The organism is Hyphococcus aureus (genome assembly GCF_042643165.1).
GTDB lineage: Bacteria > Pseudomonadota > Alphaproteobacteria > Caulobacterales > Parvularculaceae > Hyphococcus > Hyphococcus aureus.
Genome location: NZ_JBHRSH010000002.1, coordinates 1 through 458846, shown reverse-complemented (window position 1 = coordinate 458846; position 458846 = coordinate 1). Strand labels below are relative to the sequence as shown.

The following is a 458846-nucleotide window of genomic DNA, read 5'->3' as shown; positions in this document are numbered from 1 at the left end:
CCATCACCGGTCCCTGGGGCGCGGGGCCGCTTTAGTCCCGGTTCGCGTTGAGTATCCGCCATCCTGAGCTTCGCTTGGGGTGGCGGTTTTTTAGCCTCTGGCGGGCTTCCCAAGCTGCGCGCGCCGCGTTATACCGCCGCCTCTTTTCGGGGCCTCAGGGCCTTGACGATGCTGCCGTAGCTCAGGGGTAGAGCACTCCCTTGGTAAGGGAGAGGCCGAGAGTTCAATTCTCTCCGGCAGCACCAGTTTCTCCGGCTCAGTCCGGAGTTACCCCAAACAAATCCAATATCTCCTGGCTGACCCGCCTCGGTTTGCGGGTTTTGGCGTCGATCAGGCACCAGTCAGTTTCGACTTTCGCCGAAAATCGCTTCGCGTCGGGCTTTCTGATGTCGATATGGCGGATGAAGCGGGGGCCGGAGACGCGGCCCAGCCAGGTGCGGATTTCCACGGTCTCGCCTTCGACCACCTGATCGCGGTAGTCGATCTCGTGGCGCAGGGCGACCCAGACCAGATCGCGCTGCATTTCCTCGGTGGCGACAGCGCGCCAATGGACGGTGCCCGCGTCCTGCGCCCAGATGAGGTAGACGGCGTTATTGACGTGGCCGAGCTCATCAATGTGCTCAGCCCTGGCCTGACGCGTCATCAGGACGGCAGTCTCAAAAGAGCGGGCCCCGGCCAGATTGCCCGAGAGGGAAAGGTCAATGGTCATGAGGGCTCTCTAAACGGCCTCCAGTCCCACGGAAAGCCCCGGTTGCAGCGCGCTTGACGGATCGGGCGGCAGGGCCTTTAAGTCGCGCCCCATGCCGGAAAATGAGGATAAATCGCAGGAAGGTCCCACCGCCGCCCAGAAAAAGCCGGGCCGGCAGCGAAATAACGGCGCCAAGGGCAGCGCCCGCGAGGCGCGGCTTGCTGAGGCGCTGCGGGCCAATCTGCGGCGGCGCAAGGCGCCAGGCCCGACTGACCCCGGGGCTGATGACAGCGGCGATAAAGCGACGAAAGAAGAGTAATGGATAAACTGGCGATTATTGGCGGACGGCCGCTTTACGGAACGCTGCCGATCAGCGGCGCGAAGAACTCCGCGCTGAAAGTGATGGCGGCGGCGTTGCTATCCGACGAGCCGCTGACGCTCCATAACGTTCCCCGTCTTGCGGATGTGGATATGCTGCTGCGTCTGCTCGAACAGCATGGCGCCAGCGCGAATTTCGACGGCTCAACCCTGACGCTGCATGCGAAAACCATCGCCTCAACCGAGGCACCCTATGATCTTGTGCGGAAAATGCGGGCGAGTTTCAACGTGTTGGGCCCGCTTCTGGCGCGCGAAGGCAAGGCCAAGGTGTCTTTGCCGGGCGGTTGCGCCATCGGCGCCCGCCCCGTCGACCTTCATCTGAAAGCGCTGACCGCCATGGGCGCGGTGATTGATCTCGATGAAGGCTATGTGCTGGCGGAAGCGCCTGAGGGCCTGCATGGCGCGCATGTAACGTTTCCCTTTGTTTCCGTCGGCGCTACCGAGCACACCATGCTCGCCGCCGTGCTGGCGAAGGGTGAAACAGTGATTGAAAACGCCGCGCGTGAGCCGGAAATCGTCGATCTCGCCGACTGCCTCAACGCCATGGGCGCGAAGGTATCGGGCGCAGGGACGTCGAAGGTCACGGTTGAAGGCGTCGACCGCCTCCACGCCGCCGAACACAGTGTCTTGCCTGACCGGATCGAAACCGGCGCCTATGTGATGGCGGTGGCGGCGACCGGGGGCGAACTGACTTTGACCGGCGCGCGCGCCGATCTGCTCGGCGCTGCGTGGGCGTCGCTTGAAGAGGCGGGCGTCGAGCTGGAAGAGATCGAAACCGGCATCCGCGTCCGCCGCAATGGCGCTCGCTGTAAGGCGGTGGACATCATCACCCAGCCTTTCCCCGGATTTCCAACCGATCTTCAGGCGCAGTTCATGGCGCTGATGACCACGGCGGACGGCGTTTCCACCATCAAGGAGACGATCTTTGAAAACCGTTTCATGCACGCGCCGGAGCTCGGGCGCATGGGCGCCAAAATCTCCGTGGACGGACAGACCGCAACCGTGCGCGGCGTCGAGCGGCTGAAAGGCGCGCCGGTGATGGCGACGGACCTTCGCGCCTCCATGTCGCTGGTGATCGCCGGGCTCGCCGCCGAAGGTCAGACCATGGTCAATCGCGTCTATCACCTTGACCGGGGCTTTGAACGTCTGGAAGAAAAGCTACAGGCATGCGGCGCGCTGATTGAGCGCGTGAAAGAATAGGAGAGGCGGCTTTGGCTTCGCTGAAGGACTATAAACCCTTGCGGCTGATGGCGGGCGATGCGGAGGACCTTGGGGTCATGTCCGCAGTGCTTCAGGACGCCGTGGCCAAGCTCGGCGATTTCGCCTTCCTTCCGGCGGAGCGCCGTTTCGCTCTAGTCGCCAATCGCTTTTGCTGGGAATGCGCCGCCGACCGCAAGCATGGGCCGTTCGCCCGGGTGCGCACGGGCGTGCATTTTGACGATGTGAAATCCGCCCAGTTCCAGCGCCTGCGCACAGACGCGAAAGATGCGGTGGTTGACTTGCTCGCTATCAGGTTCGAGGCGGGCGAGGATGGGGCCGGCGAGATTATCCTCGATTTCGCAGGCGGCGGCGCTGTGCGGCTCGAGGTTGAGAGCGTCAACGCCTATAGCGCCGATATCTCCGAGCCCTGGCGGACACGGGCCAAGCCCGAACATAAAGAGTAGGTCATGGCCCAGCGTCTTAACAGCAAGGACGCGAGCTTTAGCGCTGCGTTCGACGCCTTTGTGCTGAAGGACCGCGATGGCGGCGCCGATGTGAGCGCTGTTGTGCGTGAGGTGATCGCCGCCATGCGCGCAGGCGGCGTGGATGCGCTGAAAGACTACACACAGAAATTCGACGGTTTCGCGCTAACGGAAAACAATCTGCGCGTGACGGCGGAAGAGATCGACGCGGCGGAAGCGACTTGCGACAAGGATGATCTGAAGGCGCTCGACTTCGCCGCGGCACGAATCCGCACCTATCACGAAAAACAGATCCCTTCCGATGTGCGCTATACGGACGATCAGGGCGTGTCGCTCGGCTGGCGCTGGACATGCGTTGACGCCGCCGGGCTCTATGCGCCGGGCGGGCGGGCCGCCTATCCGTCATCGGTGCTGATGAACGCCATTCCGGCGAAGGTCGCAGGCGTCAACCGCCTCGCCATGGTGACGCCCGCGCCGAAAGGCGAGATGAATCCGCTGGTGCTGGCGGCGGCGAAACGCGCCGGCATCGACGAGGTTTACCGCATTGGCGGAGCACAGGCGGTGGCCGCGCTTGCCTATGGCGCAGGGCCAATCAAACCTGTGGACGTGATTGTCGGGCCGGGCAACGCCTATGTGGCCGAGGCGAAACGTCAGGTCTTCGGGATTGTCGGCATCGACAGCGTTGCCGGACCGTCCGAGATTTTGGTCGTAAGCGACGGAAAAACTGACCCGAACTGGATCGCGGCTGACCTGTTGTCTCAGGCTGAACATGACCCGTCGTCCCAGAGCGTCCTCATTACCGATAACGCCGCATTCGCCGACAAGGTCGAAGAAGCGGTGAGGGAGCAGCTAAGCGACAGCCCGCGCCGGGAAATCGCCGAAGCGGCGTGGAGCAACAATTCCGCCATCATCATCGTGTCATCGCTCGATGAAGCGCCGGCGCTGGTGGACAAGATCGCGCCGGAACACCTTGAACTCGCCGTGGACGATCCGGAAGCGCTCTTGAACAAAGTCCGTCACGCGGGCGCGATCTTCCTCGGCCGTCACGCGCCGGAAGCCATCGGCGATTATGTGGCGGGGCCCGATCACGTCCTCCCCACCGCGCGCGCGGCGCGTTATGCGTCGGGGCTGTCGGTGCTCGATTTCATGAAGCGCACGTCGATCATCGGCTGTGATGAAGCCGCGGTCGCAAAACTCGGGCCCGCCGCCGCGCGCCTCGCCGATGCGGAGGGTTTGCCCGCACATGCGAAGTCGGTGCGGGTACGTTTGAAAGGCTAACAAGGGCGCCAGTGCGGGTTTGATCACAGCAAAATGCATCCCATATCAAGTCCGATGACGGTGCAGAACTAGTCATTTAGTGTCATCGTACGCAGTAACTATTTCCGTGCGTCTATCTTGTTTGTTTATGTCTATCAAAATTGTTCGCTTGAGCTCTATTATAGAGTGGTGCGCGCAATTTTTTGAAAACCAAAAAACTTCATCCAGTGTTTCCTCCGAATGCCATGTCGTAAGAACGAATTGTTCTTCTGGTATCTCTTGAAAATTAAACCGTTCTAGGTTGGCATAGTCGACGCTGTCGTCCCATAATATGCAGTCGTTTCCCCACGCCATCATGTATAAACATCCGCCGTACACCAACCAGCTACTAATCAAATCTCTCCATTCTATAGATACGGATTCCTGAATGATCACTACGCATCTAAAGGCGCTGCCCCGCAAATCGGGCGGCAAAGTTCCTGTTGGCAAATGTATATATTCGACGTTTTGAATCATGAAATTTGAGGAAACTGCATTTCCTCACCAGTCTCTTTCCACAACGGATATTTTTCCATCACCGATTTGAACAGCGCCGAGTCCATCAGCGGCTTTAGCCAGCGCTGGACATTGGGGATCGGCGCGGCGTCGAACCAGTCCTTGTCGGCGATGCGGAACTGGCGAACGAAAGGAAAGATGGCGATGTCGGAGAAGCCGCGCTCGCTTCCATACAAGTAAACATTTTCCAACGGCACGCCTTCATCCTGAGGAGCGCCTATTCTTCGCCCTTCGAGACGCGGGCTGCGCCCGCCCTCAGGATGAAGAATAGGCGCGTCTCGAAGGATGGAGATTTGGTTTACCAGACGCGTTTCCAGCTTTTGCAAGAACTCAAACCCGGCGGCGCGGTGTTCCTCCGCGTCGGCGTCTTCATAACGCGTTGAATATTTATAGCGGTCGAGATGGTGTTTGAACGGCCCGTCATTTTCCGCGATGAGCGCATCGTCCTTGCGCGCGAGCCAGCTTTCCGGATCGTTTTGATTTAGCGCCCAGTTCATGACGTCGAGACTTTCGTCGATGACGGTCTGGCCATCAATGAGCACCGGAACCGTGCCTTTCGCTGAGGCGGCGAGCATTTCCTCCGGCTTGTCGCGTAACAGGATTTCACGCAAGCGCACCTGAACGCCGCTTGCGGCAACCGCCATGCGCGCCCGCATGGCGTAGGGGCAGCGCCGGAATGAATAGAGGATCGGTGTATCCGTCATTCGGCTTTGGAGAGCTTCTTGCCGATATGCTGTTCGCCGCGCGCCTTGGCGAGCTCAATCTGTTTCTGGCGTTCGGCAAAACGCTGGCGTTTTTCTTCGGAATATTCATCAGCGCAATGGGGGCAGGAAATTCCGGCGACATAATGCGGCGAGGCTTTGTCTTCTTCGGTAATCGGCCGGCGGCAGGCGAAACACTGATCATAGGAGCCGGGCGCGAGGTCATGGCCAACGGAAACGCGCTGATCGAAAACGAAACATTCCCCGCGCCACAGGCTTTCTTCCTCCGGCACGGTTTCGAGATATTTCAGGATGCCGCCTTTAAGATGAACAACGTCTTCGACGCCTTCGGAGCGCAGGAACGCCACGGATTTTTCGCAGCGAATGCCGCCGGTGCAATACATGGCGACTTTCTTGAACTGATGTTCCTCGCGGAACTTGCGGAACCATGCTGGGAAGTCGCGAAAGGACGTCGTCTTCGGATCAATCGCGCCTTCAAACGCGCCAATCCCCACTTCATAGTCGTTGCGGGTGTCGATGACGATGGTGTCAGGATCGGAGATTACCTTGTTCCAGTCATGCGGCTCCACATAGCGCTCATGGCTTTTATGGGCTTCCACATCGCCGACGCCGAGCGTCACGATTTCTTTCTTCAGGCGCACTTTCATCCGCAGGAATGGATTTTCATCCGTATAGGATTCTTTCCACTCAAGATCAGCGCAACCGGGTAGCGCTTTGAGGGCGGTGAGGACGGCGTCGACGCCTTCGCGCGGCCCCGCGATCGTGCCGTTCACGCCTTCAGCCGCAAGCAGGATCGTGCCCCTGACGCCTTGCTGTTCCGCGCACGCCAACAGCCCCGGCTGATGCTCGGCGAAACCGGGCAGGGGGGCGAATTTATAAAAGGCGGCGACGACAATTTCGGTCATGGCGGCGTCTTAAGCCATGAGCGCGCATGTCTCAACTAGAACCCGTAAATCAGCGACGCCTTGGCGATGGTGTCGGTGTTTTCACGGCCCAGCGGCGGGTCTGTCTCGTAGCGGTATTCGAAGGACAGGCCGGTGGAGATATCGCCCCATAGTTGCGTCGTGAGAGCGGTGACGGACTGGAAGGTCGTTGTCGGCGAGGTCCATGTGACCTCGAAATCCTGTTCGAACTTGATCCCTTCGCGGATCAGCCAGTCGAATTCGCTGGCCGCGTAAAGGGCGACCTCTTTTTCGATATCGCGGGTGTCGTCGATGGGGGAGTATCGATAGCCCGGCCCGCCCTCGAGCTTCCACGATAATTCTTCCGATTTCAGGAAGTAATGGCCGAGACCTGCGCCGCCGAACAGGCGATAGTCAAATCCGGAGAAGTCATCCTCGACATAGGAGACGCGGCCATAGGCGTAGGTGTGGTCGGTAAAATTATAATCGAGCTTGTAGGATGCGCCCCAGCGTTTCTGGTTGGTTACATTGTTGGATTCACCGAGATCGAAAAAAGCTTTGATGTTGTGTTTGAAATCGCCATCTGCGCGCGCGGCGTCGACGGCGATCCCAACCGCAGCGTTTTCTGAATTGCCAGTGGAAAGAAGTCCCGACGCGCTGATCTTGCCGTCCCAGGGTTTGACGGCGAGGAGGCCGCCTGACGGCGCCGGCGCAGCCTCTTCGGTTTCTTCGGCGGGAGCGATCTCGGCGATGCGGGTTTCAGCCGAGGCGTCGATGGCCTCTGCATAATCGGGGAAGACAGCCTTCACCGCTTTCGCCACCGCCGTGATTTCGTCCGCGTCGCCGCTCTCCTGGGCGGCGTAGAGCATGGCGGCGGCGATGTCTGGCATCGCGCCGGGCGCTTCGGCGGCATGTGCGCTGGAAATACTCAACAGCGCCGCTGCGCCGGAAACGAATCTGCGGTCCATTGGTAACCCTTCTTGGAGGTCGGAATAGATGGAACATGCCGCGATTCGATTTGTTCCGGATGAAATCACGTTCATGGAAGAACCCACGATTAATCTCGTGATCTCAGACCCGGCGAGACGGCAAAATGGCCTACGTGACGGCGCCCGCTTCGACGGCTAAGAAGGGGGGCAACGATTCGGGAGAGACATGGCCGGAGCGGAGAACTGCGGGGAAAAGTTTCATATCGTCAAGATTGAGCTTGACGAGCGTTCCCTTGCGCCTGCCACCGCCGATATCGAGCATGAACGTAAAGTCGCGATTTACGATTTGCTGGAGGAAAATTATTTCCGTCCTGTCAGCGTTGAAGGCGGACCATTCGAGTTATATCTGTCGAATGTTGAACGGCGGCTGGTCTTTGATGTGCGCCGCGAAGGCGGGGAGGCGTTGGGACAGATTCATTTGTCCATGACGCCGTTCCGCAAGATCATCAAAGACTACTTCATGTTGTGTGAGAGTTATTACGACGCGATCCGCAATGCGGCGCCCGCGCAGATTGAAACCATCGATATGGCGCGTCGCGCCATGCATAATGAAGGCGCAGAAATCTTGACCGACCGGTTGAAGGATAAAATTGAAGTCGACGATAATACAGGGCGAAGACTGTTCACCCTGATCTGCAGTTTCCATATGCGCTAGGCGGAGAGGGGAGAGATGACGAAATCAGTGCTCTTTGCCTGCAATATGAACTCAGTGCGCTCGCCGATGGCGGCCGCGTTATTGCGGCTCGACGCGGGCGATCAGCTCAATGTCGATTCCGCCGGCGTCTATGAGGGCGGCCTCGATCCCTTTGTGGAGATCGTCATGGAGCAGCTCGGCGTCGCCATGGGCGGTCATGAGCCCAAAACCCTGAGCGAAGTGGACCTCACCGCCTTTGACGTCGTCGTGGCCCTGACCCCGGAAGCGGCCGTCGAGGCGCGCAAGCTTCTGCCGCGCGCGGCCATTGAATTCTGGGATATCGAGAACCCCTCGGAGGAGCGGGGCGGGCGCGACGCCATTGTCGCCGCCTATGGCCGGGTTCGGGACGAATTGCGCGTCAAGCTCGCCCGTCGATTTCCCGAAATCTACAAAAAGCCTTGATTTTCAGCCCACAGCCGACCATGTTCCCGCCGCTGCCGGGGCGCTTTGGCGTGATTCCGGAATGAGTTGTTGGTTGAGGAGCGAATGGCGAAAGAAGAACTACTCGAGTTTGAAGGGACCGTGGAAGAGCTCCTTCCTAATGCGACCTTCCGGGTAAAGCTCGAGAACGATCACGAAATCATCGCCCATACGGCAGGCAAGATGCGCAAGAACCGCATTCGTGTGCTCGCCGGCGACAAGGTGCTCATTGAAATGACGCCATACGACCTGACCAAGGGCCGTATCACCTACCGCTTCAAGTAAGTCTTGTGACCGCAGGCGCGCCGCTGATCCTTGCGAGTTCGAGCCCGCGGCGTAAAGCCCTGCTTGAGATGATCGGGATAAAACCCGACGACATCATTCCCGCTGACATTGACGAGACGGAGCTCAAGGGCGAGCTGCCGCGCGATCTTGCCTTGCGTCTCGCCAGGGGAAAGGCCGAGGCGATTGCAAAGCAGCGCCCTGACGCGTTTGTGCTCGGCTCCGACACTGTCGTCGGCTGCGGGCGGCGCATTCTGCCGAAGGCCGAAGACGAAAAAACCGCGCGTGATTGCCTCGCGCTTTTGTCTGGCGGCGCGCACCGGGTTTTTTCCGGCGTGGCGTTGGCGAAACCCGGTGGCGACATGACAGCCCGTGTTGTGGAAACCCGGGTTAAGGTGCGCCGTCTCGATGACGCAGCGATTGAAGAATATATCGCCAGCGGCGAATGGAACGGCAAGGCGGGCGGGTACGCTATTCAGGGCTTGTTCGCAAAGCATATCATTTCGATTATCGGCTCGCACCCGAATGTGGTGGGCCTGCCGGTTTATGAAACAGCAAACCTTCTGGTGGGCGCCGGATGGCGCAACTCGTGAAGCATCTGGTTATCGAATGCGGCGTTGCGCAGACACGCGCCGCATTGCTGATGAACGGGCAAGTCTGGAAGTTCTGGTTCGGCCCGGCGCGCGGCGATGAAATGTCCGATACATTTCCCCGCGCAGGGCGGCGTTTCGCGGGGCGCATCAAGAAAACGGATAAGGCGCTTGCCGCTGCGTTTGTGGATCTTGGAGACGGGCGCGACGCTTTTCTGCCGCTCAAAAAAAGCAATGAATCCCATTGTATCGATGGCGCGCTGATCGAAGTCGAGATCAAGGCGCCGCCGCGCCAGTCAAAAGGCGCCGCCTTGCGGTTTATCGGCCCGCTGACGGAGGGAGCGCCCGGTCGCTTGGCGCCCCTTACGGATGCGGCGCTTGAAGCTGTCCAATCGATGGGCGAAGGCGCCGACGAGATATTGGTGGATGACGGCCCCGCTTTGCGCATGTTGCACATGGCGGGTTTCGAGAACGCGTCCCATGAAAGTCATCCGGTTTCGCTGTTTGAGCAATACGGCGCCGATCAGGAATTCGACGCAGCGTTTGAGCGCGTTGTTCCGCTGACGGGTGGGGGATGCCTGATGATCGACGAGGCGCAGGCGCTGACGGCCATAGACGTCGACACTGGCGGGCTCACGGCTTCGTCACCGGCGCGGCTGCGCGAGAAAATTGCGTTCGCTGCGGCCGAGGAGGCCATGCGCCAGATTTCCATGCGCAATATTGGCGGGCACATTGTTATCGATTTTCCGGATATTCCGGGTGAGGCGGGTCGCAAACGATTTCAGGCGCATTTGCGCAAAGTCATGGCGAGCCTCGACGGCGCTGGCGCGGCGAGCTTTTCGCGCTCCGGATTATACAGCTTCACGGCGCCTCATCATGCGCTTTCCCTGCTTGACCGGTTTACGCAAGAAGATGCGGCGGCGCCGGTTCCCGGGCGGCGTTTCACAATTGAGGCGGCGTCGAAAATGGCGCTCGCCGCCCTGGAACGGCGCTTGCGCTCAGAGCCGGCCGTGCGCTTCCGGCTTTGCGCCGGCGCTGCGATTGTGGAATATCTGGGCGAAAACGAAAATTGGCGCGGACGGTTGACGCAGTGCTATGGGCCGCGTTTTGACATCGTCACAGAAGACAAAAGCGGAGACCGGAATTTTGACGTCACCGAGCAATGATAATGGCGGGCGCGCGTCGCCGCCTTGCCCGATCTGTAATGCGCCCCCTGCGCAGGACTATGTCCCATTTTGCTCCAAGCGCTGCGCAGATGTGGATCTCCATCGCTGGCTGTCGGGAAGCTACGCCATCCCGGCTGAAGAGGATGACAGCGAGGGCGCTTCGACTATGGAAGACGACAGTTGAGCAGCGGCCCCGAGGAGCCTGCGGCCATGAACGTCACTGGCGTTGACGCCTACGCACCGGCGGAGATCGCCACCCGCATCGAAGCTGTAGGCGTCGCCAAAGCGAAGCACCCATTGCTGAAGTTGTTCATGCTTTCCGTGCTTGCCGGCGTGTTCATCGGTTTCGGCGCAGCATTTTACACCGTTGTCGTAACCAATGACGGGGTCGGCTATGGACTGTCGCGGTTGCTTGGGGGGATGGCGTTCTCTTTAGGACTGGTGCTTGTCGTCGTCGGCGGGGCCGAGCTTTTCACCGGCAACAATCTGATCGTCATGGCCTGGGCGGACAAACGCATCTCCACGGCGGCGTTGTTGCGTAACTGGGGCGTCTCCTATGTGGGCAACGCTATCGGCGGACTTGCGCTTGCTTTCGCAGTCTATTGGAGCGGAGTTCTCGATCTCGGCGCATCTGACGCGACCGCCATTCGGCTCACTGAGGCAAAGCTTGCCTTGCCTCCGGTTGAAGCGTTCTTGCGCGGGGCTCTGTGCAACGCATTGGTCTGTCTGGCGGTTTGGCTCAGTTTTGCCGCGCGCAGTGTCACTGACAAGATCCTCGCCATTGTGTTTCCGATAACCGCATTCGTTGCGCTCGGCTTTGAGCATTCGATTGCAAATTTTTACCTTATTCCAGTCGGGTTGCTGGCTGGCGCTGAGGGCGGCGTTTTGAGCGCCGCCGCAAATCTTATTCCTGTGACGCTTGGAAATATCGTCGGCGGCGCAGGCGGCGTCGCTGGCGTCTATTGGGTGATTTATGGACGCACTTAAACCCGACTGGTCAGCCCCTGTGGTATGTGATAGAGTTACATCCGCCGGGAGGCTAATCCCGGCAGTGCTGAGGACTGAATGCAAGCGGGATTTTTGAAATTCTGTCGCTCACGGGCGGGCGCGGCGCTGATAGCCGCCGTCATCGCTTTGCTTGCCTCTCAGATCATCATTTCAGCCCATGCTACGAAATATGGCGACGGTCCACATAAACATGATGGACAGGTCTGCGTTCTCTCGCTTGCCGCGCCAGGCGTGGACAAAGCCATCGCCAATGCAGCCTTTGCGCTGGTCGTAATCGCCGCCGTCTGGTGTGCTGGCGCCCAGGTGGCGCAAACCGAACGTGCGGCCATCGCTGTTCGCGCGGCGAAACCCCGTGGTCCTCCGAGCTTTTAGACAATCCGAAATTGTTGCGTTGATTGTCAGGCCCCGCGTTTGAAAGCGTGAGGCGTATAAGCTTGAAGGAATTCACTCGTGAAAAAGAAACTGCTGTTGTCCGGCGCTGCGGCGCTGGGGCTGTGCGCTCCGCAATTTGCGTATGCGCAAGGGGAAAGTCATGAACATGCTGATGATGAGATCATCGTCACCGGCACCCCCATCGCTCACCCCGAACATGAATCGATTATCGCCGCCGACGTTCTGACCAAGGAGGAGCTTGCCTCGCGCGGCGAAGCTTCCATTGGCGAACTCCTGCGCCGGGAGCCGGGCGTGTCGTCAACCTTCTTTGGTCCGGCGGCGAGCCGTCCGATCATTCGCGGTCTTGGCGGCGATCGGATCAGCGTTCTCGATGCGGGCATCGGCTCCATCGACGCCTCCTCCGTGAGTGACGACCACGCCGTCGCGGTAGAGCCTGCTACAGCGGAACGCATCGAAATCGTACGCGGCGCGGCGACGCTCTATTACGGGAGCTCTGCAGCGGGCGGCGTCGTCAATGTTTTTGACGGACGCATCCCCGACAATGTGCCTGAAGGCGGGGTCGACGGCGCCCTGCGCACAAGCCTGTCTTCCGTGAATGATGCTGTTGAGGCGGCAGGCGGGTTCGATGCGCTTGTGGGCAAGTTCGGCGATACGAGCTTCGTCTTTCACGGCGAGGGATATTACCGCGACGCTGATGATTACGAGATTCCCGGCTTTGCTGAATCGGAGCGTTTGCGCGCCGCCGAAGAAGCGGAAGAAGATCACGAAGGTGAAGAAGATCACGAAGGGGAGGAAGAAGCCTTTGGCGCGGTGCCTAACACAGCCATCACGGCGAAAGGCGGCGCGGTTGGCGGCTCGCTGATTTTCCCAGACGGCTTTATTGGCGTTTCGGCGAAAATTTCGCGTTCACTCTATGGAGTGCCCGGCCATCACCATCATGAAGAGGAAGAAGGCGAAGACCACGATCACGAAGAGGAAGGCGAAGAGTCGGTCAGTATTGATCTCGAGCAGGAACGCTACGACCTCATGGGCGAGCTCAACAAACCGTTCCTGTTTATCGATACGACAAAGATCCGTTTCGGCTATGCGGACTATACTCATCAGGAGCTGGAAGGCGCGGACATCGGCACCACGTTCAATAACACGGGTTATGAAGGGCGCATTGAGTTTCTGGAAAAGGAATTCGGCAATTTCCGCGGCGCCTCAGGCTTCCAGTACAAGCATCGCAATTTCGAAGCGATTGGCGATGAAGCCTTCACGCCGCCGAACATCACCGACCAATTCGGCGTCTTCACCGTGCGCGAATATGAGACCGGCAACTGGCACGCCCAGGTCGCGGGCCGCTATGAGCATACAGATATTGAAGCGGAAAGCGTCGGGCTCAGCCGGTCATTCGACGCCTACAGCGTGTCGGCTGGCGCCGGCGTCGAACCGACGGACAATCTTTTCCTCGGCGTGAATCTGTTACGGACACAACGCGCGCCAGCGCCGGAGGAACTCTTCTCCGACGGCGCCCACCTTGCGACTAACGCCTATGAGTTGGGCGATCCTACGCTCGGGAAAGAAACCTCCCGCGGGGTTGAGACAACCCTTCACGGCGAATATGGCCGGCTCGGCTTTACGGTCAACGGCTTCTACACCGACTACAAGGATTTCGTAGCGCTCATTCCGAATGGCGACGATGTTGATGGACTGCCGGTGTTTGAGTTTGTGGCGCATGATGCTGTCTTCAAAGGCTTTGAAGCGCAGGCGGATGCGGATCTCTTTTCCGCAGCCGGATTCGATGTGTTGGCGCGTGCGCAGATCGATTATGTGCGGGCGAAGTTCAAGGACACTGGCGATGTGCCGCGTATTCCACCTTTGCGGACAATCCTTGGCCTTGAGGCGACATCGTCCCATTTCGATCTGCGAGGCGAGGTTGAGATAGCGGCGGAGCAGGACCGCATCGCCGATTATGAACTGCCGACGGATGGCTATACGCTGGTCAATCTCGCCGCGACCTGGCGGCCTGGCGGTGAAGATCACGGCCTGTCGGTGCAGCTTCGAGCCGACAATGTCACCAATGAGGAGGCGCGCCTGCACACATCTTTCCTCAAGGACGTAGCCCCGCTCCCCGGCCGCAATCTGAAACTCACCCTGCGCGGAGAGTTCTAGGATCGCCGTAAAATATGGCGTGATTGCAGTTTTCCTGCAATCACGCTTTCATCCGCCCCGGTCAGCAATCGCGTGGCGGGGAATGGCGAAAAGCAGGTATTTTGAAGCGATAGATGGATTGCGCGCCATTGCGGTGCTGCTCGTCCTGTTTTTCCATGCGGGTTTCAGCTTCGCCAAAGGCGGATTTGTCGGGGTTGACGTTTTTTTCGTCATTTCCGGATTTCTCATCACGGGCATGATTGCCCGGGACATTGAGCGCGATCACTGGTCTTTCGGCCGGTTCTATTTGCGCCGGATCGCTCGCCTGACGCCTGCGCTGCTGGCGACGGTTATAGCGACGTTGACAGTCGGTTATTTTATCTTGTCGCCGGAGGATCTGGCGCGGCTCGGCCGGACGGGAAGTTACGCCGCGGTTTCCGGCTCCAATTTCTTCTTCTGGCTGGAGTCCGGTTATTTCGATCAGGCGTCGTCTTCGAAGCCATTGCTGCACACCTGGTCGCTTGGGGTCGAAGAGCAATTCTATCTTGTCTGGCCCGCGCTTGTTTTTCTGCTGGCGAAAGCGGGCGGACGAAAAGCAATCGCTATCGGCTTGGCGGGGCTGGGCGCAGTCTCGTTAATCGCGGCGCTCTATGGCAGCGGGAAAAATCCGGGCGCTGTATTCTTTCTGATGCCTTTTCGTATTCATCAGTTTGCGCTTGGCGGATTGATCGCTTTGATGCTGCAGCTGAAGACCGGGCGTACGCAGTCTTACACGGGGATCGCCGCTATTTTGCTGCTGATCGTCTCCGGCAATCTGGCGTCAGGCGATAGCGGACCTTATTTGCTGAACGCTGTTTTGCCCGCAATTGCGGCGGCTCTCTTCATTTGGTCATCGGAAGCGAAAGTCATCAAGACAGTTTTCGCGTCCCCGCCCATGCGATGGCTCGGCAAGCGGTCCTATTCGATCTATCTCGTTCACTGGCCGTTGATGGTCATGTGGCCGCTCGCGACGGATTTTGAGCTTTCAGCAACAGAGGGCGTCATTGCGATTCTGTTTTCCGTGGGCTTGGGCGCCGCATTGTACAGTTTTGTAGAAAAGCCATTTCGCTTTACGGCGGAAAAAACCCAAAAGGCGCGTGACCGCTCTTTGGTTGCGACGGCGTTTCTTCTAGTTGCAGTGATGTTCGCCGGCGCGCATCTGTGGGCGCTGGATGGACTGCCCGGGCGCACCAACCCGGCGTTCAAAAAATATGCTTCCATGAAAAATGAATGGGACAACAGGCAAGACAAATTGCGGATGGGTGTATGCAATATTACAGACGCTAAAGGCGCCCGGACATTTGACGAGAAAATTTGCGCAACGCCGCCCGGCGATCGTGCGGCGTATATGATCATCGGAGACAGCTACGGTTCGGACGCCTATCTTATTCTTCCGCAAGCCTATCCGGATGTTTATTTTGGTCAGCTTACCTTGCCGGGATGCGTGCTCGGCGGCCCGGATAGTATGAAATATAATAAGAAATGGAGCTGGTGCGCCGACCTGTACCGTAAAGCTTATGCGCTGGCGCGGCGGAACGGCTTTGACGGGGTAATTTTCGCCAGCAACTGGAAAGAAAAAAGCAGCGACCTTATCGATGAACTCGCCAGTTGGTCGTCCCAGCACGATCTCGACCCAGTCGTCCTGACTTACCGGCCGACCTTCAAGGAGAGGATTCCGAAGATCGTGACGACATCCGTCAGTAAAGCCGCCGCGGAAAGACGGGCCGCCAAAGCGGAGCTTGTCAGTCACCAGATCTGGGCGAACGCGATGGAAGATCAATTCCAGGGCGAGGTCACGATCGTCAACATGTACAAGCTTTTATGCGGAGAGCGGCCATGTCCGATTTTCGATGACAAGGGCGATCTGCTTTATCTGGACACAAGCCATATATCCACTGCCGGCGCGCAGTGGGCGGCGCAACGCATAAAAGAACAGCATCCTCAACTTTTCGAGAAGCGCTGAGAACAACCCCGCAGCCGGGGCGCAGCCGCGGGGTTATTTGAGAGAGCGCGGTGTGTCTTAGAGGGTGCTGCCGGGCGCTTTGACTTTAGCCAAGGCGGCGAATTGCTGGCGTTCGGTTTCATCAAGTGCTTCATCGTCATTCTGGTCAGCTTCGTCGAACTGTGCGACGCGCGCTTCCACTAATTCATCATGGGAGATGGCTTCATCGCCTTTGCTGATTTCCGCAAACTGTTCTTCTGCGGTTGTCGCTGTTTCAGCTTTTGCTTCCATGCCGGCCGTTTCTGGCGGGGTTGCGCCTTCCGTGTCGATAGCTTCGTCCGGAATGCTTAGCGCGGGGTCGTTTATCGGCGCGCGCGCGGCGGCGTAAGCGAGGAATTCCGACTGGTCGACAGTGCCGTCATCATTTTGATCGGCTTGAAGGAATTCTGACTCGGCGTAGAGCTTGGCTTCGTCGCGCGTCACAACCTGGCTCGCGTCGATGATGGTGGCTCCCGCTTCAATGTTCACCGACCCTTCAGTTTCCGGCGTCATTGTTTGCTGGGCGTTCGCCGCCAACGGCGCAAGTGCAAAAGCGGATGCGCCAAGAATAAGCATGCGTAACATAATTGCCTCCTTTGTAGGTTTAGGTTCGACGCATCTTATTGCGCCGTGCAAGGAGTAATTAATATTGTTTGCGGCGGATGTTAGTTAAGCCTTGGTCATGACGTTCACGTCATGACTTGGCTGTCATGAAAAGAATTTAAGGTGATCGAAACGGAACTTTTTCGTTAGACGGCGGATTTTTCATTCGTGTTGGGGCGTTCACCCGTCGAGAACATTTCCGCCAGATTGACCGAGGATTTATTGCCCAGATAGTCGAAATTTTCCGCCAGCCATGCATCAGCGATCTGGCGCCCTTTTTCTTTCAGCTCAGAGAGAAAGCTCCAGTCCGTGCGGAACTTGCTGGACACGTCAAAGTCTTCAAGGGCGCGGTCGGAGCGGATCGAATGAATGCGGATATTGCGCAACCGGTCGCGATATTCGTCCTTGATCCAGCCGTCATCGAGAAGTTTATGCACGAAATTGATCGCGCGTAATTCGCGTAACAGCGAAGAGTTGAAGCTTATCTCGTTCACTCTGTTCATAATCTCAGCCGCGGTCATGGGGACTTCGTCGCGTTCAATAGGATTCACATGCACGATAACAACGTCAGACGTGACCGCCTCATAGAAAAACGGAAACAGGACGGGGTTTCCCATATAGCCGCCATCCCAGTAATCTTCTCCGTCAATCTCAACGGCCTTGTAAATGAAGGGAAGGCAGGCCGAGGCGCACACGACGTCGGTCGACATGTCTTTTGTCTCGAAAACATGAACTTTTCCGGAGCGAACATTGGTGGCGGCGATAAACAACTTCGTCGCCTTGCAAGTTTTAAGACTGTCAAAGTCGATGCAGCTATCGAGGATGCGCCTCAGGGGATTCACATCAAACGGATTGAACTGGTAGGGCGAAAAGGTGCGGGTCACCGCGTCAAAGAACTGATAGGTGAGGGCGCTGGCGAAACTGGCCGCGCCGGTCGGCAAGGGGAGCGGTCCCGACGTCATCGGACTGTAGACTTCCCCTGCGGCGCTAATGCGTTTCCATAGCAGATCAAGCGTATCGCGCGCGCCTTTTGCGCCATTCTTGTGCAGGCCATAGGCGACAGCGGCGGCGTTCACCGCGCCGGCGCTTGATCCCGAAATTGCATCAATGGTGATGCGATCGTCTTCAAGCAGGCGATCGGCGACGCCCCAGGTGACGGCGCCATGTGCGCCGCCGCCCTGAAAGGCGAGGTTGATGCCTTTTTTCGCTGTCATTAATGGGCGACCCAGCCGCCGTCGATCTGTTGTGTGGCGCCGGTGATCTGCGCCGCGTTGTCAGAACACAGGAACACGGCAAGCGCGCCGATCTGTTCGACAGTGACAAATTGTTTAGTCGGCTGAGCGTCGAGAATGACTTTCTGCACGACTTCTTCCTCGGTCATGCCGCGCGCTTTCGCCGTATCGGGAATTTGTTTTTCAACGAGTGGGGTTTTCACATAGCCAGGACAGATCGCGTTGCAGGTGACGCCATGTTCGGCGCCTTCCAGCGCGATGGTTTTTGTAAAGCCGACAATGCCGTGTTTTGCGGCCACATAAGCCGATTTGAAAGGCGAGGCGACTAGCCCATGGGCGGAGGCGATATTGATGATGCGACCGAACTTTCGCTCTTTCATGCCGGCGAAGACGGCTTTTGTCGTGTGAAACGCGGAAGACAGGTTGATCGCGATGATCGCGTCCCATTTTGCTTCGGGGAAATCCTCCAGCGGCGAGACATGCTGGATGCCGGCATTGTTCACAAGAACATCAACTTGCCCGAAGGCTGTCTCCGCCTCAGCCATCAGGGCGTGGATTTCCTCCGGCTTGGTCATATCCGCGCCGTTATAGAGAACCTTGACGCCATATCGGTCTTCAAGTCCGGCGCGGACCCCCTCGATCTCGCCGGCGTCGCCAAATCCGTTGAGCATGATATTCCAGCCCTCGGCGGCGAACGCGGTCGCGACGCCAAGTCCGATGCCGGAGGTGGAGCCAGTAATGACGGCGTTTAGCGGTGAAGTCATGGTATTGCTCCTTTAGCTTGCCTTGATCTCTTGGACGCCATACATGCTGCATCGCACAAGGGTCTTCAAGGCCCCCGGAACCAAGCTTTTTCTTCTTATCCCCGCCGAGTGCGGTTACACTCTAGATGTGTGCAAATAGGAGCCGTTCCCATGAAAATCACCACTGGTCTTGTTTGCGTATTGTTCACTCTCTCGACATCGGCCATGGCCCAGATGTCGGTCACAACCATCGGCGCCACTGACGCTCTGGCTTGTTATGAAAACGCCCGAAACGAATTTTCCGGCGATACAGGGCCTTGCGACAAGGCGCTTGTCGATAACGCCATGTCACGCGGCGACCGCAAGAAAACGTTCGTTAACCGCGGCATCATCTTAAATCGCGAAGGCGAAGTTAGCGCCGCGATCAGTGACTTCAACAATGCTCTCGATATAGATGGCGGCCTCGGCGAGGCGTATCTCAATCGCGGCAACAGCTATTACCTGATGCGTCAATATGACGATGCGCTGACCGATTATCGCCAGTCGCTCGACTTTGAACTCTCAAAGCCGTGGGCTGCATGGTACAATATTGGCCTTGCTTATGACGCGCAAAAGATGTCTGAAAAGGCCAAAGAAGCATACCAGACGGCGCTTGATCTCAATCCGAATTTCTCTCAAGCGCGAGACAAGGTGGAAGGCCGAAATTGAGTTTTGTAACCCATCTTGAATGTTCCTATACGGGCGAACGCTATGAGGCGGGGCGCGTCCACGGCCTGTCGGCGGCGGGAAAGCCCCTGCTCGTGCGTTATGATCTCGGTTCTTTATCGAAGATGATCACTAAGGATGCCCTTGCGCAGCGTACGGATGGTTTCTGGCGCTATCGCGAATTCCTGCCGGTCGTGAAGCCGGAGAACCGCATTACGTTAGGCGAAGTGGTGACGCCGCTAATCCGCCTCAACCATGCGGAAAAAGCGGCGGGCGTCACCGGCGAGATTATCGTGAAGGACGAGGGCCGCCTTCCGACGGGCTCGTTCAAGGCGCGCGGGCTCGCGCTCGCGGTTTCCATGGCCAAAGAGCTGGGGCTTGGTCATCTCGCCATGCCGACAAATGGAAACGCCGGCGCCGCCATGGCCGCCTACGCCTCTGCGGCGGGCATGAAGACGACGATTTTCTGTCCTGATGACACGCCGCAGGTCAATGTGGAGGAGATCGCGTTACAGGGCGGGGATGTGTATCGCGTCAACGGCCTCATCAATGATTGCGGCAAGATTGTCGGCGAGGGCAAAGAGAAAGCCGGCTGGTTCGATGTTTCGACGCTGAAGGAGCCTTATCGAATCGAAGGCAAAAAGACGATGGGCCTCGAACTCGCCGAACAGCTGGGATGGGAGTTGCCTGATGCGATCTTTTATCCCACCGGCGGCGGGACTGGCCTCATCGGCATGTGGAAGGCTTTTGAAGAGCTGGAAGCGATCGGCTGGATCGGATCGAAACGGCCGAAAATGATCGCGGTTCAGGCCGCCGGTTGCGCACCGATCGTGAAGGCGTGGGAGGAGGACGCGGAGCATGCGCCTCTTTGGGAGAATGCGTGGACCGCAGCGGCGGGCATTCGCGTTCCCATTGCTGTGGGCGATTTCCTGATCCTGCGCGCTGTGCGCGAGTCAAATGGCTTTGCGATTGCGATCGAAGAAAATGAAATCTTCGAAGCGCGCGACGCCATTGCGCGCGATGAAGGATTGTTGCTGTGTCCCGAAGGCGCCGCCACTTATGCAGCCTACAGACAATCGCTGAAGGATGGCCGCGTTTCGAAATCCGACCGCGTTATCCTGTTCAATTGCGCCACTGGCCTCAAATATCCTCTGGAAGGGAAAACCGGTTTTATTGACCGCACGAAAGCAATCGATTATACGCGATTTTAGCTCGGTAAAGACTTTGTCTTGCCGACTGCGCCAGAGACGCCAAATAACAGAAGGATCATCAGAACAGTGAACAACTAGGCCGGAACATCAGAAACGCCGCCGCATCGCTTTTTGAAAGGCGTGCTTGCGTATTTTTTCCGACTGGAGTTGTTATGTCTGACCTTCACAAAGAGGCCCAGCACGGGCCTGACCCTCAAGAAATTCATCCCATGGACGGCTACGCCCAAGTCGGCTTTCTAAAGCCGCTCATAGACCGCCCGAATGTCGAGATTGGCGACTACACCTATTACGACGATCCCGTGCACGGGCCTGAACAGTTCTATGAACGCTGCGTGCGCTATCATTTCGAGCATCTCGGCGACCGGCTGATCGTTGGCCGGTTCTGCGCGATTGCAGTCGGTGTTGAATTCATCATGGGTGGCGGCAACCACCGGATGGATGGGCTCTCTACCTATCCCTTCGCGATCTTTGGCAAGGGCTGGGAAGACCCCGGCTATGACTGGTCGCAAGGCGCGCGGGGCGACACCGTGATCGGCAACGACGTCTGGATCGGCACGGATGCGGTGATTATGCCCGGTGTCACGATTGGCGACGGTGCGATTATCGGCTCCAAAGCTGTCGTCGCCTCCGACGTACCGGCCTATGGCATTGCGGTCGGCAACCCGGCGAAGACCATTCGCCAGCGCTTTGACGATGAGACCATCGCTCGGCTCCTCGCTATTGCCTGGTGGAATTGGCCGGCGGCGAAGATCACCGCCAGCCTTGACGCCATCCGGGGCGCGGATGTCGACGCCTTGGAGCGTGCAAGCAACTGAAAATTCAGAATGAATTTTTGATTTCAGCCGGCGGGGAAATTTTCCCGCCGGTTTTTACTGGACACGAGAACAAAACAGGAATAAAGAACAAAGGACGAACTCTTGAAGCAAACAGGACCAGGAGCGTCTTATGGAAAACGAAAGCTTGCGTGACGTCATCGGACTCGGCGTACTCATCATGGTTATAGGCGCGGCCCAGTTCTGGAGCGTCTTGCTCGGGGCGTAATCCGCGTTCCTTTCACATTGTGTCAGACGAACGCGGGGGCCGCCATGACGGCGCAATTCATCCATCTGCATCTGCACTCGGCTTACTCCCTCGCGGAGGGGGCGATCCCAATCAATCGGGTGAAAGAGCTCTGCCTCGAAACTGGGATGCCCGCCGTCGCGGTTACGGACACAAATAACTTGTTCGGCGCGCTTGAGGCTTCGGTGACCCTCGCCGGGGCCGGCATTCAGCCGATTGTCGGCATCCAGCAGGCTTTTGACGGCGCTGATTTCGAGCTTCAGACCCCGCGCGGCGGCCGCCAGCCCTCACTTGTTCTCCTCGCCCAGACCGAGGCGGGCTATCAAAACCTCCTGAAAATCACCAGTGAGGCGTTCCTCAATTCCCGCTCTGATGAAGGTCCCTGCGCCGGTCTGGATTTTCTGAAAACCCATGCCGGTGACATGATCTGCCTCACCGGGGGCTATGACGGACCCATCGACCGGCTCCTGCGCGAGGATCGCAAAGACGAGGCGCGTGCGGCGCTCGAAAAACTGATGCGGCTGTTTCCGGCCCGGCTCTATGTGGAGGTTCAGCGCCACGCCGCCCGTGACGAAGAAAGCATCGAAGAGGCGCTGATCGATCTCGCCTATGATCTGGATCTGCCGCTGGTCGCCACGAATGAGCCGTTCTTTCCGGCCCCGGACGATCATGAGGCTCATGACGCGCTGATGTGCGTCGCCGAAGGCGCCTATGTCCATCAGGACGACAGGCGAAAGGTGACGCCTGACCATTATTTCAAATCGGCTGAGGAGATGGCGGCGCTGTTCGCCGATCTGCCCGAGGCGATTGAGAACACGATAGAGGTGGCGCAACGCTGCGCCTATCGTCCCCGGTTCCGTGATCCGATCCTCCCGCGTTTTGCGGGGGAGGGAGAGGAGGCGGCCGCCGCCGAAGCGATGGAGCTTGAGCGGCAGGCGCGTGAAGGCCTCAAGGCGCGCCTGCGCGTCATTGAGCCTGCCGCCGAAGAAAGCGAGTATTGGGACCGGCTCAAGGTTGAACTTGATATCATCAACCGCATGGGTTTTCCGGGCTACTTCCTGATCGTTTCCGACTTCATTAAATGGGCCAAGCGCGAGGATGTTCCCGTCGGGCCGGGCCGGGGGTCGGGCGCGGGGTCGCTTGTCGCCTGGTCGCTTACGATCACCGATCTCGATCCGTTGCGGTTCGGGCTTCTGTTCGAGCGCTTCCTCAATCCCGAACGCGTCTCCATGCCGGATTTCGATATCGATTTCTGTCAGGACCGGCGCGACGAGGTGATCCGTTACGTCCAGGAAAAATACGGCCGCGATCGTGTCGCTCAAATCATCACTTTCGGAAAGCTGCAGGCGCGGGCCGTGCTGCGTGATGTGGGACGCGTCCTCAATATGCCCTTCGGCCAGGTAGACCGCATCTGTAAGCTGGTGCCAAACAATCCTGCCAACCCGGTGACCCTTGCCGAAGCGCTGGAGACCGAACCGCGTCTCAAGGAACAGCGTGACGAAGATGAAGGCGTCGCCGCCCTCATCGAAAAGGCGCTGAAGCTCGAAGGGCTTTACCGCCACGCCTCAACACATGCCGCCGGAGTGGTCATCGGCGATCGCCCCCTGGATGAACTTGTCCCGCTCTATCGCGATCCGCGCTCTGACATGCCTGCGACCCAATTCAATATGAAATGGGTGGAGCCTGCGGGGCTCGTCAAATTCGATTTTCTCGGCCTTAAAACGCTAACTGTTATAGCTCGCGCCGTCGGTTATGCGGCGGAGCGCGGCGTCGAGCTTAAAATGGACGAGATCCCCCTCGACGACAAACCCACCTTCGAGATGCTTGGCGAAGGCGCGGCGACCGGTGTGTTCCAGCTGGAAAGCACCGGAATGCGCTCCACCCTGCGCGCCATGAAGCCCGATACTCTTGAAGACATTATCGCGCTTGTCTCGCTCTATCGTCCGGGGCCGATGGAGAACATCCCGACCTATATCGAACGCAAACAGGGCCTTCAGGAACCGGACTATCTCCATCCCCTGCTCGAAGGCGTGCTTAAAGAAACCTACGGCGTCATCATCTATCAGGAACAGGTGATGCAGATCGCGCAGATCCTTTCCGGCTACTCTCTGGGGGAGGCCGACCTTCTGCGCCGCGCCATGGGCAAGAAGAAAAAGGAGGAGATGGATCTCCAGCGCGTCCGGTTCATTGACGGCGCCAAGGAAAAGAATGTGGACCCGGCGAAAGCCTCCTCCATCTTCGATCTCGTTCAGAAATTCGCCGGTTATGGTTTCAACAAATCCCATGCCGCCGCTTACGCCTATATCGCCTATCAGACCGCATGGTTGAAGGCGAACTATCCGGCGGAGCTCCTCGCTGCGTCGATGTCGCTTGACCGCGCTAACACCGACAAGCTTGCCATCTTCCTGAAAGAAGCGCGCCGGACCGAGGTTGAGGTTCGCCCGCCCCATATCAATCATTCCGAAGCGGATTTTTCCGTGAAAGATGGCGCGATAGTTTATGCGCTCTCGGCCGTGAAAAATGTAGGTGAAGGCGCCATGGCGCATATCGCCGCCGAGCGTTCGAAAAATGGCCGGTTCAAGGATCTTATCGACTTCGCAGAACGGGTGGATTTGAAACTCATTGGCAAGCGGTCGCTTGAAAATCTCGCCCGCGCCGGCGCCCTTGATGATCTTTGCGCGTCGCGCGCGCAGGCTTTCGCCTCGGCGGAGCTTCTTATTCGAACCTCAGCTGCCCATCATGAAGAACAAAAAAGCGATCAGGGCGGTCTCTTCGCTCTTGATGACGCGCCGGCGCTCGCCAAACCGAGGCTGCCCACCGCTGAAGAATGGACGCCGCAGGTTCGCCTTGACGAAGAGCGCGCCGCTGTCGGCTTCTATTTCAGCGGCCATCCTCTCGACGACTATGAAAAGGAACTCAAGCGCCTCAATGTCGTCACTTACGCGGATGCGCAGATCCGTGCGAAAAGCGGGCGCGCCGCCCTGCAAATGGCGGGGGTCATTCGCACGGTCAGAATGCGCCGGTCAAAAAGCGGCAAGCCATTCGCCTGGGTCGAGCTGTCCGATCAAAGCGGTGAATTTGAAATCACGGTTTTTTCTGAAACGCTCAACACGTCGCGCGATCTTATGGAGTCCGGCTCGCTCGTTCTTGTCGGTGTCACGGTGGAAGAACGCGATGGCGATGTGCGCTTCACCTGCGAGACCATGCGCAAGCTCGACGAAGCCGCCGCCGCGACCGTTTCTCAATTACGGGTCTCAGTGACGTCGCCTGACGCGCTTGACGGATTGAAACGCCGGCTTGCGTCGGTGCGTCCAGCGAGCCCGCGCGAAAGCGGGTCCGTTGTCGTCGTTATGCGCCTTCCGGAAACCGGACGCGAGGTTGATCTCGCTTTGCCGGGCGTCGCCGCCTGCACCCCAGCCATGCGCGGCGCCTTGCGCAGCATCAATGGCGTCGCCGATGTCGAGCTGATCTAGAGAGACTCTTTCAGGAAAGTGCGAAAAGCCTCTGAAAATTCAGGGCGTTTCAGACCCAGCGTCACATTCGCCTTGAGCCAGCTCAGCTTGTCGCCGCAATCATGGCTTTGGCCTTCATATTTATAGGCGAAAAACGACTGCGCCTTCATCAGAGCATCCATGGCGTCCGTTAGCTGGATTTCTCCGCCTGCGCCGCGCGGGGTTGTTTCAAGCAGCTGGAAAATCTCGGGCTGTAGGATGTAGCGCCCAGTGATGGCGAGGTTGGATGGCGCAACTGCCGGGTCGGGCTTTTCGACCATACCGGACATTTCAAACAGCCGTCCGCCGCGGTCGCCTTTCGGCGCGACAACGCCATACTTGTTGGTCTCTTCCTTCGCGACTTGTTCAACAGCGATGATATTGCCGCCGGTTTTTTCATATTCCTTCATCATCTGGGCGAGACAGCCCGGCGCCCCGTCGATAACGACATCGGGAAGGGAAACTGCAAAAGGCTCATCGCCGATGATGTCGCGCGCACACCAGACCGCATGGCCTAGCCCCAGCGGCGCCTGCTGGCGGGTGTAGGAAAGCGCGCCGGCTTTCGGAATGACGCCAACAACGCTATCCAGAATTTCAGTTTTCTTCTTGGCCGTGAGGCTGGCTTCCAATTCGAAAGCATGATCGAAATAATCTTCGATGGCGCCTTTGCCGCGCCCGGTGACGAGCACTACATGCTCCATCCCCGCCTCGAAAGCTTCATTGACCACATAGTCGATCAGCGGCCGGTCCACCAGCGGCAGGAGTTCTTTCGGCGTCGACTTGGTGGCGGGCAGAACACGGGTGCCGTGACCGGCGACGGGAATGACGACTTTGCGAACAGGCTTCATGAGAGGGTCCGTTATCTCGGTGTTAACACTTTCCGGCGGCCATCAAGACTTTGATAGCGGTTCGATCTTATCATTGCCCAGACAGTGAAGATCAACCGGTCGCTATGCAGGAAAGCCGAACCGCATTGTCTACGCCCGGCTTTAAAGACGTTTTGCGGCGCCTTGAAACTGTCATGGTCGCAGGCTGTTCTTGCGTAGCGGCGGAACGCTGCGCATATGATTGAGGCGAAGGGCGCGTCCCACGGGTTAGAGAAGCAGACATGAACGACGAAAGTGAAGAAAAAACAAGGCGTTCCGGTGATTCTCGTTCGCCTTTGGGGAATGATGGGCCGCTAATTCAGCCGAAAAAACAGAGCGTTTTTTCCAGCCTATGGTCGAGTTTTCTGGCTGGGGTCGTCGTGGTGGCCCCGATCGGCATCACGATCTGGCTGTTTTATCTTCTGATCACCGGGCCGATGGCGAAGCTCGATTCCTTCGTCAAACAGACGCTGCCGGTAAGCGAAAGCATGCGCGAGCAGGTGCTTCAGGTGCTCCCTGGCGTCGGTGTGCTGGTCGCTATCATCGTTTTGATTCTGCTTGGCGCCTTTGCGAAGAATTTCATTGGCCGGTCTTTCATTCGCGCGGGCGAGCGCCTGTTCGAATCCGTTCCGGTCGTGCGCAATGTTTTCGGGTTTTTCAAAAATGTGTTCGAAACGGCGCTGCGCCAGTCGGACCGCTCTTTCAAGGAAGTGGCGCTCGTTGAATATCCGCGCAAAGACGCCTGGGTGATGGCGTTTGTGGTTGGCGAGACAAAGGGCGAAGTGCGTGCGCGGCTCGATGATATGGGTGAGCATCTGACGTCGATTTTTATTCCGACGGTGCCGAACCCGACATCCGGTTTTCTGCTTTTTGTACCGCGCAAGGATTTGCGCATTCTCAAAATGACGGTTGAGGAAGCGGCGAAAGTTGTCTTCTCTTTGGGGTTGGTCACGCCTGAATATGCGGACGGTGCGGAAGCTGCACGCAGGCTCGAAGCGCTCGCCGCCGAAGCCAGTGAAGAAAAAGGCCCGCTGCGTAAACGGCTTTTCGGCTCTAAAAAGACCTAACCGGCGCTGAGCAGTTTCACTGCGTCATCGCGGCTGAAGAGATAGAGCAGGGTGCGCAGCGCTTCGCCCCGCGGCGTTCTGAGCTCGGGGTCGCGGTCAATGATCATTGTTGCGTCGTCCCGGGCGGCTGCGAGTAGTTCGCCATGAACGGCGATGTCAGCAAGGCGAAAGCGCGGAAAACCGGACTGGGCCGCACCAAGAAAATCACCCGCGCCGCGCAGGCGCAAATCCTCTTCCGCGATCACGAATCCATCCTCTGTGTCGCGCAACACTTTCAGGCGCGCTTTCGCCGTTTCGCCTAGCGGCGGTTTGTAGAGCAGGATGCAGCTTGATTGCTTGTCGCCGCGTCCGACCCGCCCGCGCAGCTGGTGAAGTTGCGCCAGGCCGAAACGTTCGGCGTGTTCGATAATCATGATCGTGGCGTTGGGCGCGTTGACGCCAACCTCGATCACGGTTGTTGCAATCAAGACTGACAAGTCGCCGCGATAGAATTTTTCCATCACGGCATCTTTATCCGGTCCCGACATGCGCCCGTGAACTAGCCCGACGCGATCGCCGAGCACCGCTTTCAGGCTCTCAAAACGCTCTTCGGCGGCGGTGAGGTCGATGATGTCGGATTCCTCGACCAGCGGGCAGACCCAATAAGCCTGATTGCCTTCAGCGGCGGCGCGCTTCACAGCCGCGATCATTTCGTCAAGCCGGTTCATGGGAATGGCGCGGGTATCAACCGGTTTACGGCCCGGCGGTTTTTCCGTGATGCGGCTGTGCTCCATATCGCCATAGGCGGTGAGCGCCAGGGTGCGGGGAATCGGCGTCGCCGTCATGACGAGAAGGTCAGGCTTGGGGCCTTTCTGGGTGAGGGCGATGCGCTGGCGCACACCAAAGCGATGCTGTTCATCAATTACGGCGAGCGCCAGATCTTTGAATGCAACGCCTTCCTGAAACAGGGCATGGGTTCCCATCATGATGTCGATTTCACCGTTTTTCAGGCGGGTGAGTTTTTCGGTTCGCGCCGCGCCCTTGTCGCGTCCGGTGAGGATATCCATTCGAACGCCTGTCGCCGCGGCAAGTTCGCTGAGAGATTCCATATGCTGGCGCGCGAGAATTTCCGTCGGGGCCATTAACGCTGCCTGGGCGCCCGCCTCTATGGCGCCCAGCATGGCGAAAAAGGCGACGATGGTTTTGCCGGAGCCCACATCGCCCTGAAGCAGCCGCACCATGCGTTCGTTGGAGCGCATGTCGGCGAAGATTTCTTTCAGGGCCTCCGTCTGTGCGCCGGTAAGGGAAAACGGCAGCGCCTTTTTTGCAATGGCGATGAGTTTGCCGTCGCCTTTGATGGCGCGACCCTTGGTTTTCACGCGCGCCTTGCGAATGAGCGCAAGCGCAAGTTGGTTGGCGAGCAGTTCATCATAGGCGAGGCGTTGCCTCGCCGGCGACAGCAGCGACAATTCTTCCTGCGCCGAGGGCGCATGAACCGTCTCAATTGCGTCTTTCCAGTTTTTCCAGTGATGTTTTGCAAACCAGTTCGGCTCCTGCCATTCGTCAAGGGCTGGCGCCCGCGCGACCGCCTGCGCAGCCGCTTTGCGCATAACCGCTGCTGATAATCCGGCGGTGAGCGGATAGACCGCTTCGTGAAGCGGCATGTCGCCCGGCTTTTCCGGGTCGGCGATATAGTCAGGATGCGTCATCTGACGTGCGCCGTTGAAATCCTCCACCTTGCCGGAAACGAGACGGCGGGCGCCCTCCGGCAATTGCTTGATGAGATAATCCGCGCGCGCGTGAAAAAAGACGAGGGTCAAAAATCCGGTCTCGTCGGAACAGATAATTTTATAAGGAAGGCGCCGGCCCTTGGGCGGCGCTTCATGACGGTCAACCGTGATCTCGAGAGTGACAATGCGCCCTTCGGGCGCGTCGGCGACCTTTGGCTGGAAGGTCCGATCAACAAGGCCTGTGGGCGGCGTCAGCAGAAGGTCGACGATGCGCGGCCCGGCGGCGCGGGTGATCAGCGCGGCGATTTTCGGGCCGACGCCGGTCAAGACGGTGATATCCGCAAACAGGGGATTGAGAATGGCGGGTCTCATGAAGACTGAATAGCGCTGTTTTCAGGTGTTTTCCATTTGGGGTTTTCCATTTCGCGGAGCGGGGTAAAAGGCGAAGGAAAGGGTTTATCCATGCTGAGATCGCTCGCCGCTGTCATAGTCGCTGTTATCGCCGGGCTTACGGCCGCGAAAATGGTGGAGGGCGGCGTGGCGGGGCTGCTGGGCGCCTCGCCGGGGGCGGCCCCTTATGGCGTCTCGCTTCTGGCCGGCTGGTTTGCCGGCGCACTCGTCGCGGGGGTGCTGGCGCTTGTGATCGGCAAGCGATGGGCCCCGCTGGGCATGCTTGGCGCCGCCGCGATTTTCCTCGCCGCTATCATCACGCTGGCCTCCTACCCGTTGCCATGGCTGTTATGGCCCGGCGCCGTGGCGGCGACAGGTCTTGGCGGATATGCGGCGATACGCGCAACAGGCGCCAGAAAAGAATATCCCGCAATCACCCGCAAGAGCGGCCTGTTCGATGAGTGACGCGATCCCTGCCGCGACAATAATTTTACTGCGCGATGCGCCGCGCTTTGAAACGCTCATGGTGGTGCGCCACACGAATATCGCTTTTGCCGGCGGCGCTATGGTGTTTCCGGGCGGGCGCATTGATGCCGGCGATCACGCGCCGCAATGGGAAGATCACTGCGATGGCAGCGGCGATATTTTACAAGAACAACTGGCGCCGAGGATAGCCGCTATTCGCGAGGCGTTTGAGGAAACCGGTTTGCTGCTGGCGCGGCGCGGCGGCGCCATGATCAGCGCCGATGAGGCTTTAAAACTCGCCTCCTGGCGTCCGCGCGTTGAAAATGACGATGCGCTGTTTCTCGAAATGGCGGCGGGTGAGGGACTTCGTCTCGCCCTTGATGCGCTGCATTTCTTCGCGCGCTGGCGCCCGCCTGCCGGCGTCGGTCATAGGCGCTATGATACATGGTTTTTCGCAGCCCGGGCGCCAGCCTCGCAAATTGCAGAGCCCGATGGCGGCGAAGCGACCGAAGTGGTCTGGGCGCCGCCGGGCGCCATGCTCGCCGAGCGTGATGCGGGAAGACGGAAAATGATTTTTCCGACCTCGCGCAATGTGGAGCTGTTGAATGTGAGCGCCTCAACGGCGGACGTGTTTCAGTTTGCGTCTGAACGCAGCATTCGTCTGGTGGAGCCGCGCATCATCGAACGGGACGGCACGGCCTTTCTCACCATTCCCGATGATATGGGCTATCCAGTGACGGAAGAACCGATTGAATTGGCAATGCGCAGTTAGCGCGTATCCATGAATGTGTCAGGCTTCATCGCCGGTTTCGAGATTGTAGTGGGAGACGGCCCTGCGCGTATATTCCAGCGCGACAGCGTCATAAAGCGCATGGGCCGCAATAGGCGCCAGAAGATTATCGGTCAGCATATAAAGGACGCCGAGATACATGCCCACAAGTCCGGCGATGACGGCGTAAAGCGCAGTGCGCATATGCATCATGCCGAACAAGGCGTTTGTCACAATGATGACGAGCAATTCTGGCGCGAAGGCCGCGCCCCATGTCTGCAAAACGCCGCGAAATAAAAGTTCCTCTGAAATTCCGGCGGCAATCGCCATCAGCGCAATGCGGCGAGGGGTGAATGTAAAACCGACTTCGGAAAAGAACTTGATCTGAGACCGCCGGAAAGCGGCGAAATGTTCAAGTGTTGTGTTGGAAAACCACCATAAAAAAGCCGCGAGCGGCGTTGTCGCGATAATCCCTATCAGCACCGCATTGATGTCCAAAGTGAGCTGGGGCCCAAGCGGCGTGTTGAAAACAAAGCTTAGACCAATAGCGGCCAGTCCCATCAGCGCCGTGCCGCTGATGATAATCAAAAATGTCCGTTCTTCCGACTGCGGCGTTTCATCCGCCATGTCAGCGCCGTTTCAGGCTGCCGAGCACGCCGCGCACCAGCTCCCTCGCCAATGTGCGCGCCGCGGTTTTGAAGGCGGCCTCACTCACCGTTTGACGATTGGAGCGCCGCCGGGTCGTCTTTGGTTTGGAGGTCTTTTTCTTCGCTTCTTTCTCACGCGCCTTTTCTTCCTCTTCGGCGCGTTTCCCCGCGCGTTCTTTCAGGATTTCATAGGCGGATTCACGATCGACCATCTCGTCATATTTGTCGGCCATGTCCGAATAGCGCAGAACAGTTTTTCGCTCTGCGTCGGTGAGCGGCCCCATGCGCGAGCAAGGAGGGCGGATCAGCGTGCGCTGCACCACGCCCGGCGCGCCTTTGCTTTCAAGCGTTGAAACAAGCGCCTCGCCGATGCCGAGCTGGGTTATGACGTCGAGCGTATCGAAAGCCGGATTGGGCCGGAACGTGTCGGCGGCGGCTTTGACGACGCGTTGTTCGCGGGGCGTGTAAGCGCGCAGCGCATGCTGCACACGGTTGCCAAGCTGGCTTGAAACGCTGTCCGGCACATCCAGCGGGTTTTGCGTCACGAAAAAGACGCCGACGCCCTTTGACCGGATCAGGCGCACCACCTGTTCCACTTTTTCAAGGAGCGCCTTTGGCGCCTCATCAAAAAGCAGATGCGCCTCGTCAAAGAAGAAAACAAGTTTCGGTTTTTCGGGATCACCAATTTCCGGCAGTTCCTCGAAAAGTTCGGAAAGAAGCCACAGCAAAAACGTTGCGTAAAGTTTCGGCGTTTGCATCAATTTGTCAGCGGCGAGAATGTTGATGATTCCGGCGCCCTCGTTATCGGTGCGCAAAAAATCCATCAGATCGAGCGCTGGTTCGCCAAAAAATTCTTCTGCGCCTTGTTCTTCCAGCGCAAGAAGTCGGCGCTGAATGGCGCCGACCGACGCGCGCGAGACATGACCATATTCCGCGGAAAGCTCTTTTGCGCGCTCAGCCACATCAACGAGCAGCGACCGCAAATCCTTAAGATCAAGCAATAACAGCTTCTCATCATCGGCGAGACGAAAGGCGAGGGTTAAAACCCCTTCCTGTGTTGCGTTGAGATCGAGAAGCCGCGCCAGTAAGAGCGGCCCCATCTCTGACACTGTCGCGCGAATGGGGTGGCCTTGCTTGCCGAACAGATCCCAGAAGCAAACCGGAAAGCCTTTCGGCTCATAAGGATCAAGGCCGATTTTTTCAGCGCGCGCGGTCAGGAAATCCTTCATCTCGACGGGTTCGGCGAGACCGGAAAGGTCGCCTTTCACATCCGCAACGAAGACCGGGACGCCCGCCGCAGACAGCCCCTCCGCGATGATCTGTAAGGAGACTGTTTTGCCGGTCCCGGTCGCGCCGGAAATGAGGCCATGGCGATTGGCGTATTTAAGGGATAGAGCTTCCGGTTTGTCACTCAATCCCAGGAAAACGGTCGTCTCGGTCATTTGGTCTCCTGGCCGGCGGAAAGGCGCGTTAGCGCCTGCAACCCCGCTTTCTATGGGACTGTCAGGCCAGCGCAATGTCCAAGCGCCCGGTTTTATTGTCAAATCCGTAATCTCGGGGGTGGGGCCCGGCATTTACGGCGCTCCCGATTGGGGATAAAATCCTTTTACCGCGTGAAATATGGTCAGTTGGGAAAGACAGGACGGGGCGCGCGGGGGTACATCCCAAGAGTAAAAACATCGGGCGAAGTAACGCACAAGGAAGGGGCTAAACATGCTCAGGATTCTTCTCGTCATCGCGGTTGCGCTGGCGGTTATTATTGGATTGACGCAGCTCATGGGGCGCGACGCTCCGGATGCAATGAATGATGCTGGCGACGCGATCGAGGAAGCGGCTGATGACGCCGCTGACGCCATGGGCGATGCAGCGGATGCTGCTGGCGATATGGCGGGCGACGCTGCGGCGGCGACCGGAGAAGCCATGGAAAACACGGGCGAGGCTATGGGTGAAGCCATGGATGAAGCCGGTGAAATGGCTGACGACGCCATGGAGGCTGCTGATGAAATGGCGGATGACGCTATGGACGCAATGGAAGGCGCCGCTGAGGACGCTGGCGAAATGATGGACGACGCCGGCGACGAAATGGAAGAGATGGCGGATGAAACCGCCGAGGAAATGGACGAGGCGGCTGACGACGTTGAAGAGGCTGCCGAAGAAGCCGCCGAGGAAGAGCCGCAGCAATAAACGTCCATCGCCTGATGTCAGGCGAAGATGTTTCAAAGTGACACGCCAGAGAAGACGCCGCCAGCATAACCTCTATGCTGGCGGCGTTTTTTTACGTTCTGTTAAACATGACGTATAAAATTTTAATCGCGTTGTAGCAATTGCTGCTTACATTCCTGTCATGTTGGAAACAGTGAAGAGTGAGCATAACATGACTGCGGGCGGTATGATTGACTTCGACCATCTGGAGAAATACGTCGCTGGCGATGACATGCTGCGGGACGAGATTCTCGAGATCTTTTCCGAGCAGGTCAGTTTGTTGTTGGATCAGTTCGATGTTTTCCAGACCGATGACGCCTGGAAAGACACGGCGCACACCCTGAAGGGCGCCGCGCGCGGCGTCGGCGCATGGGGGCTGGGCAAGACTTGCGAGGAGGCCGAAGCGCTGATCGGCAATGCGCCCGGCAAGCAGGAGGCGCGCGCAACCCTGCTCGTTTCCCTTCGCATGCTCGCGTCCAATGCAATTGACGAGGCCAAGCGGTTCCGGCTGGCGGCGGCGATTTAAGGCTTTACCGTTTCAACTCGGCCATGGCTTTTTCGATGCCGGCGAGCGTCAGCGGATACATGCGCTCACCCAGCAATTCGCGTAACAGTTTTGTAGACGGCACATAATCCCAGCTATCCTTGCGCACCGGATTGAGCCAGACCACGCGCTCGTAAATATCGGTCACGCGTTTCAGCCAGACCGCGCCAGCCTCATCATTGAAATATTCGACAGATCCGCCGGGCACCGTGACCTCATAGGGCGACATAGACGCGTCGCCGATGAAAATCACTTTATAGTCATGCGGATATTTATGGAGAATGTCCCAGGTTGGAATCTTCTCCGTCCAGCGCCGGCGATTGTCCTTCCAGACATAATCGTAAAGGCAGTTGTGGAAGTAAAAATACTCCATGTGCTTGAACTCGGCGCGGGCGGCCGAGAACATCTCTTCACAGATTTTGATGAACGGGTCCATTGATCCGCCCACGTCAAAAAACAACAACACCTTGATCATGTTGCGGCGTTCGGGACGCATCTTGATGTCGAGATAGCCAGCGCGCGCTGTCGCGTCGATGGTGCTGTCGAGATCGAATTCCTCCGCCGCGCCTTCGCGGGCGAAACGGCGCAGTTTTCTGAGCGCCATTTTGATGTTGCGCGTGCCAAGCTCTACATTGTCGTCGAGGTTTTTATAGTCGCGTTTTTCCCAGACCTTCACGGCGCGGCCCTGGCGCTTGCCTTCATTGCCGATCCTGACGCCTTCGGGATTATAACCGCCGGAGCCGAAGGGTGAGGTGCCGCCTGTTCCGATCCATTTCGATCCGCCCTCGTGGCGTTTCTTTTGTTCTTCGAGGCGCTCTTTCAGCGTCTCCATCAGCTTGTCCCAGCCGCCAAGCGCCTCGATCTGCTTCATGTCTTCTTCGGAGAAATAACGCTCCGTCATCAGGCGCAGCCAGTCTTCGGGAATGTCCGCGGTGATATCCTCACCCACGGTTTCAAGTCCCTTGAAGACATGCCCGAAGACCCGGTCGAACTTGTCGAGATTGCGCTCGTCCTTCACCAGCGTCGCGCGCGAGAGGAAGTAGAAATCCTCCACCTTGCGGCTGGCGAGATCGGCGTCCATGGCCTCCATCAAGGTGAGATATTCCCTCAAGGAAACGGGCAGGCCGGCGGATTTCAATTCATGGAAGAATTTGGCGAACATAGCCTATCCTAACGCGCGCCGCCGCGTGCGAAAGCCCGCCCTGCAGTCTCGTTTTCTGGGCGCGCCCGCCGCCGGTTTCGATCCGCATGTTTCGCGGCTTTCAGACGAGTCTGGCGCCATTTGGAAGATTCTGCTTCCGGGCGGGTCATTGGGTGTTTCCTCTACGGACGGCGCGCGCATCTGGCTGACGCGCGCGGCGAATGTTTCAACCGCCCCATCATACGCCAGCCGGTAAAGTGGTGGATAACTATGGCGATTATATACTTGAATGAACATAGCTATGACCCTACCTACAGACAGACAGGCCGGCGATCCAACTGAGATCGAGATTACCCCGCAGATGATAAAGGCGGGGGTTGAGGTTTTTTTGATCGCTTCCCTTGCTTCTGAGCCTTTGGATGCGGCTCAAGAGGTCGTTGAAGACGTCTTTCGCGCAATGCTGAAAGCTGCAACCGTTTCTCAATCTTCGGCAGCACAGCCGTCATGACATCTGCGCAAGCCTTGATGCGATCTGGGGAATAACTCAGCACCTCTAGGGAAGCGGCGCTAGAATCGGGCTCAAGCGGCGTGGTAGTCAGAAACGCCAGCTCTCCGTCTTCATTGGCGCCAAGCAGTGATCCGTGCGCTATTGCGTTGCGACATTTAAGGGCGTGCCTAAATTCATCGGTGTCAAAAACGGACATGTGAACGTCAAGGGCCGCTTGTCCCTCCATTTTGGCTAGATAGAAAGCCGTCGAGATTTTTGTGCTTATGGGCGTTCGGCCTAGCATCACGCTCCCACGGCTTTCGGTTGTTTTCGCAAGGTTCGATATGTGGGATGTCAGCATATCGTCTATTTCCGCAAAAGCGCGTATAAGGCGGCCAATGTCAGAATGAGTCTTGTCGGTGATTGTGACCGGCGACAGTTTAGATTGTTTGGTAGATCGCACTATTGCCATGGCTAAATCCACTGATGAGAAAAAACGAGACGAAGCGCTAAAACGGGCGCTAACCATGCCGCCGCAACCGCATGGCGGCAAAATCGACAAGCCGCCGCCTAAGAAAAAGAAGGCAGCAAAGAAGCGTACTAAATCAGCCCCAAAGTGATTCAGGCGTTGTCCGTGTTGGCACAACAACCTTTGCACCGCATACATGACATTGAAAAACAGACAACCTCTGCAATTCGGCTACATATTGCAGAAAAGACTTGCGCTTGCCGTTAAAGCAATTTGCGCACAGCCAATGAGGTGTTTCGCTCGCTTGAGCGTCTTTTTTAAGCATAAAGGCGACGGAGCCGCCTCCGATGTCCTTCAGCTCATATTTTTCTGTCTCAGTATCCCATGTTTCCAGGCGAGCAATTTCTTCTTCAAGCTCGCGTATGCGAGCGGCGCTTATAATTTGCGTCTCATTGGCCGCCGAAAGGCTCTCTTGGGCCTCAAGGATAGCCGTTTGGAGCGCAATCTTCGCGTCGTTGATTTGAACTTGCGTAGCGGTAGCGTTCAGGCCCTTAATAATGCCAAGGGCGGTCTTGAGGCTTGTATAGCCCATACTTATTTCGGCGAGCATAATTCTCCCCATAGTTAAGTTTCTGGAGAATGAGGCGCCTATTTCTTTGAGTCGAGTCGAAGTTTGCGCCAGCGCAGGAAGCGCTCTGCTTGATGCTTAAAGCACGGCTTCACTAGTCCGCCGATAGGTCAAACGCTTGCCAGCGATGCCTTGAAGGGCGCGGTTCGCGCGTTCGGTGTCTTCAACGCCAACTTTCGAGCGGTTGCTGTAGCGGAAATCAAATTCGGCAAGGTAGCGGTGCAGATGCTTCTCGCTGCAATGCTGATAGACGCCCTTCATGCCGCGCTTGAAAACGCTGAAATAATTTTCGGCGCTGTTTGAATATACATCGCCGCGCACATATTCGTCAGCCGTGTGGCGAACGCTTTCATGTTCTGCGACCATGGTAGGCACTTTCGACTTGGCGTAGAGACGGCTTTCGTCAGTGTGAAGGCGGCTCTCACGGTCGACGTTCTCGGAAACGATTTGCTCAACTTTGGCGAACGTAGCGTGAGCAACATGGAAGGTGCGAGCTGAACCGCCACGCTCGACCAGAGCAATGATGGTGCGCTTATTGGCGCCGCCACGGCCTTTGGCTTTGTATTTAACGCGACCGTCAACGGACTGAGTGCGAATTTCCTTGGTTTTTCCGTGGTAGGTTTCGTCAGCTTCGACCACTTTGCCCTTGCCGCCCATGGGCTCTTGTGAGCCCTTGGCGGGCGCCATGGCTTCACGGATACGGTGAGCCATGAACCAAGCGGTTTTGTAGGTCACGCCAAGCATTCTGTGGAGCTGATGGGCTGACATACCTTTCTTTGAGGAAGACATAAGCTGGAAGGCCATGAGCCACGTTGTCAGGGGGATATGCGAGCGCTCGAAAAGCGTGCCCACAGTGACGGTGAACTTCTTGCGGCAATCGCGGCAATTGTACTGGCCAAGATCAGCGGCCTTGCCGCCAAGCTTCTTGACCTCAAAGCCGCCACAGCGAGGGCAGTAGGCGCCATCAGGCCAGCGAAGGGCTTCAAGATGATCCCTTGCGGCTTTCTCGTCTTTGTAGATGGGGTCTTTGAGGTTTACGGCCATGATTCTCTCTCCTGTCCTTCATAGATAGGGAATCAGCCGTGTTCAGTCAAGTATATAATTGCCATAACTATTCACCAACACTGGGTTTTCTTGAAGAATTCGCGCGAGAGGCGAAAAATCAGGGGGCGCCGGTCAACCGCAGGATGCGGCGGTCGCTCTTAGCCTGACGGGTTGTTTCTGAATTCGCGGGGCGTCATGCCCACATGGCTTTTGAAAGCGCGGTTGAAAGGCCCGATCGAACTAAAGCCGCAGTCGAACGCAATCGACAGGATAGACCGGCCGTCATGATCGGGATCGGATAACAATTGCTTTGCATAGTCGATGCGACGCGCATTGATTAGATGGTTGAAGTTCCGATAGCCGAGAAAGCCGCTGATGCATTGCGTCACTTTGTAATCATGCTCGCCTAGACTTGCTGCGAGGTCGGCGATTTTGAGGTCTGGCGTCGCAAAACGCCGCTCTGTTTCGATCGCGGCGAGAATGCGCTGGGCCAGGCTCTCGTCGGTTGCGGCGGGTGAGGGGGCCGCCTTTCGCGCGCTACGCGCCGGCAAGGGATAGCGTTTGCGAAACGAGACGGCGAGTCTCGCGCCGATGACCGCGGCGGCCGCGCAGACCATAAGCGTTGCATGTGCCCATTGCGCCGCGAAACTCGTCTCATTGGCGTTCATGGCCCAGAGAAACGTCACAGCGATCATGGCGCCGAAAACCAGCGTGAATAGCTGCCGGAAACGCCTTTCATGCTTCGGCAGGGCGGCGCTGTAGCCGGAAAGAGCTTCGACAAAAACAAGCACGACCGCGCCGATGCAGATAAGTGACGTGGCGTTGGCGGCGATGCGTCGCATTTCGCCCGATTCAGCGGGGAGGCCCGCAAGGGCCCAGTAGGACTCCACAGCGATGATCGCGGCGACGGCGAAGACATTCCAGCGCGCAATCGGCTTTTCGGCGCGAAAGAGCGTGCGCGACAGCAGCCAGAGCCAGCCGCAGCCCGCCGAACCGCCGATCGCGAAAATGTATCTTATGGGCGCGCCGACATCGCCGGCATAATCCGCAGCAACGGAAAACGTGACCGACGCGGTGAAAATCCACCACAGCAAGTCGCATGGCGCGACCGGACCCAGCTTCGGCGCTGCACGCTTCGCCAGGAAGCCGGACGCGCCAGCCCAGGCATCCGCCAAGCCGCCGTTCCGTCTAAGCAATCCTTCCATGGCGTCACCTTTCGCCCTGACCCACTTACCGGTCGGTTCGGCGACATAATCGCCGTTTTGTCCAAAAAATACTGGCCGTTTTCCAAATCGGCGAGATCGCGCCCGCCAAGCTCCCTTCATATCCGATCTGCGCCCGCCTCAAAAGCGCGGATGCGATGAGACGGCGCAGAGAAGGGGCGAAAGCGCCGGATTCAGCGGGCGTCGAGTCACTTTTTGCGCGCCGTCCGCGAACCGAAAAAAAGAATAGGAGCCCTCGTTGTGACGACCTTGTTTGAGCCTTCCCCGGCGATGCCGTCTTCAAACGGCCAATTGGCCTCGCGCCAATATGGCCGGTGGCCCGACCGCCTCCTCGGATTTTCCGGCATCTTGTGGTTTCTGGCGGCCGCGGCGGGCCAGTGGATTTTTGTTTACTATGTCGCCGCATCTTACCTTCCCGCCCTCGCGCAAAACGGATTTCCGGGGCTCGCGGACACGGCCTTGCCCAAGGGGTATGTGGCTGGCGACCTGATCGGCAATCTCGCCATTGCGTTTCACGTATTGATCGCAATCGTCATCATCGGCGGCGGACCGCTGCAGCTTACGCCTCAGATTCGCAGCCGCTTTCCTGCGTTTCACCGCTATCTCGGACGCGCCTATATGCTGACTGCGGCGATGACGAGCGCGGCGGGCCTTCACCTCGTCTGGACGCGCGGCGTTCCCGGCGGGATGGTCGGGCATATCGCCATCAGTCTCGACGCGGTGTTGATCTGGATCTGCGCCGCCATCGCCATTCGTTTCGCCGTGACCCGGCAGATCGACCGGCACCGCCGCTGGGCCATGCGGCTGTTCATGGTGGCAAGCGCCGTCTGGTTTTTCCGGATCGGCCTCATGTTCTGGTTCATGACGACCGGCGGCGTCGGGATCGATCCGGAAACTTTTGAAGGACCCTTCCTCACCTTTATGTATTTCGCACAGATGGCGATACCTCTCTTGGTGCTTCAGTTCTATTTCCAGGCGCAGGATTCAACGGGAGCCGGCCTGAAAATCACCGCAGCGCTTGTGGTGCTGGCGGCGACGGGCGTGACAGTGTTGGGGTCTTTTGCGGCGACGATGGGGATGTGGCTGCCGCGATTATAAGGCCGCAATCAGATATCAGAGCCGCTTTCGCGTATGCGAAAGGTCTGGATTCATGAGAGGGCGCAGCTTTTGCGCTTTCCATGAACCCGGCTATGCTGGCGCTCATGGGGACAACATTCTTTCTGGTGATGATTACGGTGGCGCTCGCGGGGGCGTCGCTTGGAGTGACGGCGATGCTTTCGCCGCGCGGGCGTGCGTTATGGATATATGGCCAGCTCGCCCTGATGGCCGGGATCTATGTGGGTTTCGCGCTTACGGGGATCGACCCCGCCGGGATCGTCCTCAGGCCCGCGCTCTCGGCGCTGGTGGTTGAGGGGCTGGCCGCCTTGTTGTTTGTGCTTTTGGGCCTTTCGGTTTTGCAATCGGGCCGCGTCTGGCTGCTCGGCGCGTTAATCCTCGCCCATGGCGGGGCGGATGTCGCCCATTTGTTAATGAAAGCCGACCATAGCCCGGCCTGGTACGCATTCCTTTGCGCAATCTATGACGCCATAGTCGGGACCGGCGCCATCTGGTTTTTGTCAGGCCCCAAAAAAGACTGAAAAGCCTAGGCTTTCGCCCCTTTCTTTTGCCGTCGATCATGCTAGAGCCCTTGGCATAATCCGTAATAACAAGCCGGAGCGTCCCATGGATCACGGAAGAAACGAGTTCGCCACTAATGAAAGCCTGAAATCGCGCCGCGATGAGGCCTGCCCTGTGGGCCTGCCGTCTAAGTCAGGAATTTATGCGGCCCGCGCAAAAGGCGCCGAGCTTTGGGACGTTGAGGGTAAGCGCTATATCGACTTCATCGGCGGCATTGGCGTTTTGAATGTCGGCCATGCGCATCCGAAAGTCGTGGAAGCGATTAAAAGCCAGGCGGAAAATTTCATCCATACGGCGTTCGGCATCGCGCAATATGAAAGCTATGTTGCAGTCTGCGAAAAGCTGAACCGCATAGCGCCAGGCCCGACGAAAAAGAAAACTGCGCTGTTCAATTCCGGCGCGGAAGCGGTCGAGAACGCGGTGAAATTCGCGCGCCAGATCACCGGCCGCCCGGGCGTTATCGCTTTTTCCGGCGCGTTTCACGGCCGCACGCTGCTGGCGACAACGCTCACTGGCAAATCAAAGCCCTACAAAGTCGGCTTCGGCCCTTATGTGCCCGCGATTTTCCACGCTGAATATCCGGACGCCTATCACGGTGTTTCCGTCGAGGAAGCGCTGGCCAGCGTCGATCATATTTTCAAGACCATGATCAACGCCAATGAAGTGGCCGCCATGATCGTCGAGCCAGTGCAGGGTGAGGGCGGTTTCAATCCGGCGCCGAAGGAATTCCTCGAAGGCTTGCGCAAAAAATGTGACGACAACGGCATCTTGTTGATCGCCGATGAAATTCAGTCGGGCATGGGCCGCACCGGAAAATATTTCGCTTTTGAAAAAGCTGGCGTTGAGCCGGATTTCCTCTGCGTTGCAAAATCGATCGCGGCGGGCTTGCCCCTGTCGGCGCTCGTCGGCAAGGCGGAACTGATGGACAAGGTGGTGCCCGGCTCCATGGGATCGACCTATGGCGGCAACCCGGTGGCTTGCGCCGCTGCGCTCGCAGTCTTTGACATTATTGAGGAAGAAGGCCTGTTGAAGCGTGCGGAGGAAATCGGCGCACAAACGGAAAAACGCTGGCGCGAGCTTGCAAATGGCGCTGGCAAAGGCGTGATCGGCGATGTCCGCCGGGTTGGTGGCATGTGCGCCGTCGAATTCGTGAAAGACGGCGATCCGAAACAGCCGAACGGCGATGTCGCCGGCGCGATCCTCGCCGAGGCGCGCCAGCGCGGTCTCATCATGACGACGGCCGGCGCCTATGCGCAGTGTCTGCGCTCCCTGGTGCCGCTGGTTGTATCGGACGAGATGCTGAATGAAGGTCTCGACATTTTCGCGGATGCGACGGAGGCTGTGCTGAAGTCGTAGCGCAACGGGAGGGGAGAACCAATGCGAATAGTTATTGCGACCGCCATGTTCATGCTGGCGGGATTGTCGGCTGCGTATGCCCAGCCCTGCGAACCATCGGACGGCCGAAGCGCTGTCATGCTGTCATCACGGGAAGTTGCGGGAAACCGCGACTACAATGAAGTTCTGGAAGGTCCGGGATGGACATTTCAGTTGAAGCGCGCCGCCCATGGTTGGGATGTGCGTCTTCTCGATGAAAACGGTCTCGACCTGACGCAGATGACGCCGCCGCTTCACGGTCCCAACCCGCGTCAGCTTTATGGCTGGCACTTTCGCAATGCGGACAACACAGGTCCCAACACAGGCGATGTAAACGCGCCTCAGGGGTTGCGTCTGTTCGGCTTCGATCCCGCACTGACCGGCACCGGCGGGTTCAAACCGTCAAGCGATGAAGGCGCTATGGATCAGCCTGGCCGCGGCGCGCTGACGATTGAGGATATGGGACTCGCCGATCTTGAACCCGGCCAAAAGGCGCGGATGAATTACCTCAAATTCAATGTCTGCATGACCTGGCCAAAAACCGACAAGGAAAAGCAAAAAGAAGCGGCGGAAGTCGCGGCCATGACCGAGCTGAGCAAAGTCACGCCGGAACTGATCGAAATGATGGGCGATTGCGGACTTGATTATCAGACCTATCAGATCACGCCCTATCTCACGCCGGTGGAACTGGGCGGCGATTTCGACGCTGATGACGCTCACGATCAGGCGGTCCCGATCATCCGCAAGGCCGATGACAAGCGCGGGCTATTCCTCTGCCGCGCAGGCACATGGGGGCAGGTTGTGGGCATGACCGGCCGCATGGGCGCACATCTGACGCCGGCTTATTTTGATAATATCGACTGGTGGAGCCTGCATACCGGCCCCGCCGGGCAAGGCGCGGGCGGAACGCCGCCGCCGGCGCTGAAGGGCGACGCGATCCTCATCGGTAAAGAGGGCGCATCATCGGTGCTGATCTATTGGACCGGTGAAACCTATTCCGCATATTGGCAGGGAGATTAGGCGATGCGCGCTGTTGTGATGTTTGTCGTGTGGATGTGCGCCATCATCTGGGTGGCGTTCGCGGTACAGGGGGTCTTTGCTTATCTCACGCTAGACCCGACGGGCAGCGGCTTTACGCGCGGCTCTAACCGGATTTCGGCGTTTTTCCAGTGGGAGGCGCTGGCGCTCGGCGCAGCTGTTGTGGGTTTTCTCGTCGGCGGCGGCCTCGCCAAAGGCGATATTTCCCGCTTCGCCGCGCGCTGGCCGCTCTATCTGTCAGGCGGTTTCTTCGCGGCGCTGATTATTTTGTTCGTTGGCGCGATCATTATCGCGCGGCTGGCCGGGTGAACGGTCGATCTAGAAGCTGAACGTGAGGCTGGAGTAGCCGTAGAAGGTCTCTTCACGTTCCGGATCAACCGCCGGGAAAGCCGCTGTTTCATCTAGGAAGTTTTCTACGCTGTTATTCTGTGTGAAAAACGCGCCGCCAATATCCAGTTTTATATAGCCATCCACGATCCATATTGCCGCGGACGCATCAACCTGATGGGCCCATTCTGAACGGATTGCTGAGTGCAGAATTCCCTCGACGGTTTCACCGAAGCCAATAACGCTAAAATAGTCTGGCTCCAAAGCTCGCGCCGCACGATAGGTGATCTGAAAATCGATAGCACCGTTAAACGGTGACACTTCCACCCGCACGGCCGGTGAGAGAATGTTGCTGCGGTTGAGGATGTCGAATAAGCCATCCGGTCCGAAATCATTTTCCGTTAATCCAAACAGGTCATCAAAAGGCGAACTTGCGTCGGGCGCATAAATAGAACCAGTCGCTGCCTCGCCAAACTCGGGGTAAATTTCCGATAACGGCGTGCGTTTTTTATGCCATCCTGAGGCAACATCAATCATTGTTGAGACGCGAAGATTGTTTGTATTATCGAATAGGTACCCAATTTCAGCGTGGCCAAAATAGCCAAGCTTCGGGAAAAACGAACTTCTATAAACATCATTGCTGATCTGGGCGGCGCCTTCGATGTCGAAGTCGAAACTCTCTGGCGCAGGTTCTTTGGATATCCTAATTCCCGGCGTATATTGAAGACCCGATAGGCGTGTGCTGCAGGGCTCCGAAATTTCGTTAAATGATAAGCGGCTGCCACATTCCCGCCTTCCATAGCGGCCATATAAGAAGAGTTCTGTATTGATACTATCGAATAGCTGTTCTGTTTGATAATGCAGTCCCCAAAAGTGCCGATCAGGATCAGGTTTGTCATATTTAATGTGATTGTTCACCCCGATGCCCGTTGAGTAGGGCAAGGTGTAAAATAGCGTCAGCTGATCGTCTCGAGTGAGGGTGAATGCTGACTTCGCTCCAAAATACGATTGGACCGTATTTCTAAAATCAGACCGGCCAACCAACCTGCCGGAGCCTAGATGCATGGTGAAGCGGCCAAGCATCAAGCTATTCTTTGTACTGTCGCCATCAGCGCCAAAATCGATTGCGATGTAAGACTGGAGCGGTTCGACGGTGTTTGTTTTTACATTTATTAGATTGGAATTATCTCCAATCGGAATGCAAACGCCACAAACGGGGGGTTCAAGAATCGGGGAGTAAGCTCTGGAGTCCATCAATTCCGCTCCAAAGCGAAGACGCCCAAATCGCGCTTCAAGGAACAGGGACGTCTGCAGGGAAACGACGCCCGTGGTTTCTGCAGAAGAGAGATTTAGCTCGACCTCAGCGTCATCCTTGTATGGAGAAAAAAAGAGGTTGTTTGAAAAAACATTAGGCCCATCCAGCACCTCAAACCGCGTCCGATGCGAGCCGCGGATGGTCAGCCAGTCAGGCGTGTCGAGGCTCTTTTCCAGAAATGACGGCTCATCCGCTGCAGCCGGAAAAGCAGCAAGCGCAGCGAGAATAAAAACCGCCGCGCCACGCAGTGAAAATACAGAAAAAAACATGCCGCCCCGACAGTTGCCCCAGGACTCTTTTAAACTATCAATACAATACCGCAATATTTCTGCGCCTGCCGTATAATATTAAACGGCAGGTTGTAATGGGGTAGGGTTTTTCCGCCTTACCCCTTCTTCCAGACACTACCCTTACGCAAGGCATCCGCGACTTTGCCGGTGCGTTTTCCTTGCGTCGGGTGATGCTGCCAGAAGGCGTCGTCGAAGCTTTGCGCCGGGTTGCGATAGATCACGCCGAGCGGCATGGGGAATTCGCCCATGGGCAGATGCACGAGCAGGTTAGCGATGGCGAGATTGGTTTCGTCATGGACGAGGACTTCCTCCACCGGCACACCGGTCTCGCCCACATCGACAATCTCCAGCGTCAGGGTTTGCGTGTTGAGCTTCAACCCTTTCTCGCCTTTTGCGAAGAGGAGCGGCTTGCCATGCTCCACATGAAGCTGGGTGTCGGCGGCGGTTTTTTTGGCGACGAAATCCTCGAACCGGTCCTTGTTATAGACGATGCAGTTCTGGAAGATTTCGATGAAGGCCGCACCCTTGAACTCGCGCGCGGCTTTCAACACCGGCGAGAGGTTCTTGGCGTCGGTGTCGATGCTGCGGGCGATGAAGCGCGCATTGGCGCCGAGCGCAAAGGCGCACGGGTTCACGGGGCTGTCGATGGAGCCCGCCGGTGTCGATGGCGAGCGCGTGCCGGGCCGCGATGTCGGTGAGAACTGGCCTTTTGTCAGGCCATAAATCTCGTTGTTGAACAGCATGATCTGCATGTCGACATTGCGGCGCAGAACATGAAGCAAATGATTGCCGCCGATGGAAAGCCCGTCGCCGTCGCCGGTGACAAGCCAGATATCGAGTTCGGGATTGGCGATCTTCAGACCCGTCGCGAATGCCGGCGCGCGCCCATGGATCGTGTGGAAGCCATAGGCGTTCATGTAATAGGGAAAGCGCGACGAACAGCCGATGCCGGAGACGAACACTGTCTTGTCGGGGTTCGCTTCGATGTCGGCGAGGGTTTTCTGCACGCATTTCAGGATGGCGTAATCGCCGCAGCCGGGGCACCAGCGCACTTCCTGATCGGTGGCGAAATCTTTGGCGGTGAGAGGAGCGTTCATTGCACGGTCATCCGGGTTATGTCGTTGAGCTGGCTCATAATCTGGTTGCGTTCGGAGCGGCGAAGCGAGCGCACATATTGTCCGCCGCCATTGCCCGCATTGGCGTAAAGGTTTTCATTGTCGATAGCGGCGCGGCATTGATATCCGCCGTCGGTGAATTCAATGGCGACGGCGTTCGCCGACCAGGTGTCGTCTGTTGAGCGCCATTCATCTTCATCAGCCTGCAGAGAACGGATCAGTCTGTCCACATCGCGCGTCCAGTAGATCGCCTTGTCGGCGTAATCACCGAGGATGAAATTGCGGTAGCCTGCGTTCTGTCCGCTGGAAGAGATGAAAAACTCCGTCTCGCCAGAAAAGTCGTGGTCGAGGCAAGTCTGCGCGCATGCCGGCGCCGCCATCGCCATCAAGGCCATGGTCGTCGCAGCGGCAAAAGCGGCTTGCTTCGGCATTGCTTACTCCGCCGCCTGTTTTGCGCCGGGGAGGTTTTCGCGAATAGCGTCGGTGATCTCGACAATCTTGAAGGGCTGGCCGGAGACCTTGTTGAGTTTCACCACATCAAGTTCGAGCTTGTCACGCAGGAGCGTCGCGCATTGGCCCATATTCATTTCCGGCAATAAGATGCGGTCGTAATTTGACAACAGGCTTTTGAGGTTTTTCGGCAAGGGATTGAGCCAGCGCAGATGCACCTGCGCCACGTTCAGGCCTTCCTCATTGGCGACCGTGACCGCGCGCCAGATCGCGCCATGGGTTGAGCCCCAGCCGACAACGACGAGGGAGCCTTTTTCCGGGCCCTGTTCAATGGTTTGATCGGGGATGAAGTCAGCGACGCTCGCCACTTTTCTGGCGCGCAATTCGCTCATCGCCTGGTGGTTGGCGGCGTCATAGGAAATATCGCCGGTCTCAATGTCCTTTTCGATGCCGCCGATACGATGCGTCAGGCCTTCCATGCCCGGCGCGACCCAGGGACGGCCAAGAGATTTTTCATCGCGTTTCCAGATCGCCTTTTTCAGATCATCCGGATCGTCCGATTGCGGCGCTTTCGGCGCCGGGTTCGCCTTGATGGGCTCGTAAGCGCCCATATCCGGCAACGCCCATGGCCCGGCCGCGTTGGCGATGTAACCGTCAGTGAGCAGGAACACCGGCGTCATGTGACGGATGGCGGTGCGTGTCGCCTCAATCGCGGCGTCAAAACAATCGCCTGGGGAATAGGCGGCGATCACCGGCATCGGCGCATCGGCATTCCGTCCGTATACGGCCTGATAGAGATCAGATTGTTCAGTTTTGGTCGGGAGACCGGTCGATGGGCCGCCGCGCTGGGAATTAACGATCACCATCGGCAGCTCGGTTGCGATCGCAAGGCCGATGGCCTCGGTCTTTAGCGCAATGCCCGGGCCGGAAGATGAGGTGACGCCGATGGAGCCCCCATAAGAAGCGCCAATCGCGGCGCAGGCGGCGGCGATTTCGTCTTCCGCCTGGAAGGTGGCGACGCCGAGATCGCCCATGCGCGACAGGTGATGCAGGATCGATGAGGCGGGCGTGATCGGATAGCCACAGAACACAATCTGACGGTCGGCAAGCTCGCCCGCCGCCGCCAGGCCAAGGGACAGCGCTTCAGCGCCGGTGATGGAACGATATTCGCCTTTTTCCATTGGCGCTTCGCCGATGGCGAATTGCGGGATTTCGGCGGAAAGCTCCGCTGTCTCCGCATAGGAGTGACCCGCATCGAGCGCGGCGAGGTTGCCGGTGAGAATCTCCGGCGGTTTTTTCGCGAACTTCTTGTGCGCCCAGTCGATAATCGGCTGACGGTCGCGTCCGAACATCCAAAGAACCGCGCCAAGCGCCCAGAAGTTCTTGCACTGTTCAGCGTCAGACTTCGACAGCCCATGCGGCTTCACCGCTTCGAGGGTCTGGGTCGAGATGGCGATTTCAATCACCTGATAATCGTCAAGCTCGCCTGTCTTGCGCGGGTCGGCGACGATATGTGCTTTCGCGAAATTGCGATCATTGAACGCGTCAGCGTTGAGGACGATCAGCGCGCCTTTTTGCAGGAGCGGCAGATTCACTTTCAGCGCGGCGGGGTTCAGCGCCACCAGCACATCCGGCTGGTCGCCGGCGGTCGAAATGCGCCGCGCGCCGAGATTGATCTGGAACGCAGACACGCCAAAGGTCGTGCCTACAGGTGCGCGGATTTCCGCAGGGAAATCGGGGAAGGTTGAGAAGTCGGAACCGGCGAGCGCCGTTGACTCGGCGAACTGGCTGCCCAGAAGCTGAACCCCGTCGCCTGAATCGCCCGCAAAACGCACGACGACTGAACTGTTTTCCGGCGTAATCTTTGCCATAAGTCTAGAACCCGTTTCACACTCGCTCGGGGGCAGGTCCGCCAGCATGACGAAACGGCCTGTAAAAACAAGCGCGTCACCGCCTTTTCGGGGGCGGGCGAACGCGCCATTCCGGCCTCATATCTCAACCCTCGGGGCGGAAGACAAGCCTTTTCTCCGCTTCTTCCCGTCAAGGTGAAGACTGCGGACGCGCTCTGCATAGTTTGAGTGAAGTCCTTGATAGAAAAAGCGAAACAACACGCCTAGATTGTCCGCCGAAGGACGGGGAGGACACGATGGCGGCCGAGGATCAATCGCTGACCGGGGCAGGGCCGGCGAGCGCCAGAATTGACGCGCTCGACGCGCTGCGCGGGCTCGCTGTTCTCGGCATCTTCGTCATCAATATTATCGGCTTTTCCCTGCCGGAAATTGCTTTCAGCAATCCGAAGGCGGCCGGCGGCGCTGATGCGCTGAATTACAGCCTCTGGACCCTCTCCACGGTCTTCGTGGAAGGCTCCATGCGCGGGCTCTTTTCGCTGATGTTCGGCGCAGGGGTCATGCTGTTCACCGCACGCGCCCTTTATCCCGACGGTCCGATCCGGATCGCCGATCTTTATTATCGGCGCACGATCTGGCTTCTGCTCTTCGGGATCATCCATGCGCTGGCGCTGCTGATGCCTGGCGACATTCTGCAGATATACGGCATGGCGGGGCTGGTGATCTTTCCGTTCCGCATTCTCAAATCCCCCACGCTGATAGCTATTGCGGCGGCGATACTAGCGACGCTTACCCTGCTCACCTATTTCGATGAGGCGCCGCAAACCGAAAGAGGGCGTGAAGCGCTCAGCTTAGAGGCCAAAGCGGAAGCTGGCCAAACGCTTTCGCCGGAAGATCTGGATGCGGTTTCAGCATGGCGCGAGGAAGTCGCCGGTAACTGGCCCGAAGAAGACGAGTTGAAACAGGAGATCACCAACCGCACCGGAGACATTGCAACAGTATACGCCAGCAACGCAGAAACCGTCGTCGCCTATAGCGACATTGTCGGTCTGATATGGTGGACGGCCGACGCTTTCATGATGATGCTGATCGGCATGGCGTTCTATCGCTGGCGCATTATCACCGGCGAGCGCAGCGCTCGTTTTTATGCGATGCTTGCCATTGGCGCTTACGCCATCGGGCTGACGCTCAGGATTGTCGCCGTTATGCAGCGATGGGAAGCGGACTTTTCGCCGATCCTGTGGTCATGGGCGACATTCGATCAAGTGGCGCGGGTCGCGACGACCCTCGGGCATGTGGGACTCTTTTTTCTGATCTGGAAATGGGCTGCGTCGAGCCTTCCCTTGCGCGCACTCACCGCAGCAGGGCGCATGGCGCTCAGCAACTATATTGGGCAAACGGTGATCGCTAATCTGATTTTCAGCGGCATTGGGTTGGGACTTTATGGCTCGCTCGACCGGGCGCATGTCTATCTTGTCATGATCGCCATCTGGAGCTTTCAGCTCGCTTTCTCCCTGTGGTGGCTGGCGCGGTTCCGCTTTGGACCGCTGGAATGGGGTTGGCGTTGTCTGACCTACTGGCGCCGCCAGCCTTTCAGAAAGGCGAAGGCCGGTGCTGACAAGGGAATCGCTGTCTAGTAGACACCCCGCTGTAGACACGCTTGGCGTTTTTTTGAAGGAAAGCCTCACCCCATGAAGTTCTTTGTAGACACCGCCGAAATCAGCGAAATCAAGGCCCTGTTGCCGACAGGGCTTGTGGACGGGGTGACGACCAATCCGAGCCTCATCATGAAATCGGGGCGCGATATCCGCGAAGTCACGGCGGAAATCTGCGCCCTGACGCCAGGCCCCGTGAGCGCCGAGGTGACGGCCCTTGAAGCCGACAAGATGATCAGCGAGGGCAAATCGCTCGCCAAGATCGCCGACAATGTCGTCGTGAAACTGCCGCTCACGTTTGACGGGCTGATCGCCTGTAAAGCGCTGACCTCAGAGGGTATCAAGACCAATGTCACACTGTGTTTTTCCGCAAACCAGGCGCTCCTTGCGGCGAAGGCCGGCGCCAGTTTCATCTCGCCCTTCATCGGGCGTCTTGACGATATCAATATTGATGGCATGGAGCTGATCCGCGAGATCCGAGTGATCTATGACAATTACGACTTTCGGACGGAAATTCTCGCCGCGTCGATCCGCTCGGCGAACCATGTGAAAGATTCGGCGCTTGCCGGCGCCGATGTGGCGACCGTTCCGCCCGGCGTCCTGAAGTCGCTGGTTAATCATCCGCTTACGGATAAAGGACTTAAAGCCTTCCTGGACGACTGGGCGAAGACCGGCCAGAAAATTCTCTAGGGCGGATCATGACGGATTTGACGGATCAGGTTGATCGGGGCGAGGGAGATGCCGGCCCGCCTTTTGTCTTTGGCTTCGGTTTCAAGGACGGCGTCGCCTCAGAAATGCGATGGGAGGATGTCGCCTCACATGCGGTCGACTATGACTTCATCTGGTTGCATCTCAATATGTTGAATGACGAGGCGCGGCGCTGGATCGGCGCCCAGCGCGACATTCCTTATGCGGCGGCGTCAGCTCTCCTCGCCGATGAAACCCGCCCGCGCGTCACCGCCTTTGAAAAGGGGGTGGTGGTCAATCTTCGCGGGGTCAATCTGAATGAAGGCGCTGAACCGGAAGATATGGTGTCGATCCGTGTCTGGCTCAGCGAAAAACTCATGGTGACGACGCGGCGGCGGCGTTTGAAAGCGGCGCAGGATGTGCGTGCTGACATCAATATGGGCGCGACGATCGCGAATACGGGGGCGTTGCTCGCCCGTATCGCTGCGAAGCTGACAGAACGCGCCGAGCCTTATGTTCTCGAAATCGAGGATGAAGTTGACAGCCTCGAAACCGAAATACTCGAAGGCGGCGGTGTTGGCCTGCGCGCCAAGCTCGCCGACACGCGCCAGTCAGCCGTGTTGTTCCGCCGCTTTATTGCGCCCCAGCGTGATGCGCTGAACCGGCTGGCGGCGGACGAGTCTGTTCTATTCGATCCTCACACAAAAATTGAATTGCGCGAGGTTGCAGACAAGGTGACGCGCATGACAGAGGATATCGATACGGCGCGTGAGCGCGCGATGGTGCTTCAGGACCAATTGACGGATCAGCGCGCCGAAGAGATGAATCGTAATATGATGGTTCTCTCCGTGGTGGCGGCGATTTTCCTGCCGCTCGGATTTTTGACGGGACTTTTCGGCATCAATGTGGGCGGCATGCCCGGCGTTGATAGCCCAACCGCCTTCTGGGTTGTGGTCGCCTTATGCTTGTTCATTGGCGTCTGCCTGCTCGCTTATTTCAGGATAAAGAAGTGGTTATGAGGGCCTTTTGCGCGGGTCTTGCGGCGCTGTTTGCTTTCCTTGCGACGGCCCTGCCTGTGGCTGCGCAGACAGATCGGGCAAGCGAGATCGAAGCGGCGGCGCAGGAAATCGCCAGCATCCGCACGGAGGTGAACGCTGACCAGATCGATGAGGCGGCGGCATTAGAGCAACGCCTTCGCGCCCTACGCGTGGAGGGGCGCAACCGGTTGACTGCGATTGAGCGCGAGCTTGAAGCGACGCGCGCGCAAATCGAATTTCTCGGTCCGGCGCCCGGCGAAAATGATCCGCCAGAAAGCGACATCATTGCTGGCGAACGCAGCGAGCTTGAAGGGCAGCGGGCGCGCCTTAATGGTCAGCGCACAAGGGTTCTCGCCAATATTTTTGAGTCGGGTGAATTGCTGACGCGCCTTTCCGGCGCGCGGGTCGGCGCGCTTTACCGCACCTTGGTGGAGCGGGGCGCATCGCCGCTTGAGCCCGGCCTTTGGGGCGCCGCATGGACTTCCGCTCGTGACGTTTCCGCACGCGTCGGGCGCTATTTCGCGTCCTGGAGCGAGGTCAAGCGCGGCGGCGGCGGCTATGGCCGGTCCGTCGCCATTATCGTCGCAGCGCTCGTTTTATCGCTGATGCTGTTCGGTCCGGTGAACCGCTGGATCGCAGGCACATTCTCGACTGCGGTTGAAAAACGCAAACCGACTTCGGCGCGACGGGTTGTTGTCGCGGGCCTTAAAATGGCGGGGCGAACGGTCCCGGGCGTCATTGGCGGTCTAATCATTATCGAGACATTGCGCGCGCAAGGCGTCTTGACGCCGGAGGGAGAGGTCGCGGCGCGCGCTTTCTGGGTCGGCGTGTTGTCGATCCTGATTGTTTCGGGTTTTACCGCCGGTTTTTTCGCGCCGTCCTCGCCCGGGTGGCGCATCGCCCCGATTGACGCCGATCGCGGCCGCGCGGTGAGCCGCCTTGCGCTGGCGATCGTGTTGATCTTTTCGCTCGACACGCTTCTGTCCGCGATCGGGATTGCTGCGCGCGCCGACGACGCGTTGTTGCGCATCATCGACGCCCTCGCCGCCACCGCGATTGCGGTGTGCGTTTTTCTTCTTTGCCGCAGCCGCCTGTGGCGGGTTGAAGATGAAAAGAGCGGTGAAGGCTGGCGACTCCTGCGCCGGATTGGCCGCGCGCTCACCATCATCATTATCGCCGCCGTCGTCGCGGGGTATGTGCCGTTTGCTCATTTCATCGCGACGCGCATTGTTTACCTCGCGCTGTTTATCGGTCTCGCGTGGATGATGCGGGCTATGCTTGCGGAATCTGCGCTGGCGCTGCGCAACAGCCTTTCCACGGAAACAGACCGGCAGGATGAGAATGAGTCGGCCAATTACCGTTTCTGGTCGCGTCTGATCATCAACACCCTGCTGATAGTGGCGGTCACGCCGGCGGTGCTGGTTCTGTTTGGCGTGCCCAGCGCAACCGTTCGCGATCTCGCCGGGCAGGCGGTGTTTGGCTTTAATATCGGCGGGGTTCACATCCCTTCCGTAGCGAAACTGTTCGCCGCCGTCCTTGTCTTTGTCGTCATCATGGCCGCGACCAAGCTTATCCAGCGCGGCGTGCAGCAGGGCCCGCTTGCGCATTCCCGCGCTGATATCGGCGTACAGAACTCGCTGATTACGCTGATGGGCTATGCCGGGCTCGTCATCGCGCTGTTTGCGTCGATATCTTCCCTCGGGTTCGATCTCGGCAATCTCGCTTTGATCGCCGGCGCGCTCTCGGTCGGTATCGGCTTCGGGCTTCAGTCCATCGTCAACAATTTCGTGTCCGGTCTCATTTTGCTGTTTGAACGGCCGATTAAAGTTGGCGACTGGATCGTCACGCCCTCCGGCGAGGGGACGGTGAAAAAAATCAGCGTCCGGTCAACGGAGATCGAAACCTTTGACCGGTCGTCAATCATCGTGCCGAATTCCGAATTTATTTCCTCAACGGTCACAAACTGGACGCATAAAGACCGGCTCGGCCGGATCACGGTGCCCGTGGGCGTCTCCTATGGCTCCGACCCGGAACAGGTGAAAGAGATCCTGTTGCAATGTGCGCACGACCATCCGCAGATCGTCTCCTATCCTGAGCCTTTCGTGACCTGGATGGATTTTGGCGCATCGTCTCTTGATTTCGAGCTGCGCGCCTATCTCGCTGACATTTCGAAGGGGCTCACAGTGCGCACGGAGTTGCGCTTTGCAATCTTCAAAGCCTTTACCGACGCCGGCGTTGAAATCCCGTTCCCGCAACAGGATGTCTATATCAAAGCCATGCCGGGCGGTGAAGCGTCGCAAAAACTGAAAACGCAGCAAGCGCCGGCGCCAGAAACAAACACTGAAGCGCAACCGGAAACTGACGCTGAAAAGTAGCGCCTGCGGTTTGACACCATGGATGACCACTGGGGCGCCGCGCATGTTTGGCGGCTATCTGACGGTCCGTTTCCAGCCTCTGTCAAAAGGGTTTCCGCGGCGGCGCAAACCCGCCTATCCTTGCCCTTCGCCAGATGCCGGAGGGCAAGGATGCTAGACTTACGTCCAAACTGCGAACGCTGTGACAAGGATTTGCCGCCGGAGGCGGAAGCGCGCATCTGTTCGTTTGAATGCACCTTCTGTCCCGATTGCGTCGAGGGCGCTCTTGGCGGGGTGTGCCCCAATTGCGGCGGCGGGTTCGAGGTGCGGCCGGTGCGTCCTGCATCATTGCTGGTGAAGTTCCCCGCCTCGACCAAGCGCGTTCTAAAAGACGCCAGTTCATCATGAGCGGCGAATTAGGGCAATTTCTGATCGCAACCGGCGCAGGGATCTTCTTTCTGCTGGGCGTATTGCATTTGCGCATCACGGTTGCAGATTTGAAAGAGCCCAAAAAGTTTGCTCCCGCCAATAAGGCGTTGTTGCCGCAGCTGATGGAAACGCGCATCGCTATGCGCAAGGACGTTAAGAATTTCTGGCTGTCCTATCTCGGCTTTCATTTCTCCCATAGCGTTGGCGTTATGTTTTACGCTCTAACGGTCGCCTATTGCGGGCTGGTGCGGCCGGACATTCTCTCCGATGTCATGGTGCGCGTCGTGATTGTCGGCTTCGGGGCGTCCTATGTGCTGATGTCGCGGGCTTTCTGGTTCATCATCCCGCTTGCCGGTTCCGCCATTGGCGTAACGCTGATCGCCGTCGGCATGGCGACGCTTTACTGACGGCGTTAGGAGAGGCTCCATGGAATATGTTGTTGAACCGCAGGAAAGGCCTGCCGTCCGCGTCACTGGCGGAGGCCTTTTTCCGGTGCGGCGTATCTTCTGTATCGGGCGTAATTACGCGGATCATGTGCGCGAGATGGGCGGCGATCCGAAAGCCCAGCCGCCGGTGTTTTTTACAAAGCCTGCCGACGCCGTTGCGCCTGACGGCGCTGTGATCGCTTATGCGCAGGCGACGAACAATTTCCATTACGAAGGCGAGCTTGTGGTGGCGCTGAAATCCGGCGGCAAGGATCTCGGCCCCGGCGCCGCGCGCGATGCGATCTTTGGCTACGCCGCGGGGTGCGATCTGACCCGCCGCGATCATCAGCGACGCGCGAAAGACGCCGGCGCGCCATGGGACACAGCGAAAGGGTTCGATGCGTCGGCGCCGGTAGGAGAGATTTTGCCGGTGGAGAAAGCGGGCGATCTTGCAAACGGGCGCCTCAAGACGGTCGTGAATGGCGAGGCGCGCCAGGACGCGCCCTTGTCTCAAATGATCTGGTCGGTCGAGGACATCATCACCGCCTTGTCGGAACAGTTTGAGTTGAAAGCGGGCGATCTCATTTTCACCGGCACGCCGGAAGGAGTTGGGCCGTTGACGCCTGGCGATGAGGTAAGTGTCGAAGTGGGTCCATGCGCCTTGAAATTCCGGATCGCAACTTGACCGTAGAGACGCAAAAATCCGGCGCAGAAAAACCCGCACTCAGCAGAAAACTGCAGGGTCATCTGGCGATGACGCTGTTTGCGTTTCTGATCTCCATCTCCTTTTTTATCGGCAAGCGGGCGGCGCCGCATATAGAGCCCGCCGCGCTCAACGCCATGCGCTATGTGATCGCCATTCCTCTGATGGGCGTTCTCGCGCTTGTTTTTACGCCGACCTCCGGGCGCGCCTCTCTCTTGAAACCCAAGGCGATCTGGCGGTTTCCCATTCTGGGCGGGCTGATGGGCGTCTATTTCATCCTGATGTTTGAGGCCCTGCGTCTCACCAGTTCGGTTTCAACCGGCGCCGTGTTGACCTTGATGCCGCTTCTGACGGCGATCTTCAGCTTTATCCTCCTGCGTCAGAAGGCGGGCGTCACTGTGCTGGGTAGCCTTACGTTTTCGGCGCTGGGCGCCATCTGGGTGATTTTTCGCGGGGATTTGGGCGCGATCCTCTCCTTCGCCATCGGCAAGGGCGAGCTAGTGTTTTTTATTGGCGTCATCGCCCATGCGCTGCACAACCCGCTGGTCCGGAAATTCAATCGCGGTGAGTCCACCATTGTCTTCGCCTTCTGGTCGGCAGTGGGCGCGGGCTTTTGTCTGTTTCTTTACGGCGCGCCGGCGCTGATGGCGACGGACTGGGCGCATCTGCCGCCGGTCGTCTGGTTATGCATTCTTTACCTCGGCACCGCCGCCACAGCCGGTTCTTATTTTCTCCTGCAATTCGGGCTCCTGCGCATCCCGGCGGCCAAGGCGAACGCCTATATGCTGCTGACGCCCGGCTATGTGATCTTGATGGAGGGGCTGGCCGGCTCCGGCTGGGTCAGCCCGCAGGTCATGATTGGCGCGCTTGTGACCCTGATAGGTCTTGCCATTCTCATCGCCTCGCCCGAAGTTTGATCCATGGACATAGCTGCAAAAAAACAACGATACGCCGAAACTGCGCAAGAGATCGCCGCTGTTCTCGATGGCGAGACCAACCTCATCGCGCGTATGGCGACGGTGTCAAACATCCTGCATCATGCTTTCGACCATTATTTCTGGACCGGGTTTTATCTTGTCGATCCGGACAAGCCCGAAGAGCTGGTGATCGGTCCGTATCAGGGAACGCTTGGCTGTTTGCGCATTCCTTTCGGCAAGGGCGTCTGCGGCGCGGCAGCGGCGTCGGGGGAAACGCAAGTGGTTGAAGACGTGCACGCGTTTCCCGACCATATCGCCTGCGACGCCCGCTCGGAATCCGAGATTGTCGTGCCGGTGCGCAACGCAAAAGGCGCGCTGATCGCCGTCTTCGATGTCGACAGCGATGAAAAGGCGATGTTCGACGAGATTGACCAACAGGCGCTGGAAGCCATTCTGGAAGAGAGCTTCGCACTATAAGGCGCCAACCATTGAGGAGGGGACTTTAAAATGAGCAAATCATACTTGCATGCGCTGAAGGCCATCGCCTGTGCATCTCTGCTGGCGCTTGGCGCCTGTGCGGAGGAAGGCGCCGGGCGCGTCGTTTCAATCCAGACGCCGCAAAACTCCATCGACAAGGCGTTCCTAGACCATATTGATCCGGTGCTTCAGGCGGAAGTGGACGAGGGCGTTCGGGCCGGTTTTGTCGCCGCGGTCGTGACCCGCGACGGCGTCGCCTACAAGAAAGCGTTTGGCGAGGCAGACCCGTTCAATGAGACGCCGATGACGACGGACACAAGGTTCCGCATTGCGTCCATGACAAAGCCGATCATTTCGGTCGCGGTCATGCAGCTTGTGGATCGCGGCGCTATCCGGCTCAATGATCCGGTGGAACATTTCATTCCGGCCTACGCCAATCCGCAGGTTGCGGTCAGCAAGACCCGGAAAGCGGACGGCTCTTTTGAAACACGCCCGGCAAAGCGCTCCATCACTATACATGATCTACTGACCCATACGGCGGGCATCGGTTATGTCTTCTCCGCCGCGAGCGATCTCGACAAGGCCTATCTCGAAGCCAATCTTCTGGTCACAGAAGGCGATCTGAAAGAGCGGATCGACCGGATCGCGGCGCTGCCGCTCTTGACCGAACCCGGTGAAATCTGGAGCTACAGCTATTCCATCGACATTCTCGGATACATCATTGAGGCGGCCAGCGGCGTCCCGTTAGAGACCTATCTGATGGAGAATATCTTCACGCCGCTTGGCATGAACGGGACGGAATTCTTCATCGATGACAGCGACTTTGAGGGCGCGGCGGTTGTCATTGAGTTCAATGAAGCAGGCGAGATGGTACGCAGCGGCGGCAGCGCGCTGAGCTCGCCAGTGAATGACGAGGCGTTTGGCATCGCTTCCGGCGGCGCTGGGCTTGTTTCAAATGTCGATGACTATGCGCGCTTCATGCGCATGTTGTTGAATGACGGCGAGCTTGATGGCGCGCGCATTCTTTCTCCTGCGACTGTGCGGCTGATGATGCAGGATCACACGCCGATGAATGCGCGGCCCGAGCCATGGAAGAATATCGGCATGACCTTCGGCCTCGGTGGTTATGTCGTTCTTGAGCCGGGCTATATGGGCAATTACGCGGCCAAAGGCGATTGGGGCTGGGCCGGCTATTGGGACACCCATTTCTTCGTCAACCGCGAGGAAAATCTCGGCGTTCTTCTTTTAGCGCAGACTCAGCCCGGCCCGCATATGCCGCCATCACGCGCGGAAGACCTGATGAAAAGCATCGCCTACGGCGCGCAGCGGCATTAAGCGACTTCCCTAGTCGTCATCATCCGAATTGATGCGCTGGCGCTCGCGCTGGTCCGAGCGCAGTGCGGACTTCGCGTTCTCGATGATCTTGCGCAGGCGGATCGGATCATCGAGATCGGGCAGAGTGATGACGCCGACGCCGGTGCCGCGCAGGACCAGCTTGCCATAGCTCAGGATGCGGCCCCAGATGGACTGGTGCAGAGTGATTTCCTCAATCTTGTTGAGGCTTACTTCCTGCGTGTTCCGGGAGATAAGGCCGGTCTTGTAAACAAAGCGGTAGGTGGTGACGACAATCTCTGTCGTGGTGAGAATGATCAGATGATTGATCAGGATAAGCGCCCCGCAAACGCCTCCGACCCCTGCTGACCACCACGCCACTTTCAGGGATTCATAAGGACGGCCTGCGGCGAACTGGATGTAAAAGATCAGCGCCAGCGACGCGGCGCCGAGCGCGAACCACAACATTGGAAAGAAACTGTAGGTCCAGTTGAAGTTGGCGCGATGAATGATTTCCTCGCCCCCCGCCAGCGTCTTATCAACATAACCCGACATGCCGTTGTTTCCCCGTTCCGGTTTATTATATCCCCGCCAGCGAAAACCCGCCCGCGCTGTCTATATAGGCGATATAGGCAGGATCGAAAACGCTGCTTTGCGTTGAAATGGTTCGGTTTCGGGGATAAGACGCGGCGCTGTTCCCCTCCTGCAACGAAAAAACCCCTCAAGGAGCCCCAGGGCCTTATGGCGAAATATCAATATATCTACTTCATGTCGGATCTGTCCAAGCAGTTCACAGGCGGCAAAAAGATATTAGAAGACATACACTTACAGTTTTTTCCGGACGCCAAGATCGGTGTCGTCGGGGTCAATGGCTCGGGTAAATCGACGCTTCTGAAGATCATGGCGGGCGTGGACAAGGAATTTAACGGCGAGGCCTACGCCGCCGATGGCGCGAAGGTGGGCTATCTCGCCCAGGAGCCGGAGCTGGATAATTCCAAGAATGTCTTTGAAAACGTCATGGAAGGCGTCGGCGAGATCAAGGCCAAGATTGACGCTTTCAACGCCGTCTCCATGGAGCTGGGGGAGAATTACACCGACGAGCTCATGGAAAAGATGTCGAAACTCCAGGAGGAGATCGACGCGGCCGACGGCTGGGACATCGATTCGAAAATCGAAATGGCCATGGAGGCGCTGCGGTGCCCGCCGGGCGACTGGCCGGTGGAGAAGCTCTCAGGCGGCGAGAAGCGCCGGGTGGCGCTGGCGCGGCTCTTATTGTCGAAACCCGACCTGTTGCTGCTCGACGAACCAACGAACCATCTCGACGCTGAATCCGTCGCCTGGCTGGAGCATCATTTGCGCGAGTTTCCGGGCGCTGTCGTGCTGGTGACGCACGACCGTTATTTCCTCGACAATGTCACAGGCTGGATATTGGAGCTTGACCGGGGCCGGGGCATTCCGTTCGAAGGAAATTATTCGTCCTGGCTCGAACAAAAACGCAAACGTCTTGAGCAGGAGAAACGCGAAGAGGGGAATCGGCAAAAATCTCTCGACCGCGAGTCGGACTGGATCAAGGCCAGCCCCAAAGCGCGCCAGGCCAAATCGAAAGCGCGTATCAACGCTTATGACGAACTGCTGAACAAGGCGGCGAAGCAAGAGATCAGCACGGCGCAAATTCAAATTCCGCCCGGTCCGCGTCTTGGCGGCGTCGTGATCGAAGCGGAGGACCTCAAGAAAGGCTTCGGCGACAAGCTCCTGTTTGACGGACTGTCGTTCAAACTGCCGCCGGGCGGAATTGTCGGCGTCATTGGCCCGAACGGCGCCGGCAAGACAACGCTGTTCCGTATGCTGACGGGGCAGGATACGCCGGATGAGGGCGCCTTGCGCGTCGGTGAGACGGTCAAGATGGGTTATGTGGATCAGAGCCGCGAAGATCTCGATCCCAAGCATAATGTGTGGGAGGAGATTTCAGGCGGGCTCGATGTGATCCAGCTCGGCAAGCGCGAAATCCCGTCCCGCGCCTATGTTGGCTGGTTCAATTTCAAGGGCGGCGATCAGCAGAAGAAAGTCGGCGATTTGTCAGGCGGGGAGCGCAATCGCGTTCAACTCGCCAAGATGCTGACAGAGGGGGCGAACCTGCTCCTGCTCGACGAACCGACCAACGATCTCGACGTTGACACCTTGCGCGAGCTGGAAAGCGCTCTCGATGATTTCGCCGGCTGCGCCGTCATCATCTCGCACGACCGCTGGTTCCTCGACCGCATCGCCACCCATATCCTCGCCTTTGAAGGCGACAGCCATGTGGAGTGGTTCGAGGGCAATTTCGAGGATTACATGGAAGACAAAAAGCGCCGGCTCGGAGCCGACGCTGATGTGCCAACGCGGATCAAATATAAGCCGCTGACGCGATAGAAACCGGCGAGGGCGTCAGCTTGTGCAGTCGCCCTCGCTGACGCAAAGCTGAACCTTAGAGGACACCCTGGGCCAGCGGAGCGTTGTCCGGTCGAAGACGATGGGCGTCGACATCACATGGTTCGTGATGCTCGGCACATAGGTGTATGTCATCTCCACAACGATCAGCGAGCCGATATTGCTGAGGACATCCTCGTTTTCCAGCGTCGTATAGTAATCGCCTTCAGCATAGGGCGTGGTGCCGTCGGAAGCCCGGCTCCAGTGAACGATCGGATCGCCTTCTGAGTCGCGGACAACAGAAACAAGCCGCAACGCCATGCCGGAGGAGTCATTGGGTTCAACGATTGACTTCACCCCGTCAAACAGATCGTCCATGTCATCTTCAAGCAGGAATTCCGACTGGGCTGTCAGGTCGGCGAGTGTGTTGGCTGAAATCGCCACCTTGCGGTTCACCGTCATGGCCGTGGAAGCTTCCACGAGGCCAAAAAACAAGAGCACCAGCACCGGCAAGAGCATGGCGAATTCCGTCGCCGCCAGCCCGCTTTCGTTGCGGTGAAGTCCTGTGAGTGCGTTTCTGATTCGGATTATCATGAGGCGCCTCAATTGTCCCTGTTGTTGAGCTCATATGGCTCGTTCCGAAAAATCGCCGTGGAGATCAGGCGCCGCTTGTTCGTGCCTGGTTCGGAAAGATTAAGCCCGATCGCCGGATTGAGGGTCGTATAGAGATAGCAGATCCTGACCCGGACAATCTGAAGCTCATCACCCGGATTGAAAGGAATGGCGGCGACATCGTCCGGCGGCGCGTCGGCGCAGGTCGCCGGGGTGTTGTCCGCCGCGAGCGTGGAGAAGCTCGTGAAGGTGTCGACTTCGATTGTTAGGCGGTCTGCGCAGTTCCCGAAGACACTGAGAACGTTGCAGATATCCTCATACATCTCGTCATATTTGTCTTCCATATCGCCGAAAGACTTTTGCACCTGGCCGGTCTTGATGCGCCGTGCAGCGTCGCCAACCGTTGCATCGACAACGGAGTTGGCGAAAAAGAACCAGCCAACTTCGAAGATCGAAAACATCATCATCAGAAAGATCGGCGCGATGATGGAGAACTCGACCGCTGTCGAACCGCGGGAATCCTTTGCGAATTCCCGCCGCGCGATGCGTTCCGCCCAATTGAGCCGTGACTTTGCGAACATGGCCCTGCTTCCCTATTTACTGATATGCAGGTTCACGAGATCGGCGGCGATTTCGCCGAACGCTTCTTCAAGGTCATCGCCGTCAGCAGCATCATGGAAGTACGGCGCGATGGGCCGTGTGGCGCACGCCTTGAAGACATTTGCCGTTGATGTGCTGTCGAGGCCGAACATGATGGTGTACACAAGATACCCCTCGGCCTTCATGCGGTGACAGATACGCAATAATTTGTCATCGAGTTCATCACGCATCTCACCGCTTGTGTCGATGCCATCGCCCATGCGTTCTTCGATCGCGAAGCCATACTGACCCTGTGTGGATCCCCAATGGGTTTTGTTATCACCGCCAACGACTTGCTCACCGTCGGTCATGATCACAACAGCCTTCTGCCACTTTTCGTAGTCAGGATCTCCGGGGCCAATGCCTTCGGTGAACGGAGCCTCTTTGGAAAGGACACGCCAACCCCAGGCAGCGCCGTGGGCGATGTCTGTGTTGCCGTTCGGATAGAGCGCGTTGACATGGTCCTCGACCGTCTGACGCACATTGGTCAGCGGCAAGATTGGCGGCGGGCAATCCATCTCGGCGTTCAGATAGCTGGAATTCGGCGTATCGTACTTGCCTTGATAGGTGGAGGTAGCCGTATCCCACCAGCCGACATAGGAAATACGCAACAGCCATTCCTGACGGGCGGCGCCGTGATTGGTCGAGTCCAGAGGTGACGTCGTAACTGACCGCTCATTCAGGAAATTGACAAAGGCAGTGTCTGTGATGTTGCCTTTGAGCACTTCGCGGAAATAGTGCACAGTTTTCGCGTATTTATCGAACTGCGCGTTGCCCGCGTGCGTGTAGTTGTTGTCGTTCACGAAGTAGTAGTTGTTGTAGGCCGTTTCCTGGATTTCGCCAGTCGGGTGGCCGTCGTCATCGTCCGGGTCGTCGAAATAATACCCGTACCATGGTGTGCCATAGGACGTCGTGCCGCTTTGGCTGGAATAGCTGCTATCGCTTTCGCAATCTTCGCCGTTATTGCAGTCGACTTCATCAGGCAGGAACACCGGAACCCAGTTGAAATTGTCCGAATCCGTCAGGGCGCTGACATCAAGGGTGTAGTCCGGTGCGTCGTTAAATGCGTCGTATATTTTTGATTCTTGCGGATTGGTGCTTCCCGAAAACTCAGACGGGTTGTCTGTGAAGGCGGTCAGATCCGCTGAGGAGAACGATCCTCCCGGAGGAACGTCAAGTTCATCAAGCGGGTAGGGACGCGCCTCAACACAGCCCTGCCATGACAAGCCAGGGGTGGAGTTGTAGAGCGTGAAGTGATTGACCTTCGTATTCATATCGACATTGCCGGCGGCGTCGACATGGAAGAATCTGCGGCCGTGATAATAGGCGTTCGCGCCGGTGTCCGCCCATGCGCTGTTCCAGCCTGTTGAGCCGCCGGCATTGATGTTTGCGTTAAACGGGACAACGCCGATTTTGAGGTTTTCGCTTGTGGCGTCGTCGCCATACATCACGTCAAGCATGGTTCCGACGGCGTCTTTCAGTCTTTCAATCTTGTCTTCATCATCGCCGGATGCGGGGTCGCCCATGGAGCCCGTCACGTCGAGCACCAGCGCCAGCTCAACCCGGCCGGAGCCTTTTTTGGTGATCTCGACGCATTTGCCGATGTCGAGATCCTGAATGCCCGCAACGCCGAGAAGATAGGTTTCAATCTTGCCGGTGATGCAGGTGATGATGACGGCGTTGTTGTCGAGGCCGAAGTCAATCGTCCAACCTGGTTCGAGCGTATGTTCGTAGTTGAAGTTCGCTTCGAAGAATTTGCGCCCGTATTCCTTGAGTTCGGCGTCGGTCAAGTCAGGATCGGTCGCATTTAACTGCGCAAGCGCGAGCGATGCGGCGTCCATGGATTCGATCATGTCCGCGCGCACGGCGTTCCATCGCGTATAATCGACAGCGCCGCCCGCGAACAGGAAGAGAGCGGTCGCCATAAAAGCAAACAGAAAGAGAATGTTTCCGTCTCTGTTGCCTGCGAAACTCTTGATCGTCGGCGCCAGTTTAAAAGGCAAACGCGTTGCCGATTTTTCCTTGCCGACTACACCGGTGTTCTTAACCAGCATAGGGAACTCCCCGAAACGCTACGTGCTACTGATGCACGAGGCAGATTGCCGGGATTGGCGTTAAAAGGACGTAAGGAAAGATGGTTAAGCGCGCGGTAATTGTTAAAATTGAACTGATGGGAGTGAACGCCATGAGCCGCGTGAAAAGGCCTGCTGCATCGGTATGAAAAAACCTTGAAAGTAGGATTAATCCTCGTTCACAACTTTTAGGCAGGCGTCGATTTTTCGGTTGACCCTTGTCGTCGTTAATGGCCACGATGCCCTTGCAACAACGAAAAACCAAGAAATCGGGGATGTTATGAAAATGGGTTTCGCCGCCGCAGCGATGGCTGTTTCGCTTACTGCTGCTGCGCCTGCCACGGCGGAAACGGTCTATCTGACCGCTGGGCGTATGCTCGACCCGGCGTCAGGCCGCATCACGGAGGCGCCGGCGCTGCTCATCGAGGAGGGCAAGATCCTCAAAACCGGGACAAGGGCGAGCCTGGCGGCGCCCGAGGGCGCGACGGTGATTGACCTGCCTGGCGAAACCCTTTTGCCAGGGCTGATCGACATGCATGTGCATCTAACCGGCGATCCGACCAAGGGCGGAGGCTATTCCTTCCTCGCTTATCCCGGTGAGCGCTTTGTGATCTGGGCGGTGAACAACGCTGAAAAGACGCTGATGGCGGGTTTCACTACAGTCCGGAATACCGGTTCCGATGGTTACGAAATCCTTGCCGTGCGTGATGCGGTGAATGAGGGAGAAATCCCCGGGCCGCGAATTTTCGCCGCCGGCCCGCCCGTGGGCATTGTCGGCGGGCATTGTTCGGACAATAATTATCTGCCCCCGGAGGAAGAAGCGACCGGCGCCGGCGTCGCCACCGGTCCCTGGGAAATGCGCGCTAAAGTCCGCCAGAACATCAAATATGGCGTTGATTTCATCAAGACCTGCTCCACCGGAGGGGTTTTCTCCAAAGGAACCCTCCTGGGCGCGGCGCAGGGAACCCTGGAAGAACTCGAAGCGATTGTCGACGAAGCCCATATGCGCGGGCTGAAAGTCGCTGTTCACGCCCATGGAACGGTCGGCATCAAGAATGCGATCCGCGCCGGCGCCGACACGATTGAGCATGCAAGCTATCTCGACGATGAAGCGATCAATCTCGCCAAGCGTCACGGCGCTTATCTGTCCATGGACATTTACAATACTGAGTACACGCTTTCCGAAGGCGAAAAGAACGGCGTCATGGAAGAATCCCTCGACAAGGAGCGGCAAGTCGGCGGCGTGCAGCGCGAAAGCTTCCGCAAGGCGGTCAAGGCGGGGGCGAAAATGGTCTTCGGCACCGATGCGGCGATCTACCCCCATGGCGATAACGCCAGGCAATTTTCCCGCATGGTTCAGTTCGGCATGACGCCTATCCAGGCGATCCGGGCGGCGACGACGACCGCCGCGGAGGCGCTTGGCAAATCAGGTGAGCTTGGCTGTGTGGCTGCGGGCTGCGTGGCGGATATTATCGCCATTTCAGGCGATCCGCTCGCCGACGTGTCGGCGCTGGAGACTGTCAATTTCGTCATGAAAGACGGCGTCACCTACAAAAAAGATTAAATGAACAAGCTAAAATCCATATAATTCAATTGGATATATGGATAATTGCGGGTGGAGTTGGAGCTTTTCGCTCATTCACCGGCCTTGACGTTTAAGCCGCTAAAAGCGCCGATTTCATTGAACATTCGCCCTGAATCCGTGTTATTAACCATATTGGAGTGACTGGCACGGAGGGGGATGATGGCTATGAAACTGAACAGGATGATGCTCGCAGCATGTGCCGCGGGTGCCGCCGTAATGATGGCGACGCCGGCCATGGCGGGACGCTGCGGACATTCTTATGCAGTGGATGCGCCGACGACCCTCGCCAAGGTGGCGCGCGCCTGCAACGTTTCCCTCTCGGCTTTGCGTGAAGCCAACACCGGGGTCGACCCCAGCTATGTTCGCCCGGGCGAACATCTTGGTGTGCCGGACGAGATCGCGAGCGCTACAGATATTCCGTCGGGGAGCGCTGATGTCGGCGTTGATTATAGCGGATCTTCCGTCCCCATCTATCAGTATGCGGAATATACGGAGCCGGCGCCGCAACCATCCAAACCGGAGGCGGTTGTTTATACGGCGTCGTCAGGTAATCCTTATTTCGTTCAGGCGAGCTACACAGCTCCTTATGTCGCCGAAGATGATCGTCTGAGCTACCAGCAGAAATCCGCAGCCCGCATCCGCAATGCCGGCGTTGTGCGCCAGACGCCTGTGACCTTGTCGCCGATGCGCTCCTATGCGCCGCAAGCGGTCACGATCTCGACGCAAACAGATCTCGTCACGGGCGATCCCGTATCGCCGCTGATGGAATGCGCCGTTCTGCGCCGCCAGCCGACCGGCAAGATTGAGCAAGTGCGCGAATTCAAGCCCGTGCCGGAAGGCCGTGAGACGCCTGCGCATTGCTCCGAGATCACCAATGTCTCCATGGGCGCGCCGTTGAAAGCAGGGCCGGAGATAGACGTCTCCGACTTCCTCTATTCTGAATATGAATCATTGCCGACCGACGCTTTTTTCACAGTGCTGAAAGGCTATGTCAGCAGCGCTGATGCAGAGTGCATCACCCTGCGCAGCGATGACGGCATGGTGTGGCGCGTTGGCGTGCCGCTGGCGCCGGTTGAAATGCTGGGCAAGGAAGCGACCATCTGGGCCGAGCAAACAACCGCGGCGCAATGCGGCGGTCTGGTCATGAACCGCGCAGTCTACGCCGAGCAGACCAACTAGGTCTGTCGCTGCTTTATCCTGATCTGAACCGCTGAGGCTGCGCCTTCTGCAGTCAGCTAGCAGCACCCGCCGCTGGATGCGATTTCTTCTGACTCCTGCCCGAAGGGAGAACTCGTGCCGCATCCCGGAAAAATGCCGTAATGGGTCGACCAGTCGCCGATAAAATCAAACCAGGGCGCAAAACGCGATTCCTTCAGCATGCGGAAGGTGTTGCCGCAGACAGCGAAGACCCGGCCTTTTTCAATGATGTGGTGATTGTCGAGTGCGAATGATTTCTCACTCTGCGCGAGGCCGCCCTTATAGACAACGGCCTGACCGTAATCCTCGCAGGCGGGCTCGAGCCCGTCGATCCTGAAAAGCCGGAAGGTTGCTGAATGAAATTGTGCGGGCGAAAGCTTTTCACGTAACTCCGCATTATTGATGGCGAGCGGGCGATCAGTGACGAGGCGCGGATCGGCAAAGCCTGCACGCTTGGCCATGTTCAGGAAATCATTCCAGTAAAGCGCGCCGCCCAGACATTCGCCTTGCGCCGCCGGATCTTTGCGCAGGTCTTCGCCAAGGCGCCGGTCTGCATAAACATCGGAGAAATAGAACTCTCCGCCGGGCTTTAAAAGCGCGTGGGCTGCGCTGAAAACCGCTTCCTTTTCTTCGACCAGATTGATGACGCAGTTGGAGACAATTACGTCAAAGGACGCAGGCTCAAGATCGAGACCGCCCAGGCGTTCGATGTCGCCCTCCAGAAAACGGACATTGGCGTAGCCGAACCGGTCTGCATGCCAATCGAGATGATCGCGCGCGACGGTGAGTTGTTCCGGCGTCATGTCAACGCCGATCACGTCGCCTGTCGCCCCGGCGAGCTGGGCGAGGGCGTATGCGTCCTGTCCCGAGCCGGAGCCAAGATCGAGAATGCGCGCGCCTTCGAGCGCTAGCGGGGCAATCAGGCCGCAGCCGTAATATTTGGCGCGCACATCGGGATGAATATTGGCGAGAAGCGCCCTCAAGTAGGACGGTGTGTCCGCAATGGTGCAGCAGGCGTCGGTCTGGAGATCGGCCGATGTGTTCAGCACCTTGCCGTAATAGTCTTTCACATTATCCTGGATGTTCATGAGTGTTTCCTGCTTGCGCCCTATGACCGCCAGCTTTACCGTTTTCTGAGCCGTCATCAACAAGCCTGATTGGCAGATGACGCTAAGGTGATCCGCGCGTGTATTGGCGCATCCAATAATTTTTACAAACATCACGGGGGAACGATAATGTCTGTCATGAAGCCAATATTGAATTTTCGGGCTGCGGCCCGCACGACAATGATCGCTGCGAGCGCATTGCTTGCCGCATGCGGCGCGCCTGAGGCCAAATCGCAAGGCGACGCCGCTGAAGCCGGGACCGCCGCATCCGGCGGCGCGCCTGCTGCAGCCAATAGTCAGGGGCCGACAGTCGGTCTCGATTCCATTCTGCAAACCAAAATCTACTATAGTGGCTTTCTGGGGTTCAATGAATACGATCTGATCTTTGCGCCGCCGGGGCAAGTTGATGCGAAAGTTGTCATCAAATCAAAAAACGATCCCGTCGCGGAGTTCGGATTTTTCCCGGACTATCGATACAGAGAAGGGGTGTTCGCGCGCATGCAGCCCGTCAATCATTCGGAGTACACCTTCACGCCGGGTGAGTATGTCATGGAATTTTACGTCTCGGGTGAACTTGCAACGCGTACACCATTCAAGGTGGTCGCCGACGCACCGAGCGGCGACGCCTTCAATCCCGAGCAGACCTTCCGTTTTGTCGGGCCGTGGCAAGATTTTGCCTATCTGACATTCACGCCGTTCAAGGATACAGAAACCGTCAACTTCTCCTTCTGGGCGGGGTCCGGCGATCTATCCGCCGGTCAAACGCGTGCGCCAGTCAATGCAAAGCTGACCCGAAACGGAAAGCTTGTGGCCCACAGCAAGGTCACTCAAGGCATGCTCGACCATGAGATGGCGCGCCGGCATACGCTGCTGTTGTTCCATCCTCATGAGCGCAAGGACGAGGCGAATGTTCCGGCGCTCACGAAAACAGATCTCCAGGAGAACGGCAATTACAAGCTGACGCTCGAACTCACCGAAACCGGCGAGGTCATTCGCAGCTTCTCTTTCAAGGCGAAAGGCGGCGAGCTTGTGCCGCTCCCCCGTACGGTTCTTGGGTATACGCCCAGGGCCGATTACATTGCGCCGCGTGTCGTGAAAGCCGGGTCATCGAATTATGAGTTCGTCGAAGCTTACTGGCTTCAGGCGAACTAGGCCTTGCCTTCGCCGCGCAAAGGCGCCGGAAGCGTCGTCAAATCGACAAATTCGGCGCCTATGATGTTTACGGATAAACAGAAAACTTGATCGCTATGGCGGCGAATGTTGAAAAGAGTGCGGGTGGCGTTATGCGGTTTGAGCCGTTGCGTTCAAAAATGCGGAGCGGTCTTGAAGCGCATCTCGACAAGGCGGCGCAAGCCTATCTTGGCGATCCGTCGCTGACGAGGATGGACTTTTCCCGCCCTGTGGGAGAGGCGGCGCTGTCCGGATGCGACTCGGTGTCATGGCGTATTTTCAAAAATCCGGTGACGCTGTTTATCGGCGGCGTCGCCGCCGTCATTCTTGAACTCGCGGAGCCGCGGGTGCGCTCCGGCGTGTGGGAGCATTCAAATTTTCGTAAAGACCCCGTCGGCCGGCTGAAGCGCACGGGGCTGGCAGCAATGGTCACCGTCTATGGCGCGCGCAGCGAGGCGGAAGCGATGATCGCGCGCATCAACGCCATCCATGACAGAATATCGGGCGTCACCACTGCGGGCGCGCCTTATCATGCAAGCGATTCCGAACTTCTGACCTGGGTGCAGGCGACAGCCGCCTTTGGTTTCCTTGAGGCCTACAGCGCCTATGCTTTCCCCATAAGCGACGTTGAGCGAAATCGTTATTACGGCGAAAGCGTCAAATCGGCGACCCTTTATGGTGCAACGAGCGCGCCACGCTCGCTGGCGGAACAAGCGGCCTTGTTCGGCGCCATGACGGATAAGCTGGAAGCCTCCGAAATTATCTTCGAGTTTCTGTCGATCATGAAAAAAGCCGAAGCCTTTCCACAACCAGCCCAGATTGCACAACACTCTCTTGTGCGCGCTGCGGTTGAACTCGTTCCGGGGCGCATCCGCGGCATCCTGGGCCTCGACAGACGTTATGGCTTAAGGCCTTTTGAGGGCCGCGTCGTCAGACGCATGGCCCGCAGGGCCGACCGTCTGGTGCTGAAGTCCGGCCCGGCCGCCACATCCTGCCGCCGCCTTGGCCTGCCTGACCACTATCTTTACCGGCGGCCGTGACGCCAGACTGTTCCGTGTCGGGACGGAAGTGCCGCAAATTTTCAGAAATCCGCTATCAAAAGTTTAGACCCGGTTAATTTTATAGATGTAGATGTACGCACTCTGGCCGGGGAGAGTCATGCGCATCACGCAAAAGGTTTCGCTTGCGCTTGTCATCGCGTTCGCTGCGCTGTGCGCCTTGCTCTGGGCTGCGCTGCAACTCAGTGTTGCGCCACAATTCACCGAATTTGAACTGCAAAAAGCCGAAGATAATTTCGAGCGCGCCCACAATATTATCGACCGGGAACTCAATCAGCTTGAAGCGTATCGACGTGACTATGGCGTCTGGGATGACGCCTATGAATTTGTCAAAGGCCGCAATCCGGGTTTTCTGGAAGAGGAATTACCGCTCAGCCTGCTCCATGAACTGGGGCTTAACATCTATATTTATCTGGGCTCGGACAGCGCCCTGATCGATGGCGTCGCTATCGACGGGGCGATGGAAAATGAAGTCAATATTGACGCCTACTCCCCGTCGCGGTTTGACGGCTGGCGAGGGTTCCAGGCGTCCCTGACGCCATTGGACGCCGCCCAGACTGTTGTTGCGACCGAGGCTGGCCTGATGCTGGTCGCATATGCGCCGGTCACCAATACCGACGGAAGCGGCGCTTATGCCGGTCATATTCTGACCGGGCGGATTATTGACGCGGCTTATATCGCAGCGTTGAAAAAACAGACCCGCGTCGAAATGGAGGTGACGCCGCTCAGCGACGCCCCGATGAAGACGGCCGCGATCAAGTCGGTTGTCAGAGCGGACGGATTCGTGTCCGTCGCCGCGCCGTTGACTGGCGCTGACGGCGAAGTTGTCGCCATGCTGACGGCGCGAACCCCGTGCGACATTACTGTCATCGGTCAAGGCACAATTCGCACAGCTTTCATATTCCTCACTGTAGCGGCCATGATCTTCATCGCTATTGTCAGCGTTCTTCTAAATAAGCTTGCTATTCATCCCATTGAAAAGCTGACAGCGATCATCAAGGACTCAGACGCCGAAAAGCTCGCAGTCGTGGATAATCTCGCCGATCGAAAAGACGAGATTGGCGTTCTGTATTCCAGCTTTACGAACCTTCTGGAACGCATTGACGAACATACCAGGCAACTCGCCGGGGCCCTGAAAGTCGCGGAGTCGGGAGAGCGCGCAAAAACCCATTTTCTGGCGAATATGAGTCATGAGATTCGCACCCCCATGAATGGCGTTATGGGCATGGCGGACCTTCTCGCCAGCACCAAACTCACGGATACGCAAAAGGGTTTTGTGGATGTGATCGTCAAATCCGGCGACGCTCTTCTGACGATCATCAACGATATTCTTGATTTCTCAAAGCTTGACGCTGGCATGGCGTCGATCAATCCCGCGCCGTTCATCCTAGCTGATGTGGTCGAGGATGTCTCGGCGCTGGTGGCGGCGCGCGCGACGTCAAAGCAAGTGGAGCTTGCCGTCAGGATTGATCCAAAACTTCCCTACAGCTTTGTGGGGGACGCAGGGCGCCTGCGTCAGATCCTCATCAACCTTGCCGGGAACGCCGTCAAATTTACCGATAAGGGATATGTGCTGATCGATGTGTCCCCGGTTTCGGAAACCCATGAGGAAAGGGTGGCGCTTAAATTTTCCGTCATCGATACCGGCGTCGGTATTCCAGAGCACAAGCGCCCCCATGTTTTCGAAAAATTCAACCAGGCCGATACCTCTTCCACCCGCGCACACGAAGGCACCGGGCTGGGGCTCGCCATCGCCAAGGCGCTGGTCGAATTGATGGGCGGCGAGATCGGCGTTGAATCGACTCCAGACGCCGGCTCTACGTTCTGGTTTTCCATCGCCCTCGAAGTGAACACCAAAGAACTGCCCAAAACAGTAGACTATGAAGAGGCTGCGGGTGCGCGAATTTTGATCATCGATGATAATGGCGTGAACCGCCGCATTCTCGAAGAACAGACCTCAGCCTGGGGCTGTCCGTCTCAATCCTGTGATAGCGGCGAGGAAGGGCTGAAAATTTTACGCGCGGCTGTTGAAAAACGCGAGCCGTTTGATCTCGTGATCATGGACTATCACATGCCGCGTATGAACGGTGTCGATGCTGTGCGCCTCATTCGCGCGGAGCCGTCGCTCGCCGGAACAGCCATCATCATGCTTACTTCGGTCGATCACGCGAACGCCACTGAGCACTTCAAAGAGATTGGCGTCGACTCCCATCTGACCAAGCCGGCGCGCTCGGCGGCGTTGCAACGGGCTGTCGCGCGCGCCCTCCATCATACGGCACCGGAACAGACAGCCACACCGGAAAATAACGAAAAGCCAGCGCCAGCTGCGCCTCATAGCCATGAGGGGGTCGATGTCTTGGTGGTTGAGGATGTCGATGTCTTGGTGGTTGAGGATAATGAAGTGAACCGACTTGTGGTTTCCCATATTCTCAGAGCGGGCGGGTATAGCTATGAGATGGCGGTGAATGGCCGCGACGCTGTTGAAAAATTCAGGATATTGAAACCGAAACTCATCCTGATGGATGTCTCCATGCCGGAGATGAACGGGTATGAGGCGACAGCGGCCATACGCGAGATAGAGAAAGATGACGATCGGCGCACGCCGATCATTGGCGTCACCGCTCATGCGGTGAAAGGCGACCGTGAAGACTGCATTACCTCCGGTATGGATGATTACGTCCCCAAGCCAGTCTCTCCGGCGACGCTGACGGCCAAGATTGCCGAACATCTGCGTACCGCCGCCTCCGACGCGGCTTAGTCCGCGACGCCGTCGATACAGGCGTTGACCACAAGCCGGTAAGATGAATCCGACGGCATCGTCATCTCGGCGCCTTCCACCACCACCCGTATCGGGCTGTGAGACTCCGCCAGAAGGTGAATGAACGGATCGTTCGCGGGCAGGGCGCCTTCGCTCATGGGCAGGCCGGCGCCGTTGGGGGTCATGGCGACCTCCTGTTTCCCCTCGGCAATCTCGATCGACAGGGTGTGCGTGTCGCGAGCGGCGTGCTGAAAGACGACCTGCCCCTCACGGCAGGCGACCACAAACAGCGCTTCGCTGCGCGGCGGACCGAAGCCTGCCCAAGGATAGCCATTGCTGTCCTTATAAAACCACGCGCCATCCACAGTCTCCGCCGCCGCAGGCGTGACTTCCGGCGCGGGCTCAATTTCCGCCTTGAGCGCATCATCCCTGTCGCCGCAAGCAGCGAGAATCGCGGCAAAGGCGGCGAGGGTGAGAACTTTCAGTGTGAGGTCAGGGTGATCCATGCTGAGCGAACATGGGCGCTGTTTCTTTAGTTCCCGCGCCCGCCCCTGAAAGGCTGTCCTGTTTCTGGACGTTTACGGCTTCCGGCCCAGGCGCTGAAAAACCAGGCGGGACTAGCCCCGAGAGCATTTGCGCGCGCGGCCCAACCGGCCTATGGAAACGGCCAAAGGCAGCAGGAACGCCCCAGGACCCTTTATGACCGCGATCACCCCGGAAATCGTAGCCGAGCATGGCCTAAAGCCAGAAGAATATGAGCGCATCAAGACGCATATGGGCCGCGAGCCCAATCTGGTGGAACTCGGGATTTTCTCGGTCATGTGGTCTGAGCACTGCTCCTACAAATCCTCACGGCGGCATCTGAAGAAACTGCCGACCTCGGCGCCGTGGGTGATCTGTGGGCCCGGCGAGAATGCCGGCGTCATCGACATCGGGACCGACAAGGACGGGGTTCCGCTCGCCGCCATCTTCAAGATGGAGAGCCACAACCATCCGAGTTTCATCGAACCCTATCAGGGGGCGGCGACAGGCGTCGGCGGCATCATGCGCGACGTCTTCACCATGGGTGCGCGGCCCGTCGCGAATATGAACGCCCTGCGCTTTGGCGAGTGGTCTAATTCAAAGACGCGCCACCTGGTTGGCGGCGTCGTCTCCGGCATTGGCGGCTATGGCAATTGCATGGGCGTGCCGACCGTCGGCGGTGAGACAAATTTCGACCCCGGCTACAACGGCAACATTCTGGTCAACGCCATGACCGTGGGCGTCGCCGAGAAAGCAAAAATCTTTTATTCCGCCGCGCGCGGCGCCGGGAACCCGGTCGTTTATGTGGGCTCAAAGACCGGCCGCGATGGCATTCACGGCGCAACCATGGCGTCCGCGGAATTTGACGATGCGTCCGAGGAAAAACGTCCCACAGTACAGGTGGGCGATCCGTTCACGGAGAAACTCCTGCTTGAAGCCTGTTTGGAGCTGATGGCGTCGGACGCGATCATCGCCATTCAGGATATGGGCGCGGCGGGCCTGACCTCTTCCTCCGTCGAAATGGCGGCGAAAGGCGGCGGCGGTTTTGAGCTGGACCTCGACCATGTGCCCCAGCGCGAAGAAAACATGACCGCCTATGAAATGATGCTCTCGGAGTCCCAGGAACGCATGCTCATGGTGTTGAAGCCGGGCCGGGAAGATGCGGCGCGGGCGATCTTTGAAAAATGGGGCGTTGATTTCGCCGTCATCGGCGTCACGACCGACTCTGGCCGCCTTGTTATCAAACATCAGGGCGCGACCGTCGCCGATATGCCGGTGCCGCCGCTTGCGGACGATGCGCCGAATTACGACCGGCCTTATGAGCCGCAGCCGAAACCGGCGCCGCTGGCCGACCCGACCGTTTCCTATCGCGAGGCGCAGGCGATTTTGCGCAGTCCCGGCAAGTCCGAAGAGGAGATGCGCGTGATTGCGGAAGCGCTGATCGCGGACCGGCTCTCCGATGGCGATCTTGTCGACGCCGTTGGTATGACGGTGACGCCGGGTGAGGCGCGGATATACGCCCGCTCAAAACCGGAAGGTGTCAGCTTCTCTGGCTTTGAAGAAGCAGCGCGCAATCTCGCCAATAGCGGCGTCGTAGAGACCACCGAAGTCGAGCAGCGCGAGGAGCAATTGTCGCTCGCCGATGCGCCGGGCGGAGACACCATGCTGACGGCGCTGGCGAAGCTGATGGGCACGCCCGATCTGTGCTCGCGCCGCTGGATCTGGGAGCAATATGACCACACCGTCATGGGCGATACGATTATCCTGCCCGGGGGCGATGCTGCGCTGGTGCGCATTCATGACACCAATCGCGCGCTCGCCATCACCACCGACGTCACGCCGCGCTATGTAAAGGCCGATCCCCATGAGGGCGGCAAACAGGCGGTTGCAGAGACCTATCGCAATATTTGCGCAACCGGCGCCTCGCCGCTGGCGATCACCAACTGCCTCAATTTCGGCAATCCCGAACGCCCGGAAATTATGGCGCAGTTTGTCGGCGCTATCGAAGGCATGGCGGAGGCGTGCGAAGCGCTCAGCTATCCGGTGATCTCCGGCAATGTCTCGCTCTATAATGAAACCAATGGCGCCGCGATCCCGCCGACCCCGGCCATTGGCGGTGTTGGCGTGCTGGAAGACCTCACCAAGGCGGTGCGTGTTGGCGGCGCCGAAGCCGGTGAGGAACTGATCGCCATTGGCGTCACGCGCGGCTGGCTTGGCCAGTCTTTATATATGCGCGAGCTGTTCGATCAGACGGAGGGCGCGCCGCCGCCCGTTGATCTCGCGCTGGAGCGCAAGACTGGCGAGTTAATCCGTAAGCTGATTGATGAAGGCCTCGTCACCGCCTGTCACGATGTCGCCGATGGCGGCATCATTGTGGCGGCTGCGGAAATGGCGCTCGCCGCCGGACGCGGTCTCAACCTGACGACGCCGGTGAAAGCGCGCAAGGCCGCCTTCTGGTTCGGCGAGGATCAGGGCCGCTATCTCGTCGCCGCGGCGCCCGCCGCTGCTGACACCCTCCTCTTGAAGGCCGCGATGGCCGGCGTTCAGGCGTCGAAAATCGGCCGTTTCGGTGGGCCCGATCTGTTGCTGGATAACAAGGACGCGCTGTCGCTCCTTGATTTGTCTGATATTTTTGAATCTGCGCTGCCTGATTACATGAAGGCGGCCGCAAAGGAGGCTGACCCCATGCCCATGGCTGGCGACGATATCAAGAAACTCATCCTCGAGGCGCTGCCCGACGCGGAGATCGAACTGGAAGATCTCGCCGGCGACAATGATCACTGGCGCGCCCGCATCGTCTCCGCCGCCTTCAACGGCAAGTCTCGTGTTCAGCAGCACCAGTTGGTCTACAGAGCATTGAAAGGCCGCATGGGTGGCGAACTTCATGCGCTGGCGCTGGAGACTGAGGCGAAGGAGTAGGAAACTATTCATCTCCAAGGGGACTGCCCCTAAACTAGTACACTTAAATAGACTTACGCCCGCATCACAAATCTATTGTCTTACAATAAGATTTTCTTTAATTGTAATAATTGGGGAATTTGTGATGGACTCTACTTACGATGCGCTGAAGGGCAAAAGGAAATCTGTTCCGCCGACTTCAAAGCTAGTGGTTGGTCACTCAGACGGCGCCGGTCATATCGTCAAAGAGATACTCGGTCAAAGCGTTCGAGCCGCATCCTATGTTACGGACCATGATCACTTGCGATGGAAATATCATGCGGATGCCGGAAACCTTCCGCCGAAGCTGCTGCCTGCCGTCAGTAACTTCGATGCGTTATTAACGCGAATAAAGAAGAATGTTCCGAAAGAGTTTCGCAGACCTTATTACGATCAAGTCGGAAAGTCTCTTTATCTGGCGTTGGATGATGGAGACCCAGACAACATTGATATGCACTTTTCCGACATTAAGCGTCAGCTACAGGAAATCATAAAAGCCCCCGTGTTGTATGCGTTAGCAGGCGCGGGGCTTTCTTTTATCCTCGTCTTTGGTTGTTTTCTGACATATCGCTATTGCTCAGACCCCTTACTAAGCGAATATTCTCAATATATTGGCATGGGGGCGCTTGGGTCCATGCTTTCCCTGCTGCAAAGAAGCCGTGAAGTCTGGCCTTTTTCTTCATCAGGGAGCGTGTGGGTAATAGTGCAGGGAGCAACGCGACCATTTATTGGTGGCGTTATTGCGATCGGCTTAGCTCTTCTCGTGAAGGCGAATCTAATGATGGGGTCTTTGGTGACAACACCTTATACTTTGCTCGCCATGTCTTTCTTTGTTGGCCTTAGTGAGCGCATAATCCCAGAAATTTCAAAAAATATAGAACGTGTTATGGTCAACTCATAACCGGAATTTTAAGTTTTTTTGAGTGAAGTTTCCGGCATTGATTGCACAATGCAAAATGCAGAGAAGCTATTTATATCCACAAAATCAGTTCTGCTCATTTTATTGTCCGTAACTATTTGGGAAGCATGTTCGAGAAATATTGAGGCCAGTGTAGACACGAAGCCTCTCATGCATGATTCAAGTTTGGCAGATTCTAATATGCGCGCTGATATTGCCGGCGTCATATCCAATCTCGAAACCGCCTGGAAAAACGCCGACGGAAATGCTTGGGCCGCGCAGTTTACGGATGACGCAGATTTCATGGTCTGGTTTGGCTACCGCCTGCATGGCGCCGATGCGATCGGATACGGTCATCAGGATCTCTGGGATGGCTTTTACGCGGGAACCGTTTTCGATCTGGAAATTGTTGCTGTTCGCCAGATCGCTGACGACATCGCGATCGCACATCTGGACGGCTGGGTTTATCCCGCCGAAGAGACGCGCCCCGAAACGCCGGCGGTTTCCAAACCGATAGTTGTGCTCGCCAAGCAGGAAAACAGCTGGAAGATTGAAGCCTTTCAGAACACCCCCGGCTTCGGCCCGCAATGTTTTGGCAATGATCTCAGTAACGCTGTCGCCCGGGGCGGCTGTGTTCCGCCCGGTCAGTAAGCGATTGCGCTCTCAAGAAGTTTCGCGTCCATAATGGGAAAACCCTGATTTACCCGCATTGGCGAAACCGCCGCGGAGTAGGGCGCTTGCCCCCTTTCCGCCGCCCCGGTAGGGTCCGCGCAAGTTCAGTCTCTGAAGGACCTTCCCCCATGGTTTTCTCCCGTTTTCTCTTGATTTCAGCCTCTTTCGCCGTCCTTGCGGCCTGTTCCAGAGGCGGCGAAACCGACGGGGAAACGACCTATATCGAAGACGATGCAAGTTCGAGCGAGCCCGGCGAGGAAGCCGAGGCCGTCTGGCGCGCCGCAACGCCGGAAGACGCCGCCGATAAATTCACTTATTCGAACTACAACGACATTCGCGTCACCCATGTTGACCTCGATCTCAATATCGATTTCGACACAAAAGTGATTTCCGGTTCGGCGACGCTCGATTTCGAGCGAGAGAAAAATGACGTCGACACGCTGGTGCTCGACGCCAATGACCTGAAGATCGAAATGGTCGAGGCGCATGTTGGCGGCGACTGGATCACCGCCGGTTACACGATGGGCCCTGATGACGAAGTCATGGGGTCGCGCTTTGCGATTACCTTGCCCGACGGCGCCGATCAGGTGCGTGTTGCGTATGAGACAAGCCCGGACGCAGAAGGCATTCAGTGGCTGTCGCCGGAGCAGACGGCCGGCAAGCAACATCCTTACCTCTTCACCCAGTTCCAGCCGCTTTATGCGCGCACTATGATCCCGTTGCAGGACACGCCCGCCGTGCGCATCACCTATGATGCGCATCTGACCACGCCGCCGGAGCTGATCGCCGTCATGAGCGCGCGTCAGGACGAGGATGGCGACCGCGACGGCGATTATTCCTTCCGCATGTCCCAGCCGATCCCGTCTTATCTGTTGGCGCTCGCCGTCGGCGACATCGAATTCAAGGCGATCAACGATCATATGGGCGTCTATGCGGAGGACTATATTCTCGACGCCTCAGCGGCGGAGTTCGAAGACACGCCAATGATGGAAGAGGCGATTGAAGCCTTTTACGGGCCTTTTCGCTGGGGGCGTTACGATCAGATCGTCTTGCCGCCGAGCTTTCCATTCGGGGGCATGGAAAATCCGCGACTTTCCTTCATGACGCCGACGCTGATCGCCGGCGACAAGAGCCTGACCAATGTGGTCGCTCATGAGCTCGCGCATTCATGGTCGGGCAATCTTGTCACAAATTCCAACTGGCGCGACGCCTGGCTCAATGAAGGCTTCACGAGCTATGTCGAGAACCGCACCATGGAAGCGCTTTATGGCGAGGAACGCGCTGTCATGGAGCGCTCCCTCGACAAGAAGTCGCTGATGGAAGATGTCGCAGGGGCCGCGCGGCCCGAGTTGACGGCGCTGAAAATGCCGACCGATCTCGGCCATCCTGACGATGCTTTTTCTGACGTCTCCTATGTGGGCGGCATGTTCTTTCTGAAGTTTCTGGAGAACCGCTTCGGGCGCGAAACTTTCGACGCATTTCTGAAAGATTATTTCGATCACTTCGCGTTCCAGTCCATCACCACGGAAGATTTCCTCACTTATTTTGAAGATAATCTGTGGGCGGATCACCCGGAAGCGGTCAGTCAGGCTGAAATCAACGCATGGGTCTATGAGCCCGGTTTCCCCGACACGATTGAAGACCCGCAATCGGACGCTTTCGACAAGGTGACGGCGCAGATGAATGCGTGGCTCGGCGCTGGCGACGTAGACGGTTTTGAAACAAGCGCCTGGACCACCCATGAATGGCTGCATTTCATTCGCAGCCTGCCGGACAATATATCGGTGGAACAACTGGCGGCGCTGGATGGGCGCTTCTCGCTGTCCACGTCACAAAATGCGGAGATCGCCAATGTCTGGTACCAGACGGCGATCAAGGCCGGTTACGAACCGGCTTTTGAACCGCTCGACGATTTCCTGATGCGGGTCGGGCGCGGCAAGTTCATTTATCCGCTTTATCAGACGCTGGTGGATAATGGCCGCCGCGAGTGGGCGGTCGCCGTTTATGAGCGCGCGCGCGCCGGCTATCACCCCATCGCACAGCGCCGGATTGATGCGATTTTCGCTGGGTAATTACTGGCTGTTGGCGGAGCTGTTGGTTGAGGGCCCGCGCAGGAGAATCTCCAGCATCGGGCAGACCATCACATGACCGTCAAACACCGCGCCGACAATCAGCGTGTTGTCCCAGACCGCGCCAACGGATGAACCGTTGATCTCGCCATTGACGGAGATGAGAACGTCGGAGGCGAGGCCGTTGCGCGGATTGAGGCGAATGACATGAGACGGGGCGATCGCTTCCGGGTCCTTGGCGTGTTCGACAAAATCGAAAATCTTTGAATGGCCCGCCACCCACAGGGCGCCGTCGCGCGACACCTCGATATTGTCAGGCGCGGTGTTGACGCCAAGATTTTTCACCCGCTTCAAGGCGCCGCTCTGCGCATCGCGCGAAAAAACGCCAATGCGGCGTTTCAACAATTCCGCGATGTAAAGCGTGTTTCCATCGGCGGATTTATTGATCCCGTTGGCGTAGGTGAGACCGCTTACGACAGAGCGGCCTTCTGCGCCGTCATAATAAACGGTGTTGGTAAGCGGGAGCGCAAGATAGGATTCAAGCGCTGATAACGGACCGCTCTCAAAACGCCGGTCATTGGTTGCATAGAACTGCCGTGGGCCGACGCCGACCACATCATTGGGGGAATGCATCGCCGGGAAGGAAACACTTTCGAGATGGATGAGGTCGCCGGCGGCGCCTACATCGAATATCTCGACGATCTGCTCGCCCGTGGTCGGATGACTGATCACGAATAGCCGCTTGGTTCCGTCCGCGCCCTTCCACAGGCTGATCCCGTGGGGCAGGAAATTCTTCATCGCGGGCGAAACCCGGCGCACCGCATCGGAGCCATCAAGGCTCAGGGCGTAAATGCCGTTCAGCGGATTAACGCCTTCGCCGCCTTCACCGTTAAACCAGGCGCGACGGTCCGCGGCGGAAATGAAGGCGAGGTTGAGTTCCGGGTCGATGGTGACATCTTCCGTGCCCGGCGCCACGTCGACGCGACGGCACTGATCAACAAGCTTTGTGTCGAGTTCAGCGAATGCGCCCGATGCGGGCACAAGATGATAAACCAACCGTCCGGCGGCGATGACCGCCAGGATCCCCAAGGCCCAAAGAAAAATCCGCATTTACGCCTCACCCCGCCATGCCGGCCCTGTCCGGGCGGCGCGGCGCGCCTTTATCCCAGGAGTTTAACGCAGTAGACCCCGCTGCGCCAGCCGCTTGGATTTTCGCGGTTTTTCCGTACATGGTGGGCGCTGCGCCGTGAACAGGAGGTCTGGCGAGAAACATGACAGACAAGAGGATCATCGCCAGCCCCCGGCAATTGCCAGGCGCGCTCGCCGGGATGCTCCGCGCCAAATATGAGGTGCGCGAGCCTGAAGGCGCCGTCGCGGCGCCGGGCGAGTTTGCAACCTATTCGCAAGGCGCTGAGGCGGTGTTCGCGACAGCTTTTGACGAGATGGACGCCGGTTTCGTGGAAGCCTTGCCCAACACAGTGAAGCTGATCGCGTCGATCGGCGTCGGCGTCGATCATATCGATCTCGACGCGGCCAAGGCGCGAGGCATCGCCGTTTCCAATACGCCGGAAGTGACGACAGCCTGTCTTGCCGACACGACCATGGGATTGATCATCGCCGCCTGCCGCCGGTTTCGCGAAGGGCTGGACATTGCAAAGACAGGTGAGGGGCGCGGCATGCTGACGCCGGAAAGCTGGAGCCAGCGCGTCACCGGACGCACTCTTGGCATTGTCGGCATGGGCAATGTCGGAAAGGAAGTCGCCAGACGTGCGGCGGGGTTCGATCTCAACATTATCTACACAACGCCGCGGCCGTCGGCGGAGATCGACAAGGCTTACAACGCCCGCGCTGTTTCGTTCGACGAGCTTTTGAAACAGGCGGACATCATCTCGCTGCATTGTCCGCTGAAAGAGGAAACCCATCATTTGATCGACAAGGCGGCGATTGAAAAGATGAAACCCGCAGCCGTGATCATCAATATCTCGCGCGGACCGGTGATCGATGAACTGGCGCTGATCGAGGCGTTGAAGTCAGGCCGTCTTTTCGCCGCCGGGCTCGATGTGTTTGAAACTGAACCGGACCCAATTCGCGAAGACCTCTATTCCCTGCCCAATGTTTTTTGCCTGCCGCATATTGCGTCGGCCACTTGGGAAAGCCGCGCGGCCATGGCGATGCGCGTGCTCGCTAATATCGATGCATTTTTTGAGGCGGGCGCTCCAAAGGATCGGGTGGCTTAAGGCGCTCATTTTACTTCATCAAAGGAACCATAAGACATGAATAGCTTTGCCGCCCGCTCCATCAAAGTTTTTACATATAGCGCACTTGCCCTGGGATTAATTGGCGGCGCGCTGGCGAAAACGAGTGATGCTGACATTCTGGCGCGTGAGGCTATGGAGCAAGAGAACCTGAAGAAAGCCGTTTGGTGTATGGAGGTTCTGGAAGTCGAATTGAACGTCGATCAGTTTGGCGAGGAATGCGTTGCAGAAGGACATATCGAACACGCGCCGCGCGTGCCCGATGGAAAAGACGGATTGATTCAGTATTTCGCGGCGCAACTCGAGCGGTTTCCTCAGATGCATGGCGATATAAAACGCGCGGGCGCAGACGGTGATCTGGTTTGGATGCATATTCATTTCAAAGCGACGCCAGATTCTGAAGGAAATGCGGGCATGCACATTTTCCGTATGGAAAACGGAAAGTTTGCTGAACATTGGGGGGTGGGCCAGCCAGTCGTTAAATCCTCCCTGCACGACAATTCCATGTTCTAGAAAGCAAAGTGGATTTCTGCGCGAAGACATTAAGACGCTATGTAATCTACCTGCGGATAAAGCTTCCTCCTTGCGACTGCCATGCAGAAAACCCCTCCACCCCTATAACGCGAAAAATACCTCATATCTGTTGAATTCGGCCATTTTTTTGAGGTTTGGTGAATACTTATCCAACACCTCGCACGCGCCCTTATGATGATCCTCGCGTCGTTATGCGGTCCGGCGAACTCGCGTCCCGTCTCTGAAGAGAGGGCGCAACACACGAAAAGGGCTCTTACGGCGCCGGGATATGGGAGCGAAAGTCCGCCATGTCCGGGCTCTTTGACATTGTGAATTTGTTTTGATGGGCGTTGTCCGCGCCCGCATATCCGCCGGTGCGCTACGCCCGGATATGCGGGCGCCGGGCGACGCGGCGTCAACGATTGTAAGCTGGGAACAAAGGCGCGGCGCCGGGTGTTTGAAAGGCGAAAGTCCCGCTTTCGTTCCTGTTTCAGCGATGAGGTCAATCATGACGGCGACACAGAAAAAACCGGCAGAAAAACCAGAAGCCGACGACCAGCACAAAGAGGCGGATGAAGAAAATAATTATGGCGGTCGAGATAGTCGTCCGGACAGAGATGTTAATCCCGCCGAGGATATGCATGTCGATGAGGATGAAGAAGGCGCTCCCGCAAAAACCGGTCGCCACAACGCGCAGCAGCGCAAGGACAAGAAGAAAGCCTAGCTTCGCTTTCTGGCCTCGCCGCCGCGCTTCAGCGTCCGGCCGGCCTTCACGGCGTCTCGCCCGAATTTTTCCCGAATAGCATCGATTGCTTTTTCAGTCTTGGCGATCTTTTCATTGCTGTCGCCGAAAAGGTCCGGCGCGCTTTCGCTCTCGCCCGCAAAGGACAGTCCCGAAAAACCCACGCCGATCAGGCGATAGGCTTTGCCCTGGGCGGCGTCATGGAGCATGGGCTTGGCCGCCGCAAAGGCGATGCGCGCGAGATTGGCGGGCGCGTCCAGCGTGGTGCGCCGGGTGATGGTTTTGAAGTCGGATGTTTTCAGTTTCAGCGTCACGGTGCGGCCTTCAAAACCGGACGCTTTCATGCGTGCGGAGACCTTCTCGCAGAGCTCCCACAACACGTCTTCGAGCCATTTCACATCGCGATGGTCTTCGTTGAAGGTCGTTTCCGATGAAACGCTTTTGGTTTCGCGTTCCGGTTTCACCGCGCGCTTGTCATCTCCTTGCGCAAGACGGGAAAGACGCAAGCCCATTTCTCCGTAAGTCTTGGCGAGCCGCGATACATCCATTTTCTGCAATTGCCCGATCGTGGCGACGCCGTCCTGTTCGAGTCTTTTCGCCATCGCCGCGCCGACGCCCCAGATCATCGTGACTTTCTGACGGGCGAGGAACGACTTGGTTTCTTCCTTGCCGATCACGGAAAAGCCGCGAGGTTTGTCGAGGTCCGAAGCGATCTTCGCCAGAAACTTGTTGTGGGAAAGACCGATGGAGGCTGTGACGCCAAGCTCATCTTTCACACGCGCCTGGAGCTTGGCCAGCGTGAGCGCCGGGGGTCCGCCATGAATGCGAGACGTGCCGGTGAGGTCCATGAAAGCTTCATCGATGGAGAGCGGCTCCACAAGCGGCGTCAAATCCAGCATCATTTGCCTGACGGCGCGGCCGACCTCTGCATATTTCGCCATATTGGGCTTGATGATGACCGCATTCGGACAAGCTTCGCGCGCCTTGAACATGGGCATGGCGGATTTGACGCCATAAGTCCGCGCCACATAACAGCAGGTGGAAACGACGCCGCGGACCCCGCCGCCAATGATCACGGGCAGGTCTTCAAGCTCTGGATTGTCGCGCTTTTCAATGGCGGCATAAAAGGCGTCGCAGTCGAGATGGGCGATGGAAAGGGTGAAAATCTCCGGATGCGCGGTGATTCGCGCCGACCCGCAGGCCGCGCAATAAGGCCGCGGGCCCCCCGCATTCACGGTCGTGAGCTGGCCGCAATCGCGGCAAAAACCAGGAATTTCGCCATTTTCAGGCATGAGAAGACCGAAAAACCGTTAAAATTCGCCGCAAGGAGGTCCCGGGGCGTTCAGGATAAACAATCAATTAAGACCTTTTGCGCAAAACTTTCCATCGACTGGGGCCGATTCGCGTTTGGGGGCCCGGAATACGAACAAAAGGCGTACTATGTCGGCCATGGAAAAGCTTGATTATTCAGCTGAACCGAAGACGGTGCTGATCGTTGAGGACAACGAGCTGAACATGAAGCTGTTCAGGGATCTCCTTGAAATCCACGGCTATAAGACACTTGAGGCCCGCACCGGGCCGGAAGCGCTGGAAGCGCTGAAAGACAATCATCCGGACCTCATTTTGATGGACATACAGCTTCCCGAAGTTTCGGGGCTCGAGGTCACGCGTGAAATCAAGAACAGTCCCGATCTCGCTGATATTCCAGTGATCGCCGTTACGGCGTTCGCTATGAAGGGCGATGAAGAAAGGATCCGTCAGGGCGGTTGCGAAGATTATATCGCAAAACCGATCTCTGTGGCGACGTTTCTTGAGAAAGTGAAAAGGTATTTGGACTAGGCTGTGGGGGTCTTAATAACCCTTTAAAGCCATGGGGGCTGCATGACGGCGCGCGTATTGGTCGTCGATGATCTGGAACCGAACGTTAAACTGCTCGAAGCAAAACTTCGGGCGGAATATTTTGACGTACTCGGCGCTTATTCGGGTCAAGAGGCGATCGATCTCGCCGTAAAAGAAAAACCCGACATCATCCTGCTCGATGTGATGATGCCCGGCATGGATGGTTTTGAGGCTTGCAGAAAGCTCAAAGCCAATCCTGAAACCATGCATATTCCAGTCGTTATGGTGACAGCCCTTGACCAGCAGGCGGACCGCGTCGCCGGTCTTGAGGCAGGCGCTGACGACTTCCTGACGAAACCGGTTGAAGACCTTGCGCTGTTCGCGCGGGTGCGCTCGCTGACGCGCCTCAAGATGATGACCGACGAATTGCGCGCGCGCTACGCCACGGGCAAGGATCTCGGCATTGTCGGCAAGATCGATCCTGACGCGGACACCGGCGAAACGCGGGTGTTCCTGATTGACGATAATGAAGACCAGGCGACGCGCCTGATCGCCGCGCTCGGCGATGACACCTATCAGGTCATCCATGAAGCCGATCCGGAGATCGCCCTTACCCGTGCGCGCGCCGGTGAGTTTGACCTTATTCTTGTGAATCTCTCCATCGAAGCCATGGACCCGTTGCGCCTGTGCTCGACGATCCGGTCATTCGAGGAAACACGCCTGACGCCGATCCTGGCGGTGGTGCGCCACGGGGATACGCGCAAACTCGTTCGCGCCCTCGATATCGGGGTTAATGACTATGTCACCCGGCCTGTGGACCGAAACGAACTGACCGCGCGGGTCACGACCCAGCTGCGCCGGAAACGCTATGTGGACCAGCTCCGCTCATCGTTCCAGGTGAGCCTCGAAATGGCGGTCACGGACCAGCTTACCGGCCTCTATAACCGCCGTTATCTCGCAAGCCACCTCTCTGCCATGTTCGACCGCGCCTATTGGACCGGCCGGCCGCTGGCGGTGATGATCCTCGACATTGACCACTTCAAGGACGTCAATGACAAGCATGGCCACGATATTGGCGATCTTGTGCTGAAAGAATTCGCCGATCGCATTTCAGGGGCGATAAGGGGCATCGATCTCGCCTGCCGCTATGGCGGGGAAGAATTTCTGGTGGCGATGCCGGATACGGATCTTTCATTTGCGTCGGTGGTCGCTGAACGCCTGCGCCAGGAGATCGCCGGTTCGAAATTCAGGTTCAATAACGGCCGTGACGAGCTTGGCGTCACCGTCTCCATCGGCATCGCCTCAACCGAGAACGGCCCGGAAGACGACAGCGCCCAGAAACTGATCAAGCGCGCGGATGAGGCGCTTTACGAAGCCAAGAATGGCGGGCGCAACCGCGTGATCCAAAGCGCGGCTTAGTCTCCAAAGCCCTTGAAAAACAACAAAAAAGCCGCCCTCAAGGGCGGCCTTTCATTCCGTAAAGAGGGCCGATCTTACTTGATCTTGCCTTCCTTGAATTCCACATGCTTGCGCGCGACGGGGTCGTACTTTTTCAGCACGAGCTTTTCCGTCATCGTGCGGGTGTTCTTTTTCGCCACGTAAAAATAGCCGGTGTTCGCGGTCGAATTGAGCCGGATTTTTACTGTTGTCGGTTTGGCCATGGGTCGCTCCTCGTGACCTTATTATCGCGCAAAATGAGCGCGGACCATACTCATGGTCTTTTAAGTGTCAAGCCATGGCGTCGCTTTTTCGCCTTTAGCAAGCGTTAAACATCCGCTTCCGGATCGGCGTCGGGCCCTGCGAAGCCATGCATGCGATTCGCCCATTGCAGTCCGATCATGGCGCCCTTCGAGGCTGGCAACAAAGCCCAGGTGAAAAGGATGATCAGCGGCAGCCAGATTGCAAATTGCAGCGTGATCGGCGGATCAAAGAGCTGCTTTGCGGCCAGCGCGAGCGGGATCATCACATGACCCACGATGATGATCGTGATGTAGGGCGGGGCGTCGTCGGCGCGATGCCCGGAGAGATCGAGGCCGCAGGCGTCACAGGTTGGCCTGGTTTTCACATAGCCCGAAAACAGCTTTCCGCGCCCGCATTGCGGGCATTTGTGGGAAAGTCCACGGGACATCGCCGAAGTCCATGAACGCCTGTCCTGATCGCCGCCGAAACTCTGAATTGCCTGTGTCATGGGCGTCTTATGGGGATGGCGCGGCCCTTTCGCAACGCGCCCAAAGCGCGCGGGCGATCCCCTCAGCCGAAGACCCGTTTGAAGATCACGTCCACATTCTTGGTGTGATAGGTGAGATCGAAAAGGCTCTCGAGGTCGGCGGCGGAAAGATGCGCCGTCACATCCTTGTCAGCCTGAAGGTTGTCGAGAAACAACCCTTCTCCGCGCCATGCCGGCATGGCGTTGCGTTGAACCAGCGAATAGGCCTCCTCGCGAGAGGCGCCAGCCTGTGTTAGCGCCAGCAGGACGCGCTGGGAGAAGATGAGGCCGTTAAGGCTGTTCATGTTGTCGAGCATGCGCTCCGGGTAAACCACAAGCTTTTCAACGACACCGGCGAGCCGGTTCAGGGCGAAGTCGAGATGCACGGTCGCATCGGGCCCGATGCCGCGCTCGACTGATGAATGCGAAATGTCGCGCTCATGCCACAGGGCGACATTCTCCATCGCCGGGATCACGGACATGCGCACGAGACGGGCGAGGCCGGTGAGGTTCTCCGTCAGCACCGGATTGCGCTTGTGCGGCATCGCCGACGAACCCTTCTGGCCTTTGGAGAAGAACTCCTCAGCTTCGAGCACTTCGGTGCGCTGAAGGTGACGAATCTCGACCGCCAGCCTTTCGACGGAGGAGGCGATGACGCCGAGCGCCGCGAAATAGGCGGCGTGACGGTCGCGCGGGATCACTTGCGTCGAGACCGGCTCTACGGCAAGGCCCATTTGGCCGGCGACATATTCCTCAACCGACGGGTCGATATTGGCGAAGGTGCCGACCGCGCCCGAGATCGCGCAAACGGCGATCTCTTCGCGGGCTGCTTCCAGCCGCCGCTTGCCGCGTTCAAATTCTGTGTAAAAGCCCGCGAGTTTCACGCCGAAGGTCGTCGGCTCGGCGTGGATGCCGTGGCTGCGGCCGACGCAGACATCGTTTTTGTGTTCAAGCGCACGTTTTTTCAGCGCCGCCAGCACCCGGTCCATATCGGCGAGCAGAAGGTCTGCCGCGCGGGTCATCTGCACCGACAGGCAGGTGTCGAGCACGTCGGACGACGTCATGCCCTGGTGCACGAACCGCGCATCCTCACCGACAAACTCAGCGAGATGGGTCAGGAAGGCGATGACATCGTGCTTCACCTCACGTTCGATCTCGTCAATGCGGGCGACGTCAAACTCGGCCTTGCCGCCTTTTTCCCAGATCGTCTTCGCCGCGCTTTCGGGAATGACCCCAAGCTCAGCCAGGCGGTCCGCCGCATGGGCTTCGATCTCGAACCAGATCCGGTATTTGGACGCGTCTGACCAGATCGCGGCCATTTCCGGACGGGTGTAGCGGGGGATCATCGGTAACTCCGTTTAAGTCGTGCTGGAACCGCCAGCAGGCGTGGAAGAGGCGTCGCCGCCGTCGAGATCAAGAGAGCCGAGCGGCGCGTCGCCCATTGCGGCGGGAGCAGGCGGGGTCTGACGCTGGCCCCAGATCCACCAGCCTATAGCGAGGCCGATGACGAAAGCCGCCAGCAACAAAGCCCACATATGCAAGGCAAGCCAGAGCATCCTCGCATCTCCTCCCTAACCGCGCGACGCCGCTCTTAGCGGTCTTCGATTTCCAGGTAATCGCGCATGGGCGCGCCCGTATAAATCTGACGCGGACGGCCGATTTTCTGGTTTGGATCTTCGATCATTTCGCGCCATTGGGCGATCCAGCCAACCGTCCGCGCAAGGGCGAAGAGGACGGTGAACATATCTGTCGGGAAGCCGAGCGCGCGAAGCGTGATGCCCGAATAGAAATCAATATTCGGATAGAGCTTTTTCTCGACGAAATAGGGGTCTTCGAGAGCGATCCGCTCAAGCTCCATCGCCACTTCAAGAAGCGGCTCATCCTTGACGTTGAGAGCGTCGAGCACTTCGTGGCAGGCCTTGCGCATGACTTTCGCGCGCGGATCGTAGTTCTTATAAACCCGATGGCCAAAGCCCATCAGACGGAACGGATCGTTCTTGTCTTTGGCGCGGGCGATAAATTCCGGAATCCGGTCGACCGAGCCGATTTCTTCCAGCATGTTGAGCGCCGCTTCATTGGCGCCGCCATGGGCGGGGCCCCAGAGAGAAGCGATGCCCGCCGCGATACAGGCGAACGGATTGGCGCCCGAAGAACCGGCGAGGCGAACCGTCGATGTCGACGCGTTCTGTTCGTGGTCCATGTGAAGAATGAAAATCTTGTCGAGCGCATCGCACAGGACAGGATTGAGTTCATATTCCTCAGCCGGCACCGCGAAACACATGCGCATGAAGTTCGATGTGAAGTCGAGATCATTGCGAGGAAAGACGAAAGGCTGTCCGGTGGAATATTTATAAGCCATCGCGGCGATGGTCGGCATTTTCGCAATCATGCGGTGGATCGCGACGCGGCGCTGGTGAGGGTCGTTGATATCTGTTGAGTCGTGATAGAAGGCGGAAAGCGCGCCGACAACGCCGACCATGATCGCCATCGGATGCGCGTCGCGCCGGAAACCCGAGTAAAAATTCTTGAGCTGTTCATGCACCATAGTGTGATGCGTGATGGATGTGTCGAAGCGCTGACGCTCCGCCTTGCTCGGCAACTCGCCATTGAGCAGGAGATAGGCGACTTCGAGAAAGTCGGAATTCTCCGCAAGCTGATCAATGGGATAGCCGCGATAGAGTAGAATGCCCTCATCGCCATCGATAAAGGTGATTTTCGACTCACAGCTTGCCGTTGAGGTGTAGCCGGGATCGAAAGTGAAAGCCTTGGTCTGCTTGTAAAGCGCCCTGATGTCGACGACGTCGGGCCCGTGAGTCGCCTTGAAAACGGGCAGTTCGGCGGTTATTCCATTGACCGTAAAGCTTGCCGTATCCGATTGTTTTAGATCGCTTTTCATGGATATAGCCTTTTCTTTTTGCAGCGCATCAACGCATGTTGCGGCGCACACTAGCCAGTTTACACAAGGGTTTCCAGTCCCACGTCATCAGGCCTGATCAGCAAGCCGTGAGCGTGATTCGTCTCTACCCAGCCCATATAGCACTTCGCCCAGCCCCGGCGAAGGCCGCCCGGCGGTGAGCGCCGCGCGGGCCGGCGGTCCCACGACGCCAAAACCGACATTTTTCGCGGCGGCAAAGGCCTGGAGCGTTTCGTCCAGCGTCTCAGGCGAGGCCCAGACGGCCTCTTCTGAAAGGGCATGGTTAAGATCGTTAAGGATGGCGGTCGCGCCTTCCTTGTGCAGGGGCTTGGCGGCCTTGCCTTCAATCGCGAGGGGACGCGTCAGAAACAGGAATTCTGATGCGGCGACCACATCAGCGAGCGTTGCGCAACGGGTCTTCAGGAACGCCGCAGAGCGCTGTAGCCGCGCCATATTATCTGTATCAAGATCAATTCCCGCCCGTTGGAGGAACGGCGCCGCCCAGCGCACAAACTCTTCATCGCTCAGCGCCGCAACGTAATGTGCATTCACATGGTTGAGTTTGTCGAGGTCGAGCCGGGCCGGCGCCTTGTTGATCCCCTTGAGATCGAAAAGCTGTTTGGCTTTTTCATAAGGGATGATCTCCTCATCGCCATGCGCCCAGCCGAGACGGAGAAGGTAATTGAACAGCCCTTCCGGCAGATAGCCCTGATCGCGATAGGCCTCGACGCCAAGCGCGCCGTGACGCTTTGAGAGTTTCGAGCCGTCGCTGCCATGGATCAGCGGAATATGCGCGAAGACGGGGAGCGGCCAGCCAAGCGCCTGATAGATTTGCGTCTGGCGTGCGGCGTTATTCAAATGATCGTCGCCGCGGATGACATGAGTCACGCCCATATCGTGATCGTCAACAACGACAGCGAGATTATAGGTCGGCCCGCCATCGGAACGCAGAATGATGAGATCGTCGATCGCCGAATTGGGAAAGGCGACGCGGCCCTGCACCGCATCCTCGACAATGGTCTCGCCGTCGCGCGGCGCCTTGAAGCGAATGGAGAAGGGCGCATCCGGCGCGGTGGCGGGGTCCGCATCGCGCCACTTGCTTTCAAAACGCACGCCATCGGCTCTCGCCTGATCCCGCGCAGCGGTGATTTCATCCGGCGTCAGGTAACAGCGATAAGCCTTGCCCTCCGCCAGCAACTGATTGGCGATTTCGACGTGACGCGGGGCCTGCTCATATTGCGACACCGGCTCGCCGTCCCAGTCGAGGCCGAGCCATGTGAGCCCGTCAATGATCGCCTGCACCGCCTCAGGCGTATGGCGCGCGCGGTCCGTATCCTCGATGCGCAGGAGAAACTTGCCGCCGCGCCCGCGCGCATAGAGCCAGTTGAACAGCGCAGTCCGCGCGCCGCCAATATGAAGATAGCCCGTAGGCGAGGGGGCGAAGCGGGTGACGACAGGCTGTTGATTATCGGCCATACTAAAGCGACCGGCTCCTCTTGTTGCGTTTCGGTGTTGCGGGCGCGGGATAACATGGGGGGTCCCCGGCGCCTATGCCTTTGGGGCCAGTGCAGATGACCGCTGATCCCTTGAAATTGGCTTCTGTTGGCGAGGATTTCGCGCAAGCGCCGCCCTTTTCGCGGATGACCTATCTCGGCGGTCAGGCCGTCCGGCGCTGGGCGGCGATGGATTTTGCACGCCTCAGCCTGTGGACGCCCGCCGCCATCGGCCTCGGCGCCGGGCTTTATTTCGGGCTGAAGTCAGAGCCGGACTGGCCTCTGGGCGTTGCGGCGCTGGCGCTTCTCGCCGGGTTTTCCTTTTGGCGCTCACCATTTCAGCGTGTGTTCACCTTGTTGATGTTCGTCGCGCTCGGCTTTGTCGCTGCGGACTGGCGCACCGCCCAGACCGCAGCGCCGCAGTTGTCGCGCGAGCTTGGTTTTGCCGAAGTGACAGGGCGGCTTCTCTCGGTCGAGGAAAGCGCGCGTCAGCGGCGTTACGTCATCGCGCTCACCAGTATTGAAGATCTTGAAGCCGATGAAACCCCGGCGCGGGCGCGTCTCACCTGGCGCGGCGAAGGATTTGACGCAAGACCCGGCGATCTCATCAGCGTTCGCGCGCGTTTATCGCCGCCGCCGCCGCCGGTTGCGCCCGGCGCTTTTGACTTTGCGCGCCAGCTTTATTTCCAGCGCATCGGCGCCGTCGGGTTCGCTGTCTCGGCGCCGGTTGCAGACCCGGACGCTGCGAGAACATTTCGGCAAAGACTGGCCGCCAGTATCGAGACCATGCGCGTCAATCTCGCCGCGCGCATTATCGAGGCGACGCCAAACCATAAGGAAGGCGGGGCGATCCTCGCTGCGATTGTGACAGGTAAGCGCGGCGCTATTAGCGACCGCGCCGAAGCGGCGCTGCGCGATGCAGGGCTTGCGCATCTGCTGGCGATCTCCGGGCTTCACATGGGGCTGGCGACGGGGCTGGTGTTTTTCACCGTGCGCTTCGGACTGGCGGCGGTGGAGCCCATCGCCTTGCGGTACCCCATCAAGAAATGGGCCGCGGCGGCGGCGCTCATGTCTGGTGCTTTCTATCTGATTTTATCCGGGGGCGGATGGTCGGCGCGGCGCGCCTTCATCATGGCGGCGATCATGTTCCTCGCCATCCTTGTGGACCGACGCGCGCTGTCCCTGCGCAATGTCGCGATTGCAGCGGTGATTATTCTCCTCACGACGCCGGAAGCCTTGTTCAGCACCGGCTTTCAGATGTCTTTCGCCGCGGTGACCGCGCTGATCGCCGCTTATGAATGGCTTGGCGCGCGCGCCGATCCGGGCCGAAGTTTCACCTGGGGCGCGAGGCTGCGCCGCTATGGAATTGCGCTGGCCGTCACCGACATCATCGCCGCGCTCGCGACCGCGCCTTACGCGCTTTATCATTTCAATCGCGTCGCACTCTATTCACTGCCCGCCAATATGGCGGCGATGCCGCTGATGGGTTTTTTCATCGTGCCTTTCGCGGTCGCGGCCCTCTTGCTGGCGCCGCTCGGTCTCGATGGCTGGGCCTGGCGCGCGGCGGCCTGGTGGATGGAGCTGGTGTTGAACATCGCCAGCGGTGTCGCCGGGCTCGACGGCGCGGTCTCCACCACGCCGCAATGGCCGCAATCGGCGATGATTGTGCTGACCCTTGGCGGTCTGTGGCTGTGTCTTTCGCGCGCGCCGTGGCGGCTGGCGGGGCTCACCGCGATACCTGTCGCTGCAATGCTGGTCGCCGGCGCGCGCGCGCCTTTGCTGTTCGTCTCGCCCACGGGGATGAACGCCGGGGTCATCGTACATAACGGGGAGGGTGAGCCCACGCTTTACGTTCATTCCACGCGCCGCGAGAAATTCGCCGCGAGCATGTGGGAAGAGGCGGCAGGGCTCGATATTGAACGGGTGAAACCGGCGGCGCTGACAGAGATCCTCGCCTGCGATCCGGCCGGATGCGCCGGAGAGATCACGGATCGCGCAGTCATCACTGCCGCTTTTGTCAGCGACCCGGCCAGCCTCAGCGAAGACTGTCACCGCGCCGATCTCGTGGTTGCGTTCTTTCCGGCGAGCAGCGCCGACTGGCGGGCGTGCAAAGCCGTCCTCATCGACCGGCGCTCTGCGTGGAACCGCGGCGCCCACGCAGTATGGGTCGAGGAAGACGGATTGTTGAAAGTGCAATCCGCAAATGACCTGCGCGGGAACCGCCCCTGGACCGGCGACGGTTAGTTATACCGCCGCATCAGCCCCACGAGCTTGCCCTGCACCGCGACGCGGTCCGGCCCGTAAATGCGGGTCTCAAAGGCGGGGTTTGCGGCTTCGAGCGCGACGGAGGCGCCCTTGCGGCGCAGGCGCTTCAGGGTCGCTTCCTCATCATCGACCAGCGCCACGACAATCGCGCCGTTCTCTGCATCGGAGCAGCGCTTGATCACGACGAAATCGCCATCTTCGATGCCGGCGTTGATCATCGACTCTCCCTGCACCTCGAGCACGTAATGATCGCCCTTGCCGATAAAGGCTTCGGGAGCTGAGAACCGGTCCACCTCGTGCTGGATCGCCTCAATCGGCGTGCCCGCGGCGATGCGCCCGAGAACGGGAAGGTCAACAACCCCGGCCGCCGGCGCTGAAACCTGTTGCGGCGATGGGGTGGGGCGCCCGCGCTTGAAATCGGGGCTCGACACCACCGCCGGGCGGAAGCCCTTTTGCGCGGGGCTCGGCTTGACGCTGGGCTTGGTGTCTTCCGGCATTTTCAGGACCTCAAGCGCACGGGCCCGATGGGGCAGGCGACGGATGAAGCCGCGCTCCTCCAGCGCCGTGATCAGCCGGTGAATGCCGGATTTGGAGCGCAGGTCCAGCGCCTCTTTCATCTCGTCGAAAGACGGCGAGACCCCGGTTTCGCTGAGCCGGTCATTGATGAAAACCAGCAATTCATGCTGTTTTTTGGTGAGCATTTCCGCCCTCGCACTTCTTTTTGCGGGCCCGGCGTCAGGGAAGGTTTTCCACAGCGCGGCCCTTGAGAGGTTCTTCTGGCGCCGGACATTCAACCAATGGCTGTTTGCACGCCCGAAACGACACAAGAACAAAACAACAACGATGTTCTATGGTTGTTCCACAGGGCCGTCAACTGGCGAAATGAAATCACGTAATAGAAACAGGGTGGAGCAGCGCTTTTGTAGCGGCCCTTACATCTTGCTCACGCATCAGGCTTTCGCCCACTAGGAACGCCCTGGCGCCGTCGCCGGAAAGCCGGACGAGATCGGCGTGGCTATTGATGCCGCTCTCGCTGACTAGTAGCGCGGAGGAAGGGGCCAGCGCCGCCAGCCTCGATGTCGTATTAAGAGAAGTCTCAAAAGTCGCAAGATTACGGTTGTTTACGCCTATAAGATTGGCGTTAAGCTTAATGGCGCGGGCCATCTCTTCTTCGTCATGGGTCTCCACCAGCACGTCAAGGTCATAGCCGCTCGCCGCCGCCATCAGCTCGGCGGCCTGGGCGTCTGAAAGACACGCCATGATCAGCAAGATGCAGTCCGCGCCCCAGGCCCGGGCCTCGGCGACCTGATAGGGGTCGATCATGAAATCCTTGCGCAAGGCGGGCAGGCGGGTCGCTTCGCGGGCTTGCCTGAGGAACGCCGGCGCGCCCTGAAAGCTCGGCCCGTCTGTGAGCACGGAAAGACAGGCCGCGCCGCCACCCTCATAGGCGCTGGCGATAGCCGCCGGGTCGAAGTCGGGGCGAATAAGACCCTTGGACGGGCTCGCCTTTTTCACCTCGGCGATGAGGGCGAAGCCATGGGCCGCCTTTTTCTCCAGCGCGCGGCGGAAGCCGCGCACCGGGCCGGCGTCCTTCGCCAGCGCTTCAATAGCGGCGAGGGGTGCGTCGGCTTTCGCATGCGCCACTTCGGTTTTCTTGTAAGCGATGATGTCGTCGAGAATGGTCATTGGTTCGAGCACTCAACCAGTCTTTGCAGCGCGCCCATCGCTGCGCCGCTGTCGATCGCCTGTTCCGCGATGCGCGCAGCGGCGTCGAGATTATCGGCCCTGTCCGCAACAATCAGCGCCGCCGCAGCGTTCAAGACGGCGATATCGCGATAGGCGGATTTTTCGCCTTCAAGCAAGCGCCACAACGCCGCCGCGTTTTCCGAGGGATCGCCTCCGGCGAGATCAGCCGCGCTGGCGCGGTTTAATCCGGCCTCTTCGGGGGTCACGTCGAATTCGGTGACGGCGCCGTCTTTGAGCGCCGCCACATGGCTGGCGCCGGTGGTCGTCAATTCATCGAGGCCGTCGCTGCCATGCACCACCCAGGCGCGCGTAACGCCGAGAAGGGGCATCACTTCGGCGATGGGGCGCACGAGATCGCGCGCAAACACGCCCATAACCTGGCGCGTCGCCCCGGCCGGATTGGAAAGGGGGCCGAGGACATTGAAGATTGTCCTGACGCCAAGCCCCTTGCGCGCCGCCGCCACATGGCCAACCGCCTTGTGATGCAGGGCCGCAAACATGAAGCCCACATTGGCCTCTTCGATGCAGCGCGCGATCTGCTCCGGCTTAATATTGAGCTTGACGCCGAGCTCCTCCAGCACTTCCGAGGAGCCGGACTTTGACGAAAGCGCTTTATTGCCGTGCTTTGCCACTCGCACGCCGCAGCCAGCAACAATCAGCGCTGATGCGGTTGAAATATTGTAAGTCCCGGCGCCGTCGCCGCCTGTGCCACAAGTGTCAATAACGTCATCTGGCGCATCCACCTTCAAGGCGTGATCGCGCATCGCCATGGCCGCCGCCGCGATCTCCTCCACCGTTTCCCCGCGCGCGCGCAACGCTGCAAGGAAACCGGCGATTTCGATGTCGCTCGCCTCGCCGGAAAACAGCGCATTCATCGCCTCGCGCATTTCGGCGGCGGACAATGGCACGCCGGAGGTGGCACGCTGAAGATGCGGTGTGAAAGAACTCATGAACGAACCGCCGACAGAAAATTGGAGAACATCCGCGCGCCATGCTCCGTCGCGATGCTTTCGGGATGGAACTGCACGCCCATGATCGGCAGGTCGCGATGGGCCAGCCCCATAATCTCGTTATCGTCCGCCGCTGTCGCAGTGACGCTCAGCGCGTTCGACAGGCTGATGCGTTCAGCCACCAGCGAATGATAGCGCGTTGCAATGAAGGGCGAGGGCAGCCCGGCGAAGACGCCTTCCCCCTGATGGGTGATCTCCGAGGTTTTGCCATGCATGAGGCGGTCTGCGCGGATGATGGAGCCGCCGAAGCTCTGGGCGATGGACTGCATGCCGAGGCAGACCCCGAATAGAGGCACCCGCTTTTGCGCCGCCGCCGCCACAAGCTCGAGGCAAATCCCGGCCTCGTTGGGGGTGCAAGGCCCCGGAGACAGGACAATCGCCTCCGCCCCCATATCCAGCGCTTCCGCCGCCGTCACGGCGTCATTGCGGACCACCGTCACTTCTTCCCCCAATTCCCCGATCAGGTGAAAAAGGTTGAAGGTGAAACTGTCATAGTTGTCGATCAGCAGGATCATTGGGCCCGAGAATCAGTAATAGTGATCTGTTGGGAGAATGATTTAACGCCGATGCGGAGGGGCGCAAGCCTTTGGTTTTGCATGCGGCGGCGGGAACAATGACGCGAATGCGCAGAAAGACCATCTTGGGCGCCCGGTTTCCCGGAGATAGAGCAGGCAATGCCGGCCTGATCGCCACCGTGGCGATGGCCTTCGCGGGTGTTCTTGTGGGCGCCCTTTCCGCCTATCTCGGCCAGCGCGGCGCCACCGCAGCGGCGATTGTGCGGGCGCCATCCGAAAAAATCGAGATCGCTGAAGACCCGGCCCGCGCCGAGCGGGACCGGATCATCGCTGAGATTGTCTCCGGCGCGCCGGAGCGCCTGCGCCCGCCGGAGGGACAATTGCCGGCTTATGTGCAGCCCGCAGCGCGGCCCAAAATCGTGATCATTCTCGACGATATGGGCGTTGACCGGCGCAACAGCGAACGCGCGCTGAACCTTCCCGGACCTGTGACCTATTCCTTCCTGCCTTATGCGGGGAAGGTGAACGACCTCGCCCAGACGGCGCGCAAGGCCGGGGCCGAAGTGATGCTGCATCTTCCCATGGAGCCGCGCGGCGACGCCGATCCGGGGCCGCATGCGCTCAAAGCCGGGATGACCGGCGGGGAGTTCCTGAAAACGCTGGAATGGAACCTTGATCGTTTCGCGGGCTATACGGGCGTCAACAACCATATGGGCTCGAAGCTCACCGAAGACATCGCCGTCATGAAGTCGCTTCTGGGCTATCTCGATCATCGCGGCGTGTTTTTTCTCGACTCGGTGACGACCCCGAACAGCGCCGCGCGTCAGGCCGCGAAAGAACTGGGCGTTGAGATTTTTGCGCGCGATGTATTTCTCGATAATGACGTTGGCGACGCCGACTCCGTGAAAGCGCAACTCTCGCTCGCCGAGCGCATCGCCAGAGAAACGGGTTATGTGGTGGCCATCGGCCATCCGCATCCCGAAACGCTGGAGGCGCTTGGTCCCTGGCTCACAACGGCGCCTGCGCGCGGATATGATCTGATCTTCGCCAGCGGATTGCGCCGGGTCGAAAGCGCGGACGAGCCGCAGGCCTTTGCAGCCGCGCCGGGGCTGCGCCTTTAAAGGCGCACAAAAAAAGAGCGCCGAAGCGCTCTTTTCCTGATTTGAAATTTAACGATCTGACAGCGCTTGTTACGACGCTTTTTTGTCGGCGATATAAGCGTCGACAAGTTCTTCCAGGATCGGCAGCGCGACGGCGCCGTTTTTCAACACGACATCATGGAAATCGCGCAGGTCGAAATCATCGCCCAGCGCTTTTTTCGCTTTGTCACGCAGGTCGAGGATCTTGATCATACCAATCTTGTAGGAGAGGGCCTGACCCGGCATGTCGAGATAGCGCTCGACTTCCTTGGTCACGTCTTCCTCAGTCATCGGATTGTTGTCGAGCATGAACTGGATCATCTGTTCGCGCGTCCATTTTTTTGAATGTCCGCCGGTGTCGACAACAAGACGGCAGGCCCGCAGCATCTCATTTTGGAGCCGCCCGAAATCTTGCATCGGATCGGTGAAGCGGCCTTCCTCCTTGGCAAGACGCTCAGCGTAAAGCCCCCAGCCTTCCGTATAGGCGCCGAAAAAGGCGAATTTCTGGAAGGTGGGAACGCCGGTCAGTTCCTGCTGGATTGCAATCTGGAAATGGTGGCCCGGCGCGCCTTCGTGATAGGCGACGGTTTCCATCTCATGCTTCTGTTTAGTCGTCATGTCTTTCAGATTGACGTAGTAGATGCCTGGGCGCAAACCATCCGGGGACGGACGGTTATAAAACGCGATGGGCGCTGTTTCTTCACGCCACTCCTCAACCTTGCGCACTTCAAGCGGGGCTTTCGGCAGAATATTGAAATATTTGTCCACATCCGCATAGATCGAGTCGATATAGCCTTTTGACTGATCCAGATAAGCCTGACGGCCTTCATCAGTGTTCGGAAAGAAATTCGACGGATCGGTGCGCAGGAAGGTGAAGAACTCAGACAGAGAGCCGTCAAAGCCGACCTGCTTGATGATTTTTTCCATTTCTTTGCGGATGCGTTTCACATCCTTAAGGCCGATCTTGTGAATCTCCGCCGCGGAAAGGTCTTTTTCGCTGGTCCAGAATGAAATCTGGTTTTCGTAGTATTCCTTACCCTGCGGCAACGCCCAGACGCCGTTGGGGCCGTGTGAGCGGTCGCGCAAAGACGCTACCTTGGCGATAAAGCTTTCATAGGCGGTTTTATAAGGGCCCGTCAGCGCCGCTTCGGCCTCAGAAATAAGACGGGCCTTTTCCGACGCGGAAATTTCAAGCGCATCAACCTTGGTCTTGAAATCCGCATAGATGGCGTTGTCTTCGCCGCTATCGTCGAACGGCGCGCCTTTGACCATATTGGCACTGTCTTCGAGCACAGGGTCGAAGGAAAACGAGGTCGGCACAATGCCGCGCTCTGCAGCCATATCGATGCCTTCAATCAATTGCTCCATGGCGACATCGAGCTTGTTGATACGCGAGACATAGGCTTCCGCGTCAGAAACATTGTCGACGCGGTGGATATTCTGCAGGAATGTCGCCGGGAAGGTCGACGGATTGTTCATGGTCGAGAAGGCGTAACCATGGAAACGGTAGTCAAAACCTTCGAGGGCCCGCTCCTGCAGGAATTCGAAAATGCGATAGCTGACTTTCGACTGCTCAGAAAGTTTGTCGTAGTCGAATTCCGCGCGAAGACGGCTCAGGTCATCTTTTGTTTCTTCATTCTGACGGATCGCTTCAGCATCGGAGAAATCATCCCATTCGCCATAGCGTTCGGTCTTCATTCCCATCTGGGCCTGAAAGATCGGACTGTTGGCGAGATTGCGCTGGAAAATTTCCTCGAAAAACGCGGACAGGCGTTCGTCTTCGGTTTGCGCGGCTTCCATCGCCGCCGGCTCCGTTGTTTGTGCGTAGACGCTTGCGCCTGTCAGTGCGGCGAAAGCCGTCGTCGCGGCCAGTGCGGCCTTGAGTGATTTCATCATGAGGCACCCCTTCCATGGTCTTTGAGCGCGTGTGATATACGCGCAGCCTGAGAGGGTTTTAAGGCATATTCGCGCTGGGAGCCGAGGGCTTTATCGCAAGAGGCGAGCAATTCGTCGCAAAAATGACGGCGCTAAGCCCCGTGATCAGCGGTTGCCTTCGCGGGCGAGGGCGGATTTGGCCGCTGCGAACAACGCCTTCGCCTTGTTTTCGCATTCAGCCTGCTCCGAGGCCGGATCGGAATCGGCGACAATCCCGGCGCCCGCCTGCACATACATTGTCCCGTCCTTGACCACAGCGGTGCGCAGCGCGATGCAGGTGTCCACATTGCCGTTGGCGGAGAAATAGCCGATGGCGCCGGCGTAAACGCCGCGCGCGTCTTTTTCGAGTTCGTCGATAATTTCCATGGCGCGAATTTTCGGCGCCCCGGAAACGGTGCCTGCCGGAAAACCGCTGACGACCGCATTCACGGGATGTTCGCCATCGCGCAAACGGCCAACCACATTGGAGACGATGTGCATGACATGGCTATAGCGCTCTATAGTGAACTGGTCCGTCACCTTGACCGTGCCGACCGCCGCCGACCGCCCCACATCATTGCGGCCAAGATCGAGCAGCATCAGATGTTCCGCGCGTTCTTTCGGATCGTTGATCAGCTCTTCGGCGAGTCTGTTATCTTCCTGAGGGGTGGCGCCGCGCGGGCGGGTGCCGGCGATGGGGCGGATGGTGATTTCGCCATCGCGCACGCGCACCAGAATCTCCGGGCTCGATCCGATCACATGAAAATCATCGAAATTAAAATAGAACATGAAAGGCGAGGGGTTCGATCGCCTGAGCGCACGATACAGGGAAAAAGGCGGCGCATCGAAGGGCCGGGAGAAACGCTGGCTCAGCACCACCTGAAAAATGTCCCCAGCGCCGATATAGTCTTTCGCGCGCGCCACCATCGCCTTGTAATCGGCTTCAGGTGTGTTTGATTTTTGCGGCGCTTCCAGCGCGCTCTCATCTACGGCGCTGCGCGCCTCGGCCAGGGGCGCCTGCAAATCCGATATGGCGTCAGCAAGGCGTTCGGCCGCGCGAGAATAAGCTGCGCGCGCCGGCACGCCAGGCTCCGGCCGCACTGGTGAGAACAGGCTGATTTCCTGACGCACATTGTCGAAGATCGCAACGACAGTGGGGCGGATGAATAGCGCATCCGGCGTTCCAAGGCCGCCTTCCGGTTTCGGGCCGAGGCGCTCCATCTGGCGCACCATGTCATAGCCGAGATAACCGAACACGCCGGCGGCCATGGGCGGCGCGCCTTCGGGCGGGGTGACTTCGGATTCGGCCAGCAACCTTTTAAGGTTTTCGAGCGCCGGCCCTTCTTCAGGCTGAAACGCGTTCACATCGACGGCGGCGTTGCGGTTGATCTCCGACCTTGCGCCGTCCGCGCGCCAGATAATATCGGGTTTGAAACCGATGATCGAGAAACGGCCGAGCTGTTCGCCGCCTTCAACAGATTCCAGCAGGAAGGCGTTTTTGCGATTGGCGGCGAGTTTCAGATAGGCCGACACCGGCGTTTCGAGATCGTTGACCAGACTGCGCCAGATTAACTGCGGCCTCCCGTCAGCATAAGTCCGCTCAAAACTTTCAAAATCGGGACTTACGCTCACGGCAGGCTAGAATCCGTCGCTGAAGATCGCGTCGATCTGGGTTTGATTGATCTTGACCCCGTAATCCTCGCGGATGCCTTCGACAAAAGCCGAGATCAATTCCTGGTCGAGCTGCATGCCGACCAGTTCAGCTAGGCGCGCTTCTTCGGCAGGCGAAATGGCGCTGCGGCCAAAGCCGATTTCGCGCACTTCGGCGATCACCTGCGCACCATTGTTGCCCACAGTGCTTGAAACGAGATCATTGAGCTTGGCGAAGAAGATTTTCTCGTTGAACGGCTTGTTGATCACTTCATTGGTGAAGCGGCGATCGATCACGAGTTCAATCGGCGCGCGGCCATAAGTGTCGGCGACGTCATTTAGGCTGTCGCCCGCGGCCACCGCTTCGCGAATCGCGGCGACGGTGTTTTCAATACGCTCACGGCGTTCGTCGGCGCGCCAGCGCTGCTCAACCTCCGCCTCGACATAGTCATAAGGCTTCAACGCGGGAGGGATGATCTCGCGCAGGGAGACGAAGAAATAACCGTCTTCGGTGGCGAGGCGCAGCGCCTCGCTTTGCTCGCCCTCATCAAGCTGAAAGGCTTCCGCGATCGCCTCGCCCGGCACCTTGTCGATGATGGCGCCGCCCGGCGCGAAGCTGACACGATCGATGGGGCCGAATGTTTCCAGTGTGTAGCCTGCCGCTTCCGCCGCCTCAGCGAGTTCGGCGCCGGTGTCGCGGACTTCCTCGATCTCGTCGAGGGCGTCCTGCATGCGGCGGCGCACATCATTGTCGAGGAACGAGGCTTCGAGTTCGGGGCGCACATCCTCAAATGAGCGCTCCTCGCCTGGCGTGACCGCGGCGACCTGCGCCACTGTCCAGCCAAAGAGACTGCGCACGGGCCCAACCACAGCGCCTTCTGCAACGCCGGCCTCGAAGGCGGCAGCGCCAACCGCCGGATCGACGATCTGGCTTTGCGTGGCGTCCGCAAAGGTCACGGCGTCCAGCGTCATTCCACGCTCAAGCGCGAGGCTTTCAAAGCTTTCGCCCTGAGCCAGATCGGCGACGGCGGCTTCGGCCTCCGCTTCGGTTTCATAGGTGATCTGATAAAGAGTGCGCGTTTCCTGCGTGGAGTAAAGCCGGTCCTTGCCCGCTTCATAAAGACGGCGCATTTCATCTTCCGACGCTTCAAGACCTTCACGGAAATCATCTGCGCGCAGCACCAGAAGGTCGAATGTTCTGTATTCGGGCGCCGTGAAGACCTCTTCATTCTCCTGATAATAGGCCTGAAGATCTTCCGGCGTGGGCTCGGCGGCTTCACCGGACATCTCATCTGTCACTGTGAGATAGGCGACGCGGCGGCGTTCGGTTTCGCGCAGGACCATCGCATCCATCAGACTGTCCGGCGCCGAGGCTTCCGACACCAGCGCTTCGACCAGTTGGCTCCGGCGAAGGTCGTCATGCATCATGGTTTCGAACTGCTTCACCGACAGCCCGTTGCTCAACAGAATGTTTTCCAGCGTCGTGCGGTCAAAGGCGCCGGTCGCCGGGTTCTGGAACATCTCGCTTTCCTGAAGATAGTCGCGGATCGCCGAGCGGGGCAGGGCGAGATTCATCTTCTGGGCGTACTGGTCGAGCGCCGATTGCGTGACGAGCCGGTCGACCACCTGACGCGCCATGCCGCTAGCGACCGCCTCTTCACGGGTGAGACCGCCGCCGGACTCACGCGAGGCGCGCTGGAAGGTCTGGTCAAACTCGCTGCTGACCGTCCGCTGCGAGAAGCTTTCATTTCCCACTGTGACCGCGGAATTTGCGAGCAGCTGCGACGCATTCGGCACCTGCCACAAGGCGAACGCCGCGACCAGAAGAATGATGACGATCCAGGCTACCGCCCCTTTGAGCGCGCCGCGAACCTGACTGAGCATTGATACCGCCTCGATTTATCGGCCAAATCCTTGGCCGCATTCCAAAATTGCGGCGTAACCTAGTGGCGCCCTGTGTCAACGGCAAGGCCGCCGCCGCGCATAGCTGGCCGCGCCGACTGGACAGGCCCCGCCGCATCGCTTACCCCGGCCCAAAGTCGACAATATGAAGGGAGCCAAGGCCCATGAAACCGCTGATTGCCGGGAATTGGAAGATGAACGGGCTGGCTGGCGCGAAGGGGGAAATCGACGCGCTGATCGCCAAGCTCGGGGGCTCGGCCCCTGATGATCGCGAGGTTCTTATCTGTCCGCCGGCGACCCTCGTCGCCGCTTTCGCCGCCAGCTATTCCGATGAGGCGATCCAGATCGGCGGGCAGGACTGTCATCCCCTGGCCAGCGGCGCCCATACCGGCGACATCAGCGCGGAAATGCTGGCCGACGCCGGGGCCGCCTATGTGATTGTCGGCCATTCCGAGCGCCGGGCCGATCACGGTGAAACCGACGCCATCGTCAAGGCCAAGGCTGAGGCCGCCTTCCGGGCCGGGCTGACGCCCATCATCTGCGTCGGGGAGACCAAAGACGAACGTGAAGGCGGCAAGGCGCTTGAAATTGTCGGCGCACAGCTTTCCGGCTCATTGCCCGAGACCGGCGAAACCTATGTGGTCGCCTATGAGCCGGTCTGGGCGATTGGCACCGGGCTGACGCCGACCAATCACGACATCTCCGAGATGCACGATTTCATCCGGTCGAAAACGCCGGAAGGCACGCGTCTTCTTTATGGCGGCTCGGTGAAGCCCGGCAACGCCAAGGAAATTCTCGCCATCTCCAACGTCAATGGCGCCCTTGTCGGCGGCGCCAGCCTGAAAGCCGATGATTTCTATCCCATCGTCGAAGCGGCCCCGGGCGAGATGTAGGCCGCAATGCGCGTGAGCCTCCTGATCGCCCTTTTTATTGTCGCAGCGCTGACCGGACTTTCCGGCTGTGCGACATGGTCGGCGCAAAAGAGCGCCCCCGCGATTGGGTCTTTTCTTGAGATTGAGGGGGAGCAGATTCACGTCATGGATTTGGGGCCGCGCGACAGCGCATATCCGCCGCTGATCCTGATCCATGGCGCCAGCGTAAACTTGCGCGATATGAAACTGGCGCTTGGCGATCGTCTGTCTGCGGATCATCGTGTCATTCTGATTGACCGGCCGGGGCGGGGTTATTCCTCTCGCCCCGATGATGGCTGGCGGCTGGAGACACAGGCGCGGCTGATCAAGGGCGCCGCAGACGCGCTCGGCGTCGAAAATCCAGTGGTGGTGGGCCAGAGTTTTGGCGGCGCCGTGGCGTTGCGCTATGCGCTCGACTATCAGGAGGAGATGAGCGGGCTCGTCCTGTTGGCGGCGGTCAGTCATGAATGGCCGGGCGGCATTGCCTGGTACAATAAGGTGTCCGGCTGGCCCGTCGCGGGCTTTCTTCTGCGCCGGATCGTGATCCCGCCTTACGGGTCTTTATCTGCGGAAAAGAATGTCGCCAGCTCCTTTGCGCCCGATACGCCGCCGGAAGGCTATTACGAGCAAAGCGGCCTTTCGCTGTTGTTTCGCCCCCATGACTTCAAATCCAACGCCGCCGACATCGCGCATCTGAAAGCGGAAATCATCGCGCAACAGGAACGCTATGAAACACTGACGCTCCCCGTCGCCATTGTCACCGGCGCAAGCGACACGACCGTCAGCCCGGATATTCATTCAAAACAGCTCGCCACGGAAATCGACGGCGCGTCGTTATTGCTGCTGCCCGATACGGGACATGCGCTTCACCATTCCCAGACCGAGGCGATTATCGGCGTCATCCGCGCCATGACGGATAGTGAAGCATGAGCGAAACCATCGATATTCGCCGCAAGCGGCTTTTATATCTCGCAACCTATCGCGGCTTCAAAGAAGCAGACCTTCTTATCGGCGGCTTCGCGAAGGCGCATCTCGGCGATATGGAAACGGGCGAGCTGGACCAGCTTGAAGCGCTGTTAAAGCGGAATGACCGGGAGCTCTATGCGTGGGCGACCGACAAAATGGAGGCCCCGGCGGAGCTTCAGGGGAGCGTCCTCGACAAGCTCAAGGCGTTTGAAATTCCCCGCGATTAACGCAACGCTTTTCATATCCGCCGCTTTCGAACAATCTGCGTAACCTTTTCTTAAACAAATCCCGAAAATTGCACTGTCCTATAACGCTGCGTTACGAATTTCGCGTTATTGATCACACCCGGAAGGTGGGTTGGCCTGCCGAGTGGAGTGTTGCGTAGCGTGCAAGCGGAATCTTATTTCCAGCTTTTGAACCCGCTCGTATTCCTGCTTTTTTCAGCGGGCTTTTTCGCCGTGAACGCGGTCCGGCCGTCGCGCGCCGTCCTGATGCTCGCCATTTCATATCTACTCGGCGCAACCGCCTTCACCGTCGACATTCTTGAACAGGCCGACATTTTCAGAATAGGCGCCATTGCGATCAGCGGCGTTTATGCTCTTACAGCCGTCTTGTCTTCGGCTGGCGTCGCCTGCCTTTATCGCGGGTCGGCGCCGTGGAAACTCTTTGGCGCTGCGTTCATCATTCACATGGCGCTCTATAGCTGGTCATATTCAACGAATGGATATGGCTGGACTAGTTCCTTTCTCGCGAATTTCGGTTGCGGCGTGATCTTTTCGATCGGCCTGATTTACATCCGCAACCATCTCTCGCGCGCGATCGACAAGGTCATTTTCTGGATTTACTTCGTCAGCTGCGCGCAATGTTTCGTTCGCCCCGTGCTGCTTGCCTATTTGTCAGGATGGTCTTTTTCGGCGAGCGGTTTCGATCAGACAGACTTTGTGATGGCGCTGCATTTCGTTGTCGGTGCCTGTGCGGTGACAACGGGCATGGCGCTTCTGGTCGCCTGTAGCACCGATATTATCGACGAACTGCAACAGCGCTCTGTGACTGACCGCCTCTCCGGCGTTTATAACCGGCGCGGCTTTGAAGATGCGGCGGAAAGCCTGTTGCGCATGCAAAAGGACAACGACTTCGTCGCTGTAATTCTCGCCGACATCGACCATTTCAAACAGGTCAATGACACAAGGGGCCACGCCTTTGGAGACATGGTGATCGCGGAGCTTGGCGCCCTGTTCAACCAATATGCTGACCATGACCGCATTGCCGGTCGCATCGGCGGCGAGGAATTCGCTATGCTTGTCATCGGCGAACCTGTTCATGTGGTGAAGGATCTTGCGGACGCACTGCGCCGCGATTTTAGCAAGCTGCGTATTGACGCTGACCATGACGATGCTGCGAGCGCCTTTACGGCGAGTTTCGGCGTCGCCCTGCTGCAGCCGGACGAAGGTCTTCTGTCGGTGATCGCCCGCGCCGATGAAGCGCTCTACCTGTCCAAAAATCACGGCCGCAACCGTGTCTCCTGCGAGACCGATGTGCAGGTTGAAAAGCTGCGCACAGCGGCGAACGCCCATATGCGGCGCAAGCACCGTGACGGTCTGATCGCCGCCGGTCTGTGACCAGGCCGCGGGTCCGCCCTATCTTTGGCAACCATCCAGGCGATCTTTTTTAGCTTTACAGCCTGGCTTTGACAGGCTTGATCAGCACACAGGCTGTATACTACAGTAAGATTATTGTTGAGTAGTCATTTTCAATAAATACCAAAATTGAAGAGGGGTGTGGCTATGTTAAAAACAGTTCCAAAATTAGTAATGTTAGTAGCTGTGATCTTGTCGGGTGGCGCGTTTGCTGAGGATCCCGATACTGTGAAAGAACTGAACCTAGAGGATACGCTTGCTGCTCAAATTGCTGCTGTTCAGGCGGATCGTAACATTATCAAAGATTTTAATGCGCCAACAGATATCGTTGGTGCGGTGTTTTTTTGTAAGGAGGATGAGGCGGGGGGCTATGCTGTCTCTGGAACGCCGTATCCGATAGTTGAAAAGAAGACCGTGAGCCTGGACGGTCTGGATACGCCGCAACTGTTTCAGTATATCGTTGAAAAGGGCGGCTCAATTTCTGGATTTGGCGCTGAGGTTTCAGCCGAAAAGAAAAACCTCGTTCAGACTTCGGTCGCAGAGTTCATGAAAGCCGCATCAGCCCAATTATTGAACAAAGATGCGATGAAGCTTGCACTTCAGACACTCGCGTCTGCTGGCGCAAGTGACAGTGATGATTTCTGTTATGTATGGTCGGCCACAGGTTACCGTGCTGAAATGACAGTAAACCAGCATCAAAAGGTTAATCTCAGCACGCCAGGAATTTTCATCATCACCGGCAAGGCTTCATTCCTGAAAAGTAACAAGATTATAAAAGCGCAGAAATTCGCAACTGCGGTTATGAGCAAATATAATGTCGGTAAAGCTCGCTCAATCCTGAGAGATGCACCGCCCGCTTCGGCAGAGATTGCTGCAGATGCCGTCGATGTAAAGGCGTCAAACCTTGCAGACGTGGTGACTGCCGAGCAAATTGATATCGGCCGCGAGGTGGTGAGTGTTGTTGAAAAGACGGAATATTTGAAGACGCTTCAAGCGGAAAATGGGCTGTCGCGCCTAAATTCTCTTGAAATCGAAAAACTTCAACGAGAACAACTAGAGCAGCTTCTCCAACAGCCTGAATAGGGCTTGTCTTAAGCTCTGCCAGAGATTAATTGCAGCGCAAACGCGGGCCGTCAAATCGGCGTCCCGCGCATTTTGCGTTGAGGGTGATGATGGCGGACGGCAAGACGATGGTGTCAGGGGTGGCGGCGATGAGCGCTGAAACCGCCTGGAAAGCACAAGGCCGTCTCGATATTTTCGGCGCGCCGGAAGGCGCCGATGCGCTCGCCGTCGCTGACGCCGCGCGCTCCACAAACGATCTCGTGCTTCATATCGCCCGCGACGGAACACGCGCGGCGGCGATGGCGCAATCGCTGAAATTCTTCGCGCCCGATATTCCCGTCATTGAATATCCCGCATGGGATTGCCTTCCCTATGACCGCGTCTCGCCGTCGCCAGCCGTGTCTTCGAAACGCATGGCGTCGCTGGCCGCGATCCGGCGCCGGGGCGAGGGCGCTTTTATCATTGTCGCGCCTGCCAACGCCGCCCTTCAGAAAACGCCGCCTAAGGAAGTCATCGAGAACGCCGCCCTGTCGCTGGCGCCGGGCGCAGTGATGGAGCTTGATGCGCTAACACTGTATTTGAGCGCTAATGGCTATGCGCGGTCGTCAACGGTACGCGAGCCTGGTGAGTTCGCGGTCAGGGGCGGCCTCGTCGATATCTTTCCGCCCGGTGCCGAAGAGCCTGTGCGGCTCGACTTTTTCGGGGACACGCTGGAGAGCGTGCGCGCGTTCGATGCAGAGACCCAGCGCACGACGCGGCAGCTTTCAGGTTTCTCCCTCGCGGCGGCGAGTGAAATCCTGTTGTCGGAAGACACTATCTCGCGCTTTCGCAAGGGCTATGTGGCGAGTTTTGGCCCTGCCGGGGACGACCCGCTTTACGAGGCGATCAGTGCAGGGCGGACCCATGCCGGCGCCGAACACTGGCTGCCGCTTTTCTATGATCACATGGATACGTTATTCGACTTTGTCGGCGATGCGCTCGTCTTCATGGATCATCTCGCGGAGGAGGCGGTTGAAGAACGGATCAACGCTATTCGCGACCATTACGAGGCGCGCGCCGAAGACACGGAAACGAGAAAACCCCGGAATACTGATTTCGCCGCGCCGGTTTATCGGCCGTTAAAGCCCGATGCGCTCTATCTTAGCAATGACGAGTGGAAAGAGCGCATGTTCACGACGAATTTGCGTCCGCTCTCGCCATTTGCGCCGCCGGAAAACACCCGGGCCTTCAATTTCGGCGCGAAGGTCGGGCGCACTTTCGCCGCCGAGCGCGCCGCTGAAAACATCAATGTCTTCGACGCCGTAAACACCTACGCCAAGTCATTAATGGCGGCGAAAAAGAAGGTCGTCATCGCATGCTGGTCCGAAGGGTCGGCGGATCGGATGAAGACGGTGCTTGCGGACCATGGCGCGAACGACATGAATGTCGTCACCGACTGGAAGGGCGTCCGGCAATCGGCGGCGCCATTAATGGCGGCGGTGCTTGGCCTTGAGACCGGTTTTGAAACGCCGGATGCTGCCTTCATTTCCGAACAGGACATTCTCGGTGACCGCCTGGTGCGCCGGGGCCGCAAGAAACGCGCGGAGAATTTCCTGTCTGAAGCTTCGAGCCTCAATGTCGGCGACTTTGTTGTCCATGTTGATCACGGCATCGCGCGCTATCAGGGCCTAAAGACCCTTGAGGTGCAGGGCGCGCCCCATGATTGCCTCCATCTTGAATATCATGGCGGCGACAAGTTGTTCCTACCTGTAGAAAACATTGAACTTCTGTCGCGCTTCGGATCCGACGACGCCGGCGTGCAGCTCGACAAGCTCGGCGGCGCGGCTTGGCAGGGACGCAAGGCGAAGATGCGCGCGCGCATCAAGATGCTCGCCGAACAATTGATCGCCATCGCCGCGAAACGCGCCATGCGCACATCGGATGTGGTGGAGCCGACGACCGGAACCTATGACGAATTCTGCGCGCGGTTCCCTTACGCGGAAACCGAAGATCAGGAAAACGCAATCGCCGACGTGATTGAGGATTTCGCCAAAGGCCAGCCCATGGACCGGCTCGTCTGCGGCGATGTGGGGTTCGGTAAAACCGAAGTTGCGCTGCGCGCCGCCTTTGTCATGGCCATGACCGGCCGTCAGGTGGCTGTCATTGCGCCAACAACCCTGCTCGCGCGCCAGCATTACAAGAACTTCTCCGAACGCTTCAAAGGCTTCCCGTTAAAAGTCGCGCAGCTTTCCCGCATGGTCACAGCCGGCGATGCGAAAGCAGCTAAAGAGGGAATGACCTCAGGCGATGTGGACATCGTCATCGGCACCCACGCGCTGTTGCAAAAGACCATCAAGTTCCGCGACATCGGTCTCGTTGTTGTCGATGAGGAACAGCATTTCGGCGTCAAACACAAAGAGCGCCTGAAGGAATTCCGCGCCGACACCCATGTCCTGACGCTGACCGCAACGCCGATCCCGCGCACCCTGCAACTCGCCATGAGCGGCATTCGCGATCTGTCCTTGATTGCAACGCCCCCGGTTGACCGGCTGGCGGTGCGCACGACCGTCGGTCCGTTCGATCCGGTAGTGGCGCGCGAGACCCTGTTGCGCGAGCATTATCGAGGCGGTCAGAGTTTCTACGTGGCGCCGCGCATTTCCGATCTCTATGATATCGCGGAATATCTGTCTGACGAATTGCCGGAGCTGAAATTCAAGATCGCCCATGGCCAGATGACGCCAGGCGAACTCGAAGACATCATGACGGCTTTCTATGAGGGCAAGTTCGACGTGCTCGTGTCGACAACCATCATTGAATCCGGTCTGGATATTCCGACGGCAAACACGATTGTCATTCACCGCGCCGACATGTTTGGCCTCGGCCAGCTTTATCAATTGCGCGGACGCGTCGGCCGTTCAAAGCAACGCGCCTACGCCTATCTGACGACAAGCGCCCGAAAGAAACTGACCGCCGCCGCCGAGCGCCGCCTCAAGGTGATGCAGTCTCTCGATACGCTGGGCGCCGGCTTTACGCTGGCGAGCCACGACCTCGATATTCGCGGGGCGGGCAACCTGCTTGGTGAGGAACAGTCCGGCCACGTCAAGGAAGTCGGCGTCGAGCTTTACCAGCACATGCTGGAGGAAGCCGTCGCAGAACTGCGTGAAGGCGGCGTCGAGGCGGAAGGCCAGTGGTCGCCGCAGATCAATCTCGGCACCTCGGTGCTGATTCCCGAGGATTATGTCGCCGACCTCGATGTCCGGATGGCGCTGTACCGGCGTCTGGGGGATGTAACCGAACCGGCGGAAATCGACGCCTTCGGGGCGGAGCTTGTGGACCGCTTCGGCCGGATGCCGCGCGAGGTAGAGCACCTTTTGGAGATCGTCGCCATCAAGGCGGTCTGCCGCAAGGCGGGCATCGCCAAGATCGACGCCGGGCCGAAAGGCGCCGTGATTTCCTTCCGCAACGACACCTTCGCCAATGTGGCGGGGCTGGTGCAATTCATGGGGTCGTCGCCGCTCGATGTGAAACTGCGTCCCGACCAGAAAGTCGTCTTCCGCCAGGAATGGAGTGACGACAAAGCGCGGCTGCGTGGGGCGAAAAAGATCGCCGGGATCATCGCGGAAATCGCGGAAAAGGCGGCCTAGCCACGGTTTCGAGAGCCCTCTTGACCCGGAGAGGCAGGGCGCCTAGCTATCGCCCAGACGTAAAGGAGTTCCGCCTATGAGCGACATTCAGGCCGATATCAAAGCGCAGGTCGACGCCAACCCTGTCATGCTGTTCATGAAGGGAACGCCGCAATTCCCGCAATGCGGTTTTTCATCGGTGGTGGTGCAGATCCTCGATCATCTCGGCGTCGACTATCAGACGGCGAATGTTCTTGAATCGGACGACCTTCGCAATGGCATCAAGCAATTCTCCGACTGGCCAACGATCCCGCAGCTTTACGTCAAAGGCGAATTTGTTGGCGGCTGCGATATTATTCGGGAAATGTTCGAGCAGGGCGAACTGCGCGAATTCCTGAAACAACAAGGTCTCGCCCTCGCTGAATAAGTCTTAATTCAAACCCGACGTTTCGCCGAACGCATCGAAGATGGTGCCGGTCGCGGCGGCGAGTTCATATTGCGTCACCCGAACTTCATAATCGGCTTGTGACGCATTGATCTGCGCAATGACGAGATCGCGTTGTCCGTCGAGTACGTCGATGACGCTGCGTTGACCCGCCGAATATTCCATATCAAGCCCGCGCACGGACTGGCGCGCGGCCTCAATGCCGGACTCAGCGGCGACGCGGCGCGCCTTTGCCTGTTCGAGCTGACGCCAGGTGCGATTGACGATTTCCTCAACCGCCAGGAGCGTCGCTGTCGTCTGGGCTTCCTGTTGCGCAACCGTCGCATTGGCGGAACGCACATTGGCTATGTTGTTTCCCTGCCGGAAAAGCGGCATGCGCATGCGCGCCACAAGCTGATATTCTTCATCGGCCTGCGATGCGATCAGCGGATCTTCGCCGTAGCGTTTGAAATAACTGCCTTCGAGCGTCAGTTGCGGGGCGATCGCGCCGGTCGCCGCGCTCTTGTCGTGACGCGCTGCTTTTGCAGCCGACTCTGCGGCGGCGATGGCGGGATTGCCTTCGCGGGCAATCGCAAGGGCGTCCTCCAGTGAAGAAAAGACATCCGCCAGATCGCTCATATCCTCCGTCATCTCGGCTGCGGGCATGCGCCCGGTGATGCGGATGAAGGCGGCTTCCTGTTGCGCCAGGCGCGTGCGCGCCTCGCCAAGATCAACCTGCGCCTGCGCAAGACGCATACGCGCCTGCTCGACGCCGGTGCGGCTTTGGGCGCCGGCCTCCGTGCGTTTTTCTGAAATGTTCAGTTGCTGGCTCACAAGTCCCATATTCTCAATACGATGATCCACAATCTTGCGTGCAAGTATAACCCCGGCGTGGGCGCGCGCTGCGTCGAGCGCGGTCTGTTGCATCGTTGAAAGCAGCGCAAGTTCCGATTGTGAAACGCGCGCACGCGCCGCGCGGAACCGGTTAAACGCCGACAGGCCTTGAAACAGCGGCTGCACGGCCGTCACGCCGAGCGTGGTTCCTTCACTCATGCCCACGACTTCAAGACCGTCGCTGCGCCAGCGGTCATCCGTATAGGACGCCGTCGCTTCAACATCGGGGAGAAAACCGCCAAGCGCCCGAAAGCGTTCTGACTTTGCTGCGTCCTGCCGGGCCTCGGCGATACGGAGTTGGGGATTATGCCGGAGGGCGTCGCGGATGGCGGCGATAACAGTGCCCGGCGCCTGCGCCTCGAGATCGACGGCGGCCGCGCCGTCAAACGCGTCATAAACGCTCCCGGCCGCATCGTCGGCAAAGCCTTGAACCGGCGCAAGCGCAAACACGCAAAGCACTGATAGAAAACGGTATTTACCGGCCATTGATCCACACATCCTGATCTCCCCGGATAATGTGGATTTGGTTAACGAAAGATGAATTAGCCGATCGGCTCACCCGTCAGCATGGACCTCACAGGGTCCTTTCCGTCCCACACAAGCGAGGCCCGATAGAACGAGGAAAACATCTCATCGAGGCCGGGCGTGTCTTCGATCAGTTCAAGAAAGCCGGGCAGCTCGCCTTTGGTGTCGAGATAGCCGACCAGTCCGCCGCTCGGCACCTTGGCTTCAAAGGCAAGTTCATACCCTTGCGCCTTATAGTCCTTCAGATCGGCGGCGTAGTTCATGGAGGACTTGCCGAAATGATGGAAGCCATAGCCGCGCTCCTCGATCGTTTCCTTATAGACCGAGGGATGGTCGTCATTGGGCTGCAGAAGCTCTATCTGCATATGGCCAGCGAAGCCCATGGCGATGGAGATATCAGCCACCGCCGGCGCGCCGCGATAGACGCCGTCCTCGCCGGTGAAGTGATCGAGGAGGAACCACGGGCCGACATTCAGACGGGCGCGCCATTTCTCCATGGCGTCGTGGATATCGGCGACCACATAGGCCGTCTGAATGATGCCGCCCTGCGGCTGACCGAAGGTGTAAAGACCCATGACGTTGCGCTCCCGGTTAACGGCCGTGATTATCTCCGACTCTGAGCAATAGTAGCCCGCGATGGGGGATTTGGCCGTTGCATTCCGGCGGTTCCAGCGCGCTGCGAGGGAAGGGCGCGTAACGCCTTGCAAAGCCAATCAATTACGGGCATTACCGGCGGCGGAGACGTGGCCGAGTGGTCGAAGGCGCTCCCCTGCTAAGGGAGTAAGCGGCTTAAACCCGCTTCGAGGGTTCGAATCCCTTCGTCTCCGCCAGTCTTCTGCTACTGGCACATGCCGCGATCTTCGAGGTCCGCCAGCATTTTGGCGTTGAGCTCGGCGGCGTCCATGCCTTCCTCAGCGTTGCGCAACAAGAACTCACGATAGGCGAGACAATATTCCTGCTCACTCAGCGGAGAGCTGAAATCCACGACCTGTTCCGCTTCATCTTCGGCCATTGGCGGCATGTCGGCGGCGTCCTCGATAAGCGCGCCTTCAACCGTTCCGGCGTTCTCCGCCAGATTTTCTTCCTCAATGATGTCTTCGACAAGATCGTTTTCCGCCGCCGGTTCGGCCTCGGGTGTGATGATGTGCGCCTCGGCGACCGGCTCCTCTGCAGCCGCTGGAGGAACAATCAACTTGGCAGCCTCTGTAGCTGCGTCTTTCGCCGATTTCACAAGCTGACTGGCGACGTCTTCTTTTTTGACCGGCGCTTCAGCCGATTTCGGCTTGGGCGTCAGTACAGGGACTGGGGTTTCGCCCTGCACGACTTTCTTGCGGCGCTTGGCGTTCTTTTTAGTCTCTTCGGCCTGGTTTTCGCCTTCTGCGTTGAATGCGATCGGAGACGCACTGGCGGCCTCATCAGGCGCCAATAGAGGTGCGCCCATATCGCCGGGCATGCGCGGCGGATTTTTCATCGCATAAAGTCTTGCGCGCTCTTCTGTGCGCGCCGGCACAGGCGGTAGCGTCATCTGGCCGAAGCGCGACGCGGCGTTCGCCAGCACAACTGACGGCGCCAGAGCATTCGCAACACGGTTGCGCGCGCCGCCGCGCTCAATATCAGCGGCAAGCTTTCCGGGGATCGGTTTTTCATTCAGCCGGCCGCGATAGACCTGCACATTCTCAAGAACGCGCTGCACATAGTTGCGTGTCTCGGAGAAGGGGATCAGCTCAACCCAGTCAAGCGGATCAACACTGTCGCTGCGCGGATCACCATAATCTCCGACCCACTGATCAACACGCGCAGCGCCGGCGTTATATCCGGCGAAAGTCATCACCAGAGAACCATCGAAACGGTCAATCAGATGGGATAGATGCGCAGAACCAAGAGTCATGTTGTAGGCCGGGTCATCGAGCAAGGCGCCGCGTGAATAGACCAGACCTTCCTTGCGTGCGGTGATCTGCGCCGTTGTCGGAATGAGCTGCATGACGCCGCGGGCGCCCGCGCGCGAATAGGCGCGGGGGTTGAACTCGCTCTCCTGACGGGAAAGGCCAAGGATGATTTCCGGAGAGACGAATTTTGCAGCCTCATCCGGCACGAAGATCAATGGATAGGCGACATCGGGCGTAAAGGCGCCGCGCTGGATCGCCACCTTGCCGGCGCGCACAGTCAGATGCGGGGCGCCTTCACCATTAGTGAGCTTGGCTAGTTCGATATACTCGCCGGGACGTTCCAGTTGATCGTCCACATGATAAGCGAAGACCATGAACTCATATTCAAGATCGAGATCGGTCAGCATCCGCAGCGCCGCCACGGTGGGCCGCGACGTAAAGAGCGCACGGTCCATCGGCGAAGATTGCGCGACCTCGTCGAATTTGGAAGCCACAAAGGCACCGCCAAGCTTTTCGGCCGCCAATTGTCCGTAATAGGAATAATAATGCTGCGCGGCGTTAGCGTAATACGCATTCGCGCTGGCGGTATCGCCTTTCGCCTCTGCGGCGCGGCCAAGCCAGTATTGCGCTCTAGAAACCGAGATGGGCGAACCGACTTCAGAGGCGAGCGCGAGGAAATGAGTCTCCGCCCGTTCCGGCGCATTCAGGAACCGCAGCGCAATCCAGCCCGCGTAAAACTCGGCTTCGGCGTAGTCGGCGCCTTCGCTCATGCGATGACCGGCGGCGACTTCATAAGCATCGGCGAAGCGGCCGTTTTTCAACGCCCAGCGCATGAGAAGGTTGCGCTCATCCCACCAGCGTCCGCCATCGCGGATCTCCGCCGGGTCTTCCGGCGCCAATTGCGCCAGCGCCATTGCATATTGTTCTTCGCCGCGGCGGCGATGATAGCGAACCGCCGCATGCAACATGCCGGAATCGAGCTGGTCTTTTTCCGGGAGACGGTCGAACATTTTCTGAGCGCTCGACGCCTGTAATAATAACGCGGCGCGGGCTTCCGCGTTCTTGCGATCGTGAGAGTCGAGATAAGGGAATACGCGGCGGGCGTTCGTGACCTGACGGCCCCAGAGCAATTGATCGACGCGAGCCGCATGGTCTTTTTCGGTCAGCCGGCCGCCATAACTGGAAAGGACACGCCTTTCCTCAGCCAGGGTGAAGGTGCTGTTGATCCACGCGTCACGTAGCTGTTCTTCGCCGCCGGTGATATCGCCAACGGCGAAAAGCGCGCGCGCAAGCTGCAGCTTGCCATATCCGGTGACGGGCTCTCTCGTATCGAAAAAGGCGAGGACCTGATCGGCTGGCGCGGAGTCCGGAATCTTTTTCTCAATCCAGGCATGGATGCGCGAGCGCGCCGGCCAGTCGGGATTGGCGTCAAGGAAAGAGTCCGCCAGATTGAAATCCACGGCTGGGTCCTGGGCCATGAAATACATCCACTCGCCAAGCCCCTTGGCGATAGGATCTTGAACAAGGCTGATCAGGGAAATGGCTGTGGGAAACTGGTGCGTTTTGAGAGCGGCGTGCGCTGCAAGCAGTCGCTCCTTATCGCCCCGGCTCATATAGAGCGGTCCGGGCGCAGGCGGCTTTATGCGCGGCGCAACTTCGCTCATGCTCGCGCCGGCGCTGAAAGGCGCAGTGACAGTTAATACCGCCAACGCCGCCGCCGCGGCCTTGAGCGCTATTTTAACCCTTCCCGGAAAGCGCCATGCCATATCCAAGGCGATCCCCCCCTTGGGCGCTATACGCACCATACCGTCTAAACTCCCGCTTCAGAACACCGGTTAGCCTTACAATAGCCTAAACTGCGCGCCATCCAAACAGCAGCGCTTGCTGAAACCGCGCGGTGACGCTAGGGGTGACCTTAAATTTGAGAAAAACAGAGCCAATGACACAGTTTAAAGGGTCAATTACGGCCCTCGTCACGCCTTTCAGGGATGGAGCCGTCGACGAGGGAGCCTTTCAGAACATGGTCGAACGCCAGATCGCGGCGGGCACTCACGGCCTCGTGCCGGTGGGGACAACCGGCGAATCGGCGACGCTGTCGGATGAAGAGCATGAGCGAGTGATTTCGCTCTGCGTCGAAGTCGCCGGCGGGCGCGTTCCCGTCATCGGCGGCGCCGGCTCCAATGAGACCGCCTACGCCATCTCCATGGCGCAGCGCGTTCAAAATATCGGCGTCGATGCGATCCTGGCGGTCACCGGCTATTATAACCGGCCGAGCCAGGCGGGCCTCGTCGCACATTACACCGCGCTGCATAATGCGACCGACATCCCGATCATTCTTTACAACATCCCTGCGCGCACGGTTGTCGGTCTCGCACGGGACACAATGGCGACGCTGTCGAAACTGCCGCGCATTGTCGGCGTCAAGGACGCCACCGGCGATCTCGCCCGCGTCGCGGTGCAGCGCCGCGAATGTGCGCCCGATTTCACCCAGCTTTCGGGTGAGGACATGACGGCGGTCGGCTTCAACGCTATGGGCGGCGTTGGCTGCATTTCCGTAACGTCAAATGTCGCGCCGGATCTGTGCGCGCATATGCAGGATGCCTGTCTCAATGACGACTATGTCACCGCGCGGGCGCTTCAGGACAGGCTGACGATGCTCCATGACGCGCTCTTTTCCGACGCCAGTCCCGGCCCGGTTAAATACGCGCTGTCTTTGATGGGACTTTGCACAGACGAGTTGCGCCTGCCCATGGTTGCGCCGAATGATGCATCGAAAGCAAAGGTGCGGGCCGCTCTGGAAGAGCTCGGCCTGATCGGCTGATGTCCGACAAAGACAAAGAAGGCCGCAAGATCATTGCGGAGAACCGCCGGGCGCGTCACGAATATTTCGTTGAGGACGTGATCGAGGCGGGGATCATGCTGACCGGCACCGAGGTGAAGGCGCTGCGTGAAGGCAAGGCCAATATCGCAGAAAGCTACGCCTCGCCGGAGGACGGCGCGATCTGGCTGATCAACGCCAATATTCCGGAATATTCAGCGGGCAATCGCGAAAACCACGAACCGAAACGCAAGCGCAAGCTATTGCTGCACAAGCGCGAGATCACGCGTCTGGCGCAAGCGGTGGAGCGCAAGGGTTATACGCTGACGCCCTTGCGGCTCTATTTCAATGAGCGCGGGCGCGCCAAGCTCGAACTCGGGCTTGCTCAGGGCAAGAAGATCCACGACAAGCGGGACACGTCGAAAGAACGAGACTGGAACCGACAGAAACAGCGGCTGCTGCGCGACCGCGGTTAAATCACAATCGGGGTGCGCCGTTAAAAGCGATTTCCGCGTTTTCGCGAAGCATCGCCAGGGCCAGCGCGACGCATTCTTCGATGCATAACCCTTCAGGGCGTTTGCAAGGAACTGCGGAGACATTAACCCCGTACAGAAGGTCATCGCCGGCGCTGCGAAAAACAGTGTTTTCAAGAACGCCCTGTATTCGCAACGCCGCCTTGCCTGCATCGCGCTCTGTGGTTGACGGCATTATGACAAGAAAAGTGTCCGTTGCGATGCGCGTGACCATGTCTTCGGCGCGAGTGACGCGATTGATAAGCCGCGCCGCCTGATGCAAGGCGCGGCGGCCGGGCTCTGCCTCGCCATGCTCTTTCGACTCGGTTTCGATGCGCAATGCGATCATGGAAAGCCCGCGCCCGCTTTGATCGGCGCGGGCGCAAAGTCTGGCGCCATGCTCGGCAAGGAAAGTGGCCGTAAAGGCGCCGGAGCCTGCATCACGCACGCCATCGCCCTCACAAGCCTGAAGAAATTTCCGCATGGATTTCAGGAGCCGCGCGCGGCGCGCAGCGAGTTGGGTTTTCGGACTGAGATCGGCGGGGATATGACCGGTGAGCATGAAGTCCGATGCTCCGCGTATGGCGTAGTCAGCCGCTTCGTCGGGATCATGCAAAGGAAAGATGATCGGCATATTGGCGTGTTTGGGATGACGGCGAAGGGACCGGGAAAGGCTCATCAGGGGATCGCTGTCGCGTTTGGGTAAAAAGATCGCAGCGTCGAACTGCATGCTCTCCGCGGCTCGCAGCGCCTGTCCCGCAGAGAATACGCATATGCACTGTTCGGTAACAGGCTTGAGGGCGTTCAGCGCGGCGAGGGCGACGGGCCCCGCCTCGCCGGCAATCAGAACCCGCAAGGCGCCCGCCGGCGCCGAAATGGGAGGGAAGTCATTGAGGCGGTTGAGACTGGCGAGACTTTTGAGCCGCTCGCCGGCTTCCTCGGCGATATTGCGCAAACGCAGAACCTGACGGCAGCGTTCGATCAGCCCATCCGGTTTGGTGAGCATAACCACGAGTTCGCCATGGCGGCGCAGAGCGCGGCGGGCCGTCTCGTCGATATAGGGATCGATGATGATCAGAATCGACGATTCCGGCGAGGATTTGCGCAGGAGCCCGGCGATGGACTGGGCCTTGCGGCTCGACACATGGCGGCCGCGCAGATCAATCAGGCCAATATCGGCGTCCGCGCGCGAAGCGTCCTCATGCGAGACAAGGGCATAGCCGGCGTCCTCGAAGGCGACGGTTAACGCTGCGCGCCCTTCGTCGCCATCGCCAACATAAACAATACGTGCTTTCGGCGAAGCGCCGATATCTTCCTGCATGAACTCACCCGGCCACGGCTTGCCGCCGCTTCTCTTTGTCAGCGCGGAGCCCGCGCTGCCGGGAGTTTATTCAAGATACGGGCCGCATCGCCGTCTTCTTCGGCAGGTTGCAGACGGTCCTTTTCGCTCGCCGCAACCTTGATTTCCGGCTTGGCCGAAAGACAGAGGTCGTCTTCGCCGCTAGCGGGAAAAACACCATTGGCGGCCCGCTCCTGGTAGCAGGGAAGAGCGGCCAGGAATTCCTGCGGTTTCTGATAGGGGCCAGCCTCACGGTAAAGCTGAGCGGTGGAAACGCCGACATAGCGCCAGTGCCAGGGCTCATAAGGGTCTGCGCCGGGCAGGTAATTATTGCCTGGCGGGTAGGAGAGGATGAAGCCGAAGCGATAGGCGTTTTCCTCGAAGCACTGATAGGCGCGGTCGCTCGGCCTCATGAAGCGGTTTTCCACATTGATGTCGGCGGCGAGACCGGTCTGGTGCTCGGACATGCCGGGCGGCGTCACGGTGCCTTTACCGCCGATATTGGCGTAAAGCCCTTTCTGCGTGGCGTAGGAGCGATAGCCGGAGCGCAGGGAGATACGCTCGCCCGATTCAGAACGGCACAACGAAATCAGTTGCGCCAGCCGGGCGGGCAGATTGGCCTCGCGCGGGTCTGCATCGGGGTCGCCCGCGAGCCGCAATTTCATTTCATCTATGTTCGGCGACTTCGCCGTCGGGATGGAAAATTCAGCGGCGGAAACAAGATCGCCCGGCGCATAATCGGATTTCAAAAGGAACAGTTGCGACACCGGCCGGTTGATATCCTCACGGCGGTCGCGCTCGCGATTGATGGCGTAACGCTGTGCGCCAAAGGCATCGCGGAAAAGATTGCGCATATGCTCTTGCAGGGCCTGCGCTTCGGTGTAACGGCCCTGTCTTTCATAAATGCCGGTGAGGAGCTTGATATAGAGACTGAGATCGGGGCTGTTCGCGCCTTTAAGCTGTTCCTGCGCATGGAAGGCGTCAAGATAAAGCTTCTCTGCATCATCGAGCCTGCCCATACCGGAATAAACCGGCCCCAGCACGAGCGTCAGTTGCACCGTATCCTGATGATCTCCGCCAAGCAGCTTCGTTCGGATCAGATAGGCCGACGATAAAAGGCCCGCCGCAGCATAAGCGCCATGTTCGCGCATGGCGTAAAAAGAGCCGAGCGACGCCATATTTGTCGCTGCGGCGAGCTGCGCCTCGCGCGCGCCGACGGTGGATTCATAAGGGCGCGCATGATTTAGCGCGGCGGCGAAAAGCTGTTCCGCCTCAGCGACGCGATCAGCGTAGAATGCCGAGATCGCCGCCGACTCATCGGCGCTGCGCACGGCGTCATCGCCCGCAAGGTCCAGAAAGGAAGCGTAGATAGCGACTGCCGTTTCAATATCGCCCGACAGGACCGATGCGCGCGCAAGCTTGTCTTCATAAAGGGCGCGTTTGCGCCGGTTGAGCGTGTCCGAAGACTTTGTCGCGAGGGCGTCGCGCAGAAGGCCGGCGGCGCGTTCATTGCGATTGCGCGACAATTGCGCATCGGCGACCCGCAGCATCAAGGGGGCGAGCTGTTCTTCGCTCTGGCCTTCTTTTGTCAGAAGCCGCAGCGCGCGTTCGCCATGAACGGCGGCGCGGCGCGACGCATTCTGCGCCGTCAGCTGGTCAAACCGCGCCAGAGCGGCGCTCGAGTCCACACGGACAGCAACGTTGAAATAGATGGCAAAACTGATCGCCAGGATCAGAAAGGCCCCGGCCAGATATGTCGGCGAACGAAACGCCATCGCCCTCAGACTACCCCTCAACTAAACGCCCTCCGGTCCCCTCCGGATTTTCCCCTAAGGGTGACTTTATCACCCGGAACGGCGCGACGCGAGCCATTGACAGGGGATTTTTGCGCCGGGAATGCAGTGCTGGCGCTGGCGCATCCGGACCGATTTGGCTATGCCCGGCTGGCAGATCAGAAAGGCCGGAGACAATGAAAGGCGCAGGCAGGCGGCGTATTTACCTCATGCGGCATGGGCATGTGGACTATTTCGCGCCGGACCTGACGGACCCCCGCATGGTGCCTCTGACCGAAATGGGGCGTGAGCAGGCGGGCGCCGCCGGGGCCGCCCTCAGCCATGCGCATTTCGACCTCGCCGTTTATTCCGGCCTGCCGCGCACGCGTGAAACGGCGGAGATTGTGCTCTCCGATAACAAGGCGCCGCCCGAACTCATCGCCCATGAAGGCCTAGAAGAAATCAAGAGCGGCTGGATCAAGGCGACCTCCCGGGAAGAGCTTGCGGCGCGGCTCGCCTATAGTTTCGATGAGGCCGATGCGCCGGGGGCAAGTTTCCTTCCGGACGGGGAAACCTTTGAAAACGCTCAGCGCCGCATCATCGCCGCGCTGGAGGAACTGGTTCTGACGCGTGAGTGGCGGACAGCGCTTGTCGTCGCTCATGAGGGCGTGAACCGGATCGCGCTTGGCTGGGCATGCGGAGGCGGGCTCTCTACGATCGCCGCTTTCGAGCAGGATCTGGCCTGTCTCAATCTTATTGACGTGGATGTGACCCCGAACGAGGCCGGAACTGGCCTCCAGATTGAGCGTATGGCGTTGAAAGCGCTGAATGTAACCGCCTACGACTTTGTGAAAAAAGGGCTTACCCGGTCCAGCCTTGAACACCTGTTCGACGTGGATTTCGGGGGCCTGCGGCCCAGAAACAGCGAAGTCGCCTGAAACGCCGCTCAGAAACAGCCTTAAACCTTTCGCAAATATGTGGTTAAATCCGCGGCAGGGGTATTGTGAGGGAGCGTTTTCAAATGCCGTATGGTGTGAAACAGGGCGTCAAGGCGCCGGGCAGTTATACAATTGCAGATATGGCCGGGCTCGCCCTGTCAGGTGCGGCTGGCATCATCGCAGCGCTGGTGACCGATTATCAGCAGCAGGGCGAATCGTCCGCGCTGTTCACGATCAATCAGTGGTTCGTCCAGTTTGGCAGCCTGCTCGGGTATACGGACATTCCATTGTGGATGGTCGTCTTGGGCATGACCGCCGTCGGCGCCGGTTCGATTTTTTATTTCCAGCCGATCACAAGGCAAGGCGCCTTCGCACAAGGTTTCGGTTTGCTCGCGGTTTTGATGACGGCGATCCCCGCCGACCTCGCTGGCGGCATTCAAGGCATCAACGATTCTCTTCCCGGGCTTGAACCTGCGGCGACTCGCGAAGCCTCCATGGAAGGGCGCATCTACCAGGCGAATTACACGGCGGCGCAGTATGTTCCGGCGCAAAGCGAACGCGGCGCGGCGAAATATGACGTGCATCTGGTGATTAACTTTCCGAACGGCCTGCCGGATAACGTAGACACCATGATCCGCCGCGGCTCCCTGCGTGGACGCCTGCATAATGAAGATCTTAACCAGACGTGGAATCTTTTTCGCAGCGCCGGCGGCACAGTTCGCAAACAGGGAAATTCGCTGGTAATTCATGCTGGCGTTCCCGCCCGCTCAAACGATGCGCGTTTGTGGGTGCGCGTCGAAGCCGAGGGCTACGCTATTCAGGTTGAATCCTATCAGGCGAGCGTTGGAGAAACCGTCGAGTGGAACGTTGATATGATCCCGTCATCAACGCCGCTCTTTATTCAGCGCCTCGGCAAGAGCTACTGGTTCTAGGTTTTCACCCAGGACAAGAACAGCGGCGCCGGGTCAAACCGGCGTCGTTTTTTGTGACCGTAAAAAAGCGCGCGCAGCGTCATTGTCAGACAGGCCGATCGCCCGGTCATAGCTCGCGTTCGCATCCTCATTGCGGCCCACTTCTTTGAGAATATGGGCGCGCACGGCCCAGAAAGGCTGATGGGTCTGGATGCGGTCTTTCTCGATGCGGTCCAGAACCTTCAATCCGTCCTCGGCACGCCCCGCGCTGGCGAGCGCTGCGGCGTAGCCAATCTCCGCGCCCGTTGACGGCGCAATGCGGACGAGATTTTCATAAAGCAAAATAATATCGTTCTGGACGTCGCGTCCGGTGAGCCTTGATGCGGCGTGCGCCGACTGAATAGCGGCTTCCAGCTGGAACCGTCCCATGGATTTCAGACGCCATGCGGTCGCCAACGCCTCTTCAGCGGCGGCGATCATCCGCCGGTCCCAGAGCGCTGTATCCTGCGACGACAACGGTATGTAAGCGCCGCCGGAATGGCGCGCATCGCGGCGCGCCTCGGCATGCAGCATCAAGGAAAGCAGGCCCCAGGCTTCCGCCTGTGCTGGCGCAAGCGACGTTGCGAGTTGCGCCAGAAAAATAGCCTCCTGCGTCAGGTCGCCTGTTTGTCCGGAGCCGTCCACTTCGTTCCAGCCCGCGCCGAAGGCGGCGTAGATTGCATCGAGCACCGCGGACATCCGCTCCGGCACTTGCTCCAGCGGTGGCTCAACAAAAGGTACGGCGGCGCTTTTGATCTTGCGCTTGGCCCGCACCAGACGCGCGCCCATGGCTTTGGGCGACGTTAGAAACGCAGACGCGATTTTCGCGGCGTCGAGACCGAGCACGGTCTGCAGCATCAGGGGCGTTCGCACATTCACGTCGATCGCCGGATGCGCACAGATAAACATCAGTTTCAGCCGTTCATCGGGGAAAGGGGAGTCATCAATCGCTTTTGCTTCGGCTTCCTCCGCCGCGAGCGCCAGCGCAGGCTCGGCCTCATATCGCGTTTTCGCCTTGCGGCCCTGATCAATCAGTTTGCGCCGCGCTGCGGTGATGATCCAGGCTTCCGGCGAGTTGGGAGCGCCGGTTTTCGGCCAGTGCTCCAGCGCCGCGCGAAAGGCGTCCGCAAGCGCGTCCTCCGCCGCAGCCACATCACCCGTGCGCGCGCACAGCCAGGCGAGCAGACGGCCATAGGATACGCGAGCGGTTTCTTCCGCGATCGCCCGCGCGTCCTTCATCCGTTAACCGCCCACATTCCAGACGGGGCGCACTTCGACATAGCCGAAGCTGGCGCAGGGACAACGCGCCGCCCAGTCAAGCGCCGCGTCGAGATCAGGCGCCTCGATCAGATAATATCCGCCCAACGTCTCCTTGCCGTCTGCGAAGGGACCGTCTTCGACCCGTCCCTGCCGCGCCCGTTTTCCTTCTTTCGAGTGTTCAAGCGGGTTGCCGTCGACATAGGCGCCGGCGTCGCGCAGCGCGTCCGTATAGGCGAAATAAGAGCCGAGAATGCCATTGCGTTTCTCGTCCTCCATGGCGGCCCATTCATCTTCATTATCGTAAAGCATCAACAGATAGTTCATGGCGCGCTCCTATTCGTCCTGGCCGTAATCGGGGATCGCGCGCACATCGACAAAACCGGTCTTTTCCGAAGGGCATTTCGACGCCCATTCCACCGCCTTCGTCATGTCAGGCGCTTCAATAACGAAAAAACCGCCGAGTTGTTCTTTGGTGTCCGGAAAGGGCCCGTCTTCGACTTTTCTGACGCCGTTCCGCACAGAAACGACCGTCGCGGTCGACGGCTGTTCCAGCGCGGCGCCCTTGAGCATCACGCCCGCTTCTTTCATCGCCCCGCTATAGGCGTACCATTCGCCCATGTAAGTTGCAGACTTTTCCTGATCATCGCGCTGCGCAAAGTCGCCCGGCGATTCATGGGCGAGTATCATGACCCTCATGATCAACTCCTGGATGTTGCGCGCCCCATGGCGCCGCAGATGATCTTAAGACGCACCGCAACCCGCCATTTCGACACAGCGCTTACTCACCGAACCGTCGCAGGAGATTATTGCGCACATTCATCAGCCGGTTATAGACGGAAAGCGGCGCTCCCGTCTTTTTGAGATCGGCGAGCGCGACCTCCAGTTCGAATAAAAGCGCCCGGTCCTCAGCTGCGCGAATTCGGCTTTTGACCCACCCGATACAGGCGAGGCGGGCGCCGGCTGTGACGGTCTCCACCCGGTGAAGCGAGCGCGACGGGTATAAAACAACGCTGCCTTTAGGGCCGCGAATTATGTCTTCATGGCCGGCATTGTCGATCACAAGCGCGCCGCCTTCATACTCTTCGGGTCCGTTCAGGAAGAGCGTGAAGGAAAGGTCCGTCCGTTGGCCGTGAATGTAAGGAGCGTCCACATGCTCGCCATAGGACATGCCCTCGCCATAGCGGTTGATGGTCATGCGCACGAAAGAGGCGGGCTGGGCCGCTGCGGTGAATACCGGATGAGCGCCGAGCGTTGCCTCGATTTTCGAGAGGGCGCCCTTGATCGCCGGGGCGCCTCCATCCGCCTGCTGGTTCTCTTTGACCGCACGGGCCTCGCCCTTGGCGGTTTCCCTGCCGTCCCGCCAGAGCGCCGGAAGCGCCGCCGCCTCGGCGATGGCGTCGCATTCCTCGGCGCTCAAAACCTGATCCATATGCAACAGCATTGCGGCCCCAGTTAAGAATCGTTTGCATCTACAGTGGAGTGCACTATACATGCCCGCAAGACCTAGGGAGGCGCAATATGACGCGACGCATGAAACTCATGACCGGCTTATCGACCCTAGCGGCGGTGAGCGCATTGGCGCTGACCGGCTGCGGCGGCGAGGGAGAAGGCGAGGGCGCCGAAGGCGAAGTCGACCTTTCCACCACAATCTCGGGAGAAGCTGAAGGCGAAGGAGCGGGCGCAGAAGGCGAAAGCGAAGGCGCGACCGCCAGCGGCGATCCGGCGACAGACGATGTCGCCTATCTGAAACTGCTTGGACTGGTCCGCGGGCATCTGATCGCGTTTTACGAACTCTACCAAAGCGGCTCCCAGGACATGGCGAGAATGCATGTGAAGCACCCGGAGAGCGAACTTTACATGGATATCGCCCCTGCATTCGGTCCGCGCGGGCAAACCGGCTTTGCGGACGAGTTGACGGCGCTGGTCTCCGCAGCGGCGGCGGGTGGCGAGGTTGACAGCGAATATAGTGACGCTGTCGAGGCCCTTAACGCTCACATGCCGGCCGCGGGTCCTGCTGTGATGTTGCTCGCGGTTTCAGAGATTATCCGCGTCGCCGCAGACGAATTCGACATTGGCGTTGAAGATGACGGGGCCATCAGCAACGCTCATGAATATCAGGACGCCTACGGTTTTCTCGTAGCCTCGCGCGACATGGTCGCCGGGATCGAGACGACAGACGTCAACGCCACGGACGCCATCAGCCTCGCTCACGAGCAGATCGAACTGGCGCTCGCGTCTTTTGACGGCCTCACCGCAGACATGACGGAAGGCCGTCCGTCGACGCTCTATGGGGCCGCCGCCCGGATCGAGCTTGCGGCCCGCGGCCTTATGTAAGCGACCCACCGCCATTCGGAGATAGACAGGACGAGACAAATGTTCTATATTTGTTCTCATGCGGTCTGGACAGGAAAAACCGGGAATTTCTGGCGCGGATCCGGCGGCGGACAGGCCGCTGTCCTGTCTGTTCATCGATTTCAACGCCTATTTCGCCGGCGTCGAACAACACGACCATCCCGAACTGATGGGCAAGCCGGTGATCGTGACGCCGCTCGCCTCGGAGCATACGGGCGCGATTGCGGCGAGTTACGAAGCGCGACCTTTCGGGATCAAACGGGGCACCAAAGTCGCCGATGCGCGCAAGCTATGCCCGGGAATCGCGGTCATGCCCGCACGCCATGACCGCTATGTGGCCGTGCATAAACAACTCATGGCGGAGATTGAGCGGCATATTCCGCTGGAAAAAGTTTACTCGGTTGATGAAGCGGCGTTTCGGCTGTCGCGATCTGAGCGGGACCCTGCGCGCGCCATGGACACCGCCCGGCGCATCAAGGAGGGGATCGCCCGGAATGTCGGACCGGCGCTGCGGTCTTCTATCGGCATCGCGCCGACGCGGCTGCTCGCCAAGCTCGCGGCGGAGCGAGTGAAGCCCGATGGCCTGACGGTGCTGCGCCGGGAGGATCTTCCGCATGCGCTGGAGGATATTCCGCTTACGGATATTCCTGGCATCGGCGCCGGCGTCGCGGCGCGTCTTGCCCGCGCTGATGTCAACAACTTCATGGCGCTCTGGCGCCTGCAGCCAAAACAGGCGCGGGCGATCTGGGGGTCTGTCATGGGCGAGCGCTTCTGGCACGGACTGCATGGGTTTGAGACCGTGGAGGAGCCCACAAAGAAATCCATGATCGGCCATAGCCGCGTCCTCACGCGCGAGCATGAAACGCCGGAAAAGGCCCGCATTGTGGCGCGGGCGCTGCTGCTTAAGGCCGCGAGCCGGCTTCGCCATTATAAAATGCACGCCTCATCGGTCAGCCTTTCGGTGCGCATTCGTCCGGAAGGCGGGTGGCAATCGGCGAGGCGGTTCAAACATTCGCAGGACAGCTTTCTGTTTCTCAATCTGCTTGATGAAATGTGGTCGGAGTTTTGCACGCGTCAGCGCCAAAAGGGGCCCTTGCCGCGTCTTGGCGGCGTCACGGTCTATCTTCATGGCCTGGCGGAATGCGGAGAAACGGCGCTCGAACAGATGGAGCTGTTCGCGGAGCCTGAAGGGATTGAAAAGAACGCGCGCCGGGCGGACCTCTGGAAAGCGATAGACGATATCAACGCCGATCTCGACGCAAAGTTTCAGCGCCTTGGCGCGCCCGCTGCGCAACACGGCCCGCGCAAACGGCATATCTCGCTCGCCAGCCAGTCAGGCCTCGCCCTCAACTATCTCGGCGTCAAAATCGCTTTCTCCCGCGTGCCGGAAGAAGCCGAGTTTCTCTATTAGGCCGCTTTTTGTGTTAAACTTCGGCGCCCGGCATGGTCGGCTCTGCTATATTTTTCGCGCGCACCGCAAGATGAGACGTCATGAAATGAATGGCGGATAAAAGCTCAGATTCCTGATCATCGGAGCCATAGGTTGCACGCAGCTTCACATGCCAGCCATGGGTTTTCACAATCCAGAGCGAGGTGCGGTAGGCCGTTCCGTTGATGGCGCCGATTTCAAATCCGCCGGCGAGGGGTTCTTCGATCCCCTCAAGGATTTCCGCGATCGCCGGATCGACGTCGCCCGCACTGACTTCAACGACGGGCAACGTCACCTGGGACTGCACCGGGTAATTTTGAATGATCGTCTGCGCCGCAGCGACTGCATGGGCTTCAAGCTCCACCTCTGGCCAGTAACTCGCATAGGCGGTGATCCCGTCGCCATTATCAGGCGCGCTGTAATGACAGGCAACGTCACGCCCGGTTTCTGAAAATTCGATCACGCGCTCCAGCTCAAAAGCGCGGCCTTCTTCTCCAAGCGAGATGCCGGACGGACATAAGAGCCCGCTTTCGATGTGTCTCAGGCGATCGCCTTCGATCGCCCAGCCATCCTGTTCGAAACTGTTTTGCGCCTGAACGTAGTAAGACTGGCCGCCGCCGGACAGCACCTTGTTGTTCAGTCGGTCGCTGTCACTCTTGTCGCCGGTGACGGCCCGTTCATGGACCTGCATGCGCTCATCCGCCGATGCGGAGAGAACAGCCGTATTCTCTTCCAGCGACGCAGATTTGATGGACAGCTTTTCGGCGACTTCAATGCGCGAGAGCCGGTCAAACGCATAATAGTCATACGGATTGACGACGTCAGGGCGTTGGGCCGTTTGCGGCGTGCTGGCGCAGGCGGCGCCCAGAAGACATAGGGCGAGGCCAGTGAATTTATACTGATACATCTGCGTGTTCCTGTGGGATTGGATGAAGAGGCGGAGCGTCAGTCTTCGCCGCGGCGCCAGAAGGGTTTGCGTTTTGCTTCATGGGCCGCAGCGCGGCCTCTCAGTTCTTTCGGATTCCATGGCCCGTAGCTGAAGCTGCGTGCGCCAGGCTGCGGCTGGTAGCCGGTTAAGGTGACGCGGTTGTCTACGTTTGCATGCTCCACCGGTTCGTCTTCGAGATAACGAACGCTTTTGGTGCGGCGCAGGGTGTCGGGGAAAAGCCCCATCAGCTCCATGATTTCTTTGGGCATGTCGCGCGAAACATTAAGCCCCAGTTCTTTTGCTTCGCCATAAGCGATCGGATAATCATGGGTCCAGCGGCCCGATGACAATTGCTCTGAAATAGAGATCGCCGCGTTTTCGGAAACGGTGCCCGTCAGCAATTCGCGGGCGATCTTTTGAAGCTGGTTGATCGCCATGGCGCCGACATCCGCCAGCACCAGGGTGTAATCCTCCGTATTCTGAATAGGCTTTTCGCTGGCGACGCGCACGACCGACGCGGCGGGCAGGCCGCCGATCTGCGGGTCGATGGGGCCGAGCACCGCATGGTCGCTCAGGACGACCTCGTCGGCGGCAAGCGCGATCAGCGTGCCTCCCGACATGGCGTAATGGGGAACGAAAACGGTTTTTTTGCCGGGATGCGCCTTGATGGCGCGCGCGATCTGCACCGCCGGCAAAACAAGCCCCCCGGGCGTGTGAAGAATGAACTCAAGAGGCTTGTTCGGCGGCGTCTTGCGGATCGCTTCAAGAACGTCTTCAGCGTCATTGAGATCGATATAGCGCAGCATGGGAATGCCAAGGAGGCCCATGGGCTCCTGCCGGTGAACGATGGCGATCACCCGGCTTTTGCGTCTCTTCTGAATTTTGGTGAATTTCTTGACGAGTTCTGCGTGGCGCTGCTGATTGGCGATGTTGCGCGCGAAAATAAATAATAAAATCAATAAGATCGGCAACGCGCCGAATAACGCTTCCATGCCCCGATACCCCTCTACGCACCACAAGTCCCAAGAGCTTATGTGCTTTTTGGAGGGGAGGAAAGGCCGCCCGGCCTAAGGGTGATTTCGCCAGTGCGAGATCATGACCCGTGCCAGCGCTTCCGGCGCGTCATAGGAAATCCAGTGGCTGGCGTCTTTCATCCGTTCATATCGCCAGGGCGCATCCACATAGTCTTTCGACTTCATCATCTGCGCCTCGGTAAGGTAAGCCTCGCCGTCGCTCCAAATGCCGAGAGTTGGAATGCGTACAATTTCCTCACCAAACGTTCCGGGCGGCGGCGGCCGCAATATCCGCCCGATGGAGATATTCGCGCGATACCAATTGAGCCCGGCGGTGAGGCGGCCAGAGCGTGAGAGCAGACGGATCGCCTCTTCTATGTCGCCATGGGCCGACCAGTGTTTGCGCAAAAGCGCCCAATCATTTGCGCGATAAGCGGCTTCGCAAACGCCCCGGAATTGATGAAAGAGAATATATGTGCTGCGCCATTTCTGCTCCCATCCGGCTTTCAGAAAAGCCCGCGTATGACCGACGGATATTGCGGTTAACGTCTTAAACCGTTCGGGGCGTTGCGCCGCCAGCATCCAGGCGACCGGCGCCCCGAAATCGTGGCCCGCGATATGCGCAACATCGATCTTCAGCGCATCCATGATCGCCAGCACATCCTTGAAGGCACCGGTTTGAATGTCGTAATCGGCGACAGAGGCGGCCATGTCGGTGTCACCAAACCCGCGAAGGTCAGGCGTGATGACGCGATAACCGGCATTGACGAGAAGAGGCGTTACTTTTGTCCACACGACGGAGGAGTCAGGAAAGCCGTGAAGGAGCAGGGCGGCGGGGGCGTCTTCCGCTCCGCTATCACGCACAAAATGGGAGAGGCCGTTTGCGGAAATGCGATGCGTTTCCGCGCGCATTGCTTATCCCTCACGCCGCGCCAGAAACGCCAGCCGCTCGAACAGATGCACGTCTTGTTCGTTTTTCAGAAGCGCCCCGTGCAGCGGCGGAATTGCTTTACGGGGATCGCGCTCGGAAAGAATTTCTTCGGGCAGGTCTTCAGCCATTAACAGCTTAAGCCAGTCCAGCAGTTCCGATGTCGATGGTTTTTTCTTGAGACCCGGCACGTCGCGAATTTCATAAAAGACTTTCATGGCGTCAGCGACAAGGCGTTTCTTGATACCAGGGAAATGCACATCCACGATCTGCGCCATAACGTCGGCGTCGGGAAATTTTATGTAATGGAAAAAGCAGCGGCGCAAAAACGCGTCCGGCAATTCTTTTTCATTGTTCGATGTAATGATGACAATCGGCCGCTGTTTCGCCTTTACGGTTTCGCCGGTCTCGTAGACATAGAATTCCATGCGATCGAGCTCCTGAAGGAGATCGTTGGGAAACTCGATATCAGCCTTGTCGATTTCGTCGATAAGAAGAACCGGGCGTTGTTCGGCGGTGAACGCCTCCCACAATTTGCCGCGCTTGATGTAGTTTTTCACATCGCGGGCGCGTTCTTCGCCAAGCTGACCATCGCGCAGCCGCGCGACAGCGTCATATTCGTAAAGACCCTGATGCGCTTTAGTGGTGGACTTGATGTGCCATTCGAGGAGCGGCGCCCCGAGCGACTTGGCCACTTCAATCGCAAGCACTGTCTTCCCGGTCCCGGGTTCACCCTTGACGAGCAGGGGGCGCTCCAGTGTTACAGCCGCATTGACGGCGACTTTAAGGTCTTCGGTGGCGACGTAATCCTTGGTGCCGGTAAACTTCACAAAAACGCTCTCTTTATGGCCTGAACCGCAACTATAAGGGCGTAAGAGCCCGAAGCAATCGCTTGATGCAGCGGTGAAAATTCAATTTTGCATTTCGTCGAAAAATCCGGCAGCTTCCCAGACGCACCCCGAAAGGAACCTTCATGCGCCTTATCCTTCTGTCTCTTGCATCTCTCTTGTTCGTTTCCGCCTGCGCGCGCGACAATGGCGAAACAACGCCTGTTTCGGAGCGCAGTGAGGAAGGAGACCGGCAAGCCGCATCCGCTCCCGAAAATGTCTGGGTGGATGACAGCGTCAAGGATTTCACACGCAAGGACGGATTTTTGACCCTGTTCGCCGATGAAAAGGGCGGCAAGGTTTTTGCGGTCTTCCCGCCAGCGGATGCGGACGGCGTTTCCTTGCGCGCCATTCATGCTGCGGGCCTGACGTCCGGGCTCGGCTCAAACCCTGTGGGACTGGACCGCGGCCTTTTTGATGGCGGCTCGCTGATCGCCTTTCGGCGCATTGGCGACAAGTTGATTGCGGAGCAGGAAAACTGGACCTATCGCGCCACCACTGACAACCCGCTGGAGCAAAAGGCTGTGCGCGAGTCATTCGCGCGGTCGTTCCTGTGGTCGGGCGAGGTTAGCGCCACGGGGCCGAATGGTGAGAGCCTTGTCGATATCTCCAGCTTTCTCACTCAAGATTCCCTTGGCGTCGTTGCTGCGCTCAAAGACCATCCCAAAGGCGGATCGTTTTCTGTCGCTGCGGACAGAACATTTCCAGACGCCGCCAACGCCATGGCGTTTCCGGACAATGTGGAGTTTGACGCTTACGTCACCCTGGTCAGCGACAAGCCAGGCGAGGAAGTCCGCGCGACGGCGGCTGATGGGCGCGCCATCACCATGGTGCAGCACCATTCTCTCGTACGCCTGCCGGATGACGGCTATGCACCGCGCGCTTTTGACGTGCGTTCAGGCGCGATTGATGTTCCGTTTTACGATTTCTCCGCGCCGCTCGAAGCACAGATCCAACAATCCGTGGCGCGCAGGTTCCGCCTCGAAAAGCAAGACCCGAACGCCGCATCAAGTCCGGCGAAAGAGCCGATTGTCTTTTATGTCGACGCAGGCGCGCCGCCGCAGATACGTGACGCGCTGATCGAAGGGGCATCGTGGTGGGCGCAGGCTTTTGAAGCCGCGGGGTTCGAAGACGCCTACCGGGTCGAGCCTTTGCCCGAAGGCGCTCATCCCCGCGATATCCGGTATAATATTATTTCGTGGACACACCGGCAGACCCGTGGCTGGTCCTATGGCGGCGGCGTCTCCGATCCACGCACGGGTGAGATGATCAAAGGCAGCGTCATCCTCGGCAGCCAGCGCGTGCGTCAGGATCGCATGATCTTCGAAGGCCTCGCCGGCGCCCAGAACTCCGGAAAGGGCGGCGCCGACGATCCTGTCGAGATCGCGCTGTCGCGCATTCGCCAGCTCGCCGCCCATGAAGTTGGTCACGCGCTCGGCTTTGCGCACAATTTCGCCGCCTCCACCAATGATCGCGGCTCCGTCATGGATTATCCGGCGCCGCTAGTTACCGTCGGCGCTGACGGCGCGCTCGATTTCAGCGAAGCCTATGACACCGACATTGGCGAGTGGGACAAAGTCGCCGCGACCTGGCTTTACGCCGAATTCGCGCCCGGCGCCGACGAAGCGGCTGCGCTCAACAAAATTCTGGCGGATGGTTACGCCTCCGGTTTGCGCTTTGTCGCAGACAGCGAAGGCCGCTCTGTCGGCACCGGCAATCCTTACGGCAGCGTCTGGGACAATGGCGGCGATCCCGTCCAGTCCTTGCGCCATGTGATGGCGGTCCGCGCAGTCGCGTTGTCGAACTTTGGCGAACAAGCGATTGCGCAAGGCGCGCCAATGGCCAAGTTGCGTGAAGTGATTGTGCCAATCTATCTTTACCACCGGTACCAGACAGCGGCTGCGGCGAAACTCGTCGGCGGCTATAACTTCACCTACAAGACAAAAGGTGACTCGCTTGCGAAGGGCTCGGTTGTCGCTGACGATAAACAACGCGATGCGCTTTCCGCCCTCATGGAAACCCTCGATCCTTCGGCCCTTGTCCTGCCGGACTCCATTCTCGACCAGATGACGCCGCCAATGGGCGCATTTAATGGCGATAATGGCGGTGAAGTCTTCGAGACCGATACGCATCCTATGTTCGATCTGATGAGCGCCGCCGATGCGGCGGCCAGCATCACGCTCGACGCACTCTTGCATCCGGCTCGGGCGGCCCGGCTTGAAGAACAACACCGCCGTAACGCTTCCGCGCTGGGATTTGGCGATGTCCTGAACGCTATCGACGCGCAAGTGTTTGCGGCGACTGAAGCAGGGGAACAGGCGATCGCCAATGTCATGCAAGACCGGTTCGTATCCACCCTGATCGAGCTTTCGCTTGATGAAAACGCAGCGGCGTCGGTTCGGGCGCAAGCAGAAGCGAAATTGCGCGCCATCGCAAACAGGCTCGGACCGTCGCTGTTCAATTCAACGAATGCGCGCGAACACAATAACTGGCTGCGCGATCGCATCGAAACGCATCTGGATCGTCCGGCGACGGCAGTCGCCGCTTCCTCACCTGACGCCGAGATTCCGCCGGGAAGCCCAATTGGCGGCGGCGCCGGCATGATGGAAACTTGCTGGCACTGCGACAGCCTACAGGATTAAAGGACTTTCTTCATAGTGATGCGCGGCTTGGCGGCGTAACCGGAACCTGCCTCTTCGATCTGGACGGCAAGGAGATCGCTTTCATCGTCGCCTGGCGAAAACGCGTCATAGCCAAGAGAGCTATAGAACGGCGCATTCCACGAGACATCGCGAAAGGTTGTCAGCGTGACGGCGGAGAAACCCTGGCCCCGCGCCCAATCTTCGCCTGCATTTATAAGCGCGAGGCCAATTCCACGTTTCTGAAAGCGTTCTGCAACCGAGACTTCGGTAATATGTGCATGGCCGTCAACGGACCACATCATGATGAAGCCGGCCGTGTCTCCGCCGATCTCTGCAATGAAGGTCGCGCCATCCCGAAGGCCGCGTTCATGCTCTTCTATAGTGCGCACGGGACCGTCTGCGCAGAAATCATACCCCACCGCGCGGAACGCTTGCGCGGCGTCATGTTCCAGCGCCTGCATGACCGGCACATCATCATGCGAAGCGCGCCGGATCGTTACAGTCATTCAGCGAGGCCGATTTCCCGAAGCCGCTGCGTCAGGAACTCATGCGCTGTGATGTCTTTATATTTGGCGCCATCGCCTTTGCAGCTATCGAGACATGAAAGAAGCGCGTCGGAATGGGGGTGCATGAAAAACGGCATCGAGTAGCGGGACTCATTTACACTGCCTTCAGGGTTGATCACCCGGTGAGTTGTTGCCGGAATGACATCATTGCAGACACGCGCCAGCATATCCCCGGCGTCAACAATGAGATTGTCAGGATCGGTGTCTACCGGGAGCCATTTGCCATCGCGGTCAAGCAACTGAAGGCCAGCGCCATTCGCCGCGACAAGAATGGTGATGAGATTAATGTCTTCATGAGCGGCGGCGCGAATAGAACCCGGGTCGGCGCCTTCGGGAACGGGCGGATAGTGGAGGAGGCGCAGGATTGAATTTCCGTCCGTCGCCATTTTACGGAAAAAGTCCCGCGGCACATCGAGAGACGGCGCTAAGGCTTCAAGCATTGCAAGCCCTGCGTCTTCCAGCGCATCGTAGAGTTCAATGAAGGTCTGGCGAAAACCTTCCGGCTTTTCGGGCCACATATTGGCGGGATAGATCTTTTCAAGTGCGGAGCCCGCTTCAAATTCCCGTCCTACATGCCAGAATTCCTTCAGGTCAGGGTGATCTGAATCCTTGGCGTGTTCGCGTCCGAACGGCGTGTATCCGCGCTGTCCGTCCTTGCGGAAGAAGTCCATTTTATAGTTTTCAGGCAGGGCGAAAAACTCGGCGCTCTTGTCATAGGCGCGCTGAAGAAGATCGCGGCTGACCTTGTGGTCTTTCAAGATGATGAATCCGAAATATTTGAACCCTTCATAGAGGGCTTCCTCGAATTCACGCCGAGCCGTTAAATCTCCATCCGTATAAGCTTTGAGACTAAGCTCCGGCACGCGGTCATATTTACGGGCCATGGCGGATCCTCTCGCGAAAAATGTCATGCTTTTTGCGGTTTACGCCCCGCAAGCCTAGGGCGCAATGGCGTAAAAGAGCGCATCAAAGCCAGCTTATAAAGCGTGGCGAATTTGCTGATTGACCCAGTTTTGCAGCGCAAGCCATAAAGCAGCCATGAGCGCCACGCCCCGCGACCCTGACATTGAGCATAGCCATGATCCGCAGGACATCGCAGCGCGCCTGGAGAAGGGGCCGCAAAGCAGTTATCTGCGCGATTGGGTGCTCGGCGGCATAGACGGCGCCGTCACGACATTCGCAGTTGTCGCAGGCGTCGCCGGCGCCGAACTTTCCACGACCATCATTTTGATCCTTGGCGTTGCCAATCTCTTCGCGGACGGGTTTTCCATGGCGGCCGGAAACTATTCCGGCGTCAAGGCGGAGCGCGACGACTACCGTCGCCTCCGGGAAACCGAGCTTCGCCATATCGACTTGTCGCCAGAAGGGGAACGCGAAGAAATCCGACAGATTTTTGCTGCAAAAGGTTTCGAAGGGGAAGACCTCACACGCGCGGTAGAGATCATCACCTCACATCAGGAACGGTGGATCGAGGTGATGGTCGAGGAAGAATACGGCGCCCCGAAGTCCAACCGCTCGCCCTTGCGCGCCGGGGCGGCGACCTTCGCAGCCTTCCTGATTTGCGGCGCCGTGCCGCTTTTGCCATTTGTCTTTGGCGCCGGTTCAAACGCTTTGTTGAGCGCAGTCATCATGACTGGCGCGGTTTTCTTTGGCATTGGCGCCATGAAGTCGAAATGGTCAACCGCGCGCTGGTGGACCTCCGCGCTTGAAACCTTTGTGATTGGCATGACGGCGGCCGGCTTCGCCTATGCAGTCGGGGCGTTGCTGAAAGGCTGGGTCGGGGTGTAGGACGCTCCGGAAAAGGAGAAACTCCATGGACATTTCCGATCTGATGAGCCGCCTTGGCGTCGAAGAGCGCTATTACACGCGCGGACCGCTTTCCGTCACAACGCCAATCGATGGGTCGGAACTCGCGCAAGTCGCTCCGGACGATCAGTCAGTGATCGATGAGAAGATCGCCCTTGCCCATGACGCCTTTCTTGAATGGCGGTCGACGCCGGCGCCGAGGCGGGGCGAACTGGTCCGCCTCTTCGGAGACGAGCTTCGCAAGCATAAAGACGATCTCGGCCAGCTTGTGACAATCGAGTGCGGCAAACTTCTTTCCGAGGGGCTCGGCGAGGTGCAGGAAATGATCGATATCTGCGATTTCGCCGTCGGCCTTTCACGCCAGCTATACGGGCTCACCATCGCCTCTGAGCGGCCGGGCCATCACATGCGCGAAAGCTGGCATCCGTTGGGACCGGTCGGGATCATCTCGGCCTTTAATTTTCCCGTCGCGGTCTGGTCGTGGAACGCAGCGCTCGCCTTGATCTGCGGCGACACTTGTATTTGGAAACCATCCGAGAAAACGCCGTTGACGGCGCTCGCGGTGCAATCCCTGTTTGAACGCGCCGCTTCACGTTTCGCCGACGCGCCGCAGCATCTAAGCCAGGTCATTATCGGCGAGCGCGCCGCCGGCGAACAAATGGTCGATGATCCGCGTGTCGCGCTGATTTCCGCCACTGGTTCAACGCGGATGGGCCGGGAAGTGGGGCCGCGTGTCGCCAAAAGGTTCGGGCGTGTCTTGCTCGAGCTTGGCGGCAATAACGCCGGCATTGTGGCGCCAAGCGCTGATCTTGATCTTTCGTTACGCGCTGTTTGTTTTGCGGCGGCGGGAACCGCCGGCCAGCGCTGCACAAGCCTGCGGCGATTGTTTGTCCATGAGAGTATTTACGACTCATTCGTGTCGCGCCTTAAAGCCGCTTACGCCTCCTTGCCTGTAGGAGATCCCTTGCAGGAAGGCGTCCTTGTCGGTCCGCTAATCGATAAAGCCGCGCTTGACCGGATGCATTATGCCCTCGACCGCGCAAAAGCTCAGGGCGCCGCCATCACCGGCGGGGAGCATATTGGAGACAAGGGCTGGTATGTGCGCCCGGCGATCGTGGAAGTGGACGAGCATGACGGCATTGTTCTCGAAGAAACCTTCGCGCCTGTTTTATATGTCATGCGCTATGACGAGCTAAACGAAGCTATTGCATTGCAAAATTCGGTTCCTCAAGGACTGTCATCCTGCATCTTTACACGGGATGTATTGGAGGCGGAGCAATTTCTATCCGCGACCGGTTCAGACTGCGGCATCGCCAATGTGAATATAGGGCCTTCAGGCGCTGAAATCGGCGGCGCCTTTGGCGGCGAAAAGGAAACCGGAGGCGGGCGTGAAAGCGGATCGGACGCTTGGAAAGCCTATATGCGGCGGCAGACACAAACTGTTAATTACTCAACCGCGCTGCCGCTCGCTCAAGGCGTCAAGTTTGACATATAACCGCCTGCCGCGGTTGTGCTTTACAGAGCTAGTGGCAAATCAATCAGTTCCTGAAGCGCTCACTGGTTGACGAGCGGATAGCTAAAACTGTTATTCCAAGTAATAGCATAATCTGTCAGCACTAATCCTCATACCGTTATTGCGATCCTGTCGTTGCCAGACTGCAACAACATGACAGGTATTAGCAATAAAGCTCGAAATTATACGTTTGATTATGGCGATTTATGTTATCGCTGAAAAAAAATAAAAACCGATTCACATTGCAGAGTTCATGGGAGGTAACGGATGAACAGTCGCAAAACGGCTATAAGAACCTTTGCGCGCGCCGGCGTGTCGCTTGCAGCGCTTACAAGCGTCGCAGAAACCGCAGCGCTCGCGCAAACTGACGAAATTGTCGTCACGGCGCAGTTCCGCGAACAAAATCTTCAGGATGCGCCACTCGCCATCACGGCTGTCACAGGCGACATGCTCGAGCGGCGCAGCCAGACGGAGCTTTCTCAAATCGCCCGTCAGGCGCCAAACGTGACTCTCGCGGCTCAAAACCAGGAATATGGGTCCGCGATGATCGCCTACATTCGCGGCATTGGGCAGAACGACCCGAACTTCGCGGTCGAACCAGGCGTCGGCATTTACATTGACGACGTCTATCTGCCGACTCTTACCGGTTCTCTTCTCGACCTTATGGATGTGGATCGGGTTGAAGTGCTGCGTGGACCGCAGGGAACGCTGGCTGGCCGGAACTCCATCGGCGGCGCGATCAAAATGTATTCGGTCAAACCGAAAGGCGACAATTCCGGCTCGTTCCAGTTAACCTATGGATCGTATGACCGGATTGATATCCGCGGCATCTATGATCTTCCGATCACTGAAACGCTGGCCATGCGCGTTTCTGGCGTCAGCAAGAACGAAACAGGCTATATCAAGCGTCTCGATTACGCACTGACCCACCCGGGCACCAATGTGCCGACTCAGTCAACTGGCCAGGATCCTGTTCTCGGCCGCGATGGCGGCGTTGCCATGGCGGGCGGCAAGGTTGCTTTGCGATGGCAGCCAAATGACAGTGTCGATATCAATTTGAGCGGCGATTACACGCGCGAGCGTAACGACGCCGGCGTTTCGACACTTCTCTATGCAAACGCGGACGGCGCTTACAACAATGACCCAAGCCGGCCATGGCTGCGCGGCACAGACGGCATGGCCATTCCCTATAACTGTCAGTTCGTGCCTTATGGCGTAAATAGCTGTGATACTCAGACAGAATATGATGGTCGTTACATCAGCTATGCGACATTCTCAGACCTTTATCCCGGCGATTCTCAGTCGCCTTATAAACCGCTGGTGCTCGATCCCCATCGGGATATGGACAATTACGGCGCTGCGCTGACGATGGACATCAAACTGAGCGACACGCTCTCTTTGTTCTCAGTCACTTCCTATCGCAAATACAAGACAGACTGGTCTTATGACGTCGACGGCTCGCCGCTGGCGCCGAACCTTCTCAACCAGACCCAGAGCAACGAGCAGTGGAGTCAGGAAATTCGCCTGAACGGCACGCTCGGCGACGGCTTTGCCGACTTCACGGTTGGCGGCTTCTTCTTTGACACGAAGAGCTTCTATACTGGCCGCATCGACATTCCCTATGCGGAACTTGACTTTATTCACGGCCCTGATCCGACACCGTCTAACAACAAGGCCGTGTTCGCCAACGTCACGCTTAACTTCACCGAGGACTTCCACCTCACAGGCGGCGTTCGCGAATCCTGGGACAAGAAAGACTACCTGTACCGCCGCAGAAATCCGGACCTCACACCGGTTCAGGGGCCTTGCAACCTCTTCACAAGCGCCGCGCCGATCACCCCTCCGATCAGCCCGGTCGCTATTGGCAACCAGCCGAACTGCCTCCTCTTCGGGGTGGACGGCACGACGGCGACCTTCAAGAACGACCAACTCGACTGGCGTGTCGCCCTTGATTATCGCTTCTCCGATGCGCTCATGGTTTACGGTCAGGTTGCAACCGGCTATCGCGCCGGCGGCTTCAATGCTCGCCCGTTCTTCCCGAGCCAGGCGACGCCGCACATTCCGGAAACGATCACCTCATATGAGATTGGCTTCAAGTCGGATCTCCTTGATGACAGATTGCGGTTGAACCTCGCAGGGTTCTACTTCCCGTATAATGACATCGTTCTGAACTCGACCTTCTGCGCGGATCTTCCTGTGGGCCAGCAGGCGCCATGCCTGCGTCCAAGCAACGTTGGTTCGGCGAAGGTGAAAGGCTTCGAGGCTGAAGCGTTCTTCTACCCTGTAGAGAATCTCAGCATCGACGCGTCGCTCAGCTATCTCGATTTCCAGTATAAGGAGATTGATGCAACAGCTGGCACTGGCGTCGCGCTCGGCGATATCACACCCTATACACCTGAGTGGCAGTACAGCATTGGCGTTCAGTACGACATTGAAAATGTGCTGGGCGGCGAGTTGTCCTTCCGGTTTGACGGCTCCTACCAGTCGGAAATCTTCACGGAAGCAGGGAACGTACGCGAACTTTTGGTCCCGAACGATGTTGATCCTAACGATCCCAATCTACCCGATGGATTGCAGGGTATCGGCCTTCCGGGCGGCGGCGGTCCAATCCCAACGCTTGTTGCCGATAACCTGATCGAGGGGTATTTCCTCGGCAACGCCCGCGTCAGCTGGAACTCTGAAGATGGTGACTGGGGTATTGCCTTCGAAATCCAGAACCTCTTCGACAAATATTATCTCGGCACGAAAGTGAACGATGTTATTTCCGTAGGCCATGTCTATGGTTCGCCGGGCAAGCCGCGCACCTTTGCGCTTACGCTCAAGCGTAATTTCTAACGACTGTCGAGCGGCGCGAAGCGCCGCCCGATTTTCCCTCCAAACGCTGCGTCGTTTTCGGCGCAGCGTTTTTCTTTGCCCGGATTTTGAGTGGAGAAAGATTCAAATCAGGGGGCGGCCTGAAGCTGCGTCTCACATAAACAACGTAAGATGAGAACAGCGCTGGCGGAGGGGGTGGGATTCGAACCCACGGAACGCTTGCACGCTCAACGGTTTTCAAGACCGTCGCAATCGACCACTCTGCCACCCCTCCGAGAGCAGCGGCTGCTGTCTACATTGCCACACGGGCCGATGCAACTAAGCGTTCGGCATTCAAGGAGGTGATGGCGAAACCGAACACCGCCGCCTCGGGCGGCTATGGTGACGTTCCGTCCGGGCGGGAGAGGGCGCTACTTTCCACTGAAGTGACAAAGGACCGTCAAGCATGGTTAATAAGGTGTTAACCCTCGCGGACTAATCCAGAGACGCTTTCCGCGGCGCGATCCCGCAACCGTAACAAACAGTATTCCCATGGGCTCTCAGGCGTCTTCCTCACTCAAGCTAATCCCGCTGCTGCTTCTGGCGCTCGCCGCCGCCTGCACGACGACGCCTAGACAGGCGTCCAGCGGAGGAGGTGGCGATCCGCACTATAAAGTCGGCAAGCCCTACAAGGTGAAGGGTAAAACCTATTACCCGGCTGAAGACCCGAACTATTCCAAGGTCGGCGTCGCTTCATGGTACGGATCGCAATTTCATGGGCGCCTCACCGCCAATGGCGAAATTTTTGACATGAACAGGCTGTCGGCGGCGCATACGACGCTGCCGCTTCCGTCCATGGTGGAGGTTACAAATCTTGAAAACGGCCGCTCCGTGGTCGTCCGGCTGAATGACCGGGGTCCGTTTGTAGGCGACCGCATCATCGATATGTCCCGGGAGGCGGCTCGCGAGCTTGGATTCGAAGAACAGGGCACCGCGCGCGTTCGTGTGCGCTATGCAGGGCGGGCTCCATTGACTGCCGCAGCGCCAAAAACATCGCCGCGCGAGGACCGGGTGGCGCGCGCAGCGCCGGTGCGTCAAGAGACGATACGACCCGGCGTTGACCCTGATTGCGACCCGATTTCCGAACTTCTGACTAGTATGGAAAGCGCACCGGCCCTGACCCCGGGCGCGGAGGAAGTCGCGATAGCGGAGGCGGAAACGCCGGACAGCGCGGAAGCGGAAATCCCCGCTGCTGATCTTTCGACGCCAGACCCGGACGATGCGCGCCTGGTGCATCCATCCGCCAGCGCTGATCAGCCGACGGAGGCGATCTATGTGATCCGCGTGGCCGCGCTCTCACGCCTCGATAATATAGACGGCCTGCGCGCCCAGCTTGGGGATATTGGAACGCTCAGAATGTCCCGTGTTGAAACCGAGGCGGGAACTGTGTTTTACCGGGTCAATCTGGGGCCGTTCTCGTCGATAGAGACTGCCGCAGAAAAATTGGAAGCCGTGCGCAGAGCAGGTTATGCTGATGCGTCGCTGGTCACGCTGACGCCATAAGAATGCCTTTTAGATGATGTAAATCAAAGCGTTGGCGGAAGAATGTCAGCCGCCCAAGTAAGTTGAGGAGACGCGTTTTGAAGTTTTCGCAGATCATCGCCGCTTTCGCGCTCGCCGCGGTAAGCATCGGACAGTCTTTCGCGCAGGCTCCAACGCCGCTGACGACGCCCGCCGAATATGCGCTCATCATGGATTACCGCACCGGCGAAATTCTTTACGAAAAAAATGCGCGCACCCCAACGGCGCCAGCCTCCATGTCGAAGCTGATGACGGTGGCCATTGTTTTTGAACGGCTGAAAAACGGCTCGCTCAAACTGACTGATGAATTTGATGTCAGCGAGAAAGCATGGCGCGAACGCGAAGGCTCCTCCATGTGGGTGCGCGTTGGCGACAGCATTCCTGTTCTCGACATAGTGCGCGGCATTATCGTTCAGTCAGGCAATGACGCTTGCATCGTTGTCGCGGAGAATATTTCCGGGTCCGAAGAGGCTTTCGTTCAACTGATGAATCAAAAGGCTCATGAATGGGGCCTGAATGATTCCACCTTCGCCAACCCCCATGGCATGCCTGACCCAAACCACAAGATGAGCATGCGCGACCTGGGTATTCTGACAAGCCGTATCATTTCCGAATATGGCCAGTATTACGCGCTCTTTGCCGAGCGCGAGTTTACCTGGGAGAAAATCCGCCAGTCGAACCGCAATCCGATCCTCGACATGGTGGAAGGCGCGGACGGCCTTAAAACAGGGCATACGGAAGAATCCGGTTATGGCCTTGTCGGTTCCGCGGTCATGAACGGCGAGCGTAGAATTGTCGTCGTCAACGGACTTTCTTCGGAACGCGAACGCGCAACGGAGTCAGCGCGCCTCCTGCGCCTCGCCTTCAACGATTTCAATACACGAACATTCTTTGAACCGGGTGATATTGTGGGCGAAGCGGAAGTCTTCAAAGGCAAGGCCGCAACCGTGCCGTTGATCGCCCGGGAGCCTGTGAAACTGATTTTGCACCGCTCACTTCTCGACGAAGCAAAAGCGACGATCATCTATTCAGGGCCAGTATCCGCCCCCATCAAGGAGGGCCAGCAGATCGGCACGCTCAGGGTTGAAGCGCCTTCAGGGCCTGCCCGTGAATATGCGCTCTACGCCGGGCGGGCGGTTCCCGAAACGGGCATCTGGGGCAAGATCGGCCTTGCCGCAGGAAAACTGCTGGCGAAGCCGTCAACCGGAGCGCCGGATGCGCCGTCGGCAGACTAGATGATGACGCCTAAGAGTTCCTCCGGCTTTTTCATCAGTTTTGAGGGCGGAGACGGCGCGGGAAAATCGACGCAGATTAAAGTGCTGGCCAAGGCGTTGCGCGAAGCCGGGCGCGAAGTCGTGGTGACGCGAGAGCCGGGCGGATCGCCAGGCGCGGAAGCGATCCGAAAATTGCTTCTTGAAGGGGAGGCTGACAAATGGTCGCCTCTCACGGAAGCGTTGCTGATGTATGCGTCACGCGCGGATCATCTTGAACGAACAATCGTACCGGCGCTGGCGCGCGGCGCAGTCGTCATCACCGATCGCTTCGCGGACTCTTCCATGGCCTATCAGGGTCTTGCCGGCGAATTGGGTGAGGAGGCCGTCTCAACTCTCTACAAGCTTGTCGTCGGCGCACAGGGCCCTGATCTGACCTTCATCCTCGATCTTGCGGTCGATGAGGGCTTGAAGCGCTCCGGCTCTACCGGCGACACAGAACAGCGATTTGAATCCAAGGGGAGCGCCTATCAGGAGAAGGTTCGTCAGGCCTTCCTTGAAATCGCAAAGCGTGAACCGGATCGCTGCGCTGTCATAAGCGCGGATGGCGAGATTATGGATGTTGCAGCGCGTATTGGCGCGGTTATTCAGGCGCGATTTCCGAAGCTTCTGAACCGCTGAACGCCCCTTCCAAAGAGGCCGTAAAACCCCTAGTTACGAGGGCATGGAAGACGAATTGACCCCTCCGCGCACGCAATCCCGTCAAATTGGCCGGTCAGCGCTGGAGCGGCGCTTGCGCGCCGCCATGGGGGAGGGAACTCTAACCCATGGCTGGATCCTGGCGGGACCCGAAGGGGCCGGGAAGGCGACCCTCGCCTACCGCATCGCCAGAGCGCTGCTTGAGCCTTCTGCGCTGACTGATGAGCATTCCCTGGATATGCCGGAAACAGCTAGAAGCTTTCGCCATATCGCCGCCGAGGCCCATCCTGATCTCTTCGTCGCGGAGCGGCTCTATGATGAGAAGAAAGGACGCCGTCAGGGTGAAATCACGGTCGAAACCATTCGCAAGCTGACGCAGTTTTTGAACCGAACCGCGTCCGGGGCCGGCGCGCGCGTCGCCATTGTGGATACTGCCGACGATATGAATCGCAACGCCGCCAATGCCTTGCTGAAAGCCCTTGAAGAACCGCCGGAAGGGGCGACCCTGCTGCTGCTCTCGTCAGCGCCCGGCCGGCTCTTGCCAACGATCCGTTCCCGATGCCGGCGTATCGACCTGCCGCCTGTCGCCAATGCTGAAATTGAAAAACTCTTGCTTGATGAAGGCGTCAGCGCCGGCGACGCCGGCAATATCGCAGACCACGCTCGCGGGCGCCCTGGCTACGCTCTGACGCTGGCGGCGGGTGAGGGGGCCGAAGCCATCAAACTGGCTCATGGATTTTTACAGGCGGCGCAAAAAGGGAGCGACTTGTCGAGAATTATCTCCGGCGTCTCGGGCAAGGCGGGAGAGGCGCGCTGGCCAGTATTTCGTGACACCGTCATATCAAACCTCAGTGACGCATCACGTATGGCGGCGACGGAAGGTTCAGCCGCTGGTTTTACAAATGCCGATGCGGGCGACCTTCTTGAAGCGTGGCAGGCAGTAACTGCGCTGATGGGGCGCGGCGAAGCTCTAAACCTCGACAGAGGCCAGTTGTTAGAGGCCGTGGCGTTCGACATGCGCCATGCGCTGAAACGTAAAGCGGCCTGAGACCCATGCTTGTCGACAGTCATGTCAATCTGCATTCGGAGCAGTATGCCGATGACCTTCAAGAGGTCATTGACCGCGCGCGCGCAGCAGGCGTCTCAGCGATGTTGACGATCTCCGATCAGCTCTCATCCACCGAAGCCATCGCTGCAATTGCGGCTAAAGATCCCTTGATCTGGCGCAGCGTCGGCGTCCATCCACACTATGCAAAAGATGATGCCGATCTGACGGCGAAAACCTTGATCGATCTGGCGGCTGACGAAAATGTGGTCGGTATTGGTGAGTGCGGACTCGATTTCTACTACGAATATTCGGGCCGCGATGTGCAGGACGCCGTCTTCCGCGCCCACATTATGGCGGCGCGCAAAACCCAACTCCCCCTGATCATTCATACACGTGACGCAGACGACGCAACGATGGAACTACTCGAAAACGAGTACAGGGAAGGGGCCTTCACCCCCCTGCTCCATTGTTATACGGGCGGACCAGCGCTTGCAAAAGCGGCGCTTGATCTCGGTGGTTTTATTTCGTTTTCGGGCATTATCACTTTCAAGAATGCAAATGATATTCGCGCCATTGCGCAGGCGGCACCGCTTGACCGGATCATTATCGAAACCGATTGCCCATATCTTGCGCCTGTGCCCATGCGCGGAAGGCGTAATGAACCAGGTTACGTCGTGCATGTCGCGGAGAAACTGGCGGAGATTAAAGGGATAAGCGCCGAAGAGATCGCGCAAATCACCACGGATAATTTCTTCCGGCTGTTTTCGAAAGCCAGCGACCCTCGGGCAAGACCATGACGGGAAACTTGCGGGTTACAATTCTCGGCAGCGGCTCATCAGGGGGCGTTCCGCGCTTTGGCGGGCCAGATGGAAAGGGTGACTGGGGCGCCTGCGATCCGAACGAACCGAAAAATCGCCGTTCGCGTTGTTCGATCCTCGTTCAACGCGAGCACCCCGAATTCGGTTTCGCCCCGGACAAGGTAACGTCAGTGCTCGTGGACACGTCGCCGGACATGCGCACGCAATTACTCGCGGCTCAATGTTCACGCCTTGATGCTGTGCTGTTCACCCATGATCACGCAGATCAGAGCCATGGCATTGATGACCTTCGTGTCTTAGCGCTGCAGATGCGCCGACGCATTCCGGTTTACATCGATGACGCAACCGGCGGCGCTATTGTGGACCGGTTCCGCTATTGTTTTGAGCAGGCGCCTGGGAGTTTTTACCCGCCCATTCTCGATAAGCGGGACATGCCAGCCTGCGGCGATGATTTTTCCATCGACGGACCGTCCGGGCCAATCCCGGTGACAGCCTTCTTGCAGTATCATGGCGGCGTTAATTCGCTCGGCTTCCGTTTTGGGGATATCGCCTATTCGAGCGATGTCGTCGGCCTGCCAGAAGAAAGTTTTGCGATCTTATCCGGTGTTAATGCGTGGATTGTGGACGCCCTGCAATATCAGCCCCACAAAACGCATGCGCATCTCGATCTGGCCCTGGAATGGCTTGCGCGCGTGCGGCCGGGACGGGGACTCCTGACGAACCTGCATGTCCATATGGACTATCAGACCCTCAAAAACATGCTGCCGGCAGGAATTGAACCTGCTTTTGACGGCTTGACGGTCATGGGAAATGCTGAATAACGGTATATAGTCCTTTTAGGACACGCCGGGAGAGAGAAAATTGAATAAAATCAAAGGTATATTTATGGCCTTTGCGGCGCTGTGGCTGGCGGCCTGCGGCGGTGGCGACGATACAGGCCAGGAATCGGCCAATTCGGGGGAAAAAGGCGTCAGATATGAGAGCTACGCCAAAGATGTGCAAACATCAGAGGATGCCATCAAGCTTTACACATCGCGGATGAACCAGATTGCCGACGCGATTGAGGCGATCGAGACAAACGCCGACGCAGATCGGGCGGCGCAAATGATCATGGATTCCGCCAAGGAATATGAGCTGCTCGACACCCGGCTTGATGAGCTGGGCCGGGACAATCTTGCGCGTGACCTTGCGAGCCGCGATGGCGGTCACATGAATTTGTACACGCGCCAATACGCCGAAGCTCAGGCGCGCCTCGGAACAGCGATGCAGAAGGTCGCTGAAAAAGATCCTCGCATGATACTCAAACTCAGCCGTGCAATGCAGAAAATGAATGCGGCTAAAGCGTATTAAATTGTGAGCAAATGAACTTAGGCGAAGCTTTCGCAGTTTCGCCGCAATGTGGGCGCCAGACGGAGTTGTAATGCCGCTGGCTGGGTTAAACGGGTAAAGGCGATGGCGCTGGAATATTATATGCCGCGGGCGGATCTTCGCGATCATGTGCGTGCGTATTACTATTTCTCGACAGAAACGCCGTCGATCCAGCCTCTTTGCGCTGAAATGGGCAATATTCGCGTTGTGCTCAACGGCGGCGGGTTTTTACATACCCCGGACGGCCGAAAGGAGCATATCACCTCGGCGTTTCTCCTTGGTCCCACCATGGGCGCTTATTGCATGGAGGCGGATGCTGGAACGCGTGTTTTTGGAATCGGCATCAGGCCCAAAGGCTGGATAACGCTTTGCGGGATCAATGCGGAAGAAGCGACAGACAAGGTCATCGACCTGACATCTTTCGCCGGCGGGCTGGCGCGATCCAGCATCGACGAAATGCGTAATGCGCGCAGCCTGGCCGAAATGGCCGGCGCCGCAGACCGGTTCTTTGCAAGTCTTCTGGCGCGCAGGGCGTCGCGCCGTTCCGGAAGATATCCGGAAGCGCTGGCGCAATGGCTTCTGGACCCTAACGATCTCGGCCTGGACGAACTCATCAACAGCATGGATGTATCGCGGCGTCAGACGGACAGGATTGCGAAAATGTATTTCGGCGCGTCGCCCAAATTTCTTCAGCGCAAATACCGGGCCTTACGTGCTGCGGACAGGATCCGTACGGGCGAACTGGATTGGATGTCGGCGGCGGGCGGCGCTTACTATGATCAGTCTCATTTCATCAAGGAATTCAAGACCTTCGTAGGCGTTACGCCTAGCCAGTTTATTGGCAATCAGGCGCAGTTGATCACTGAGATTCAGTCGAAACGACGCGTTCAGGCGTTGCCGATCCCATTGGCGAGTTTTTAGCCTAAAAAAACATTCCCATGGCCAATCTTTCCTATAGCCACAGACTATCCGCGGCTATCTTCCTCTTGTTCCAGGGAGAGAACACCGCTTCCAGAGCCTTTGCTGGGGGAGAGACCGGCGGGGGAAAGGTTCTGGGTATAACGGGAGCGCGCCAGCATCGCCGCCGCGATGTTGACGCGCTCCCGGATATACATATTATTTGTGACAATATAAATTGTGCAACTTATTTGGTTCGCCCTGGACGGGCTTACGAAACCCGCCAGGCTGGAAACTCTCAAGCTGCAAAACTGGGTTTAAAATCAGTAAGTCAGCTGTTCGATGTCCGCGAAATTGATCTCGGATCCATCGCTCAACGAGATCACCCCATGAGCATCGTCGGTGAAGACAAGATTTCCATCTGTCTCTGATGTGATGGCGCCTTCGGTCAGTTGTACCGTCCAATCTGAGCCATATTCACCTAACGACATAGTTGCGCCGTCGTTCAGATCGATGATGTCAGTCCAGCCAGCGCCGCCGGATATGACGTCCGAACCATCGCCCATTTCATAAACGAAGACGTCTGAACCATCGCCGCCATTCATGACGTCATCACCGGCGCCGCCCGTAATGGAGTCATTCCCGGCGCCTCCATAGATGATGTCGCCGCCAGCGCCGCCGTTCAGAACATTGTCGCCTGCATCACCATAAACGTGCTCAGACGCCGCGCTCGCTTCCTGCACGTCAATCGTGAGTGTTTCCTGATAAATCGCGCCATGCTCGTCCATCACCTCAACCGTGATATCGTGTGACTGTTGGGCGTCATAATCCAATGACATCCCATCTTTGACTTTGAGCTGGTCGCCGGAAATTTCAAACAACCCTGAAGCATCATCGACAATGGTGTAAGCCGGCGCAGCAACGGCGTCAGCATCAGAAGACGAAAGGCTACCGACCAGAGCGCCCTCCTCTCCGGAAACTGGTCCCTCTACGACTTCGTCATATCGTGCCGATACGGTTGCGTTCAGACCATCCGGGCCATCATCATCGGGATTAATGACAGTCACTGTGTTAACGCCATCAACAAAGGACGGCGTTGTGAAGTCACCATTGATGATGGTCATCGCTTCATATTCACCGGAAGATGGTGTGCGGGTCGCGAGAATTTCCACGCCTTCACTTGTAATATGCGCGATCAGTCGCGGCGACCCGTCACTGTTAGCCACCCACGGAGAATCGATAGCGCCTCCATCTCCAAATTGCAGCAACGCTTGATTTGACGCGTCGTAAACATTGGATTGGAGTTGTATTGTTTCTCCTGTCAGCGACTCGCCATTGACCACGAGCTCAAACGAATTATCGATAACCCCGAAGGATACAGTGATTTCAGCGCTTCCATCGACAACGCCGGAAAGGTCGACTTGCGCCGTATCAGCGCCGCCGCCGTCTGCTACATTAATCTCGGCATCGCTTACCGACGCGTTCTTTGAAACTGTCGACGTAGATAGTCCCAACGCGATATCCGTCGGCGGCGCGTTCAGAATATTCTCCGCGCTGATTGTCTGATCCGCAAATTCGAAGTTTTCTGTCGAGTAGACGATATCAGCGCCATCGGGGGAGTCCGGGCGATTGTCAGTCACGCGATAAGTGGTTTCAGTTTCCTGCGTGATTGTGTAATCGGCGCGGTTACCGGAATAAACAACCGTATCTTCCCCTGCGCCGCCTGAAATAATTTCATCCGCGCTTGTGCTGATGAGGCGGTCGGTGCCTTCTGTGCCTGGTATTTCATTTGGCTCGGCAATATCGCCAACCTGAACAGTAACAGTCATCAGCGTTGCTTCACCGCTATCGCCAACGGCTTCAATCGAGACCTCAAAAGACTGCGCCTCTTCATAATCAAGCGCGACACCATCCTTTAGTTTCAGTTGGTTTCCGACGATCTCGAAATAGCCGGACGGATCATTGCTTATTTCAAAAGTTGAAACCGGATCGCCGGTAACAGAGTCATTTGCAGTGAGAAACCCGACAACGGCGCCCGGATCATTTTCGGAAACAAGAGGAATATCTGAAATAACGCTGTTCTGAATACTTGCCCCATTCACAAGTACAAGATTGTCGACGCCGACGAGATCTGCAATCTCGCCGTTCTCAGCCTCATTCATGAGCCAGTTATTGATCAGGCCGGGTTCAGTTTCAGGATCTCCGATTGGAGTTCCATTATGCTCTGCGATCTCTGCTTCACTGCGCGCGTAATCGAAGATACGCACCTCCGCAATCTCGCCTTCAAATACCTGATTAGAATCGAAGCCACCTGCTTCAGCGTCTTGTTCTTGGCCGAATGAAACCGTCCCGCCCGCCTTCAGGTCGCGGATATTTACGGTCGTATCGAAAGCCGCTTCACCATCAACATAAACATGGAGTTCGTTCGAATCTTGATCCCAGGTGAAAGAAACCTGATGCTCTTGGCCGTCAAGCAGCGACTGATTCGTCACGCCTGTATTGATTTTTTGCCCGGCAATATAAACTTGAAGGGTCCCGCTTGCGCCTTCAAGGAACAACAATGCCTCATTGTTTGATCCGTCGTTCGCTGCATAAGACAAAAGCGGCGCGCCGCCACCTACATCGGTTTGATCTGACGAAAAGCGAACTTCAACTGTCAGGGCGTCAGTCGGAAACCCTGCAAGCTCAGATGAAATGGCAGCGTCATCAACTCCGCCATCCTGATTAAGAGAGAGCACTTTAACAGCAGCAGCCGGGTCCAAATTGAAGTCAACCGGCGCTTCATCCTGATTTGCAACGGCGACAGTGAAAGTCTGTTGCGCCGTCTCCCCATCCGGCCCTTTCGCTTCAATGGTCAGTTCATATGAACTCTGGGATTCATAATCCAATGATATGCCGTCTTTGAGTTTTACCTCATTGCCGACAATTTCAAATGCGCCGGATGGATCGTTGACAATCGCGAAAGCATCTATAGGAGCACCAGTATCTGGATCAGTCGCAGAGAGAGTTCCTGCGATAGCGCCGGGGTTGTTTTCCAGCACCGTAGGTGTGTCGAATATGGCTCCGCCTTCAACATGAGCGCCGTTGACCAGCTGGAAATCATCTGTTCCAACGAGGTCTTCAATAACCCCTCCAGACGCCTCATTCATAACCCAATTATTAGTGAGGCCGGGTTCGGTTTCCGGGTCAGCGATAGAGACACCTGTGTTGTCAGCAATCTCAGACTCGCTTCGCGCATAGTCAAAAATACGCACCTCAGCGATTTCGCCTTCAAAAACCTGGCCGGTTACAAATCCGCCGCCTTCTGAATCCTGCTCCTGGCCAAGAACCAATGTGCCTCCAGCTTTCAGGTCGCGAATATTGATTGTAGCGTCAAAGGCTGACTCGCCATCTACATAAACATGGAGCTCATTCGAAACTTGGTCCCAGGTGAACGAAACCTGATGTTCCTCGCCGTCAAGCAAAGACGCGTTCGGCACACCTGTATTGATTTTTTGGCCGGCGAGGAAGATATGCATGTTCCCGCTCGATCCTTCGAGCCAGATAAGCGCCTCATTGTCGGAGCCGTCACTCGCCGCATATGAAAATAGCGGTGTGCCGTTACCCACATCGGTCTGCTCTGACGAGAACCGGACCTCAACCGTCAAGGCGTTAGTCGGAAAGCCTGCAAGATCAGATGCAATCACAGCATCATCGGTCCCACCATCCTGATTGAGAGACAAGCTCCCTACACTGTCATCGGCCGAGAGCGTGAAGTTTACGGGCGTCTCGTCTACATTCAGAACGGGTATGGAGAAAGATTGCGTAGAACTTTCGCCATGGGCGTCTGTCGCCGTTACGGTTACGGATATTTCCGACTCTGCCTCATAATTTACATGGACGCCGTCTTTCAGTTTCAACACATAGCCGTCGCTATCATTGACGACTTCAAATCGTTCATCATCGACTGTGATCGATACGCTATCATTTTCGATGTCGGAGATGGTAAGGTGCGCAGCTATATCGCCTTCAGCATTCTCCGTAAGGCCAAGGCGATCTGTATCTTCAAAGCCAGGCAAGCGATAGGTTTCACTGCCGATAACTTCAGTAATGCCATTAGTGTCGGGACCTGACCAGGAAAGTTGTAGTGTCTGTGACCCGCCATTTTCAAAATAACGCACTTCAATATCATGAGAGCCGGAGTCCAAATCCACACTCACTGTACGGGTGCGTGTTGAATGAAGGCCGTCATTATCCAGCACCGCGACGCCGTCAATAAACAGCATGCTGCCATCATCACTCGCCATATTGAAGGTGTATACGCCACCTTCTTCTACTAAGATCTGACCTTCATATTTGGCGGCAAAATAATCACCTGGAGCCCCGTCCCAGAATGATTCCTGACCAGCCATATAGTTCAAACTATCAACGATGCCTTCCGCGTCAGGCGCTGCATTAAAGTCCACCTGATCGAGGTCGCTAAGAGAATGGCCGATATTGTAATAAGATGCCCGAAGCCCCTCTCCGCCCATAAGCTCAATTGAAGGTGCGTGATTCGTATCAATAACCGTGATCGGAAAGTTCAGTGTATTGCTGGCGCCGCCAGCATCTGTTACCGTCACCTCAACATTCAATGCCGACTCGACCTCATAGTCGACCGCAACGCCATCTTTCAGTTTTAGGTATGTTCCGCCGCCTTCATCGACGACTTCAAAACGATCATCATTGACGGAATAAGTATGGGTGTCGCCTATATCCGGGTCTGACACTGAGAGGCGCGCAACAACGGCGCCAGCGGAATCGTCGTCAAGCGTGAGATTGTCGATCGACGCGCCATACTCGAAGGAGTCGCCTCCGATCACTTCTGTCACACCGCCAGTATCGGGGCCTGACCATGAAAGTTGCAGTGTCTGTGACCCGCCATTTTCGAAGTAGCGTATTTCGATATCATGAGAACCGGAATCTAAATCCACAGTCACAGTTCGCGTACGTGTGCCATGTAGCCCGTCATTATCCAGCACCGCGACACCGTCAATGAAGAGCATGCTGCCGTCATCGCTCGCCATATTAAAGGTATAGGACCCGCCTTCATTGACGACCAAGTTTCCTTCATATTTCGCAGCGAAATAGTCTCCGGGCGCCCCATCCCAGAATGATTCCTGACCTGTCATATAATTTAGGCTGTCAACAACGCCCCGAGCATCCGGCTCCGCGTCAAAATCCACCTCATCCAGATCGCTAAGAGAGTGGCCGATATTGTAATAGGATGCACGAAGGCCCGCTTCGTGAATTACTTCGATTACTGGAGCTTCGTTTTGATCAAGAACACTGACTGTAAAGTCGCCGTTAATAGTCAAGCCACCGGAATCAGTGGCCATGATATTGACATTGAAAGGCGCTGTGGTTTCTGCGTCCAAGGCAACGCCGTCTTTAAGTTTTAACTGATTTCCGACCACTTCAAAACGGTCATCCGAAACAGTAAAGGAGAACCCCTCACCCGCATCAGGATCAAGCACAGATAGATCGCCGACAACGCCGCCATCGACGTTTTCAGCAATGGTGAAAGAAGAAAGTCCAATATCTGTAGGCGCTTCATTCACGTTTTCAACATGGATGGAAACAGTTTTCTCAAACGTATTCCCAGCGCTATCCGTGACGCCTAATGTCACGTCATAAGAGGATTGCACCTCGTAATCGAAAGCGGCGTCATCTTTCAGTTGAAGAGTGTCGCCCACAAGCTCGAATAGACCGGAGTCATCTCTGATGAGGGTGAAAGCTGACGTATCGCCTCGATCCGGGTCGTCTGCTGACAAATGGGCTACAAGAGCGCCAGCCAGGTTTTCGGAAGCGCTGCCGCCATCAAGGATGATATCCGTAGGCGATAGATTGGCAGTGGGTTCATTGATTTCCCCCTCATCGCCTCCGTCGCCTGCAAGAGTGTCTTCCGGTATGGCGCCTCCTGCACCTTGATTGCCCTCTTCGGCGCCATTGTCAGTGGTTGTATCAGTGTTTGTGCGATCCGCTGTTAACCTGGCAGCCTGCGGCGTTTTATTGAAAGAGCGCTCTTCAACCCCATCACCAGCTAGTTGTGGCGCTTCGGTTAAGCCAGACGCAACTGTGGCGTCAAGAATCTCTGGAACCCTGCTGTCCTGGAAAGCTTCGCCATCTGTTGTTTCATCAGGCAAGGGCAAAGTATCAGGAAGCTCCGCAGGATACAGCGCATGGTTAGGCGCATGCCCTTGTAAACCGTCAGGATCAATACCCACCTCATCCTGTGTGGCGCCGTCAGACGCGAGGCTGGGCGAAGCTATCGGTCCGATCTGAGACTCGTTCGTGCGGCCTTCGTCAACAGCCTCCGGCTCATAAAGGTTTTGTTCACCAAAGTGTAAATTGGCGTAATCGCCAGAGTTATCGCCGCCCTCAATAGCTGGCTTTTCCTCATCGCGCGCTTTCTTCAACGCATCACGATCGTTTTCAAACGCCGCATCTTCGATACGATGGCGGTCTTCGCTTTGCAGCTTGTTTTCATCTGCAACTTCTGTTGCGGGCTGATCTTTCGCCATCGTTACACTCTACTCGTAGCTAACCTCCCGCGAGCATAGGCAGTGACGCTTAATCAGACCCTTATCATATTGGTTAACAGGCTGAAAAAGTGCAATTTTTTGAAGATTTTCTGTACTCGGAAAATCATTCCGAAAGGATTTAACCATAAACAAATGCTGAATTGCGCAGTCACAAGTAGAATAAACGAGTATGCGTTCGATAGTGCGAGAATTCGCGACCGAGTTGTTCAACAGCAACGAAAACGGCGCCGGCGATCTGCTGCCGCCGCCTATGAGCCGTACGGCCTATGTAGCCTCATGCGTCATCAATCTTCTTTCTTTGGCGCTGCCGCTAACCATCCTGCAGATTTACGATCGGGTTTTGCCTAACGCCGCCTATGCAACGCTCACCATATTGCTTTTGTTACTAGTCGTCGCTGTCGTGACTGATGGCGTCCTTAAATACCTACGCTCAGTAGTGATAAACTGGTCGGCAGCAGCGTTTACCCACAACCTCACCGCCAAGGCTATGCAAACCATGCTTTCCGGACGCCCTTCAGCGTTTGGAAAGGTTTCAACAAGCGAACATCTCGAGCAACTAAATGCGATAAACGGGCTAGGCAATCACTACTGCTCTCAGTCGCGTACTGTTGTGGTTGATATTCTATTCATTCCTATTTTTTCCTTGGTTATCGTCCTTATTGGCGGTTGGGTGTTTGCTGCTGTCGTTGGTTTGTTTGCAGTATTTTCCTATCTCGCCTTTAGGGGAACACAATGGCTTAACGCCGCTATTTCTGAGCGTGAAGAGTTTGACGCCAGAAAACAGGACTTCATCATTGAAGTTTTGCGCGCGATTCAAACCGTGAAGGCTTGCGCCATGGAGCCGCAAATTATGCGGCGTTTTCAACGCCTACAATCTGCCGCCAGCACAGTCACGCAGCGAATGATCAACCTGACTGGAGCGGCACAAACCTACAACAACGCCTATGCTTCGCTATCCACAGTCGTTATCGTCGGAAGCGGCGCTGCACTCGTCTTGAATGGCCGCTTAACCCTTGGCGCCCTCGCCTGTTGCATGCTGCTGTCTTCACAGCTGTTGCAACCCTTAATGCGCTCGCTTGCAAGCTGGAATGAAGTCAAATTAGCTCAGCACAGGCGTGCGCGCATTACATCCATTTTTGATTGCGCCGACGCCTACAACATGCAGCCTCATCGTTTTCAGGAACGTTTTCAGCCAAAGCCCGTAAAGCTGTCTAACGTGACCATAAAGCATGAAGGCGCCGAGCCTTTATTCTCAAATGTAAACCTTGATATTGCTGCAGGTGAATTCATCGCCATAACTGGCGATGATGGAAGCGGTCGATCGACATTACTAAGAGCGCTTGTTCAGGACGCGCCTATTATAGAAGGCGAAATCCGTGTGGGCGCAGATGTATGCGGCCCCAATGACCCCAACATATTGCGTCGGCATGTGAGATATGTAGGGCTCACCCCGGCGATTTTCAGAGGCAGTATACTCGAGAACATTACACTTTTCGGGGAAACGCCTGTTAAAATAGCGCTTCTGGCCGCCAAATTTACCGGCCTTGACGATGAGGTCATGCGCATGCCGCTTGGCTATGACACGCATTTAAAAAGCGCTACAGGAAATGACATCCCAGCGCCAACAGCACAGCGTATAACGTTGACGCGCGCCTTGGCCATGCGACCCGCTGTACTCGTTCTTGACGAAGCAAATACTCTTCTGGATCTCGCCGGAGAGCAACGATTTATCGAAGCCTTAGGCCGACTTAAGGGGAAGATAACAACGGTTATCGCAACACATCGGCCCTCCCTTCTTCGCCTCGCAGATAAGACATACAGCATTTCAAATGGAACGCTTGTTCATGAGAGCGAAACGCCAGAAGTAAAGATAATCGCATGATGACGACGCCAGAGAAAAAGAATACGGCGCCTAAGGAAACTGATGCTGTTGTTGCAAATCAGGAGGCACTACCTGTTCAAAGCCCGGTTGGGATGCTACACGCGCGTCTCCGCGCAGCCTTCAGTCGTGACAATTCGCAATCAAATGCGGCTGATACTGATTGCCTGGTTGTACTTGAGCAATTCCTTAAATTGACCGGCTGGGCTCAAGGCCCTAGGCGTATATTTGAATCGATGCCTCATGCAGATGAGCTGTCTACAGTCTCCGCTTTCCGCTCGATGCTTTTCCATCTTGGCTTCACGACAACTGCAGAACCAGCCTCATCGAAAAATCTGCGGACAGAATACCTCCCTTGCTTTCTCCGTTATGAAGACGGCTCTGTGAAGCTGGCGGAGCAGCGCAGTCGTGACAGCGAGATCGTAATATTCGATCCTTCGACCGGCATGCGCAGCTCGCATAAAGCCGAGGAAGTGCACGCCACAGCAATTTTTCCGGAAAAAATTGAAAAATCAGACACTCCGCAAAACGCTCCGCAAAACTCTTGGACGGATCAGCTTTTGTCTGTCTTTTCCCCGCATATCCGACAAATCTTTTACATCAGTTTTATCATCAATATCCTTGCTCTGGCCCCGCCTATCTATGTTATGGCGGTCTATGACAAAGCCGTCGCCGCAAAATCATATGATGTATTGGCCGGCCTCACCGCAGGAATCGCCATTATCATTGCCGCAGATTACCTCCTCAGGAGAATTCGCGTTCAATTGCAAGCCTATCTAGGCGCACGGCTCGATGAACAACTCAACGAAACAGCCTTTCGTCACCTGCTTCATCTGCCATTGTCACATACCGAAGATGCGCCGATCGGCTCTCAGCTCACCCGTTTGCGCCAGATGACATCGTTGCACGAAGCTTTCACAGGACCTCTTGCAAGCGCAGTTTTCGATCTTCCTTATATAGCGCTGTTTATAATTGTGATTGCTTTTATCGGCGGCTCTCTCGTATGGGCGCCAATTTCCTTGATCGCGATTTATGCGCTGGCCGCCTGCTGGGCTATCCCAAAGACTGGAGCCTTAATAAAAAAATCCGGTGAAGCACGCTCTCATCTCAACAATCTGATGGTCGAAGCCGTGTCTTCCCAGAAAGCTATTAATGATTTGGCGGCCGAGCATGTCTGGTTACGCAGACATCGCAAATTATCGGCCGAATCTGTCGTAGCGAATATGAATGCGCGCCAAATAAATTCTCTCTTGCAAATCTTCTCACAATCCATGGTCGCACTTGCGGGCGTGGGTGTACTCGCTTTCGGCGTCACGATGGTAATCGACGGCAACCTTTCCGGCGGAGCCTTGATTGCTGTGATGGCTCTATCCTGGAGAGTCCTCGGTCCAATCCGCAATCTGTTTCTTACCGGCCTTACACTTGGTCAGACTGTCCAAAGCCTGCAACAAATCAACCGGCTGGTCCGGCTGCCGCTTGATCGCGAACCGAATGCAGGGCCCTCAATACCGCGGAGTTTCAAGGGTCACATCATCGTAGACAAGGTTTCATTCCGTTATGCGGGCCAACGCGAACCTTCTCTTCGGAGCGTTTCCTTCGAAGCACGCCAAGGTGAGCTTGTATGCCTTTATGGTCGCAGTGGGTCCGGCGTCTCAACAATGCTGCGCGTTATTCTAGGTCTTTACCAGCAGCAAGCGGGCTCGATCTACATAGATGGTCTTGATCTTCGCCAGCTTGAACGCGGAGAATGGCGTCAGGCGATTGGCGTCGGGCTACAGTCGCTTGATCTTTTTCATGGCACCGTCGCACAAAATATCCGCCTCGCCCGGCCTGACGCAACCGATAGGGACATTGAGGCGATCGCGTTTCGTCTTGGCATTGACCAGTATTTTGGCGGCGCACTCGAGCTGGGTCTTGAAACACGATGCACGACGATGGCGCGCTCAGCATGGCCGGACCCTCTACTGAGCCGGATCAACCTTGCTCGCGCGTTCATTAAGGAAGCGCCGATTTACATTCTTGATGAGCCAGCCGTCAGCCTCGACCAAGCTGGCGAACAGGCGCTGCTGTCTTTGATTGAAGAAAAACGCCAAAACAGCACAATTATTATGACAACCCAGCGGCCAAGCCACATGCGCATAGCAGACAGAGTCGTTTGGCTCGACCGGGGCGCCGTACGAGACATCGGTGCGCCGGGTGAGATTGTTTCAAAAGTCCTCGCGGCATGAGTAGCGAAAAACAGAGTAAGATCATGCGTAAACCAACCATACAAGTGGCGGCAAGACAGGAAAAAGTTGGTGAGAGGCATGGCCTATCACTTCCCCTTGAGCTGGAAGAAGGAGCGCCTCCGCACCTTGCGAAAGCCGCGATGGCTATCATCAGCGGGCTTTTTATTCTCCTACTGGTATGGGCGAATATCGCTCATGTGCGCGAAGTTTCTGTCGCCACAGGTCAAATTGCACCCTACGGATCTACGCGAGAAGCCGCACATTTTGAAGGCGGCATTATAGAAGAGATACTGGTCAAGCCTGGCGACATAGTTACAGAGAAACAGGCTCTGGCGAAGCTTCGTCCGGAAAGCAGCGGCGGAGAATTTGATCGCCTCACCGCCAGACAAGCCAGTCTGGAAATCCGCGCCGCTCGTATGGCGGCACAGGCGGAATTGGACACTCCAGATTTTGCAAAATGGCGGCAAGAATGGCCGATGCTGGTCAAAGAGCAACAATCTATCTATGACGCAAATCTAGCCCAGCATGAAGCGATTATGGCTACTTTTGTTTCGCGGGAAACTTCAGCGAAAGCGGAAGTGACGAAAGCTGAAGCGGAATTAAGGGCGGATACAGACCTTCTCCAGTTCGCAAGAGAACAGCTTGCCATTCAGGATGAGTTGATTGACGAAGGGTTCACATCAAAACAAACCTATTTGCAGGCCAAATCGAATGTGGCAAGCGCGGACGCCGCGGCCATCGTAGCGCGCACGCGACTTGACCAGGCACGAGATTCCTTGAACGCGGCCGCCGCTGACCGCGCCGGCGCCGAAGCAGAATATAAAAGCCGTCTCTCGGAAGAGCGCGCTACCGTTCTGGCAGAACTTGCAGAATTGAAAAAGCCGTTCATGTCATCCCGCGACAGATCAGATCGCCTGGTTGTAAGGGCGCCCGTGTCGGGTGTGGTTAATGACGTTTTTGTGGATGGAAGCGGCGATGTGGTTCGTCCAGGCGGGGTCATCGCCGAAATAACGCCTACAGGCGCAGAATATTTTGCAGAGGTTCGCATTGAACCAAAAGATATCGGTCATATTTCAGCGGGGCAGTCCACGAGCATAACCGTGACGACTTTTGACCCCAACCGCTATGGTAAGCTTTCGGGCGACGTCTCACACATTTCCGCCGATAGCTTTACCGATGAACGCACCGGGAAAGCCTACTACATTGCCTATATTGCCCTGAATGAACAAAAAATTGGCAAGGGCAGCTACGCCCATGCACTCTCCTCTGGCATGGAAGTACGCGCGGAAATCGTCACACAATCCCGCACGCTAATGCAATATATCCTGAAACCTGTATCCAGGTCGCTTGATCGTGCGTTTAGCGAGCGTTGAATTTCTTCGATTGGTTAAAGCTTAATTAACAGTGCATTTTTCAAAAATGACTCTGCTTACCAATCTTCACATTTTCTTAATCGTCAATTCTAGAAAACCGCCAGTCCCGACCCACAACCAGAAGACATGCCGCCGTGACAGATGTCAGATAGCTGCGTTTCACACCAAATTTTAAGCTTGTGCGCTTAACTAGATACAAACTCAGATTGCTACGGATCCGGCTGTAAAGCCTTTACGTCAGTACAAAAAAAAGCGGGGCTACTAGCGTGGGCAATAATCAACAATCTGCAGAAACGATTGTCCTTGATGAACGGTTAGATCTCACTGCTGCGAGCGCCTTATGCGCGGCGCTGATAGAGCAGCGAGGAAAACCTCTAACAATCGATGCGGAAAAAGTTGAACACCTCGGTTCACAGTGTTTACAGGTGCTTATCTCTGCGGCCCTTACCTGGCGCGCGGATAACGCAGAACTTTCATATTCTGGGCGGTCATCGGCTTTTACCCAATCCCTTGAGAACTTCGGGGCGCCGATGGATGCGCTTGTAACGGGAGGGGATCTATAATGGCTTTGACCATTTTAGCTGTCGACGATTCACGGACGATGCGAGACATGCTCACTTTTGCTCTTAGGGATGCAGGGTTCGATGTTTCTGTCGCAGAGGACGGGGTTCATGGGCTGGAAGTGCTGCCGGATGTTCGGCCTGACGTTATCATTACTGACATGAATATGCCGCGTATGGACGGCCTTGGTTTTATCAAAGGGGTTCGTGCTGACGATTCTTATCGCGCGATACCAATCCTCGTTCTAACGACCGAAAGCGGCGTCGAGCTGAAAACAAAAGCGCGCGAAGCCGGCGCTACTGGCTGGATTGTCAAACCTTTCGACAAAGAAAAACTGGTCGCCGCTATTCGTCGCATCGCTGCTTAAGGAGCATCTTTCATGGATCCGATGGAAGAGATAAAACAGACATTCTTCATTGAGTGCGAAGATCTTCTGGAAGAGCTGGAAATCGGCCTGATAGCCATGAATGACGGCAGCGCTGACGCTGAAACCGTCAATGCAGTTTTTCGCGCCGCACACTCTATTAAAGGTGGCGCAGGCGCCTTCGCTCTCGATGACCTTGTGCGCTTCGCGCATAAATTTGAGACGACACTGGACGAAGTCCGTCAAGACAGGCTTGAAGCCGGCCCTGATGTAATGAAGGTGTTTCTCCGGTCAGGCGATATGCTTGCTGATCTGGTGCGAAATTCCCGCGATGGTGTTGATATCGATGGCGGCGCTATCGACGATCTCATCGCAGAATTAGAAGCATTCTGTAATCCAAACGGCGCAACCGCCGAGCCAGAGGAAAAAGCAGATTTTCAACCTGTCCTGCTTGATATAGGCTTGGATATCGACCTCAGCGATGAAAATGAGGCGGACACCCCTTCATCAAACGTCTTTCATATCTTGTTTCGCCCGCGCAAAGAACTTTACGCCAATGGCAATGAGACAATGTTTCTATTGCGTGCGCTCACTGATCTGGGTTCTGTGGAAACAGAATGTGATTTTAGTCATGTTCCCACGCTTGACGAACTGGATCCTGAAGGGTCGTGTCTGGAGTGGCGAATTACCGTCACAACAGAATTCGATGAAGCGCAAGTTCGTGAAGTTTTCGATTTTGTCGAAAGCGATTGCGACCTTGAAGTCACGAAAAGTGATGGCGCCCCTTTAGGAGCGCATAAGGGGGATCAAGAAGACTCTAATGAAGATGAAACTGTCTCATTAGAGCCAGAGGAAGAGCATGTTGCAGTCGCGCCTGTTATAGACCCCATCGCGCCAGAGCCATCGGCGCCTTCTGCGCCAGCGCAGAGTGAAAAGACCGCAGCAGCCACGAGCGACAAAAGCGGCGGCGCAAAAGCGACCATACGTGTCGATCTTGAGCGTGTTGACCGCCTGATCAATCTCGTCGGTGAGCTTGTCATCAACCAGGCCATGGTTTCTCAATGCGTGGAAGAGGCTGGCTCACGGTGTCATACACACTGTAAACACCAGCCCCAGCAGGCATGATGACCAACGCGCCAAGAATAATCTCAGACGCAAAAAAACTGGACCAATCCATGTGCAAGCCCCGTATGTGTGGGCCGGTTCCACAACAATCTGCATAATGAGCGTCTTGCAGCGGCGCCGGTTCGATGAACTATCGCTGAAGGTCGTGAAAATAGATTTAACTCGCACGATTGCGGAAAGCTTAATGCTCCTTAACCAACTGAAAGACGTATATTTTTCGCAATTTGTGCAGAATTAAGGCGCGTTCCATATTACCCGCCCAAACAGTGACGCCCGTCACACCGAGAGCGGCGAGCCTCGGGTAAGACTTCCTTAACGATGCGAAGGCCCAACCGGGCGAAACGACAAGGAAAGGAAGACCGCCATGCGCTACGCTAGAACATTCGGTTTCATCTACGCCGCCCTTGCGGCTGCGATCTTTCTTCTATCGGCGCCATACGCGTCCATGTGATCCGCGCAATCAGCCCATTGCGCGCATGAACGGCCGGGTCCAACACCCTCCCGGGCCCGGCCGTCAACCTTCCCCGCGTGAGGTTCGCCCTCACGCGGATTTTTTTGCTCCCGCCCCAAAGAGTTAACGAGGGAATAACCGTCGAGTCGTGACATAATCACGCCATGAACCCCTGCACCGCCTGTCTTCTTCTTTTCGCCGCCGCCTGCGGACGCGAGCCGATGGCTATTCCCCCAGCGCCGAGCCTCAAGCCCGAATGCGGCGTCGCCTCCTATTATCATGGCGCCCTGGCGGGCAACCCCACAGCGAATGGCGAGATCTACGACCCCGCCCAGTTCACCGCCGCGCATAACACCCTGCCCTTTGACACCGAGGTCACAGTGCGGCGCCGTTATGACGGCAGCGGCGATGGCGGCGAGACCATCCGTGTGCGCATTAATGACCGCGGCCCCTTTGTCGAGGGCCGCATCATCGACCTCTCCCCAACCGCCGCGAAAGTTGTCGGCATTTTCGGTGAGGATGGCGTCGCGGAGGTGTGCCTGGTGGAGGTGACGCCTCCCGAAAGCTTATAGGACGGCCCGGCGCTGCACCGCACCATAGATGACCGTTTGTGTTTGCCCGGCGCGCAGGTCTAGAGTGCGGCCAAGCTTGAGGCTGTTTCCATCCAGCGTTGCGTCCCGCTTCGGGTTTTGTCGCCGCCCCCGCGCCTTTTGGCCGTTCCGGGGCCGTTCAACCGCCTTCAGGGAAACCACTCTCATGACCATACGCAAGCTCATTATCGCCGCCGTGGCGCTCAGCCCCGCCGCTGTCGCCGCCGGCGCCCTCGCCGCCGCCGTGCAGGACCCCCCCGCAACCGGGGAAGCGGCCGAAACGCCAGCACAGAAAGCCGCGCGCGAACTCTGCACCGAAAGCGCCGCGCCCGGCGCCTATCCGGGCTGGTCGATCCGCCGGGGCGAGACGTGCCAGAACTCCTTCGCCGATAGCTGCACCATCGTGCATGACGCCGACGGCGCCGAGGCGAGCCACACCTGTTATGTCCCGCTGCCCATGCCGGAGGAACCGGAAGCCGAGCCTCAACCGGAACAGTGACCCCGGCCCGGCCAGCGATTAGTCCCCCGCCGGCGTTTTTTCGCGAGCACCTCACGATCATACCAGTGAAAAATGCGCGCCATCAGAGGAAGGGATTCCTGCTCCGGCAGAGACAGGAGGTCCGCATAAAGCTTTTCATATTCCGCCTTCTCCGTGCGATGGCGCACTGGATCGTTGGCGAAGCGCGGCGGCGCCTCATATCGGTCGCGAAACTTACAGTCGCGATAGCCGAAACAGCGCGGGGCGTTGTCGGTGACGGAGATGGGACAGCCGCAGTCATAATCGCGCGGGCTCGCCGACGGATCGCCCGCCTTGCGCCGCTCTTCGGCCAGCGCGCGCGGCGTCAACACCTTCGCCGCATATCGCCATACGATCTGCGCCGCGACCAGCGGATCCGGCTCGGCAATCCCGGCCCACTCGGAAAGAAACCCTCTCCCCGACTCCGTTTCCGGTATGTCCGTATCCATATTTAGAAAGCGCGGCTTGGTCGCCATGGCGTCACCTCTATTTGCTCTTGTCCCATAGGGTTCCGGCGCCGCGCGGCAATGACACGCGAGCGTCGTAAGGGAGAGAAGCGCGAGACGCAAAACTTCCATCCTGAGTTACAAGTCCGGAGGCTTTGCGCCTCGCGCCAGAACGTTTTTTCGAACCGGCGGGACCGGCCGTAATCATGACCGCCGGACGGTTTTACCCGCCAGACGTTGCGCCATGAGAAAGCCCGGCCTCTGCGGCCGGCGGGCGTTCAGGTCTTTCCGTATCGCAAGACCTTCGCGCTCGCGCGCTCCCGTCCGGACCGAAAGGAAACGGTGGCCTCCCGTCTCTCATGCCCGGACGTGGAAGCATCATAAGGCCGGTTCGGAAGTGGTGGATAACTATTCACCGATACTGGGTTTTATTGAAGAATTCCGGCGTTATGCAGCAAACGCAGGAAGGTGGAAAACCCGCCGGAAGGCGCTGGCAACACTAGGCGCTACCCTTATTCTTTTTTCTGTGTTCGGCTATTTCGGCTTGCTCGGCCTCCCATTCCACAACCGGGAATTGCTTGCGCTTGACCCTTTCGATGGGGCTCACGACAGCAATGCTGCATTGAAGGGCAGAGTGGTTCTCAAAGGACTGGCTGTTCACATAGACAACAAAGCGCTGCCGCAGCTCGTAATTGAACGCATCGACCCAATGGACGAGAAGATCGTACCCAAAGGTCGGAAAGCCGAACCCGGTGTTTGGAAAGGCATCTTTCAGCGCTTTGACTACCACATAGTCGCAAGCTACGGCGGATACCGCCTCAATTTTCTCGTTTGGCCTCATGTTTTGGAACGAACGCCACGCATCCTTTATTCTAGGATTTTCAGGCTGTTGCGGGTCTCCGCCATTAACTGGAATCATCAGAGTTGGCTTTACCCTGACCTCGTAAATTGGCGTCTGCCCAGAAGCCACAATCTCGAAACGCAGACTAAAACTCGTCAGGCCCGGGCGCAGGTCGAATATCGTCAACGAGAGTGGATTGAGGGTGACATAGCTTCGAGCTTGGGCCTCGCCTATCTCGCGGGTGACTTCTACTGCAGCCCAAGCTGCAGCATTGGCTTGCTGCGTAGCCCACAGGGTCATAGTGAGCGCAGCCAAGCCGAGGGCGGTAAAAATCCCAATCCAGCGCGTCCAATGCGCCATAGTCTCTTGGGCAAGCAAATCTGCTTCGGTGGTACTGGACGTGCTGTCGCCGCTTTCATCGGCATTTTCTGCGCCGGTCTCGGTACGCTCTTCTTCGGAAGCGTTGCGCTCGATGGAAAACGTAAAGCCTCCGTCCGCGTTAGAGCCTACGGTGTAGCGCTTGCCTGCGTCATCACTTTCGCTGGCACTGTTTTCTTCCCTTGCTGACGGTTCTGTCGGCTCACACAGCCACGCAATCGCAACTAGCGCAGCCGCTAGTCCGAAAGCGAGAGCGTATGGCACCCAATTGCGCTTAGGCTCTGTAATAGAAACACCGCCGAGAATTTGCCCCTGGACAGCTTATTCTTGATGTTTGCTTCCTTTTCTTCAACGCCTATCTCCGCCAGCTTTTCCACTAGCCCGGCATAGGTGACGCCTTTGCGTTTCAACTCAGCTTTCAGGAGGTTGCTGACCCTCTTTTCCCATTCTGTTTCGCTCATTTAGGTACCGTTTATGTGACTTTTTTCACCATAAACGAGACCATGGGTATTGTAAACAGTACCTAATGGTACTATATACGATGCGCAAGGCATCGGAAACAGTACCATGACGCAACATTTTCTCCTCTCAGCAGCCTCCAAGACCCTGAAGTTAAAGGACATTTATCAGGGCGGCGAGGATGCGGCCTACGCCAAGTTCTGCGCTCTCCGCTGGCCTGAAAATGACGGCGAGGCGGTTTGCCCGCGCTGCGGCTGCTGTGAGGCCTATTCGATCAAATCGCGCCGCAAGTTCGAGTGCAAAGCCTGCAAGCATCATTTCTCGGTCACGTCCGGGACGATCTTCGCCAGCCGCAAGCTGTCCTTCATGGATATTCTGGCGGCGATCTGCATTCTCGCGAATGCAGCCAAGGGCGTTTCTTCGATCCAGTTGAGCCGTGACCTTGGCGTGCAATACCGCACGGCCTTCGTTCTCGCCCACAAGGTCCGCGAAGCCATCGCAACTGAAACGACAGAGACGGTCCTTGACGATGAATGCGAGATTGACGGCGCCTATTTCGGCGGCGCCGTTCGCCCGCACAACATCGAAGCCAAGCGCGTTGACCGCCGCCTGAAAGAAAATCGCTCGCCGAAACGCCGCGTTGTCATCGCGCTTCGCGAGCGTAATGGCCGCACCCTGACGAAAGTCGCCCGCCGCGAAGCGGAAGGCGTCGAGTTCGCCATGGAGCGCCTTGACCGCACGGCGCGCCTGAATGCGGATGAAGCGAGCCATTGGGATGCGCTGGAAATGATCTTCCCGCTGAAACGCATCAACCACAGCGAGGCGTATTCGCTCAACGGCGCCTGCACCAATCAGGCGGAAAGCTACTTCTCGCGCCTGCGCCGCATGGTTGGCGGCCAGCATCACCACGTTTCGGCGCAGTATCTTCACCAGTACGCCGCGCACGCCGCATGGCTTGCCGATCATTGCCGCGAAAGCAACGGCGCGCTGGCTAACCGCATCGTCCGCAACGCCATGACGGTGCCGGTCAGCCGCCAGTGGAAAGGCTACTGGCAGCGTCACGCCGCCGCTTAATATCCTTGCGGGCCTGCCGCACCTTTTCAGAAATCACGCCCAAGAGTTCGCCGTCATCTTCCCATTCCATCTTTTCAAGGATGATGGCGGCGATTTCCCCATGGCTTATCTCGGCTCCATGCTTGCGGATGGCGGCCAGAACAAAGCGCCGTAGCTCGCCCCGCCGAAACATGGCGCGGCGCTTCCTCGGCGTCTTGATGCTTTCAGGGTTGCCTTCAAAGCCCATGATTTTCAGCGTGGCGTCTACATGGCGGAGATTGCCAAGCAGCAGGCGGCGCTGGCGGTCCAGTTCGTCAATATCAGCGGCGATAGACGCCCGCCGCGCTTTCAGTCCGGTAATGACATGAGTTTCGGCCATGGGCCGTTTTTAGGATTCACACGGCCCACAATCGACGTTATTCTTCCTGCGTTTGCTGCATAAGGCCGAAGAATTCGCGCCTTTGGGGTGTTTTTCCCGTTTTTGGGGTGTGGATTTTGGCGCCGCCCTTACCCTCTCCCGCTTCACGCGCTGCGCCTCTCCTCCCCCGTTTACGGGGGAGGTGTCGAGCGCAGCGAGACGGAGGGGGCATGAGCCTTAGTTGCGCCGACAGCCTCACCCAACTCCGACCACCCCGGCGAAGGCCGGGGCCCAGTCCAGACAAAAAAGACGGGCTTCGCCCGGCATTATTACATGAGCTGGATCCCGGACGAAGACTGTCCTCGGGCCGGCCTATGGCCGGACCCGGGGGCCGGGATGATCGAGGCCAAACCAGAGAATGTCATCCTCACTACCTAAAATCAGAATCATATTAAACGACTTCTATTCTCACCATTTACTTATAATCTGGAGGTCAATTTGGCAAAGTCGCTTTCAATTGCACCTACGACGATCAAACAGGCCAATGAGTTTATAAAAGAATATCATCGGCACCATAGGCCAACCATTCGTAGCTGCGGAAGGTGGGCATTAGCCGCTTTGGATTATGATCAAAATACAGTTGGCGTTGCAATTGCCGGAAATCCAGTATCGGCCAATTTTATGGACGGCTATACAATTGAGCTCACACGTCTTTGCGTTAAAGAGTCAGCACCTAAAGGCACATGCAGCTTTCTAATATCTACATGCTGCAAAATATGGCGCACAATGGGTGGCACCCGAGTTATTACATACACACTTGATACTGAGTCTGGCGCATCTTTGAAAGGAGCGGGTTGGAAGTTGGCCGACAGCGTGAAACCCCACAAACGGTGGCAAAATAAGAGCAGAGCTGACGGTATCATGCGCAGTCCGTTGGAAATATATAAGCTAACAAAACTCCGTTGGGAAAAGCATTTAAAGGACGAATACCATGAACCTAATATGCGCGTTTAGTTCGGATGCGCGGCCGCTATATAAAGCAGATATTTATCGCGCTCTAGCTCTTCCCAAGGGGTATATTCTACATTTTCGATATCAGCGTAAATACATCCACCAGGATGTTCTTGATCTCGGCACAAAAATACTTGGCCGTAAAGTCGCGATTTTTTTCTCAAGGAGCCTGGGCGCAAACACGGCTACGACTAGCTATGAAAATTATTCTATCCGTTATGCGACCGTAACAGCCTTCGACGAAAGCCCGGAAACAAATGTTTATCATGTTTACATGAAGCTAGACGATTTTTGCAACGTTGTTATTAGAAACACAAATCAGCTTGATTATTTGCCGCCAAATAAGTTTTTTACGAACTTAGAATGCGCGGAAATGAGTCAAGATATGAGTTGGCGTTCGCGGGTTCTTGCCATCAAAGATTACTTGCCAAAGTTATTATTTTTCAATGTTAGTGGGGTTTTCGACGGCAATAGAAAGATCGCACTGAGCTACTCAAACAAAAAGCGAAGCTCTCACTTCGAAATTACACAGGGGCAGCGTCACATTTTAAAGGTCTCTTTGGGTAACCCACAAGAGAACGATGTGCATATAGAAGTCACAGACAAAGGCGACGAAATTGAACTAAACTCGATAAATCCGCTACAAACTTCCGCTAGCTTTGATGATTTGGAAATACCCATTTCAAGCAAAGCACTTCAAGTAAGGCGGCAATCAACGTTTTTGAAGTTCAGACTTTCCAACTCTCCGGACAAAGTTTCTGAATACACCACGAATATCGAATTCGACATAGTTCGAAGTAAATGGTCCGCTATTGCATTCGGCTTTTTTGCTACCGTGGCATTAGCGGCATTTTCAGCAATGCCTAGCATGTCTTTTAAAGGAGAGCCTTTGCAGCCGCACGAGTACGCAGTTTTTCTCGTATGGTTTCTGGCAACTGCCGGACTATACTATTACTTCAACAAAAAATAGCTGTCCTTAGTTGATCAAACATGCATCACACGCCCATACGCATCGAGCACGCTCTCATGCATCATTTCGCTCAGCGTCGGATGGGGGAAGATCGCGTGCATGAGGTCTTCTTCGGTGCCCTCCATCGACCGGGCGAGGCCGAAGCCCTGAATGAGCTCGGTGACCTCCGCCCCGATCATATGGGCGCCGAGCAATTCGCCGGTCTTTTCGTCGAAGATGGTTTTGACCATGCCTTCGGGCTCGCCGAGCGCAATCGCCTTGCCGTTGCCGACGAAGGGGAAGTGACCGACCTTGATCTTGTGGCCCGCTTCCTTCGCCTTCGCTTCGGTCAGGCCGACGCTCGCCACTTGCGGGTTTGAATAGGTGCAGCCCGGAATTTTGGTCACATCCATGGGGTGCAGGCCTTTGACGCCGGCGATCTTTTCAACGCAGAGGACGCCTTCGTGGCTCGCCTTGTGCGCGAGCCACGGCGCGCCGGTGAGATCGCCAATCGCATAGAGTCCTTTGACGCCGGTCTCGAGCCAGTCATTGACCGTCACATGGCCGCGGTCGACTTTGACGCCCAGCGCTTCGAGCCCGAGGTTTTCCGTGTTCCCCGTAATGCCGATGGCGAGGATCACGCGGTCCGCCTCCACGGTTTGCGTCTTGCCGTCTTTCGTTTTTATCGTCGCGGTGACGGCGTCGGCGCCCTTCTCCAGCTTTTCAACGCTCGCGGAGGTGAGGATGTTCATCCCCTGTTTCTTGAACTGCTTCTCCGCGAATTTGGAAATCTCCGCGTCTTCGGCGGGGAGAATGCGGTCGACCATTTCAACCACGGTCGTCTTCGCGCCGAGCGCGTTATAGAAACTCGCAAACTCGATGCCGATGGCGCCCGACCCGATGACGAGCAGATTCTTGGGCATCACATCGGGGATCATCGCTTCCTTCGCTGTCCAGATGAACTTGCCATCGGGCTCTAATCCTGCGGCGGGAATGGTGCGCGCCCGCGCGCCGGTGGCGAGGATCACATGTTTCGCCTTGATGGTTTCTTCGCCGTCTTTGGTTTTGACTTTGACGACGGGGGCCGCGGCGCCTTTTTCGAGCCGCGCGGTTCCCATCACGACGTCGATCTTGTTCTTCTTCATGAGGAAGCCGACGCCCTTCTCCATCCGCGCCGAGACGCCGCGCGAGCGCTCCACCACGGCTTTCAGATCGAAGCCGATATTCTCCGCCTTCAAGCCGAAATCCGCCGCGTGCTTCATGTTGGTGTAGACTTCCGCCGTGCGCAGCAGCGCCTTTGTCGGGATGCAGCCCCAGTTGAGGCAGACCCCGCCCAGCGCGTCGCGCTCCACAATGACGGTTTTCATCCCCAGCTGGCTGGCGCGGATCGCCGCCACATAGCCGCCCGGGCCTGAACCGATCACTACGAGATCACACGAACGTTCCGTCATTTGCTGTCCTTTACGCTTGCTGGGTCCTGCTTCGCGCGCGACTATAGCCGCGCCGCCCCAGAAGAAAACAACCGGAGAGGAAATTTCATGGCGATCAAGGCGTTACGCACCCCTGACGAGCGATTTAACGACCTTCCCGGCTGGCCCTACGCCCCGCGCTATGTGGAGGACTTGCCGGGCTATGAGGGCCTGCGCATGCATTATGTGGATGAGGGGCCGGCGGACGCGGAGGTCACCTTCCTGTGCATCCATGGCGAGCCGTCCTGGGCCTATCTCTTCCGCAAGATGATGCCGGTGTTCGCGGGCGCCGGACACAGGGCGGTCGCGGTGGACATGTTCGGCTTTGGCCGCTCCGACAAGCCGGTGGATGATGAGGTCTACACCTATCACTTTCACCGCGATGCGCTGCTCGCTTTTGTGGAAAGGCTCGACCTCAAAAATGTGTGTCTCGTCGTGCAGGACTGGGGCGGCGTGCTCGGCCTGACGCTCCCCATGGCGGCGCCCGAGCGCTATACGCGCCTGATCGTGATGAATACGGGTCTCCCCGGCGGCGAGGAAGCGCCGGAAGGCTTTGCGGCGTGGCGCGCCTTTAACCGCTCGCAACCCGATCTCGATGTCGCGGCATTGATGAAACGCGCGACGCCGGTTCTTTCCGATGCCGAAGCCGCCGCCTATGGCGCGCCTTTCCCTGATCAATCCTACAAAGGCGGCGTGCGGCGCTTTCCCGAACTCGTCATGTTAAAGGAACAAGGTAAGGAGCTGACGCCTGCATCCAAGGAAGGCGTTGAAACCTCCCTCGCCGCGCGCAAATTCTGGTCTCAGGACTGGACCGGCGATAGCTTCATGGCGGTCGGGATGCAGGACCCGGTATTAGGTCCGCCGGCGATGAAGGCGCTGCGCAAAATGATCAAAGGCTGCCCCGCGCCCATGGAAATCGCAGATGGCGGCCACTTCGTTCAGGAGTGGGGCGAGCCCATTGCGAAGGCGGCGCTCAAGGAGTTTGGCATCGGCTAAGTCCATGCCTATATAAGCAAGCATGGAGGGGCTTTCGTCGCAAATTCCTTGGTACTTTCGGCCTTTGCCGGTTGTACTAATTTATGTTTTGGGCCTTGCGGGATCACTATATGTATTTGCAACGTCGGCACCAACACCGAACGTAATCGCTGCACTAAGCACTCTCCTGTTTTCTTTATTTTATGCGGTATGGCCGTTCTTACTATATACATACCTTGCGCCTCATGCGGGACCAAAGTCGCGTCATAGAATAGGCCGCTGCAATATCGTGTTTTTTTCTCTCGTCTCAGTTTCAATAGCCGGTTTGCTGTTGGATATTTTTGGATTCAACACTATAAAATCTAACGAAGCAGCCGATCTCATCGTCTTCCCCTATTTTCTTTTATATCTAACATTGATTTGGCGAACCAGCGACTTGCTGACTGAATTAGAATGTCGAAAACCTGTGGGTTATGAAGGACGAGTAATGCCCACCTTTATCGGGATGTATTTTCTCCCGCTAACAATTGGCTGGTTTTACAGCCGCTTGAAAAAACTCCAAACAGGTTGACGGTCACAATAAATCGGCTCGCCGCATGTTTCAGTCGGTTTGTCTGACCTGACGGTTTTGTGAGTTGCCTCTGACCTGTGCGTGTCGCTGTGCTGCGCGTTGCAAATAGGGAGAGCAAAACCCATGATGAAACTAAAATTCGCATTCGCAGCGCTGGCGCTCTTGGCGACGCCGCTCGCCGCCGAAGAAACAGCCAAAGAACCAATCAAGTCCGATGCGATTGTCAGCGTCGCAGAAGACTATCTCGCCGCCTATTCGACATTCAATGTCGACAGCATGGCGCCGTTCCTCAGCGATGACATGGTCTTCTACGACCCAACCTCCACCACCGAAAACGCCGACGGCGGCTCATTCGTGTTTGAAGGCAAGGACGCGGTCCTGAAAGGTCTCGGAGATTACGCCGCTCAATATAAATCATTCAGCGTCGCTTATGATGTTGAGCGCCGCTACGAAAGCAATGGCGTTGTGGTTTTCGTCGCGCAGCTCACCTACGACCTGATGACGAATGAAGACAAGCATTACACCGGGACGGCGCCTATCGTCACCGCAATCACCGTCAAAGACGGCAAGGTCATAAAGCATCTCGATCTATATGATTACGCCGGGAACGTAGAAACGTTTACGGACTAACATGTCGCTTCAGCGACCGCAGGAACGCATGTATTTGCGCCGCAAGATCGTCAATCGGCGCGGTTGACAGTAACTCTTCACTCCAACCGTTCGAAGGCTGCAGCCTGTTTTGCAACGCGTTCAGGCCTTGCCGCTCACCGTCATCGAGCGGCAAGGCCTGCGCAGCAGTCAGCATGGAGAGAAGCTCGTGGATACGGCGCATCACCATGAAGGCGCGCGTCATGGGCGGTTTAAGCTGCGGTTCGGCCAGCCAGCTTCGTCCGCCAAAAATCTCCTGTGTCACGCGCTGCCCCGCGCCATGACAGTCATAGGCGACGCAACCAGGGAACCCCTTGCTTGCAAGGTCTGCGTGGATCACGCAGCGCCCTTCCCCGTCCAGATTCGAACATGGGGTTTCCGGCGGCTTGTCGAAACCGAAGGAAGGCGACTTATCAAAGGAGGGCGCCATGCAACACAGGGCCGCGCATCGGGTGCAATCGGCGCGCAGTTCAATGGGATTGGTCATGGAACATGGCTCTAAAGAAGCGGGGCCGATCTGCAAGGTGTTTTCTTGCCGTCATGATCGTCAGCGCCAGCTTGCCTCCGGGAACTGACGGCGTCTACTCCCCGCCCACGGTGTAATCGCGTGTCGCTTCGGCGATGAGTGATGGCAGATCCATCGGCGGGGATTTCCATTCTTCCGCAGCAAAAACCGGCGCCTGGTCGGCGTAATGGGCCGAAGTTTTATCGAGCGTCGCCGCGCCGAACTGGTGAATGGTCCTGATCTCGACATCGCGTGCGCCGGACCAGTCCGCATAAAGAATATAGGTGTCGCCGCCGACGGATTTCATGGCGCCGCCGCCATCGTCTTGCGGATAGACGGCGCGCAAGGTGTCCGGCCCGCCATTCAACGGCAGGGACATCTCACCCCTTTTCAACCGCACCGCCTCGCCCCATTCCGGATCGACGCGGCCGAACAGCGCTTCCAACTCCGACGACACTTCGCGCAGCGCCGCCTCATAGTCAGGCGTTTCCGCGCCTTCGTCATTTAGGAGATAGCCCCGCGCCTTCTGCGCTGTGAGGATCGCGAGCGCCGCCGAGCGATTATCTTTTGTCACAGCGCCATCCCACGCCGCCAACACCGCCGCTTCTTCCTGCAAATCCTCCGCGCTTGTTTGCGCCAGCGCCTTCACAAGCTCCATCACCCGCGACTCCTGCGCGTAGATGTGATCGAGCTTGTAGGAAACGAACTCGTCCCCGGTGATGGAAGTATCCGCGCCATACAATGACTGTATCCTCAGGCCGCGATTTGTGGTGCGCGTATCGACGCCGTAAGCCGCCGGAAAGTTCGCCGGATCGGGATTGTCTTCAGCGCCCGACGATTGAAACGGCGTGTGGTTGGCGTTCACGACATAACCCGACCGCGGCATCACTACTTGCGGGACATCGTTTAGTGTGCGCGTTCCCTGCCAGACCAGCGCCGGGTCAGACCCGTCCTGCGCCCTGGACCAGTCGGGACCTTCTGCGCGGATCGGTATGGCGGCGTTATAATAATAGGCGATCACCCCGTCGCCATCAGCATAGACGGCGTTGAGACTGGGCAGCGCCAGCATTTCCATCGCCGCGCGCCAGTCGGCGTAGCTCTCCGCCCGGTTCATCCGGTAATATTGCTCCAGCGCGCGAATATCGCCCTGCCCCGCATAGGAGACGGCAAATACGCCATTATCGGTCTGAAAAACCGGTCCGTGAACAGAGTATAGCGCCCGCCGCGTCACCGGCAGGCTGAACGGCCCCCATAAGTGAACGCGGAACCTGATTTTCCTGACGTCAAAATCGCGCCAGCCGCCGTCAAAGCGGTATTGCGAGGGCTTTTTGGGCTTGTCGACCTCAAGCGTGTAGATGTCTACGAGATCGGGTTTGTTGACCGTGAAGGCCCAGCCGAGATCGGGTCCGGCGCCATGCAGGATCACCGGCGCGCCCGGAAAAATCCCGCCAATCATGTCCCAGCCTTCCTGCGACTTCACCCGCGCTTCATACCATGCGACCGGGCCCGTATAGGGCTGGTGCGAGTTCACCATCAGCCGCGTGTGGCCGTCAGCCGAGCGTATCGGCGCGACCGCCATGGCGTTGGAGCCGATTTCAAATCCATTCGGAATATTGAGAAAAGCTTCGCGCGCCGCATCCGCGCGGTTTTCGATTTTCACGTCGCCTTCGAAGATCGTTTTCAGTTGCTCTTCGAGACCATAGAAAAACGGCTGGCGCGAGGCGAAGCCCGCAACCACATCCTGCGCCGTCACGGGCAACGCATCGCGCGCGCAGCGCGCCCTATCCTCGGCGCAATAGAAATTGATCCCGGCGGCGTAGCCCTCTGCGACAGCGCGGGTTCGCGCCGAAAGGTCAGTTTCATATTTTTCTGCAATCGCCTCCGCCGATCCCATAGCGCGGATCAGATAGTCCGTCACCGCTGCGTCCTTGCCATCCCGGCGCGCAAGATCGCCGCGCGAAAAAAGAACGACCTCTTCTATGGTTTCCCAGTCATCCTCTGCATGGGCGTATGCGAGCCCGAAGGCGACATCCGCGTCGCGCGCGGCGTAAATGTGGGGCACGCCATAAGCGTCACGCAGTATGCGCGCCTTATAGGCGCCGCCAGCCTCCAGCGCCGCGCCGGCGTCAAAAGCGGCGGGTCCGGGGGTTTTGAGCCAGAGCGCGGCGGCGGCCAGCACAGCGAGCAAGGCAAGCGTACTAAATCGAAGAATTTTCAATGCCATGCGTCTAGCTTCCTCATCATCGCTCCAACCCACGCCGCGGCGATATTGCCATGGTTTTCCGCACAGGAACCAGCCTATAAAGCAGTCACAGCGCCTGCCGCCATGCGTGAAAACATAGCGCCGCTCAGTGTCATCAATTTGTGGCGCAGCTGGTGCAGGTAGTGTTGCGCAACCCCGAAAAGGACCAGAACTTATGAGATTTTTTGCTTCGCTGTTGATGAGCGCCAGCCTCGCCGCCTGTGCGAGCAGCCCCCTCACTACGAATGCGGCGCCCAACGCAGCGCAGACCGGGGATGCGTGGTTCGACGGCGCGCAGACGACGCTGGCGCAGCGCAAGACAGTCACGCCTGTCAAAGGCAAGGCGAAGAATGTCATCCTCTTCATCGCCGACGGCATGGACCCGACCACCGTCGCCGTCGCGCGGATTTACGACGGCCAGTCCCGCGGTGAGGAAGGCGAGGAAAACTTGCTCTCTTTCGAACGCTTCCCTAACCTCGCCATGTCGAAAACCTACAACACCGATATGCAGGTTCCGGACTCCGCCGGCACGATGAGCGCCATGGCGACCGGTTACAAAACCCGCGTCGGCCATATTTCAGTAAAAAAGGAAGTTCCACGCAGCGATTGCGCGGCGAGTCTTTCGGCACACGCCCCAACCTTTGTCGAGATCGCCGAGCAAGCTGGACTGTCCACAGGCGTCATCTCAACCGCGCGCCTGACCCACGCTACGCCGGCGGCGACCTATGCTCATGTTCCCGACCGTGACTGGGAAAGCGACGCCGCACTCCCCGAGGGGGTCTATGAGATGGGCTGCCGCGACATCGCAAGCCAGTTGATCGACTTCTCCTATGGCGACGGCGTCGACTTCGCCATGGGCGGCGGGCGCGGCAACTTTCTCCCCCAAGACGCGCAGGATCCGGAAGATGACGAGCGCACGGGCTGGCGCAAGGATGGCCGCAATCTGACCGCCGAATGGGTTGCAAAATCAGACAAGCACGAATTCGTCTGGAATAAAGCGCAGTTCGACGCGATCGACCCGGCGACAGACCCACGGGTTCTGGGCCTGTTTGAAAGTTCGCATCTGGAATATGAAGCCGACCGCGAAAACGACGCTGCGGGAGAGCCCTCACTCGAAGAGATGACGCGAAAGGCCATCGACGTGCTGTCGCGCAACGATAAAGGCTTTGTGCTGATGGTCGAAGCCGGCCGCGTCGATCACGCCCATCATGGCGGCAACGCCGCCCGCGCGCTGAAAGACGCGCAGGAATATTCGCAAGCGGTCGCAGCCGCGCGTGAAATGACCAATGAGAACGATACGCTGATCATCGTCACCGCCGATCATGGCCACACGCTGACCTTTGCCGGCTATCCGGGTAAGGGCAACAACATTCTCGGCCTGGTGCGCTATGTCAGCGACGAAGGAGAGAGCAAGCTCATGCTCGCCGAAGACGACAAACCCTACACAACGCTCGGCTACGCCAATGGTCCGGGATCGGTGTATCATGAAGGTATCGACCATGCGGAGCGCCCCATCGGCGATGAGGCGACCGTCGCCGGCGTCGATTACTTGCAGCCCTCTCTCGTGCCCACGGGCTCGGAAACCCATGGCGGCCAAGACGTGACAATCTACGCCTCAGGCCCCGACGCCTATCTTTTCAGCGGCGTCGTCGAGCAGAACTACATCTTCCATGTGATGATGGACGCGCTGCGGCTCGATCCGCAGACGGCGGATTAGGGAAATTCCTTCCCCTGCCTGGAGGGAAGAAAAGAAAAAGCGGATGCGTTATTGCGCATCCGTCTTTGTTGTTAGCTAACTTAAGTTGCCTCTCACGCCACCGGATCGAGCCAGCCCCATTCGTCCTTGGTCTCACCGGAGAACAGGCCGAAGAACATGTCCTGAATTTGCGACGTGGCCGGACGATTGCCCTTGCCTACGGCCAAGCGGTCGATGGAGCGCACCGGCGTAATCTCGGCGGCCGTGCCCGTCAGGAACACTTCATCCGCCGCATAGAGCATTTCCCGGGGGATTGATTGCTCAATGACTTCGTAGCCGGCTTTTCTCGCCAGCGTCATCACCGTGTCGCGGGTGATGCCCGACAGGATCGATGACGCCGTCGTCGGCGTATAGATCTTGCCATTGAGCACGACGAAAATGTTTTCGCCCGCGCCTTCGGACACGGTGCCGTCATGGGCAAGACCCAACCCTTCGGCGAAACCGGAGAGCTTGGCTTCCTGTGAGACAAGGCGGCTCGACAGATAGTTGCCGCCCGCCTTGACGCCTGACGGCGTCGTGCCCGGCGCATTGCGTCGCCAGCTTGAGAACGCAACATCGATGCCGTTTTTCAATCCTTCGTCGCCGAGATAGGCGCCCCAGGGGAACGCCGCAATCGCCAGTTCCGACGGCGCATCGAACGACGCCGGACCCATTTCGCCATAGCCAAGATAGGCGATGGGGCGGATATAGGCGCTGTCGAGATCATTCTCGCGCACGACGTCCTTGCAGACCTGCATGATCTCGTCGACGGAGTATTTGGTGATGTCGATGCGATAGACGCGCGCCGAAAAGAACAGGCGCTCAATATGTTCGCGGTTCCGGAACACCACCACACCCTTATGCTTTGTGTTGTAGGCGCGCATCCCTTCGAACACCGAAGTCCCGTAGTGGAGACCGTGGGTCATTACGTGGGTTGTCGCCTCGGCCCAGGGGATCATTTTACCGTTGCGCCAGATATATTTGGCTTCCTGGATAGGCATGAGGGTCGTTCCTTCTCTCTTCTTTTCCCGCAAACTCAATTGCTTGCGCCCATACTGAATGACAAAGGGCCGCCCCAAAAGCAAGTCAGGGGCGATCCTCGCCCGGAGCGGTGGTCACGGAGGGAATTTCGCTTTAAGCCTCGAATTTCAGAGCACAATTCGCCAAAGGCCAGCCCCATGACTGACGCGCCGCCTCCCGCTTCCGCAAATGCCGCACCGTCGGACGACGCCAGCAAGATCGATGCTTTGCTGGAGGTTATGGCGCGGCTGCGCTCGCCGGAGGGCGGATGCCCGTGGGATCTGGAACAGGATTTCCGCACCATCGCCCCCTACACGATTGAGGAAGCCTATGAGGTCGCCGACGCGATCGAGCGCGGCGACATGAAGGGCCTGAAAGAAGAGCTTGGCGACCTTCTGTTCCAGTCCGTGTTTCATGCGCAGATGGCCAAGGAAGAAGGTCTCTTTACCTTTGGCGATGTCGCTCAGGAAATCGCCGATAAAATGATCCGCCGCCACCCCCATGTCTTCGGCGATGTGGACATGCGGTCGGCGCAAGAACAGACCGATGCTTGGGAAGTCCAGAAAGTCGAAGAACGAAAAGCCAAAGGTAAGGACGGATTGCTCGATGACGTCCCGGCGGGACTTCCGGGCCTGACGCGCGCGGTGAAATTGCAAAAGCGCGCGGGCCGCGTCGGCTTTGACTGGCCGAACGCCCGCTCGGTGCTCGACAAGATCGCGGAAGAAACAGAAGAACTAAACGAAGCCATGGACAGCGGCGACAAAGACCACATCGAAGAAGAGTTCGGCGATCTGTTGTTCGTCCTCGCCAATCTCTCACGCCATCTCGATATCGATCCTGAAAGCGCGCTGCGCCGCGCCAATGAAAAATTTATCCGCCGCTTCCGACATATCGAAAAGACGTTTTCAGATCGCGGCGAAAGCCTCGCCGATGCGAGCCTAGATGAGATGGAGGCTGTTTGGGACGAAGCAAAGGCGATAGACAAAACGCGCGGGAAATAATCCCTGCCCTGCGCGCATAGCGCGCATCTTGCGTCAACAAACCTGCGATTGCAGCGCCGAAGGCCAATAATGCTTGTAACGGCGGGCGGCATCCCGCATTGTCAGCGAAGGGGCTGGGGAGAAAAATCAACATTTTGATCAATCAAGGCGCGCGAAAACTCGCGTGACTTCAGCCTGTTTGTATTGACTGGGAAGGGTTCAAAATAATGAAAAGCAATTATCTTGCTGCAATCGCAGCAAGCTTCGCGCTCGCGCCAGCGCTTGCCATGGCGGCGCCTGTCGGCCTCGACGCGTTCGGGCCGAACGAGCAATTTGAAAGTTTCGAGAATTTCGTTCCGGCTGGTCAGCCGGGGGTGCGGGTGCAGAGTCAGAACATCACCTTCGCTTCCGGTGTGACGCTCGTGCCTTCGGGCTTCACGACCGGCATCCAGGAACTTGCTAATCAAACGCCTTCGGGTTGCTACGGCATATCTTACGGCGCGGGCGCGTTTCCAGATGGCACCGCGGCGATTTGCACCAACACATTCACCACCCCGCAGACTGGTGCATTGACCGGCCTTGAGTTCATTCTACCTGTCAATGCGATCCGTGCTGGCGCCTATGTCGATACTACGGGCTCGGCGGGTACCATCATCATTCAGGCGCGAGACGCCAACGGCCAAGTGCTTGAAGAACGTCGAATTGCCGACCCTGCAGGAATCGACAACATCTCCAACAACTTTTTCGGCATCGATGTCGGCGCGCCGAATATCAACTCCATCTTTATATCTTCAGTTGAATCGCTAGGTCTCATTATCGACCGGGTCACCTTCGAAGGCCCAGCCGATATGGCGCCGACCGCAAACGCCGGCGACGATCAGTCCGTACGTATGCTGGGCGAGACCGTAACGCTCGACGGCTCCGCGTCGTTTGACGACAACACAGCGTCGGGCGATCTTCAGTATGCGTGGCAACTGACCGGCAAGCCCGCGGGAAGCGCCGGGGCGCTGACCGGCGCCAGCACAGCCATGCCGAGCTTCGTCGCCGATGCGGCGGGAACCTATACAGCCTCGCTGGTGGTCACCGACTCCATCGGACAGGCGAGCCCAGCCGATGAGGTTACGGTTTCAACCGCCAATCTCGCGCCGACCGCCGATGCCGGACCTAACCGCGTCGGGCTTGTTAACGACGTCATCGTGCTTGACGGTTCGGGCAGTTCCGACCCCGAAGGCATGGCGCTCAACTACGCATGGTCGCTCGATAATGTTCCGGCGGGCAGCAACGCCGTGCTGGCGAATACGAACAGCGTTTCGCCGAACCTTATTCCAGATCGCGCCGGTCTTTATGGCGTGTCGCTGGTCGTCTCCGACAATCTCGGACCGAGCGATCCCGACACGGCGGAAATCACCGTGCTGACGCGCAGCGATTTCGCCAGCATGAAAATCGCCTGCGCCGCCGATCTGATCGCCGACCTCCCCGAGAGCGCGGTCAAGACCAAAGGCAATCAAAAAGCGCTACTCAATTATCTCGGCGCGGCGGCGAAAGCCGTGCAGCGGCCCGACTATGAAAAGGCAGTCGAGCGGATCGAGTTCACGCTGAAACGCGCCGACGGCTGCTTCGTCAACGGCGTCGCCGACGGAAACGGCGTTAGCCGCGACTGGGTCGAGGAATGCGGCGCCCAGCTCGAAATCTATCGCTGTCTCGATCAGGCGCGCACAGCGTTGCAGCCCTAAGCCTGCAAACCCCGGTCTCTAATGAAAAAGGCGGCTCCTTGTGGGTCGCCTTTTTTGTTAGGGGAAATATATCTCCTGCTGTTGTTAGAAATACTGCCTTCAAACTCCCGCGAGGACCGGGCATTTTGCACAGAACCTGATCTATAGAAGCCAGACCATATAGTTGCCCCCCGCCGGAGTTCGCCCAAGACATGACCGCCTCTCAAAACACGCCCAAAACCATGCTCGATCTCATCGGCGATACGCCGATCATCAAACTCAAGCGCGCCTCGGAAGAAACCGGTTGCACCATCCTCGGCAAGGCGGAGTTTTTGAACCCCGGCCAGTCGGTGAAGGATCGCGCGGCGCTGGGCATCATTCGTGACGCAGAAAAGCGCGGTGCGTTAAAACCCGGCGGCGTCATTGTTGAGGGCACCGCTGGCAATACCGGCATTGGCCTCACCATTGTCGGCGCGGCGCTCGGTTATAAAACCAAGATCGTCATCCCCCGCACCCAGAGCGAGGAGAAAAAGATCGCGCTGCGCCTTCACGGCGCCGAGTTGATCGAAGTGGACGCCGTCCCCTACGCCAATCCGAACAACTATGTACATTATTCGCGCCGCCTCGCCGAGGAACTGGCGCAGAGCGAGCCCAATGGCGCCGTCTGGGCGAACCAGTTCGACAATGTGGCGAACCGCGATTTTCACGCACAAACAACCGGGCCCGAAATCTGGGAGCAGACCGGCGGTAAGGTCGACGGATTTACTTGCGCTGTCGGCACCGGCGGCACCCTCGCCGGCGTTTCCATGGCGCTCAAAGACCGCAACAAAAATGTCCGGACCGTCGCGAGCGATCCGGGCGGGTCGAAAATCTTTTCACTGATCAAATACGGCAAGGACGAAACCGAAGGCGGCTCCATCACCGAAGGCATCGGGCAAGGCCGCATCACGGCAAATCTGGAAGACGCGCCCATCGACGACGCCTATCGCATCGACGATTCCGACATGCTGAATGTCTTGTTCAACCTAGTGACCGAAGAAGGCCTGTGCCTCGGCGGATCATCAGGCATCAATATTTGCGGCGCCATCAAGCTCGCAAAGGAACTTGGCCCCGGCCATACAGTGGCGACGATCCTTTGCGATTACGGGCACCGTTACGCCTCCAAGCTCTACAACCCGGCCTTCCTGCAAGAAAAGGGGCTCCCGACTCCGGGGTGGTTGCGCTAAACTCCGGCGCATGGCGAGATCAAAAAAATTCACGCAACACCACAAGGATGGCAGTCTGTGGGCGACCGGCCAGACTGTTGAGGATGCTCCCGAAGGGTATTGGGAATGGTTCCGCAAGGACGGAATCAAGCTGCGCTCCGGCCATTTCACCAAAGGCGAGCAGACCGGCGAATGGACAACTTATGACAAGAATGGCGACGTCTATAAAGTGACGCAGATAAAACCGAAAATGCAGAAATGACCTTCGGCCCCCTCGTTTCTACTCAATGGCTCGCTGATCATCTCGGCGATACGGATGTGAAAATCATCGACGGATCATGGCGCATGCCGGGTCAGGGCGCGGCCATCGATAATTACAACGCGCAGCATATTCCGGGCGCCGTCTTTTTCGACATCGACGCCATCGCCGATGCGCAAACGCACCTGCCCCACATGCTGCCTTCGCCGGAAGAATTTGCACATGCGGTCGGCGCTCTTGGCGTTTCAACTGACGACCGCATCGTTGTCTATGATGAAAAGGGATTATTCTCCGCCGCCCGGGTGTGGTGGACCTTCCGCGCCATGGGGCACGAACAGGTTGCAGTGCTTGAGGGCGGCCTGCCGCGCTGGCTCGCCGAGGGCCGTCCTGTGACGGCTGAAAAACCTGTTCCGAAACAGGCGGTTTACACGCCGCGCCCGCAAGTCGCGCTAGTCGCCGACGCAAAGGCCGTGCGTGACGCCCTTTCCGGCGCCAGAACCGTCATCGACGCCCGATCGGCGGAGCGTTTCGCCGGCAACGCCCCGGACCCGCGGCCAGGCGTCCGCGCAGGCCATATGCCGGGCGCCCGGAATGTGCCGTTTTTGAGCCTGCTCGACGGCGACGCCCTTAAACCGGCCGGAGACCTGTCGGCTGTTTTTACGCATGCCGGAATCGCCGCCGAAACCCCGGTCATAACAAGCTGTGGATCAGGCGTCACAGCTGCGGTACTCTCCCTGGCGTTAGAGTTGACCGGCTCACGGTCACACGCGCTCTATGACGGGTCATGGAGCGAATGGGGAGAGGAGACACATGACAACGATTTATTCCCCGTTGTCACTGACGCCGACGACTGACGACCGGATCGAGGTGACCATCACCTATCTGGAACAGTCGGCGCGTCCAAATCTTCCCCGGCCGCCAGCGCCGACTCGCAAAACCGCGCTGATGCGCGTGGAAAATCCGCCGCTTCATTTCTACCGCTATCTCTATGATCTTGTCGGCGCGCCCTGGAACTGGATCAGCCGGCGGAAAATGAACGATAAGGAACTCACGGCGCTTATCCATGACCCGGACGTCTATCTCTATGTTCTTTATGTGGACGGCGCGCCAGCCGGCATGGCAGAGATCGACGCGCGCAAAACCGACATCCATGAGCTGAAATTTTTCGGCCTGTCCCCGGATCAGGTGGGATGCGGGCTTGGCCGGTTTTTCCTGACGAATGTGCTTGACCTCGCCTGGTCGCGCGAGCCGCAAGTGTTGCGGCTAGAGACCTGCTCTCTCGATCACCCGGCCGCCCTTCCGCTTTATCAGAAATTCGGATTCGCCGTGACCGACCGGCGCAGCGGTGTCGTCGAACGCCTGAAACTGAAAAATTCCGGCGGCGGCGCTTAAACCAGACCGTGATCTGCGTTAGAAAAAACCCATGAAAGACAATACAAAGCTTACCGTTGCTGGCCGCCCGCATCAGCGCCCGGCCCACCCTGTCAACACACCGGTGGAGCGCGCCTCCACCTATCTCTTCCCGACCTATGACGACTATCTCGAAGGTGCGAAGACGATCACCTATGGGCGGCTCGGCACCCCCACTCATCGCGCGCTGGAAGAGGCGGTCACCGCCCTTGAAGGCGGCTTTGAAACGCGCCTCGCGCCGTCAGGGCTACAGGCCTGTACCGCCGCGCTGCTCGCTTTTGTGGCGGCGGGGGACCATGTCCTGATGACCGACACGGCCTATGATCCGACGCGCAAATTCTGCGATCGGTTTCTGAAACGCTTCGGGGTTGAGACGACGTTTTACGATCCTCTTGCGGGCGAGGAGGAAATCGCCGCGCTCATGCGCCCCAACACCAAAGTGATCTTTGCGGAATCGCCCGGCTCGCTCACTTTCGAAGTGCAGGATCTTCCAGCGCTCGCGCGCGCGGCTCATGCGGGCGCCGCCAAGCTGATCGTCGACAACACATGGGGGGCGGGATATTTCTGCAAACCGATCGCGCTGGGCGCCGATGTCTCCCTGCAGGCGGCGACGAAATATCTCGTCGGTCACGCCGACGCCCTCGTCGGAACCCTCACTTCCGCTGATGAACAGACAGCGCAGAAAATTTTCTATGCGCTCTTGCAGCTAGGCTCGAATGTGTCGGCGGACGACGCCTATCTGGCGCTGCGCGGCATGCGCACCTTGTCGGCGCGTCTGGAACGCCATCAAGAAAACGCAAATGAGATCATCAAGTGGTTGAGAAAACAGGACGCGGTGGAGCGCATTCTGCACCCTGCTCAGAAAGGCTTTCCGGGCCACAATGTCTGGAAGCGTGACTTAACCGGCGCCTCGGGGCTGTTCGGGGTCGTCCTGAAACCAACGCCCATGCCCGCACTGAAAGCTTTCTTCAACGCCTTCAAGCTGTTCGGGATCGGTTTTTCCTGGGGCGGCTATGAAAGCCTCGTGCTTCATGTGAAGCCGGAACAATACCGCAGCGCCACCGAATGGAGCGAGGCAGGGCCGGTGATCCGCTTCCATGCCGGGCTTGAAGACATAGAAGATTTGAAAATCGATCTGGAACGCGCTTTCATGGCGCTGGCGGCGGCGCAAAAATAACCGCCCGGAGGGAGTTCACATGCGTAAACTGGCGGCGTCCTTATCCCTGCTCGGCCTTTCCTACCTTGGCGGCTGCGTCACCATGGGCGGCGGCTCATCGACCCTGCTCGTCAATACCGATCCGCAAGGCGCGCTGGTCACCATCGAAGGCGTTGGCGAGTGCGAGACCCCCTGCTCGGTTCGCCTCGACGGACCGAAACCCGCGCGGATCGCCAAGGCCGGCTTCGTCGCCAAGACATTCGTCCTCAGCCCCAGCGGGCGGGAGGTGACCATCCCCCTTGAGCTTGCGGCCGCCAGCGAGGACGTGGACACAACGGCCTTGCCTGATCTTGATTAGAACCCGCTAAAACCCTTTACATCTGAGCCGAGATGAAGGATCAGAGCCGTTCTGAGCCGCTTGTCGGGGCGTAGCGCAGCCTGGTAGCGCATCTGGTTTGGGACCAGAGGGTCGCAAGTTCGAATCTTGCCGCCCCGACCATTCGGCCGGAATGATGGAATAAAAGCGGAAAACCTCATGTTTGCACGCATCTACAAACCGTCGAAAACCGCCATGCAGTCCGGCAAGGCCAAAACCGACCGATGGCTTCTGGAGTTCGAGGCCGAGACGGCGAGACGTGTCGATCCGCTCATGGGCTGGACCAGCGTCGACGAAACCGCCTCCGGTCAGGTGCGATTGACCTTTGATACGCGTGAAGAAGCCGTCTCCTACGCCGAACGCCACGGACTGCCCTTCCGGCTAGATCCCGAGCACGAACCAAAGGCGCAACCCAAAGCCTATTCGGACAATTTTTCCTTCCGCCGCCGCAAGCCTTGGACGCATTAGCGCTTTCCGGCGAATTCAGATTATAACTCGGCCCGGCCAGAAACGGCCGCAAAAGTCAGGTTTCGGCCCCGTAGCTCAGCTGGATAGAGCACCGGCCTTCTAAGCCGATGGTCGCAGGTTCGAATCCTGCCGGGGTCGCCATGACGTTTGCCGTTTACTCGCCGTCAGTCTTCCCATAATCGCCGCGCAACGGCCAGGCCGTCTCAGCGCCGGGCAATTCCGGTCCGTCTTCGAACGGCATTGAGATGGGTTTCGCGCGATAATCGACAGCCAAGCGCAACACATCCGGCCGCGCATAATGTCCCGCGGAATCTGAGACATATTTGAATTTGGCGATGTCAGCGAGATCGATCTCCGCAACAAGCATCTTTTCGTCGTCACGATGCGGGCCTTCGATAATATTGCCGAAGGGTCCGACGATTGCGCTCCAACCGCCGCCTTCGCGCATCATCTCGGGCTGGTCGGTAAAACCGAGCCGCTCAAGCGTCGCCTTGTCGATGCGTGACTGAACATTGATGACGAAACATTGTCCCGCCGCCGCATGATGGCGCGCCGCAGCTTCCGACAGGTCATCAAAAACGCCCGAACTTGGATCATGGCTGAGCGCCGAACCCGCCGGCCACATGGCGATATGAATCTGTTCGCCCTGACTGGTCAGCGCATAACGCGCAAGATCCATCGAGTGCTCCCAGCAGATGAGACCACCGAGCTTGCCGAAAGGCGTTTCGATAACGCGCAAGCCCGACCCGTCGCCGCGCCCCCATACGGTGCGTTCAACACAGGTCGGCTGCAATTTGCGGTGACGGCCGACAATGTCCCCATTGTCGTCGAAATAAAGCATGGTGTTGTAGAGTGTGCCGCCGTCACGTTCGGAAATGCCGACAACAACATAAGCGCCTGCCTTGCGCGCCGCCTCGCCGATGGCGCGGGTCGCGTCGCTTCCGACTTCCACGCTGTTTGCGAAAAGCTCAAAAAAGAACTCGCCGCCTGTCGCAGGCGTATGCGTCCAAATCCAGAATGGATAGCCAGGAATGAAGGTTTCGGGAAAAACGATGAGTTGCGCGCCTTGCGCCGCCGCCTCGCCGATCAGCCGGCAGCACTTTTCAACGCATGCGTCACGATCCAGAAAAGGCGATGCAACATGCAACGCCGCGACTTTCAGTTTTGGATAAACATCACCCACGCCATATCCTTTCAGTCACAACGCACCAAGTATGTTGCTTTATGGGGCTCCGCGCAAATTCAACAGATCACCGCGAGCTGCACTAAAAAGCACAGCTCATGACGCCTTATTAAATTGTCTGGAGAGAGAAAGGTCTCAGTTTTCCTGATCCGGACGAACGTCAATGGCGAGGAGGCCCTTAGACCCGGCGGCGAACGAGACTTGCACGCGAGCGCCTTGTTGCAACTCGCCAAGTCCCGAGCGGCGCAGCGTTTCCATATGCACGAAGATGTCTTCCGTGCCTTCACCGCGCGTCAGAAAACCAAAGCCCTTAGCGCGATTGAACCATTTCACCTGTGCACGGACGAAATCACCCGCAGGCGTTTGCGATTCAATTGGCGCCATCGTCGGCAACGCCGCCGCTGTCGTTTCATCGATGTTCAAAAGCTTCGCCGCCTGCAGGCCTTTCGCCCGCCGAACGACTTCGCATTCGACCGTCGATCCTTCACGCGCCGTTGTCAGCCCTGCGGCTTTCAAACAGGATGAATGGATTAGAATATCGCCTTCAGCATCATCCGTAATGATGAAGCCATAGCCTTTCGCCGGATCGAACCATTTTACGACGCCCTTGATCGTAAAACGCTCTTCATCGTCGTTGGACGAATTATCGTCGTCACGAGGTTCATCAAACCGCTCGTCCATGATGTTCTTGGTACCCCTGTCGCGCACTAAGCCGTTTGTTTTTCTTGTTAACTATAATCCACCCGCACGAAAACACTAATCCCTTCGTGCAAAAAATGCACTATTTTAGTTAGCCGTGCGGAATTTTTCGCGGTGCAGTTGCACAAGCGGGTTATTAGATAACATTACGAAATGTAAAAAAGCCCAGACGCAAGGGGCGAAACAGAAAATCGTCCGTTTACGCCACAACCTGTGATTCGAGGTGATCCATGAAGGAACTGATAAGCATCAGGAACACGTCGAAATCGGATTCGATATTCTGGAGTGAAGCCCCGCCAGCGCCATTGCGATCCATTTGCAGGGTCAGATCGCCATCTTCATCAACATAGACGCGGCCAAATTTCACGTCATTATTGAACTGATTGAGGACTTTATAGCTGACATCTTTTCCGTCCACTTCAAAGAGCCAGGTGCGGTAGGAGATATCGCCGTCCGGGCCTTGAATGTCGATGCGGATATCGTAATCGGCGACGCGGACAAACAGGGTGTTCGGCCCCACGTCCTGCACCGCATAGCCTTGTGAGGTCAAAACCTCCTCAATTTCGGACTTGGAGAGCTTGGCTGCGAAAGCCGGTGAAATCGGCGCTACGGCGACAAACACCAGCGCTGCAATAGCGAGAATACCCCTCATGGACCTAACCCCTTTGTCCGAACGCGATTAACGAAGCTTAATAGACGCCAAAAAGGGTCTTAAATCAATGTTGTTCTCCCGCATGCCCGTCCGACGCCCTGATGGCGGGCTGGCGCGCAAAAAGCAGAAAATCCGGTCATTTCGAGGAAGAAATGGTAGGCCCTAGGGGAGTCGAACCCCTCTTTTCAGGTTGAAAACCTGACGTCCTAACCGATAGACGAAGGGCCCACGCATATGCGCCATCACTCGGCGAGCGGGCTGTATAGGCGCCTCGCCCGCCCCTTGCAAGCCCTATCAGCGGGCCTCATGCAAAAGTTTTCGGGGCTGGCGGCGGCCGAAATCATGGCGCTCAAAGCGCCGGCGCAGCGTCGGCGATCTGAAGTTGTCCGGCGTCCCCGCCGCGCCAGTCATCGGCCCGGATTTTTCCCGCTACATGGAACCGCTGGCCCGAAGAGAGGATTTCCCCCAACGCCTCACCTTCAGCCCGGAAGGCGATTGCGCGCGCTGATTCGCCTGTGGCGTTCACAAGCGTCAGGGACAAATGCCCCTTTCCCACAGTTTTGAGATATTCCGCGCGGCAATCGAGCAAGGCGAAGGTCGGCTCCGGATTGCCCGGCCCATATGGCCCTGCCGCGCCGGTCAGATCCGCAAAGCTTTTCGAGACCGCAGAGGGCGCCACAATGGCGTCGATCTCATAGGTCCGGTTGGTGCGCGCCAGCGTCACCGCACGGGCGAGACGGTCATTCATGATCCGCCGGAACTCGCTAATCCGGCTCGCTTCGATGGAAAGCCCCGCCGCCATGGCGTGACCGCCGCCAGACGTCAGCACGCCATCTTCACGCGCCGCGCTCACCGCCGCGCCCAGATCGACGCCGGTGATCGAACGACCAGAGCCTTTGCCGGCGCCTTCTTTAACGCCGATCACAACGACCGGTCGATCGTAAAGTTCTTTCAGGCGTCCTGCGACGATGCCGATTACGCCGGGATGCCATCCCTCTCCCGCCGTGACGATCACATCATCGGCGTGGCGCTGATGGACTTCGATTTCGCGCTGCGCCGCCGCCTGCACCTCCGCCTCAATTTCCTGCCTTTCGGCGTTGAGAATATGAAGCTTTTCAGCCAGTGCAGAACGCCGCGCCGCATCGGGCGTTGTCATCAGTTCAAAAGCGAGCCGGGCGTGGCCAATGCGGCCAGCCGCATTGATCCGTGGGCCAATCAAAAATCCGAGATGATAGGTCGAAGGCGGCCCCTTGACGCCCGCCCTCGCGCCCAGCGCTTTCAGCCCCGGATTGCCTGCGCCGCCGAGCACCTTCAGCCCTTGCGCCACCATCACGCGCGTCAGTCCCGTAATCGCCATGACGTCGCAAACCAGCCCTAGCGCCGCAAGATCGAGGAGGTTCATGAGGTTCGGTTCGCTGCGGTCCTTGAAATAGCCCGCCTCTCTCAAAGCGCGGTTGAGCGCAACCGCGCCCATGAACGCGACTCCTGCGGCGGAAAGATTGCCTAATCCCGACATGTCATCGGGCCGGTTAGGGTTGACCACAGCAGCGGCGCCGGAAGGCGGCGGCCCGCTCATCTGATGATGATCGAACACAACAATATCAACGCCGTCGCGCGCAGCCTCCTCGATCGGCTCATGCGCCGCCGCGCCGCAATCAACGGTCACGATAAGGTTTGCGCCGTCGCGTTGAAGGGAGCGGAACGCCTCCGCGCTCGGGCCGTAACCTTCCATGATCCGGTCGGGCAGATAAATCAGGGAGCTGGCCCCGACAGCATCGAAATAGAGTTTCAAAATCGCCGACGCTGTCGTTCCGTCCACGTCGTAATCTCCGAAAACGCCAATCGTCTCCCCATCAAGGATCGCTCGCGTGAGCCGCTCCGCTGCGCGGTCCATATCCTTGAGGACAAACGGATCGGGCATCTCCTCACGCAAAGATGGGACGAGATAGCGCTCAACATCATCGGCGCCGACACCGCGCGCGGCGAGAATCCGGGCGAGCACTGGGTCGCGGCCCGATGCGGCGATCGCCTCGGCGACGGCGGCGTCCGCTTCGCGCAGGCGCCAGCGCCGCCCGGACGCAGGCGACCCCATCGCCGGCAGCTCAATGAGCGGCATGGCGGCGCCAAGGGACGGAACTGGCCTTGCGGCTGAATTGACGGTCATGAGCGCATGCTTTTGGTGATTCGGGGCCTTCCGGCGAAGAAACTTATCCCGAGGCTGGAAAACGGCCCGATCCAAGCCGCCCGCAGGGCTCCGGACAGTAAGGTTCCGCTAACCTTGATCCCTTCAGTCTTAAGTAGATCATCAACTTCTGGTTGTTAATAGTTAGCAAGGCAACTGTGGCGGCGCGCTACGGGCGCTGATCGGTTGGGTTTCTATAGATATGAACGACGCCACACTGCTCGAGGAAATGCAATCACTCGCCCGCATCGTCGAGCGCGAGAAAGCCCGCCGTAAAGCCGTTGAGGAGCTTCTCGCGCAACAGGCGGACGAGCTTGAAGACAAGTCCGCCGAGCTCGAAACGGCGTCCAACATGTTCAAATCCGTTTACACGCTTCTGTCCGAGATCATGGATGTGGCGCCGGACATGATCATCACCTGCTTTGAGGATTTCAAAATTCATGGCGGCAACGCCGCCGCGCAGCGCCATCTCGGACAAAATGAGCGCGCGCTGAAGAAACGCACGATTGATGATTTCCTGCCCGGCCTCAGCGCTGAGTTGAAACGCCGCCGTCCTGGTCCCTTCTTCATCGATAACCGTCGCGCCTGCCGTCACAATGGCGACAGCTTTCCGGTGGATATTCGCGGCTATGTCGGCCCTATCGGCGAGAACATTCGCTATCTCGTCTTCTTTCACGACATTACCCAGCGCGTCAGCGCTGAAGAAAAGCGCAAAGAGATCGAAAACCAGGTTGATGAAGCCCGCCGTCTCGAAGCCATCGGCGCGCTATCGGCTGGCATTGCTCATGAGATCAACACGCCGATTCAGTTTATCGGCGACAATCTCGATTATCTTGAAGAGGGCCTGACCGGCATCTGGAAGAGTTATAAACGCTATGACGCCTTAAGAGTGGCGGCGGCAGAAGCCGGTTGTTGCCCTGCGGAAGTCGCAAAGGTCGATGAGTTCAATCAACAGGTCAGCCTGACAGACCTTATCGCCGAGATCACCGCGGCGCTGAAAGAATCTCGGGAAGGCATTAAACAGGTGCGCGACATCGTCATCCTGATGAAGGAATTCGCTCATCCCGGCACGGATGACAAGGACGAAGTCGATGTCAATGCGATTATCACCAATGTCCTCGCCATCTGCAAAAATCGCCGCAAACACACCGCCGATGTGGAGACCAAACTCGATCCCGCCCTGCCGCGCGTAAGATGCCGCAAGGGCCAGGTGCAGCAGGTGATCCTCAACCTCGTCATCAACGCCATCGACGCCGTTGACGAAGCGAATAAAGGCCGCGGCTCCATAGAGATCGAAACCCGCAGCGATGGCGATCATATTGCGATCTATCTCAGCGACACCGGTTGCGGCGTGCCGGAAGCGCTAAAGCAAAAAATCTTCGACCCGTTCTTCACGACCAAGCCTGTGGGCAAAGGCACCGGACAGGGTCTCGCCCTCGCCAAGGACTGCATAGTGAAGAGTCACGGCGGCAAACTCAGTCTTGTCGACAAAGCCGGCTTCGCCACCACTTTCCTTATTGAACTGCCGCTCAAGAGCGCACTTAAAGACTCTATCAGGGAGCCTAATAATGACATCGCAGCATAAAAAAGTCCTTCTAGTCGATGACGAACCAAAACTGATTGCAGCGCTGCGCCGTAGGCTGTCGCTTGATTTCAATATCGTCACCGCCAATGGGGGCCCCGAAGCGCTGGAGATGATCGACAAAGACCCGGACATCGCCGTCATTGTCGCCGACATGCAGATGCCCGTCATGAACGGCATCGAGTTGTTGAGAGCCGTCAAAACCCGCGCGCCTTCGATCCGCCGTCTCATGCTGACCGGCAACTCCGATCAGGACACCGCCATCGCCGCCGTCAATGAAGGCGGCGTGATGCGGTTTTTCCGCAAACCATGCGATAATGACGAGCTTAAAGCGGCGCTGCGGCAGGCGCTTGATGAATATGCTTTTCAGAGCGCAGACAACGTTATCGAGGAAGCGCTGCCCCCGGCCGTCGACAGCGCCGATCATGCACGCGATGCGTTTCTCTCCGTCATGAATCATGAACTCAGAACGCCGCTCAACCATATTGTCGGGTTTGCGCGTCTTCTGGAGCAGGAAAACGGTCTCACAGAAACCGACAACGCCGTCGAGTTCGTCAAACATATTCGCGGCAGCGGCGAACAGGTGCTGAACGTCCTTGACCGCATCCTTGAATTCACACGCCTGGCCTCTCAGCGTGGAGGCAGTGTTGACGAAACGTCTGATATTGTGGGCGTCGTCAATGCAGAGGTGGAAAAGATACGCAAGACGGCCCGCCACAAAGGCGTCACGGTTTCGATCGACTCCTTGCGGCTGAAAGCCGACATCATCGCCAAGCATGAAGAAGCCAGCATGGCGATCCGCGAACTTCTTTCAAACGCGGTCAAGTTCAATGTCGAGGGCGGTCATGTGAGCATTCTGATCAAATGCGATCAGCAACGCGTCGCCGTCCGCATCGCTGACACCGGCAAAGGCGCGCCGCCCGCCCTGCTCGACCGCATGGGCAAGCCGTTCCAGCAAGCGGACAGCTCCACATCCCGCGAACATGAAGGGCTCGGGCTTGGTCTGGCGCTGGTCAATTCCGTCGCCGAGGCCAATGGCGCATCCTTTTCAATTTCCGGCGGAGTCGGCGGCGGCATCACCGCGACGCTGATCTTCAAGCGTCCGGTTGCGGAGGCAGCGACGGCGGTCGCGTAATTCGTTAAAGCGCATCGTGAAAGATAACCCCGAGGCAATAGCGGGCGCCGTCGCGAATTTCACTGACGCCATGGCGCATTTTCACACGATAAGTTCCATGTGCGCACTCGACCGGGCGTTCATTGACGGCAAACGCGATCGCTGATCCCTTCTCCAGCGGTGCCACCATCGCTCGCGACTGGCGCCGCGGCGCCTGCTCCGTCATCACGAACTCACCGCCGAAAAAATCCCTGCCGGGTTGAGACAGCACGATTGCAACCTGCAGCGGAAAAACTTCGCCGCCATAAAGATCCTGATGCAGACGATTGTAATCGCCTGGCCCGTATTTGAGAATTAACGGCGTTGGCCGTTTCTGGCCCGCCATGGCGCAGCGCTTGCGATAGGCGCTAAGCTTCGCCGGATAGGCGTCGCGTTTTTGTTTTAACGTCATCCTCCATTCATTGGCGACGGGCGCCAGTTTTTCATAAAGCCGCGCGCGAAGCGTTGAGACAAGATCCGGCGCAGGGTCCGTGAAATAGCGATACTCGCCTTCCCCGAAGCCATGACGGCGCATGATGACTGTGGAGCGATACCGTGCATCTTCCTCGTAGCCGGCGATCAGCGCCGAACAGTCCTCATCACTTAACAACCGTCCCAGCGGCGCCCAGCCCTGCGCATTGAGCGCGTCATGAGCCCTCGTCCAGTCGATTTCTTCGATGCGGTCCTGAAGCGCGCCTGAAACAAACCGTTCCGGACGGCACCTTTTGCAGGGGCGAAACCCGGCCGCTTCGGCTTCAGCGCGCGTCGAGACAAAGATGACGTTCTCGCGTTTGGGACGACCCGAGCAGGAAGGCAGGCAGTAAACGCCAGTCGTCTTCACACAGGACCAGAACGCGCCGTCAACAGCGGCGTCACGGCGCTCGACCGCGGCCCAACGAGCGTCGTCGTCAAGTTGCGGCGGATGGACAAGGCGGAGATGGGCGGACGAGTTTAAGGACATGGCGGGGAAACTCCATTGTTTCGCCCGCACTTTATGGCGACCGCCAAGCCGACGCCGCCCGATTCTTGCTGCTATTTGCGGTCTTTATAAAACGGCTCGACCGTCCCCTTGAGCGTCATGGTCAACGGGTTGCCCTTGCGATCCATACTCTTGCCGACGGCGACTTTGATCCAGCCTTCGGAAACGCAATATTCCTCCACATTGGTCTTTTCCGTTCCATTGATGCGGATGCCGATATCGCGCTGGAAAATATCCGCGTTGAAATGCGGGCTTTTCGGATTGACGCTGAGACGGTCGGGGAGTTCGGGTAGTTCTTCGTCAGACATGCTTTGCCTCTATCGACGTGTGCGCGCGCGGATATAACGGACCGTCCCGGTCTTTGACCGCATCACGACCGTATGCGTCGAGACATGTCCGCGCTCCCATTTGACGCCATCGAGCATGGTGCCGTTGGTGACGCCTGTGGCGGCGAAGATCACATCGCCGGAAGCGAGGTCCATCAGACCGTATTTGCGATTGAGATCGGTGATGCCGATGCGTTCGGCGCGGCCGCGCTCATCATCATTGCGGAAGTGCAGCCGCCCCTGCATCTGACCGCCGACGCAGCGCAACGCCGCCGCCGCGAGCACGCCTTCCGGCGCGCCGCCCTGGCCAACATAGAGGTCAATGCCCGTATGGCTTTCCGTCGTATGGAAGACGCCGGCGACATCGCCATCGGGAATCAGAAACACGCGCGAGCCCATCTTGCGCGCGCCGTCAATCAGCGGCTGATGTCGCTCACGATCCAGAATGCAAAGGGTGATGTCGTCGGTGCCCACATTCTTCGCCTTGGCGAGAGACGAAATATTATCCTCGACAGAAGCGTCGAGATCGATCACGCCTTCCGGATAGCCGGGGCCGCAAGCGATCTTGTCCATGTAAACGTCAGGCGCATGAAGCAAGGTGCCGCCCTGCGCCATAGCGACAACGGCGAGCGCGTTGGACATCGCCTTTGCGGTCAGCGTCGTTCCTTCCAGCGGATCGAGCGCAATGTCGACTTTCGGACCATCACCCAGACCGACTTTCTCGCCGATATAAAGCATCGGCGCTTCGTCGCGTTCGCCTTCGCCGATCACCACCGTGCCCTGAATATGGAGTTTGTTGAAAGCATCGCGCAGCGCCGTGACGGCGGCCTGGTCGGCGCCTTCCTTGTCGCCATGCCCGATCATCGTCGAGGCGGCGACAGCCGCAGCTTCGGTGCAGCGGCCGACTTCCATTGTCAGAACGCGGTCTAGAAATTTTTCATCAGCGGACATGTTCACTCTTTCCGTAGGTGGTCAGACGATAAATCGCCAGATCAATTTTCAGTCTCGGGCGGCGTCAACGCCTCGCGCCGCTCCCGCGCCGCCGCGGCGCTGTCAGCGTCCAGACGAGACTTGAGCGCCTCCCCTTCGGCCGAAAGATCGCTGCCGAGTTCGGCTTCCACGGCGGCCCGATCTGAAGCTACGTCTTCGGCCAGCGCCGTGCGGGCGTCAACCAGCATGTCGGTTTCGGCGGCCACTTCACTGACAGGTTTTTTCTGCGGACGGTCGCCCTTTCCGGGCGTCAAAGAGAGATTGGGAAAGGACCCGGCGCCCTTTTCCTCACGGCGCTCGGCAATGCGCGCTGCGACGGCGGGATTCACTTCCTGGTCGCCAGCGAGGTCTTCATATTTGACGATGCCTGGCGGGGCAAAGCGGGCTAGATCGCCGGACTCGCATCCTGTTAGCGCAAGAGCTCCCACAATGAGGGATGAAGCCCACGGCTGAGATCGTTTTACACTGGACACAAGGCCATCCTATAAAGGCGAGAGACGACTAAAGCACAAGACTTCTTTAACCCTTAACCGGGCGTATGGCGCAAGTGAAAGAAAAATCAGACAAAAAAAGCCCGGCCAAGAAGAAGAAAAAGGCGGCGGCGAAGACTTCTTCGAAGACGGCCCCAAAGGCTGATCCGAAGCCAAAAAGCGGATCGAAGCCAGCGCCTGAACCGGCGGCCGCCCCCAAAAAGCCCGAAGAGGCGGCGCCTCACCGGTCGCTCTATCAGGATTTTGACGCCCTTTCCGAATATCTCACCGAGGTCAGCGGCAGGAGCCAGGAAGTCATCCGCGAATTCGCCGTTCGCAATCAGGACCTGCGCCGCCTGACCGGCGAGATCCCGGCGGACCCCCTGAATGTCGGCGAAGCCTTTCAGGAGATGCTCAAAGGCCTCTCCATTGATCCGGGCACCGTGCTGCAGCGCCAGTTCAATCTGTGGGGCGACTACGCCAAGCTGATGGCGACCATGTCCCGCAAGATGGCCGGGGAGACGGTCGGCCCCGCCATCAAGCCGTCAAGCGGCGACAAGCGCTTCACCCATCCCGCGTGGGACGAAAACCCCATGCTGGATTTCGTCAAGCAATCATATCTCATATTTGCGCGGTGGCTTGAAACGACGATCAGCCAGCTCGAGTTTGAAGACGAGCATGAGAAGAAAAAGGCTGAGTTCTTCACCCGGCAATTTATCGATGCTTTTGCGCCGACAAACTTCGCCATGCTCAATCCTGAAGTGATCGAGGCGACGCTGGAGTCAAAAGGCGAAAACCTGTTGAAGGGACTGAAGAACCTGCTTGAGGATATCGACCGCGGCCATGGCGAGCTATCGATCCGGCAGGCGGATCTCGAATTTTTCAAACTAGGCGAAAATATCGCAACGACGCCAGGCAAGGTCGTCTTTCAGAACGAAATTTTCCAGCTCATTCAGTACACTCCGACGACCGAGGCCGTGGCGAAGATGCCGATGCTGATCGTGCCGCCCTGGATCAATAAATTTTACATTCTCGACCTGCAGCCGCAGAACTCGTTCATCCACTGGCTCGTGGATCAGGGCCGCACCGTCTTCGTCATGAGTTGGGTCAATCCGGGACCGGATCTCAAAGGCAAGACTTTTGAAGACTATATCAAGGGCGGACTTTTCGAAGCGCTGGACGCCGTCAAAAAAGCCACCGGCGAAGAAAAAGCCGACACCATCGGCTATTGTATCGGCGGCACCATGTTATCGACCGCCCTCGCCCTGATGGCGAAAAAGAATGACGACCGCGTCAACTCCGCTACCTTTTTCACGGCGCAGGCGGACTTTAAAGAGTCCGGCGATCTTCTTTTGTTTGTCGACGACGAACAGCTCGACGCCATCGAAAAGCAGATGGACGCGGCGGGCGGCGTTCTTGAAGGGCGGGCTATGGCCACAACTTTCAATATGTTGCGCTCCAACGACCTCATCTGGTCCTTTGTCATCGATAACTACCTGAAGGGAAAAGACCCGGCGCGGTTCGATCTTCTCTATTGGAATTCCGACGCCACTCGGATGCCGAAAAACGTCCATCTTTTCTATTTGCGCGAATTCTATCAACGCAACCGTCTCGCGCGCGGCGAGATGATCATGGATGGCGAAACCCTTGATCTCAGCGCAGTCGACATTCCGATCTTCATGCAGGCGGGCGAGACCGATCACATTGCGCCACATAACTCCGTCTACAGAACAGCGCGGCTGTTCGCCTCCGGCGACAACGACAATGTTGAATATATGCTGGCGGGCTCCGGCCATATCGCCGGCGTCGTCAATCATCCGGACAAGCACAAATACCACCATTCCACCAATGAAGCGCTGCCGGCGACGCTTAGCGACTGGAAAGCCGGCGCGACGCGTCATCCGGGCTCATGGTGGCCTTACTGGATCGCTTGGCTGAACAAGGTGAGCGCCGGCGAGACAACAGCGCGCCAGCCCGGCGATGGCGGCCTCTCGATTATCGAGGATGCGCCCGGCTCTTATGTGAAGGTGAAAGCCTAAGCCATATGCATCTCCAGGCCTATCTCGACCGGATCGGCTACAAGGGGCCCATTCGGCCTGACGCCGGCGTTCTCAGGGCTGTGCACCGCGCCCATGCCGAGACCATTCCTTACGAAAATCTCGACGTACAACTGGAAACGCCGGTGACGCGCGCGTGCAAAGCCGCATTCGACAAGATCGTGACGCGACGGCGCGGCGGCTGGTGTTACGAAATGAACGGGCTGCTCGGCTGGGCGCTGGAAGAGATCGGCTTCAAGGTGGAGCGCCTCGCCGGCGCTGTGGCGCGCGATGAACGCGGCGACGACGCGGTCGGCAATCACCTTGTTTTAATCGTGCAACTTGATGAGCCGTGGCTCGCCGATGCGGGCTTTGGCGACGGCCTTATCGAAGCGATCCCGCTTCGAATGGGCGCATTTTCAAACGGACCTTTCCATTGCCGTCTCGAAGACATTGGCGGCGGTTGGATGCGCTATCACAACGACCCGCGCGGCGGCGGACCAACTTTTGATTTCAATCGAAGCGTCAGTGATGAAGTGCTCTTGGAAAAGGCGTGCGGTTTGCTGCAGACCCACGAAGAATCGATATTTGTCCTGAATGCGGTGGTCCAGCGCTGGCTGCCGGGCCAGCATATCTCCATGCGCGGGCGCGTTTTTACGGCTCTGTCTAGCGACAACAAGATCGTCGATCTCATTGACAGCGCGGACGCCTATATGCAGGCGCTGGAAGAGCGTTTCGGACTCACTCTGCCTGAAGCGACATCGCTCTGGCCGAAAATTTGCGCCCGGCATGAGGTTGTTTTCGGCGAGCCCTCACAACCTTAACTTTTCGTTAACCAATCCGAATCACGGTGGGGGCAACCAAAAGCCGGGGGGCTGTCATGAGCCGGATGGATGTCACAACGCAGGAACTGTTCCTGCGACTGGGAACAACGTCGCAATCGCGCAGCGCAAGAGCGGACGCGCTGTTTCGTCGGCTGCGCCATGCTGAACAGGAACAGCTATCGGCGGATCTGATGCGCGCGCCGAAGCGGCTCGATGTCGCCAACGCCCAGCCGGCCGAAGCGCCAAAGGCGCTCCGCCGCACTTAGACTTCAATACGATCCAGCTACTGTCGCGGGCGCTGTTGTTGCTGCATTTGCTGTTGCATCTGCTGAATTTGTTGCGGCGTTACGGTTTGCTGGCCCGCCGCTTTCCACGCTTCAATGCCGCCGCGGTACCACATCACATTCTTGTAGCCGAGATTAATGGCGCGCAGCGATGCGTTGTAAGACATCCAGCATTGCGTTGACTGACAATACAGGATCAACGGGATTTCCTTATTGCCCTGTGTCATCTGCGACAGGAACTGTCCGAACTCTTTCTGTGTGGCGTCGTTAAAGCTGCCGCCCTGATGCGCCGGAACGGCGTAGGTTGCGCCCGGCAAAAGCTCCTGACCGCCCAGAACATCGAGCACGATGAACGGCGTTTGCCGCCCCTGCACCAGCTCCACAATGCCCTTTGTGGTGATCACCTGTCCGCCGGGAATGCTCGCCGGGGTTGGTCCATGCATGGCGCCGTTGTGGAGCTGACTTGTCGGCTGCACGCCGAAATCCTGCCGCTCCATTGCCGCCAGCTGATCGAGCGAACCGCCGCCCATTTGCGGCCCCTGCTGCGGCGCCGGTTGCTGGCCGCCCCATGGCTGTTGCTGTTGAGGATAGCCCGGCTGTTGTTGCGGATAACCTTGAGGCTGCGGCTGGTAGGGTTGTTGCGAGGGATACCCTTGAGGCTGTTGCTGCTGCGGATATTGGCCTTGTTGAGGATACTGACCCTGTTGTGGGTACTGGCCCTGTTGCGGATAGGGCTGTTGGGCGTTTTGTTGCTGCTGGGGCTGCTGTGCGCCGAACCCGTCCTGCGCCGCCGCCGCCGTTGCCAAACCAAATGCAACGGCAAGAAGTGTCATCGTTATTTTCATGTCTGTTATCCCTTACTGCGCCGCTTCGAGGCGCTGGCCATCCATGCCGAGATCCCGATAGGGCTCGAACATGGCGTCATCGGTCAGCACAAAGCTGCCGTCATTCAATTGCCAGGCGTTGTCATAGGTGTTGTCGAGCTGAACTGTCCCGCCATTATACGGATCATTATAAGTCTCGACGCCGAGGATCGCTTCGGTGCTTTCACGCTGGATCCGGTCTGAGCTTGCATTCTGGTTGCGCCAGGACTCCATCTGCATGTCGAGAATATCGCTTCCGGTCCTGGCTATGATGCGAGAGCGGTCCTGGGCGCCCTTCAAATTTGTCTGCGCGATTTTGGCGTTGTGCCGGGCCATGCGCTGGCTCCATTCCGGCGCCTCGCGGATAGACTTGCGGACAAGTTCGGTGAAGTTGAAATCAAGTTGCCCGTTTGGCGCGCGCATCGCGTAGGCAGGCATGGCGGAGCCGGCCAGAATTTCCATATCGCCCATGCCCATGCCTGACGTATCCTGCATGCGGCTGTAATTGATGAGCGCGACCGCCGCGATGGTCTCGCGAATTTCACCGCCATTGCCGTTATAGGCGATCAGCGCTTCACCCGCCTCAACCCAGCTGCGCATATCCATGCCGGGCATCGGATTATTTGCATTGAACTGCTTAAAGGGCTCGGCGATATCCTCTCGCGGACGGAAATCAATAATCCGGGCGCCGGGCCGGGTCTGCGACACCAGATATTCGATATATTGTTTGATCCCGCCGATCTGCAGGAACGGGCAGCCGCCCGTTTGTCCGGGGCCGGAGAAATTATTCCAGGACCAGCTAAAAGACGGCATGAGCTGCACGCCTGATCGCCCGTCAGGTGACGACGCTGAATAATTCACCGTGGAGCCGCCGCCGCCGCATCCCATATTTTGCCCCCAGACAACGCCGCCCTGGCCGTTCCAGTCCACCGGCACCATCATGGTGTAGGCTGTCAGCGGTTTTTCAAAACCGCTGCGATCGATGATTTCGACGCGCTTTACGCGATGCGCGCCCGGCGGCAACCCTTTACCGCCCGCTGACATCTGTTGCGGGGGTTGTTGCTGGCGGGGTTGTTGCGCAGGCCCCGAGGCGCCCGGCTGTGCGCCGGCGTTCATGGCTGTCTGATAAAGCTGGACGGATGCTTGCGGAGCCGCGGGACCGCCCGGCTGGCCAGGCGCCTGATAGGACTGCTGACGCATGGCCGCCATTTCCCGGCGCAGCTCCGCCGCCATTTCCGGATCGACAGCCTCGATCTCCGCCAGCTCTTCCTCGCTGATGAAGTCTTCTTCACTGTAAGCGGCGCCATCATAGGAGCCCACTTCCTCACCCCCGGAACAGGCCGCAAGGGCGAAAAGCCAGCTGACGGCGAGCCCTGTTCTCATGAAAATCGCCATTGCCCGCCTCTCTTAAATTCTCGCCGGAGTCACGCGCTCCTACTGATGTAAGCGCAACCGTGCAGGAAAACGGGTCACCCGCATGGTCGCAAATTCATTCAAGACGGGCTAAACATCTGAAAAGAAAACGCAAAACACTGGAAAATATGACCCATTCGACGCACGCCTACACCCCCGACCCACGCAATGACACGATCAGGATCGACATCAATGGCGATCTGAAGCCACGCGCCGAAGCGACCGTTTCCGTGTTCGATTCCGGCTACGTTCTCGGCGATGGCGTGTGGGAAGGATTGCGCGTTCACCCCGGCCCAGACGGCAAGGGGGTGATTGCGTTTCTGGATAAACACCTGCGCCGTCTTTATGACGGCGCCAAGACGCTCGACTTCGAAATGCCGCTCACCAAGACAGAGCTTGCCAAGCGCCTCTACCGTTGTCTCGACGCCAATGACGGCCATGACGGCGTGCATATCCGCCTGATGGTGACACGCGGCGTAAAAGCGACGCCCTATCAGGACCCGCGCGCGACAATCACACCGCCGACAATTGTCATCATTCCCGAGTTTAAAACGCCGCTGCCGGAAAATGCAAAACAGGGCGCCCGGCTGTTCACCGCGCATGTGCGCCGCGGCTATCCGGATGTCCAGGACCAGAAACTGAACTCCCATTCGAAACTCAACTGCATCATGGCCTGCATCCAGGCGGCGAAGGCCGGCGCCGACGAGGCGCTAATGCTCGACCCGCATGGCTTTGTCGCCACCTGTAACTCAACGCATTTCTTCATCGCCCGTGACGGAGCCTTGTGGACCTCCACCGGCGATTTCTGTCTCGGCGGGATTACGCGCCGCACGATCATCGACCTTGCGAAGGAAAATGGCATCGACGTGCATGAGCGTAACTTCTCCTTGCACGATGTCTACAACGCCGATGAAGCTTTCATCACCGGGACCTTCGCTGGCGTCACGCCAGTCGCGGAAGTCGATGGTCGCAAGATCAGCGCCGCAGCTGGACCAATGGTGCAAAAGCTCCAGGCCCTCTACAAAAAGCTGATAGAAGAAGAAGCCGCAAAAGGACGCATCATTCCATGACCGACAAACCCGCTGACAATGCCGCGCAAATGGCCTCGCCCGCTTATCTACTGGCGGCGCTCGATCAGGAATTTCTCTTAAGCGACCCATTACGCGGCGTGCGCTTTCTCCTCGAATATGAAAAGGCGGAAGAGCACTTGCGCGCCTGGGGCGTCAATTCAACTATCGTTGTCTTCGGCTCTGCGCGCACTCACGAAAATGGAAATGGGGAACACACGCGCTGGTATGGCGCGGCGCGCGAATTTGCTCGCATCGCCTCTGAACGCGGCGGCGCCAAAGATAAAGATCATGATGGCGCGCGTGAAAACGTCATTGCAACGGGCGGCGGCGGCGGAATCATGGAGGCGGCGAATCGCGGCGCCCATGACGCCGGGGCGCCATCGATCGGTTTTAACATCCGCCTCCCCTTCGAGCAGGAGCCCAACGCCTATTCGACGCCGGACCTCACTTTCCAGTTCCACTATTTCGCCATGCGCAAAATGCATTTCGCCATGCGCGCAAAAGCGCTGGTGGTCTTTCCGGGCGGGTTCGGGACATTCGATGAGCTTTTCGAACTCCTGACGCTAATCCAAACCGGCAAGAGCGACACCATTCCCGTCATCTTGTTCGACGAAGACTACTGGACCAAGGCCATCAACTTCCGCCATCTTGTCGAGCATGAAATGATCAGCCCCGGCGACCTCAACCTGTTTCACTACGCGTCGACGCCTGAGGAAGCGTGGGAAAAACTGCTCATCGCGGGAATCTGCGGCGGGCCCGAAGCCGACGCAAAATAGATGACCCGAAAACCCGCGAAGAAAAAAACAACAAAGAAAATAGCGGGCCGCGAGAAAACGCCCGTCACCTACGAGACGTTAAAAGCGCTCGCGATGTCGCTTGACCTGCCCGGCGTTACGGAAGCTGTTTCCTGGGGGCAGCCCTGCCTCAAGGCTCATGGCAAGCTGTGGTTCTTCTGGAGCCCGTCGGAAGACGCGCCGGTCTTCAAGGTCCCCTTCGAAGAGCGCGACATGCTGGTCGACGCCGCGCCGGAAACGTTTTTCTTCACGGACCACTACAAGAATCACAAGCTCGTGCTGGTCCGTCCGGATCGACTCGATCCTGAGTGGGCCAAAGCGAATCTTCTTCGCGTATGGCGGGAAATAGCGCCGAAAAGACTCCTCAAAGCCTACGATTCCGGCGAAGTTTGACGCATCCGACCTTGCCAAATCCGCATAAGCTGCGAGACTTTCCCACAGGGTATGGGCTGAACAGGGGCGATTGTGTGCAGAATATTCTTCTGATCGGAGCCGGCGCGAGTCTGGTCGGACTTTTATTGGGCTGGCTCGGCGGTGCGTGGACCGCACGCCGCAAATACAGAACGCAGGCGGAGGAGGTTCTCGGCGAAGTCGTCAGATTGCGAGTGCTGGCCGAAGAAAAGCTTTCCGGCGACGATCCGGACCTCGACGAACTTGTCGATAATTTCCAGACCGCCGTCACCGGCGCCTACGACGCTATTCAGGCTATGGAAAATCAGGTCAAAATCACAAAGATCAAAAGTGAAGGCAGCCGCCAGGTGATTGCGTCGTCAGCACAGATCATCCGTATGATCGAAGATCAGGCTGGCCTGGACGCCGCCCCGGTCGTCATCACGCCACAGACAAAAGCGCCGCGCCTCGCAGCTAAAAAGAAAGCCTAGGATCCAACGATCACATCATTATGGCGCCAATTCGCATCGCCATGCTCTCAGGGCCCCGCAACATCTCCACAACGATGATGCGCAGCTTCGAAAACCGCGACGATTGCATGGTCGCGGATGAGCCTTTTTACGCCTGCTATTTGAAGGCGAGCGCCGCGAACCATCCCTTACGGGAGGAAACGATTGCGTCGCAGTCGGCGGACTGGAAAACCGTCTGCTCAGAATTAAACGCGCGAGAGGGCGCCGAATATAGTTTTGAAAAGCATATCAGCTTTCACTTCGCCTTTGCGCCGGATTTCGGCTGGCTGGATGACGCGCGAGTTTTTCACCTGATCCGCGATCCGCGCGCCATGGTCGCATCCTACAAGAACAAGCTGGACGATGTGGCGCCGATCATCGATTCCTATCGCATCCAGCGGCGTTTGTATGAACTGAGGCCCGCGCCGGTTATTGACGCCTCAGATGTGTTGAAGGCGCCAGAAGCGACATTACGCGCGCTTTGCAAAGCGCTCGGCATGAGTTTCTCGGAAAAAATGCTTTCCTGGCCGGCAGGGCCGCGCGACAGCGACGGCGCATGGGCGTCGCACTGGTATGACGCTGTGAACGCCTCCACAGGCTTCAAGCCATATGAAGAAAGAAAAATTAAATTGTCGCCGGAGCTGGAAACGGTCGCCCGCGCCTGCGCCGTTGATTACGCTTTTTTCAGCTCCCGTCGTCTTGTCGCTTAAGCCGCCTTATTCGTCCGCCATGGCCGCCTTGTATACGGACTGCTTCGGCGCCTGGAAAAGCTTCATCACCATTGGCTCAAACGCCTCCAGCGGCATCGATTCATAATTCGGGTCGAAAGCCGGCTGGTCGTATTTTTCACAAAACTCGGCCGTATGCTGAAAATACTCATGATCGCGGAACTGGTTGCGCATATCGCGATCCATGCCGAGATAATGAAAGAAATAATAGCCCTGAAAGATGCCGTGCTTTTCCACCATCCAGTGGTTCCGCTCAGAAACGAAGGGCTTGAGAATCGCCGCGGCGATATCGGGATGGTTATAGGCGCCGAGCGTGTCGCCAATGTCGTGCAAAAGCGCACAGACCACATATTCCTCGTCGCGCCCGTCGCGATGGGCCCGTGTCGCGGTTTGCAGGCAATGCTCCAGCCGGTCCACCGGAAACCCGCCATAGTCCCCCTCAAGCAATCGCAAATGATCAAGAACGCGGGCGCCGCCATTGGCGGCGAAAGGCGCGAACTGGCTGGCGATGATCATCCAGTCTTCCTGCGTGCCTTCAGTCATGGCGTGAAACTTGGCGCGCGGCGCGCCCACATCTCCATGGTCTGGCATGAACATTTCCTCCGGCTTTGACTTCGTTTCGGTCAAGCTTACAGTTTTTGAACGGCTGGACTCAAGCTTCTGGCCCAGACCGGACAGAAAGGCGGCGCAAAAGTGATTGCACGGCTGGCGACAACCCTGACGGGGATCGTGCTCATGCTGTATGGGCTGATCGCCGCCTTTTCGCCGCTGCCCCTGGGCGCGCCCCTAGTCATTCTGGGCCTGATCATGATTGCGGCGGCGAACCCGGCGGCGCGCCCCCTGATCCTCTCCATGCGCCGACGCTGGCGCTGGTTTGACTTCCTCGTGCGCAAGGCCGCCCGCCACTCGCCCAAACGCTATCACGAAACCTTCGCGGACACCGATCCGGCCACCCATCCTGAACCCGCAAAAAAAGATGGTTAAGTCTCCTTCTTTTTAGATTTTTCGCTGCACCGGCAAACGCGCCGGTGATAAAAGGCGTCCATGAGCGTTTCGGTCTGTATTTTTGCGCGTAATGAAGAACGGCTTTTGCCCCGCTGCGCCGGCGCCCTGGACGCAGCCGGACTTGGCGCCAACGACCAGACGCACATTCTCGTTAATGGCTGTACGGACGATACACTCGCGGCGGCAAAGCTTCTCGCCGCCGCGGACCGGCGGATCACCGTTCACGAACTGCCTGTGGGCGACAAGGCCAACGCCTGGAATGAATATATTCACCGCCTCGCCGATCCGGAGGTTCCCGTTCATGTGTTCATCGATGGCGATATCACAGCGAGCGAAGACGCTATCGCCACCCTTGGCGCGGCGCTAAAGGCGGCGCCTGACGCCTATGCGGCGGCGGCGCTTCCCGCCGCAGGCCGCAGCCGGCGCGGCTGGGCTACGTTGCTGCTCACCAATAATTATCTCAGCGGCAATCTCTATGCGCTCTCTGGCGCTTGCATCGCCGCCTTCCGGCGGGAGGCGTTGCATCTTCCTTACGGCGCCAAGGGCGAAGACGGCCTCATCACCTATCTGTTGTTGACGGATTTGAAGGGCGGTCCCAATGACAGCCACAAAAAGCGCATCGTCATGGCTGAAGAGGCGACGTTCGAATTCGACTCCCTGCAGGCGAACTGGCGCGATTTCGATCTCTACCGCCGCCGTCTGCGCCGATATTCCGAGCGGCATTTTCAAAAACAGGTGCTTTATCGCCTGCTCAAAGAGCGCGGCGCCGAAGCAATGCCGGAAACGATCTATGAAATTTACACACAAGAGACGCTGGCGGCCTTACGCCCGCGTCATGGTCTTGTGGATTACTGGTTCGATCGCGCAACCCTGAAGCGGTTACGCGCAAAACAGGCGCTTTCGGCCGCGTCTGTTTAAGCGGCTTTTTCAACCTGTGTGAATTCGAGCTCAACCGGCGTTGCGCGGCCGAAGATCGAAACGGCGACTTTAACGCGCTCGGCGTCTTCGTCGACTTCTTCAACAACACCCGAGAATGATGCGAAAGGACCGTCGGTGACGCGCACATTCTCGCCGATCTCGAAGGTGATGGTCGATCGCGGACGGGCCTCGCCTTCCTCGATGACGCCGCGAATGCGGTCCACTTCCTTTTGCGGCACGGGCATCGGCTTGTTACCCGATCCGAGGAAGCCGGTCACTTTCGGCGTTTCTTTGATGAGGTGATAGGTCTCATCATTGAGGGTCATCTTGACGAGCACATAGCCCGGGAAAAAGCGCCGCTCGGTGTTGATCTTGCGGCCGCGGCGCACTTCGGTGACCTCTTCGGTCGGCACGAAAAGCTCCTCGATCAAATGCTCAAGGCCTTTGTCCTTTGCGGAGGTCAGGATCGATTCAGCGACTTTCTTTTCGAAATTCGAATATGCGTGAACGATGTACCAGTTGCTCGCCATGCCAGTTGTTCCGTTTGTTGATTGTTAGTTGTTGGCGCCGACGCAATCGATAGGCAGGACGTGACAAACCGTGAACCGCAGGCCCTGATCCACGCCGAAGAAGAAGAGCGCCATGATCGCCACCATGATCAGCACCATGGTTGTAGAGACGAGGGTTTCGTTGCGCGTCGTCCAGGTGACTTTCGCCGCTTCGTTGCGAACCTGCTGGATGAACTCCATCGGCCCTACGCGCTTTTTCTTTTTAACCTCGGTCGCCTTGCCTTCGATGACCTCAGCTTCGCCAGCCGGTTTCTTCTTTTTCGCCATATCTCGCCGCCTTATATTCTGGGCTTTAAGGGCCAAATCCGACGTCCCTCCGGACACAGCTTCTCGTGCGCAGGTCCCGCGCTTTGAAGAATCTCCAGAGGATTTCGGAAGACGCCGCCCTAGGTAAACCTTTTCGCGGGCCCGTCAAGAAGGCTTTGCCGCCGAGGCTAGGAAAATCACTCGCCCGCAGCGGCCTCCTCATGGGCCATCAGGGCCTCCCAGGAGCGCGCATAGGGGTTTTCGGCCCCTATAGGGCCCTCAAACCAGGGCTGGCCGCCCGGAGGCCCCGCCAGCACGTAATTTGAGAGGATAACGCCGGGGAATTCATCGGCGAGAGCCTTGTTGATCTCGTAATTGATGCGCCCACCGCGCTCGCCCCATTGAAATTCTCTATATTGCGCTGTCGTCATGGCGTATTCGACGCAGCCGCGGTTCGGGTCCCATGTCTTACAGGGCCGGGTGAAATGAGACCCGCCCTCATAAGCGCCGATCAGCTTGACGCCATATTGCGCGCCCTGCGCCGCCGCGCCCCGAAAGAGCTTCAGCACATTGGCGCGGGTACCGAGAAGACGGTCGGAACCGTTCAGGAAATAGTCTTCCAGCGCGTCTAGATCGCTCGGGTCGATCCCGCTTTCCGTGAGGCCTTCATGATAGCCCCAATAGCTTGCAACCGAAACGCCAAAACCCGGCGCGTGCTCCGCCCAGCGCTCACCCTTTTTGTCCATATAGGCTTTGGCGCCGCGAAGCGCCGCGCCGGTCAGCTCCACATAAGCCGCCTGCCCCTCGACCACATAGGTAATGCTCTGGTCACGGCCCGCCCTTTCGAGAGCGCCGTCAACAGCGAGCTTGAAACGCGCCATGAGCGCGCCGTAGCCTTCGCGCAATCCGTTATGTTTCGGAATACCCAACCATGGCGCGAGGCCCCAGCCCATGCGCTGCGCATAGGTCGTGGTCAGGAAATACTGGCCTCCGAAATTCCAGACTTCATTGGCAAGCGAAACATACAGCGGCCGGTCCGCAGGATAGCCGCTCGCGATCAGCGCTTCGACAAAAGCGTCGGCGTATACATCCCATTCCTCGCTTTCGATGACATTGACCGCGTCGGCGCCGGCGGCGTCGGAAAACCGCGCCGCCCAGATGTCAATGCGGCCATCCTCAGGCCGTGAATCGAAAAGCGTCTGCGGAGCGCCGAGCGTAATCGGCGCCTGAAACCAGATCATTTTCCCGCTTTCGGTTCCAAGACGCAAAGCGGCTTCAATTGGCATTCCCTGCACAGGGCTTGGATATTTGAATTGCGGCTCACCTGTCGCATTGCCCCAATCGGTCGCCGCCCAGAACGCCGTCTCCATAGAGGCGAGATCGTCAACAGAACGGATCGTTGCGCTGTTGGCTGACTGGATGTCCATTGTCCGGACAATGTCGTAACCGGCGATCCCTTTCAAAAAAGCAGGATTGTAAATTTTTCCGGCCTTGACCGCTTCTTCGTTTTCCTTGCGGTAAAGCTTCAGGGATTTTAGCGGGCCGTTGAGCCCGCGGATCTGGATGCGCGAATGATCGAGCGTCTTGCCGCGTTTGAAATTGCGGGTGAACACAATACGGTTTTTCGACTCGCGCCACTGCATTTCCCGGGGCAGGTAATCGATCCAGAAATCAGCATCGCCTTCCCATTCAAGCACCCAGTCACCATCCCAGTGCAGATTCATTTCCGGTGAATTGGCTGGAAAATAAATGCCGCCATTCAACCATTTTCCATTTGGCAGTTGCGTCGGCAGCAATGTTTTCTTGTCCACGAGGCCAGCCGCAACAATCTCGCCTGTGTTCATGCCGCCGCCTTCCCATACGACGGGACTGGCGTTGATTAGATTAATGAACGGCTCCTCCATATTGAAGGTGGCCGGATACCAGGGACCAACTTGCATCAAGGGCCGTTGCGGCGCTGCGCTGTGGGTGGGCGCAGAGGTCTGCGCAGCAAGCTGCGCTCTCGCCTCGGCGAGATCATCAGCGCCTTGCTGGGGCTCAGCAGCGCTTGAATCGCCGCTGCCGCCGCATGCGGCCGAGCCCATAAAAAACAAGGCGGCGGCGAGAACTTTTAAACTGCGCGACATGGGGCGGTCTCCAGTGACTATCTTGCGCCGATCCTAGCAAGGTTCGCGCCCCAGCGGCAAAAACATCAAGCCCGTTAACCTATTATGACGCCTGCACACCGGAAATTCGTCCCTAGCCTATTGAAAGCGCCGAGTTGCGGCCTTAATGCAGGGGCTGGCCTAGGGGTGTAGCTCAGTTGGTAGAGCATCGGTCTCCAAAACCGAGGGTCGTGGGTTCGAGTCCCTCCGCCCCTGCCATCGTTTCGGATATGAAACGTCTTGCGATGCTATTTTGAGTCTATCTGGCGTCTAATCTTACCAATCTGTAATCCAAGGCAACGCTCAGTTTTTTATCTGAGGGCTGGCCAAGTTGCGTGAGCCCAGCGGGGGCTCTGGTTTGACTCGGCGTCGCTAGCGTTGATCGGGCGCCGCCGCCGCGAAGTGGAATTTGAAAGGTTGCGTCCCATCGCCCGGGATGCAAACAACCTTTTGCCCACGGCAACGCACGGCTCAATCAAATGGCTCAGTGCGTTAAAATGGCAATTCGTCAGCATACAGATACAATAGACATTCTTCTAACCGGGCAGGAAGTCCGGGCGATTTTACGCGTCTCGAAAACAGAGTTTTTCAAAAACTACAGATATGCTCAGGGCTTCCCCCAGCCATTAGATTTGCCCGGCTTTCCGCGATGGCGCCGGGCCGACATTCTTAACTTTATCAGGACAGCTAAACAGCGACGCCCACAACGGGAGGCGGCGCAATGACTCAGCCCTTCACAATAAAAACCGCCACACTGAAAATCGCCGCCGACGCTTTGTCGATGGTGCTGGATGACGATTGCGGTTTGTCCGCCAAACAGTCCGACGCATTGATAAAAAAAGCCAACAAGATTTTGAAGCTGGAAAAGCAAAACAAACTCGCTGACGCGTTCCAGCTTGCAACCGAGCTTGAAAACGAAATTGAAAGTTTGAAAAATGAGTAAACGCATAAACATCCCCCACGATGAATCTGTTGTCTTTATCCAGCGTTTTGGGATGGGGCGGGTGAATCAATTCGTAGTCATCGAATACCGGAGTCATATTCGTACTGTTCTTGATAATCATCTTTGGCGGACATTGAAAAATAGCAACGGCGATACCTTCAAAACTTTCGGCGATTTTATGGAAGCTGAATTACCGGAAGGCGCCGAGACGCGATTGGAATTTGTTGAGCAGCTTTGCTCGCAGACTCCAGCGCTTCTTTCAAAAATAAAAGACGCGTGGGGAATGCAAGATAGAGAAGACGCTGCACGCTCTCAGATTGACGCCATCATGTCCCGTTTTGGCTGGCAATTTGTAATGAGCCATCTTGTCAAACGCTGCACAGCAACGCCGCTGCGTGGATTCCTGCGTGGAAAATAAGGCTGATTTCGCATTTAAGAAAGTCTGCGATATAATTAATCTGTACACCCCCTACATAATTGAGGAATTTATGGACAAGCAAAAATCCGCTGAGTTGTTTGTGTTTGAGCAAACGGTACAGGAAATAATTCAGACTGAGAATTTTTTACATACAAAACTAGAAGAGCATCCCGAAAAATGCGTGGCGGGTTGCATTGATGCGTTTATGTATTTGGCGAGAAAGAATCCCAATTGGGCTTTGGAAATCCGCTCAGTGATGGTGCGGCTGAGAAATGATTTGCATAACGGCACGGCTGACAGATTCAGAAACGATCTGAAAAAATGAGTGAGAGTCGCCGGGTTGATGGGCGAAAAAAACCCAAACATTTTGACGACGAAAAAGTTGAATTTATAAAACGATTGTTGAGTTATCTGTGACGTTTGCCGCTCACTACGCCGACTATTTTTCTTTCGGCTTGAAAGTTCTTCCGGTCTACGCCAGCAAAGGCAAGGGCAACGACGAGCCCTGCATAAATTCGTTTTACATATCGGCGCCGCGACAAAATCTGAAAATGCTTGCCCGTCTCGCTGAACAATTTCCGGGCGAAAACATCGGAATTATTTGCGGCAAAGTGAGCGGCGTTACGATCTTGGATATCGACGACGCAAAACAGGCGCCAGAGCTTGAATACCTCGCCGGTGAGACGCCGTTAAAGGTCCGGACATCGCGAGGCATTCATTGTTATTATCGCCATGACGGCGAAACCTCGACTGATTTACGCCGCATTTCAAAATATGAAGCTGAAATTAAATCCGGCGGCACTTACGTCATGGCGCCGCCGTCACGGCGCCGGGATAAAGACTTTGAATATTCATTCATTGACGGCGACTATTCACTGTTGCCTGAATTGCCCACGATTAAACCGTTTGTGGCGGACTTGCTGTTGGGAGCCAAGAAAGCACGCGGCGCCGCCATGTCCCGCAATATTGAATTGTTCCGCTATCTCAGAGAACAGGCGAGACATTGCGATTCTGTAGATGACCTGATTGATATAGCGCTAACCTACGCCATTCAGTTGAGGGAGCAGTATTGGCTGAAAGATCATCCTTTCACGGATCAGGAAGCCATCAACACTGCACGGCAGGTCTGGCGTTATAAAGAAGAGGGACGGCTTTTCGTCCCCGGACAACAAACCGTATTCATCGCGACTCACGATCTTGACCGGCTCATGGCCCATGGCGCCAAAGGAAGGAATGCAATTACGCTATTGCTCAAACTTCGCGGCGCCCATTACAACAGAAAAGAATTCGCCATTGCGGCGGAAGCCATGGAAGAAGATTTGAAAATGTCAGCAAAGACGATCCGGCAAGCAAGAGAGTTGCTTGTTGAAGAGGGGTTGTTGAGGTTGACAAGGAAAACAAAACGGGGGTCAAAGGAACCCTATCTATATTCTTTAGTTACTCAGTAGGCGGTAGATTCTCCCTACAATATAATAATACAGGTTTATATTCTTAGACTCTGGTTATAGAAGCCCTTCACAGACTGTAGAATTAAAAACTTCAAGCAGTCGGCTTCGCCCTTGTTTTTAATTCTTGTAATGGACATTACTAACCCGAATCTTTTTTGAGTCTTTTTACGTGTGGGCGGAAAAATATTTTCTGGCGCCATTAAATTCTGAATCCCTCTTGTTTGGCGTTCAATCACAAGAGCCGCCGATTTGACAGATTGGTCTGTGTACGTCATAATTATAAGTAAGCGGTGTTTGAGACTGCCAGCCTTCAGCCAGAATCCTCCGCCTACGGTATAATTGTAGAATAGACTCAGAGATTTGGGTGTTAAAAAATTTTATTAAATCAATATGTTACACTGTGGAAAACCCAGCCTTAAGTTGCCGCAACCTAGCCCAAGTACACCCCCGGCCCCACAATCGGGTGTTACATTATAACGCCCTTCCGAATGGCTTCCCACTAACGAATTTCAGAAAAACAAAACGTACACGGAATAATTGAAAATGGATTCACGAGTTGGACAAACCAATCTGACAATCAAATTCGGCTCTACGGATTATGAGCCAGCCAATGAAGCGGCGGCGAAGTTGAAGGAAGCCCGAAAGCAAATCGCCCAGCGGTACAGTGAGCTAGTTGCGGCGGAAAATATCCTTAAGGAAGACGCCACAGTCAGTGAGCCAATGCGTTTGGTGAAGTTATCCAAGCTCGCCGAAAACCGCAGTCAGTGGGTTTATGATAGATTGCATGAAGCTCGCAGCATCGCCCATAAACAACTGGCGTTACATCAATCGAAAATTGAGACGCTGTACCAAATGCCATCCAGCCAGAATCTGGAAATGCGTCACAGAGATATGCGGCAATACCTAACTCGGATGCCGCTCAACAAGCGGATTGAGTTTGTCAGAGACGCACTCTTACGAAAAGATGAAGTCATCTTATCCGCCATCGTCACGGCGCCACGCGAGCTTAGCGAAGTCCTGCCGCTTCATTATGGCGAAGCAAAAGTCGCACTAGCCCAGATCAAGGCGCCAGCAGATTTCAACGCAATCAACATCATTCAGGAAGAGCTTGAAACCTTAGACGATGCTGAAAGAAATTTCGACTCCGCCGTCATGGATGAATTCGTAACTCCCGGCGCCGATCTGGAAAAGAATCAAGAATTATCAAACCGACTACTCGCCGATATTTAATCTTTATAAGGACAATCAATATGTTTAACGGAAATCATAATACTATTTGGCGTTTACCGCCCACGCAAAAGCCCGCCCCGTTGGTTGAGAGAGAGCCGGACGCAATCCGCCGCTGGGTTCCAACCGCCCCAAGCATCGATTCAAATAGAATCATCATTCGCATGCCGGGTAAAAAATAATGGCTAGAAGTTGTTCCATCTGTGCCAGCGGTAAATCCGAGATTGTTGACGCCGCTATTTTCGGCTCTGAAACGCCCACACAAATCTGTAAACGATTAAAGCTGACACCAAGCCAGTTGCGAGCCCACGCTAAGCACGCTCTGGCGCCTGCCGATTTTAAAATCGATAAACCGGCTTCCCCGTCCCCGTCAAAAACATCGACTTTTTCAGAGTCGGAATCAGAGCCGGTGAAGCTGGAATCGAATTCACTTGATGAATTGATACGTCAACGTCAACGCCTTCTCGAAGACATTCAACAGGCGAAAGACACAAAGAATAGCTATCACCAGCTAAAGGGCGAAGCGGCCTTACAAAAGAATATTGAGCTTCACGCCAAACTCGAAGCGGAAAAAAACAGTCTGAATATAGACGCAGCAATACAAACCGCCGCAAAGGCTCAAATTAACTCGCTCGTGCGGTTTTTAGTTCATCAGCTTACTGACTACCCGGAAGCCGCAGCGGCTCTCCAGCGGGCTTTAAATCAAGAATACGGGTATAACCCAGAATATTCAGTGTAACGATAATTGAGTGAAATTGCGTCGCTTGTCTTATCTGAATTAGGACGAGCTTTAAACTCCAGTTTGATTTTTGAATTAAATGGCATCGTTGCCGACGATTGGCAACGGGAAGCCCTAGAGTCGATTTGCTCGCCGCTATCGCAAGACAAGTGGCAACTTTGGAATCTGGGAAGACGCTGCGGAAAGTCTACAACAGCCGCTGCTGCTGCGGTCACGCTTGCAAGCCGTAATCCCGGTAGCCTTGTCGTTTTCGTCGGTCCCAGTGAAAGAATCTCAAAGGAAAATATTCGCCGCTGTTTATCGTTGATTGACGGTGCCGGATATGCTGGCGAAATCCTTAAAAGAACGATGCTGGAAATTGAATTCCGGTCAAAAGCTAGAATCCTGGCATTGCCGGGGAAGGCCGATACCATACGCGGTTTAGGTGACGGAATCATTGCATTGATTTCAGACGAAACAGCGTACACTGATGAAGTGGTGTTTCCCGCTGTTCTCCCGTATTTGGCGACAAACGATCAAGCCGCTTTTGTTTGTCTAAGCACGCCACGCGGGATGAATAATTTTTTCGCCCGTGAATGGCACGAGGGCTCCCGCTGGAAGCGATTCAAAATTCCTTCTAGTTCCTGCCCCAGAATTTCAGCGGCCTATCTGGAAGAGATGAAAGAGAAGCTTGGTCCGCTTTACGCACAAGAATTTGAAAACTCATTCCTTGATGAAGATTCCGAGCTTTTCACCCGCGACATGATTTTCAGGGCGGTTGATCCTGAATTGCAGGCAATATGTTTATAGGGAAATCCAGCGAAGCATGGCGAGACGAACAACGGGAGAAGGCGGTTATCGATTCTCTAAAAGAGATCATGCCGGTTCATTATCGATATTTCGCGTTCCTAGACGTTGGAAAAATCAGGGATAGAAGTTGCCTAGCGATATGCCGTGAGGTTCATGACAGAAAAATCGACATGAAAACTTGCGAGCTTGTTTATCTGCGTCCGCTTAAACTTGGCGTTTCCTATATTGATCAGGCCGCAGGCGTTCGCGATCTGCTAGACAATGAGCTTTTTGAGTTATGGCCGCTTACCTTCATGATTGACGCGGGCGGTCCGGGTGAAGTGCTGGCGGATGTTTGTCAGCGCATGGGAATGAAGCCCATGCGCACTATCATTACTGGCGGTAATGAATCCACGATGAAGAACGGAAGGTTGAAAGTTCCGCGAAACGTATTGTTTCAAACGCTCATGAAATATCTGATACGGCCTGATTTTAGGATTGCTGGCGATTTACCGTTTTTTGATGAGTTACAAGCCGAGTTAGTGATGCTGACTCCCGGATATGGAAACAACGGGGCTTTCTACATTAACAGCGGGGCACATGATGACTTAGCCATAAGTGTTGCGGGCGCCGTGTTCGGTTACGCCAGACATGGCCGCTCACGTCAGGGCGTCACAACTCTCTACTAAGCTACAATAGAAATTCCATCCTTTACATTCCGCTAGTATCGAGACCAAAATAAGAGCGGCGCCGTATCCTGCTGTTCCCCAATAGTCCCACAGCCGCAGGCGTCTGCCCTCTAGCTTTTTATGCTTCTCATTTGAATCCCTTAAGAGCGAAACACCGTGTGTTAGAACTGCCGTGGCGTCCTTGCTATGTGGTCCAAGAGAATCCAGATTGCCTACAATTTGCCTTTCGTGATCACTCCATAGATCAAGAAGGGTGGCAATTTCTTTTACAGTATTGATGGTCAGTTTGTTGTTAAAACTCTTAGAGTCTTCGAGCAGTTGTTCCATCCCTCCCTCAGGAAGTTTTGATCGTTGCTCTGTCAGCTTGGCCATAGAACTTTTTGCGATGTTTGCGGCATTGAGCAAAATCCCAACGCTGTCATCAAACGTCTGTAGTGTACCTTGAAGCGATTCCTGTAAGTCCTTCGTTGCATCAACATACTTATAGCGACCGTATTCCGTTTTCGCCGACAAGAAGAACGATATCCAGAAATACAGGGCGGCGAAAAAAAGTAGGCACCAGAAAAATAGACCACCCGGAATATCTGTCTGGGCAGAGATCAACACTGCAGTATCTAATGGCTTTGCGAATAGCGTGTATAAAAACAGTGTAGTGCTCGAAATAACCAAAGCGGTTCGGGATTGCCTCGTCTGGTTTGAGAAAAAGCCGTACTTGATATCTTCAGCCATTGTTGCCTCCATTTTGGACAACTGTATTGGCGTTCTTGCTAGGTGGAAAACCTCTTTTATTCCCCGCTTGACGGCGCAAATCTTTTAAGCTTCTATCCGTTCCCCGGCGGTGCGGGCGGCTCCGTCATAACGTGTTTATGAAGCAAGGAGTCGCCATGCCGAATACAACTTCCGAATTTTCCGATTCCTTCATGATGCCAGAAAGCGAGCTTAAACTCGTTCTAGTCGATTTCTTTGACAGAGACGCCTTCCAGCTTCGTAGCTTAGCAATCGATAATGCCATGATGCGGCGACAAAAGGCTACCGAAGCCGCAGACAGGCTTATGAGCAAGCTAAATCAGCGGCGCCTTGCGTTTGACACGAATTGAGGTTGGTCATGAAGGAACATCCACACACTTGCAGTCTGCCTTGCTGTACCGATCCGGCGCCAGAAGAGGGCAAGCCTTTTATCCGCGTTGATTGGACAAAATCGGGGCTTAGTCTGAGTGAGATTTGCGACAGGCTGAATGCCGATCCAAACGCAATGCCGCCCGAGCCGTTTCCGCAAACGAAATTGCCGGGGGATGAATGAGAAAAACCCCAGCCGCAAAGCTGGGGTTAAGTCATTATCACACAGCGAGCGACATCATCGCCGCCCACAAATGAATAATACAATATTCAGTACACCGAGTAAAGAAAACGCCCCCAGCCACGCGGATAGCTGAGGGCGCCGGAGTCGGACGAGGCAATGCCTGAAACCCCGCCCCATGACAGAATCGGGAGCGAGGAAAAAAGAATAAAAACCCGCTCAACCGACACTTATAATATACCATAACTCAGCATACAGAGCAAATCAGCCTAGGAATTGAGATATGATAGCCTTTCTCTCCGCTGGCGCCATTGCTGCTAGCTGACGCGTTAAATCGTCTTTCCCCGTTGCCTTGGCGGGGATTTCTTTTACATGCTCCTCCGGCTTAACAATTTGCATTACCTTCTTATTATAGTCTCTCAGGGCTTCCAGCTTCTCCTCTAGATAGCCGTATTTATCGTAATGCTTATCAGCCGCACTCGCTCGCTTGGGCGTGTGGCCAAGACATAACACCGCGTATTTTTCGTGAATCCTGAGTGACGCCATTGTTGTGCGGGCAAACCGCCGCAAATCATGGAATCGCCAGCCGGGGCAGTAATCATCGCCCGCAATCTCAATCATCCGTTTTTCAAGTCGCCGCTGTATGCTGGAAAAATTTGAAATCGGCTTTCCGCTACTGGCTGGAAAAACCAAGTGACTTTGCTCTCCGCTTTTCATTTCATCTAGGACTTGCTGCATCGCAGGCGTTAACGGCAGCACATAGCTTTTTTTATTTTTCACGCGGGACTTGGGAAAATCTATTTGCGGCAATTCCATATCATTGCGGATTTCATCCCATTCCAGCCCGGCAATCATCTGGCGCCTCTGGCACGTCAGCATGAGCAAGCGGACAAAGCCCTTTTCCTTGGCGTGTAAATCCTCGCTGGCTTCCCACATTGCCCGGATCATGATTGGCGAAAACAGATATTCTCTTACGCGGATGTCGTCGCGTTCTCTAGCTCGCGTAACGTCTATTTTCGTCCCCTTGGGCAAATATTTTTCTTCAACCAGCCATTTAAAAGCGGTTTGCGAATATTGAAGGGTGCGGTTGAAGACGAAAGGCTTTTTGGCGTCCGGCACTTTTTCGTCCCGCCAGTCTTCTAACTCTTGCTCTGTGAAGAAGCACCACACAGGCGGAGAGCCCGGCGCCGCTCGGTTTTCAAACTTACGAAATCGGAATTTATCCCATTTATGGTAACGCTTAGAGCCGTCCTGATTTAAAAACAGCTTGCCATTCGCCCGGCGCCGTGGGGGATAATACTCAAGAAAATTCTTGTTTATTTGCTGGCCGCGTCCTTTGTGCTCTGACAATTCCGCGTATTCCGGGCTGGCAAAATATAAATCAAACAACTCGCCAAGATTAAGCGTTACGCCAGCCTTCGCCTTTTCAATTTGCTCCGCTCCGGCCCGGCCCTGAAAGGAAGCAATAAACTGTTTTTCCGCTTCTCTGATTTTGTCTAGCGCTGCGTCGGTAATCTCCGCCGGGCTTTCAAAATTATAAAGGGACTCAGGCGGGACAGTCCGCCCCAGCCGGGACGAATAGAAAGAGCAGACAACCGCTAGAGAGCATTTATTGCCCCTCAGCCCCAGCCGTCCGCCAAGCTCTCTGGCGAAGATTCTGCCATCGACGGGGCGGGCCTTCCACTCCGCCCGCAAGCCCTCAGTTGTGAATTCAATCTCCCTCAGTTTTCGCTCTCTGGATTTTTTCGCCGTCATGATGTCCGCCTTTTTCTAAGTAATTTGATGCTATTTCCGGGATTTTCAGTCCGGATTCCCATGTCATCAATTTACCTCAGAAAATCGGATAAGTCCTTGTTTCGACTCCAAAAAAGGGGACTCCTAGGGACTCTCAAAAACCCCTAAAAACCCCTTTGGGAAGGCTCCAAAACCGAGGGTCGTGGGTTCGAGTCCCTCCGCCCCTGCCATTTTCACGCTTTAAGCCAATCGAGCACCGCTTCCGCCGCCATTTCCGCTGCGGGGCGCGCCTCCCCGGTCCAGCCGCCAACAACGTCCTTCACGGCCGCCAGTTGCGCCTCCCGTTCCGGCCCACCCTTAAGGAGCGGGATTAGCGCCGGGGCCATAAGGTCCGCCCGGCAACGCCGCTGGAGGAATTCAGGGACAATCTCTCGGCCCGCCGCGATATTAGCGAGCGCCGCGTGGCGGATGGTGAAGATCGCCCGCGCCCAGATTTCCGTGACAAGATCCACTTTGTAGGCGACCACCATGGGCGTGCCCATGATAGCGAGCTCCGCTGCGGCGGTGCCCGAGGCAGCCAGCGCAGCGTCAGCGGCGGCGAAGGCGCCGGGACGGTCATCCCCCTCGACAATGACCGGGCGGCCGGGCCACCCAGCTAGATAGCCAGGCAAGTCAGCAGCAACCGACGGCGCCACCGGTATTACGATCCGCAGATCGGGAATAGCCTCTGCGGCGCGTTTCACCGTTTCAGCGAAAGGCGGGCCAAGGCGGCGCAACTCACTGGCGCGGCTGCCGGGCAACACGGCGAGAAGCGGTCCCTCGCCAAGATCGAACCGGCGCCGGAATTCGGCGCGGTCAATGGCGCGATCACGGGCCGCCTGGAATCCCGGATGGCCGACAAAACGCGCTTTGGCGCCGGCGGCTTCGAAATAAGGCGTCTCGAATTCAAAAAGGCACATCACGCCGTCAAACAGACGCGCCGCTTTTTGCGCCCGTTTCGGCCGTGACGCCCACACCTGCGGCGCTACATATTTGAAGCGTTTTACGCCCGGCGCTTTGCGTATGAATTTTTCCGCAGCGATGCGGGCAAATGACCAGCTATCGATAAAAATCGCGGCGGTTGGTTTTTCTTCTGCGGCAAGGTCACAAAGCGCATCCGCCGCTTTCAAGGCCCGCGGCAAAAGGCTGATGGCGGCGGCGGGACCGAGCACGGAAAAAGGCGCAATGTCAAAAAGGCTCGTCAGCCCCTCTTTCTCCATCAACGCGCCGCCACAGCCGATGAACTGCACGTCGCCGCGCGCATCTTTAAGCGCCTTCATCAACGCCGCGCCAAGCGCATCGGCGGAAGGCTCAAGGGCGCAAAGAAGTATTTTCATCGCCGCCATTCCTTCAGCGGGGCGCGACTTCCTGCGCCGTAAATCCGTAGACGAATAATCCCGCTTCATTGGCAAGCGTCGCAACCTCGTCAACATCGATGATCAGCGCCACCCCAGCCTCAACAGCGACGCCAGCCAGGCCGGCTTTCGCCGCGCGCCGTATTGTTTCGGCCCCGATGACAGGCAGATCGATGCGCAGTTCCTGCCCTGGCTTCGGACGCTTCACAAGAACACCGCCTCTGCCAATGCCATTAGGCAAGCTCGCGCAGCGGTCAAGCATTTCGTCTGTGCCTTCCGCCGCCTCGATGGCAAGCACGAGCCCATTGGCGACAACCGCGCCTTGACCCACATCATACGGACCAAGCGCGTGAACAATATCAGCCGCCTTGCGCATATCGGCGAAATTCGTTTCCTGCGGCGAGATCGCTCCAAACGCTCCAGGCTGGGCCGTCAGCTCCTGCACCGCCTCTTCAACGCCGATCACGATGAGCCCTTCGGATTCGAGCGTATCGACAAGCACCGACAGGATCGCACCATCACCTCGCGCCGCCGCCGCAATAATCTTCGGCAATAACGCCGCACCGCGCCAATCGGCTTTCAACGCTGAAAAGTCAGGGCGCTGAACAATGCCGGCAAACACCGCTGCATCGCAATTTTCCTGCTTCAGGATGCGGATAATTTTTCCAGCCTCGCCAATGGCGCAATCATCACCCGGAGAATTATAGAGACCCGGGTCAGACGCGCCTGTAAGGCGAATGACATGATGGTCAGCGCCCCGGGCGGCGCAGGCGGAGACAATGCGCACCGGCAACGCCCCGCCGCCAGCGATGACGCCAAGCTTGCGCCAGCGCGCCATCAGTCTTCTCGCGCCGCCGTCATCAGCGGCCGCGCCTTGTCAACATCAATAAAGTCGATGATATGGCGCACTTCCTCGCTCGCGCTGAATTTCTGCCGCACGGCTTCCAGGCGGTCCCTGAACACAGCGTCGCCGAAGAACAACATACGATAGGCGGCGCGGATTTTGTGGATCGTCTCACGTGAAAATCCGCGGCGTTTCAATCCGACAACATTCAAACCCACAAGGCGCGCATGGTTGCCGACCGCAGACGCATAAGGAATGACGTCAGTCGTCACCGCCGCGCAGCCGCCGATAAACGCATGGTCGCCAATCCGGCAGTGTTGATGAATGGCGCAAAAAGCCCCTAGAAACGCAAAATCGCCGATCCGTCCATGCCCGCCAATAGCAGCGCCGTTCGCGAAGATGACTTTGTTGCCGATATGACAATCATGGGCGACATGAGAGCCGGCCATGAAAAATCCGCCATCGCCGACGCTGGTCAGCGCGCCGCCCGCGATCGTCCCGCGATGCATAGTGACATGTTCGCGGATGATGTTGCCGGAACCGATGACAAGCCGCGCGCCCTCGCCTTTACAGCCGAGATGCTGCGGCGGCTCACCAAGAACGCAAAACGGATATATCTGTGTATTCGCACCGATTTCCGTAAGCCCCTCAACCACCACATGGCTCTTCAGCTCAACGCCGTCATGCAGCTTTACGCCGTCGCCAACGACGCAATAAGGACCGATCTCAGCGTCGCCGATCTCAGCACCTTTATCGATTATGGCGGTGGGATGAGCCTTCATACGAAACTCAGAGCGACTGGGCCAGCATGGCCGAGAATTGCGCTTCGGCGACTTTCTTGCCGTCAACCGTGGCGACGCCTTCAAAGCGCCAGACCGGTGGCCGACGCTGAACGGTCCTGACGGCGATCCTCACCTGATCGCCAGGCACCACCGGGCGGCGGAAACGCGCCTTGTCGACGCCCATGAACAAAACAATCTTTCCTTCAGTATCAAGATTTTCGGTATACGATGTATAGGCCGCCGCCGTTTGCGCCATGGCCTCGATCATGAAGACCCCGGGGAGAACCGGTTTTTGCGGGAAGTGCCCCTGAAAGATCGGCTCATTGAAGGTGACATTCTTGATGCCTACAGCGCCCTCGCCCGGCACGATGTCCACAAGCCTGTCGACGAGCAAGATCGGATAGCGATGCGGCAGGATCTGCATCAACTCATCCACTTCCAGGACGCTTTTTCCGGGCTCTATTTTCGACATGGGGCTAACCGTTCCTCTTTTTTGTCATTTTCGCCAGCGCCGCCGTTTCGCGCAACCATTCCTTGATGGGGCGCGCCGGCCGGCCGCCCCAGGTTTGCCCTGCCGGGACGTCGCGCATCAGGCCCGATCCCGCCGCGAGCATGGCGCCCTCGCCAATCGTCAAATGGTCGGCAAGCCCCACCTGTCCGCCCATCATGACACCATCTCCAATCACGCAACTTCCCGAAACGCCGCATTGCGCGGCGATGACGCAATTTCGCCCGAGGCGGACGTTGTGGCCGATTTGCACAAGATTGTCGATCTTGGTTCCGTCGCCGACAATTGTATCTTCAAGTGCGCCGCGGTCGATTGTCGTATTCGCCCCGATCTCCACATCGGCGCCAATAACTACGCGACCGAGTTGGGGGACTTTGACGAGCCCTGACGGGCCGGGAACGAAGCCGAAGCCTGACTGGCCAATGCGAGCGCCTGGAAGAATGCGGGCTCGGCGCCCTACAAGCGCATGGGTGATGGTGACGTCATGGCCGATCAGCGCGCCGCCGCCTATGGCGACACCGGGACCGATATAGGCCCCGGGCCCGATCTCGGCGTCATTTGCGATTTCCGCTGTCGCGGCGATAAAGGCGGACGGATGGGCGCCCTGAGGCCGCGCTTTCATTTCATCGGCGGCTTTCACCGACCGATGTAGCCGCGCGCCGAGAAGCGCGAAGGCAAGGCGCGGCTGCTTGACGAGCGCAAGGGCGCCCGAAAGTCCTGCCGCTAGCTCGCCAGATCCCTCAGGGGTTCCCTCGGGCGCAAAACATAGACCAAATGTTTTTCCGGAAAGCGCGGAGAGGCCGCCCGGTTTTTCGCAATAAATGACAGTCCCTGCCCCATCCGCCATGTCGAGCGACGTGACATGAGTGAGCGTCCCGTTTTCATCGCCCGCGATCAAGCGCGCGCCGGTGACCGTCGCGGCATCAGAGACGCTGAGCGGCGTCAGGGTTTCAAAAAATCGGCTGTCCGGCATGGAGCCCTCATCTCTGAAACACGAAACGGCCGACGCTCGCGCCGGCCGCTCCGTTAAGTTCATAAACGCGCAACTTACTTCTTGTTGGCTGCCTGAGCTTTCGCCTGCGCTTCCTTGATCTGCTTTTCAAGATCGGCGAGCGAGACTTTTTCAACGTCAACGGCCGGAAATTTCTTGTCGAGCGCCGCAATGACTTCCTGCGTCACGTCGGTCTCCGGCGCAGCATACATCACCGCCGACCGGTCGAGCAGAATGGTGGCGCCGCGTTTGTCAACGATGTCCTTGAGGATCGGCTGGCTTTCCATGAGGATTTTCGCCTGCGCCTGCTGAACCGCCGCCGAAAACGCCTGCTCCATGATCTGCACGCGCTGCGGCAGGCCATACTGGTAACGCCCCGCCAGATCCTGTTCGGTCTTTTTGCGGACCTCCTCGGACATCAGCGATGCGTTTTTCTGGAAGCTTTCAATCTCTTTCTTGAGCTTGTCCGCTTCTGCTTCGAGTTCTTTCTCGACGCTCTTTTTCACTTGCTCGGCCTGACCTGGAATTGTCTTGCCGGCTTTCGTCTGGGAGACAATCTGTGCTCGGTCAACGATCAGGATAACCGGCGCCTTTCCGGCGCTTTGCGCTTCAGCGCCGCTGACCAGCGCGCCGCCAGCAAGTCCCGCCGCTGCGATCATGATCGCGCCGGCAATAGCAAAAGCCTGTTTTTTCATCTTACACCTCTACCTAAAAGTTGGTCCCAGCGCTGAAACGGAAGCCTTCAGTCTGGTCGTAATCTTCTTTCCGCAAGATTTTGGCGAAATCAAAGCGGACCGGCCCGAAAGGCGAATCCCAGCTAACCGAAACCCCGGCCGTCACACGAAGAGACAAATCATCCTGTATCGGCGCATAATCGCCAATTCCGTCACCATCCGTATCCACAAAAAACGCCGGATTATCGTTCAGCAATTTTGTCGAGTCATCGACCATGCCGACCGTGCCGAAATCGCTGAACAAGGACGCCCGAATGCCATACTGGTCGGGCAAAGGCAATGGCAGCAGGATTTCCGCCGTCCCGATGGCGTAAGCCTTGGCGCCGATGGACTGGCCGCGAAGCTCGCCGGTCTCAGGATCGAAGCGTGTTACATAACGCGGGCCAATGCCAGCGACCTCAAAGCCGCGGAACGTCGAAGCGCCCTCGAAAAAGCGGTCCGAAAGACGCACATCATCGCCGCCCCAGCCATTGATATAACCCGCGCGGCCTTTGAGCGACCCAATGAAATCACCAATAATCGGGTGATACCAAGCGCCATTAACTTCGGCCTGATAATAATTCACATCTCCGCCAAGCCCCGCAACACCAAGCGAGCCGCCAGCGCGCCAGCCGCGACGCGGTGTGATCGGGTCATCTCTTGTGTCAAAGCTGAGACTGACGCCTACGAGCGAGGTCAGGAATTTGCCGCGCGATTCGCAGGTCGGGGTCAGGGACTGAGCAGCAAAATCACAGACATTGGCCACCACCTGCTGACCGATTTGCTCATTGGCGTCATTGAAAAGAGGACTGACGCTTGCTGGCATCGCGCCCGCGATGAGGATCGAAAGCGGATCAACCCCAAGACCAATATTTTGCGATATGTCCGTATTGATTGTCACGCTGTCTCGGGTCAGCAGATAATTCAACCCTCCGCGGCCATATTCCGACACTTGGAAACCCGCATTGAGGCCAGCGCCGATTCGGTTGCGGATAAAACCGGACTCCCGGAAGTTCGTGCGCTGATTGAACAGCGATCCGCCCGCCGCGAGGTTGCGATCGAGAAAATAAGGCTGCGTGAAACGCAGGTCGACTTGACGCGTGCGCGACGACGCCTGCACCCGGAAACGCAGATACTGACCGCGTCCGAGCAGGTTTCTCTCTTCGATCGAGACATCAACGATGAAATTCTCTGTTGAGGAAATACCCACGCCAAGACTGAGTGAGCCGGTCGACTGCTCCTCAACATTCACATCAAGCTCGGTGCGGTCCGGCGCAGAGCCTGGCTTTTCCTCAATCGTCACTTCCTTGAAGTAACCAAGCGAACGCACCCGAGCGCGCGAGCGGTCAACCAGAACCCGGTTGAAGGCGTCGCCTTCCGCGAGACGAACTTCGCGGCGGATGATCTTGTCGAGTGTGCGCGAGTTGCCCTTGATGTTGATGCGGTCAACATAGACCCTCGGGCCTTCATTGACCTCGAAGACCAGATCAATCGTGTTTGAATCTTCGTGGCGGATCAGCCGCTGATTGACGTCCACAAACGCATAGCCAGCCGTCCCCGTCGCGAAGGTGATCGATTCAACCGCTTTTTCGACACGTTCGGAATCGAAGGTCTGCCCTTCCTTGATGGGCACAAAATTCTCGAGCGCGTCAGCATTAAGCTTGGCCAGCGTTGTTTTCACGCGCACGTCGCCGACGGTGTATTGCGGTCCCTCATCGACCGTAAATGTGATGAAGAAGTCCTTGCGGTCCGGCGTCAGCTCAGCAACGGCGGAAACCACCTGAAAATCGGCATAGCCGTGCTTGCCGTAATGTTCTCGCAGGAGCTGGCGTTCATATTCGAGGCGATCCGGATCGTAATTGTCGTAATTCGTGAAGAAGCGCCACCAGCGGCTTTCCTTGGTCAGGACAACGCCGCGCAGTTCATTATTGGTGAAAACATCATTGCCAATGAAATTGACCTTGGCGATGCCGGTCTTCGGGCCTTCATCGATCTCGAAGATCACATCGATACGGTTTTGTTCGAGCGGCTTCACCTTCGGCGTAACGATCGTGGCGAAACGACCTTTGGCGCGATAAAGCTCGACAATTTTCTGAACGTCAGCCTGAACCTTTGCGCGCGTATAGACGGTGCGCGGCGCTAGTTGAATCTCCGGTTCGATCTTGTCCCTTTTGATCCGCCGGTTGCCTTCAAAAATCACCTGATTGACGATCGGGTTTTCAACGACCGTGATCAAAAGAACATTGTTAGGCTGCATCTCCAATTTGACGTCGGAGAAGAGGCCTGTGCGGAATAGCGTCTTCAGCGAAAGGTCGAGCAGTTCCTCATCGGCGGGCATGCCGGGCTGAAGCGGCAAATAGGAGCCGACCGTTTCCGCTTCAACGCGCTGATTGCCGCTGACGCGCACGCCTTGAATGATTGGCGCCGGCGTTGGCCGGAATAGATCCTCGGCGGTCAGGCCCGGTTGCGCCGCAGGCTGCTGCGCAACAGCGTGACCGCAAACGGAGATGACTGACGCCACCAGCGCGATTGCTGCGCGCCCGAATACTGCGCGTAAAACCCCGCCCCCCGACTTGTACAAACTCATGCCGCCGCCCTAGCTGATAGATGAAAGGAGATTATTGATATCGTTCCAGGTCACAAAAATCATGAGCGACGCCAACAGGACGACACCCAAACGAAAACCGATCGCCTGAGCACGTGCCCCCAGAGGTCGCCCAGAGATCGCTTCGTATGCGTAATACATGAGATGCCCGCCGTCGAGAACCGGCACAGGCATCAAATTCAGGAATCCGATCGAGACCGATACAACCGCTGCGAGAAAAATGAAATCAATCAGGCTCGCACGCAACTTGAAGAGGAACCCCGGAGGCTCGCGATAGGACGAATCATCAAAGCCCGACATCACCGATTGCCCAGCATATTGGGCCATTTTAATCGGACCGCCGAGCTGGCTCGCTTCTTCCTTACCGAGCACGATCTTGCCGATATACTTGACCGTCAGCTCTAAAATCCTGCCAAGTTCGCCGAATCCTGCAGAGATGGCGTCTATGGGCCCGTATTTGCGGAAACTGTAATCCTGCGGTGAAGGGCCGACGATACCAAGGCGCCAGCTCTCGATCTTGTTGCCGTAGCGGTCCGTATTTTCGATTCGCGTGGCCGCCGCCGTCAGCGCGACCGTCTGGCCTCCACGATCAACCTCAAAACGAATTTCATCGCCGCCGCTGACAAGAACCGCATCGGCAACATCGCCAAATTCCGCCACCGGGCGCCCGTTGACCGTAACGATTCGATCTCCCGGCATGAAACCAGCCTCAGCGGCGGCGCTCTCCGCCGTCACATCCATGACCATCGGATCGACGATGACGCGTCCAAGCGTCATATAAAGGCCCGCAAAGATCGCCACGGCGAGCACAAAATTGGCCAGCGGCCCTGCAGCGACGACAGCCGCACGGACCCAGACCGGCTTGAAATGGAAGCAGACCTTGCGTTCTTCCGCGCTCATCCCGCCGGCGATTTCCTCCGCTTCACGCGGACCCGGAAACTGCGTCGTCGCCGGTTTTTGCGCGGCCTCAGCAGGACCTTGAGAAGCCGCGTTCAAGTCGCCGAAAAATTTCACATAACCGCCAAGCGGCAAGGCCGAGATACGCCATTGCGTTCCCTTGCGGTCGATCCATTGCAGGATCGGTTTGCCGAAGCCGATGGAAAAGACATCCACCTTGACGCCAAGAAGCCGCGCCACGGAGAAATGTCCGTATTCATGGAAAAACACGATGATCATCAGCAACGCGATAAAAGCGATGATCGAGATCGGCAGGATAAGAAGGGTTTCCAGCATAGTCCTGTCAGTCGGCGGCCATGTTTCGTCGTTCCACTACTTAAGCCGCCGCACGGGCGGCGACACATTCTTCCGCCATGGCGCGCGCATTTGCATCTGCGTCCATGACTTCCTCCAGCGTCGACAGGCTCGCTGGTCCGTTGAGTCGCCCCGTCCGCTCCAGTACCTGCTCGGAAATTGCGGCGATATCAAGAAATTTGATCCCGCCCGCCAGAAAAGCCGCGACGGCGATTTCATTGGCGGCGTTCAATACAGCGGGCATAATGCCGCCGGCGGAGATCGCCTCGCGCGCGAGGCGAAGCGCCGGAAACCGAACTAAATCAGGGTCTTCAAAGGTCAGTTTAGAGACTTTCCCGAAGTTGAGCTGCTCGCTGGGACTCGGCGTCCGCCGCGGCCAGGCCAGGGTCGTCGCAATCGGCGTGCGCATGTCAGGCGTACCGAGCTGGGCGAGCACCGATCCGTCCACATACTCCACCATGGAGTGAATCACCGATTGCGGATGGACCAGAATTTCGATTTTTTCATGAGCGACCGGGAAGATATGCGCGGCCTCGATCAGCTCCAGACCCTTATTCATCATCGTCGCAGAATCGACGGAAATCTTCGCGCCCATGGACCAGTTAGGGTGAGCGACCGCTTGCGCCGGCGTCGCCTCGCCCATGGCCTCGCGCGTCCAGGTTCTGAACGGCCCGCCTGAAGCGGTCAGGATCAACCGGGAAACGCGCTCGGGCTGATCAAAATCGAAAACCTGAAAAATCGCATTGTGCTCGCTGTCGACGGGAAGCAGCGCGCCGCCGCCTTCGCGGATTGCTTTCGTGACGACTTCGCCTGCGCAGACAAGGCATTCCTTATTGGCGAGCGCAATGTCAGCGCCGCGCGCTGCGGCTTTTAGGGTTGGCTTCAATCCAGCGGCGCCGACAATGGCCGCCATAACCCAATCTGCATCGCGAAGCGCCGCCTCTTCCACCGCCGCTTCTCCGGCGCCGGTTTCGATGCCTGTGCCAGCCAGTGCTGCTTTAAGATCATCGCCCATGCTTGCATCGGCGACCGCGACAAATTCCGGCCTGAATTTGCGCGCCTGCTCCGCGAGCTTTTCCACATTGCGGTTGGCGGTCAACGCCACGATTTCAAAGTCCGCCTCGCCAAGCGTCCCGGCATGCTCCAGCACGCTCAATGTCGACTCACCAATCGAGCCGGTCGAGCCGAGAATCGTAATGCGCCGCCGGGCCCTGGCCCCTCGCGTTTCCATCATCCCCTTGATCACCCCTGAATCCTTTCCCCCAGCATATAGAGGAGAAGCCCCCCCGTCATCGCCGAAGTGGCGAAAATCATGCCGTCCAGGCGATCAAGCGCCCCGCCATGGCCTGGAATAAAGCCCGAAATGTCCTTGAGGCCGAAATAGCGCTTGATTCCCGACTCAAAGAGGTCCCCGAGGACCGAAGCCGCCCCGAGGCCGCCGCCGATCACCGTATAGAGAAGCGCGGCTGCGGGGCCGATCGTCACCGCCCCGAACACAGCGCCGATGAGACAGCCGCCCATCACCCCGCCGCCAATGCCGGACCAGGTTTTAGACGGTGAAAGAGCGTAGCTGATCTTCGGCCCGCCAATGAACTTGCCGAACAGAAAGGCGCCCGAATCCGCCGCCCAGACAACCCCGAAAAGTAGAAAGGACAACGCTCGGCCCGACGGCGCGTCAAGCCGGAGCCAGACCAGCGCTATGCATGGAATGATGACATAAAAGGCGGCGAAGCCCGACCAGATTCCGATGCCGCTATTGCGCTTGGCGAAAAGGCTGCTTGCGAGCCCGCCTATGGCCGCAGAAAACAGCGCTGCGTCGTAATTGCCGGCGGCGGCGAAATACATCGCGGCGGCGCTGGCGCACACAAGAGCGTAAAAAGCATTCGTCAGCACACGGCGCTCCACCATGCGCGACCACTCAAAAACCATTACGACAGCAGCAAACGCGATCATCGCAGCGAAAGCCGACCCGCCATGATAAACAGCGGCGATCACAATCGGCATCAAGACCAGTGCGGAAATAATGCGCTTTGTCAGCGCGCCGGCGGACGCAGGTTTGGCGACGTCCAGTTTGTCTACAGAAGGGGACATGAGCCGGCCGTTAACCGGCGCCGACGCCGCCATAACGGCGTTCGCGGCGGTAAAATTCTTCAAGCGCGCCGGCGAAAACCTCTTTCGTGAAATCAGGCCACAAGACATCGAGAAATACATATTCCGCATAAGCCGCCTGCCACAGGAGGTAATTGGAAATACGTTTTTCCCCGCTGGTGCGGATCACGAAGTCAGGGTCCGGAATATCCTTGGTGTCGAGAAATCGCTCAAAAGTTTTTTCGGTGATGTCGTCAGGCGTCATTTCGCCTGATTTCACCGCCGCCGCCACGGCGCGCGCCGCCCGGACGATCTCGTCCCGCCCGCCATAATTGAAGGCGATCTGCAAGGTGAATTTGGCGTTGTTTTTGGTCTCGCTTTCAGCGCGGTTCACCAGCGCCTTCAGATCAAGCGAAAGATTGTCCCGGTCGCCGACAATAACGACCTTGCAGCCTTCCTTTTTCAGTTTGGGAAGGTCGTCGACAATAAACTGGCGCAAGAGTCCCATGAGATCGCGGACTTCACCCGCCGGCCGGCGCCAGTTTTCAGTCGAGAACGAATATAGCGTCAAATACTGAAGACCGAGATCGCGGGCGGCTTCTACGGCGCGGCGCGCCGCTTCAACGCCTTCCTTGTGGCCTTCCGTACGCGCAAGGCCGCGCGCTTTCGCCCAGCGCCCATTGCCGTCCATGATGATGGCGACATGTTTGGGCGTCGCAGCGCCGCCCTCAACCGGACCGGGGGATGGCGCAGGCGCAGCGTTCATCGGACCTCTCCGCGAGGCCGGTCAATAAAGACGATATGAACTACTGCACTCAATTCCATAATCTCGCGTTAGAGGCGCGCCGCCTCAGACCTGCATGATCTCCACTTCCTTGGCCGCGAAAGCGTCGTCAACTTTCTTGACCATTTCATCGGTTAGCTTTTGCACGTCTTCGGAAAGTTTCTTTTGCTGGTCCTCGCCGCCTTCAGCGGATTTCACCGCTTCCATACCTTCGCGGCGTACATTCCGGATCGCGACCTTGGCCTGCTCGGCGTATTTCGCTGCGACCTTGACGAGATCCTTGCGGCGCTCCTCCGTCAACGGAGGAACGGGGATGCGCACACTCTGGCCATCGACCACCGGATTGACGCCGATACCCGCCTCGCGGATGGCTTTCTCCACCGCGCCCACAAGACCCTTGTCCCAGACATTGATAGTGATCATGCGCGGCTCGGGCACGGTGATGGTGCCGACCTGCGTCATGGGCATTTTCGAGCCATAAGCATCGACGTCGATAGGCTCGACAAGGCTCGCGCTCGCGCGGCCGGTCCTGAGGCCGGAAAATTCCGATTTCAGCGAAGCCAGCGCGCCGTCCATGCGTTTGCGCAGCTCTTTGATGTCCGCCATGTGATTCCTGCTCCTTTTTTTCTTATCAACTGATTTTACGTTGAAATTCGGCTCATGTCTTGTCCGGATTATGGTTTGTCGTCGCTGATGACCGTGGACGGGCCCTCACCGGTCAGGGCGCCGACAATGCCGCCGCGCTCGCCAATGGGAAAGACAACTATAGGGATGCCGCTCTCGCGGGTGAGGGAAATGGCCGCCTGATCCATCACTTTCAAGTCGCGCATCAGAACCTCGTGGTAGCTCAGATGTTCAAAACGCTCGGCGTCAGGGTCTTTCTTGGGGTCGGCTGAATAGACCCCGTCGACCTGGGTTCCCTTCAGCAGCGCATCGCAGCCCATTTCGGCGGCCCGAAGCGCTGCGGCCGTATCCGTCGTGAAGAAGGGGTTTCCCGTACCAGCGGCGAAAATAACGATCCGGCCTTTTTCCATATGGCGCAGCGCCCGACGGCGGATATAGGGCTCGCAGATCGCCGTCATCTCAATCGCCGAGAGAACGCGTGTGTAAACACCGATGCTTTCAAGAGCATTCTGCACAGCCAGCGCGTTCATGACCGTCGCCAGCATGCCCATATAATCGGCGCTCGCCCGCTCCATGCCTTGCGCGGCGGTCGACATGCCCCGGAAAATATTGCCGCCGCCAATCACCAGCGACAGCTCTACCCCCAGCTCTTGCGCCTCCTTCACTTCGGACGCGACCCGCTTCACGGTTTCATTGTCGATGCCGTACTGGCCGTCGCCCATCAGCGCCTCGCCGCTGATCTTGAGGAGCACGCGCCGGTAAAGCAAAGGCTTGCTGGAAGACACTGGGCCAGAAGACTGAGACATAGATCCCTATTCCTTTACTCTGCCGCTCTGGTCGGCTTTGGGGCACCCTAAGCCTGCCCGCCCGGGAATGGCAGCCCCTTCAAGGGCGCGATCCCCCGGCAAACCCGGCCCCAGTAAAAACGCCGCGGGGGGCAGTCTCCCCCGCGGCGCTTTTGGTACTTTTGCGCGCGGGCGTCAAACGGACCCGCGAGACCTTTTAGTCTTCGTCGTCACTTTTTTCGACGCCGTCACCCAATTCGAGGCGAACAAAGCCGACAAGCTCCACTGGCGCGCCAATATCCTTGGCGGCGTTCTCAATGATTTTGCCAACCTTGGTCTCGCCGTCGATAACGAAAATCTGCTCCAGAAGGACTGATTCTTCGTAGAATTTACGCAAGCGGCCTTCCACCATCTTTTCGATGATATTTTCCGGCTTGCCGGAAGCGCGCGCCTGTTCAGCGAGAACTTCCTTTTCCTTTTCCACGACAGCCTGATCGAGCTCTTCGATTTTCGCCGAGAGCGGACGCGCCGCCGCGACATGCATCGCAATCTGCTTGCCGAGCGCTTCAAGCTTGGCCTTGTCGCCAGACGATTTGAGGCCGACGAGAACGCCGATCTTGCCGGCGCCGTCAGTCACCGGACCGTGGACATAAGACGCCACAACGCCTTCGTCGACAGTGACGCCTTCAGCGCGGCGCAAGCCGATATTTTCACCGATCTGGCCAACCATCTCGGCGATATGCTCGTCAATGGACTTGCCGGCGCCCGGATAGGTTTCCGCACGGAGCTTCGCAAGGTCGCCACCGACGCCAATCGCCGTATTTGCGATATCGCGGACCATCTTTTGAAATACTTCGTTGCGCGCAACGAAGTCGGTTTCAGAGTTGACCTCAACGACGACGCCCGTGGCGCCCGATGCGTTCGGCTCGACAGCGATGGCGACGAGGCCTTCGCTCGCAGTGCGGCCGGCTTTCTTGGCGGCCTTGGAAAGACCTTTCTTGCGCAACCAATCGACGGCGGCGTCCATGTCGCCGTTATTTTCAGTGAGAGCGGTCTTGCAGTCCATCATGCCTGCGCCGGTCATCTCGCGAAGTTGCTTCACGGTCGCAGCGGTAATGCCAGACATTGTGTTCTCCTTTACGTTTCAGTCATCGCGCCAATGAGCGCTTTAATCAGGTTTTATGACCATAAGGCGACAGGCGGGCCGGAAGGTTCTCCGCGCCCGCACACCGCCGAAAATCAGCGAATGGTTTAGGCGCTTGCCTGTTCGGCTTGCTGTTCTTCAACCGCAGCCGGTTCGACAGGAGCGTCTTCCATGGCGCCGATATCGATGCCGAGCGCAGCCTGGCTCTCGCCAAGGCCGTCAATCACAGCATCGGCCACAAGGTTGCAATAGAGCGAGATCGCGCGCGACGCATCGTCGTTCCCCGGGATCACATAGTCGACATTATCCGGATCGCAATTGGTGTCGACGACGGCGATGACCGGAATGCCGAGCTTTTTGGCTTCCTGAATGGCGATCGCTTCTTTCTTGACGTCGATGACGAACATCAGATCCGGCAAGCCGCCCATTTCACGGATGCCGCCAAGCGATGCTTCAAGACGGTCGCGCTCGCGGCCCAGCATCATCTGTTCTTTTTTGGTGAGACCGGAAGCTGCGCCGCCGGCCAGCTTTTCTTCCATGTCCTTCAGGCGACGGATCGATGCGGAGATCGTCTCCCAGTTGGTGAGCGTGCCGCCGAGCCAGCGCACATTCATGTAATATTGCGCGCAGCGTTTCGCCGCTTCCGAGACCGGACCTTGCGCCTGACGTTTGGTGCCGACGAACAGAACGCGGCCGCCGCCGGAGACGACGTCACGCACTTTGACGAGCGCCTGATGCATCAGGGGAACCGTCTGCGACAGATCGAGGATGTGAATGCCATTGCGATCGCCGAAGATGTAAGATTTCATCTTCGGATTCCAGCGATGGGTTTGGTGACCGAAATGAACGCCAGCTTCGAGCAGCTGGCGCATGGAATATTCTGGCAGCGCCATTGGATAGTCTCCTTCAGTTTTACCGCCGCGGCGCGCTGAAAACCCGGGTTGGCTCTAAAGCCGCCGGATCACCGAAGATCACGCCGCGTGTGAGATGGCGCGCGCTATACGCCCTCTTTCCCTGTCACGCAAGGCGTAGAGGGGCGGAAAATGGCGCTTTTCCGCGGTTTTCACCTAAGCTGGATAGCCATGGAGGGAGCCCCGGGCCTTGGCGAGGGCGTCCAGCGCCTGCAGATCCTTCAGGAACGCCTCAAACTGGTTGAGGGGGATCATATTGGGACCATCCGACAGGGCCTTGTCAGGGTCTGGGTGGGTCTCTGCGAACACCGCAGCGACGCCAACCGCCACAGCCGCCCGGGCGAGCGTTGGAGCGAATTCCCGCTGGCCGCCTGACGTGGTCCCGGCCCCGCCCGGCGTCTGCACCGAATGGGTGATGTCATAGACCACGGGCGCGCCGGTCTCCCGGGCCATGATCGGAAGGGAGCGCATATCGCTGACCAGCGTGTTGTATCCAAAGCTCACCCCCCGCTCGGTCACGAGAACGCGGTCGTTGCCCGCCTCGCGGACCTTGGCGATGACATTTTTCATATCCCATGGGGCGAGAAACTGGCCCTTCTTGACCTTTATGACTCGTCCGGTCCTGGCGGCGGCGACCAGCAAATCGGTCTGACGGCAGAGAAAGGCCGGGATCTGGAGCACGTCCACTGCCTCTGCAACGCGCGCGCACTGTCCGGGCTCGTGAACGTCCGTCACCACCGGCAGGCCGGTCGCCTCGCGGATTTCAGCAAAAACCGGCAAGGCGTCTTCAAGACCGACGCCGCGGGCTGAGCCAGCGCTAGTGCGGTTCGCCTTGTCGAACGAGGATTTGTAGACGAGGCCGATCTTCAGCCGGTCAGCGATCTCTTTCAGCGCATGGGCGCATTCAAGCGCATGCGCCCGACTTTCCATGGCGCAGGGCCCAGCGAAGACGGCCAGCGGCAGATGGTTGCCGACAGTGACCTTCTGGCTGATCTCGACAGGTGTTTCTGACTTTTCTTCCGGGCCGGCCATGCATGCTCCTTCACTTGCCTCATCATAGCGATTCCGGCGATCAAGTTCATGGCCCGCCTCGCTCTACGCATCAAGTTTCTGTGGTATCAATTCCTTATGTCCAATTCACTCGACATCGCCCGAAATGTCCTCGCCCTCGAAATCAAGGGGCTGGAGGCGCTGAAAGCCAGCTTGGGCGCCGATTTCGCCGCCGCCGTGGATCTCATTCACCAGGCCAAGGGCCGCGTGGTCGTCACCGGCATGGGCAAGTCCGGTCATATTGCGCGCAAGATGGCCGCGACCTTTTCCTCGACCGGCACCCCTGCCCTTTATGTCCACCCCGCAGAAGCGAGCCATGGCGATCTCGGCATGATCTCCAGAGACGATGTGGTTGTCGCCCTTTCGAAATCCGGAGAAACGGCGGAGCTGGGCGACCTCCTCGCCTATACGGCGCGGTTTTCAATTCCATTGGTGGCGATCACCAGCGTGCACGGCTCAGCGCTGTCCAAGTCGGCGCAGATCGATCTGATCCTGCCCGACATCGAAGAAGCCTGCGGCGAAACATTCGCGCCGACGACCTCGACAACGATGATGATGGCGCTCGGCGACGCGCTAGCGGTTGCTCTCTTGAGGGCGCGCGGGTTTTCGGCGAGTGACTTTCAGGGCTTTCATCCGGGCGGCAAACTCGGCGCAGCGCTGAGGAAAGCCCGCGACCTGATGCATAGCGCTGACGCCTTGCCGCTGGCAGCGCTCGATACGCCCATGACGCAGATTGTTGCGGTGATTTCGGATGGCGGTTTTGGCTGCGCCGGCATTGTCGACGAAAAAGGCGCTTTGAAAGGCATTATCACCGATGGCGATATCCGCCGCCATTTCACCGCAGACGCGCAATCGAAAACCGCCGCGGAAGTGATGACAAAAAATCCGCGTACGGCGCAACCTGAAACGCTTGCCGGCGATATTCTCGCTTATATGAGCCGCAACAAGATCACAGCGATCTTTGTGATCGAGGACGAAAGGCCCGTAGGCCTCGTCCATGTTCATGATTGCCTGACAATCGGTGTTGTTTAGCGGCGGCGCAATAGCCCACGGAAAAGGGCGCCAGGTTTCTTATCTTCGTCTTCTGGCGCTTGCGCTTCTTCTGCCTCCGGAGCAAAGCTCTGCTCCACTGATGCGGGGGCCTCGCTGTTTGTATCACCGGCGGCAGGCGCCGGGGACTGAAGCCGCGATGCCAGCTCTTCCTGACGCTGGGCGACATCGTCCGACAGACGGCGCAGATCGTCACTCATCATCTGGATGTTCTGCACCTGACGATCCATGGAGCCATAAAGCGCATGGGCTTCTTCCTGCGCTTCACGCACAAAGGACGCAGCTTTCAGAGCGCGCTTGGAAAATAAAAGGGAACCCAACAGCGCCAGAAGCGTCAGCAGGAGAACACCCGCCTGAACAATCAGAAAACCGTTGGAAAACGTATCAGCACCCGACATAACACACCCCTTTAACGCAACCCGGAAGCCGCATCCCCTAACGTCACCCCCGTGACTATATAACAGGCTACCGTCAGAAGGCCGCCGGGTCCACCCATGAGACTGTATTTGCTGCATGCCTGACCCTCTCCGCCCCGCCCTCCTCTGGCTCCGTCAGGACCTTCGCCTTGACGATAATCCGGCGCTTGCCGCCGCACGGGAGACCGGCGCGCCGGTTATTCCGGTTTATGTCCTTGATGAGAGCATCGACCATGCGCTTGGCGGGGCGTCGCGCTGGTGGCTCCATCACAGCCTCGCTTCGCTAACCGCAGAGCTTGAAAAACTCGGCTCTAAACTCGTGCTGCGCTGCGGCGAAGCGGCGAAAATCATTCCTGCGCTGGTGGAAGAAACAAACGCCGCCCATGTGTTCTGGAACCGCCGCTATCACCAGTCGTGGATTGAGATCGACAAGAAACTGAAAAGCGATCTGGGTGAGCGCGGCGTCAATGTGGAAACCTTCAACGGAAGCCTTCTGCGTGAGCCATGGGAGCTGAAGACCGGCTCCGGCGGGTATTACAAAGTTTTCACCCCGTTCTGGAAATCCCTGAAACAGGCCAAACCCGCCCGCGCCGACACGGAAGCGAAACCGCGTAAGGTCGAAACCCCGAAGCAGTTTCCAAAAAGCGACAAGCTGGATGATTGGCGCCTCCTGCCGTCAAAGCCCAACTGGGCGGCTTCGTTCGAAGGCCATTGGACACCGGGCGAGAGGGGCGCCCGAGAGCGCCTGCTCGATTTCCTGAGCGACGTTATTGATGACTATAAACAAGGCCGCGATCGTCCGGACAAGGACTATACATCCCGCCTCTCCCCGCATCTGGCTTTCGGCGAAATAAGCCCGCTCACCATCTGGCAGGCAACTCACGCGAAAATGTCAGACGGCGCCATAAGCGACAGCGCCGGCGACAAATTCCTGTCTGAACTCGCCTGGCGCGACTTCTCTTACAACCTGCTTTTTCACAATGAAAACCTTCCCGCGAAGCCCTTGCGCGAAGAGTTCGCGGATTATCCCTGGCGCACAGATAAGAAAGGCCTATCCTCCTGGCGCAAAGGACTAACGGGATACCCCATTGTCGACGCCGGCATGCGCCAGCTGTGGCAAACGGGATGGATGCACAACCGTGTGCGGATGATTGTCGCCAGCTTTCTCATCAAGGACCTTTTGATCCCTTGGCAGGAGGGAGAAGAATGGTTCTGGGACACGCTGGTTGACGCAGACCTCGCGAGCAATTCCGCAAGCTGGCAATGGGTTGCAGGCTGCGGCGCCGACGCAGCGCCCTATTTCCGTATTTTCAACCCCGTGTCGCAGGGCGAAAAATTCGATCCGGATGGAAACTATGTCCGGGAATTCGTTCCCGCACTGCAAAATATGCCTGCAAAATATATCCACGCCCCATGGAAAGCTCCGCAGGAAGTGCTTGACAAAGCGGGCGTCAAACTTGGAAAATCTTATCCGGAACCCGTATTAGATCACGCCGCCGCGCGTCAGCGCGCGCTTGACGGGTATAAAACAATAAAAAAGTAACAAGCGCGCAAAAGTTTTGTGACCGGCGGCGGAAACTGTTTCGCTGTGAAAGGGTCTGAGAACTATGTCAGCGTCAGAAAGCATTCCTGGGAGCGCTCTCGCAAAGCCGGTTTTAGATACGCATGGCTTGCCATTTTTCTTCCGCCAGATTTTGAAGATTGCGTCTCATATTCAATATGGAACGCTGGAATTCGAATTGCCCGACGGACGTCGCCTGACGATTGAGGGCAAAGAGGAAAAAGACGCGAAGGGCGTCCTCCTGATCCGTCGCTACCGGTTCGCGCGGCGCGCGATGTTCGGCGGCGATATCGGCTTTTTTGAAAGCTTCGCGGACGGTGACTGGGAGACGCCCGATCTCGCCGCGTGCCTTTATATCTTCGCGCGCAATGCCGACCATGTGCAGCGCGTATTTTCCGGCCTTCCTTTTGTCGACTGGCTTCAAAACCTCAGGCGCAAAAGCGAGAAGAATACGAAAGCCGGCGCCAAGCGCAACATCGTCGCCCATTACGATCTCGGCAACAGCTTTTATGAAAAATGGCTGGACCCGACTATGACCTATTCCTCAGCGCGGTTTTCTCCACTCACCAACAGTCTCGAAGCCGCACAGCTCAACAAATATGAAAGCCTTGCGAAAATGATCGACCTTAAAGAGGGCGATCATGTGCTGGAGATCGGATCGGGCTGGGGCGGCTTCGCGGAATACGCCGCTGGAAAATACGGCGCCCGCGTCACCGGCCTGACCCTGTCGCCGGCACAACTTGACTATGCGCGCAAGCGCATTGAACGCGCCGGGCTTTCCGACAAGGTGGAGTTCCGCTTGCAGGATTACCGGGATGAGACCGGAACCTTTGACAAGGTTGCATCCATTGAAATGTTTGAAGCGGTGGGCAAGGAATACTGGAACGCCTATTTCCAGAAAGTGCGCGAGGTGCTGAAACCCGGCGGTCTTGCAGGGCTGCAAATCATCACCATTGCGGATCGGTTTTTCGAGAACTATCTGAAAAACACAGATTTCATTCAGCGCTATGTGTTCCCGGGCGGCGTCTTGCCCAGCAATGCGGCGCTGTCGAATCTCACGGAACAGGCCGGACTGAAACTCAAAGGCATACAGGATTTCGGGCAGGATTACGCCCTTACGCTGCATGAATGGAGCGACCGCTTCCTCGGCGCATGGGATGAAATTCGTACGATGGGTTTCGACGACCGTTTTTCGAAGCTGTGGCGGTTCTATCTCGCCTATTGCGAAGCGGGCTTTCGTGCCGGCACTACAAATGTGCGGCAGATGACTGTCCAGAAAGCCTAAGCGGTCTTCAGGTCGCATTTTCTCAACGCAAAGCGGTTTCCACTTTGCTTGAAACTGCTTTAGGCAGGCTCTTTTTTCAATTCCACAAGCCGCTGGTCGCGGATCACATAAACGCGATCCATCCGGTTTGCGAGCCGCTGGTCATGGGTCGCCGTCAGCGCCGCCAGCCCTTCGCCGCGCACCAGATTAAGCAACGCATCAAAAACCACATCCGAGGTTTTCGGATCGAGATTGCCTGTAGGTTCATCCGCCAGCATGATCTTCGGCTTGTTCGCCAACGCGCGGGCGATCGCCGTACGTTGCTGCTCCCCGCCTGAAAGCTGGCCCGGCTGGTGATGCACACGCTCGCCAAGCCCCATCAGCTTTAACAGCCGAACGGCTTCCGCTTCCGCTTCTTTCTTTTTGACGCCTGCTATCAGTTGCGGCAGCGCCACATTGCCCAGCGCGGAAAATTCCGGAAGCAGATGATGGAACTGATAGACAAAACCGAGCGTCGCCCGGCGGATACGGGTGCGTTCCGCATCGTTCAGGGGCGATGTCGCACGGCCCATAATGTGAACCTCGCCCGCAGACGCCGCTTCCAGAAGACCGGCTATATGGAGCAAGGATGATTTGCCGGAGCCAGACGGCCCCAGAAGCGCCGCCGTTTCACCGGGGCGCAGCGAGAAATTGATTTCCTCGACAACGACGAGATCGCCGTAACGGCGCGCAACATTTTCGAGGCGGAGAACGGGCTCACTCATAGCGCAGCGCCTCCACCGGATCGAGCCGCGCGGCGCGCGATGCAGGATAAAGCGTCGTGATAAGGGACATGAACAGCGTAAAGCCCGCAATCAGGGCGACTTCGCGCAATTCAAGCTTCGCCGGAACGCCGTCGAGGTAGTAAACCTCCGCCGGGAAAACATCGTGTCCGACGAGTGTGGAGATGCCGTTCTCTATAGCGTCGATATTGAGGATGAACAGCGAGCCGAGCACGATCCCGGCGATGGTGCCGAGAACGCCGATGAGCGCGCCGGACAACAGGAAAATGCGCAGGACCGAGCCTTGCGTCGCGCCCATGGTCCTGAGAACCGCGATATCGCCGGTCTTGTCCTTCACCAGCATGATAAGACCCGTCACAATGTTCAGCGTCGCGACAATGATGATCAGGAACAGGACAAGACGCATGGCGAAGCGCTCCACCTGAAGCGCGTTGAAATAGCCCTGGAAACGCTGCTGCCAGTCGCTGACATAAAGCCCCGGCGCGACGCTCATCAATTGCTCGCGATAGGCTTTGATCTGTTCGGGTTCAGCGACATTGACCTCAATATTCTGGACGCCGTCTCCGAAACCGAAAAACAGTTGCGCCTGCTCCAGCGGCATGAAGCCGTAAATGGCGTCATATTCGGCGTTGCCCACATGGAAGATCGCGCCGACGGTATAGACCTTTGAGCGGGGCGTACGACCGAACGCCGTCTCTGCGCCTTGCCCGGTTAATAATCGCACCTTGTCGCCTGCGCGAACGCCGAGCTGAGATGCAACCCGACTGCCAAGCAGGATTTCATTTCCGCCCTTGTCGCCGACGCCGAAATTTTCCACCGATCCGTCGAGAATATGGTCAGGTCCTGTGATGTACTCATTCACGAGAAGGTCGTCGCGCCGGACGCCGCGAACAATCATGCCGGTCTCGCCATTGGCGCTCGCAAAGACCGGTTGCTCAATCAGCGGCGTTGCGCTGGTGACGCCCTGAATTGCGGCGAGGCGCGTCGCCAGATCATCATACTCTGTGATCGGCTCCTCCGCCTGCACATGGGCGTGGCCGTTGGTGCCAAGAAGCTGGTCGAGCAAGGTCAGGCGAAAGCCCTGCATGATCGACATCACGCTGATCAACGCCATCACGGCAAGCATGATGCCGCCAAAGGCGATCATGGAGATGAGCGACACGCCTTTTCCGGACCGCGTGGCGCCGAGATAACGCCGTGCAACCATCCATTCGAAATAGGAAAAGGGCCGCGTTGGCGAGGCCGCGACATTCGTCATTTTCTTTTCTCCGGGCCTGAAAGGCTTGAACCGCCTTGCTAACCTACTTTTCCCGAAAGGCAAATCGCCCGCAGCCCCCGTGCCTGGCAACCGCCTTGCCATCTCCCCCAGCATTTTGTTCAATAAAGAGTGAGGGTCATGGTGGGAGCGTCAAAGTGGGTCTGGTCAGCAAAATCGTAGGGTATTTTCTGCTTGCGGGCGTCATGTTCGCGGGCGGGGTCTGGGCGGTCAAGGAATTTGGCGACGGCGCCGCGCTTCCCGCCGGTCTCGAAAATGCCAGTTATTTCCTTGGCGGCGCCGGCGCGATTTACTGGGCGTGGTCAATTTTCGCCGACGCCCTTTCCGCCTGGCGCGAAGCTGGCGGCATCGGCTTCACGATCAAATTCATCCGGAATTTCTTTGTGACTTTCGTGCGCAGCATCGTCGCCCCTGCGCTCGCGGCCGTCGCTGCGGTCAGCAGTTCATGGAATATCCTGCAACAGATCGGCGAAAATCAGGGATCGACCATGCAGGCGCTGGCGACAGGCGGCATCATGCTTGGCGCAGCCAGCATCGCCATCATTACAAAACTGCCCGACACGCACCCCAAGACGAAAATCTAGGCGTAGTCGAGCGCCGCTTTGACCTTGGCGGCGATCTCGCCAGCGACACCGTCAAGCGCGACGTTTGATTTCTCACCCGTGTGGCGGTCTTTCACTTCCGCTTCGCCGGCGCCAAGGCCACGCGGGCCAATCGTGATCTGGTAAGGCAAGCCAATCAGATCCATACGCGCAAATTTCTCGCCCGGCCGTGCGGCTATATCATCGTAAAGAACATCAACGCCAGCCGATTCAAGATCGGCGTACAGTTTCGCACACGCTGCGTCGCAGGCCTCATCGCCCACGCGCAGATTGACAATTCCCACATGAAACGGCGCGACTGGCATGGGCCATTTGCAACCAGCCTCGTCGTGATAGGCCTCAATGATGGCGCCGAGAAGACGCGACACGCCAACACCGTAAGAGCCCATCTGGACATTGATGTCGCCGCCATCGGGACCAGCGACAACTGCCTTCATCGGCGCTGAATATTTCTCACCAAAGAAAAAGATGTGGCCGACCTCAATGCCGCGCGCTGATATGCGGTTTTCACTCGCAACCTTTGTTTCGAATTCTTTTTCGTCGTGCATTTCATCCGTCGCAGCGTAAAGCGACGTGAACTGATCGATCACAGGCTGTAAGTCACCGTCGAAATCCGTCGTCTTCGCAGGCACATCCATATCGACGAGGCCCTTGTCACAGAAGACTGCGCTTTCACCCGTATCCGCGAGGACGATGAATTCATGACTAAGATCGCCGCCAATAGGCCCGGTGTCCGCGCGCATGGGGATCGACTTCAATCCCATTCGCGCGAAAGTGCGCAGATAGGCCACAAACATCTTGTTGTAGCTGTTGCGTGCACTCTCTTCGTCAATATCGAAGGAGTAGCAATCCTTCATCAGAAACTCTCGGCCGCGCATAATGCCGAAACGCGGACGGATTTCATCACGAAACTTCCACTGAATATGATAGAGCATTTTCGGCAGGTCCTTGTAGGACCGAACGCCGGCGCGGAAGATCTCCGTGATCATCTCTTCATTGGTAGGCCCGTAAAGCATCTCGCGATCAGCGCGGTCGGTGATGCGCAGCATCTCCTTGCCATAGGCGTCATAGCGCCCGCTCTCGCGCCACAGATCGGCGGACTGGATCGTCGGCATCAACATCTCGACCGCATGCGCACGATCTTGCTCTTCGCGCACGATCTGTTCGATTTTTTTAAGGACCCGGAACCCAAGCGGCAACCAGGCGTAAATGCCCGCACCCTCCTGACGGATCATGCCCGCGCGCAGCATCAGCCGGTGCGAGGCGATCTGGGCGTCGGCGGGGGTTTCTTTCAGAACAGGCAGGTAAAACCGGGAAAGGCGCATAAGGGTCCGCAAAACTTCAACTTCGCGGAGCCTTCTAGTCGGTTTTCTGGCCGAGGGGAAACCCCGGCGCGCCAGCCCATTTTCCAGGCTATCCGGCGCAGGCGTTTGCGGTTTCGACGATGTGGTAGTCGCCTTCTGCGGACCAGCGCCCGCTCAGCTTGACCGCAGCGCCCTCAGCCGCACTCATCTGAGTGGGTTCGTAGTCCGCAGCGGTCCCGGCGGTAACGAATTCCGCTGACGGACACGGATCGGCAGTGGCGATGATCGAATGTGCGTAAGTCGCCATAACCCAGTAAACGAGAGTCATCGCGATCATGAAGCCCAGCATTTTCATTGGGACCCCCTGCAATATTGACCTGAATTGACGATGGTGGTTCCCGCCTCATCGAGGCGGAGATCGAAACGGGCGAGAATCTGGCGACTCGCCCAGCCCTTGCGAGCCTGTTCACGATAGACGATCACCCCGTCGGTCTCGGCAATGGCGTCTTCCTCGACGCGGATGATCGCAGCGCTATTACCGGCAAGAAGATAGGTCTCGGCGGCGGCGCAGGGGCCCGGCCGCACGATCACGACGTCCCAAGCCGCGCCAACCCCGGCGACGGCGAAGGAAATTCCGGCGATGATGATGCGGCCTGCTTCCATAGGCGGGGCGGTGCATCATCCGCGCCACGTTAAGGATTAACGCAGCAAAGGGGCTTTCCGGGTTGATTTACGGAGCATATCGCTCCCAGGGAGCCTCAATTAAGATGCTGCCGCCGGTCCCGATTTGGGCTTGTGAGGCCCGATGGCTTTTGCTATGTCGCCCCACCTCGCCAGTGGTTTCTAGGAGCTGCTGGATACCATTTGTTCCGTGGAGCCCTGCTCCATGGCGCGACGTGCGGTCGTGGCGGAATTGGTAGACGCGCAGCGTTGAGGTCGCTGTGGGGCAACCCGTGGAAGTTCGAGTCTTCTCGACCGCACCATTTCTCCCAGGAAACTCCCGTATCCTGAATTTCCCCGCCTTGTCCTTGAGCGTTGAGGGAGGCATATGCGCCATGTCATCTCATGGGAGCAGTATCGGCTTCATGGCCACCGACCGGCTTCAACATTCCCCCACAGGCGCCGAAGCGAAACTCCTTCGCAGCGATGCGCCTGTTGAGTGGGCGGTCTCTCCGAGCCGCATCCCCTATGACGCCGCCGTCGAGTACATGGAGACCCGCGCCGCCGCCATCCGCGCAGGTGAAGCCCCCGAACTTGTCTGGCTGCTGGAACATGAACCGCTCTACACCGGCGGGACCAGCGCGAAGGAAAGCGATCTCCTCAATGCCGACCGCTTTCCGGTCTACAAATCCTCTCGCGGCGGACAATACACCTATCACGGCCCCGGCCAGCGCGTCGCTTATGTGATGCTCGACCTCGAAAGCCGCGGCAAGGACATCCGCTGTTTCGTTCACGGGCTCGAACAATGGATCATCGAAACGCTCGACGCCTTTAATGTCAAAGGCGAACGCCGCAGCGACAGAGTTGGCGTCTGGGTCGACCGCACCGAGCCTGGCGGGTCTTTGCGCGAGGACAAGATCGCCGCCATCGGTGTACGCGTCAGGAAATGGGTGAGCTTTCACGGCATCGCGCTAAACGTCGAACCTGACCTCACCCACTTCAGCGGCATCACCCCCTGCGGCGTCAGCGATCCTGGCCTCGGCGTCACCAGCCTCGTCGATCTCGGCCTGCCGGTCACGATGGATGACGCCGACGAAGCGCTAAAAGCCGCTTTTCACAAGGTTTTTGGCCCGACTCTCGACGCCGCTTCGCCGTCATGGTGAAATAGTCTTTGGGGAGACTGATTCCCGAAAGGCAGGCTTGGCCATGGCGGAAAAAATACTCGTCACCGGCGTCAGCGGATTCATCGCCAAACATGCGGCGCTTCAGTTGCTGGAAAAAGGCTATGAGGTGCGCGGCACTATCCGCGCCCTGAGCAAGGCGATACAGGTCAAAAAATCACTGGAAGAGGCTGGCGCCGACATCAGCCGCCTTTCCTTCGCCGCCGCCGATCTTTCAGAAGATGAAGGCTGGGAGGATGCGGCCCGGGGATGCGACGGCGTTCTTCATATCGCCTCACCGTTCCCGACAGCGCAGCCGCGCCAGCGCGACGCCCTTGTCCCGGCGGCGCGCGACGGCGCCATGCGGGTTTTGAACGCCGCAAAAAAAGCTGGCCACATAGTCATGACCTCATCCATGGTCACGATGATGTATCGCGCCGGCCGGCCTGCGGTTCTGCCTGTCACCGAAGATGACTGGACCGATGAAGACTGGAAACAGAACACGCCTTACATCGTCTCCAAGACCGCCGCTGAACAGGCCGCCTGGGACGCCGCGGTCATCGGCGGTTTCAAACACCGGTTGACCATTGTGAACCCGGCGCTGGTGCTGGGCCCGCCTCTTGATGACGATATCTGCGCATCGCTCGATTTGATCCGGCTCATGATGACCGGCGCCTATCCGGCGATGCCGGATGTTTCTTACCCGATGGTGGATGTGCGCGATGTGGCGGCTGTGCATGTGGCGGCGCTTGAAAAACCTGAAACCGGCGGGCGGCGCCTCATCGCGTCGGCCGACACCCTGTCGCTGAAAGAGATCGCCGCTATTCTTTCAACCGCGTTTCCAGATCGCGCAAAGAAAATTCCTTCAGGCGTTTTGCCGGATTGGCTTGTGCGCATCATGGCGATATTCGACCGCAACATCGCAACGGTCTTGCCCGACCTCGGCGTGGCGCCGCAGGCGGATACCGCTTATGTCACCGACCTCACTGGCGTCGTATTTCGTCCGGGCAGAGACGCCGTCATTGATGCAGCGCGCGCGCTTGAGCGCGTTAAGGCGATTTAATTTACAATTTTACCGGAAAAACCCTTCGGGTTTGCGGACATTTTACTCTCTGTGGTGTTACATTGGATCAAGCGATTTATGGAGGCGTTTATCATGGCGGCAACACGGGTTTCAGCTTTGCTCGCGGGCTTTTCTCTTCTGGCTTTTCCGGCGCTCGCGCAGGAGGAGACAACACCCCCCGCAGACATGCCTGAAGCCGTCGCAATGCCTGTTGATGGCGCCGAAGCCGCGCAAGGCGAAGCGGCGGAAGAGACCGTCGAAGTCAATCCCGACGAAATGGCCGATATGCTGAATTCGAGCCAGCAGCTGAAACAGACCTTCACACTGAAGCGCACCATTAACGGCGAAGTGGTCGAGACCGACAAACGCACCGTCACTTTTTCACGCGATATGCCCTATCGTGAAACCGAAGCCAAACAGACGACGCTTGAGCAATTGAAAGCCGCTTTTGACGGCGAGGCGTTGACGCGCACCGAAGCGTTCGAGGAAGCCAAGCTGGATTTTATCGTCGCTGATACTGATCGTGACGAAGCCATGACAGCACAGGAATTTGCAAGTCTGGTCGATAGCTGGCGCAAAAACGACGCCCGCATCGCCGATGCGCCTACGGAAGAAATTGCGCGCCAACGCCAATATGACGCCTTCCTTGAGGAGCTCGATCCATCAGCTGCGCAAATGCAGACCGAAGCCTATGCGCGCGAAAAATTTGCGTTCATGGCCGGCGCATCGGAATCCATGAGTTTGCAGGATTACATCCGCGAGTATTTACTCGATTTTGATTCCATGGACGCTGACAAAGACACCGTGTTGACCGGCGATGAGCTGATGCGGTTCCGCGCACTCAATCGCGGCGAGACGCTGGACATGTAATCAGCTTTTCAGCAGGGCCAAAAACCTCGCCACGGTGAGAAAATCAGCTTTGAGCCGCTCTTCTCTCGCTTTGGCTTCCTCATCGACGCCCCATTGCTCTTCCTGAAAGCGCTCGTCCACACGCGACGCTTCGAAAATCGTCTCAGCGTCATCAAGCTCTTTCCAGAGCGCCAGCGCGAGCACAGCGGACCCGGCGATCGCCGTCGCAATTTGCAGGGCAAATAAAGTTTCCGGTGAGACTTTCGTCAATGCGCTTCGCACGGCCGTCGAAGACGCATCCGCCTGAGGCACAGCCATAATTCCCGAAGTCGTCACCAATATGGCGCCGAATTCCACTCGCAGGAACTCCACATAAGGGTCCCAGACCGCCGCCTGCCGGACGGCCAGTTTTTCCGGCTCTCCGGCGCGGTAGCAAACGAGATCAGAGCCCAGATATTTCACGATCTCTTCACGCCAGTGTTCGACGTCAGCTTCGCTTCCATCGATGGATGCAGATAAAAGACCCGTTAGCGGCATGGTTGCGCGCTCAATATGCTCGCCCTGCCCCGCCCACTCCGCAACGACAGCGTTCGCCAACGCCAGGCCGGGCGCTGACAGCACATTGCGGCCCATCGTTTTCGCCATTCGTCCATCCAGCGCAATTGCGTGGCGGCCTTCATGATCGACGACAGTAACCTCTTTGTAAAACCTTTTGGGGCGGACGGTTTCGCTCACGAATGCAAATCCTCCGGCCATTCAACTTTCGCGTTCTTACCAAAGCAAAAGAACTTCCACGTCTCCAGCATGTGTCCTTGAAGCGGCGCCGAGAGCGTCATATTCCGTCCAGTCTTCGGATGCGGAAAGGTCATGGAGCGGCAGAAAAGATGGAGTTGCGGCGAGACGCCTTCGATTTTAGCCGAAGGCCCGCCATATTTGCCGTCGCCGATAATGGGGCATCCAATGGCCGCCGCATGAACGCGGAGCTGATGGGTTCGGCCGGTGACAGGACGCATGGCGAGAAACGAAACCGTCCCCGCCTCTTCAATGATCTGGTAGTCGGTAATGGCTTTTTTGGCGTCCTCGCCTTCGGCCGGAATAACGCGCTCTTCCTCGCCTTCACCGATCCGCACCATTTTCTTGGCGATGGGCATGTCAATCGTGCCCTCATAGGGGCGCGGGGCGCCGGCGACTAGCGCCCAATAGGTCTTCTCCACATCATGACCCTTGAAGGCGTCGCCGAGCCGCTGCGCCGCCTGACGGGTTTTGGCGACGATCATCAATCCGCCGGTATCTTTATCGAGGCGGTGAACGAGGCGCGGGCGCTCGCCGTTTTTCTCCAGCGCCGCCAGCATGCCGTCGAGATGTTCTTTCGTTTTCGAGCCGCCCTGCACTGCAAGCCCGAAAGGTTTGTTCAACGCCATGATCTCATCATCTTCAAAAATGATCAGCCGGCGCACGGCTTCTGCATCCGTTTTATTTGGTTGCCTCGGCTTTTTTTCGGTGGGCGCATTGGAGAGCGGTGGAATGCGGATTTCCTCACCCGTCTCCAGCCGCCGGTTTGCTTTCACGCGGCCGCCGGCGACCCGGACCTGGCCTTTGCGCAGATATTTTTCCAGCTCGCCGTGGCGCACTTGCGGGAAATGCGCCTTAAACCAACGGTCAAGACGCATGCCTTCTTCATCGGCTTTGACTTTACGTGTCTGAACGCCGCTCATGTGAATTGCCGCCCTATGGCCAGGCCACCCAAAAGGGCGGATACGGATAAAATGACAGAAGCAAGAAGATAGGCGCCCGCAATCACAATGGTGCGGTCGCGATAGAGGGTCACGACATCAAGGGAAAATGTCGAAAAGGTTGTAAAGGCGCCGAGCAGGCCGACCGTCAGAAAAACTCGCAAGGCGGGACTCACCGGTTCTCGGTGCGCTAGCCAGACAATAATCAGCCCCATGACGAAGGAGCCCATGATGTTCGCCACAAGCGTTCCCCACGGGAAATTTGGCCCCAAAAGATGCATTGCCGTGCGCGACACCGCATGGCGCGCCATCGCTCCAACGGCGCCGCCCGCCGCTACCGCCAGCCAGATATGTGGGCCCATCAGCCTCTCCTCATGAATGGCGTCAGGATTAGCCGCAAAAGCGGTTTATCTTCAATGGATTCAAGACCGATTTTCATCTCAGGGGTGCGTGACGCCGAACTCCGTGACGCAAATAGCGGGTCCCATAGGCTCAAGATCGAGGCGTAATTGGAATGGGTGTCCTTCATGACCGCGTGATGGTGCACCCAGTGGATCGACGGGGTGACCATGATCCGCGACAGCGTCCGCTCAAAACCGGCCGGCAGCCTCAGATTGGAATGGTGAAACATCACCGTGCAGATGAACACCGTTTCGAAGGCGATGACATGGGTAAAGGGGATTGCGAGAAGCGCAATCGGGATCAGGCGCAACAGCGCCGAGATCATCACCTCGCCAATATGAAAGCGAAAAGCGCTGGTCGTATCGAGAAACTCGTCGAAATGATGGATCTGATGAAAACGCCACATAAGCGGCACACGGTGCCAGGCGCGGTGCATCCAATAGGTCCACAGATCGAGAAGGATAATGTCGGCGATAAGGATGAGTGCGCCGAAGCGCAGAGTTTCAGGCCGCTCCCATAACAGGTGATTGGCGCCGAAGGCGGTCAGCGGCGCGATGATGAGCGGCGACAGGACTAGCACAATGCCCCATAGACCGAGATTGTGGATCATTCTATGTTTCGTCTTCGGACGCGGTGCCGCGGCGGCGAGACGCTCACCGATAAACAGGAGCGCAAAAACCGCTCCGCCGACCAGCGGTTTCACGCCGCCGGCGGCCGTGACAAAAGACTCAATCGCCTGCATCAGGAACCGGATTTCTCCCGCCTTTTGCGATCCCAATATTCAAGCCTCTTGGCGATTTCCTTGTCAAAACCGTATTGCGTGGGCTCATAGAATTTCTGACGCGGCATTGCTTCCGGAAAATAGCTGAGCCCCGCAAAGCCGCCGTCAACATCATGGTCGTATTCATAACCCTTATGATAGCCGAGCTCTTTCATGAGCTTTGTCGGCGCATTCACGGCGTGCATAGGCGGCATCAGGGAGCCAGTCTCTTTGGCGGCCGCTTTCGCATTATGAAAAGCGACATAGGCGCGGTTCGATTTCGGGGCTGTCGCGAGATAGGTCACAAGCTGGCCAAGCGCGATTTCACCTTCGGGTTGGCCGAGAAACTCATATGCTTCCTTCGCGGCGATGGCGAGCGGCAGGGCCTGCGGATCAGCGTTGCCCACATCCTCCGACGCCACAACGATTAGTCGGCGGAAAATGAATTTCGGATCTTCGCCGCCCACGACCATGCGCGCAGCCCAATAGAGCGCAGCGTCGACATCCGAGCCGCGAATGGATTTCTGGAGCGCACTGGCGAGGTTATAATGGGACTCATCGCTCTTGTCATACACCGGCGCCCGGCGCTGGACGATCTCGCCAAGTTCTTTGGGCTCTATGGGTTTTCGACCTTCGGGTTCAGCGAAAATTTCCTCGGCGAGATTGAGCATGAAGCGGCCGTCGCCGTCCGCCATATTGCGCATCAGTTCGCGCGCTTTATCCGTCAACGGAAGATCTCGGCCTTCCTCTTTTTCAGCCCTTTTGAGAAGCAGCTCCAAGGCCGCATCATCAAGGCGGTTGAGCGTAAAAACCTGTGCACGCGACAACAACGCGGCGTTCAGTTCGAATGAAGGGTTTTCCGTCGTGGCGCCGACGAGCGTGATGACGCCCGCTTCAACATTCGGCAGGAAACTGTCCTGCTGCGCCTTGTTGAAGCGATGGATCTCGTCAACGAAAAGGAGCGTCCCCTTCCCTTCCGACCGCCGGGCCTTGGCGCGTTCGAAAACTTTACGCAGGTCTGCGACACCGGAAAAAATCGCCGAAATCTGCTCGAATTCCAGCTTGGCGTCTTTCGCCAGCAAGCGCGCAATCGTGGTCTTGCCGACGCCGGGCGGCCCCCAAAGCACGAGCGACGACAGACGCCCTGCATCCAGCATCCGGCGCAAAGGCGCGCCCTTCGCCAGCAGATGATCCTGCCCTACGACCTCGGCGAGCGTTTTCGGGCGCAGTCTGTCCGCAAGCGGACGCGGCGCTTCCTTTTCAAGTCCCGCCGCGCCAAAGAGATCGCTCATGCCGGTCCTATCTGCCCACCCGCCAGGGCACGATCCGCCCGCCGGTGTCGACTTCCAGCTCCCAGCTTTGCGCAGGCTTGTTTATCTCGCGCTCAAGCTCCGCAGCGGTGTTCACATGGCGGCCATTGACCGAGACAATCTTGTGCCCCGGACGCAAGCCGCGGCGCGCCGCAAAAGAGCGCGACTCCACGACGGAGACGACTACGCCCTTGGAAAGCGGATCAAGGCCAAGCTCTTCGGAAAAGCGCGGTGACAGATTGTCCACCGTGACGCCGTTCAGGGGGTGGTTGCCTTCAAGCGCGCGCGTGTCACGCGCCGGCGTTTCAGGCGGCAGGGTGAGCTTCACCGTGGCGTTGCGCGTTTTGCCGCCCCGCACGAAAACCAGATTGGCGCTGTCGCCGTCATTATTGACGCCGATCCGGTATTGCAGGGTCTGCGCATCGTAAACAGGCTGGCCGTCAACTTCGATAATGACATCGCCCGCCTGAATGCCGGCAAGTTCCGCCGGACCTTTCTCCCAGGTGTCGTCGACAATGGCGCCCGCGGGACGGTCAAGCTTCAACGCTTTCGCCATGTCCGCCGTCACCGTGCTCGACGAGGCGCCGATCCATGGACGCACCAGCGCCGTGCCGGAGATCGCCGACTTGATCACCTGTTGCACAAGGCGCGAGGGGATCGCGAAGCCAATGCCGTTGGAGCCGCCTGAACGCGAATAGATCGCCGAATTGATGCCCACCACGCGACCGTCAATATCGATCAGCGCCCCGCCGGAATTGCCCGGATTGATCGCCGCATCGGTCTGGATGAAGAACTGATAATCGGAAATCGACACCGCCGTGCGCGCCAGCGCGGAGATGATGCCGCTCGTGACCGTCTGGCCGACGCCGAACGGATTACCGATGGCAAGAACTACATCGCCAACATGGATGGAGTCCGAATTGGCGAAGGTGAGATACGGCAGCGGCTCTTCCGGGTCGATACGCAACACGGCAAGGTCCGTCTGCGCATCGGCGAGCACGAGTTCGGCTGCGAACTCGCGGCGATCATTCAGGACAACCTTGATCTCGGTCATGCCTTCGATGACATGATTATTGGTGACAACGACGCCGTCAGGACTAACGATGACGCCGGAGCCCAAAGAGTTCTGTTCGCGCAGACCGCCGCCGCCGAAAAACCGCTCAAAGAACGGATCGCCTGCAAAGGGACTGCGCTGTTGCACGACGCGCTTGGTGTAGACATTGACCACGGCGGGCGCGGCGCGCTCCACAACCGGCGCGAAAGACATTTTCACATCTTCCATGGAATGCGGCACGACCCGCGGCGCCTGGGCGATCGCCTCACCGGCCATTTCGCCTTCCGCTTGCCCTGGCGGCGGCCCTGCGGCTTCGGGAGCCGGCTGGGCGCAGGCGGCGTTGGCGAAAATCAGGAGTACGAAAAAGGAGGTGATGCGCAATTTCATAGAACAAACCTCTGTGCGGGGATGGGTTCTGTTAGACCCCGCTTCCTTACAACGGGCCCCGGATCAAGGCAAAGGCGTAGCGGAACCGTTAGATGGCCATTGAGTTCGCGCAATCAAGCACCGGGTCAGGGATCAAAGAAAAAGGCGGCCCGAAGGCCGCCTTGAAATCTCACTGAATAGCCAAAAGCCTATTCGTCGTCGTCAGCATCGACACCGATGACCGGGCCTGAATCCTGCCCCTTGGCGTCTTCGTCGCGATCAACAAATTCAATGACCGCGAGCGGCGCATTGTCGCCATAGCGGAAGCCGGCCTTCATGATGCGGATGTAGCCGCCATCGCGTTCGGCGTAACGTGGGCCGATCGTTTCGAACAGCTTCTTCGTCATATCCTTGTCGCGGATCGACGAAATCACCTGACGGCGCAGATGCAACGACTGGCTTTCATTCTTGGCCGCGTGTTTCGCCTTGGTCACGAGCTTCTCTACGATAGGGCGAAGCTCTTTGGCTTTCGGCAATGTCGTCGTGATCTGCTCATGTTTGATCAGTGCACAGGACATGTTCGCAAACATCGCTTTGCGGTGTTCGTGGGTCCGGTTCAGTTTTCTCAGCGCCATCCCGTGTCGCATGGCTTTTTCTCCTAGAGGCCGACGTCCCGCCGGTCTTGGTTATTCGTCAAATTTTTTCGCGAGTTCTTCGATATTTTCAGGCGGCCAATCGGGCACGTCCATGCCGAGGTGAAGACCGAGGCCCGCCAGCACTTCCTTGATCTCGTTCAGCGACTTGCGGCCGAAATTCGGCGTACGGAGCATTTCCGCTTCGGTCTTCTGGATGAGATCGCCAATATAGACGATATTGTCGTTCTTGAGGCAGTTCGCCGAACGCACTGAAAGCTCAAGCTCGTCAACCTTGCGCAGAAGCGCCGGGTTGAACGGAAGCTCTTCGCGGGCGTCGCCGCCCATGTCTTTCGTCGGCTCGTCGAAATTGATGAAGATCTGCAGCTGGTCCTGAAGAATGCGCGCAGCGTAAGCAACCGCATCGTCAGGCGACAAGGAGCCGTCAGTTTCAACGTCCATGATCAATTTGTCATAGTCGAGAACCTGGCCTTCGCGGGTGTTCTCGACGCGATAGGCGACGCGGCTCACGGGCGAATAAAGGCTGTCGACCGGGATGAGGCCAATCGGCGCGTCTTCCGGACGGTTCGCTTCGGCCGGGGCGTAGCCCTTGCCGGTGTTGACCGTCATCTCGATGCGCAGATTTGCGCCCTGATCGAGATGGCAGATCACATGATTCTTGTTGAGGATTTCAACCGCAGAGGTTTCCTCAATGTCGCCAGCCGTCACCGGACCCGGCGTCGATTTCTTGAGAACGAGACGCTTCGGCCCGTCCGCATGCATGCGCAGCGCCAGCTGCTTCACATTGAGAACAATGTCCGTCACGTCCTCGCGCACGCCCGGAATGGACGAGAATTCGTGGACGACGCCGTCGATCTGGATCGACGTCACGGCCGCGCCTTGCAGCGACGACATGAGAATACGGCGCAGGGAGTTGCCAAGCGTCAGACCAAAGCCACGCTCCAGCGGTTGGGCGATAATAGACGCCTTGCGGTTAGCGTCGCCGCCTGGCGAAACTTCCAGTTTCGTCGGGCGGATCAGCTCAAGCCAGTTTTTTTCGAGGATGTTCGTCGTATCCATAGGTGGATCGCTCTCTTTATTCCGTATCGTGATTAAACGCGGCGGCGCTTGCGGGGACGGCAGCCATTATGGGGGATCGGCGTGACGTCATGAATAACAGTGACCGTAAGGCCGGCGGACTGGAGGGCGCGAAGCGCGCTTTCCCGTCCTGAGCCCGGACCGCGCACGGAAACGCTGACGGTCTGAAGGCCATGGTCCATGGCTTTTTTTGCGGCGTCTTCAGCCGCGAGCTGCGCCGCATAAGGGGTCGACTTGCGCGAGCCTTTAAAGCCCATGCCGCCTGCCGAAGACCAGGAAATCGTGTTGCCCTGCTCGTCCGCAATCGTGACCATGGTGTTGTTGAAAGACGCGTTCACATGAACAACGCCCGTGGAGATGTTTTTGCGTTCCCGGCGTTTAACGCGCGTTCCAGCTGCTTGCTTCGCCATTGTTGCGTATCCTTACTTCTTCTTGCCGGCGATCGGTTTCGCGGGGCCCTTGCGCGTGCGGGCGTTGGTGTGTGTGCGCTGGCCGCGAACCGGCAGGCCGCGACGATGGCGCAGACCGCGATAGCAACCTTGATCCATGAGGCGCTTGATGTTCACAGCGACGTCGCGGCGAAGATCGCCCTCGACCATATAATCGCTGTCGATGGTTTCACGGATCTGCAGGACTTCAGAGTCCGACAGTTCGTTGACGCGGCGCTCAGGCGCGATGCCAACCTTTTCGCAAATTTCAGCGGCTTTCGCCGGACCGATACCGTGAATATAGCGCAGTGCAATGGTGACGCGCTTGTTCGTCGGAATGTTAACGCCTGCTATACGAGCCACAGGTTGTTTCCTTCTTTTTCATCTCGCCCCTTTTCCCTTGGCCGGGCCAACCATTTTAAAGGTCCATTCGGACCCGCCTCTTACGCACTCAAAACGCCGCCTGTTTCCAAGCAACAACACCCGCGACGGCGAATAGGGGTCAACCCCTGCCGGGCGGGCGGTACTCCTTCTGACGGAGAGCGCGTTGATAGGCCTACGCGCCACCCTCCGTCAACCGCTTTTCAAAGCTATTTCAGCCCTGAATTTGGTCCAATATCGCGTCAATGGCGGCAGAGACGGCCTCGACCGTCTGCATGCCGTCCACAGCGCGCAATTTGCCCTGCCCCTCATAGTAAGGGATCAGCGGCGCCGTCTGTTCGCGATAGACATCAAGCCGTTTCGCGAAGGTCTCTTCATTGTCATCGGCCCGGACTTCCTCGCCCCTGGCCTTGGTTTCCTTAATGCGGTTTCGAAGCCGGTCGATCAGCGCCGCCTCGTCCACCCGGAGTTCCACAACGGCGTCGACCGCCCGCTCCTTTTTGGTGAGGATCGCGTCCAGCATCTCGGCCTGCGGGATGGTCCGCGGGAAGCCGTCCAGCAGAAAACCAGGAGCACAGTCATCAGCCTCGATGCGCTCCTCGATGATCGCGGCGACGATATCGTCGGAAACGAGGTTGCCGGCGTCCATGATCGCCTTCGCTTTGAGGCCTACAGGGCTTTTCGCCGCGACAGCCGCACGAAGCATATCACCGGTCGAGAGTTGGGGAATGCCGTAACGCTCAACGATATGAGCGGCCTGGGTGCCTTTTCCGGCGCCCGGAGGGCCGAGGAAAATTACGATCATCGTCTCCCCCCGCGCAGCTTCGATTTCTTGATCAGCGCTTCATATTGCTGGGCGACAAGGTGGCCCTGGATCTGACCGACCGTGTCGAGGGTCACGGAAACGACGATCAGCAGCGACGTACCGCCAATATAGACCGGGATCGACTGACCATAAGCGGATTTCAGGATTTCCGGGAAAATACAGACCGCGGTCAGATACATGGCGCCAAGCACCGTAAGACGGGTCAGCACGAAATCTAGATACTCCGCCGTGCGCGGCCCCGGGCGATAGCCCTGTACGAAACCGCCATATTTCTTGAGGTTATCCGCCACTTCTTCGACGTTGAAGACCACTGAAGTGTAGATGAACGTGAAAACGATGATCAGCGTGGCGTAAAAGGCGATGTAGAGCGGCTTGCCGGGCGCAAACAGAAAGGTAAGGTCCTGCAGCCATTGCGGCGAACCATCGCCCACAGCGCCAGCGGCCGTCGCCGGCAGCAGCAGCAGAGATGAAGCGAAAATCGGCGGAATGACGCCCGATACGTTGATTTTCAGCGGAAGGTGGGATTTTTCCCCTTGCGTCATGCGCTGACCAACCTGGCGACGCGGATACTGGACCAGAATCCGGCGCTGGGAGCGCTCCATGAAGACCACAAAGGCGATAAGCCCGAGCGCCAGGGCCGCGATAACGAGGATTGCGCCGCCGCCGATGCCGCCGCCCGCCCGGCCCTGGTCAAGCAGCGAGGCCACAACCCGCGGCAGCTCCGCCACGATCCCGGCGAAAATAATCAGCGACACGCCATTGCCGACGCCGCGCGCAGTAATCTGCTCGCCAAGCCAGAGAAGGAACATCACGCCGCCCACCAGGGTGACGGTCGTCGTAATCAGGAAGTACGGCCCCGGATTGATCACCGTTCCGGCCTGGCTCTGAAGACTGACCGCGATGAAATAACCCTGCATGGTGGCCAGAAAGACCGTCAGATAGCGGGTGTACTGGTTAATCTGGCGACGGCCCTGCTCACCCTCTTTCTTGACCTTCTCAAGCGACGGGATCACAGCAGACATCAGCTGCATGATGATCGAGGCCGAGATGTAGGGCATGATGTTCAGGGCGAAGATCGCCATACGCTCAACCGCGCCGCCAGCGAAAATGTTCAGCGTGCCAAGCAGGCCACCCTGCTGGCTCTGGAACCCCTGACTGAAGGCGATCGGGTCAATGCCCGGGATCGGCACGAATGTGCCGAGGCGGTAGACAATCAGCGCGCCGAGCGTGAACAGCAAACGCTTCTTCAGTTCTTCCGCTTTCGCAAAAGACGCGAGATTGATGTTCGACGCGAACTGTTCCGCTGCAGAAGTCATCAGCCTGTCACCTGTTCAGCTTGCCCTTTTGGGCGGCCCCTCACGCGAAATGCGTTCGGGCCATGTGGCGATTGCGGACGGCGCCCGCAACCCCCGGGTCAACACCCTACTCGCCCTTGGCTTCGCCCTGGACCAGCGTGACCGAGCCGCCAGCCTTTTCGACCGCGGCTTTCGCCCCAGCCGAAGCGTGGGCGACCACAAGATCGAGCTTGGATTTGAGTTCACCGACGCCGAGCAGCCGGACGCCGTTCTTGGCGCGGCGCACAACGCCCGCCTCAACGAGCGCGGCGACATCGATTGTTTTGCCTGCATCAAGTTTGCCGGCGTCTACAGCAGTCTGAAGACGGCCGATGTTCACTTCGACAAAAGCGGCGCGGTTCGGTTTGTTAAAGCCGCGCTTCGGCAGGCGCATGTAAAGCGGCATCTGGCCGCCTTCATAGGCGCGAATGCCCGAGACACCCGAGCGTGATTTCTGACCCTTTACGCCGCGCCCGCCGGTCTTGCCCTTGCCGGAGCCGATACCGCGGCCAACGCGAATGCGCGACTTGCGCGCGCCTTTATTGTCGGAAAGCTGATTGAGTTTCATTTTCTTACCTCGACTTGCGACAGCGATTTCCATGAACCGCCGCCTCGCCTGATCGCCTCTCTAGGCGACAAAATGACGGGGCGCTATGGCCCGCCGGTTTAGTCTTCCACCACCTCAACGAGATGGGAAACCTTGCGGATCATGCCGCGCACAGACGGCGTGTCCTCGAGCTCGCGCTCGCGGCCGATCTTGTTCAGACCGAGGCCGACCAGCGTCGCGCGTTGATCTTGCGGACGGCGGATCGGGCTGCCGGTCTGGCGCACTTTCAACATTTTTTTCGCCATGACGAATTCCTTTACGCGGCGTCAGCCGCTTCAGCGGCGGCGCCGCGAGCGGGGAGAATATCGGAAACCTTTTTACCGCGCTTGGCGGCCATGGTCCGTGGGCTTTGCTGGTTCTGGAGCGCATTCACCGTCGCGCGCACCATGTTGTAAGGGTTCGAGGAACCGAGAGATTTGGCGACAACGTCCTGAACACCCAGCGTTTCGAAGATCGCGCGCATCGGACCGCCGGCGATGATGCCGGTGCCCGGAGGCGCTGAACGCAACACAACTTTACCGGCGCCCCAGCGGCCCGATGCGTCATGATGCAGAGTGCGGCCTTCGCGAAGCGGCACGCGCACGAGATTGCGCTTGGCTTCCTGGGTGGCCTTGCGGATCGCTTCCGGCACTTCGCGGGCTTTGCCCTTGCCAAAACCGACGCGGCCTTTCTGATCACCAACGACGACGAGCGCGGCGAAACCGAAGTTTTTGCCGCCCTTCACCACCTTCGCCACGCGATTGATGGCGACTAGCTTGTCGACGAACTCATCGCGTTCTTCGCGTTCGCCCCGGCCTCTGCCTTGTCCACGGCCGCGGCCACGTCCTTCTTCACGCGCCATCTTTCAAACTCCCTAGAATTTAAGGCCGGCTTCGCGCGCGGCTTCCGCAAGCGCTTTGACCCGACCGTGAAACATATAGCCGCCGCGATCAAACACGACTTCCTTGACGCCGGCTTTCACCGCGCGATCAGCGAGGGCTTTACCCACTTTCGCCGCTGAATCCTTATCAGATCCCTTGCCGAAGTCTTTCTCCAGCGAAGTTGCGGATGCGAGGGTCTTGCCCTGCACATCGTCGATGATCTGCGCCGAAATGTTTTTCGACGACCGGAACACCGACAGGCGCGGACGCTCTGTAGAGACGCGCTTGATCTTGCGGCGCGTGCGAGCTGCCCGTGAATCCTGTTGTTTTCTCTTTTGATCGGCCATAGCCCGATTTCCTCTAGCGAAGCGTTACTTCTTCTTGCCTTCCTTACGGAAGATGAATTCGTTAGCGTATTTGACGCCCTTGCCTTTGTAAGGCTCTGGCGGACGGAACGCGCGGATCTCCGCGGCGGCCTGTCCGACCTTTTGTTTGTCGATGCCGGAAACGATGATTTCCGTCGGTTTCGGCGCCGCGAGCTTGACGCCTTCCGGCGCGGGGTAATCGATGTCGTGGCTATAGCCAAGCGCCAGCGAAAGAGCTGTGCCCTTCATCTGCGCACGATAACCAACGCCCACAAGCTCCAGCGTCTTGGTGAATTCATTGGCGACACCGTCGAACATGTTCGAAATCCGGGTGCGGCTCATTCCCCAGAGCGAGCGCGCAGGCTTCGAATTGTCAACCGGCTTCACTGTGATTTCGTCATTTTCGAGCGCAACCGTGCACAGCTCATTGACGACGAACTCAAGCTCGCCCTTCGGACCTTTTGCCGTAACCGTCTGGCCGTTGACCGTAACGGTCACGCCCTTGGGCACGGAGATCGCTTTTTTACCGATGCGGGACATTTATCTAGCTCCCAGCCTTAGTAAACTTCGCAGAGCACTTCGCCGCCCACATTGGCGTCGCGTGCAGCTGCATCTGACATGACGCCCTTCGGCGTCGAAACAATCGAAATTCCGAGGCCGTTGCGAACGGACCCGAGATCGCGAACCGAAGAATAAACCCGGCGGCCAGGCTTGGAGACCCGCTTGATCTTCTGGATCACTGGAGCGCCTTCGTAATATTTCAGCTCGACTTCAAAGTTCGGCTTTTCGCCGTCCTTTTCGACACGGCTGTAACCACGAATGTAGCCTTCCGCCTCAAGCACGTCCAGAACCCAGCCGCGCAGCTTCGAGGCCGGAACATTCATGGTCGAGTGCCGGCGCATCTGCGCGTTGCGGATGCGGGTGATCAGATCGCCGACAGGATCATTGATAGCCATTGTTCTCTCGGCTCCCTTACCAGCTTGATTTCACGAGGCCCGGAATCAACCCGGCCGAACCCAGTTGACGCAGCGCGATGCGCGACATCTTCAACTTGCGGTAGTAACCGCGCGGGCGGCCGCTGACCAGGCAGCGATTGCGGATGCGCGTCTTCGATGAGTTGCGCGGAAGCTCAGCTAGACGAAGAGCCGCCATGAAGCGGTCCTCGCCGGACTGGTCCTGATCCCTGATGATCGCCTTCAGCCGGTTGCGCTTGGACTCAAACTTTTTCGCCATGCGGCGGCGTTTGAGATCGCGCTCGACCATTGATTTCTTCGCCATGTCTTCTCCTTCTCAAGCCGGTTTCCGCGTCGGTCGCGGACCCTGCCCAATGCCTTTTCTATTTCCGGAACGGAAAGTTGAATTCCCGCAGCAGTTCGCGCGCCTCGTCGTCATTGGTCGCGGTCGTGCAAACGATGATGTCCATGCCTCGGATCTTGTCGACTTTATCGTAGTCAATTTCCGGAAAAACGATATGTTCTTTCAGGCCCATCGCGTAATTGCCGCGTCCGTCAAAGCTTTTTGCGTTGAGGCCGCGGAAGTCACGCACGCGCGGCAGCGCGATGGTGATGAGACGATCCAGAAATTCGAACATGCGATCCTTGCGGAGCGTCACTTTCGCGCCGACAGCCATGCCTTCGCGCAGCTTGAAACCGGCGATGGATTTCTTGGCCTTCGTGATAACCGGCCGCTGACCAGCGATCAGCGTGAGGTCCGCAACAGCCGCATCAACCGCCTTGCGGTCGTTCACAGCGTCGCCAACGCCCATATTGATCACGATCTTGTCGAGGGACGGCATCATCATCGCATTCGAATATTTGAACTTGTCGTTCATCTTCGAGCGGATGGTGTCGCGATAAAGCGTCTTCAGACGCGGTTCATATGATTGAGCTTCAGCCATCGATAACCTCACCCGACGCTTTCGCGACGCGCACTTTCTTTCCATCTTCGATCTTGAAGCCGACGCGGGTTGGTTTGCCTGTCGACGGATCTTTTAGCGCCACGTTGGAGACGTGGATCGACGCTTCGCGCGTGATGATCCCGCCTTCTTGCTGGGGCGTCTGACGCTGGTGTTTCTTGATCAGGTTAATGCCGCGCACAACCACACGGTCGGCTTTCGGCATGACCTGAACGACTTCGCCTTCCGCGCCCCGGTCCTTGCCGGCGAGCACGACGACTTTGTCGCCTTTTTTGATCTTCGCAGCCATTACAGCACCTCCGGCGCCAGCGACACGATCTTCATGTGCTTGGCGGCGCGCAGTTCGCGGGTCACCGGGCCAAAGATACGTGTGCCGATCGGCTCTTTGTTATTGTTGATCAGAACAGCGGCGTTGCGGTCAAACCGGATCACCGATCCGTCCTTGCGCTGGATGTCCTTCGCGGTGCGCACAACCACAGCCTTCATGACCTGGCCTTTTTTCACACGGCCGCGCGGGATCGCTTCTTTTACCGACACGACGATGATGTCGCCAACGCCGGCATATCTGCGTTTCGCGCCGCCAAGCACCTTGATGCACTGAACGCGCTTTGCGCCGGAATTATCGGCGACGTCCAAATTTGATTGCATCTGGATCATGGTGATCCTCCTGATGGGCCCTCATGGCCCGCTTCACTCATTCCATCCGCCCCAACTCCCCGAAAGGAGGGCGAACGGGCTTAACCTTTTGCTCCGAGGCCGATGACTTCCCAGCGTTTCAGCTTGGATTTCGGCGCGCATTCCTGAATGCGGACCAGATCGCCGACCTTGTATTTGTTTTCCGCGTCATGAGCGTGAAAACGATTTGAACGACGGACAACTTTCTTGAACAGCGGATGCGTAAACATACGCTCGACATTCACGATGACCGTTTTCTCGCCCTTGTCGCTCACAACGGAGCCTTGCAGAATGCGTTTTGGCATTGCTTTCGCCTTTATCCTTAGTTCGCCCGGGTTTTTTCGCCGAGAATGGTTTTGATCCGGGCGATGTCCTTGCGCACTTCGCCGATGCGTGTGGTCTTTTCGAGCTGACCCGACGCTTTCTGAAAGCGCAGGTTGAATTGTTCCCGCTTGAGCTGAAGGAGACGATCCTTCAGTTCGTCGGCGGTCAAATCGCGTGCTTCACTGGCGTTCATGACTTTGCTCCCTACTCGCCGATGCGCGTTACAATGCGCGTCTTGATCGGCAGCTTGGCTGCACCCAGCAACAGCGCTTCACGCGCGATCGCGTCCGGCACGCCGTCAAGTTCGAACATGATGCGGCCAGGCTTCACTTTGGCGGCCCAGTATTCAACGGAACCCTTGCCTTTACCCATCCGCACTTCGGTCGGTTTCTTCGACACCGGCACGTCCGGAAAAATGCGAATCCACACACGGCCCTGACGCTTCATGGCGCGGGTGATGGCGCGGCGAGTGGCTTCGATCTGACGCGAGGTTACGCGTTCCGGCTCCATGGCTTTAAGACCATGGGATCCGAAGTTCAGATCCGTACCGCCCTTAGCGGCTCCCTTGATGCGCCCTTTGTGCATCTTGCGGAATTTTGTTCTTTTCGGCTGCAGCATGACTGGCTCGCTCCAAAATCCTTAATTCGCGCTAGTTGCGCTGCTGATGACCGACGCCGCCCGTCTGGGCTTCGATCAAACGCTTTTCGTGACCCATGGGGTCGTGTTCCATGATCTCGCCCTTGAAGATCCAGACCTTGACGCCGATGGCGCCATAAGTCGTCTGAGCGGTCGCTACGCCGTAATCGATATCGGCGCGAAGCGTATGAAGCGGCACGCGGCCTTCACGGTACCATTCCATCCGCGCGATCTCAGCGCCGCCAAGACGACCGGAGACATTAACGCGAATGCCAAGGCCGCCCATGCGCTGGGCTGTCTGCATTGCGCGCTTCATGGCGCGGCGGAAGGCGACCCGGCGCTCAAGCTGCTGCGCGATATTCTCGGCAACCAGCGTCGCATCAATTTCCGGCTTGCGGATTTCAACGATGTTGAGGACCGTTTCCGACGAAGACAGCTTCGAGAGTTCCTGACGCAGCTTTTCGATATCGGCGCCTTTTTTGCCGATCACAACGCCCGGACGCGCGGTGTAAATCGTGACGCGGCACTTTTTGTGCGGGCGCTCGATGACAATGCGCGACACGCCGGCCTGTTGAAGGCGCTTTTCGAGATACTTCCGGATCGCGAGGTCTTCATGCAGCAAGTCGCCATAGGCGGCTTTGCCGGCAAACCAGCGCGAGTCCCAGGTGCGGTTGATCCCGAGGCGGAGGCCGATTGGGTTTACTTTCTGGCCCATTAAGCGGCCTCCTCAACTTCTTTCACGACGATCGTGATTTCAGAAAACGGCTTTTGAATTCTGCCGACGCGGCCACGCGCGCGGGCTTTCCAGCGCTTCATGACCATGTTCTTGCCAACAAAAGCCTGATCGACAACGAGCTGATCGATGTCGAGATCGTGGTTGTTCTCAGCGTTTGCGATCGCGCTTTCCAGAACTTTCTTGACGTTCAGGGAAATGCGCTTGCGCGAAAAGGTCAGCTCGGCGAGCGCCTTTTCAACCGGCATGCCGCGAATAAGCTGCGCCACAAGGTTCAATTTCTGCGGCGAGGTGCGGATCAGGCGGCCTTTGGCCATGGCCTGGGTTTCACCAACGCGCCGGGGATTTTTACTCTGCCCCATGACTATTTCCTCTTCGCCTTCTTGTCCGCGCCGTGACCGTAATAGGACCGGGTCGGAGAGAATTCGCCGAACTTGTGACCGACCATGTCTTCGGTGACATGTACGGGGATGAATTTCTGGCCGTTATAGACGTTGAACGTCAGTCCGACGAATTGCGGCAGGATCGTTGAACGGCGCGACCAGGATTTGATCCCGCCTTTGTGTTTTCCGTCCTGTGACTCTTCCGCTTTCTTCAGGAGATAGCGGTCGACGAACGGACCTTTCCAGACTGAACGTGGCATGTCGTATTATCTCCGGCCTATTTCTTTTTCTTGCGCGCGTGACGCGAGCGCAGGATGAGTTTGTCAGTTGCTTTATTCTTGCGGGTCTTGGCGCCTTTGGTCGGCTTGCCCCACGGCGTGACCGGGTGACGACCGCCCGAGGTGCGGCCTTCGCCGCCGCCATGGGGGTGATCGACCGGGTTCATCACGACACCGCGCACCGCAGGACGCTTGCCCTTGTGACGATTGCGCCCGGCCTTGCCAATCGACTGGTTCATGTGATCCGGGTTGGAGACGGCGCCGATTGTCGCCATGCACTCACCAGAAACGAGGCGCACTTCGCCAGACTGCATGCGCACCTGCGTCATGCCGCCGTCGCGGCCGACGAGCTGGGCATAAGTCCCTGCGGAACGCGCAACTTGACCGCCCTTGCCCGGCTTCAGCTCCACATTGTGGATGATCGTGCCGACCGGAATGCCTTTAAGCTTCATGGCGTTGCCGGGCTTCACGTCAACCTTTTCGCCCGCGATGACTTTATCGCCAGCCTTGAGACGCTGCGGCGCGAGGATGTAAGCCTGCTCGCCATCGAGATATTTCAAAAGCGCGATGAAGCCCGAACGGTTCGGATCATATTCGAGACGCTCGACCTTGGCTTCGATGTCAAACTTGTTCCTTTTGAAGTCGACAAGCCGATAGGTCTTTTTCACGCCGCCGCCGCGACGGCGAACGGTGATGCGACCGGTGTTGTTGCGACCGGCTTTTTCACTCAAGCCCTCAGTCAGCGATTTGACAGGTTTACCCTTCCAAAGCTCGCTGCGGTCCACCAGCACCAGCTGGCGGCGGCTCGGCGTCGTCGGTTTGAATTTTCTCAAAGCCATTGGATTAAACCTGCCTTAAAGTCCGGTCGTCACGTCGATGGAGTGACCTTCTTCGAGGGTCACGACCGCTTTTTTCACTGTCGAACGCGTATAGCCGCGTCCCTTGAACTGCTTGTTCTTGCCTTTGATGCGCAGCGTATTCACGGCCTTCACTTTGACCTTGAACAGCGCCTCAACGGCTTCCTTGATCTCCGGCTTCGTCGCCGTGAGAGGTGTCTGAAACACAACCTGATTGTTTTCCGATGCGATCGTCGATTTCTCGGTGATCACCGGCGCAATTAGCGTGTTGTAATGGGCCTCAACGGCCCCGGTTACGGGTTTCTTGCTCATTTGAGGCGCTCCTCCAGACCTTCGACGGCTGCCTTGGTGAGGATCAGCTTGTCCTTGCGCAGAATGTCATAAACATTCGCGCCGATGACCGGCAGCATGTCGATGCCCGCGAGATTGCGCGTGGCGAGGCCGAAATTCTCATCAACTGATGCGTCAACGATCAGGGCGTTGGCGATGTCCATTTTCGCAAAAGCCTCGACCAGCGTTTTAGTCTTGGCGTCGGCGAGCTTGGCTTCGTCAATCACGATCAGCGAGCCTTCAGCCGCTTTCGCGGAAAGAGCATGCTTGAGCGCAAGACGGCGCACTTTTTTAGGCAGGTCGATCGCATGGCTGCGCACGCGAGGCCCATGAGCCTTGCCGCCGCCGCGGAATTGCGGAGCTGCGCGGTTGCCGTGACGGGCGCCGCCGCCGCCTTTCTGGCGACCGAATTTCTTCGAGGTGGCTTTGACTTCGCCACGCTCTTTCGCCTTGTGCGTGCCTTGCTGGCGTTTGGCCAGCTGATAGACAACGCAGCGGTGCAGAATGTCTGCGCGCGGCTCGAGACCGAAGATCGCGTCATCGAGATCGATGGACCCGGCCTTCTTGTTGTCAATGCTGAGGACGTCGGTTTTCATTATTCGTCCCCTTCTTTCTTTTCAGTTTCATCAGCGGACGGCACGCCTTCAGCGCCGGCGCCGGATTCTTGTTCTTTCAGCGCAGCCGCCTGTTGGGCCTGCGCCTCTTCCGCCGCAGCCTTGGCCGCAGCTTCTTCTTCAGCCGCAGCTTGCGCGGCCGCTTCTTCAGCCTGACGAGCCGCTTCCTTAGCAGCTGATCTCAGCGCCGCCGGCAGGACTGCGTTTTCAGGCGTAGGCTTTTTCACCGCATCCTTGATCAACACCCAGCCGCCTTTTGGACCTGGCACAGCGCCTTTGATCAGGATCAAACCGCGCTCTGTATCGGTCTTCACGATCTGAAGGTTTTGCGTGGTCACACGAGCTGCGCCCATATGGCCGGCCATCTTCTTGCCTTTGAAGACCTTGCCCGGATCCTGACACTGACCCGTAGAACCATGCGAGCGGTGTGAGATCGACACACCGTGCGTCGCGCGAAGGCCGCCGAAATTCCAGCGCTTCATGGCGCCGGCGAAGCCTTTACCGATGGAGGTGCCTGTCACGTCGACATACTGACCTTCAAAATAATGATCGGCGATGATCTCTTCGCCAACGTCGATCATGTTTTCTTCGGAGACGCGGAACTCTGCGACTTTCGCCTTCGGCTCGACATTGGCTTTGGCGAACTGGCCGCGTTCAGCTTTCGTCGTGCGTTTGGCTTTCTTCGCGCCAGCGCCAAGCTGCACCGCAGTGTAGCCGTTCTTATCAGCCGTGCGCTGACCCACCACTTGACAATTTTCAAGCTGCATCACCGTCACCGGAAGGTGTTCACCTTCCGACGAGAAGATGCGGGTCATCCCGACTTTCTTTGCAATTAGTCCCGTGCGCATTTCAAATGCTCCTTAAGCGCCCAGCTTGATTTCGACATCGACGCCAGCCGAGAGGTCGAGTTTCATAAGCGCATCCACCGTTTGCGGCGTCGGATCGACGATATCGAGCATGCGCTTATGAGTGCGCATTTCGAATTGCTCACGGCTCTTTTTATCAATATGCGGCGAACGGTTGACCGTATAACGCTCGATGCGCGTCGGCAGCGGGATTGGCCCGCGCACATTGGCGCCCGTGCGTTTCGCCGTATTCACGATTTCCAACGTCGAAGCGTCGAGCACGCGATGATCAAACGCTTTGAGCCTGATGCGGATATTCTGTTGCATTTTTCGGTCGCTTTGCTTTGGGTCTACGCTTCGTTCTTAAAAAATCCGGTTCTCAATTCCGGAGTCGAAAGCGCGGACCGGTTTAGGGCCGGTCCGCGCAATATTGTCGCCTGCTACTCGATGATTTTCGAGACGATGCCGGCGCCGACCGTACGGCCGCCTTCACGGATAGCGAAGCGAAGCTTCTCTTCCATGGCGATCGGCACGATCAGCTCGACATTCACTTCCACATTGTCACCCGGCATGACCATTTCGACGCCTTCTTTAAGCGTCACGACGCCGGTCACGTCGGTGGTGCGGAAGTAGAATTGCGGGCGGTAGTTCGTGAAGAACGGCGTGTGACGGCCGCCTTCTTCTTTCGTCAGGATGTAGGCTTCAGCCACGAATTTCGTGTGCGGGGTCACTGAGCCCGGCTTGCAGAGCACCTGGCCGCGCTCAACAGCTTCACGCTCGATGCCGCGCAGAAGAACGCCGACATTGTCGCCTGCTTCACCGCGGTCAAGCAGCTTGCGGAACATTTCAACGCCCGTGCAGGTGGTTTTCTTCGTGTCTTTGATGCCGATGATTTCGAGTTCGTCGCCAACATTGACAACGCCGCGCTCAACACGGCCGGTGACAACAGTGCCGCGGCCGGAGATCGAGAAAACGTCTTCGATCGGCAGCAGGAACGGCTGGTCAACAGGACGCTCAGGCGTCGGGATGTAGGTGTCGACGGCTTCCATCAGCGCTTTGATGGAGTTTTCGCCGATTTCCGGGTCGCGGCCTTCAAGAGCTGCGAGCGCCGAACCCTTGATGATCGGAATATCGTCGCCCGGGAATTCGTAAGAAGAAAGAAGTTCGCGAACTTCCATTTCGACGAGCTCGAGCAGCTCTTCGTCGTCAACCTGGTCAACTTTGTTGAGGTAAACAACGATCGCCGGAACGCCAACCTGACGAGCAAGCAGGATGTGCTCGCGGGTCTGTGGCATCGGGCCATCCGCTGCGTTCACAACGAGGATCGCGCCGTCCATCTGCGCCGCGCCTGTGATCATGTTTTTCACATAGTCAGCGTGACCCGGACAGTCGACGTGTGCGTAGTGACGGTTTTCCGTTTCATACTCAACGTGTGCGGTCGAGATCGTGATCCCGCGAGCCTTTTCTTCCGGCGCCGCATCAATCTGGTCATACGCCTTGAAGTCACCGAAATATTTGGTGATCGCAGCCGTCAGGGTCGTCTTGCCATGGTCAACGTGACCAATAGTTCCGACGTTAGCGTGCGGTTTTGTACGTTCAAACTTTGCCTTCGACATTTCACTTCTCTCCGTCTTCTTTGACGTCTGTCTTTAAACCTGATCGCCCGGGGGTCTTCGTTCTGGCGGGCGGCCTTCTCTGAATTGGCTAGCCAGCCAGCTTCGCCTTAACTTCCTCTTCAACCGCTTTCGGCACGCGCTCATAGTGATCGAACTGCATCGTGTACTGAGCGCGACCCTGGGTCGCCGAGCGAAGATTATTCACATAACCAAACATGTTGGCGAGCGGCACCATCGCGTGAACGACGTTGGCGTTGCCGCGCATTTCCTGCTCCTGGATCTGCCCGCGCCGCGAGTTGAGGTCGCCGATCACCGTGCCGGTGTATTCTTCCGGCGTGACGACTTCGACCTTCATGACTGGCTCGAGAAGCGCGAGACCAAGCGCAGGCTTGTTTTCGCGCAACGCAGCGCGCGCCGCGATTTCAAACGCCAGCACAGAGGAGTCGACGTCGTGGAACGCGCCGTCATAAAGCTCGATCTTGAAATCGAGGATCGGGAAGCCAACCAGGAGACCCGTTTCACGGATCGAGTTGATGCCCTTTTCGACGCCCGGGATATATTCCTTCGGGATCGAGCCGCCAACGATCTGGCTTTCAAATGAGTAGCCGACGCCAGGCTCCTGCGGAATGACGCGGAACTTGATGCGCGCGAACTGACCTGAACCGCCCGACTGTTTCTTGTGGGTGTAGTCGATATCCGCTTCTTTGGTGATCGTCTCGCGATAAGCAACCTGCGGCGCGCCAATATTGGCTTCGACCTTGAACTCACGCTTCATGCGGTCGACCAGAATGTCGAGATGAAGCTCGCCCATGCCCTTGATGATGGTCTGACCGGATTCTTCATCAGTCGAGACGCGGAATGACGGATCCTCAGCTGCAAGACGCTGCAACGCAAGGCCCATTTTTTCCTGGTCGGCTTTGGTTTTCGGCTCAACAGCGAGCTCGATCACCGGCTCCGGGAATTCCATCCGCTCAAGCACGACCGGTTTCGCCGGATCGCAAAGCGTATCGCCCGTCGTCGTATCTTTGAGACCAACAACAGCGATGATGTCGCCAGCGAAAGCCTCTTTGATCTCTTCGCGGCTGTTGGAGTGCATTTGCAGCATCCGGCCGGCGCGTTCTTTCTTGCCCTTGACCGTGTTGATCAGCTGTGAGCCCGCTTCGAGCTTGCCCGAATAAATACGGCAGAAGGTGAGTGTGCCCACAAACGGGTCGTTCATCACCTTGAAGGCGAGCATGGAAAGCGGCTCGTCGTCGGACGATTTGCGCGTTACTTCCGTGTCTGTGTCAGGCAGCACGCCCTTGATCGGCGGCACCTCAACCGGGCTCGGCAGGAAGTCGACAACCGCATCGAGCATCGGCTGAACGCCCTTGTTCTTGAAGGCGGAGCCGCAAAGAACCGGGTGGAATTCAACCTTACAGGTGCCCTGACGGATGAGGCGTTTGATGGTCGCTTCATCGGGCTCATTGCCCTCGAGATAGGCTTCCATCACGGCTTCGTCGAGTTCGACGACCGTTTCGACCATTTTCTCGCGATATTCTTTAGCCTTGTCGAGGAGATCGGCCGGAATGTCTTCTTCATGGAAGGCGGCGCCGAGATTTTCCTCTTCCCAGATGACAGCCTTCATTTTGATAAGATCGACGATGCCTTTGAAGTTGTTCTCCGCACCGATGGGCAGCTGAAGAATAACCGTTTTCGCGGCAAGGCGTTTGTGGATGGTGTCCACGGAGTAATAGAAGTCAGCGCCAATCTTATCCATCTTGTTGATGAAGAAGATGCGCGGCACATGATACTTGTCACCCTGACGCCAGACTGTTTCCGTCTGCGGCTCAACACCGGCGTTAGCGTCGAGAAGCGCAACAGCGCCGTCGAGAACGCGCAGGGAGCGCTCGACTTCAATCGTAAAGTCAACGTGGCCTGGGGTGTCGATGATGTTCAGGCGCTTGTCTTTCCAGGAACATGTCGTCGCGGCGGACGTAATCGTGATGCCGCGCTCTTGCTCCTGCTCCATCCAATCCATCGTCGCGGCGCCGTCATGGACTTCGCCGATCTTGTGGGACTTGCCGGTGTAATAAAGGACACGCTCGGTCGTCGTCGTCTTGCCCGCATCGATGTGGGCCATGATGCCGAAGTTCCGATAGTCTTCAATTTTGTGCGTGCGCGCCATGACTGCGGGCCCTTACTCTTTCAATTCCGTTACCAGCGATAATGCGAGAATGCGCGGTTGGCTTCCGCCATCCGGTGCGTATCTTCACGCTTCTTGACCGCTGCGCCCCGGTTCTGTGAGGCGTCCATTAGTTCATTCGAAAGCTTGTCGACCATAGTGGTCTCATTGCGCGAGCGAGCTGCGTTAATGATCCAGCGCATGGCGAGAGCGAGCTTGCGGTCCGGGCGAACCTCGACCGGAACCTGATATGTCGCGCCGCCGACCCGGCGTGAGCGGACTTCGATAGCCGGCGTCACATTTTCAAGCGCTTCTTTAAAGAGCTCGACCGGCGGGCGGCGCAGTTTGGCTTCGATCTTCTCGAAAGCGCCGTAGACAATTTTTTCGGCCGCCGGCTTTTTGCCGTCAACCATGACGTAGTTCATAAATTTCGAAACGGTCTTGTCGCCGAACTTCGGGTCCGGATGAACGACGCGTTTTTCTGCGCGGTGACGACGTGACATCTCTTAAATCCTTACTTCGGCCGCTTGGCGCCGTATTTCGAACGGCGCTGTTTGCGATCTTTGACGCCCTGCGTATCGAGCACGCCGCGGATAATGTGGTAGCGAACGCCGGGAAGGTCTTTCACGCGACCGCCGCGGATCAGGACCACAGAGTGCTCCTGAAGGTTGTGACCTTCGCCCGGGATATAGCCGATCACCTCATGACCGTTGGTCAGGCGGATCTTTGCAACCTTACGAAGCGCCGAGTTCGGCTTCTTCGGTGTCGTAGTGTAAACGCGCGTGCAAACGCCGCGCTTTTGAGGATTGCCCTCAAGCGCCGGCACTTTGTTGATTGCCCGTTTCGGCTTCCGCGGTTTGCGGATAAGTTGTTGAATCGTCGGCATCCGTTTCCGTCTCTCCGGCTTTGGCCTTCGCTTGTCGCAGGCGCTGACCCAAATCCTTCGCGACATGGATGGGATTATCCATGACGCAAACGAGCGGAGCCCCGTCAGGCGGAACGCCGCTCAATAAACCTATACTGTCATCAGCTAAAAGCGGCTGCGTTTCAGGGTCTTTCCCGAAAAGGAAAAGAGCTGACGGCCAGCCATTCAGCGGCGCGAGACATACCGGCGCGAGTCGGGTGGGTCAATACGTGTTTACAAAAATAAAAGACGTTTTCGCTGGTTTTTTCCGGCCAGCGCTTCCCACATGGTGGCCGCTTCCTTGCACGCTGTTAAGACAGCCGAAAAATCGCCGGAAATCAAGGCGACAAGGGGCTAAATTGCATTTGGCGGAAACGGCTTAAAAGAATCATGGATAAGAATGAAACGGCGCACCAGCCGGATCGAGGAGGCAGAAAGTTGCGTATCGCCATCGTTCAATATGGGGTCTTCCATGACCGTTTTGAGGCATTGAGGGCCGGCGCGAGCGAGACCTACTACGCTCAACGCTATTCAGTGGATTTTGTCGCCTCCCTCGCCGATCGATGCGAATTTCTCGGCGTTTGCGGCGTTCTGGGGGAAAAAACAGAGGAGGTCGCGCTTTCAAACCGACTCCATTCAGCCTGCATACCTGCGATCAAGGGCGGCGCACTGGATTCGCCCTCTATCATCCGGCTGCTGGAAAAATGGCGGCCGGACCGGCTGATTCTCCAGGCGCCGGACCGGCCTCTTCTAAGATGGGCGTTAAAAAACAGGGTCGAAACCCTGCCCCTGCTTGCGGACAGCTTTGAACAAAAGTCGGTCAAACGGCAGGCGCAGGCGTTCCTTCTCGGACGGCTTCTCAATAATCGCGCCTTCCGCGCTGTCGGAAACCACAATGTGCCCTCTTGCCTCTCACTGAAGCGCATTGGCGTTGATGCGGCGAAAATCTACCCATGGGACTGGCCCCACGAGGTCAGACCAGAGGCCAACCCTGTGAAGTCCCTGCCGGAAGGCCCCGCTGAGCTTGTTTATGTGGGGACCGTCGCAGAGGCAAAGGGCGTCGCGGAGTGCATTGAGGCGGCGCGCATCCTTAAAGCGGATGGCGTCGACTTTAAGATGACGATCATTGGCGGCGGCGGCTTTTCGGAAGGCGCACAGGCGCTGATCACCCGTTTTGAGTTATCGGATGAGGTCCGACTGACAGGACGGCTTTCTCATGACCAGGTCTTTGAGACGCTGAAGAGCGCGACCCTCTCCATGGCGCCGAGCTGGCACGCCTATCCGGAGGGGCTGCCAATGACGATCTATGAGGCGCTGGCGACCCGTACGCCCCTCGCCCTGTCCGACCACCCGATGTTCCAGCTCTATTTCAAAGACACACCAGCGGCCCGTATGGCGCCGGAGCGCGACCCGAACGCCCTCGCCTCGTCTATCAAGGCTCTGATTACTGATAAAGACGCCTACGCCGCCGCTTCGGAAGCGACAGGCGATCTCTGGAACCAGGTCAAATGCGACCTGACCTGGGGGAGCCTGATCAAAGCGTGGCTTGGCGAGGATGGCGCCTCGCTGGACAGTATCCAAAGGGACAGCCTCGAAGCCAGGCTCGCTCAGCTCAGTTAGAACGCTACAGCGCACCCGCTCAGAATGAAGTTGCCGGAGGCCGGCCAATAAAAACGGCGGCCCAAAGGCCGCCGTTTTTAAATGGTTCGCAAATGACGCCGCGATTATTCCGCCGCGTCAGCCGCTTGCTCAACGCCATCCTCTGACGCCGCCGCGTCTTCTGCAGGAGCTGCGCTTTCTTCCGGCGCCGCAAGCTGCGGCGCTCTTGAAGCTTCGGCGCGCTTCTGACGCTCTTCGAGCAGCAGATCGTCCCGTCGCTCCGCCTCGACCTGGTGCTTGGACATGGCCCCGCCGGTGCCGGCCGGAATGAGACGGCCGACAATGACGTTTTCTTTCAGACCCTCAAGGGTGTCGACCTTGCCGTTGACCGCCGCGTCGGTGAGGACGCGGGTCGTTTCCTGGAAGGACGCCGCGGAGATGAAGGACCGCGTTTGCAGCGAGGCTTTAGTGATGCCGAGCAGCACCGGCACGGCCTGCGCCGGACGCTTGCCCTGATCGTCGAGCTTGGCGTTGGTTTCCTCGAACTCAAGCTTGTCGACCTGCTCTTCCTTGAGGAACAGCGAGTCGCCCGGATCGGTGATTTCGACTTTTTGCAGCATCTGGCGAACGATCACCTCAATGTGCTTGTCGTTAATCGGCACGCCCTGCAAGCGATAGACTTCCTGGATCTCATCAATGAGGAAGTCGGCGAGCGCCTCGATCCCCATGATCGCCAAAATGTCATGCGGCGCCGGGTTGCCATCCATGAGGTATTCGCCCTTGGCGATGAAATCTCCGTCCTGAACCGCGATATGGCGGCCTTTGGGGACGAGATAATCGGAAGGCTCCAGGCTCTCATCGGTCGGAATGATCCGGATGCGGCGCTTGTTCTTATAGTCGCGGCCGAATTCAACGCGGCCATCGACATCGGCGATGATCGCATGATCTTTCGGACGGCGCGCTTCGAACAGTTCTGCGACACGCGGCAGACCGCCGGTGATGTCACGGGTCTTGGCGCCTTCGGTGGGGATACGCGCAAGCGCATCACCCGGCGCGATGTCTTCCCCGTCCTCGACGGAAAGAATTGCGTCAACAGGAAGCATGTAACGCGCCTCCCCGCCCGTGGAGAGCTTCATCGGCTCACCCTTGTCGTCGAGAATGACAATGGCGGGCTTCAAGTCCGCCGCACGTGGATTGGCGCGCCAATCGATGACCACGCGGCTTGCAATACCCGTCGCTTCGTCGGCGACGACCTGCATGGAGAAGCCTTCCTGAAGATCCTCGAACTTAATCTTGCCGGCGACCTCGGTGAGGATCGGCAAGGTGTATGGATCCCAGTCGGCCAGACGCTGACCGCGCGTGACTTTGGTGCCGTCCTTGACGCGCAGTTTTGCGCCATAGGAAATTTTGTAGGACGCCTGTTCCTTGCCGTCGCTATCGACGATCTTGACCAGCGTGTTGCGGCCCATGACGACGAAATCGCCCTGAGAGTCCTGCAGCACAATGCCGCCGTCGAGCTTGACGGCGCCTTCATGGCTCGCCTCGATGAACGAGGTGTCGCCAACCTGCGCCGTGCCGCCAACGTGGAATGTCCGCATGGTCAGCTGCGTGCCGGGCTCGCCGATGGACTGTGCGGCGATGACGCCCACGGACTCACCGATATTGACCGGGCAACCGCGCGCGAGGTCGCGGCCGTAGCATTTCGTGCAGATACCGACTTTGGCGTCGCAGGTGAGCACCGACCGCACGCGAATTTTCTGGAAGCCGGCGGCTTCGATCAATTCCGCCTGAGGCTCATCGACTTCGTCATTGACCTTGCCGAGAAGCTCGCCGGTTTGCGGATGCTTGAGATCCTCGAGCAGCGTGCGGCCAAGGATGATTTGCGACAGGGGCACAACAATTTCGCCCGACCGCACCACGGCTTCCATGGTGATGCCGTTGGTGGTGCCGCAATCGATTTCGCGTACGATGCAGTCCTGCGCGACGTCGACGAGACGGCGGGTCAAATAACCCGAGTTCGCCGTTTTCAACGCCGTATCCGCAAGACCCTTACGAGCGCCGTGTGTCGAGTTGAAGTACTCGAGCACGGTGAGGCCCTCTTTAAAGTTCGATGTGATTGGCGTCTCGATAATCTCGCCTGACGGCTTCGCCATCAGACCGCGCATGGCGCCGAGCTGACGCATCTGGGTCGGCGAACCACGCGCGCCCGAATGCGACATCATGTAGATCGAGTTCGGTTCAAGCTGACGGCCTGTGTCCGGCTCATATTTGGTCTCGGAAATTTCCGCCATCATCGCGTCGGCGATTTTATCCGTACATTTCGCCCAGGCGTCGATGACCTTGTTGTATTTCTCACCACGCGTGATCAGGCCCTCAGCATATTGCTGTTCGAATTCGGAAACCTGAGCGCGGGTTTCTTCAACGAGCGGCTTCTTAGCCGCCGGAATGACAACGTCATCCTTGCCGAAGGAAATGCCCGCCTTACACGCTTCCTTGAAGCCGAGATCCATAATGTGGTCAGCAAAAATGACCGTCTTTTTCTGGCCGCAATGACGATAGACGATGTCGATGAGGCCCTGAATGGTCTTCTTCGTAAGAAGCTGGTTGATGACCGAAAACGGCACGTTGGAATCGTGCGGCAGCACCTGCGCAACCTTCATGCGGCCCGGCGTTGTTTCCACGATCTCGCGGAAATGTTCGCCTTTCTCGTTGACCCCTTCCCAGAGCGCCTTGATCTTGGAGTGCAGCGTAACGACGCCGGCGTTGAGCGCGTGCTCAATCTCCTGGATCGTGCCGAAAACCTTGCCTTCGCCCGGCTCACCTTCTTTGTCCATCGTGATGTAATAGAGACCAAGCACGATGTCCTGGCTCGGCACGATGATCGGCTTGCCGTTGGCGGGCGACAGGATGTTGTTGGTCGACATCATCAGGACGCGCGCTTCGAGTTGCGCCTCCAGTGACAACGGAACGTGCACCGCCATCTGGTCGCCGTCAAAGTCGGCGTTAAACGCCGTACACACGAGCGGGTGCAGCTGGATTGCTTTCCCCTCGATCAGCTTCGGTTCAAATGCCTGAATGCCAAGACGGTGCAGCGTCGGCGCACGGTTCAGCATGACAGGGTGCTCGCGAATGACCTCGTCGAGAATGTCCCAGACTTCGGGCCGTTCTTTTTCAACGAGTTTCTTCGCCTGTTTCACCGTTGCAGAAAGACCCTTGGCGTCAAGACGCGAATAGATGAAGGGCTTGAACAGTTCGAGCGCCATTTTCTTCGGCAGGCCGCACTCATGCAGTTTGAGTTCCGGGCCGACCACGATAACCGAACGGCCGGAATAGTCGACGCGCTTGCCGAGCAGGTTCTGACGGAAACGGCCCTGCTTGCCTTTCAGCATGTCGGACAGCGATTTCAACGGACGCTTGTTGGTGCCCGTGATAACGCGGCCGCGACGACCGTTGTCGAACAGCGCATCGACGGATTCCTGCAGCATGCGCTTTTCGTTGCGCACGATGATGTCCGGCGCGCGCAACTCGATCAGACGCTTAAGGCGGTTGTTGCGGTTGATGACCCGGCGATAGAGGTCGTTGAGGTCCGAAGTCGCGAACCGGCCGCCATCGAGCGGCACCAGCGGGCGAAGTTCCGGCGGAATGACCGGAATCACCGTCATGATCATCCATTCCGGCTTGTTGCCGGATTCGATGAAGGCGGTGATCAACTTCAGGCGCTTGGCGTATTTCTTGGTTTTGAGCTCTGAGGTTGACTCTGCGATGTCGACGCGCAGCTTTTCCGTCACCGCTTCCATGTCGATATTCGACAGAATTTCGCGCATGGCTTCGGCGCCGATGCCGGCGGTGAAGCTATCTTCGCCGAATTCTTCCTGCGCCTGAAGATACTCTTCTTCGGTGAGCATCTGGTTTGGCGCGAGATTTGTCAGGCCCGGCTCGATAACAATGTACTGTTCGAAATAGAGCACGCGCTCCACATCTTTCAGCGTCATGTCGAGCATCAGTGAAATGCGGGACGGCAGCGATTTCAGGAACCAGATATGCGCGACCGGCGCGGCGAGCTCGATATGGCCCATGCGCTCGCGGCGAACCTTGGTTAGCGTAACTTCAACGCCGCATTTTTCACAGACGATGCCTTTATACTTCATGCGCTTGTATTTGCCGCACAGGCATTCGTAATCCTTCGTCGGACCGAAGATGCGGGCGCAGAAGAGCCCGTCCCGCTCCGGCTTGAAGGTGCGGTAGTTGATGGTTTCAGGCTTTTTGATCTCGCCGAAGGACCAGGAGAGAATCTTCTCCGGGCTCGCCAGCGAAATGCGGATCTTGTTGAACGTCTGCGCGGGGGCAGTCGGATTGAATACGTTCAGCAGTTCCTGTGACATGAGCGCCTCTTAACTTTCGGTGCGGGACTTAAAACCCCGCGAATTCATCCTAAGGGTGGAACGGAAAACGCTTGCGCGTCACCCGTTCTGAAGCTCGACATTGAGGCCGAGCGAACGCATTTCCTTGACGAGCACGTTGAAGCTTTCCGGGATGCCCGCTTCGAACGAGTCATCGCCGCGAACGATCGCCTCATAGACTTTCGTCCGGCCGGCGACGTCATCGGACTTCACGGTCAGCATTTCCTGCAACGTGTAGGCGGCGCCGTAAGCTTCGAGCGCCCAGACCTCCATTTCGCCGAAACGCTGGCCGCCGAACTGGGCCTTGCCGCCCAAAGGCTGCTGCGTGACAAGCGAGTACGGGCCGATGGAGCGCGCGTGGATCTTGTCATCGACAAGGTGGTGGAGCTTCAGAAGATATTTATAGCCCACCGTCACTTTGCGGTTGAAAGTGTCGCCGGTGCGGCCGTCAAACAGCGTCACCTGGCCGGACTCTTCGAGGCCGGCTTTGGTGAGCATTTCGACGATTTCCTTCTCGCGGGCGCCGTCAAAGACGGGCGTCGCGATGGGAACGCCGCGAACGAGGTTCTGGCCAAGTTCTTTCAGCTCCTCATTGGAGCGCGGCAGCACCTGATCCTCGCCATAGACATCCTTGAACTTGGCGATGAGGTCTTCGCGGGTCGCCTGATCGGATTCCCACTGTTCCAGCAGGTCATCAATCTGACGGCCAAGACCGCGGCACGCCCAGCCGAGATGGGTCTCAAGAATCTGCCCCACATTCATGCGCGACGGCACGCCAAGCGGGTTCAGAACGATATCGACCGCGGTGCCGTCCGCGAGGAACGGCATGTCTTCCATCGGCGCAATTTTCGAGATGACACCCTTGTTGCCGTGACGGCCGGCCATCTTGTCGCCCGGCTGAAGCTTGCGCTTCACGGCCACAAAGACCTTGACCATCTTCATCACGCCCGGCGGCAGCTCGTCGCCGCGCTTCAGCTTGTCGACCTTGTCTTCAAAGCGGGCTTCGAGGCGCGCTTTGGATTCGTCGAACTGCTTCTTCATGGCTTCGATCTCGGCCATCACCGCATCGTCGGCGACGCCGATCTTCCACCACTGGCCTTTGGAAAGTTGGTTTTCCAGCACATCGGCCGTGATTGCGCCCTTCTCAAAGCCCTTCGGCCCTGAGACAGCGTCCTTGCCCTGCAGCAAGGGCTGCAGGCGGCCATAGACGTTGCGCTCAAGAATGGCGAGCTCGTCGTCGCGGTCTTTTGCAAGACGTTCGATTTCTTCACGCTCGATCGAAACCGCGCGCTCATCCTTGTCGACGCCATGACGGTTGAAGACGCGAACCTCAACAACCGTGCCAGCAACACCCGGCGGCAATTTCAGCGAGGTGTCACGCACGTCGGAGGCTTTTTCACCGAAAATCGCGCGCAGGAGTTTTTCCTCCGGCGTCATCGGCGATTCGCCTTTCGGCGTGATCTTCCCGACGAGAATATCGCCCGGATGCACTTCGGCGCCGATGGCGACGATGCCAGCCTCGTCGAGATTGCGAAGCGCTTCTTCCGACACGTTCGGTATGTCGCGCGTAATCTCTTCAGGGCCAAGCTTGGTGTCGCGCGCCATCACTTCGAACTCTTCGAGGTGGATGGAGGTGAACACGTCGTCGCGCACGATGCGCTCGGAAATCAGGATCGAGTCCTCGAAATTGTAACCGTTCCACGGCATGAACGCGACGAGCACGTTCTTGCCGAGGGCAAGCTCGCCAAGATCCGTCGACGGACCGTCGGCGATAATATCGCCTTCACGCACCTGATCGCCGATTTTCACCAGCGGACGCTGGTTGATACAGGTGTTCTGGTTCGAACGCTGGAACTTGCGCAGGTTGAAAATATCAACGCCCGGCTTGGTTGGGTCGTTCTCTTCAGTAGCGCGGATAACAATGCGTTGCGCGTCCACCTGCTCGACAATGCCGGTGCGGCGGGCGGCGACGGCGGCGCCGGAGTCACGCGCCACAATCGCTTCCATGCCGGTGCCCACAAACGGCGCCTCGGCCTGAAGAAGCGGCACAGCCTGACGCTGCATGTTCGAACCCATGAGCGCGCGGTTGGCGTCGTCATTTTCAAGGAACGGAATAAGCGCCGCAGCGACCGAAACGAGCTGTTTCGGCGAAACGTCAATATAGGCCACGTCTTCTCGCGGAACCAGCGTGGCGTCGCCGCCGACGCGGCAGTTCACGAACTCATTCGAAAGCTTGCCGTTATCGTCAACTTCAGCGTTCGCCTGCGCGATCGCGAAGCGCTGCTCTTCCATGGCGGAAAGATAGACGACATCGTCCGTCACCTTGCCGTCGATCACCCGGCGGTACGGGCTTTCGATGAAGCCGTATTTATTGACCTGCGCGTGGGTCGCTAGCGAGTTGATCAGACCGATATTCGGTCCTTCCGGCGTCTCGATCGGACAGATGCGGCCGTAATGGGTCGGGTGAACGTCGCGGACTTCGAAGCCGGCGCGCTCACGGGTGAGGCCGCCCGGGCCAAGCGCCGAGAGGCGGCGCTTGTGGGTGATCTCGGAGAGCGGGTTGGTCTGGTCCATGAACTGCGAAAGCTGCGAGGAGCCAAAGAACTCGCGCACCGCAGCCGCCGCCGGTTTGGCGTTGATCAGGTCGTGCGGCATCAGCGTATCAAGCTCTTGGCTGGACATGCGCTCTTTAATGGCGCGTTCCATGCGAAGCAGACCGATGCGGTACTGGTTCTCCATCAGCTCGCCGACTGAACGCACCCGGCGGTTGCCGAGATTGTCGATATCGTCGATTTCGCCATTGCCGTCGCGCAGTTGCACGAGCGTCTTGAGCACCGCAAGGATGTCTTCCTTACGGAGGGTGCGCAGCGTGTCTTCGGTCTCGAAACCAAGGCGGATATTCATCTTCACCCGGCCGACCGATGACAGGTCATAGCGTTCCGGATCGAAGAACAGCGAATAGAACAGGCCTTCCGCCGTTTCCAGTGTCGGCGGCTCGCCTGGGCGCATGACGCGATAGATGTCGATCAGCGCCATCTCGCGGTTGCGGTTCTTATCCGCATTCAGCGAGTTGCGGACATAGCCGCCAATATTGATGTGGTCGACGTCGATCGTATCGAACGCATTGACGCCGATCTCCTCGAAGGTTTCGAGATGGTCTGCGGTGATCTCTTCGCCAGCCTCGGCGTAGATTTCGCCATTGTCGAAATTCACGAGGTCGGAGGCGAAATAACGGCCAATCATCTCTTCGTCAGAGAGGAGAAGATCTTTCAACCCTTCTTCGGCGAGCTTCTTGGCCGCGCGGGCGGAAAGCTTCTTGCCAGCCTCGAGAACGACTTCGCCGTTCTTGGCGTTGATCAGGTCGCGCTCAACCTTCACGCCTTTCCAGCGCTCAGGGTTGTACGGCATGATCCAGCCGGTCTTGATCTTCTTATGCGGGACGCGGTCATAGAATTCGTCGAGGATCTCTTCCTGATCCATGCCGAGCGCATAAAGCAGCGTTGTCGCCGGCAGCTTGCGTCGGCGGTCGATGCGGACATTGACGATGTCTTTGGCGTCGAATTCGAAATCGAGCCAGGAGCCGCGATACGGAATGATCCGGGCCGCGAAAAGCAGCTTGCCCGAAGAGTGGCTCTTGCCCTTGTCGTGATCGAAGAACACGCCCGGCGAACGGTGCATCTGCGAAACGATAACGCGCTCTGTGCCGTTGACGATGAAGGTGCCGTTGTCCGTCATGAGCGGCATGTCGCCCATATAGACTTCCTGCTCCTTGATATCCTTGACGGATTTTGCGCCGGTTTCTTCGTCCACTTCAAATACGATGAGGCGCAGCGTCACCTTGAGCGGCGCCGCATAGGTCATGTCGCGCTGCTGACACTCTTCCGTGTCATATTTCGGCTCCTCAAACTCGTAGGAGACATATTCAAGGGTCGCAGTCTCGGTGAAATCCGAGATCGGGAAGACCGAGCGGAACACCGCTTCAAGGCCTTCGAGCAGACGATCTTCGGGTTTGGCGAAGCGCTGCAGGAACTGTTCGTAGGAATCTTTTTGAACCTGGATCAGGTTCGGCATGGGAGCCGCATCGCCGATGCGGCCGAAATTTTTGCGAATTCGTTTCTTCTCAACGAAGGATTGCGCCATATTATCCTCACAAGCGGGTGTCAGCCGTTCAAACGCGCGCTAGAGCCCTGACGGACAACAGGGTTAATGCATGCGCAAAAGTCCCGTCGGCCGGACGAAGTTCGACCGCGGGTCCCGGGTGACTAAATTTTGATCTCGATTATCCGAAGCACGTCGCCGCAAAGCCTGAAGCCGCCGGTGGATGCCACCGGCGGCGAATGGGTGTAATAAGCACGCCCGCCACCCTCCGCAACCCCTCTCAGGGAAGAAATTGGGGGAGAAACGCGCCCTTCCAGCGTTTTGGCCGAACCTATTTGAGTTCGACTTTCGCGCCAGCCTCTTCGAGCTTTTTCTTGATTTCTTCAGCTTCGGATTTGCCCGCAGCTTCTTTGACGGTTTTGCCGCCAGCTTCAACGAGGTCTTTTGCTTCTTTCAGGCCAAGACCTGTGATCGCGCGAACTTCCTTGATCACGTTAATCTTCTTGTCGCCTGCATCGACCAGAACGACGTCAAATTCGGTCTTTTCCTCAGCCGCTTCAGCAGCCGCGCCAGGAGCTGCCGCAACCGCAACCGCGCCAGCCGCCGGCTCGATGCCGTACTCGTCTTTCAGAATATTTTTCAGCTCAGCCGCTTCCAGAAGCGTCAGGCCAACAAGCTCTTCAGCCAGTTTTTTAAGATCAGCCATTGTCTTAGTTTCCTAGTTCTTTGATTTGGTTACAAAATTGGTGCGAACGTTACGCCGCTTCGCGATTCTCCAGTGTCTCCAGGATGCCGGCGATATTGGACGCCGGGGCGCCGAGGGCGCCGGCGATTTCCGCCGCAGGAGACGTGATGGCCAGGACGATGGAGGCGATGAGCTCTTCGCGTGACGGCATGGAGGCAAGCGCTTCCACCCCTTTCACGTCCATGATTTCTTCGCCCATCGCGCCGCCCAGGATCGTGAGTTTCTCATTATCCTTGGCGAATTTCTTGACGGCTTTCGCCGCTGCGACCGGGTCTTCAGAGAACGCAATGGCGGTTGGTCCCTGGAAAAGATCCGTAAGTTTTTCGCTCGGCTTCCCAGAGATCGCGATCTTGGCGAGACGATTCTTGACGATTTTCATGGAAGCGCCGGCATTGCGCAGTTCACCGCGCAAGGACTCGAATTCAGAGACCGACAGGCCTCCATTCGCCACCACGACAACCGTGTTCGCATCGAACACGCCGCCGATCCATTCGACCATTTCCGCCTTTTGGGTTCTGTCCATGAGGCAGGTCCTTTGGTTCAAACAAGGCCGGAAGACGTCTCCCGGCCCCAACTATCCCCGCTTGCGCGGGGGGCTTCGATCTATGCGGAAAGTGGTGCGGAAACCAAAAAGGCTCCCGCGTTTTCCGCAGAGAGCCTGCCCCAGAAGGTCTCATGGACATCCGGCTCTTGAACCGGTTGATCCTTTTCCCTCTGTCTATGCGGGAGATTAAGTGAATTGCTCCACACCCGCAGTCTCGGACAGGTTGCGCCGGGCGAGCCCGGTGCGACGGTGCGATTACCAGCTTTTCCGCTGATTGCAAGCCTTCACGGCGCAAATACCGGGAAATAGCCGCGTTTTACGCCTCATCTGTGGGTCGCGCCCAAAAACTTTTGGCCGGTTGCGGTTCTGCTGAGTCCTATAGGGCATCAAGCAAAGAAAAATCATTAGTGGGGCGCTTCATGGATCGATTTCGTTTGTCAGCCGCAATCTTCGCGGCCTCGACCGTCTTTTTCCTCTCAACGGCGGCGGTTTTCGCCGCTGCGGCGCAAGAGCCGGATGATGCTGCGGTTGAGGACCCGCAAGCGGAGCTCGAATGGGACACCACCCTCGCCCGCGGCAAGACCCGCGAAATCGACTTTGAGACCAGCGAAGGCACCTTCATGTCCGCGGATGTTTCTCCGGACGGGAAATGGATCGTCTTTGACCTCCTCGCCAGCGTCTACCGGATGCCGATATCCGGCGGGAAAGCCGTAAATCTGACCGTCGACAGCGGCGTCGCCACCAATTATCACCCGCAATATTCACCAGATGGAAAATACATCGCGTTCATTTCCGACCGCAAAGGCCAGAGCAATCTCTGGATCATGAATGCGGATGGCTCGAACCCGGTGCAGATCTGGCAGGATCTCGACGCCCGGTATCAGACGCCCGCCTGGAGCGCCGACAGCCAATACATTTTTGCGCGCAAACAATCGCTCTACAAAGCGGGCGCAAAGCCGGAAGAAGGGATCTGGATGTTCCATCGCTCTGGCGGCAAAGGCGTTCAGATTGTCGGCGAAGGTCAGCCGGAAGCGTCATGGCCCTCCCCCTCGACCGACGGTAAATTTCTCTATTTCGAAGTCACGACCGGCCCCAAGGCCTGGGGCGGGCGCCATGACGCCCTCATGGGCGAGATGCAGGTTCGCCGCCTCGATCTGCAGACCGGCGAAATCCGCGAAGAAAGTCAGGGTGTTCTCGCCCAGCAGCGGCGCTGGTCAAGCGGCGGCATGGCCGCGCCCGAAACTTCGCCGGATGGACGCTATATGACTTTCATCCGTCGGATGCCGGACGGGCTCATCTCATTCAAAGGCCATGAGTTCGGCCCGCGCACTGCGCTCTGGCTTCGCGACCTTGAGACCGGTGAGGAACGCATCCTCATGGACCCGGTGGAGCAGGATCTGATCGAAGGCTCCAAGGCGCTCCGCGTTTTCCCGGGCTACAGCTTTACGCCGGACGGCCGCTCAGTCGTGGTGGCGCAAGGCGGAAAGCTTCATAAGGTCGACGTGAAAAGCGGGACGGTCGCGACGATCGACTTCACCGCCCGCGTCCATCGCCAGATCTCCGGACAGGCCTACAGATCATTCCGCATTGAAGACGCGCCTTTCGAAGCGAAGTTCATCCGCTGGGCCGCCGCGTCTCCGAACGGCAAGACGCTCGCCTTTCAGGCTGTCGGTAAAATCTGGATACAGTCTCTACCAAACGGCAAGCCGAAACGCCTGACCAATCTTGGCGATGACATTCTCGAATTCGGCCCCGCGTGGTCGCCAGACGGACGCAGCATCGCTTTTGTAAGTTGGGACGATGGCGAGCGCGGCCAGCTATGGAAGGTCGCCGCCGGCGGCGGATCGCCAAGGCGGCTTTCAACCGAAGCGGGCGAATACGCCAACCCCGACTGGAGCTCAGACGGCAAGAAGATCGCTGTCGGCAAGGGCGCCAATTACACGGCCCGCGGACGCAACATTTCCAACAATGCATGGTGGAACATTGCGGTCTTTTCCGCCAGTGGCGGCGCGCCGGAGATCGTGGCGCAGATAGACTATATGAATGGCTTCGGCGATCAGCGGCAGCAATTGCCGCGGCCGATCTGGGGACCGGAAGGTCGCATCTTCTTTCTGCGCGGCGCCCCGCGCGACGAGGCCGCCTTTGGCGGCGATCCGTTCTCCGAACTTGTTTCTGTCGCGCCGGCGGCGACCCTCGATCCGCCGCGCATTCATGCGCGCTTCAACTACGCCGATGAGGCGGCGATCTCACCCGACGGCAGTCATGTTGCGTTTCTTGAAGGCGACAACGTCTATCTTGCGCCGCTTCCCTATAATGCGTCCGCCGGAAAACCGGTTGTCCTGACGAAAAAGGAAGACGCCACAAAACTGCCGGCAAAAGCGCTGTCGACCACTGGCGGGCTCTATCCCAACTGGCGCGATAGCCGCACTGTCGAGTTCAATTCGGCGAAGATCTATTACAGCTATGATCTCGGCGCAGAGAAGACGCAGGAAACAAAAATCTCCCTCACGGTTCCGCGCAACACGCCGAAAGGACGGATCGCGTTCACGAACGCCCGCATCATCACCATGAACGGCGAAGAAGTGATCGAAGAAGGCGCGCTCGTCATTGACGGCGCGCGCATCACCTGTGTCGGCGATTGCAATACGGCTGGTGCGGACCGGATTATCGACGCTCAGGGCAAGACCATCACGCCCGGCTTCATCGATATGCATGCGCACCATAACCGCGAATATAACGGAATGATGCCGCGTCATGGTTATGAAAACGCGTCTTATCTGGCCTATGGCGTGACCACGACCCTAGACAATTCCATGTGGTCGCAAAATGTCTTCAGCAATGCGGAGATGGTCGAGGCCGGCATGCTGATTGGGCCGCGGCAATTCTCAACGGGCGATCCGCTCTATAATCGTGACGGGCCGCGCAACAATTTGCTGACAAGTTATGAGGCTGCTGAAAACGAAATCGCTGCGTTGAAATCATGGGGCGCAGTGATGCTGAAGCAATATATGCAACCGCGCCGCGATCAGCGCCAGTGGGTCAGCGATATTGCCCGCAAGGAAGGATTGATGGTGACCGCAGAAGGCGGCGACCTACCTTATAATCTCGGCATGATCATGGACGGCCAGACCGGGTTCGAACACCCCTTCGGGATTGTGCCGCTTTATAGCGACGTCACTAAATTTTTCGGCGCCGCCAACACCTATTACTCGCCGACCTTTGTGGTTGCAGGGCCCGGCATCTGGAACGAGGAATTCTTCTGGCAGGAGTCGGAAGTCTGGAGAGACGAGAAACAGCGCCGCTGGCTGCCCTGGCGATCGCTAGTCACGCACACGCGCCGCCCGATTGTACGGCCAATGACCGATTACAGCTTCCCGCTTATCGCTCAAGGCATGGCGGACATCATCGCAGAAGGCGGCCACGGCGTCATCGGCGCCCATGGCCAGCAACACGCGCTCGGCTCCCAATGGGAGATCTGGATGGCGGCCTCAGCAATGGGCCCCCATGGCGCGCTTGATGTGGCGACACGCCAGGGCGCCAGCTTCATCGGCGTACTCGACGATCTCGGCACAATCGAGAAAGGCAAGTTGGCCGATCTTGTCATTCTCAACGCGAACCCGCTCGAGAACATCCGCAACACCGCCGACATCCAGTATGTGATGAAAGGCGGCGTTCTGTTCGAAGCCGACACGATGGACGAAGTCTGGCCGAGCGCAACGCCATTCGGGCCGTATTACTGGGTTGACGAAGAAATATATCGCAGTGGCGTAAAGTCAGCTGACTAAACGGTTCGAACGCCGCATCCCCCGAGCGGCGAAACGGCGGGCGACAATCATGCGCCCGCCGTTTTTTTAGCGATGGTTATGTGTAGCTCTGCAAGGCATTCGGCCCCGGACCTCGACTTTTATGTCCGCCTGCCTGGTCTCAAGTAGCCAAAGGGGATCAGACCGCAGGCGGCGCGCGCGAGGGCAAAGGCGGGCCAGCATTGGAACGGACGAAAACCGGGACATCAGCGACATTTATTAGCGACGGCTGCAACAGCATCGCATTCGGAATATAGGTGAGCGCCTTCGCAACACCGCCAGAGCATGAGCCTGAAGCACAAGCGTGGCATGGACTTTTGCTGGAATGGTCTTCTGTAGGCGCGTCAAAAGGCGACGGCTCGCCGGTCGCCTCTACCCAGCTTAGGGTTTTGACGCCGTCGGGCGTACACATGACGAGGGCAAAGCCATCGCCACCTTGCGCGAATGAAGCCCCAGCCGGGAGAAGCTGCGAGACAGAAAACAGGGATAGGATCACGCGCAATAAGGTCATGCGCGAAACGAACTTTCGCCATCCTCGATGCTTTGTGAAACGGGTCACTGCAGCCTGCTCCCTCGCGTAAGAAGAGAATAAACGCCGTTTCGGCGCGCGCGGCAATCAGCGGGATAAGGGTTTAGTGACGCAGGCTCTTAAATGACCGGCGGCGGCGTGGTTGCGGCAAGATCATCGGCTGGCGGCGTATCAAGATCGGCAAGCGTGGCGTGATGGTAATGTTCGTCAGGCGTTTCCACAACCGGCGCCTCGACGACTTCTTCATTGAAGTCGCTAGCATGATCATCGCCAAAATCCTGCGTTAAAGCATCTATCGATTGATCTAAGTCAATGACACTGTCTTCAACATCGTCAGCCAGCACATGCATGTCATGAGACGCCGCTTGTGGGGCGGAATGCTCAGTATGCGCAACACCTGCATCAACAGACTGATGGGCGCTGTGATCACCATGCTCCATGGACTGATGCGCCGACATGTTATGGGCGCCGCCATGCTCAACGTGTTCAACATCTTGTGCAGAACCATGCTGGGCATGAACCTGCGGATCACCCGCCGTCGCGCTCGCATGATGGCCGTCATGCTCAGCGCTCATCATGTGATGTGCGCCATGCTGGCCTGCATGCCCGGTATGCGACGCAGTATGGCTGGCGCCTTGCGCGCCCGAACCATGATGCGACCCGTGAGACGCCATCAACACTTCATGGCCTTCATGGCCGCCAGCATCGCCGTGGCCTCTGTGATCGCGCGCATAGACATTGGTGAAGCGCGACGCAAACGGATCTGCGAGATAAGATGCATGACCTTGATGGCTGTCATGATCATCGCCGGAACCCAAACCATCATGGTCATGCGCTGCTTCCGCATAAGCCTCGCCCGGCAGGCAAAGTTCAGAGAAGGCCGAAAGATCATCCACGGCCGTCAGCCCGTCGAGCGGGTCAAATTCTTCTTCTTTCGCCGCGACCGAAACAAGAGACGCACTGATCGCCGCCGTCAGGCTCAGTGTCGGCGATTTTCCTTTTATGAGCGCAGTCTGAAACGCATCGCACGCCTTGCGGTCCTTTAGAAACGACGCAAGAGCGGCAATGTCAGACAAGTCCGGATTAAGCGCCTTGGCGGGCATTAACGGAAACTCCACGAACCAGTAGAGCATGGAATAGGCTGTATTCCTTGAAAATCAGATCCGCCGATGCCGACAATTTTATGGGTCAACACAAAAACGGCCCCGTTCTCACGGGGCCGTTTTCAAATTTCAATTCTTAACAGGGCTTAAGCCGCGCCAGCCGTTTCGACCTTAACGCCGGGGCCCATGGTGGAGGAGATCGCGATCTTCTTCACATAGGTTCCTTTGGCGCCGGCGGGCCGGGCCTTGGTCACCGCGTCAATGAACGCCTTGGCGTTCTCGGCGATGGCTTTTTCGTCAAAGCTCGCTTTGCCGATGCCGGCATGGACGATGCCGGCTTTTTCAACGCGGAACTCAACAGCGCCGCCCTTGGAGTCCTTCACCGCCTGCGCCACATTCGGCGTTACAGTGCCAACCTTCGGGTTCGGCATGAGGCCGCGGGGGCCAAGCACTTTACCGAGACGGCCGACAACGGCCATCATGTCCGGCGTCGCGATGACGCGGTCGAAATCCATGAAGCCTTCCTGGATTTTCTCCATCAGGTCTTCAGCGCCGACGATGTCTGCGCCTGCGGCCAGCGCTTCTTCAGCCTTCTTGTCTTTCGCGAAGACGGCGACGCGCACTGTGCGGCCCGTACCGTTTGGCAAGGAAACAACGCCGCGCACCATCTGGTCCGCATGACGCGGATCAACGCCGAGATTCATGGCGATTTCGATCGTTTCATCGAATTTCGCCGTCGCATGCTTTTTCACTTCCGCCACTGCATCCTCAACAGAGTAAAGACAGTCACGTTTGATCGCCTTGCGAGCGGCGTGAATTTTCTTTCCTGATTTCGCCATCGTCTTACCCCTGCACCTCAAGGCCCATGGCCCGCGCTGAACCCATGATGATCTTCGTCGCCGCATCGAGATCGTTGGCGTTGAGATCTTTCATTTTCGCTTCAGCGATTTCACGGCACTGCGCCGTTGTCACTGTACCGGCGACCGCCTTGCCGGGCGTCTGACCGCCCTTTTGCAGCTTCGCCGCCTTCTTGAGGAAGTAAGACGCCGGCGGCGTCTTCGTCGCAAAAGTGAACGACTTGTCGGAAAAGATGGTGATGATGGTCGGAACCGGCATCCCTTTTTCCATTTCCTGCGTCTTGGCGTTAAACGCCTTGCAGAATTCCATGATGTTGAGACCGCGCTGGCCGAGCGCCGGCCCGATCGGGGGTGACGGTGTCGCCGCTCCCGCCGGCACCTGAAGTTTCAGGTAGCCTGAGATTTTCTTCGCCATTTTATAGCCTTCTCGTTTAATCTGGCGGAAACCGACTTAACGGCGACCGCCCGTTGAAGGGACGCGGTGCAGTTCAGCCTGGACTTAAGCTGAAAACCTCCCGCGAAAGCCGGGCTCATAGAGGAGACCAAGCGTCACCGCAAGAGCGAAACCGACGGATTTTGAAGGGAAAAGCCAAAAGAATACGGGCGGCCCCTATGGGGGACTTGGGGCCGCCCGCGATTGATACGCAACGATACGCTACAGATACGCAACTGAATTTTCGAGAAACTGGCGGAACCGCCATCTCTAGTGATGTTATACAATTACATTCTTAAAGATGCAAGGCGGTGAAAAATTCCCCTCAGAGGGGAGAAAGAAACGCTCTGAGGGGAAAGTTCAATCGGAGAAACCTGCACCCGGCCGGTATGAGAGGGAGGAAACATTCCCGACCAGACGCAACGTCTTACTCAATACGAGGGGCGGCGAGGCGAAATCAGCACGGGGGAGAGAGAAGGCTGACCGCCTCGCCTACGCGCGGTTAAACACAACGCCCTCGCGATGAGTGGAATATTGCAATTGATTGGCCAAAAGTCGCGGCAAAAATGTGTTCTTTTTGCGATGCAAGATCACGTATTGTTATAATATCTTACTCTCACCATGAGCATAAATTATTCAGACCCTTGATATTTATGTGTTTTTGTAAAATTTCAATTTACTTCAATTCCGGCCGGGTTTTGTAATATTTCGCAAGCGCAGCAATTACGATCTTTTGGGCGCCAACTCCGCATCGATGATGTTCACGAAAAGCTCCCTCACCCCCGGGATCGCGGATAACCCCGGCAGGTTCGCCGCCGTGCGATCACGCCGTCGCACCGGAACCAAGCCGCATTCGGCGATCAGCTGTTCGAACTTGGCGACCGTCATCCGGTTCATGCCCGGCGACCAGCTCTCCGCTCCGTCATCCCGATAAAGGCTGCGAATGCGGAACACGGTTTTTTCCGGAAACACCAGATTGATCCAGGGCGCGCGGGTGAAGAAATGCATATGATGGCCATAAGGCGCCATCCATAAGGGACCGAAACTGAGATAGATCCGCCCGCCTGACGCCAATGCATTTTTCATTTCGCGGAGGTTCTCCGCAGGCTGAATAAAGTGCTCCATGGCGTTAAGGGATATCACCATGTCGAATTCGCCTGCGATGGTTTCGGCGAAAGATACGTTGGTCACGCCTTCCTTTGACGCAAGCGACTGGCCATGAGCGCGGCGGTTCGCTTCGATCTCGACGCCAAGCACTTTCGCCGCCCCGGCTTTCGCCAGCGCCACCGACTGAAACCCGTCGCCGCACCCGTAATCGAGCACACGTTTGCCTTTGATGCTTTCGGTGAAACCGGGAAAGGCATTTTCCAGCGGCGCAAGCGCGGACTCCACCGTCCATTGCTGTGTGGGCGCCTCATAGTTCGATGTCTTGTCGACGTCGTCAGGGTGATCGGACAGCGCGAGCAGAATACGCTCGCCGAAGCTCAATGGGCCGAGATGTTCCGATGCAATGTGGAATTTCCCCCGCCGCGTCATCGTTAGAGAAGCATCGCAGCCGGTTCTTCAATGAACGCCTTGAAGGCGCCGAGAAACTCTGCGCCGACCGCGCCGTCGACGACCCGGTGATCGCAGGTCAGCGTCACCGTCATCATGGTCCGGACAACGATCTCGCCATCGCGGACCACAGCGCGCTGCTCGCCAGCGCCAACCGACATGATGGCGCCATGGGGCTGGTTCACGATCGAGGCGAAGCTGGTGATCCCGAACATACCGAGATTGGAGACGGAGAATGTGCCGCCTTGATATTCCTCTGGCTTCAGCTTTTTCTGGCGCGCACGGCCCGCCATATCTTTCACTTCGGCGGAAATCTCTTTCAGGCCTTTTTCTTCAGCCTTCCAGACGATCGGTGTGATGAGGCCGCCGTCAATCGCAACGGCAACGCCGATATCGGCATGCTTGTGCAACAGGATCGCTTCATCGGTGTAAGTGGCGTTCGCCGCCGGCACTTTTTTCAACGCCATGGCCGACGCCTTGATGATGAAATCATTCACCGACAATTTGAAAGCGTCGTCACCGTCTTTCGGCGAGGTCGCGTTAATGCGCGTACGGGCCGCCAGCAGGGTGTCGAGCTCCACATCGATATTGAGCGGGAAATGCGGCACTTCCTGATTGAAGCTCTGGGTGAGGCGCTTTGCGATCACCTTGCGCATACCATCCAGTTTCACGGCGGTGTAGCTGTCTTCCGGATAGAGTCTGGAATCCACGGACGCGGGCGATGGTTTGAACGCAGCTGCAGGCGCTGCTTTTCCGTTCCCCTCTTTCATCACTTTTTCAACATCGCGCTTGACGATGCGGCCATGGGGGCCGGTGCCGCTCACAGCAGAAAGGTCGACGCCTTCCTGACTAGCGATCCGCTTGGCGAGCGGCGACGCGAGAAGGCGGCCGTTGGATTTTTGCGCTGGCGCAGATGCGGTCTTTGATTCTGGCGCCGCGGCGTCTTCCGCCGGTTTCGACTCCGCCTTTGGCGTTTCGGTTTTCGGCGCAGCCTCACCGGCTCCACCGCCGCCGCCAGTTCCAAGCGCACTTACATCGATATCGCCGGCGCTTTCGCCATCGTCGAGAAGAACAGCGATCGGCGCGTTCACCTTCACATTCTCAGTGCCGGCTTCGACAATAATTTTTCCGACGGTCCCTTCGTCCACCGCCTCGACTTCCATGGTCGCCTTGTCGGTCTCGATTTCCGCGATGACGTCGCCGGAGGAGACTTTGTCGCCTTCCTTGACGTTCCATTTGGCGAGCGTGCCTTCTTCCATGGTCGGCGACAGGGCGGGCATCAGGATTGGGGTTGGCATCTTTTATCTCTACTCGGCGTTTCTCTTGGGACGTATCATGAGGATCGTGGCGAAAACAACAATCATTCAAAGACATATCGCGGCATTCCAAACCGGTCGCGCAGCCAGTCTGAAAGGCGTTGATAGACCCGTAGGGGCTTCAAGTCGATGAAATGAGCGATGCTGGTGTCATGCGCAACCCAGCCTTTGGCCCATAGACGGTTCATGACGCGAAAGCCGGTTGGCTTTTTCAGGAGGCCGCGTCCGGCGGCAAGGTCGAAATCAATGTCTTTTGCGAGATAGGTCGTCGCCATGACGGTCCCCTCTTCCGCAGTATAAGAGACTGGCTGAAGCCCATTTCTTGCCATGGCGGCCGAAAAATAGGGCTGATCCGACAGGCCGTCGCCCCGGCGTGGGCGCGTTTCAATCAAATCGGGGTGCCGTTCCGCAAGGTACGCGCGCGCGTCGCGAAACATTTTTTCGCCGCCGCTGTTTTTTCTGAAAAACAGGGCGCCGCAATTTCCCGCGACGAAATAATCAACGCCCGCCGCCGCCATCATGGCTTTAACATCGCAGCCATAATAAGCGCCGGAGGTGCATGTGACGCCCGACAGGTTGAAATCCTGCACTCCATATTTAGCCCAGTGCCGGTCCATGTCGCGCTTCATGATCAGGCAGTCGGCGTCCACATACATCGCTTCCGCATAAGGCGTCGGTTCATAAATGCCGAGCTTGATCGTCACACCTGGATAGTCGTCAGGATTTTCGAAGGGCGCACAGTGATCGAAATGCGCGGCGACACCGTCCGGCAATTCATCACCGTTTTTGTATAGCAGCGTCACCGGCCGAGACGGGTCGTTCAGCTTGACGGACAGCGCAAGATTGGCCGCCATTTCGAAAAACTTCCGCGGCCCATAAGCCATGGTTACGTAGCCTTGGGATATTAATGTCGGCGCTGATTCCATCAGGCTGACGCCTGTACATCGTGTGGGCCGAAATTGGCGGCGGCAAGATCAGGGTTTGCAAAACGCGTCGGCGTCCATTTTTCAAACCGGCGGCCTATGCGTTTTTCCGTGGTTTCGGCGCCGTATTCCATGGGCGCTTCAGCAATGTCGAGAAACTCTTTCATGCTGAGGCCGACAACATTGAGCGTCGACACGATCCGCTCGCCCTCGCCCATGACCGCCGCGATATAAACGCCGCAATTTTTGCAGAGAAGAAAATCGGCGGTGCGAAGCGCGAAGGTGTAGCGCCTCACATTTTCCGGCGCACAATCGATGGTCGTTATACCTTCCGGGTCAGAGATGTTGATCGCGCCATGAGCGCGGCAGAAAGCGCACTGACAGGTCCGAACGCCCAGCGCCTCCGGCGTCTTTTCCGTTTCAAAAGACGCTTTCAGTTTCCCGCAATGGCATTGGCCATTATATATCATCACTCTCGCTCGGCTCAGAATAGGACGCCATCAACTCGCACTCGGAATGAAAGTTGATCTGTTGATTGCAGTCTATGTCCGCACAACGTTCTGAGTAGCCCAGCAACTTCACAATTCCTGGCTTAAAATCATTTTTGTTGGCATGAAGAACTATTGAATTCGGCGGAAAATATTTTGTCGGTTCAGCAATACTCTCTTCAAAATTGCTTTCCCAGCCATCAGCACCATACCGGTCAACATGCGCCGATACGATTTCTTTGCCATCGGTGTGGCTTACCAACACCAACTCACCAAAATACTCCGCAAATTGCTCCGAATGACTTTCCTTGCATTGTCCTGTTAATTTCAGCACCTCAATCTTATCAACAAGTGTTTGCTTGTCTGATTTGGAGCAAGCAACCAGTGACAGCGTTAGTAAGATTGAAAACAAACGAAGTTTCAATTTATCAGTCCCTATACATCACCGTCTTCACCGCCTTCACGATCTTGTCCGCATTCGGAAGGCTCAGGACTTCGAGATTGGCGGCGTAGGGAAGCGGTGCGTTTTCCTGGGTGACGCGCGCAGGCGGCGCATCGAGATAATCGAAAGCGTGTTGCGTCACCTGCCAGCCAACTTCGGCGCCGACGCCGCAGGGCGCCCAGCCTTCTTCTACCGTCACAACGCGGTTAGTCTTCTTGACGGACTCCAGAACGGTTTCCACGTCCATGGGGCGAAGCGTACGCAGATCGACGACTTCAGCGGAAATCCCTTCTTCGGAGAGCTTCTCGGCGGCTTCGAGTGAAAACTTCACGCCGCGCGAATAGGAAACGATAGTGACGTCAGTTCCCTCCCGCGCGATCTTCGCCTTTCCGATCGGCAGCACCCAGTCATCGACTTCGGGCACATCCATGGTGTCGCCATAGAGCAGCTCATGCTCCAGAAAGACGACCGGGTTCGGATTGCGGATCGCGGCTTTCAAAAGGCCTTTCGCATCCGACGCCGAGTAAGGCGAAATCACGATGAGGCCGGGAATGTTAGAATACCACGCGGCGTAATCCTGAGAGTGCTGCGCGGCGACGCGGCTCGCGGCGGCGTTGGGTCCGCGAAACACGATGGGCGAACCCATCTGCCCGCCGGACATATAGCGCGTCTTCGCCGCTGAATTGATGATGTGGTCAATCGCCTGCATGGCGAAGTTCCAGGTCATGAATTCGACGATGGGTTTCAGCCCGGCGAAGGCGGCGCCGACGCCCAGCCCAGCAAAGCCATATTCGGTGATCGGCGTATCGACTACGCGACGCTCGCCAAATTCCTCCAGCAACCCGCGGGAGACTTTATAGGCCCCCTGATATTCGGCGACTTCCTCTCCCATCAAAAACACGTCTTCGTCGCGGCGCATTTCCTCGGCCATGGCGTCGCGCAAGGCGTCGCGGATCGTGGTCGGAACCATCTTCACATCGGCGGGCAATTCCGGATCAGCAGCAGCGGTGACTTTGGGCTGCGGCGACGCGGGCGTTTCTTCCGCCGCCGGCTCATCACGGTCCTCGGGCGGCGCTTCCGCCTTCGCCTCTTCCTTAGGAGCAGCGCCATTCAACTTTGAGACGTCAATATCGTCGGCGCTTTCGCCGTCATCCATGAGAACAGCGATGGGATCGTTGACCTTTACATTCTCGGTGCCTTCGGCGACGAGAATTTTCCCGATGACCCCCTCATCCACCGCCTCGACCTCCATGGTGGCCTTATCGGTTTCGATTTCCGCAATTACGTCTCCGGAAGAGACCTTGTCTCCCTCCTTCACATTCCACTTGGCGAGGGTGCCCTCTTCCATGGTCGGCGAGAGGGCTGGCATAAGGATCGGCGTTGGCATTGATATGTCTCGACTTTCGATCTGGGACCGGAGAGGCCTCCCGGCGCCGCCCTTCCTAGCCGCTGCCTTGGTGAGCGGACAAGGGCTAATCTGCGGCCCTGAATCCAGTAAATAGAGGCAGAATTTGTTGACGCGGCGCAAAAACGAACCCGAAAACGCCCTTATAAGCGATGAACACGCGCCTGAACGCGACGGTGCGAACTCGCCACGCCCCGAAAACGGCGCCATAGTCGGCGTCAGGGGACAATTCGCGAACGACCTTGGAGGGGCGATTCCATGAGACTGATTGGAAGAATTTTTGGCGGGCTCTTCTTGCTCGTGATTCTGGCTGTGGCGGGCGCCGCCATGTGGTTCTGGTTCACGCCAGTCGGGATTAACAATTATGTTAACAAAGCGACCATCGAGTTGGCCATCGACTCGCCTGAACTGCTGACCGGCCTTGGGATGATCGACAACACTCCGCTCGATTTCCATTCGGGCAAGCTTGCCGATTACACCAAGGCGCAGGATGACAAGTCGATCGCCAAGCTGAAAAAGGGCCGCGCCGGTCTCGACAAATATGGGCCCGACGGCCTCGAAGGCCAGGAACTGCTGACCTACAAAATCACGGCCTGGTTTCTCGACGACATCATCCGCCAATCCGAATATGAATATGGCGGCTATCGCGTGGTGCAGAATTCCGGGCCGTTCGTCGATTTGCCGCAATTCCTCACAGACACCCACGTCATCAAGAACGAAAAGAGCGTCAAACGCTACATTTCGCGTATAGAGGAATTCGGTCGTGTGATGGGCGAAGTCAAAGCCCGCGTCGAGGACGACCGCGATCACGGCGTCGTTCCGCCGGATTTCATCATTGAGAAATCGATTGGCGTGATGGAAGCCTTCATTGAAGGCGGGGCCAGCGAAAACCCGCTGGTGACGACCATGCCTGCGAAACTCGATGAAATTGGCCTCAGCGACGACAAAAAAGCCGATTACATGGCGCAGATTGAGGCTGCTGTCGAAACCCATGTGATCCCGGGCTATGAAGCGATGATCGCCTTGTACGAAGAAATGCTTCCGGGCGCCTCCCATGACGCCGGCATCTGGCGCATTCCCGACGGCGACAAAATTTACGCCAATGCGCTGAAGTCGAACACCACCACCGACATGACCGCCGATGAAATCCACAATGTCGGCCTGTCCGAGGTGGCGCGCATCGAACAGGAAATGGATGCGATCCTGGTCGCTGAAGGCTACACGGAAGGCTCCGTAACGGACCGCGTCAAAGCGCTTATGGCGGCGCCGGAACAGAACTATCCGAACACAGACGAAGGCCGCCAGCAGATGCTCGATTATCTGGTGGAGCTGAATGAAGAAGTGATGGCGAAAGCGCCGGATTTCTTCGTCACCCTACCCGATCAGCCGTTGGAGATTGTCCGGGTGCCGGTCTATTCGCAGGACTCTGCGCCGGGCGGCTATTACAATCAGGCGGCGATTGATGGGTCACGTCCTGGCCGGTTCTACATCAACCTCAAAAACACCACCGACAATCCGCGCTGGACATTGCCGACGCTGCTTTACCATGAAGCAGCCCCCGGTCACCATTTCCAGATTTCGGTGTCACAGAAGATGAAGAACGTGCCGCTCTTGCGCACGCTCTCGCCTTTCTCGGCCTACACCGAAGGCTGGGCGCTCTACGCCGAACGCCTCGCGTCGCAGGATATGGGAATGTATGACGACGACCCGCTCGGTGATCTCGGCCGCTTGCAAGCCGAGATGTTCCGCGCCGTGCGCCTCGTCGTCGACACCGGCATGCACGCGAAAAAATGGTCGCGGGAAGAAGCGATCGCCTACATGATCGAAAAAACCGGCAACACAGAGGACGAAGTGACGCGCGAGATCGAGCGTTATGTGGTCTGGCCGGGTCAGGCCACCGCCTACAAGACAGGCCAGCTTGCAATCCTCGATATTCGAGCAAAAGCCGAAGCCGAGCTTGGCGACAAGTTCAGTCTCCGTGACTTCAACGAGATGATCCTCATCAACGGCGCCATGCCGCTCGATATCCTGCGGGACGTCGCCGACGACTGGATCGCAGAACAAAAAGCCTAAGCCATGTCTGCAAAGCCGCGAATGCTTGTTTGGACATTTATTTTCGGCCTTGCCTTCAACATCCTTGGCTGGCTGGGCAACAATCTGTTGCTCGGCCAGTTGTGGGATGAAGCCGGCGCCGCGGCGCAGGCAGGGTTCGCCGCGCCGTGGCCGCCACTGATTAAAGAAGGAGTCAGCCTGTTTTCAGACTTCATCTATGCATTCGCCCTGGTCTGGGTTTTTGCGAACGCCAGGGAAAAAAGCGTCGCCTTCGCACTCAAGCTGGCGTTTGTCATTTGGCTTGCCGGAGCGGCGCTGGTTTACCTTGTGATGGTTAATTCCGGCTTCCTGCCGCTGGAGATATCGGTCAAAACCTCGCTTCTGGCGCTTGTAATCTTCCTCGCGATGGCGCCGTTGCTGCCCGCAGTCATCAAAAAATAACTGCAACTCTTTATTTTCACACGCATTAACTTGACGTTTGTCAATGCGATACGGCCTGTTCTATGCATGCTGACGGACAGTATCGTAGTGAGTGAATAAAGGCGCGAAGTCCCATGTCGTATCTTCCCAGCAACCCGCAAGACCGGACCCTGTTTGAGTTCGATGCGGTCAAGGATCTCGGCAAAGAGCTGAACGAGACCTATGTCTCGGGGGATCCGTTTCCACATATCGCCATCGATGACTTCCTGCCCGAAGACCTGGTCAAGATGTGCATCGAGCAATTTCCGACCCGCCCTGACCCGGGCAGCGAGAGCTTTAACCGCGATCAGGAGCGCTACAAAACGAGCTATCATCCGGACAATATGGCGCCGGCGCTGCGGCACCTTTTCTATGCCTTCAACTCGCGCCCGTTCATCCGGGTCGTTGAAAACATCACCGGCATCAAAGGCCTTCTTCCCGACCCCTTTTTCCTCGGCGGCGGTTTCCATGAGACCCGCCAGGGCGGCCATCTCGACATGCATGCGGATTTTAACCACCATAAGCCGCTCAATCTCGAGCGCCGGGTCAATGTCCTCATCTATCTCAACCCGGACTGGAAAGAGGAATATGGCGGACAGCTGGAACTGTGGCGCACAGACATGTCCGAACAGGTCCAGTGCATCGTGCCTATCGCCAATCGCTGCGTGATGTTCACGACGACAGGCCAGTCCATGCATGGCCACCCCCAGCCGGTCAATCATCCCGGCGGCGGCGCGCGCAGGTCCATCGCCCTCTATTATTACACCTCCACCTGGGATGAGACCAAGGCGTCGAAAACGACCCAGTTCTACGCCCGGCCAGGCACTCATGACCGTTATGACTGGCATGTGCGGTCCGATGAAATCCTGCAGGATTTCCTGCCGCCGGTGCTGATGCGTCAGGTGGCCCGGGTCCGGCGCAAGCTGGCGCGGCACTAAAACCTTACGAATCCTAGGCTGCGGAAGGCGGGGCCTGTCTCCGCTTTCTTCTTCTTTCCGTTGGCGGCCTTGCGAAAAGCAGGGGTTTCCGTTATGTCCCGGCCCCTTCCGCCGGGCCCCGCTTGCCTTCCTTTGACATCGCGGCCCGGCTCCCTAAATAGGCTCAGCAAGCCCGGCCGCAGCGCCAAGAGAGTTATCATGACCGCCGTCATCCTTACGATTCACACCCTTATCGTGATCGCCCTGATCGGCGTCGTCCTCCTGCAGCGCTCTGACGGCGGGGCGCTCGGCCTTGGCGGCGGCGGTGGCGGCGGCGGTTTCATGACCGGCCGCGGCGCGGCGAATGCGCTGACCCGCACCACCTCTATTCTGGCCGCGGCGTTTTTTGCGACCTCACTGATTCTCGCGATTCGCGCCGGCGGCGGCGAAGACGAGGATCGCGTGATCGACGAGCTGACCGGCGCGAACGCTCCGGCGGCGGTGGAAACCAGCACCGATCCAGCGGATATCACCGCTGAAGACCTCATGAACTCGCTTGGCGCAGAAGAGGCCGAACAGGCTTCGGACGAGCCCGCGTCAACTGAAGACCTGTTACAGGGTCTCGGCGTTGAGACCCCAGCCGCTGACGAGGGCGACGCCCCGGCGGCGCCAGCCGACGAGACCCCGGCTGAAGAAGAAACCCCGCAAAACTAGGGTTTTCTTTGCGCAATCCCTGGCTTTTTCAGCTTCTTCAAAAATAGCGTTTGATCGGCGCGGAATCTTCGCTAAGACGGAACTCCATGGCGCGGTACATATTCATTACCGGCGGCGTGGTGTCGTCTCTCGGAAAAGGTGTTGCTTCGGCGGCGTTGGGCGCGCTCCTTCAGGCGCGTGGCTACAAGGTTCGTTTGCGCAAGCTCGACCCTTATCTGAATGTCGATCCCGGCACTATGTCGCCCTATCAGCACGGCGAAGTCTTCGTAACCGACGACGGCGCCGAGACCGATCTCGACCTCGGTCATTATGAACGGTTCACGGGCGTTTCCGCCTGCAAGGGCGATAACGTCACAACCGGTCAGATCTATTCGAATATTCTCGAACGCGAGCGGCGCGGCGATTATCTCGGCGCCACCGTGCAAGTCATCCCGCATGTGACCGACGCCATCAAACAATTCGTGCTGTCCGACGCTGGCGGCGCGGATTTTGTGTTATGCGAGATCGGCGGCACTGTCGGCGACATCGAGGCCTTGCCTTTCTTCGAGGCAATTCGCCAGCTCGGCAACGAATTGCCGCGCGGTGACGCCGTCTATGTTCACCTGACCTTGATGCCGTTCATTCCGTCGGCGGGCGAACTTAAAACCAAGCCCACCCAGCATTCCGTGCGAGAATTGCGCGCCATCGGCATTCAGCCTGATGTCTTGCTCGTGCGCGCTGACCGCGACATTCCGCAGGACGAGCGCCGCAAGATCGCGCTGTTTTGTAATGTGCGATCCTCCGCCGTGGTGCAGGCGCTTGACTGCCGGACGATTTACGAAGTGCCCCTCACCTACCACAAGGAAGGCTTCGACAGCGAAGTCCTCGACGCCTTTGGCGTCAAGAACCCACCGGAACCCAAACTCGAAGGCTGGCAAAATATTGTGGAGCGGATCACCGTTCCTGATGGCGAGGTCACCATTGCAGTCGTCGGCAAATATACGGTTCTGAAAGACGCTTACAAATCCTTGATCGAAGCGATCGCCCATGGCGGTATCGCCAACAATGTGCGCGTCAATATTGAATGGATTGAGAGCGACAAGTTCGAGAAAGAAGAAGAAGCGATTTCGGCGCTCGAAGGCGTCCATGGCATTCTTGTGCCCGGCGGCTTTGGTGAGCGCGGCGCGGAAGGCAAGATCAAGGCGGCCCAGTTCGCCCGCGAAAAGGAAATTCCCTATTTCGGCATCTGCTACGGCATGCAGATGGCGGTGATTGAAGCAGCACGCAATCTGGTCGGTGAGAAAGACGCCAGCTCCTCGGAGTTCTCACATTGCGGCAAACCCGTTGTGGGCCTGATGACCGAATGGGTGCGCGGCAATGAAACCGAAACACGCAAACAGGACGGCGATCTTGGCGGGACCATGCGGCTCGGCGCCTATCCGGCGAAACTGAAACCGGGCAGCCGCGTCGCGGAAGCTTACGGCGCGACAGAAATCTCCGAGCGCCATCGTCACCGCTTCGAGGTCGATATGGCCTGGGCGGACCGGCTCGCGGCGCATGGCGTCATCTTTTCCGGAACGTCGCCCGATGGCGAATTGCCGGAGATCATGGAGATTCCCGATCATCCGTGGTTCATCGGCGTGCAGTATCACCCCGAACTGAAATCTCGGCCCTTCGACCCGCACCCGCTTTTTGCGTCCTTCATCGACGCCGCGGTCAAGCGCTCCCGTCTCGTCTGATCAGCCTCAATCGCTCGCGTTAAGCTGTGTTTAGCCGCCGTTTTCGCCCTTGAGGCGAAATATGGGTACATTTTGGAAAAAATTTGTCTCAAATGCGGAACGAAGCCCGTCTCCCGGCGTTGTCTCTTCATGTGCAGTTCAAAAACCGGGAGACGCCAATAATGAAACTTCGCCATCTCGCCATCGCCGCAGCCACGCTCGCCGCCAGCACTGGCGCGGCCCACGCAACCACATTTGTTTTCAAAGGCGACGGCAACAATGTCACGCCGCTTGGCGCAGAGGGCGTCGATTTTGTCCGTGACTGCGGCACGGTCGGCTCTGACTATTGCACGGTCGATCACGCCGCTGGCTTCGATTATCAACTCGACGGCGTCAATCTCAATGTTGTCGCCTTTGCCGATGGCGATCCGACCCGTCTTATTCAGGATGTCGTTCCAGGCGATTCCGGTCTCGGCGCCTATTCAGAATTGAACCCCAATGATGACCAGACCCAGTTCGACACTGGAGAATCAATCGCTTTTAATTTCGATGAAATGGTTACTCTGAATGACGTCGAATTCAACGCCGGCGGCGATGTCAATTGTTCGAGCTTCGGCAGCGAAGGCCCCTGCGGTGACTTTCGCCTGACCATTGACGGCATGGTGATCGGCGTTATCGCCGCGCAGGATGTCATCTCTTCCCTCGGCACCGGCATGTCATTCCTGCTTGAAGCGTTGACGCCCGAAGGCGGTTTTTCCATCGCCCAGTTGACTGTGAACGCAAGTGAAGTGCCGGTTCCGGCCGCACTGCCGCTGCTCCTGTCCGGACTTGCGGGACTTGGTTTCGCCGCCCGCAAACGCCGCGATCCGCTCGTCGCGCAATAATCCACTCCCCTCGAGAAGCGCAAACTGCGCCGCAGCTTGATGCTGCGGCGCTTTTTTGTGTCTTTGTTTTGCGTCGCACACCGGCGCGCATTAGACTTAACTAGGTTTCAACAGGAGATTGTCGCCTTGCTTCAATCCGTGCTCATTACAGGCGCCTCCAGCGGCATCGGCGAGGAATGCGCCGTATTCCTCGCCCATAAAGGCTTTCGCGTCTTCGCCGCCGCCCGCCGCATCGACAAGCTGAAAGAACTGACCGCTGTCGGATCAGGGCGCATCACCCCGCTGCAGATGGATGTCACCGACAAGGCGTCTATCGATAATGCCCTCAAAATCATCGCTGATGAGGGACTGACCCTTTACGGCCTGGTCAATAATGCAGGCGCGGCGATGATGGGACCGGTTGAACGGCTCCCCCTCGATGACTGGCGCAGCGTTTTTGAAACAAATGTTTTCGGCCTTGTCGCAGTGACGCAGGCCGTGCTGCCGCAAATGCGCGCAGCCGGACGCGGACGCATCGTCAACATCGGCTCGCTCACCGGGCGCATCGCCTCGCCATTTCAGGGCGCCTACGCCGCCACCAAGCATGCGGTTGAAGGGCTTTCGGATTCGCTCCGGCGCGAGCTTGTGCCCCATGGCGTCAAAGTCTCCGTTGTCAGGCCCGGCGCCATCAATACGCCTTTCGGCCATCACGAAGCAGAGATGCTCAACAAATACGAAAATGACGATCCTTACGGGGATCAGGTGCGCGCCTTTAAAGCGTGGTTTTCAAAGCAGCATCCGAATGCGCCCTCGCCCGTGGTTGTCGCTGAGGCCGTGCATCACGCGCTCACGGCGGAAAGCCCGCATTCGCGCTACACGGCCCCGTTCAAAATGTCTTATGCGCTAGCGCTTCGTAACTTGCTACCGTCAGGCGTCACTGACCGCGTCCTGGAGCGCGTCAACGGACTTGATAAATTTCGCAAAAAATAAGCGGCCGCTAATCGTCATACTGTTCCACCGCGATCGCGTCGAAGGCGGCGGCGAGCGACACAAAACGGCGGCGCGGTGTCTCGCCCATCAACGCCTGCCGATCCGACGGCGCGCGGAAAATGAGTTCGCCTTCGCGCGCCTCAAGACTGCATCCCTCCAGCGCGGCTGTTGCTTTCGGTGCGATGGCGGCGATGAAACGCAAGGCGAGTCCGAATTGGGTCGCTCGTCTTTGCGCCTCTTCCGAGAGGAGCGCCATTGCATGTTCATTCGGCGGCGCGGCTGAACGTCCCTGATGGCGCCGGAACAGGGCCAGCGCCATCCATAAGCGCTCCTCGTGGCTGACGCTCGCGAATGGCGCGCGCAACGCCGTATCGAAAGCATGGCGTCCGCGCATATCGGGGTGAAAATAGGCGCCGATATCGCACAACAGCGTCGCCCCCCGGCGCAGCCGCGCACCATCGGGGTCATCGAGCGAGAACAAAGGTTCGACAACGCCGAAAGCTTTCTCCCCAAACGAAGGATCGGGTGCAAGGCGGTCGGCATAGAACTGGCAAGCATCGAGGAACGGATCGGACCCGCGTTCTTCCGGCGACAATTGCCGGTAAAGAAGCCCCTCGCGCACCCCGCCCGAGGACATACACACCCGCTTCGCCTTCATCCGTGTAATGACAGTTCTTAAAACAGTGGCGGCCAGCGGCAAGGTGTCGATGCGCCGGCGCGGAATCCCCGGAATTTCCTCCAGCGATTTTCGGCTCTGGCGCGATACGAGATCGCAGATTTCAATCGCCTGCGCCGGGGTCAGTTCATAATGATGCAGCACCGGCAACGGATAGTTTTTGAGACTCATGTGAATGCGCGCCACGCCGCGCCAGGCGCCGCCCACGGCATAAAGCGTGTCAAAGGCGCCCTTCTCCAGAAACGGCACAGCGTTCAGATGGTCATTGATGAGACCGGCGGCGACTTTCATATCGCCATTCGAAGCATGCATGAGGCTTAAAGGACCGATGGGAAGGCTGAGGCGCTCCCCCGGCTCACCATTGTCAAGAACCGCGAGCTCGAGACTGCCCCCGCCCATATCGCCGACCAGCCCGGTGGCGCCAGGCTCCACCGAGACGACGCCAAGCGCGGCGAGCTCGCCCTCCTCGGCGCCGGAAATCACCTCCACTTCGAAACCGATGGTCTGCGCGGCCTCAACAAAGCGCGCGCCATCCGCCGCTTCGCGCACAGCCGAGGTCGCAATCACGGTGACCGGCGGGCGTCCGAGATCATCAAGCACATGGCGAAAGCGTTTCAGGGTCGCGAGCGCATCCTCGACAGCCGCCGGATTGAGCCCGCCCTCCGGCGTCATGTCGCGCCCAAGCCCGCACAAGGCCTTTTCGTTGCAGATTGGCATCGGCGCGCGCGGAGGGCCATCATAAACGACAAGACGAACGGAGTTTGATCCGATATCGACGACGGCGCGGCGTTTGCTCGCCGGGGAAATGTCATTACGCGAAATCATGCCTTAAGGCGCATTCTACTCGGTCCGGCCTCTCGCCGCTATCGGTCACCTTTTCCCGATTCGCGGAGCCCAGACCGGTTTTCGGCTGTTATTTCCGCCGTTTGAGCTCGCGCGGAGCGTTTAATTCCAGAGCAGCGCCGCGACCCGACAGAGACGGGTTGGTCATCATATAGGTGTGGACGTTAAAGGGCTCGCCCTCACCGCTCGGTTTCACCCGCTCATATGACCCGTCCGGCAGCAATTTCCAGCTCTGCGCCTCGTCATTGAGGTTCGCCACCATGATGTAATCGAGGATCTGGCTGTGCACCGTAGGATTATCGACAGGACAGAACACTTCGACGCGGCGATTGAGATTGCGCGGCATCATATCGGCTGAGGAGACGAAAATTTTCGCCTGAGGATTGGGCAGGCTGTCGCCGGCGCCGAAACAGTAAATGCGGGCATGCTCAAGAAAGCGACCGACAATGCTCTTTACCCGGATATTTTCCGAAAGTCCCGGCACGCCCGGCCGCAAGCAACAAATCCCGCGCACCACAAGATCGACCTGAACGCCGGCGTTAGACGCTTCGTAAAGCTTGTCGATGATCGCCCCGTCAACGAGCGCGTTCATCTTCATCCAGATCGCCGCAGATTTTCCTTTCTGGGCGTTCCTGATTTCCTTGTCGATCAGCTTGACCATATGCGCGCGGGCGTTGAGCGGCGCCACTGCGAATTTCTCAAAGCTTTCCGGCGCCGCATAGCCAGTGATGAAGTTGAAGACCTTTGCCGCGTCGCGTCCGATTGCAGGATCGCAAGTAAACAACGAGAGATCGGTGTAAATTCTTGCCGTGATTGGATGGTAATTTCCGGTGCCCACATGGGTGTAAGTGCGCGTGCCGGTTTCTTCCTGACGGACGACGACTGACAGTTTCCCATGTGTTTTATATTCGAGGAAGCCGTAGACCACATTGACGCCGGCGCGCTCCAGCGCCCTTGCCCAGCGGATATTCGCCTCTTCATCGAAGCGCGCTTTCAATTCCACAAGCGCGGTGACGTTCTTGCCCATTTCCGCCGCTTCGATGAGCGTTTCAACAATCGGCGACTGTTTCGAGGTGCGATAAAGCGTTTGCTTGATGGCGACGACTTTCGGATCGGCCGCCGCCTGCTTCAGGAACTGCACAACGACGTCGAAGGACTCGTATGGGTGGTGAACGAGAATATCCTTGGCGCGGATCGCCGAAAAACAATCGCCTCCATGTTCGCGGATGCGTTCGGGAAAACGCGGCTCGTAAGGCGCAAATTGCAGATCGGGTCTGTCGCCGGGGATGAGCCCGTTCACTTGAGCCAGCCCCAGAATGCCGTCCACGAGAATCACGTCCTGCGCGGTCGCCTGAAGGCGCTCGCGAATAAGATCACGCAAATGTTCCGGCGTGCCGGAATCGATTTTCACGCGGATGACGTCGCCGCGGCGGCGGCGCTTCAGCATTGTCTCGAATACGCGCACGAGATCTTCGGCCTCTTCCTCGATCTCGACATCGCTGTCGCGCAACACGCGGAACGCTCCATGAGACATAATCTCGAAGCCGGGAAAGACATGATGGATGAACCGGACGATGGTCTTTTCAAGCGAGATAAATCGCGCGGGCGGGCGGGTGTCGTCCCCGGTTGGCGTATCAGGCAGCCGGATAAACCGGCCGATCTTCACCGGCACCGGCAATATCGCCTCCATGGGCTGACCGTCGGCGCGGATCAGTTCGAAACACAAGGCAAAGCCCAAATTCGGAACGAATGGAAAGGGATGCGCCGGATCGAGCGCCAGCGGCGTCAGGATCGGAAAAATATTCGCCTGAAATTCTTCTTCGAGCCATGCGGAGTCTGCGTCCGTCAATTCATCTTCATCGACAACGATGACGCCCGCCTCGCGCATCAGCGGCTTCAATTCGCGCCAGCAGCGTTGCTGTTCATTCATCAAGGCGGCGGCATGCTCGGAAATCATGGTAAGCTGTTCTTGCGCCGAAAGGCCCTCCTGACTGACCGCGGAAACGCCTTCGCGCACTTGTCCGCGCAGACCCGCAAAGCGCACCATAAAGAATTCATCAAGGTTGCTTGCGGAGATCGAAAGAAATCTCAGCCGCTCAAGCAGCGGATGATTTTCATTGAAGGATTCTTCGAGAACACGGCCGTTAAAGGCGAGCCATGACAGTTCCCGGTTGATAAAGCGCGATGGCACGTCAGGCGCAATCCGTGCGGCGCCTTCAACAAGCTGTCTGGTTCCGTCGTCCGCAGCCACAGCGGCCTCTCCTTGTCAGCATCACGAGAGTTCTTTTATGCCGCCGGATCGCCTTCAGAAAGGTTATCAAGGAGTTTTTGAACCAAAGGAGTGGTGATTTTCCGCTTTTCTTCCAGTGCGGCCCGGTCGGCGAGCGCAACAAATGCGCGTGCGGCCGCAAAAGTGCGCGGCAGGCGCGGCGCGGCGTATTCGATGACCGCCGCCGAGACCGCCACTTGCCGGTCGCGAAAACCCTTGGCGATCACCGCCCGGATGAGCTCCTCATCGGGGTCGGCGAGGTTCGCCCGGGGGGCCGCCTCAAGCCGGGTCCGCAAATCCTTAAGGCCGCCGGACCAGAGCCCGGGATGCCCCTCACCCACCAACAGGAAGCGCCGGCCCTCGGCCGCGCCGCTCTCAAACGCCGCCAGAAAAGCGTGAGGGTCCTCCGCCGGCATATTGTCGATAATTGCGAGGCCGTCGCCATAGGGCGCAGCGGCGAGCGCATTCGCCGTGAGCGTCGCGGCGTCGAGCCCCTCGATCAGGGCATGGGCGAAATGCGTTTTTCCGGCGCCGGAAGGCCCGCACACGACCAGAGCCGGTTCTGAGGATTGAAGCCAGGCCTCGCCCGCGCGCCACGCAGCGTCATTGGACTCCGCCCGCACGAAAGACGCCCGATCGTAACGCGGCGGCGTTTCGGGCAATTCAAGCGGAAGCTGGCGCGCCATAGAAGACATAAAAGTCAGCTCTGATTTCAGTCACCGGGGATTTCGCCCACAAATGGCCTCCGCGCAACGGGAAGTTATCACCGTCCCTGTCTGCGCAGCGACGCTCTCGCCTTCGCCGTGCTCGCGAAAATCAATAACGTGTGGCGGGCGCGTCTTCGTCATAGGACGCTGGCTGCACCGGCACAGCTTCAACGCCCGCGTCACCAAAACGCTGCCCGCGCCGGCGGGAATTGCCGCGCACCTGCTGCGCGGTCGAAGGCGTCGCCACCATCCAGCGTTCGCCATCCTCGGTCCACAAGGCAAGCCCCTGTGCTTCCATGGTGACGATAAGCTTGTCAGGATCGCCATAGGCGCGAACCAGCATTTCAGCGCCATTGCGAGACAGCGAGCGCACCTGCACCGAGCCCACAAGCGGGGTCGAAATCAGCGCTGAGCGGATTTTCGCCCATTCATCGAGAGAGCGGAAATAGGCGCTCGCTTCCAGCAGGGCGGCCTCAGTGTGGTCGATCAGCGTCTGCTCTTTCCAGGGCTTTGCGTGCTTGGCAATCACGACTTCGATGGCTTCCTCCGCAAGGGTCGGAAAATTGCCGGACGGACGCGTGAACCACGCTTCAGCCAGCACATCGCCCACCTTGGCGGGATTGAAACTGTTGGTCGCCGGTCCCTGCAACGCCCCGCCGAATTCTTCAGCGCCAGTGGCGCTAACACGGTTCAAAATATCATCTTCGTCGTTCAGCTCGGCGGACTCGCGGAATCCGTTAATCAGCCGCACGCGCAATTTATATTCGCCTTCGGCCTGTTGAAGATAAGCATGGGCAACGATCACCTGGCTCACCGAATAACGCTCCGCCATGCGCGCGAGCGCATCCGTATTCAGCGCGAGCGCCTGACGCGCGCTGATAACAGCGCTGTCTTCGAGATCGCCGAGCGGCGCCGTCATCGGCGTCAGCTCGTTGTTGTAAGGGCGCACTTTCCACGCCGCCATCCAGGGATTGTTCTCCTCCCAAAGATAAAGACCGGTCGCGGTTTGCAGCACCGGCAGGACGAGCGCGGTGCGGGTCTGCGCCTCAGAATAGGGAATCCCCGCTTCGCGCAGGAGACGGCGCACCGAGGCTGGCTTGAACCGGTATGTGATGAAGGCGCGATAGGTGTTGGCCGAGCTTTTCTCGTTATAAACCTCAAAACCGGATTCGAGATCTTCCAGCGTCTGGTTGCTGAGCGGGATCACGGTGCGATCGACGACAGTTGCGGTGGGTCCGTCTGGCGAAACAGTCTCGGCGTCAGCGCCAACGCTGGGCAGATAAGGCCAGTCATCCTCAATCGTCAGGCGGCGCAGGAGGATTTCAATGGCCTTCTGGCGGCCCTGGCGCTGGGCGATGGTTTTCGCCGCCGTGGCGTTATCCGCTTGGGCCTGAACCGTCACGCGGGGCACCACGAAAACGTCGTCGCCTGCCGCCCATGCCGCAGAAAGGGTTGCCGCAACAGCAGCCAGGACCAGCAATGCACGCTGAATTATGGTCATTCAAAACTCCGATTCCGTCCCCTCGGCGAGTATAGCCGCCAATTGCGGCTGTTTATAGCCGGGCCCGCCCTGGGAAACGACCCCGCCAGCGCCTGTCTTGACGATATTTCAGGGATGATTTCCCAATATGGGCGGCGCTTGACGGGCTTGCGCCACGCCCAGCATAAAACCGGAGGGGGCAGATGATGGAGTTGCGTATGATGAAATGGCTGTCCTTGCTGCTGATTGCGGGAATCACCTGCCTCTCCCCAGCCGCCGCACGAGACGGCGCAGGCGACGGCGCCCCGACCGCGCTGACGCCCTTCGCGCCCTTGAGCCTTGAGGACAGCCAGCTCGACCAGCTTGACGACGCCCTTCAGCGCGCCATGGACTCCGGCGATTTTGTCGGCCTCGCTGTGGCTGTCGTGCGAAACGGCGAAACGAAATTCCTGAAAACATATGGTGTAAAGGAAATCGGCGGCGATGACGCGGTCACGCCGGACACGCTGTTTCGCATCGCCTCCCTGTCAAAGGGGTTTGCGTCGAGCCTGACCGGGCTTGCCGTCAGCGAAGGAAAATTATCGCTCGACGCGCATGCGACCGATTTTGCCCCGACGCTGGCCCTGGCGGGCGGCGCGGAGAAATCCCTGACGCTTTCCCATCTTCTCAGCCAGCGCACCGGTCTGCCGCCAAACGCCTATGACAACCTTCTGGAGGCGGGCGTGCCGCCGGAAAAGATCCTGCCGCAATATCGCAAGGTGAAACCGATCTGCGGCGTCGGCAAATGCTACACCTATCAAAACATCACTTACGACATCGCCGGGCGCGCGGTTTCGGCGGCTTATGGCGAACCCTATGCCGATCTCGTCGCAGAGCGCTTGTTCACGCCGCTCGGCATGCAGACCGCTTCCATCGGGTCTGCGGGCCTGACCAGAACCGGCGACTGGGCGCGCCCGCATTTGCGTGACAGGCAAAAGTCAAAAGACGCGCCGCCCAATCCCTGGCATGTGGTTCCCGTGAAAGAACCCTATTACGGAACGCCCGCCGCCGGCGGGGTCAACGCCTCCATAACCGACATGACGCAATGGCTGAAAGCCCAAATGGGCGAGGCGCCGGAAGTGCTCTCGCCGGCAGTGCTCGATCTGATACACAGCCCGCAGGTGAACACGCCATCAGAGACACGGCGGATGCGCTCTGTCCTGCAGAATTTGGCGTCATCGCAATACGCCTATGGCTGGCGCGTCTATGACTATGGGGGCAAGCGCGTCATCGCTCATGGCGGGTCCGTTGACGGTTATGGCGCCCAAATCGCTTTCATCCCGGAGTTGAACGCCGGCATCGTTGTCCTCGCCAATACGCGCACCAGACGCATGTGGAGCATTGCGCCGATGTTTCTGGACCTGACCCTCAGCCAGCCCCGGCGGGACTGGCTGGCGCTGGAGGATATGGATACGGTCTTCGCCGGATCGCAGTAACGGCCACATCGTCCTCGCCCAGCTTGTCTGGGGAGCCAACCCTGCGTAGGAAGACGCCAACCCCTAGGCCCCGATAAAGGACATCCGGTCCATGAGCGAAGCGTATAAAAAGGCGGGCGTCGATATCGACGCAGGTGAACGGCTGGTGGATGCCATCGGCCCGCTGGCCAAGGCGACGGCGCGCCCCGGCGCGGACGCCGCGCTTGGCGGATTCGGCGGGCTGTTCGATCTCAAGGCTGCAGGCTTCAATGATCCTATTCTTGTTTCCGGCACGGATGGCGTTGGCACCAAACTCAAGGTCGCTTTTGAAACCGGCCTGCATGACACCATCGGGTCCGATCTCGTCGCCATGTGCGTCAATGACGTTCTGGCGCAAGGCGCGGAGCCGCTCTTCTTTCTCGACTATTTTGCGACCGGCAAACTGGATGAAGACACCGCCGCGCGTGTCGTCGCGGGGATCGCGCGCGCCTGCGCCGAAGCAGGCTGCGCCCTGATCGGCGGTGAAACTGCGGAAATGCCGGGCATGTATGGGCCGGGCGAATACGACCTCGCCGGGTTTTGCGTCGGGGCTGCAGAACGCAACCGGTTGTTGCCGCGAAAAGTTTCCGCCGGCGATGTGATGATCGGCCTCGCCTCCTCCGGCGCCCATTCAAACGGTTACTCGCTTATTCGCAAGATCGCTGCGGACGCTGGCGTAAAATACGATGCGACCGCGCCATTCGACGCGTCAAAAACGCTTGGCGAAGCGCTGATCGAACCAACGCGTATCTATGTGAAAAGCATTCTCGGCCTTCTCGACGATGAAGACTTCAAAGCCTTCGCGCATATCACCGGCGGCGGTCTCACCGACAACACACCGCGAGTGCTGACGGATGATCTCGCGCCACGCTTCGACGATGGCGCGCTGACCCTGCCGCCGCTGTTCCAATGGCTGAAGGACGCTGGCGGCCTTTCTGATGAGGAAATGCGGCGCACCTTTAATTGCGGCATTGGCGGCGTGGTCGTCTGTTCGCCGAAAGCCGTTGAGGCGACATTGGCGCGCCTGACGGCCTCCGGCGAAACGGCTCACATCATCGGCGACATTGTGAGCGCTGCGTAATGGCTAAGGCGCGCATCGCAATCCTTATCTCTGGCCGTGGCACAAATATGCAGGCCTTGATCGACGCGGCCCGCGATCCGGACTACCCGGCCGAAATCGCCCTTGTGATCTCGAACCGCCCGAAAGCGGCCGGCCTCGACAAGGCCGGAGAGGAAGGCATCCAGCGCGAAGTCATCAACCACAAGGATTTCAAAACCCGCGAAGATTTCGACGCGGCGCTCAATGACGCGTTGAAAACAGCGAAGATCGATTTTGTCTGTCTCGCTGGTTTCATGCGGGTGCTTACCGGCGGCTTCGCCAGCGATTGGCGCGGCCGGCTCATCAATATTCATCCATCATTGTTGCCTTCCTTCGAAGGCTTGCATGTGCATGAACGCATGATCGAGGCCGGCGTTAAGCTTGCTGGCTGCACGGTCCATTTTGTTTCGGCGGAAGTGGATTCAGGACCGATCATCGGTCAGGCGGCTGTGCCCGTTCTCCCCGGCGACGACGCCGAAAAGCTTGCGGCGCGCATACTCAAGGAAGAACACAGACTTTATCCCGCCTGCCTCCGCCTACTGGTTGAAGGCAAGGCGCGGCTGACCGGCGCAACTGTCACGTATGACGAAAGCATCACCGCCAGCGGCGCCCTGATCAATCCGCCAATCGAGCAAGCGGGCGGGTAAGCGGCAAGGTATTCGGCGCTGCGCCAAGGTCCTCTTCGAGCTTGAGCCAAAACGGATAACGCGACTTCGCCGTCAGGATTGGCGTGCGCCCGATCAAAGCGGCGACCAGCGAAAAAGTGGACGCGCGATTGCTCTGCGCGATGGCGTCGCATTTCGAGAGACAAAGCAGATCTATCATCGCGCTCGACAGCGACGTCCGGCGTAGACTTTGAAGGTGTTGCAGGGGTTCGCTATCCGGCCCCTTGCGCCTTAGCGCCTTTGGCGCGCTACGGGCGATAGCGCTCTCCACATTTTGCGCTTCAAACTCATCATCGGCAAAAACCGCAAAGGCGCATTTGCTCCGTGCAGTACAAAAACCGCGTAGCGCTGATGTTAAATGGGCGTTTTCATATGCGCGCAGCAGCGGCGACGGCGCGAGACCGTAAAGTGCCGTCAGAAGCACCGGCAGTTCCCGATTGAGGCCGGATTTGCGCATCAGGAAATCGCGAAATTGCTGTCGATGCTGCGCCGTGCGGTCCGTCCGCCGCACATGGATTCCAGCCAGCGGCGCCTCACCTTGCGCGACACGCCAATCTGTCGCAGCGCCGATATGGGCTTCATGAAAGACGAGCCCGTCAAGCGCAGCGATCAGTCTCGCGCTGAATGTCGCGCGAGAGAAATCAAGACCAAGTTCTTCGCGAAAAATCTCGAAAATTTCATAGGGCTCCCAGCCGGTTTGAATGACACTGGCATCATCAGGCGCCGCCTCCGCCGGAGCAAATAAATCCGTTGCGATGAAAACGTCTTCATAGTCACCCGGACAGGACTCGTCATTGCTCCAGATGAAACGCACCGGGGTTTCGCCAGCGCAGGCGCGCACAGCCGCAAGCGCCATGATGCGGTTACCGAGACCGCATATGGGACCAGCCCACCAGATTGGAGATTGCGCCGTCATCAAAAGTCCGCCGTCTTGTCAACGGCGAACCCGTCTGACTGCCCGTCAGGATGTGGCCGATTCGAGCTTTTCGAAAAACGCCCGCACGCGCGCCGCATTGGCGCCGAGATCCGAACCTCCGACACGCGATTTGGAGCGCACATTGACAATCGTCATGGAGCCCTCCGGCGTCAGCCGCACAACAAAGTCGTCGACAAAGCCAAACCACTTTGACGTGTAGGCGGCCTCTAGCAGCCAGCCGTCATCGGTAAGCGTTTCGTCGAGCATTTCCATATTCATGTCGCTGAGAATAACCCGCACAATTTCCGCCGTCTCATCGAGGCTGGCATTGACCTTGCGCGGCGTCAGATCCGGAAATGCCTCTTCCTGCGCTTCGCGCACGGTCTTTTCGGAATTCGGCACCAGATTGCCGCCGACATATTCCGGCGGATTGATCCGCTCTTTGTCAGCGCCAGCGATAATCTGCGGTGGATTATCAAAATCCGTGGTGATGTCGTGAATGAATGGATTGGCTTCAAAGTCCGCGCGCATTTTCAAGGGAACCTGTCCCGCTGCAAAAGCGGCGACAGCAGCGGCGATGGCGAAGAGACCAATCCCGCGCGCGCTCATGAACAGGCTCGCGATGCCTGTAATCCCTGCGAGCGCCGCAACAGTAAACAGCGGCGGCACGCCGACTGGACCAACCTCCACCGGCGCCGACACTTTACGAATGAGGCTCAACCCCTCGCCCCAGGTCCACCAGCCCATTTGTGATCCCGGTCCGGCGAGCGCGATCGCCAAGGCGCAACCCAGCGCCGCCAAGCCTAGTAGCAATGTCAGAATTCTCATCAAACGCCCCTTGATACGTTTCCAGCCCCGCATGAGATATAGCGCAACCGCAACCTGATTGCACCCATCGCCCGGCGAATGGCCGTAGGGGTGGAAAGCTCCAAATTTGCAGGCTGCACGCCCTTGCGATAGCGTTAGGGCCACATCTTTCACGCGATTTTTACCTAGAGGGAGCGGCCGCAACATGTGTGATGACAACACCGTCGCCGAGAATGAAGCCTATCTGAAAAAGGCGGGACGCCTGTCCCGGCGCGATTTCACAACACTGGCCGCCGGCGCGGGCGCTGCAATAATTCTACCGGCGCCTGCGAACGCCATGTCGGTGGAAGCGAGTAATGTCACCATCCAAACGCTCGATGGCGAGGCCGACGGTTATTTCATTCACCCCACCAAAGGAAAAAATCCCGGCGTCATCATCTGGCCGGATATTATGGGCATTCGCCCGGCCTTTCGGCAAATGGGAGAGCGCCTCGCCCAGTCCGGTTATTCCGTACTCGTTGTAAATCCCTATTACCGCACAGCCAAAGGCGACGTCATAGAAGAAGGCGAAAGCTTCAGCGATCCGGCGGTGCGCGAGCGCCTGCTGCCTCATGCGCGTTCGTTATCGCCGGAAACCACGGTGACCGACGGACAGGCGTTCGTCGCGTTTCTGGATGAAAGCAAAACAGTCGACAAAAAACGCAAGATTGGCGTCACCGGCTATTGCATGACCGGATCGTTCGCCATGCGCTGCGCAGCGGCGATGCCGGATCGCATTGGCGCTATCGGCTCGTTCCATGGCGGCGGCCTCGCGACGGATGAGCCAACAAGTCCGCACCTACTCATCCCGCAAATGAAAGCAGGCGCGCTGATCGCCATCGCAGAAAATGACGATGAGCGCGATCCGGATGCGAAGGTGAAATTGCGCGAGGCCTATGACGCTGCCGGCCTCCCCGCAAAGATCGAAGTCTATGAAGGCGCAATGCATGGCTGGTGCCCCCCGGATTCGCGGGTCTACAATCATGCCCAGGCCGAACACGCCTGGTCGCATCTCCTGACGCTGTTTGCAGACGCCCTCGCCTGAGGCCTTTCCAGCAGTTGAAACACAAGGACCGGATCACCATTTCACTGGACTCCAGCGAAAGGAGCGCACATGGCCCGGCCAGTGACCGTCACGATCTCTCACGACCTCGGCAAGCAGGGCGCGAGAGCGCGCATCAATGACGGGTTCGATCAATTGAAAACGTCAATGACCAACGGGCTCATGTTCAGGTTCACGCAGGAATGGTCGAGCGAGGACACGCTTTCCTTTACGGCGAAAGGCCTCGGACAGACGATCACCGGCACAATCGATGTGTTTCCGGCGCATGTGCGGATCACGGCGACACTACCCGGCTTGCTTGCATCACTCGCTGAAACCATCAGCGGCAAGATTGAAAAACAGGGCCAGATTTTGCTGGAGCACAAATAAGTCTTTGCTCCAGCTTTGTGTACGGTTTCTGAGGATTACTCCCCGAACAACTCCAGCGCGCCGGCCGTCATTGCGGTGACGCCGGTTTTGAGCGCTGGTTCCGGCTGCGGCGCATAAAAGGGAGAGTGGTTCGCCGGAGGCATCGGCCCCTTGCCTTCCTGCCCCGCCTTGAACGCCTTCGGGTCAGCGGAGCCGGTCCAGAAAATCACGGTGGGAATGTCTTCGACCGTGCGCCCGAAGCGGGAGAAATCCTCGCCGCCCATGCTGGCCGCGCGTTCATAAACATGCTCCTCTCCAATGTGGCCGGCGATCGCCGACATCACGCGTGCGGTCATCTCCTCATCATTATAGGTCGCGGGCGTGTAATCCTTGGCGTATTTCACTTCCGGCATCAGGTCTTCAGGCAAGCCCGCCGATTGCGCCTGCGCGATTGCGATGCGTTCGATACCATCGAGCAGGGTCTTACGCACATCGTCGGAGTAAGAGCGTACTGTAATTTTCAAATGCGCTTCGTCGGGAATGATATTGTGTTTGTAGCCTGACTGAAACGAACCGACCGTAACAACGCCTGCATCCTGCGGATTTAACTCGCGGCTGACGAGCGTTTGCAGCGCATTGACAATCTGCGATCCGATCATCACCGGGTCCTTGCCCATATGCGGCGCAGAGCCATGGGCACCGACGCCTTTCACGATAATATCGACGCTATCCACATTGGCGAGCGCCCAGCCGGGTGTGTAGGTGACGTCCCATGACGCGTCCCAGCCCGATGTATGCGTCGCAAGAATGTAGTCCGGCTTGGGAAATTTCTTGAACAAGCCGTCCTCAAGCATCGCGAGGGCGCCATAGCCGATTTCCTCCGCAGGCTGACCGATCAGCACCAGCGTGCCGGACCACTGGTCCTTCATGGCGGCGAGCCGACGGGCCGTGCCGATCAGGATCGCCATATGGCTGTCATGCGCGCAGGCATGCATTACCGGCGCGGTCTGGCCTGTATAATCTTGTGAAACAACTTTCGAGGCGTAAGGAAGGCCGGTTTTTTCCTCCAGCGGCAGCGCGTCCATGTCAGCGCGCAGCATCACGGTCGGCCCCTCGCCATTTTCCATGACCGCGACAAGGCCATAACCGCCAACGCCGTCCAACACCTCGCCCGTTTCGGCTTTGGCCTTGGCTTTTGTCCATTTGTCGCCGACGCCCGTCGTGACCGTGAAGCCCAACCCCTCAAGTTCCGAGGTCATGCGTTTGGCGCTCTCACTCTCTTTGAACGAAAGCTCCGGATTTTCGTGGAAGTGCTTGTAAAGATTGAAGACATAGTCGTAGTCCTCGGCCACCGCATCAGCGAGCTCGTCAGCCTGGGCGGCCCCGGTCAGCGCAAAGACCGCAGCGGCGGAAAGCAGAAATTTTTTCATTTTTGTCCTCAATTTCATTGTAACTCAAAATCAACCACGGGCATGGGGCCAGGCGCTACGCCGCGGCGCTCTTTCTCCCCGGCGACCATAGATTTAATTTCATCGCGCAGCATCGCTCCCTCATAGACGACGCCATTCTTGACCACATAGTCAACGCCGCCGACCTGAACGGGACGATTGGTCTCGGGATCGAGCTTCACATGCCCCGTGGCGTACAGCACTTTCAGATTGGCGAGTGGGTTTTCCTTCACGATGACGAGGTCAGCGCGCTTACCCACCTGAATGGAACCTGTTTCACTTTCGACGCCTAGAATTTTTGCGCCGTCCAGTGTCGCCGCCTTGATGACTTCAAGCGGATGAAACCCCGCCTCACGCAGCATCTCCATCTCTTCAACGAACCCGAAGCCGTAGGTGGAATAGATATAGCCCGCATCCTCACCGACGCCGACCTTGCCGCCGCGATTTTTATAGTCGTTGATAAAGCGCATCCACAGGCGATAATTTTCTTTCCACGCCGCTTCTTGTTCTGCGCCCCAGTCAAACCAGTAAGACCCGTGCGCATTACGATCGGGCGCATAGAATTTCCATAGCGTCGGCATAGTATAGTCATCATGCCAAACAGCGCGGCGTTTTCGCATCCAGTCACGGCTTGCGGAATAGATCGAGAAGGTGGGGATGATGGAAAACTCACGCTCCAACAGCGTCGACATCACCTCTTCCCAGCGATCGGTATCCGGTCCCGCCGCCTGCTTCCAGAGCTTGCCCGCGTTCTCAAACCGGTGCTGTTCGTCATTATAGTTATAATCGACTGGATAATCCTGCAGGGTCCGGTCATCGAACAGGGCTTCGGGTAAACCGTACCAGTGCTCCATCGAGCCGAGCCCATGCGCGGAGGTGTCCATAACATCCGCATGCGCCACATCGAGCTGCGCATGGTGCATGGTCGTCTTGAGGCCTTGGCGCTTCGCTTCTTCGAGACCCGCCCATAAAATCTCTTCCGGGGCGCCGAAGAATTTGACGCCGACGGCGCCGTCGCGCTTTAATTGGCGAATGCGCGCCCGCGCCTGATCGGGCGTATCCACCTCACCCGCACTCCAGCCGCGAAACACCGGATAGGGATAGATGTTCGGCGCGTCGATCTCATTTCGCGCCGAAGATCGCGCGACACCTGCGGTCCAAGCGGCGCCAGCTTCATTCCCGAGCTCGCGCACCGTCGTGATGCCATGGGCGAGCCAGAGTTTGAAAATGTAATCCGGCGGCACACCCTGCCCTGTATCCTCATTATGGATATGACCGTGCATGTTGATAAAGCCGGGCAGAAGGAACATGCCGTGGGCGTCGATTTCACGCGTTCCCGCGGGAGGCCTGCGCCCCTGATTGATCGGCAGTCCCGGCGCGCCGACGGGAACGATCCCGGTGATGCGGCCGTCCTCGACGACGACATCCATGGGACCGAAAGGCGGCGCTCCCGCCCCGTCAATCACGGTGACGCCGCGGATCACAAGCCGGTCATATGGCCCCTCACCCAGCGAACGCTCGGGCACGGACTGCGCCGACGCTGCGGCAAAGAGAACCGCGACAATCGTCGCGGCGATTGTTGTAATTCTCGCAAACTGCCTGAATATCACCCCAAAACCCCTTTTGTTTTGGCCAGTCTAACCCATTCGCCGGAAACGCAAAGCCCGGCGCCGCACGCAGGGACAAAGCTATGGCTGAAGACCATCTCGACCGCTGGAAGTCAGAAAAAACCGCCGCCTATCTGAGCGACGCCGTGGCCGACGCCGAAGCCTCTCCCGCAGGCAAAAAACTTTTCACGAGCATGGCGCAAGCCGCGGAGGAGCAGGCGGAGATCATTGCGAAAGATTTCAACCCGCCCGCCTTTTCGCCATCGCCGCGCGCGCGCCTGATCGCCCGGCTCGTCCGTTTATTTGGTCCGCGCGCCATGAGGCCCATTCTCGCCGCGGTGAAAGTGCGCGGCGTGTCTTTCTATTCGGGGCCCATCATTCGGCCGGGACATGCGATGCCGACCGATGTCGAGAAAATCGGACAGCGTCATCAAACCGGCGGCGGTTCATTGCGGGCGGCGGTGTTTGGCGTCAATGACGGGCTCATCTCAAACACTTCGCTCGTTATGGGCGTTTCCGGCGCCGCGCTTGCCGCGAATGATGTCGTGCTGACTGGCGTTGCGGGATTGCTCGCCGGCGCATTTTCGATGGCGGCGGGAGAGTATGTGTCCGTGCGGTCTCAACGGGAGATGTATGAGCATCAGATCGGACAGGAACGCGAGGAGCTGGAGCTCTATCCGGAAGAGGAAGCCGAAGAGCTGGCGCTGATTTACCATGCGCGGGGGATGGCGCTCGAAGACGCGCGAAGTTTTGCGCTGGATCTGATCAAGGATCACGATGTGGCTCTCGATGCGCTGACCCGTGAAGAGCTCGGGCTCGACCCTGATAATCTGGGTTCACCTATCGGCGCCGCCTTGTCTTCTTTTCTGGCTTTCACCTGCGGCGCGATCATTCCGCTGACACCGTTCGTCCTTGGCGCAAATGAAAACGCTGTGCTCATCGCCGCCGGCCTTGCAGGTCTGAGCCTGTTCGGCATTGGCGCTGTGCTAAGTCTCTTTTCGGGTAAAAGCGCACTCGCGGGCGGCTTACGCATGGCGGTGATCGGGGCCATGGCAGGCGGCGCAACCTATTTCATTGGTTCGCTTGTCGGGGGCGCTATTTAAGCCTCGGCAGCGAGGATCATCTCTTCGGTCATCGCCCAGAGCCGCTTTGCGTCATCATCGTCCACGGCCCATTCGGCGACATTGACCCAGCGCGGCGCCTCCGGCGTCGATATCGCCGCGATATCGCAATCCTCGCAATATTCGCCGCCGCGATTTTCCAGTAGCGGACTTGTCGCCGCCCACAGCAAAGTCGCCGCGCCTGTCGATGGCGACTTTATAAACCCTTGCGCTTCATCGGTCAGTTTTCCATTCGGCTGCTTCCACCCCATGCCGATCAGTTCCTCTTCCGTGATGTGGCGCATGATTGGCGTCAACACCGGACCAGGATGAACGGAAAAGGATTTCACCCCATCTTTGTCGCGGCGGTTATTAAGCTCCAGCGCAAAAAGGGCGTTTGCTGTTTTCGACTGCGCATAGGCGAGCCATTTGTCATAGGGCTCTTTTTTGAAATGAATGTCATCCCAGCGGATGCGGCTGCGCTTGTGCCCTACGGAAGATGTCGTCACGACGCGCGCGCCGGCGCCATTCAGCAAATACGGCATCAATTCGCGCGTGAAAACAAAATGACCAATGTGATTGACCGCAAACTGGTATTCCCAGCCCGGTCCGATGCGGGTTTCGGGACAGGCCATGACGCCCGCATTATTGAAGAGAAGATCGACGCTGTTGTGACTGTCGCCAATCTCGGCCGCCGCTTCATAAACGCTGGTCAGGTTGGCGAGATCCATCTCCACCGTAGCGATCGCGAGGCCAGCCGAGGCGAAAGCTTCATCCGCCTTACGCTTGTCACGGGCTGGCGCCACGACTTCCGCGCCCGCCAAAAGAAGCGCTTTGACCACCTCAATACCCAGGCCCGAATACCCGCCGGTCACTACCGCCGTCTTGCCGTCCAGACGGACGCCTTCCATCACTTCCGTCGCGGTCGTGTGGAGGCCGAGCCCGGTTCCGAGCGGCTTTTGATTCTTCGCGGCCATGAGAAAGCTTTCTGATACGCAAATTTATACGGTTATCATTGGAGCAGAGGCATAACGCGCGCCGTCACACGGTGCAAATCGCCCCCGCGCCAAAACGATGGTTCAGCGCGATAAAAGCTATTGACTACATGTGTAGTCCGTGAGAAGCCTACAGTTGTAGTCGTCAAGAAAGCGAGCCCGCGCCCCTCATGACCAAGCAGATCACCAGAGCAGAGTTTCAGATCATGGATGTCCTCTGGGCGGAAAGTCCGCTCGCAGCGACAACGGTCGCTGAAAGGCTCGCTGATGAAACAAGCTGGAGCCTCAAGACCGTAAAGACCCTCCTGTCCCGTCTCGTGGAAAAGGGCGCGCTTGAACACACGCCTGACGGACGCCGCTATCTCTATAGCCCCAAGGTAAGCCGCGACGCCCATGCACGGCGCGCCACACAACGCCTTGCGGACCAGCTTTTCGGCGGTCGCGCCGCGCCGCTGGTAGCCCATCTCGCAGAAAGCAAAGGCCTCACCCGCGAAGATTTGAGCGACCTTGAAACCCTGATCGAGGAGTTGAAACGTGACAGCGATTGATCTTCTCCGCTGGCTTGGCGAAACCTCGCTGGCGCTCAGCATTTTGATTGTCCTGGTGCTGATGGTCCGAAAGCCGTTTGCGCGGATGTTCGGCGCCCGCGCCGCTTACGCTTTATGGCTGGCGCCGGTCATCCGTCTTTTCCTTCCTGAATTGAAGCTGCTTCCAGCGCCGCCAGTTCAAGCGCTGGAAGTTGAGCCCGTCGCCGAACCGGCCGCGGTGACAGCTGCTCACGGCTGGGAAACAATTGTTGCGCCGCTTCCCACGAATACAGAGTTTATTACGCAGGGCTTCGACTGGCTTTCCCTTGGCGCCGGCGCGGCGCTCTTTTTATGGGCGTCTGTCGCCTTCGCCTGGTTCTGTTTTCACCTTGAACGCCAGGCCAGCTATCTGCGTGCACGCCAGGCGGATTCAACGCCCGCCTCGCCTTCGGCTACGGCAATGGCGCAGGAGATCGCCAAAGGTCTCGGACTCTCCAGAACGCCGCAATTGCGGGTCAATAATAATGACACGGACGGTCCCTGCCTCATCGGGCTTTTCAGGCCCGTGATCTTCCTGCCCGCGGGGTTTGAAACCGATTACGCCAAAGCCGAACAGCGTCTCGTCCTTGCGCATGAGCTTGCTCATGTTGCGCGGGGCGACATGGCGGCAACCCTCGCCGCGCTCGCCCTGCAGGCGGCGCACTGGCCAAATCCGCTCGCGCATCTGTTCTTTTCGGCTTTCCGCACCGATCAGGAAGCCGCCTGCGACGCCTATGTGCTCGCCCGTTGCGGCGGCGCCGAAGGCAATTACGCCGCCGCTATCTTAAAATCCGTCCGTAGGGAAATTAACGCCCCCGCCTACGGCCTCACCCTCGCCCACCCCGTCAAGGAGAGAATTATGTTGCTTAAGTCCCGCAAGAAAAGCCGCGCCCGCCTCGCCGCCGGCGCCGCGGCTGTGGCGATGTTCACCGCCGTCAGCCTCGCTGCGACCGCTTCTTATGGCTTTGCTGAAGCGCCAAAAGCGCAAGCCGGCAAAGAAATGAAAAAGAAATCCTACAGCAGAACCGTCATTTCTGTTGATAAAGGCGAAACGCTGGAAGTTCCCGGTCACGACAACGCGACGATGATTGATGTCGAACGCAAAGATGGCGTCCGCACGGTGCGTGTCTATGGGAAAAACAAGAAACTGCTCAGTGAAGACGTCTATGGGCCGGCCCAGACCATGCCTTATGATCAAGTCGTCACCGTGAAAGATGGCGAACGCCGGACGATCAATATCGATGGCGGGGAGCATCCGGCTCATCCTGCGCATCCCGTCGCGCCGATCCCGCCCGTGCCGGGGGCCGCCTATGAAGTCATCATCTCCGGCGACGCTGGCGATCACGACTTCGCCATGACCCACTGCGACGGCGGCGAAGATCTCGAAGGGCCGGTCGTGATGGAGTGGAGCAGTGATGAAGGCGATAAATCAATCACTCGCGAAGTCATCTGCATCGGCGACGGCGACAGCGCTGACCCGAAGGATCGCGCCGAACATCTGCGCAAAGCGATCGCACAGCTTGAAGACAACGCCAAACGCGAGGCTGAGCGCCGCGAGGCGATGATCGCGCGGCTGAAAGAACAGCTCAAGGAAGCTGAAAAACAGAAATAAGCCACATACAACGCATCCGAAAAAGGGCCCTACCAGGGGGCCCTTTTTTTATTTCGCCAACTTATGGGATTTCGCGACGGAAACCGCAAACTTGTCCGTTTAAGGTCAAATACGCCATTTCGGGGAGTTGGTATGAAGATACGAAGGTTGTGGCTATCGATAGTCTTCTGTGTGCTAAGCGCCCTATCGAATTCAACTCACGCCGGTGAGGCGACCGCGCAGCACCTTCTGGACTCAATTCAGGAAGTATCAGGTGTACAGGGACTAAGCGCTGCAGTCTTAGAAGACGGCGACATTATTTGGACAGGACAGTCAGGCTTTTCTGATGCTGCACGACTGGCTCCGGTGACAGAAGAAACGCAGTTTCGTATCGCCAGCGTTTCCAAACTCTTCGCAGCTGCAATTGCGCTAAAGCTCACCGAATCAGAAGTCCTGGATATTGATGAGAATATTCGCGCTTATGTTCCTGACTGGCCTGCCGATAAAGCCGAACAGATTACCTTGCGTCACTTGGCTGCGCACACCTCCGGCATCGAGCATTACACCGCAGATGACCGTTACGATCCTGACAAAGAATATTCTTCACTCAATGATTCACTTTCAATCTACGCACATAAGCCCCTGCTGTTTCAACCGGGCGATGATTACAATTACAGCTCTTACGGTTACGCGCTTATGGGCGCCGCAATCGAAAATGCGACGGGCCGGTCTTTTGAAGAGAATTTTCGCAAACAAATTGCGAACCCCCTCTCGCTCACACACACAGACATCGAACTAATTGACCAATTGCCGGCAGACGCCTCGCACCTGTTTGTTCAGTATGGAGGTGAAATCCCGCGAAATAATCAACACCATGTGGTTGGCGCGACGGGAATTCTCAGCACCGCCGCCGACCTTGTCAGATTTGCCGATGCTTACATGCGCGGTGAAATTGTCAGTCCCAAGCTTCGAGACTTTTCCCTATCCCTCGCAATGCTGAATAACGGCAAACCAGTCGCGACAGAGCGCTTCGCAATCGGCTTCGGGTGGCGCATCGGCGCAAATTGGGAGGGCGATCCTGTTGTTCATCACGCCGGGGTAACGCCCGGCGCAAGATCCATCCTCACTTACAACCGTGCCCGCAACATCGCAGCGGCGCTATTGTCGAACGCGGCATGGACGTCACGCATTGAGACCACAGGCGAACTTCTCGTAACCGCCGCCGCCGAAAAGATCGACCCTGAAACCTGCCCCACCGGTGATTGGCGCTATGATGGTGTTTTTGCATCCAATCCGGACGCGCGCCCCCAAAACGACAATGCGCGCGGCGCGATCCACATTGCTCTGGAAAGAGGTGTCTGCATGGCTGCCTTCACACCAGAGGGAGAATTAGCGTCCTGGCTGGCTGACTTCCCCGGATCAAGCCAACCGATCGAAATGAAAGCGACACTGGTGGCAGAGCGAAAGGGCGGGCTGATTTTTGCGGCGGCGATCCCATGGGGGGCCTTTCCGTTGACCTGGACTCACGGCGAGACGCCTACCCTTTCCGGCGATTTTGCAAATCGGTCTGTCAACTTCAGGCTATACCCCATCGACACAGCCCTTCCCTGAGGCCCCGGAACTCGTCTAGGCTTTTCCAAATGACCTCGACGGGAGGAAGGCAATGGCCGCAAGCACCGTGGAGAGCGTTCCGCCCGGCGGCGCCCATGAAACCGATGTGATCATTATCGGCGCGGGGCCTTGTGGTCTCTTCGCCGTGTTCGAGCTTGGCCTTCTTGGCGTCAAAACCCATCTCATTGATATACAGGCCAAGCCCGGCGGTCAGGCGGCAGAGCTCTATCCGGAAAAGCCAATCCTCGACATTCCCGCGATCAAGTCGATCACCGGCGAACAGCTGACAAAACAATTGCTTGAACAGATTGAGCCCTTTGGCGGCAAGTTCCACATGAATGAAATGGCTGTGTCGCTCGACAACACGCCGGACGGTAAGTGGAGCATCGCCACAGACATGGGCACAACCGTCACCGCGCCGGTTATCGTGATCGCCGCGGGCGGCGGCTCCTTCCAGCCGAAAAAACCGCCTATTCCCGGCGTTGAAGACTTCGAGGGGAAATCTGTTTTTTACGCCGTTCGAGAACGCAGCGCCTTTGAAGGCAAAAATCTTGTGATCGCCGGCGGCGGCGACTCCGCCCTCGACTGGACCTTGAACCTTCAGCCCATCGCCAAAAGCATCACTCTTGTTCACCGCCGCCCGGATTTTCGCGCCGCGCCCGATAGCGTTGAGAAAATGCACGCCCTGGCGAATGAGCAGAAAATCGATTTCGAGGTGGCGCAGATTACCGGGCTAAAAGGTATAAACGGCCAGATCAGCGCAGTTTCTGTCGAAAACGAGAAAGACGGCGCCTATGACATTCCCTGCGACACGCTCCTCGCTTTTTACGGGCTGACCATGAAGCTGGGACCAATCGCGGAATTCGGCCTCAACCTTACGGAGAACCGCATCGAGGTGGACACGGAGAAGTTCGAAACCTCGGTTCCGGGCATATTCTGTATCGGCGACATGGCCGCCTATCCCGGCAAGCTGAAGCTGATCCTGTCCGGGTTTCATGAGGCCGCGCTGATGTCTCACGGGGCCTTTCATTATGTCTTTCCGGACCGGAAACTGAAGTTCCAGCACACCACATCTGCGAAAGGTTTGCAGGCGCAGCTTGGCGGCTGAAACCCCTTCGCGCCTGCAAAATGACCTTTGTCCGTACTCGTGCTAAACGCTCGCCCAGGGATGCGCAAAAGCGCACCGCAAAGACAGCCGAACATAACGGCTGCGCCGTCCCTGGAGGAAACGTCCTCGCGAGGAAACGCCACCGGACGGCGCTGGCGCCGGCAAGCACCGCTACAGGCGGCGCAGCCGGCGCCGCCTTCGGGGCCCTAAGCCTTATGCAAACGCCTGAATGCCAGTGATCGCGCGTCCGAGGATGAGGGCGTGTATGTCATGTGTGCCCTCATAGGTGTTGACGGTTTCGAGATTCACTGCGTGACGCAGGACGTGATATTCGTCGGAGATGCCATTGCCGCCATGCACGTCGCGGGCGACGCGCGCGATGTCTAACGCCTTGCCGCAATTGTTGCGCTTCATCAGCGAGATCGCTTCGGGCACATAGGCGCCGCTATCAAGCAAACGCCCCAGCGCCAGCGCGCCCTGTAGTCCGAGCGCAATTTCCGTTTGCATGTCGGCGAGTTTTTTCTGCACCAGCTGAGTGCCGGCAATCGGCTTGCCGAAAACGACGCGATCCATGGCGTAGTCGCGTGCGGCCATCCAGCAATATTCCGCCGCGCCCATGGCGCCCCATGAAATGCCGTAACGCGCTTTGTTAAGACAGGAGAACGGACCGCGCAGGCCCTTCACATTCGGCAGCAGCGCATCCTCAGGAACGACAGCGTCATCAAGCGCGATCTCGCCGGTGACAGACGCGCGAAGCGAAAGCTTGCCTTCAATCTTTGGCGTCGCGAAGCCCTTGGTTCCGCGTTCGACGATGAAACCGCGAATATCTCCGTCAAGCTTCGCCCACACCACGGCCAGATCGGCTATGGGCGAATTGGTGATCCACATTTTGGAACCGTTGAGTTTGTAGCCGCCCTCAACTTTCTCGGCTTTCGTGCGCATGGCGCCGGGATCGGAGCCCCCGTCGGATTCCGTCAGGCCAAAGCAGCCGACCCATTCGCCTGTTGCGAGTTTGGGCAGGTATTTTTGTTTTTGCTCTTCCGTGCCGAACGCTTCGATCGGATACATCACCAGAGATGACTGCACCGACATCGCCGAACGGTAACCCGAGTCAACGCGCTCAACCTCGCGGGCGATAAGGCCATAGGCGACATGACTAGCGCCGCCGCCGCCATATTCCTCTGCAACCGTCGCGCCGAGCAAACCCTGCTGGCCGAGCTCGGTCATGATCTCGCGGTCAAAGCGCTCCTCGCGGTTCGCCATCAGGATGCGCGGCATCAGGCTGTCCTGGGCGTAGCCGCGGGCTGCGTCGCGGATCATCCGTTCTTCATCGCTAAGTTGCGTTTCAAGGCTCAGCGGGTCCTGCCAGTCAAAAGTCTGTTTGGTCATCGGGTGCGGTTGGCCGGAAGGCCATCTCCTTAAACGGGATTGAATTGGGTCGTATGTAACGCTGGCCAGAAGCCCCGGCAATCTGCGCAACCTGTTATTTTCGACGGAGTTTGCGCTCTGGCCACACCCCGCGGTTTATGGGAATGTCACCCTCAATCAGAGGCTATTTCTGAAACATTACCGGGGAAAAGAAGGGTTTTATGTCATTTTCATCCACTCTGCGTCAAAGCGTCGGCGCCGCATTGGTTTTTTCGCTGGCCGCCGCCTGCTCACAAAAAGCGGATACACCCGTCGATGGGCCCAAAGGGCATGAAGCCTATTCCGTTATCATCGCCGGAACGAACGTCGGCTATATGAATGTGGACAGGTCCGGAAACGATTTCACAGTCGACTATGATTTCAAGAATAATGGCCGCGGGCCGGGCTTCAAGGAATCCTTGACCCTCGACAGCGACGGCGTCCCGGTTTCCTGGTCCATTGCCGGAAACACGACTTTCGGCAACGAGGTTGAGGAAACATTTGCGCTGAACAGCGGCAAGGCGGTCTGGTCCGACGCCACGGGAAATGGGAAGGCTGAAGTTTCAGCGCCGACGCTTTACATCAATCAGTTCGGCAGCCCTTACGCCGCCTATATTCAGGCGAACGCCCTTTTGCAGGACAGCGACCTGACCATGCCGGCCCTGCCTGCAGGCGAACTACGCCTGACCGAAATGGACAGCCTGACCGTCACCGGCGATGGCGGCGAAAAGGCTGTCACGACATATGCGCTCTCCGGCGCCGATCTCGATCCGGACTATTTCATCCTGGACAATGAGAACAAGTTTTTCGCTTATATAACGCCGCGCTTCATCACCATTCGCAAAGGCTATGAAGCGGAAGAAGAGCGCCTCAGAAATCTCGCGGCTGAATATGGCGCGGCGCGCTATGAAGATATCCAGTCGCGCTACGCTCACAAATACGACAAACCAGTGCGCATCCAGAATGTGCGCGTTTTCCAGCCGGAAACGCTGGATATGTCCGATCCTGTCTCGGTGCTGATTGAAGGCGAAAAAATCGCCGCAATCGAGGCCGCCGATGCAAGCGGCGACGGCGAAGTGGTGATCGATGGCGCTGGCGGTTCGCTGATCCCCGGCCTTTACGACATGCACGGCCATATGGGCGACGATGACGCGCTCATAAATGTCCTCGCCGGGATCACTTCCGTGCGCGACATGGGCAACGAGATCACCGTACTTGAACCGTTGCGCGAGAAAATCGAAAGCGGCGTGCTCGCTGGTCCGCGCATTTCAATGAGCGGCTTCATCGAAGGCAAGAGTGAGACGAATAATTCAACCGGCGAACTCGCAACGACGGAACAGGAAGCCGTCGATCTGGTGAACATGTACGCGGATCGCGGCGGCTACCATCAGATCAAGATCTACAGTTCCGTTAAAGGCGAATGGGTTCCGGCCATGGCGAAGGCGGCCCATGCACGGGGCATGCGCGTCGCCGGGCATATTCCCGCCTTTTCAACGCCCGATGAAATGATCGAGGCCGGCTATGATGAGATCACCCACATCAACCAGGTGATGCTCAGTTGGGTTCTTGGACCGGAAGACGATACGCGAACGCTCGCGCGCATTACCGGCATGGCTAAATTCGCCGATCTCGATCTAAACAGCGAGAAGGTGCAAAAAACGATCAACTTGATGGTGGACAATAACATCGTCGCCGATCCGACCACCGTGATTCATGAATTCGGTTTGTTGGGGCGTAATGGAGAGACCCGCGCGGGCATGGCGGACTATGTGGACCATATGCCCGTAGCGGTGCAACGCGGTTCAAAAGTCGCACTCCTCAACGTCGCTGACGAGGAAGAGGACGCCGCCTATCGCGCGGCCTTCGACAAAATCATCGACACGCTGACGATGATGCATGAGCGCGGGATATTCCTTGTGCCCGGCACCGATCTTGGCGGCGCTTTCGAGCTTCACCGGGAAGTCGAACTCTTCCAGCGTTTCGGCTTCACCCCTGCGCAGGCGTTAAAGCGGGCCACCTATGACATGGCCGAATATCTTGGCTTTGACGATCGCGGCGCCATTGAGCCCGGCAAGCTGGCGGATTTCTTCATTGTCCCAGGCGATCCGACCGCAGACATCAAGGCGATCAAGAGCATCGCCCTCGTCTCGCGCGGCGGAACGGTTTATTTCCCGAGCGAGATCTATCCGGAGTTCGGGATCACGCCGTTTACGGATGTTCCAGAAGTATCCGGAAACGAATAGGCGTAAAAAGGCCTCTCATTTCATGCGGAGGCTGTTTGAAAATTCAGGAGGCGATATGACCAAAGATAACTCAACGCCGATAAAGCGGCGGTTCTTTCTCATGCTGGGAGGCGCCGCCGTCATGACTGGCTGCGTTACCGATGGCATGGTGCTTCCCAGTATTCCAGGCGGCGCCGGCGGCCTCACCGAAGCCGACGCCGCTGCGGGCATTCGCGCTGCGCTGAACAACGGCGTCGGATCAGCGATTTCGCTCATTGGCGTGCGCGATGGTTTCTTGCGCAATCCGCAAATTCACATCCCCCTGCCCGGGTTTTTGCAGGACATGCAGTCATCGCTGTCTCGGCTTGGTTTGTCCGGGCCGCTCGATACACTGGAGACACAGCTCAACCGCGGCGCGGAGACGGCCGTCCCGCGCGCGCGCAGCATTTTTGTAAACGCCATTTCCTCCATGAGCATAAGAGACGCCGTCGGCGTCGTGCGCGGTGGCGAGAATGCCGCAACGACTTATCTGAAAGACAGAACCTTCTCCCCGCTGACAAATCTTTTTACGCCGATCATGTCAAACGCCCTGCAGGAAACCGGCGCCGTCAAAACACTCGATTCGCTAGACGCCCGCCTGAGATCAATACCGCTCGCGCCACGGCTCGGCGCAGACGCCAAGACCGACCTCATCCGCCACGGCGTTCAATTTGGCCTCGACGGTATGTTCCTCTATATCGCCAAGGAAGAAGCGGCGATCCGTTCAAACCCAGCCAAACGCACCTCAGAAATCTTGCGACGGGTATTTGGCTAGAACCCTGAGGTGTCAGGCGCGCAAAAAAAGCGGTGCTTTGCGCCGCTTTTCATATCCGCTGTAATGTTTCGCTGTCCTCGCGCTCGTCGAAGAACAACTTGAGCCCATCCATGAAAAGCTGTTCGTCCGGGTCCGCACGGTGAAACAACGTCATCGACGAATGAAACTTCAGATCATCGGGCGAACCAAATATTTCATGAACGCTGCGGCGCGGCTGGCCATGTTCGCTTACATGTCCGAGGACCGCGCCCATCGCTTCTTTCAGCCGAGGACCGAGAACCGGGTGAGCCAGATAAGCGCGCGCTTCATCGAGCGAAGCGATGGCGTATTTCTGCGCCATGGCGCTGTGTCCAAGCCCTGCAATCTGCGGAAAGATGAACCACATCCAGTGGGTTTGTTTCCGCCCTGCGCGCAACTCTTCAAGCGCCCGATCAATAATCGGATTCTGGGCGTCAACAAACCGCTCAAGAGATGTCGTCATTATCTACGATAATGATTCGCTAAATAAGCTCCACTGCAACGCTCGTCGCTTCGCCGCCGCCGATGCAGAGTGAGGCGACGCCGCGTTTGCCGCCCGTCTGCTGCAAGGCGCTGATTAGCGTCACGAGGATGCGCGAGCCGGAGGCGCCGATGGGGTGGCCGAGCGCGATTGCGCCGCCATGGATATTCACTTTCTCCGCCGGCAGCTTCAACTCGCGCATGGCCGCGAGCGGCACTACGGAGAAGGCTTCGTTGATTTCATAGAGGTCAACTTCACCCGCCGACCAGCCGGCTTTTTCGAGGACGTTACGGATCGAGGCGACAGGCGCCGTCGTGAACCATTCGGGCTCTTGCGCATGGTTCGTGTGGGCGACAATGCGCGCAATCGGCTTCGCGCCCTTTTTGTCGGCCATTGACTGACGCATGAGGACTATCGCCGCTGCGCCGTCGGAGATCGCAGACGCGTTGCCCGCTGTCACAGTGCCGTCTTTTTCAAACGCCGCGCGCAGCGACGGGATTTTCGCTGCATCGACAAGACCGGGCTTTTCGTCGTCGGAAACCGTGACGGAGCCTTTGCGGGTTGTCACTTCAAAAGAAACGATTTCGTCCTTGAACTTGCCGGTCTTGATGGCATCCTGCGCGCGCGTCACAGAACGCATGGAATATTCGTCCTGCTCCTCGCGAGAGAACTGCCATTCACGCGCGCATTTTTCCGCAAAAATGCCCATAGCTGCATGATTGTTGTAAGGATCTTCCAGACCGTCATAGGACATGTGGTCGAACACTTGCCCATTGCCGAACTTGATTCCGGTTCGGCCTGTTGGCAGCAGATGCGGCGCGCCCGTCATGGACTCCATGCCGCCCGCAACGACGACATCCGCAGAACCGGCCGCAATGAAATCATGCGCCATCATCACGGTCTTCATGCCGGAGCCGCAAACCTTGTTGACCGTTGAGCAACCGGCGGATGTCGGAAGCCCCGCTCCGAGCGCCGCCTGGCGCGCCGGAGCCTGGCCGAGCCCGGCGGGCAACACACAGCCCATCAGCACTTCATCCACATCGTCCGCCTTCGCGCCGCCGCGGTCCAGGGCGGCCTTGATGGCGGTCGATCCAAGTTCGGTGGCTTTCACTGTCGCGAAGGCACCGAGAAAATTGCCGATGGGCGTGCGGGCCATGCCGGTGATGACGATGGGATCAGATGCAGTCATGGGTCTCTCCTTTTGGAGTTATCTTACGCCGCTTTACAGTTATGCAGCCTTACGTCCGCGGGCGATAATCTCCAGCGCCATTTTATCAGCGATGGCGCCCGTGGGCGCATTCTCGGCTTCCGCGCGGTTGAAAATATCGGTCAGCATGGCGCCGATATTGTCAATGCGCTTGTTCATTTCCGATGTCGTCCAGGTCCCGAGAATTTCAAGACCAACGGAGATCACGCCTGCGCCATTGATGACATAATCCGGACAGTAAAGGACGCCCTTGTCTTTAAGGGCCTGGTCCATATCCGGCGTTTTAAGCTGGTTATTGGCCGCACCGGCAATGATTTTAGCCTTCAGGCGCGCCAACGTATCAACATTGATGGCGCCGCCCAGCGCGCAGGGAGCGAAAATATCAACATCGACCGCAACCGCATCCTCCGGCGTCGCTGTTTCGGCGCCAAAGCGCTCCACAGCCTCTTTCACTGCCGCCTGATTAACATCCGCGACGACAAGCTTGCCGCCTTCTTCGTGGATGAGCCGCGCCAGATCCATCCCGACAGCGCCGACGCCGAGGATCGAAACCGTAAGGTCTTTCAGGCTGTCCACGCCGAATTTGCGTTTCGCCGCCGCCTGCATGCCGCGCCAAACGCCGCGCGCCGTGAAGGGCGACGGGTTGCCGCCGACGCCTTCCTTTTCCATCCCCGCCGCATAGTTGGTGACGGAGCGAATGGTCGCGAGATCAGCTTCGGTGACGCCCGAATCCTCTGCGGTGTAATAAAGCCCTTCGAGGCTATCCACGGCGCGCCCGAAGGCTTTCAACAGCTCGGGCGTTTTGTCAGTCTTCGGATCCGCGAAAATCACCGCCTTGCCGCCGCCAAAGGGAATGCCCCCCATGGCGTTCTTGTAGGTCATGCCTCGGGAAAGATTTTTGACGTCTTCAAGGCCCGCTTCAAAGCTCGCATAGGGGTAAATCCGGCAACCGCCGCAGCCCGGACCGAGCGTCGCGTCATGAACGGCGATAATTGCGTTAAGGCCCGCAGATTCATCAGTAAAATGCACTACTTTGCGCCAGCCCTCGACGGCCAAGACCTCAGATTTCATCGGAAACTTCCTCCATGCGGACCGCGGACCCTATGCCCGAGCCGGCCAGAACGGAATTTTCCTATACCTAATCGTCGAGCGCTTCCGGTCAAATATCGTGCTTTGGCGCTTGACGATTAGCATATAATGCTAAATACAGGAATGATTAGTGAAAGCGGACCTATGAAGCTCGACCATATCGACCACAAGATCCTGAAACACCTTCAGGAAAACGCCCGGATCACCAATGCGGAGCTCGCCGAGCGGGTGGGACTTTCGCCCACGCCCTGCCTGCGGCGTCTCAGGCGGCTGGAGACCGAGGGGATCATCAAGGGCTACCGCACCGAGATCAATCGCGAAGCGCTTGGCGTCAATGTGACGGTGATCATTCTCGTCAAACTTGAGCGAGAAGACGACAAGACGCTCAGGGAATTCGAAACGGCCATCAAAAACCGTGAAGAAGTGATGGAATGCTATCTCGTCACCGGCAAGTTCGACTATTTCATTCGCGTTGTCGTGCCGTCGCTCGCCACCTACGAAACATTCCTTTCGGAAACGATGCTCCGTATGCCGAATATTGCGACGGTCGAGTCAAGTTTCACGTTGCGCGAAGTCGCCCGCAAAGTGGTGACGCCCCTGCCGCAATCGATCATCCGTTAGCAGGCATTCAGCTTAGTCGGATTACGCGACCTTCTCCGCGGCGCCGGAGGGCGTCGTAACGCGGTCGATCTCGGCGTGCAGCGCCTCGGCTCTGATTGGCTTTGTGACATAGCCATCAAAACCCATCTCGATAAACTCATCGATCTGCTGACTCATGGCGTGGGCCGATATCGCGATAATCGGCGTGGGTTTACCTGAAACAAGCTCGCGTTCAAGAAAACGGATCTGCCGCATGGCCTCCGGGCCATCAAGGCGCGGCATTGAAATATCCATCAGGACAAGATCGAATTTGCCGCGCTTGAACGCCGCAACAGCCTCAAGGCCGTCGGATGCAAAAAGCGTCTTGTGTCCGCGCTGATCGAGAAAGGCCTTTAGCACGGCCTGGTTCACCGCATTGTCTTCGCCCGCCAGAATATTCAGGCCCTTCTGCGCCGTCAGCGCAGCCACGCCGGATGGCTCAACCGTTTCAGTCAGATCGCCAGCCTGCGCCAGCGGCGACGGAAATGAAACGGTGAAGATCGAACCGGCGCCCATCGTGGAGCGCACCGAGATCTCGCCACTCATCGCCGTTACAAGTCCCTTGGCGATGGAAAGGCCAAGCCCTGTCCCACCGAATTTGCGCGTGGTCGTTGCGTCCGCTTGTGTGAATGGATCGAAAATGCGGCCAATCTGATCGTCCGACATGCCGATGCCGGAATCCTTGACCTCAATGACCGCGGTGTCGCTGTCGCCGCCCGGCGCCTTGATGCGCACCAGCACGGCACCACTTTCTGTGAATTTAATCGCGTTGGAGACCAGGTTGTGCAGCACTTGAAGGATGCGATGGCCATCGCCGAGACGCAACGCTTCTCCGTCGCCTTCATACTCGACCCGGAATTCCACTCCCTTTTGGTGAGCCTTCAGCGCATGCAGGCTTTCAACCTTGCGCGCAATATCCGCCAGAGAGAATGGCGCCTTTTCCAGTTCGATCTTGTTCGCTTCAATCTTGGAGAAGTCGAGAAGATCATTCAGCACCATCATCAAGAGATCGCCGCAATCGCGCACGATCTTCAGTTTTTCCTGTTGCGCCTGCGATAGTTTCGAGTTTTCTAGCGCCGCCGCCATGCCAAGAATGCCATTCATAGGCGTGCGGATTTCGTGGCTCATATTAGCGAGAAAAGCCGATTTCGCTTGGTTCGCATGTTCCGCCAGCGCCTGCCTTTCTTCAGCGCGTTCGCGCTCGGAGCGCATCGAAGCGCTTGACGCTTCGTATGCGCGAAAAGCGACGACAAGGTGCGAGACATACATGATCGCCGCCAGCAGGATAGCGGCGGCGCCTGCACGTCCGGGCTCCGCGCCTGTGATAAGCGCATAGAGCGGCAGGCCGAAAAAGTACAACGCATGAGGCGTGATCGCCGCGAGGAACGTGCGCTTTTCATGGTGCATGTGCATGGTCACATGCAATAGCGCGCCAGACATCCACAGAATCGCAAACACTTTCCCCGGCGTTCCCCACATCAGCCACAAGAGCGCCGGAAACAGGGAATAGACCAGCGTCGCCTGAAAGGATGAGGCGCAAATGGCCAGCCATTCAGTTTTCGTCGGAGGCCGCTTGCGCGCGCTGTTCGTAAAGCCGCGCCAGGCATAGGCGTCGATGAATTGTGTGAGAACGATAGCCGCAAACCACGCGACGGAAAGGAACGGGCTAATAGCGCCCCACAGCAATACTGAGCCGATGGCCGCAATAATGATGCGGGTTTTCAACTCCCGTCGCCGGATCTGCGCCGTTACAATCAAACCTGACAGAATTGACGCTGGGTCTTTCCCGCCGGCCCGGTCTCCCTCGGGCATGGCTGTTGTCATGACAGTCTCGGCTCCCCTTGTCAGGCGGATGGTGGCAGACGCAGCGCCGGGCTGCGTTGCATAAAAATAGGCGGAAAGTCTTAATCGCTGACTACCAGCGCCTCACGGCGGCGTTGTCAAACGCCGCCTGGGTGTGCCGGAATGAAACAGTTTCTGACACTGGCGGGGTACAACCGCAGTCCTTAGCGGGACCTATCGCTGAAAGTCGTAAAAAGCGCCCATGGACAGGAGATCGGTCAGCGCCTGCATGGCCGCGAAACTCTCCTCCATCAGCGCCGGATCGCGCAGATCATCAGGCGTCAGGCGATCGCGGTAATGCGCCTTCACCCAATGTTCGAGCGCGGTGATGCGCGCCTCATCAAGGATGAAATTCGGGTTCGCCGCCGCTGCTTCTTCATCCGACAACACAACACGCAACCGCAGGCAGGCGGGTCCGCCGCCATTTCGCATGGACTCGCGCACGTTTTTATAAATGACGCGGTTGATTGGATTGTTCTTCGCAATCGTCTCGTCGACGAAGGCTTTGACGCGAGCATTTTCCTCGGCTTCCTGCGGCAGGAGCAGCGCCATCTCGCCGCCAGGCAGCGTCAAAAGCTGGGAATTGAAGAGATAGGACTTGATGCAGTCTTCGAGCGACACGTCTTTCACCGGAGCTTCAATGATCTCCACGAAAGGCGCGGCATCGCGGATCGCCGCATAAGCGGCGTCGCGGTCGGCGAAGCTTTGTTCGTGAAGGAAAAGAACGGTTCCATTGGCGACGCCGACAACGTCATTATGGAATGCGCCTGCGTCAAGCGCGGTGGTCGACTGCTGAACAAAAACAGTATGCGCCTCATCTAACAGATGGTTGCGGGCGACAGCCTCGCTTGCGCGTTTTTTCTGGCGCGTGGGAAATTTCTCGCCGTCTTCGCCATAGACGAACAGATGCACACCCTTGTCGCCGTGGTTCTCGCATAGGCGGCCATGGTTTGCCGCGCCTTCGTCGCCGAAATGCATGGCGCCGGGCAGCGGCGGATAATGAACGAAATAATCTTCGTCCGCGAAAATATGCGCAAGGACGCGTGCGGTCGTATCGGCTTCGATGGAGCGGTGAAAATTCGCCGCGAGATTAGCGGCGGTGAAATGCACCTTGCCGTCGGCAGTGTCTGGCGACGGCGCGACGGTACCTGCATTCGCCGTCCACATGCACGATGCGGCGTAACAGTTCGCTAGCAATTGCGGCTCGGCCTTCGCCGCCTTTTCGATGATTTGTTTGTCAGTTCCTGAAAAGCCCAGTGCGCGCAGTGTTTTCAGGTGCGGCCGGTCCTGTGGCGGCAGGAAACCCTGTTTGAGGCCCAGCTCCATAGCCGCACGCATCTTGGCGAGCCCCTGCAGCGCCGCCTCTTTCGGGTTCGACGCCGCGCCCGCATTCGTCGCCGAGGCGAGATTGCCGAAGGACAGCCCCGCATAATTATGCGTGGGACCGATCAGGCCATCGAAGTTGTATTCGGCGTAGGTCATAAGAATAAGCGCATATCTAAGTTAAACCGACCACAAGTGCTTTTCTTTCACTTCTGCCATAACTTTTTTGCCTGCGTCTCGCCCGGCACTCCGAAACGCTTCTGCGGATGAACTTATTGGATCAATTTCAATATCAATAACGTCGACGGCGATTTTTCCCAGCCCTTCAATCAACAAAATATCCAACACACCAAACACAAACCACTTCGCGAAATAGAGTTCCTGATCAGCGTAACCATTGAACCCGAATTCCAATTTGTCCGCAGGCCTTATGCTGACTCTTCCGAATGCCTTGTGTGTGGTTGCTGAAAAGCATCTATCGATTTTACCTTCCACTGTGAGAGGCATTTTAATGTACCGGTTCGATCTATGGATTAATGTAGCGCCCCATTCCTCGATAATTGATTTCTTATCTGTTTCCATTTAGCGAACCCCCACCTGCCCCTCAGGCATCGCAAGCAACCCCTCGCCTTCCATCGACGCAACCGGATAAGCGCAATAGTCCGCGGCGTAATAGGCGGAGGGTCTATGATTGCCGCTGTCGCCAATGCCGCCGAAGGGCGCGGCGCCGGAAGCGCCCGTGGTCTGGCGGTTCCAGTTGACGATGCCAGCGCGCGACAGGGCCAGGAACTTCTCCCATTTCGCCTTGTCGTCAGTGAGGATGCCGGCGGAAAGACCGAACTTCGTCTTGTTGGCGCGCGCGATAGCGTCGTCGAAATTCTTGACACGATAGACTTTGAGGAACGGGCCGAAATGCTCCTCGTCGGGCACGGAGTCCGCGCACATGGTGACGTCGATGATGCCCGGCGAGACAAACGACTTGCCTTCGTCGATCACCGACAGGTTTCTGACGGGCACGCCGTCGCTGTCCACAAGCTGATCGAAGGCGCGTTCCAGTCCTTCCGCGATCTTCGGCGAAATCACCGGGCCCATGAACGGTTGCGGATCATCGAAGGGCGCACCGACAATTAGGCGTTCGGTAAGCTTGGCCAATGCGAGCAGCGCTTTGTCGCCTTCGGGGCCCTCGGGAACGATCAACCGCCGCGCGCAGGTGCAGCGCTGGCCGCTCGTCAGGAACGCCGACTGCACGACCGTGAACGCCGCGGCGTCGACATCGTCCACATCCCACCAGATCAGCGGATTGTTGCCGCCGAGTTCCAGCGCGAGAATGACGTCGAGGCGGTCGGCGAACATTTTGTGGATCGCAAGGCCGGTCTTGGCGCCGCCGGTGAAAAGGACGCCGTCGACATCAGCGCCGGTGAGCGCCTCACCCGTCTCGCGGCCGCCCTGCACCAGATTGACGACGCCTTCCGGCACGCCCGCTTCCATCATGCGTTCGACAATGAAAGCGCCCGGCCCCGGCGTCATTTCCGATGGCTTGAAGACAACCGTATTGCCCGCGATCAGCGCCGGAACGATATGTCCGTTGGGCAGATGCGCCGGAAAGTTATAGGGCCCCAAGACCGCCATGACGCCATGGGGCTTGTGCCGCAACACGCCGCGCGTCGCGCCCGTAGCCGTTTCTTTCTCGCCCGTGCGCTCATGATAAGCGCGGATCGAAATATCGACCTTGCCGGAAACGGTCGCCGCTTCGGTTTTCGTTTCCCAGAAAGGCTTTCCAGTCTCGCGGGAAATAAGCCGCGCCAATTCTTCCGCGTCGCGTTTGATGAGATCGCGATAGCGCTCCATGATGGCGATGCGTTCGGCGAGCGGGGTCAGCGCCCATTTTTCAAACGCGCCGCGCGCCGCGCTGACAGCGGCGCTTACATCATTCTTCGTCGCCGCCGCGCCGGTCCAGATCGTCTCGCCCGTTGACGGATCGCTGCTTGAAAATTCCGCGCCCGCGCCGTCGCGCCATACGCCATTGATGAGGATTTTATTTGTCATTGTATCACCACTTCACTGCGCGGATTTCGTCGCCCGCTTTGACGCCCAGCGTCTGCGCGGCGTCTTTCGCAATTATCATACGCTCGCCGTCAACTTTTCCGGGCGCACGCGTGACCCGGAAGGACTGGAGTTGTCCCGCCGCCATTAAGTACACTGGCGCATCCCCGGGATCGCCGGTCTCCACGGGATAAAGACGGCTTTCCTTGATGGTCTTAATGTCATTGATGCGGGCGTCCACGAGCGGACCACCGTCGAACACATCAATATAATCGTGGAAAGCGAAGCCCTCTTTTAACAGCATGTTATAGGCCGGCAGCGCGCTGTCATGAGGTTTGCCAAGGCACGCTTTTGCATCTTCAGGCAACATCGCCACATAGATCGGGTGGCGCGGCAACAGATCAGAGATGATCTGGTTGCCCATTGCGGAATTGGCGAGATCGGCGTCCTCGAATTCCATGTCGAAGAAAAGCTTGCCGAGGGACTCCCAGAAAGGTTGCTTGCCATCCGCCGCGCGCCAGCCGCGAAGCTCTGCAGTTACGGGATCGGCGACCAGCGTTCGGTGTTGCGCGATGAAAAGGTAACGGGCCTTGGCGAGAAACTTTCCAAAACCGCCGCCGCGCGCTTCCGGCGACAGGAACAGCGACCCGACCTCCGACGCGCCGGAGAAATCATGGGTCGGCACCAGAAGCCGGCGCTCCACCCGTTTTTTCAACTGCTTGGAGACGTGCACCGTCTTGTTGATCTTGTAATTGACGAAACCGTAATCGAGTCCCACCGCCGAAAAGACGGCCGCTGTGCCAAGCACTTTGCCGTCCTGCTCCAGCACCATCATGTAAACTTCGCCGGAAGGCGACGTAGGATTATTGGTGAAGCTGTCCGCCGCAAACTCAACGCGCGGGCGGAGGGCGTCCGGATCTGACGGGAGGTTGGTCATGCCCCCGCCTGACAGCTTGGCAAGCTCCAGGATCGCATCGAAATCCTCGCGCCGCACCGGGCGCATAAAGGCGAGCGACATTAGTGTTTCTCCGTGTTCACAAATTCGCCGGGATTTGGAATCTCACCGGCGGCGATCTTCAATAATAACAGGGTTGAAAGCTTGGCCCGCTCAACAAGGCTGTCCAATTTTGCATATTCGGCTGATGAATGAATATGCGCGCCGCGAACGCCCAGCGTATCGATCACCGGAATGCCCGCAGCCGCGATATTGTTGCCGTCGCAGCATCCGCCCGTGGGAACCCAGTCAATGTTCAACCCAAGATCGACACCCGCAGCACGCAGGGCGAGAAAGAACGCGTTCAGTTGCGGCGTCATTGGTTTCGGCGGGCGGGTAAACCCGCCTTCGAGTTTCGCGGAATAGCCTTCACGGCCGTCAATATCGGCGATCAGCGCATTCGCCTGCTCAAGCAGCCAATCGGAATCTTCGGGCTGTTCGAGACGGACATTGAACCGCACCACCGCAAGCTCCGGCACCACATTATTGGGACCGCCGCCATCGACCCGCGCCACATTGACGGTCAGGCCTTCGCGCTGCCCCGTCAGCTTGTCGACGCCGGAAATGAAATCCGCCGCCGCCGCGATGGCGTTGCGCCCCAGATGATGTTCGCGCCCCGCATGGGCGCTCTTCCCGCGAATGACCGCCGCGAAATTGCCGCTGCCCTTGCGCGCGCCGGCGAGCGTTCCGTCCGGCAGCGCCGGTTCATAGACGCAGGCGAATTGCGCGCGCTTTGCGGCTTCGGTCAGCATATGCGCCGAGCCGATAGATCCGATCTCTTCATCGGCGTTAATCAGGACTTCATAGCCAATGCGATCAGCCAGCGATGAATTTTCGATCGCCATCAGCGCGTTCAGCATGACGAGGAGCCCGCCCTTCATGTCAGCCGCGCCCGGCGCATTCAGCGTATCGTCATCCAGAAATTTTTCAGACTGAAACGGATGGTCGGCGCCGAAAACCGTATCCATGTGACCGACCAGCAGCACCCGGACCGGCGCCTGAGGCCGTTTGACGAGGCGCAGCATATCGCCGACCGGCTGCTCCACCACCTCGCCGTCCCGGGTGACGATCCGGTGCGGGCCTGAGGGGACAGTCTCCACCTCGACCCCGAGGGCCGAAAAGGCCTCCGCCAGCGCCCCATGCATTGCTTTAAGGCCGGAAAGGTTGGCGCTGCCTGAATTGATCGCGCACCAGGCCCGCAGGGTTTCGGTCATGGGCGCGCGCCTGTCGTCCAGATAGGCGAGATCGGCTTTATAGTTATATGTGTTGACCATGGCCGAGAGCACTAGCGATCCTTGCAAACCCCCGCAAGAGCGGGGCTTTGGGAATGCCCGTCTGGCGTTTCCCCCCGCGCCGAAGCGGCCTATAGTTGACCCAAAAGAGGGTATTCTCAGAGGCGGATGCTGACATTCATTGAAAAATTGCTGGCCGCGTGGGCCGAGACCGCGCGCCGCGCCGGCGCGCCTCTGGCGGCCGTTATCCTGATCATGGGCGGGCTCGCAGGCTATTACGCCGCGACCCATCTGAAGGTGAACACGGACACCAGCGCCATGCTGGACCCGGAGCTGCCGTTCCAACAGCGCGCCGTAGAATTGCGCGACGCCTTCCCCCAGATAAAGAATGACGTCGTCATCATTATCCGCGCGCCGACGCTGGACGAGGCGGACGCCTATGCCGGGGAGCTGCGCACGGCGCTTCTCGCCGACAAGGAGAATTTCACCGCGGTTTTCGCCCCGGCCTCAGACCCGTTTTTCCGGGAGAACGGGCTTCTTTATCTGGATCAGAGCGAGCTGAGCGCGCGCCTGACGCAAATGTCGAAGGCGGCGGGTCTTATCGAAACCCTGATCAAGGACCCGGAGCTCGGGACTCTGTTCACAACGCTCGCCGAAAATGACGAACTGGCCGAACGGTCCGATCTCGGTCAGGAGACCTTGCAGGAGATTTACGCCGAACTCGCCGCTGTCGCCGAGGCGAGCCTTGACGGCGAACGCCGTCCGTTTTCATGGATGGGCGCCCTCGATGAAGAAACGCGCGCAGAGCCGCACCATACACGGCTCGTCTACGCAACGCCGGTGCTAGACTTTACGAAACTGAAGCCAGCCAAGGCGGCGATCACGGCGCTGCGCGCGAAAAGTGACACCTTGAATGACGCCTATAGCGGACGTGTTGAAACATATGTGACGGGCGATCCGGCGCTGCGTATGGAAGAGCTGGAATCGGTTACGACGGGCATCGGCCTGTCTTTCCTGTTGTCCTTTGTGCTTGTCACAATCCTCTTGCTGGTTTGCTACCGCTCTCTGCCAATGGCTGCACTGACGCTCGCAGGGCTGATGGTCACGCTGACGCTGACATCCGCCTTCGCCGCCGCCTTTATCGGCGAGCTTAATCTCGTCTCTGTCGCCTTTACGGTTTTGCTTGTGGGGCTGGGGCTCGATTTCGCCATCCACCTGCTCTTGCATATTCAGGAACACCGGGCGGCGGGGCGCGACAATCAAAGCGCCTTGCGATACGCCATCCATGAAGTTGGCCCTGCGCTGGCGCTCGCGGCGCCGACAACGGCCATCGCCTTTCTTTCCTTCATGCCAACCAAGTTCGACGGCATCGCCCAGCTCGGCCTGATCGCCGGCGCCGGCGTCGTCATCGCTTTTTTCGTCACCATCACTTTCGCGCCCGCCGCCCTCGCCGTCTTCAAAGGCCAGCCGGGCCGGACCCATTCGGGCCGCGTGCGTGGTCTGTTCACGTGGATTGAAAACCACTCCATCCCGGTCGCCGCTGCAACAGTGATCTTCGGACTGGCAGCGCTGCTTCTGATGCCGCAGGTGCGTTTCGACGCAGACCAGATGGCGTTGCGCAATCCTGATGCGCCTTCGGTTCAGGGATTCAACCTGCTTTTCGACGACCCGGAGACGGCGCCCTACCGCCTGAGCCGGCTCGTCGACAGCGCGGAGGAAGCGATTGAGACCCACAACCTCGTCAGCAAGCTTGAAAGCGTTGAATCGACCCGCGCCCTGCCGGATTTTGTGCCGGACGATCAGGATGAAAAGCTCGAGCTCATCGACTTTGGAGCGGGCACTCTGATTTTCGCCCTCGACGCTGAGCCCGCTTCGGTCCAGGGGCCGTCCGCTTCTGACGGCATCGCCGCGCTTAAGAGTCGGCTCAATGAGGCGTACCAAGACGGTCCCGGCGCCAAACTCGCGGCGCTGCTTGGCCAGATGGAAAATGACGGCGCTGCGCAAGGGTTGATGCAGGAAAATGTTTTCGCGTTCTGGCCGCAACTCGTGGCGCAGCTTCGCGACAGCATGAACGCCGATTATGTGGAAATTGAAAATCTTCCCCCGGCCTTGCGCGAACGGTATCTGAGTGAAGACGGCAAATGGCGCGTGGACATCCTGCCGAGCGCTGATGTGCGCGACTATCGCGCGCTCGACACATTCGTGGGCGATGTTGAGGCCGCTGTTCCCGATCTCGCGGGCGGGGCCTATCAGGCGACGAAGGCGGGCGAAACAATCTCCTTCGCCATGCTCGAAGCGACCGGCATCGCCTTCGCCATTATCGCCGTATTTTTGTGGCTGCTTGTACGCCGGTTGCGCACCGTCCTGTTGATGCTGTTCCCGCTGGCGCTTGCGGCGGTGCTGACATCGGCGACCGGCGTTCTTCTCAATATTCCGTTCAACTACGCCAATGTCATCGTGCTGCCCCTGCTGATCGGCATCGGCATCGACAGCGGCATTCACCTTGTTCTCAGAAACGACCAGATCAAGGCGGGCGAAGGCGTCTATGGCACCTCAACCCCGCGGGCCGTCCTGTTCTCGGCGCTGACCACGGTTGCGTCCTTCGGCAGCCTCATGCTGTCGCCGCACCGGGGCACGGCGTCCATGGGCGAGCTTCTCTCCATCGCCATCGCTTTCACGCTTCTATGCACGCTGATCGTTCTGCCGGTCGCTTTCCGGTTCGACGGAAAAAGCAGCTCGAAAAGGGCTTAGCAGCGACCTCAAAAGCACGGTGAATACAGTGCGTTACAGCGATGAAACTAAATTTCTGGTGAGCTTCCGGCGTCCGCAGCTAACGCAAATGTCATGATGACGGTTCGCCGGTGCTGGAATTTCGCCGCAATCGACCCATATTCACCGAAAATCAGGAGAGCGCCGGTTCCGGGCGCCATTCATTTGAGGGCAAATCCGATGTTCATGTCTCGCGTCAAAATCTTCGCCGCACTGATCGCCGCGACCGCCGCAGCGCCTGTGTTGGCGCAGGACCCGGAGCCCGCCGTCGAAGCGGAAGAAAGCGCGATTGACGGCGCCACCGCCTTCGCCAAGACGCTGACGGCGAATGCGACAGTCGCCCTCACCTCGGAGAAAAGCGAAGCCGAACAGCTCACCGACTTTCAGCAGGTGCTGGCCGACGGCATGGCGCTCGACGTCATCGGCAAGTTCATGATTGGCGAGGCGCGCAACACGATGAACGACGAACAACTGGCGCGTTACGATGCGGTGTTTCCCGGTTATCTGACCAAGCTCTACGCCGAGCAGTTTCAGGATATTGTCGGCAAACCGCTGGAAGTTCTGGAAGCCAAAGAGCTCGGCGCGCGCGACGTGATCGTCAGGACACAATTCGACCGCTCGGAAGGCTCGCCCATCATGGTCGACTGGCGCGTGCGCCGGCTCAAATCCGGCGAGCGCAAGGCCATCGACATCATCGTCCAGGGCGTCTCCATCATGCTCGTGAAGCGCGAAGAGTTCTCCTCCTTCATCGCGACCAATGGCATCGATGCGCTGCTGGAAAGGCTAGAGGAAGAGGCGGCTTAATGAAGACTGAGCGAAAAAAAGGATTTCGGGAAAGTATCGACGAACTTCTCGTCAAGATGAATCCATCCCGAACCGAAGAAGCTCAGAGAAGGTTCCTTAAACGGCCCAAGGTAAAGCTAGCATCACGCATCAGTCCTATAGGGGCCGTTGCCTCCATACTTCTTGCGTTCGTGTACTTTCCGATCGGAGTAGTGCTTTTCTTGTGTGTCTGGTGTGCAAGTGTTTATCTCTTGGTGACTTCGGCTGAATAACCCGAACCGCAAAATTCACCCCTTAGTTTTTCCGCTCGAACACAAAATCCGCGGCGCCTTTGAGCGGCTCGGCCGCTGCGCCGAAGCGGTCGAGATGCGCCTTGCAGCGCTCGACGAGGTCGGCGGCTTTCGACTTTGCGCCGTCCATGCCGAGCAGCTTGATGAAAGTCGCCTTGTCCATTTCCGCGTCCTGCCCCGCGGGTTTGCCCAGCGTTTCGGCGTCGGCGGTCGCGTCGAGAATGTCATCGACGATCTGGAAGGCGAGCCCGAGGTCTTCGGCGTAGTTTGTTAGCGCGCCGACTTCGTCCGCTGACGCCTCACCGATGATCCCACCGCCCACGGCGGAGAAACGGATCAGGGCGCCGGTTTTCAAGCGCTGCAATTCCTCGATGCCCGCGAGATCGAATTCCTTTTGCTCCGCATAGATGTCGATCATCTGACCGCCGACCATGCCGATCTTGCCCGAGGCGCGGGCGAGCTCCAGCGCAATTGCGCATCTGACGTCGCCCGACGGATGCGTTTCCTCCTCCGCCAGAATTTCAAACGCCTGCGTCAAGAGAGCATCGCCCGCGAGGATCGCCGTGGCGTCATCATATTTCTTGTGGACTGACGGGCGGCCGCGCCGCAGGTCACTATCATCCATGGCCGGCAGATCGTCATGGATCAGCGAATAGCAGTGGATCATCTCGACCGCGCAGCCGACCCGCACCGACCGCGACCGAGGCGCATCGAACATGTCCGCCGCCGCAATCACCAAAAACGGCCGCAACCGCTTGCCGCCATCGAGCGCCCCCCAGCGCATGGCGTCCACGACCCTGCCGAGCGGTCCGCCCCTCGTCGGCAAAAACCCGTCGAGCGCATCCTCAACTAGGGCGGCGGTTTCTTTGATGGTGCTGGCGAAGGCTGACATCAGGCTTGTCTCTCATTCAGGCGCTGGAATGAGCGGATGCATATGCGGCATTTTCTGAAAACGCCACCCCGCGCTTAATGCGCCTTCACAAAGCCCGACCCGTCGCAGCTTATGCATTCGCGCGCGATAAAACCGCGCTTGCCGCGCCCGGCGCAGTCGCCGCATAGCTCGCGATTGTTTTTCGGGCCGAGGAAACTCGCCAAGAGATCGATGGGTTTGTTGTCCGCCGGCGCTGGCGCGACATTCATGGCGAAGTTGCGCGCCGCCTCCAGCTTTGCCGCCGGGAATGCCGACGCCATAGAGGCCTGGCCGCTCGACAAACCGTGGAGTGTAATCATCAGATCGCGCCGCCAGGCTTCGAGCACCAGCGCAAACTGGCCGTTATCGAAGACGCCGACCGGCTGCATGCCCGCCATCAGGAAGAGATCGCCATTGGCCTCGATCGAAGCGACGGCGATGTGAAGATTGCGGTTGATCGCTTCAACCATCTGCGCTTCCACGGGAAAGCCGACAAAGCGCGCCAAAAAACCAAGCTCGGCGATCTTGCCGGAACCGGGCGCCGTCTGCATCAGCGCGATAACGAAATTGACGCCATTATCCTGAACGCCGAAGACCGAAAGCGGCCCTTCATCGCCCAGCCGGTCAAGCGCGCCATATTGATTCTCGAGCGCGGCCACGACCTTGTCCAGCGGCCATGCGCCCTCTGTCGCCATCGCCCTCTTGCCTGAGCTCTGGCCGCCTGAAAATTTGCGAAGCATCTCCCCAATCCCCTCAACAGAACATACCCGGTCTCAGGCTACACGAGGCGGGGCCGCCCGCCAACTGGGGGCGCACAGAGCGCATGAAGGGGCGCGTCAAAGCGTGCTGCGCCGCCCGAAAGCCACAACCCAAGCCAAATCCGCGTGATTGCTGGCAAACATTTTTGCACTGCAGCGCGACACGAGATATATGGACTGTTCTGACCCTGCCCCGGTTGCCGGGCTTCCGGCGCCATGAAATAACGGGCCGGTCTTATGGCCGTTCCGGGGGATGGCTGGTCGTTGGATTATGGCGGAGAAGCAGACGAAAATGGCGGCGGCGAAAAACAAAATCAAAATCGTGCTTGCCCAGCCAAGGGGCTTTTGCGCAGGTGTTGAACGGGCGATCGACATAGTCGAGCGCGCCCTCGAGAAATATGGCGCGCCCGTCTATGTCCGCCATGAGATCGTTCACAACAAATATGTTGTCGAAACCCTGCGCGCCCGGGGCGCGATTTTTGTTGAAGAGATCGACGAGATTCCCACCGGCGCCGTGACGGTGTTTTCCGCCCATGGCGTCGCCAAGAAGGTCGAGGACGGCGCCTTGGTGCGCGAGCTTGGCGTGATTGACGCCACCTGCCCGCTGGTCACCAAAGTTCACAAAGAGGGCCGGCGCTACGCCGAGAAAGGATATGACATCGTCCTCATAGGCCATATCGGCCATCCGGAAGTGGAAGGCACGCTCGGCCAGATTCCCGGTCCCGTGCATGTCATCTCCGAACCCGAAGACGTCGCAGGCCTGCAAGTCACCGATGATGAGCGCGTCGCGTTCGTCACGCAGACGACATTGTCCGTGAACGACACCAAAGACGTCATCGCCGCCCTGAAAACGCGCTTCCCGACAATTATCGGACCCGATACGCGCGACATCTGTTATGCGACCCAGAATCGCCAGACCGCCGTCATCGCCATGGCGAAGCAGGTGGATTTGTTGCTCGTCGTCGGCGCCCATAACAGCTCCAACTCCAACCGCCTGCGCGAGATTGGCCAGAATTTCGGCATCCCGAGTTATCTGATCGAAAACGCCGCCATGTTCGACCCCGCCTGGCTCGAAGGCGTCGCCACGATCGGGCTGACCGCGGGCGCCTCGGCGCCGGAAACGCTGGTGCAGGAAACGGTGGAGCGCATCAGAAATTACTGCGATGTCACAGTCGAACTGCTCGACGGCGTCGAAGAAAACGTCCATTTCAAACTGCCCCGGGAACTTGCTGACGTGCCACGTCCGAAAGACGCCATGGAAGCCTGGGGCGCCGCCGCCACTGCAGACGCCTAACGACCGCCAGAACGCAACACTCGCATTAAAAAGAAAACACCGGAGAGCCTTCATGTCAGTATCGCTTCACCAACAGGTCCGCGTCGGCGCCTATGTCGCAAAACAAACCCTCATGGGCCGCGACAAATATCCGCTGGTCCTGTTTTTGGAGCCGCTTTTCCGCTGCAACCTCGCATGCCCCGGCTGTGGCAAGATCGATTACCCGGCGCCGATCCTCAACAAGCGTTTGACCGTGCAGGAATGCCTCGACGCCGTTGATGAATGCGGCGCCCCCGTGGTGGCGATCCCCGGCGGCGAGCCGCTGATCCACAAAGAGATTGGCGAAATTGTCGAAGGCATCGTCGCGCGCAAGAAGTTCGTGTCGCTGTGTACCAACGCGCTCTTGCTCGAGAAAAAACTCGATCTCTTCAAACCGTCGCCATTCCTGTTCTTCTCGGTCCATCTCGACGGTCTCGAAGAAGAGCACGATCACGCGGTGGACCAGAAAGGCACTTTCAAGATCGCGGTGAAAGCCATCAAGGCGGCGCAGGACAAAGGCTTCCAGGTCAATGTCAACGCGACGATCTTTGACAATATGACCGCGAAACAGGTCGCCGACTATCTCGATTTCGCCACCGATCTCGGCGTCGGCATCTCGATCTCGCCGGGCTACGCCTATGAGCGCGCGGAAGACAAAGAACACTTCCTGTCCCGCGAGAAAACCAAGAACCTCTTCCGCGACATCTTCAAGATCGGCAAGGATCGGGGGCGCAAGTGGAACCTGTCTCACTCATCGCTGTTCCTCAACTTCCTCGCGGGCAATGAAGAATATATGTGCACGCCCTGGGGCTCGCCGACGCGCAATGTCTTTGGCTGGCAAAAGCCCTGCTACCTGCTGGGCGAAGGCTACGTCTCAAGCTTCAAAGAGCTGATGGAAACCACTGACTGGGATTCTTACGGCACCGGCAAATACGAGAAATGCTCGAACTGCATGGCCCATTGCGGTTATGAACCGACAGCGGCCATGGACGCGGTGAAGAACCCGTTCAAGATGTTCAAGATCCCCGACATGTTCAAAATCCCGACCGAAGGCCCGATGGCGCCGGAAATCGATCTGACGCAAGCCCGTCCGGCCGAGGACGTGCACGAAAAACTCGTCGACGCAGAGATGTCAAAGATCGAAGCAGAGAAAAAGGCGAGCAAAGAGCGGGCCGAGGCTGCGGCGTAGGGTTTTCGTCGCCGCGGCGCTATCGCCGCCAAGTTTGATCAATTCCGGAAATTGTTTGGGGTCGCGCAATGCGGCCCCTAATGTTTTGAAGACCTGCGTTGACCCGTCCGGCGCGACGGCCTCCAGCGCCGCCTTTGGCAAGGCCCGGTCCGCAGGATCGGCGATGGCGCGAATGGCGATGAAGGGCGCGCCGGCGCGCGCCGCCGCCCGCGCGGCGCCATGGCTTTCCATATCGACCGCGGCGCAGCCGTGATTGTGAAAGAGGGCCGACTTCTTCGCGGCGCTGTCGATGATTTCATCGGCGCCAAAAAGCGAGGCGAATTTCGCGCCCACCGGCATGTCCTCGCGGATCACGCTCAAGAGATAAGTATCCGCGCCATAGACCGAGCCGTCATCGGCGATGATGGTCTCGCCGATGATGAGATCGCCGGACTTCAGCGCCGGGTCGAGCCCGCCGGAAACACCGACTGAGATGATCGCGCTCGCGCCGTCATTGCAGAAACCGCGGGCGATCTCTTCGGCGCGCGCGGCGTCAGCGCCGGAAACGCCGACGCGGATTTTCGACGCGTCAACACTCGACGAAACCGCGTCGGCTTCGGATTTCAGGCCGCATATGACGCCGATAAAACTCATAAATTTTCGTTAGACCTGCACGTTGCAAACGGAAATAATCAAATCATTTGCTGGAGATTGAATGTTTTTTCGAGATAAAAATTTCTCTACTCATGACGGCAACGCCCGCAAAAAGGCCGACTATTCCTCCAATATAACTAAAGTTGTGCATAGTTCCCGCCCGTGCGAAAGCCACAGGATCATAAACAGAAAAATATTGCATCCAGCCTGGGAGCATTTCTTCAGTAACTGTAAGAAAGCTAACACCCAAAGCAGTCACACCGACAAATAATGTAGTGACGACAACGACACTTGCGACTTTTATAAATGCTTTCACAAAGCGTCCGGCGCCTCTGACAAACAACCCCATAATGTAAATTGGCAGGCCAATTAGAAAGCCCATCCACCAACTTGCACCCCAACCCACGATGCTTGCACCCAGCCGGTTGCGGAGATCAGGCTCGATCAGAAATTGATCAAATTTGAAATCATGGAAGTAGCTGGGAGATACAGTGTATGAAATTTGATTATGAAGTGCGCCATAAAATCCAGCAACAGCACATGCAAAAGCTATTAAAATTGGGAATAGCATTATCTTTTTCATATCGTCCTATGGTGTAATAGCACGTAAAACCAATTCCGCCGCTCTGTCGCCCGACCTGATGGATCCCTCAATCGTTGCCGGAACGCCCGTATCCGTATGATCCCCGGCGAGGAAAAGATTGCGCCATTGGGTTTCCGGTTTCAGGCGCTTTCTCGCGCCTTCAGGCGACTGATCCGGCGTTGCGCGCTTTTCGCGGATGACGCGCACGCGTTCATAATCGGTATCGCCGAGATCGAGCGCAATTTGCGTCTCGCGCCAGATTTTCGAGACCACATCGTCATTGGGCAGATCGTCCGTGCCGATGGCATGCGACGCCGACGTCGTAAGGCTGATCACATCATCGCGCACAAAGGCCCACTGCCCGTCCGAGCCGATCATGCCGATGAACGGCCCTTGACCAAGCGCATCTTTCGGAACCGGTTTGCCGAGGCGGTAATGGATATTCAAAATGCTGGCGTCGTCATTGGGCGGATCGATGTCGGGCAGCAGATCCTTCAGCCGCGTCGGCGGAATGGCGAAAATCACCTTGTCGCCGTCTTCAAGCGTCACAGCTTCATCCGCGAAATTGAGGGTCGTGACTTCGCCGCCTTCCATCCAGACGCTGCGCACGCGCGCATTAAGGCGAACTGTCCCGCCATGAGCCTCAATAAACTTCACCGCCGGGTCTATGAAAGCATAACCGAGCCCCGTCTTCGCCGTCAGCGGAATTGACGCCTGCCCGCCCAGCAGAAACGTCTCGCGGATCACCCGCCAGAGGAGTTTCGCCTGCCCCTTAGCCGGCGTCGTATTGAGCACGGCGAGGGTCAGCGGCTCCCAGAAGCGTTCATATAAAACGCTATTTTTATCAACTACTTGCTCGACAGTTTTATCATCACCGGCAAAGGCGATCCCCGCCGCCTTCACATAATCCATGACGCCGGTGTCAGGGACGCGCCATTTCTTGTCGAACACCCAGAAGGGGATGAAGCCTTCATTGATCCGCACCGTCCAGCGCTGGCCCGTCTTCACATCCACAAACGGATACATAGCGAACGGTGGGCCTGTCAGCGGGTCTTCCGCGCCAATCCGTTTCAGATAGGACAAAGCCGACTTGTTGCCGGACATGATCAGATGATTGCCGTTGTCGATCTCGCGTTCGAGATGCTTGTCGTAAAACGTGCGGCAGCGGCCGCCCGCCTGTCCCGCACCCTCATAGACCGTCACCGGCACATCATGTTCAATGAGACGCACCGCCGCCGCAAGACCGGACAGGCCGGCGCCGATAATATGAACGCGTGGCATCGAACCCTACAGCCGGATCGAGTGCGGACGCGGTTCGAGGCTCGTGCGCAGGGTTCCTTTCGCCGCCGCCCAGGAAACAAGCGCATAGCGAACGCCAGCCGTGACCGGCCGCGCGGCGTGGACGTAACGCGCGTCCGACGGAAAGGCGAGCAACAGTCCTTTTCTCGGCTGCAGCTTCAACCCGAAATTCGGGAAGTCGATTTCGCCGCCGGCATACCCTTCATTGAGATAAAGCAGGATCGAATAATCGCGATCGAGAACCCGCTTCCATTCTCGTTTCATCGGATCCCAATTGTCCGCATCCGCATGGGGTTTGTATTCACCGCCATCGCGATAACGCAAAATTTCAGGCAATTCGAACCAGTCAATGCCGACTTTGAAATGATGGCCTACGACATTCTCAAAGACATGCTTGACGATGCCATTGATGTCCGCAGAAAGCGACCGCACATCGATAAATTCAGAGCTGCGTGTTTCAGATCGCTGGGGCGACATGTCATCACCGCCCGCCACGGTATGCCTTTCACCAAGCTGGTTTTCACACTCCGCCACAATCGCGTCGCAGATCTGGGGCGTCAGAAAATTCTGCACCATCAAAAACCCGGGCGGAACGCCGCCTGCGGTAATGATGACGCCGCCCGGCTGATCCGACACGATTTCGGCCCAGCGATCGGGACGCAACGGGCCCCCTTCGATATAACCGCGGTCATTATACATATGTGTAATCCTGTTTCGTTTCTTGTTTTTCGTTTGCGGGTTCAGATTTTTGGAGCGAAAAGCCAGCGCAAGGCAATCAGCGCCTTTTCGCCTTTAGAAAGGGTCACACGCGCCTGCCCATTCGCCCAGCCGCGCGCTGTCATCTTGTCAACATAGCGTTCATATACGCCCATCATCAAAAGCGCCGGCCGAAGGACACGCCAATCGAGACTGTTCAATGCGAGGCGTGCGCCCGCAAATTTCCGCCGCGCCATGTCGGCGATCTCCGCCCGAACAGCAGGCAGGCCCGGCGCAGTGGAAATATCCGACGGGGTCAGCGGGCAATTGTGTTTCTGCAGCAGTTCGCACGGCAGATAGAGACGGCCTTCGCCTGCATCCTGTTCAATGTCGCGCAAAATATTGGTAAGTTGCAGCGCATCGCCGAGAGAAATGGCAAAATCGTCTGATGCTTTACCTTTGGGCGCGCCAAAAACGGGCATGGAAAGCTGTCCGGCGGCGCCCGCAACCCGGCGCGTATAAGCCGCGAGTTCTTCAAGCGTCGGAGCGATCACCGGTCCTTTTGCATCCATCTCCATCCCCTCGATCATGAGGATGAATTCTTCTTTGGGAAGATTGAATGCGCGCACCGGCGCGAGCAGCGCTACGCCAGTCGGCGTCTGCGGCGCGCCATCATAAAGCCGGTCTATTTCCGCACGCCACGCACCGAGCGCGGCAAGCTTTTCATCACGGGTTCCGCCTTCATCGGCGATGTCATCCACTTCGCGACAAAAAGCATAGACGGCGTACATCCCTTCCCGGCGCGCTTTCGAAAGGATGCGCATGCCCGGCCCGAAAGAGGTCTTTGACCGCTTGACCGTTTCTTCCGCGTGACGGCGCGCATCCTCAGGAGAAATGGCGGTCGCCAGCATCAGACAGCACCCCTGCCGGCCTGGAAAAAACCCGAAGCCGCGCCGATAGCGCCAGCGACCGCAAAGTCCAGCTTGCTCAAGGCAACACGGCTCGCCAGCGGATCACCTTTTCGTAAAAGCTGAATAAGCCGGTCCGCCAAACGAACAATGATCGCCGATTCCATAGCGAGATGTTTTGAGGCTAGCGCCGAGGGTAGCTTGCGCGCATCCACCATCAACGCCTCACAACCATCCAGCATGCGGTCCATGACCTTACGGAAGCCAGGCGCGACGGCGGCGCGCTCTACTACCGTGAAATCCTCACCTTCTTCGGCCAGCCACTCGCCGATAATATAGATGCGGTCGAGTTCGCGCTTGTCATCTCCGCAATCCTGCAAATGATTGACAATCTGCAGCACGGTGCAAAGCGCATCTGAATAGCGGTAGCCAGATTTGTCTTCGCCATGCAGGTCGAGCAGATAACGGCCGACCGGGTTCGCTGAAAGTTCACAATAACCGAGCAATTCTTCCCATGTGCGGTATCGACTTTTTTCAGCATCAAGAATGAAGGCGGCGATCAGGTCGCTTCCATGCTTCGTGGTGACGCCTGTTTCCTTCATGCTTTCGCGCAAGGCGTGCGCCTTGGCATATTCTTCGCCATAGCCAGGCTCGCCATTGAGGACAGCGTCAAACGTCGTCAGCCGTTTTATTTTTTCTTCGGGCGAGAGCGCGCCATTATCAGCGATGTCGTCAATGGCGCGGGCAAAGTCGTAAAAAATCGCCACATGGGGCCGCAAATGTTTGGGCAACAAAAATGAGCCGACCGGAAAGTTCTCGTCCTTCGCGCCTTTCCCCGAAGGCGTTTCCGCGGTCGCGACAACGGCCCCCTTTTTGGGGATTTCCGGGGCGGTGATTTCAGGCGTGGCTGACATGGGCGCACCTTACGGATTTTCGCCCTTTTTCCAAGGCGGCATCTGCAAAAGCCGCCTCTTTGCTTCAGGCGCGAAGCCGCGCTATCAGCGGGATCATGCTGAGTTTGATCGCCTTCTCCACCTTCGCCGCCTGGGGCTGGCTGACCCTCCTCCGGGGCGGGTTCTGGCGCGCCGACGCCCGCCTTTCCGACAAGCCCGATCCGGCGGCGTGGCCTGACATTGCGGCGATCATTCCCGCCCGGGACGAGGCCGAAACCATCGGCGACGTCATCCGCGCCCATGGAGCGGCGGACTATCCGGGGAAACTCACAATCGTTCTCGCTGATGACGGGTCCACAGACGGGACCGCCGATATCGCCCGCGCCGCAGCAGCGGGAAGCGCAAGAGCGTTCGATGTCGTAACGGTCCCGCCCCTGCCCGCGGGATGGACGGGAAAATTATGGGCGGTCGAGAACGGACTGAAGCGCGCAAAGGAGATCGCGCCGGCGGCGAAATATATCCTCCTTACAGATGCTGACATCGGCTTCGCCCGCGACACATTGAGTCGGCTAGTCGCCAAAGCGGAAGACGAAAATCTGTCCCTCACCTCGCTTATGGCGCGCCTCGATGCGCGGGGGCCATGGGCGTCATTCCTGATTCCAGCCTTCATCTATTTCTTTCAGAAGCTCTATCCGTTTCCGCGCGCCAATGATCCGGATGACAATATGGCGGCGGCGGCCGGCGGCTGCATGCTGGTGCGGCGCGATGCGCTTGACGACATTGGCGGAATGGCGGCGATCAAAGACACCCTGATCGACGATTGCGCCATCGCAATAGCGGTGAAAGATTTGACGCCGACCACAAAAATCTGGCTGGGGCTCGCCAATGACGAGGCGGTCAGCCTGCGCGACAACCGCGAACTATCCTCGATCTGGAGTATGGTGGCGCGCACAGCCTATGCGCAGCTTGGATTTTCACCGCTGCTGCTCGCTGGAACGGTTATTGGCATGGCGCTGGTTTATCTCGCCGCGCCGCTGATTTTACTGACGGCGTTCTGGCATTGGAATTTTGCAGCGCTGTTTTACGCCGGCGGCGCGTGCGCGCTGATGGCCTATACCTATTGGCCAACGCTGCGCCTCTACAGACGCGCGCCATGGGAGACAGCCCTTTTGCCGGTCGCCGCAGGATTATATACGGCGATGACGATCGCTTCCGCGCTTAGACATTGGCGCGGAGAAGGAGCGCAATGGAAAGGCCGGACTTATTAGTCCGTCAATGTTTCAGCAAAAGCTTTCGTCACCAGAAAAACTGCACATGGCGCTTCGCGAACAAGCTCCATGGAAGCGCTACCCTGAAACAGGGAGCCCCAGAAATTACGTTGATGCGAGCCGGTTACGATGAGATCGGCATTTTGTTTTTTGGCGTAGTCAGCAACTTCATCCGCCGCCTCGCCGTCGAGCATCACCGGCGTTGCGCCTGAGGCCAGACGCGAGACCATCGCTTCCAGAAGATGGACGCTTTCTTTACGGCCTTGGCGATGTTGTTCCATCAGCGTTTCATTGACCACGGCGGAGCCGCCGCCAAGTTCCGCCGAAAAGCCGGCGCCTGCCGCGGCAAGCATCGGCCAGACACTCACTACCTCCAGCTTTGCGCCATCCTTCTGCGCGAGACTGTCGGCGGCGCGTATAACGCCTTCGGCAAGATCATCATCTATGTCGATGGCTGCGATAATGGATTTGAATTGCATGGTTGCATCCCTCCTGTCCGCTGCTCTCTTTGATCTGGGAAGTCTAACGGCAATTTGAAGAGGGCGAAACGCCGCGATCCAATCAGGAAACGCCGCCTTGCAACTTGATCTGGATCATGAGCGCCGCGTGTTCGCCCCTGGCGGCTCAAGCACTCTTTTCGGGTGGCGTCCGTCCACATAGCCCATGAAAGGCGGATATATCGAATAACCGAGCAGCTCCTGCGCACGCGGCGGCAAGGTTTTTGCGATCTCAGGCGGTACGGCGAGCGACATATTTTCTAGCGGGCGCGTCCAGCCCGGACAGTATTGCGGGGTTATGAGAAGACGCTCGGTGTCGGATGTATTGGCCCCGCCGCGATGCCAGAGCGTTCCCTTGGCGACCATGAACGATCCCGCCGGCATGACCGCCTTCAACGCGTCGGCGCGGGCGCCGGGATCTCCTGCGCGCTTGCCGGTTTTTGCAAAGTCCTCTTCGCCGATGGAGCCCGGAATATGGTCTTCCGGCCAGAGATGACTGCCCGGTAAAATTTCCGTCGCGCCGTTAGTGTCGGTTGTGTCCGTGATCGCCCAGAAGGTCGAGACGCCCAGCGATGGCCGCGGCCGCGGCCACTGATAATGGCTGTCATCGAAATGCCAAGGCTGCGCTGTCTCCCCGGGATGAAGATTGATGGCGAGACAAGCGGAGAGAAGACAGTCACGCCCGAGATCGGCTTCGGCAAAGGCAAGCGCCAATGGATGCGTCACCAGCTCTGCAAAAACAGGTGACTTCGCCAGCATGGCGTAAACGCGATTTGAGTCACGACCTTCAAACTCGTTCCGGCCTCTAATATTCTGGCCGAGCCATGGCGCGAGCGCCGCCTTGACAGCATCAAGTTGCGTGGCCGTCAGGACATTGGGAAAAATGAGATAACCATCCCTGTCAAACTGCGCGCGCCAATCGTCAAAGCTCCGCGCGCCAAGCCAGAGGGAAAGGTCCGTTGTATTCATTTCCTGTGCTGCGCTCATATGAACCTCACAGGAATTATGATGGCGCTTTTTTGTGACAGGTTAAACCGGTTTCAGCAGTTGCTTCTCTTTCGCCCAGTCGAGCATCGCTCTCAGCGCGGGCTCCATTGGCGCCGCGCGCCAGCCGAGTTCACGCGCCGCCTTTTCCGATGAAAATGAAACCTGTCGCCCGGCCAATCGCACGCCAGTGAGGGGTGCCTTTGGCGTGTTGCCTGTTATGGCTGAAACGAGTTTTGTATCGACAGCGCCCGCCATCAGCGCCACCCAGTAGGGCATTTTTGTTTTCGGCGCGGGACGGCCGGACAGCGCTACAATTTTCTCCAGCAAGTCCCGCATCGGCGTGTTCTCGCCACCGAGCAGATAGCGCTCGCCACTCCGGCCTTTGTCGCGCGCGGCGATCAATCCTTCGGCGAGGCTGTCGACCGGTACGAAATTCAGAATGCAGTCGATATAGGCCGGCGTTTTGCCATTCGCGAAATCGAGGATCATCTGCGTCGGCGGGGTCAAACTGTCGTCGCCGGCGCCGAGCGGCTCCGTCGGCAACACAATGACAGCGTCGAGACCGCGCGCTGATTCCTCTTCGACTGCACGCTCCGCCAGAAGCTTGGAACAGGGATAAGGGCCGAGCATGTCATCAGGCTCAAATCGCGTTTCTTCATCGGCCTGCGACGCGCCAACAGGCGTCGGCGTTCCAACCAGCGTTGTAAGGCTAGAGCAATGCACCATGCGCGCGCCAGCATCCCGCGCCGCCGCCGCTACGACTTCCGTTCCATGGCGGTTAATATGATCAAAGACAAAAGACTCTTTCGCCCAGAGCTGGGCATTGCCTGCAAGATGAAACACGCTTTTGACGCCGTCCATGGCGCGCTTAACGGTATCCGTATTCGTAATCGACCCTTGGACATCGTCCACATGAGCAGGCTCGGCGAGATCGAGGCTGCGGGTTTTTTCTCCCCGCGCACGCAAGGCGGCGACAAGATGCTTGCCGAGAAACCCCGCGCCGCCGGTCACCAGCGTTATATCGCTCATATGCGGGCCTGGCAGACGAGAAGACCTTCATCAAGCACAGACCCGGCGACCATTCCGCGGCCCGTTTCCAACGCCACCGTCGCGGCGCTGAACATTTCACCACTCGGATCATCGAAAAGAAAGGAAACGGCGCCACTTGCAGGATCAGCCGCAACAATGCGCGACGGCGCCCGGCCCAGCCCAAGCTTTCGCGCGCTGGCGAGTTTCATCAAGGACGGATGGAGCGCCGCCACAATCTCTCCTTCCGTCGAAACAGTCACATTATCGGGATAACCGGGCATGGTGAGCCGGGCACGTTCGGAAAAACCCTCTTCCGACGGCGCCAGCAACAACACCGCGCCTTCCCGCGTCGCCGCCATGGCGATTTCACCGTCCTGCATGCGCGCAACGCCATTGGCGAACACCGCTTTTGAGAAAAGCGGGCCGTTTTCATCGGCGAGGCCGCTGCGTTTCAAGCTGAAAAGAGTCTCAACGCCGCCGCCAATACCGCAGGACGCATGATCGAACGTCGTGACGACACCGCCCTCGCCGGCGGCGACATCATTGGCCGCACAATGGGCCGGCGACGGCGCGCCCACAAACATCTCACCATTGGCGCCGATGCGCTGAAGATGCGGAACCATGCGCCAGCGCCGCCCCTGACGCTCATAGGTGCGATTGATAAACACCAGCTCATGGTTTTTCTCATCATAGGAAAGGCCATGAGGGCGCAAACCGCCGGTAAAGTCTTTTGGATCGGCGAGCGATGAAACCGTCACTTCCTCCGTCTCAGGATCGAACAGGGTTTCAAGCGCCACGGCGTAAACGCCGCCCTGAGGCAGCACATCGCGTTTCTTGCGAGCGGCTTTTTCGACAGCGCGGCGGTCATAAGCGGAAATGAAGAGACGCCCGTTTTCAAGATCGAGAGCGAGATCTTCAGCGCCTCGCACAGCCTCCCCGCTCGCCGCATTAATCAGCGCCACGCGAGCGCACTCATCGAACTGATAGCGCGCCAGCGCAGCGCCTTGGCCCTGCTCGCCCTCTGCTCCGCAGCCGGCAAGCAATAATGCAGCAGCCAACGATGTTTTAAGCTGCGTTTTCCCCATGACGCGTCCCCTCATCGGCCTCATCCCGGCCGGTCCCGTCCGCAGCTTTTGCGCCCGGCCGTTGATATCCCCATTTTTCGATGAAGGGCGTAAGACGCGCCTCTACTTTGGCCGCCGCTTCATCGGAATAGTCGAACTTATTCTTCTTGAAGGTCGCGACGGAGGCAAGATAGCTTTCGAATTTAGGACGCGCCGCCTCAAAGCCTGGCAATGAGAGTTGCTCGTATATTTTCGCAACCGCAGCGACGGGATCGCCGTCAAGTTCATCATAGCGAAGCTCGGCGAGCTGGTCCGTCGGCATGCCCTCCGCATCGCGGAGATAATCGTTCATCATTCGCTCATAGACGGTCAGAATTGTCTCATCGATATCGACATGGTCGTACCCCTGCAACGCGAACTCTTTCAGAAGCTTTGAATAGAAATTCCGCATGGAGACGAAAACGTCATAGGGGTTTCGGTGAATGTGGATGAACTTCGCGTCCGGAAACATTTCCTTCAGCATTGCAAAGCGGCCGGTATAAACCGGGTTCTTGATCAACAGCGGCTTTTCACCCTGATGAAGATAAAGCTTGCGTAGAAAATAGGTGAACTGCTTGCGCCAGTTTCTGATGTCCGCCGTCGAACAGCCGTCGAAAAACAAACCGCGATTAACATTCTCCGCAAAGTTCCGCGGAAAATAGATGCCATGATAGAAAGAGGCTTCAGACATATTCGCGATGGCGATCTCGTCTTCCTGCGGACTGGTCGGCGTCACCGGGATATTGTCGATATAGCGATGCTTGGGCAGCGCCTTTTCGAGCAGCGGATTAAAGACTTTCGCGAGCCCGAACAGATCCCATGGCAGCCCTGTCGCCACCGGCGGCACGAAGCCCCATTCGCCGCTCTCGCACATGATGTTGTAGAGATGGGTCGTGCCGGAGCGCCAATGGCCGAGAATAAAGACCGGCGCAGGCATCTCCTCAAGCTTGGGCAGCTTCGCTTCCATGACCAGTTTTTCGGCGGTCGAAAACGGCCAGCGGGCGAGCGCGGCGAGACCAATGACAGCGCCGGCGCCAGCATGGCTCGGCAGCCCGGAACGGCCCATTACCGCCGCCAGGGTCCCGAGATTTGACCCGCTCAAAGGATGCGCCATGAACTGTTTCGCCTCTCGCCTGTTACTCGAAGGACCGGGGATAGCGCACTCCGCCCAAACCTGCCACCGGGCCCGCTAAATTTGCGCCGTCGTCAGACCGCCGGAAAATGGCCACATAGCCGTTAAATAAAGGATTTGCGGCTGGAAATCCGGATTTTCAGAGCCATTTCTCAGCATATGGTTAACCATGGCGTGACAGGCTCGGCGAATTCCGGAATGGCAGGGGCCGGACAGAAAGCGGGCGCCCAGAAAGCCCGCAGGGCGAAAGGCGTCAGTTGAGCGAGACTATGTTGCGTATTCAGCCGCGAAATCAGAGGCGCCTGAGGACGCTCCACAGGCTTGCCGCAGCTTTGGCGCTGACTGTTTCAGTCACGCCCATGACCGCCCATGCCGCGCAAGATCAAAATATCGCCGAAACATCTTATGAGACCACCATTGAAGGCGCGCCGGATGAGCTTCGCGGCAAGCTCGACCTCATTTCAGAGCTCGTGAAGGCCAAGCGCGATTACGCCACCGCCGCTGCATTGCGCCGGGCCGCCCGCCGCGATGTTGACGCATTCAATGGGGCGCTCCAGGCCGCCGGCTATTACGCTGGCTTGGCCGACTTCGAGCTAATACCGGGCGCCGATGGCGGGAGGGCGAAAGTCGTCTTTACGATTACGCCCGGCGAACTCTTCCACATCACCGGCTATAACATCCTCTACCAGGATGAAGCCGAAGGCCGTCCGCAATCGCTTGAAGACGCAGGGATCAAAACCAAGGGCGAAGCCGATGGGGCGAGCCTGAAAGATCAACAAGAGAGGTTCCTCGCCTATCTCTGGAACAACGGCTACCCGGCGGCGGAGATCGTTAATCGCCGCGTTCTGGCTGAATTCGACAAGGCAGGCGCGGAAGCCGTCTTCGCTTTTGTCAGCGGCCCCAGAGCCCGTTTTGGCAAGCCAAGGATTGAGGGCGCAGAACACACCGATCCGACATTTATCGCCCGTCTGAAAACCTGGGAAGAAGGGGACGAATTTGATCGGGCGAAAATGACCGCCTATGCCGACCGCATCCGCAAGACCGGAATTTTTTCTTCCGTGCAGGTGCAGGCGGGCCGGCCCGAGGCGGATGGAACGGCGCCGATCATCGTTGAAGTGCAAGAGCGCAAGCGCCGCACCATTGGTCTTGGCGTCTCTTATTCAACCAGCGAAGGCCCGGGCGCGCGCGTCTTTTTCGAACACCGCAATATTTTCGGCAATGCGGAGAATGTCCGCGTCGAGTTGAAGGGCTCGGAAATCGAACAATCCGCCTCGGTGACGGCGACCCGGCCCTGGCCGAAAATCGACGGCGAAATCTTCGCCAACACTGCGTTTTCCAACGAGACGACGGATGCCTATGACGCGCGCTCTTTCGAGGTCTCCGGCGGCGCTTCCAAGAAATGGCTCAATGACAATCTTGAAACGCGCGGCGCCCTCGCCTTCGAGACCTCGCGCATCCGCAATTTCAGCGCTGACGCCCGGACCTTTCAGGACGAACGCAACTATTTCGTGTCGACGCCTTTATCGGTGATCTGGAATTCCGAAGACGACCTCCTGAACCCGGTGAAAGGGTTCCGCGCCTCCTGGAATGTCACGCCTTATGTGGGCTCCGACTATTTCACCCAGTCAGAAATTGCAGCGCGCGGACGCGTCCATTTCGGTGAGAATGACGTCGTGACGCTTGCGGCGCGCATGACGCTTGGCGCAACCATCGGCAGCTCCTTCACCGACTTGCCGCTCAACAAGCGCTATTACGCCGGCGGCGGCGGCTCGGTTCGCGGTTACAGCTACCAGGAAGCGGGACCGCTGGACGCTGACAATGATCCCCTTGGCGGACGCTCCAAGATCGAAGGCGCTTTTGAAGCGCGCGTCAAAGTTATACGCAATTGGCAGGTGGCGGGTTTTGTCGACGCGGGTTCCGTCTCCACCAAGTCCATCCCGAACTTCACCGATGAATATTTTATCGGTTATGGCGGCGGCGTACGGTACCTCTCGCCGATCGGCCCAATCCGCGCCGATATCGCGTTCCCGCTCGACAAACGCGAAACCGACAGCGCCTTCCAGATTTATATCGCACTGGGACAGCCTTTCTAATGCGCCGGATCGGTCTCATATTCCTTTATGCGCTGGCGGCGTTAGCCAGCCTGCTCGTGATCATCTGGATCGGCGTGTTTTATACGCCGCCCGGCCGGCAATTTCTTGTAGGCGCTATCGAAGACCAGCTTGGCGCCGCATTGAATAGCAAAGCCGATATCGGCTCGCTCGCCGGCGCCCCGCCCGGACATCTTGTGGCGAGCGAGATCCGTCTCACCGATGAAACGGGCGCGCCCTGGCTCACCATAGAACGGCTGGAGCTGCGCTGGCGGCCGTTGGCGCTGTTGCGGAAAAATATACTCATCGATGAGGCAACCCTTATTCATGCGCAGCTTCTTGGCGACCCGCCGGAAGGCGAAAAGAAGGATGACGATGAGCCGCGCCAGATCAAAATTCTCGACAATCTCCCGCATATTGAAATCGCGGCGCTGACGATCGAGAATTTTGAAACGGCCATTAACGGCGCGCAGCATCACCTCAACGCCAAAGGCTCTCTCCGGCTCAACGGACCGGATATTGCACTCTTCCTGAATGCTGAGAGTGACACCGGCGCCGATCAGGCGGAGATCGCTTTCGCAAAATCCCCAGATACAGAGAGCTTCACCCTCGACGCCAGCATCTTCGCTGACACAGGCGGCGCCGTCGCCTCCCTTCTCGGATTGAATGGCGTGACCGAGCTGCGCGCTTCGGGGGAGAGCCCGGTAAATGAAGCGGTCATCACCATCGAAGGCAATGTGGGTTATTACGGCGCGATCAGCGCTGAAATCGAGAGCAGCTTTGACACATTCGACGGCGCCGACATCAACGCCGTAATTACGCCGGGTCAGCGATTTGACGGTGTTGAGGAGCTCTCTGGACCAGTTTCCCTTTCCGCCCGTTACGACGCCAACAGGAATGGCGGGGCGCTCACAATCAGGGGGCTTTCAACCGTATTTGCGGAAATCGATGGCCATCTCGACTGGCTCGCGCCGCGCGGCTTCGTTGAGACGCTGAAGGCCGATCTCAATGCGGTGCTCGCTGAAGACTATCAGCCGACAGTGCAGGAAATTGCAGGGCGTAATCTCAACATCAAGGGCGCACTCGATTGGCGCCGGAACGACTACAGGCTTGATGCGACGATCGCCGGATCGCTGGCGACGCTCACCGTAGAAGACGGTCGCACCGATCTGCGCAGCAGCGTTTCCGGCAAGGCGCGACTCGAAGCCGCAGCGCGCGAAGACAGTGAGTTCTGGCTGGAAAATGGTTTAACGCTCGATACGCTGCTTGATTTGAATTTCGATGATGCTGTCACGCTCAACAACGCCATGGTGGCGACTGGCGACGGAACGCGGTTTACGGGCGAAGCGGTTTATGGCCTTCAAAATGGCGAGCTGACGCTCGACGGCGACATTTTGCTGACGCCAGCTTTCGCGGCGCTCGTCCTTCCGGGGATAACGCCGCAAGGAAACATTACTGGCGATATCAAGCTTTCCGGTCCCCTCGACCGGTTCACCCTGAAAACCGAACTGGAAGCGCCTGCGCTGACGGTCAATGACGACGCCTTGCCGCCCATGAGCCTCACCGCCGCGCTGTCCGGCCTGCCGCGCCTTCCTACCGGCGAGGTCAGCGCAAGGGCTAGCAATGGCGCTCCGCGCCGCCTCAGCGCACAATTACGATCCTCCGAAGACGGAACAATACGGATTCCCGCGCTTGCCTATAGCGGGCGCGGCTTCGCGCTTGACGGTTCAGCGCAGATCAATCCTGCCCGGCAGACCGTCAATCTCGATCTGACCTATAAAGGCGAAGACGGCGCCGAACCCTGGCCTGGCGTAAAAGCGCAAGGCGCCGCGACGACAAAAGGCGTACTTTCCCGCGACGGCGCGCTCAACCGCATGACCGCCACAGCGGACAAGTTGGCGCTTAACGATTTCGCTGTTTCCGGCTTGAACCTTACCGCTGAAGGCCCTCCCGGCGCAGTGCGCATTCGGCTCGAAGCCTCACAATTTGAAAGCGCGCAGACTGGCCTTGCGAGCGATATCGCTATCTCCGGCGTCGCCAACGCCAGCGGCCCGCCGAGTTTGGCGCTCAACCGCTTCGAAGCGCTTTTACAATATACGCAGGCTCAACTCACTGAACCGGCGCGGTTTGATTTTTCCGACGGTGTCAGCGTCGACAATCTTCGGCTCGCCTGGGGCGCCAATGGCGCAATCGCGATTGACGGCGCCTTTAACGCAACGCACTGGCAAGCCGATGCGCAACTGACCAATGTGACCATCCCCGGCGCTGACGGACAGGTGACCGGCAAGATCACGCTCGACACCAACGAAAAAACACCGGCGCGCGGAAGTTTCACCCTGCGGTCGCTTCTCCTCAATCGCGAAGACGCCTCGCTTAGCGGTCGCGCTGTCTGGAATGGCGAAACCTTGCGGCTTACGGACGACCAGACCGAGGAAAAGCTTGATATGAATTTGAGCTTGCCGGCAAGGCTCATTCGCCAGCCGCAATTGAAAGTGGATACATCCGGCGAGATGGCGGGCCGCATTCGCTATAATGGCGACACGCAGGCGATCGCGGCTTATCTCCCGCCCGTATTACAAACGATCGAAGGCGCCCTGAAGGCCAATTTCACCATTGGCGGCACGCTCGCAGCGCCTGATCTTGCCGGCGACGCTCAATTGACCGACGGCGCCTATACGGAAATTGAAAGCGGCTTCTCGCTGGCCGGATTGCATATGGAAGCCGAGGCCGCTTATGGCGCAGGCTCTAGCCTTGTCTCCTTCAAGGGCGGCGCCCGCGGCGCTCGCCAGAGCAAGGCCGACGCAATTGTCTTTTCAGGCGATATGAATTTTGGAGACGCGTCAGAACTCAATCTCACCGTCACGCTCGACGGCGCTGAACTGTCCGCGCATCCGGTCAACACGCTTCGCGCCGATGGCGATGTAAAAATTTCAGGACCGCTGGACGCGCTCAAAGCGACAGGCGAGATAACGGTCCTTGAACTGGACGCCGAGATCATAACGCCCGAAAGCACCGGCCTCGTCGACATCGAAGTCGTTTCTCTTGAGGATCAAGAAGACGCAGCGCCTGCGGATCTGACAGCCTCAAAACCTGACAACGGCCTCGACTATGACATTCATATCTCCGCCGACGACCGTATCTTCATTCGCGGGCGCGGGCTTGAAAGCGAATGGTCAGCGGATGTTCACACCGTGGATGCGCGAGATGCGCCCCTGGTTCTTGGCAGTCTCTCCCTGCGCCGCGGCTGGCTCGATTTCTCTGGAAGGCGGTTCGACCTGACACGGGGCGCCATTGATTTCGACCGGCTTCAGGCCAACAATCCGCGCCTCGACATTCGCGCGGAACTGAATGCGGGCGACGGCGTCACGGCGGCGATCGTTGTGTCCGGACGCGCGAGCGAACCGGAAATTGAACTGACCTCTACACCGGTCATGCCGTCAGAGGACGTCATGTCGATTATTCTGTTCGGCAAACCGGCGCAAAACCTGTCAGCGCTGGAATCCCTGCAAACGGCGCAGGCGCTGGCCTCGCTTGGCGGCATCGGCCCGTTCGGCGGCAGCGGCGGGGTCACCAGCAAGCTGCGTCGGGCCGTTGGGCTCGATCTCCTCAATGTGGATATCGATCCCGAGAATGGCGGCGGCTCACTCACTGTCGGCAAATATGTGGCGGACGGGTTTTTCGTTTCGGCGAGCCAGGACGCGCAAGGGCGCAGCGGTTCGGTCAGCGTCAAATATGAGATCACCGACAACATCACGGTCGAAACCGAACTCGAACAGGAAGGCGACCAGACAGTTTCAGCGAACTGGAAAAAAGACTTCTAGGCCGCGCCGCGCAACCCTGGTCATCAACCGACTTCATTGTTCACCGCCTGCGCGCAGGGTAGCATGAAGACCATGAGCTTCGACCTTCAACCGGTTCTGAACGGCGAGCGGCTTTTGTTGCGTCCGCTCTCGCCTGATGATGTTGACGGCTTGTACGCAGCGGCGGCCGATCCATTAATCTGGGCCCAACACCCAGCCAGCAACCGTCATGAGCTTCCTGTCTTTCGCCAATTCTTCGATGCCGCAATGGCTTCGCGCGGGGCGCTCGCCGTGATTGATAAAGCCAGCGGCGCCATCATCGGCAGCTCCCGTTTTCATGGCTATGATCCCGAACGACGCGAAGTGGAAATCGGCTGGACCTTTCTGGCGCGGCGCTATTGGGGCGGCGACTTCAACCGCGAGATGAAAGCGCTGATGCTGGCTCACGCCTTTCAGCATGTGCGCCGTGTGGTCTTTCTGATCGGCCCGGACAATATTCGCTCGCAACGCGCCGTGCAAAAAATCGGCGGCGTGAAAATTGGCGAGCGTATGAATGGCGATGGTTTGAAAAGCGATGTCTATGCGGTGAGCGCCTGACCACCGCCTGCTGACGATCCCCAGATACCACCCCAAACACAAACGCCGCCCCGGTTGATGGGGGCGGCGCTTGCGAGAAACTGTTTCGTGGGAGGACTTAAAAGTCGCCCAGTGAGGCCAAAAACGCAAATTACAGCCTCGTAAAGTCGGCCGTATAACATTACGATTTGGACAGCCGAAGCCTCAAAAAGCCCGCAATTACTGGCGTTCAGCGTAGTTGTCCCCAAGCGCTTCTCAGCGCTTGGGAAATCAGACCCAAATACGCGATTAGCGTTTCGAGAACTGGAACGACCGGCGGGCTTTCTTGCGGCCGTATTTCTTGCGCTCAACGGTGCGCGAATCACGGGTCAGGAAGCCGCCTTTTTTCAGGACCGTGCGAAGGCCCGGCTCATAATAAGTCAGCGCCTTGGCGATGCCGTGGCGGACCGCGCCGGCCTGACCGGATGGGCCGGACCCGGAAACGGTGCAGATGACGTCAAACTGGTCATTGCGTTCAGCGGCGACGAGCGGCTGCTTGATGATCATTCGCAGAACCGCGCGGCCGAAATATTCGGTCTGGTCTTTGCCATTGACCGAGATCTTGCCGGAACCGGGTTTGATCCAAACTCGCGCGACGGCGGTCTTGCGCTTGCCGGTGGCGTAGGCGCGGCCAAGAGAGTCGATTTTCGGCTCAGGCAGCGCTGTTTCTTCCGGGGCGGCGGCGATCACGCCGGCTTCTGCGGCGACGTCTTTCAGGTCTTCGAGGGAAGTCGTGCTCATGATTAAGCGTCTCTCTGGTTCTTGGTGTTCATCGCGGCGACGTCGAGCTTGGCGGGGCTTTGAGCCTCATGCGGGTGCTCTGCGCCAGCATAGATGCGAAGATTGGTCATCTGCTTGCGGGCAAGCGGCGAATCTTTGGGCATCATGCGTTCGACGGCTTTCATCAGTACGCGCTCAGGATGCGCGCCGCCCATGAGTTTCTCCATGGTGCGTTCCTTGATGCCGCCCGGATAACCGGTGTGCCAGTAGAACTTCTTGTCGGTCATCTTCTTGCCGGTGAAGACCACCTTCTTGGCGTTGACGACGATGACATTGTCGCCGCAATCAACATGCGGCGTGTAGGCGGGCTTGTGCTTGCCGCGTAAGCGCATGGCGATGACCGAAGCGAGACGGCCGACAACGAGGCCTTCTGCGTCAATCACGATCCAGTTCTTCTGCGCTTCCGCTTCCGCCGGCTTCATGGCGTAGGTTTTCATGGTCTTTTCCCTGCGGGCTTGGCTTATTGCCTGGGTTAAAACTTGTCGGGCGGACGGCGCGAAAGAGGCGCCCCGCCTTCGGAAGCGCGGCAGGTACCGCCCTCTTCCGTTTCGGTCAACAGTTTTCCGATAAATACATGGAAATCAGGTGATTATTTATGTGGTAATTTATTACCTCACAAATACAGGCGTCGCTTGTGATCCCTCAGGACAGCAAAAAACGGCGGGCCGCAGGCCTCGCCGTTTCTTTATAAGCGTCTGATTTTGCAGCGCTTAAGCTTGTTTTCGACGCCGACCGGCGAAACTCAACCCAGCCATGCCCATTATCAGCAAGGGCGCCGCCGCCGGAAGAGGAACATCGGACGGGACCGCCTCAAACCCATTCACATAAAACTGCGCGCCGGTCTGGCTTGTCGTATCAAATGCAAAGCGGATCAGGTCCACGCCGGCAATAACCAGCGCTACCGCTTCCGCGAAAGTGTATTGAACAAAATCCATGGGATCGTTGATCGCAATCAGCAAGGTGTTGATGTTGTTGGAATTGAGGTCGTTGTGGTCTTTGTCGGTAAAGGAAAATCCGCTGACGGCGACTGTTTGATCGAATGTCAGCGTCACCGCTTCGTCAGCGCGAATGTTATCGTCGGCTGTATTGGCGCATTCGCTGCCCGGCCCTGCCGCCAGAACTTCGCAAACGCCAAGACCCGCTGGTTTGCCCAGCGCATCCAGATCGTCGAAATAAGCATAAAAAGCGCCGGCGCTTAGCGAACTGAACGTCACGTTGAGGCCGTCAAAATTGATTACAGTTCCATCCGCGACACCGCGCTCGTTACCGGCGGCTTCGGCGACGAAATCCAGAACGGCGGCATGCGCAACGCCAAGACCAGCGGCGGCTACGGCCGCCACAGAAATCAAAGCTTTTCTCATTAGAGTTCTCCCAGAGGTGAGTCGAAAAACCACCTGTCCATGCGGGACATATTACACCGTCTCAGGCAAAAAAGTTCGGGCCGCAAAGTCCGGCCCAGTGAAATATTTTCGTCGTGTCTTTTCTGCCTCTGCCGTCCGTAAACGGAAAAGCGAGCCTTGCCTTGGGAGCTGTTCCCGGCGGCGTTTTCTTGCGGCGCGTATTGACCTATGCCGGACGGGCTGGAAACTAGCCTTCTCTAGGGGCGCATAGCGAAACACAAATAAGGAGAATGGCCATGCGCCTGCTATCGCTGCTGTTTCTGATTTTCGCCATAAACGCTCCCGCCCTGGCGCTGGAGAATGCTGAAACCACGCCGGCGCAGCATTCGGCTCCGCAATGGTTTCTAGATGATAATGATTTTCTTACCCGCGATGGCGGCCGCTGGGTCGCCTCCAACGCCGACTATCAAAGCGAGAGTGAACCTATGGAGGCCTTTGTTATGGAGTGGAAGGCCGACTACGCCAATTCCATAACGGGCCGACTCTATGGGATGATTGACGGCGAGCCGACCCAGGATTTCTGGCGCTTTCGCCAATACTGGCATCCCGGCGAAGGCAAGGCCGTGCTTGAACAGTTCGGCATTGGCGGCGCTTTCGGGATTGGATCGCTATGGCCAGCGGATGGAAGCAACAAACTTCTCCAGACTTTTTACGCGCCTGGTGGCGGCGCTGCCGAACAGGGGCATAAAGCCATGAACCCGGACGCCGACACGCATGTCACGACCAGTTACGATGTTGTCGGGGACGAGTGGACCGAGCGCCGCACCTACACCTGGAAACGAGACAAAACCTCGACCGAAGAAAAGTCCTGATTTGGAGTATTGAATGCGTCTGTCAGCCGCCTGCCTCATCCTTCTCACCTTCATCGCCGCTTGCGACCGCCAGGCGAAGGATGGGGCGCCCGCACCGTCCGGCATCACTGAACTCGACGAAGCCCCCGTCAGCGACGAGCTGCCCGGCCTTCCGGCGGCGGCGACGGGCATCGCCTTCTGGCGCCATCCTACCCTGTCGTTCAACAGCACCATGATCGTCGCAACGTCTGCGGGCGTCAGCTCATACAGTATGGAAGACGGTAATGAAGTCTCGCGCATTGACGGGTTCGATGCGGATGGCCTCGCTGTCAGTTATATCGGGAAGGGTCCACAGGCGGCGGGGTTTATCGCCTTTCTTGACGCGTCGGATAATGCGTTTCGTTTTTACGGCGTCGATAACAATAGCCGGGCGTTTCTGCCGCTTGAAGGCGGTCCGGCCATTCGCGGCGCCGTACGCAGTTTTTGTCTGGGGCGGGCGATGGACGCATCCGTCCCTTCTTTGTTTGTGATTCAAAAAGGCAAAGTGCAGGTTTTCAACCTTGCAGCGGCGGATGGCGGCATATCCGCTGAAAACGCCGCCACGCTTGATACGCCGGACAATCTTGTAAGCTGCGCTGTAGATATCGACGGCAGCCTGCTCGTGGCTGCGGAGGACGGCGACATCTATCGGCTATCGGGTGAGAACGCCTTCGCAGCGCCTATCGCCCAAGCTTCCGTAAGCTTGCCGGAAGATCTCGCCGTCATCGCCTCTGCAGATGAGAATGATCTCACCGCTGTCACCGCCGAGATCCTGCTTGTCGATCTTTCAAATGGCGCAATCCATGTCTTCGACCGCGTCAACGGAAAAGCCCATGGCGCGGTGAAGCTGACGGCCACAGACAGCATGCCGGGCGTGGACAACGCAGAAGTCTTCGCGATCACCGGCGCCAATTTCGGCGGGCTTTACCGCAATGGCGTCATCGCTTTTGGTGTCGCCAATGGCGAAGACGGGCCGGTTATCCGTATCGCGCCCGTTAGCAGTTTGAAGAACGCGCTCTCCATGCCTGTGCGCGAGCCGGTCTCCCCGCGCGGTGAAGCACAACAAGCGGCGGATGAGGGTCTGATCATCCCGATCAATATCGATCAGGAATAAGATCGCCTCACCGCAGGGTAATATTATTCGTTGTTCAAAAACGCCGCGGCCAGCGGCGCATGCACGCGGCCGAAATCACTGAACGGATCGGTGCGCGTGTTGATGGCAAGCGCGATTGTCATGCGTTTTTCAGGAATGACGATCAACCATGCCTGCGAGCCTTTTGACACACCGCCATGATTGGCGTTGGCGTAGGGCATACCTTCTGTCCACCACAGCTCATCGGCAAAGCGCCAGTTCATGGCGTAGCCCTGTTCGTTTTCACTGCCGTCATTGAGACGTTGCGGCGTCCAGAACATGTCGCGTATTTCAGCGGATATGAACTCATCATCAAGCCAGGCGGAACCCATAAGCGCCAGATCCGACGGCGTCGCCATGAACCCGCCGCCCGCAAGCTTATGGCTTAGATCGACTTTCCACCAGGGGCGCACCTTGTCGCCATTGCGGAGGTAAGATTGCGCATGGCGAGCGCCCGGCGCGTCAGGCGAAGGCGTTTCAATTCGGAGCGGATTTGTCACCCAGTCCTTCATCAATTGCTGAAACGGCGCCCCGCCCGCCTCTTGCAGCACGACGGAAAGGAGCACTGTGTCGAACGACGTATATTCAAAATCGTCACCGGGCTCGAACAACAGCGGCGACCCGTCAAAATAAGAAAGTCCCTCAGCCACATCTTCGTGATGTTCTCGCAAAGCAAGCGCACGATACATACCGGCGTAATCGCGATTGCCCTCATAACTCGGGATGCCGGCGGTGTGCGACGCTAGCTGGCGCGGGGTAATGTTTTTCCATGCATCATTCGGGAGGGTCGGCAGATAAGTCGAAATACGCGCATCGACATCCACAAGACCAGCCTCCACCAGCCGCGCGAAAAGCGTTCCCGTCACCGCCTTGGAGGTGGAGCCGATCCGGAAGAGTGTTTCCGGCGTCGCAACTTGTTCGGAGTCGATGTCCGCCCATCCGCTCGCCGCTGACCAGACAAGCTCGCCGTCAACAGCAATGGCGGCGGAGAGCGCAGGCGCATGGATCGCTGCACGATGCTCAGCCATGATGGCTTGCGCGGTTTTCGCTGCATCGCTGTAACGCGGATCGACAACACCTTGCGTATAAGGCGCCTCATCGGGAACCGTGATCCAGCCGAAAGGCCCGGTCATGCCCGGATGGTCTTCGGCGAAGAACAGATATACCGGCGCAGCGAAATAGCTGACGGCAACAAGAACCGCGGCCAACAAAACGGCGATCCTGGTTTTATTGTTGAATGTCATTTTATCGCAGCCCCAACGCGTCATCGTCGAATGCACTAAATCCTATGATGCGGGCTGGGTCTCAAGACAATAAGGAAAAGCTGTTCTCAATATCACGATTGCAGGCGATGATGGCGTTCAAGCCCTGTGCGCTTTAACGCCGTGAGCGGCGTAAAGCGTCGTCGCCAAAACCATTAGCGCGCCTGCCTGATGCAAAAGCCCGAGCGCGATCGGGGTTGCCGCGAGGACCGTCCATATCCCGAGAACGATCTGCAGTCCCACAGCCGCCAGAACGAGACGCGCCCGCGGTTCATATCCCGCCTTGCGCGCGGCGAGGTAAAACCAGACCGCGCCGGCGGCGAGCAGATAGGCGCCGATGCGGTGATTGAACTGCACGGCGGCCATGGTCTCAAAGAGATCGTGAAAGGCGGGGCGTGCGCGGAAGTAGCCATCGGGAAAAAACTTTCCGTCCATCAATGGCCATGTATTGAAAGTGCGCCCCGCCCTCAGCCCCGCCACAAACGCGCCGAGCACCATCTGCGCGAAGACGCCGCCCGCAAGCGCAAAGGCGCCGAGGCGAAGCTTATCCGGCGCGGCGATTTTTTTCTGGGGCCATAGCCCAAGCGCAAGCCAGAACATTGCGGCAAACAACAAGACCGCGAGCGACAGATGCGCAGCAAGCCGGTACTGACTCACATCGACGCGCTCCGACAGTCCGGACGACACCATCCACCAGCCAAGCGCGCCCTGCATGCCCCCAAGAACAAACAAACCGGCGAGCTTGTATGACAACCGCCGCGTCACCTGCTTCGTGACTGCGAAAAAGATCAGGGGCAGGAGAAACGCAAAACCAATGACGCGCCCGAGCAGCCGGTGGCCCCATTCCCACCAGTAGATCTGTTTGAACTCGGCGAGGCTCATCCCGAAATTCACTTCCGCATATTCCGGAATGGTTTTGTATTTCTCGAATTCGGAGAGCCAGTCCGCCTCGCTCATAGGCGGGATCGCGCCGGTGACCGGCCGCCATTCGACGATGGAAAGCCCTGAATCCGTCAGCCGCGTGGCGCCGCCGACAATCACCATGGCGGCCACAAGCCCGCACATGAAAAACAGCCAGAGCGCGATGCGCCGGCCAGATTGCACAGACGGGTTTTGCGATGAAGGGCTGGAAATGCTAGAGGCCATGACGGTCCCTTTAGGACATTTGCCTGTTTTTCGCCCGCGACCCCGCGTCGCGGCCCGACCGAAAGCGCCCATGAGCCCTCGTATCAAGAAACTGATCGGATTTCTCTTCTTCCTGCCGGCGCTGATGCTGTATTTTTTCGCGGCGGCGGCGCTAGGCGAGCTTGTGCCGAATATCCAGCTTTTGAAGGCGGCCTATTATCTGGTCGCCGGGATCGCCTGGGCCTTTCCGGCCCGACTCCTGATGGTCTGGATGGAGCGCGACCCGTCTCGGGCCCGTGGGTTAGACGGTTAATTTCCTTAAAGGTTAAACTGGCAAGGCCGTTGCAAGTCCCGTTTCGAACCGCCGCGAGGCGAAACGGAACCTTGAGATGACCGTTTTCGACACAAAGCAGAAGAGTTATCGGCATCGCAATGAGGCGAATGTCCTGTTGACTCTGGCAACCAGCGACAAGCCGGTTGAGGCCACGGTTTTTCTAAGCCTTGGCGAGCGCGCCTCCGACCTGCTCAATGACAGCCGCGCATTCATTCCTGTTCGTCTTGGCGGCGGCGAAACCATGATCATCGCCAAGAGCCAGATTGCAACTATCATTGAGGGCAAGACGGCCAAGGATGAGAGCGGCAAATCAAAAATCTACGGCGAAGATTTTTCAACAACTCAAAAACCGGATGCGCCGCAGAAAAGCTTCGACGCCTACGCCATGCTGCGCATCGCGCCGACCGCCAGCAATGAAGAAGTTCGCGCCGCCTATAAGGCGCGCATGAAGGCCGTTCATCCGGACACCTTCGCATCGCTTGGCCTTGATGAAGAAATTTCCAAGGCCGCCGTGCTCGCGACGCAAAAGGTCAACTACGCCTATCAGAAAATCATGCGCGAACGCGGTTCAGCGCAAACAGATCGCACCGTTTAAGCGCCGATCAGAGCCAAAACGCTTCTTAGCCCGGAATACAATTATACTGGTTCCAGTCAGGTTGCTGGGAGCAATAAGGCTGCGGCTCCACCCGATCATTGGAAATGATAAAAGCGAGCGCCACAAGCGCCACCGCAGCGCTGCCCGCGATCAACCATGGCATAGGCGGCATGGGGAGTTCGATGGCGGCGTCATCTTCGTCATCAGTTTCCTTTTTGACGACGATATCGCTCACACCCTCTTCGTCATCTTCTTCATCGACGACGACGACAACGCGGGAAAAGTCTGCCGCGGGCTTGGCGAAATCCGGAGTCGCCATATCGGGCGCGGCATACCGCGCCTTCGCCTTCAGCCCTTCATTATCGGCCGGAACACCCTCGGGAAGTTCAAAGCGACTCATTTACGCCCCCACACCTCAGGGAGCGACTATAACACGCCTGCAATTCAGGGAAAGTTCAGGGGCCGCGGCTTTATTGATCGGCGCCGGCCCGACGTCTAAGCCATTGTTTTCAGTAAAAAACAGGACGCCGTCCTGCGGGTCTCGATTAAGAGAAAATCTGCCCGACGATTTCCGGTCGCATGGCGATGGTCAAAATGACCCCGGCGATCGCCCCGGCGAGATGCGCCTCATGAGCGACGCGCCCGCCAAACCGGCCGATCATATTCGCCGAGACGAGGATATAAACGACGCCATAGACTATCGCCGGAATGGGAATTGGCACGAACATGAAATAAATCGGATAGAGCGGCGCGAACAGACAGAAGGACAACACCACGCCTGATACGCCATCCGAAGCGCCGAGCGATGTATAAGCAAGATTGTGACGGTTCACATAAAACGAGACGATACCGCTCGCGAGCACGGCGCCAAAAAAGATGATGAGAAATCCATCCGTACCCAGAAGCCTTTCCACTGGCGGTCCGAAGAAAAACAGGGTCATCATATTGAACAGGAGATGAAAATAATCTCCGTGCAAGAAGGATGATGTGAAAATCCGATAATGCTGTTTGGCGTTCACAAGCGCGCCCACATTGAACGCGAATGAGCCCACGAACCCACGATCAAAAGAAATACCGTAGATGCTCGCGATCAGGTTTGCGATGATCAGGGCGTAGGTTGCAGGCGCGCCGGGGACTTCCATGATTATTGCTTTTCCCTTCGGCCTTAGGCCGCATCTTCTTCGGGCGTCAGCGTCTTCATGGCGAGCGCATGGATTTGCTCTCGAAGCTCCTCGCGCAAGACATCGTTCACCATACGCTGGCGGGCGACGCGGTTCAGCCCTTCAAAGGCGCTCGCCACAATCAGCAGCCGGAAATGCGACTCGCCGCCTTCACGCGCGCCCGCATGGCCGGCATGAAGATGAGACTCATCCTTCACCTCAAGCCGTTCCGGCTTGAGCGCGTCGGTTAGTTTTTGGTGGATTGAATCAGAAACACGCATGTCCCCAGAGATGACATAAGAGCCATAAACGTCAAGATTGTGTCAAGCCGCGACCGCCCCCATATTGCTGCGATGGCACGAGAAAATTACAAACCCCGCCTCGGTTTCGACATCAGAGTGAAACCGCCGGGCAAACAGAAAAAAACCGCCTCGGCGGCGCAATCGGGCGAAGACCCGTCAAAGCACGACTGCGTCGCGCCTGGATGCGACTCAAAGGCCGCCTGCAGCCTACCGAAATCGCCGCGCGAGCCGCGTGAGCGGGTCTGGCTGTGTATGGGCCACGCCCGTGACCACAACCGCAGCTGGAATTATTTCGACGGCCTCTCCGATGACGAGGCCAAGACGGTGCGTGAAGCGAGCCAGTATGGGGACCGCCCCACCTGGTCCATGGGCAAGAATGACCGGGCCCGCGCCGCCGCCAACGCCCGCGGCCCCGCCGATATGGCGGACGCTTTTGGCGTTTTTGGCAAGGAGGCCAAGCTTCAGACAGACACGCGCGGCCAGCATCGCGGCGGGAAGCGCCTCACCAAGCTTCAGGCCAATGCGTTTGAGACCATGGCCCTGCCCTTTGACGCGCCGTCGAGCGACATTCGCCGCCGCTATGCCGAGCTCGTCCGCCGCTTCCACCCCGATTCCAATGGCGGCGACCGCAGCGCTGAGGAACAGCTCGCCGAGGTGGTCAAGGCCCACACCATTATGAAAAAAGGCGGCTTCCTTTAGGGGCCTTCTTTTCGCGGCCTCACGCCACACCCTTTTGAGGCGCCTCAAGGCCTTGTCTTGAGGGCCCTTTCAGGCGAGTTTGCTGCTGCAATATCAGTTTGAAGAGAATAATCGATCCATGGCCGTGATTAATGACGACACGTTTCTCGACGCCCCCGATAAAACTGTTTCCGCCAAGGAAACATTCGGTGTGGCGATGGACATCGACATCCCTGCCTTTTCGAAGCCGAATTCCTATGTGCCGCCGCTAGATCCCGCTTACCGATTCGACCCGGAGACGACGATGGCGATCCTGGCGGGCTTCGCCAAGAACCGCCGGGTCATGGTTCAGGGCTATCACGGCACGGGGAAATCGACCCACATTGAACAGGTGGCGGCGCGACTCAACTGGCCGTGCGTCCGGATCAATCTCGACAGCCATGTCTCGCGGATCGACCTGATCGGCAAGGATGCGATTGTCGTTGAAAACGGCGTTCAGGTGACGGCCTTCAAGGAAGGCATCCTGCCCTGGGCGTTTCAGCGCCCGGTCGCACTGGTGTTCGACGAATATGACGCAGGCCGCCCCGATGTGATGTTTGTGATCCAGCGGGTTCTCGAAGCCGAAGGCCGCCTCACTCTCCTCGACCAGAATAAGGTCCTGACGCCGAACCCATGGTTCCGTCTGTTCTCGACAACCAACACGATCGGTCTTGGCGATACGACGGGCCTCTATCATGGCACCCAGCAGATCAACCAGGGACAGATGGACCGCTGGTCGATCGTCACAACACTCAATTACCTCGAACATGACGAAGAAATGGAAATCGTCATTTCCAAGGTGCCGCTTTATGACTCGAAAGAAGGCCGCCAGGCCATCGACGCCATGGTGCGGGTCGCGGATATGACCCGCAATGCGTTCATCGCCGGCGATATCTCGACCGTGATGAGCCCGCGCACAGTCATTACATGGGCTCAGAACGCCGAGATTTTCCAAAACATCGGCTATTCGTTCCGCGTCACCTTCCTAAACAAGTGCGATGAGCTCGAACGGCCGACGGTCGCCGAGTTCTACCAGCGCGCTTTCGGGGAAGACCTGCCCGAGGCAGCGCCGCAGGTAAGCGTCGCCTGATCCCGGGCCATCAGAAAGGTTTCTGAATGAAACCTCTGATGGCCTAAATCATTGTAGCTGCACAATATTGCGAAAAGCCGGATCAATTTTTTGATCCGGCGCTTCCATAATTATGTGCAACGCAACAAACGAAACTCGCTATATGTTAATGCGGCTCTCCCGCTCCCTTCGTATAAATTAAACGCTGCTTTCCCGGCCGCCACGAACATCAACTGACCGCGCCTAAAATTGAGAACGTCGCCTGGGCGACGGTAAAATGAAACGCAGTCTCCGTCAGCCGTCATGACGTCAGACGAAGCAACGGCGGCGAACCGTAACGAGTAATGTTATATCGCAAGCGCGCCGCAACATGAAAATACTTCGTATAATGATTATTTTCACCTGAGGCGTTGTCGCTAAAAATTGATGCAGTTTTAGCGCAATAAATCTAAGCAAATGCATCAATCGAATAATTTCATTTTGTGATCGAATGACCGCTTGCGCCGCATTTCGCGCTCATGATACTCACATGCTCTGGGGGAGATCGTTCGTATATTTGGACGCCTTCCACATAAGCAAATGCTCTCACGCCTCTACCATTTCGTAGAGACGCAAGAACGGTTTTTGTCACACCGGAAAGGAATGACTATGCTTAGAAAACTTTTTCTTGGCGTTGGCATGGCCGCAGCAATAAGCGCTGCCCCATCGCTGGCGACCGCTAAAGACGGCGAAAACAATTCCAGTATGCGAAAAGTCGGTAATGCGCTGACCGTCGTCTACAACAAAAACCAGACCGCACTTGCAGCGCGGCGTAGCGCTGCAATAGCGCCAGCCTCGAAGCAGCGTCCAGACTGGTCAGGTGAAGGTGAAACGCTCGGCCTGCAAAGCATCCAGAGCGCCAGAGGCCCGCAGGATCTCGTCCTCGCGAATGTCAGCGCTGACGGCTTTGTCGTTCTCGACGCCATCGCCTCCGGATCGACCGACGACCTCTCAGCGACGATGGAAGCCATGGGCGCGCGCAACGTCACAAGCCTTGGCAAAACCGTATCCGCACAGTTTCCTGTGGACCGTCTCGGCGATCTGGCGGCCAGCAATTACCTCGCCTTTGCGCGGCCAGCCATGGCCACAACCAATGTGGGTCTCGTCACTTCCCAAGGCGACCGCTCCATGCGCACCGACTTCGTGCGTGAAGAACTGGGATATGACGGCTCCGGCCTGACCATCGGCGTGCTCTCCGACAGCTTCGCCTGCGATCCGGGCCCGCTCAACGCAGCCGGCGTTTACACAACGCCTGCAGAAGACGAGGCGAACGGCGACATACCGCAAGGCGTCGGTATTCTTGCAGATTATAGTGCGAGTAATTGCATCGACGAAGGGCGCGGCATGGCGCAACTCATCCATGACGTGGCGCCGGAGGCGAAAATCCTGTTCCACACCGCCTTCAACGGCGAGGCGGATTTCGCCCAGGGCATCGTCGACCTCGCACTTGCCGGCGCCGATGTGATCGTCGATGACGTGATCTATTTCACGGAACCGATGTTCCAGGACGGCATTATCGCGCAGGCGGCTGACGAGGTCGCGCGTCTCGGCGTTCCTTACTATTCTTCAAACGGCAACCGCGCCCGCGACGCCTACCAGTCGGAATATCGCCCGGTCGCCTTTGACAACTCGACGTTCCATGATTTCGATCCCGGCGCAGGGGAAGACCCGTTGATGACGGTGCAGCTTAACGGCGCACTTCAGACTAACCTTTCCTTCCAGTGGGACAGCCCCAACTTCTCCGTATCTGGAGCGCCGGGCGCACAAAACGATGTCGATGTCATCATGTATGACATGCAGGGCAATCGCGTCTTTGATTGTTTCGAACCGGGCGGCCAAAGCCAGCCCAATGGTCTGTGCCAGTTCATCTTCACCGATGGCGGCGTGCCCATTGACGGCGGCAATGGCGGCGACGCCGTGGAATTTGTCTCCCTCGTCGACTTTATCGGCGGACAGCAAGTGCAGATCGGATTCGAAACACAGTCCGGCGAAGCCCCTGGCTTCGTGAAATTCGTGATCGCCGGCGGCGGCATTACTACGTCGGAATACCCGATCAATGCGCCATCAGGCTATGGCCACAACAATGCGGCCGGCTCAGAAGGCGTCGGCGCGGCGGCGTTCTATTTCACCGAAGAGTTTATCGGCGATGCCTCGACGCTGCAGTTGCGGGCCCAGGCCGGCGAACCGGAATGTGTCCCCGCCTGCCTTAATGACTTTTCATCGGCAGGAGGCACACCGATCTTCTTCGATACAGACGGCAACAGACTGAAACGTCCAGACATTCGCCTGAAGCCGGGCGTCACCGCGCCAGACGGAACTAACACGTCATTTTTCACAAATGACACAAGCCGTGACGACGATGATGGCGACGGCGTGTTCCAGACAGGTGAACCGGGCGAATTCCCGAACTTCTTCGGCACGTCGGCGGCTGCGCCTCATGCGGCGGCTGTTGCGGCGCTGATGCTCGACTCGGAAAACTCGCAAATTGTCCGGGTCGCGCATAACGGCATGGTGAGCTACAGAATGTGCATGCCGCGCAATATCAATCCGCGAGGACGCGGTCTGTTCCGTAAACGCCATCCGCAAACAGAGCGGATTCGCGGCCGTGACCTTCGCGTGTCGCCGGACGAAGTGCTCGGCCTCGTAGAAGACGGCGCCCTGCTTGGTCCATGCGACCGGACCGAACCTGAAGGCGTCTATTGGGTCATGCGCTCCACGGCACAGGATATGAGTGTCCGGGCGAGCAACGGCACAGGCGCAACGTTACAAGTTTTCGACGAAGTCGGGCCGAAAGGGTTCGATTTCGACTCCGGCTTCGGCATGGTCGACGCCAAAGCCGCGATCAAGAAATTTGATCGCGGTCGCGGCGCCGGCGGCCATCATGGCTGGGGCAACGGTTGGGGCAGCAGTCACCGCTAGACCGCAAGCCATCGCATTCAATAAGAAAAGCCCGCCGGTTATCCGGCGGGCTTTTTTGTCAGGCTTGTGCGGCGTAACTCATTCCGTCATCGGCTCGGTGTTCCAGAAATCTGAAACCTCATCGTCAAGGCCGGTCATCTCCCAGCGGATCAGGGAAACAGGCAGCCTGCCCGCGGCAAGGAAATCATCATGGAAATCCAGCATGACAAAATCCTCTCCCTTCTGCGCTGACACATCTGCGAGCAGCTTGCGCATCTGCAACATGCCGATCGTATAACCGACGCCATAGCCAGGCGGGCGGCGCAGATAGATTTCCGCATCGACGCGGGCGACATTTTCGTCGAGCCATGGCGTTTTTTCGCGCATGAAATCGACGGCCTGCTGAACCGTCCACTCATTTCGCTGCATCCTGACATCGGCCGGCACGCGCGCCGCGCGAAAGACGCCAAACAAATAGATAAGTTCATCGACCCGAGGACGGTCCCCCAACACCCCGGCCTGCATCATCGCCTCTTCGAGATAAACGCCCCACCCCTCTGTCCTGACGCCGTCCGTAAGACGCCCGCGAATGGGGTGATCATTGTTGTCTTCCACGAGCCCGTCGAAACGATGCCCCGGAATGACCGCATGAAGATGGTCGGGATGTGGATCGCGAAACTGCACCGCCTCCCAGAAATTCAGCCCTCCGGGTCTTTCAATAAACGGCGCGTTATAACCGAGCTTTCCTACATAGTCCGGAATGGTTATGATTTCCTCACGCGTGAGGAAATCGCGGATGTTTTTATCCGTGGCTTCTATGCGGCGTTCATACTCTTCTTTGCTTTGCGCGGGCTCAAGCTCAGCCAAATTCCGGTTGCGGTGGCGGGCCAGCGTATAAAAAGAAAAGACGCGCTCCCATTCCCGGTCCGCCATGAGGATCAGTTCATCGCCTGTGTAAGGCAATAATTTTGCATGTTTCAGATACCAGTCATACTGCGCGGCGCCAACGCCTGCCGGCGCAGTGAAACTCTCAAGACTCGCGTTCAGCCAGTCATTAAACTCAATGATGCTGTTTTTTGCGGCGGCGACGCTGGGCGCCAATTCAGGCTGGGACTCCAATGCGCGCGCATGAAGATCTTCATACCAGCCGATGACGCCGGCCGGCGGAACAGCCCGGTATGGGTGGCCGTGCCCTACCCCATCCGGTTTTGTCAGATTGTGAATAGCGAGCGTTGCATAATCGGCCGCGACATCATCCAGGTTTTCACGGGCCGCCGCTATGATAGCGGGAACCGCCGCCAGCTGGCGTTCCAGTCGCACCTTGTCATCGCCTTCCAGCGGCAACTCGGTGAAAGTGAAGCGCATGATTTGATCCACGTAAAATCCCGGGTCGCGCGCCCATGGCCGTGAAACGCGAAGCCGGAACAACTCGCCGTCCATCTGCGCGCGCACAGCAAGGAATTCGGACTGACGCGGGCGCTTCCACGCCTTGACATTGAGGCCATCAAGTCTTGATCTCAGCTCTTCAATTGTGTTGAGGCGCGCTGCGCTCGCCGCAGAACCGTAATCAATCAGGCCGTGATTAGGCGCATCCGGCTCATTGAAATTTGCGTTCCACGCAGCAGGCGTTCTGGACGCGAGAAACGCGTCATAGATCGAGACAAGATCTTCATATCCGCCTTTGCCTGACGGCGGACCTGCGGACCATGCCGACGCATCAAAACAGCAAAAGATCGCTGCCATTGCGAGAAAGCTATGCATTAACTTTTTGTTGATGTTCAACCGGAAACGCCTGTCCCTCTTTTGCGCTTGGCTCATAAATCACTCCCTTTTCCGCAAAGCTTGCCGCGCTTTCAGGGAAACATCAACGGCGCGCATGACCGTCGCGGTCGCATGGTCACAATTCCCATGAACCTTTCGAAAGATTGGAACCGCCGGGCGTCATGGCTGTTGGCCGGGCAACACACGTCTTCAGTAACAGTTGGAAGGAAGATCACATGATGTTGAAAACAAGAACCGCACTGCTTTGCGCCGCCGCAACGCTCGCCGCTGGCGCTGCCCACGCACAAGGCGCGGCGGAAACAACCGGCCCTTACATTTCTGCAGGCTACAATTATCTCGACTTCGACGAAGAACTTGGCGGCGACGCCACCGTGCACGGTCTGACGGCGCGCGGCGGCTGGCAGTTCTCGCGGTTCTTCGCAGTGGAAAGCGACATCACCTTTGGGATCGACAATGGCGGTTTCGACTTTGACGGCGATGAAGACGACCTTGATTTCGACGATAATAATGACGGCTTTTTCGATGACGTCATTTCCGGCCCCGGCGATCTCGGTCTTGACTATATGGTCGGCGGCTATGGCCGCTTCATCCTGCCGGTCAGCGACCGCTTCGATATCTCGGCGCGCGCAGGCTACGCCTTTGCGGAAATTGACTCGACGGTGCAGACCCTGGGCGGCAATGAACTCGTCTTCGGCGGATCCGATGATGGCCCGGCCTTTGGCGCTTCGGCGGCCTATGACTTCACCGAAAATCTCTCGCTGCGAGCCGATTATACTCACTATGAGTTCGGCGACGCTAATGCTGAGAGCTTTGGCGTCAATCTGGAACTGAAATTCGGCGGCTAAATCTCTCTCCCCCGAGCCGCTGGCGGCGGCGCATTGGCTCATGCGCCGCCGCACCCTCTTCATACTCCCCCTTCAATCCTTTCGCTTTGGCCCTAGGCGCACGGGGCGCAAACGTGCATGCTGGCGTCCTTGCTTCAAACCTTGGAGGGCCATTCCCGCATGCATCGTTCATTTCTCTACGCCGCCTTGTCGTTCCTGCCGCTAACCGCCTTGTCCACGAGCGCTCTCGCCGATGACGCGGCTGTTCTTTCCGGCATAGACGCACGTTATGACGAGACCGCCTCCGTCGCCCGCCAGCTCTGGGAATGGGCGGAAGTCGGCTATCAGGAAGAACGCTCCAGCAAACTCCTGCAGGACAAGCTGTCCGCCTCCGGGTTTTCGATCCGCAAGGGCGTCGCCGGCATTCCAACCGCCTTCATTGCCGAATATGGCAAAGGCGGCCCAGTGATCGCCATCCTCGCCGAGTTCGACGCCCTCCCCGGCATCAACCAGGGCGATGTGGCGACACGCGCGCCGATTGACGGCAAGGCGGCGGGGCACGCCTGCGGCCATAATCTATTCGGCGCCGGATCGATGACAGCCGCGATCGCCGTAAAAAACTGGCTTGAAGAAACCGGCACGCCGGGACGCGTCCGCCTTTACGGCACGCCCGCCGAAGAAGGCGGCAGCGGCAAGGTCTATATGGTCCGCGCCGGTCTTTTCAACGATGTGGACATCGCGTTGCACTGGCATGCCGATGATGAAAACTCCGCCGCCGCGCGCACCAGCCTTGCAAACCGTTCGGCGAAATTCCGTTTCCATGGCGTATCGGCCCACGCCGCCGGCGCCCCGGAACGGGCGCGGTCCGCGCTTGATGGCGTCGAATCCTTCAACCTGATGGTCAATATGATGCGCGAGCATGTCCCCCAGGAGACGCGCATCCATTACGTCATCACCGAAGGCGGCAATGCGCCGAATGTCGTGCCGGATTTCGCCGAGGTGTTTTACTATGTGCGCCACCCGGATGCGAAAGGCGTTGAAGATATCTGGGCGCGTGTGGAAGATGCGGCGCGCGGCGCTGCATTGGGCACCGGCACTGAGGTCGACTGGGAGATTATCCACGGCAACAATCCGCTGCTCGTCAATGAGACGCTGGCGAAAATGATGGATGAAAAACTGCGCGAGGTGGGCGGCGTGCAATATACGGCGGCGGAAAAGAAATTCGTAGAGCAAATTCGCAAGACCTTCGACAATCCCCGCTCCACAATCGAAAGTGCTGGCGAAGTCCAGCCCTATGACCGCTCGCTTGGTTACGGTTCGACGGATGTCGGAGATGTTTCCTACGCCACGCCGACGGTCGGCGTTCGCACCGCCACCTGGGCGCCGGGCACGTCCGCCCATTCCTGGCAAGCCGTTTCTGCAAGCGGCATGTCGATCGGTTTCAAAGGCGCGCAGGTCGCCGCCAAGGCGCTAACGCTCGCCGCGATCGAACTCTATGAAAGCCCGGAACTTCGGGAGACCGCCCGCGCCGAATTTGAAGCCGCGCGCGGCGAAAACTACAAATATTACTCTCTGCTCGGCGACCGCGATCCGCCGCTCGATTACCGCAAATAAGCAGGTTGCATCAAAACAAAAAGCACGTCCGCTGATCTTGGCGGACGCGCTTTTCTCATTCTTCCCTAGCCAGCATCACAGACTTGGCAATCGCTGAGTGTGTTCTGTTGCGTGGTCCGGGATTCATGATCTTTCAGGCTAATGCTTTAAAGGTCTCCCTTTGATGTGCTTGCCGAAAATGTTTCTCGAAGAGATCGTCGGTGTAAGGATGAAGTCGCCCCGACAGCTATAATGGAATATCAGGAACGCCGTCCGGTCAATGACAATCGGCGTTAACCATTTTCACGTTTTAATACTTTGTTAAGACTTTCCGCGCCTGCGAAAGGCGCTCCCCCACAAAATCAAGCACTTGGCGACCCCGCCGACTGCACTGCAATGCAATTTTCGCAGAAACCACCTGTTAAGCGCAGACGCGGCAAACTTTCCGCGGAGATGCGGGGACAAATGATGCGCGAACAAATGAAACAAACGCTCGAACAACTCGAGGCGTTTAAACAGTCAAAAGCGGCACAGAAATTTCACGGCGCCGATCACGCCTTTGGCCGCATCGTCGGCGGTTTGAAAGCCATCGTCTGGGGCTTTGCCGGCGCCACCGCCTGGCTCCTCAGCGATTTCGCCGTAAACAACTCTGACGGTTGGCTGACCTTCGCTGCAACTGTCATCGCAGCCGCGGCCATTCTCTATTGCGTCTGGCGCGCCTATCGCGGGCTTTTCCATGCGCCACGCATCAGCGAAGTCCTTGTGGATGAAGTTATGGACCGCGTTAAGCCGGTGGAGAAAGGCCTCGGCGCCGCAGCCGAGTTTCATAAACGCTTTCGCGGCAAGTCGGCCTAAGACGCCTCGCCGCCGACACGCTGCGCCAGCGCGGCGCTCATAAACCCATCGATGTCGCCGCCAAGCACGGCGTCAGGGTCCGTGTGTTCAACGGCCGTGCGCGTGTCTTTCACAAGCTGGTAAGGCTGCAACACGTAAGACCGGATCTGGTGACCCCAGCCGATGTCGGTTTTTGACGCCGCTTGCGCAGAGGCTGCTTCTTCGCGTTTTTGCAGCTCAAGTTCATAAAGCCGCGCGCGCAACATGTTCCACGCCGTCGCGCGGTTTTTATGTTGTGAGCGTTCATTCTGACACTGAACGACAATGCCCGTCGGATTGTGCGTGATCCGGACCGCAGAGTCCGTTGTATTCACATGCTGACCGCCGGCGCCGGATGCGCGGAAGGTATCGACGCGGCAATCGCTTTCATTGACTTCTATATCAATCTGGTCATCGACGACCGGGTAAACCCAGACAGAGGCAAATGACGTGTGCCGCCGCGCATTGGAGTCATAGGGCGAAATCCGCACCAGGCGATGCACGCCAGACTCCGTCTTCAGCCAGCCATAAGCGTTATGGCCTTTGACCTGAATGGTGGCGGATTTGATCCCGGCTTCCTCGCCCGGCTGCTCCTCAATCACTTCGACCTTATAGCCGGCCTGCTGCGCCCAGCGCGTATACATCCGCAACAGCATCGACGCCCAGTCGTTTGATTCCGTACCGCCGGCGCCGGGATGAATTTCGACAAAACAGTCATTGGCGTCAGCTTCACCCGACAGCAGCGCCTCAATCTCGGCCTTCTGCGCACGGACATGAAGGTCGGTGATCATGGTTTGAGCCTCATCAAGGCTCGCCACATCACCCTCCTCTTCGGCCATTTCCGCAAGCCCGAGAAGATCGTCCAGTTCGGTCTGGATCGCCCCCACCGCATTCATCTGGTTTTCAAGTGCGGTGCGCTTTTGCATCAAGCCTTGCGCTTCTTCCGGATTGTCCCAGAGATGCGGGTCTTCGGCCTTGGCGTTCAGCTCGGCTAATTCTTTTTCGGATTTATCCCAGTCAAAGACGCCTCCTCAGCAGTTCGAGCGACTGCTTGATTTCATCCGTCAGGGTTGTGATCTCGGCGCGCATCTTTGTCTCCCGCGCATGGCCTTGAAGAAAATGGCGCTTCGCGCGCCTCAGCGTTATATGATGAGGCTCGCGCCCTTAGTAAAGACCGTTGAGATCCTCTTCAGGGTCTTCCGCCTGTGGCGCAGCGCTCAACGGATCGAGCGCATAGTCGTCATCGAGCGTGCGGCTGGCGTTCGGATCGTCTTCAGCTTTGAAGGCTTCCAGAATGACATTCCGGTCGCCGGCGCCAGCAGGCTTGCCGGTGCGAGCGTTGACGCGCACCAGCCGGACGCCGGAGGGCACACGGAAGGGAACGCCCGCCTTGTCTTTCAGCGCCTCAACCATGAAGTCCGCGAAGATCGGCGCAGCGACGGTGCCGCCGGCCTCACCCTGCCCAAGGGTCTGCGGCATGTCGAACCCGACATAGACGCCAGCGGCAAGGTCTGGCGCAAAGCCGACGAACCAGGCGTCCTTATAGTCGTTGGTGGTGCCCGTCTTGCCGGCGATGGGCTTGTCGGTCTTGCCGCCAACGGTCCGGGCCGCCGTGCCGCGGCGCACGACACCTTCGAGGATGGATGTGATCTGATAGGCCGTACGCGGGTCCATCACCTGACGGCGCGCGTCAGGCAATTGCGGCTCGGACTGACCTGACCAGACGCGCGCATTGCATGACAGACATTCTCGCGTATCGCGCTTGTAAATGGTCTTGCCCGTGCGGTCCTGAATACGGTCGATAAGCACCGGCTCAACGCCCTTGCCGCCATTGACGAAGACCGAATAACCGGCGGTGATTTTCATCAAGGTTGTCTCGCCGGCGCCAAGCGAAATCGCGAGTTCGCGCGGCAGGCTGTCCGACAGCTGAAAGCGCTCGATATATTCCATGATGCGGCCGATGCCGAGATCCTGCGCGAGACGCGCCGTCATAGCGTTGCGCGATTGCTCGACGCCAAGACGCAGGGTCGACGGGCCGTAATACCGCCCGGCAATATAGTTGCCCGGCTTGTACCAGCTGTCGACGCTGGGCGCCACGAAGGGCGCGTCGAGTACAATTGAGGACGGCGTGTAGCCGCTATCGAGAGCGACGGAATAAACGAACGGTTTGAATGTCGATCCCGGCTGACGCTCGGCCTGCACGGCGCGGTTAAACTCCGACATCTGGAAAGAGAAACCGCCCACCATGGCGAGAACCCGGCCGGTATGAGGATCGATAGCGATCAGTCCGCCATTCACCGCCGGCGTCTGCCGCAGGGCGTAAGAATTTTCCGGCGTCGGTTTCGCGGGGGCGTCTTCCGCTGCGCCTTCAGGTTTCGGCAGGCTCGCGGCTTCATATTTTTCAGCATAGACGACGTCGCCGCGCTTCAGGACTTTGCCAGCCGACTTCACTTCGTCGCCGAGGTCATTCGCGGAAATATAATCGCGCGCCCACGCCATCAGCCCAAGCGGTATTGTGGCGGTTTCGCCGTCAGGGAAACCGATATCGGCCCCTTCAGCGTTGACGGAAAGGACGAGCGCCGGACGCCACGGCGCCATGTCATCGGAAATCTTGCGCGCGTTTTTAAGATCGTCGACCAAGGCGTCGAAGGGCTCGACCCACTCGCCGGGAACTTCGTCCATCGCAGCGATCGGTCCGCGCCAGCCATGACGCTCATCATAGGTGACGAGCCAGCGGCGCAGGGCTTCGCCCGCCTGTTTCTGCAAATGGGGATCAACAGACGTACGAACCGCAAGGCCGCCATCATAGAGCGCTTCAACGCCGTAAAGATCGACAATGCGCTTGCGGACTTCCTCTGCGAAATATTCCATGGTCCAGTCGCGTGCGCCAAGCGGCGGTGCGATCTGGGCGCCAAGTGGCTGGGCTTCAGCTTCGGCGGCTTCCTCCGGCGTGATCCGCCCATCTGCCTCCAGCCGGCCGATCACATAATTGCGCCGCTCCACCGCGCGCGCTTCATTGTCGATCGGATGATAGTTGCTCGGCCCCTTGGTGATCGCCGCGAGGTAAGACGCTTCGGCGATGGTCAGCTCGTCGAGGGACTTGTCGAAATAATTAAGCGCCGCCGCCGCAACTCCGTAAGAGCGGTTGCCGAGATAAATCTCGTTCAGATAAAGCTCAAGGATGTGATCCTTGGTGAAGGTGCGCTCCATTTTGCGTGCGATCAGCATTTCACGAAGCTTGCGTTCGACTTTCTGCTCGCTGGTCAGGAGAAAGTTCTTCGCAACCTGCTGCGTGATGGTCGACCCGCCTTCCAGCCGGCGCCCGCGCAGGATGTTGCCAATGTTTGAGAGTTGCGCGCGCACCAGACCGCGAAAATCAATGCCGGAATGTTCATAGAAAGATTGGTCTTCCGCAGACACAAACGCATATTTGACGTGATCGGGCATGGCTTCGATGGGAACGAACAATCGCCGTTCACGGGCGAATTCGGCGACAAGCGAGCCATCGCCTGCATAGACGCGGGTGGTCACCGGCGGCGCATATTCCGCAAGCTGCTCATAGTCCGGCAAATCCTTGTTTAGTTGGTTGAGATACCAGGCCGAGAACCCGGCGACGCCAATCAGGCCGAGCGCTCCGGCGGCAAATGCAAAACCGACAAATTTGAACATGGAGACTACCCATCCACCACCGCCGCCAGCCGGCGCTGCGTGCGGCGCGGCTGCGGGCGCATCATCCGATTCGACCCTGCGCCTAGGCGCCGCTAACGGCTCCGGCGCTTCATCGGCTTCGTCATCCTCACCGAGAACGATGTCTTCCGCCGCGGGTTCTTCCTCAATCGGCGCGGCTTTTACGCGCTTGGGCGCTGCTGGCGCAGGGGCCAGATCCTCATCATCCTCATTTTTTTCGGAGACGTCGCGGCGAGAGAACATGTCGTTCTCTATGGGCTCGTCCTCATCATCAGGCGCGGCTGAAAGCGCAGGCGAGACCTGTTCATCGTCATCGCTGGGCGCATCGCCGAAATGCAGCCGTTCATCGTCCGCAGCCGGCGTGTTGTCATGCTCGTCGTCTTTGTGATCGGTCATTGTCTTTACGCTTGTCCCGGCGTCTTCCGCCCCGCACCCGGCCCGCTATGGCGCTGGGCCCCACTACTTCACCTTGGCCTCGTCAGCCCGGCTCGTCATCATTCCGAGAGGCGCTTGTCCCCGCGCCTTTCCTTCCCTTTATCGCATAATTTGGACGGCAGCGAGGCGCAATAGCGCCGCAAATCCCTTATTTTCGTAAGGTTTAGCCCTATTGCCCGGCTGCGGGCGCAAGCTGGGCCTGACGCTGGCGGCTCTCGGCTTCAAAATAGGCGTCGATTGAGTCGGCCACAGCCCCCATGGTCCTGCTGCGCCACACAGGAGAATTCAGGTTCGCCTCGTCCTTGGCGTTGGAGATGAACGCCATCTCAAGGAGCACCGCCGGAACATCCGGCGCGAGGAGCACTCGCAGGTCCCCTTTCCGGTGGGAGCGGTTCAGCATAGGCGTTTTACCGGCAAGATTTTCGATCAGGAGCTCAGCGAATTTCGACGACTTGGTCATGGTCGTGTCCTGGGCCTTGTCGAACAGGATGTCTCCGACCACGGAGTCGTATTCCTTCAAATTGACGTCGTAGACCTGATAATCGCCCTGCGACTTGGCGACCTTGGCCGACCGGGCCGTGCTGCCTTCGGACAGGGTGTAGACTGAAGCGCCCCGCACCGCATGCTGGGAGATGGCGTCTGCATGGAGTGAGATGAAGAGATCGGCCCCCGCCTTGCGCGCAAGAGCCTCTCGCCGGGCAAGTTCATCGCGCTGGCTCGGCAGAATCCGGTCATCCTTATCGGATGTGCGGGTGAGCACAACCTCATAGCCGCCGCGCGCTTTCAGCAATTCCGCCAGCTTCTCCGCCGCGGCCATTGTCGTCACCCGCTCATAAGTGCCGCTCTGCCCTTGTGAGCCAGGATCGCGGCCGCCATGGCCAGGATCGATGACAACCACTTTTTTCTCGTCCTTCGCCGCGACCGGGGGAACAATCACCTTTTCCTTAACCGAAGGCGTCGGCGGGATATCAGCCTCAGCGACCTGCGCAGGCGTTTCCTGAGCTGGCGCATCGCCTGTCACCTGTTCGATGATAGCGGCGATGTCGTCCTTGCGGACCGGAAGACTGGCGAGAAGTCCCGCCTTGTCGGCGGTCACCAGATCTATGACAAGGCGGTGTTTGGTGACGCCGGACGAAGGCTCAATAACGAAGACCTCCTTGATTTTGGCGGTCTTTTTCAGCTCCAGCACCGCCCGCACGCCGCGCCCTTCGCTGGCGAAACGCGCCGCCGCCACATGGCCCATGCCGGTTTTCGCCGACCCGGCGCCTTCAAGGCTCTCGAAATCAACAAAAATCCGGCCCGCTCCGAGGTCATCGCCGGATACAAAATATCTGGGCGCGCCATTCAGATCGAACACGATGCGGGTCTGGTCCTTGCCCGGCCCGAATCGCACATCGAGAAGCTCTGCGGCGCTGGCGGTCCCGGCGAGCGCAAAGACAAGCCCGGCGAAAATCGCCATGGCGCGCATAAGTCTTTGCGATAATTTACAGAATCTGGCCATCATGCCCATCCATACGCCTTGGCTAAAAAAGCCTAGAACGGCGCGCTCACGCCCGCCGGTTCTTTTCCGCCCCGATGCCCCGAAACTCCCCGGCGCATTCTTTACAGACGGTATTCTGATTTCGCCAGCGTTAACGCCGCCTTAATCATTACGGATCGTTTGTCCGGATTTTTCCATGCAATACTGAGTCGGCGTTAACCATGGGTTTTCTTTTTCCCCGCACTCATGTCATGGTCAAAAACAGCTTGCGGTGCGTCGAACCATCGGCCAAATCGCAAACTATTGATGTTTCGATGCAAAAGGCCCATCTAGGAACCGGGCCGAGGGAGACCAAAGCCCCACGCATCACGAAGAATTTTTCAGGGAGACGGTGCAAAAAGCCTGTCTTTCCAGAAACTTAACGCCGGCAGCTCCCCCAAAGCCGGCCCGCGCTTCGCTGGGAAAACCGGTCGCGCGAGGAGCAAATCAGGCGCGGTAGCGCCGCCCCGGCGTTCAACGTCGAAACCAACACTGGCGCCCAGCGCCGAAACAAGTCCTGCCGGTTCGCCGGCGCAAATAATACGCCGGATGTCCGGCAAATTTAGACGCCGGATGTCCGGCAATCTCATTCGCCGGCATGCCGGCACAGGAAAAAACAGCTTTCGCTGATGACAGTGACCGCCCCGATATTCTCCGCCGCCACCCGACAGGTTTCCTGTCCGGCGCGTGAGATACTGCGCGCGGGCCTGATCCAGCAGCGATCCAACACAAGCAATGCGCCGGCGATGCCGCCGCATTGCGGAGCCCAATACAATGACAAAAAAGATGCTGATCGACGCGGCACACCCCGAAGAGGTGCGCGTCGCGGTGCTCGACCACGGAAAAGTCGAGGACTTTGATTTTGAATCCGAGGCCCGCAAGCCTCTAAGAGGCAACATCTACCTGGCGCGGGTCACGCGCGTTGAACCGTCGCTTCAGGCGGCCTTCGTGGAATATGGCGGCAACCGCCATGGCTTTCTCGCCTTCAGCGAGATTCATCCCGACTACTACCAGATCCCCGTTTCCGACCGGCAGGCGCTGCAACGCGCTGAAGCTGAAGTCGCCGAACTCGCTTCGGAACTCGAACTCTCCTCACGCGGCGATGAAGATCACGACGATGAAGATGATGACGAGGATGCGGAAGAAAACACCGGCCGCAACAAGCGCCGCCGCCGCACCCGCAGTTCGGACGATCAGGACAATGACGCCTCTGACAACAACGCGTCTGAGAATGATGGTGACGACGCGTCCGATGACACGCTGAACGCCGCCGCGGAAGAAGACGATGACGCCGATCCCACCGATGAGATCAAAGGCGATCCTTCCGAGGAAGAAGAAGAGGAAGAGGACGGCGAAGAGGACGAAGACAATGGCGCCTCTGTCGCGGTGAAAACCGACGATGAGGACGAAGCTGAGTCCGATGAAGAAACTCTAGAAGCCGCTGCGGAAGAAACCGCTTCTGATGACGACAGCGCCGACGAAAATGACGACGCGGACGCAACAGAAGCCAGCGCCAGCGATTCCGACTCCGAGGAAAACGAAGACGAGGATGAAAACGGCGAAGACGAAGAGGTCGAAACGCCGGAGACGAAACGCACCAAAGCGAAAGAGCGCGACGCCCTTTTCGAACGTTACAAGGACGCCAAGCGCCGCCGCTCACAACTTCTGCGCAACTACAAAATTCAGGAAGTCATCAAGCGCCGCCAGATCCTGCTCGTGCAGGTTGTGAAAGAAGAACGCGGCAATAAAGGCGCCGCCCTGACGACCTATTTGTCGCTTGCCGGGCGCTATTGCGTATTGATGCCGAACACCGCCCGCGGCGGCGGCATCTCCCGCAAAATTCCGCATTCCACCGACCGCAAACGCCTGCGCCGGGTTGTGAACAGTCTCGACGTCGCGCAAGGCATGGGCCTGATCATCCGCACCGCCGGCGCCAAACGCACCAAGGTCGAGATCAAGCGCGACTTTGATTACCTCCTGCGTCTATGGGAGAACATCCGCAGCCTGACGTTAAAGTCCATTGCGCCATGCCTGATTTATGAGGAAGCAAGCCTCATCAAGCGCGCAATCCGCGATCTTTACGACAAGGATATCGGCGAAGTGCAGGTCGAAGGCGAAGCGGGATACCGCGAAGCCAAAGACTTCATGAAAATGCTGATGCCGAGCCACGCGAAATTTGTGCAGCCTTACAAGGGCCCGGCGCCGATCTTCCTCAAACACGGCGTCGAACAGCAGCTTGACGGCATGTATCAGCCGACGGTGCGCCTGAAGTCGGGCGGCTACATCGTCATCCACCAAACCGAAGCGCTCATCGCCATCGACGTCAACTCCGGCCGCGCCACGCGTGAACGCAATATAGAGCAGACTGCGCTCAAGACGAATATCGAAGCCGCTTACGAGGCGGCCCGCCAATTCCGCATGCGCGACCTTGCCGGCCTTATCGTGCTCGATTTCATCGACATGGAAGAGCAGCGCAACAACCGCAAGGTCGAAAAGGCGCTGAAAGACGCGATCAAGAATGATCGCGCGCGCATCCAGCTGGGGCGGATTTCAAATTTCGGCCTGCTGGAAATGTCCCGTCAACGCAGACGGTCCGGCATTATCGACGGCACCACCCAAGCTTGCCCCACTTGCGCCGGCGCCGGGGTCATCCGTTCTGCGGAAATGGCGGCGCTCAGAATTCTGCGCGCTGTCGAGGGCGAAGCCGCTACCGGCCGCGCCGGGATTATTTCGGTTCACGCCTCGCTCGAGGTCACCGTCTATGTGCTCAATCATCACCGCGATTGGCTGAAGCGTATTGAGGATTCGAACGGCGTCACCGTTCAGCTTATCCCAGACACTGATCGCACAGGCGACGACTACTTGCTGGAAAAAGCCGGTGTCCCGCGCGAACCGGTCGATACGCCGCAAGTTATCCGGGCCGACCAGACAGAGCTCGTTGAAATCGAAGACGAGCCGGAAGCGGAAGCCGCGAGCGACGATGCGGAAAACGAGGAACGCGACGGCGAGCGCAAAAAACGCCGCCGCCGCCGCCGCCGCAAGGACCGTGACACTGTCGAGGCCAGAGACGGTGAGACCCGTGACAGCGACGCCTCCTCTTCCTCAGGCGATGAGGAAAACGAAGGCGACAACGCACCCGAGCAAGAGGCGCGCGAGGGCGACAGCGAGACAGATGAAGAAAGCGACAAACGCCGCCGCCGCCGCAGGGGCCGCCGCGGCGGGCGCCGCAATCGCCGCAATCGCGACGACGCGCCGGAAGGCCAGGATACAGAAAACGCCGCCAAGGCCGACGACAGCCATCAAGGCGACGACGGCGAAAACGCAACCGCACAGCAGACAGCATCTGAGCCAGCGACGCCCGAAGCAGAGCCCGCTCCGGAACAGGAAGCGCAGCAAGCCGAACCGGCGGTAAAGGCCAATGGCGCCGCTCACACAAACGGCCATGACGCACCAAAACCGGAAGCTAGCCCGGAACCCGAAGCAGAGACTGCGGCCAAGGATGAGCCAGAAGAGACGGCTTCCGCCGATCTCGCCGGCGCGCCTCAGCCAGCCGTTGAAAAACCAAAGAAAAAAGGCTGGTGGAGCCGTGGCGGCGATGCCTGAAGGGCGCTAATCGTCGCACTCACAAATGCGGCGCCGCAAGGAGCCGCATCTCGAAATCGCCGCAAAGCGCCACTAAACTAGGCTGTGCATGCGCCATGTTCATTTTGGGGGTGTGCGAAAGGGTAAAACCATGCCGTTGCAGTTAGTTAAGGCGTCACCGAAATTCGGCTTGAGATTGCGGAACTCTCTCGCCGCACTGGCCGCGCTTGTCACGGCGGCTGCGCCCGTGGCGGCAGAGGCGCAGGGCATTTCAACCCTGCGCGATGCGGAAATCGAGCAATGGCTTGAAGACTATTCCCGGCCGATTTTTGCGGCCGCGGGTCTTAACCCCAAATCCATCGAAATCATTATCGTCAACGACCCGACATTCAACGCTTTTGCGGGCGGGCGCTATATGGGCGTCAACTCGGGTCTCTTCACCTTCGCCAAAACGCCAAACGAAATTGAGGGCGTGATCGCGCACGAAGCGGGTCACCTCGCCGGCAATCATGGCGCACGATCGGCGGAAGCCATGGCGAATGCGGGTACGCCGATGATCCTCGGCCTTCTTCTTGCGGGCGCCGCCATCGCAGCGGGCGCGCCTGAGGCCGGTATTGGCCTGCTCGGCCTCGGCCAGAACATCGCCATTAAAGACTACCTCGTCTACAGCCGGAGCCAGGAAGCCACCGCCGACCAGTCGTCCATCACCTATCTCGACCGCCTCGGCAAATCGACTAAAGGCGCCATGGATATCTGGGGCCGCATGCGCAACTACCAGATCATCACCGGCCAGCGCATCAATCCATTCCTGCAATCGCACCCGCTGGCGAATGAACGCTATTCGGCGCTGCAAACGCGGGCGATGGAATCTCCCTATTTCAATGTTCAGGACAGCCCGGAAGAAATTCAACGGCTCCAGCTCATTCAGGCGAAAATCAAGGGCTTCCTCCACGACCCTTTACAGACCCTGCGTGATTATCCGTTATCGGATCAATCGGACCCGGCGCATTATGCGCGGGCTGTCGCCTATTACCGGCATTCTGAAATCGACAAGGCGCTCGAAGAAGTCCGTAAACTGACCACCGCCCATCCGAACAATCCGTATTTCAACGAACTTGAAGGGCAGATCCTGTTCGAATATGGCCGCACTAATGAATCCATCGCGCCTCACCGCAAAAGCGTGGAGCTTATTCCCGATAATGCGCTGATGCGAATCAATTTGGCGCGTTCGCTGATCGCATCAAACGAACCCGATCTGATCGCTGAAGCAACGACGCACCTCAAACGCGCCGTCGCGGAAGAAAAAGACAACGGTTTCGCCTGGTATGAACTCGCGCGCGCCTATGCAGAGCAAGGCGAAACAGCAAAAGCCGATCTGGCGACGGCGGAATCCCGGTTTCAGTCAGGGGCGCAAGGAGACGCAAATCACTTCGCGCGCCGCGCCCTGCCCGGTCTCGAACGCGGCACCGCAGAATGGCGACAGGCGATGGACATCATTCTCGCAACCCAGCCTGCCGACGGCGCTCCGCCGCTGCCTTCCGCTGAGCCGGCTCCCGCGCCTGCGCCCGAAAAGCGCGAGCCGGAAGAAAAGAAAACGCCGGACGTGCCCGATCCGATCATCATCGACAGCAATTAAACAATATCCACGCCAAACGGCGCCAAATGCGCTCTGAGCAGACAGGAATGAAGAACGTCATGCAGAAAAATACAAAGACCGCGATCGGGGCTGCGCTTGCAGGTTCTTTCCTTCTCGGCGCCCTTGTTGTTGGTTATTCCGCCGCACAGCAAAAAGAGGCTGCTCCAAAAGCTTCACATGCACAGGTGTCGACATCTTTCTCCGAACTTCAAGAAGAAGAAATTGGCGAGATTGTGCGCGCCTATCTTATGGAAAACCCCGAAGTCATTATTGAAGCGGTGAACGCATACAGCGTTGAACAGCGCATGGCCGAGGTCGAACGCGCAAAAACCGCCGCGAGAGAAAATATAAGCCTTCTTCTCGATCCGGCGACGAGCCATGTTGCGGGCAAAAAACCGGAATCAGCGAAAGTCGCGGTGATCGAACTTTACGATTATCACTGCGGTTACTGCAAAACCGCTGCTGGCCTCGTCAAAGATGTCGTCAAGAAAGACGCGGATGTCAAAATCGTCTTCCGCGAACTGCCGATCCTGCGTGAAGAATCCGCTTATGCTGCGGAGATGGCGCTTGCCGCGCGCGACAACGACAAATTTCTCGATTTCCATTTCGACATGCTCGGATCATCCGGGGTTCTGACCAAGGAACGCGTTGACGGTCTCGCCCGCAAACATGGTCTTGATGTCAAGAAAATGAACGCCGAGATCGACAGCGGTTCAATCCCCGACATGATCGAGGCGAACCATCTTCTCGCGCAGGAAATGGGCGTCGACGGCACGCCCGCCTTTATCGTCGCCTCAACCAACGGCGCCTTTGTGGATGTCATGGTCGGCTGGAGCGAAGAAAACCTTCGCGCGATGATTAATGAGGCGAAAAAAGCGGGCTAATCCTTCGCTGCTTTTTCGTCTGATTCAGCTTTTTTAAGCTGCGTGATCCGCCAGACAATCAGCGCAACAATTGCGACGATTGAGACTGCGTAAGCGATCAGAATATACGGCGTCGTATGGGCGCTGAAATCCATTACACCGCCTCCGCTGTCGTGGGTCGGCTCGGCGCGCGCCGTCCGCGAGCGTCAAGTCGCTGACGGATCAGCGCGGCGCGCATGCCTGTGAATACCAGCCAGGCGAACAGCGCCGTGTAAGCGATCGCCATGCCCAAGAGCGGCCACAGCATGCTCGGGTGAATAGTCGGACCGTCAAGGCGCATGACGCTGCTCGTCTGATGCAGCGAGTTCCACCAATCAACGGAAAATTTGATGATCGGAATATTGATGAACCCGACAAGCGCGAGGATGCGCGCGAACCGCGCCGCACGCGCGGTTTCCGGCACCGCCTGCCATACCGCCATGTAACCGAAATAGATAAAGAGCAGTAAGAGCATGGACGTGAGCCGCGCATCCCACACCCAATAGGCACCCCAGGTGGGCTTGCCCCAGACCGCGCCTGTAAAAAGCGCAAGCGCAGTGAAGACAGCGCCGGGGAGCGCGGCGGCGCGCGCTGCGACATCGGCGAGAGAATGACGCCACACAAAGGCGATCAGGCTCATCCCGGCGATAAATGTGTAAGACGCCATCGCCGTCCACGCCGCCGGCACATGCACATACATGATGCGTGCGGAATCGCCCTGCTGGTAATCGGCGGGCGCCATGAACAGCCCGGCGTAAAGACCGTAAAGCGCGCCAATAACAAAAGCACCGAAAGCCGCCGGCCCGGCGCTGCGCGCGAAAGCTTCAAATTTTGCAGGGTTGGAAAAACGGCTCCACATGAACCTTTGTGCTCCTATTCGAGACTGACGCGTAACGCAGCAATGGCGAAAAGTGGAGTCGCGGCCGCCATAAACAGGCTAAGGGCGCCCAAAATCAAGGTCTCAGGTCCAAAGATACCGCCGCCTGACAAAAACGCCTTCGCCGCCGTTACGCCAAACACCAGAACCGGCGCGGTGAAAGGCGCCGCGATAATCATGGCGAGAAGCCCTCCGGCGCGCAGACCCGCACTCAAGGCCGAAGTCAAAACGGCAATGAACACAAGCGCCGGCGCCCCGACAGCGAGAATCAGCGCTGCGCCCGCCCCTTGCGCAAAAGGAATACCGAGCATGGTCAGGAAGAACGGCGCAGCGATAATCAATGGCGCCGCCGCCGTCAGCGCCAGAAAAGCCGCCTTGGCGAGCCAATAGGAAAACAGCCCCTGCTGCTCGGCTGCGAGCACGCGCAAAGAGCCGTCATGCATATCCCGCTCAAAAAGCTCTCCAGCGGCGAACTGGATCGCCAGCGCCGCCGCGAGCCACAACGCCGCCGGCGCAGCGATAGCGAGCGCGCCTAATGACGGGCCAAATGCAATCGCCGCCAGCGCTGTAAACACCGCGAAAAAAAACAGCGCGTAAAACCATCCGCCGCCGGAACGGAACGCCGACTTCAAATCGCGTGAGAGAATGGCGCGGGCAAGGCTCATCGCGCAAGCTCCAAACGTTTGAAGCCGTCGCCAAGGTCGTCATGCGTCGCGACGATAGCGATACCGCCTCGAGAGAGATGATCATCGATCAGCTTACGGATGACTGCGACGCCGTCTCTGTCGATGGCCGCCGTCGGCTCATCGAGCAGCCAGGCTTCGCGGTCGACGAGCAGCGCGCGGGCCAAATCCACACGCCGCCGCTGGCCCGCCGACAAACGACCCGCACGTAAATGGCGAAAGGAAGCCCCATCGACCGCTTTCAAGGCGGCGCCGACATCGCCGCCGCCATTGACCTGCGCCCAGAAGCGCAAATTCTCCTCCGCGGTCAGGGCCGGTTTGACGCTGGCGTCGTGACCCAGAAAAAACACGCCGCCCGCTGGCGCCGCATTACTCACCGCGCCATCAAGGCGCCACTCAAGAACGCCTTCGACCGGGCGGATTAGCCCTGCAAACATGGAAAGAAGACTCGACTTGCCGGAGCCGTTCGGCCCGAAAAGCTGCATCCCCTCGCCGGGGGCCAACGAAAAATTGACGCCGCGCACAATCGCCGCCCCGGCGCGGTCGCATCCGGCGTCGGCGGCGGTAAGGGAGATGGCGCGGCGATAAGGGCTCATGGGCCTGTCTTTACGGCAATTCGCCCCCGTTTTGACAGGCGAAATCCCCGCGACAATCGGCCCGGCGCGAGTTCATTTGGCGGCCGGACGGCGACGCGCTACATCAGGCTCATGAAACCGATCCACAGAAACCGGCGTCTGGGCCTTATCGTGGGCGGAGGCGTTCTCCTCACCGCCGCCGCGGCGCTTGTTTTCACGGCGCTCCAGCGCAATATCGCCTATTTCTATACGCCCAGCGAAGCGGCTGAAGCGGCAATCGAGCCCGGGACGCGCATCCGCCTTGGCGGGCTGGTTGAGACTGGCAGCCTCACCCATGGCGACGGGCTTGAGATTTCATTTCGCGTGACCGATGGCGGCTCGACCATGCCTGTCACCTATTCAGGCATCGTCCCCGATCTCTTTCGCGAAGGTCAGGGCGTCATCGCCCAAGGCGCCTTTAGCGAAAACGGCGTCTTTGTGGCTCAAACCATTCTCGCCAAGCATGACGAAAATTATATTCCGAAAGAACTTCAGGGTATTTCGCACGAGTTGAAGGCCGACCAGCCTGAGCTGACCCAGTAAGGCTTACAGTCTGATCTTTCTTTGGCTTCGACTGATCTGAGTGTCACAAGACGCAAAAGACCGGGTTAAATGACGACGGAAAAGCTCAGGCAGTCCTGGGGTCAGTCGACCGTGATGGCGCTCTTGCAATAAACCAGAGCGCAAAGAAGAAGAACAACAGATACACTGCGCCAATCGCAGTTGCCGGTAAACCGGGCCAACGCTCATGCAGCGCTACAACGGCAAGATACGCGCTGCCTGCAAAATACATGGAAAACACAATACTGATGGCGAGATTGAAAAAACCTTCCGGGCGCCGCCGTACCGGGTCTACCTCAAGGAATCTCTCCCAGCCTGTAAAGGTATGGATCAATTCCGGTTCAATATAATCTTTTATATATTGGCCCGCGCGCATGATGCTTGATTGCTCATAAATGGCGAGAAAGAAAATACTCGCGACAATGAACGGACCGGAAATGATCAGTTCGGATATCTGAAGCTGAACGCCTGTGCCGATGACCACGGGAATAGCTGTAAAGCCCAGCGTAACAATCCGGATAGAGCGCTCGCGCTGCGCCAGAATTTCTTCTCGCAAGGAATAATATTGCGCGAGAAGAAACCGCTTCCCGTCAGCATCCACTTCATCTTGAATATCCAGATCAGGATCACCGCCGCCCTCGCCTTCGAGAAGCAACCTTTGTTCAGCAAGGCTTCGAGCGCGAATCCTTGCATCCGCATAAGGATCATTTTCATTTCGCCGGCGCCGTCTGCGGCCGACGAGACTACTTGTCACCAGCACAAACACCAACAACAGCGCGCTTGCGAATACGAATTGATATTCCTTCGCACGCTCCGCCAGATCCAACAAAACGTCTAATAAATTGTTGTACAATCCCGCCCCCGCAGCCCATTGCGGGAAGCAGTATTCATAATCCAGCGAGCCGCTGCAACCCCCGAAGCGGCACTTGGTCATGATCGAGCAACACCACAGGCGCGTTCTTTAAAATCTTGGGTACATCTTGCAAATATTCCGAGCCAATGCGCTCCCGGTCGAGCAAATCACCCCAGTCGCGCAGAAAATCACTAACGATACAAACGCCGCCTACGGCGCGATAGGCAACAACAATGGCGGTCAGGAAACGGCCCAGTAACTGGTTGAAAATGGCGATGATTTCCAACGCCGTGTCATCGCCTGCGCGCGCCGCGCCTGGAATATCGGCTGGCGTGGTCAGGTGGGCCGGCGATCCATAGACCTTGATAAGCGTTTCAAGGCCAAGACCGGATATGATGCGCTCATACTTCGGATGACATGGAAGAACACCAGAGGCGAGAAATCGTTCAGCCAGTTGTGGATCGATCGCCGCCGGCATGTGACCAGCTTCGGTTGAGAGCACCTGACCGTCTGATATAAATACACTGCAGCCAATTCCGGTGCCGACGCCCACCACGGCGAAAGGCACGGCGCCTTGAAATCCGGCGCCACATAGGGGACGAAAACAATCAAGCGTTTGCCGACTGATGGCGTAAACTCCATAAGCGGCCGAATAGAGATCGTTGAACAGTCTTACCTCTGAAAAACCAGCGCCGTACAATTGCTCGCGGTCGATGTTCCAGCCGCGATTGGTCAAAAGAATACGTTCAGCCATGCCTGCTTTGCGATCCGCGCCATATTCTTCAGGCCCTGCAGCAGAAATCAGAATGGAGCCGCGCTGTTTCCCACTCTCTGAGAAATAAGCATCAAGAACAGATTCAAAAGAACTGAAGTCATTATTTTTATAGGCTCTGAGGGTGCCATCCTCGGCGGAAATACGAGTGTTAGTGCCGCCAATATCTACAAGAATCTGCGATTTATCTTCCAGTCCCATCACAAGCCCTTTATTAGTGTTCGAAATACTGCATCGAGCGCAGGGAATTTACCCATACCTTGGTGAGCTTATCAATGTTCGAGGAAATGCGCTGCACTTCAGCCTTTGGTACCGTAAATTCGATCGCCGGCGTCGCCAAGCCCAGGCAAAATATAACCAACATCATTCAATTTCCGGTCGAGCGCCGCCGTAATGATCGGCACGTCCGGATGCGCCTTTGAAAGTTTTTCAACGCCCTCAGGCGCGGCGACAAGGCACAGAAATTTTATTTTTATTGCGCCGGCTTTTTTTAGTTCATTCACCGCGTCAATTGCCGTGTTCCCTGTCGCCAGCATAGGGTCAACCACAATAACGAGGCGCTCATCAAGCTTATCAGGCGTCTTAAAATAATAGCGATGCGCTTCCAGCGTTTCATGATCGCGTTGAATGCCCACATGTCCAACGCGCGCCGACGGAATTAGATCGAGCAATCCATCCAGGAGGCCATTGCCCGCGCGCAGGATCGAGACAAAACAGAGTTTCTTGCCTTCAAGATAGGGTGCGCTGATTTTTTCCAGCGGCGTTTCGATATCAATCTTGCCAAGTGTCAGATCCTTCGTAACCTCGCAGCCCAGAATGACGGCGACTTCCCGCAACACCTGACGGAATTGCGCCGTTGACGTGTTCTTGTCCCGTAAAATTGTCAGCTTGTGCTGGATCAAAGGGTGATCAACCACGGTGAGATTGGCGTACATGGAACCTCGATTGTCTTGGCGGCGGCTAGTCCTTATGAATAATGGCCTTTATCAATCATGAAACTGGCCTTGTCTATCAGGAGGACCGTGATGCTGAACGATTACGACCTGGAGTTCATTGAGCTCGCCTACAGCGAAGCTAAAAAGAGCTATGACGAAGGCGGTCTCCCCATTGGCTCGGCGTTGGCGCGGGGGCCGGAGTTCATAGCCGCCGGACATAATCAGCGAGTGCAGCAAGGCGACCCGATTGCCCATGGCGAGATGGATTGTTTGCGCAAGGCTGGACGTCAGAAAAGCTATCGCGATTTGACGCTCTACACGTCTCTCTCGCCCTGCATGATGTGTTCGGGAACCATCGTTCAGTTCAAAATTCCCCGCATCGTCATCAACGACACACAGAATTTCGGCGGCAATGAAGAGTTCTTGAAATCACGCGGCATTGAGGTGATCGACGTTGCGCATCCTGCTTCGCTGGAACTCATGGCGCGGTTCATTCGTGAAAAGCCGGAATTGTGGAATGAGGATATTATGGAGTGAAGCGAATAAGTGCTTTATCTAGATCAACTCCACAACCGCATCCGTAAATGACGCCGTATTGTCTTCCCCGCCAATGTCGCCGGTGCCACGCCCCGAAGCGAGCGCCTTTGAGACCGCCGCTTCAATAGCGTCGGCGGCGGCGCCTTCATTCAAACTATAGCGCAACAACATCGCCGCGCTCATGATCGCGCCGGCGGGATTGGCTTTGCCCTGCCCGGCGATATCCGGCGCAGAGCCATGGATCGGCTCGAAAAGGCCACGCGTTCCGTCGCCCAGCGACGCCGATGGAGCGAGACCGATGGACCCTGAAAGCACCGACGCTTCATCGCTCAAAATATCACCGAAAAGATTTTCGGTGAGGATCACATCATACTCCGCCGGCGCCTGAATAAGCTTCATGGCCATGGCGTCGACCAGCATGTGAGAGAGCTCGACGTCTTTATATTCCGCTGCATGCAGCTCATTGACGGCATTTCGCCACAATCGGCTGGTGGCGAGCACATTCGCCTTGTCGACAGATGCGACACGCCCCTTTCGTTTACGCGCCGCTTCAAAGGCGATCCGTGCAACGCGCGTCACTTCTTCCTTTGTATAAAGACATTCATCAGTGGCGCGGTCGTCGCCTTCCGTGCGGTCGCCGAAATACATCCCGCCTGTCAGTTCGCGCACGATCAACATATCGACGCCTTTGACACGAGCTTCACGCAATGGCGACAGATGCTCCATACCGCCGGCGACACTCACGGGACGTAGATTGGCGTAAACGCCGAGCGCCTTGCGCATTTCCAGAAGCCCCGCCTCGGGCCGGCGTTTCGCCTTGTCCCATTTCGGCCCGCCAATGGCGCCAAGAAAAATGGCGTCGGCGCCAAGACACGCCTCTTTCGTTTCCGATGGAAAAGGGTCACCGCAAGCGTCGATAGCGGCGCCGCCGAAAAAACAGTCTTTGAAATCCAGCGTCAGGGAAAACTTCTTCGCAGCCGCTTCGAGCACCCGTTTCGCCGCGTCCGCAACTTCAGGGCCAACGCCATCGCCGGGAAGGAAAGCGATCATCGCCATATTCTTATCTTTCGTAGGCTTCGATTTCAGGCAACTGATTCAACAGATGACCGAGCGGGTCAACACCGTCGAGAAGACAGCGGCGCGCGAAAGCCTCAATCGGAAAGGCTCCTTTTTCACCATCGCCAAATGTCACTTCACAGTTTTCGAGATCAATGGTGACTTCTGCGCCCGGTGACGCAAGCAATTTTCTATGCGTTTCTTCATCGACTTCAACCGGCAGCAATCCGTTTTTCTGGGCGTTGCTTTTGAAAATGTCAGCGATGTCGGAGCTGATCACTGCACGAAACCCAAAATCCGACAGCGCCCATGGCGCATGTTCTCGCGAAGAGCCGCAGCCAAAATTTGATCCCGCCACAAGAATTTTGTGCGTCGCCGGATTTACGCCATTGAAGACTGACGAGTTTTTTGGCCGCCCATCTTCGTCATACCGCCAGTCATAGAAAGCGGACTTACCAAGGCCATCTTTCACTGTCGTCGTCAGGAAGCGCGCCGGGATAATCTGGTCGGTGTCGATATTTTCCTGCCGCAACACTACCGTGCGCGAGGTCAGGGTTTTAATCGGGTCGAATGACATCAGGCGCTCTCCCGCGCAAAAAGATAGGGACGCGGATCGGCGATGTGACCTTCAATCGCCGAGGCTGCAGCGGTCGCGGGGCTCGCCAGCACGGTGCGCACCCCTTTCCCCTGCCGGCCGATGAAGTTGCGGTTAGAAGTCGAAACCACAAGTTCGCCGGGCTTGCCGGAATCACCATTCATGGCGATACACATGGAGCAACCGGGTTCGCGCCATTCAGCGCCGGCGGCGAGGAAAACTTCGTGAAGCTTTTCCGCTTCCGCAGCGCGCTTGACCGCTTCAGACCCGGGGACAACGAGCGCAATGACGCCGGGTTTAACTTTCCGGCCGCGCATGACGAGCGCCGCTTCGCGCAGATCCGACAGACGGGAGTTGGTGCAGCTGCCGATAAAGACACGATTGACCGCAACGTCGGAAAACGGCTTTCCGGCTGTAAACTGCATGTAATCCGCAGCGTGATGTTCGGCGTCGGTTTGAGGCGTCGGCGCCATATCATCAACCGGCGCCGCAGCGTCGGGCGAGACGCCAAAGGTGATCATGGGACGGATATTAGCGGCGTCTACATGCACCTCCCAGTCGAAACTGGCGCCAAGATCTGTCTTTAACTCCATCCAGTCAGCCAATGCTTCGTTCCAGGCAAGCCCCTTCGGCGTATAATCGCGACCGTGAAGCCATTCGAACGTTGTCTGGTCCGGCGCGACCATGCCAAAGCGCGCGCCCGCTTCGATGGACATGTTGCACAAGGTCATGCGCCCATCCATGGAAAGGTCCCGCACCGCCTCTCCGGCGAATTCAATGGCGCACCCCTGACCGCCATCGGCGCCGATCTGCGCGATCATAGCGAGGGCCATATCTTTGGCGCCGACGCCCTCTGGAAGTGCGCCGTCGAAATTGACCCGAATGGATTTCGGCTTTCTCTGCAACACACATTGCGTTGCAAGCACATGCCCCACTTCGGTCGTGCCAATCCCAAAAGCGAGGGCCCCAAAGGCGCCATGGGTCGAGGTGTGACTGTCGCCGCAGACAATCGTCTTGCCCGGCTGGGTCAGCCCAAGCTCCGGTCCGATCACATGCACAATGCCCCGGCGCGGATCGCCCATATTCAACAGCTCAACGCCGTGCTTTTCGCAGTTCCTGATAAGGGTGTCGACCTGCGTCTTCGCTTCAGGCGTCGCATAGGGAAGCTCACCCTTTGCGTTCGCCGGCAAGGTCGGCGTCGAATGATCGAGTGTGCCGAAAGTTTTATCCGGACGGCGAACCTTCAGGCCGCGCCCGTCAAGAACGGAAAAAGCCTGAGGCGACGTCACCTCATGGATAAGATGAAGATCGATATAAAGTACGGCTGGCGCCTCGACCGTTTCCTCTACGACGACATGGCGCTCCCATAATTTATCGAACAGGGATTTTGGACTGGAACTCAACTCACTCATGACGCCGCCGCCTCATTTGAATAATTCGCCTCACCAACCGCGCGGATCGCCGCCGCCTGGTTGATCGCCGCAACGAACGCGGCGACTGCCGCATCGGCGATATCAACTTCCTTGCCTTTGCCCGAATAATCACGGCCGTCAACGGTCACAACGGCGTCAGCCCGGACTACACCTTCTTCAGCTTCATGATGAAGGTCGATAGTTTTAATACGTCCCGCCACATCGGTAATGGCGCAAACCGCTGCAAACGCAGCGTCGATGGGTCCGATGCCTTCATGGGTGACGGTGTGTTGCTCGCCGCTATCATGCTCAAGCGTCACACGCGCATAAGGCTTCGTCCCCTCCTCCATATCGATGTGGAGATCAGATCGGCGCATGCGCCACGGCCCCATGCGCCCGTCGACGGCGGAATTGCCGGTAATCAGCTTCACCAATTGTGCGTCAGTCACCTCGCGCGTCGTGTCCGCCAGTTTTTTGAAATCCGGGAAAATATCTTCGACTTTTTGCGGCGAGATTTTGAACCCCAGAGCTTCAGCGCGGGCGCGCACTGCATGCTTGCCGGAATGCTTGCCCAGAACGATGGAATTGGCCGGCATGCCCACTGATTCAGCATCCATGATTTCATAGGTGCGTTTATCGGCCAACACGCCATGCTGGTGAATACCGGATTCATGGGCGAAGGCGTTCTTGCCGACAATCGCCTTGTTGCGCGGGATCGGATTGTGGGTCACGCGCGCCAGCGCGAGGCTCGCCGGATAAATTTTCTCCGTTTCTATTTGCGTTTCAAGATTAAAAAAATCACGGCGAGTTTTAATGGCCATCACCGCTTCTTCCAGAGAGCAATTGCCTGCGCGCTCGCCGATGCCGTTGATCGCGCATTCAATCTGACGGGCGCCGCCGCGCACCGCCGCAAGTGAATTGGCCACCGCCATGCCAAGATCGTCATGGCAATGCGTTGAGAAAGTTACCTTCTCGGCGCCTTTGGCGTTCTCTTTCAAAAAACGGAAAAGATCGACGATCTCTTCCGGCGTCGTATAACCGACAGTGTCCGGAATATTGATGGTTGTGGCGCCGGCTTCAATGGCCGTATTGACGGCTTCAATCAGATAATCTCGCTCGGTGCGAATGGCGTCTTCCGGCGAGAATTCAACCTCGTCGCACAAAGGAACGGCGAAAGCGACGAGACGGCCAATGCGCTCGATAATCTCGTCCTTGGTCATTTTCAGCTTGGCGTCCCGGTGCGTCGGGCTGGTGCCGATGAACGTATGGATACGTTTATGGCGCGCAGGCTCCAGCGCGCGGGCGGACGCCTCAATGTCTTTATCGTTGAGGCGTGACAGGGAGCAGATCGTCGGCCCTGTAATTTCCGTCGCAACAGCCGAAATCGCCGCCGCATCACCCGGCGAGGCGGCCGCGAACCCCGCTTCGATAATGTCGACATTCAGCGCTGCAAGCGCGCGGGCGACGATGAGCTTGGCGTCCGTGGACATGGAAAAGCCCGGCGCCTGTTCGCCGTCGCGTAATGTGGTGTCGAAGATTTTTACGTGATTGTCCGGCTTGGCGCCTACATCACTAATATCTGTCTGATCCGTGGTCATGTTGAATTCCTTGCATGAGGTCCTTTGTATTCGCCCATTTTTAACGCGCGGCGATTTCACCGCGCGGGGCTAAGGAGCAGGCTCAATAGAGGGTCCAACAAATAACTCGGCGACATGGCTTCAGTCCTTTTCAACGCCGCGGCGAATAGATAACACGCCTGTGCGTGAGACCTCTGACAAACCTAGCGGTTTCATCAGATCGATGAAGGCGTTGATTTTCTCCCGGGCGCCGGTGATCTCGAACACGAAAGAGGTGTGCGTTGTGTCGAGAGCGCGGGCGCGGAAAATATCCGACAGGCGCATGGCCTCCAGTCGGTTTTCACCCTCATTTACGACTTTGATCAATGCCAGCTCGCGCTCCAGCGCGTCGGTTTCCGCCGAAACGTCAATGACGCGGCGTACCGGCACAAGGCGGCCGAGCTGCGCCTTGATCTGTTCAATCTTCGAGGGCGTGCCGGTCGTCACCACGGTGATGCGCGATGTGTGTTTTTCAACATCCGTTTCTGCAACCGTGAGGCTTTCGATATTATAGCCGCGCGCAGAGACAAGCCCCACGACGCGAGACAAAACCCCGGGCTCGTTATCGACGATGACGGCGAGAATGACTTCCCGTTCCGCGCCTTCATCGCGCGTGACCGGATAAACCGACTGGGACGGGGCGCCCGGTGTTGAGTTTGCGGCGGTCATACCAGTGTCTTCCCTTGTTCGGAAACGGCGCCTTCTTTCATCTCCCCAAACAGCATTTCATTATGCGCTGCGCCCGAGGGGATCATCGGGAAGACATTTTCTTCCTGCGTGACGACGCAATCGAACAGGACCGGTTTTGGCGATTCAATCATCTCAATGATTTTTGCGTCGAGTTCATCGGGCGTAGTCGCATGAATGCCATGTCCGCCATAGGCTTCGGCGAGCTTCACAAAGTCCGGCAAGCTATCGGAATAGGAGTGAGAATAGCGCCCGCCGTGGAGAAGCTCCTGCCACTGACGAACCATGCCGAGATAGGCGTTGTTCAGAATGAAAATCTTGATCGGCAGATCATGCTGCACCGCCGCCGACATTTCCTGCATGGTCATCTGCACCGAGGCGTCACCGGCGATGTCGATGACCAGCGCGTCCGGGTAGGCCGCCTGAACGCCGAGCGCTGCGGGCAGGCCGTACCCCATTGTGCCGAGCCCGCCAGACGTCATCCAGCGGTTGGGCTCATCGAAATGAAAATGCTGGGCCGCCCACATCTGATGCTGGCCGACCTCGGTCGTGACGTAGACATTCTTGTCGCGCGTCAGCGCATAAAGGCGCTCAATGGCATATTGCGGTTTGATAGCGTCTTTCGCCGGCGCATATTGGAAAGACTTGCGCGCGCGCCAGCCATCGACCTGCTCAAGCCAGCCTTCAATCCGTCCGCGGTCATGTTTTTCTTCTTTTTCGCGCCTTTGCCATTCGGCAAGCATCGCCGACATGACGGCTCCGGCGTCGCCGATAATGCCGATATCGACAGGCACGTTCTTGTTTATGGAAGACGGGTCGATATCGATATGAACCTTGCGCGAGTTGGGTGAGAACGCATCGAGACGGCCAGTGACCCGGTCATCAAAGCGCGCGCCAATAGCGATCATCAAATCGCAATCATGCATGGCGTTGTTTGCTTCGTAAGAACCATGCATGCCCAGCATTCCGAGCCATTGCGGATCGGAGGCGGGGAACGCGCCGAGCCCCATCAGGGTCGACGTCACCGGAAAACCGGTCGCCTTTGCAAGATCACGCAGCGTTCTCGATGCGTCGGGACCTGCATTGATAACGCCGCCGCCTGTATAAAATACCGGACGGCGCGCATAGCGCATTAAATCGACAACCTGATCGATCTGGTTAGGGTCAATCTCGGGCGTGACGATGCAATTGCGGTTACGCGCGTCGGCCCGCGACGTATATTGCGCCGCTTCGAACTGCACGTCCTTTGGAATGTCGATCAGAACAGGCCCCGGGCGGCCATTGCGTGCGACATGAAACGCCTCATGCACTGTCGTTGACAGCGTATGGGATGATTTCACCAGATAGTTATATTTGGTGCAAGAACGGGTGATGCCGGTCGTGTCGCATTCCTGAAAGGCGTCGGTCCCGATCAGCGGCCGCGCCACCTGGCCTGTGATGCAGACAATCGGAATGGAATCCAGAAGCGCGTCGGCAAGGCCGGTGACCGCATTTGTGGCGCCGGGGCCCGACGTCACCAGTGCGACGCCAACCTTGCCTGTGGAGCGCGCATACCCCTCCGCCGCATGCAGCGCGCCCTGTTCGTGGCGCACTAGAATGTGGCGGATGGTGTCGCGCGCATGCAGCGCGTCATAAATCGGCAACACGGCGCCGCCGGGATAACCGAAGATCAGATCCACGCCCTGCTCCTCCAGCGCATCAAGGAGAAGTTCAGCGCCCGACTTGGTCATCGCCGCCGTCTTTGTCTCTTGTTTCGCTTGAGAAGCAGTCATGTCGGGCCTCAGTTCGGTTTTGTGTTGGCGCCCGGCTTCAACCAGGACATGCGCGCGCGCAATTCCTTGCCGGTCTTTTCGATGGGATGCTCCAGATCGGCCCGCAACATTTGATTGTAGCGAACTTTGCCGGCCTGGTTTTCGACGATCCAGTCATGAGCGAAATTGCCATTCTGAATATCAGTCAGCACTTCTTTCATACGCTGTTTCGTTTCGGCGTTGATAACGCGCGGCCCGGAAACGAAGTCGCCATATTTCGCGGTCTCGGAAATGAAGTCATGCATCCGCGTGATGCCGCCCTCATAAAAGAGATCGACGATCAGCTTCAGCTCATGAAGACATTCGTAATAGGCGATTTCCGGCTGGTAGCCCGCTTCCACCAATGTTTCGAAACCGGCGATCACGAGTTCCGATGCGCCGCCGCACAGAACAGCCTGTTCGCCGAAGAGGTCGGTTTCCGTTTCTTCGCGGAAGGTCGTTTCAATAACGCCCGCCGAAGCGCCGCCAATCAGGCTTGCATAGGCGAGCGCCTTGTCTTTCGCCTGACCGGTCGCATCCTGATGAATGGCGAACAGGCTCGGCACGCCGCGCCCGCGCTCATATTCCGAACGCACAAGGCCGCCCGGACCTTTCGGCGCCACCATGATGACATCCACATTAGCCGGCGGATTGATGCGGCCGTAAAGCACCGTGAAGCCGTGCGCCATCAACAATGCGTCGCCGTCTTTCAGATTGGGTTCAATCTGGTCTTTGAAAATCTGCTCGTGGGTCATATCCGGCGTCAGCACCGCGATCAGCTTCGCCTGCCGGCTCGCCTCGGCGACCGTCGCCACTTCCAGACCATCTTCCTGCGCGCGCTTGGCGCCCGGGCCATCAGGGCGAACGCCGACAATCACCTTGCAGCCGGAATCATGCAGGTTCAGCGCATGGGCGCGGCCCTGACTGCCATAGCCGATAACGGCGACAACATCGTTCTTCACAATCGCCGGGTTTGCATCGTCTTCCGTATAGACTCTCATGTCTTTTAAATCCCTCTTACTTAGTCGTTTGATGTTTGAATGGTGACGGCGCCTTTTGACGCCGAGGAAACCAGCTTTGCATATTTGTCGAAAACACCGCCCATGCGGTTCGGCGCTTTGGGTTTGAAGGCTGCGCGGCGCGCATCCCAGTCGATGTCGGCGTCGATGCGGCGCGCTTCTGCATCGATGATGATCTTGTCGCCGTCCTGAAGCAGGCCGATCGGTCCGCCAGCAGCGGCTTCCGGCGCGACATGGCCGATGACGAAGCCGTGCGAGGCGCCGGAAAACCGTCCATCGGTGATCAGCGCGACCTTGCCCGCAAGGCCCTGCCCCGCGACAGCCGCAGTCGTCGCCAGCATCTCGCGCATGCCAGGGCCGCCTTTAGGCCCTTCATATCGGATGACGACCACATCGCCTTCCTTGATTTGGCGATCATTGACCGCCTTGAAGGCGGCCTCTTCGCCGTCAAAGACGCGCGCCGTTCCTTCAAAGGCGCCGTCGGCATAGCCGGCGGTTTTCAAAACGCCGCCTTCCGGCGCCAAATCGCCATAGAGAATCCTTAGGCCGCCGGTTTTTTTGAAAGGATCACTGACTGCGTGAACAACTTTCTGGCCGGGCGTTTCCTCCGCTTTTTTGAATTCACCAAAGAGGGTTTCACCCGACACCGTTGGCGTATCTTCTATTTTACCGCCTTCCACCAGGCTCTGACCGAACAGGCGGACACCGCCCGCGGCGTACAAGTCTTTCGCCAGATATTGCCCGCCGGGTTTCAGATTTGAGATCACCGGCGTTGTGCGCGAAAGCTCGTCAAAGAGATCAATCGAGAACGGAACGCCCGCTTCAGCGGCGATTGCGGCCAGATGCAACACCGCATTGGTGGAGCCGCCCGACGCTACCACCGACGTGGCGGCGTTGCGCAAGCTTGTTTCCGTGATGAACTGGCGGGCGGTCTTTCCGTCCTTCACCAGCTGCGCCGCCAGCTTGCCGCAGCGAACGCCCTCAGCGGCTTTTTCTTCTGCAATCGCCGGCGGGTCGCCTGCGCCAATGGGCGCGAGCCCCAAAAACGCCAGCGCCATGGCCATGGTGTTCGCCGTAAACTGACCGCCGCAGGCGCCAGCGCCCGGACAGGCCTCGCGTTCAATCTGGTCAAGCTCCTCGTCGGAATAATCGCCCTTCGCGTGTGCTCCGACCGCCTCGAACACATCCTGAATGGAAAGATCTTTTTCCTCGCCGCGGAATTTGCAATGGCCAGCCATGATTGTGCCGCCATAGAAAATGACGCCCGGTATATCCATACGCGCGAGCGCCATCGCCGCCGCTGGCAGGGTCTTGTCACAGCCGACCAGAATGACCGCCGCGTCCAGCGAATGTCCGCGCACGGCCAGTTCGATGGAGTCAGCGATCACTTCGCGGGAGATCAGCGACGCGCGCATGCCTTCGCCGCCCATGGTGATGCCGTCGGAGACGACAATGGTATTGAAATCCACCGGCGTTGCGCCGCCGGCCCGAATGCCTTCGCGGACAGGTTCGGCCAGCTTGTCGAGATGCATGTTGCAAGGCGTCACCGTGGACCAGGTGTTCACCACCGCGATGATGGGCCCGGCGAGTTCGTTGTCGCCCAGCCCCGTCGCGCGCAACATGGCTCGCGCCGGCGCCTTGGCGGCCCCTTTGGTGATTGCGTCTGATCTTTTCGTCGTCATCTCGTCCGTTCATTCTTTTCTGAACGAACCGCCGGGCATGAAAAAACCCGCTTCCTTTCGGGAGCGGGCTGTCCGGAGGTCCGTCGTGCTAAACTAGCGCGCGGGCTCCATGGCCGCTCCCCGAATGGGGCTAATAAGGAGTACGAGTACGAGCACCACAAGGGATACAGCCATAAGCATCGGGTCCGCGATTACCGCGCCCTCTCCCTTCATGCTGATGTCCGCCAAAGCCCGCATTTCACTACTCTTTCGCGCCGTTTTTGCAGCGCAGAACCCGCTTACATCCGGGCCTGTTAACAAACAAGGAAAAAATGCCCGTTTTGGTCATTTTTTTCGATTGGGGCGCTCACCCTGCACGCCTAATTAGCAGAATATGCTCCCGCCGGAATCGGATCGGTCGGCGGCGTCATCACGGGCGCACCTGACCGGTTCCCCTTACAACATTCTTGTAGGTCGTCAGCTCCTCCACCCCTGCCGGTCCCCGGGCGTGGAGGCGGCCCGTGGCGATGCCGATTTCGGCGCCTAGACCGAACTCGCCGCCGTCTGCGAACTGGGTCGAGGCGTTATGCATGACAATAGCGCTGTCGACTTCATTCAGAAACCGCGCCGCCGTCTCCGCATTTTCAGTGACGATGGATTCCGTATGGGACGATGAATATTTGGCGATATGCGCAATCGCGCCGCCAACGCCATCCACCAAAGCAACAGATAGAATGGGCGCGAGGTATTCAGTATGGAAATCTTCCTCGCTCGCAGATGCTATTTCAGGATCGATTGCCTGTAAGGCCTCATCGCCGCGTAATTCACAGCCCTTTTTGCGCAAGGCGCTTGCGAGCTTCGGCCAAACAGCTTCAGCGATAGCTTGATCAATCAACAATGTCTCCGCCGCGCCGCAGACGCCGGTGCGCCGCATCTTGGAGTTAACAACAATTTCGACAGCTTTTTTTAGGTCTGCGTCGCGGTCCACATAGACATGACAAATGCCGTCGAGATGGGAGAGCACGGGCACCCGCGCTTCTGACTGCACCCGCGCCACCAGCGACTTGCCGCCCCGGGGAATAACAAGATCGATACGACCGCCAAGGCCAGACAGAAGCGCGCCGACTGCGGCGCGGTCCGGCGTCTCCACAAATTGCGCGGCGCCGTCAGGCAAGCCAGCGACCTCAAGCGCATCATGGAAACAGTCGAACAGCGCTTTGGATGTTTTGATGCATTCGGACCCGCCGCGAAGAATCACGGCGTTGCCGGCTTTCACCGCAATAGCAGCGGCGTCAACCGTGACATTGGGGCGGCTTTCATAGATCACCGCGATGACGCCGATAGGCGTTCTCACCCGCTCGATCTCAAGCCCGTTGGGCCGCGACCATTTGGCGATGGATTTGCCCACCGGATCCGGCAAGGCGGCGATATCTTCCAGCGCCTTTGCAATCCCTTCCATGCGGTCAGGGCTCAGCGCCATGCGGTCAAGAAAGGCGGCGTCCTGCCCCTTGGCTTTTGCAACGGAAAGATCGCCCGCATTGATTTCGAGAATTTCGCCCGCGCGTTCACGGATGAGCGCCGCCGCTTTAGTCAGCGCCGCATTCTTGCGCTCCGTCGAGGCAGACGCCATGACGCGCGAAGCGGCGCGCGCCTTCGCAGCGAGGCCTTCCATATAGGCCGTGATGTCGTCACTCATGGACCGCTCCTCAGGATCAGATCGTCTTTCTCCACAAGCGCGGGGCGACGGCGATAGCCAAGCAATGCTTCAATCTTATCGGACTTGGCGCCCGCCACTTTGCGCGCCTCGCCTGCATCGTAGGCGGAAAGCCCCTGCCCGATCAGCGCGCCGTTCGCGCTGACAATTTCAACCGCGTCGCCGCGCGAGAAGGCGCCGGTTATTTCTTTTACGCCAGCAGGCAACAGGCTGGCGCCCGATTGCAGCGCTTTGGCGGCGCCCTCATCGATAACAAGACGGCCCAATGGCTTGAGGCGGCCCGCAATCCACTGCCGCCTGGCGCCGTCATGGGTGGTCGATGCGCAAAATAACGTCGCCGCGCCGCCGTCAAGCACCGCCTTCAAAGGATGATCGACCAACCCCGGCGCGATGATGGTGTCGCAACCGGCGCCGCCCGCGATTTTCGCCGCGGCAATCTTCGACGCCATACCGCCGGAACCGACGCCCGCATCCCTATTGACGCCGCCGGCCATGTTTTCAATCTCCGGCGTGATAGCGTCAACGACAGAGATGTGTTGTGCGGTTGAATCCTTGCGCGGATCGCTGGTGTAGAGACCGTCAATGTCGGACAGAATGATCAGAAGATCGCTTTCCACCAATTGCGCGGCATGCGCTGCAAGCCGGTCATTATCGCCATAACGAATTTCACTGGTCGCAATTGTGTCGTTTTCATTGACGAGGGGCAGCGCGCCGAGATCCAGCAGCGTGCGGAATGTCGCCCGGGCGTTGAGATAACGCCGCCTGCTTTCGGTGTCTTCAAGGGTGATGAGGATCTGCGCGATAGCGACATCATGAGGCGCAAAGGCCGCCTGCCAGGCTTGGGCGAGCGCCGCCTGTCCGGCAGCGGATGCGGCCTGCTTTTCATCGAGCCTCAGCGCACCGGAAAGACCAAGCCGGCGGCGGCCCAGCGCAATCGCACCAGAGGTCACAATGACAACCTCGCAACCCGATTGCCTCAAACCGGCGATATCGGCGGCCAGCGAAGCGAGCCACGCCTCACGCACGGCGCCGCCGCCCTGATCGGAAGGGCCGCACAAAATGGCGGAGCCCACCTTGACGACCAGGCGTTTCGCCACCCGCGCAGCATTAGACGCGGCGCTCTGCGCCGCGTTTTGATGTTCATCAGAAGACATTTTTTGCTTCTAGCTGAAGGTCTTTACGCGGCGCAAAGTATTTTCACCTTCGTCTGGCGGCGTCTGCGCAATCTTTTCAAGCTCGGCGAAAATGCTGGAGACCGTTGGCGCGCGTCCTGCGCCTTTACCCTGACACGTAAACTCAGCCCCGCCAATATTGAGCACGCGCAGCGCGTTGCCCTCTCCTTCTACATTGGCGAAGAGCGGATCGTCATCGACGCGCTCGAACCGAACACGCGCAGAAATCCCACCATCGGGCGCACGCTTGACGACAGACATCTGTCTCCAGACGCCGCCGATCTTCAAAAACTCCGCCGCGCGCTCAGCCGTTAAAGGCTCTACGCGAATGGCGTTCTGATCAATCTCTTTGCCGTAAGCTTCATAGGTGAGGATTGAAATCTTGGCGCGCGCATCCTCGCCGGAAAGATCCGCTGTCGGATCGGGCTCAGCGAAGCCGGCATCCTGCGCCGCCTTTACCGCGTCATCAAAAGACATGCCGTGTGCAAGCGAGGAGAGGATGAAATTCACCGTGCCGTTCAAAATCGCCGAAAGCTGGCGCGCTTCGCCTTCACCGCGGGCGCGTCGAACGGTTTCCACCATGGGCGCCCCGCCGCCAACCGAAGGAGAATAGGCGAACACCACATTGTTGCGACGGGCGAGATCATGCAGCGGCGCCAAATGACCGGCCACGGCCTGCTTGTTCGCTGTCACGATACTGACGCCGCGGGAGAGCGCGGCCTCAATCAGGCGTCGCCCCGCCTCACCGGTCGGGAGCGCATCGACGACCACATCAGGTTGCTCCACCAGAAAAACATCAGGATCGGAATAGGTACGAAGCGCTTTCAGGCGCTCATCGCGCTCCTTTGCGGGATCGCGCACCAGAGCAGCGCAAAGCGCGTAAGGCTCTGACGGCTCCACAAGACGCAAAGCTGCGCCTTCTCCAATGACGCCAAGACCGGCGACGGCCACGCGCAGCCTGCGCGGCGTGACTTGTTCCCCGCCATCGCTGGCGCCGAATTTATCCTTAACTTCTAAGCACATTTGCTCGTCGCCCCACTCGATAAATACGCAACTTTACCAGCGCCCGAATCTACCGCTCGGTCCAGCGCCGTTTCTATATCTCGCACAAGATCGTCTGTATGCTCAAGCCCGATGGAAAACCGGACGAGACGGTCGGAGATTCCCGCAACTTCACGCGCTTCCGGCGTCATCGCTGCATGCGTCATCGTCGCCGGCGTACACACCAGGCTTTCAAAACCGCCCAGCGACTCCGCAATCGTAAACAGATTGAGATTGCGCAGAAGCTCGATCACATCGACATTTTCAGCGAATTCCACTGAGAACATGGAGCCGAAGCCATTCTGCTGCGACTTGGCGATCTCATGACCGGGATGGTTAACGAGTCCCGGATAATAGACATTGGCGACGCGATCATCCGCGGCAAGCCGCGACACCACGTCGCCAGCCGTCGCCTGCTGGCGTTCAACGCGAGGGAAAAGCGTTCTCATACCCCGCAGGGTCAGGAAACTATCGAAGGGCGCGCCGGTGACGCCGGTGCAGTTCGCCCACCAGGCGAGATCGTCGCCAAGCGCCTTGTCGCGCGCAAGAACCGCGCCGCCGACAACATCGGAATGGCCATTGATAAATTTCGTCGTCGAATGAACAACGATATCGCATCCGAGATCGAGCGGACGCTGCAAAACTGGCGAAAGAAAGGTGTTGTCAGCGACGACAATCGCGCCACAGCCTTTTGCATGGGCGACGACCGCCCGAATGTCGGTAATTCGCAAGAGCGGATTGGAGGGCGTTTCGAGAAGCACAAGCTTTGGCTTGCGCGCGAAAGCAGCCTCAAGCTCGGCCGGATCGGTCTGGTTCGCATAGACCAGTTCAAACTGGCCGCGCTTGGCGCGCGCGGTTAGAAGCCGGTGCGTGCCGCCATAACAATCATGCGGCGCAAGTACGATCTCGCCCGGATCTACGAGGTTAAGCACAAGATCAAGCGCCGCCATGCCTGAAGAAACCACAACCCCGCGCGCCGCGCCTTCAAGCGCCGCAAGCGCTTCTTCAAGCTGCGTGCGCGTCGGATTGCCGGAGCGCGCATAATCATATTGCGGTTTGTCCAGCGGATCGTTCCAGCCGTAATTGGCCGAAAGGTGCAATGGCGGCGACACCGAATTGTAAGCAGGGTCCGTGGCGACGCCAGCCGTGGCGATAAGCGTTTCCGGTCGCAAGGTGTCAGGGCGCTGGGCGTCGCTCATTATTTTTTCTCCTCAAAGAATTTTTTGATATGCGGACCGATGAGATCGGCGTTTTTCAGAAAGGCGTCATGTCCGTAAAGGGACGGGATTTCGATGAATTGCGCGCCGGGAACGCCGTCCGCGAGGCGCTTCAGGTCGCAAAGCGGTGTGAGGCGGTCACTGTCTGGCGCAATAATGAGACTTTGCGCTGCAATCTTCGCCGGGTCTACGCGATGGCGATCAATGGAGTCGGACAAAGTCACGTAACGCTGCGGGTCGAGATGATAGGCGTCGCCACGCGCAATCAGATAGTCGCAAACATCGTAAGGCGCGCCTGCAGTCTCGCCGGGCATACTTTCGAACCGCTCGGCAAACTCCTCCGGCGTGCGATAGGTGACCATGGCGATCTGACGCGCCAGCGACACACCAGCTTTTGAATCGCCAAGCTTAGCGGCGAATTCGATGACGCGCCGCTGCACGCCGCGCAACGCCGTCGCCGACGGATGGGCGCGGTCGGGCGCGGAGATGGCGCATAATTTTTCAATCCGGTCAGGATAGGCTTCCGCGAAGGCAAGCCCGATCATCCCGCCATAAGAAGCGCCGAGAAATCCATAGAGCTTTTCAATATTCAAAACGTCGAGCGCATCGGTCAGCGCCCTGGCGTGATCATGTGTGGTGATGGTGCGCGCCGTCTCACCCGCATTGGGAAGGAAGTCGAAACCGATTACGCAAAAGCGTTCGAGATCCACAAACCCGTTCGGAGCGATGACGTCGCTCCACCAGCCTTCGCTATCCTTGCATTGGGCCACAGCGCGCCCCGCGGAAATGCCGCCCGCCGCGATGATCGCCGGCTTTTCAAGATCGCCATAGACCCGGACTTTCAGTTCCGGACGGCTCAGACTTTCGCCGCTATCGAGGATGAAATCCGCAGGCAGAAAAACGCTGACATCACAAAAGGGCTGCGATTTTTTCTTCGCGCCTTTTTCCGTCCGTTCTTGTGTCGCCGCTGACATGCTCAGCCTCTCCGCGTAAAACCCGTTCCACTCGATCCGGAAATTCGCTTGAGAGACCTAAATCGGACGACATATTGCCACTCTGGCGTCGTGCTTCGTCCGACCCATCTCTCGGGAGGACCAATCGAAATTGGCGTCCCGCAGGAATTGGCACCTTTCCAAAAAGCCGGTCTGACTTTCTGACGGTTGCCCCAGCGTCAAAGGGCCTATCCCTCGGCTGGTCTTGATGAGTTAGTCGGGAGATACTTCGCGACCGCGAAGGCGTCAACAGTATATTTCAACCAAAGGGTAAAAATAGCTAAACCAGCTAATTTATTAGCCTTTTCCGCCAAAAGAGCTTTCAGCGCTCCGGCGTTTCCCAATCAGCCGGGGGAACATGACGGCGCTGGAGGCGGATCGCAAGACCGAGAGAGACCCCCACGCCGATGGCGATGGTCAGGTCAGCGACCACCGTGAGCATGAGAGTCAGAACCAGCAAGACCCGATCGGATACGGGCCCCTCAACCAAATAGCTGCGCCATTTATGCGGCTCGCTCATATTCCACGCGGTGATCATGAGGAGCCCGGCCAGGGCCGGCATGGCGAGATAGGACGCGAGCGGCGCCGCAGCGATCATCACGACCAAAATCGTCAGTGCATGGACAATCCCCGCCACAGGCGTCTTGCCGCCTGCCCTGACATTCGTCGCCGTGCGGGCAATGGCGCCGGTCGCGGGAAGACCGCCAAAAAGCGCCGAACCGATATTCGCGGCGCCTTGAGCGAGAACTTCCGCATTTGGACGATGGTGACCGCCACTCATGCGGTCGGCGACCATGGCGGACAAAAGGGATTCAACGCCCGCCAGAAATGCGATGACGAAAGCCGACGGCAACAACTCCTGAACCCGCGCCAGCGAAAAGGCCGGAAGCTGCGGCGCAGGCAGATGGTTGGGCAACGCGCCAAAACGCGACCCGATTGTGTCCACAGGCAGCGCAAAGACAAGCGCGGCGATGGAGGCGAGTGCAACAGCGACAATCAAGCCAGGCAATTTCGGCGCGAGATTGCGGAACAAAACAATCAGGACCATCGCTCCGGCGCCAAGCCCGAAAGCCACCGGACTGAAACTCACCCGCACCGCCCAAAGCGCCGGAATTTTTTCAAGAAAATGCGCCGGAACCGCCTCCATGGAGAGGCCGAAAAGGTCTTTCAACTGGCTTGCGGCGATGACGACAGCGATGCCGATCGTAAATCCATTAACCACCGCTTCCGGCACAAAGCTGATCAGCTTGCCCGCCTTCAAAAATCCAGCCGTCAGGAGAATGATCCCCGCCATAAAGGTCGCGAGAACGAGCCCATCATAACCGTGTTCCGCGATGACGCTGTAGACGACGACAATAAAAGCGCCAGTTGGCCCGCCGATCTGCACCCGGCTTCCGCCCAGAGCGGAAATCAGAAATCCCGCGACGATTGCGGTCACAATTCCCGTTGCCGGATCGGCGCCCGAAGCGATGGCGATCGCGAGGCTGAGCGGCAGCGCCACCATGGCGACGGTGACGCCGGCGAAAACATCCGCCGCGAACAACGCCGGCGTGTAGGTTTTGATCGTTGTCAGAATTTTCGGCTTCATGCCGGCCCTTGCGTCTTATCCTACGAGGCTGAAGGGCGAACCATGATTGATTTTGCGGCGCTCGGCCAGCGTCATTCGAACAAGAATATGCGGGCCGTCGATAAATTCCTGCGGCGTGCGGCCGTTGAATTCCTTAAACTCGCGGATGAAATGCGCCTGATCATAATAGGCGGCGCGGGCGACTTCGCGCCAGTCCGTCAGATCCATCCAGGTCAGCCTGTTGGCGGCGTGCAGCGCACGGAATTTCCGGTGCAGTTTTTTCGGCCCCGCGCCGAAATAGGCCTTGCAGAGGCGGTCAACCTGACGATGCGATAGCTCGACGCTGTCAAGGAAATAATCGACCTCTTTGGGTTCTGGATCGACAATCCAGTTTGTCACCTGGTCGATGAAATCTTCGCGCACACGCCATTGATCCGAGACAAGCGAAAGAAACAGCGCATCGGCGGCGCGCACCACGGACGGATCGTCCGGCGCATTCATGACGCCATCAATCAGCGGCGCCGCAGACGCCGCTGCCTTGTCGCGTAAGGGCATGAAACGGTCGGCCGCCGTCTCGGCGCTGTAACCGAACAATTTGCACCATCCCAAAGGCGTAATGGCGGCGCCGAAGATTTTCGTCCCGGCGGCGAACTTGATCCGGCTCCAGCGATTGGTCGGTCCGCAAAGAACAGCGTCAGGCGGCCGGAAAGGCTCTTCACGCCCATGAAGGTCGGATATCACCTCACCGCTCAGGATAAAACGCACATTAGCGATCTCTGCGCGCATGATATCGGCGACGTCAAAGGGAAGTGAAAGGAAATAGTAGCTGCTGACGAATTTCTGCAGAGGAGCGCAGGGCTCGTAATACGCAAACTCCACAAAACCTCCCGGGCGCTAATTCCCCTGAAACACCTTCTTCAGGTTACGCGCCGCCTGCCTTATGCGCTGCTGGTTTTCAACCAAGCCTATACGCACAAAGCCTTCACCATCATCGCCAAAACCAAGCCCCGGCGCAACCGCAACATCGGCCCGCTCCATGAGCATCTTGGCGAATTCCACCGAACCCATAGAGCGGTATTTCTCCGGTATCGCCGCCCATGCAAACATAGACGCTTCAGGAGACGGAACGTTCCATCCGGCGGCGGTAAAAGACTCCACCAGGACGTCCCGGCGGCGCTTATAGATGGCGCGGATTTCCTCAACGCACTCCCACGGCCCGTCGAGAGCGGCGACCGCCGCCACCTGAATCGGCGTGAAGGCGCCATAATCGAGATAGGATTTGACCCGCGCGAGCGCATTGATGAGACGCTCATTCCCGACCGCCATACCAACACGCCATCCAGCCATGGCGAAGGTCTTCGACAAGGAGTTAATTTCGACAGCGATGTCTTTTGCGCCGTCGACTTCGAGGATCGAGGGCGGCGGCGTGTCGCCAAAATAAATCTCGCCATAGGCAAGGTCGGAAAGGATGATGATGTCATGCTTTTTGGCGAGAGCGACGGCGTCTTTATAAAAGTCGAGGCCAACTGTCTGCGCCGTCGGGTTCGACGGATAGTTCAGGACCATCGCCCGCGGTTTCACATGCGCGCGACCAATCGCTTCCGACAGGCCTGACAGATATTCCTCCGGCGACGGCGCAGGCACGGGCATGATCACCCCGCCAGCGATGATAAAACCGAAAGCGTGAATTGGATAGGCGGGGTTCGGCGCAAGAATGACATCGCCCGGCCCGGTAATCGCCTGCGCGAGGTTCGCGAACCCCTCCTTGGAGCCGATGGTGGCGACGATTTCCGTTTCCGGATTGAGCTTTACGTTGAAGCGCCGCTCATAATAGCGGGCCATGGCGCGCCGGAGCCCGATAATCCCGCGCGAAGCGGAATAACGATGGGCCTTCGGGTTGCGCGCCGTCTCACACAGCTTGTCGACAATATGCGCCGGCGTCGGCATGTCCGGATTGCCCATGCCGAGATCGATGATGTCGCGCTTTTCGGCCCGCAGCTGCGCCTTCAGCTTGTTCACCTCCTCGAAAACATAAGGAGGAAGCTGCTTGATGCGGTGAAACTCTTCCTGAGTGCTCATGGCGATACTTGTCTACACGCTTTTTGTTGGTTTTATGGTCACCGGCCTGTCCGGTGACGACAAGCCGCATTTATTCTAGATACTCAAGCTGATTTGGCCGCGTCTGCAATTGCTCTCTCGCGCGCGAGAATCTCGCGCGGCTCGACCACCCAGAATTTCGAGCGGGCGCCCGCCCAGTCATCAAGGATGTCGCGCGCTCTCGGCGAGCGCGTTTCGCGCCAGTGACGCTCCACAAGCGCGAGACATTCGTTATCGTCCTCGCCATCGCGGAAGCCGCGCAGCTCGACGCTTTCGGGATTGACCGAGGATTCAAAATCGCCGGTGTCATCGAATACATAGGCGCGCCCGCCGGTCATCCCTGCGCCGAAATTCGCGCCCACGGTTCCAAGGATCACCGCAATGCCTCCGGTCATATATTCGCAGCCATTGGCGGAGCAGCCCTCGATCACGGTGACGGCGCCGGAATTCCGGACGGCGAAACGTCCGCCGGCGCGGCCCGCAGCAAAGAGCGCGCCCGACGTGGCCCCATAGAGGCAGGTATTGCCAATGATGGCGTCATTAGCGGTGGAATTCTGGTCCGCCGGACGCACAACCAAGGTCGCGCCGGAAAGCCCTTTGCCCACATAGTCATTGGCGTCGCCATCAACGATGATTTTGAGGCCGAATGTCGAGAAGACGCCGAGCGACTGTCCCGCAGAGCCTTTCAGCCGCAGCGTGACATGATCCTCGGTCAAATCTTCCGCGTTGTAGTTGCGGACAATGAATGACGAAGTGCGCGCGCCGATCGCGCGGTCGGTGTTTTTCACAGGATAGGAAAGCTGGACTTTCTCCCGGCGCTCGAAAAACGGTGCGAGATCGGGAGCAATCCGTTGATCGAGCGTATCATCAACCTCCTTGCGTCCCGTGCGCGAAGACCGTTTCGGTCTTTCACCGGCGTCAACAAGGGTCAGGATCGGGTTGAGGTCGAGGTCGTCGAGATGCGCCGCGCCACGCGAGACCTGATCAAGCAAGTCAGCCCGGCCGATAATTTCCTCCAGCGATGTCGCGCCGAGGCTCGCAAGTATCTGCCTGGTTTCTTCGGCGATGAAGGTCATCAGATGAACGACATGTTCTGGCAGTCCCGGGAAGCGCTTACGCAGATCTTCATCCTGCGTGCAGACGCCGACGGGACAGGTGTTGGAATGGCACTGACGAACCATGAGGCAGCCAAGCGCCAACAGCGACACCGTGCCGACGCCATATTCTTCGGCGCCGAGCATCGCCGCAATCACAACATCGCGGCCCGTGCGAATACCGCCATCGGTGCGCAGGGTGACGCCTTCGCGCAGATTGTTGAGCGTCAGCACCTGATGGGCTTCGGCGAGGCCAAGCTCCCATGGGGCGCCGGCGAATTTGATTGAGGTCTGCGGCGAGGCGCCGGTGCCGCCGACATTGCCGGAAATCAAAATGACATCGGCTTTCGCCTTGGCGACGCCCGCCGCAATCGCGCCGATGCCGGAGGCGGAAACAAGCTTAACGCAGACCCGTGCGTCTGGGTTGATCTGTTTCAGATCGTAAATGAGCTGCGCCAGATCCTCGATGGAATAAATGTCGTGGTGCGGCGGCGGAGAGATCAGGGTCACGCCGGGCGTCGAATGGCGCATCCGGGCGATGAACTCGGTCACCTTGAAACCGGGGAGCTGGCCGCCCTCGCCGGGCTTCGCCCCTTGCGCAACTTTGATCTCTAACTCTCTCGCCTGATTGAGATATTCGGCTGTTACCCCGAAACGGCCTGAAGCGACCTGTTTGATCGCGGAGTTGGCGTTGTCGCCATTCGGCAGCGGCTTGTAGCGCTCCGGCACCTCGCCGCCCTCACCCGAAACCGACTTCGCGCCGATCCGGTTCATGGCGATATTGAGCGCGCCATGGGCCTCCGGCGAAAGCGCGCCCAGCGACATGCCCGGCGTCACAAAGCGGCGGCGAATATCATTAGCGGTTTCGACTTTGTCGACGCCGATAGAATCGCCCGCCGGATGCACCCGAAGGAGATCGCGGATCTGCGCCGGCGGCTGGTCCGCCAGCGCTTCGGAGTAACGCGCATAAGCTGCGGCGTCATCATTTCGCACGGCTTGTTGCAAATCCTGGACAAGACCGGCTTCGAGAATGTGATGCTCACCGCGGCGGCGGTGACGATAGAATCCGCCGACCGGCAAGCGCGCAGCTGCGCTGCCCCAGGCTTGCGCGTGCAGCTCCGCCGATTTCTTTTCAAGACCGGACAGGCCAATGCCGGAAATCCGGCTGGTCATGCCGGGAAAAAATTCCTGCACCAGCGTGCGCGACAAACCGAGCGCTTCGAAATTGCAGCCGCCGCGATAGGCGGAAATAACCGAGATGCCCATCTTGGAAATGATTTTGAGAAGCCCGGCTTCGAGCGCTTTTTTGTAGTTATACGCACAACGGCCTAGCGCCAGTCCCGGGAACCGTCCCTGCGCATGGGCCTGCGCAATGGAATCGCATGCGAGATAGGGATTCACCGCCGTCGCGCCGACGCCGACCAGCACCGCCGCATAATGCGCGTCCACGCATTCCGCCGAGCGCACAATGATCGAGCAATAGGTTCTGACGCCCGCCTTGGTCAGATGCGCATGCACGCCACCGGCCGCGAGGATCATCGGAATCGCAAGACGGCCCGGCCCCTGATGCTCGTCGGTCAGCACAATGCTGCCCGCACCGTCGCGCACCGCCGCCTCGGCGTCGGACCGGATGCGATTGAGCGCGCTTTGCAGCGCCTCGCCATTATTGCGGACATTGCCCACGGGGTATGTGCAGTCGATCTCGACGATTTTCGAGTCAAGATAATCCCACAAACGCGCATACATGCCGTTGGTCAGGATCGGGCTTTCCAGCACAAACACATCAGTCTGTGTTTTATCCGTGACAAGAATATTGCCGAGATTTTTAAACCGGGTTTTGAGGCTCATCACCCCGTCTTCGCGCAACGGATCGATGGGCGGGTTCGTCACCTGGCTGAAATTCTGGCGGAAGAAATGAGAGAGCGGCCGGTAGTTTTCAGAAAGAACCGCGATCGGCGTATCATCGCCCATGGAGCCAAGCGGCTCCTTACCATCTTCGACCATGGGGCGAAGGATCAGCTCCAGCGCTTCCAGATCATAACCCGCAGCGCCCTGACGGCGCAAAAGCTCCTCGCCCTCAAAGACGCCTTCTTCCGATCCCGGGCCGATTTTCGGCTCCAGTTCGACAATGTTGCCGAGCCATTCCGTGTAAGGATGTTTTTCCGCGAGCAGGTCAAGAATTTCTTCAGAACCGTAGAATTTCGCGTTCTCCATATCGACCGCGATCATGCGCCCCGGTTCGATAGCGCCGCGTTTTTTCACTTCGCGGCCTTCCAGCGGACACATGCCGGTTTCGGAACCAACCGCAAGGATGCCGTCATTGGTGATGGCGTAGCGCAGCGGCCTCAACCCGTTGCGGTCAAGACCCGCGATCGCCCACTGCCCGTCATAGGCGGCGATGGCGGCGGGGCCGTCCCATGGCTCCATCACAGCATTGCAATATTCATAAAGCGCCCGCCATTTCGGCGGCATGACGGAAAGGCGCTTCGACCATGCTTCAGGAATAAGAAGCGTTTTCGCCATCGGCGCTGTGCGCCCCGCCCGCACCAGAAGCTCAAACACCTGATCGAGAGTGCCGGAATCCGACGAGCCCGGCTGGATCACCGGTTTGATATCATCGCCGTCGCCGCCAAAGACTTCCGCCGCCATGGGAATCTCATGGCTCTTCATCCAGTTGACGTTGCCTTTCAGCGTATTGATCTCACCATTATGGGCGAGCATGCGGAAGGGCTGCGCGAGGCGCCATTCAGGAAATGTGTTGGTGGAATAGCGCTGATGGAAGATCGCGACGCGCGAAATGAACCGCTCATCCTGAAGATCGGGATAAAAATTGTCGATTTCATGCGCGAGAAACATGCCCTTGTAGACGATGTCCTGCGATGACAGCGAACAGACATAAAGCTCATGCAATCCTTCAAGACGGGCGCGCTTTTCGATGCGGCGGCGCACGACGTAAAGAATGCGGTCAAGCTCTTCCTGGCTGCGGCCTTTCGGATCGCAAAACAGGATCTGTTCAATGTCGGGCCGCGTCGCATTGGCCTTGGAGCCCAGCACACGCGCCTGCACCGGCACCTGGCGCCAGCCGTAAATGTAAAACCCGCGATGAAGGATTTCGGATTCGACAATCGCCCGCGCGGCGTCCTGCGCGCCGAGATTGGTGCGCGGCAGAAACAGCATGCCGACGCAAATATCGCGGCCGTCATCCTTGTGGCCCGTGCGCTCCACGAAAGAGCGGAACAGTTGCTGCGGCACATTGATACGAATGCCGGCGCCGTCGCCGGTCTTGCCATCGGCGTCCACGGCGCCGCGATGCCAGACGGCTTTCAGCGCCGCGATCGCCATCTCAACGATTTCCCGGCGCGGCTGAGCGTCGAGCGCCGCGACAAGGCCAACGCCGCAGGCGTCACGCTCGGAAGACGGATCATAGGCGCCCGCTTCGGTGAGGCGGTCGCGGCGGCGCAGATAGGTCGATACGCAGTCAGTCATCGGTCTTGTCTTCTATTCGGTTTTGGTTGTCAGGGTGGCGGGCGGTTTATTCAGCGGCGATGGGCGTTTCCGCCGTCGCCTTGAGCCGCTCGGCAATCGCCGCCGCGGCTTTGCGCCCATCCACAATCGCCCAAACAACGAGCGAAGCGCCGCGCACGATATCGCCCGCGGCGTAAACGCCCGGAATGCTGGTTTCCAGCGTTTCCGGGTCGACGCGCAGCGTGCCGCGCGCCGTAACTTTCAGTTCAGGGGCGCCAAACATCTCCGGATGGTCTTCCGGTTCGAAGCCAAGCGCCTTGATCACCAGATCGGCGTCGAGATCAAACTCGCCGCCTTCAACTTCCACCGGCGCGCGGCGGCCGGAAGCGTCCGGGCTCCCCAGCTCCATACGCGCCACCCGAATGCCGGCCGCCTTGGCGGCATCGCCTCTCACCGCCTTCGGCGCGGCGAGCCATTCGAAAATAACGCCCTCTTCCTCGGCGTTGGCGGTTTCGCGCACCGAGCCCGGCATGTTCTTGCGGTCGCGGCGGTAAAGACAGGTCACGGACTTCGCGCCTTGCCGCACGGCGGTGCGAACGCAATCCATCGCCGTATCGCCGCCGCCAATGACGACGACGTTCTTGGCCTGCGCATCGAGTTCGCCGTTGTCATAAGCGTCGACCTTGTCGCCTAACCCCTTGCGGTTCGAGGCGGTCAGATAATCGAGCGCAGCGACAACACCGGCATTGCCGGCGCCCGGACACGCAAGATCACGCGCTTTATAAACGCCCGTAGCCACCAGCACGGCGTCATGGTCGGCGCGAAGCTCGGCAAGGCTTGCATCGCGGCCCACATCGAAATTATGCACGAACTGAACGCCGCTCTTTTCTAGATGCTGCGCGCGGCGCGCAACCACGGTCTTGTCGAGTTTGAAATTCGGGATGCCATAGACCAGAAGCCCGCCGGTGCGGTCATAGCGGTCATAGATCTTCACTTGAAAACCTTCGCGGCGCAGCTCTTCGGCGGCGGCGAGCCCTGCGGGCCCGGCACCAATAATCCCTACAGATTGAGGAAGCTCGCGCGCCGGACGGACCGGCTTTACCCAGCCCTTTTCCCAGGCGGTCTCGGTAATATATTGCTCCACCGAACCGATGGTCACTGTTCCGTGTCCGGACTGTTCGATGACGCAGGAGCCTTCGCAGAGCCGGTCCTGCGGACAGATCCGCCCGCAGATTTCCGGCATGTTGTTCGTCGCTGAAGAAACTGCATAAGCCTCTTCAAGACGGTCTTCGGCGACAAGTTTCAGCCAGTCGGGAATATCATTGCCGAGCGGGCAATGGTCCTGACAGAACGGCACGCCGCATTGGGAGCAACGGGCCGCCTGCGCCTTGGCTTTTTCGTCGGCGAATTTTGCGTATATCTCACCAAAATCCCGGCGACGCTCGCCGGGATTTCGTTTCACTGGCGTCTCGCGATCACGCGAGACAAATTTCAACATGCGCTCGGAAATGAGAGCCTCCCTGTCGAAATCACCCTTTAGAGAATTCCGGATAAGCTTCAAGCCCAAGTTCGGCTTTGTCCAGACCCAAACGCTCATCTTCCTCGCTGGCGCGAATGCCAAGCGTGTATTTCAGAGCCAGCCAGCAGATTAAGCTAACTACGAACACGAATACGCCAATGGCGAGAATGCCAAGCGCCTGCACGCCATAGGTTGCATCGCTGTTGGACGCAGGGACGATGATCGTGCCCCAGATGCCGCACAGAAGATGCGCCGGGATCGCCCCAACCACATCGTCGATGCTGAACTTGTCGAGCACAGGAACGGCGAAGGTGACGATCACGCCGCCAACGGCGCCAATCAGGATCGCCTGCCAGATCATCGGCGCAAGCGGCTCGGCCGTAATGGAGACAAGCCCGCCAATCGCGCCGTTCAAGACGATTGTCAGATCGACTTTCTTGTAGACAACCTGAGTCAGAATAATCGCCGTCACAACGCCGGCGCAGGCGGCCATATTGGTGTTCACGAAAATCCGGCCGACAGCGACCGCATCCTCAATTGTTCCCAGCGCAAGCTGAGAACCGCCGTTGAACCCGAACCAGCCGAGCCAGAGAATGAAGGTGCCAAGGGTCGCCAGTGGCAGGTTGGAGCCCGGAATCGGCGTCACTTTGCCGCCCACATATTTGCCAATGCGCGGCCCGAGCACGATGGCCCCGGCGAGCGCCGCCCATCCGCCAGTGGAATGCACCAGCGTCGATCCGGCGAAATCGGAAAAGCCTTTCGCATCGAGCCAGCCTGCGCCCCATTCCCAAGAGGCCTGGATCGGATAGATGAAACCCGTCAACAGCGCCGTGAAAATAAGGAAAGGAAACAGCTTAATCCGCTCCGCCAGCGTGCCCGAGACGATCGACGCAGCGGTCGCGACGAACACCATCTGGAAATACCAGTCGGAATGAGAGCCATAGCCGACCCCCATGGGATCGCTGTCGTCAGGACCCCATGTCGTGAAGGAGCCGATAAAGCCGCCTTCTGCGACGCCGTAGATCAAATTATAGCCGACGAGGTAAACCATTAGTCCGGCTACAGAATAAAGCGCGATATTCTTCAGACAGATAGTGGCCGCGTTCTTGGAGCGAACGAGGCCCGCTTCAAGCATGCAGAACCCTGCCGCCATGAACATCACAACCATTCCCATGACGAGGAATAAAAGCGTGTTAAAGACAAACACAGAGGTGTCGGACGCCGGCGCCGGCGTAGCGGCGGCCTCCGTCGCTTCCTGCGCAAACCCTTGAGACGCGCCAAAAGCAATGAGCGCCGCCGTTGCAACGGCTATAGTATTTTTGTTTTTCATGATGATGTTCCCGCTCGTGATTATAGCGCTGCCGCGCCGCTTTCGCCGGTGCGCACGCGCACTGCGTCTTCCAGATTAAGAACGAAAATCTTGCCGTCACCGATGCGGTCGGTTTTCGCTGCGTCCCGGATTGTTTCGACGACTTTCGCCGCCTGGCTCGCCTCGACGGCGATTTCAAGTTTGACTTTAGGTACGAAGTCGACGCGATACTCCGCGCCGCGATAAACTTCGCTGTGCCCCTTCTGACGACCGAAGCCTTTTACATCGGACACAGTCATGCCCTCGACGCCGATGGAGGTCAGGGCGGTCCTGATCTCTTCGACGCGGTGCGGCTTCACTACAGCGATAATGTATTTCATCTGTCAGCCTCTTTTGTTTTGTTTTTCGCCGGCGCTCGCACGATCACAGAGAAAAGAATCGCATCGGCGTCGATTCTGCAGTAACGCTAACAATCAGATAGTTGCGACGCAACGGCAATCTGCTGCAGTAGCGAAATTTTTTACCTTGTATTGGCATTTTATGCTAATTTAATGGTCACTACCTCCTGATTCCGGACTTTTTCCTGCTTTTTTCGCTGTAGATGCCCATTTTGACAATTTTATTATTGTGCAACGCAATAGATGCAGACAAGCTCCCCAAGCGAATGACGTTCACTCATCCGTGTACGTTGTAAGTAAAAAATAGCAGAGGACCGCCCACCAATCGGTGCGGGAAACGTTCTTTGCGCAAGATAACAGCAAGAACAGGCGGGGGGTCGCGGTAAGTAGAGGCCGCGCCGTAATCGCGTAAAGAGGAGATAAAAATGAGATCATTTCTGAAATTGTCGAGCGCCGCCGCCGCACTGATTGTAACATCCAGCATTTCAGGCGCTGCGTTCGCACAGGAAGAATCCGAAAGTCCGATTTCGTTCTCGGCGAACGTGACTTTAACTTCAGACTACCGTTTCCGGGGCGTCTCACAAACTGAAGAAGATCTCGCACTCCAGGGCGGCTTCGACGCAGCGCATGAAAGCGGCTTCTATGTAGGCACATGGGCATCCAACCTTGCAGGCTGGGGAACTTTTGGCGGGTCAAACCTCGAACTCGATATTTATGGCGGATACGCCACAGATATCAGCGATTTCGGCGTTGATGTCGGCGTTGTGTGGTACCTGTTTCCGGGGGGCCTTGATCGCACAAGCTATGGCGAGATTTACGGCTCCGTAGCCAAGAGCGTTGGCCCGCTGGACCTCACGGTCGGCGCCAATTACGCCTTCAAACAGGACGCTCTGTCACTGAACGACGTCAAACAGGACAACATTTATGTTTATGGCGACGCCGGGGTGACGATCGCCGACTCTCCGGTCTCTGTGAGCGCGCATCTTGGGTATACGGACGGCAACCCGGCGACAGGTCCGAATGGCTGGGTCCCCTCACCGACCGGCACCTATCTCGATTGGGCATTGGGCGTGTCATATGACCTGCCTTGGGGACCGATTGCGATTTCGGCGACCTATGTAGACACCAACATTTCGGAATCGGAAGCCGCCTCTTATCAGCTGGTAAACTCCGGATACCGCTACGGGATCGGGGACGCAGCGGCGGTCTTCGCTATTTCCGCATCGTTCTAGGCTTTCTTACAGGAAGCGACGCATGCTGCGTTGAGGGGCTGAATTTTCTTTTTATCGGCGCGGCATCACACAAGCACACGACGGCAGGGCAGACATGTTGTTTTCCCTGAATAAAACGAAAAGCCATGGCGTTCTCCCCGCCATGGCTTTTTATATAGGTTAGTCAATGTGAACTATCCGCGCCTGATTGCGTTATGTAGATCAATACATTATCAAGAGAGCTTATGGCGAAAGCAAATCCCTTCGCCGGTTATGACGCCGGCGACAATTATTGCGAACTTTTTGGACCGGCAGACGCCAAAGCTCCAATCGGCAACTCTAATCCGCTTGCGAAACGGTTATCAAAATATAACATCCGCACCTTAAATCAGCGAAACAGCGCCGCTGAACGAGAGCTGCATAATCTCGGCATCACCTTTACTGTCTATTCCGATGCGGGCGCCATTGACCGCATCCTGCCCTTCGACCCGATTCCGCGCCGCATTACAAAGGCGGACTGGAGCAAGATCGATCGTGGCTGCATACAGCGCGTCACCGCGCTCAATGCGTTTCTCACCGATATCTACGGCAAGCAGCAGATCATCAAAGACAAGATCATTCCCCGCGCGCTGGTGACGGGCAACAAGAATTTCCGCAAGGAAATGATGGGCGTCAAGCTGCCCCACAACACCTACACCCATATCAGCGGGGTCGATCTGATCCGCGATGAAGGCGGCAATTTTCTGGTTCTTGAGGACAATTGCCGTTCCCCCTCCGGCGTATCCTATGTGATCGAGAACCGGCACCTGATGATGCGCTCCTTCCCGGACCTGATGGAAGGCGTAAAAATCGAACCGGTCTCCAATTACGGCCAGCGCTTGCGGGAAACCCTGCACGAAACCGCCCCCAGCCGGGTTCAAAACCCGCGGATAGTTCTGTTGACGCCAGGCGTTTTCAATTCCGCTTACTTTGAACATGTGTTCCTTGCGCGCGAAATGGGCGTCCCTCTTGTTGAGGGGCGCGATCTCATCGTTGACGAGGAAGACCGCGTCTTCATGAAGACCATCTCCGGTCTTGAACGCGTGCATATGATCTATCGCCGTATAGACGACGAGTTTCTCGATCCGGAAGTGTTCCGCAAGGATTCGATGCTTGGCGTTCCCGGCATCATGCGCTCTCTCAAGGCGGGCAAAGTCTCGATCGCCAATGCGGTCGGCGCCGGCGTCGCGGACGATAAAGCCGTCTACGCCTATATGCCGCGCATCATCAAATATTACCTCGATGAAGAGGCGATCCTCGACAATGTACAGACCTATATCTGCCGCGAGAAAGACGACCTCGCTTATGTGCTCGATCACCTGGAGGAGCTTGTCGTCAAGCCCGTAGGCGAGTCCGGCGGCTATGGCATCGTTGTCGGTCCCAAAGCGAGCAAAGCCGAAATCGCCGGCGCGCGCCGCGCGATCAAGAAAAACCCGAAAAATTACATCGCCCAGCCCATGATCCAGCTCTCCGTTTCGCCGACCCTCACCAAGAACGGCCTGCGCGCGCGCCATGTTGATCTTCGGCCCTTTGTGCTGACAGGCAAGGAAAGCTGGGTTCTGCCGGGAGGACTGACACGCGTCGCCATGCGCGAAGGTTCGATCATCGTCAACTCCTCCCAAGGGGGCGGCTCCAAAGACACTTGGGTCTTACGCTAATGTTGCTAGCACGTTACGCCGAAAACGCATTCTGGCTCGGCCGCTATATGGAGCGGATCGAAAGCCTGTCCCGCTTGCTGATGGTGACGGAGAGCTTCGCCGCCGATCAGGATTCAGATGACGCCTGGGCGCCGATCCTGAATGTTTTCGCCGACACAGATGATTTCATGAAACGCGGCAAGCCCCTGACCGCGCTCAATGTGGCGAATTTTTATCTGTCCGACGCTGAAAACCCGAACTCCATTTCTTACGCCTCGCATATGGCGAAGGAAAACGCCCGCTCTTTACGGCATATTCTTTCCACGGAAAGCTGGCGGCATGTTTCCGTTTTTCACAACAGCATTACGACGCTGCAACGGCGCCGCTTCGCCCTCTCCAAGCTTTCAGAAATATGCATGAACATTCGCGAGAGCTGTTTTACATTTCGTGGTGTGATGGAATCGACCAGCTATCGCGACGAGGTCTGGCGTTTCAACCAGCTCGGCGCCGCGCTGGAGCGGGCCGACCAGGTGACGCGTCTTATCGACATCAAATATTTCCGTTTCGACCGGGATGACGACGATCAGGCCGCCCCGCCGGATGTCGCCTGGTGGAATACGCTGTTGCGCTCAGCCTCCGGCTACCATGCCTTTCAGCGGCGTTATTCTTTCAACGCCGACCCGGCGGACGCGGCGACCTTCCTGCTCTGCGATCCGTGGCTGTCATTCTCGGTCACGAATGCAGCGAATACCGCGCTTTACCAGATCCAACGACTCAATGAGGATTTCAACGCCGGCGCCGGACAGGATATCAAACGCGCCGGAGCGGCCCTCACGGAACGGCTGAAATCCCCGCCGGCGCGGCTTTCCGGGCGCAGCCTCCACCGCTATCTCGATCAGGTCCAGCAGGAGATTATCGCCCTCGCTATAGCTGTCACCGACCGCTATTTCGCCCCGGCCTGAGGCTAAACAAGGGTTTCGCTGGTTAACAAACCTGAAGACCGTGCTTACTTGTACGGTCATGAAAATCACTTATAGCAAGCGGTTATGAGCGTTCCGCAATTCACCGTCAGCACCGACCTCTGGCAGGTCAGGCATGTCACCCGTTATCGCTACGCAAAGCCGGTCACCTTCGGGCCACATCGCGCGATGTTTCGTCCGCATGAGAGCAACGACCTGCGGCTGACGGCTTTTGAAATCAACACCAATCCGGTTTCAGTCCATCATTGGCTCCATGATGTGTTTTCGAATTCAAAAGTCATCATGAATTTCGATAGCGCTCCGCCTTCGGACTGTCTGGAGATCACCTGCGTTTTCAATGTCGTGCGCAGCAGCGTTGACGTGCCTGTGTTCCCGATCGCCGCTTCCGCCCAACATTATCCGTTTAACTATCCGAAAGAACAAATTCCTGATCTGCTTGCGTTGATCCGGCCTGAATATGATCACCCGGATGCAGCGGTGAACGAATGGGCGAACAAACTGGCGCGCGCCGCCGGTGACGACACCTGGACGGTTTTGACCACGATCAACAACACCATCCACAAATCACTGGCTTACAAGCGCCGAGAAGAGCCAGGCATTCAGACGCCGCGGCAAACGCTTGAGCTTGGCGCCGGCTCCTGCCGGGACTTTGCCATCTTGATGATAGAGGCTGTGCGCCAGCTCGGATTCGCTGCGCGCTTCGTCACCGGCTATTTATATGATCCAGTTGCAAGCCAGAACGGCGCGCTCCAGGGAACCGGGGCCACGCATGCCTGGGTGCAGGTTTTCCTGCCCGGCGCCGGCTGGATCGAGTTCGATCCGACCAACGGACTGATCGCCTCCGGCAACCTCATCCGCACCGGCGTCGCCAGAACACCCTCTCAAGCCATCCCGCTCGACGGATCTTTCAAAGGCGCAAGCGATGCTTTCATTGGCATGGATGTTGACGTCCAGATCCTTGCGCTAGCGCCGACATTAAGGAGTTGAGACGGACCGCGCTTTTCGCCAGCAGCACATGCGTCTCCTAAACGAACAAAAAATCATCCGCATCGAGGTCCGCCGCGAGGACATTCGCCAGGGTGATGGTATCCCCGCCGCCGAGATCGATGACAACATTGCCGAAACCGTCATCGGCCATGGCAGCCTGAACATTCGTGAAGTCATCAAAGATTCCGTCATAGACCGACAGGTCGATAACGTCCCCGGCGCCGGCGCCGCCCTCAAAGCCGATGATCAGATCGTTTTCGGCGCCTGGCGTGTAAATGAAAACATCATCGCCGGAATTGCCGCGCAGTGTGTCATTGCCTGAGCCGCCGGCTAGGGTGTCATTATCGTTGCCGCCGCGCAGATCGTCGTCCCCGGCCTGACCATAGAGCTCATCGTCACCGGGATTGCCTTGAAGGGAGTCGCTCCCTTCCCCGCCGAGGAGGGTGTCGGCGCCTTCATTGCCTCTGACCAGATCATCATCAATCCCTGCGAACAGAATATCGTCGCCCGCTTCGCCTTTCATGGCGTCGTCGCCCGACGCGCCGCGAATCTCGTCATTATCGAGGCCGCCCGCAAGCGTGTCGCCGCCGGCGCCGCCGCGAATGTCGTCGTCGCCCGAATTGCCGCGGATCACATCGCGGCCATCACCGCCCAATACCGTGTCGTTGCCGGCGCTGCCGCGCAGATCGTCATTCTCAGATCCTCCATCGATATAATCATCGCCATTATCGCCATAGATCAGGTCGAAACCGGAACCGCCTTTGATCCTGTCATTGTCGACGCCGCCGCGAAGCGTGTCATCGCCAACGCTGCCATTGAGCGTATCGGCCCCGGCGCCGCCAAAAATCACGTCGCCGCCGCCGCCCCCGAAAAGGCTGTCATTGCCTGAAAATCCAAAAATAATGTTGCGGTCACTCCCGCCCGCCAGGTCGTCGTCGCCTGGCAGCCCCACCAGATAGGCAGCGGTGTTTTCACCGATAAAAGTAATGTTGTTCTCAGTGAGGTAATTGTCTCCATTGAGGACAAAAGAGCCCTCAAAAAAACCGTAAAATGTGATGGTCGCGTCAGCGGCGCCTTCGCCCGTGACGTCGATCTGTGCTTGCACCGTATAGGCGTTGACGGCCTTAATCTTTAGCCCGGATGGATTGAGCGTTACCGCTCCGCTGTCGTCATAGACATCGAAATGCACAAACTCCAAAGTGCTGCGCGGCGGGCCGTCGTCTTTGCCAAAATCCAGAATGGTGAGAGATATGGGCGTATCGACGCCAGGATCAAAATACCCGAGACCATCCAGAAAAAATGAATCTGTTGACCCGCCGCCGGCAACAACATCTCCGTCACCGATGGAAAACTGGCTTCGCCCCCCTCCTTCGCCGACCAATGTGTCAGCGCCATTTCCTCCACTAAGATAAGAGGAAGCGGTATCGCCATTCATATAAAGAAAGTCATCGCCGCCATTGCCGAACATCTGATCGAAATCGCTGGGACTGTCATTAATAAGAAAGTCATCCCCATCGCCGCCAAGAAGATCAACGCGCTCGATATTGACAAGCGTGTCCACATCACCCTCACCGTCGATCACCGTGTCGCCAACGCGGTGAAGAAAAACGGGCGCAGTCGTAACTGGAACGGCAGGCTCGTCAGGAAAATAGAAGTTAATTGAGCCTTGGTCGGGGCCTGCTGTGTAAATGTCGCGGCCGCCGCCGCCAATGATGGTGTCCTCACCGCTTGAGTCGACAAAAATTTCGTTGCCAAAATTGCCGACAAGCAAATCGTCGCCCGCGCCGCCGATCATTATGTAGAATGAATCGGTTGTCGTCGTTCCCGGAAAGGCCGTTGAGGACGACGCGGAATAAAGAATGTCGTCGCCATCACCGCCATAGAGAACCTCAAACCCGGTTTCTCCGAAAGCGCCGATAAAAGAACCGCCGACGATCATGTCATTTCCAGCGCCGCCACTAATGGAGTCGGCGCCGGCCCCGCCCACCAGCGTGTCCCTGCCGTCAAGGCCGTAAATAACATTCACGCCGGCGCCGCCGGTCAGCGAGTCATCCCCTGAAGTTCCATAGATCGGCATTTTTTCCGCCTGAATATTGCGCCGTACCGCTGACAGTATAGGTCAGAAGAACCATTTCTTTTTACAGCGTCAAGGCATATCTGATGATCTCTGTTGGTCGGCTAAAGACCTGTCTCCTAACCCATTTCTTTCCACTGCCGCGGCGCTTTTCCGCCAGAAAGTTGTAAATGGCGTTGAACTTTCGCCCCCTGCGCGGTCGTAGATTAACTTAAAACAGAAAATCATCCGCATTGAGCTCGGCCGTGAGGACATTCGCCAGGGTGATGCCATCCCCCCCGCCGAGGTCGATGACCACATTGCCGAACCCGTCATCAACCGCCGCAGCCTGAACATCCGCGAAGTCATCAAAGATCCCGTCATAGACCGAAAGGTCGATGACGTCCCCGATCCCGGCGCCGCCCTCGAAGCCGATGATCAGATCGTCATCGGCGCCTGGAGCATAGACAAAGACGTCGTCGCCGGAATTGCCGCGCAGCGTGTCATTGCCCGAGCCGCCGTGCAGCGTGTCATTGTCATTGCCGCCGCGAAGATCGTCGTCCCCAGCCTGACCGTAGAGCAGATCGTCGCCGGGATTGCCTTGAAGGGAATCGTTCCCGTCGCCGCCGAGGAGCGTGTCGGCGCCTTCATTACCTTTGGCGAGATCATCATCGATCCCCGAGGAAATAAGATCCTTTCCAGCTTCGCCTTTCATGGCGTCATCGCCTGACGCACCGCGAATCTCGTCATTATCGAGACCGCCCGCCAGCGTGTCGCCGCCAGCGCCGCCACGAATATCATCATCGCCTGAATTGCCGCGGATCACATCGCGGCCAAAGCCGCCAAGGACCGTATCGTTGCCGGCGCTGCCGCGCAGATCGTCATTTTCCGATCCGCCGTCGATATAATCATCGCCATTATTGCCGAAGATCAGGTCAAAACCAGCGCCGCCATAGAGTGAGTCATGGCCATCAAGCCCCCGAAGCGTGTCATTGCCTGCGGCACCTTCAATTGCATTCGCGGCGTCATCGCCGGTCAGCGAATCCCCGTGGTCCGAGCCGATGAGGTTCTCGATCGAGATCAGAACGTCGCCAGACGCATCGCCGCCAGCGCCAAAACCACTAGACAAGTTGACTGTAACAGCCGCGCTGGACATCATATATTCAACGGCATCAACTCCTTCGCCGCCATCAAGAAAGTCAGCCCCGGCATCCGCGATCAGATAATCGTCCCCAACACCGCCGCGGAGCGTATCCTGGCCAGCACCGCCATTCAGCGTGTCGGCCCCGTCTCCTCCTTCAAGAGTGTCATCGCCTTCGCCGCCATCAAGGCTGTCGTCGCCAGCGGAGCCCAAGAGCACATCGGCGGCGCCGCCGCCAATCAACGTATCATCGCCTGATTGTCCGTGAAGCAGGTCAGACCCATAACCGCCATTCAACAGATCCGCATCGCGGCCGCCATCGAGCGTATCCGAGCCGTTACCACCCAACAGCGTATCATCACCGTCTCGGCCGGCGATTACATCATCGCCATCCTGCCCGTCCAAAGCGTTTGCAGCATCATCGCCAATCAACTCATCATTGGCTATTGTCGGCGCGCCGGACGCGCTGGCGGCAAGCATTATCCGTGACGTGACGTAATCACCAAAACCAAATGGATTAAAAGCGACAGCAATCAACGTCTCCGAAAACCCGCCAGAGAACAAAATTGAGCGCTCCACATCAAATGGATAGACCGCCGCAATCGTCAGGAGCGTGTCCGCACCCGACGGTTGCGTATGCAAGTCATCGTCAGTGATCAGTTGAACATACTCAAAGATATCGCCCTGCTGAAAATCGGTAAAAACCGTCGTCAGCCCGGTTCCGATAAATGTTGAACTGCCGTGAAAAACATCGTCGCCAGCACCGCCCGTCACGGTATCGGAATTAAACGTGAAACTGATACGGTCATTACCCGAACCACCGTCAATAGTGGCGCCAACCTCGCCGGGCATTGGAAAGGCGGCAAAGGCGTAGATCAAATCATCACCATCGCCGCCGATCAAAGTGTCCTCTGTTCCGGAACTACTGAGCGTGTCGTTTCCGGTCCCCCCATCCAGATAAAACGATCCCTCGCTTCCCGCACTAAGGTAATCGGCGCCGTCGCCACCGAGCAGAGTATCGTTGCCAGCAATAGATTCCAAAACATCATTGTCGCCGCCGCCATCGAGCAGATCATCGCTGTTGTCGCTGTCTGCATCAGCAATAAGCGTGTCGTTGCCTATTCCGCCATACAACATATCGGCGCCGGCGGCGCCTTCCAGTTCGTCGTCGCCCTCATCGCCGGAAAGCGAATCCGCTCCGTCACCGCCAATCAGCGTGTCAGCGCCGGCACCGCCATCGAGCCAGTCATCCCCCCCGCCGCCGCTTAATGAATCGGCGTCATCGCCGCCATAGAGAGAATCATCACCCATCCCTCCAAGCAATGTGTCATCACCCTCGTTGCCGAGGACTCTCACGATTGTCGACGAAGTGACACTGCTAGCATTGAAAGAGTCCGCGCCGGTGAACCCTGAGAAAAGGATCGGCACTGTTGCGCCCGAACCGTCAACGCCAGCCGCAGCGAAATCCCCCGTCAATGTAATATTGGCCGGCTCGGCTGTATTTGTGCCCCGCTGGAAGTTTATCGATTCAAAACCAGTGGCGGTTCCCGTCTTCACGGTTACGCCATCATCAATGCTAAAAGTTACGCCCGAAGCGCCCGCACTGAGTAAAATGGCTTGGTTCGCGAAATTATAGTCGATCCTGAGTTGATCATTTCCATCGCCGCCAGACAATGTATCGTTTGTATTTTCGGTATTGTTGGCGACATCGCGTGGATCAATAATCACGACATCATTAGCGGTCTGACCGTCGATATTGTCAGAGCCGAGCCCGGCGCGAATTGTATCGTCGCCATCGCCGCCAAGAACATGGTCGTCGCCGTCGCCGCCAATCAGAAGATCATTATCGCCGCCGCCATCCAGCGTATCGTCGCCGCCACGGCCCTGAAGACTGTCGCTTCCGGCGCCCCCGAGGATTGTGTCGTTACCCAACCCTCCAAAAACCACATCATCGCCCGCCGCGACGTTAATGTTCTTGCCGTCATCAATAATGATGGTTGAAGGTTCAACCGCCCAAACCCAGTCGTCGCCGCTTCCGCCGACAACAATGTCATTGCCAATGCCAGTATAAATTCTCGCATCCAGCCCCGTTAAAACCGTCAACGTATCGGCGCCGGATGAACCAATCACCAGTTCATATATCGTATCTGACGTGGCGATTATCTCTATTGAATTGAGCTCAACACGATCGCCAGTGGTGCTATTTCCAATGGCGAAAAACGCAGAGGGGTCCGCAGCGTTAGACGCAAAACCGGGAATGCCGCTCAGCCCCGGGAGCGATAAGGTATCAAGACCGTCTCCACCGTTGGCTTCACCAATCGTCTCATACTCAAAGACGAGCGTATCGTCGCCGTCGCCGCCATTGAGAACGTCATCTCCGCCCAAGCCGCTCAGCATATCGTTGCCAGCGAAGCCGTTAATGGTGTCATCGCCGCCGGTGCCGTCCAGCGAGTCGTCCCCAGACGTGCCGTCAATAGACATCAATAACCCCAGTTTTACTCATTACCACGCAGCACTGTAGTTTTACTTTGACGCATCCCACAACCAGACAAAGCGGCAACCTGTAGGTCAAGCTAAACTTTTGTGATAGTTGCGCCACACCGTGTCTACCATTTCCGCAAGTTTGCCCTATGTTCTAGTCCCTCCTGACCGGAAACCGCTCGTCCCATGCCCTCAGACTCCAGACCCGACACGAAACACCGCCCCGGATACGACCCGAAAGCCCGGCGCCCGATTTAAAACAGGAAATCATCACTATCGAGGTCGGCAAGCGCAACATTGTGCAAGGTGATCGAGTCCCCTCCGCCAAGGTCGATGACGGTGCTGGCGCCAACCTCGCTCGCCGCAGCCTGAACATCCGCGAAGTCATCAAAGATCCCGTCATAGACCGACAGGTCGATCACATCGCCGACCCCGGCGGCGCCTTCAAAGCCGATGATCAGGTCGTCATCGGCTCCTGGAGCATAGACAAAGACGTCGTCGCCGGAATTGCCGCGCAATGTGTCGTTGCCTGCGCCGCCGTCCAGCGTGTCATTGTCGTTGCCGCCGCGAATATCATCGTCACCAGCCTGACCGTAAAGCAGATCGTCGCCGGGATTGCCTTGCAGGGAGTCATTCCCGTCCCCGCCAATCAACGTATCGGCGCCTTCATTGCCTTTGACCAGATCGTCATCGGTGCCGGCGGAGAAATAGTCATCGCCCGCCCCGCCTTTCATGGCGTCATCGCCGGAGGCCCCGCGGATTTCGTCATTGTCGAGACCGCCATCAAGGGTGTCCCCGCCTGACCCGCCGCGAATGTCGTCATCGCCCGAATTGCCGCGGATTATGTCACGGCCTTTGTCGCCCAGGATCGTGTCATTGCCGGCGCTGCCGCGCAAATCGTCATTACCGGTCCCGCCATCAATAAGATCATCGCCATTATTGCCGAAGATGACATCCGCACTGCCGCCGCCTGTAAGCGTATCGGCGCCGTCGCCGCCAAAGAACTTCACTTTCAGGCCTGAAGAAAGACCGTTCGCTGAGAAGAAATCAGCGCCTGCACCGCCATCAGCAACAAAAGGCACATTTGTGAGCTGGGATGGGTTAAACGCGCCATTGATCATTAGCGTGTCATCGCCAGAACCGCCTTGAAACAAGACAGCCTCAACGAAGTAAGCAGTCGCAACGCCGCTCGCCCCCTCGCTGAAGGCGGCGCGAAGAGAACCATTGTTATTTTGCGATATGTCCAGACGCATATTCACGTCGAGCGCGTTCAACTGGAGAACATCGTTGCCTAGTCCGCCAAAAAATCGTTCGTTGGGGCTATTGGCGTCAAACTGAAAATTTTGAATAGTGGGGCGCGCCTCGCCGAGAACGACGCGCCAGCGGCCGTCCTGACCGGCGCTGTTCGGCGACCCTCGCTGATCCGCATACTGGTTGAAGAGCCAAAAGGTTGTGCCGTCGACCGGATCGACGCCGACGCCCGAAAAATCGCCCCAACGGTTTGTGGTTTGCGAACTAATCCCCTCGCCGAAGCGGTTGCGGAAGTAGTAATCAACGCCTCGCGCAAGCGTTTGCACAGGCCCGAACGCGCCCGCCGGATCGTCAGCGCCGCGAAACGCATAATATGCGCCGGGATAGACTGTTGGACCAGACGCCGAAAAGTTTATCAGAACGGAGCCGTCTTTATTGACGTTCACCGATGAATGGTAGGTGTGCACTCCGACTCCAATGTCTTCTCCGCCGATATTTCCCTGTGTGCGCAACGAGATTGCAGCAGGCGCAGTCGCGTCGAGCTCAACCCAGTGCGTCGTCGTCTGCCCGGCGTCAGGCCCGGTCTTCGGCGCAACGGAGAAGGTCAGATAAATTTTACCTTCAAACCAGACGGCGCCGCCGGAATTGATGCGCGCATCGCCAACCCCGACTCTCTGCGCCGTTCCTGGCTGTGTAGCCCCTGGCAGAGAACTGAGATTTTCATTGCTGATGTCGCCCAGTGAAATCTGCTGCACCGAAAAATCAGGACTGCCTAATGGATCGGTGACGTGAAACACCTGTATGATTTCACTCGCGCCGTTTGACACACCGCTTGCCGACGCCAGAAAGACGCCGGGCCCGCCAAGTGAGTCATTTGCATAACGCACCGGGATCAACGTCGCTTCAACCGCACCGGAGCCCGCCGCCGCTATCGGATTATGTTTTGTAAAGGAAAGGCCGCCGCCATCATAAAGACCGCCAGAGCCGTCACCCTTGTCGATAATCCAAAGACGGTTGCCGGCGAAACTTTGCCCCCCGTCAAACTGGAACATATTCGCCGTAATGTAGATGGCGTCCCCATCAACGGCGACGCCGGGATAGTCGCTCCAGGTGTTTCGGCCGCCAATGACGGTATTCGCGTTTATTGATTGCACGAACCAGCCATCCGTCGGATCGCTGGTTTTTGAAACAGCGACGTTTAAACGGATCTGATCGTTTCCAGCATTGATCGTTCCGCCATCGATCCCGCCAACTTCAAAGGAAACGTAGACAAAGCGCTCCGAATAGGGATCATATACTATGTTGGGGTCAACCGGCAGAAGGCTGTTTCCTCCGATCACTCCAAATAGAGATTCCAGCGTTTGCGTCGAGAGAAGGTTTCCGCTCTTGTCATAGATTTGCATCACATGATTGAGAACGGAGATGACGTGATCCTGTCCGACTGCGCCATTATGGTCCGGCGGCACACGATTGAATCCTATAATTCCGGCCAGATCCGTAATGCCGATCCCGTTCACGCGGTCCAGAAGTGTTTGCACTCCGTCGACATTGCGCGTGTCATCGCTGAATTGAATTGGCATAGCCCCACCCCATCTAAAAATTTTTGAGTTCTTTTGAGGGATGGTAACCAAACCCGCGTGCGCTTCACTTCAATTATTAGTGAGCGAGCGCTTTACGCCTGTCCATGCTTTGTTCCTGATCAGCGTAAGACCGCTGAAACAGTGCTAGAACAGGAAATCATCCGCATCGAGGTCGGCCGCGAGTATATTCGCCAGAGTGATGCTATCCCCGCCGCCTAGATCGATCACGACATTGCCGAAGCCGTCATCACTTGCAGAGGCTTGAACATCCGCGAAGTCATCAAAGATCCCGTCATAGACCGAGAGGTCGATGACATCGCCTGCGCCCGCGCCGCCTTCAAAGCCGATGATGAGATCGTCATCGGCCCCCGGCGCGTAAACGAAAACATCATCGCCGGAATTGCCGCGCAATGTGTCGTTGCCGGCGCCGCCGTCAAGCGTGTCGTTGTCATTGCCGCCGCGCAGATCGTCATTCCCGGCCTGACCGTAGAGCAGATCGTCGCCGGGATTGCCGTATAGCGAGTCGTTTCCATCGCCGCCCAACAGCGTGTCGGCGCCCTCATTGCCTTTGGCGAGATCGTCATCGATCCCCCCGGAAAGGTAGTCGTCGCCCGCCTCACCTTTCATGGCGTCGTCGCCCGACGCGCCGCGGATCTCGTCATTATCGAGGCCGCCCGCCAGCGTGTCGCCGCCAGCGCCGCCGCGAATGTCGTCATCGCCCGAATTGCCGCGGATCACGTCGCGGCCATAACCGCCCAAGACTGTGTCGTTGCCGGCGCTGCCGCGCAGATCGTCATTCTCCGATCCGCCGTCGATATAGTCATCGCCATTGTCGCCGAAGATCAGGTCGAAGCCGGCAGCCCCTTTCAGTGTGTCGGCCCCATCGTCGCCGCGAATCTCGTCATTGCCCAAGCCGCCGCCTATTTCGTTGTCCCCGCCGTCACCAATCAGCGTATCGTTATATTTTGATCCAAAAATATTTTCGATCGAGGTTAAGATATCGCCTTCGGCGTCCCCGCCGGACGCTGGATCACTTCCGAGATCAATCGCAACAGCGGATGGCGATGAATTATATTTCGCCCAGTCATTACCTGTGCCGCCATTGAGATCATCGGCTCCTGCGCCGCCAATCAGAGTGTCATTATCTTCATACCCGTTAAGATAATCGTCGCCACCGTAACCCACCAGGCTGTCATCGCCAATGTCGCCGGTTAAGAAGTCAAAGAAGTCTCCCCCACGCAACGTGTCAGCGCCGGGGCCGCCCTCAAGGTGATTAGAGAGGCTGTTGTGACCGGTTAAGAGATCGTCGCCGTCTTCGCCATAATATAAAGCACCCTCTCCGTAAAATTCGAGATTTGCATCGCCAAGAATTGTATCATTGCCGTCCCCTCCGAAAACCGCTGGGCCGCCTTTTCCGTAATATAGATCGTCGCCGTCAAGGAGAGAGACTGTCGGGCCGGAAGGAAAGGCATAGAGAACATCATCGCCCGATGTGGGCTCCAGCAATGATAAGCCAAGGACATCAAAAGCATCCGCCAGCGTGCCCGTCAGAAAAAATCTTTTGCCTGTATCTATAACTGGAAAAAGAAGCGTGCCGGTCTTGCTTTGATGGCTGGGATCATCAGCAAGGACATTTATGGAAACATTCCGCCCGGAGTCCGTTTGGCCGGTAAAAATCGGATTACCCCCGGTCGGTACAAGGAAACTGTCAAAGACTGACGTTTCGGCTTCACCATAGAATGACAGAAAACCAAGGGCATGAGCAACTTCATGCAGCAGAATCGTATAGAGGTCATACTGAAAAACCGGAACAGCCTGAGTACTGCCGCCAAGAAACAGCTCGTTCGCAATATAGCTTAGCGAGTTGAGCTCGATTTCGATGTCAGCTTCCGCGCCGTTCTGATCGATACCCGTTTGAGTTTCAAGAATGGTGTCCGCATGATAAAGATTCGTGTCGATTTCCGTAAACGTCGTTCCAGCCTGTGCCAGCGTATCAGGATCAAGCTCTATAATGCTGAGCTTGACGTCGAGCACAGCGCCGCCAAAGTCAAAGTACCGCCCCCAAGTCTGAAGCACTTCATCCAGCACCGCGAGCGTTTGATTGATCGCTCCAGCGGAAACCCCTGAAGCTACCGCGCCAGTCGTGAAAGTCCACATTTCAAGTATTCCGTAAGTAAAATCCTGCCCAGAATAAAAAACATTCCCTTCAGGGCCAAGCGGATATTCTCAGGTTGTAGCACATTTAGCGCGCCATGGTGCCGGGCCGCCACATGCCCGACGCGTTTTAGCCGCTAACTAAACAGGAAATCATCACTATCGAGGTCGGCAAGCGCAACATTGTGCAAGGTGATCGAGTCTCTCCCGCCGAGGTCGATGACGACATTCCCGAAGCCGCCATCAGCGGCCGCAGCCTGAACATCCGCGAAATTGTCGAAGACGCCGTCATAGACCGTTAGATCGATGACGTCCCCGGCGCCGGCGCCGCCTTCGAAGCCGATGATCAGATCATCATCCGCGCCCGGCGCATAAACAAAGACGTCATCGCCGGAATTGCCGCGCAGAGTGTCATTGCCCGATCCGCCGTCCAGCGTGTCATTGTCGTTGCCGCCGCGCAGATCGTCGTCTCCAGCCTGCCCATAGAGCAGGTCATCGCCGGGATTGCCCTGAAGGGAGTCGTTCCCGTCGCCGCCAATGAGCGTGTCGACACCGTCATTGCCTTTGAGCAGATCGTCATCGATCCCGCCAGACAGTAAATCGTCACCGGACTCGCCTTTCATGGCGTCGTCGCCCGACGCGCCGCGGATCTCGTCATTATCGAGACCGCCCGCCAGCGTGTCGCCGCCGGCGCCGCCGCGAATGTCGTCGTCGCCTGAATTGCCGCGGATCACATCGCGTCCAAAACCGCCATATATCACGTCATTGCCGGCGCTGCCGCGCAGGTCGTCATTCTCCGACCCGCCGTCGATATAGTCATCGCCATCGCCGCCATAAACAAGGTCATGGCCTGCCCCGCCATCGATGAAGTCGTGTCCAGCGGACCCTGACGGCGTTCCCGCGCCGTCCCCATAGATCGTGTCGTCGCCGTCGCCGCCATAGAGATAGTCCGGACCGCCAAGGCCGCGAATAAAGTCATTCCCGCCATACCCAAGGATGAGATTGACCGTGTTGGCGTCAGTCTTCACACCGGACACGCCTTCGCCGCCCATGCTTCTTGCGATCATGGTTTCGCCGAAACCGGCGCTATCCGCCTGCACATAATCAATCGTCGGCGCGGATGACGCCCCGAGCGGATCGAGCACATAATATTGAAGCAGCGCCTGAAGCTCCGGCGCGACGGCGTCCTCGAAATTGTCGAGCCCGTCACGATCCTCTATGCGCGTCAGGATGCGGTTGCCAAGGCGGTCATACTCGTTGAACAGCGTGTCGAGGGCAAAGCCATATTCATCAATATGCGCCGAAGGATTGTCTTTCGCCGCCTGCGATACGAGACCGAGCAGGTCCGATTCTTCCGCGCGCCGGTTCTGCAATCCGTTGTGATCGTAATGGTTATGATTGTAGCGGATCTCATACCAGAGTTGCGGCCGATCATCATTGGCGACGGCGTTTTGCACGCCCGGCCCGATCAGGCTCGGCGCGTTGTAATAGACCGACAACAAGGCTGCTCGTTCTGTCGAATAGGCGAGAACGCCTTCCTCCGCGAGACGATAATCAAGACCGTCTTCATAGCCCCAGCTTCCGCTCGGCCCCTCGATATGCACGAGATTGAGATCGCCCTTGATCATGACGTCGAGCATGCGCGTCGCCTGGGCGTCGTTGAGCGAAAGACTTTGAACCGCCGCCCGCTGTGCGGCGCTGCCGACCGCAGCGGGAGCGCCATTTAGGCTGACATCCGCAAGGTTGATGATGTCCGCATTGGTGAGCGTACGGTTGGAGCCGTCGATAAAAACCGAGGCGCCAGTTTTCCAGTCGAGAATGAGGTCGAGGCCATCGTCCTGCTGCGCCGCCAGTGAATTACTGTATGCGTGCTGGATAACCTGTTCTACAATCGACGCGCTGAATGCCGCGAGATTGAACCCGTACCCAAAAGTCGGATTGCCGTCGCCGCCGCCATTATGAATGCGTTCATATCCGGTGCCGTTGTAAAGCCACGGATTCTCGCGCTGCTTGATCATGTCGTAAAGCAGCGAAAAATATGCAGTCGAAGAAAGAAGATTGAGATTGGAGAGCGCCATGATCAACCCTCCTCGCTATTGCTCTTCGCCGGTTCGGCGACGCAGGAAACCACAGGGTAATAATTCTGCGCTTCGTAAGGCGCCGCAGCGCCGGCTTTCAAGCGCCACGACATCGCAAAGACGGCTCCGGACTTGTCAAAATCGGCCAGCGGAGCGACCAGCGTTAAGTAGCGTCCGCTGATATCGACAATATCCGCGACGGAGTATGTCAGCTTCGTATGCAGATTGTCATATTGCGGGAAGCCTTTAGTGTTTGCGCCCGCATGTCCGAAATCGAGATGCTGGAAATCGCCGCTTTTGGCGCCAGCCCAGAGCGCGATAATCCGGTTGCCTGAAAGCATGCCACGACGGCGTTCGATAAGGCGTGCTACGCCGTCATTGAAATAATCGAGTGATGCTGACTGGACGCCATCCCCGGCGTCGGCCCATTCGACATTGCTGCTCGTCGCCAGATAGTCACGCGCTTGCGCGTCCGCGTAATCAGCAGCCTTGCCGGTCTGCACATGCGCGTCATTCAGAACACTTAAAAGGCCCTCACACTGCTTATCACCCGACCAGGCAAGCCGATAAAAGCCTGCGGAACGAACACCCTGTTCGCCGGCGCGTTGCGCCTCTTCCGCAACAGGCTTACTCGGCGATGGACTGGAAGCTTCCTCAGCAGACGGCGGCGCTGTCTCGTTATTCGTGATATCAGCTTGCGGGATGTCATCGCCGACATTCCCGGTCTCATTACTACAGGCTACTGCGCACAAAAGCGCCAACGCAGCGGCGCAACGCCCTGTGCGCCATACCGGCCCGGAAGTTTTGACAATCATCGCCATGGTTAAGAATATGGCGGCGATTTGCGCCGCGAATGAGGCCGCAGTTTGGCGAAAAGCCCACCGCACGCCACATTTCTTCCGCCACGAGGTATTTCAACAGCCAGCGCGCGATTTAGAACAGGAAATCATCACCATCGAGGTCGGCAAGCGCAATATTGTGCAAGGTGATCGAGTCTCCCCCGCCGAGGTCGATGACGGTGCTGGCGCCAACCTCGCTCGCCGCCGCCTGAACATCCGCGAAGTCGTCAAAAATTCCGTCATAGACCGACAGGTCGATCACATCGCCGACCCCGGCGCCGCCTTCAAAGCCGATGATCAGATCGTCATCGGCTCCTGGAGTATAGACAAAGACGTCGTCGCCGGAATTGCCGCGCAATGTGTCGTTGCCTGCGCCGCCGTCCAGCGTGTCATTATCGTTACCGCCGCGCAGATCATCGTCCCCGGCCTGACCATAGAGCAGGTCGTCGCCGGGATTGCCTTGCAGGGAGTCGTTCCCGTCCCCGCCAATGAGCGTATCAGCGCCCTCATTGCCTTTAACAAGATCATCATCGATCCCGGCGGAAAGGTAGTCGTCGCCAGCTTCGCCTTTCATGGCGTCATCGCCTGACGCGCCGCGAAGCTCGTCATTATCGAGACCGCCCGCCAGCGTATCGCCGCCGGCGCCGCCGCGAATGTCGTCATCGCCCGAATTGCCGCGGATCACGTCGCGGCCAAAGCCGCCAAGGATAGTGTCGTTGCCGGCGCTGCCGCGCAGATCGTCATTCTCCGATCCGCCGTCGATATAATCATCGCCATTGTCGCCATAGATCAGGTCGACGCCAGAGCCGCCTTCAAGACTGTCGGCGCCATCGCCGCCACGCATCAGGTCGTTTCCGGCGCTGCCGCGAATATCGTCGTTCCCGGTCTCGCCTGTCAATGTATCGTCGCCATCTCCACCGATCAGCAAGTCGTCGTCGGCATCCCCCCGCAATACATCATTGCCGTCCCCGCCAAATAGTGAATCGTTACCGTCTCCGCCTTCCAGTCGATCGTTGCCCGTATTTCCATATAGAATGTCATCGCCGGAACGGCCTTCTATCAAATCCGGGCCGCCCAATCCCAGAACAACGTCATTTCCGCTGCCTCCGAAAATGTCATTGTCCAGATTGGTGCCGGTGATATCGAGAGATGCCTGTGAAGCAGAACCGTCCAGCATCGTCTGTCCCTGATCCATGATGACCGTCGCGAGACCGCCGCTGGCCGCATCTGTCGCATTTTCAATATCGGAAACCGACGCATTGTCGATCATGACACCGTTAATCAAAACATTGGGTCCCAAATTATTTTTACCCGGTTCGCCGATGCGGATGCCTGTTGACGTGCCATCGATTGATCCGCCGATAAACTGCACACTCCCTAAGAAAGTTGCAGGGTCGCCGCTGTAGGAGGGCGCATCGTCCCGCAACTTCACATTCACCGCAGCGCCGAAAGCGCCTATCGACCCGACGCCGTCTTGATTGGAGTAGCCGGAGTTCGTAATGATCGTATCGGCAAAGACCACATTCGTGTATTCGAGAAATTTGTAGTTCAGTTCAATCGCCTGGCCGAATTCGCCATCCGTGCCCCCGAACGGCGGAGAAATGCGCCCATAGTTTCCAACGTCGTCGAACATGTTTCCGGTTAGAGTCGCATTCGACAGGTGTTCGAAATACAGACCCTTTTCGGAAAGTGCCGAAAAGCTGTTGTCGTCCATGACAACGCCGTCAAACGAGCCATCGGCATGAGCTGAAATTACTATGCCGCGCACGCCCTGCGAAAACGTATTATCGCTTACTGTCAAGTTGGTGATAGTCTGCGCGGCGTAGCCTGCAAAGCCGCCTGCGGTGCCGTTGATAAGCCCTGTGGCGTTATCGATAAAAGTATTATCGGTTATCGCGACACCGTCCGACGTATTAATCGCCATGCCGACGGAAAAGCCGGTGATCGAAAACCCGGAAATGGAGACATTGTCAGCGTTGACCTCTACGCCCAAGGACGCCGCATAGGATGGATGGTTCGCTTCAAAAAAGTCATTCAAAGGCGTACCGCCAGGCACGCTAAGGTCGGTTAAGAGTGTTCCCTCTAGGATCGTCAACCCACTGCCTGCGCCTGTAATCGCCACTTCTTTATTAACGTCGACGCTTTCATTAAAGATCCCCGCCGCCACCTGAATATCATCGCCGTCGCTGGCCGCGTCTACGGCCGCCTGAATTGACATTCCTTCCGCCACATAAAAGAAACTGTCATCTGCGCCAAACGTCGATATTTCGGCGGAGGTGACTGCAAAATCCCCATTATCGAGCGCAGTTTTAGCGGCATCGATTGTAGCGTAGGTAGCGACGATGACGCCGTCTTCTCTGACTTCAACAGCATTATCGTATTCTACCAGCAATTTCGCATCATCGACGGCAATTCCGCCCGCAACGTCAATATTCGTGAACCAGCCGTAGCGATTGCCGCCAAAATCGCCAGAGTAGCTGTCGCCCGGATCATTCAAAACTTCAGCGTAAATAGTGATGCCCGCCGAATTTTTAACAGTCAAAGAGACGGCCAGCGTGTCGTCTCCTGCGTCATAGAAGGTATGCTCGAAAGTGTACCAATCCGCTGTCGCTACGACGGCGTGATTGCCTGCTTCCAGATTTTCAACTGGATTGAAGTTTGAATTGTTGCTCGCGCCGATCAGCATATCGCCGGTTGAAGTGTCCTGCGTTACGTGAAAGATAAAATCACGCAAATGACCTCCTGATTGGTTGTTGGCGGCAACCGAATAATCGAACCCTTCGCCTGCAGCCCAGGCAGTGGGATCGAGATATATCTTAACTGAAGTCGTGAAGCCTTGATCGGCGGAGAGCGCCCGATAGGAGTCGAATCTTGTGAAGGGACCTGTCAATCCGCCCGCGTCATCGGACTGCTCAAAGATGGAATGAGACGAGCCATCAGGCGACACCACACCGCCTGTTCCCGACGGCACTTCGGTCGTAACGCCGGACCAGCCATTGGTTTCATCAAGAAAACCCTGGGAATCCGTTTCAAAACTTTGCGAAAAACGCTCTGTGGTATTGGCCATGACAATTCACCCCTTGCTGTTGCGCATTGACGTGATTGCGCCAAACGCAAATGAATACGCCACAGATGGTCATGAGGGGCAGACTAAGGAAAAGCCGTCATCGAAATCGTTCTTGCGCTTTTGTGCGCTCGTCGACCTCATAACTATTACAAAAGCAAATATGCGCTGCATCCCCCCAAAAAAACGGTCAGAAAACAGCTGACGTCGCTTTTCGCAAACCCCACCATCTGCTTAAAACGTTCCCAAGCGTATCTTCAAAACCCGCGCGCTCGAATACCCTAGTTGGGGTAAACCAGCGTCCTAATTAAATATAGTTTTGAGTTTTGTTAGGAGTTCGCCTCTATGCCGTGTACTAAGCTTCTGATTTATAGATTTTATTTGTGTCTGCACTGTTGACACGCTAACTTCCCGTTTTTGTGCGATACCCCGAGTGGAGACACCCCCGGCGAGCAATAGCGCGATTTCCTGTTCGGCGCCGGTAAGGCCCGCCAGCGTTTGACGATCTCTGGCGTTCTGTTCCATGCTGGGGAGCAGCAACAAGATGGCCCCGGTGGAAATCTGTGCAGCGCATCGATCCCGCGGCAATGTCATTACCGCAAGTGTGCAATTCCACGCGCCATCTGGGCTGGACAAAGGAAATGTAATGACTTCAGGGATACGAACCGAATAGATGCATGAAGTTAGGACTGCTTTGCGCAGCTCTTCACGATGCGAGGAGTTTGAAACTCTGATCTTTCCATTCTTGCTGCTTAAGATGCGGCTGTCTTCTATTGCATAAGCGCCTATATCCGATGAGGCGTTAATCGTGAGATCCGGTTCGCAATGGAAAGCAGCCACCCCAGCCCTGTCCCACGAATTAAGGACCAACGATATAGCGCGACGCTCCAGCTGAAGCTGAATATGGACAGCGCTTTCAAATAACGACGCCAACCCGTGGAGCGCCCCGCGCTGCGCCTGCGTCATGTTTTCTTGGGGCTGGGAACGCGGAATATATACAAGGCAGGAATCGCTCAGGCCCACATTGAGTTTCAGCGCACTGAAATGGGGCGCGCCAAAAGCGGCTTGCAAATCCATAAAAAATGACTGTTCGGTCCAGCTCCAGCCTGCGGAAACATCTGACCTTTTGAATACCGGATTTTTCGACTCACCCTTTTTTAGTGTTCGATCATTTCCGGCTGAAATTTTCTCAAGTGCGTCAGGCGTCAATGTGGGCGCGACGGCGGACAAAAATTTCCCGTCCGCCGACAGCGTAAAAAGGTTGCAGCTGATCCCCCCAACGGTCTTCGCGACCGCGCAAAGCGCTCCGGCCCAGTCGCCGGATAATGGCGCATTAGTCAGCCGCTCTGCGGCTTTCGCAAAATGTGGTTCCATTTCCCCAATGAGTGGCAGCTCGTATTTTGCTGCGACTTAGCTCTCCCCTTGCCATCGTCGATCAGAATAATCCGATTGAAAACTTCCCCTTCTGCACTTTTTCTGCACTTTTTTTTTTGCGACAGAGATTGGAAAGCCAGGTAGAAATTCCGCCGGGCTTCCGGTTTCACCGGGGTGGCCTTTTTCCAAGACGGCTCTGTCTTTTTATGTCGCCATGTTAACCTTTATTAACCTTTGAGGCAACGAGGCAATAACGCTTAGCGAATGCGCATTCGTCTGCCGCCAACTATCACCGTATCGCGGCCTTCCCTTTTTTGTGCGCCACACTATCTTCCTGAAATGCCCGCAAAATCGACCCACCGCCCCGGATACGACCCGAAGGCCAAGCGCCCGAAAATCCAGCCGACAACGGATCAGGCCGACATCACGCCCGGCGGGTTTTCGGAGGCAGTCGCGAGCTATCACGACCGGCTGGCGACGCCGCTGTCCGAGTGGACCCCGCACCGGCCGGATCGCCCGGAGAAGTCCGGGCGCTCGAAACCGCTCAGGGTCGTCTCCGATTACGAGCCCGCGGGCGACCAGCCGACGGCGATCAAGGAGCTGTCCGAAGGCGTCAGGAATGGCGAGTGGGACCAGGTGCTGCTCGGCGCGACCGGCACGGGCAAGACCTTCACCATGGCGAAGGTGATCGAGGCGTGCCAGCGCCCGGCCCTGATCCTCGCGCCCAACAAGACCCTCGCCGCGCAGCTTTATGGCGAGTTCAAGGCCTTCTTCCCCGACAACGCGGTGGAATATTTCGTCTCCTACTACGACTATTACCAGCCCGAGGCATACGTTCCGCGTACGGACACTTATATCGAGAAAGAAAGTTCTATCAACGAGCAGATCGACCGCATGCGCCACGCCGCGACCCGGGCGATTCTCGAACGCGACGATGTGATCATCGTCTCCTCGGTCTCCTGTATTTACGGCATCGGCTCGGTGGAGACCTACACCGCGATGACGTTCAGCCTGAAGGTCGGACAGGAACTGTCGCGCAAGAAACTCCTCGCCGATCTCGTGGCGCTGCAATACAAGCGCAATGACAACGCCTTCGCCCGCGGCGCCTTTCGCGCGCGCGGCGACACCATCGAGGTGTTCCCCGCCCACTATGAAGACCGCGCCTGGCGCATTTCCATGTTCGGCGACGAGATCGAAAGCCTCACCGAATTCGATCCGCTCACGGGCCAGAAGACCGGCGAGCTTGAGGAAGTGACGCTCTACGCCAACTCCCACTATGTGACGCCGCGCCCGACGCTGCAGCAGGCGATCAACGGCATCAAGAAAGAGCTCAACGAAACCCTGCCCATCATGCGCGAGGAAGGCCGCTTGCTGGAGGCGCAGCGCCTCGACCAGCGGGTGCAGTTCGACCTTGAAATGATGGCCGCCACCGGCGCCTGCAACGGCATCGAAAACTATTCGCGCTATCTCACCGGGCGCTTGCCGGGCGAACCGCCGCCGACCTTGTTTGAATATCTCCCGGAAAACGCGCTGATCTTCTGCGACGAAAGCCACGTCACCGTGCCGCAGATCGGCGCCATGTTCCGCGGCGACTTCAATCGCAAGCGCACCCTCGCGGAATATGGCTTCCGCCTGCCCTCCTGCATGGACAACCGGCCGCTGAAATTCGAGGAATGGGAGAAGATGCGCCCGCAGACGGTGCATGTCTCCGCGACGCCGGGCAATTGGGAGCTGGAGCGCACGGGCGGCGTCTTCACTGAACAGGTGATCCGCCCTACGGGCCTTGTGGACCCGGTGGTGGAAATCCGCCCCGTCACCGGAGACAAGTCGAACCAGGTCGACGACGTCATCGCCGAATGCAAGGCGGTCGCCAAGAAAGGCGGGCGCGTGCTCGTCACCACGCTGACCAAGCGCATGGCCGAAGACCTCACCGAATATATGCATGAACAGGGCGTCAGAGTGCGCTACATGCATTCCGACATCGACACCATGGAGCGGATCGAGATCATCCGCGATCTCCGCCTCGGCGCCTTCGACGTGCTGGTGGGGATTAACCTGCTGCGCGAAGGGCTCGACATTCCCGAATGCCAGCTGGTGGCGATCCTCGACGCCGACAAGGAAGGCTTCCTGCGCTCGGAGACATCCCTGATCCAGACCATCGGCCGCGCGGCGCGCAATGTCGACGGCCGGGTCATTCTCTATGCGGACAATATGACCGGCTCCATGGAGCGGGCCATTGGCGAAACCGACCGCCGCCGCGAAAAACAGCTCGCCCATAACAAGAAACACGGCATCACGCCGGAATCCACCAAGGCGAAAATCGCCGAGATCGCCGCCAGCGACGATGAAGGCGCGAAAGCCGCCATGGGCCAGACTTTTGTAGGCCATAAACAGGTGCGTGGCGCTGGCCTCAGCGAAGAAGCCGCCGCCTTTGACGGCCCCGGCCACAATATGAAGGCCCACCTCGCCCATCTGGAAAAGGAAATGCGCGAGGCCGCCTCCAACCTCGAATTCGAAACCGCCGCGCGGCTCAGGGACGAAATCAAGCGCCTGCAGGAAGTGGAGCTCGCGGTGGCCGACGATCCGTTGAGCCGCCAAAGCGAGATCGAGCGCCGTGTCGCCGAAGGATCAGAGGGCAGAATATCGAAATCGGAAGGAACCGTCTCCAACATCCGTTCAAAGCCCAAAGGCGCTCGGTCGAAACGGCGGCGATAACGGATCGTCGTGGACGATCCCCCCGACCGCGAATGCGGTCAAAACTAAAAAGCCGCGTCAGAGCGACATCGAAGCCCGCGTCGAGGCAAGCTCCGAAGGCCGGATCAGGAAGTCGGAAGGCACGGTGAGCAATATCCACAGCAAGTCGAGAGGTGCGAAGGGTCGCCTACGACAATAAAATGAAATCAGGTAACGCCTCAATACAATATTCGGCGCGGCCATATGGCTTGACTACAAAACAATACCAGTAGTTAACTGCCGCCTCCAAATAATGGTTTTGGAGGGAAAGTGCCAAAATCCACTAATAAACCTGAAATTCAAACTTCAATATACCAACTAGAGCCCGGTGGCCTGACCCATCGAAGTGCTCCGAGCCATTTGTTAGACTCGGCGGGTTGTCGGACGGCGTTCATGCCGCCACGCCCTGAACGTAAGGCGGCATGAAGGGCTTTGGCAAGATGGCTTTCGGCGCGG

Annotated in this window: 418 protein-coding genes, 8 tRNA genes and 1 riboswitch (1 of these 427 running past the window's edge); of the genes, 191 read left to right on the top strand and 235 right to left on the bottom strand. The window is 58.0% G+C overall.

All coding sequences use genetic code 11. The features are described 5' to 3' along the window. Both ACFOOP_RS15245 and ACFOOP_RS15240 read left to right on the top strand, forming a co-directional pair. A protein-coding gene (locus tag ACFOOP_RS15245) for an alkaline phosphatase PhoX (protein ID WP_379881983.1) crosses the window boundary here: on the top strand, positions 1–35 show its 3' portion. The gene continues 1513 nt to the left of window position 1, outside the view; the window shows 35 of its 1548 coding nt (coding positions 1514–1548); its start codon lies beyond the left edge, outside the window; its stop codon occupies positions 33–35. 135 nt (positions 36–170) lie between these two features. Next, positions 171–245: transfer RNA gene (locus tag ACFOOP_RS15240), tRNA-Thr, on the top strand. An 11-nt stretch (positions 246–256) separates the two neighbouring features. Here the strand turns inward: ACFOOP_RS15240 and ACFOOP_RS15235 are convergent. Further along, positions 257–709 carry an acyl-CoA thioesterase gene (locus ACFOOP_RS15235; RefSeq protein WP_379881982.1) on the bottom strand — a complete coding sequence of 151 codons (453 nt, stop codon included), beginning with the start codon at positions 707–709 and terminating at the stop codon, positions 257–259. Between the two features lie 91 nt (positions 710–800). Between ACFOOP_RS15235 and ACFOOP_RS15230 the strand changes: the two genes are divergently transcribed. From ACFOOP_RS15230 to hisD, 4 genes are read left to right on the top strand one after another with little or no spacing between them, the layout of a single operon-like run. Further along, positions 801–1007: a hypothetical protein gene (locus ACFOOP_RS15230; RefSeq protein WP_379881981.1), complete on the top strand. Its 207-nt coding sequence runs from the start codon at positions 801–803 to the stop codon at positions 1005–1007. Continuing rightward, positions 1007–2266, top strand: a complete 1260-nt coding sequence (gene murA, locus ACFOOP_RS15225; protein ID WP_379881980.1) for a UDP-N-acetylglucosamine 1-carboxyvinyltransferase — start codon at positions 1007–1009, stop codon at positions 2264–2266. The genes ACFOOP_RS15230 and murA overlap by 1 nt, the downstream gene beginning before the upstream one ends. An 11-nt stretch (positions 2267–2277) precedes the next feature. Further along, complete coding sequence (locus tag ACFOOP_RS15220; protein ID WP_379881979.1) at positions 2278–2730, top strand: DUF2948 family protein; 453 nt, start codon at positions 2278–2280, stop codon at positions 2728–2730. Between the two features lie 3 nt (positions 2731–2733). Then, positions 2734–4026, top strand: coding sequence for a histidinol dehydrogenase (hisD, locus tag ACFOOP_RS15215; protein ID WP_379881978.1), 1293 nt, complete (start codon positions 2734–2736; stop codon positions 4024–4026). A gap of 72 nt (positions 4027–4098) precedes the next feature. Here hisD and ACFOOP_RS19890 read toward each other — a convergent pair whose 3' ends face one another. Genes ACFOOP_RS19890 through ACFOOP_RS15200 form a run of 4 tightly spaced genes read right to left on the bottom strand, consistent with a single transcriptional unit; the run spans position 4099 to position 7152 of the window. Then, positions 4099–4521 (bottom strand): DUF7684 family protein, encoded by a 423-nt coding sequence (locus ACFOOP_RS19890; RefSeq protein ID WP_434056911.1) that lies wholly within the window; start codon positions 4519–4521, stop codon positions 4099–4101. Next, on the bottom strand, positions 4518–5264 hold the full coding sequence (locus tag ACFOOP_RS15210; RefSeq protein ID WP_379881977.1) for a glutathione S-transferase: 747 nt from the start codon (positions 5262–5264) through the stop codon (positions 4518–4520). Before ACFOOP_RS15210 ends, ACFOOP_RS19890 begins: the two co-directional genes overlap by 4 nt. After that, positions 5261–6187, bottom strand: a complete 927-nt coding sequence (gene trhO / locus ACFOOP_RS15205; protein ID WP_379881976.1) for an oxygen-dependent tRNA uridine(34) hydroxylase TrhO — start codon at positions 6185–6187, stop codon at positions 5261–5263. The genes ACFOOP_RS15210 and trhO overlap by 4 nt, the downstream gene beginning before the upstream one ends. A 35-nt stretch (positions 6188–6222) precedes the next feature. Next, a complete protein-coding gene (locus ACFOOP_RS15200) occupies positions 6223–7152 on the bottom strand; it encodes a DUF481 domain-containing protein (RefSeq protein WP_379881974.1) in 930 nt (309 codons plus the stop codon). A gap of 28 nt (positions 7153–7180) precedes the next feature. On the opposite strand from ACFOOP_RS15200, the gene ACFOOP_RS15195 reads away from it, so the two are divergent. The 11 genes from ACFOOP_RS15195 (at position 7181) to ACFOOP_RS15145 (ending at position 15861) form a co-directional block, all read left to right on the top strand. Beyond that, complete coding sequence (locus ACFOOP_RS15195) at positions 7181–7312, top strand: hypothetical protein (protein ID WP_379881972.1); 132 nt, start codon at positions 7181–7183, stop codon at positions 7310–7312. A gap of 27 nt (positions 7313–7339) precedes the next feature. Beyond that, positions 7340–7828 (top strand): UPF0262 family protein, encoded by a 489-nt coding sequence (locus tag ACFOOP_RS15190; protein ID WP_379881971.1) that lies wholly within the window; start codon positions 7340–7342, stop codon positions 7826–7828. A 15-nt stretch (positions 7829–7843) separates the two neighbouring features. Then, entirely contained in the window at positions 7844–8269 is a 426-nt protein-coding gene (locus ACFOOP_RS15185) for an arsenate-mycothiol transferase ArsC (protein WP_379881970.1), read from the top strand. Between the two features lie 84 nt (positions 8270–8353). Next, complete coding sequence (gene infA / locus ACFOOP_RS15180) at positions 8354–8572, top strand: translation initiation factor IF-1 (RefSeq protein ID WP_379881969.1); 219 nt, start codon at positions 8354–8356, stop codon at positions 8570–8572. A gap of 5 nt (positions 8573–8577) precedes the next feature. Further along, positions 8578–9162, top strand: coding sequence for a Maf family protein (locus tag ACFOOP_RS15175; protein ID WP_379881968.1), 585 nt, complete (start codon positions 8578–8580; stop codon positions 9160–9162). Further along, positions 9147–10325: a ribonuclease E/G gene (locus ACFOOP_RS15170; RefSeq protein WP_379881967.1), complete on the top strand. Its 1179-nt coding sequence runs from the start codon at positions 9147–9149 to the stop codon at positions 10323–10325. The genes ACFOOP_RS15175 and ACFOOP_RS15170 overlap by 16 nt, the downstream gene beginning before the upstream one ends. Next, positions 10306–10509 carry a DNA gyrase inhibitor YacG gene (locus ACFOOP_RS15165; protein WP_379881966.1) on the top strand — a complete coding sequence of 68 codons (204 nt, stop codon included), beginning with the start codon at positions 10306–10308 and terminating at the stop codon, positions 10507–10509. Before ACFOOP_RS15170 ends, ACFOOP_RS15165 begins: the two co-directional genes overlap by 20 nt. Positions 10510–10535: 26 nt before the next feature. Beyond that, positions 10536–11312, top strand: a complete 777-nt coding sequence (locus ACFOOP_RS15160; protein ID WP_379881965.1) for a formate/nitrite transporter family protein — start codon at positions 10536–10538, stop codon at positions 11310–11312. A 78-nt stretch (positions 11313–11390) separates the two neighbouring features. Further along, the gene (locus ACFOOP_RS15155) at positions 11391–11705 is read left to right on the top strand and encodes a hypothetical protein (RefSeq protein ID WP_379881964.1); all 315 of its coding nucleotides are present in this window, start codon (positions 11391–11393) and stop codon (positions 11703–11705) included. Positions 11706–11783: 78 nt separating this feature from the next. Continuing rightward, on the top strand, positions 11784–13880 hold the full coding sequence (locus ACFOOP_RS15150; RefSeq protein ID WP_379881963.1) for a TonB-dependent receptor: 2097 nt from the start codon (positions 11784–11786) through the stop codon (positions 13878–13880). Between the two features lie 82 nt (positions 13881–13962). Continuing rightward, the gene (locus ACFOOP_RS15145) at positions 13963–15861 is read left to right on the top strand and encodes an acyltransferase family protein (RefSeq protein ID WP_379881962.1); all 1899 of its coding nucleotides are present in this window, start codon (positions 13963–13965) and stop codon (positions 15859–15861) included. Between the two features lie 57 nt (positions 15862–15918). Here ACFOOP_RS15145 and ACFOOP_RS15140 read toward each other — a convergent pair whose 3' ends face one another. From ACFOOP_RS15140 to ACFOOP_RS15130, 3 genes are all read right to left on the bottom strand, one after another. Next, the gene (locus tag ACFOOP_RS15140; RefSeq protein ID WP_379881961.1) at positions 15919–16464 is read right to left on the bottom strand and encodes a hypothetical protein; all 546 of its coding nucleotides are present in this window, start codon (positions 16462–16464) and stop codon (positions 15919–15921) included. Positions 16465–16628: 164 nt separating this feature from the next. Further along, the gene (locus ACFOOP_RS15135; protein WP_379881960.1) at positions 16629–17696 is read right to left on the bottom strand and encodes a patatin-like phospholipase family protein; all 1068 of its coding nucleotides are present in this window, start codon (positions 17694–17696) and stop codon (positions 16629–16631) included. Further along, entirely contained in the window at positions 17696–18478 is a 783-nt protein-coding gene (locus tag ACFOOP_RS15130; RefSeq protein ID WP_379881959.1) for a 3-hydroxybutyrate dehydrogenase, read from the bottom strand. Before ACFOOP_RS15130 ends, ACFOOP_RS15135 begins: the two co-directional genes overlap by 1 nt. Positions 18479–18628: 150 nt before the next feature. On the opposite strand from ACFOOP_RS15130, the gene ACFOOP_RS15125 reads away from it, so the two are divergent. From ACFOOP_RS15125 to dnaE, 4 genes are all read left to right on the top strand, one after another. After that, positions 18629–19165: a tetratricopeptide repeat protein gene (locus ACFOOP_RS15125; RefSeq protein WP_379881958.1), complete on the top strand. Its 537-nt coding sequence runs from the start codon at positions 18629–18631 to the stop codon at positions 19163–19165. Continuing rightward, positions 19162–20373, top strand: coding sequence for a threonine synthase (locus ACFOOP_RS15120; protein ID WP_379881957.1), 1212 nt, complete (start codon positions 19162–19164; stop codon positions 20371–20373). Before ACFOOP_RS15125 ends, ACFOOP_RS15120 begins: the two co-directional genes overlap by 4 nt. 152 nt (positions 20374–20525) lie before the next feature. Beyond that, positions 20526–21188 carry a CatB-related O-acetyltransferase gene (locus ACFOOP_RS15115; protein WP_379881956.1) on the top strand — a complete coding sequence of 221 codons (663 nt, stop codon included), beginning with the start codon at positions 20526–20528 and terminating at the stop codon, positions 21186–21188. A gap of 270 nt (positions 21189–21458) precedes the next feature. Beyond that, positions 21459–24905 (top strand): DNA polymerase III subunit alpha, encoded by a 3447-nt coding sequence (dnaE, locus tag ACFOOP_RS15110; protein WP_379881955.1) that lies wholly within the window; start codon positions 21459–21461, stop codon positions 24903–24905. On the opposite strand, the gene galU is transcribed toward dnaE, so the two are convergent. Then, positions 24902–25771 (bottom strand): UTP--glucose-1-phosphate uridylyltransferase GalU, encoded by an 870-nt coding sequence (gene galU / locus ACFOOP_RS15105; RefSeq protein ID WP_379881954.1) that lies wholly within the window; start codon positions 25769–25771, stop codon positions 24902–24904. The two genes, dnaE and galU, sit on opposite strands and share 4 nt — an antisense overlap. A 260-nt stretch (positions 25772–26031) precedes the next feature. Between galU and ACFOOP_RS15100 the strand changes: the two genes are divergently transcribed. After that, positions 26032–26856 carry a DUF502 domain-containing protein gene (locus tag ACFOOP_RS15100; protein WP_379881953.1) on the top strand — a complete coding sequence of 275 codons (825 nt, stop codon included), beginning with the start codon at positions 26032–26034 and terminating at the stop codon, positions 26854–26856. Here the strand turns inward: ACFOOP_RS15100 and recG are convergent. After that, positions 26853–28937 carry an ATP-dependent DNA helicase RecG gene (gene recG, locus ACFOOP_RS15095; RefSeq protein WP_379881952.1) on the bottom strand — a complete coding sequence of 695 codons (2085 nt, stop codon included), beginning with the start codon at positions 28935–28937 and terminating at the stop codon, positions 26853–26855. The two genes, ACFOOP_RS15100 and recG, sit on opposite strands and share 4 nt — an antisense overlap. Before the next feature lie 90 nt (positions 28938–29027). On the opposite strand from recG, the gene ACFOOP_RS15090 reads away from it, so the two are divergent. Beyond that, positions 29028–29420, top strand: a complete 393-nt coding sequence (locus tag ACFOOP_RS15090; protein ID WP_379881951.1) for a hypothetical protein — start codon at positions 29028–29030, stop codon at positions 29418–29420. Next, entirely contained in the window at positions 29413–30192 is a 780-nt protein-coding gene (locus ACFOOP_RS15085; RefSeq protein WP_379881950.1) for an NUDIX hydrolase, read from the top strand. The genes ACFOOP_RS15090 and ACFOOP_RS15085 overlap by 8 nt, the downstream gene beginning before the upstream one ends. 18 nt (positions 30193–30210) lie before the next feature. On the opposite strand, the gene ACFOOP_RS15080 is transcribed toward ACFOOP_RS15085, so the two are convergent. Further along, on the bottom strand, positions 30211–30816 hold the full coding sequence (locus ACFOOP_RS15080; protein WP_379881949.1) for a CPBP family intramembrane glutamic endopeptidase: 606 nt from the start codon (positions 30814–30816) through the stop codon (positions 30211–30213). A gap of 1 nt (position 30817) precedes the next feature. Continuing rightward, positions 30818–32278 (bottom strand): helicase HerA-like domain-containing protein, encoded by a 1461-nt coding sequence (locus ACFOOP_RS15075; protein ID WP_379881948.1) that lies wholly within the window; start codon positions 32276–32278, stop codon positions 30818–30820. Between the two features lie 271 nt (positions 32279–32549). Between ACFOOP_RS15075 and ACFOOP_RS15070 the strand changes: the two genes are divergently transcribed. Beyond that, the gene (locus ACFOOP_RS15070; RefSeq protein WP_379881946.1) at positions 32550–33020 is read left to right on the top strand and encodes a hypothetical protein; all 471 of its coding nucleotides are present in this window, start codon (positions 32550–32552) and stop codon (positions 33018–33020) included. 190 nt (positions 33021–33210) lie between these two features. Continuing rightward, positions 33211–33564, top strand: a complete 354-nt coding sequence (locus ACFOOP_RS15065; protein ID WP_379881945.1) for an Hpt domain-containing protein — start codon at positions 33211–33213, stop codon at positions 33562–33564. Positions 33565–33568: 4 nt separating this feature from the next. Here ACFOOP_RS15065 and ACFOOP_RS15060 read toward each other — a convergent pair whose 3' ends face one another. Further along, positions 33569–34744 carry a vWA domain-containing protein gene (locus ACFOOP_RS15060; protein ID WP_379881944.1) on the bottom strand — a complete coding sequence of 392 codons (1176 nt, stop codon included), beginning with the start codon at positions 34742–34744 and terminating at the stop codon, positions 33569–33571. A 280-nt stretch (positions 34745–35024) separates the two neighbouring features. Between ACFOOP_RS15060 and ACFOOP_RS15055 the strand changes: the two genes are divergently transcribed. Both ACFOOP_RS15055 and ACFOOP_RS15050 read left to right on the top strand, forming a co-directional pair. Continuing rightward, the gene (locus tag ACFOOP_RS15055; RefSeq protein WP_379881943.1) at positions 35025–35231 is read left to right on the top strand and encodes a hypothetical protein; all 207 of its coding nucleotides are present in this window, start codon (positions 35025–35027) and stop codon (positions 35229–35231) included. 392 nt (positions 35232–35623) lie between these two features. After that, a complete protein-coding gene (locus ACFOOP_RS15050) occupies positions 35624–35830 on the top strand; it encodes a hypothetical protein (protein ID WP_379881942.1) in 207 nt (68 codons plus the stop codon). On the opposite strand, the gene ACFOOP_RS15045 is transcribed toward ACFOOP_RS15050, so the two are convergent. From ACFOOP_RS15045 to ACFOOP_RS15035, 3 genes are all read right to left on the bottom strand, one after another. After that, positions 35816–36289 carry a hypothetical protein gene (locus ACFOOP_RS15045; RefSeq protein WP_379881941.1) on the bottom strand — a complete coding sequence of 158 codons (474 nt, stop codon included), beginning with the start codon at positions 36287–36289 and terminating at the stop codon, positions 35816–35818. The genes ACFOOP_RS15050 and ACFOOP_RS15045 overlap by 15 nt on opposite strands. Positions 36290–36385: 96 nt before the next feature. Next, the gene (locus tag ACFOOP_RS15040; protein ID WP_379881940.1) at positions 36386–37351 is read right to left on the bottom strand and encodes an IS1595 family transposase; all 966 of its coding nucleotides are present in this window, start codon (positions 37349–37351) and stop codon (positions 36386–36388) included. A 158-nt stretch (positions 37352–37509) separates the two neighbouring features. Next, entirely contained in the window at positions 37510–38526 is a 1017-nt protein-coding gene (locus ACFOOP_RS15035) for a helix-turn-helix transcriptional regulator (RefSeq protein ID WP_379881939.1), read from the bottom strand. Positions 38527–38814: 288 nt separating this feature from the next. Here ACFOOP_RS15035 and ACFOOP_RS15030 point away from each other — a divergent pair, with 288 nt between their 5' ends. The 5 genes from ACFOOP_RS15030 to ACFOOP_RS15010 all read left to right on the top strand — a co-directional run bounded on the left by ACFOOP_RS15030 (position 38815) and on the right by ACFOOP_RS15010 (position 42972). Further along, complete coding sequence (locus tag ACFOOP_RS15030; protein WP_379881937.1) at positions 38815–39672, top strand: DUF2306 domain-containing protein; 858 nt, start codon at positions 38815–38817, stop codon at positions 39670–39672. 80 nt (positions 39673–39752) lie between these two features. Next, positions 39753–40211, top strand: a complete 459-nt coding sequence (locus ACFOOP_RS15025) for a hypothetical protein (RefSeq protein ID WP_379881936.1) — start codon at positions 39753–39755, stop codon at positions 40209–40211. 85 nt (positions 40212–40296) lie between these two features. After that, a complete protein-coding gene (gabT, locus tag ACFOOP_RS15020) occupies positions 40297–41607 on the top strand; it encodes a 4-aminobutyrate--2-oxoglutarate transaminase (RefSeq protein WP_379881935.1) in 1311 nt (436 codons plus the stop codon). 21 nt (positions 41608–41628) lie between these two features. Further along, positions 41629–42645, top strand: coding sequence for a hypothetical protein (locus ACFOOP_RS15015; RefSeq protein ID WP_379881934.1), 1017 nt, complete (start codon positions 41629–41631; stop codon positions 42643–42645). 3 nt (positions 42646–42648) lie between these two features. Further along, positions 42649–42972 (top strand): hypothetical protein, encoded by a 324-nt coding sequence (locus ACFOOP_RS15010; protein WP_379881933.1) that lies wholly within the window; start codon positions 42649–42651, stop codon positions 42970–42972. A 9-nt stretch (positions 42973–42981) separates the two neighbouring features. Here ACFOOP_RS15010 and ACFOOP_RS15005 read toward each other — a convergent pair whose 3' ends face one another. The 4 genes from ACFOOP_RS15005 to ACFOOP_RS14990 all read right to left on the bottom strand — a co-directional run bounded on the left by ACFOOP_RS15005 (position 42982) and on the right by ACFOOP_RS14990 (position 48031). After that, positions 42982–44574, bottom strand: a complete 1593-nt coding sequence (locus ACFOOP_RS15005) for an alginate export family protein (RefSeq protein ID WP_379881932.1) — start codon at positions 44572–44574, stop codon at positions 42982–42984. A gap of 116 nt (positions 44575–44690) precedes the next feature. Continuing rightward, the gene (locus ACFOOP_RS15000) at positions 44691–45692 is read right to left on the bottom strand and encodes a 2-oxoacid:ferredoxin oxidoreductase subunit beta (RefSeq protein WP_379881931.1); all 1002 of its coding nucleotides are present in this window, start codon (positions 45690–45692) and stop codon (positions 44691–44693) included. Next, positions 45689–46141 (bottom strand): hypothetical protein, encoded by a 453-nt coding sequence (locus tag ACFOOP_RS14995; RefSeq protein WP_379881930.1) that lies wholly within the window; start codon positions 46139–46141, stop codon positions 45689–45691. The genes ACFOOP_RS15000 and ACFOOP_RS14995 overlap by 4 nt, the downstream gene beginning before the upstream one ends. Positions 46142–46144: 3 nt before the next feature. Next, on the bottom strand, positions 46145–48031 hold the full coding sequence (locus ACFOOP_RS14990; protein WP_379881929.1) for a 2-oxoacid:acceptor oxidoreductase subunit alpha: 1887 nt from the start codon (positions 48029–48031) through the stop codon (positions 46145–46147). A gap of 275 nt (positions 48032–48306) precedes the next feature. Here ACFOOP_RS14990 and ACFOOP_RS14985 point away from each other — a divergent pair, with 275 nt between their 5' ends. The 10 genes from ACFOOP_RS14985 (at position 48307) to ACFOOP_RS14940 (ending at position 58026) form a co-directional block, all read left to right on the top strand. After that, on the top strand, positions 48307–49644 hold the full coding sequence (locus tag ACFOOP_RS14985; RefSeq protein WP_379881928.1) for a DUF418 domain-containing protein: 1338 nt from the start codon (positions 48307–48309) through the stop codon (positions 49642–49644). A gap of 54 nt (positions 49645–49698) precedes the next feature. Further along, complete coding sequence (gene fsa, locus ACFOOP_RS14980) at positions 49699–50352, top strand: fructose-6-phosphate aldolase (RefSeq protein ID WP_379881927.1); 654 nt, start codon at positions 49699–49701, stop codon at positions 50350–50352. A gap of 8 nt (positions 50353–50360) precedes the next feature. After that, the gene (locus tag ACFOOP_RS14975; protein WP_379881926.1) at positions 50361–51368 is read left to right on the top strand and encodes a zinc transporter ZntB; all 1008 of its coding nucleotides are present in this window, start codon (positions 50361–50363) and stop codon (positions 51366–51368) included. Then, on the top strand, positions 51365–53761 hold the full coding sequence (locus ACFOOP_RS14970) for a DUF3772 domain-containing protein (RefSeq protein WP_379881925.1): 2397 nt from the start codon (positions 51365–51367) through the stop codon (positions 53759–53761). Before ACFOOP_RS14975 ends, ACFOOP_RS14970 begins: the two co-directional genes overlap by 4 nt. 150 nt (positions 53762–53911) lie before the next feature. After that, positions 53912–54148 (top strand): DUF1272 domain-containing protein, encoded by a 237-nt coding sequence (locus ACFOOP_RS14965; protein ID WP_379881924.1) that lies wholly within the window; start codon positions 53912–53914, stop codon positions 54146–54148. Continuing rightward, a complete protein-coding gene (locus ACFOOP_RS14960) occupies positions 54145–54576 on the top strand; it encodes an LIC_13387 family protein (RefSeq protein WP_379881923.1) in 432 nt (143 codons plus the stop codon). Before ACFOOP_RS14965 ends, ACFOOP_RS14960 begins: the two co-directional genes overlap by 4 nt. A gap of 19 nt (positions 54577–54595) precedes the next feature. Further along, positions 54596–55279, top strand: a complete 684-nt coding sequence (locus ACFOOP_RS14955; RefSeq protein WP_379881922.1) for a fumarylacetoacetate hydrolase family protein — start codon at positions 54596–54598, stop codon at positions 55277–55279. Continuing rightward, entirely contained in the window at positions 55276–56214 is a 939-nt protein-coding gene (locus ACFOOP_RS14950; protein WP_379881921.1) for a DMT family transporter, read from the top strand. Before ACFOOP_RS14955 ends, ACFOOP_RS14950 begins: the two co-directional genes overlap by 4 nt. A 3-nt stretch (positions 56215–56217) precedes the next feature. Beyond that, positions 56218–56691, top strand: a complete 474-nt coding sequence (locus tag ACFOOP_RS14945) for a GAF domain-containing protein (protein WP_379881920.1) — start codon at positions 56218–56220, stop codon at positions 56689–56691. Positions 56692–56721: 30 nt separating this feature from the next. Continuing rightward, entirely contained in the window at positions 56722–58026 is a 1305-nt protein-coding gene (locus tag ACFOOP_RS14940) for a serine hydrolase domain-containing protein (RefSeq protein ID WP_379881919.1), read from the top strand. Positions 58027–58035: 9 nt separating this feature from the next. On the opposite strand, the gene ACFOOP_RS14935 is transcribed toward ACFOOP_RS14940, so the two are convergent. Next, positions 58036–58578 carry a PH domain-containing protein gene (locus ACFOOP_RS14935; protein ID WP_379881918.1) on the bottom strand — a complete coding sequence of 181 codons (543 nt, stop codon included), beginning with the start codon at positions 58576–58578 and terminating at the stop codon, positions 58036–58038. A 186-nt stretch (positions 58579–58764) separates the two neighbouring features. Here ACFOOP_RS14935 and ettA point away from each other — a divergent pair, with 186 nt between their 5' ends. Beyond that, a complete protein-coding gene (gene ettA / locus ACFOOP_RS14930; protein ID WP_379881917.1) occupies positions 58765–60432 on the top strand; it encodes an energy-dependent translational throttle protein EttA in 1668 nt (555 codons plus the stop codon). Positions 60433–60447: 15 nt separating this feature from the next. Here ettA and ACFOOP_RS14925 read toward each other — a convergent pair whose 3' ends face one another. From ACFOOP_RS14925 to ACFOOP_RS14915, 3 genes are read right to left on the bottom strand one after another with little or no spacing between them, the layout of a single operon-like run. Continuing rightward, positions 60448–61023 carry a TadE/TadG family type IV pilus assembly protein gene (locus ACFOOP_RS14925; RefSeq protein ID WP_379881916.1) on the bottom strand — a complete coding sequence of 192 codons (576 nt, stop codon included), beginning with the start codon at positions 61021–61023 and terminating at the stop codon, positions 60448–60450. Positions 61024–61031: 8 nt separating this feature from the next. Continuing rightward, complete coding sequence (locus ACFOOP_RS14920; protein WP_379881915.1) at positions 61032–61622, bottom strand: TadE/TadG family type IV pilus assembly protein; 591 nt, start codon at positions 61620–61622, stop codon at positions 61032–61034. A gap of 12 nt (positions 61623–61634) precedes the next feature. After that, on the bottom strand, positions 61635–63734 hold the full coding sequence (locus ACFOOP_RS14915; protein WP_379881914.1) for a pilus assembly protein TadG-related protein: 2100 nt from the start codon (positions 63732–63734) through the stop codon (positions 61635–61637). Between the two features lie 298 nt (positions 63735–64032). Here ACFOOP_RS14915 and ACFOOP_RS14910 point away from each other — a divergent pair, with 298 nt between their 5' ends. Together ACFOOP_RS14910 and ACFOOP_RS14905 are read left to right on the top strand one after the other, a co-directional pair. Next, entirely contained in the window at positions 64033–65316 is a 1284-nt protein-coding gene (locus tag ACFOOP_RS14910; protein ID WP_379881913.1) for a Xaa-Pro dipeptidase, read from the top strand. 186 nt (positions 65317–65502) lie between these two features. Next, positions 65503–66516 (top strand): hypothetical protein, encoded by a 1014-nt coding sequence (locus ACFOOP_RS14905; protein ID WP_379881912.1) that lies wholly within the window; start codon positions 65503–65505, stop codon positions 66514–66516. 56 nt (positions 66517–66572) lie between these two features. Here the strand turns inward: ACFOOP_RS14905 and ACFOOP_RS14900 are convergent, their stop codons facing one another. Beyond that, the gene (locus tag ACFOOP_RS14900) at positions 66573–67622 is read right to left on the bottom strand and encodes a methyltransferase domain-containing protein (RefSeq protein ID WP_379882903.1); all 1050 of its coding nucleotides are present in this window, start codon (positions 67620–67622) and stop codon (positions 66573–66575) included. A gap of 147 nt (positions 67623–67769) precedes the next feature. On the opposite strand from ACFOOP_RS14900, the gene ACFOOP_RS14895 reads away from it, so the two are divergent. From ACFOOP_RS14895 to ACFOOP_RS14885, 3 genes are all read left to right on the top strand, one after another. Next, a complete protein-coding gene (locus tag ACFOOP_RS14895; RefSeq protein ID WP_379881911.1) occupies positions 67770–68792 on the top strand; it encodes a hypothetical protein in 1023 nt (340 codons plus the stop codon). Positions 68793–68887: 95 nt separating this feature from the next. Continuing rightward, complete coding sequence (locus ACFOOP_RS14890; protein ID WP_379881910.1) at positions 68888–69850, top strand: oxygenase MpaB family protein; 963 nt, start codon at positions 68888–68890, stop codon at positions 69848–69850. 118 nt (positions 69851–69968) lie between these two features. Further along, positions 69969–72626 carry a hybrid sensor histidine kinase/response regulator gene (locus tag ACFOOP_RS14885; RefSeq protein WP_379881909.1) on the top strand — a complete coding sequence of 886 codons (2658 nt, stop codon included), beginning with the start codon at positions 69969–69971 and terminating at the stop codon, positions 72624–72626. On the opposite strand, the gene ACFOOP_RS14880 is transcribed toward ACFOOP_RS14885, so the two are convergent. Further along, on the bottom strand, positions 72623–73132 hold the full coding sequence (locus ACFOOP_RS14880) for a hypothetical protein (protein ID WP_379881908.1): 510 nt from the start codon (positions 73130–73132) through the stop codon (positions 72623–72625). The two genes, ACFOOP_RS14885 and ACFOOP_RS14880, sit on opposite strands and share 4 nt — an antisense overlap. A gap of 193 nt (positions 73133–73325) precedes the next feature. Here ACFOOP_RS14880 and purL point away from each other — a divergent pair, with 193 nt between their 5' ends. From purL to ACFOOP_RS14860, 4 genes are all read left to right on the top strand, one after another. Continuing rightward, complete coding sequence (gene purL / locus ACFOOP_RS14875) at positions 73326–76067, top strand: phosphoribosylformylglycinamidine synthase subunit PurL (protein ID WP_379881907.1); 2742 nt, start codon at positions 73326–73328, stop codon at positions 76065–76067. A gap of 124 nt (positions 76068–76191) precedes the next feature. Then, the gene (locus ACFOOP_RS14870) at positions 76192–76986 is read left to right on the top strand and encodes a hypothetical protein (RefSeq protein WP_379881906.1); all 795 of its coding nucleotides are present in this window, start codon (positions 76192–76194) and stop codon (positions 76984–76986) included. A gap of 198 nt (positions 76987–77184) precedes the next feature. Further along, positions 77185–77634, top strand: a complete 450-nt coding sequence (locus ACFOOP_RS14865; RefSeq protein ID WP_379881905.1) for an SgcJ/EcaC family oxidoreductase — start codon at positions 77185–77187, stop codon at positions 77632–77634. Between the two features lie 149 nt (positions 77635–77783). Next, positions 77784–79727 carry a M1 family metallopeptidase gene (locus ACFOOP_RS14860; protein WP_379881904.1) on the top strand — a complete coding sequence of 648 codons (1944 nt, stop codon included), beginning with the start codon at positions 77784–77786 and terminating at the stop codon, positions 79725–79727. Here the strand turns inward: ACFOOP_RS14860 and ACFOOP_RS14855 are convergent, their stop codons facing one another. After that, positions 79728–80834: an SMP-30/gluconolactonase/LRE family protein gene (locus tag ACFOOP_RS14855; protein ID WP_379881903.1), complete on the bottom strand. Its 1107-nt coding sequence runs from the start codon at positions 80832–80834 to the stop codon at positions 79728–79730. 161 nt (positions 80835–80995) lie between these two features. Between ACFOOP_RS14855 and ACFOOP_RS14850 the strand changes: the two genes are divergently transcribed. The 3 genes from ACFOOP_RS14850 to ACFOOP_RS14840 all read left to right on the top strand — a co-directional run bounded on the left by ACFOOP_RS14850 (position 80996) and on the right by ACFOOP_RS14840 (position 83216). Next, positions 80996–81961 carry a 2-hydroxyacid dehydrogenase gene (locus ACFOOP_RS14850; RefSeq protein ID WP_379881902.1) on the top strand — a complete coding sequence of 322 codons (966 nt, stop codon included), beginning with the start codon at positions 80996–80998 and terminating at the stop codon, positions 81959–81961. A gap of 36 nt (positions 81962–81997) precedes the next feature. Then, positions 81998–82492, top strand: a complete 495-nt coding sequence (locus ACFOOP_RS14845; RefSeq protein WP_379881901.1) for a nuclear transport factor 2 family protein — start codon at positions 81998–82000, stop codon at positions 82490–82492. A 508-nt stretch (positions 82493–83000) separates the two neighbouring features. After that, on the top strand, positions 83001–83216 hold the full coding sequence (locus ACFOOP_RS14840) for a hypothetical protein (RefSeq protein ID WP_379881900.1): 216 nt from the start codon (positions 83001–83003) through the stop codon (positions 83214–83216). Here the strand turns inward: ACFOOP_RS14840 and ACFOOP_RS14835 are convergent. Continuing rightward, positions 83213–84526 (bottom strand): DNA polymerase IV, encoded by a 1314-nt coding sequence (locus ACFOOP_RS14835; RefSeq protein ID WP_379881899.1) that lies wholly within the window; start codon positions 84524–84526, stop codon positions 83213–83215. The two genes, ACFOOP_RS14840 and ACFOOP_RS14835, sit on opposite strands and share 4 nt — an antisense overlap. 148 nt (positions 84527–84674) lie before the next feature. Between ACFOOP_RS14835 and ACFOOP_RS14830 the strand changes: the two genes are divergently transcribed. Next, a complete protein-coding gene (locus tag ACFOOP_RS14830) occupies positions 84675–85073 on the top strand; it encodes a response regulator (RefSeq protein ID WP_379881898.1) in 399 nt (132 codons plus the stop codon). 42 nt (positions 85074–85115) lie between these two features. Continuing rightward, positions 85116–86492 carry a PleD family two-component system response regulator gene (locus ACFOOP_RS14825; RefSeq protein ID WP_379881896.1) on the top strand — a complete coding sequence of 459 codons (1377 nt, stop codon included), beginning with the start codon at positions 85116–85118 and terminating at the stop codon, positions 86490–86492. A 74-nt stretch (positions 86493–86566) separates the two neighbouring features. Here the strand turns inward: ACFOOP_RS14825 and rpmG are convergent, their stop codons facing one another. The 6 genes from rpmG to gltX form a co-directional block, all read right to left on the bottom strand. Next, positions 86567–86734, bottom strand: coding sequence for a 50S ribosomal protein L33 (gene rpmG / locus ACFOOP_RS14820; protein WP_379881895.1), 168 nt, complete (start codon positions 86732–86734; stop codon positions 86567–86569). A 104-nt stretch (positions 86735–86838) separates the two neighbouring features. Continuing rightward, positions 86839–87261, bottom strand: coding sequence for a DUF983 domain-containing protein (locus ACFOOP_RS14815; protein ID WP_379881894.1), 423 nt, complete (start codon positions 87259–87261; stop codon positions 86839–86841). A 62-nt stretch (positions 87262–87323) separates the two neighbouring features. Then, the gene (purB, locus tag ACFOOP_RS14810; RefSeq protein ID WP_379881893.1) at positions 87324–88625 is read right to left on the bottom strand and encodes an adenylosuccinate lyase; all 1302 of its coding nucleotides are present in this window, start codon (positions 88623–88625) and stop codon (positions 87324–87326) included. A gap of 12 nt (positions 88626–88637) precedes the next feature. Next, positions 88638–88835, bottom strand: a complete 198-nt coding sequence (locus ACFOOP_RS14805; protein WP_379881892.1) for a hypothetical protein — start codon at positions 88833–88835, stop codon at positions 88638–88640. 35 nt (positions 88836–88870) lie between these two features. After that, entirely contained in the window at positions 88871–90175 is a 1305-nt protein-coding gene (gltA, locus tag ACFOOP_RS14800; RefSeq protein ID WP_379881891.1) for a citrate synthase, read from the bottom strand. Positions 90176–90262: 87 nt separating this feature from the next. Then, on the bottom strand, positions 90263–91669 hold the full coding sequence (gene gltX / locus ACFOOP_RS14795; RefSeq protein WP_379881890.1) for a glutamate--tRNA ligase: 1407 nt from the start codon (positions 91667–91669) through the stop codon (positions 90263–90265). A gap of 95 nt (positions 91670–91764) precedes the next feature. On the opposite strand from gltX, the gene ACFOOP_RS14790 reads away from it, so the two are divergent. After that, positions 91765–93930: a ComEC/Rec2 family competence protein gene (locus tag ACFOOP_RS14790; protein ID WP_379881889.1), complete on the top strand. Its 2166-nt coding sequence runs from the start codon at positions 91765–91767 to the stop codon at positions 93928–93930. Here ACFOOP_RS14790 and lexA read toward each other — a convergent pair. The 4 genes from lexA to ACFOOP_RS14770 all read right to left on the bottom strand — a co-directional run bounded on the left by lexA (position 93927) and on the right by ACFOOP_RS14770 (position 97222). Then, positions 93927–94652: a transcriptional repressor LexA gene (lexA, locus tag ACFOOP_RS14785; RefSeq protein ID WP_379881888.1), complete on the bottom strand. Its 726-nt coding sequence runs from the start codon at positions 94650–94652 to the stop codon at positions 93927–93929. The genes ACFOOP_RS14790 and lexA overlap by 4 nt on opposite strands. 187 nt (positions 94653–94839) lie before the next feature. Further along, a complete protein-coding gene (trpC, locus tag ACFOOP_RS14780; RefSeq protein ID WP_379882902.1) occupies positions 94840–95637 on the bottom strand; it encodes an indole-3-glycerol phosphate synthase TrpC in 798 nt (265 codons plus the stop codon). Then, positions 95634–96647, bottom strand: coding sequence for an anthranilate phosphoribosyltransferase (gene trpD, locus ACFOOP_RS14775; protein ID WP_379881887.1), 1014 nt, complete (start codon positions 96645–96647; stop codon positions 95634–95636). The genes trpC and trpD overlap by 4 nt, the downstream gene beginning before the upstream one ends. After that, entirely contained in the window at positions 96644–97222 is a 579-nt protein-coding gene (locus tag ACFOOP_RS14770; RefSeq protein WP_379881886.1) for an anthranilate synthase component II, read from the bottom strand. Before ACFOOP_RS14770 ends, trpD begins: the two co-directional genes overlap by 4 nt. Before the next feature lie 98 nt (positions 97223–97320). Here ACFOOP_RS14770 and ACFOOP_RS14765 point away from each other — a divergent pair, with 98 nt between their 5' ends. Beyond that, positions 97321–98343 (top strand): divergent polysaccharide deacetylase family protein, encoded by a 1023-nt coding sequence (locus tag ACFOOP_RS14765; protein ID WP_379881885.1) that lies wholly within the window; start codon positions 97321–97323, stop codon positions 98341–98343. Between the two features lie 69 nt (positions 98344–98412). On the opposite strand, the gene ACFOOP_RS14760 is transcribed toward ACFOOP_RS14765, so the two are convergent. From ACFOOP_RS14760 to ACFOOP_RS14750, 3 genes are all read right to left on the bottom strand, one after another. Then, positions 98413–100257, bottom strand: a complete 1845-nt coding sequence (locus ACFOOP_RS14760; protein WP_379881884.1) for a DUF885 domain-containing protein — start codon at positions 100255–100257, stop codon at positions 98413–98415. Between the two features lie 144 nt (positions 100258–100401). Then, a complete protein-coding gene (gene trpE / locus ACFOOP_RS14755) occupies positions 100402–101907 on the bottom strand; it encodes an anthranilate synthase component I (protein WP_379881883.1) in 1506 nt (501 codons plus the stop codon). 6 nt (positions 101908–101913) lie between these two features. After that, on the bottom strand, positions 101914–103809 hold the full coding sequence (locus ACFOOP_RS14750; RefSeq protein ID WP_379881882.1) for a peptidylprolyl isomerase: 1896 nt from the start codon (positions 103807–103809) through the stop codon (positions 101914–101916). Positions 103810–103991: 182 nt separating this feature from the next. Here ACFOOP_RS14750 and tpiA point away from each other — a divergent pair, with 182 nt between their 5' ends. From tpiA to grxD, 7 genes are all read left to right on the top strand, one after another. Then, positions 103992–104720, top strand: a complete 729-nt coding sequence (gene tpiA, locus ACFOOP_RS14745; protein WP_379881881.1) for a triose-phosphate isomerase — start codon at positions 103992–103994, stop codon at positions 104718–104720. Between the two features lie 6 nt (positions 104721–104726). Next, positions 104727–105668 carry an alpha/beta fold hydrolase gene (locus ACFOOP_RS14740; RefSeq protein ID WP_379881880.1) on the top strand — a complete coding sequence of 314 codons (942 nt, stop codon included), beginning with the start codon at positions 104727–104729 and terminating at the stop codon, positions 105666–105668. Further along, a complete protein-coding gene (locus ACFOOP_RS14735) occupies positions 105665–105931 on the top strand; it encodes an FAD assembly factor SdhE (protein WP_379881879.1) in 267 nt (88 codons plus the stop codon). The genes ACFOOP_RS14740 and ACFOOP_RS14735 overlap by 4 nt, the downstream gene beginning before the upstream one ends. A gap of 159 nt (positions 105932–106090) precedes the next feature. After that, a complete protein-coding gene (locus ACFOOP_RS14730; protein WP_379881877.1) occupies positions 106091–107323 on the top strand; it encodes a GGDEF domain-containing protein in 1233 nt (410 codons plus the stop codon). A 165-nt stretch (positions 107324–107488) separates the two neighbouring features. Further along, the gene (locus ACFOOP_RS14725; RefSeq protein ID WP_379881876.1) at positions 107489–108424 is read left to right on the top strand and encodes a hypothetical protein; all 936 of its coding nucleotides are present in this window, start codon (positions 107489–107491) and stop codon (positions 108422–108424) included. A gap of 128 nt (positions 108425–108552) precedes the next feature. Next, complete coding sequence (gene mfd / locus ACFOOP_RS14720) at positions 108553–112026, top strand: transcription-repair coupling factor (RefSeq protein ID WP_379882901.1); 3474 nt, start codon at positions 108553–108555, stop codon at positions 112024–112026. Between the two features lie 76 nt (positions 112027–112102). Next, entirely contained in the window at positions 112103–112432 is a 330-nt protein-coding gene (gene grxD, locus ACFOOP_RS14715) for a Grx4 family monothiol glutaredoxin (protein ID WP_379881875.1), read from the top strand. Positions 112433–112435: 3 nt separating this feature from the next. Here grxD and ACFOOP_RS14710 read toward each other — a convergent pair whose 3' ends face one another. Continuing rightward, a complete protein-coding gene (locus ACFOOP_RS14710) occupies positions 112436–113821 on the bottom strand; it encodes a TolC family protein (protein ID WP_379881873.1) in 1386 nt (461 codons plus the stop codon). Positions 113822–113865: 44 nt separating this feature from the next. Beyond that, positions 113866–114423 (bottom strand): VOC family protein, encoded by a 558-nt coding sequence (locus ACFOOP_RS14705; RefSeq protein ID WP_379881872.1) that lies wholly within the window; start codon positions 114421–114423, stop codon positions 113866–113868. A gap of 162 nt (positions 114424–114585) precedes the next feature. Between ACFOOP_RS14705 and ACFOOP_RS14700 the strand changes: the two genes are divergently transcribed. Further along, positions 114586–114678: transfer RNA gene (locus ACFOOP_RS14700), tRNA-Ser, on the top strand. An 8-nt stretch (positions 114679–114686) separates the two neighbouring features. Here ACFOOP_RS14700 and ACFOOP_RS14695 read toward each other — a convergent pair. After that, positions 114687–117398, bottom strand: coding sequence for a lytic transglycosylase domain-containing protein (locus ACFOOP_RS14695; RefSeq protein WP_379881871.1), 2712 nt, complete (start codon positions 117396–117398; stop codon positions 114687–114689). 275 nt (positions 117399–117673) lie between these two features. On the opposite strand from ACFOOP_RS14695, the gene dapA reads away from it, so the two are divergent. Continuing rightward, entirely contained in the window at positions 117674–118555 is an 882-nt protein-coding gene (gene dapA, locus ACFOOP_RS14690; protein ID WP_379881870.1) for a 4-hydroxy-tetrahydrodipicolinate synthase, read from the top strand. After that, positions 118555–119028, top strand: a complete 474-nt coding sequence (gene smpB, locus ACFOOP_RS14685; protein ID WP_379881868.1) for an SsrA-binding protein SmpB — start codon at positions 118555–118557, stop codon at positions 119026–119028. The genes dapA and smpB overlap by 1 nt, the downstream gene beginning before the upstream one ends. Before the next feature lies 1 nt (position 119029). On the opposite strand, the gene ACFOOP_RS14680 is transcribed toward smpB, so the two are convergent. Next, positions 119030–120385 (bottom strand): GGDEF domain-containing protein, encoded by a 1356-nt coding sequence (locus ACFOOP_RS14680; RefSeq protein ID WP_379881867.1) that lies wholly within the window; start codon positions 120383–120385, stop codon positions 119030–119032. A gap of 38 nt (positions 120386–120423) precedes the next feature. After that, positions 120424–122178, bottom strand: coding sequence for a D-alanyl-D-alanine carboxypeptidase family protein (locus ACFOOP_RS14675; RefSeq protein ID WP_379881866.1), 1755 nt, complete (start codon positions 122176–122178; stop codon positions 120424–120426). Positions 122179–122372: 194 nt separating this feature from the next. On the opposite strand from ACFOOP_RS14675, the gene ACFOOP_RS14670 reads away from it, so the two are divergent. Further along, on the top strand, positions 122373–123113 hold the full coding sequence (locus ACFOOP_RS14670; RefSeq protein ID WP_379881865.1) for a histidine phosphatase family protein: 741 nt from the start codon (positions 122373–122375) through the stop codon (positions 123111–123113). Positions 123114–123196: 83 nt separating this feature from the next. Then, the gene (locus tag ACFOOP_RS14665; RefSeq protein ID WP_379881864.1) at positions 123197–124045 is read left to right on the top strand and encodes a hypothetical protein; all 849 of its coding nucleotides are present in this window, start codon (positions 123197–123199) and stop codon (positions 124043–124045) included. Between the two features lie 33 nt (positions 124046–124078). On the opposite strand, the gene ACFOOP_RS14660 is transcribed toward ACFOOP_RS14665, so the two are convergent. From ACFOOP_RS14660 to ACFOOP_RS14645, 4 genes are all read right to left on the bottom strand, one after another. Then, positions 124079–125302, bottom strand: coding sequence for an RNA polymerase sigma factor (locus ACFOOP_RS14660; RefSeq protein WP_379881863.1), 1224 nt, complete (start codon positions 125300–125302; stop codon positions 124079–124081). Positions 125303–125305: 3 nt separating this feature from the next. Further along, positions 125306–125647 carry a YciI family protein gene (locus ACFOOP_RS14655; protein WP_379881861.1) on the bottom strand — a complete coding sequence of 114 codons (342 nt, stop codon included), beginning with the start codon at positions 125645–125647 and terminating at the stop codon, positions 125306–125308. A 9-nt stretch (positions 125648–125656) separates the two neighbouring features. Then, on the bottom strand, positions 125657–126019 hold the full coding sequence (locus ACFOOP_RS14650) for a YciI family protein (RefSeq protein ID WP_379881860.1): 363 nt from the start codon (positions 126017–126019) through the stop codon (positions 125657–125659). Positions 126020–126101: 82 nt separating this feature from the next. After that, entirely contained in the window at positions 126102–126764 is a 663-nt protein-coding gene (locus ACFOOP_RS14645; RefSeq protein WP_379881859.1) for a Fe2+-dependent dioxygenase, read from the bottom strand. 77 nt (positions 126765–126841) lie between these two features. Here ACFOOP_RS14645 and ACFOOP_RS14640 point away from each other — a divergent pair, with 77 nt between their 5' ends. After that, a complete protein-coding gene (locus ACFOOP_RS14640) occupies positions 126842–127657 on the top strand; it encodes a hypothetical protein (protein WP_379881858.1) in 816 nt (271 codons plus the stop codon). Positions 127658–127715: 58 nt separating this feature from the next. After that, positions 127716–129086 (top strand): Y-family DNA polymerase, encoded by a 1371-nt coding sequence (locus tag ACFOOP_RS14635; RefSeq protein ID WP_379881857.1) that lies wholly within the window; start codon positions 127716–127718, stop codon positions 129084–129086. Positions 129087–129099: 13 nt separating this feature from the next. On the opposite strand, the gene ACFOOP_RS14630 is transcribed toward ACFOOP_RS14635, so the two are convergent. The 4 genes from ACFOOP_RS14630 to ACFOOP_RS14615 form a co-directional block, all read right to left on the bottom strand. Continuing rightward, the gene (locus ACFOOP_RS14630) at positions 129100–130011 is read right to left on the bottom strand and encodes a hypothetical protein (protein ID WP_379881856.1); all 912 of its coding nucleotides are present in this window, start codon (positions 130009–130011) and stop codon (positions 129100–129102) included. A gap of 38 nt (positions 130012–130049) precedes the next feature. Beyond that, positions 130050–131024 (bottom strand): SDH family Clp fold serine proteinase, encoded by a 975-nt coding sequence (locus tag ACFOOP_RS14625; RefSeq protein ID WP_379881855.1) that lies wholly within the window; start codon positions 131022–131024, stop codon positions 130050–130052. A 75-nt stretch (positions 131025–131099) separates the two neighbouring features. Then, positions 131100–131957, bottom strand: a complete 858-nt coding sequence (locus tag ACFOOP_RS14620; RefSeq protein WP_379881854.1) for an alpha/beta fold hydrolase — start codon at positions 131955–131957, stop codon at positions 131100–131102. 3 nt (positions 131958–131960) lie between these two features. Beyond that, the gene (locus ACFOOP_RS14615) at positions 131961–132803 is read right to left on the bottom strand and encodes an AAA family ATPase (protein WP_379881853.1); all 843 of its coding nucleotides are present in this window, start codon (positions 132801–132803) and stop codon (positions 131961–131963) included. 143 nt (positions 132804–132946) lie between these two features. Between ACFOOP_RS14615 and ACFOOP_RS14610 the strand changes: the two genes are divergently transcribed. Further along, a complete protein-coding gene (locus ACFOOP_RS14610) occupies positions 132947–135502 on the top strand; it encodes a zinc-dependent metalloprotease (protein WP_379881852.1) in 2556 nt (851 codons plus the stop codon). Here the strand turns inward: ACFOOP_RS14610 and ACFOOP_RS14605 are convergent. Both ACFOOP_RS14605 and ACFOOP_RS14600 read right to left on the bottom strand, forming a co-directional pair. After that, a complete protein-coding gene (locus ACFOOP_RS14605) occupies positions 135499–136008 on the bottom strand; it encodes a GNAT family N-acetyltransferase (RefSeq protein WP_379881851.1) in 510 nt (169 codons plus the stop codon). The two genes, ACFOOP_RS14610 and ACFOOP_RS14605, sit on opposite strands and share 4 nt — an antisense overlap. Next, on the bottom strand, positions 136005–136952 hold the full coding sequence (locus ACFOOP_RS14600) for an isopenicillin N synthase family dioxygenase (protein WP_379881850.1): 948 nt from the start codon (positions 136950–136952) through the stop codon (positions 136005–136007). The genes ACFOOP_RS14605 and ACFOOP_RS14600 overlap by 4 nt, the downstream gene beginning before the upstream one ends. 154 nt (positions 136953–137106) lie before the next feature. Between ACFOOP_RS14600 and ACFOOP_RS14595 the strand changes: the two genes are divergently transcribed. The 3 genes from ACFOOP_RS14595 (at position 137107) to ACFOOP_RS14585 (ending at position 142222) form a co-directional block, all read left to right on the top strand. Beyond that, the gene (locus ACFOOP_RS14595; RefSeq protein WP_379881849.1) at positions 137107–137856 is read left to right on the top strand and encodes a VIT1/CCC1 transporter family protein; all 750 of its coding nucleotides are present in this window, start codon (positions 137107–137109) and stop codon (positions 137854–137856) included. A gap of 25 nt (positions 137857–137881) precedes the next feature. Beyond that, entirely contained in the window at positions 137882–139369 is a 1488-nt protein-coding gene (gene amaB, locus ACFOOP_RS14590) for an L-piperidine-6-carboxylate dehydrogenase (protein ID WP_379881848.1), read from the top strand. A gap of 285 nt (positions 139370–139654) precedes the next feature. Beyond that, a complete protein-coding gene (locus ACFOOP_RS14585) occupies positions 139655–142222 on the top strand; it encodes a TonB-dependent receptor (RefSeq protein ID WP_379881847.1) in 2568 nt (855 codons plus the stop codon). A gap of 163 nt (positions 142223–142385) precedes the next feature. Here ACFOOP_RS14585 and ACFOOP_RS14580 read toward each other — a convergent pair. Beyond that, a tRNA-Ser gene (locus ACFOOP_RS14580) sits at positions 142386–142475 on the bottom strand. Between the two features lie 257 nt (positions 142476–142732). Between ACFOOP_RS14580 and ACFOOP_RS14575 the strand changes: the two genes are divergently transcribed. The 8 genes from ACFOOP_RS14575 to ACFOOP_RS14540 all read left to right on the top strand — a co-directional run bounded on the left by ACFOOP_RS14575 (position 142733) and on the right by ACFOOP_RS14540 (position 149826). After that, on the top strand, positions 142733–143743 hold the full coding sequence (locus tag ACFOOP_RS14575; RefSeq protein ID WP_379881846.1) for a septal ring lytic transglycosylase RlpA family protein: 1011 nt from the start codon (positions 142733–142735) through the stop codon (positions 143741–143743). Between the two features lie 77 nt (positions 143744–143820). After that, a complete protein-coding gene (locus ACFOOP_RS14570) occupies positions 143821–144996 on the top strand; it encodes a D-alanyl-D-alanine carboxypeptidase family protein (RefSeq protein WP_379881845.1) in 1176 nt (391 codons plus the stop codon). 3 nt (positions 144997–144999) lie between these two features. Then, positions 145000–145653, top strand: a complete 654-nt coding sequence (tmk, locus tag ACFOOP_RS14565) for a dTMP kinase (protein WP_379882900.1) — start codon at positions 145000–145002, stop codon at positions 145651–145653. A 43-nt stretch (positions 145654–145696) separates the two neighbouring features. Then, the gene (locus ACFOOP_RS14560; protein ID WP_379881844.1) at positions 145697–146719 is read left to right on the top strand and encodes a DNA polymerase III subunit delta'; all 1023 of its coding nucleotides are present in this window, start codon (positions 145697–145699) and stop codon (positions 146717–146719) included. A gap of 5 nt (positions 146720–146724) precedes the next feature. After that, positions 146725–147516 carry a TatD family hydrolase gene (locus ACFOOP_RS14555; RefSeq protein ID WP_379881843.1) on the top strand — a complete coding sequence of 264 codons (792 nt, stop codon included), beginning with the start codon at positions 146725–146727 and terminating at the stop codon, positions 147514–147516. After that, the gene (locus ACFOOP_RS14550) at positions 147513–148358 is read left to right on the top strand and encodes an MBL fold metallo-hydrolase (RefSeq protein ID WP_379881842.1); all 846 of its coding nucleotides are present in this window, start codon (positions 147513–147515) and stop codon (positions 148356–148358) included. Before ACFOOP_RS14555 ends, ACFOOP_RS14550 begins: the two co-directional genes overlap by 4 nt. 40 nt (positions 148359–148398) lie before the next feature. Beyond that, the gene (locus tag ACFOOP_RS14545; protein ID WP_379881841.1) at positions 148399–148887 is read left to right on the top strand and encodes a hypothetical protein; all 489 of its coding nucleotides are present in this window, start codon (positions 148399–148401) and stop codon (positions 148885–148887) included. A gap of 102 nt (positions 148888–148989) precedes the next feature. Then, positions 148990–149826, top strand: coding sequence for a helix-turn-helix domain-containing protein (locus ACFOOP_RS14540; RefSeq protein WP_379881840.1), 837 nt, complete (start codon positions 148990–148992; stop codon positions 149824–149826). Positions 149827–150125: 299 nt separating this feature from the next. On the opposite strand, the gene ACFOOP_RS14535 is transcribed toward ACFOOP_RS14540, so the two are convergent. After that, positions 150126–156344, bottom strand: coding sequence for a cadherin domain-containing protein (locus ACFOOP_RS14535; RefSeq protein ID WP_379881839.1), 6219 nt, complete (start codon positions 156342–156344; stop codon positions 150126–150128). A 190-nt stretch (positions 156345–156534) separates the two neighbouring features. On the opposite strand from ACFOOP_RS14535, the gene ACFOOP_RS14530 reads away from it, so the two are divergent. From ACFOOP_RS14530 to ACFOOP_RS14495, 8 genes are all read left to right on the top strand, one after another. Beyond that, positions 156535–158247 (top strand): ABC transporter transmembrane domain-containing protein, encoded by a 1713-nt coding sequence (locus ACFOOP_RS14530; protein WP_379881838.1) that lies wholly within the window; start codon positions 156535–156537, stop codon positions 158245–158247. Continuing rightward, positions 158244–160472, top strand: coding sequence for a peptidase domain-containing ABC transporter (locus ACFOOP_RS14525; protein WP_379881836.1), 2229 nt, complete (start codon positions 158244–158246; stop codon positions 160470–160472). The genes ACFOOP_RS14530 and ACFOOP_RS14525 overlap by 4 nt, the downstream gene beginning before the upstream one ends. 23 nt (positions 160473–160495) lie before the next feature. Beyond that, complete coding sequence (locus ACFOOP_RS14520; RefSeq protein WP_379881835.1) at positions 160496–161845, top strand: HlyD family type I secretion periplasmic adaptor subunit; 1350 nt, start codon at positions 160496–160498, stop codon at positions 161843–161845. Between the two features lie 266 nt (positions 161846–162111). Further along, the gene (locus tag ACFOOP_RS14515; RefSeq protein WP_379881833.1) at positions 162112–162408 is read left to right on the top strand and encodes an STAS domain-containing protein; all 297 of its coding nucleotides are present in this window, start codon (positions 162112–162114) and stop codon (positions 162406–162408) included. Further along, a complete protein-coding gene (locus ACFOOP_RS14510; protein ID WP_379881832.1) occupies positions 162408–162773 on the top strand; it encodes a response regulator in 366 nt (121 codons plus the stop codon). Before ACFOOP_RS14515 ends, ACFOOP_RS14510 begins: the two co-directional genes overlap by 1 nt. A gap of 12 nt (positions 162774–162785) precedes the next feature. Further along, the gene (locus tag ACFOOP_RS14505; RefSeq protein ID WP_379881831.1) at positions 162786–163895 is read left to right on the top strand and encodes an Hpt domain-containing protein; all 1110 of its coding nucleotides are present in this window, start codon (positions 162786–162788) and stop codon (positions 163893–163895) included. Between the two features lie 672 nt (positions 163896–164567). Beyond that, a complete protein-coding gene (locus ACFOOP_RS14500; protein ID WP_379881830.1) occupies positions 164568–164918 on the top strand; it encodes a septal ring lytic transglycosylase RlpA family protein in 351 nt (116 codons plus the stop codon). Between the two features lie 184 nt (positions 164919–165102). Next, positions 165103–165435 (top strand): hypothetical protein, encoded by a 333-nt coding sequence (locus ACFOOP_RS14495; RefSeq protein WP_379881829.1) that lies wholly within the window; start codon positions 165103–165105, stop codon positions 165433–165435. Here ACFOOP_RS14495 and ACFOOP_RS14490 read toward each other — a convergent pair. The 3 genes from ACFOOP_RS14490 to ACFOOP_RS14480 form a co-directional block, all read right to left on the bottom strand. Continuing rightward, a complete protein-coding gene (locus tag ACFOOP_RS14490; RefSeq protein WP_379881828.1) occupies positions 165420–165929 on the bottom strand; it encodes a hypothetical protein in 510 nt (169 codons plus the stop codon). The two genes, ACFOOP_RS14495 and ACFOOP_RS14490, sit on opposite strands and share 16 nt — an antisense overlap. Before the next feature lie 469 nt (positions 165930–166398). Then, complete coding sequence (locus ACFOOP_RS14485) at positions 166399–167382, bottom strand: hypothetical protein (protein WP_379881827.1); 984 nt, start codon at positions 167380–167382, stop codon at positions 166399–166401. Then, positions 167355–167579, bottom strand: coding sequence for a DUF6471 domain-containing protein (locus tag ACFOOP_RS14480; RefSeq protein ID WP_379881826.1), 225 nt, complete (start codon positions 167577–167579; stop codon positions 167355–167357). The genes ACFOOP_RS14485 and ACFOOP_RS14480 overlap by 28 nt, the downstream gene beginning before the upstream one ends. Positions 167580–167685: 106 nt before the next feature. Between ACFOOP_RS14480 and ACFOOP_RS14475 the strand changes: the two genes are divergently transcribed. Continuing rightward, a complete protein-coding gene (locus tag ACFOOP_RS14475) occupies positions 167686–168651 on the top strand; it encodes an IS1595 family transposase (protein ID WP_379881825.1) in 966 nt (321 codons plus the stop codon). Here the strand turns inward: ACFOOP_RS14475 and ACFOOP_RS14470 are convergent. After that, a complete protein-coding gene (locus ACFOOP_RS14470) occupies positions 168605–169009 on the bottom strand; it encodes a hypothetical protein (RefSeq protein ID WP_379881824.1) in 405 nt (134 codons plus the stop codon). The genes ACFOOP_RS14475 and ACFOOP_RS14470 overlap by 47 nt on opposite strands. Before the next feature lie 477 nt (positions 169010–169486). Between ACFOOP_RS14470 and ACFOOP_RS14465 the strand changes: the two genes are divergently transcribed. Both ACFOOP_RS14465 and ACFOOP_RS14460 read left to right on the top strand, forming a co-directional pair. After that, on the top strand, positions 169487–170002 hold the full coding sequence (locus tag ACFOOP_RS14465; RefSeq protein WP_379881823.1) for an XF1762 family protein: 516 nt from the start codon (positions 169487–169489) through the stop codon (positions 170000–170002). After that, positions 169980–170969, top strand: coding sequence for a hypothetical protein (locus ACFOOP_RS14460; protein WP_379881822.1), 990 nt, complete (start codon positions 169980–169982; stop codon positions 170967–170969). The genes ACFOOP_RS14465 and ACFOOP_RS14460 overlap by 23 nt, the downstream gene beginning before the upstream one ends. Positions 170970–170983: 14 nt before the next feature. Here ACFOOP_RS14460 and lpdA read toward each other — a convergent pair whose 3' ends face one another. Next, positions 170984–172399 carry a dihydrolipoyl dehydrogenase gene (lpdA, locus tag ACFOOP_RS14455; RefSeq protein ID WP_379881821.1) on the bottom strand — a complete coding sequence of 472 codons (1416 nt, stop codon included), beginning with the start codon at positions 172397–172399 and terminating at the stop codon, positions 170984–170986. An 87-nt stretch (positions 172400–172486) separates the two neighbouring features. On the opposite strand from lpdA, the gene ACFOOP_RS14450 reads away from it, so the two are divergent. After that, positions 172487–173413 carry a haloalkane dehalogenase gene (locus ACFOOP_RS14450; protein WP_379881820.1) on the top strand — a complete coding sequence of 309 codons (927 nt, stop codon included), beginning with the start codon at positions 172487–172489 and terminating at the stop codon, positions 173411–173413. Between the two features lie 673 nt (positions 173414–174086). After that, entirely contained in the window at positions 174087–174593 is a 507-nt protein-coding gene (locus tag ACFOOP_RS14445; protein ID WP_379881819.1) for a nuclear transport factor 2 family protein, read from the top strand. Here the strand turns inward: ACFOOP_RS14445 and ACFOOP_RS14440 are convergent. Beyond that, complete coding sequence (locus ACFOOP_RS14440) at positions 174583–175098, bottom strand: hypothetical protein (protein ID WP_379881818.1); 516 nt, start codon at positions 175096–175098, stop codon at positions 174583–174585. The genes ACFOOP_RS14445 and ACFOOP_RS14440 overlap by 11 nt on opposite strands. A 94-nt stretch (positions 175099–175192) precedes the next feature. Then, complete coding sequence (locus ACFOOP_RS14435) at positions 175193–177340, bottom strand: penicillin acylase family protein (RefSeq protein ID WP_379881817.1); 2148 nt, start codon at positions 177338–177340, stop codon at positions 175193–175195. A gap of 193 nt (positions 177341–177533) precedes the next feature. Between ACFOOP_RS14435 and ACFOOP_RS14430 the strand changes: the two genes are divergently transcribed. Further along, a complete protein-coding gene (locus tag ACFOOP_RS14430; RefSeq protein ID WP_379881816.1) occupies positions 177534–179075 on the top strand; it encodes an alkaline phosphatase in 1542 nt (513 codons plus the stop codon). A 92-nt stretch (positions 179076–179167) separates the two neighbouring features. Here the strand turns inward: ACFOOP_RS14430 and ACFOOP_RS14425 are convergent, their stop codons facing one another. Further along, entirely contained in the window at positions 179168–180094 is a 927-nt protein-coding gene (locus ACFOOP_RS14425; protein ID WP_379881815.1) for a branched-chain amino acid transaminase, read from the bottom strand. A 177-nt stretch (positions 180095–180271) separates the two neighbouring features. Here ACFOOP_RS14425 and mazG point away from each other — a divergent pair, with 177 nt between their 5' ends. The 11 genes from mazG to ACFOOP_RS14370 all read left to right on the top strand — a co-directional run bounded on the left by mazG (position 180272) and on the right by ACFOOP_RS14370 (position 187820). Beyond that, entirely contained in the window at positions 180272–181114 is an 843-nt protein-coding gene (gene mazG, locus ACFOOP_RS14420; RefSeq protein ID WP_379881814.1) for a nucleoside triphosphate pyrophosphohydrolase, read from the top strand. Between the two features lie 206 nt (positions 181115–181320). Further along, positions 181321–182826, top strand: a complete 1506-nt coding sequence (locus tag ACFOOP_RS14415; protein WP_379881813.1) for a PKD domain-containing protein — start codon at positions 181321–181323, stop codon at positions 182824–182826. A 191-nt stretch (positions 182827–183017) separates the two neighbouring features. After that, positions 183018–184031: a cysteine synthase A gene (locus tag ACFOOP_RS14410; RefSeq protein ID WP_379881812.1), complete on the top strand. Its 1014-nt coding sequence runs from the start codon at positions 183018–183020 to the stop codon at positions 184029–184031. Positions 184032–184041: 10 nt separating this feature from the next. Next, positions 184042–184272 carry a toxin-antitoxin system YwqK family antitoxin gene (locus ACFOOP_RS14405; RefSeq protein WP_379881811.1) on the top strand — a complete coding sequence of 77 codons (231 nt, stop codon included), beginning with the start codon at positions 184042–184044 and terminating at the stop codon, positions 184270–184272. Continuing rightward, positions 184269–185123 carry a 3-mercaptopyruvate sulfurtransferase gene (gene sseA, locus ACFOOP_RS14400; protein WP_379881810.1) on the top strand — a complete coding sequence of 285 codons (855 nt, stop codon included), beginning with the start codon at positions 184269–184271 and terminating at the stop codon, positions 185121–185123. Before ACFOOP_RS14405 ends, sseA begins: the two co-directional genes overlap by 4 nt. Next, positions 185080–185661 (top strand): GNAT family N-acetyltransferase, encoded by a 582-nt coding sequence (locus tag ACFOOP_RS14395; RefSeq protein ID WP_379881809.1) that lies wholly within the window; start codon positions 185080–185082, stop codon positions 185659–185661. The genes sseA and ACFOOP_RS14395 overlap by 44 nt, the downstream gene beginning before the upstream one ends. A gap of 31 nt (positions 185662–185692) precedes the next feature. Next, positions 185693–186856 (top strand): cystathionine beta-lyase, encoded by a 1164-nt coding sequence (gene metC / locus ACFOOP_RS14390; RefSeq protein ID WP_379881808.1) that lies wholly within the window; start codon positions 185693–185695, stop codon positions 186854–186856. A 19-nt stretch (positions 186857–186875) separates the two neighbouring features. Then, complete coding sequence (locus ACFOOP_RS14385; protein ID WP_379881807.1) at positions 186876–187193, top strand: PEGA domain-containing protein; 318 nt, start codon at positions 186876–186878, stop codon at positions 187191–187193. Between the two features lie 64 nt (positions 187194–187257). Beyond that, a tRNA-Pro gene (locus tag ACFOOP_RS14380) sits at positions 187258–187334 on the top strand. Between the two features lie 36 nt (positions 187335–187370). Next, positions 187371–187679 carry an ETC complex I subunit gene (locus tag ACFOOP_RS14375; protein WP_379881806.1) on the top strand — a complete coding sequence of 103 codons (309 nt, stop codon included), beginning with the start codon at positions 187371–187373 and terminating at the stop codon, positions 187677–187679. Positions 187680–187743: 64 nt separating this feature from the next. After that, positions 187744–187820, top strand: a tRNA-Arg gene (locus ACFOOP_RS14370). Between the two features lie 13 nt (positions 187821–187833). On the opposite strand, the gene ACFOOP_RS14365 is transcribed toward ACFOOP_RS14370, so the two are convergent. From ACFOOP_RS14365 to recJ, 5 genes are all read right to left on the bottom strand, one after another. Continuing rightward, positions 187834–188862: a carbon-nitrogen hydrolase family protein gene (locus ACFOOP_RS14365; RefSeq protein ID WP_379881805.1), complete on the bottom strand. Its 1029-nt coding sequence runs from the start codon at positions 188860–188862 to the stop codon at positions 187834–187836. Between the two features lie 135 nt (positions 188863–188997). After that, positions 188998–189543 carry a cold-shock protein gene (locus tag ACFOOP_RS14360; protein ID WP_379881804.1) on the bottom strand — a complete coding sequence of 182 codons (546 nt, stop codon included), beginning with the start codon at positions 189541–189543 and terminating at the stop codon, positions 188998–189000. Positions 189544–189760: 217 nt separating this feature from the next. Continuing rightward, positions 189761–190213 carry a YbjN domain-containing protein gene (locus ACFOOP_RS14355; RefSeq protein ID WP_379881803.1) on the bottom strand — a complete coding sequence of 151 codons (453 nt, stop codon included), beginning with the start codon at positions 190211–190213 and terminating at the stop codon, positions 189761–189763. 153 nt (positions 190214–190366) lie between these two features. After that, a tRNA-Glu gene (locus ACFOOP_RS14350) sits at positions 190367–190441 on the bottom strand. A 121-nt stretch (positions 190442–190562) separates the two neighbouring features. After that, positions 190563–192377 (bottom strand): single-stranded-DNA-specific exonuclease RecJ, encoded by a 1815-nt coding sequence (gene recJ / locus ACFOOP_RS14345; protein WP_379881802.1) that lies wholly within the window; start codon positions 192375–192377, stop codon positions 190563–190565. A gap of 220 nt (positions 192378–192597) precedes the next feature. Here recJ and ACFOOP_RS14340 point away from each other — a divergent pair, with 220 nt between their 5' ends. Both ACFOOP_RS14340 and ACFOOP_RS14335 read left to right on the top strand, forming a co-directional pair. Next, a complete protein-coding gene (locus tag ACFOOP_RS14340) occupies positions 192598–193980 on the top strand; it encodes a sensor histidine kinase (protein WP_379881801.1) in 1383 nt (460 codons plus the stop codon). Continuing rightward, on the top strand, positions 193964–195112 hold the full coding sequence (locus tag ACFOOP_RS14335; protein ID WP_379881800.1) for a hybrid sensor histidine kinase/response regulator: 1149 nt from the start codon (positions 193964–193966) through the stop codon (positions 195110–195112). The genes ACFOOP_RS14340 and ACFOOP_RS14335 overlap by 17 nt, the downstream gene beginning before the upstream one ends. A 4-nt stretch (positions 195113–195116) precedes the next feature. On the opposite strand, the gene ACFOOP_RS14330 is transcribed toward ACFOOP_RS14335, so the two are convergent. The 4 genes from ACFOOP_RS14330 to ACFOOP_RS14315 form a co-directional block, all read right to left on the bottom strand. Continuing rightward, on the bottom strand, positions 195117–196091 hold the full coding sequence (locus ACFOOP_RS14330) for a 2OG-Fe(II) oxygenase (RefSeq protein ID WP_379881799.1): 975 nt from the start codon (positions 196089–196091) through the stop codon (positions 195117–195119). Between the two features lie 71 nt (positions 196092–196162). After that, positions 196163–196417 (bottom strand): DUF3297 family protein, encoded by a 255-nt coding sequence (locus tag ACFOOP_RS14325; protein ID WP_379881798.1) that lies wholly within the window; start codon positions 196415–196417, stop codon positions 196163–196165. A 9-nt stretch (positions 196418–196426) separates the two neighbouring features. After that, complete coding sequence (glpX, locus tag ACFOOP_RS14320) at positions 196427–197386, bottom strand: class II fructose-bisphosphatase (RefSeq protein WP_379881797.1); 960 nt, start codon at positions 197384–197386, stop codon at positions 196427–196429. A gap of 41 nt (positions 197387–197427) precedes the next feature. After that, on the bottom strand, positions 197428–197853 hold the full coding sequence (locus ACFOOP_RS14315; protein WP_379881796.1) for a hypothetical protein: 426 nt from the start codon (positions 197851–197853) through the stop codon (positions 197428–197430). A 110-nt stretch (positions 197854–197963) separates the two neighbouring features. On the opposite strand from ACFOOP_RS14315, the gene phaC reads away from it, so the two are divergent. From phaC to ACFOOP_RS14300, 3 genes are read left to right on the top strand one after another with little or no spacing between them, the layout of a single operon-like run. Continuing rightward, positions 197964–199934 carry a class I poly(R)-hydroxyalkanoic acid synthase gene (gene phaC / locus ACFOOP_RS14310; protein ID WP_379881795.1) on the top strand — a complete coding sequence of 657 codons (1971 nt, stop codon included), beginning with the start codon at positions 197964–197966 and terminating at the stop codon, positions 199932–199934. Between the two features lie 5 nt (positions 199935–199939). Continuing rightward, positions 199940–200755, top strand: a complete 816-nt coding sequence (locus tag ACFOOP_RS14305; RefSeq protein ID WP_379881794.1) for an arylamine N-acetyltransferase family protein — start codon at positions 199940–199942, stop codon at positions 200753–200755. 56 nt (positions 200756–200811) lie between these two features. Beyond that, on the top strand, positions 200812–201021 hold the full coding sequence (locus ACFOOP_RS14300) for a hypothetical protein (RefSeq protein ID WP_379881793.1): 210 nt from the start codon (positions 200812–200814) through the stop codon (positions 201019–201021). Positions 201022–201038: 17 nt separating this feature from the next. Here the strand turns inward: ACFOOP_RS14300 and ACFOOP_RS14295 are convergent, their stop codons facing one another. Together ACFOOP_RS14295 and ACFOOP_RS14290 are read right to left on the bottom strand one after the other, a co-directional pair. Then, a complete protein-coding gene (locus ACFOOP_RS14295) occupies positions 201039–201884 on the bottom strand; it encodes a rhodanese-like domain-containing protein (protein ID WP_379881792.1) in 846 nt (281 codons plus the stop codon). Positions 201885–201896: 12 nt separating this feature from the next. Further along, the gene (locus ACFOOP_RS14290; protein ID WP_379881791.1) at positions 201897–203297 is read right to left on the bottom strand and encodes a hypothetical protein; all 1401 of its coding nucleotides are present in this window, start codon (positions 203295–203297) and stop codon (positions 201897–201899) included. A 146-nt stretch (positions 203298–203443) separates the two neighbouring features. Between ACFOOP_RS14290 and ACFOOP_RS14285 the strand changes: the two genes are divergently transcribed. The 5 genes from ACFOOP_RS14285 (at position 203444) to ACFOOP_RS14265 (ending at position 206788) form a co-directional block, all read left to right on the top strand. Continuing rightward, positions 203444–204385: an aminotransferase class IV gene (locus ACFOOP_RS14285; protein WP_379881790.1), complete on the top strand. Its 942-nt coding sequence runs from the start codon at positions 203444–203446 to the stop codon at positions 204383–204385. Continuing rightward, positions 204382–205161, top strand: coding sequence for an LOG family protein (locus tag ACFOOP_RS14280; protein ID WP_379881789.1), 780 nt, complete (start codon positions 204382–204384; stop codon positions 205159–205161). Before ACFOOP_RS14285 ends, ACFOOP_RS14280 begins: the two co-directional genes overlap by 4 nt. Further along, positions 205162–205572, top strand: a complete 411-nt coding sequence (locus ACFOOP_RS14275) for an MmcQ/YjbR family DNA-binding protein (protein WP_379881788.1) — start codon at positions 205162–205164, stop codon at positions 205570–205572. Positions 205573–205646: 74 nt separating this feature from the next. Next, positions 205647–206060 carry a hypothetical protein gene (locus ACFOOP_RS14270; protein ID WP_379881787.1) on the top strand — a complete coding sequence of 138 codons (414 nt, stop codon included), beginning with the start codon at positions 205647–205649 and terminating at the stop codon, positions 206058–206060. Positions 206061–206080: 20 nt separating this feature from the next. Further along, on the top strand, positions 206081–206788 hold the full coding sequence (locus ACFOOP_RS14265) for a sulfotransferase-like domain-containing protein (RefSeq protein ID WP_379881786.1): 708 nt from the start codon (positions 206081–206083) through the stop codon (positions 206786–206788). A 6-nt stretch (positions 206789–206794) separates the two neighbouring features. On the opposite strand, the gene ACFOOP_RS14260 is transcribed toward ACFOOP_RS14265, so the two are convergent. Then, positions 206795–207397 (bottom strand): HD domain-containing protein, encoded by a 603-nt coding sequence (locus ACFOOP_RS14260; protein WP_379881785.1) that lies wholly within the window; start codon positions 207395–207397, stop codon positions 206795–206797. Between the two features lie 102 nt (positions 207398–207499). Between ACFOOP_RS14260 and ACFOOP_RS14255 the strand changes: the two genes are divergently transcribed. After that, the gene (locus ACFOOP_RS14255; protein WP_379881784.1) at positions 207500–207790 is read left to right on the top strand and encodes a hypothetical protein; all 291 of its coding nucleotides are present in this window, start codon (positions 207500–207502) and stop codon (positions 207788–207790) included. 60 nt (positions 207791–207850) lie between these two features. Beyond that, entirely contained in the window at positions 207851–208729 is an 879-nt protein-coding gene (locus ACFOOP_RS14250; RefSeq protein ID WP_379881783.1) for a glycosyltransferase, read from the top strand. On the opposite strand, the gene nusG is transcribed toward ACFOOP_RS14250, so the two are convergent. From nusG to ACFOOP_RS14235, 3 genes are all read right to left on the bottom strand, one after another. Then, entirely contained in the window at positions 208726–209259 is a 534-nt protein-coding gene (gene nusG, locus ACFOOP_RS14245) for a transcription termination/antitermination protein NusG (RefSeq protein WP_379881782.1), read from the bottom strand. The genes ACFOOP_RS14250 and nusG overlap by 4 nt on opposite strands. Positions 209260–209283: 24 nt before the next feature. Then, complete coding sequence (gene secE, locus ACFOOP_RS14240) at positions 209284–209565, bottom strand: preprotein translocase subunit SecE (protein WP_379881781.1); 282 nt, start codon at positions 209563–209565, stop codon at positions 209284–209286. Positions 209566–209741: 176 nt separating this feature from the next. Then, positions 209742–211670 (bottom strand): hypothetical protein, encoded by a 1929-nt coding sequence (locus ACFOOP_RS14235; protein WP_379881780.1) that lies wholly within the window; start codon positions 211668–211670, stop codon positions 209742–209744. Positions 211671–211831: 161 nt separating this feature from the next. On the opposite strand from ACFOOP_RS14235, the gene ACFOOP_RS14230 reads away from it, so the two are divergent. The 9 genes from ACFOOP_RS14230 to ACFOOP_RS14190 all read left to right on the top strand — a co-directional run bounded on the left by ACFOOP_RS14230 (position 211832) and on the right by ACFOOP_RS14190 (position 217920). Then, positions 211832–211907 (top strand) — tRNA-Trp (locus tag ACFOOP_RS14230). A gap of 502 nt (positions 211908–212409) precedes the next feature. Beyond that, a complete protein-coding gene (locus ACFOOP_RS14225; protein WP_379881779.1) occupies positions 212410–212631 on the top strand; it encodes a hypothetical protein in 222 nt (73 codons plus the stop codon). Next, complete coding sequence (locus ACFOOP_RS14220; protein WP_379881778.1) at positions 212624–213049, top strand: hypothetical protein; 426 nt, start codon at positions 212624–212626, stop codon at positions 213047–213049. Before ACFOOP_RS14225 ends, ACFOOP_RS14220 begins: the two co-directional genes overlap by 8 nt. Next, a complete protein-coding gene (locus ACFOOP_RS14215) occupies positions 212997–213374 on the top strand; it encodes a hypothetical protein (RefSeq protein WP_379881777.1) in 378 nt (125 codons plus the stop codon). Before ACFOOP_RS14220 ends, ACFOOP_RS14215 begins: the two co-directional genes overlap by 53 nt. Positions 213375–213462: 88 nt before the next feature. Further along, positions 213463–214497 carry a bifunctional DNA primase/polymerase gene (locus tag ACFOOP_RS14210; protein WP_379881776.1) on the top strand — a complete coding sequence of 345 codons (1035 nt, stop codon included), beginning with the start codon at positions 213463–213465 and terminating at the stop codon, positions 214495–214497. A gap of 543 nt (positions 214498–215040) precedes the next feature. Next, positions 215041–215727 (top strand): hypothetical protein, encoded by a 687-nt coding sequence (locus tag ACFOOP_RS14205; protein WP_379881775.1) that lies wholly within the window; start codon positions 215041–215043, stop codon positions 215725–215727. Between the two features lie 178 nt (positions 215728–215905). Further along, positions 215906–216463 carry a hypothetical protein gene (locus ACFOOP_RS14200; RefSeq protein ID WP_379881774.1) on the top strand — a complete coding sequence of 186 codons (558 nt, stop codon included), beginning with the start codon at positions 215906–215908 and terminating at the stop codon, positions 216461–216463. Between the two features lie 6 nt (positions 216464–216469). Next, positions 216470–217252: a terminase large subunit gene (locus ACFOOP_RS14195; protein ID WP_379881773.1), complete on the top strand. Its 783-nt coding sequence runs from the start codon at positions 216470–216472 to the stop codon at positions 217250–217252. Next, on the top strand, positions 217243–217920 hold the full coding sequence (locus ACFOOP_RS14190; protein ID WP_379881772.1) for a hypothetical protein: 678 nt from the start codon (positions 217243–217245) through the stop codon (positions 217918–217920). Before ACFOOP_RS14195 ends, ACFOOP_RS14190 begins: the two co-directional genes overlap by 10 nt. Here ACFOOP_RS14190 and ACFOOP_RS14185 read toward each other — a convergent pair. Then, entirely contained in the window at positions 217891–218649 is a 759-nt protein-coding gene (locus tag ACFOOP_RS14185; protein WP_379881771.1) for a hypothetical protein, read from the bottom strand. The genes ACFOOP_RS14190 and ACFOOP_RS14185 overlap by 30 nt on opposite strands. Before the next feature lie 155 nt (positions 218650–218804). On the opposite strand from ACFOOP_RS14185, the gene ACFOOP_RS14180 reads away from it, so the two are divergent. Continuing rightward, positions 218805–219017, top strand: coding sequence for a hypothetical protein (locus ACFOOP_RS14180; RefSeq protein ID WP_379881770.1), 213 nt, complete (start codon positions 218805–218807; stop codon positions 219015–219017). 464 nt (positions 219018–219481) lie between these two features. On the opposite strand, the gene ACFOOP_RS14175 is transcribed toward ACFOOP_RS14180, so the two are convergent. The 17 genes from ACFOOP_RS14175 to kdsA form a co-directional block, all read right to left on the bottom strand. Then, a complete protein-coding gene (locus ACFOOP_RS14175; protein WP_379881769.1) occupies positions 219482–220972 on the bottom strand; it encodes a tyrosine-type recombinase/integrase in 1491 nt (496 codons plus the stop codon). A gap of 212 nt (positions 220973–221184) precedes the next feature. Further along, complete coding sequence (gene lpxB, locus ACFOOP_RS14170) at positions 221185–222327, bottom strand: lipid-A-disaccharide synthase (RefSeq protein WP_379881768.1); 1143 nt, start codon at positions 222325–222327, stop codon at positions 221185–221187. A 13-nt stretch (positions 222328–222340) separates the two neighbouring features. Continuing rightward, positions 222341–223132 carry an LpxI family protein gene (locus tag ACFOOP_RS14165; protein ID WP_379881767.1) on the bottom strand — a complete coding sequence of 264 codons (792 nt, stop codon included), beginning with the start codon at positions 223130–223132 and terminating at the stop codon, positions 222341–222343. 50 nt (positions 223133–223182) lie between these two features. Next, the gene (gene lpxA / locus ACFOOP_RS14160; RefSeq protein ID WP_379881766.1) at positions 223183–223971 is read right to left on the bottom strand and encodes an acyl-ACP--UDP-N-acetylglucosamine O-acyltransferase; all 789 of its coding nucleotides are present in this window, start codon (positions 223969–223971) and stop codon (positions 223183–223185) included. Between the two features lie 7 nt (positions 223972–223978). Continuing rightward, positions 223979–224443, bottom strand: coding sequence for a 3-hydroxyacyl-ACP dehydratase FabZ (fabZ, locus tag ACFOOP_RS14155; protein WP_379881765.1), 465 nt, complete (start codon positions 224441–224443; stop codon positions 223979–223981). Positions 224444–224447: 4 nt separating this feature from the next. Then, positions 224448–225452, bottom strand: coding sequence for a UDP-3-O-(3-hydroxymyristoyl)glucosamine N-acyltransferase (gene lpxD, locus ACFOOP_RS14150; RefSeq protein WP_379881764.1), 1005 nt, complete (start codon positions 225450–225452; stop codon positions 224448–224450). Between the two features lie 74 nt (positions 225453–225526). Beyond that, positions 225527–226165, bottom strand: coding sequence for an OmpH/Skp family outer membrane protein (locus ACFOOP_RS14145; RefSeq protein WP_379881763.1), 639 nt, complete (start codon positions 226163–226165; stop codon positions 225527–225529). A gap of 13 nt (positions 226166–226178) precedes the next feature. Continuing rightward, entirely contained in the window at positions 226179–228770 is a 2592-nt protein-coding gene (bamA, locus tag ACFOOP_RS14140) for an outer membrane protein assembly factor BamA (RefSeq protein ID WP_379881762.1), read from the bottom strand. 9 nt (positions 228771–228779) lie between these two features. Continuing rightward, positions 228780–230021: a M50 family metallopeptidase gene (locus ACFOOP_RS14135; protein WP_379881761.1), complete on the bottom strand. Its 1242-nt coding sequence runs from the start codon at positions 230019–230021 to the stop codon at positions 228780–228782. 40 nt (positions 230022–230061) lie between these two features. Further along, positions 230062–231270: a 1-deoxy-D-xylulose-5-phosphate reductoisomerase gene (locus ACFOOP_RS14130; RefSeq protein WP_379882899.1), complete on the bottom strand. Its 1209-nt coding sequence runs from the start codon at positions 231268–231270 to the stop codon at positions 230062–230064. A gap of 11 nt (positions 231271–231281) precedes the next feature. Next, positions 231282–232130 carry a phosphatidate cytidylyltransferase gene (locus tag ACFOOP_RS14125; protein WP_379881760.1) on the bottom strand — a complete coding sequence of 283 codons (849 nt, stop codon included), beginning with the start codon at positions 232128–232130 and terminating at the stop codon, positions 231282–231284. A 10-nt stretch (positions 232131–232140) separates the two neighbouring features. Further along, positions 232141–232893: an isoprenyl transferase gene (locus ACFOOP_RS14120; protein ID WP_379881759.1), complete on the bottom strand. Its 753-nt coding sequence runs from the start codon at positions 232891–232893 to the stop codon at positions 232141–232143. A gap of 84 nt (positions 232894–232977) precedes the next feature. Continuing rightward, a complete protein-coding gene (frr, locus tag ACFOOP_RS14115; protein ID WP_379881758.1) occupies positions 232978–233517 on the bottom strand; it encodes a ribosome recycling factor in 540 nt (179 codons plus the stop codon). 68 nt (positions 233518–233585) lie between these two features. Beyond that, positions 233586–234341: a UMP kinase gene (pyrH, locus tag ACFOOP_RS14110; protein ID WP_379881757.1), complete on the bottom strand. Its 756-nt coding sequence runs from the start codon at positions 234339–234341 to the stop codon at positions 233586–233588. A 196-nt stretch (positions 234342–234537) separates the two neighbouring features. Further along, a complete protein-coding gene (tsf, locus tag ACFOOP_RS14105; protein WP_379881756.1) occupies positions 234538–235446 on the bottom strand; it encodes a translation elongation factor Ts in 909 nt (302 codons plus the stop codon). A gap of 125 nt (positions 235447–235571) precedes the next feature. After that, positions 235572–236357, bottom strand: a complete 786-nt coding sequence (rpsB, locus tag ACFOOP_RS14100) for a 30S ribosomal protein S2 (protein ID WP_379881755.1) — start codon at positions 236355–236357, stop codon at positions 235572–235574. Between the two features lie 174 nt (positions 236358–236531). Then, positions 236532–237407 carry a 3-deoxy-8-phosphooctulonate synthase gene (gene kdsA / locus ACFOOP_RS14095; protein ID WP_379881754.1) on the bottom strand — a complete coding sequence of 292 codons (876 nt, stop codon included), beginning with the start codon at positions 237405–237407 and terminating at the stop codon, positions 236532–236534. Positions 237408–237455: 48 nt separating this feature from the next. Here kdsA and ACFOOP_RS14090 point away from each other — a divergent pair, with 48 nt between their 5' ends. Continuing rightward, entirely contained in the window at positions 237456–238457 is a 1002-nt protein-coding gene (locus tag ACFOOP_RS14090) for a KpsF/GutQ family sugar-phosphate isomerase (protein WP_379881753.1), read from the top strand. Here ACFOOP_RS14090 and ACFOOP_RS14085 read toward each other — a convergent pair. Continuing rightward, on the bottom strand, positions 238454–238873 hold the full coding sequence (locus tag ACFOOP_RS14085; RefSeq protein WP_379881752.1) for a hypothetical protein: 420 nt from the start codon (positions 238871–238873) through the stop codon (positions 238454–238456). The two genes, ACFOOP_RS14090 and ACFOOP_RS14085, sit on opposite strands and share 4 nt — an antisense overlap. A gap of 115 nt (positions 238874–238988) precedes the next feature. Here ACFOOP_RS14085 and ACFOOP_RS14080 point away from each other — a divergent pair, with 115 nt between their 5' ends. Together ACFOOP_RS14080 and ACFOOP_RS14075 are read left to right on the top strand one after the other, a co-directional pair. Further along, complete coding sequence (locus tag ACFOOP_RS14080; RefSeq protein ID WP_379881751.1) at positions 238989–240434, top strand: cryptochrome/photolyase family protein; 1446 nt, start codon at positions 238989–238991, stop codon at positions 240432–240434. 64 nt (positions 240435–240498) lie between these two features. Further along, the gene (locus ACFOOP_RS14075) at positions 240499–241737 is read left to right on the top strand and encodes a class I SAM-dependent methyltransferase (RefSeq protein ID WP_379881750.1); all 1239 of its coding nucleotides are present in this window, start codon (positions 240499–240501) and stop codon (positions 241735–241737) included. Positions 241738–241796: 59 nt separating this feature from the next. Here the strand turns inward: ACFOOP_RS14075 and ACFOOP_RS14070 are convergent, their stop codons facing one another. Then, positions 241797–242480 (bottom strand): ABC transporter ATP-binding protein, encoded by a 684-nt coding sequence (locus tag ACFOOP_RS14070; protein WP_379881749.1) that lies wholly within the window; start codon positions 242478–242480, stop codon positions 241797–241799. After that, entirely contained in the window at positions 242473–243756 is a 1284-nt protein-coding gene (locus tag ACFOOP_RS14065; RefSeq protein ID WP_379881748.1) for a lipoprotein-releasing ABC transporter permease subunit, read from the bottom strand. The genes ACFOOP_RS14070 and ACFOOP_RS14065 overlap by 8 nt, the downstream gene beginning before the upstream one ends. A 155-nt stretch (positions 243757–243911) precedes the next feature. Between ACFOOP_RS14065 and ACFOOP_RS14060 the strand changes: the two genes are divergently transcribed. After that, positions 243912–244358: a hypothetical protein gene (locus ACFOOP_RS14060; protein ID WP_379881747.1), complete on the top strand. Its 447-nt coding sequence runs from the start codon at positions 243912–243914 to the stop codon at positions 244356–244358. Here the strand turns inward: ACFOOP_RS14060 and proS are convergent. From proS to ACFOOP_RS14045, 3 genes are all read right to left on the bottom strand, one after another. Further along, a complete protein-coding gene (proS, locus tag ACFOOP_RS14055; RefSeq protein WP_379881746.1) occupies positions 244355–245701 on the bottom strand; it encodes a proline--tRNA ligase in 1347 nt (448 codons plus the stop codon). The genes ACFOOP_RS14060 and proS overlap by 4 nt on opposite strands. A gap of 88 nt (positions 245702–245789) precedes the next feature. Further along, positions 245790–246035, bottom strand: a complete 246-nt coding sequence (locus ACFOOP_RS14050; RefSeq protein WP_379881745.1) for a hypothetical protein — start codon at positions 246033–246035, stop codon at positions 245790–245792. Next, the gene (locus ACFOOP_RS14045) at positions 246032–246343 is read right to left on the bottom strand and encodes a hypothetical protein (RefSeq protein ID WP_379881744.1); all 312 of its coding nucleotides are present in this window, start codon (positions 246341–246343) and stop codon (positions 246032–246034) included. The genes ACFOOP_RS14050 and ACFOOP_RS14045 overlap by 4 nt, the downstream gene beginning before the upstream one ends. Positions 246344–246578: 235 nt before the next feature. Between ACFOOP_RS14045 and ACFOOP_RS14040 the strand changes: the two genes are divergently transcribed. The 4 genes from ACFOOP_RS14040 to ACFOOP_RS14025 all read left to right on the top strand — a co-directional run bounded on the left by ACFOOP_RS14040 (position 246579) and on the right by ACFOOP_RS14025 (position 249433). Then, positions 246579–246663 (top strand) — tRNA-Leu (locus ACFOOP_RS14040). 72 nt (positions 246664–246735) lie between these two features. Continuing rightward, positions 246736–247503: a lipoyl(octanoyl) transferase LipB gene (gene lipB / locus ACFOOP_RS14035; RefSeq protein WP_379881743.1), complete on the top strand. Its 768-nt coding sequence runs from the start codon at positions 246736–246738 to the stop codon at positions 247501–247503. 43 nt (positions 247504–247546) lie between these two features. Next, positions 247547–248563, top strand: a complete 1017-nt coding sequence (locus ACFOOP_RS14030; RefSeq protein WP_379881742.1) for an NAD-dependent epimerase/dehydratase family protein — start codon at positions 247547–247549, stop codon at positions 248561–248563. Between the two features lie 93 nt (positions 248564–248656). Continuing rightward, the gene (locus tag ACFOOP_RS14025; protein WP_379881741.1) at positions 248657–249433 is read left to right on the top strand and encodes a hypothetical protein; all 777 of its coding nucleotides are present in this window, start codon (positions 248657–248659) and stop codon (positions 249431–249433) included. Here ACFOOP_RS14025 and ACFOOP_RS14020 read toward each other — a convergent pair whose 3' ends face one another. The 37 genes from ACFOOP_RS14020 to rpsL form a co-directional block, all read right to left on the bottom strand. After that, positions 249434–250147 carry an ATP12 family chaperone protein gene (locus ACFOOP_RS14020; RefSeq protein WP_379881740.1) on the bottom strand — a complete coding sequence of 238 codons (714 nt, stop codon included), beginning with the start codon at positions 250145–250147 and terminating at the stop codon, positions 249434–249436. After that, complete coding sequence (locus tag ACFOOP_RS14015) at positions 250144–251127, bottom strand: RluA family pseudouridine synthase (protein WP_379881739.1); 984 nt, start codon at positions 251125–251127, stop codon at positions 250144–250146. The genes ACFOOP_RS14020 and ACFOOP_RS14015 overlap by 4 nt, the downstream gene beginning before the upstream one ends. After that, positions 251124–251507 carry a fluoride efflux transporter CrcB gene (crcB, locus tag ACFOOP_RS14010; RefSeq protein WP_379881738.1) on the bottom strand — a complete coding sequence of 128 codons (384 nt, stop codon included), beginning with the start codon at positions 251505–251507 and terminating at the stop codon, positions 251124–251126. Before crcB ends, ACFOOP_RS14015 begins: the two co-directional genes overlap by 4 nt. Further along, positions 251507–252325: a sterol desaturase family protein gene (locus ACFOOP_RS14005; RefSeq protein ID WP_379881737.1), complete on the bottom strand. Its 819-nt coding sequence runs from the start codon at positions 252323–252325 to the stop codon at positions 251507–251509. The genes crcB and ACFOOP_RS14005 overlap by 1 nt, the downstream gene beginning before the upstream one ends. Beyond that, positions 252289–253599 (bottom strand): replication-associated recombination protein A, encoded by a 1311-nt coding sequence (locus ACFOOP_RS14000; protein ID WP_379881736.1) that lies wholly within the window; start codon positions 253597–253599, stop codon positions 252289–252291. The genes ACFOOP_RS14005 and ACFOOP_RS14000 overlap by 37 nt, the downstream gene beginning before the upstream one ends. Before the next feature lie 7 nt (positions 253600–253606). Continuing rightward, positions 253607–255058: a Do family serine endopeptidase gene (locus ACFOOP_RS13995; RefSeq protein WP_379881735.1), complete on the bottom strand. Its 1452-nt coding sequence runs from the start codon at positions 255056–255058 to the stop codon at positions 253607–253609. 188 nt (positions 255059–255246) lie between these two features. Continuing rightward, positions 255247–255684, bottom strand: a complete 438-nt coding sequence (rplQ, locus tag ACFOOP_RS13990) for a 50S ribosomal protein L17 (RefSeq protein WP_379881734.1) — start codon at positions 255682–255684, stop codon at positions 255247–255249. Positions 255685–255723: 39 nt separating this feature from the next. Beyond that, positions 255724–256734, bottom strand: coding sequence for a DNA-directed RNA polymerase subunit alpha (locus ACFOOP_RS13985; protein WP_379882898.1), 1011 nt, complete (start codon positions 256732–256734; stop codon positions 255724–255726). 47 nt (positions 256735–256781) lie between these two features. After that, positions 256782–257177: a 30S ribosomal protein S11 gene (gene rpsK / locus ACFOOP_RS13980; protein WP_379881733.1), complete on the bottom strand. Its 396-nt coding sequence runs from the start codon at positions 257175–257177 to the stop codon at positions 256782–256784. Between the two features lie 12 nt (positions 257178–257189). Continuing rightward, a complete protein-coding gene (gene rpsM, locus ACFOOP_RS13975) occupies positions 257190–257558 on the bottom strand; it encodes a 30S ribosomal protein S13 (protein WP_375203156.1) in 369 nt (122 codons plus the stop codon). A 232-nt stretch (positions 257559–257790) separates the two neighbouring features. Continuing rightward, positions 257791–258381: an adenylate kinase gene (locus ACFOOP_RS13970; protein WP_379881732.1), complete on the bottom strand. Its 591-nt coding sequence runs from the start codon at positions 258379–258381 to the stop codon at positions 257791–257793. Further along, positions 258378–259718, bottom strand: a complete 1341-nt coding sequence (gene secY / locus ACFOOP_RS13965) for a preprotein translocase subunit SecY (protein WP_379881731.1) — start codon at positions 259716–259718, stop codon at positions 258378–258380. The genes ACFOOP_RS13970 and secY overlap by 4 nt, the downstream gene beginning before the upstream one ends. Before the next feature lie 106 nt (positions 259719–259824). Further along, positions 259825–260304: a 50S ribosomal protein L15 gene (gene rplO / locus ACFOOP_RS13960; protein ID WP_379881730.1), complete on the bottom strand. Its 480-nt coding sequence runs from the start codon at positions 260302–260304 to the stop codon at positions 259825–259827. Between the two features lie 98 nt (positions 260305–260402). Continuing rightward, on the bottom strand, positions 260403–260588 hold the full coding sequence (gene rpmD / locus ACFOOP_RS13955; RefSeq protein WP_379881729.1) for a 50S ribosomal protein L30: 186 nt from the start codon (positions 260586–260588) through the stop codon (positions 260403–260405). An 11-nt stretch (positions 260589–260599) separates the two neighbouring features. Next, positions 260600–261184, bottom strand: coding sequence for a 30S ribosomal protein S5 (gene rpsE / locus ACFOOP_RS13950; protein ID WP_379881728.1), 585 nt, complete (start codon positions 261182–261184; stop codon positions 260600–260602). 12 nt (positions 261185–261196) lie between these two features. Continuing rightward, positions 261197–261550, bottom strand: coding sequence for a 50S ribosomal protein L18 (gene rplR / locus ACFOOP_RS13945; RefSeq protein WP_379881727.1), 354 nt, complete (start codon positions 261548–261550; stop codon positions 261197–261199). Positions 261551–261574: 24 nt separating this feature from the next. After that, the gene (gene rplF, locus ACFOOP_RS13940) at positions 261575–262108 is read right to left on the bottom strand and encodes a 50S ribosomal protein L6 (protein ID WP_379881726.1); all 534 of its coding nucleotides are present in this window, start codon (positions 262106–262108) and stop codon (positions 261575–261577) included. Positions 262109–262125: 17 nt separating this feature from the next. Next, positions 262126–262524, bottom strand: coding sequence for a 30S ribosomal protein S8 (rpsH, locus tag ACFOOP_RS13935; protein ID WP_379881725.1), 399 nt, complete (start codon positions 262522–262524; stop codon positions 262126–262128). Positions 262525–262540: 16 nt separating this feature from the next. Beyond that, the gene (gene rpsN, locus ACFOOP_RS13930; protein WP_379881724.1) at positions 262541–262846 is read right to left on the bottom strand and encodes a 30S ribosomal protein S14; all 306 of its coding nucleotides are present in this window, start codon (positions 262844–262846) and stop codon (positions 262541–262543) included. A gap of 58 nt (positions 262847–262904) precedes the next feature. Next, positions 262905–263465, bottom strand: a complete 561-nt coding sequence (gene rplE, locus ACFOOP_RS13925; protein ID WP_379881723.1) for a 50S ribosomal protein L5 — start codon at positions 263463–263465, stop codon at positions 262905–262907. After that, positions 263458–263772 (bottom strand): 50S ribosomal protein L24, encoded by a 315-nt coding sequence (gene rplX / locus ACFOOP_RS13920; RefSeq protein ID WP_379881722.1) that lies wholly within the window; start codon positions 263770–263772, stop codon positions 263458–263460. Before rplX ends, rplE begins: the two co-directional genes overlap by 8 nt. Continuing rightward, positions 263772–264140, bottom strand: coding sequence for a 50S ribosomal protein L14 (rplN, locus tag ACFOOP_RS13915; protein WP_379881721.1), 369 nt, complete (start codon positions 264138–264140; stop codon positions 263772–263774). The genes rplX and rplN overlap by 1 nt, the downstream gene beginning before the upstream one ends. Positions 264141–264220: 80 nt before the next feature. After that, complete coding sequence (gene rpsQ, locus ACFOOP_RS13910; protein WP_379881720.1) at positions 264221–264463, bottom strand: 30S ribosomal protein S17; 243 nt, start codon at positions 264461–264463, stop codon at positions 264221–264223. 17 nt (positions 264464–264480) lie between these two features. Then, positions 264481–264675 carry a 50S ribosomal protein L29 gene (gene rpmC, locus ACFOOP_RS13905; RefSeq protein WP_379881719.1) on the bottom strand — a complete coding sequence of 65 codons (195 nt, stop codon included), beginning with the start codon at positions 264673–264675 and terminating at the stop codon, positions 264481–264483. An 11-nt stretch (positions 264676–264686) separates the two neighbouring features. Next, positions 264687–265100, bottom strand: a complete 414-nt coding sequence (rplP, locus tag ACFOOP_RS13900; protein ID WP_379881718.1) for a 50S ribosomal protein L16 — start codon at positions 265098–265100, stop codon at positions 264687–264689. A gap of 31 nt (positions 265101–265131) precedes the next feature. Continuing rightward, entirely contained in the window at positions 265132–265833 is a 702-nt protein-coding gene (gene rpsC, locus ACFOOP_RS13895) for a 30S ribosomal protein S3 (RefSeq protein ID WP_379881717.1), read from the bottom strand. After that, the gene (gene rplV / locus ACFOOP_RS13890; RefSeq protein ID WP_379881716.1) at positions 265833–266213 is read right to left on the bottom strand and encodes a 50S ribosomal protein L22; all 381 of its coding nucleotides are present in this window, start codon (positions 266211–266213) and stop codon (positions 265833–265835) included. The genes rpsC and rplV overlap by 1 nt, the downstream gene beginning before the upstream one ends. A 2-nt stretch (positions 266214–266215) precedes the next feature. Continuing rightward, positions 266216–266494, bottom strand: a complete 279-nt coding sequence (rpsS, locus tag ACFOOP_RS13885; protein ID WP_375203174.1) for a 30S ribosomal protein S19 — start codon at positions 266492–266494, stop codon at positions 266216–266218. Positions 266495–266511: 17 nt separating this feature from the next. Next, positions 266512–267351 carry a 50S ribosomal protein L2 gene (rplB, locus tag ACFOOP_RS13880; protein WP_379881715.1) on the bottom strand — a complete coding sequence of 280 codons (840 nt, stop codon included), beginning with the start codon at positions 267349–267351 and terminating at the stop codon, positions 266512–266514. A 15-nt stretch (positions 267352–267366) separates the two neighbouring features. Beyond that, a complete protein-coding gene (locus tag ACFOOP_RS13875) occupies positions 267367–267681 on the bottom strand; it encodes a 50S ribosomal protein L23 (protein ID WP_379881714.1) in 315 nt (104 codons plus the stop codon). Beyond that, entirely contained in the window at positions 267678–268295 is a 618-nt protein-coding gene (gene rplD, locus ACFOOP_RS13870; RefSeq protein ID WP_379881713.1) for a 50S ribosomal protein L4, read from the bottom strand. Before rplD ends, ACFOOP_RS13875 begins: the two co-directional genes overlap by 4 nt. Beyond that, positions 268295–269161, bottom strand: coding sequence for a 50S ribosomal protein L3 (rplC, locus tag ACFOOP_RS13865; RefSeq protein WP_379881712.1), 867 nt, complete (start codon positions 269159–269161; stop codon positions 268295–268297). Before rplC ends, rplD begins: the two co-directional genes overlap by 1 nt. 12 nt (positions 269162–269173) lie before the next feature. After that, positions 269174–269485 carry a 30S ribosomal protein S10 gene (gene rpsJ / locus ACFOOP_RS13860; protein ID WP_369313984.1) on the bottom strand — a complete coding sequence of 104 codons (312 nt, stop codon included), beginning with the start codon at positions 269483–269485 and terminating at the stop codon, positions 269174–269176. Positions 269486–269598: 113 nt separating this feature from the next. After that, positions 269599–270774: an elongation factor Tu gene (gene tuf, locus ACFOOP_RS13855; RefSeq protein WP_379881711.1), complete on the bottom strand. Its 1176-nt coding sequence runs from the start codon at positions 270772–270774 to the stop codon at positions 269599–269601. A gap of 88 nt (positions 270775–270862) precedes the next feature. Next, complete coding sequence (fusA, locus tag ACFOOP_RS13850; RefSeq protein ID WP_379881710.1) at positions 270863–272941, bottom strand: elongation factor G; 2079 nt, start codon at positions 272939–272941, stop codon at positions 270863–270865. Positions 272942–272970: 29 nt separating this feature from the next. Further along, positions 272971–273441, bottom strand: a complete 471-nt coding sequence (rpsG, locus tag ACFOOP_RS13845; protein WP_379881709.1) for a 30S ribosomal protein S7 — start codon at positions 273439–273441, stop codon at positions 272971–272973. A gap of 11 nt (positions 273442–273452) precedes the next feature. Beyond that, a complete protein-coding gene (gene rpsL, locus ACFOOP_RS13840) occupies positions 273453–273824 on the bottom strand; it encodes a 30S ribosomal protein S12 (protein WP_375203182.1) in 372 nt (123 codons plus the stop codon). A gap of 408 nt (positions 273825–274232) precedes the next feature. On the opposite strand from rpsL, the gene ACFOOP_RS13835 reads away from it, so the two are divergent. Then, positions 274233–275462 (top strand): glycosyltransferase, encoded by a 1230-nt coding sequence (locus tag ACFOOP_RS13835; RefSeq protein WP_379881708.1) that lies wholly within the window; start codon positions 274233–274235, stop codon positions 275460–275462. A 104-nt stretch (positions 275463–275566) separates the two neighbouring features. Here ACFOOP_RS13835 and rpoC read toward each other — a convergent pair whose 3' ends face one another. The 4 genes from rpoC to rplJ all read right to left on the bottom strand — a co-directional run bounded on the left by rpoC (position 275567) and on the right by rplJ (position 285207). Beyond that, positions 275567–279823 carry a DNA-directed RNA polymerase subunit beta' gene (gene rpoC, locus ACFOOP_RS13830; protein WP_379881707.1) on the bottom strand — a complete coding sequence of 1419 codons (4257 nt, stop codon included), beginning with the start codon at positions 279821–279823 and terminating at the stop codon, positions 275567–275569. Positions 279824–279901: 78 nt separating this feature from the next. Continuing rightward, the gene (gene rpoB / locus ACFOOP_RS13825) at positions 279902–283981 is read right to left on the bottom strand and encodes a DNA-directed RNA polymerase subunit beta (protein ID WP_379881706.1); all 4080 of its coding nucleotides are present in this window, start codon (positions 283979–283981) and stop codon (positions 279902–279904) included. A gap of 289 nt (positions 283982–284270) precedes the next feature. Continuing rightward, a complete protein-coding gene (rplL, locus tag ACFOOP_RS13820) occupies positions 284271–284645 on the bottom strand; it encodes a 50S ribosomal protein L7/L12 (RefSeq protein ID WP_379881705.1) in 375 nt (124 codons plus the stop codon). Positions 284646–284694: 49 nt separating this feature from the next. Next, positions 284695–285207 carry a 50S ribosomal protein L10 gene (gene rplJ / locus ACFOOP_RS13815; RefSeq protein WP_379881704.1) on the bottom strand — a complete coding sequence of 171 codons (513 nt, stop codon included), beginning with the start codon at positions 285205–285207 and terminating at the stop codon, positions 284695–284697. A 440-nt stretch (positions 285208–285647) separates the two neighbouring features. On the opposite strand from rplJ, the gene ACFOOP_RS13810 reads away from it, so the two are divergent. Then, complete coding sequence (locus ACFOOP_RS13810) at positions 285648–289013, top strand: amidohydrolase family protein (RefSeq protein WP_379881703.1); 3366 nt, start codon at positions 285648–285650, stop codon at positions 289011–289013. A gap of 157 nt (positions 289014–289170) precedes the next feature. Here ACFOOP_RS13810 and ACFOOP_RS13805 read toward each other — a convergent pair whose 3' ends face one another. From ACFOOP_RS13805 to ACFOOP_RS13760, 10 genes are all read right to left on the bottom strand, one after another. Continuing rightward, entirely contained in the window at positions 289171–289590 is a 420-nt protein-coding gene (locus tag ACFOOP_RS13805) for a hypothetical protein (protein WP_379881702.1), read from the bottom strand. Positions 289591–289679: 89 nt separating this feature from the next. Beyond that, positions 289680–290693: a hypothetical protein gene (locus tag ACFOOP_RS13800; RefSeq protein ID WP_379881701.1), complete on the bottom strand. Its 1014-nt coding sequence runs from the start codon at positions 290691–290693 to the stop codon at positions 289680–289682. A gap of 116 nt (positions 290694–290809) precedes the next feature. Continuing rightward, on the bottom strand, positions 290810–291502 hold the full coding sequence (rplA, locus tag ACFOOP_RS13795; RefSeq protein WP_379881700.1) for a 50S ribosomal protein L1: 693 nt from the start codon (positions 291500–291502) through the stop codon (positions 290810–290812). 4 nt (positions 291503–291506) lie between these two features. Further along, the gene (rplK, locus tag ACFOOP_RS13790; protein WP_379881699.1) at positions 291507–291935 is read right to left on the bottom strand and encodes a 50S ribosomal protein L11; all 429 of its coding nucleotides are present in this window, start codon (positions 291933–291935) and stop codon (positions 291507–291509) included. 741 nt (positions 291936–292676) lie between these two features. Further along, positions 292677–293489 carry a class I SAM-dependent methyltransferase gene (locus ACFOOP_RS13785; RefSeq protein ID WP_379881698.1) on the bottom strand — a complete coding sequence of 271 codons (813 nt, stop codon included), beginning with the start codon at positions 293487–293489 and terminating at the stop codon, positions 292677–292679. A 2-nt stretch (positions 293490–293491) separates the two neighbouring features. Continuing rightward, entirely contained in the window at positions 293492–294805 is a 1314-nt protein-coding gene (locus ACFOOP_RS13780; RefSeq protein ID WP_379881697.1) for a pyruvate dehydrogenase complex dihydrolipoamide acetyltransferase, read from the bottom strand. A 62-nt stretch (positions 294806–294867) separates the two neighbouring features. Then, positions 294868–295677 carry a hypothetical protein gene (locus ACFOOP_RS13775; protein WP_379881696.1) on the bottom strand — a complete coding sequence of 270 codons (810 nt, stop codon included), beginning with the start codon at positions 295675–295677 and terminating at the stop codon, positions 294868–294870. Between the two features lie 71 nt (positions 295678–295748). After that, positions 295749–296216, bottom strand: a complete 468-nt coding sequence (locus tag ACFOOP_RS13770; protein ID WP_379881695.1) for a GFA family protein — start codon at positions 296214–296216, stop codon at positions 295749–295751. After that, positions 296206–296658, bottom strand: a complete 453-nt coding sequence (locus tag ACFOOP_RS13765) for a hypothetical protein (RefSeq protein ID WP_379881694.1) — start codon at positions 296656–296658, stop codon at positions 296206–296208. Before ACFOOP_RS13765 ends, ACFOOP_RS13770 begins: the two co-directional genes overlap by 11 nt. A gap of 4 nt (positions 296659–296662) precedes the next feature. Further along, positions 296663–298063, bottom strand: coding sequence for a pyruvate dehydrogenase complex E1 component subunit beta (locus ACFOOP_RS13760; RefSeq protein WP_379881693.1), 1401 nt, complete (start codon positions 298061–298063; stop codon positions 296663–296665). 276 nt (positions 298064–298339) lie between these two features. Here ACFOOP_RS13760 and ACFOOP_RS13755 point away from each other — a divergent pair, with 276 nt between their 5' ends. The 7 genes from ACFOOP_RS13755 (at position 298340) to ACFOOP_RS13725 (ending at position 305773) form a co-directional block, all read left to right on the top strand. Next, positions 298340–300154: a DUF885 domain-containing protein gene (locus ACFOOP_RS13755; RefSeq protein ID WP_379881692.1), complete on the top strand. Its 1815-nt coding sequence runs from the start codon at positions 298340–298342 to the stop codon at positions 300152–300154. Positions 300155–300157: 3 nt separating this feature from the next. Then, on the top strand, positions 300158–300574 hold the full coding sequence (locus tag ACFOOP_RS13750; RefSeq protein WP_379881691.1) for a hypothetical protein: 417 nt from the start codon (positions 300158–300160) through the stop codon (positions 300572–300574). A gap of 113 nt (positions 300575–300687) precedes the next feature. Next, entirely contained in the window at positions 300688–301530 is an 843-nt protein-coding gene (locus ACFOOP_RS13745; RefSeq protein WP_379881690.1) for a 2OG-Fe(II) oxygenase, read from the top strand. Positions 301531–301728: 198 nt separating this feature from the next. Further along, positions 301729–302223: a preprotein translocase subunit SecG gene (gene secG / locus ACFOOP_RS13740; RefSeq protein ID WP_379881689.1), complete on the top strand. Its 495-nt coding sequence runs from the start codon at positions 301729–301731 to the stop codon at positions 302221–302223. An 86-nt stretch (positions 302224–302309) separates the two neighbouring features. After that, entirely contained in the window at positions 302310–303941 is a 1632-nt protein-coding gene (gene pyrG / locus ACFOOP_RS13735; RefSeq protein WP_379881688.1) for a CTP synthase, read from the top strand. 161 nt (positions 303942–304102) lie between these two features. Then, positions 304103–304804 carry a VPLPA-CTERM sorting domain-containing protein gene (locus ACFOOP_RS13730; protein ID WP_379881687.1) on the top strand — a complete coding sequence of 234 codons (702 nt, stop codon included), beginning with the start codon at positions 304103–304105 and terminating at the stop codon, positions 304802–304804. A 126-nt stretch (positions 304805–304930) separates the two neighbouring features. Next, a complete protein-coding gene (locus ACFOOP_RS13725; RefSeq protein ID WP_379881686.1) occupies positions 304931–305773 on the top strand; it encodes an SDR family oxidoreductase in 843 nt (280 codons plus the stop codon). Between the two features lie 7 nt (positions 305774–305780). Here ACFOOP_RS13725 and ACFOOP_RS13720 read toward each other — a convergent pair whose 3' ends face one another. From ACFOOP_RS13720 to ACFOOP_RS13705, 4 genes are all read right to left on the bottom strand, one after another. After that, positions 305781–307274, bottom strand: coding sequence for a Ppx/GppA phosphatase family protein (locus ACFOOP_RS13720; RefSeq protein WP_379881685.1), 1494 nt, complete (start codon positions 307272–307274; stop codon positions 305781–305783). A gap of 88 nt (positions 307275–307362) precedes the next feature. Then, entirely contained in the window at positions 307363–309543 is a 2181-nt protein-coding gene (locus ACFOOP_RS13715) for an RNA degradosome polyphosphate kinase (RefSeq protein ID WP_379881684.1), read from the bottom strand. A 35-nt stretch (positions 309544–309578) separates the two neighbouring features. Then, entirely contained in the window at positions 309579–310256 is a 678-nt protein-coding gene (locus ACFOOP_RS13710; RefSeq protein ID WP_379881683.1) for an HdaA/DnaA family protein, read from the bottom strand. A gap of 121 nt (positions 310257–310377) precedes the next feature. Next, complete coding sequence (locus ACFOOP_RS13705; protein WP_379881682.1) at positions 310378–311769, bottom strand: DUF2066 domain-containing protein; 1392 nt, start codon at positions 311767–311769, stop codon at positions 310378–310380. A gap of 197 nt (positions 311770–311966) precedes the next feature. Between ACFOOP_RS13705 and ACFOOP_RS13700 the strand changes: the two genes are divergently transcribed. From ACFOOP_RS13700 to purN, 3 genes are all read left to right on the top strand, one after another. After that, the gene (locus tag ACFOOP_RS13700; protein WP_379881681.1) at positions 311967–313223 is read left to right on the top strand and encodes a serine hydrolase domain-containing protein; all 1257 of its coding nucleotides are present in this window, start codon (positions 311967–311969) and stop codon (positions 313221–313223) included. Positions 313224–313314: 91 nt separating this feature from the next. Further along, positions 313315–314322, top strand: coding sequence for a phosphoribosylformylglycinamidine cyclo-ligase (gene purM / locus ACFOOP_RS13695; protein WP_379881680.1), 1008 nt, complete (start codon positions 313315–313317; stop codon positions 314320–314322). Next, positions 314322–314987, top strand: a complete 666-nt coding sequence (purN, locus tag ACFOOP_RS13690; RefSeq protein WP_379881679.1) for a phosphoribosylglycinamide formyltransferase — start codon at positions 314322–314324, stop codon at positions 314985–314987. The genes purM and purN overlap by 1 nt, the downstream gene beginning before the upstream one ends. Here purN and ACFOOP_RS13685 read toward each other — a convergent pair. Both ACFOOP_RS13685 and ACFOOP_RS13680 read right to left on the bottom strand, forming a co-directional pair. Further along, positions 314956–315921, bottom strand: a complete 966-nt coding sequence (locus tag ACFOOP_RS13685) for an O-fucosyltransferase family protein (RefSeq protein ID WP_379881678.1) — start codon at positions 315919–315921, stop codon at positions 314956–314958. The two genes, purN and ACFOOP_RS13685, sit on opposite strands and share 32 nt — an antisense overlap. Before the next feature lie 45 nt (positions 315922–315966). Continuing rightward, positions 315967–316749, bottom strand: coding sequence for a DUF1499 domain-containing protein (locus ACFOOP_RS13680; protein WP_379881677.1), 783 nt, complete (start codon positions 316747–316749; stop codon positions 315967–315969). Positions 316750–316933: 184 nt separating this feature from the next. Between ACFOOP_RS13680 and ACFOOP_RS13675 the strand changes: the two genes are divergently transcribed. Both ACFOOP_RS13675 and ACFOOP_RS13670 read left to right on the top strand, forming a co-directional pair. Continuing rightward, complete coding sequence (locus ACFOOP_RS13675; RefSeq protein ID WP_379881676.1) at positions 316934–317812, top strand: dienelactone hydrolase family protein; 879 nt, start codon at positions 316934–316936, stop codon at positions 317810–317812. 69 nt (positions 317813–317881) lie between these two features. Next, positions 317882–318199, top strand: coding sequence for a polyhydroxyalkanoic acid system family protein (locus ACFOOP_RS13670; protein ID WP_379881675.1), 318 nt, complete (start codon positions 317882–317884; stop codon positions 318197–318199). Positions 318200–318234: 35 nt separating this feature from the next. Here ACFOOP_RS13670 and ACFOOP_RS13665 read toward each other — a convergent pair whose 3' ends face one another. Together ACFOOP_RS13665 and ACFOOP_RS13660 are read right to left on the bottom strand one after the other, a co-directional pair. After that, on the bottom strand, positions 318235–319608 hold the full coding sequence (locus tag ACFOOP_RS13665; protein ID WP_379881674.1) for an amidohydrolase: 1374 nt from the start codon (positions 319606–319608) through the stop codon (positions 318235–318237). Between the two features lie 14 nt (positions 319609–319622). Then, the gene (locus ACFOOP_RS13660) at positions 319623–321236 is read right to left on the bottom strand and encodes an amidohydrolase family protein (RefSeq protein ID WP_379881673.1); all 1614 of its coding nucleotides are present in this window, start codon (positions 321234–321236) and stop codon (positions 319623–319625) included. Between the two features lie 80 nt (positions 321237–321316). Here ACFOOP_RS13660 and ACFOOP_RS13655 point away from each other — a divergent pair, with 80 nt between their 5' ends. Then, the gene (locus tag ACFOOP_RS13655) at positions 321317–322336 is read left to right on the top strand and encodes a VIT1/CCC1 transporter family protein (RefSeq protein WP_379881672.1); all 1020 of its coding nucleotides are present in this window, start codon (positions 321317–321319) and stop codon (positions 322334–322336) included. Here the strand turns inward: ACFOOP_RS13655 and ACFOOP_RS13650 are convergent. After that, positions 322333–323310: an SDR family NAD(P)-dependent oxidoreductase gene (locus ACFOOP_RS13650; protein WP_379881671.1), complete on the bottom strand. Its 978-nt coding sequence runs from the start codon at positions 323308–323310 to the stop codon at positions 322333–322335. The two genes, ACFOOP_RS13655 and ACFOOP_RS13650, sit on opposite strands and share 4 nt — an antisense overlap. A gap of 188 nt (positions 323311–323498) precedes the next feature. Here ACFOOP_RS13650 and ACFOOP_RS13645 point away from each other — a divergent pair, with 188 nt between their 5' ends. From ACFOOP_RS13645 to ACFOOP_RS13630, 4 genes are all read left to right on the top strand, one after another. Further along, on the top strand, positions 323499–323876 hold the full coding sequence (locus ACFOOP_RS13645) for a BlaI/MecI/CopY family transcriptional regulator (RefSeq protein WP_379881670.1): 378 nt from the start codon (positions 323499–323501) through the stop codon (positions 323874–323876). Then, entirely contained in the window at positions 323863–325506 is a 1644-nt protein-coding gene (locus ACFOOP_RS13640) for a M56 family metallopeptidase (RefSeq protein ID WP_379881669.1), read from the top strand. Before ACFOOP_RS13645 ends, ACFOOP_RS13640 begins: the two co-directional genes overlap by 14 nt. Positions 325507–325569: 63 nt before the next feature. Next, a complete protein-coding gene (locus ACFOOP_RS13635; RefSeq protein ID WP_379881668.1) occupies positions 325570–327096 on the top strand; it encodes a serine hydrolase domain-containing protein in 1527 nt (508 codons plus the stop codon). A 52-nt stretch (positions 327097–327148) separates the two neighbouring features. After that, positions 327149–328204 (top strand): NAD(P)/FAD-dependent oxidoreductase, encoded by a 1056-nt coding sequence (locus ACFOOP_RS13630; RefSeq protein WP_379881667.1) that lies wholly within the window; start codon positions 327149–327151, stop codon positions 328202–328204. 213 nt (positions 328205–328417) lie between these two features. On the opposite strand, the gene ACFOOP_RS13625 is transcribed toward ACFOOP_RS13630, so the two are convergent. Beyond that, the gene (locus ACFOOP_RS13625) at positions 328418–329593 is read right to left on the bottom strand and encodes an acyl-CoA dehydrogenase (protein ID WP_379881666.1); all 1176 of its coding nucleotides are present in this window, start codon (positions 329591–329593) and stop codon (positions 328418–328420) included. Positions 329594–329793: 200 nt separating this feature from the next. Here ACFOOP_RS13625 and ACFOOP_RS13620 point away from each other — a divergent pair, with 200 nt between their 5' ends. Further along, positions 329794–331854 (top strand): amidohydrolase family protein, encoded by a 2061-nt coding sequence (locus ACFOOP_RS13620; RefSeq protein WP_379881665.1) that lies wholly within the window; start codon positions 329794–329796, stop codon positions 331852–331854. Between the two features lie 55 nt (positions 331855–331909). Beyond that, positions 331910–332647 (top strand): DUF4197 domain-containing protein, encoded by a 738-nt coding sequence (locus ACFOOP_RS13615; RefSeq protein ID WP_379881664.1) that lies wholly within the window; start codon positions 331910–331912, stop codon positions 332645–332647. 49 nt (positions 332648–332696) lie between these two features. Here ACFOOP_RS13615 and ACFOOP_RS13610 read toward each other — a convergent pair whose 3' ends face one another. From ACFOOP_RS13610 to ACFOOP_RS13600, 3 genes are read right to left on the bottom strand one after another with little or no spacing between them, the layout of a single operon-like run. Beyond that, complete coding sequence (locus ACFOOP_RS13610) at positions 332697–333128, bottom strand: DUF1810 domain-containing protein (RefSeq protein WP_379881663.1); 432 nt, start codon at positions 333126–333128, stop codon at positions 332697–332699. A 19-nt stretch (positions 333129–333147) separates the two neighbouring features. Continuing rightward, positions 333148–334335 carry a thiolase family protein gene (locus tag ACFOOP_RS13605; RefSeq protein WP_379881662.1) on the bottom strand — a complete coding sequence of 396 codons (1188 nt, stop codon included), beginning with the start codon at positions 334333–334335 and terminating at the stop codon, positions 333148–333150. A gap of 39 nt (positions 334336–334374) precedes the next feature. Beyond that, positions 334375–335424 carry a Glu/Leu/Phe/Val dehydrogenase dimerization domain-containing protein gene (locus ACFOOP_RS13600; RefSeq protein ID WP_379881661.1) on the bottom strand — a complete coding sequence of 350 codons (1050 nt, stop codon included), beginning with the start codon at positions 335422–335424 and terminating at the stop codon, positions 334375–334377. Positions 335425–335586: 162 nt separating this feature from the next. Between ACFOOP_RS13600 and ACFOOP_RS13595 the strand changes: the two genes are divergently transcribed. Next, positions 335587–336063: an Lrp/AsnC family transcriptional regulator gene (locus ACFOOP_RS13595; RefSeq protein WP_375203227.1), complete on the top strand. Its 477-nt coding sequence runs from the start codon at positions 335587–335589 to the stop codon at positions 336061–336063. 21 nt (positions 336064–336084) lie between these two features. On the opposite strand, the gene ACFOOP_RS13590 is transcribed toward ACFOOP_RS13595, so the two are convergent. The 6 genes from ACFOOP_RS13590 to ACFOOP_RS13565 all read right to left on the bottom strand — a co-directional run bounded on the left by ACFOOP_RS13590 (position 336085) and on the right by ACFOOP_RS13565 (position 343569). After that, on the bottom strand, positions 336085–337905 hold the full coding sequence (locus ACFOOP_RS13590) for an ATP-binding protein (protein WP_379881660.1): 1821 nt from the start codon (positions 337903–337905) through the stop codon (positions 336085–336087). A 192-nt stretch (positions 337906–338097) separates the two neighbouring features. Next, a complete protein-coding gene (gene astB, locus ACFOOP_RS13585) occupies positions 338098–339405 on the bottom strand; it encodes an N-succinylarginine dihydrolase (RefSeq protein ID WP_379881659.1) in 1308 nt (435 codons plus the stop codon). 21 nt (positions 339406–339426) lie between these two features. Next, positions 339427–339828 (bottom strand): hypothetical protein, encoded by a 402-nt coding sequence (locus tag ACFOOP_RS13580; RefSeq protein WP_379881658.1) that lies wholly within the window; start codon positions 339826–339828, stop codon positions 339427–339429. Then, positions 339829–341292, bottom strand: a complete 1464-nt coding sequence (gene astD / locus ACFOOP_RS13575) for a succinylglutamate-semialdehyde dehydrogenase (RefSeq protein ID WP_379881657.1) — start codon at positions 341290–341292, stop codon at positions 339829–339831. A gap of 4 nt (positions 341293–341296) precedes the next feature. Continuing rightward, positions 341297–342307, bottom strand: coding sequence for an arginine N-succinyltransferase (locus ACFOOP_RS13570; RefSeq protein WP_379881656.1), 1011 nt, complete (start codon positions 342305–342307; stop codon positions 341297–341299). Then, a complete protein-coding gene (locus ACFOOP_RS13565) occupies positions 342307–343569 on the bottom strand; it encodes a hydrolase (protein ID WP_379881655.1) in 1263 nt (420 codons plus the stop codon). Before ACFOOP_RS13565 ends, ACFOOP_RS13570 begins: the two co-directional genes overlap by 1 nt. Positions 343570–343683: 114 nt before the next feature. On the opposite strand from ACFOOP_RS13565, the gene ACFOOP_RS13560 reads away from it, so the two are divergent. Next, positions 343684–346266: an MMPL family transporter gene (locus ACFOOP_RS13560; protein WP_379881654.1), complete on the top strand. Its 2583-nt coding sequence runs from the start codon at positions 343684–343686 to the stop codon at positions 346264–346266. A 204-nt stretch (positions 346267–346470) separates the two neighbouring features. Next, positions 346471–347088, top strand: coding sequence for an MlaC/ttg2D family ABC transporter substrate-binding protein (locus tag ACFOOP_RS13555; protein ID WP_379881653.1), 618 nt, complete (start codon positions 346471–346473; stop codon positions 347086–347088). A 273-nt stretch (positions 347089–347361) separates the two neighbouring features. Here ACFOOP_RS13555 and ACFOOP_RS13550 read toward each other — a convergent pair whose 3' ends face one another. Both ACFOOP_RS13550 and ACFOOP_RS13545 read right to left on the bottom strand, forming a co-directional pair. Further along, positions 347362–348249 carry a polyprenyl synthetase family protein gene (locus ACFOOP_RS13550; protein WP_379881652.1) on the bottom strand — a complete coding sequence of 296 codons (888 nt, stop codon included), beginning with the start codon at positions 348247–348249 and terminating at the stop codon, positions 347362–347364. A gap of 74 nt (positions 348250–348323) precedes the next feature. Next, positions 348324–349007 carry a type III secretion system chaperone family protein gene (locus tag ACFOOP_RS13545; RefSeq protein ID WP_379881651.1) on the bottom strand — a complete coding sequence of 228 codons (684 nt, stop codon included), beginning with the start codon at positions 349005–349007 and terminating at the stop codon, positions 348324–348326. A gap of 289 nt (positions 349008–349296) precedes the next feature. On the opposite strand from ACFOOP_RS13545, the gene ispH reads away from it, so the two are divergent. Further along, on the top strand, positions 349297–350319 hold the full coding sequence (ispH, locus tag ACFOOP_RS13540; RefSeq protein ID WP_379881650.1) for a 4-hydroxy-3-methylbut-2-enyl diphosphate reductase: 1023 nt from the start codon (positions 349297–349299) through the stop codon (positions 350317–350319). A 52-nt stretch (positions 350320–350371) separates the two neighbouring features. Further along, positions 350372–351526, top strand: coding sequence for an adenosyl-hopene transferase HpnH (hpnH, locus tag ACFOOP_RS13535; RefSeq protein WP_379881649.1), 1155 nt, complete (start codon positions 350372–350374; stop codon positions 351524–351526). On the opposite strand, the gene ACFOOP_RS13530 is transcribed toward hpnH, so the two are convergent. From ACFOOP_RS13530 to hpnC, 6 genes are read right to left on the bottom strand one after another with little or no spacing between them, the layout of a single operon-like run. After that, positions 351470–352159, bottom strand: coding sequence for a phosphorylase family protein (locus ACFOOP_RS13530; protein WP_379881648.1), 690 nt, complete (start codon positions 352157–352159; stop codon positions 351470–351472). The genes hpnH and ACFOOP_RS13530 overlap by 57 nt on opposite strands. Before the next feature lie 43 nt (positions 352160–352202). Continuing rightward, complete coding sequence (locus ACFOOP_RS13525; protein WP_379881647.1) at positions 352203–352742, bottom strand: hypothetical protein; 540 nt, start codon at positions 352740–352742, stop codon at positions 352203–352205. 6 nt (positions 352743–352748) lie between these two features. Beyond that, positions 352749–354023, bottom strand: a complete 1275-nt coding sequence (gene hpnE, locus ACFOOP_RS13520) for a hydroxysqualene dehydroxylase HpnE (RefSeq protein ID WP_379881646.1) — start codon at positions 354021–354023, stop codon at positions 352749–352751. 6 nt (positions 354024–354029) lie between these two features. Further along, the gene (locus ACFOOP_RS13515) at positions 354030–354740 is read right to left on the bottom strand and encodes a prolyl hydroxylase family protein (protein ID WP_379881645.1); all 711 of its coding nucleotides are present in this window, start codon (positions 354738–354740) and stop codon (positions 354030–354032) included. A 41-nt stretch (positions 354741–354781) separates the two neighbouring features. Beyond that, positions 354782–355648, bottom strand: coding sequence for a presqualene diphosphate synthase HpnD (hpnD, locus tag ACFOOP_RS13510; RefSeq protein ID WP_379881644.1), 867 nt, complete (start codon positions 355646–355648; stop codon positions 354782–354784). Beyond that, on the bottom strand, positions 355648–356559 hold the full coding sequence (gene hpnC / locus ACFOOP_RS13505; RefSeq protein ID WP_379881643.1) for a squalene synthase HpnC: 912 nt from the start codon (positions 356557–356559) through the stop codon (positions 355648–355650). Before hpnC ends, hpnD begins: the two co-directional genes overlap by 1 nt. A gap of 95 nt (positions 356560–356654) precedes the next feature. Here hpnC and ACFOOP_RS13500 point away from each other — a divergent pair, with 95 nt between their 5' ends. After that, positions 356655–357806, top strand: a complete 1152-nt coding sequence (locus tag ACFOOP_RS13500; RefSeq protein ID WP_379881642.1) for a glycosyltransferase — start codon at positions 356655–356657, stop codon at positions 357804–357806. Here ACFOOP_RS13500 and ACFOOP_RS13495 read toward each other — a convergent pair. The 5 genes from ACFOOP_RS13495 to ACFOOP_RS13475 all read right to left on the bottom strand — a co-directional run bounded on the left by ACFOOP_RS13495 (position 357803) and on the right by ACFOOP_RS13475 (position 362536). After that, complete coding sequence (locus ACFOOP_RS13495) at positions 357803–358285, bottom strand: universal stress protein (RefSeq protein ID WP_379881641.1); 483 nt, start codon at positions 358283–358285, stop codon at positions 357803–357805. The genes ACFOOP_RS13500 and ACFOOP_RS13495 overlap by 4 nt on opposite strands. A 114-nt stretch (positions 358286–358399) precedes the next feature. Continuing rightward, on the bottom strand, positions 358400–359290 hold the full coding sequence (locus ACFOOP_RS13490; RefSeq protein ID WP_379881640.1) for a phytanoyl-CoA dioxygenase family protein: 891 nt from the start codon (positions 359288–359290) through the stop codon (positions 358400–358402). A 42-nt stretch (positions 359291–359332) separates the two neighbouring features. Continuing rightward, positions 359333–360319, bottom strand: a complete 987-nt coding sequence (locus ACFOOP_RS13485) for an NAD-dependent epimerase/dehydratase family protein (RefSeq protein ID WP_379881639.1) — start codon at positions 360317–360319, stop codon at positions 359333–359335. Continuing rightward, entirely contained in the window at positions 360316–361404 is a 1089-nt protein-coding gene (locus ACFOOP_RS13480) for a hypothetical protein (protein ID WP_379881638.1), read from the bottom strand. The genes ACFOOP_RS13485 and ACFOOP_RS13480 overlap by 4 nt, the downstream gene beginning before the upstream one ends. Further along, complete coding sequence (locus ACFOOP_RS13475; protein ID WP_379881637.1) at positions 361385–362536, bottom strand: sulfotransferase family protein; 1152 nt, start codon at positions 362534–362536, stop codon at positions 361385–361387. The genes ACFOOP_RS13480 and ACFOOP_RS13475 overlap by 20 nt, the downstream gene beginning before the upstream one ends. 350 nt (positions 362537–362886) lie before the next feature. Between ACFOOP_RS13475 and ACFOOP_RS13470 the strand changes: the two genes are divergently transcribed. The 3 genes from ACFOOP_RS13470 (at position 362887) to ACFOOP_RS13460 (ending at position 369041) form a co-directional block, all read left to right on the top strand. Continuing rightward, positions 362887–364647: an autotransporter assembly complex protein TamA gene (locus ACFOOP_RS13470; protein WP_379881636.1), complete on the top strand. Its 1761-nt coding sequence runs from the start codon at positions 362887–362889 to the stop codon at positions 364645–364647. Then, positions 364647–368465, top strand: a complete 3819-nt coding sequence (locus tag ACFOOP_RS13465; RefSeq protein ID WP_379881635.1) for a translocation/assembly module TamB domain-containing protein — start codon at positions 364647–364649, stop codon at positions 368463–368465. Before ACFOOP_RS13470 ends, ACFOOP_RS13465 begins: the two co-directional genes overlap by 1 nt. A 63-nt stretch (positions 368466–368528) precedes the next feature. Further along, positions 368529–369041 carry a GNAT family N-acetyltransferase gene (locus ACFOOP_RS13460; RefSeq protein WP_379881634.1) on the top strand — a complete coding sequence of 171 codons (513 nt, stop codon included), beginning with the start codon at positions 368529–368531 and terminating at the stop codon, positions 369039–369041. A 267-nt stretch (positions 369042–369308) separates the two neighbouring features. On the opposite strand, the gene rpsI is transcribed toward ACFOOP_RS13460, so the two are convergent. From rpsI to ACFOOP_RS13445, 3 genes are all read right to left on the bottom strand, one after another. Next, the gene (gene rpsI / locus ACFOOP_RS13455; protein ID WP_379881633.1) at positions 369309–369800 is read right to left on the bottom strand and encodes a 30S ribosomal protein S9; all 492 of its coding nucleotides are present in this window, start codon (positions 369798–369800) and stop codon (positions 369309–369311) included. Between the two features lie 2 nt (positions 369801–369802). Further along, positions 369803–370276 (bottom strand): 50S ribosomal protein L13, encoded by a 474-nt coding sequence (gene rplM / locus ACFOOP_RS13450; protein ID WP_379881632.1) that lies wholly within the window; start codon positions 370274–370276, stop codon positions 369803–369805. Between the two features lie 273 nt (positions 370277–370549). Continuing rightward, a complete protein-coding gene (locus ACFOOP_RS13445) occupies positions 370550–371200 on the bottom strand; it encodes a VPLPA-CTERM sorting domain-containing protein (protein ID WP_379881631.1) in 651 nt (216 codons plus the stop codon). A gap of 275 nt (positions 371201–371475) precedes the next feature. On the opposite strand from ACFOOP_RS13445, the gene ACFOOP_RS13440 reads away from it, so the two are divergent. Further along, the gene (locus ACFOOP_RS13440; protein ID WP_379881630.1) at positions 371476–372051 is read left to right on the top strand and encodes a hypothetical protein; all 576 of its coding nucleotides are present in this window, start codon (positions 371476–371478) and stop codon (positions 372049–372051) included. A gap of 13 nt (positions 372052–372064) precedes the next feature. Next, entirely contained in the window at positions 372065–373183 is a 1119-nt protein-coding gene (locus ACFOOP_RS13435) for a hypothetical protein (RefSeq protein WP_379881629.1), read from the top strand. A 23-nt stretch (positions 373184–373206) separates the two neighbouring features. Here the strand turns inward: ACFOOP_RS13435 and ACFOOP_RS13430 are convergent, their stop codons facing one another. Continuing rightward, positions 373207–374445 (bottom strand): serine hydrolase domain-containing protein, encoded by a 1239-nt coding sequence (locus ACFOOP_RS13430; protein WP_379881628.1) that lies wholly within the window; start codon positions 374443–374445, stop codon positions 373207–373209. Between the two features lie 117 nt (positions 374446–374562). After that, positions 374563–375609, bottom strand: a complete 1047-nt coding sequence (locus tag ACFOOP_RS13425; RefSeq protein WP_379881627.1) for a COX15/CtaA family protein — start codon at positions 375607–375609, stop codon at positions 374563–374565. Between the two features lie 70 nt (positions 375610–375679). On the opposite strand from ACFOOP_RS13425, the gene ACFOOP_RS13420 reads away from it, so the two are divergent. Both ACFOOP_RS13420 and ACFOOP_RS13415 read left to right on the top strand, forming a co-directional pair. Continuing rightward, entirely contained in the window at positions 375680–375901 is a 222-nt protein-coding gene (locus tag ACFOOP_RS13420; protein WP_379881626.1) for a DUF2842 domain-containing protein, read from the top strand. A 76-nt stretch (positions 375902–375977) separates the two neighbouring features. Then, positions 375978–376517, top strand: coding sequence for a J domain-containing protein (locus ACFOOP_RS13415; protein WP_379881625.1), 540 nt, complete (start codon positions 375978–375980; stop codon positions 376515–376517). A 25-nt stretch (positions 376518–376542) separates the two neighbouring features. Here the strand turns inward: ACFOOP_RS13415 and ACFOOP_RS13410 are convergent, their stop codons facing one another. The 3 genes from ACFOOP_RS13410 to ACFOOP_RS13400 form a co-directional block, all read right to left on the bottom strand. Further along, on the bottom strand, positions 376543–376917 hold the full coding sequence (locus tag ACFOOP_RS13410; protein ID WP_379881624.1) for a hypothetical protein: 375 nt from the start codon (positions 376915–376917) through the stop codon (positions 376543–376545). A 145-nt stretch (positions 376918–377062) separates the two neighbouring features. Next, positions 377063–377659 carry a rhomboid family intramembrane serine protease gene (locus tag ACFOOP_RS13405; RefSeq protein ID WP_379881623.1) on the bottom strand — a complete coding sequence of 199 codons (597 nt, stop codon included), beginning with the start codon at positions 377657–377659 and terminating at the stop codon, positions 377063–377065. A 23-nt stretch (positions 377660–377682) separates the two neighbouring features. Beyond that, positions 377683–377958: a BolA family protein gene (locus ACFOOP_RS13400; RefSeq protein WP_379881622.1), complete on the bottom strand. Its 276-nt coding sequence runs from the start codon at positions 377956–377958 to the stop codon at positions 377683–377685. Between the two features lie 72 nt (positions 377959–378030). Between ACFOOP_RS13400 and ACFOOP_RS13395 the strand changes: the two genes are divergently transcribed. From ACFOOP_RS13395 to ACFOOP_RS13385, 3 genes are all read left to right on the top strand, one after another. Beyond that, positions 378031–378678: a J domain-containing protein gene (locus ACFOOP_RS13395; RefSeq protein WP_379881621.1), complete on the top strand. Its 648-nt coding sequence runs from the start codon at positions 378031–378033 to the stop codon at positions 378676–378678. 118 nt (positions 378679–378796) lie between these two features. After that, positions 378797–379786 (top strand): cobaltochelatase subunit CobS, encoded by a 990-nt coding sequence (gene cobS / locus ACFOOP_RS13390; RefSeq protein ID WP_379881620.1) that lies wholly within the window; start codon positions 378797–378799, stop codon positions 379784–379786. 627 nt (positions 379787–380413) lie between these two features. Continuing rightward, positions 380414–382723, top strand: coding sequence for a S8 family peptidase (locus tag ACFOOP_RS13385; RefSeq protein WP_379881619.1), 2310 nt, complete (start codon positions 380414–380416; stop codon positions 382721–382723). 78 nt (positions 382724–382801) lie between these two features. Here ACFOOP_RS13385 and ACFOOP_RS13380 read toward each other — a convergent pair whose 3' ends face one another. Continuing rightward, the gene (locus ACFOOP_RS13380) at positions 382802–384445 is read right to left on the bottom strand and encodes a DUF885 family protein (protein ID WP_379881618.1); all 1644 of its coding nucleotides are present in this window, start codon (positions 384443–384445) and stop codon (positions 382802–382804) included. A gap of 254 nt (positions 384446–384699) precedes the next feature. Here ACFOOP_RS13380 and ACFOOP_RS13375 point away from each other — a divergent pair, with 254 nt between their 5' ends. The 3 genes from ACFOOP_RS13375 to ACFOOP_RS13365 all read left to right on the top strand — a co-directional run bounded on the left by ACFOOP_RS13375 (position 384700) and on the right by ACFOOP_RS13365 (position 387756). Continuing rightward, positions 384700–385329 (top strand): outer membrane beta-barrel protein, encoded by a 630-nt coding sequence (locus tag ACFOOP_RS13375; RefSeq protein WP_379881617.1) that lies wholly within the window; start codon positions 384700–384702, stop codon positions 385327–385329. A 159-nt stretch (positions 385330–385488) separates the two neighbouring features. Beyond that, positions 385489–386922: an amidohydrolase gene (locus ACFOOP_RS13370; protein WP_379881616.1), complete on the top strand. Its 1434-nt coding sequence runs from the start codon at positions 385489–385491 to the stop codon at positions 386920–386922. A 444-nt stretch (positions 386923–387366) separates the two neighbouring features. Continuing rightward, positions 387367–387756 (top strand): hypothetical protein, encoded by a 390-nt coding sequence (locus tag ACFOOP_RS13365; protein ID WP_379881615.1) that lies wholly within the window; start codon positions 387367–387369, stop codon positions 387754–387756. Here ACFOOP_RS13365 and prfB read toward each other — a convergent pair. The 3 genes from prfB to ACFOOP_RS13350 form a co-directional block, all read right to left on the bottom strand. Then, positions 387753–388863 (bottom strand): peptide chain release factor 2 gene (gene prfB / locus ACFOOP_RS13360; RefSeq protein WP_379881614.1). Its coding sequence is split into 2 segments (ribosomal slippage): positions 387753–388793 and positions 388795–388863, totalling 1110 coding nucleotides; the frame shifts between segments, so codons are not numbered across the junction. The two genes, ACFOOP_RS13365 and prfB, sit on opposite strands and share 4 nt — an antisense overlap. 75 nt (positions 388864–388938) lie before the next feature. Beyond that, positions 388939–391443 (bottom strand): penicillin-binding protein 1A, encoded by a 2505-nt coding sequence (locus ACFOOP_RS13355; RefSeq protein ID WP_379882897.1) that lies wholly within the window; start codon positions 391441–391443, stop codon positions 388939–388941. A gap of 622 nt (positions 391444–392065) precedes the next feature. Further along, complete coding sequence (locus ACFOOP_RS13350) at positions 392066–393400, bottom strand: N-acetylmuramoyl-L-alanine amidase (RefSeq protein ID WP_379881613.1); 1335 nt, start codon at positions 393398–393400, stop codon at positions 392066–392068. 789 nt (positions 393401–394189) lie between these two features. Between ACFOOP_RS13350 and ACFOOP_RS13345 the strand changes: the two genes are divergently transcribed. The 3 genes from ACFOOP_RS13345 (at position 394190) to ACFOOP_RS13335 (ending at position 399517) form a co-directional block, all read left to right on the top strand. After that, positions 394190–397018, top strand: coding sequence for a ribonuclease E/G (locus ACFOOP_RS13345; RefSeq protein ID WP_379881612.1), 2829 nt, complete (start codon positions 394190–394192; stop codon positions 397016–397018). Between the two features lie 130 nt (positions 397019–397148). After that, on the top strand, positions 397149–398633 hold the full coding sequence (locus ACFOOP_RS13340) for a M48 family metalloprotease (RefSeq protein WP_379881611.1): 1485 nt from the start codon (positions 397149–397151) through the stop codon (positions 398631–398633). Positions 398634–398692: 59 nt separating this feature from the next. Further along, positions 398693–399517: a DsbA family protein gene (locus tag ACFOOP_RS13335; protein ID WP_379881610.1), complete on the top strand. Its 825-nt coding sequence runs from the start codon at positions 398693–398695 to the stop codon at positions 399515–399517. On the opposite strand, the gene ACFOOP_RS13330 is transcribed toward ACFOOP_RS13335, so the two are convergent. From ACFOOP_RS13330 to ccmA, 4 genes are read right to left on the bottom strand one after another with little or no spacing between them, the layout of a single operon-like run. After that, complete coding sequence (locus ACFOOP_RS13330; RefSeq protein WP_379881609.1) at positions 399514–399651, bottom strand: heme exporter protein CcmD; 138 nt, start codon at positions 399649–399651, stop codon at positions 399514–399516. The genes ACFOOP_RS13335 and ACFOOP_RS13330 overlap by 4 nt on opposite strands. Next, positions 399651–400394, bottom strand: a complete 744-nt coding sequence (gene ccmC, locus ACFOOP_RS13325) for a heme ABC transporter permease CcmC (RefSeq protein WP_379881608.1) — start codon at positions 400392–400394, stop codon at positions 399651–399653. Before ccmC ends, ACFOOP_RS13330 begins: the two co-directional genes overlap by 1 nt. A 14-nt stretch (positions 400395–400408) precedes the next feature. Continuing rightward, on the bottom strand, positions 400409–401077 hold the full coding sequence (locus ACFOOP_RS13320) for a heme exporter protein CcmB (RefSeq protein ID WP_379881607.1): 669 nt from the start codon (positions 401075–401077) through the stop codon (positions 400409–400411). Next, positions 401074–401691, bottom strand: coding sequence for a heme ABC exporter ATP-binding protein CcmA (ccmA, locus tag ACFOOP_RS13315; RefSeq protein ID WP_379881606.1), 618 nt, complete (start codon positions 401689–401691; stop codon positions 401074–401076). The genes ACFOOP_RS13320 and ccmA overlap by 4 nt, the downstream gene beginning before the upstream one ends. A 111-nt stretch (positions 401692–401802) precedes the next feature. Between ccmA and ccmE the strand changes: the two genes are divergently transcribed. Further along, a complete protein-coding gene (gene ccmE, locus ACFOOP_RS13310; protein ID WP_379881605.1) occupies positions 401803–402252 on the top strand; it encodes a cytochrome c maturation protein CcmE in 450 nt (149 codons plus the stop codon). 85 nt (positions 402253–402337) lie between these two features. Here the strand turns inward: ccmE and ACFOOP_RS13305 are convergent, their stop codons facing one another. The 3 genes from ACFOOP_RS13305 to upp form a co-directional block, all read right to left on the bottom strand. Then, entirely contained in the window at positions 402338–403204 is an 867-nt protein-coding gene (locus tag ACFOOP_RS13305; protein WP_379881604.1) for a hypothetical protein, read from the bottom strand. After that, the gene (locus tag ACFOOP_RS13300; RefSeq protein ID WP_379881603.1) at positions 403158–404096 is read right to left on the bottom strand and encodes a glucokinase; all 939 of its coding nucleotides are present in this window, start codon (positions 404094–404096) and stop codon (positions 403158–403160) included. The genes ACFOOP_RS13305 and ACFOOP_RS13300 overlap by 47 nt, the downstream gene beginning before the upstream one ends. A 98-nt stretch (positions 404097–404194) precedes the next feature. Next, positions 404195–404830, bottom strand: a complete 636-nt coding sequence (gene upp, locus ACFOOP_RS13295; RefSeq protein WP_379881602.1) for a uracil phosphoribosyltransferase — start codon at positions 404828–404830, stop codon at positions 404195–404197. A gap of 90 nt (positions 404831–404920) precedes the next feature. Here upp and ACFOOP_RS13290 point away from each other — a divergent pair, with 90 nt between their 5' ends. Beyond that, complete coding sequence (locus tag ACFOOP_RS13290) at positions 404921–405367, top strand: nucleoside deaminase (protein ID WP_379881601.1); 447 nt, start codon at positions 404921–404923, stop codon at positions 405365–405367. An 18-nt stretch (positions 405368–405385) separates the two neighbouring features. Here the strand turns inward: ACFOOP_RS13290 and leuB are convergent, their stop codons facing one another. The 20 genes from leuB to ACFOOP_RS13190 form a co-directional block, all read right to left on the bottom strand. After that, entirely contained in the window at positions 405386–406423 is a 1038-nt protein-coding gene (gene leuB / locus ACFOOP_RS13285; RefSeq protein ID WP_379881600.1) for a 3-isopropylmalate dehydrogenase, read from the bottom strand. A 4-nt stretch (positions 406424–406427) separates the two neighbouring features. Next, a complete protein-coding gene (gene leuD, locus ACFOOP_RS13280; protein ID WP_379881599.1) occupies positions 406428–407000 on the bottom strand; it encodes a 3-isopropylmalate dehydratase small subunit in 573 nt (190 codons plus the stop codon). After that, complete coding sequence (gene leuC / locus ACFOOP_RS13275) at positions 407000–408430, bottom strand: 3-isopropylmalate dehydratase large subunit (protein WP_379881598.1); 1431 nt, start codon at positions 408428–408430, stop codon at positions 407000–407002. Before leuC ends, leuD begins: the two co-directional genes overlap by 1 nt. After that, complete coding sequence (locus ACFOOP_RS13270; protein ID WP_379881597.1) at positions 408427–410028, bottom strand: 2-isopropylmalate synthase; 1602 nt, start codon at positions 410026–410028, stop codon at positions 408427–408429. Before ACFOOP_RS13270 ends, leuC begins: the two co-directional genes overlap by 4 nt. A gap of 120 nt (positions 410029–410148) precedes the next feature. Then, positions 410149–410715, bottom strand: a complete 567-nt coding sequence (ilvN, locus tag ACFOOP_RS13265; RefSeq protein WP_379881596.1) for an acetolactate synthase small subunit — start codon at positions 410713–410715, stop codon at positions 410149–410151. After that, a complete protein-coding gene (locus ACFOOP_RS13260; protein WP_379881595.1) occupies positions 410712–412505 on the bottom strand; it encodes an acetolactate synthase 3 large subunit in 1794 nt (597 codons plus the stop codon). The genes ilvN and ACFOOP_RS13260 overlap by 4 nt, the downstream gene beginning before the upstream one ends. An 8-nt stretch (positions 412506–412513) precedes the next feature. Next, entirely contained in the window at positions 412514–413524 is a 1011-nt protein-coding gene (ilvC, locus tag ACFOOP_RS13255) for a ketol-acid reductoisomerase (RefSeq protein ID WP_379881594.1), read from the bottom strand. Between the two features lie 20 nt (positions 413525–413544). Further along, positions 413545–415224: a dihydroxy-acid dehydratase gene (gene ilvD / locus ACFOOP_RS13250; RefSeq protein ID WP_379881593.1), complete on the bottom strand. Its 1680-nt coding sequence runs from the start codon at positions 415222–415224 to the stop codon at positions 413545–413547. Positions 415225–415633: 409 nt separating this feature from the next. Beyond that, on the bottom strand, positions 415634–416899 hold the full coding sequence (locus ACFOOP_RS13245; protein WP_379881592.1) for a glutamate-5-semialdehyde dehydrogenase: 1266 nt from the start codon (positions 416897–416899) through the stop codon (positions 415634–415636). Then, a complete protein-coding gene (gene proB, locus ACFOOP_RS13240) occupies positions 416896–418071 on the bottom strand; it encodes a glutamate 5-kinase (protein WP_379881591.1) in 1176 nt (391 codons plus the stop codon). The genes ACFOOP_RS13245 and proB overlap by 4 nt, the downstream gene beginning before the upstream one ends. Before the next feature lie 9 nt (positions 418072–418080). Beyond that, positions 418081–419112: a homoserine dehydrogenase gene (locus ACFOOP_RS13235; protein ID WP_379881590.1), complete on the bottom strand. Its 1032-nt coding sequence runs from the start codon at positions 419110–419112 to the stop codon at positions 418081–418083. Next, on the bottom strand, positions 419103–420329 hold the full coding sequence (metB, locus tag ACFOOP_RS13230) for a cystathionine gamma-synthase (RefSeq protein ID WP_379881589.1): 1227 nt from the start codon (positions 420327–420329) through the stop codon (positions 419103–419105). The genes ACFOOP_RS13235 and metB overlap by 10 nt, the downstream gene beginning before the upstream one ends. Beyond that, positions 420329–421321: a homoserine O-succinyltransferase MetX gene (gene metX, locus ACFOOP_RS13225; RefSeq protein WP_379881588.1), complete on the bottom strand. Its 993-nt coding sequence runs from the start codon at positions 421319–421321 to the stop codon at positions 420329–420331. The genes metB and metX overlap by 1 nt, the downstream gene beginning before the upstream one ends. A gap of 101 nt (positions 421322–421422) precedes the next feature. After that, positions 421423–421554, bottom strand: a riboswitch (SAM riboswitch). A 107-nt stretch (positions 421555–421661) separates the two neighbouring features. Further along, positions 421662–422927 carry a SulP family inorganic anion transporter gene (locus tag ACFOOP_RS13220; protein ID WP_379881587.1) on the bottom strand — a complete coding sequence of 422 codons (1266 nt, stop codon included), beginning with the start codon at positions 422925–422927 and terminating at the stop codon, positions 421662–421664. Between the two features lie 15 nt (positions 422928–422942). Then, a complete protein-coding gene (locus ACFOOP_RS13215) occupies positions 422943–423785 on the bottom strand; it encodes an AraC family transcriptional regulator (protein ID WP_379881586.1) in 843 nt (280 codons plus the stop codon). A 15-nt stretch (positions 423786–423800) separates the two neighbouring features. Next, positions 423801–424985, bottom strand: a complete 1185-nt coding sequence (locus tag ACFOOP_RS13210) for an LL-diaminopimelate aminotransferase (RefSeq protein ID WP_379881585.1) — start codon at positions 424983–424985, stop codon at positions 423801–423803. A gap of 83 nt (positions 424986–425068) precedes the next feature. Further along, positions 425069–429583: a glutamate synthase large subunit gene (gene gltB, locus ACFOOP_RS13205; RefSeq protein ID WP_379881584.1), complete on the bottom strand. Its 4515-nt coding sequence runs from the start codon at positions 429581–429583 to the stop codon at positions 425069–425071. Between the two features lie 46 nt (positions 429584–429629). Beyond that, positions 429630–431072, bottom strand: a complete 1443-nt coding sequence (locus tag ACFOOP_RS13200; protein WP_379882896.1) for an NAD(P)-dependent oxidoreductase — start codon at positions 431070–431072, stop codon at positions 429630–429632. A 19-nt stretch (positions 431073–431091) separates the two neighbouring features. After that, positions 431092–432411: an ammonium transporter gene (locus ACFOOP_RS13195; protein ID WP_379881583.1), complete on the bottom strand. Its 1320-nt coding sequence runs from the start codon at positions 432409–432411 to the stop codon at positions 431092–431094. A 20-nt stretch (positions 432412–432431) separates the two neighbouring features. Continuing rightward, positions 432432–432770, bottom strand: a complete 339-nt coding sequence (locus tag ACFOOP_RS13190) for a P-II family nitrogen regulator (RefSeq protein ID WP_379881582.1) — start codon at positions 432768–432770, stop codon at positions 432432–432434. A gap of 443 nt (positions 432771–433213) precedes the next feature. On the opposite strand from ACFOOP_RS13190, the gene ACFOOP_RS13185 reads away from it, so the two are divergent. From ACFOOP_RS13185 to ACFOOP_RS13170, 4 genes are all read left to right on the top strand, one after another. Then, on the top strand, positions 433214–434020 hold the full coding sequence (locus ACFOOP_RS13185; RefSeq protein ID WP_379881581.1) for a TorF family putative porin: 807 nt from the start codon (positions 433214–433216) through the stop codon (positions 434018–434020). Between the two features lie 224 nt (positions 434021–434244). After that, on the top strand, positions 434245–435696 hold the full coding sequence (locus ACFOOP_RS13180; protein ID WP_379881580.1) for a circularly permuted type 2 ATP-grasp protein: 1452 nt from the start codon (positions 434245–434247) through the stop codon (positions 435694–435696). Then, positions 435696–436637, top strand: coding sequence for an alpha-E domain-containing protein (locus ACFOOP_RS13175; protein ID WP_379881579.1), 942 nt, complete (start codon positions 435696–435698; stop codon positions 436635–436637). The genes ACFOOP_RS13180 and ACFOOP_RS13175 overlap by 1 nt, the downstream gene beginning before the upstream one ends. Before the next feature lie 84 nt (positions 436638–436721). Then, complete coding sequence (locus ACFOOP_RS13170; protein WP_379881578.1) at positions 436722–437642, top strand: transglutaminase family protein; 921 nt, start codon at positions 436722–436724, stop codon at positions 437640–437642. Positions 437643–437679: 37 nt separating this feature from the next. Here ACFOOP_RS13170 and ACFOOP_RS13165 read toward each other — a convergent pair whose 3' ends face one another. From ACFOOP_RS13165 to ACFOOP_RS13130, 8 genes are all read right to left on the bottom strand, one after another. Next, positions 437680–439719 carry a calcium-binding protein gene (locus ACFOOP_RS13165; RefSeq protein WP_379881577.1) on the bottom strand — a complete coding sequence of 680 codons (2040 nt, stop codon included), beginning with the start codon at positions 439717–439719 and terminating at the stop codon, positions 437680–437682. Between the two features lie 208 nt (positions 439720–439927). Continuing rightward, on the bottom strand, positions 439928–443317 hold the full coding sequence (locus ACFOOP_RS13160; protein WP_379881576.1) for a calcium-binding protein: 3390 nt from the start codon (positions 443315–443317) through the stop codon (positions 439928–439930). Positions 443318–443571: 254 nt separating this feature from the next. Next, the gene (locus tag ACFOOP_RS13155; protein WP_379881575.1) at positions 443572–446148 is read right to left on the bottom strand and encodes a calcium-binding protein; all 2577 of its coding nucleotides are present in this window, start codon (positions 446146–446148) and stop codon (positions 443572–443574) included. 144 nt (positions 446149–446292) lie between these two features. After that, positions 446293–448305, bottom strand: a complete 2013-nt coding sequence (locus tag ACFOOP_RS13150; RefSeq protein WP_379881574.1) for a calcium-binding protein — start codon at positions 448303–448305, stop codon at positions 446293–446295. A 134-nt stretch (positions 448306–448439) separates the two neighbouring features. Continuing rightward, complete coding sequence (locus ACFOOP_RS13145; protein WP_379881573.1) at positions 448440–450380, bottom strand: calcium-binding protein; 1941 nt, start codon at positions 450378–450380, stop codon at positions 448440–448442. A gap of 2 nt (positions 450381–450382) precedes the next feature. Next, positions 450383–451201, bottom strand: coding sequence for a hypothetical protein (locus tag ACFOOP_RS13140; protein WP_379881572.1), 819 nt, complete (start codon positions 451199–451201; stop codon positions 450383–450385). A 112-nt stretch (positions 451202–451313) separates the two neighbouring features. Next, positions 451314–454286 carry a right-handed parallel beta-helix repeat-containing protein gene (locus ACFOOP_RS13135; protein WP_379881571.1) on the bottom strand — a complete coding sequence of 991 codons (2973 nt, stop codon included), beginning with the start codon at positions 454284–454286 and terminating at the stop codon, positions 451314–451316. A gap of 300 nt (positions 454287–454586) precedes the next feature. Next, positions 454587–455657 (bottom strand): helix-turn-helix transcriptional regulator, encoded by a 1071-nt coding sequence (locus tag ACFOOP_RS13130; protein WP_379881570.1) that lies wholly within the window; start codon positions 455655–455657, stop codon positions 454587–454589. 339 nt (positions 455658–455996) lie between these two features. Between ACFOOP_RS13130 and uvrB the strand changes: the two genes are divergently transcribed. Beyond that, positions 455997–458372, top strand: a complete 2376-nt coding sequence (gene uvrB, locus ACFOOP_RS13125; protein WP_434056912.1) for an excinuclease ABC subunit UvrB — start codon at positions 455997–455999, stop codon at positions 458370–458372. Positions 458373–458846: the final 474 nt, after the last annotated feature.

Excerpts from the sequence above, each read along its gene's own strand:
- ACFOOP_RS13375 (WP_379881617.1), top strand. The coding sequence starts at position 384,700 with ATGATGTTGAAAACAAGAACCGCACTGCTTTGCGCCGCCGCAACGCTC.
- ACFOOP_RS14355 (WP_379881803.1), bottom strand. The coding sequence starts at position 190,213 with ATGAGGGGTATTCTCGCTATTGCAGCGCTGGTGTTTGTCGCCGTAGCG.
- ACFOOP_RS14235 (WP_379881780.1), bottom strand. The coding sequence starts at position 211,670 with ATGTCGCGCAGTTTAAAAGTTCTCGCCGCCGCCTTGTTTTTTATGGGC.
- ACFOOP_RS13175 (WP_379881579.1), top strand. The coding sequence starts at position 435,696 with ATGTTGCTAGCACGTTACGCCGAAAACGCATTCTGGCTCGGCCGCTAT.
- ACFOOP_RS13590 (WP_379881660.1), bottom strand. The coding sequence starts at position 337,905 with ATGACAACAGCCATGCCCGAGGGAGACCGGGCCGGCGGGAAAGACCCA.
- ACFOOP_RS14205 (WP_379881775.1), top strand. The coding sequence starts at position 215,041 with ATGGATTCACGAGTTGGACAAACCAATCTGACAATCAAATTCGGCTCT.
- tuf (WP_379881711.1), bottom strand. The coding sequence starts at position 270,774 with ATGTCGAAGGCAAAGTTTGAACGTACAAAACCGCACGCTAACGTCGGA.
- rplE (WP_379881723.1), bottom strand. The coding sequence starts at position 263,465 with ATGGCTGAAGCTCAATCATATGAACCGCGTCTGAAGACGCTTTATCGC.
- ACFOOP_RS14415 (WP_379881813.1), top strand. The coding sequence starts at position 181,321 with ATGAAAAGCAATTATCTTGCTGCAATCGCAGCAAGCTTCGCGCTCGCG.
- ACFOOP_RS14145 (WP_379881763.1), bottom strand. The coding sequence starts at position 226,165 with ATGAAAAAACAGGCTTTTGCTATTGCCGGCGCGATCATGATCGCAGCG.
- ACFOOP_RS14340 (WP_379881801.1), top strand. The coding sequence starts at position 192,598 with ATGAACGACGCCACACTGCTCGAGGAAATGCAATCACTCGCCCGCATC.
- rplX (WP_379881722.1), bottom strand. The coding sequence starts at position 263,772 with ATGGCTGCGAAGATCAAAAAAGGCGACAAAGTCGTCGTGCTCGCCGGC.
- metB (WP_379881589.1), bottom strand. The coding sequence starts at position 420,329 with ATGAGCGACGCCCAGCGCCCTGACACCTTGCGACCGGAAACGCTTATC.
- ACFOOP_RS14560 (WP_379881844.1), top strand. The coding sequence starts at position 145,697 with ATGGAAGACGAATTGACCCCTCCGCGCACGCAATCCCGTCAAATTGGC.
- ACFOOP_RS14855 (WP_379881903.1), bottom strand. The coding sequence starts at position 80,834 with ATGCGGATTTTTCTTTGGGCCTTGGGGATCCTGGCGGTCATCGCCGCC.
- ACFOOP_RS13595 (WP_375203227.1), top strand. The coding sequence starts at position 335,587 with ATGAAGCTCGACCATATCGACCACAAGATCCTGAAACACCTTCAGGAA.
- ACFOOP_RS13460 (WP_379881634.1), top strand. The coding sequence starts at position 368,529 with ATGAAGACCATGAGCTTCGACCTTCAACCGGTTCTGAACGGCGAGCGG.
- ACFOOP_RS13570 (WP_379881656.1), bottom strand. The coding sequence starts at position 342,307 with ATGTCGCTCGCCTTTATGCGCCCGGTGCGGCGCGAGGATTTCGATGCG.
- ACFOOP_RS15065 (WP_379881945.1), top strand. The coding sequence starts at position 33,211 with ATGACTGCGGGCGGTATGATTGACTTCGACCATCTGGAGAAATACGTC.
- lpxD (WP_379881764.1), bottom strand. The coding sequence starts at position 225,452 with ATGCCGGACAGCCGATTTTTTGAAACCCTGACGCCGCTCAGCGTCTCT.
- ACFOOP_RS15125 (WP_379881958.1), top strand. The coding sequence starts at position 18,629 with ATGAAAATCACCACTGGTCTTGTTTGCGTATTGTTCACTCTCTCGACA.
- ACFOOP_RS14595 (WP_379881849.1), top strand. The coding sequence starts at position 137,107 with ATGAGCGCCACGCCCCGCGACCCTGACATTGAGCATAGCCATGATCCG.
- purB (WP_379881893.1), bottom strand. The coding sequence starts at position 88,625 with ATGATCCCCCGCTACACCCGTCCGGAAATGGCCGCGATCTGGTCAGAC.
- ACFOOP_RS15045 (WP_379881941.1), bottom strand. The coding sequence starts at position 36,289 with ATGCTCGCCGAAATAAGTATGGGCTATACAAGCCTCAAGACCGCCCTT.
- ilvC (WP_379881594.1), bottom strand. The coding sequence starts at position 413,524 with ATGAGAGTCTATACGGAAGACGATGCAAACCCGGCGATTGTGAAGAAC.
- ACFOOP_RS13305 (WP_379881604.1), bottom strand. The coding sequence starts at position 403,204 with ATGACCAAGTGCCGCTTCGGGGGTTGCAGCGGCTCGCTGGATTATGAA.
- ACFOOP_RS14175 (WP_379881769.1), bottom strand. The coding sequence starts at position 220,972 with ATGACGGCGAAAAAATCCAGAGAGCGAAAACTGAGGGAGATTGAATTC.
- crcB (WP_379881738.1), bottom strand. The coding sequence starts at position 251,507 with ATGGGCCCACATATCTGGCTGGCGGTAGCGGCGGGCGGCGCCGTTGGA.
- ACFOOP_RS14885 (WP_379881909.1), top strand. The coding sequence starts at position 69,969 with ATGCGCATCACGCAAAAGGTTTCGCTTGCGCTTGTCATCGCGTTCGCT.
- ACFOOP_RS13775 (WP_379881696.1), bottom strand. The coding sequence starts at position 295,677 with ATGGCGGCCAATCTTGCGCTGTCCGTCAAGCTGAACGACCCGTCTCGG.
- leuD (WP_379881599.1), bottom strand. The coding sequence starts at position 407,000 with ATGTCATTCGACCCGATTAAAACCCTGACCTCGCGCACGGTAGTGTTG.
- rpsJ (WP_369313984.1), bottom strand. The coding sequence starts at position 269,485 with ATGCAACAGAATATCCGCATCAGGCTCAAAGCGTTTGATCATCGCGTG.
- rpmG (WP_379881895.1), bottom strand. The coding sequence starts at position 86,734 with ATGGCCAAACCGACAACAGTAAAAATCCGGCTCAATTCGACCGCGAAC.
- ACFOOP_RS13670 (WP_379881675.1), top strand. The coding sequence starts at position 317,882 with ATGGCCCGGCCAGTGACCGTCACGATCTCTCACGACCTCGGCAAGCAG.
- ACFOOP_RS14880 (WP_379881908.1), bottom strand. The coding sequence starts at position 73,132 with ATGGATCACCCTGACCTCACACTGAAAGTTCTCACCCTCGCCGCCTTT.
- ilvD (WP_379881593.1), bottom strand. The coding sequence starts at position 415,224 with ATGACGACGAAAAGATCAGACGCAATCACCAAAGGGGCCGCCAAGGCG.
- ACFOOP_RS13170 (WP_379881578.1), top strand. The coding sequence starts at position 436,722 with ATGAGCGTTCCGCAATTCACCGTCAGCACCGACCTCTGGCAGGTCAGG.
- ACFOOP_RS14905 (WP_379881912.1), top strand. The coding sequence starts at position 65,503 with ATGAAACTGAACAGGATGATGCTCGCAGCATGTGCCGCGGGTGCCGCC.
- ACFOOP_RS15140 (WP_379881961.1), bottom strand. The coding sequence starts at position 16,464 with ATGTTACGCATGCTTATTCTTGGCGCATCCGCTTTTGCACTTGCGCCG.
- ACFOOP_RS14670 (WP_379881865.1), top strand. The coding sequence starts at position 122,373 with ATGAAAGGCGCAGGCAGGCGGCGTATTTACCTCATGCGGCATGGGCAT.
- proB (WP_379881591.1), bottom strand. The coding sequence starts at position 418,071 with ATGTCTTCTGATGAACATCAAAACGCGGCGCAGAGCGCCGCGTCTAAT.
- tsf (WP_379881756.1), bottom strand. The coding sequence starts at position 235,446 with ATGTCTGGCATTACCGCTGCGACCGTGAAGCAACTTCGCGAGATGACC.
- dnaE (WP_379881955.1), top strand. The coding sequence starts at position 21,459 with ATGACGGCGCAATTCATCCATCTGCATCTGCACTCGGCTTACTCCCTC.
- astB (WP_379881659.1), bottom strand. The coding sequence starts at position 339,405 with ATGACCTACGCCGAATACAACTTCGATGGCCTGATCGGTCCCACGCAT.
- mfd (WP_379882901.1), top strand. The coding sequence starts at position 108,553 with ATGAGCGCTGAAACCGCCTGGAAAGCACAAGGCCGTCTCGATATTTTC.
- ACFOOP_RS14015 (WP_379881739.1), bottom strand. The coding sequence starts at position 251,127 with ATGAGCGGCGTTCAGACACGTAAAGTCAAAGCCGATGAAGAAGGCATG.
- ACFOOP_RS14850 (WP_379881902.1), top strand. The coding sequence starts at position 80,996 with ATGACAGACAAGAGGATCATCGCCAGCCCCCGGCAATTGCCAGGCGCG.
- ACFOOP_RS13330 (WP_379881609.1), bottom strand. The coding sequence starts at position 399,651 with ATGGATTTCAGCGCCCATACGACGCCGTATATTCTGATCGCTTACGCA.
- ACFOOP_RS15005 (WP_379881932.1), bottom strand. The coding sequence starts at position 44,574 with ATGTTTTTTTCTGTATTTTCACTGCGTGGCGCGGCGGTTTTTATTCTC.
- ACFOOP_RS14695 (WP_379881871.1), bottom strand. The coding sequence starts at position 117,398 with ATGAGCGAAGTTGCGCCGCGCATAAAGCCGCCTGCGCCCGGACCGCTC.
- ACFOOP_RS15200 (WP_379881974.1), bottom strand. The coding sequence starts at position 7,152 with ATGGACCGCAGATTCGTTTCCGGCGCAGCGGCGCTGTTGAGTATTTCC.
- ACFOOP_RS14490 (WP_379881828.1), bottom strand. The coding sequence starts at position 165,929 with ATGGCGACCAAGCCGCGCTTTCTAAATATGGATACGGACATACCGGAA.
- ACFOOP_RS13680 (WP_379881677.1), bottom strand. The coding sequence starts at position 316,749 with ATGAGAATTCTGACATTGCTACTAGGCTTGGCGGCGCTGGGTTGCGCC.
- ACFOOP_RS13420 (WP_379881626.1), top strand. The coding sequence starts at position 375,680 with ATGAGCCCTCGTATCAAGAAACTGATCGGATTTCTCTTCTTCCTGCCG.
- ACFOOP_RS13350 (WP_379881613.1), bottom strand. The coding sequence starts at position 393,400 with ATGATGGCCAGATTCTGTAAATTATCGCAAAGACTTATGCGCGCCATG.
- ACFOOP_RS13800 (WP_379881701.1), bottom strand. The coding sequence starts at position 290,693 with ATGCTCTACTGGTTCGTGGAGTTTCCGTTAATGCCCGCCAAGGCGCTT.
- ccmA (WP_379881606.1), bottom strand. The coding sequence starts at position 401,691 with ATGAGCCCTTATCGCCGCGCCATCTCCCTTACCGCCGCCGACGCCGGA.
- ACFOOP_RS14130 (WP_379882899.1), bottom strand. The coding sequence starts at position 231,270 with ATGGAAACGCGAGGGGCCAGGGCCCGGCGGCGCATTACGATTCTCGGC.
- ACFOOP_RS14960 (WP_379881923.1), top strand. The coding sequence starts at position 54,145 with ATGAGCGGCGAATTAGGGCAATTTCTGATCGCAACCGGCGCAGGGATC.
- ACFOOP_RS14840 (WP_379881900.1), top strand. The coding sequence starts at position 83,001 with ATGACGGCGACACAGAAAAAACCGGCAGAAAAACCAGAAGCCGACGAC.
- hisD (WP_379881978.1), top strand. The coding sequence starts at position 2,734 with ATGGCCCAGCGTCTTAACAGCAAGGACGCGAGCTTTAGCGCTGCGTTC.
- amaB (WP_379881848.1), top strand. The coding sequence starts at position 137,882 with ATGGACATTTCCGATCTGATGAGCCGCCTTGGCGTCGAAGAGCGCTAT.
- infA (WP_379881969.1), top strand. The coding sequence starts at position 8,354 with ATGGCGAAAGAAGAACTACTCGAGTTTGAAGGGACCGTGGAAGAGCTC.
- ACFOOP_RS14735 (WP_379881879.1), top strand. The coding sequence starts at position 105,665 with ATGAGCGAAACCATCGATATTCGCCGCAAGCGGCTTTTATATCTCGCA.
- ACFOOP_RS14505 (WP_379881831.1), top strand. The coding sequence starts at position 162,786 with ATGGATCCGATGGAAGAGATAAAACAGACATTCTTCATTGAGTGCGAA.
- ACFOOP_RS13190 (WP_379881582.1), bottom strand. The coding sequence starts at position 432,770 with ATGAAATACATTATCGCTGTAGTGAAGCCGCACCGCGTCGAAGAGATC.
- ACFOOP_RS14710 (WP_379881873.1), bottom strand. The coding sequence starts at position 113,821 with ATGTGTGGATCAATGGCCGGTAAATACCGTTTTCTATCAGTGCTTTGC.
- ACFOOP_RS15055 (WP_379881943.1), top strand. The coding sequence starts at position 35,025 with ATGACCCTACCTACAGACAGACAGGCCGGCGATCCAACTGAGATCGAG.
- mazG (WP_379881814.1), top strand. The coding sequence starts at position 180,272 with ATGACTGACGCGCCGCCTCCCGCTTCCGCAAATGCCGCACCGTCGGAC.
- ACFOOP_RS15085 (WP_379881950.1), top strand. The coding sequence starts at position 29,413 with ATGAGTGACGCGATCCCTGCCGCGACAATAATTTTACTGCGCGATGCG.
- ACFOOP_RS15230 (WP_379881981.1), top strand. The coding sequence starts at position 801 with ATGCCGGAAAATGAGGATAAATCGCAGGAAGGTCCCACCGCCGCCCAG.
- ACFOOP_RS13635 (WP_379881668.1), top strand. The coding sequence starts at position 325,570 with ATGGGATTTCGCGACGGAAACCGCAAACTTGTCCGTTTAAGGTCAAAT.
- ACFOOP_RS14495 (WP_379881829.1), top strand. The coding sequence starts at position 165,103 with ATGACCATACGCAAGCTCATTATCGCCGCCGTGGCGCTCAGCCCCGCC.
- ACFOOP_RS14540 (WP_379881840.1), top strand. The coding sequence starts at position 148,990 with ATGGCGCTGGAATATTATATGCCGCGGGCGGATCTTCGCGATCATGTG.
- ACFOOP_RS15040 (WP_379881940.1), bottom strand. The coding sequence starts at position 37,351 with ATGGCCGTAAACCTCAAAGACCCCATCTACAAAGACGAGAAAGCCGCA.
- ACFOOP_RS14295 (WP_379881792.1), bottom strand. The coding sequence starts at position 201,884 with ATGAAAATAACGATGACACTTCTTGCCGTTGCATTTGGTTTGGCAACG.
- ACFOOP_RS13435 (WP_379881629.1), top strand. The coding sequence starts at position 372,065 with ATGCGTCTGTCAGCCGCCTGCCTCATCCTTCTCACCTTCATCGCCGCT.
- proS (WP_379881746.1), bottom strand. The coding sequence starts at position 245,701 with ATGCGCCTTTCCCGGTTTTACCTGCCTGTTCTGAAAGAAACCCCCGCC.
- ACFOOP_RS13270 (WP_379881597.1), bottom strand. The coding sequence starts at position 410,028 with ATGACCACGGATCAGACAGATATTAGTGATGTAGGCGCCAAGCCGGAC.
- tpiA (WP_379881881.1), top strand. The coding sequence starts at position 103,992 with ATGAAACCGCTGATTGCCGGGAATTGGAAGATGAACGGGCTGGCTGGC.
- ACFOOP_RS15145 (WP_379881962.1), top strand. The coding sequence starts at position 13,963 with ATGGCGAAAAGCAGGTATTTTGAAGCGATAGATGGATTGCGCGCCATT.
- rpsG (WP_379881709.1), bottom strand. The coding sequence starts at position 273,441 with ATGTCACGTCGTCACCGCGCAGAAAAACGCGTCGTTCATCCGGACCCG.
- ACFOOP_RS13480 (WP_379881638.1), bottom strand. The coding sequence starts at position 361,404 with ATGGGGAAAACGCAGCTTAAAACATCGTTGGCTGCTGCATTATTGCTT.
- ACFOOP_RS13425 (WP_379881627.1), bottom strand. The coding sequence starts at position 375,609 with ATGGCCTCTAGCATTTCCAGCCCTTCATCGCAAAACCCGTCTGTGCAA.
- ACFOOP_RS15195 (WP_379881972.1), top strand. The coding sequence starts at position 7,181 with ATGGAACATGCCGCGATTCGATTTGTTCCGGATGAAATCACGTTCATG.
- fabZ (WP_379881765.1), bottom strand. The coding sequence starts at position 224,443 with ATGTCGAAAATAGAGCCCGGAAAAAGCGTCCTGGAAGTGGATGAGTTG.
- ACFOOP_RS13525 (WP_379881647.1), bottom strand. The coding sequence starts at position 352,742 with ATGAAAAAGATAATGCTATTCCCAATTTTAATAGCTTTTGCATGTGCT.
- ACFOOP_RS14050 (WP_379881745.1), bottom strand. The coding sequence starts at position 246,035 with ATGAAAATGCTGGGCTTCATGATCGCGATGACTCTCGTTTACTGGGTT.
- ACFOOP_RS14185 (WP_379881771.1), bottom strand. The coding sequence starts at position 218,649 with ATGGCTGAAGATATCAAGTACGGCTTTTTCTCAAACCAGACGAGGCAA.
- ACFOOP_RS14870 (WP_379881906.1), top strand. The coding sequence starts at position 76,192 with ATGGACTCTACTTACGATGCGCTGAAGGGCAAAAGGAAATCTGTTCCG.
- ACFOOP_RS13475 (WP_379881637.1), bottom strand. The coding sequence starts at position 362,536 with ATGGCGCATCCTTTGAGCGGGTCAAATCTCGGGACCCTGGCGGCGGTA.
- hpnH (WP_379881649.1), top strand. The coding sequence starts at position 350,372 with ATGTCAGTATCGCTTCACCAACAGGTCCGCGTCGGCGCCTATGTCGCA.
- lpxB (WP_379881768.1), bottom strand. The coding sequence starts at position 222,327 with ATGAAAATACTTCTTTGCGCCCTTGAGCCTTCCGCCGATGCGCTTGGC.
- ACFOOP_RS14910 (WP_379881913.1), top strand. The coding sequence starts at position 64,033 with ATGAAAATGGGTTTCGCCGCCGCAGCGATGGCTGTTTCGCTTACTGCT.
- rplN (WP_379881721.1), bottom strand. The coding sequence starts at position 264,140 with ATGATCCAGATGCAATCAAATTTGGACGTCGCCGATAATTCCGGCGCA.
- ACFOOP_RS14985 (WP_379881928.1), top strand. The coding sequence starts at position 48,307 with ATGGCGGCCGAGGATCAATCGCTGACCGGGGCAGGGCCGGCGAGCGCC.
- rpmD (WP_379881729.1), bottom strand. The coding sequence starts at position 260,588 with ATGGCGAAAAAAATGTTGAAAGTGCGCCAGACCGGCAGCCCGATCCGC.
- ACFOOP_RS13785 (WP_379881698.1), bottom strand. The coding sequence starts at position 293,489 with ATGACGCGGCGGGGGAAATTCCACATTGCATCGGAACATCTCGGCCCA.
- ACFOOP_RS15155 (WP_379881964.1), top strand. The coding sequence starts at position 11,391 with ATGCAAGCGGGATTTTTGAAATTCTGTCGCTCACGGGCGGGCGCGGCG.
- ACFOOP_RS15135 (WP_379881960.1), bottom strand. The coding sequence starts at position 17,696 with ATGACAGCGAAAAAAGGCATCAACCTCGCCTTTCAGGGCGGCGGCGCA.
- ACFOOP_RS14120 (WP_379881759.1), bottom strand. The coding sequence starts at position 232,893 with ATGAACGCTGCGCCTGCGCCATCCCCCGGTCCGGTTGAGGGCGGCGCT.
- ACFOOP_RS13185 (WP_379881581.1), top strand. The coding sequence starts at position 433,214 with ATGAGATCATTTCTGAAATTGTCGAGCGCCGCCGCCGCACTGATTGTA.
- ACFOOP_RS13745 (WP_379881690.1), top strand. The coding sequence starts at position 300,688 with ATGTCGTATCTTCCCAGCAACCCGCAAGACCGGACCCTGTTTGAGTTC.
- ACFOOP_RS14220 (WP_379881778.1), top strand. The coding sequence starts at position 212,624 with ATGAGTAAACGCATAAACATCCCCCACGATGAATCTGTTGTCTTTATC.
- ACFOOP_RS13720 (WP_379881685.1), bottom strand. The coding sequence starts at position 307,274 with ATGATTTCGCGTAATGACATTTCCCCGGCGAGCAAACGCCGCGCCGTC.
- ACFOOP_RS14585 (WP_379881847.1), top strand. The coding sequence starts at position 139,655 with ATGAACAGTCGCAAAACGGCTATAAGAACCTTTGCGCGCGCCGGCGTG.
- purN (WP_379881679.1), top strand. The coding sequence starts at position 314,322 with ATGGCTAAGGCGCGCATCGCAATCCTTATCTCTGGCCGTGGCACAAAT.
- rpsK (WP_379881733.1), bottom strand. The coding sequence starts at position 257,177 with ATGGCGAAGCAAGCAGCTGGAACGCGCGTTAAACGCCGGGAACGCAAA.
- ACFOOP_RS13655 (WP_379881672.1), top strand. The coding sequence starts at position 321,317 with ATGGCTGAAGACCATCTCGACCGCTGGAAGTCAGAAAAAACCGCCGCC.
- ACFOOP_RS19890 (WP_434056911.1), bottom strand. The coding sequence starts at position 4,521 with ATGATTCAAAACGTCGAATATATACATTTGCCAACAGGAACTTTGCCG.
- gltX (WP_379881890.1), bottom strand. The coding sequence starts at position 91,669 with ATGGCCGATAATCAACAGCCTGTCGTCACCCGCTTCGCCCCCTCGCCT.
- ACFOOP_RS14405 (WP_379881811.1), top strand. The coding sequence starts at position 184,042 with ATGGCGAGATCAAAAAAATTCACGCAACACCACAAGGATGGCAGTCTG.
- rplQ (WP_379881734.1), bottom strand. The coding sequence starts at position 255,684 with ATGCGACACGGGATGGCGCTGAGAAAACTGAACCGGACCCACGAACAC.
- ACFOOP_RS14330 (WP_379881799.1), bottom strand. The coding sequence starts at position 196,091 with ATGTCCTTAAACTCGTCCGCCCATCTCCGCCTTGTCCATCCGCCGCAA.
- ccmC (WP_379881608.1), bottom strand. The coding sequence starts at position 400,394 with ATGTGGAGCCGTTTTTCCAACCCTGCAAAATTTGAAGCTTTCGCGCGC.
- ACFOOP_RS13610 (WP_379881663.1), bottom strand. The coding sequence starts at position 333,128 with ATGACGACATCTCTTGAGCGGTTTGTTGACGCCCAGAATCCGATTATT.
- ACFOOP_RS14575 (WP_379881846.1), top strand. The coding sequence starts at position 142,733 with ATGGGCTCTCAGGCGTCTTCCTCACTCAAGCTAATCCCGCTGCTGCTT.
- ACFOOP_RS14520 (WP_379881835.1), top strand. The coding sequence starts at position 160,496 with ATGCGTAAACCAACCATACAAGTGGCGGCAAGACAGGAAAAAGTTGGT.
- ettA (WP_379881917.1), top strand. The coding sequence starts at position 58,765 with ATGGCGAAATATCAATATATCTACTTCATGTCGGATCTGTCCAAGCAG.
- uvrB (WP_434056912.1), top strand. The coding sequence starts at position 455,997 with ATGCCCGCAAAATCGACCCACCGCCCCGGATACGACCCGAAGGCCAAG.
- ACFOOP_RS13385 (WP_379881619.1), top strand. The coding sequence starts at position 380,414 with ATGCTTAGAAAACTTTTTCTTGGCGTTGGCATGGCCGCAGCAATAAGC.
- ACFOOP_RS14555 (WP_379881843.1), top strand. The coding sequence starts at position 146,725 with ATGCTTGTCGACAGTCATGTCAATCTGCATTCGGAGCAGTATGCCGAT.
- ACFOOP_RS13440 (WP_379881630.1), top strand. The coding sequence starts at position 371,476 with ATGCGCCTGCTATCGCTGCTGTTTCTGATTTTCGCCATAAACGCTCCC.
- ACFOOP_RS14430 (WP_379881816.1), top strand. The coding sequence starts at position 177,534 with ATGAGATTTTTTGCTTCGCTGTTGATGAGCGCCAGCCTCGCCGCCTGT.
- ACFOOP_RS14085 (WP_379881752.1), bottom strand. The coding sequence starts at position 238,873 with ATGTCGGGTGCTGATACGTTTTCCAACGGTTTTCTGATTGTTCAGGCG.
- ACFOOP_RS14030 (WP_379881742.1), top strand. The coding sequence starts at position 247,547 with ATGGCGGAAAAAATACTCGTCACCGGCGTCAGCGGATTCATCGCCAAA.
- ACFOOP_RS14280 (WP_379881789.1), top strand. The coding sequence starts at position 204,382 with ATGACCGACAAACCCGCTGACAATGCCGCGCAAATGGCCTCGCCCGCT.
- ACFOOP_RS14660 (WP_379881863.1), bottom strand. The coding sequence starts at position 125,302 with ATGAAGGACGCGCGGGCGATCGCGGAAGAAACCGCTCGCGTATCCTAT.
- ACFOOP_RS13430 (WP_379881628.1), bottom strand. The coding sequence starts at position 374,445 with ATGACATTCAACAATAAAACCAGGATCGCCGTTTTGTTGGCCGCGGTT.
- tmk (WP_379882900.1), top strand. The coding sequence starts at position 145,000 with ATGACGCCTAAGAGTTCCTCCGGCTTTTTCATCAGTTTTGAGGGCGGA.
- ACFOOP_RS14375 (WP_379881806.1), top strand. The coding sequence starts at position 187,371 with ATGTTTGCACGCATCTACAAACCGTCGAAAACCGCCATGCAGTCCGGC.
- astD (WP_379881657.1), bottom strand. The coding sequence starts at position 341,292 with ATGACAAATAAAATCCTCATCAATGGCGTATGGCGCGACGGCGCGGGC.
- ACFOOP_RS13235 (WP_379881590.1), bottom strand. The coding sequence starts at position 419,112 with ATGTGCTTAGAAGTTAAGGATAAATTCGGCGCCAGCGATGGCGGGGAA.
- fusA (WP_379881710.1), bottom strand. The coding sequence starts at position 272,941 with ATGGCGCGCACGCACAAAATTGAAGACTATCGGAACTTCGGCATCATG.
- rpsS (WP_375203174.1), bottom strand. The coding sequence starts at position 266,494 with ATGCCACGTTCAGTCTGGAAAGGTCCGTTCGTCGACCGCTATCTCCTG.
- ACFOOP_RS14125 (WP_379881760.1), bottom strand. The coding sequence starts at position 232,130 with ATGTCCCCTTCTGTAGACAAACTGGACGTCGCCAAACCTGCGTCCGCC.
- ACFOOP_RS14180 (WP_379881770.1), top strand. The coding sequence starts at position 218,805 with ATGCCGAATACAACTTCCGAATTTTCCGATTCCTTCATGATGCCAGAA.
- ACFOOP_RS13300 (WP_379881603.1), bottom strand. The coding sequence starts at position 404,096 with ATGGGACTGGAAGATAAATCGCAGATTCTTGTAGATATTGGCGGCACT.
- ACFOOP_RS15170 (WP_379881967.1), top strand. The coding sequence starts at position 9,147 with ATGGCGCAACTCGTGAAGCATCTGGTTATCGAATGCGGCGTTGCGCAG.
- ACFOOP_RS13395 (WP_379881621.1), top strand. The coding sequence starts at position 378,031 with ATGGCACGAGAAAATTACAAACCCCGCCTCGGTTTCGACATCAGAGTG.
- trpD (WP_379881887.1), bottom strand. The coding sequence starts at position 96,647 with ATGAGTTCTTTCACACCGCATCTTCAGCGTGCCACCTCCGGCGTGCCA.
- ACFOOP_RS13730 (WP_379881687.1), top strand. The coding sequence starts at position 304,103 with ATGAAACTTCGCCATCTCGCCATCGCCGCAGCCACGCTCGCCGCCAGC.
- ACFOOP_RS15060 (WP_379881944.1), bottom strand. The coding sequence starts at position 34,744 with ATGTTCGCCAAATTCTTCCATGAATTGAAATCCGCCGGCCTGCCCGTT.
- ACFOOP_RS15015 (WP_379881934.1), top strand. The coding sequence starts at position 41,629 with ATGCGAATAGTTATTGCGACCGCCATGTTCATGCTGGCGGGATTGTCG.
- rplP (WP_379881718.1), bottom strand. The coding sequence starts at position 265,100 with ATGCTGCAGCCGAAAAGAACAAAATTCCGCAAGATGCACAAAGGGCGC.
- rpsN (WP_379881724.1), bottom strand. The coding sequence starts at position 262,846 with ATGGCGAAGAAATCAATGGTCGAGCGCGATCTCAAACGCCGCCGCATG.
- ACFOOP_RS14915 (WP_379881914.1), bottom strand. The coding sequence starts at position 63,734 with ATGCTGGTTAAGAACACCGGTGTAGTCGGCAAGGAAAAATCGGCAACG.
- ACFOOP_RS13155 (WP_379881575.1), bottom strand. The coding sequence starts at position 446,148 with ATGCCAATTCAATTCAGCGATGACACGCGCAATGTCGACGGAGTGCAA.
- ACFOOP_RS13355 (WP_379882897.1), bottom strand. The coding sequence starts at position 391,443 with ATGTTCAAATTTGTCGGTTTTGCATTTGCCGCCGGAGCGCTCGGCCTG.
- ACFOOP_RS13335 (WP_379881610.1), top strand. The coding sequence starts at position 398,693 with ATGCAGAAAAATACAAAGACCGCGATCGGGGCTGCGCTTGCAGGTTCT.
- rpsH (WP_379881725.1), bottom strand. The coding sequence starts at position 262,524 with ATGGCTATCAATGATCCTGTCGGCGATCTGATCACCCGCATCCGCAAC.
- ACFOOP_RS13150 (WP_379881574.1), bottom strand. The coding sequence starts at position 448,305 with ATGTGGACTTTCACGACTGGCGCGGTAGCTTCAGGGGTTTCCGCTGGA.
- ACFOOP_RS13560 (WP_379881654.1), top strand. The coding sequence starts at position 343,684 with ATGCTGACATTCATTGAAAAATTGCTGGCCGCGTGGGCCGAGACCGCG.
- lipB (WP_379881743.1), top strand. The coding sequence starts at position 246,736 with ATGTCATCTCATGGGAGCAGTATCGGCTTCATGGCCACCGACCGGCTT.
- ACFOOP_RS14900 (WP_379882903.1), bottom strand. The coding sequence starts at position 67,622 with ATGAACATCCAGGATAATGTGAAAGACTATTACGGCAAGGTGCTGAAC.
- ACFOOP_RS13710 (WP_379881683.1), bottom strand. The coding sequence starts at position 310,256 with ATGTCTTCTATGGCGCGCCAGCTTCCGCTTGAATTGCCCGAAACGCCG.
- ACFOOP_RS13615 (WP_379881664.1), top strand. The coding sequence starts at position 331,910 with ATGACCAAAGATAACTCAACGCCGATAAAGCGGCGGTTCTTTCTCATG.
- ACFOOP_RS13875 (WP_379881714.1), bottom strand. The coding sequence starts at position 267,681 with ATGAGCAAGAAACCCGTAACCGGGGCCGTTGAGGCCCATTACAACACG.
- rplJ (WP_379881704.1), bottom strand. The coding sequence starts at position 285,207 with ATGGACAGAACCCAAAAGGCGGAAATGGTCGAATGGATCGGCGGCGTG.
- ACFOOP_RS13750 (WP_379881691.1), top strand. The coding sequence starts at position 300,158 with ATGTCTGCAAAGCCGCGAATGCTTGTTTGGACATTTATTTTCGGCCTT.
- rplC (WP_379881712.1), bottom strand. The coding sequence starts at position 269,161 with ATGCGCACGGGACTAATTGCAAAGAAAGTCGGGATGACCCGCATCTTC.
- rpsC (WP_379881717.1), bottom strand. The coding sequence starts at position 265,833 with ATGGGCCAGAAAGTAAACCCAATCGGCCTCCGCCTCGGGATCAACCGC.
- ACFOOP_RS14530 (WP_379881838.1), top strand. The coding sequence starts at position 156,535 with ATGCGTTCGATAGTGCGAGAATTCGCGACCGAGTTGTTCAACAGCAAC.
- rpsI (WP_379881633.1), bottom strand. The coding sequence starts at position 369,800 with ATGAGCACGACTTCCCTCGAAGACCTGAAAGACGTCGCCGCAGAAGCC.
- ACFOOP_RS14665 (WP_379881864.1), top strand. The coding sequence starts at position 123,197 with ATGCCGTATGGTGTGAAACAGGGCGTCAAGGCGCCGGGCAGTTATACA.
- ACFOOP_RS13145 (WP_379881573.1), bottom strand. The coding sequence starts at position 450,380 with ATGGCGCTCTCCAATCTCAATCTTCTTTCTTCGACTGCATATTTTTCG.
- ACFOOP_RS15100 (WP_379881953.1), top strand. The coding sequence starts at position 26,032 with ATGAACGACGAAAGTGAAGAAAAAACAAGGCGTTCCGGTGATTCTCGT.
- ACFOOP_RS13555 (WP_379881653.1), top strand. The coding sequence starts at position 346,471 with ATGTCTCGCGTCAAAATCTTCGCCGCACTGATCGCCGCGACCGCCGCA.
- ACFOOP_RS13500 (WP_379881642.1), top strand. The coding sequence starts at position 356,655 with ATGCTGAGTTTGATCGCCTTCTCCACCTTCGCCGCCTGGGGCTGGCTG.
- ACFOOP_RS14250 (WP_379881783.1), top strand. The coding sequence starts at position 207,851 with ATGAGCGTTTCGGTCTGTATTTTTGCGCGTAATGAAGAACGGCTTTTG.
- ACFOOP_RS14790 (WP_379881889.1), top strand. The coding sequence starts at position 91,765 with ATGACCGCTGATCCCTTGAAATTGGCTTCTGTTGGCGAGGATTTCGCG.
- ACFOOP_RS15090 (WP_379881951.1), top strand. The coding sequence starts at position 29,028 with ATGCTGAGATCGCTCGCCGCTGTCATAGTCGCTGTTATCGCCGGGCTT.
- ACFOOP_RS13320 (WP_379881607.1), bottom strand. The coding sequence starts at position 401,077 with ATGAGCCTTGCCCGCGCCATTCTCTCACGCGATTTGAAGTCGGCGTTC.
- ACFOOP_RS13405 (WP_379881623.1), bottom strand. The coding sequence starts at position 377,659 with ATGGAAGTCCCCGGCGCGCCTGCAACCTACGCCCTGATCATCGCAAAC.
- ACFOOP_RS13645 (WP_379881670.1), top strand. The coding sequence starts at position 323,499 with ATGACCAAGCAGATCACCAGAGCAGAGTTTCAGATCATGGATGTCCTC.
- phaC (WP_379881795.1), top strand. The coding sequence starts at position 197,964 with ATGGCGCAAGTGAAAGAAAAATCAGACAAAAAAAGCCCGGCCAAGAAG.
- dapA (WP_379881870.1), top strand. The coding sequence starts at position 117,674 with ATGACACAGTTTAAAGGGTCAATTACGGCCCTCGTCACGCCTTTCAGG.
- ACFOOP_RS13130 (WP_379881570.1), bottom strand. The coding sequence starts at position 455,657 with ATGGAACCACATTTTGCGAAAGCCGCAGAGCGGCTGACTAATGCGCCA.
- ACFOOP_RS14825 (WP_379881896.1), top strand. The coding sequence starts at position 85,116 with ATGACGGCGCGCGTATTGGTCGTCGATGATCTGGAACCGAACGTTAAA.
- ACFOOP_RS13665 (WP_379881674.1), bottom strand. The coding sequence starts at position 319,608 with ATGAAAAAATTTCTGCTTTCCGCCGCTGCGGTCTTTGCGCTGACCGGG.
- ACFOOP_RS15130 (WP_379881959.1), bottom strand. The coding sequence starts at position 18,478 with ATGACTTCACCGCTAAACGCCGTCATTACTGGCTCCACCTCCGGCATC.
- ACFOOP_RS14750 (WP_379881882.1), bottom strand. The coding sequence starts at position 103,809 with ATGCTCAGTCAGGTTCGCGGCGCGCTCAAAGGGGCGGTAGCCTGGATC.
- rplK (WP_379881699.1), bottom strand. The coding sequence starts at position 291,935 with ATGGCGAAGAAAATCTCAGGCTACCTGAAACTTCAGGTGCCGGCGGGA.
- ACFOOP_RS14450 (WP_379881820.1), top strand. The coding sequence starts at position 172,487 with ATGGCGATCAAGGCGTTACGCACCCCTGACGAGCGATTTAACGACCTT.
- pyrH (WP_379881757.1), bottom strand. The coding sequence starts at position 234,341 with ATGTCTCAGTCTTCTGGCCCAGTGTCTTCCAGCAAGCCTTTGCTTTAC.
- ACFOOP_RS13700 (WP_379881681.1), top strand. The coding sequence starts at position 311,967 with ATGATGAAATGGCTGTCCTTGCTGCTGATTGCGGGAATCACCTGCCTC.
- ACFOOP_RS14300 (WP_379881793.1), top strand. The coding sequence starts at position 200,812 with ATGAGCCGGATGGATGTCACAACGCAGGAACTGTTCCTGCGACTGGGA.
- ACFOOP_RS13705 (WP_379881682.1), bottom strand. The coding sequence starts at position 311,769 with ATGACCATAATTCAGCGTGCATTGCTGGTCCTGGCTGCTGTTGCGGCA.
- ACFOOP_RS14955 (WP_379881922.1), top strand. The coding sequence starts at position 54,596 with ATGGAATATGTTGTTGAACCGCAGGAAAGGCCTGCCGTCCGCGTCACT.
- ACFOOP_RS14065 (WP_379881748.1), bottom strand. The coding sequence starts at position 243,756 with ATGACGAATGTCGCGGCCTCGCCAACGCGGCCCTTTTCCTATTTCGAA.
- murA (WP_379881980.1), top strand. The coding sequence starts at position 1,007 with ATGGATAAACTGGCGATTATTGGCGGACGGCCGCTTTACGGAACGCTG.
- ACFOOP_RS13630 (WP_379881667.1), top strand. The coding sequence starts at position 327,149 with ATGGCCGCAAGCACCGTGGAGAGCGTTCCGCCCGGCGGCGCCCATGAA.
- cobS (WP_379881620.1), top strand. The coding sequence starts at position 378,797 with ATGGCCGTGATTAATGACGACACGTTTCTCGACGCCCCCGATAAAACT.
- ACFOOP_RS14655 (WP_379881861.1), bottom strand. The coding sequence starts at position 125,647 with ATGAACTATCTGTTGATGCTTTACGATAATGAAGATGAATGGGCCGCC.
- ACFOOP_RS14815 (WP_379881894.1), bottom strand. The coding sequence starts at position 87,261 with ATGACACAGGCAATTCAGAGTTTCGGCGGCGATCAGGACAGGCGTTCA.
- ACFOOP_RS14080 (WP_379881751.1), top strand. The coding sequence starts at position 238,989 with ATGCCTGACCCTCTCCGCCCCGCCCTCCTCTGGCTCCGTCAGGACCTT.
- ACFOOP_RS14805 (WP_379881892.1), bottom strand. The coding sequence starts at position 88,835 with ATGCTCTGGCTTGCCTTGCATATGTGGGCTTTGTTGCTGGCGGCTTTC.
- ACFOOP_RS14705 (WP_379881872.1), bottom strand. The coding sequence starts at position 114,423 with ATGGGTCTTTACACCTTCGGTCAGCCGCAGGGCGGCATCATTCAGACG.
- ACFOOP_RS14835 (WP_379881899.1), bottom strand. The coding sequence starts at position 84,526 with ATGCCTGAAAATGGCGAAATTCCTGGTTTTTGCCGCGATTGCGGCCAG.
- ACFOOP_RS14385 (WP_379881807.1), top strand. The coding sequence starts at position 186,876 with ATGCGTAAACTGGCGGCGTCCTTATCCCTGCTCGGCCTTTCCTACCTT.
- frr (WP_379881758.1), bottom strand. The coding sequence starts at position 233,517 with ATGGCGGACATCAAAGAGCTGCGCAAACGCATGGACGGCGCGCTGGCT.
- pyrG (WP_379881688.1), top strand. The coding sequence starts at position 302,310 with ATGGCGCGGTACATATTCATTACCGGCGGCGTGGTGTCGTCTCTCGGA.
- purM (WP_379881680.1), top strand. The coding sequence starts at position 313,315 with ATGAGCGAAGCGTATAAAAAGGCGGGCGTCGATATCGACGCAGGTGAA.
- ACFOOP_RS14640 (WP_379881858.1), top strand. The coding sequence starts at position 126,842 with ATGACGCGACGCATGAAACTCATGACCGGCTTATCGACCCTAGCGGCG.
- ACFOOP_RS13650 (WP_379881671.1), bottom strand. The coding sequence starts at position 323,310 with ATGGCCGCGAAGAATCAAAAGCCGCTCGGAACCGGGCTCGGCCTCCAC.
- rpsB (WP_379881755.1), bottom strand. The coding sequence starts at position 236,357 with ATGGCGCTGCCAGAATATTCCATGCGCCAGCTGCTCGAAGCTGGCGTT.
- ACFOOP_RS15185 (WP_379881970.1), top strand. The coding sequence starts at position 7,844 with ATGACGAAATCAGTGCTCTTTGCCTGCAATATGAACTCAGTGCGCTCG.
- ACFOOP_RS13625 (WP_379881666.1), bottom strand. The coding sequence starts at position 329,593 with ATGACCAAACAGACTTTTGACTGGCAGGACCCGCTGAGCCTTGAAACG.
- ACFOOP_RS13290 (WP_379881601.1), top strand. The coding sequence starts at position 404,921 with ATGCTGAACGATTACGACCTGGAGTTCATTGAGCTCGCCTACAGCGAA.
- ACFOOP_RS13490 (WP_379881640.1), bottom strand. The coding sequence starts at position 359,290 with ATGAGCGCAGCACAGGAAATGAATACAACGGACCTTTCCCTCTGGCTT.
- ACFOOP_RS14075 (WP_379881750.1), top strand. The coding sequence starts at position 240,499 with ATGTCAGCGTCAGAAAGCATTCCTGGGAGCGCTCTCGCAAAGCCGGTT.
- ACFOOP_RS13600 (WP_379881661.1), bottom strand. The coding sequence starts at position 335,424 with ATGAAATCTGAGGTCTTGGCCGTCGAGGGCTGGCGCAAAGTAGTGCAT.
- ACFOOP_RS15160 (WP_379881965.1), top strand. The coding sequence starts at position 10,536 with ATGAACGTCACTGGCGTTGACGCCTACGCACCGGCGGAGATCGCCACC.
- ACFOOP_RS15190 (WP_379881971.1), top strand. The coding sequence starts at position 7,340 with ATGGCCGGAGCGGAGAACTGCGGGGAAAAGTTTCATATCGTCAAGATT.
- ACFOOP_RS14740 (WP_379881880.1), top strand. The coding sequence starts at position 104,727 with ATGCGCGTGAGCCTCCTGATCGCCCTTTTTATTGTCGCAGCGCTGACC.
- ACFOOP_RS14970 (WP_379881925.1), top strand. The coding sequence starts at position 51,365 with ATGAGGGCCTTTTGCGCGGGTCTTGCGGCGCTGTTTGCTTTCCTTGCG.
- leuB (WP_379881600.1), bottom strand. The coding sequence starts at position 406,423 with ATGGCGATGATCGCTTTCCTTCCCGGCGATGGCGTTGGCCCTGAAGTT.
- ACFOOP_RS14275 (WP_379881788.1), top strand. The coding sequence starts at position 205,162 with ATGACCCGAAAACCCGCGAAGAAAAAAACAACAAAGAAAATAGCGGGC.
- ACFOOP_RS14285 (WP_379881790.1), top strand. The coding sequence starts at position 203,444 with ATGACCCATTCGACGCACGCCTACACCCCCGACCCACGCAATGACACG.
- rplM (WP_379881632.1), bottom strand. The coding sequence starts at position 370,276 with ATGAAAACCTACGCCATGAAGCCGGCGGAAGCGGAAGCGCAGAAGAAC.
- ACFOOP_RS13370 (WP_379881616.1), top strand. The coding sequence starts at position 385,489 with ATGCATCGTTCATTTCTCTACGCCGCCTTGTCGTTCCTGCCGCTAACC.
- ispH (WP_379881650.1), top strand. The coding sequence starts at position 349,297 with ATGGCGGAGAAGCAGACGAAAATGGCGGCGGCGAAAAACAAAATCAAA.
- ACFOOP_RS14440 (WP_379881818.1), bottom strand. The coding sequence starts at position 175,098 with ATGACCAATCCCATTGAACTGCGCGCCGATTGCACCCGATGCGCGGCC.
- rpsE (WP_379881728.1), bottom strand. The coding sequence starts at position 261,184 with ATGGCGCGTGAAGAAGGACGTGGCCGCGGCCGTGGACAAGGCAGAGGC.
- hpnD (WP_379881644.1), bottom strand. The coding sequence starts at position 355,648 with ATGCTGGCGACCGCCATTTCTCCTGAGGATGCGCGCCGTCACGCGGAA.
- recG (WP_379881952.1), bottom strand. The coding sequence starts at position 28,937 with ATGAGACCCGCCATTCTCAATCCCCTGTTTGCGGATATCACCGTCTTG.
- ACFOOP_RS14725 (WP_379881876.1), top strand. The coding sequence starts at position 107,489 with ATGTTAAAAACAGTTCCAAAATTAGTAATGTTAGTAGCTGTGATCTTG.
- ACFOOP_RS14510 (WP_379881832.1), top strand. The coding sequence starts at position 162,408 with ATGGCTTTGACCATTTTAGCTGTCGACGATTCACGGACGATGCGAGAC.
- ACFOOP_RS14500 (WP_379881830.1), top strand. The coding sequence starts at position 164,568 with ATGGCTATTCCCCCAGCGCCGAGCCTCAAGCCCGAATGCGGCGTCGCC.
- ACFOOP_RS14860 (WP_379881904.1), top strand. The coding sequence starts at position 77,784 with ATGGTTTTCTCCCGTTTTCTCTTGATTTCAGCCTCTTTCGCCGTCCTT.
- ACFOOP_RS13495 (WP_379881641.1), bottom strand. The coding sequence starts at position 358,285 with ATGCAATTCAAATCCATTATCGCAGCCATCGACATAGATGATGATCTT.
- rplR (WP_379881727.1), bottom strand. The coding sequence starts at position 261,550 with ATGGCCGATCAAAAGAGAAAACAACAGGATTCACGGGCAGCTCGCACG.
- recJ (WP_379881802.1), bottom strand. The coding sequence starts at position 192,377 with ATGACCGTCAATTCAGCCGCAAGGCCAGTTCCGTCCCTTGGCGCCGCC.
- kdsA (WP_379881754.1), bottom strand. The coding sequence starts at position 237,407 with ATGGCCGGCCCGGAAGAAAAGTCAGAAACACCTGTCGAGATCAGCCAG.
- rplD (WP_379881713.1), bottom strand. The coding sequence starts at position 268,295 with ATGAAAACCGACGTCCTCAGCATTGACAACAAGAAGGCCGGGTCCATC.
- rpoB (WP_379881706.1), bottom strand. The coding sequence starts at position 283,981 with ATGGCGCAATCCTTCGTTGAGAAGAAACGAATTCGCAAAAATTTCGGC.
- ACFOOP_RS14625 (WP_379881855.1), bottom strand. The coding sequence starts at position 131,024 with ATGGAAGCGTTATTCGGCGCGTTGCCGATCTTATTGATTTTATTATTT.
- rpmC (WP_379881719.1), bottom strand. The coding sequence starts at position 264,675 with ATGAACGCCAGTGAAGCACGCGATTTGACCGCCGACGAACTGAAGGAT.
- ACFOOP_RS14410 (WP_379881812.1), top strand. The coding sequence starts at position 183,018 with ATGACCGCCTCTCAAAACACGCCCAAAACCATGCTCGATCTCATCGGC.
- ACFOOP_RS14475 (WP_379881825.1), top strand. The coding sequence starts at position 167,686 with ATGACGCAACATTTTCTCCTCTCAGCAGCCTCCAAGACCCTGAAGTTA.
- upp (WP_379881602.1), bottom strand. The coding sequence starts at position 404,830 with ATGTACGCCAATCTCACCGTGGTTGATCACCCTTTGATCCAGCACAAG.
- ACFOOP_RS13550 (WP_379881652.1), bottom strand. The coding sequence starts at position 348,249 with ATGTCAGCCTTCGCCAGCACCATCAAAGAAACCGCCGCCCTAGTTGAG.
- ACFOOP_RS13245 (WP_379881592.1), bottom strand. The coding sequence starts at position 416,899 with ATGAGTGACGACATCACGGCCTATATGGAAGGCCTCGCTGCGAAGGCG.
- ACFOOP_RS13605 (WP_379881662.1), bottom strand. The coding sequence starts at position 334,335 with ATGACTGCATCTGATCCCATCGTCATCACCGGCATGGCCCGCACGCCC.
- ACFOOP_RS14770 (WP_379881886.1), bottom strand. The coding sequence starts at position 97,222 with ATGATCCTGCTGATCGACAACTATGACAGTTTCACCTTCAACCTTTTT.
- hpnC (WP_379881643.1), bottom strand. The coding sequence starts at position 356,559 with ATGTCAGCCACGCCTGAAATCACCGCCCCGGAAATCCCCAAAAAGGGG.
- rpsL (WP_375203182.1), bottom strand. The coding sequence starts at position 273,824 with ATGCCGACGATTCAACAACTTATCCGCAAACCGCGGAAGCCGAAACGG.
- ACFOOP_RS13340 (WP_379881611.1), top strand. The coding sequence starts at position 397,149 with ATGCCGTTGCAGTTAGTTAAGGCGTCACCGAAATTCGGCTTGAGATTG.
- ACFOOP_RS14635 (WP_379881857.1), top strand. The coding sequence starts at position 127,716 with ATGCGGTCTGGACAGGAAAAACCGGGAATTTCTGGCGCGGATCCGGCG.
- ACFOOP_RS13220 (WP_379881587.1), bottom strand. The coding sequence starts at position 422,927 with ATGAAGCCGAAAATTCTGACAACGATCAAAACCTACACGCCGGCGTTG.
- ACFOOP_RS13580 (WP_379881658.1), bottom strand. The coding sequence starts at position 339,828 with ATGGAAACAGATAAGAAATCAATTATCGAGGAATGGGGCGCTACATTA.
- ACFOOP_RS13675 (WP_379881676.1), top strand. The coding sequence starts at position 316,934 with ATGTGTGATGACAACACCGTCGCCGAGAATGAAGCCTATCTGAAAAAG.
- ACFOOP_RS15070 (WP_379881946.1), top strand. The coding sequence starts at position 32,550 with ATGCTCAGGATTCTTCTCGTCATCGCGGTTGCGCTGGCGGTTATTATT.
- leuC (WP_379881598.1), bottom strand. The coding sequence starts at position 408,430 with ATGAGTGAGTTGAGTTCCAGTCCAAAATCCCTGTTCGATAAATTATGG.
- ACFOOP_RS14090 (WP_379881753.1), top strand. The coding sequence starts at position 237,456 with ATGGCCCGCCTCGCTCTACGCATCAAGTTTCTGTGGTATCAATTCCTT.
- rpsQ (WP_379881720.1), bottom strand. The coding sequence starts at position 264,463 with ATGCCAAAACGCATTCTGCAAGGCTCCGTTGTGAGCGACAAGGGCGAG.
- rplA (WP_379881700.1), bottom strand. The coding sequence starts at position 291,502 with ATGGCGAAATCAGGAAAGAAAATTCACGCCGCTCGCAAGGCGATCAAA.
- ACFOOP_RS13445 (WP_379881631.1), bottom strand. The coding sequence starts at position 371,200 with ATGAGAAAAGCTTTGATTTCTGTGGCGGCCGTAGCCGCCGCTGGTCTT.
- ACFOOP_RS13180 (WP_379881580.1), top strand. The coding sequence starts at position 434,245 with ATGGCGAAAGCAAATCCCTTCGCCGGTTATGACGCCGGCGACAATTAT.
- ACFOOP_RS14305 (WP_379881794.1), top strand. The coding sequence starts at position 199,940 with ATGCATCTCCAGGCCTATCTCGACCGGATCGGCTACAAGGGGCCCATT.
- ACFOOP_RS13835 (WP_379881708.1), top strand. The coding sequence starts at position 274,233 with ATGGATAAGAATGAAACGGCGCACCAGCCGGATCGAGGAGGCAGAAAG.
- ACFOOP_RS13135 (WP_379881571.1), bottom strand. The coding sequence starts at position 454,286 with ATGGCCAATACCACAGAGCGTTTTTCGCAAAGTTTTGAAACGGATTCC.
- ACFOOP_RS14920 (WP_379881915.1), bottom strand. The coding sequence starts at position 61,622 with ATGTTCGCAAAGTCACGGCTCAATTGGGCGGAACGCATCGCGCGGCGG.
- ACFOOP_RS15025 (WP_379881936.1), top strand. The coding sequence starts at position 39,753 with ATGAACCCGGCTATGCTGGCGCTCATGGGGACAACATTCTTTCTGGTG.
- ACFOOP_RS14260 (WP_379881785.1), bottom strand. The coding sequence starts at position 207,397 with ATGCCAGACCATGGAGATGTGGGCGCGCCGCGCGCCAAGTTTCACGCC.
- ACFOOP_RS13260 (WP_379881595.1), bottom strand. The coding sequence starts at position 412,505 with ATGACTGCTTCTCAAGCGAAACAAGAGACAAAGACGGCGGCGATGACC.
- ACFOOP_RS13415 (WP_379881625.1), top strand. The coding sequence starts at position 375,978 with ATGACCGTTTTCGACACAAAGCAGAAGAGTTATCGGCATCGCAATGAG.
- ACFOOP_RS14470 (WP_379881824.1), bottom strand. The coding sequence starts at position 169,009 with ATGGCCGAAACTCATGTCATTACCGGACTGAAAGCGCGGCGGGCGTCT.
- ACFOOP_RS13345 (WP_379881612.1), top strand. The coding sequence starts at position 394,190 with ATGACAAAAAAGATGCTGATCGACGCGGCACACCCCGAAGAGGTGCGC.
- rplO (WP_379881730.1), bottom strand. The coding sequence starts at position 260,304 with ATGAAACTCAATCAGCTTTCCGACAATAAAGGCGCGCGCAAGTCGCGC.
- ACFOOP_RS15115 (WP_379881956.1), top strand. The coding sequence starts at position 20,526 with ATGTCTGACCTTCACAAAGAGGCCCAGCACGGGCCTGACCCTCAAGAA.
- ACFOOP_RS14435 (WP_379881817.1), bottom strand. The coding sequence starts at position 177,340 with ATGGCATTGAAAATTCTTCGATTTAGTACGCTTGCCTTGCTCGCTGTG.
- ACFOOP_RS14480 (WP_379881826.1), bottom strand. The coding sequence starts at position 167,579 with ATGAGCGAAACAGAATGGGAAAAGAGGGTCAGCAACCTCCTGAAAGCT.
- rpoC (WP_379881707.1), bottom strand. The coding sequence starts at position 279,823 with ATGTCACAGGAACTGCTGAACGTATTCAATCCGACTGCCCCCGCGCAG.
- ACFOOP_RS15235 (WP_379881982.1), bottom strand. The coding sequence starts at position 709 with ATGACCATTGACCTTTCCCTCTCGGGCAATCTGGCCGGGGCCCGCTCT.
- secE (WP_379881781.1), bottom strand. The coding sequence starts at position 209,565 with ATGGCGAAAAAGAAGAAACCGGCTGGCGAAGCTGAGGTCATCGAAGGC.
- ACFOOP_RS13365 (WP_379881615.1), top strand. The coding sequence starts at position 387,367 with ATGATGCGCGAACAAATGAAACAAACGCTCGAACAACTCGAGGCGTTT.
- ACFOOP_RS14925 (WP_379881916.1), bottom strand. The coding sequence starts at position 61,023 with ATGATAATCCGAATCAGAAACGCACTCACAGGACTTCACCGCAACGAA.
- sseA (WP_379881810.1), top strand. The coding sequence starts at position 184,269 with ATGACCTTCGGCCCCCTCGTTTCTACTCAATGGCTCGCTGATCATCTC.
- ACFOOP_RS14190 (WP_379881772.1), top strand. The coding sequence starts at position 217,243 with ATGTTTATAGGGAAATCCAGCGAAGCATGGCGAGACGAACAACGGGAG.
- ACFOOP_RS14675 (WP_379881866.1), bottom strand. The coding sequence starts at position 122,178 with ATGGCGTTTCGTTCGCCGACATATCTGGCCGGGGCCTTTCTGATCCTG.
- ACFOOP_RS13210 (WP_379881585.1), bottom strand. The coding sequence starts at position 424,985 with ATGAGCACTCAGGAAGAGTTTCACCGCATCAAGCAGCTTCCTCCTTAT.
- ACFOOP_RS13410 (WP_379881624.1), bottom strand. The coding sequence starts at position 376,917 with ATGAGTCGCTTTGAACTTCCCGAGGGTGTTCCGGCCGATAATGAAGGG.
- ACFOOP_RS13485 (WP_379881639.1), bottom strand. The coding sequence starts at position 360,319 with ATGAGCGATATAACGCTGGTGACCGGCGGCGCGGGGTTTCTCGGCAAG.
- ACFOOP_RS13780 (WP_379881697.1), bottom strand. The coding sequence starts at position 294,805 with ATGCCAACCCCAATCCTGATGCCCGCCCTGTCGCCGACCATGGAAGAA.
- ACFOOP_RS13810 (WP_379881703.1), top strand. The coding sequence starts at position 285,648 with ATGGATCGATTTCGTTTGTCAGCCGCAATCTTCGCGGCCTCGACCGTC.
- ACFOOP_RS14945 (WP_379881920.1), top strand. The coding sequence starts at position 56,218 with ATGGACATAGCTGCAAAAAAACAACGATACGCCGAAACTGCGCAAGAG.
- ACFOOP_RS13515 (WP_379881645.1), bottom strand. The coding sequence starts at position 354,740 with ATGTATAATGACCGCGGTTATATCGAAGGGGGCCCGTTGCGTCCCGAT.
- grxD (WP_379881875.1), top strand. The coding sequence starts at position 112,103 with ATGAGCGACATTCAGGCCGATATCAAAGCGCAGGTCGACGCCAACCCT.
- ACFOOP_RS13770 (WP_379881695.1), bottom strand. The coding sequence starts at position 296,216 with ATGATATATAATGGCCAATGCCATTGCGGGAAACTGAAAGCGTCTTTT.
- ACFOOP_RS14630 (WP_379881856.1), bottom strand. The coding sequence starts at position 130,011 with ATGTATCAGTATAAATTCACTGGCCTCGCCCTATGTCTTCTGGGCGCC.
- ACFOOP_RS14525 (WP_379881836.1), top strand. The coding sequence starts at position 158,244 with ATGATGACGACGCCAGAGAAAAAGAATACGGCGCCTAAGGAAACTGAT.
- ACFOOP_RS14045 (WP_379881744.1), bottom strand. The coding sequence starts at position 246,343 with ATGGAAGCAGGCCGCATCATCATCGCCGGAATTTCCTTCGCCGTCGCC.
- ACFOOP_RS14845 (WP_379881901.1), top strand. The coding sequence starts at position 81,998 with ATGAATAGCTTTGCCGCCCGCTCCATCAAAGTTTTTACATATAGCGCA.
- ACFOOP_RS15075 (WP_379881948.1), bottom strand. The coding sequence starts at position 32,278 with ATGACCGAGACGACCGTTTTCCTGGGATTGAGTGACAAACCGGAAGCT.
- ACFOOP_RS14940 (WP_379881919.1), top strand. The coding sequence starts at position 56,722 with ATGAGCAAATCATACTTGCATGCGCTGAAGGCCATCGCCTGTGCATCT.
- ACFOOP_RS13160 (WP_379881576.1), bottom strand. The coding sequence starts at position 443,317 with ATGTCTATTGACGGCACGTCTGGGGACGACTCGCTGGACGGCACCGGC.
- ACFOOP_RS14200 (WP_379881774.1), top strand. The coding sequence starts at position 215,906 with ATGGCTAGAAGTTGTTCCATCTGTGCCAGCGGTAAATCCGAGATTGTT.
- secY (WP_379881731.1), bottom strand. The coding sequence starts at position 259,718 with ATGACTTCTGCAGCGGAACAGTTCGCGTCGAACATCAATCTCGCGTCT.
- ACFOOP_RS14335 (WP_379881800.1), top strand. The coding sequence starts at position 193,964 with ATGACATCGCAGCATAAAAAAGTCCTTCTAGTCGATGACGAACCAAAA.
- ACFOOP_RS13400 (WP_379881622.1), bottom strand. The coding sequence starts at position 377,958 with ATGCGTGTTTCTGATTCAATCCACCAAAAACTAACCGACGCGCTCAAG.
- purL (WP_379881907.1), top strand. The coding sequence starts at position 73,326 with ATGACCGCGATCACCCCGGAAATCGTAGCCGAGCATGGCCTAAAGCCA.
- ACFOOP_RS15000 (WP_379881931.1), bottom strand. The coding sequence starts at position 45,692 with ATGAACGCTCCTCTCACCGCCAAAGATTTCGCCACCGATCAGGAAGTG.
- metX (WP_379881588.1), bottom strand. The coding sequence starts at position 421,321 with ATGTCAGCGGCGACACAAGAACGGACGGAAAAAGGCGCGAAGAAAAAA.
- secG (WP_379881689.1), top strand. The coding sequence starts at position 301,729 with ATGACCGCCGTCATCCTTACGATTCACACCCTTATCGTGATCGCCCTG.
- ACFOOP_RS14070 (WP_379881749.1), bottom strand. The coding sequence starts at position 242,480 with ATGAGTGAGCCCGTTCTCCGCCTCGAAAATGTTGCGCGCCGTTACGGC.
- ACFOOP_RS14760 (WP_379881884.1), bottom strand. The coding sequence starts at position 100,257 with ATGATGAAATCACTCAAGGCCGCACTGGCCGCGACGACGGCTTTCGCC.
- ccmE (WP_379881605.1), top strand. The coding sequence starts at position 401,803 with ATGAAACCGATCCACAGAAACCGGCGTCTGGGCCTTATCGTGGGCGGA.
- ACFOOP_RS15010 (WP_379881933.1), top strand. The coding sequence starts at position 42,649 with ATGCGCGCTGTTGTGATGTTTGTCGTGTGGATGTGCGCCATCATCTGG.
- rplL (WP_379881705.1), bottom strand. The coding sequence starts at position 284,645 with ATGGCTGATCTTAAAAAACTGGCTGAAGAGCTTGTTGGCCTGACGCTT.
- ACFOOP_RS14600 (WP_379881850.1), bottom strand. The coding sequence starts at position 136,952 with ATGGCCCGTAAATATGACCGCGTGCCGGAGCTTAGTCTCAAAGCTTAT.
- ACFOOP_RS13380 (WP_379881618.1), bottom strand. The coding sequence starts at position 384,445 with ATGGCAGCGATCTTTTGCTGTTTTGATGCGTCGGCATGGTCCGCAGGT.
- ACFOOP_RS14650 (WP_379881860.1), bottom strand. The coding sequence starts at position 126,019 with ATGAGGGTCATGATACTCGCCCATGAATCGCCGGGCGACTTTGCGCAG.
- rplV (WP_379881716.1), bottom strand. The coding sequence starts at position 266,213 with ATGGGGCAGAGTAAAAATCCCCGGCGCGTTGGTGAAACCCAGGCCATG.
- ACFOOP_RS14890 (WP_379881910.1), top strand. The coding sequence starts at position 68,888 with ATGGCGGCGAATGTTGAAAAGAGTGCGGGTGGCGTTATGCGGTTTGAG.
- ACFOOP_RS13970 (WP_379881732.1), bottom strand. The coding sequence starts at position 258,381 with ATGATCGTAATTTTCCTCGGCCCTCCGGGCGCCGGAAAAGGCACCCAG.
- ACFOOP_RS14395 (WP_379881809.1), top strand. The coding sequence starts at position 185,080 with ATGACAACGATTTATTCCCCGTTGTCACTGACGCCGACGACTGACGAC.
- ACFOOP_RS14935 (WP_379881918.1), bottom strand. The coding sequence starts at position 58,578 with ATGTCGGGTTATGTTGATAAGACGCTGGCGGGGGGCGAGGAAATCATT.
- ACFOOP_RS14025 (WP_379881741.1), top strand. The coding sequence starts at position 248,657 with ATGGCGGCAACACGGGTTTCAGCTTTGCTCGCGGGCTTTTCTCTTCTG.
- fsa (WP_379881927.1), top strand. The coding sequence starts at position 49,699 with ATGAAGTTCTTTGTAGACACCGCCGAAATCAGCGAAATCAAGGCCCTG.
- ilvN (WP_379881596.1), bottom strand. The coding sequence starts at position 410,715 with ATGACCGCCGCAAACTCAACACCGGGCGCCCCGTCCCAGTCGGTTTAT.
- ACFOOP_RS14535 (WP_379881839.1), bottom strand. The coding sequence starts at position 156,344 with ATGGCGAAAGATCAGCCCGCAACAGAAGTTGCAGATGAAAACAAGCTG.
- ACFOOP_RS14865 (WP_379881905.1), top strand. The coding sequence starts at position 77,185 with ATGCGCGCTGATATTGCCGGCGTCATATCCAATCTCGAAACCGCCTGG.
- ACFOOP_RS14965 (WP_379881924.1), top strand. The coding sequence starts at position 53,912 with ATGCTAGACTTACGTCCAAACTGCGAACGCTGTGACAAGGATTTGCCG.
- ACFOOP_RS14995 (WP_379881930.1), bottom strand. The coding sequence starts at position 46,141 with ATGCCGAAGCAAGCCGCTTTTGCCGCTGCGACGACCATGGCCTTGATG.
- ACFOOP_RS14895 (WP_379881911.1), top strand. The coding sequence starts at position 67,770 with ATGTCTGTCATGAAGCCAATATTGAATTTTCGGGCTGCGGCCCGCACG.
- ACFOOP_RS14135 (WP_379881761.1), bottom strand. The coding sequence starts at position 230,021 with ATGCTGGAAACCCTTCTTATCCTGCCGATCTCGATCATCGCTTTTATC.
- ACFOOP_RS14445 (WP_379881819.1), top strand. The coding sequence starts at position 174,087 with ATGATGAAACTAAAATTCGCATTCGCAGCGCTGGCGCTCTTGGCGACG.
- ACFOOP_RS13530 (WP_379881648.1), bottom strand. The coding sequence starts at position 352,159 with ATGAGTTTTATCGGCGTCATATGCGGCCTGAAATCCGAAGCCGACGCG.
- gltA (WP_379881891.1), bottom strand. The coding sequence starts at position 90,175 with ATGAAAAGCGATCTAAAACAATCGGATACGGCAAGCTTTACGGTCAAT.
- ACFOOP_RS14325 (WP_379881798.1), bottom strand. The coding sequence starts at position 196,417 with ATGTCTGACGAAGAACTACCCGAACTCCCCGACCGTCTCAGCGTCAAT.
- lpxA (WP_379881766.1), bottom strand. The coding sequence starts at position 223,971 with ATGAAGGCTCATCCCACCGCCATAATCGATAAAGGTGCTGAGATCGGC.
- glpX (WP_379881797.1), bottom strand. The coding sequence starts at position 197,386 with ATGTCCGCTGATGAAAAATTTCTAGACCGCGTTCTGACAATGGAAGTC.
- metC (WP_379881808.1), top strand. The coding sequence starts at position 185,693 with ATGAAAGACAATACAAAGCTTACCGTTGCTGGCCGCCCGCATCAGCGC.
- lexA (WP_379881888.1), bottom strand. The coding sequence starts at position 94,652 with ATGCTCACCAAAAAACAGCATGAATTGCTGGTTTTCATCAATGACCGG.
- ACFOOP_RS14360 (WP_379881804.1), bottom strand. The coding sequence starts at position 189,543 with ATGGACGAGCGGTTTGATGAACCTCGTGACGACGATAATTCGTCCAAC.
- ACFOOP_RS14610 (WP_379881852.1), top strand. The coding sequence starts at position 132,947 with ATGCGCCTTATCCTTCTGTCTCTTGCATCTCTCTTGTTCGTTTCCGCC.
- ACFOOP_RS13755 (WP_379881692.1), top strand. The coding sequence starts at position 298,340 with ATGAGACTGATTGGAAGAATTTTTGGCGGGCTCTTCTTGCTCGTGATT.
- nusG (WP_379881782.1), bottom strand. The coding sequence starts at position 209,259 with ATGGCGAGCAACTGGTACATCGTTCACGCATATTCGAATTTCGAAAAG.
- ACFOOP_RS14425 (WP_379881815.1), bottom strand. The coding sequence starts at position 180,094 with ATGCCTATCCAGGAAGCCAAATATATCTGGCGCAACGGTAAAATGATC.
- smpB (WP_379881868.1), top strand. The coding sequence starts at position 118,555 with ATGTCCGACAAAGACAAAGAAGGCCGCAAGATCATTGCGGAGAACCGC.
- ACFOOP_RS14620 (WP_379881854.1), bottom strand. The coding sequence starts at position 131,957 with ATGCGCGCGGAAACGCATCGCATTTCCGCAAACGGCCTCTCCCATTTT.
- trpC (WP_379882902.1), bottom strand. The coding sequence starts at position 95,637 with ATGACCATTCTCGACGACATCATCGCTTACAAGAAAACCGAAGTGGCG.
- ACFOOP_RS14975 (WP_379881926.1), top strand. The coding sequence starts at position 50,361 with ATGACGGATTTGACGGATCAGGTTGATCGGGGCGAGGGAGATGCCGGC.
- ACFOOP_RS15210 (WP_379881977.1), bottom strand. The coding sequence starts at position 5,264 with ATGACGGATACACCGATCCTCTATTCATTCCGGCGCTGCCCCTACGCC.
- trhO (WP_379881976.1), bottom strand. The coding sequence starts at position 6,187 with ATGACCGAAATTGTCGTCGCCGCCTTTTATAAATTCGCCCCCCTGCCC.
- rplF (WP_379881726.1), bottom strand. The coding sequence starts at position 262,108 with ATGTCCCGCATCGGTAAAAAAGCGATCTCCGTGCCCAAGGGCGTGACC.
- bamA (WP_379881762.1), bottom strand. The coding sequence starts at position 228,770 with ATGAGTTTGTACAAGTCGGGGGGCGGGGTTTTACGCGCAGTATTCGGG.
- gltB (WP_379881584.1), bottom strand. The coding sequence starts at position 429,583 with ATGACTGACTGCGTATCGACCTATCTGCGCCGCCGCGACCGCCTCACC.
- galU (WP_379881954.1), bottom strand. The coding sequence starts at position 25,771 with ATGAAGCCTGTTCGCAAAGTCGTCATTCCCGTCGCCGGTCACGGCACC.
- rplB (WP_379881715.1), bottom strand. The coding sequence starts at position 267,351 with ATGGCTTTGAGAAAATTCAAACCGACGACGCCGAGCCGCCGCCAGCTG.
- ACFOOP_RS13465 (WP_379881635.1), top strand. The coding sequence starts at position 364,647 with ATGCGCCGGATCGGTCTCATATTCCTTTATGCGCTGGCGGCGTTAGCC.
- ACFOOP_RS14645 (WP_379881859.1), bottom strand. The coding sequence starts at position 126,764 with ATGCTGTTGCATATGGATCAGGTTTTGAGCGCCGAGGAATGCGACGCC.
- ACFOOP_RS13545 (WP_379881651.1), bottom strand. The coding sequence starts at position 349,007 with ATGCTTCGCAAATTTTCAGGCGGCCAGAGCTCAGGCAAGAGGGCGATG.
- ACFOOP_RS14765 (WP_379881885.1), top strand. The coding sequence starts at position 97,321 with ATGACGCGAATGCGCAGAAAGACCATCTTGGGCGCCCGGTTTCCCGGA.
- ACFOOP_RS14000 (WP_379881736.1), bottom strand. The coding sequence starts at position 253,599 with ATGAGCGATCTCTTTGGCGCGGCGGGACTTGAAAAGGAAGCGCCGCGT.
- ACFOOP_RS14550 (WP_379881842.1), top strand. The coding sequence starts at position 147,513 with ATGACGGGAAACTTGCGGGTTACAATTCTCGGCAGCGGCTCATCAGGG.
- lpdA (WP_379881821.1), bottom strand. The coding sequence starts at position 172,399 with ATGACGGAACGTTCGTGTGATCTCGTAGTGATCGGTTCAGGCCCGGGC.
- ACFOOP_RS14460 (WP_379881822.1), top strand. The coding sequence starts at position 169,980 with ATGAACCTAATATGCGCGTTTAGTTCGGATGCGCGGCCGCTATATAAA.
- ACFOOP_RS13140 (WP_379881572.1), bottom strand. The coding sequence starts at position 451,201 with ATGGCGATGATTGTCAAAACTTCCGGGCCGGTATGGCGCACAGGGCGT.
- ACFOOP_RS14225 (WP_379881779.1), top strand. The coding sequence starts at position 212,410 with ATGACTCAGCCCTTCACAATAAAAACCGCCACACTGAAAATCGCCGCC.
- hpnE (WP_379881646.1), bottom strand. The coding sequence starts at position 354,023 with ATGCCACGCGTTCATATTATCGGCGCCGGCCTGTCCGGTCTTGCGGCG.
- ACFOOP_RS13165 (WP_379881577.1), bottom strand. The coding sequence starts at position 439,719 with ATGCCGATCTATGGAACTTCAGGGGATGACTCGCTGACCGGCGGCGCC.
- ACFOOP_RS14830 (WP_379881898.1), top strand. The coding sequence starts at position 84,675 with ATGTCGGCCATGGAAAAGCTTGATTATTCAGCTGAACCGAAGACGGTG.
- ACFOOP_RS14290 (WP_379881791.1), bottom strand. The coding sequence starts at position 203,297 with ATGGCGATTTTCATGAGAACAGGGCTCGCCGTCAGCTGGCTTTTCGCC.
- ACFOOP_RS14265 (WP_379881786.1), top strand. The coding sequence starts at position 206,081 with ATGGCGCCAATTCGCATCGCCATGCTCTCAGGGCCCCGCAACATCTCC.
- ACFOOP_RS13195 (WP_379881583.1), bottom strand. The coding sequence starts at position 432,411 with ATGAAAAACAAAAATACTATAGCCGTTGCAACGGCGGCGCTCATTGCT.
- ACFOOP_RS13685 (WP_379881678.1), bottom strand. The coding sequence starts at position 315,921 with ATGACGGCGCAATCTCCAATCTGGTGGGCTGGTCCCATATGCGGTCTC.
- ACFOOP_RS13995 (WP_379881735.1), bottom strand. The coding sequence starts at position 255,058 with ATGAAATTGCGCATCACCTCCTTTTTCGTACTCCTGATTTTCGCCAAC.
- ACFOOP_RS13760 (WP_379881693.1), bottom strand. The coding sequence starts at position 298,063 with ATGCCAACGCCGATCCTTATGCCAGCCCTCTCGCCGACCATGGAAGAG.
- ACFOOP_RS14990 (WP_379881929.1), bottom strand. The coding sequence starts at position 48,031 with ATGGCAAAGATTACGCCGGAAAACAGTTCAGTCGTCGTGCGTTTTGCG.
- ACFOOP_RS15080 (WP_379881949.1), bottom strand. The coding sequence starts at position 30,816 with ATGGCGGATGAAACGCCGCAGTCGGAAGAACGGACATTTTTGATTATC.
- ACFOOP_RS14605 (WP_379881851.1), bottom strand. The coding sequence starts at position 136,008 with ATGACTGTAACGATCCGGCGCGCTTCGCATGATGATGTGCCGGTCATG.
- gabT (WP_379881935.1), top strand. The coding sequence starts at position 40,297 with ATGGATCACGGAAGAAACGAGTTCGCCACTAATGAAAGCCTGAAATCG.
- ACFOOP_RS14680 (WP_379881867.1), bottom strand. The coding sequence starts at position 120,385 with ATGCAGGAAGATATCGGCGCTTCGCCGAAAGCACGTATTGTTTATGTT.
- ACFOOP_RS13620 (WP_379881665.1), top strand. The coding sequence starts at position 329,794 with ATGTCATTTTCATCCACTCTGCGTCAAAGCGTCGGCGCCGCATTGGTT.